Annotated in this window: 377 protein-coding genes and 1 riboswitch (1 of these 378 running past the window's edge); of the genes, 172 read left to right on the forward strand and 205 right to left on the reverse strand. The window is 71.0% G+C overall.

Annotated elements, in window-relative coordinates; genetic code table 11:
- Positions 1-200 precede the first annotated feature (200 nt).
- The 7 genes from KAK07_RS05450 to KAK07_RS05480 all read left to right on the forward strand — a co-directional run bounded on the left by KAK07_RS05450 (position 201) and on the right by KAK07_RS05480 (position 9,744).
- Positions 201-632: an ExbD/TolR family protein gene (locus KAK07_RS05450; protein WP_210859397.1), complete on the forward strand. Its 432-nt coding sequence runs from the start codon at positions 201-203 to the stop codon at positions 630-632.
- A gap of 12 nt (positions 633-644) precedes the next feature.
- A complete protein-coding gene (locus KAK07_RS05455; RefSeq protein ID WP_210859400.1) occupies positions 645-1,064 on the forward strand; it encodes an ExbD/TolR family protein in 420 nt (139 codons plus the stop codon).
- A gap of 20 nt (positions 1,065-1,084) precedes the next feature.
- On the forward strand, positions 1,085-2,281 hold the full coding sequence (locus KAK07_RS05460) for a tetratricopeptide repeat protein (RefSeq protein WP_210859401.1): 1,197 nt from the start codon (positions 1,085-1,087) through the stop codon (positions 2,279-2,281).
- A 20-nt stretch (positions 2,282-2,301) separates the two neighbouring features.
- Positions 2,302-3,762 carry a sucrose phosphorylase gene (gene gtfA / locus KAK07_RS05465; protein WP_210859402.1) on the forward strand — a complete coding sequence of 487 codons (1,461 nt, stop codon included), beginning with the start codon at positions 2,302-2,304 and terminating at the stop codon, positions 3,760-3,762.
- 212 nt (positions 3,763-3,974) lie between these two features.
- The gene (locus KAK07_RS05470; RefSeq protein WP_210859403.1) at positions 3,975-6,515 is read left to right on the forward strand and encodes a TonB-dependent receptor domain-containing protein; all 2,541 of its coding nucleotides are present in this window, start codon (positions 3,975-3,977) and stop codon (positions 6,513-6,515) included.
- Between the two features lie 155 nt (positions 6,516-6,670).
- Positions 6,671-8,197, forward strand: a complete 1,527-nt coding sequence (locus KAK07_RS05475; protein ID WP_210859404.1) for a tryptophan halogenase family protein — start codon at positions 6,671-6,673, stop codon at positions 8,195-8,197.
- A gap of 71 nt (positions 8,198-8,268) precedes the next feature.
- Complete coding sequence (locus KAK07_RS05480) at positions 8,269-9,744, forward strand: glycoside hydrolase family 32 protein (RefSeq protein ID WP_210859405.1); 1,476 nt, start codon at positions 8,269-8,271, stop codon at positions 9,742-9,744.
- 18 nt (positions 9,745-9,762) lie between these two features.
- Here KAK07_RS05480 and KAK07_RS05485 read toward each other — a convergent pair whose 3' ends face one another.
- The 3 genes from KAK07_RS05485 to KAK07_RS05495 are packed head-to-tail and all read right to left on the reverse strand — an operon-like array spanning position 9,763 to position 12,910.
- Positions 9,763-11,079, reverse strand: coding sequence for an ABC transporter substrate-binding protein (locus tag KAK07_RS05485; RefSeq protein ID WP_210859406.1), 1,317 nt, complete (start codon positions 11,077-11,079; stop codon positions 9,763-9,765).
- 7 nt (positions 11,080-11,086) lie between these two features.
- Positions 11,087-11,992 carry a carbohydrate ABC transporter permease gene (locus tag KAK07_RS05490; RefSeq protein WP_210859407.1) on the reverse strand — a complete coding sequence of 302 codons (906 nt, stop codon included), beginning with the start codon at positions 11,990-11,992 and terminating at the stop codon, positions 11,087-11,089.
- 3 nt (positions 11,993-11,995) lie between these two features.
- The gene (locus KAK07_RS05495; protein WP_247664248.1) at positions 11,996-12,910 is read right to left on the reverse strand and encodes a carbohydrate ABC transporter permease; all 915 of its coding nucleotides are present in this window, start codon (positions 12,908-12,910) and stop codon (positions 11,996-11,998) included.
- Between the two features lie 167 nt (positions 12,911-13,077).
- Between KAK07_RS05495 and KAK07_RS05500 the strand changes: the two genes are divergently transcribed.
- The 6 genes from KAK07_RS05500 to KAK07_RS05525 are packed head-to-tail and all read left to right on the forward strand — an operon-like array spanning position 13,078 to position 20,762.
- Complete coding sequence (locus KAK07_RS05500; RefSeq protein ID WP_210859410.1) at positions 13,078-14,229, forward strand: ABC transporter ATP-binding protein; 1,152 nt, start codon at positions 13,078-13,080, stop codon at positions 14,227-14,229.
- A 17-nt stretch (positions 14,230-14,246) separates the two neighbouring features.
- The gene (locus KAK07_RS05505; RefSeq protein WP_247664249.1) at positions 14,247-16,418 is read left to right on the forward strand and encodes an alpha-galactosidase; all 2,172 of its coding nucleotides are present in this window, start codon (positions 14,247-14,249) and stop codon (positions 16,416-16,418) included.
- 3 nt (positions 16,419-16,421) lie between these two features.
- Positions 16,422-17,468 carry a UDP-glucose--hexose-1-phosphate uridylyltransferase gene (locus tag KAK07_RS05510; RefSeq protein ID WP_210859412.1) on the forward strand — a complete coding sequence of 349 codons (1,047 nt, stop codon included), beginning with the start codon at positions 16,422-16,424 and terminating at the stop codon, positions 17,466-17,468.
- Complete coding sequence (gene galK / locus KAK07_RS05515; protein ID WP_210859413.1) at positions 17,465-18,631, forward strand: galactokinase; 1,167 nt, start codon at positions 17,465-17,467, stop codon at positions 18,629-18,631. The genes KAK07_RS05510 and galK overlap by 4 nt, the downstream gene beginning before the upstream one ends.
- An 11-nt stretch (positions 18,632-18,642) precedes the next feature.
- Positions 18,643-19,662, forward strand: coding sequence for a UDP-glucose 4-epimerase GalE (gene galE / locus KAK07_RS05520; RefSeq protein WP_210859414.1), 1,020 nt, complete (start codon positions 18,643-18,645; stop codon positions 19,660-19,662).
- Between the two features lie 32 nt (positions 19,663-19,694).
- Positions 19,695-20,762, forward strand: a complete 1,068-nt coding sequence (locus tag KAK07_RS05525; RefSeq protein ID WP_247664250.1) for a LacI family DNA-binding transcriptional regulator — start codon at positions 19,695-19,697, stop codon at positions 20,760-20,762.
- Between the two features lie 51 nt (positions 20,763-20,813).
- On the opposite strand, the gene KAK07_RS05530 is transcribed toward KAK07_RS05525, so the two are convergent.
- Positions 20,814-21,518 carry an anti-sigma factor gene (locus KAK07_RS05530; RefSeq protein ID WP_210859417.1) on the reverse strand — a complete coding sequence of 235 codons (705 nt, stop codon included), beginning with the start codon at positions 21,516-21,518 and terminating at the stop codon, positions 20,814-20,816.
- Between the two features lies 1 nt (position 21,519).
- Positions 21,520-22,143: a sigma-70 family RNA polymerase sigma factor gene (locus KAK07_RS05535; RefSeq protein ID WP_210859419.1), complete on the reverse strand. Its 624-nt coding sequence runs from the start codon at positions 22,141-22,143 to the stop codon at positions 21,520-21,522.
- Between the two features lie 277 nt (positions 22,144-22,420).
- On the opposite strand from KAK07_RS05535, the gene KAK07_RS05540 reads away from it, so the two are divergent.
- The 4 genes from KAK07_RS05540 (at position 22,421) to KAK07_RS05555 (ending at position 27,131) form a co-directional block, all read left to right on the forward strand.
- The gene (locus KAK07_RS05540; RefSeq protein WP_210859421.1) at positions 22,421-23,956 is read left to right on the forward strand and encodes a DUF4331 domain-containing protein; all 1,536 of its coding nucleotides are present in this window, start codon (positions 22,421-22,423) and stop codon (positions 23,954-23,956) included.
- 104 nt (positions 23,957-24,060) lie between these two features.
- Positions 24,061-25,293, forward strand: a complete 1,233-nt coding sequence (locus KAK07_RS05545; RefSeq protein ID WP_210859423.1) for a hypothetical protein — start codon at positions 24,061-24,063, stop codon at positions 25,291-25,293.
- Positions 25,290-26,456, forward strand: coding sequence for a HupE/UreJ family protein (locus tag KAK07_RS05550; RefSeq protein WP_210859426.1), 1,167 nt, complete (start codon positions 25,290-25,292; stop codon positions 26,454-26,456). Before KAK07_RS05545 ends, KAK07_RS05550 begins: the two co-directional genes overlap by 4 nt.
- A 39-nt stretch (positions 26,457-26,495) precedes the next feature.
- The gene (locus KAK07_RS05555) at positions 26,496-27,131 is read left to right on the forward strand and encodes a LysE family translocator (RefSeq protein WP_210850971.1); all 636 of its coding nucleotides are present in this window, start codon (positions 26,496-26,498) and stop codon (positions 27,129-27,131) included.
- 4 nt (positions 27,132-27,135) lie between these two features.
- Here the strand turns inward: KAK07_RS05555 and KAK07_RS05560 are convergent, their stop codons facing one another.
- From KAK07_RS05560 to KAK07_RS05570, 3 genes are all read right to left on the reverse strand, one after another.
- Complete coding sequence (locus KAK07_RS05560; RefSeq protein WP_247660849.1) at positions 27,136-28,476, reverse strand: MFS transporter; 1,341 nt, start codon at positions 28,474-28,476, stop codon at positions 27,136-27,138.
- Positions 28,477-28,625: 149 nt separating this feature from the next.
- The gene (locus KAK07_RS05565; protein ID WP_310740703.1) at positions 28,626-29,687 is read right to left on the reverse strand and encodes a LacI family DNA-binding transcriptional regulator; all 1,062 of its coding nucleotides are present in this window, start codon (positions 29,685-29,687) and stop codon (positions 28,626-28,628) included.
- Between the two features lie 103 nt (positions 29,688-29,790).
- On the reverse strand, positions 29,791-31,314 hold the full coding sequence (locus KAK07_RS05570) for a CoA-acylating methylmalonate-semialdehyde dehydrogenase (RefSeq protein ID WP_210859428.1): 1,524 nt from the start codon (positions 31,312-31,314) through the stop codon (positions 29,791-29,793).
- 127 nt (positions 31,315-31,441) lie between these two features.
- Between KAK07_RS05570 and KAK07_RS05575 the strand changes: the two genes are divergently transcribed.
- Together KAK07_RS05575 and KAK07_RS05580 are read left to right on the forward strand one after the other, a co-directional pair.
- A complete protein-coding gene (locus tag KAK07_RS05575; protein ID WP_210859430.1) occupies positions 31,442-32,419 on the forward strand; it encodes a LysR family transcriptional regulator in 978 nt (325 codons plus the stop codon).
- 212 nt (positions 32,420-32,631) lie between these two features.
- Positions 32,632-33,324, forward strand: coding sequence for a YecA/YgfB family protein (locus tag KAK07_RS05580; protein WP_210859433.1), 693 nt, complete (start codon positions 32,632-32,634; stop codon positions 33,322-33,324).
- Here the strand turns inward: KAK07_RS05580 and KAK07_RS05585 are convergent, their stop codons facing one another.
- Together KAK07_RS05585 and KAK07_RS05590 are read right to left on the reverse strand one after the other, a co-directional pair.
- The gene (locus KAK07_RS05585; RefSeq protein ID WP_210859435.1) at positions 33,325-34,608 is read right to left on the reverse strand and encodes an Hsp70 family protein; all 1,284 of its coding nucleotides are present in this window, start codon (positions 34,606-34,608) and stop codon (positions 33,325-33,327) included.
- A 61-nt stretch (positions 34,609-34,669) separates the two neighbouring features.
- Positions 34,670-36,010, reverse strand: coding sequence for a D-amino acid dehydrogenase (locus KAK07_RS05590; protein WP_375141215.1), 1,341 nt, complete (start codon positions 36,008-36,010; stop codon positions 34,670-34,672).
- Positions 36,011-36,216: 206 nt separating this feature from the next.
- Here KAK07_RS05590 and KAK07_RS05595 point away from each other — a divergent pair, with 206 nt between their 5' ends.
- A complete protein-coding gene (locus KAK07_RS05595) occupies positions 36,217-36,402 on the forward strand; it encodes a hypothetical protein (RefSeq protein ID WP_210859439.1) in 186 nt (61 codons plus the stop codon).
- Here the strand turns inward: KAK07_RS05595 and KAK07_RS05600 are convergent, their stop codons facing one another.
- Together KAK07_RS05600 and KAK07_RS05605 are read right to left on the reverse strand one after the other, a co-directional pair.
- Positions 36,403-36,825, reverse strand: coding sequence for a universal stress protein (locus KAK07_RS05600; protein ID WP_210859441.1), 423 nt, complete (start codon positions 36,823-36,825; stop codon positions 36,403-36,405). It abuts the gene before it with no gap.
- Between the two features lie 88 nt (positions 36,826-36,913).
- On the reverse strand, positions 36,914-37,690 hold the full coding sequence (locus tag KAK07_RS05605) for a metallophosphoesterase (RefSeq protein WP_210850982.1): 777 nt from the start codon (positions 37,688-37,690) through the stop codon (positions 36,914-36,916).
- 142 nt (positions 37,691-37,832) lie between these two features.
- Between KAK07_RS05605 and KAK07_RS05610 the strand changes: the two genes are divergently transcribed.
- The 7 genes from KAK07_RS05610 (at position 37,833) to KAK07_RS05640 (ending at position 43,632) form a co-directional block, all read left to right on the forward strand.
- Positions 37,833-38,108, forward strand: coding sequence for a hypothetical protein (locus KAK07_RS05610; protein WP_210859443.1), 276 nt, complete (start codon positions 37,833-37,835; stop codon positions 38,106-38,108).
- Between the two features lie 43 nt (positions 38,109-38,151).
- Complete coding sequence (locus KAK07_RS05615) at positions 38,152-38,370, forward strand: TOBE domain-containing protein (RefSeq protein ID WP_210802456.1); 219 nt, start codon at positions 38,152-38,154, stop codon at positions 38,368-38,370.
- A 133-nt stretch (positions 38,371-38,503) separates the two neighbouring features.
- A complete protein-coding gene (locus tag KAK07_RS05620) occupies positions 38,504-39,517 on the forward strand; it encodes a sulfate ABC transporter substrate-binding protein (protein ID WP_210850984.1) in 1,014 nt (337 codons plus the stop codon).
- A gap of 138 nt (positions 39,518-39,655) precedes the next feature.
- The gene (cysT, locus tag KAK07_RS05625) at positions 39,656-40,507 is read left to right on the forward strand and encodes a sulfate ABC transporter permease subunit CysT (RefSeq protein ID WP_210850985.1); all 852 of its coding nucleotides are present in this window, start codon (positions 39,656-39,658) and stop codon (positions 40,505-40,507) included.
- A 1-nt stretch (position 40,508) separates the two neighbouring features.
- Entirely contained in the window at positions 40,509-41,516 is a 1,008-nt protein-coding gene (gene cysW / locus KAK07_RS05630) for a sulfate ABC transporter permease subunit CysW (RefSeq protein ID WP_210859444.1), read from the forward strand.
- A 31-nt stretch (positions 41,517-41,547) separates the two neighbouring features.
- Positions 41,548-42,573, forward strand: coding sequence for a sulfate/molybdate ABC transporter ATP-binding protein (locus tag KAK07_RS05635; RefSeq protein ID WP_210859446.1), 1,026 nt, complete (start codon positions 41,548-41,550; stop codon positions 42,571-42,573).
- 110 nt (positions 42,574-42,683) lie between these two features.
- Positions 42,684-42,779, forward strand: a riboswitch (cyclic di-GMP riboswitch).
- A 103-nt stretch (positions 42,780-42,882) separates the two neighbouring features.
- Complete coding sequence (locus KAK07_RS05640) at positions 42,883-43,632, forward strand: hypothetical protein (RefSeq protein WP_210859454.1); 750 nt, start codon at positions 42,883-42,885, stop codon at positions 43,630-43,632.
- 12 nt (positions 43,633-43,644) lie between these two features.
- On the opposite strand, the gene KAK07_RS05645 is transcribed toward KAK07_RS05640, so the two are convergent.
- Positions 43,645-44,412 (reverse strand): hypothetical protein, encoded by a 768-nt coding sequence (locus tag KAK07_RS05645; RefSeq protein ID WP_210859456.1) that lies wholly within the window; start codon positions 44,410-44,412, stop codon positions 43,645-43,647.
- A gap of 159 nt (positions 44,413-44,571) precedes the next feature.
- Positions 44,572-44,706, reverse strand: a complete 135-nt coding sequence (locus KAK07_RS25575; RefSeq protein ID WP_256441043.1) for a hypothetical protein — start codon at positions 44,704-44,706, stop codon at positions 44,572-44,574.
- A 33-nt stretch (positions 44,707-44,739) separates the two neighbouring features.
- Here KAK07_RS25575 and KAK07_RS05650 point away from each other — a divergent pair, with 33 nt between their 5' ends.
- Positions 44,740-45,765, forward strand: a complete 1,026-nt coding sequence (locus tag KAK07_RS05650) for a M14 family zinc carboxypeptidase (RefSeq protein WP_210859458.1) — start codon at positions 44,740-44,742, stop codon at positions 45,763-45,765.
- Positions 45,762-46,523 carry an alpha/beta fold hydrolase gene (locus KAK07_RS05655; RefSeq protein ID WP_210859460.1) on the forward strand — a complete coding sequence of 254 codons (762 nt, stop codon included), beginning with the start codon at positions 45,762-45,764 and terminating at the stop codon, positions 46,521-46,523. The genes KAK07_RS05650 and KAK07_RS05655 overlap by 4 nt, the downstream gene beginning before the upstream one ends.
- Here the strand turns inward: KAK07_RS05655 and KAK07_RS05660 are convergent, their stop codons facing one another.
- Positions 46,524-47,372 carry an alpha/beta fold hydrolase gene (locus tag KAK07_RS05660; protein WP_210859462.1) on the reverse strand — a complete coding sequence of 283 codons (849 nt, stop codon included), beginning with the start codon at positions 47,370-47,372 and terminating at the stop codon, positions 46,524-46,526.
- A 20-nt stretch (positions 47,373-47,392) separates the two neighbouring features.
- Positions 47,393-47,977, reverse strand: coding sequence for a nitroreductase family protein (locus KAK07_RS05665; protein ID WP_210850994.1), 585 nt, complete (start codon positions 47,975-47,977; stop codon positions 47,393-47,395).
- A gap of 149 nt (positions 47,978-48,126) precedes the next feature.
- Between KAK07_RS05665 and KAK07_RS05670 the strand changes: the two genes are divergently transcribed.
- The 3 genes from KAK07_RS05670 (at position 48,127) to KAK07_RS05680 (ending at position 50,961) form a co-directional block, all read left to right on the forward strand.
- Positions 48,127-49,416: an O-acetylhomoserine aminocarboxypropyltransferase/cysteine synthase family protein gene (locus KAK07_RS05670; RefSeq protein WP_210859464.1), complete on the forward strand. Its 1,290-nt coding sequence runs from the start codon at positions 48,127-48,129 to the stop codon at positions 49,414-49,416.
- Positions 49,417-49,436: 20 nt separating this feature from the next.
- Positions 49,437-50,186: an MBL fold metallo-hydrolase gene (locus KAK07_RS05675; protein WP_210859466.1), complete on the forward strand. Its 750-nt coding sequence runs from the start codon at positions 49,437-49,439 to the stop codon at positions 50,184-50,186.
- Between the two features lie 79 nt (positions 50,187-50,265).
- On the forward strand, positions 50,266-50,961 hold the full coding sequence (locus tag KAK07_RS05680; RefSeq protein WP_210859467.1) for a hypothetical protein: 696 nt from the start codon (positions 50,266-50,268) through the stop codon (positions 50,959-50,961).
- A gap of 3 nt (positions 50,962-50,964) precedes the next feature.
- Here the strand turns inward: KAK07_RS05680 and KAK07_RS05685 are convergent, their stop codons facing one another.
- Positions 50,965-51,909 (reverse strand): CysB family HTH-type transcriptional regulator, encoded by a 945-nt coding sequence (locus KAK07_RS05685; RefSeq protein ID WP_210859468.1) that lies wholly within the window; start codon positions 51,907-51,909, stop codon positions 50,965-50,967.
- A gap of 246 nt (positions 51,910-52,155) precedes the next feature.
- Between KAK07_RS05685 and KAK07_RS05690 the strand changes: the two genes are divergently transcribed.
- Together KAK07_RS05690 and KAK07_RS05695 are read left to right on the forward strand one after the other, a co-directional pair.
- Positions 52,156-54,312, forward strand: a complete 2,157-nt coding sequence (locus KAK07_RS05690) for a prolyl oligopeptidase family serine peptidase (RefSeq protein ID WP_210859470.1) — start codon at positions 52,156-52,158, stop codon at positions 54,310-54,312.
- Positions 54,313-54,327: 15 nt separating this feature from the next.
- Positions 54,328-55,092 carry a fumarylacetoacetate hydrolase family protein gene (locus KAK07_RS05695; RefSeq protein WP_210859472.1) on the forward strand — a complete coding sequence of 255 codons (765 nt, stop codon included), beginning with the start codon at positions 54,328-54,330 and terminating at the stop codon, positions 55,090-55,092.
- Here the strand turns inward: KAK07_RS05695 and KAK07_RS05700 are convergent, their stop codons facing one another.
- The 6 genes from KAK07_RS05700 to KAK07_RS05725 form a co-directional block, all read right to left on the reverse strand.
- Positions 55,093-56,103, reverse strand: a complete 1,011-nt coding sequence (locus KAK07_RS05700; RefSeq protein WP_210859474.1) for a 2-dehydropantoate 2-reductase — start codon at positions 56,101-56,103, stop codon at positions 55,093-55,095.
- Positions 56,104-56,113: 10 nt separating this feature from the next.
- Positions 56,114-57,625, reverse strand: a complete 1,512-nt coding sequence (locus KAK07_RS05705) for a tripartite tricarboxylate transporter permease (RefSeq protein ID WP_210851002.1) — start codon at positions 57,623-57,625, stop codon at positions 56,114-56,116.
- A gap of 11 nt (positions 57,626-57,636) precedes the next feature.
- On the reverse strand, positions 57,637-58,146 hold the full coding sequence (locus KAK07_RS05710; RefSeq protein ID WP_210859476.1) for a tripartite tricarboxylate transporter TctB family protein: 510 nt from the start codon (positions 58,144-58,146) through the stop codon (positions 57,637-57,639).
- Between the two features lie 74 nt (positions 58,147-58,220).
- Entirely contained in the window at positions 58,221-59,228 is a 1,008-nt protein-coding gene (locus KAK07_RS05715; RefSeq protein ID WP_210859478.1) for a Bug family tripartite tricarboxylate transporter substrate binding protein, read from the reverse strand.
- 46 nt (positions 59,229-59,274) lie between these two features.
- Positions 59,275-60,798: an acyl--CoA ligase gene (locus tag KAK07_RS05720; protein ID WP_210859480.1), complete on the reverse strand. Its 1,524-nt coding sequence runs from the start codon at positions 60,796-60,798 to the stop codon at positions 59,275-59,277.
- 274 nt (positions 60,799-61,072) lie between these two features.
- Positions 61,073-62,674, reverse strand: a complete 1,602-nt coding sequence (locus KAK07_RS05725) for a tannase/feruloyl esterase family alpha/beta hydrolase (RefSeq protein ID WP_210851006.1) — start codon at positions 62,672-62,674, stop codon at positions 61,073-61,075.
- A gap of 154 nt (positions 62,675-62,828) precedes the next feature.
- Between KAK07_RS05725 and KAK07_RS05730 the strand changes: the two genes are divergently transcribed.
- On the forward strand, positions 62,829-63,545 hold the full coding sequence (locus KAK07_RS05730; protein ID WP_210851007.1) for a Crp/Fnr family transcriptional regulator: 717 nt from the start codon (positions 62,829-62,831) through the stop codon (positions 63,543-63,545).
- 72 nt (positions 63,546-63,617) lie between these two features.
- Here the strand turns inward: KAK07_RS05730 and KAK07_RS05735 are convergent, their stop codons facing one another.
- Complete coding sequence (locus KAK07_RS05735) at positions 63,618-65,483, reverse strand: phosphoenolpyruvate carboxykinase (GTP) (protein ID WP_210851008.1); 1,866 nt, start codon at positions 65,481-65,483, stop codon at positions 63,618-63,620.
- Positions 65,484-65,997: 514 nt separating this feature from the next.
- Between KAK07_RS05735 and yicI the strand changes: the two genes are divergently transcribed.
- The 5 genes from yicI to KAK07_RS05760 are packed head-to-tail and all read left to right on the forward strand — an operon-like array spanning position 65,998 to position 73,631.
- Positions 65,998-68,280, forward strand: coding sequence for an alpha-xylosidase (yicI, locus tag KAK07_RS05740; protein ID WP_210859482.1), 2,283 nt, complete (start codon positions 65,998-66,000; stop codon positions 68,278-68,280).
- Positions 68,265-69,038: a polysaccharide deacetylase family protein gene (locus KAK07_RS05745; protein ID WP_210859487.1), complete on the forward strand. Its 774-nt coding sequence runs from the start codon at positions 68,265-68,267 to the stop codon at positions 69,036-69,038. Before yicI ends, KAK07_RS05745 begins: the two co-directional genes overlap by 16 nt.
- Positions 69,035-70,768, forward strand: coding sequence for a glycoside hydrolase family 9 protein (locus tag KAK07_RS05750; protein WP_210859488.1), 1,734 nt, complete (start codon positions 69,035-69,037; stop codon positions 70,766-70,768). The genes KAK07_RS05745 and KAK07_RS05750 overlap by 4 nt, the downstream gene beginning before the upstream one ends.
- Positions 70,765-72,054: an MFS transporter gene (locus tag KAK07_RS05755; protein ID WP_210851012.1), complete on the forward strand. Its 1,290-nt coding sequence runs from the start codon at positions 70,765-70,767 to the stop codon at positions 72,052-72,054. Before KAK07_RS05750 ends, KAK07_RS05755 begins: the two co-directional genes overlap by 4 nt.
- Positions 72,051-73,631, forward strand: coding sequence for a GH39 family glycosyl hydrolase (locus KAK07_RS05760; protein WP_210851013.1), 1,581 nt, complete (start codon positions 72,051-72,053; stop codon positions 73,629-73,631). Before KAK07_RS05755 ends, KAK07_RS05760 begins: the two co-directional genes overlap by 4 nt.
- 7 nt (positions 73,632-73,638) lie before the next feature.
- Here the strand turns inward: KAK07_RS05760 and KAK07_RS05765 are convergent, their stop codons facing one another.
- A complete protein-coding gene (locus KAK07_RS05765) occupies positions 73,639-74,718 on the reverse strand; it encodes an aldose epimerase family protein (RefSeq protein ID WP_210859489.1) in 1,080 nt (359 codons plus the stop codon).
- A 113-nt stretch (positions 74,719-74,831) separates the two neighbouring features.
- Here KAK07_RS05765 and chvE point away from each other — a divergent pair, with 113 nt between their 5' ends.
- From chvE to KAK07_RS05785, 4 genes are read left to right on the forward strand one after another with little or no spacing between them, the layout of a single operon-like run.
- Entirely contained in the window at positions 74,832-75,905 is a 1,074-nt protein-coding gene (gene chvE / locus KAK07_RS05770) for a multiple monosaccharide ABC transporter substrate-binding protein (protein ID WP_210851015.1), read from the forward strand.
- Positions 75,905-77,428 carry an ATP-binding cassette domain-containing protein gene (locus tag KAK07_RS05775; RefSeq protein WP_210859490.1) on the forward strand — a complete coding sequence of 508 codons (1,524 nt, stop codon included), beginning with the start codon at positions 75,905-75,907 and terminating at the stop codon, positions 77,426-77,428. Before chvE ends, KAK07_RS05775 begins: the two co-directional genes overlap by 1 nt.
- 1 nt (position 77,429) lies before the next feature.
- Positions 77,430-78,617, forward strand: coding sequence for a multiple monosaccharide ABC transporter permease (gene mmsB / locus KAK07_RS05780; RefSeq protein ID WP_210851017.1), 1,188 nt, complete (start codon positions 77,430-77,432; stop codon positions 78,615-78,617).
- Positions 78,614-80,131 (forward strand): tryptophan halogenase family protein, encoded by a 1,518-nt coding sequence (locus tag KAK07_RS05785; RefSeq protein ID WP_210859491.1) that lies wholly within the window; start codon positions 78,614-78,616, stop codon positions 80,129-80,131. Before mmsB ends, KAK07_RS05785 begins: the two co-directional genes overlap by 4 nt.
- Before the next feature lie 128 nt (positions 80,132-80,259).
- On the opposite strand, the gene KAK07_RS05790 is transcribed toward KAK07_RS05785, so the two are convergent.
- The 13 genes from KAK07_RS05790 to KAK07_RS05850 all read right to left on the reverse strand — a co-directional run bounded on the left by KAK07_RS05790 (position 80,260) and on the right by KAK07_RS05850 (position 101,196).
- Positions 80,260-81,828: a family 43 glycosylhydrolase gene (locus KAK07_RS05790; RefSeq protein ID WP_210859497.1), complete on the reverse strand. Its 1,569-nt coding sequence runs from the start codon at positions 81,826-81,828 to the stop codon at positions 80,260-80,262.
- Between the two features lie 2 nt (positions 81,829-81,830).
- Complete coding sequence (locus KAK07_RS05795) at positions 81,831-83,240, reverse strand: MFS transporter (protein ID WP_210859499.1); 1,410 nt, start codon at positions 83,238-83,240, stop codon at positions 81,831-81,833.
- 42 nt (positions 83,241-83,282) lie between these two features.
- The gene (locus tag KAK07_RS05800; RefSeq protein ID WP_210851021.1) at positions 83,283-84,377 is read right to left on the reverse strand and encodes a LacI family DNA-binding transcriptional regulator; all 1,095 of its coding nucleotides are present in this window, start codon (positions 84,375-84,377) and stop codon (positions 83,283-83,285) included.
- Between the two features lie 10 nt (positions 84,378-84,387).
- A complete protein-coding gene (locus KAK07_RS05805; RefSeq protein ID WP_210851022.1) occupies positions 84,388-85,743 on the reverse strand; it encodes a GH1 family beta-glucosidase in 1,356 nt (451 codons plus the stop codon).
- Complete coding sequence (locus KAK07_RS05810) at positions 85,740-86,465, reverse strand: GDSL-type esterase/lipase family protein (protein ID WP_210851023.1); 726 nt, start codon at positions 86,463-86,465, stop codon at positions 85,740-85,742. The genes KAK07_RS05805 and KAK07_RS05810 overlap by 4 nt, the downstream gene beginning before the upstream one ends.
- A complete protein-coding gene (locus KAK07_RS05815) occupies positions 86,462-87,775 on the reverse strand; it encodes a GDSL-type esterase/lipase family protein (protein ID WP_210859502.1) in 1,314 nt (437 codons plus the stop codon). Before KAK07_RS05815 ends, KAK07_RS05810 begins: the two co-directional genes overlap by 4 nt.
- Positions 87,772-90,156 (reverse strand): glycoside hydrolase family 95 protein, encoded by a 2,385-nt coding sequence (locus tag KAK07_RS05820; protein ID WP_210859503.1) that lies wholly within the window; start codon positions 90,154-90,156, stop codon positions 87,772-87,774. The genes KAK07_RS05815 and KAK07_RS05820 overlap by 4 nt, the downstream gene beginning before the upstream one ends.
- Positions 90,153-92,330 carry a WD40/YVTN/BNR-like repeat-containing protein gene (locus KAK07_RS05825; protein ID WP_210859504.1) on the reverse strand — a complete coding sequence of 726 codons (2,178 nt, stop codon included), beginning with the start codon at positions 92,328-92,330 and terminating at the stop codon, positions 90,153-90,155. The genes KAK07_RS05820 and KAK07_RS05825 overlap by 4 nt, the downstream gene beginning before the upstream one ends.
- The gene (locus tag KAK07_RS05830; RefSeq protein ID WP_210851027.1) at positions 92,330-93,985 is read right to left on the reverse strand and encodes a DUF5597 domain-containing protein; all 1,656 of its coding nucleotides are present in this window, start codon (positions 93,983-93,985) and stop codon (positions 92,330-92,332) included. The genes KAK07_RS05825 and KAK07_RS05830 overlap by 1 nt, the downstream gene beginning before the upstream one ends.
- A 19-nt stretch (positions 93,986-94,004) precedes the next feature.
- Positions 94,005-97,010: a TonB-dependent receptor gene (locus KAK07_RS05835; RefSeq protein WP_210859505.1), complete on the reverse strand. Its 3,006-nt coding sequence runs from the start codon at positions 97,008-97,010 to the stop codon at positions 94,005-94,007.
- A gap of 70 nt (positions 97,011-97,080) precedes the next feature.
- Positions 97,081-98,400, reverse strand: coding sequence for a xylose isomerase (gene xylA, locus KAK07_RS05840; protein WP_210859506.1), 1,320 nt, complete (start codon positions 98,398-98,400; stop codon positions 97,081-97,083).
- A 49-nt stretch (positions 98,401-98,449) separates the two neighbouring features.
- Positions 98,450-99,979, reverse strand: coding sequence for a xylulokinase (gene xylB, locus KAK07_RS05845; protein ID WP_210859507.1), 1,530 nt, complete (start codon positions 99,977-99,979; stop codon positions 98,450-98,452).
- Positions 99,976-101,196: an ROK family transcriptional regulator gene (locus tag KAK07_RS05850; RefSeq protein WP_210851031.1), complete on the reverse strand. Its 1,221-nt coding sequence runs from the start codon at positions 101,194-101,196 to the stop codon at positions 99,976-99,978. Before KAK07_RS05850 ends, xylB begins: the two co-directional genes overlap by 4 nt.
- Before the next feature lie 143 nt (positions 101,197-101,339).
- Between KAK07_RS05850 and KAK07_RS05855 the strand changes: the two genes are divergently transcribed.
- Both KAK07_RS05855 and KAK07_RS05860 read left to right on the forward strand, forming a co-directional pair.
- The gene (locus tag KAK07_RS05855) at positions 101,340-102,848 is read left to right on the forward strand and encodes a tryptophan halogenase family protein (protein ID WP_210851032.1); all 1,509 of its coding nucleotides are present in this window, start codon (positions 101,340-101,342) and stop codon (positions 102,846-102,848) included.
- A 12-nt stretch (positions 102,849-102,860) separates the two neighbouring features.
- Positions 102,861-103,211: a hypothetical protein gene (locus tag KAK07_RS05860; protein ID WP_210851033.1), complete on the forward strand. Its 351-nt coding sequence runs from the start codon at positions 102,861-102,863 to the stop codon at positions 103,209-103,211.
- Here the strand turns inward: KAK07_RS05860 and KAK07_RS05865 are convergent.
- The 3 genes from KAK07_RS05865 to bla are packed head-to-tail and all read right to left on the reverse strand — an operon-like array spanning position 103,157 to position 106,253.
- Positions 103,157-104,713, reverse strand: coding sequence for a GGDEF domain-containing protein (locus KAK07_RS05865; RefSeq protein ID WP_210859509.1), 1,557 nt, complete (start codon positions 104,711-104,713; stop codon positions 103,157-103,159). The two genes, KAK07_RS05860 and KAK07_RS05865, sit on opposite strands and share 55 nt — an antisense overlap.
- Positions 104,714-104,770: 57 nt before the next feature.
- Positions 104,771-105,352 (reverse strand): ABC transporter ATP-binding protein, encoded by a 582-nt coding sequence (locus tag KAK07_RS05870; RefSeq protein ID WP_210859511.1) that lies wholly within the window; start codon positions 105,350-105,352, stop codon positions 104,771-104,773.
- A 19-nt stretch (positions 105,353-105,371) separates the two neighbouring features.
- Positions 105,372-106,253 (reverse strand): class A beta-lactamase, encoded by an 882-nt coding sequence (bla, locus tag KAK07_RS05875; protein ID WP_210859513.1) that lies wholly within the window; start codon positions 106,251-106,253, stop codon positions 105,372-105,374.
- Positions 106,254-106,351: 98 nt separating this feature from the next.
- Between bla and KAK07_RS05880 the strand changes: the two genes are divergently transcribed.
- Positions 106,352-107,248 (forward strand): LysR family transcriptional regulator, encoded by an 897-nt coding sequence (locus KAK07_RS05880; protein WP_210859515.1) that lies wholly within the window; start codon positions 106,352-106,354, stop codon positions 107,246-107,248.
- On the opposite strand, the gene KAK07_RS05885 is transcribed toward KAK07_RS05880, so the two are convergent.
- On the reverse strand, positions 107,227-109,257 hold the full coding sequence (locus KAK07_RS05885) for a CHAT domain-containing protein (protein WP_210859519.1): 2,031 nt from the start codon (positions 109,255-109,257) through the stop codon (positions 107,227-107,229). The genes KAK07_RS05880 and KAK07_RS05885 overlap by 22 nt on opposite strands.
- On the reverse strand, positions 109,254-110,738 hold the full coding sequence (locus KAK07_RS05890) for a metallophosphoesterase (RefSeq protein ID WP_210859521.1): 1,485 nt from the start codon (positions 110,736-110,738) through the stop codon (positions 109,254-109,256). The genes KAK07_RS05885 and KAK07_RS05890 overlap by 4 nt, the downstream gene beginning before the upstream one ends.
- A gap of 112 nt (positions 110,739-110,850) precedes the next feature.
- Between KAK07_RS05890 and KAK07_RS05895 the strand changes: the two genes are divergently transcribed.
- On the forward strand, positions 110,851-111,573 hold the full coding sequence (locus tag KAK07_RS05895) for a 2OG-Fe(II) oxygenase (RefSeq protein WP_210851040.1): 723 nt from the start codon (positions 110,851-110,853) through the stop codon (positions 111,571-111,573).
- Between the two features lie 5 nt (positions 111,574-111,578).
- Here the strand turns inward: KAK07_RS05895 and KAK07_RS05900 are convergent, their stop codons facing one another.
- The 7 genes from KAK07_RS05900 to KAK07_RS05930 all read right to left on the reverse strand — a co-directional run bounded on the left by KAK07_RS05900 (position 111,579) and on the right by KAK07_RS05930 (position 119,430).
- Positions 111,579-112,340, reverse strand: coding sequence for a sulfite exporter TauE/SafE family protein (locus tag KAK07_RS05900; protein WP_210851041.1), 762 nt, complete (start codon positions 112,338-112,340; stop codon positions 111,579-111,581).
- A gap of 326 nt (positions 112,341-112,666) precedes the next feature.
- Positions 112,667-114,334 carry a GMC family oxidoreductase gene (locus tag KAK07_RS05905; RefSeq protein ID WP_210851042.1) on the reverse strand — a complete coding sequence of 556 codons (1,668 nt, stop codon included), beginning with the start codon at positions 114,332-114,334 and terminating at the stop codon, positions 112,667-112,669.
- Between the two features lie 54 nt (positions 114,335-114,388).
- Positions 114,389-115,744, reverse strand: coding sequence for a cell envelope integrity protein CreD (creD, locus tag KAK07_RS05910; RefSeq protein WP_247660851.1), 1,356 nt, complete (start codon positions 115,742-115,744; stop codon positions 114,389-114,391).
- Positions 115,745-115,820: 76 nt separating this feature from the next.
- Positions 115,821-117,278, reverse strand: a complete 1,458-nt coding sequence (gene creC / locus KAK07_RS05915; RefSeq protein WP_210851043.1) for a two-component system sensor histidine kinase CreC — start codon at positions 117,276-117,278, stop codon at positions 115,821-115,823.
- A complete protein-coding gene (creB, locus tag KAK07_RS05920) occupies positions 117,275-117,985 on the reverse strand; it encodes a two-component system response regulator CreB (RefSeq protein WP_210851044.1) in 711 nt (236 codons plus the stop codon). Before creB ends, creC begins: the two co-directional genes overlap by 4 nt.
- Entirely contained in the window at positions 117,985-118,626 is a 642-nt protein-coding gene (locus KAK07_RS05925; protein ID WP_210802498.1) for a MarC family protein, read from the reverse strand. The genes creB and KAK07_RS05925 overlap by 1 nt, the downstream gene beginning before the upstream one ends.
- A 33-nt stretch (positions 118,627-118,659) precedes the next feature.
- Positions 118,660-119,430 (reverse strand): helical backbone metal receptor, encoded by a 771-nt coding sequence (locus KAK07_RS05930; protein ID WP_210851045.1) that lies wholly within the window; start codon positions 119,428-119,430, stop codon positions 118,660-118,662.
- A 206-nt stretch (positions 119,431-119,636) separates the two neighbouring features.
- On the opposite strand from KAK07_RS05930, the gene rbp reads away from it, so the two are divergent.
- Positions 119,637-120,137: an RNA-binding regulator gene (gene rbp / locus KAK07_RS05935; RefSeq protein WP_210851046.1), complete on the forward strand. Its 501-nt coding sequence runs from the start codon at positions 119,637-119,639 to the stop codon at positions 120,135-120,137.
- 146 nt (positions 120,138-120,283) lie between these two features.
- Here the strand turns inward: rbp and KAK07_RS05940 are convergent, their stop codons facing one another.
- The 4 genes from KAK07_RS05940 to KAK07_RS05955 are packed head-to-tail and all read right to left on the reverse strand — an operon-like array spanning position 120,284 to position 123,313.
- Positions 120,284-121,066: an SDR family oxidoreductase gene (locus tag KAK07_RS05940; RefSeq protein WP_210851047.1), complete on the reverse strand. Its 783-nt coding sequence runs from the start codon at positions 121,064-121,066 to the stop codon at positions 120,284-120,286.
- Complete coding sequence (lptC, locus tag KAK07_RS05945; RefSeq protein WP_210851048.1) at positions 121,063-121,758, reverse strand: LPS export ABC transporter periplasmic protein LptC; 696 nt, start codon at positions 121,756-121,758, stop codon at positions 121,063-121,065. Before lptC ends, KAK07_RS05940 begins: the two co-directional genes overlap by 4 nt.
- Complete coding sequence (locus tag KAK07_RS05950) at positions 121,755-122,327, reverse strand: KdsC family phosphatase (protein WP_210851049.1); 573 nt, start codon at positions 122,325-122,327, stop codon at positions 121,755-121,757. The genes lptC and KAK07_RS05950 overlap by 4 nt, the downstream gene beginning before the upstream one ends.
- Positions 122,327-123,313, reverse strand: coding sequence for a KpsF/GutQ family sugar-phosphate isomerase (locus KAK07_RS05955; RefSeq protein WP_247660852.1), 987 nt, complete (start codon positions 123,311-123,313; stop codon positions 122,327-122,329). The genes KAK07_RS05950 and KAK07_RS05955 overlap by 1 nt, the downstream gene beginning before the upstream one ends.
- A gap of 81 nt (positions 123,314-123,394) precedes the next feature.
- Here KAK07_RS05955 and KAK07_RS05960 point away from each other — a divergent pair, with 81 nt between their 5' ends.
- A complete protein-coding gene (locus KAK07_RS05960) occupies positions 123,395-125,389 on the forward strand; it encodes a cation:proton antiporter domain-containing protein (RefSeq protein WP_210851050.1) in 1,995 nt (664 codons plus the stop codon).
- A 21-nt stretch (positions 125,390-125,410) separates the two neighbouring features.
- On the opposite strand, the gene KAK07_RS05965 is transcribed toward KAK07_RS05960, so the two are convergent.
- On the reverse strand, positions 125,411-125,878 hold the full coding sequence (locus KAK07_RS05965; protein ID WP_210851051.1) for a cyclic nucleotide-binding domain-containing protein: 468 nt from the start codon (positions 125,876-125,878) through the stop codon (positions 125,411-125,413).
- Between the two features lie 206 nt (positions 125,879-126,084).
- Here KAK07_RS05965 and KAK07_RS05970 point away from each other — a divergent pair, with 206 nt between their 5' ends.
- Entirely contained in the window at positions 126,085-126,816 is a 732-nt protein-coding gene (locus KAK07_RS05970) for a GNAT family N-acetyltransferase (protein ID WP_210859523.1), read from the forward strand.
- 16 nt (positions 126,817-126,832) lie between these two features.
- Here the strand turns inward: KAK07_RS05970 and KAK07_RS05975 are convergent, their stop codons facing one another.
- Together KAK07_RS05975 and KAK07_RS05980 are read right to left on the reverse strand one after the other, a co-directional pair.
- The gene (locus tag KAK07_RS05975) at positions 126,833-128,581 is read right to left on the reverse strand and encodes an ATP-binding protein (RefSeq protein ID WP_210851053.1); all 1,749 of its coding nucleotides are present in this window, start codon (positions 128,579-128,581) and stop codon (positions 126,833-126,835) included.
- Between the two features lie 13 nt (positions 128,582-128,594).
- Positions 128,595-131,567, reverse strand: a complete 2,973-nt coding sequence (locus KAK07_RS05980) for a chemotaxis protein CheB (RefSeq protein ID WP_210859525.1) — start codon at positions 131,565-131,567, stop codon at positions 128,595-128,597.
- Positions 131,568-131,981: 414 nt separating this feature from the next.
- On the opposite strand from KAK07_RS05980, the gene KAK07_RS05985 reads away from it, so the two are divergent.
- The 11 genes from KAK07_RS05985 to KAK07_RS06035 all read left to right on the forward strand — a co-directional run bounded on the left by KAK07_RS05985 (position 131,982) and on the right by KAK07_RS06035 (position 153,341).
- Positions 131,982-132,806, forward strand: a complete 825-nt coding sequence (locus KAK07_RS05985; protein ID WP_210859526.1) for a LuxR C-terminal-related transcriptional regulator — start codon at positions 131,982-131,984, stop codon at positions 132,804-132,806.
- A 190-nt stretch (positions 132,807-132,996) separates the two neighbouring features.
- The gene (locus tag KAK07_RS05990; RefSeq protein ID WP_210859528.1) at positions 132,997-134,475 is read left to right on the forward strand and encodes a hypothetical protein; all 1,479 of its coding nucleotides are present in this window, start codon (positions 132,997-132,999) and stop codon (positions 134,473-134,475) included.
- Between the two features lie 192 nt (positions 134,476-134,667).
- The gene (locus tag KAK07_RS05995) at positions 134,668-136,239 is read left to right on the forward strand and encodes a ShlB/FhaC/HecB family hemolysin secretion/activation protein (RefSeq protein ID WP_210859530.1); all 1,572 of its coding nucleotides are present in this window, start codon (positions 134,668-134,670) and stop codon (positions 136,237-136,239) included.
- 9 nt (positions 136,240-136,248) lie between these two features.
- Positions 136,249-146,691, forward strand: coding sequence for a filamentous hemagglutinin family protein (locus tag KAK07_RS06000; protein WP_210859532.1), 10,443 nt, complete (start codon positions 136,249-136,251; stop codon positions 146,689-146,691).
- Between the two features lie 32 nt (positions 146,692-146,723).
- On the forward strand, positions 146,724-148,412 hold the full coding sequence (locus KAK07_RS06005) for a DUF2341 domain-containing protein (RefSeq protein WP_247664251.1): 1,689 nt from the start codon (positions 146,724-146,726) through the stop codon (positions 148,410-148,412).
- Between the two features lie 22 nt (positions 148,413-148,434).
- Positions 148,435-148,851, forward strand: coding sequence for an ExbD/TolR family protein (locus KAK07_RS06010; protein WP_210859536.1), 417 nt, complete (start codon positions 148,435-148,437; stop codon positions 148,849-148,851).
- A 24-nt stretch (positions 148,852-148,875) separates the two neighbouring features.
- Entirely contained in the window at positions 148,876-149,283 is a 408-nt protein-coding gene (locus KAK07_RS06015; protein ID WP_210851061.1) for an ExbD/TolR family protein, read from the forward strand.
- An 8-nt stretch (positions 149,284-149,291) separates the two neighbouring features.
- A complete protein-coding gene (locus KAK07_RS06020; RefSeq protein ID WP_210859538.1) occupies positions 149,292-150,008 on the forward strand; it encodes a hypothetical protein in 717 nt (238 codons plus the stop codon).
- A 37-nt stretch (positions 150,009-150,045) separates the two neighbouring features.
- A complete protein-coding gene (locus KAK07_RS06025) occupies positions 150,046-151,746 on the forward strand; it encodes a putative porin (RefSeq protein ID WP_210859540.1) in 1,701 nt (566 codons plus the stop codon).
- A gap of 2 nt (positions 151,747-151,748) precedes the next feature.
- The gene (locus tag KAK07_RS06030) at positions 151,749-152,414 is read left to right on the forward strand and encodes a hypothetical protein (protein ID WP_210859542.1); all 666 of its coding nucleotides are present in this window, start codon (positions 151,749-151,751) and stop codon (positions 152,412-152,414) included.
- Positions 152,415-152,483: 69 nt separating this feature from the next.
- A complete protein-coding gene (locus KAK07_RS06035; RefSeq protein ID WP_210859544.1) occupies positions 152,484-153,341 on the forward strand; it encodes a UDP-2,3-diacylglucosamine diphosphatase in 858 nt (285 codons plus the stop codon).
- Here the strand turns inward: KAK07_RS06035 and asd are convergent.
- A complete protein-coding gene (asd, locus tag KAK07_RS06040; protein ID WP_310740705.1) occupies positions 153,338-154,210 on the reverse strand; it encodes an archaetidylserine decarboxylase in 873 nt (290 codons plus the stop codon). The two genes, KAK07_RS06035 and asd, sit on opposite strands and share 4 nt — an antisense overlap.
- A gap of 56 nt (positions 154,211-154,266) precedes the next feature.
- Between asd and KAK07_RS06045 the strand changes: the two genes are divergently transcribed.
- Positions 154,267-155,919: an aminotransferase class III-fold pyridoxal phosphate-dependent enzyme gene (locus KAK07_RS06045; protein WP_210859546.1), complete on the forward strand. Its 1,653-nt coding sequence runs from the start codon at positions 154,267-154,269 to the stop codon at positions 155,917-155,919.
- 13 nt (positions 155,920-155,932) lie between these two features.
- Here the strand turns inward: KAK07_RS06045 and KAK07_RS06050 are convergent, their stop codons facing one another.
- Positions 155,933-156,550, reverse strand: coding sequence for a DUF962 domain-containing protein (locus KAK07_RS06050; protein WP_210859547.1), 618 nt, complete (start codon positions 156,548-156,550; stop codon positions 155,933-155,935).
- Between the two features lie 108 nt (positions 156,551-156,658).
- Here KAK07_RS06050 and KAK07_RS06055 point away from each other — a divergent pair, with 108 nt between their 5' ends.
- The gene (locus tag KAK07_RS06055; protein WP_210859548.1) at positions 156,659-157,900 is read left to right on the forward strand and encodes a glycosyltransferase family 4 protein; all 1,242 of its coding nucleotides are present in this window, start codon (positions 156,659-156,661) and stop codon (positions 157,898-157,900) included.
- 59 nt (positions 157,901-157,959) lie between these two features.
- Here the strand turns inward: KAK07_RS06055 and KAK07_RS06060 are convergent, their stop codons facing one another.
- Positions 157,960-158,658 (reverse strand): GntR family transcriptional regulator, encoded by a 699-nt coding sequence (locus tag KAK07_RS06060; protein ID WP_210851070.1) that lies wholly within the window; start codon positions 158,656-158,658, stop codon positions 157,960-157,962.
- 116 nt (positions 158,659-158,774) lie between these two features.
- On the opposite strand from KAK07_RS06060, the gene KAK07_RS06065 reads away from it, so the two are divergent.
- The 6 genes from KAK07_RS06065 to KAK07_RS06090 are packed head-to-tail and all read left to right on the forward strand — an operon-like array spanning position 158,775 to position 164,439.
- Positions 158,775-159,635 carry a fumarylacetoacetate hydrolase family protein gene (locus tag KAK07_RS06065; RefSeq protein ID WP_210851071.1) on the forward strand — a complete coding sequence of 287 codons (861 nt, stop codon included), beginning with the start codon at positions 158,775-158,777 and terminating at the stop codon, positions 159,633-159,635.
- A gap of 24 nt (positions 159,636-159,659) precedes the next feature.
- Complete coding sequence (locus KAK07_RS06070) at positions 159,660-160,238, forward strand: amino acid synthesis family protein (protein ID WP_210851072.1); 579 nt, start codon at positions 159,660-159,662, stop codon at positions 160,236-160,238.
- Between the two features lie 10 nt (positions 160,239-160,248).
- Positions 160,249-161,238, forward strand: coding sequence for a zinc-dependent alcohol dehydrogenase family protein (locus KAK07_RS06075; protein WP_210851073.1), 990 nt, complete (start codon positions 160,249-160,251; stop codon positions 161,236-161,238).
- 21 nt (positions 161,239-161,259) lie between these two features.
- Entirely contained in the window at positions 161,260-161,805 is a 546-nt protein-coding gene (locus KAK07_RS06080) for a VOC family protein (protein ID WP_210851074.1), read from the forward strand.
- Between the two features lies 1 nt (position 161,806).
- Positions 161,807-163,411, forward strand: a complete 1,605-nt coding sequence (locus tag KAK07_RS06085) for a bifunctional 3-(3-hydroxy-phenyl)propionate/3-hydroxycinnamic acid hydroxylase (protein WP_210851075.1) — start codon at positions 161,807-161,809, stop codon at positions 163,409-163,411.
- A 56-nt stretch (positions 163,412-163,467) separates the two neighbouring features.
- A complete protein-coding gene (locus tag KAK07_RS06090) occupies positions 163,468-164,439 on the forward strand; it encodes a tripartite tricarboxylate transporter substrate binding protein (RefSeq protein WP_210859549.1) in 972 nt (323 codons plus the stop codon).
- A 137-nt stretch (positions 164,440-164,576) separates the two neighbouring features.
- On the opposite strand, the gene KAK07_RS06095 is transcribed toward KAK07_RS06090, so the two are convergent.
- The 3 genes from KAK07_RS06095 to mnmE all read right to left on the reverse strand — a co-directional run bounded on the left by KAK07_RS06095 (position 164,577) and on the right by mnmE (position 167,308).
- Positions 164,577-165,050: a hypothetical protein gene (locus tag KAK07_RS06095; protein WP_210859551.1), complete on the reverse strand. Its 474-nt coding sequence runs from the start codon at positions 165,048-165,050 to the stop codon at positions 164,577-164,579.
- Positions 165,019-165,618: a nucleotidyltransferase domain-containing protein gene (locus KAK07_RS06100; RefSeq protein WP_210859553.1), complete on the reverse strand. Its 600-nt coding sequence runs from the start codon at positions 165,616-165,618 to the stop codon at positions 165,019-165,021. The genes KAK07_RS06095 and KAK07_RS06100 overlap by 32 nt, the downstream gene beginning before the upstream one ends.
- A 307-nt stretch (positions 165,619-165,925) precedes the next feature.
- On the reverse strand, positions 165,926-167,308 hold the full coding sequence (mnmE, locus tag KAK07_RS06105; RefSeq protein WP_210859555.1) for a tRNA uridine-5-carboxymethylaminomethyl(34) synthesis GTPase MnmE: 1,383 nt from the start codon (positions 167,306-167,308) through the stop codon (positions 165,926-165,928).
- Positions 167,309-167,471: 163 nt separating this feature from the next.
- Here mnmE and pulA point away from each other — a divergent pair, with 163 nt between their 5' ends.
- On the forward strand, positions 167,472-170,990 hold the full coding sequence (gene pulA, locus KAK07_RS06110) for a pullulanase-type alpha-1,6-glucosidase (protein ID WP_210859563.1): 3,519 nt from the start codon (positions 167,472-167,474) through the stop codon (positions 170,988-170,990).
- Here the strand turns inward: pulA and KAK07_RS06115 are convergent.
- The 4 genes from KAK07_RS06115 to KAK07_RS06130 form a co-directional block, all read right to left on the reverse strand.
- On the reverse strand, positions 170,980-172,101 hold the full coding sequence (locus KAK07_RS06115; RefSeq protein WP_210859565.1) for a PepSY-associated TM helix domain-containing protein: 1,122 nt from the start codon (positions 172,099-172,101) through the stop codon (positions 170,980-170,982). The two genes, pulA and KAK07_RS06115, sit on opposite strands and share 11 nt — an antisense overlap.
- A 4-nt stretch (positions 172,102-172,105) precedes the next feature.
- Positions 172,106-174,103 carry a TonB-dependent receptor gene (locus tag KAK07_RS06120; protein WP_210859567.1) on the reverse strand — a complete coding sequence of 666 codons (1,998 nt, stop codon included), beginning with the start codon at positions 174,101-174,103 and terminating at the stop codon, positions 172,106-172,108.
- Between the two features lie 109 nt (positions 174,104-174,212).
- Positions 174,213-174,554: a hypothetical protein gene (locus tag KAK07_RS06125; protein ID WP_210851081.1), complete on the reverse strand. Its 342-nt coding sequence runs from the start codon at positions 174,552-174,554 to the stop codon at positions 174,213-174,215.
- A 47-nt stretch (positions 174,555-174,601) separates the two neighbouring features.
- Entirely contained in the window at positions 174,602-175,489 is an 888-nt protein-coding gene (locus KAK07_RS06130; RefSeq protein WP_210859569.1) for a 23S rRNA (adenine(2030)-N(6))-methyltransferase RlmJ, read from the reverse strand.
- A gap of 62 nt (positions 175,490-175,551) precedes the next feature.
- Here KAK07_RS06130 and KAK07_RS06135 point away from each other — a divergent pair, with 62 nt between their 5' ends.
- The gene (locus KAK07_RS06135) at positions 175,552-176,649 is read left to right on the forward strand and encodes an alkene reductase (protein WP_210859571.1); all 1,098 of its coding nucleotides are present in this window, start codon (positions 175,552-175,554) and stop codon (positions 176,647-176,649) included.
- Between the two features lie 163 nt (positions 176,650-176,812).
- Here the strand turns inward: KAK07_RS06135 and KAK07_RS06140 are convergent, their stop codons facing one another.
- Both KAK07_RS06140 and KAK07_RS06145 read right to left on the reverse strand, forming a co-directional pair.
- Positions 176,813-178,012 (reverse strand): choice-of-anchor X domain-containing protein, encoded by a 1,200-nt coding sequence (locus KAK07_RS06140; RefSeq protein ID WP_210859573.1) that lies wholly within the window; start codon positions 178,010-178,012, stop codon positions 176,813-176,815.
- A complete protein-coding gene (locus tag KAK07_RS06145; RefSeq protein WP_210859575.1) occupies positions 178,009-178,896 on the reverse strand; it encodes a hypothetical protein in 888 nt (295 codons plus the stop codon). The genes KAK07_RS06140 and KAK07_RS06145 overlap by 4 nt, the downstream gene beginning before the upstream one ends.
- Before the next feature lie 108 nt (positions 178,897-179,004).
- Here KAK07_RS06145 and KAK07_RS06150 point away from each other — a divergent pair, with 108 nt between their 5' ends.
- The 15 genes from KAK07_RS06150 to KAK07_RS06220 all read left to right on the forward strand — a co-directional run bounded on the left by KAK07_RS06150 (position 179,005) and on the right by KAK07_RS06220 (position 192,540).
- Positions 179,005-179,709 (forward strand): phosphatase PAP2 family protein, encoded by a 705-nt coding sequence (locus tag KAK07_RS06150; protein WP_210859577.1) that lies wholly within the window; start codon positions 179,005-179,007, stop codon positions 179,707-179,709.
- Positions 179,706-180,668: a glutathione synthase gene (gshB, locus tag KAK07_RS06155; RefSeq protein WP_210859579.1), complete on the forward strand. Its 963-nt coding sequence runs from the start codon at positions 179,706-179,708 to the stop codon at positions 180,666-180,668. Before KAK07_RS06150 ends, gshB begins: the two co-directional genes overlap by 4 nt.
- Complete coding sequence (locus KAK07_RS06160) at positions 180,653-181,015, forward strand: methylglyoxal synthase (protein ID WP_210851090.1); 363 nt, start codon at positions 180,653-180,655, stop codon at positions 181,013-181,015. The genes gshB and KAK07_RS06160 overlap by 16 nt, the downstream gene beginning before the upstream one ends.
- Positions 181,016-181,115: 100 nt before the next feature.
- Positions 181,116-181,334 carry a hypothetical protein gene (locus KAK07_RS06165; RefSeq protein WP_210859581.1) on the forward strand — a complete coding sequence of 73 codons (219 nt, stop codon included), beginning with the start codon at positions 181,116-181,118 and terminating at the stop codon, positions 181,332-181,334.
- Positions 181,335-181,421: 87 nt separating this feature from the next.
- Complete coding sequence (locus tag KAK07_RS06170; RefSeq protein ID WP_210859582.1) at positions 181,422-181,895, forward strand: (2Fe-2S)-binding protein; 474 nt, start codon at positions 181,422-181,424, stop codon at positions 181,893-181,895.
- Positions 181,892-183,964, forward strand: a complete 2,073-nt coding sequence (locus KAK07_RS06175) for a xanthine dehydrogenase family protein molybdopterin-binding subunit (RefSeq protein ID WP_210859583.1) — start codon at positions 181,892-181,894, stop codon at positions 183,962-183,964. The genes KAK07_RS06170 and KAK07_RS06175 overlap by 4 nt, the downstream gene beginning before the upstream one ends.
- Positions 183,961-184,881, forward strand: coding sequence for a helix-turn-helix transcriptional regulator (locus KAK07_RS06180; RefSeq protein ID WP_210859584.1), 921 nt, complete (start codon positions 183,961-183,963; stop codon positions 184,879-184,881). The genes KAK07_RS06175 and KAK07_RS06180 overlap by 4 nt, the downstream gene beginning before the upstream one ends.
- Before the next feature lie 123 nt (positions 184,882-185,004).
- A complete protein-coding gene (locus KAK07_RS06185; RefSeq protein ID WP_210851098.1) occupies positions 185,005-185,244 on the forward strand; it encodes a hypothetical protein in 240 nt (79 codons plus the stop codon).
- A gap of 8 nt (positions 185,245-185,252) precedes the next feature.
- Complete coding sequence (locus KAK07_RS06190; RefSeq protein WP_210859585.1) at positions 185,253-186,044, forward strand: MbnB/TglH/ChrH family RiPP precursor modification enzyme; 792 nt, start codon at positions 185,253-185,255, stop codon at positions 186,042-186,044.
- Positions 186,020-186,289, forward strand: coding sequence for an HvfC/BufC N-terminal domain-containing protein (locus KAK07_RS06195; protein ID WP_210859586.1), 270 nt, complete (start codon positions 186,020-186,022; stop codon positions 186,287-186,289). Before KAK07_RS06190 ends, KAK07_RS06195 begins: the two co-directional genes overlap by 25 nt.
- 9 nt (positions 186,290-186,298) lie before the next feature.
- The gene (locus KAK07_RS06200) at positions 186,299-186,499 is read left to right on the forward strand and encodes a hypothetical protein (protein ID WP_210859587.1); all 201 of its coding nucleotides are present in this window, start codon (positions 186,299-186,301) and stop codon (positions 186,497-186,499) included.
- A 125-nt stretch (positions 186,500-186,624) separates the two neighbouring features.
- Positions 186,625-186,864, forward strand: a complete 240-nt coding sequence (locus KAK07_RS06205) for a hypothetical protein (RefSeq protein ID WP_210851098.1) — start codon at positions 186,625-186,627, stop codon at positions 186,862-186,864.
- A gap of 8 nt (positions 186,865-186,872) precedes the next feature.
- The gene (locus KAK07_RS06210) at positions 186,873-187,361 is read left to right on the forward strand and encodes a DoxX family protein (RefSeq protein ID WP_210859588.1); all 489 of its coding nucleotides are present in this window, start codon (positions 186,873-186,875) and stop codon (positions 187,359-187,361) included.
- A gap of 93 nt (positions 187,362-187,454) precedes the next feature.
- Entirely contained in the window at positions 187,455-190,625 is a 3,171-nt protein-coding gene (locus KAK07_RS06215; protein WP_210859590.1) for a Kelch repeat-containing protein, read from the forward strand.
- Positions 190,626-190,656: 31 nt separating this feature from the next.
- Positions 190,657-192,540 carry an ATP-binding cassette domain-containing protein gene (locus tag KAK07_RS06220; protein ID WP_210859594.1) on the forward strand — a complete coding sequence of 628 codons (1,884 nt, stop codon included), beginning with the start codon at positions 190,657-190,659 and terminating at the stop codon, positions 192,538-192,540.
- Here KAK07_RS06220 and KAK07_RS06225 read toward each other — a convergent pair whose 3' ends face one another.
- Positions 192,541-192,927: a TraR/DksA family transcriptional regulator gene (locus KAK07_RS06225; protein ID WP_210859595.1), complete on the reverse strand. Its 387-nt coding sequence runs from the start codon at positions 192,925-192,927 to the stop codon at positions 192,541-192,543.
- A 90-nt stretch (positions 192,928-193,017) separates the two neighbouring features.
- Here KAK07_RS06225 and KAK07_RS06230 point away from each other — a divergent pair, with 90 nt between their 5' ends.
- Both KAK07_RS06230 and KAK07_RS06235 read left to right on the forward strand, forming a co-directional pair.
- Positions 193,018-193,770, forward strand: coding sequence for a class II glutamine amidotransferase (locus KAK07_RS06230; RefSeq protein WP_210851114.1), 753 nt, complete (start codon positions 193,018-193,020; stop codon positions 193,768-193,770).
- A gap of 43 nt (positions 193,771-193,813) precedes the next feature.
- Positions 193,814-195,514: a M14 family metallopeptidase gene (locus KAK07_RS06235; protein ID WP_210859597.1), complete on the forward strand. Its 1,701-nt coding sequence runs from the start codon at positions 193,814-193,816 to the stop codon at positions 195,512-195,514.
- 61 nt (positions 195,515-195,575) lie between these two features.
- Here KAK07_RS06235 and KAK07_RS06240 read toward each other — a convergent pair whose 3' ends face one another.
- Positions 195,576-196,550, reverse strand: a complete 975-nt coding sequence (locus KAK07_RS06240) for a porin (protein WP_210859598.1) — start codon at positions 196,548-196,550, stop codon at positions 195,576-195,578.
- 192 nt (positions 196,551-196,742) lie between these two features.
- Here KAK07_RS06240 and KAK07_RS06245 point away from each other — a divergent pair, with 192 nt between their 5' ends.
- From KAK07_RS06245 to KAK07_RS06265, 5 genes are all read left to right on the forward strand, one after another.
- Positions 196,743-197,225: a (2Fe-2S)-binding protein gene (locus KAK07_RS06245; protein WP_210859600.1), complete on the forward strand. Its 483-nt coding sequence runs from the start codon at positions 196,743-196,745 to the stop codon at positions 197,223-197,225.
- A complete protein-coding gene (locus KAK07_RS06250; protein ID WP_210859602.1) occupies positions 197,216-199,501 on the forward strand; it encodes a xanthine dehydrogenase family protein molybdopterin-binding subunit in 2,286 nt (761 codons plus the stop codon). The genes KAK07_RS06245 and KAK07_RS06250 overlap by 10 nt, the downstream gene beginning before the upstream one ends.
- Before the next feature lie 101 nt (positions 199,502-199,602).
- Positions 199,603-201,066, forward strand: coding sequence for a PAS domain-containing sensor histidine kinase (locus tag KAK07_RS06255; RefSeq protein WP_210859604.1), 1,464 nt, complete (start codon positions 199,603-199,605; stop codon positions 201,064-201,066).
- Positions 201,063-201,878 carry a response regulator gene (locus tag KAK07_RS06260; RefSeq protein WP_210859611.1) on the forward strand — a complete coding sequence of 272 codons (816 nt, stop codon included), beginning with the start codon at positions 201,063-201,065 and terminating at the stop codon, positions 201,876-201,878. Before KAK07_RS06255 ends, KAK07_RS06260 begins: the two co-directional genes overlap by 4 nt.
- A gap of 63 nt (positions 201,879-201,941) precedes the next feature.
- Positions 201,942-203,243: a toll/interleukin-1 receptor domain-containing protein gene (locus tag KAK07_RS06265; protein ID WP_210859613.1), complete on the forward strand. Its 1,302-nt coding sequence runs from the start codon at positions 201,942-201,944 to the stop codon at positions 203,241-203,243.
- Here KAK07_RS06265 and KAK07_RS06270 read toward each other — a convergent pair.
- Together KAK07_RS06270 and pyrF are read right to left on the reverse strand one after the other, a co-directional pair.
- The gene (locus KAK07_RS06270) at positions 203,221-206,091 is read right to left on the reverse strand and encodes a PAS domain S-box protein (protein ID WP_210859615.1); all 2,871 of its coding nucleotides are present in this window, start codon (positions 206,089-206,091) and stop codon (positions 203,221-203,223) included. The two genes, KAK07_RS06265 and KAK07_RS06270, sit on opposite strands and share 23 nt — an antisense overlap.
- A 59-nt stretch (positions 206,092-206,150) precedes the next feature.
- On the reverse strand, positions 206,151-206,966 hold the full coding sequence (gene pyrF / locus KAK07_RS06275) for an orotidine-5'-phosphate decarboxylase (RefSeq protein ID WP_210859617.1): 816 nt from the start codon (positions 206,964-206,966) through the stop codon (positions 206,151-206,153).
- Between the two features lie 89 nt (positions 206,967-207,055).
- On the opposite strand from pyrF, the gene KAK07_RS06280 reads away from it, so the two are divergent.
- The 3 genes from KAK07_RS06280 (at position 207,056) to KAK07_RS06290 (ending at position 210,973) form a co-directional block, all read left to right on the forward strand.
- Complete coding sequence (locus KAK07_RS06280; RefSeq protein ID WP_210851127.1) at positions 207,056-207,622, forward strand: ECF-type sigma factor; 567 nt, start codon at positions 207,056-207,058, stop codon at positions 207,620-207,622.
- Positions 207,619-210,609 carry a serine/threonine-protein kinase gene (locus KAK07_RS06285; protein WP_210859620.1) on the forward strand — a complete coding sequence of 997 codons (2,991 nt, stop codon included), beginning with the start codon at positions 207,619-207,621 and terminating at the stop codon, positions 210,607-210,609. Before KAK07_RS06280 ends, KAK07_RS06285 begins: the two co-directional genes overlap by 4 nt.
- Positions 210,610-210,724: 115 nt before the next feature.
- Positions 210,725-210,973 (forward strand): hypothetical protein, encoded by a 249-nt coding sequence (locus tag KAK07_RS06290; protein WP_210859622.1) that lies wholly within the window; start codon positions 210,725-210,727, stop codon positions 210,971-210,973.
- 18 nt (positions 210,974-210,991) lie between these two features.
- Here KAK07_RS06290 and purB read toward each other — a convergent pair whose 3' ends face one another.
- Positions 210,992-212,365: an adenylosuccinate lyase gene (gene purB, locus KAK07_RS06295; RefSeq protein WP_210859623.1), complete on the reverse strand. Its 1,374-nt coding sequence runs from the start codon at positions 212,363-212,365 to the stop codon at positions 210,992-210,994.
- A gap of 184 nt (positions 212,366-212,549) precedes the next feature.
- On the opposite strand from purB, the gene KAK07_RS06300 reads away from it, so the two are divergent.
- Both KAK07_RS06300 and KAK07_RS25685 read left to right on the forward strand, forming a co-directional pair.
- The gene (locus KAK07_RS06300; RefSeq protein WP_210859625.1) at positions 212,550-213,164 is read left to right on the forward strand and encodes a glutathione S-transferase family protein; all 615 of its coding nucleotides are present in this window, start codon (positions 212,550-212,552) and stop codon (positions 213,162-213,164) included.
- Between the two features lie 270 nt (positions 213,165-213,434).
- The gene (locus KAK07_RS25685) at positions 213,435-215,993 is read left to right on the forward strand and encodes a S8 family serine peptidase (RefSeq protein ID WP_310740706.1); all 2,559 of its coding nucleotides are present in this window, start codon (positions 213,435-213,437) and stop codon (positions 215,991-215,993) included.
- 62 nt (positions 215,994-216,055) lie between these two features.
- On the opposite strand, the gene KAK07_RS06310 is transcribed toward KAK07_RS25685, so the two are convergent.
- Positions 216,056-217,696, reverse strand: a complete 1,641-nt coding sequence (locus KAK07_RS06310) for an FMN-binding glutamate synthase family protein (protein ID WP_210859627.1) — start codon at positions 217,694-217,696, stop codon at positions 216,056-216,058.
- Positions 217,697-217,827: 131 nt separating this feature from the next.
- Between KAK07_RS06310 and KAK07_RS06315 the strand changes: the two genes are divergently transcribed.
- From KAK07_RS06315 to KAK07_RS06325, 3 genes are all read left to right on the forward strand, one after another.
- Positions 217,828-220,221: a penicillin-binding protein 1A gene (locus KAK07_RS06315; RefSeq protein ID WP_210859629.1), complete on the forward strand. Its 2,394-nt coding sequence runs from the start codon at positions 217,828-217,830 to the stop codon at positions 220,219-220,221.
- 56 nt (positions 220,222-220,277) lie between these two features.
- Complete coding sequence (locus tag KAK07_RS06320; protein WP_210859631.1) at positions 220,278-220,655, forward strand: c-type cytochrome; 378 nt, start codon at positions 220,278-220,280, stop codon at positions 220,653-220,655.
- Positions 220,656-221,063: 408 nt separating this feature from the next.
- Positions 221,064-222,071 carry a HEAT repeat domain-containing protein gene (locus KAK07_RS06325; protein ID WP_210859633.1) on the forward strand — a complete coding sequence of 336 codons (1,008 nt, stop codon included), beginning with the start codon at positions 221,064-221,066 and terminating at the stop codon, positions 222,069-222,071.
- Between the two features lie 174 nt (positions 222,072-222,245).
- On the opposite strand, the gene KAK07_RS06330 is transcribed toward KAK07_RS06325, so the two are convergent.
- The 7 genes from KAK07_RS06330 to KAK07_RS06360 form a co-directional block, all read right to left on the reverse strand.
- On the reverse strand, positions 222,246-223,760 hold the full coding sequence (locus tag KAK07_RS06330) for a Do family serine endopeptidase (protein WP_210859635.1): 1,515 nt from the start codon (positions 223,758-223,760) through the stop codon (positions 222,246-222,248).
- Between the two features lie 101 nt (positions 223,761-223,861).
- Positions 223,862-225,160 carry a sensor histidine kinase gene (locus tag KAK07_RS06335; protein WP_210859637.1) on the reverse strand — a complete coding sequence of 433 codons (1,299 nt, stop codon included), beginning with the start codon at positions 225,158-225,160 and terminating at the stop codon, positions 223,862-223,864.
- A complete protein-coding gene (locus tag KAK07_RS06340; RefSeq protein ID WP_210859639.1) occupies positions 225,157-225,852 on the reverse strand; it encodes a response regulator in 696 nt (231 codons plus the stop codon). Before KAK07_RS06340 ends, KAK07_RS06335 begins: the two co-directional genes overlap by 4 nt.
- Positions 225,853-225,894: 42 nt before the next feature.
- Positions 225,895-226,716, reverse strand: coding sequence for a TlpA family protein disulfide reductase (locus tag KAK07_RS06345; RefSeq protein ID WP_210859641.1), 822 nt, complete (start codon positions 226,714-226,716; stop codon positions 225,895-225,897).
- 72 nt (positions 226,717-226,788) lie between these two features.
- Positions 226,789-226,935 carry a DUF3149 domain-containing protein gene (locus tag KAK07_RS06350; RefSeq protein ID WP_210859642.1) on the reverse strand — a complete coding sequence of 49 codons (147 nt, stop codon included), beginning with the start codon at positions 226,933-226,935 and terminating at the stop codon, positions 226,789-226,791.
- Positions 226,936-227,042: 107 nt separating this feature from the next.
- On the reverse strand, positions 227,043-227,792 hold the full coding sequence (locus KAK07_RS06355; RefSeq protein ID WP_210859644.1) for a Crp/Fnr family transcriptional regulator: 750 nt from the start codon (positions 227,790-227,792) through the stop codon (positions 227,043-227,045).
- Between the two features lie 103 nt (positions 227,793-227,895).
- Positions 227,896-228,651, reverse strand: coding sequence for a hypothetical protein (locus KAK07_RS06360; protein WP_210859646.1), 756 nt, complete (start codon positions 228,649-228,651; stop codon positions 227,896-227,898).
- 164 nt (positions 228,652-228,815) lie between these two features.
- Between KAK07_RS06360 and KAK07_RS06365 the strand changes: the two genes are divergently transcribed.
- Complete coding sequence (locus KAK07_RS06365) at positions 228,816-230,852, forward strand: S9 family peptidase (RefSeq protein WP_210859649.1); 2,037 nt, start codon at positions 228,816-228,818, stop codon at positions 230,850-230,852.
- A gap of 22 nt (positions 230,853-230,874) precedes the next feature.
- Here the strand turns inward: KAK07_RS06365 and KAK07_RS06370 are convergent, their stop codons facing one another.
- Complete coding sequence (locus tag KAK07_RS06370) at positions 230,875-231,897, reverse strand: hypothetical protein (RefSeq protein ID WP_210851163.1); 1,023 nt, start codon at positions 231,895-231,897, stop codon at positions 230,875-230,877.
- A complete protein-coding gene (locus KAK07_RS06375; RefSeq protein ID WP_210851164.1) occupies positions 231,894-232,235 on the reverse strand; it encodes a hypothetical protein in 342 nt (113 codons plus the stop codon). Before KAK07_RS06375 ends, KAK07_RS06370 begins: the two co-directional genes overlap by 4 nt.
- A 265-nt stretch (positions 232,236-232,500) precedes the next feature.
- On the opposite strand from KAK07_RS06375, the gene KAK07_RS06380 reads away from it, so the two are divergent.
- Positions 232,501-234,018, forward strand: coding sequence for a hypothetical protein (locus tag KAK07_RS06380; RefSeq protein ID WP_210851165.1), 1,518 nt, complete (start codon positions 232,501-232,503; stop codon positions 234,016-234,018).
- A gap of 21 nt (positions 234,019-234,039) precedes the next feature.
- On the opposite strand, the gene KAK07_RS06385 is transcribed toward KAK07_RS06380, so the two are convergent.
- From KAK07_RS06385 to KAK07_RS06425, 9 genes are read right to left on the reverse strand one after another with little or no spacing between them, the layout of a single operon-like run.
- Positions 234,040-234,786, reverse strand: coding sequence for a GntR family transcriptional regulator (locus KAK07_RS06385; RefSeq protein ID WP_210851166.1), 747 nt, complete (start codon positions 234,784-234,786; stop codon positions 234,040-234,042).
- 21 nt (positions 234,787-234,807) lie between these two features.
- Positions 234,808-235,206, reverse strand: coding sequence for an oxalurate catabolism protein HpxZ (gene hpxZ / locus KAK07_RS06390; protein WP_210851169.1), 399 nt, complete (start codon positions 235,204-235,206; stop codon positions 234,808-234,810).
- A gap of 4 nt (positions 235,207-235,210) precedes the next feature.
- Entirely contained in the window at positions 235,211-237,010 is a 1,800-nt protein-coding gene (gene atzF, locus KAK07_RS06395; RefSeq protein WP_210851171.1) for an allophanate hydrolase, read from the reverse strand.
- Complete coding sequence (locus KAK07_RS06400) at positions 237,007-237,675, reverse strand: cysteine hydrolase family protein (protein WP_210859650.1); 669 nt, start codon at positions 237,673-237,675, stop codon at positions 237,007-237,009. Before KAK07_RS06400 ends, atzF begins: the two co-directional genes overlap by 4 nt.
- Entirely contained in the window at positions 237,672-239,216 is a 1,545-nt protein-coding gene (locus tag KAK07_RS06405; protein ID WP_210859652.1) for an ABC transporter ATP-binding protein, read from the reverse strand. Before KAK07_RS06405 ends, KAK07_RS06400 begins: the two co-directional genes overlap by 4 nt.
- A 5-nt stretch (positions 239,217-239,221) precedes the next feature.
- Entirely contained in the window at positions 239,222-239,905 is a 684-nt protein-coding gene (biuH, locus tag KAK07_RS06410) for a biuret amidohydrolase (protein WP_210859654.1), read from the reverse strand.
- Between the two features lie 20 nt (positions 239,906-239,925).
- A complete protein-coding gene (locus KAK07_RS06415; protein ID WP_210851178.1) occupies positions 239,926-240,846 on the reverse strand; it encodes an ABC transporter permease in 921 nt (306 codons plus the stop codon).
- Positions 240,843-241,952, reverse strand: a complete 1,110-nt coding sequence (locus KAK07_RS06420; RefSeq protein WP_210859656.1) for an ABC transporter permease — start codon at positions 241,950-241,952, stop codon at positions 240,843-240,845. Before KAK07_RS06420 ends, KAK07_RS06415 begins: the two co-directional genes overlap by 4 nt.
- Before the next feature lie 21 nt (positions 241,953-241,973).
- Positions 241,974-243,092: a BMP family ABC transporter substrate-binding protein gene (locus KAK07_RS06425; RefSeq protein ID WP_210851181.1), complete on the reverse strand. Its 1,119-nt coding sequence runs from the start codon at positions 243,090-243,092 to the stop codon at positions 241,974-241,976.
- A gap of 317 nt (positions 243,093-243,409) precedes the next feature.
- Here KAK07_RS06425 and KAK07_RS06430 point away from each other — a divergent pair, with 317 nt between their 5' ends.
- Positions 243,410-246,094, forward strand: coding sequence for a hypothetical protein (locus KAK07_RS06430; RefSeq protein ID WP_210859664.1), 2,685 nt, complete (start codon positions 243,410-243,412; stop codon positions 246,092-246,094).
- Positions 246,095-246,204: 110 nt separating this feature from the next.
- The gene (locus tag KAK07_RS06435; RefSeq protein ID WP_210859673.1) at positions 246,205-246,891 is read left to right on the forward strand and encodes a response regulator transcription factor; all 687 of its coding nucleotides are present in this window, start codon (positions 246,205-246,207) and stop codon (positions 246,889-246,891) included.
- On the opposite strand, the gene KAK07_RS06440 is transcribed toward KAK07_RS06435, so the two are convergent.
- A complete protein-coding gene (locus tag KAK07_RS06440; RefSeq protein ID WP_210859675.1) occupies positions 246,884-248,722 on the reverse strand; it encodes a sensor histidine kinase in 1,839 nt (612 codons plus the stop codon). The two genes, KAK07_RS06435 and KAK07_RS06440, sit on opposite strands and share 8 nt — an antisense overlap.
- Before the next feature lie 203 nt (positions 248,723-248,925).
- On the opposite strand from KAK07_RS06440, the gene KAK07_RS06445 reads away from it, so the two are divergent.
- Entirely contained in the window at positions 248,926-249,558 is a 633-nt protein-coding gene (locus tag KAK07_RS06445) for a CHAP domain-containing protein (RefSeq protein ID WP_210859677.1), read from the forward strand.
- A gap of 16 nt (positions 249,559-249,574) precedes the next feature.
- Positions 249,575-250,225, forward strand: coding sequence for a hypothetical protein (locus tag KAK07_RS06450; RefSeq protein WP_210859679.1), 651 nt, complete (start codon positions 249,575-249,577; stop codon positions 250,223-250,225).
- 1 nt (position 250,226) lies between these two features.
- Here KAK07_RS06450 and KAK07_RS06455 read toward each other — a convergent pair whose 3' ends face one another.
- The 4 genes from KAK07_RS06455 to KAK07_RS06470 all read right to left on the reverse strand — a co-directional run bounded on the left by KAK07_RS06455 (position 250,227) and on the right by KAK07_RS06470 (position 251,748).
- Entirely contained in the window at positions 250,227-250,574 is a 348-nt protein-coding gene (locus tag KAK07_RS06455) for a GFA family protein (protein WP_445663768.1), read from the reverse strand.
- A 41-nt stretch (positions 250,575-250,615) separates the two neighbouring features.
- Positions 250,616-250,852 (reverse strand): translation initiation factor IF-1, encoded by a 237-nt coding sequence (gene infA / locus KAK07_RS06460; RefSeq protein ID WP_210851194.1) that lies wholly within the window; start codon positions 250,850-250,852, stop codon positions 250,616-250,618.
- Between the two features lie 31 nt (positions 250,853-250,883).
- Positions 250,884-251,111: a hypothetical protein gene (locus KAK07_RS06465; RefSeq protein WP_210859683.1), complete on the reverse strand. Its 228-nt coding sequence runs from the start codon at positions 251,109-251,111 to the stop codon at positions 250,884-250,886.
- A 403-nt stretch (positions 251,112-251,514) separates the two neighbouring features.
- The gene (locus KAK07_RS06470) at positions 251,515-251,748 is read right to left on the reverse strand and encodes a hypothetical protein (RefSeq protein ID WP_210859685.1); all 234 of its coding nucleotides are present in this window, start codon (positions 251,746-251,748) and stop codon (positions 251,515-251,517) included.
- A 121-nt stretch (positions 251,749-251,869) separates the two neighbouring features.
- On the opposite strand from KAK07_RS06470, the gene KAK07_RS06475 reads away from it, so the two are divergent.
- The 3 genes from KAK07_RS06475 (at position 251,870) to KAK07_RS06485 (ending at position 255,033) form a co-directional block, all read left to right on the forward strand.
- Positions 251,870-253,699, forward strand: a complete 1,830-nt coding sequence (locus KAK07_RS06475; protein WP_210859686.1) for a DEAD/DEAH box helicase — start codon at positions 251,870-251,872, stop codon at positions 253,697-253,699.
- A 72-nt stretch (positions 253,700-253,771) separates the two neighbouring features.
- A complete protein-coding gene (locus KAK07_RS06480; RefSeq protein ID WP_210859688.1) occupies positions 253,772-254,008 on the forward strand; it encodes a DUF2789 domain-containing protein in 237 nt (78 codons plus the stop codon).
- A 95-nt stretch (positions 254,009-254,103) separates the two neighbouring features.
- Entirely contained in the window at positions 254,104-255,033 is a 930-nt protein-coding gene (locus tag KAK07_RS06485; RefSeq protein ID WP_210859690.1) for a M14 family metallopeptidase, read from the forward strand.
- 33 nt (positions 255,034-255,066) lie between these two features.
- Here KAK07_RS06485 and fic read toward each other — a convergent pair whose 3' ends face one another.
- Positions 255,067-256,161, reverse strand: coding sequence for a protein adenylyltransferase Fic (gene fic, locus KAK07_RS06490; protein WP_210859692.1), 1,095 nt, complete (start codon positions 256,159-256,161; stop codon positions 255,067-255,069).
- 297 nt (positions 256,162-256,458) lie between these two features.
- Between fic and KAK07_RS06495 the strand changes: the two genes are divergently transcribed.
- The 4 genes from KAK07_RS06495 to KAK07_RS06510 all read left to right on the forward strand — a co-directional run bounded on the left by KAK07_RS06495 (position 256,459) and on the right by KAK07_RS06510 (position 267,179).
- The gene (locus KAK07_RS06495; protein ID WP_310740707.1) at positions 256,459-257,649 is read left to right on the forward strand and encodes a Fic family protein; all 1,191 of its coding nucleotides are present in this window, start codon (positions 256,459-256,461) and stop codon (positions 257,647-257,649) included.
- Between the two features lie 180 nt (positions 257,650-257,829).
- A complete protein-coding gene (locus tag KAK07_RS06500) occupies positions 257,830-260,817 on the forward strand; it encodes an SNF2-related protein (protein ID WP_247664252.1) in 2,988 nt (995 codons plus the stop codon).
- 69 nt (positions 260,818-260,886) lie between these two features.
- Positions 260,887-263,811, forward strand: a complete 2,925-nt coding sequence (locus KAK07_RS06505) for a site-specific DNA-methyltransferase (protein ID WP_210859694.1) — start codon at positions 260,887-260,889, stop codon at positions 263,809-263,811.
- Positions 263,811-267,179, forward strand: coding sequence for a DEAD/DEAH box helicase family protein (locus KAK07_RS06510; RefSeq protein WP_210859696.1), 3,369 nt, complete (start codon positions 263,811-263,813; stop codon positions 267,177-267,179). Before KAK07_RS06505 ends, KAK07_RS06510 begins: the two co-directional genes overlap by 1 nt.
- A gap of 44 nt (positions 267,180-267,223) precedes the next feature.
- On the opposite strand, the gene KAK07_RS06515 is transcribed toward KAK07_RS06510, so the two are convergent.
- The 6 genes from KAK07_RS06515 to dnaA form a co-directional block, all read right to left on the reverse strand.
- Complete coding sequence (locus KAK07_RS06515) at positions 267,224-267,703, reverse strand: hypothetical protein (protein WP_210859698.1); 480 nt, start codon at positions 267,701-267,703, stop codon at positions 267,224-267,226.
- A gap of 35 nt (positions 267,704-267,738) precedes the next feature.
- On the reverse strand, positions 267,739-270,270 hold the full coding sequence (gene gyrB, locus KAK07_RS06520; RefSeq protein WP_210859700.1) for a DNA topoisomerase (ATP-hydrolyzing) subunit B: 2,532 nt from the start codon (positions 270,268-270,270) through the stop codon (positions 267,739-267,741).
- Between the two features lie 109 nt (positions 270,271-270,379).
- A complete protein-coding gene (gene dnaN, locus KAK07_RS06525) occupies positions 270,380-271,507 on the reverse strand; it encodes a DNA polymerase III subunit beta (RefSeq protein ID WP_210851205.1) in 1,128 nt (375 codons plus the stop codon).
- Between the two features lie 101 nt (positions 271,508-271,608).
- A complete protein-coding gene (locus tag KAK07_RS06530) occupies positions 271,609-273,111 on the reverse strand; it encodes a hypothetical protein (protein ID WP_210859702.1) in 1,503 nt (500 codons plus the stop codon).
- A 176-nt stretch (positions 273,112-273,287) separates the two neighbouring features.
- Positions 273,288-274,880, reverse strand: a complete 1,593-nt coding sequence (locus KAK07_RS06535; RefSeq protein ID WP_210851209.1) for a hypothetical protein — start codon at positions 274,878-274,880, stop codon at positions 273,288-273,290.
- Positions 274,881-275,043: 163 nt separating this feature from the next.
- A complete protein-coding gene (gene dnaA / locus KAK07_RS06540) occupies positions 275,044-276,543 on the reverse strand; it encodes a chromosomal replication initiator protein DnaA (RefSeq protein WP_210851211.1) in 1,500 nt (499 codons plus the stop codon).
- A gap of 396 nt (positions 276,544-276,939) precedes the next feature.
- Between dnaA and rpmH the strand changes: the two genes are divergently transcribed.
- The 5 genes from rpmH (at position 276,940) to KAK07_RS06565 (ending at position 281,749) form a co-directional block, all read left to right on the forward strand.
- Entirely contained in the window at positions 276,940-277,077 is a 138-nt protein-coding gene (rpmH, locus tag KAK07_RS06545; RefSeq protein ID WP_210804599.1) for a 50S ribosomal protein L34, read from the forward strand.
- Between the two features lie 26 nt (positions 277,078-277,103).
- Positions 277,104-277,622, forward strand: coding sequence for a ribonuclease P protein component (locus KAK07_RS06550; protein WP_210851213.1), 519 nt, complete (start codon positions 277,104-277,106; stop codon positions 277,620-277,622).
- Complete coding sequence (yidD, locus tag KAK07_RS06555) at positions 277,622-277,939, forward strand: membrane protein insertion efficiency factor YidD (RefSeq protein WP_375140963.1); 318 nt, start codon at positions 277,622-277,624, stop codon at positions 277,937-277,939. The genes KAK07_RS06550 and yidD overlap by 1 nt, the downstream gene beginning before the upstream one ends.
- Positions 277,936-279,591, forward strand: coding sequence for a membrane protein insertase YidC (gene yidC, locus KAK07_RS06560; RefSeq protein WP_210851215.1), 1,656 nt, complete (start codon positions 277,936-277,938; stop codon positions 279,589-279,591). The genes yidD and yidC overlap by 4 nt, the downstream gene beginning before the upstream one ends.
- A gap of 172 nt (positions 279,592-279,763) precedes the next feature.
- The gene (locus KAK07_RS06565; protein ID WP_210851217.1) at positions 279,764-281,749 is read left to right on the forward strand and encodes a DUF945 family protein; all 1,986 of its coding nucleotides are present in this window, start codon (positions 279,764-279,766) and stop codon (positions 281,747-281,749) included.
- Between the two features lie 135 nt (positions 281,750-281,884).
- Here the strand turns inward: KAK07_RS06565 and KAK07_RS06570 are convergent, their stop codons facing one another.
- Positions 281,885-282,217: a S8 family serine peptidase gene (locus KAK07_RS06570; RefSeq protein ID WP_210859704.1), complete on the reverse strand. Its 333-nt coding sequence runs from the start codon at positions 282,215-282,217 to the stop codon at positions 281,885-281,887.
- Between the two features lie 117 nt (positions 282,218-282,334).
- Here KAK07_RS06570 and KAK07_RS06575 point away from each other — a divergent pair, with 117 nt between their 5' ends.
- A complete protein-coding gene (locus KAK07_RS06575) occupies positions 282,335-283,498 on the forward strand; it encodes a CaiB/BaiF CoA transferase family protein (protein WP_210859706.1) in 1,164 nt (387 codons plus the stop codon).
- A complete protein-coding gene (locus tag KAK07_RS06580; RefSeq protein ID WP_210851224.1) occupies positions 283,491-283,970 on the forward strand; it encodes a GNAT family N-acetyltransferase in 480 nt (159 codons plus the stop codon). The genes KAK07_RS06575 and KAK07_RS06580 overlap by 8 nt, the downstream gene beginning before the upstream one ends.
- Positions 283,971-283,977: 7 nt before the next feature.
- Here the strand turns inward: KAK07_RS06580 and KAK07_RS06585 are convergent, their stop codons facing one another.
- On the reverse strand, positions 283,978-284,901 hold the full coding sequence (locus tag KAK07_RS06585) for a GspE/PulE/PilB domain-containing protein (protein ID WP_210851226.1): 924 nt from the start codon (positions 284,899-284,901) through the stop codon (positions 283,978-283,980).
- Between the two features lie 184 nt (positions 284,902-285,085).
- Positions 285,086-286,381 (reverse strand): sensor domain-containing diguanylate cyclase, encoded by a 1,296-nt coding sequence (locus KAK07_RS06590; RefSeq protein ID WP_310738430.1) that lies wholly within the window; start codon positions 286,379-286,381, stop codon positions 285,086-285,088.
- Positions 286,382-286,448: 67 nt separating this feature from the next.
- On the opposite strand from KAK07_RS06590, the gene KAK07_RS06595 reads away from it, so the two are divergent.
- The 3 genes from KAK07_RS06595 to KAK07_RS06605 all read left to right on the forward strand — a co-directional run bounded on the left by KAK07_RS06595 (position 286,449) and on the right by KAK07_RS06605 (position 290,883).
- Positions 286,449-287,639: an ABC transporter permease gene (locus KAK07_RS06595; RefSeq protein ID WP_210859708.1), complete on the forward strand. Its 1,191-nt coding sequence runs from the start codon at positions 286,449-286,451 to the stop codon at positions 287,637-287,639.
- A gap of 27 nt (positions 287,640-287,666) precedes the next feature.
- The gene (gene tgt, locus KAK07_RS06600) at positions 287,667-288,812 is read left to right on the forward strand and encodes a tRNA guanosine(34) transglycosylase Tgt (RefSeq protein ID WP_210851230.1); all 1,146 of its coding nucleotides are present in this window, start codon (positions 287,667-287,669) and stop codon (positions 288,810-288,812) included.
- Positions 288,813-288,891: 79 nt separating this feature from the next.
- Positions 288,892-290,883: a hypothetical protein gene (locus KAK07_RS06605; RefSeq protein ID WP_210859710.1), complete on the forward strand. Its 1,992-nt coding sequence runs from the start codon at positions 288,892-288,894 to the stop codon at positions 290,881-290,883.
- A 37-nt stretch (positions 290,884-290,920) separates the two neighbouring features.
- Here the strand turns inward: KAK07_RS06605 and KAK07_RS06610 are convergent, their stop codons facing one another.
- Entirely contained in the window at positions 290,921-291,373 is a 453-nt protein-coding gene (locus KAK07_RS06610) for a hypothetical protein (protein ID WP_210859712.1), read from the reverse strand.
- 210 nt (positions 291,374-291,583) lie between these two features.
- Here KAK07_RS06610 and KAK07_RS06615 point away from each other — a divergent pair, with 210 nt between their 5' ends.
- Positions 291,584-292,078: a hypothetical protein gene (locus KAK07_RS06615; protein ID WP_210859714.1), complete on the forward strand. Its 495-nt coding sequence runs from the start codon at positions 291,584-291,586 to the stop codon at positions 292,076-292,078.
- Between the two features lie 3 nt (positions 292,079-292,081).
- Here the strand turns inward: KAK07_RS06615 and KAK07_RS06620 are convergent, their stop codons facing one another.
- The 8 genes from KAK07_RS06620 to KAK07_RS06650 are packed head-to-tail and all read right to left on the reverse strand — an operon-like array spanning position 292,082 to position 298,737.
- Positions 292,082-293,548 carry a radical SAM protein gene (locus KAK07_RS06620; RefSeq protein ID WP_210859716.1) on the reverse strand — a complete coding sequence of 489 codons (1,467 nt, stop codon included), beginning with the start codon at positions 293,546-293,548 and terminating at the stop codon, positions 292,082-292,084.
- Entirely contained in the window at positions 293,545-293,817 is a 273-nt protein-coding gene (locus KAK07_RS06625) for a hypothetical protein (RefSeq protein WP_210859718.1), read from the reverse strand. Before KAK07_RS06625 ends, KAK07_RS06620 begins: the two co-directional genes overlap by 4 nt.
- A 7-nt stretch (positions 293,818-293,824) precedes the next feature.
- Positions 293,825-294,253, reverse strand: coding sequence for a hypothetical protein (locus tag KAK07_RS06630; RefSeq protein ID WP_210859720.1), 429 nt, complete (start codon positions 294,251-294,253; stop codon positions 293,825-293,827).
- Positions 294,250-294,816 carry a hypothetical protein gene (locus KAK07_RS06635; RefSeq protein WP_210859722.1) on the reverse strand — a complete coding sequence of 189 codons (567 nt, stop codon included), beginning with the start codon at positions 294,814-294,816 and terminating at the stop codon, positions 294,250-294,252. Before KAK07_RS06635 ends, KAK07_RS06630 begins: the two co-directional genes overlap by 4 nt.
- 12 nt (positions 294,817-294,828) lie before the next feature.
- Positions 294,829-295,578, reverse strand: a complete 750-nt coding sequence (locus KAK07_RS06640; RefSeq protein WP_210859725.1) for a prolipoprotein diacylglyceryl transferase — start codon at positions 295,576-295,578, stop codon at positions 294,829-294,831.
- Positions 295,575-297,482: an MFS transporter gene (locus tag KAK07_RS06645; RefSeq protein ID WP_310740708.1), complete on the reverse strand. Its 1,908-nt coding sequence runs from the start codon at positions 297,480-297,482 to the stop codon at positions 295,575-295,577. The genes KAK07_RS06640 and KAK07_RS06645 overlap by 4 nt, the downstream gene beginning before the upstream one ends.
- A 44-nt stretch (positions 297,483-297,526) precedes the next feature.
- Positions 297,527-298,321, reverse strand: coding sequence for a DUF2145 domain-containing protein (locus KAK07_RS25135; RefSeq protein ID WP_247664253.1), 795 nt, complete (start codon positions 298,319-298,321; stop codon positions 297,527-297,529).
- Positions 298,318-298,737: a hypothetical protein gene (locus tag KAK07_RS06650; RefSeq protein ID WP_210851254.1), complete on the reverse strand. Its 420-nt coding sequence runs from the start codon at positions 298,735-298,737 to the stop codon at positions 298,318-298,320. Before KAK07_RS06650 ends, KAK07_RS25135 begins: the two co-directional genes overlap by 4 nt.
- 133 nt (positions 298,738-298,870) lie before the next feature.
- Between KAK07_RS06650 and KAK07_RS06655 the strand changes: the two genes are divergently transcribed.
- Positions 298,871-299,611, forward strand: coding sequence for a helix-turn-helix domain-containing protein (locus KAK07_RS06655; RefSeq protein WP_210859729.1), 741 nt, complete (start codon positions 298,871-298,873; stop codon positions 299,609-299,611).
- On the opposite strand, the gene KAK07_RS06660 is transcribed toward KAK07_RS06655, so the two are convergent.
- From KAK07_RS06660 to KAK07_RS06700, 9 genes are all read right to left on the reverse strand, one after another.
- On the reverse strand, positions 299,612-302,611 hold the full coding sequence (locus KAK07_RS06660; protein WP_210859731.1) for an EAL domain-containing protein: 3,000 nt from the start codon (positions 302,609-302,611) through the stop codon (positions 299,612-299,614). It abuts the gene before it with no gap.
- Positions 302,608-303,615, reverse strand: coding sequence for a cytochrome-c peroxidase (locus tag KAK07_RS06665; protein ID WP_210859732.1), 1,008 nt, complete (start codon positions 303,613-303,615; stop codon positions 302,608-302,610). Before KAK07_RS06665 ends, KAK07_RS06660 begins: the two co-directional genes overlap by 4 nt.
- A gap of 156 nt (positions 303,616-303,771) precedes the next feature.
- A complete protein-coding gene (locus KAK07_RS06670; RefSeq protein WP_210859734.1) occupies positions 303,772-304,353 on the reverse strand; it encodes a chromate transporter in 582 nt (193 codons plus the stop codon).
- Between the two features lie 7 nt (positions 304,354-304,360).
- Positions 304,361-304,927: a chromate transporter gene (locus KAK07_RS06675; protein ID WP_210859736.1), complete on the reverse strand. Its 567-nt coding sequence runs from the start codon at positions 304,925-304,927 to the stop codon at positions 304,361-304,363.
- 7 nt (positions 304,928-304,934) lie between these two features.
- Positions 304,935-305,711, reverse strand: a complete 777-nt coding sequence (locus KAK07_RS06680; RefSeq protein ID WP_210859738.1) for a substrate-binding domain-containing protein — start codon at positions 305,709-305,711, stop codon at positions 304,935-304,937.
- Positions 305,712-305,735: 24 nt separating this feature from the next.
- A complete protein-coding gene (locus KAK07_RS06685) occupies positions 305,736-306,701 on the reverse strand; it encodes a Bug family tripartite tricarboxylate transporter substrate binding protein (protein ID WP_210859740.1) in 966 nt (321 codons plus the stop codon).
- A gap of 19 nt (positions 306,702-306,720) precedes the next feature.
- Positions 306,721-307,881, reverse strand: a complete 1,161-nt coding sequence (tcuB, locus tag KAK07_RS06690; RefSeq protein ID WP_210859741.1) for a tricarballylate utilization 4Fe-4S protein TcuB — start codon at positions 307,879-307,881, stop codon at positions 306,721-306,723.
- Positions 307,868-309,280 carry an FAD-dependent tricarballylate dehydrogenase TcuA gene (gene tcuA, locus KAK07_RS06695; RefSeq protein ID WP_210859743.1) on the reverse strand — a complete coding sequence of 471 codons (1,413 nt, stop codon included), beginning with the start codon at positions 309,278-309,280 and terminating at the stop codon, positions 307,868-307,870. The genes tcuB and tcuA overlap by 14 nt, the downstream gene beginning before the upstream one ends.
- Before the next feature lie 116 nt (positions 309,281-309,396).
- Positions 309,397-310,290, reverse strand: a complete 894-nt coding sequence (locus KAK07_RS06700) for a LysR family transcriptional regulator (RefSeq protein WP_210859745.1) — start codon at positions 310,288-310,290, stop codon at positions 309,397-309,399.
- Between the two features lie 32 nt (positions 310,291-310,322).
- Between KAK07_RS06700 and KAK07_RS06705 the strand changes: the two genes are divergently transcribed.
- Positions 310,323-310,751, forward strand: coding sequence for an acyl-CoA thioesterase (locus KAK07_RS06705; protein WP_210802705.1), 429 nt, complete (start codon positions 310,323-310,325; stop codon positions 310,749-310,751).
- On the opposite strand, the gene KAK07_RS06710 is transcribed toward KAK07_RS06705, so the two are convergent.
- The 3 genes from KAK07_RS06710 to KAK07_RS06720 form a co-directional block, all read right to left on the reverse strand.
- On the reverse strand, positions 310,733-311,266 hold the full coding sequence (locus KAK07_RS06710) for a M48 metallopeptidase family protein (RefSeq protein WP_375141216.1): 534 nt from the start codon (positions 311,264-311,266) through the stop codon (positions 310,733-310,735). The two genes, KAK07_RS06705 and KAK07_RS06710, sit on opposite strands and share 19 nt — an antisense overlap.
- Positions 311,263-313,230 carry a M61 family metallopeptidase gene (locus KAK07_RS06715; RefSeq protein WP_210859747.1) on the reverse strand — a complete coding sequence of 656 codons (1,968 nt, stop codon included), beginning with the start codon at positions 313,228-313,230 and terminating at the stop codon, positions 311,263-311,265. Before KAK07_RS06715 ends, KAK07_RS06710 begins: the two co-directional genes overlap by 4 nt.
- Before the next feature lie 63 nt (positions 313,231-313,293).
- Positions 313,294-315,222 (reverse strand): M61 family metallopeptidase, encoded by a 1,929-nt coding sequence (locus KAK07_RS06720; protein ID WP_210859749.1) that lies wholly within the window; start codon positions 315,220-315,222, stop codon positions 313,294-313,296.
- Between the two features lie 58 nt (positions 315,223-315,280).
- On the opposite strand from KAK07_RS06720, the gene KAK07_RS06725 reads away from it, so the two are divergent.
- Positions 315,281-316,006 carry a hypothetical protein gene (locus tag KAK07_RS06725; RefSeq protein ID WP_210859751.1) on the forward strand — a complete coding sequence of 242 codons (726 nt, stop codon included), beginning with the start codon at positions 315,281-315,283 and terminating at the stop codon, positions 316,004-316,006.
- Positions 316,007-316,048: 42 nt separating this feature from the next.
- Here KAK07_RS06725 and KAK07_RS06730 read toward each other — a convergent pair whose 3' ends face one another.
- Both KAK07_RS06730 and queA read right to left on the reverse strand, forming a co-directional pair.
- A complete protein-coding gene (locus tag KAK07_RS06730) occupies positions 316,049-316,423 on the reverse strand; it encodes a c-type cytochrome (protein ID WP_210851280.1) in 375 nt (124 codons plus the stop codon).
- 184 nt (positions 316,424-316,607) lie between these two features.
- A complete protein-coding gene (gene queA / locus KAK07_RS06735; protein WP_210859753.1) occupies positions 316,608-317,699 on the reverse strand; it encodes a tRNA preQ1(34) S-adenosylmethionine ribosyltransferase-isomerase QueA in 1,092 nt (363 codons plus the stop codon).
- Between the two features lie 456 nt (positions 317,700-318,155).
- On the opposite strand from queA, the gene recG reads away from it, so the two are divergent.
- The 3 genes from recG to KAK07_RS06750 all read left to right on the forward strand — a co-directional run bounded on the left by recG (position 318,156) and on the right by KAK07_RS06750 (position 322,969).
- Complete coding sequence (gene recG / locus KAK07_RS06740) at positions 318,156-320,252, forward strand: ATP-dependent DNA helicase RecG (protein ID WP_210859755.1); 2,097 nt, start codon at positions 318,156-318,158, stop codon at positions 320,250-320,252.
- A gap of 120 nt (positions 320,253-320,372) precedes the next feature.
- Positions 320,373-321,953, forward strand: a complete 1,581-nt coding sequence (locus KAK07_RS06745) for a M4 family metallopeptidase (RefSeq protein ID WP_210859757.1) — start codon at positions 320,373-320,375, stop codon at positions 321,951-321,953.
- Between the two features lie 92 nt (positions 321,954-322,045).
- A complete protein-coding gene (locus tag KAK07_RS06750) occupies positions 322,046-322,969 on the forward strand; it encodes a LysR substrate-binding domain-containing protein (protein ID WP_210851286.1) in 924 nt (307 codons plus the stop codon).
- A gap of 12 nt (positions 322,970-322,981) precedes the next feature.
- Here KAK07_RS06750 and KAK07_RS06755 read toward each other — a convergent pair whose 3' ends face one another.
- The 3 genes from KAK07_RS06755 to KAK07_RS06765 are packed head-to-tail and all read right to left on the reverse strand — an operon-like array spanning position 322,982 to position 325,234.
- Positions 322,982-323,893 (reverse strand): SDR family NAD(P)-dependent oxidoreductase, encoded by a 912-nt coding sequence (locus tag KAK07_RS06755; RefSeq protein ID WP_210851287.1) that lies wholly within the window; start codon positions 323,891-323,893, stop codon positions 322,982-322,984.
- A 56-nt stretch (positions 323,894-323,949) separates the two neighbouring features.
- Positions 323,950-324,585: an FMN-binding negative transcriptional regulator gene (locus tag KAK07_RS06760; protein WP_210851288.1), complete on the reverse strand. Its 636-nt coding sequence runs from the start codon at positions 324,583-324,585 to the stop codon at positions 323,950-323,952.
- A gap of 13 nt (positions 324,586-324,598) precedes the next feature.
- Entirely contained in the window at positions 324,599-325,234 is a 636-nt protein-coding gene (locus KAK07_RS06765) for a LysE/ArgO family amino acid transporter (RefSeq protein ID WP_210851289.1), read from the reverse strand.
- Positions 325,235-325,307: 73 nt separating this feature from the next.
- On the opposite strand from KAK07_RS06765, the gene KAK07_RS06770 reads away from it, so the two are divergent.
- Positions 325,308-326,198, forward strand: coding sequence for a LysR family transcriptional regulator ArgP (locus KAK07_RS06770; protein WP_210859759.1), 891 nt, complete (start codon positions 325,308-325,310; stop codon positions 326,196-326,198).
- On the opposite strand, the gene KAK07_RS06775 is transcribed toward KAK07_RS06770, so the two are convergent.
- From KAK07_RS06775 to KAK07_RS06785, 3 genes are all read right to left on the reverse strand, one after another.
- Complete coding sequence (locus KAK07_RS06775) at positions 326,190-326,834, reverse strand: pyridoxamine 5'-phosphate oxidase family protein (RefSeq protein WP_210859761.1); 645 nt, start codon at positions 326,832-326,834, stop codon at positions 326,190-326,192. The genes KAK07_RS06770 and KAK07_RS06775 overlap by 9 nt on opposite strands.
- A complete protein-coding gene (locus KAK07_RS06780) occupies positions 326,831-327,295 on the reverse strand; it encodes a nuclear transport factor 2 family protein (protein ID WP_210859763.1) in 465 nt (154 codons plus the stop codon). The genes KAK07_RS06775 and KAK07_RS06780 overlap by 4 nt, the downstream gene beginning before the upstream one ends.
- A gap of 79 nt (positions 327,296-327,374) precedes the next feature.
- Positions 327,375-327,923 carry a carboxymuconolactone decarboxylase family protein gene (locus KAK07_RS06785; protein ID WP_210859765.1) on the reverse strand — a complete coding sequence of 183 codons (549 nt, stop codon included), beginning with the start codon at positions 327,921-327,923 and terminating at the stop codon, positions 327,375-327,377.
- 129 nt (positions 327,924-328,052) lie between these two features.
- Between KAK07_RS06785 and KAK07_RS06790 the strand changes: the two genes are divergently transcribed.
- Both KAK07_RS06790 and KAK07_RS06795 read left to right on the forward strand, forming a co-directional pair.
- Positions 328,053-329,024, forward strand: coding sequence for a LysR family transcriptional regulator (locus KAK07_RS06790; RefSeq protein ID WP_210859767.1), 972 nt, complete (start codon positions 328,053-328,055; stop codon positions 329,022-329,024).
- A gap of 262 nt (positions 329,025-329,286) precedes the next feature.
- Positions 329,287-330,522, forward strand: a complete 1,236-nt coding sequence (locus KAK07_RS06795) for an Lcl C-terminal domain-containing protein (RefSeq protein WP_210859769.1) — start codon at positions 329,287-329,289, stop codon at positions 330,520-330,522.
- 86 nt (positions 330,523-330,608) lie between these two features.
- Here KAK07_RS06795 and KAK07_RS06800 read toward each other — a convergent pair whose 3' ends face one another.
- The 9 genes from KAK07_RS06800 to KAK07_RS06840 all read right to left on the reverse strand — a co-directional run bounded on the left by KAK07_RS06800 (position 330,609) and on the right by KAK07_RS06840 (position 346,919).
- Positions 330,609-330,926 (reverse strand): MBL fold metallo-hydrolase, encoded by a 318-nt coding sequence (locus KAK07_RS06800; RefSeq protein WP_210859770.1) that lies wholly within the window; start codon positions 330,924-330,926, stop codon positions 330,609-330,611.
- Between the two features lie 98 nt (positions 330,927-331,024).
- Entirely contained in the window at positions 331,025-332,344 is a 1,320-nt protein-coding gene (locus KAK07_RS06805) for an HlyD family type I secretion periplasmic adaptor subunit (RefSeq protein WP_210859771.1), read from the reverse strand.
- Positions 332,341-334,086 carry a type I secretion system permease/ATPase gene (locus tag KAK07_RS06810; RefSeq protein WP_210859772.1) on the reverse strand — a complete coding sequence of 582 codons (1,746 nt, stop codon included), beginning with the start codon at positions 334,084-334,086 and terminating at the stop codon, positions 332,341-332,343. The genes KAK07_RS06805 and KAK07_RS06810 overlap by 4 nt, the downstream gene beginning before the upstream one ends.
- A gap of 148 nt (positions 334,087-334,234) precedes the next feature.
- A complete protein-coding gene (locus tag KAK07_RS06815; RefSeq protein WP_210859773.1) occupies positions 334,235-341,200 on the reverse strand; it encodes a SwmB domain-containing protein in 6,966 nt (2,321 codons plus the stop codon).
- Positions 341,201-341,354: 154 nt separating this feature from the next.
- Positions 341,355-342,671 (reverse strand): tryptophan--tRNA ligase, encoded by a 1,317-nt coding sequence (locus KAK07_RS06820; RefSeq protein ID WP_210859774.1) that lies wholly within the window; start codon positions 342,669-342,671, stop codon positions 341,355-341,357.
- A gap of 66 nt (positions 342,672-342,737) precedes the next feature.
- The gene (locus KAK07_RS06825; protein WP_210859776.1) at positions 342,738-343,373 is read right to left on the reverse strand and encodes a DUF2087 domain-containing protein; all 636 of its coding nucleotides are present in this window, start codon (positions 343,371-343,373) and stop codon (positions 342,738-342,740) included.
- Between the two features lie 205 nt (positions 343,374-343,578).
- Positions 343,579-345,063, reverse strand: a complete 1,485-nt coding sequence (locus KAK07_RS06830) for a M16 family metallopeptidase (RefSeq protein ID WP_210859778.1) — start codon at positions 345,061-345,063, stop codon at positions 343,579-343,581.
- On the reverse strand, positions 345,063-346,457 hold the full coding sequence (locus tag KAK07_RS06835; RefSeq protein ID WP_210859780.1) for a M16 family metallopeptidase: 1,395 nt from the start codon (positions 346,455-346,457) through the stop codon (positions 345,063-345,065). The genes KAK07_RS06830 and KAK07_RS06835 overlap by 1 nt, the downstream gene beginning before the upstream one ends.
- 99 nt (positions 346,458-346,556) lie before the next feature.
- Complete coding sequence (locus tag KAK07_RS06840) at positions 346,557-346,919, reverse strand: hypothetical protein (RefSeq protein ID WP_210851302.1); 363 nt, start codon at positions 346,917-346,919, stop codon at positions 346,557-346,559.
- A 132-nt stretch (positions 346,920-347,051) separates the two neighbouring features.
- Between KAK07_RS06840 and KAK07_RS06845 the strand changes: the two genes are divergently transcribed.
- Complete coding sequence (locus KAK07_RS06845) at positions 347,052-347,327, forward strand: hypothetical protein (RefSeq protein ID WP_210851304.1); 276 nt, start codon at positions 347,052-347,054, stop codon at positions 347,325-347,327.
- Positions 347,328-347,362: 35 nt separating this feature from the next.
- Here the strand turns inward: KAK07_RS06845 and KAK07_RS06850 are convergent, their stop codons facing one another.
- The 3 genes from KAK07_RS06850 to alr form a co-directional block, all read right to left on the reverse strand.
- Positions 347,363-347,626: a GlsB/YeaQ/YmgE family stress response membrane protein gene (locus tag KAK07_RS06850; protein ID WP_210851306.1), complete on the reverse strand. Its 264-nt coding sequence runs from the start codon at positions 347,624-347,626 to the stop codon at positions 347,363-347,365.
- A gap of 135 nt (positions 347,627-347,761) precedes the next feature.
- The gene (locus KAK07_RS06855; protein WP_210851308.1) at positions 347,762-348,517 is read right to left on the reverse strand and encodes a hypothetical protein; all 756 of its coding nucleotides are present in this window, start codon (positions 348,515-348,517) and stop codon (positions 347,762-347,764) included.
- Positions 348,518-348,530: 13 nt separating this feature from the next.
- Entirely contained in the window at positions 348,531-349,643 is a 1,113-nt protein-coding gene (gene alr, locus KAK07_RS06860; RefSeq protein ID WP_210851310.1) for an alanine racemase, read from the reverse strand.
- A gap of 203 nt (positions 349,644-349,846) precedes the next feature.
- Here alr and KAK07_RS06865 point away from each other — a divergent pair, with 203 nt between their 5' ends.
- From KAK07_RS06865 to egtD, 4 genes are read left to right on the forward strand one after another with little or no spacing between them, the layout of a single operon-like run.
- Positions 349,847-350,461: a DedA family protein gene (locus KAK07_RS06865; protein WP_210851312.1), complete on the forward strand. Its 615-nt coding sequence runs from the start codon at positions 349,847-349,849 to the stop codon at positions 350,459-350,461.
- A gap of 2 nt (positions 350,462-350,463) precedes the next feature.
- On the forward strand, positions 350,464-351,324 hold the full coding sequence (locus tag KAK07_RS06870) for a DMT family transporter (protein ID WP_310738434.1): 861 nt from the start codon (positions 350,464-350,466) through the stop codon (positions 351,322-351,324).
- A 52-nt stretch (positions 351,325-351,376) separates the two neighbouring features.
- Entirely contained in the window at positions 351,377-351,856 is a 480-nt protein-coding gene (locus tag KAK07_RS06875) for a glutathione peroxidase (protein WP_210851316.1), read from the forward strand.
- Positions 351,857-351,885: 29 nt separating this feature from the next.
- Positions 351,886-352,851 carry an L-histidine N(alpha)-methyltransferase gene (gene egtD / locus KAK07_RS06880; RefSeq protein WP_210859781.1) on the forward strand — a complete coding sequence of 322 codons (966 nt, stop codon included), beginning with the start codon at positions 351,886-351,888 and terminating at the stop codon, positions 352,849-352,851.
- Here egtD and KAK07_RS06885 read toward each other — a convergent pair whose 3' ends face one another.
- Both KAK07_RS06885 and KAK07_RS06890 read right to left on the reverse strand, forming a co-directional pair.
- Positions 352,852-353,577: a cytochrome c biogenesis CcdA family protein gene (locus KAK07_RS06885; protein ID WP_210859782.1), complete on the reverse strand. Its 726-nt coding sequence runs from the start codon at positions 353,575-353,577 to the stop codon at positions 352,852-352,854.
- A gap of 10 nt (positions 353,578-353,587) precedes the next feature.
- A complete protein-coding gene (locus KAK07_RS06890; protein WP_247664255.1) occupies positions 353,588-353,980 on the reverse strand; it encodes a thioredoxin family protein in 393 nt (130 codons plus the stop codon).
- 140 nt (positions 353,981-354,120) lie between these two features.
- On the opposite strand from KAK07_RS06890, the gene egtB reads away from it, so the two are divergent.
- Complete coding sequence (gene egtB / locus KAK07_RS06895) at positions 354,121-355,431, forward strand: ergothioneine biosynthesis protein EgtB (RefSeq protein WP_210859784.1); 1,311 nt, start codon at positions 354,121-354,123, stop codon at positions 355,429-355,431.
- 23 nt (positions 355,432-355,454) lie between these two features.
- Positions 355,455-356,519, forward strand: a complete 1,065-nt coding sequence (gene selD / locus KAK07_RS06900) for a selenide, water dikinase SelD (protein WP_210859786.1) — start codon at positions 355,455-355,457, stop codon at positions 356,517-356,519.
- On the opposite strand, the gene KAK07_RS06905 is transcribed toward selD, so the two are convergent.
- Together KAK07_RS06905 and KAK07_RS06910 are read right to left on the reverse strand one after the other, a co-directional pair.
- Positions 356,509-357,432, reverse strand: a complete 924-nt coding sequence (locus KAK07_RS06905; RefSeq protein WP_210859788.1) for an alpha/beta hydrolase — start codon at positions 357,430-357,432, stop codon at positions 356,509-356,511. The genes selD and KAK07_RS06905 overlap by 11 nt on opposite strands.
- Before the next feature lie 7 nt (positions 357,433-357,439).
- Entirely contained in the window at positions 357,440-358,090 is a 651-nt protein-coding gene (locus KAK07_RS06910; RefSeq protein ID WP_210859791.1) for a Crp/Fnr family transcriptional regulator, read from the reverse strand.
- 61 nt (positions 358,091-358,151) lie between these two features.
- On the opposite strand from KAK07_RS06910, the gene KAK07_RS06915 reads away from it, so the two are divergent.
- Complete coding sequence (locus KAK07_RS06915) at positions 358,152-359,318, forward strand: DUF2332 domain-containing protein (RefSeq protein WP_210859793.1); 1,167 nt, start codon at positions 358,152-358,154, stop codon at positions 359,316-359,318.
- Positions 359,315-359,800 (forward strand): TlpA family protein disulfide reductase, encoded by a 486-nt coding sequence (locus KAK07_RS06920; RefSeq protein ID WP_210859794.1) that lies wholly within the window; start codon positions 359,315-359,317, stop codon positions 359,798-359,800. The genes KAK07_RS06915 and KAK07_RS06920 overlap by 4 nt, the downstream gene beginning before the upstream one ends.
- Here the strand turns inward: KAK07_RS06920 and KAK07_RS06925 are convergent, their stop codons facing one another.
- Genes KAK07_RS06925 through KAK07_RS06940 form a run of 4 tightly spaced genes read right to left on the reverse strand, consistent with a single transcriptional unit; the run spans position 359,801 to position 361,510 of the window.
- On the reverse strand, positions 359,801-360,169 hold the full coding sequence (locus KAK07_RS06925) for a VOC family protein (RefSeq protein WP_210859795.1): 369 nt from the start codon (positions 360,167-360,169) through the stop codon (positions 359,801-359,803).
- Between the two features lie 43 nt (positions 360,170-360,212).
- Positions 360,213-360,908, reverse strand: coding sequence for a helix-turn-helix transcriptional regulator (locus KAK07_RS06930; RefSeq protein WP_210859796.1), 696 nt, complete (start codon positions 360,906-360,908; stop codon positions 360,213-360,215).
- 57 nt (positions 360,909-360,965) lie between these two features.
- Positions 360,966-361,154 carry a hypothetical protein gene (locus KAK07_RS06935; RefSeq protein WP_210859797.1) on the reverse strand — a complete coding sequence of 63 codons (189 nt, stop codon included), beginning with the start codon at positions 361,152-361,154 and terminating at the stop codon, positions 360,966-360,968.
- Positions 361,155-361,165: 11 nt separating this feature from the next.
- Positions 361,166-361,510, reverse strand: a complete 345-nt coding sequence (locus KAK07_RS06940; RefSeq protein ID WP_210851330.1) for a PspC domain-containing protein — start codon at positions 361,508-361,510, stop codon at positions 361,166-361,168.
- A gap of 153 nt (positions 361,511-361,663) precedes the next feature.
- Between KAK07_RS06940 and KAK07_RS06945 the strand changes: the two genes are divergently transcribed.
- The 6 genes from KAK07_RS06945 to KAK07_RS06970 all read left to right on the forward strand — a co-directional run bounded on the left by KAK07_RS06945 (position 361,664) and on the right by KAK07_RS06970 (position 366,563).
- Positions 361,664-362,860, forward strand: a complete 1,197-nt coding sequence (locus KAK07_RS06945) for an amino acid aminotransferase (RefSeq protein ID WP_210859798.1) — start codon at positions 361,664-361,666, stop codon at positions 362,858-362,860.
- 78 nt (positions 362,861-362,938) lie between these two features.
- Positions 362,939-363,322, forward strand: a complete 384-nt coding sequence (locus KAK07_RS06950) for a DUF1924 domain-containing protein (RefSeq protein WP_210851334.1) — start codon at positions 362,939-362,941, stop codon at positions 363,320-363,322.
- Between the two features lie 11 nt (positions 363,323-363,333).
- Positions 363,334-363,780: a diheme cytochrome c gene (locus tag KAK07_RS06955; protein ID WP_210859804.1), complete on the forward strand. Its 447-nt coding sequence runs from the start codon at positions 363,334-363,336 to the stop codon at positions 363,778-363,780.
- Positions 363,781-363,790: 10 nt separating this feature from the next.
- Positions 363,791-364,537 carry a cytochrome b/b6 domain-containing protein gene (locus KAK07_RS06960; RefSeq protein ID WP_247664256.1) on the forward strand — a complete coding sequence of 249 codons (747 nt, stop codon included), beginning with the start codon at positions 363,791-363,793 and terminating at the stop codon, positions 364,535-364,537.
- Positions 364,537-365,205: a response regulator gene (locus KAK07_RS06965; protein ID WP_210859805.1), complete on the forward strand. Its 669-nt coding sequence runs from the start codon at positions 364,537-364,539 to the stop codon at positions 365,203-365,205. Before KAK07_RS06960 ends, KAK07_RS06965 begins: the two co-directional genes overlap by 1 nt.
- A complete protein-coding gene (locus tag KAK07_RS06970; RefSeq protein WP_210859808.1) occupies positions 365,202-366,563 on the forward strand; it encodes an ATP-binding protein in 1,362 nt (453 codons plus the stop codon). Before KAK07_RS06965 ends, KAK07_RS06970 begins: the two co-directional genes overlap by 4 nt.
- Here KAK07_RS06970 and KAK07_RS06975 read toward each other — a convergent pair whose 3' ends face one another.
- Positions 366,564-367,508 (reverse strand): LysR family transcriptional regulator, encoded by a 945-nt coding sequence (locus KAK07_RS06975; protein WP_210859809.1) that lies wholly within the window; start codon positions 367,506-367,508, stop codon positions 366,564-366,566.
- Positions 367,509-367,763: 255 nt separating this feature from the next.
- Here KAK07_RS06975 and KAK07_RS06980 point away from each other — a divergent pair, with 255 nt between their 5' ends.
- From KAK07_RS06980 to KAK07_RS06990, 3 genes are all read left to right on the forward strand, one after another.
- Positions 367,764-368,030, forward strand: a complete 267-nt coding sequence (locus KAK07_RS06980; protein WP_210851346.1) for a hypothetical protein — start codon at positions 367,764-367,766, stop codon at positions 368,028-368,030.
- 89 nt (positions 368,031-368,119) lie between these two features.
- A complete protein-coding gene (locus tag KAK07_RS06985; RefSeq protein ID WP_210859811.1) occupies positions 368,120-369,514 on the forward strand; it encodes an amidase in 1,395 nt (464 codons plus the stop codon).
- A 9-nt stretch (positions 369,515-369,523) separates the two neighbouring features.
- Positions 369,524-370,870, forward strand: a complete 1,347-nt coding sequence (locus KAK07_RS06990; RefSeq protein WP_247664257.1) for a tetratricopeptide repeat protein — start codon at positions 369,524-369,526, stop codon at positions 370,868-370,870.
- Between the two features lie 21 nt (positions 370,871-370,891).
- Here the strand turns inward: KAK07_RS06990 and KAK07_RS06995 are convergent, their stop codons facing one another.
- The 16 genes from KAK07_RS06995 to KAK07_RS07070 all read right to left on the reverse strand — a co-directional run bounded on the left by KAK07_RS06995 (position 370,892) and on the right by KAK07_RS07070 (position 391,227).
- The gene (locus KAK07_RS06995) at positions 370,892-372,745 is read right to left on the reverse strand and encodes a PAS domain-containing sensor histidine kinase (protein ID WP_210859813.1); all 1,854 of its coding nucleotides are present in this window, start codon (positions 372,743-372,745) and stop codon (positions 370,892-370,894) included.
- A gap of 59 nt (positions 372,746-372,804) precedes the next feature.
- Positions 372,805-373,953, reverse strand: a complete 1,149-nt coding sequence (locus KAK07_RS07000; RefSeq protein ID WP_210859815.1) for a benzoate/H(+) symporter BenE family transporter — start codon at positions 373,951-373,953, stop codon at positions 372,805-372,807.
- A gap of 12 nt (positions 373,954-373,965) precedes the next feature.
- Positions 373,966-375,852: a potassium transporter Kup gene (locus tag KAK07_RS07005; protein WP_210851351.1), complete on the reverse strand. Its 1,887-nt coding sequence runs from the start codon at positions 375,850-375,852 to the stop codon at positions 373,966-373,968.
- Between the two features lie 106 nt (positions 375,853-375,958).
- Positions 375,959-377,254, reverse strand: a complete 1,296-nt coding sequence (gshA, locus tag KAK07_RS07010) for a glutamate--cysteine ligase (RefSeq protein WP_210851352.1) — start codon at positions 377,252-377,254, stop codon at positions 375,959-375,961.
- A gap of 154 nt (positions 377,255-377,408) precedes the next feature.
- Complete coding sequence (locus tag KAK07_RS07015) at positions 377,409-378,170, reverse strand: sulfotransferase family 2 domain-containing protein (protein WP_210851353.1); 762 nt, start codon at positions 378,168-378,170, stop codon at positions 377,409-377,411.
- Positions 378,167-380,698, reverse strand: coding sequence for a glycosyltransferase (locus tag KAK07_RS07020; protein WP_210859817.1), 2,532 nt, complete (start codon positions 380,696-380,698; stop codon positions 378,167-378,169). Before KAK07_RS07020 ends, KAK07_RS07015 begins: the two co-directional genes overlap by 4 nt.
- Before the next feature lie 142 nt (positions 380,699-380,840).
- Positions 380,841-381,965, reverse strand: a complete 1,125-nt coding sequence (locus tag KAK07_RS07025; RefSeq protein WP_210859818.1) for a hypothetical protein — start codon at positions 381,963-381,965, stop codon at positions 380,841-380,843.
- 14 nt (positions 381,966-381,979) lie between these two features.
- Entirely contained in the window at positions 381,980-383,365 is a 1,386-nt protein-coding gene (locus tag KAK07_RS07030; protein WP_210851359.1) for a hypothetical protein, read from the reverse strand.
- Between the two features lie 31 nt (positions 383,366-383,396).
- On the reverse strand, positions 383,397-384,761 hold the full coding sequence (locus KAK07_RS07035; protein ID WP_210859819.1) for a hypothetical protein: 1,365 nt from the start codon (positions 384,759-384,761) through the stop codon (positions 383,397-383,399).
- Positions 384,758-385,801 carry a hypothetical protein gene (locus tag KAK07_RS07040; protein ID WP_210851363.1) on the reverse strand — a complete coding sequence of 348 codons (1,044 nt, stop codon included), beginning with the start codon at positions 385,799-385,801 and terminating at the stop codon, positions 384,758-384,760. The genes KAK07_RS07035 and KAK07_RS07040 overlap by 4 nt, the downstream gene beginning before the upstream one ends.
- Entirely contained in the window at positions 385,798-386,874 is a 1,077-nt protein-coding gene (locus tag KAK07_RS07045; RefSeq protein WP_210851365.1) for a glycosyltransferase, read from the reverse strand. Before KAK07_RS07045 ends, KAK07_RS07040 begins: the two co-directional genes overlap by 4 nt.
- Positions 386,871-387,845 (reverse strand): hypothetical protein, encoded by a 975-nt coding sequence (locus tag KAK07_RS07050; RefSeq protein WP_210851367.1) that lies wholly within the window; start codon positions 387,843-387,845, stop codon positions 386,871-386,873. The genes KAK07_RS07045 and KAK07_RS07050 overlap by 4 nt, the downstream gene beginning before the upstream one ends.
- Entirely contained in the window at positions 387,842-388,150 is a 309-nt protein-coding gene (locus tag KAK07_RS07055) for a hypothetical protein (RefSeq protein WP_210851369.1), read from the reverse strand. The genes KAK07_RS07050 and KAK07_RS07055 overlap by 4 nt, the downstream gene beginning before the upstream one ends.
- A gap of 423 nt (positions 388,151-388,573) precedes the next feature.
- Entirely contained in the window at positions 388,574-390,109 is a 1,536-nt protein-coding gene (locus KAK07_RS07060; RefSeq protein WP_247660860.1) for an ammonium transporter, read from the reverse strand.
- Positions 390,110-390,140: 31 nt separating this feature from the next.
- Entirely contained in the window at positions 390,141-390,479 is a 339-nt protein-coding gene (locus tag KAK07_RS07065) for a P-II family nitrogen regulator (protein ID WP_210802639.1), read from the reverse strand.
- A 25-nt stretch (positions 390,480-390,504) separates the two neighbouring features.
- The gene (locus tag KAK07_RS07070; RefSeq protein ID WP_210851372.1) at positions 390,505-391,227 is read right to left on the reverse strand and encodes a TorF family putative porin; all 723 of its coding nucleotides are present in this window, start codon (positions 391,225-391,227) and stop codon (positions 390,505-390,507) included.
- 245 nt (positions 391,228-391,472) lie between these two features.
- On the opposite strand from KAK07_RS07070, the gene KAK07_RS07075 reads away from it, so the two are divergent.
- From KAK07_RS07075 to KAK07_RS07085, 3 genes are read left to right on the forward strand one after another with little or no spacing between them, the layout of a single operon-like run.
- A complete protein-coding gene (locus tag KAK07_RS07075; RefSeq protein WP_210851374.1) occupies positions 391,473-392,999 on the forward strand; it encodes a YifB family Mg chelatase-like AAA ATPase in 1,527 nt (508 codons plus the stop codon).
- Between the two features lie 3 nt (positions 393,000-393,002).
- A complete protein-coding gene (locus KAK07_RS07080) occupies positions 393,003-394,106 on the forward strand; it encodes a glycosyltransferase family protein (RefSeq protein ID WP_210851376.1) in 1,104 nt (367 codons plus the stop codon).
- On the forward strand, positions 394,103-395,041 hold the full coding sequence (locus KAK07_RS07085) for a glycosyltransferase family 29 protein (RefSeq protein ID WP_210851378.1): 939 nt from the start codon (positions 394,103-394,105) through the stop codon (positions 395,039-395,041). The genes KAK07_RS07080 and KAK07_RS07085 overlap by 4 nt, the downstream gene beginning before the upstream one ends.
- A gap of 1 nt (position 395,042) precedes the next feature.
- Here the strand turns inward: KAK07_RS07085 and KAK07_RS07090 are convergent, their stop codons facing one another.
- Complete coding sequence (locus KAK07_RS07090) at positions 395,043-396,269, reverse strand: glycosyltransferase (RefSeq protein ID WP_210851380.1); 1,227 nt, start codon at positions 396,267-396,269, stop codon at positions 395,043-395,045.
- A 279-nt stretch (positions 396,270-396,548) separates the two neighbouring features.
- On the opposite strand from KAK07_RS07090, the gene KAK07_RS07095 reads away from it, so the two are divergent.
- The 6 genes from KAK07_RS07095 to KAK07_RS07120 all read left to right on the forward strand — a co-directional run bounded on the left by KAK07_RS07095 (position 396,549) and on the right by KAK07_RS07120 (position 405,284).
- The gene (locus tag KAK07_RS07095) at positions 396,549-399,173 is read left to right on the forward strand and encodes a glycosyltransferase (protein ID WP_210851382.1); all 2,625 of its coding nucleotides are present in this window, start codon (positions 396,549-396,551) and stop codon (positions 399,171-399,173) included.
- A gap of 100 nt (positions 399,174-399,273) precedes the next feature.
- Positions 399,274-400,089: an ABC transporter permease gene (locus tag KAK07_RS07100; RefSeq protein ID WP_210851384.1), complete on the forward strand. Its 816-nt coding sequence runs from the start codon at positions 399,274-399,276 to the stop codon at positions 400,087-400,089.
- Between the two features lie 7 nt (positions 400,090-400,096).
- Positions 400,097-400,777, forward strand: a complete 681-nt coding sequence (locus tag KAK07_RS07105) for an ABC transporter ATP-binding protein (RefSeq protein ID WP_210851386.1) — start codon at positions 400,097-400,099, stop codon at positions 400,775-400,777.
- Entirely contained in the window at positions 400,777-401,904 is a 1,128-nt protein-coding gene (locus KAK07_RS07110; protein ID WP_210859820.1) for a KpsE/RkpR family capsule polysaccharide export protein, read from the forward strand. The genes KAK07_RS07105 and KAK07_RS07110 overlap by 1 nt, the downstream gene beginning before the upstream one ends.
- A 3-nt stretch (positions 401,905-401,907) precedes the next feature.
- Positions 401,908-403,623: a polysaccharide biosynthesis/export family protein gene (locus KAK07_RS07115; RefSeq protein WP_210859821.1), complete on the forward strand. Its 1,716-nt coding sequence runs from the start codon at positions 401,908-401,910 to the stop codon at positions 403,621-403,623.
- 338 nt (positions 403,624-403,961) lie between these two features.
- Positions 403,962-405,284, forward strand: coding sequence for a hypothetical protein (locus tag KAK07_RS07120; protein ID WP_210859822.1), 1,323 nt, complete (start codon positions 403,962-403,964; stop codon positions 405,282-405,284).
- Here the strand turns inward: KAK07_RS07120 and KAK07_RS07125 are convergent, their stop codons facing one another.
- The 12 genes from KAK07_RS07125 to KAK07_RS07180 all read right to left on the reverse strand — a co-directional run bounded on the left by KAK07_RS07125 (position 405,285) and on the right by KAK07_RS07180 (position 418,804).
- Positions 405,285-406,544: a hypothetical protein gene (locus KAK07_RS07125; RefSeq protein WP_210859823.1), complete on the reverse strand. Its 1,260-nt coding sequence runs from the start codon at positions 406,542-406,544 to the stop codon at positions 405,285-405,287.
- Positions 406,541-407,332, reverse strand: coding sequence for a sulfotransferase family 2 domain-containing protein (locus KAK07_RS07130; protein WP_210859825.1), 792 nt, complete (start codon positions 407,330-407,332; stop codon positions 406,541-406,543). The genes KAK07_RS07125 and KAK07_RS07130 overlap by 4 nt, the downstream gene beginning before the upstream one ends.
- Positions 407,333-407,379: 47 nt before the next feature.
- On the reverse strand, positions 407,380-408,111 hold the full coding sequence (locus KAK07_RS25690) for a CatB-related O-acetyltransferase (protein WP_210859828.1): 732 nt from the start codon (positions 408,109-408,111) through the stop codon (positions 407,380-407,382).
- Between the two features lie 248 nt (positions 408,112-408,359).
- Entirely contained in the window at positions 408,360-408,740 is a 381-nt protein-coding gene (locus KAK07_RS07140) for a hypothetical protein (RefSeq protein WP_210859830.1), read from the reverse strand.
- Positions 408,741-408,899: 159 nt separating this feature from the next.
- A complete protein-coding gene (locus KAK07_RS07145; RefSeq protein ID WP_210859831.1) occupies positions 408,900-410,021 on the reverse strand; it encodes a UDP-galactopyranose/dTDP-fucopyranose mutase family protein in 1,122 nt (373 codons plus the stop codon).
- 137 nt (positions 410,022-410,158) lie between these two features.
- The gene (locus tag KAK07_RS07150) at positions 410,159-411,607 is read right to left on the reverse strand and encodes a mannose-1-phosphate guanylyltransferase/mannose-6-phosphate isomerase (protein ID WP_210859832.1); all 1,449 of its coding nucleotides are present in this window, start codon (positions 411,605-411,607) and stop codon (positions 410,159-410,161) included.
- 61 nt (positions 411,608-411,668) lie between these two features.
- On the reverse strand, positions 411,669-412,208 hold the full coding sequence (rfbC, locus tag KAK07_RS07155; protein WP_210859833.1) for a dTDP-4-dehydrorhamnose 3,5-epimerase: 540 nt from the start codon (positions 412,206-412,208) through the stop codon (positions 411,669-411,671).
- A 35-nt stretch (positions 412,209-412,243) separates the two neighbouring features.
- Complete coding sequence (locus KAK07_RS25580; RefSeq protein ID WP_210859834.1) at positions 412,244-413,752, reverse strand: DUF1501 domain-containing protein; 1,509 nt, start codon at positions 413,750-413,752, stop codon at positions 412,244-412,246.
- Positions 413,753-413,757: 5 nt separating this feature from the next.
- On the reverse strand, positions 413,758-415,563 hold the full coding sequence (locus KAK07_RS07165) for a DUF1800 domain-containing protein (protein ID WP_310740709.1): 1,806 nt from the start codon (positions 415,561-415,563) through the stop codon (positions 413,758-413,760).
- A gap of 262 nt (positions 415,564-415,825) precedes the next feature.
- Positions 415,826-416,671, reverse strand: coding sequence for a hypothetical protein (locus tag KAK07_RS07170; RefSeq protein WP_210859836.1), 846 nt, complete (start codon positions 416,669-416,671; stop codon positions 415,826-415,828).
- A 436-nt stretch (positions 416,672-417,107) separates the two neighbouring features.
- Entirely contained in the window at positions 417,108-417,284 is a 177-nt protein-coding gene (locus KAK07_RS07175) for a hypothetical protein (RefSeq protein WP_210859838.1), read from the reverse strand.
- 101 nt (positions 417,285-417,385) lie between these two features.
- Positions 417,386-418,804 carry an MBL fold metallo-hydrolase RNA specificity domain-containing protein gene (locus tag KAK07_RS07180; protein WP_210859840.1) on the reverse strand — a complete coding sequence of 473 codons (1,419 nt, stop codon included), beginning with the start codon at positions 418,802-418,804 and terminating at the stop codon, positions 417,386-417,388.
- Between the two features lie 150 nt (positions 418,805-418,954).
- On the opposite strand from KAK07_RS07180, the gene KAK07_RS07185 reads away from it, so the two are divergent.
- Entirely contained in the window at positions 418,955-419,503 is a 549-nt protein-coding gene (locus tag KAK07_RS07185; protein WP_247664258.1) for a Uma2 family endonuclease, read from the forward strand.
- A 38-nt stretch (positions 419,504-419,541) separates the two neighbouring features.
- On the opposite strand, the gene KAK07_RS07190 is transcribed toward KAK07_RS07185, so the two are convergent.
- Positions 419,542-421,644 (reverse strand): hypothetical protein, encoded by a 2,103-nt coding sequence (locus KAK07_RS07190; protein WP_210859850.1) that lies wholly within the window; start codon positions 421,642-421,644, stop codon positions 419,542-419,544.
- A gap of 251 nt (positions 421,645-421,895) precedes the next feature.
- Between KAK07_RS07190 and KAK07_RS07195 the strand changes: the two genes are divergently transcribed.
- The 4 genes from KAK07_RS07195 to KAK07_RS07205 all read left to right on the forward strand — a co-directional run bounded on the left by KAK07_RS07195 (position 421,896) and on the right by KAK07_RS07205 (position 426,875).
- A complete protein-coding gene (locus KAK07_RS07195) occupies positions 421,896-423,065 on the forward strand; it encodes a nucleotide sugar dehydrogenase (RefSeq protein WP_210859854.1) in 1,170 nt (389 codons plus the stop codon).
- 171 nt (positions 423,066-423,236) lie between these two features.
- Complete coding sequence (locus KAK07_RS25585) at positions 423,237-423,362, forward strand: hypothetical protein (protein ID WP_256441052.1); 126 nt, start codon at positions 423,237-423,239, stop codon at positions 423,360-423,362.
- A 280-nt stretch (positions 423,363-423,642) separates the two neighbouring features.
- Positions 423,643-425,901, forward strand: coding sequence for a GumC family protein (locus tag KAK07_RS07200; protein ID WP_210859859.1), 2,259 nt, complete (start codon positions 423,643-423,645; stop codon positions 425,899-425,901).
- Positions 425,902-425,924: 23 nt separating this feature from the next.
- Positions 425,925-426,875 carry a GDP-L-fucose synthase family protein gene (locus KAK07_RS07205; protein WP_210859860.1) on the forward strand — a complete coding sequence of 317 codons (951 nt, stop codon included), beginning with the start codon at positions 425,925-425,927 and terminating at the stop codon, positions 426,873-426,875.
- Between the two features lie 655 nt (positions 426,876-427,530).
- On the opposite strand, the gene KAK07_RS07210 is transcribed toward KAK07_RS07205, so the two are convergent.
- Genes KAK07_RS07210 through KAK07_RS07250 form a run of 9 tightly spaced genes read right to left on the reverse strand, consistent with a single transcriptional unit; the run spans position 427,531 to position 436,409 of the window.
- The gene (locus KAK07_RS07210) at positions 427,531-428,106 is read right to left on the reverse strand and encodes a WcaF family extracellular polysaccharide biosynthesis acetyltransferase (RefSeq protein ID WP_210859861.1); all 576 of its coding nucleotides are present in this window, start codon (positions 428,104-428,106) and stop codon (positions 427,531-427,533) included.
- A 9-nt stretch (positions 428,107-428,115) separates the two neighbouring features.
- Complete coding sequence (locus KAK07_RS25895; RefSeq protein ID WP_210859862.1) at positions 428,116-428,886, reverse strand: glycosyltransferase; 771 nt, start codon at positions 428,884-428,886, stop codon at positions 428,116-428,118.
- Positions 428,861-430,054 carry an O-antigen ligase family protein gene (locus tag KAK07_RS07220; protein WP_210859863.1) on the reverse strand — a complete coding sequence of 398 codons (1,194 nt, stop codon included), beginning with the start codon at positions 430,052-430,054 and terminating at the stop codon, positions 428,861-428,863. The genes KAK07_RS25895 and KAK07_RS07220 overlap by 26 nt, the downstream gene beginning before the upstream one ends.
- Positions 430,054-430,560, reverse strand: a complete 507-nt coding sequence (locus tag KAK07_RS25900; RefSeq protein ID WP_375141217.1) for a hypothetical protein — start codon at positions 430,558-430,560, stop codon at positions 430,054-430,056. The genes KAK07_RS07220 and KAK07_RS25900 overlap by 1 nt, the downstream gene beginning before the upstream one ends.
- A gap of 2 nt (positions 430,561-430,562) precedes the next feature.
- Complete coding sequence (locus KAK07_RS07230) at positions 430,563-431,789, reverse strand: glycosyltransferase (RefSeq protein WP_210859867.1); 1,227 nt, start codon at positions 431,787-431,789, stop codon at positions 430,563-430,565.
- Positions 431,786-433,018 (reverse strand): MATE family efflux transporter, encoded by a 1,233-nt coding sequence (locus tag KAK07_RS07235; RefSeq protein WP_210859869.1) that lies wholly within the window; start codon positions 433,016-433,018, stop codon positions 431,786-431,788. Before KAK07_RS07235 ends, KAK07_RS07230 begins: the two co-directional genes overlap by 4 nt.
- Positions 433,015-433,899, reverse strand: a complete 885-nt coding sequence (locus KAK07_RS07240) for a glycosyltransferase family 2 protein (RefSeq protein ID WP_210859871.1) — start codon at positions 433,897-433,899, stop codon at positions 433,015-433,017. Before KAK07_RS07240 ends, KAK07_RS07235 begins: the two co-directional genes overlap by 4 nt.
- Before the next feature lie 54 nt (positions 433,900-433,953).
- On the reverse strand, positions 433,954-435,099 hold the full coding sequence (gmd, locus tag KAK07_RS07245) for a GDP-mannose 4,6-dehydratase (protein ID WP_210859872.1): 1,146 nt from the start codon (positions 435,097-435,099) through the stop codon (positions 433,954-433,956).
- Between the two features lie 47 nt (positions 435,100-435,146).
- Positions 435,147-436,409, reverse strand: coding sequence for a glycosyltransferase WbuB (locus tag KAK07_RS07250; protein ID WP_210859873.1), 1,263 nt, complete (start codon positions 436,407-436,409; stop codon positions 435,147-435,149).
- A gap of 679 nt (positions 436,410-437,088) precedes the next feature.
- Here KAK07_RS07250 and KAK07_RS07255 point away from each other — a divergent pair.
- Together KAK07_RS07255 and KAK07_RS07260 are read left to right on the forward strand one after the other, a co-directional pair.
- Positions 437,089-437,340 (forward strand): hypothetical protein, encoded by a 252-nt coding sequence (locus KAK07_RS07255; RefSeq protein ID WP_210859874.1) that lies wholly within the window; start codon positions 437,089-437,091, stop codon positions 437,338-437,340.
- A 128-nt stretch (positions 437,341-437,468) separates the two neighbouring features.
- Positions 437,469-439,541, forward strand: a complete 2,073-nt coding sequence (locus KAK07_RS07260) for an O-antigen ligase family protein (RefSeq protein ID WP_210859875.1) — start codon at positions 437,469-437,471, stop codon at positions 439,539-439,541.
- A gap of 34 nt (positions 439,542-439,575) precedes the next feature.
- On the opposite strand, the gene KAK07_RS07265 is transcribed toward KAK07_RS07260, so the two are convergent.
- Genes KAK07_RS07265 through KAK07_RS07280 form a run of 4 tightly spaced genes read right to left on the reverse strand, consistent with a single transcriptional unit; the run spans position 439,576 to position 443,868 of the window.
- Positions 439,576-440,325 (reverse strand): tyrosine-protein phosphatase, encoded by a 750-nt coding sequence (locus KAK07_RS07265; RefSeq protein ID WP_210859876.1) that lies wholly within the window; start codon positions 440,323-440,325, stop codon positions 439,576-439,578.
- Between the two features lie 38 nt (positions 440,326-440,363).
- On the reverse strand, positions 440,364-441,206 hold the full coding sequence (gene epsE / locus KAK07_RS07270; protein ID WP_210859878.1) for a polysaccharide export protein EpsE: 843 nt from the start codon (positions 441,204-441,206) through the stop codon (positions 440,364-440,366).
- Between the two features lie 48 nt (positions 441,207-441,254).
- Positions 441,255-442,487: a hypothetical protein gene (locus KAK07_RS07275; protein ID WP_210859880.1), complete on the reverse strand. Its 1,233-nt coding sequence runs from the start codon at positions 442,485-442,487 to the stop codon at positions 441,255-441,257.
- Positions 442,474-443,868 (reverse strand): undecaprenyl-phosphate glucose phosphotransferase, encoded by a 1,395-nt coding sequence (locus tag KAK07_RS07280; RefSeq protein WP_210859882.1) that lies wholly within the window; start codon positions 443,866-443,868, stop codon positions 442,474-442,476. Before KAK07_RS07280 ends, KAK07_RS07275 begins: the two co-directional genes overlap by 14 nt.
- Before the next feature lie 370 nt (positions 443,869-444,238).
- Between KAK07_RS07280 and KAK07_RS07285 the strand changes: the two genes are divergently transcribed.
- Positions 444,239-445,060, forward strand: coding sequence for a ParA family protein (locus tag KAK07_RS07285; RefSeq protein ID WP_210859884.1), 822 nt, complete (start codon positions 444,239-444,241; stop codon positions 445,058-445,060).
- A 22-nt stretch (positions 445,061-445,082) separates the two neighbouring features.
- Here KAK07_RS07285 and KAK07_RS07290 read toward each other — a convergent pair whose 3' ends face one another.
- The 4 genes from KAK07_RS07290 to cysD form a co-directional block, all read right to left on the reverse strand.
- Positions 445,083-447,167, reverse strand: coding sequence for a S9 family peptidase (locus tag KAK07_RS07290; RefSeq protein ID WP_210859886.1), 2,085 nt, complete (start codon positions 447,165-447,167; stop codon positions 445,083-445,085).
- A gap of 68 nt (positions 447,168-447,235) precedes the next feature.
- Positions 447,236-448,969 carry an SLC13 family permease gene (locus KAK07_RS07295; protein ID WP_210859889.1) on the reverse strand — a complete coding sequence of 578 codons (1,734 nt, stop codon included), beginning with the start codon at positions 448,967-448,969 and terminating at the stop codon, positions 447,236-447,238.
- Between the two features lie 68 nt (positions 448,970-449,037).
- Positions 449,038-450,942 (reverse strand): sulfate adenylyltransferase subunit CysN, encoded by a 1,905-nt coding sequence (gene cysN / locus KAK07_RS07300; RefSeq protein ID WP_210859891.1) that lies wholly within the window; start codon positions 450,940-450,942, stop codon positions 449,038-449,040.
- 116 nt (positions 450,943-451,058) lie between these two features.
- A complete protein-coding gene (gene cysD / locus KAK07_RS25905) occupies positions 451,059-451,982 on the reverse strand; it encodes a sulfate adenylyltransferase subunit CysD (RefSeq protein ID WP_375141218.1) in 924 nt (307 codons plus the stop codon).
- Between the two features lie 981 nt (positions 451,983-452,963).
- Between cysD and cysQ the strand changes: the two genes are divergently transcribed.
- Both cysQ and KAK07_RS07315 read left to right on the forward strand, forming a co-directional pair.
- On the forward strand, positions 452,964-453,743 hold the full coding sequence (cysQ, locus tag KAK07_RS07310) for a 3'(2'),5'-bisphosphate nucleotidase CysQ (RefSeq protein ID WP_210859895.1): 780 nt from the start codon (positions 452,964-452,966) through the stop codon (positions 453,741-453,743).
- A 26-nt stretch (positions 453,744-453,769) separates the two neighbouring features.
- Positions 453,770-454,760 carry the beginning of a capsule polysaccharide biogenesis protein gene (locus KAK07_RS07315; protein WP_210859897.1) on the forward strand. The gene runs 1,028 nt beyond the window's last position, so 991 of the gene's 2,019 nt are visible here — the first part of the coding sequence; it begins with the start codon at positions 453,770-453,772; its stop codon lies beyond the right edge, outside the window.

Raw genomic sequence — 454,760 nt, forward strand, 5'->3', positions numbered from 1 at the left:
ACTGGCTGATCCGCCGCAACAAGAGCGTGATGGAGAAGGTCCGCGCCTTCTCGGGCGACCTGCACAACGTGCTGCTGTCGGGCAACAAATAAGGGCCCCAAGACCTCGCCCTGAGGGCGAGGTCGCCCCCCGAGGGGAGCGAATTTCCTTGGGACGGCCCGGCGGAAATTCAAAGCCCTGAACCAACGAGGAGGCACCGCATGGCGATGTCCGTAGGCTCGTCCGACGAGGGCGAGGAGCAGATGAACTCCACCATCAACACCACGCCCCTGGTGGACGTGATGCTGGTGCTGCTGATCATCTTCCTGATCACCGTGCCGGCGATCACCCAGTCGATCCAGCTGTCGCTGCCCAAGGAGCGCAACGTGGTGACGGTGACCAAGCCGGAGAACATCCTGCTGGGGGTGTCCAAGGACGGCGACGTTTACTGGAACACCAAGCTGATGCCCGACAACCAGGCGCTGGTCGAGGCGCTGAAGAAGGAGTCGGTCAAGGAGCCGCAGCCCGAGGTGCACATCCGCGGCGACGAAGGGGTGCGCTACGAATCGATCGGCAAGCTGATCGTGGCCTGCCAGCGCGCCGGCATCGCCAAGGTGGCCTTCGTCACCGAGCCGCCGCCCAACGGGTCCTGAGGAGACAAACACATGGCCATGAGTGTGGGGTCGTCCGACGACGACATGATGGTGGACATGAACACCACGCCGCTGATCGACGTGATGCTGGTGCTGCTGATCATGTTCATCATCACCATCCCGGTGCAGACGCACGCGGTGAAGATGAACATGCCGGTCAACAGCCAGAGCGCGCCGCCGCCGACACCGCCGGAGATCATCCGCATCGACGTGGACTTCGACGGCACCGTCACCTGGAACGGCGAGACGGTGCCCAACCGCGCCGAACTGCAGGCCAAGCTCTACCGCATCGCCCAGCTGCCCGACCAGCCCGAGGTGCACCTGCGCCCGAACAAGCTGGTGACCTACAAGCATGTCGCGATGGTGATGGCCGAGGCGCAGCGCCTGGGCGTCACCAAGATCGGCATCGTCGGCAACGAACAGTTCATGTGAGGCCGCGCACGATGAGCCCGATGCTCCGCGCTGCCGCGCTGGCGGCCCTGCTGGCCTGCGGCACCGCCCTGGCCCAGGACAAGGACGTGCTGCGCCCCGAGGTGGCCAAGCCGCTGCAGGCCGCGCAGGACGCGATCAAGGCCGGCAAGTCGGCCGACGCGCTGGCCCGCGTCAAGGAGGCCGAGGCCGTGCCCGGCCGCACCCCGTACGAGGTCTTCATCACCGACCGCATGAAGGGCTCGGCCGCGCTGCAGGCCGGCGACTCGCCGCTGGCGCAGCAGGCCTTCGAGGCCGCGGTGACCAGTGGCCGCCTGGCCGGCGCCGATCTGCTGGCGGCGCTGAAGACGCTGTCGGCCCTGGCTGTGCGCAACCAGCAGCCGCAGGCCGCGGTGACCTGGGCGCGCCGCTACTTCGCCGAAGGCGGCACCGAGCCCGCGGTGCGCGTGGCCCTGGTCCAGGCGCTGTACGCCAGCAACGACCTGGCCGCCACCGCGCGCGAGGTGCTGCCGCTGATCACCGCCGACGAGTCCGCCGGCCGCACCCCCAGCGAGGAGCAGCTCAAGCTGCTGGCCTTCAGCCTGATGAAGACCGGCGACGAGGCCGGCTACACCCAGGCGCTGGAGCGCCTGGTCACCCACCACCCGCGCACCGAATACTGGGCCGACCTGGTCTCGCGCGTGTCGCGCCGCCCCGGCTTTGCCGACCGCCTGCAGGTCGATGCGCTGCGCCTGGCCCGCCGTGTGGGCGCGCTGGAAGACGCCAGCGAGTACCTGGACCTGGCCCAGCTGGCGCTGCAGGCCGGCGTGCCCGGCGAGGCGCAGGCGGTGGTCGAGGAAGGCTATGCCAAGGGCGTGCTCGGCAAAGGCGCGCAGGCCGAACGCCACCAGCGCCTGAAGACCGGCGCCGACAAGGCGGTGGCCGACGACAAGTCGGCGCTGGCCGCGTCCGAGGAATCGGCGCGCAAGGCCCGCGACGGCGCGCCGCTGGTGGCCATGGGCCAGGCCCTGTTGACCTACGGCCAGGCCGACAAGGGCCTGGCGCTGATGGCCGAAGGCCTGGCCAAGGGCGTGCAGAAGCACCCCGACGACGCGCGGCTGCGCTACGGCGTGGCGCTGCTGGCCGCCGGCCAGCGCCCGGCCGCCGAGACCCAGTTCAAGGCCATCACCACCACCGACGGCGCCGCCGACCTGGCCCGCCTGTGGCTGCTGGTGCGCTGATCGACAAGACCCCGAACACCATGAAAAACCAGGTCCAGCTCATCACCTATGTCGACCGCCTCGGCGGCGGCAACCTGCGCACGCTGCAAGGCCTGCTGCGGGGGCCCTTGCAAGGCCTGTTCGGCGGCGTGCACCTGCTGCCCTTCTACTTTCCGATCGACGGCTCGGACGCCGGCTTCGACCCGATCGACCACACCCGCGTCGACCCCCGCCTGGGCACCTGGTCCGACATCGCCGACCTGACGCAGGACGTGGAGGTGATGGCCGACGTCATCGTCAACCACATGTCCTCGGACTCGCCGCAGTTCAAGGACTTCTCGGCGCACGGCAGCGCGTCAGAGTACGACGGCCTGTTCCTGACGCTGGACCGCGTGTTCCCGCAGGGCGCCACCGAAGAGGCGCTGCTCAAGGTCTACCGCCCCCGCCCCGGCCTGCCGCTGACCTATGCGGTGCTGGCCAACGGCGAGAAGCGCATCCTGTGGACCACCTTCACGTCCAAGCAGGTCGACATCGACGTCACCCATCCGCTGGGCCAGGCCTACCTCAGCGGCATCCTGCGCTCGCTGTCCGAGGCCGGCATCCGCATGGTGCGCCTGGACGCCGTGGGCTACGCGATCAAGAAGGCCGGCGACAGCTGTTTCATGATGCCCGAGACCTTCGCCTTCATCGACCGCTTCGCGGCCGAGGCCAAGGCGCTGGGCATCGAGGTGCTGGTCGAGATCCACAGCTACTACCGCCGGCAGATCGAGATCGCCGCGCGCGTGGACTGGGTCTACGACTTCGCGCTGCCGCCGCTGGCGCTGCACGCGCTGATGACCGGCCGCAGCGACGCCTTGAAGCAGTGGATCGCGGTGCGCCCCACCAACGCACTGACGGTGCTGGACACGCACGACGGCATCGGCATCATCGACATTGGTGCCGACGCTGCCGACCGCGCCGGCAGCCCGGGCCTGGTGCCGCCGGCCGAGCTGGACGCGCTGGTCGAGTGGATGCACGACAACAGCGGCGGCCAGAGCCGCCAGGCCACCGGCGCAGCGGCGTCGAACCTGGACCTCTACCAGGTCAACTGCACCTTCTACGACGCGCTGGGCCGCGACGACGAGGCCTACCTGGCCGCGCGCGCACTGCAGTTCTTCCTGCCCGGCGTGCCGCAGGTCTACTACGTCGGCCTGCTGGCAGGCCACAACGACATGGACCTGCTCTCGCGCAGCGGCGTGGGCCGCGACATCAACCGCCACCACTACAGCGAGGCCGAGATCGACGCCCAGCTGCAGCGCCCGGTGGTCCAGCGCCTGTGCGACCTGATCCGCCTGCGCAACAGCCACCCGGCGTTCAACGGCCGCTTCGAGCTGCTGGCGGGCGAGGCCCATGAGCTGAACCTGCGCTGGAGCGACGGCGAGCACTGGGCCGAGCTGCGGCTGGATCTGCGGGCGCGCCAGCACCGCATCACGCACAGTGATCCGGTGCTGGCGGCTGCCTGACGGGTCCGCTTATCGATTGCATCCCAACCACAAGGGGATCACCGCGCGCGGCAGTCAAGCGTTGCGGTTTCCACCATGGTCCCGGGTAATCCCTGTGTTGCAATCGATTGCTAATCATTTTCAAACCCTATAGATTTCCAACCAAGCCGGCCGATCGAGCACTTGAGCCGGCTCCTTTCCACCGCCACCGACCCTTCCCGCGAGGAGACCTCATGAAGAAGCACCCCCAGGCCCCGCGCCTGAACCAGATCGCCGCGCTGTTGGCCACCTCGTCCTTCGCGGCGATGCTGGCCCTGCCGGCCCATGCTCAGGACGCCAAGCCGGCCGACGCCACCACCGCTGACGCCAAGGCCGACGCGGTCGGCCTGGACCGCGTGGTCGTGACCGGCACGTCCCAGGCCAAGTCCAAGATGCGCAGCTCGGTCTCGGTGACCGACGTTGACCAGGAACAGGTGACCAACCTGGGCGCCCGCTCCGAGGCCGAAGTCCTGAAGCTGATTCCCGGCATCCGCGCCGAAAGCTCGGCCGGTCCCGGCGGCAACTCCAACATCGCGGTGCGCGGTCTGCCGATCGCCTCCGGCGGCGCCAAGTTCGTGCAGTTCCAGGAAGACGGTCTGCCGGTCGTCGAGTTCGGCGACATGAACTTCGGCAACAACGACTACTTCATCCGCTTCGACAACAACGTCGACCGCATCCAGACCCTGCGCGGCGGCTCGGCCGCCACGCTGGCCTCGCAGGCCCCGGGCGCCGTCATCAACTACATCAGCAAGACCGGCAACGAGCCCGGCGGCTCGGTGGCCCTGACCCGCGGCCTGAACTACAACGAGACGCGCGTCGACGCCGACTACGGCGGCCGTCTGGCCAGCGACCTGACCTACCACATCGGCGGCTACTTCCGCGATGGCGAAGGTCCGCGCAAGTCCGACACCAGCTCGCTGCACGGCTACCAGCTCAAGGGCAACATCACCAAGACCTTCAACGGTGGCAAGGGCTATGTCCGCGGCTACTTCAAGGTGCTGGACGAGAACGCCCCGACCTACACCGGCATGCCTGCCGTCGCCAGCGTGAGCGGCACCTCGGTGTCCGGCATGAGCGCGCTGAAGAACTTCGACATCCGCACCGAGTCGCAGCTGTCGATCTACAACCAGACCATGCCCACCGCCGACCTGTTCACGGGTCGTGCCGGCGTGGCCAACATCTCGAACGGCATCACCGTCAGCTCCAAGGCCGTCGGCCTGGAGTTCAAGAACGAGGTGGGCGGTTGGACGGTGGAGGACCGCTTCAAGATCAGCAGCACCTCCAGCTCGTTCCAGACCCAGTTCTGGAGCGCCAACACCCTGGCCGGCGTGCTCGGCAACCTCGGCGGGGCCTCGGCCAAGTATTTCAACGGCGCGCTGGCCGGCCAGACCGTCACCACCGCCAACCTGAAGACCGGCCTGGTCTCTCAGGGCGCGGCCATCAACCAGCAGTCGCCCGACATGGGCCACTTCGCGAATGACCTGAGCGTCAGCCGCAACTTCGACCTCTCGGGCAGCAAGCTCAACGCCAAGGCGGGCCTGTACATGTCCAAGCAGGACATCGTGCAGCAGTGGCAGATCAGCGAGCGCGTGATGGAGATCGGCCACAACGGTGCGCTGATCGACATCTATGACGGTGCCGGCAATGCGCTGACCACCGCCGGCCTGACCGGCTACAACAACCAGTGGGGCGGCTGCTGCGCGCGCGATATCGACGCGCACTACTCCAACACCGCGCCATACCTGGCGCTGAACCTGGAGTCGGGTGACTTCGACTTCGAAGGCGCGCTGCGCCGCGACAACTTCAAGGCCCGCGGCAGCTACGCCGGCGGCAAGCAGGTCGCTGGCGGCTTCGACGTCGACGGCAACGGCACGATCAGCGGCGCCGAGAAGAACGTCTACCTGGTCGACAACGTCAACCGCAGCCCGATCAACTACGACACCGCCTACACCTCGTACTCGCTGGGTGCCAACTACCGCGCCACCAAGGACCTGAGCGTGTTCGCCCGCGTCAGCAAGGGTGGCCGCGCGATCGCCGACCGTCTGCTGTTCTCGCCCTTCGTCGACGCCAAGACCGGCGCCCTGACCGCCGGCCTCGAGAACTACGCGGTGGCGACGGTCAAGCAGAAGGAGCTGGGCGTCAAGTACCGTGGCAAGTTTGACGGCGGCAACTACGGCCTGTTCGCCACGCTGTTCCAGACCACCACCGAAGAGTACGACTACGACCAGACCCGCACGGTCGGTCCCAAGCTGAACGTCAAGGGCTTCAAGGCCAATGGCCTGGAGCTGGAGTCGGCGCTGAGCTGGGGGGCCTTCGCCCTGAACGCCAACGCGGTGTACACCGACCAGAAGGTGACCAAGGACCTGGTGGGCACCGCCACGGGCAACAGCACCGTGGGCAAGACCCCGGGCGGTCAGCCGAAGTGGATCTACAGCCTGTCGCCGCGCTACACCTTTGGCCAGCTCACCGTGGGCGGCACGATGTGGGGCCAGACCGCGGTGTGGAACAACGACTTCGACACCGCCCAGGTCGCCGGCCGCGCGATCTTCAACGCCTTCGCCAGCTACCAGCTGAGCGACAACACGTCGGTCAACCTGAACGTCAGCAACCTGTTCAACAAGGTGGCCTCGTCCGGCGGCGTCGGCGGCCCGAGCAACCTCAACGGTCAGCAGATCGTCGAGCTGCGTCCCGAGGCCGGTCGCACCGCCAGCGTGACGTTGCGTTACGCCTTCTGACGGCGCTGCGCCGGCAGCGCTGCAGCGCAGGACAGTGGGCTTCGGCCCCTGTCCCGCCCGCAGCGCCGCCGGCCTGTCGCGAGCGCCCCCGGTGGGCTTTCGCGACAGGCCGGCCACGATCCAGAATCGGACCTCCGCACATTCCCTGACCAGCCATGAACGACCTCCAGGACCCCCAGGCGCTGCGAGACATCGTGATCGTCGGCGGCGGCTCGGCCGGCTGGATGGCCGCCGCCGCGCTGTCCAAGGCGGTCGACACCCGGCGCTGCCGCATCACGCTGGTCGAGTCCGACGAGATCGGCACGGTCGGCGTGGGCGAGGCCACGATCCCGCCGATCCGCACCTTCAACCAGGTGCTGGGCATCGACGAGGCCGAGTTCATGCGGCGCACCCAGGGCAGCTACAAGCTGGGCATCCAGTTCGTTGACTGGGGTCGCACGGGCCACAGCTACTTCCACCCCTTCGGCCCGCACGGCCTGGCGTTCGATCTGGCGCCGCTGCACCAGTACTGGCTGCGCTCGCGCCAGCGCCTGCAGCTGCCGCCGATCGACGAGTACTCGATGGCCTGGGCCATCGCCCGTCGCAACCGCTTCGCCCGCCCGGTGGGTGACCCGCGCTCGGTGATGTCGAGCTTCGACTACGCCTACCACTTCGACGCCGGCCTGTATGCGCGCTACCTGCGTGAGCTGTCCGAGGCGCGCGGCGTGCGGCGGGTCGAGGGCAAGATCGAGCGCGTCACGCTGCAGCCCGACAACGGCCACGTGGCCTCGGTGCAGCTGCTCGATGGCCAGGTGCTGGCTGGTGACCTGTTCATCGACTGCTCGGGCTTTCGCGGCCTGCTGATCGAGGAGGCGCTGCACACCGGCTACGAGGACTGGACCCATTGGCTGCCCTGCGACCGCGCGCTGGCCGTGCCCTGCGCCTCGGTACCCGGCGGCTTCACGCCCTATACCCGCTCGACTGCCCACGCCGCCGGCTGGCAGTGGCGCATCCCGCTGCAGCACCGCACCGGCAACGGCCATGTCTACTGCAGCCGGTTCATCTCCGACGATGAGGCGGCCGCCGCGCTGATGTCCCGGCTCGATGGCCAGGCCCTGGCCGAGCCGCGGCTGTTGCGCTTCACCACCGGTCGGCGGCGTCTGTTCTGGAACCGCAATGTCGTGGCCCTGGGCCTGGCCAGCGGTTTCATGGAGCCGCTGGAGTCGACCAGCCTGCACCTGATCCAGTCGGGCATCTCGCGCCTGCTGGCGCTGTTCCCCGACCGGCGGATGGACGCCCTCACGCGCGACGAGTTCAACCGCATCGGCATCGAGGAGTTCGAGCGCATCCGCGACTTCATCATCCTGCACTACAAGCTCAACGATCGCCCCGAGCCGATGTGGCGCGCCTGCCGCGAGATGGCCGTGCCTGAGTCGCTGCAGTGGAAGATCGACCACTTCCGCCACAGCGGCCGCCTGGTCAGCCGCGGCAATGACCTGTTCGGCCCACAGAGCTGGCTGGCTGTGCACATGGGCCAGTTCAACGAACCCGAGGGCCACGACCCGCTGGTCGATCTGCGAACGGTCGATGCCGACACGATGCTGGAGCGCCAGCGCCAGGCCATGGCCCAGACCGCCGAGTCTCTGCCAGGTCACGATCACTTCGTCGCCGAGCACTGCGCTGCGCGGCCCGTCAACACTTGATGCCTCTCTTGCGACGAGAGTTCTGGGGAGCGATACGCTCCCCGCTTTTTTTCGGGCTCGCCCTGACCGCCATGTCCAGCTTTGCCCAAGCGCCCGCGGCCACGCCGCAATGGCGCCCCGCCTTCCACTACACGCCGCAGGCGATGTGGATGAATGATCCCAACGGCCTGGTCTTCCACCGGGGCGTCTACCACCTGTTCTACCAGTACCACCCGCACAGCGCCGTGTGGGGGCCGATGCACTGGGGCCACGCCACCAGCACCGACCTGCTGCGCTGGCAGGAGCAGCCGGTGGCGCTGGCGCCCGATGCACTGGGCATGGTCTTCTCGGGCAGCGCGGTGGTCGACGCCGACAACCGCAGCGGCCTGGGCCCCGCTGGCAGTCAGCCGCTGGTAGCCGCCTTCACCCACCACGCGATGGACGCCGACCGCGCCGGTGGCATCACCCACGAACGGCAGAGCCTGGCCTTCAGCCTCGACGGCGGCCTGACCTGGACCCCCTACGCCGGCAATCCGGTGCTGCCCAACCCGGGCCGCAAGGACTTCCGCGACCCCAAGCTGCGCTGGCTGCCTGAACGCCAGCGCTGGCTGATGGCGCTGGCCTGTGGCGATCGCATCTGCTTCTACAGCGCGGCCGATCTCAGGCACTGGACACTGGAGAGCGAGTTCGGCGCCGGACTCGGCGCCCATGGCGGCGTCTGGGAATGCCCGGACCTGTTTCCGCTCCCCGGACCCGACGGTCGCACGCGCTGGGTGCTGCTGGTCAGTCTGACACCGGGCGGTCCCAACGGCGGCTCGGCCACCCAGTATTTCATCGGCCAGTTCGATGGCCACCGCTTCACACCGGACGACACCCAGGTGCGCTGGCTGGACTTTGGCCCTGACAACTACGCTGGCGTGACCTGGTCGGGCGTCGAGGACCGAGCCCTCTTCATCGGCTGGATGAGCAACTGGCAGTACGCCACCCAGGTGCCCACCGCGCCCTGGCGCAGCGCGATGACCATGCCGCGCGAGCTGGTGCTGCGCACCGGCGCGGGTGGACAGCTGCTGCTGGCCTCGCAGCCGGCGCGCGAGCTGCAGGCTCTGGTGCAGACGCCCCTGCTGGACCTGGGCGCGCAGCGGCTGAACGCGCCACTGGACCTGTCGGCGGCACTGGCTGGCGCTGACGGCCGCTTTCTGCTGACGCTGTCGACCCCGGCGCTGCAGGGCTTCACGCTGAGCATGGGCAACGACGCTGGCGAGCAGCTGCGTCTGGGCTACGACGCGCAGGCCCAGCGCTGGTGGATCGACCGTCGCGCCAGCGGCGAAGTGGATTTCCACCGCAGCTTCGCCGCCCAGCACAGCGCGCCGCGCCTGGTCGACGGCGGCGCCAGCCACCTGGCACTGTGGTTCGACCACGGCGTGGTGGAGCTCTTCGCCGACGACGGCCTGAGCGTCATGACCAGCCTGCACTTCAACCGCCAGCCCTGGCGCCAGGGCGTGCTGCAGGCCGAGCTGCCGATGGCCGTAGACAGCCTGCGCATCCAGCCGCTGCGCGACCCGCGCTGAGGGCTGGCTACGGGGCGATCACTGGCTGGCCAGCGCCCGCGCCTGGCGGTTGGCCTCGCGCAGCAGCGGGCCGGCGGGCTCGCCGCTGAAGAGGATGCGCTGCATCGCCGAGTCCAGCACCTCGTTGATCTCGGCCGCGTTGGCGACGATGGGCGGGGCGAAGGTCCTGCCTTGCGCGGTGCTGAGGAAGACCCGCGCATCGGCGCCCAGTCGGCCTTGCGCCTGCAGCGCCACTTCGGCCAGCCCGCGGATGGCTGGGTACACCACGCCGGCCTGGGCCACCACCTGCTGGCAGGCAGGCGAGCCCAGGTAGTGCACCCACTGCCAGGCTTGCTCGGGATGGCGCGTGCCCTTCCAGATGGCGTGGCCGATGCCGCCCATCATGCTGGCGCGCTGACCGCTGGGGCCCACCGGCAGTGGCACCCAGGCGTGCGGGAACTTCAGCTGCCGGGCCATCTGCCCGGTCATCCAGGCGCCGATCGGCACCACGGCCACGCGGCCCATCGAGAACAGCGTCTCGGCCCCCAGGCGACCGAGCTGCTGCGGTGTGGCCGAGATGCCGCGGCGCGGCAGGCCCGCCAGCCAGTCCAGGGTCTCGGCCAGGCCCGGGTCGTCGTAGTGCAGGGCGGGCGACCAGGGCGCGTCCTGGTAGCGCCAGCCGTTGGAGACGGCGAAGTGGCTCCACTCGGTCTGACCCATCATGCCGCCGGAGGCCGGTGTCTGGTAGCCAAAGACCTTGACGCGGCGCTTGTCGAAGGCCGGGTCCAGCGCGTCGCGGTCAGCCTCGTCACGGCTCAGGCGGGCGATCAGGCGGCCAAAGCTGCCGCCATCGCGGGGATTCCAGTCCAGCCGTTGCAGCGCTTCATCGGTGATGCCGGCGCGGCGTGTCATGTCCAGGTTGACCAGCAGCGCCACGGTGTCCCAGTCGGCCGGCAGCGCGTATTGGCGGCCCTGGCGCGACCAGTTGTCGTACAGGCCGGGCAGGTAGGACGCCGGGTCCACACGGTCGCGCCGCACCTGAGGCGCGATGTCAAGCAGCACCCCGTTGTCGACCTGTTCGGGAAACTTGCTCAGGTGATTGGCAAAGACATCCGGCGCGGTGTTGGCGATGAAGCCGGTGGACAGGCTGCTCCAGTAGTCGTCCCAGCCCTGCTGCTGCACCCGCACCTGCACGCCGGGGTGCAGGCGCTCGAAGTCTCGCGCGCACTGCTGGTACATCGGGCGCTGACTGGCGTCCCACAGCAGGTGGCGCAGCGTCACCGGCGGTGCCGCGCTGGCGGTGCTGGCCAGGGCGGCAAGAAAGAGCGTGGTCAGGGCCTGTCGTGCGCGCATCATGGGGCTCTCATCGACCACCGCTGAACTGCACCGACTCCACCACCCGCCGCCCGAAGGCCAGCAGCAGCACCAGCGTCGGCAGCACCGTGATCGCGCTGGCGGCCATCAGGCCGGACCAGTCGATCTGGCCTTGCGGCGTCTGCGACTTGAAAGCCTGCAGTGCCACCGGCAGCACCTGCATGTCCTCGCCCGGCGAGACCACGAAGGGCCAGAAGAACTCGTTCCAGGCACCGATGCCGGTGAGCATGGCGATGGTGGCCAGCGGGGTGGTGGACAGCGGCAGCACGATGCGGCGGAAGATGTAGAAGTGCGAGGCGCCATCCAGCAGCGCTGCCTCCTCCAGGTCACGCGGCACCGACAGGAAGAACTGCCGCAGGAAAAAGATCGAGAAGCCCGACATCAGCGCGAACGGCGCCACCATGCCGGCCATCGTGCCCAGCCAGCCCAGGTCGCGGACCAGGATGAAGTTGGGGATGAACAGCACCACGCCCGGCAGCATCATCGAGCCGATGAAGGCGCCGAAGATCAGCCGGCGCCCGGGGAACTCCAGGCGCGCGAAGGCATAGGCCGCCATCGCGCTGTGGGTGGTCTGCAGGACCACGACCAGCACGGTGAAGAGCAGCGAGTTCAGCAGGGCGCGGACAAAGTTGACCTCGGCGCCCGAGCCGCCCAGCGCCAGGCTCTGCTCGGCGTCCAGGCCGCCGGCCACGCGCACGAAGTTGACCAGCGTGGGCTCGCTGGGCCACCAGTCCGCGGCATGCTCGTACAGCGCCTGCGGGTGCTCGACGGCGGTCTTGAGCATCACCAGCAGCGGCGCCACCGTCAGCGCCAGCATCGCGGCCAGTGCGGCCCAGGCCAGCACCCGGCCTGGGCTGAGGGCGGTGCGGCGCATCGGGGTGGCGGAGGCGTCCATGGGTCAGGCCAGGTCGTTCTGGTCGGCGCGCATCAGGCGCATCTGCAGCACGGTGTAGAGCAGCATCACCGCGCACAGCACCATCGACATCGCCGACGCGTAGCCCATCTTCAGGTAACCGAAGGCGTTCTGCACGATGTACAGCACGATGACGCGTGTCGAGTCCTGCGGCCCGCCCTTGGTGGTCACGGCCACGGTGTCGAAGATTTGCAGCGAGCCGGTGACGCTGGTCACCAGCACGAAGACCATCACCGGGCGCAGCAGCGGCAGCGTGATGCGCCGGAACATCTGCCACTCGCTGGCGCCCTCCATGGCGGCCGCCTCGTACAGTGAACGCGGGATGTTCTGCAGCCCGGCCAGAAACAGCATGGCCACCAGGCCCATGTGGCGCCAGACATTGACCGCCGCCACCGTGGCCAGCGCCTGATCGGCCCCCGAGAAGAAGGGCTGGCGATCGCCCCCCAGGCGCTCGATCAGCGCATTGACCGCGCCCAGGGCCGGGTCCAGCATCCACAGCCAGACCAGGGCGACCAGCACGTTGCTGAGCAGGTAGGGCAGCAGCACCACCGACTTGACGAACAGCGACCGGGTGAGCCGGTCCATGGCCACCGCCAGACCCAGTCCCAGCACCGTCTGCAGCGGGATGTTCATCAGCGCGTAGCCCAGCGACAGCCGCATGCCCTGCCAGAAGCGCTCGTCATGCCACAGGCGCTGGTAGTTGGCCCAGCCCACGTCGCGCGGCGGACGCAGCAGGTTCCAGTCGGTGAAGCTGATCTCCACCGCGCGCAGCGCCGGCAGCGCGTAGAACAGCACAAAGCCCAGCAGGGCCGGCGCGATCATGGCCCAGGCGGTCCAGGCCTCGCGGCCGGGCAGCAGGGTGCGCCAGGCGGGTCGGGCAGGGACATCGGGCCTTGTCATGCCGCTAATGTTATTAGCATCGGATTCAGCAGCCATGCGGGACAACCCGCAAACGATCTCAATCAGAGAGAAGAACCTGCAGATTCCAGGTGGGCCCTGCGGGTTATCACTGGTGATTGATAATATTATCAGCGTGACAATGCCAAGCGTCACCCTCCGCCCTCACCATGGCCAGCGTCGAACTCCAATCCGCCCACAAGTCCTACGGCAACGCCGTGGCCGTGCTGCGCGACATCAACCTGGCCGTGGCCGACGGCGAGTTCTGCGTCTTCGTCGGGCCGTCGGGCTGCGGCAAGTCCACGCTGCTGCGCAGCATCGCCGGCCTGGAGCGCCTGAGCAGCGGCCGCCTGCTGATTGGCGGCCGCGAGATGAACGACGTGCCCCCCGCGCGCCGCGGCGTGGCCATGGTGTTCCAGAGCTACGCGCTGTTCCCGCACCTGAGCGTCTACGAGAACCTGGCCTTCGGCCTGACGCTGGCCAAGGTCGACAAGGCCGTGATCGACGCCAAGGTGCAGGAGGCCGCGCGCGTGCTGCAGCTGCAGCCCTTGCTGGACCGCAAGCCCAAGGCCTTGTCGGGCGGTCAGCGCCAGCGCGTGGCCATCGGCCGCGCCATCGTGCGCGAGCCCGGCGTGTTCCTGTTTGACGAGCCGCTGTCCAACCTGGACGCCGCGCTGCGCGCCCAGACTCGCTTCGAGATCGCCCGCCTGCACCGCAGCTTCGGCCAGGCCAGCACGATCTACGTCACCCACGACCAGGTCGAGGCCATGACCCTGGCCGACCGCATCCTGCTGCTGCATGCCGGCGAGGCGGTCACGCGGCACGGCAGCGTGGCCCAGTTCGGCACGCCGATGCAGCTGTACCACCACCCGCGCAGTGCCTTCGTGGCCGGCTTCATCGGTTCGCCCACGATGAACTTCCTGCCCGGCACGCTGCTGTCGGCCGAGCCGGCCGAGGCCCGGGTCCGGCTGCACGATGGCACCGAGCTGGCGGTGGCCGTCGATGCGCAGCGACTGGCGCCGGGCGCCGCAGTGCAGGTCGGCATCCGCCCCGAGCACGCCGAGGCTGGCGCCGCCACGCAGCACCTGGTGCGCGAGGTGCTGTGGCAGGAGCGTCTGGGCGACAGCACCTGCCTCTACCTCGACAGCGGCACACCCGGTCAGCCCTGGGTGCTGCGCGTCGACGGCCGGGCCTGCGCCGCGCCCGGCCAGCGCGTGGCAATGTCGCTGCCAGCGCAGCACCTGCACCTGTTCGATGCCGAGGGCTGGGCGCTGGAGCGCCGCGTCACGATCGCCGACCAGTCCCTGGCACTGCCCACCTGAACCCACCCCTGTCCACCATGACCTACACCGCCCTGCCTGCCAGTCCGGCCGAGTTCCTCGTGCTGCATGGCCGCGACAGCTCCCTGGTGATCGAGCACCACGCCGACGAAGGCCCGCTGTGGCGCTACTGGGGTCCGCGCCTGGCCGACGGCGCCACGCCCGGCCTGGCGCTGCGCGACAGCCGGCCGCTGCCGTCCTTCATGCTGGACCACGACCAGCCGCTGACCGTGATGCCGGGCTTTGGCGTGGGCTGGTTCGGCCAGAGTGCGCTGCTGGCGCACCGCGGCGGGCGGGACTTCTCGCTGGCCTTCCAGCGCGCCGAGGTGCAATGGCAGACCCCCGGCCGCGCGCTGGCATTGCTGCTGCACGACGACACCGCCCGCCTGCAGGCCCGGCTGACGCTGTCGCTTGATGCGCACGACGTGCTGCGTGTGCAGACCACGCTGACCAACCTGGGCGACACGGCGCTGGAGCTGCAGTGGCTGGCCGCCGCCACGCTGCCGCTGCCGGCCGAGGTGAGCGCGGTGCGCAGCTTCGCCGGCCAGCACAACCACGAGTTCCTGCTGCAGGTTGACGCGCTGTCGCGCAGCACCTGGCGCCGCGAGAGCCGACGCGGGCGCACCAGCCACGACAACTGGCCCGGCGCGGTCGTCACCACGCCTGGCGCCACTGAGCACCAGGGCCTGGTCTTCGGCGCCCACCTCGCCTGGTCGGGCAACCACCAGCAAAGCATCGAGTGGCTGCACGATGGCAGCTACCAGTGGCAGCTGGGCGAGTGGCTGGCGCCGGGCGAGGTCCTGCTGGCGCCGGGTGCGGCGATCAGCACACCGGAGGTGGTGGCCAGCCTGTCCACCGCCGGCCTGAACGGCCTGGCCGCGAACTTCCACGCCGAGCTGCGTCGCCGCCTGCCCTGGGCCGGCGGCCGCATGACACCGCGGCCGGTGCACCTGAACACCTGGGAGGGCCTTTACTTCGACCACCAGCTGCCGGACCTGATGGCCCTGGCCGATGCCGCGGCCGAGGTGGGCGTGGAGCGCTTCGTGCTGGACGACGGCTGGTTCCTGGGCCGCCACCATGACCGCGCCGGCCTGGGCGACTGGTGGGCCGATCCCGGCAAGTACCCCGACGGACTGGCCCCGCTGGCACGGCATGTGGTGGCGCGCGGCATGCAGTTCGGCCTGTGGTTCGAGCCCGAGATGGTCAACCCCGACAGCGAGCTGCACCGCGCCCACCCCGACTGGGCGCTGCAGCTGGATGGCCGGCCGATGCTGACCGCGCGCCACCAGCTGGTGCTCGACATCTCGCGGCCCGAGGTGTCGCAGTACCTGTTCGACAAGATGGACGCGCTGCTCAGCGCGCTGCCGATCAGCTACATCAAGTGGGACCACAACCGCGACCTGGCCGCGGCCGGCCTGGCCGACGGCCGCCCCGGCTGGCATGTGCAGGTGGGCGCGGCCTATGCGCTGATGCAGCGCCTGCTGGACCGGCACCCGGCGCTGGAGATCGAGAGTTGTTCCGGCGGCGGCGGCCGCATCGACTTCGGCGTGCTGCGCCACACCCACCGCGTCTGGACCAGCGACTGCATCGACGCCGGCTCGCGCGTGTCGATCCAGCGCCACTTCCTGCAGTTCTTTCCGCCCGAGGTGATGGGCGCCCACATCGGCACCGCGCCGGCGCACTCCACCGGCCGCAGCCAGGCCATGGCCTACCGTGGCGCGGTGGCGCTCAGCGGCCACCTGGGCGTGGAGCTGGACGTGCGGCACCTGGACGCCGACACCCGCCGCCAGCTGTGCGGCTGGATCGCGCTGTACAAGCAGTGGCGCGACCACATCCACGCCAGCCGCACCTGGCTGGGCGAGGCCGGCGACCATGTCGTCTGGCAGCTGCATGGCCAGCCCGGCGGTGATGACTTCCTCTTCATCAGCCTGCGCACCGCGCCCAGCGGCCACCGCTACCAGCGCACCGCCAGGTTGCCGATGCTGGAGGCTGGCGCCCGCTACCGGCTGCGCGTGGTCACGCCCGACGGCCTGCCTGAAAGCCAGCTCTACTGCGGCAGCGCCCCCTTCTTCGACGCCCTGCGCACGCCTGAGGGCGTGGAAATGGACGGCGACTGGCTGCGCCAGGGCGGCCTGCCCTTGCCGCGCAGCCTGGCCGAGACCGGCTTCATCGTCCACCTGCACAAGTGCTGAACCATGTCTGAGGCCTTTGATCCCGCCGAGCACTCGCACCGGCGCCGCAATCCGCTGACCGGCCAGTGGGTGCTGGTGTCGCCGCACCGCGCCAAGCGCCCCTGGCAGGGCGCCCAGGAGGCGCTGGCCGAGCAGCGCCCGCCCGCCCACGACCCCGGTTGCTACCTGTGCGCCGGCAACACCCGCGTCACCGGTGAGCGCAACCCCGACTACCGCGGTCCCTTCGTCTTCACCAACGATTTCGCTGCGCTGATGGCCGATGCGCCGCCGGCCCCTGAGGCGGCCGATCCGCTGTTCAGCACCCAGGTGGCGCGCGGCACCAGCCGGGTCATCTGCTTCTCACCAGACCACGGCCGCACGCTGCCCGAGCTGTCAGCCGCCGAGGTGCGCGCGGTGGTCGACACCTGGTGCGACCAGAGCGCCGAGCTGGGCCAGCGCTGGCGCTGGGTGCAGGTGTTCGAGAACAAGGGCGCGGCCATGGGCTGCTCCAACCCGCACCCGCATGGCCAGATCTGGGCCTGCGACTTCCTGCCCAACGAAGCCGCCACCGAGGACCGCGAACAGCGCGCCTACCGCGCCACCCACGGCCGCCCTTTGCTGCTGGACGTGGCCGAGCGCGAGGCCGGCGGCGCGCGCGTCGTGGTGCAGAACGCGCACTGGCTGGCCATCGTGCCCTTCTGGGCCACCTGGCCCTTCGAGACCCTGCTGCTGCCGCGCTTTGCCGTGCAGCGCCTGCCCGCGCTGACCGACGCGCAGCGCGACGACCTGGCCGCTGCCGTGCGCGCGCTGACCGCCCGCTACGACAACCTGTTCCAGTGCAGCTTCCCCTACTCGATGGGCTGGCATGGCGCGCCGTTCCAGGATGAGGGCGAACACTGGCAGCTGCACGCGCACTTCTACCCACCGCTGCTGCGCTCGGCCACGGTGCGCAAGTTCATGGTCGGCTTCGAGATGCTGGCCGAGGCGCAGCGCGACCTGACGCCCGAGCAGGCGGCCGAACGCCTGCGCGCTGTACCGGCCACGCATTTCCGCGAGGAGGCGCTGCGATGAGCACACCGCTGCAGCAGCGTGCGCTGGCCAGCTACTTCGGCGCCTTCGACAGCGCCCCGCAGGTGCTGGTGCAGGCCCCCGGCCGCGTCAACCTGATCGGCGAGCACACCGACTACAACGACGGCTTCGTGCTGCCCTGCGCGATCGACTTCCACACCGTCATCGCCATCGGACCGCGCACCGACGGCCGAGTGCGCGTGGTCGCCGCCGATTTCGGCCATGCGCTGGATGACTTCGCGCTGGGCGACACCATCGCCCACGCCGGGCCGCGCTCGGCCTGGGCCGACTATGTGCGTGGCGCGGTGCAGATGGGCCTGCGCGAGGGCCTGCCGCTGCGCGGCGCCAACCTGGCGATCGCGGGCGATGTGCCGCAGGGCGCGGGCCTGTCGTCCTCGGCAGCGCTGGAGGTGGCAGTGCTGCAGGCGCTGAAGTCGCTGCTGGGCACGACCGCGCCCGCGCCGGCGCGCATGGCCCAGCTGGCGCAGGCCGCCGAGAACGACTTCGTCGGCTGCCGCTGCGGCATCATGGACCAGATGATCTCGGCATGCGGCCAGGCCGGACACGCCTTGCTGATCGACTGCCGCAGCCTGCAGACCCAGGCCGCGCCACTGCCGGACGACTTGGCGGTGATGATCGTGCACTCGCGTGTGCGCCGCGGTCTGGTCGACAGCGCCTACAACGAACGCCGCCGGCAGTGTGAGCAGGCCGCCCGCGTGCTGGGCGTCAGCCACCTGCGCGACGCCACGCTGGCGCAGCTGCTGGCCGCCCATGGCCAGCTGGACGACACGGTGTTCCGGCGCGCCCGCCACATCATCACCGAGAACGCGCGCACCCTGGCGGCACACCAGGCGCTCACCCGCGGCGACCTGCCCGAGATGGGTCGGCTGATGGCCGCCTCGCACGCGTCCATGCGCGACGACTTCGAGATCACCGTGCCGGCCATCGACGCGCTGGTGGCGCTGATGCAGCAGGCGATTGGCGCCGACGGCGGCGCGCGCATGACCGGTGGCGGCTTCGGCGGCTGCTGTGTCGGCCTGCTGCGCGAGGACCAGGCCGAGCGGGTGGCCGCCGCGATCGAGTCCGGCTACCGCAGCCCGGACGGGGAGCCGCCGCATGTCTGGATCACCCGCGCCGTCGACGGTGCCGGACCACTGTCCCTCTGACCGGGCGCCCCATGCCACGTGTCCTGCTCACCGGTGCCACCGGCTACATCGCCTCCCACACCTGGCTCGCCCTGTGGTCCGCGGGCTTCGAGGTGGTGGGCCTGGATGACTTCTCGAACAGCTCGCCCGAGGTGCTGCGCCGCCTGGCCGAGCTGGGGGGCCGCGAGCCGGTCTTCGTGCAGGCCAGTGTCACCGACGCCGCCGCGCTGGACCGGGTGTTCGCCGAGCACGCGATCGATGCGGTGGTGCACTTCGCCGCCTTCAAGGCGGTGGGCGAGTCCGCCGCCGAGCCGCTGAAGTACTACGCCAACAACCTCGGCGGCCTGGTCACCACCTGCCAGGCCATGGGCCGCGCAGGCGTCAAGACCATCGTCTTCAGCTCCAGCGCCACCGTCTACGGCACGCCACAGTTCCTGCCCTACACCGAGGCGCATCCGCTGGACGCAATGAACGTCTACGGCCGCACCAAGCTGATGGGCGAGCAGATCCTGCGCGACCTGGAAACCGCCGATCCCGCCTGGCACATCGCCTGGCTGCGCTACTTCAACCCGGTGGGTGCGCACGAGAGCGGGCGCATCGGTGAAGACCCGCGCGGCGTGCCCAACAACCTGATGCCCTATGTGCAGCAGGTGGCGGTGGGGCGGCGGGCCTTCCTGTCGGTGTTCGGTGGCGACTACGACACGCCGGACGGCACCGGCGTGCGCGACTACCTGCATGTGATGGACCTGGCCGAGGGCCATGTGGCGGCGCTGCGCTACCTGCTGGGGCAGCGCCAGTCGGTCACCGTCAACCTGGGCACCGGCGTGGGCTACAGCGTGCTTGATCTGGTGCGGGCCTTCGAGCGGGCGGCGGGCCGGCCCATCCCCTACCAGATCGTGGACCGCCGACCCGGCGATCTGCCCAGCTACTACGCCGACGCCACCCGGGCGCGCGAGCTGCTGGGCTGGCAGGCCACGCGCAGCCTCGAGCAGATGTGCGCCGACGCCTGGCGCTGGCAGAGCGGCAACCCCGACGGCTACGCCGGCGCCTGAGAGAATCTCCGGGTCCGTCGCCGCAGCCCGTCATGAGCCCCAACCGCCCTCCGTCACCCAGGTCGCGCCGCCCCACGATGACCGACGTGGCCAAGGCCGCAGGGGTCTCGCAGTCGACCGTCTCGATGGTGCTGAACAACGCCAGCGGCGCGCGGCTGTCGGCCGAGACCCGCGCCCGCGTGCTGCAGGAGGCGATGGCGCTGGGCTACCGGCTGCCGCACCGCGACCCGTCCCTGCCCACGGGGCCGACCAAGCAGCAGCCGGTGATCGGCTACCTGGTCGACGAGATCTCGACCAGTCCGCACCCGGTGGTGAGCCTGGATGGCGCCCGGGACGCCGCCTGGGAGCAGGGCTGCGTGCTGCAGGTGGCCGTCACCCGCAGCAATCCCGAGCAGGAGAACGCCACCATTGCCGCGATGCTGAACCAGCCCGGTCTGGTCGGGGTGGTCTATTCGACGATCTTCACGCGTCCCGTCGAGGTGCCCGAGGCCCTGCTGGCCCGGCCCCTGGTGCTGCTGAACTGCCACGATGACCGGCGGCGTCTGCCGGCCGTGGTGCCCAGCGAAGTCGCCGGCGGCCACGCGGCCACCGAGTACCTGATCGCGCAGGGCCATACCCGGATTGCCTTCATCAATGGCGAGCCCTGGATGGAGGCCGCCCAGGACCGGTTGAAGGGCTACCGCCGCGCGCTGGCCACGGCCGACCTGCCCTTTGATCCGCAGCTGCTGCGCGAGGGCGACTGGATGTCGGGCAGCGGCTACGAGCAGGCCCTGGCGCTGATGGCGCTGCCGCGCCCGCCCAGCGCCATCTTCTGCGCCAACGACCTGATGGCGCTGGGCGCGCTGGAGGCGCTCAAGCACCTGGGCCTGCGCGTGCCGGCCGATGTCTCGGTGATCGGCTACGACGATCAGGAGATCTCGCGCCACACCCACCCGCCGCTCACGACCCTGGTGCTGCCCAACGAGGAGATGGGCCGCACCGCGGTGGAGCTGCTGTTGTCGCTGGCGGCGGGCGAGCGCCTGCCGCGCGCGCTGACCAAGATCGCCGGGCCGGTGGTGGTGCGCGAGTCGGTGGCCGGGCCCGCCCGAACGGCGGGCTGAGTTCGGCGGGCTGACCGGCGGCGCGCCCAGTTGCGGCGCGGGCCCGGCCGCTCAGCTCAGCGAGCCCACCGAGATGATCGGCCCGGTGGGCGCGCCGGAGGGCGAGCCGCCTTCCGGCTCGACACTGACCGCGAAGGCGGCGGTGTTCTGCAGCAGGCTGTCGCGCAGCAGCCGCGTCGAGCGGTCGCTGGCCACCAGGCCCAGCGAGCGCGGCGCACCCTGGGCGGGCACCGCCCACAGCTCCAGCGCGCGGCCAGCGTCCACACTCAGCGTGTCCAGCGGACGCAGCACCAGGCCGCGGCCATCGGCGCTGACGCTGGCGACGAACCGGGCCTGGGACAGCTGGGCCGACGTGACACTGGCGTTGGCATTGGGCATCAGCACCACCAGCACCGGCGCCGTGGGCGGCGGCGGCACCGCCAGCGCCACCGCCAAGGCCAGTGCGGCCGTGCTGGCCAGGCCGGCGGCCACCCGCCAGGGCAGCAGCCGCTGCCACCAGGGCGCAGGCGCGGCGGCGGAGGGCGATGGCCCGAACAGCCGCGCCTCGATCGCCTGCCACACGCGTGCCGACGGTGTCACCGGCGCGATGCTGCCGGCCAGCGGCAGCAGCGTCTCCTGCCAGGCGGCCACCGCGCGGCGCAGCGTCGGGTGGGCCGGCAGCAGCGCATCGAAGCGGCGTCGTGCGGCGCCGCGCAGCGTGCCCAGCACGTACTCGCAGGCCAGGCGATCGGCCAGATGGGGGCGGGAGTAGTCCATCTCAGGCCCCCGTCGGCTCGATCGCGCCGCTGCGTTCCAGGCAGCTGCGCAGGGCCTGCAGGCCGCGCCGCAGCCAGCTCTTGACGGTGCCCAGCGGCTGGCCCAGGTGCTGGGCCAGCTCGGGGTGGGTCAGGCCGTCGTAGAAGGCCAGCGCCAGGCTCTGCTGCTGTTCGGCACGCAGGCCGCCCAGGCAGCCGCGCACCGCGCCGTCCTCCAGCGCGCGCGCCAGCAGGTCCTGCGGGCCGGGGTGGTCGCTGGGCAGGGTGTCGACCAGATCGTCGGGGTCGTCGTCCAGGCCCCGTGTGGTGACCCACACCGGCTCGGCCTGCCGGCGGCGCAGGCTGTCGATCGCGCGGTGGCGGGCGATGGCGGTCATCCAGGTCAGGGGCTGGGCGCGCTGGGCGTCGAAGCTGGCCGCCGCGCCCCAGATCTTGACGAAGACCTCCTGCAGCAGGTCTTCGGCCTGCGCACGGTCGCGGTTGATGCGCAGGATCACGCCCAGCAGCCGGCCGCCGACCGCGTCGTACAGCTGGCGAAAGGCCGCGCGGTCGCCCAGCGCCACGCGCGACAGCCACAGGGCCAGCTGCGCTTGCGCGGGCGAGGCGGGATCGGACAGCTCAGCCATGGTGGGTCACCCGTGCAGCAACAGAGTGGGCGGATTCTAGGAACGGCATGGGGGCTCCAGGCGGTGGGTGGGTCGGGTCCAGGGTCTCTACGCAGCGACAGCCGCCGCAGATGCACCTGTCACGCGCCCGCGTACGCAGCAGCCCTGCGCCTGGATGCATGCCCGATGGCGTGGCAGGGGGATCTTCGTGCCCGCATCTGCGCCGATGACCGGCTCGTACAGAGCGCAGACCCGGCCAGACCGCCGGGTCCCACCCACCACCGATCGAGGAGCCACCATGTCCACTTCCACCCTGCGCCTGGCGCCCCTGGTTGCTGCCGCCCTGTGCGCCCTGAGCGTGCCGGCCGGCGCATCCAGCCACCGCGAAGCACCCTTCATCACCACCGCGCCCAAGGTCGACGGCACCGACTTCTACCTGTTCACCAGCTACGAGCCGGGCCGCTCGGACTTCGTCACGCTGATCGCCAACTACCAGCCACTGCAGGACGCCTACGGCGGCCCGAACTACTTCTCGATGGATCCGAACGCGCTGTACGAGATCCACATCGACAACAACGGCGATGCCCAGGAAGACCTGAGCTTCCAGTTCCGCTTCAGCAACCAGCTGGCCGGCGGCAAGGGCATCGCCTTGCCGGTGGGCTCCAAGAGCGTGCCCATCCCGCTGGTGCAGGCCGGCCCGGTGGCCAATGTGGCCGATACCAACCTCAACGTGGCGCAGACCTTCACCGTCACGCTGATGCAGGGGGACCGCCGCAAGGGCACGGCCTGGACGGTCACCAACGCCGACACCGGCGCCAGCGTCTTCGACAAGCCGGTCGACAACATCGGCACCAAGACGATTGCCGACTACCCGGCCTACGCGGCCAAGCACCTCTACAACATCAACCTGCCGGGCTGCGCCACCCCGGGACGGATGTTCGTCGGCCAACGCGCCGAAGGCTTCGCGGTCAACCTGGGCGTGGTCTTCGACCTGGTGCATGCGCCGGCCGCCGTCATCACCGACCCGTCCTACCTGGGCGCCGTACCCAACCCGATCGCCAGCAGCAACGTCACCACGCTGGCGCTGGAGATTCCCAAGGCCTGCCTGACCCGCCCGGGTGAGCCGGTGATCGGTGGCTGGACCACCGCCAGCCTGCGCCAGAGCCGCCTGCTCGAGGCCGATCCCAAGAGCGGCCTGCAGCGCACCGAGCGCGTGCAGGGCGACTGGGTGCAGGTGTCGCGCCTGGGCATGCCCCTGGTCAACGAGGTGGTCATCGGCCTGCCCGACAAGAACCGCTTCAACGCCTCGGCGCCCGCGGCCGACGGCCAGTTCGCCACCTATGTGACCCATCCGACGCTGCCCAAGCTGCTGGAGATCGCGCTGGGCCTGCCCGGCATCGCGCCCAAGAACTACCCGCGCACCGACCTGAGCACCACCTTCCTGACCGGCATCGCGGGCGTCAACCGGCCGGCGAATGTGGTGCCGTCTGAAATGCTGCGCCTGAACACCGCGATCCCGCCGGTGCCCTTCGCGCAGCAGAACCGCCTGGGCATCGTCGGCAACCTGCTGGCCGGCGGCAACGATCTGGCCGGCTACCCCAACGGCCGCCGGCCCAAGGACGATGTGGTCGACATCTCGCTGGTGGCGATGATGGGCGGTCTGTGCATGGCCAATGGCACGACCGACGCACTGGGCTTCGGCGCCAAGTGCAAGCCGTCGGCGGTGCCGCTGGGCGCCACCTCGTTCAAGCTGCATGACGCGGTGGACCAGGCGGTCACGCCCTTCCTGCCGGGCTTCCCGTACCTGAACACGCCCACGCCCGGCGCGATGTGATCGACCGCTGACGCCGCTGGCCGCCCGACGCGGCGGCCAGCGCGTCCCCGTGCGGCCGGGGCGCGATGCCACGGCCGCTCTCCCTGTCCTGACCCCCACCCACCATGTCCGGACCTCTGTCACACCGCCTGATGGGCGCCGCGCTGGGCGTGCTGGCGGCGCTGTTCACCCCTGCCGCGCCGGCCGCGCCCAGGACCCCAGGCGACGACGCCGAGCTGCTGCAACAACTGCCCACCCGGCTGGGCGAGGCGCCGCCGCAGCGCGCACGCCTTCAGGCCCTGCGCGCCGACCCCACCCGGCTGCCGCTGGCGCTGGCACTGGCCCGCGAGGCGCTGGAGCGCGCCCGCACCCGCGGCGACCCCAGCGAGCTGGGCCCGGCCCAGGCCGCGCTGGCGCCCTGGTGGGGGCTGGCCGCGCCGCCCCCGCCGGTGCGGCTGCTGCGGGCCACACTGCGCCAGAACCAGCACGACTTCAGCGCCGCGCTGGCGGATCTGGATGCGCTGGCCGACGCGCCCGCGGGCGCCACGCCACCGGTGCCGCTGGCCGTGCGTGCCCAGGCCGAGTGGACCCGCGCCACGCTGCACCAGGTGCTGGGGAACTGGGCGCAGGCGCGCACCGGCTGCGAGCGCCTGGCCGCCGGGGTTGACCAGGCCCTGGGCCCCGCCACGGCCTGGACCGGCCAGGTCTGCCTGGCCGAACTCGACAGCCTGCAGGGGCGCGATCCGCAGGCTGCCCAGCGCACCCTGGCGTCGATCGCGCGGCGCGCGGCGGGCAGCGGGCTGGACACCGCCTGGCTGGCACTGGTCCGCGCCGAGCTGGCCGCCCGCCTGGGTTCGGCCGAGGCCGGCCCATTGTTCCGCGAGGCCACCGCCGGCTCGCCCGGCGTCTACGCCCTGGCGGCCCATGCCGACTGGCTGCTGGACCAGCGCCGCGAGCGCGAGGTGCTGCGCCTGCTGGCCGACCGCGCTGAGGCCGATGCGCTGCTGCTGCGCCTGGCGCTGGCGCAGCAGCGGCTGGGCGACCCCGCCGCGGCGGCCAGCATCGCGCAGCTCCAGGCCCGCTTCGATGCGGCCCGGCTGCGCCAGGACAACAGCCACGCCCGCGAGCTGTCGCGCTTCGAGCTGGAACTGCGCGGCCGCGCTTCAGTGGCGCTGGAACTGGCGCTGGGCCAGTGGCAGCTGCAGAAGGAGCCCGCCGACGCGCTGGCCGTGCTGCGCGCCGCGCAGGCGGCCGGCCGCCCCGAGGCCGCGGCCCCGGTGCGCGCCTGGGCGCGCGCCCAGGGGTTTGTCGATCGGCGCTGGCCGAGCGACCGGCCGCGTCCGGGGGTGGGTTCATGAGCGCGCTGGGCCGACCGTTGCGCCGGCTGGCGCTGGCCCTGTGGCTGGTGGCCTGTTCGGGGGTGGCGATGGCGCATGCGCCCAGCACCGCCTACCTGACACTCACGGTGGTGGGCGAGCAGGTGCAGCAACGCCTGGACGTGTCACTGCGCGACCTGGACCGCGAACTGGCGCTGGACGCAGACGACGATGGCCGCATCACCTGGAGTGAGCTGCGCCAGCGCCAGGCCGACCTCGACGCCTGGCTGCGGCCGGCGCTCGGCCTGGGCACGCCCGCCGGCGGCGACTGTGCGGCCGGCCCGCTCGCCCCGGTGCAGGTGGACGACCATGCCGACGGCACCCATGCCGTGCTGCGGCGCGACTGGCAGTGCCCCGCGGCGGCCGCTGCGCTGGTGCTGCAGTACCGCCTGTTCGCCCACAGCGACCCGGCGCACCGCGCCATCCTGCGCTGGGTGGGCGACCCGCCGGCCTCGGGCGCCGAGCCCATGCCGCTGGCCCCCGGCGATCAGCGGACCTGGACCCGGGCCGGTCAGCCCGCGGCGGGCGCGCCCGCCACGGCCGGCTGGGCGGCCTACATCGGCGAGGGCATCCACCACATCCTGATCGGCGCCGACCATCTGCTGTTCCTGTGGGTGCTGCTGCTGCCTTCGGTGCTGCGGGGTGGCGCGGCCGGCACCCCCGCACCGAATTGGCGACCGGTGCTGCTGGATGTGGCGCGCACCATCAGCGCCTTCACCGTGGCGCATTCGGTGACGCTGGCGGTGGCGATGCTGGGCGTGTTCAGCCCACCGACGCGCTGGGTCGAGTCGCTGATCGCGGCCAGCGTGGCGCTGACGGCGATCGACAACCTGCGGCCCTTCCTGCCGTCGCCGCGCTGGAAGATCAGCGCGCTGTTCGGCCTGGTGCACGGCTTCGGTTTTGCCGGCGCGCTGAGTGACCTCGGGCTGGACCGGGCCGACCTGGCGCGCACCCTGGCGGGCTTCAACCTGGGTGTGGAGCTGGGCCAGCTGGGCGTGGTGGCGCTGTGGCTGCCGCTGGCCTGGTGGGGACACCGGCAGCCGGGCTACCGGCGCTGGGTGCTGGGCGGCGGCTCGGCGCTGGCCGGCGTGGTGGCCATGCTCTGGTGCACCGAGCGGCTGTTCGACCTGCAGCTGCTGGCCTGAGGGTCTGGGCAGGCCAGCGGCGTGGCCGATACTGCGGCCATGCCCGACACCCACACCCTGCTGCTCTTCATCGGGGCCGGCTGGCTGCTGAACCTGACGCCCGGCCCCGACGTGCTGTGCATCGTCAGCCATGCGCTGCGCGGCGGCCGTCGGGTCGGCGTGGCGGCAGCCCTGGGCGTGGTGGCCGGCTGCTTCGTCCATGTGCTGGGCGCGGCGCTGGGCCTGGGTGTGCTGCTGGCCGGCTCGGCACTGGCCTTCGGGGTGTTGAAGTGGGTGGGCGCGGCCTACCTGTTCTGGATGGGCGCCCGGGCGCTGCTGCAGCGCGGCGGCCAGCCGACGCCACTGGCCGCCTCCACCGCATCGACCGACCTGAGTGGCGCCTTCCGCCGCGGCTTCGCCACCAACGTGCTCAACCCCAAGGTGGTGATCTTCTTCCTGGCCTTCCTGCCGCAGTTCATCGCACCCGATGCCGCCCACAAGACGGCGGTGTTCCTGGCGCTGGGCGTGGTCTTCAACCTGGGCAGCCTGCCGGTGAACCTGGGCTGGGCCTGGGCCGCGGCCTGGATGGCGGGTCACCCCGCGGTGCAGCGCCGCCTGCACTGGCTGGACCGCGTGGCCGGCCTGCTCTTCATCGGCTTCGGTGTGAAGCTGCTGATGAGCGAGCGCACCGGCTGATCGGTCAGCGCGCCGGCACCTCGCGCGGCACGCGCACGAACAGCGTGGCCACCGCCGCGCACAGCAGCAGCGCGCCGCCCAGCATCACCACCTGGCGCGGATCGCCGCCCAGCCAGCTGCGGTAGATGAAGGGCAGGGTGGCGCTCTGGATCAGCATGGGGATCACGATCATCATGTTGAAGATGCCCATGTAGACCCCGGTGCGCTGCGGCGGGATGCTGCTGGCCAGCATCACGTACGGATTGCCCATGATGCTGCCCCAGGCCAGGCCCACGCCGATCATCGGCAGGAAGATCATCCAGCGGTCGTGCAGGCCCGGCAGCATCAGCATGCCCACGCCGCCGGCGGCCAGGCAGAAGGCGTGCACCTTGCCGGCGCCCAGGCGGCGCGTGAAGGGCACCATCGCAAAGGCCGCCACGCAGGCGATCAGGTTGTAGAACGCACCGGCCTGGCCGTAGGCCAGCGAGGCCTCGCGGAAGGCCGCGCTGTTGGGGTCGGTGGTGTCGAAGACCGAGCGCGCCACCGCGTGGATCACGTACTGCCAGTAGCAGACCATCGCGTACCACTGGAACAGCTTCATCACCGCCAGCTGGCGCATCGCGGTGGGCATCTCGCGGATCGCGTCCCAGATCTCGCGCAACGTGGCGCCCAGGCCGGTCTTGAGCGCGGCGATCTCGGCGCGCTGCGCCTCGCTCAGCGGCAGCTCGGGCACGCGGCGGATGCTGTACCAGATGGTGGCAAACGACAGCACCGCGCCGATCAGGAAGGACACCCGGGTGATCACCGGGATGCCGTTGGCGTCCAGGGCGTCGCGGTTCATGCCCAGCCAGACCAGGATCGAGGGTGACAGGTAGCTCAGCGTCTGCGCCAGCCCGGTGAAGGCGCTCTGGGTGAGGAAGCCCTGGGCGTGCTGCGAGGGATCGAGCCGGTCGCTGACATAGGCGCGGTAGGGCTCCATCGTGATGTTGTTGGCCGCGTCCAGGATCCACAGCAGCGCGGCCGCCATCCACAGCGCCGAGCTGTAGGGCATGGCGAACAGGCTCAGCGAGCACAGGATGGCGCCGATCAGGAAGTAGGGCGTGCGCCGGCCGCGCGGCGACAGCGTGCGGTCGCTCATCGCACCGACGATGGGCTGCACCAGCAGGCCGGTGACCGGCCCGGCCAGGTAGAGCAGCGGCAGTGCCGATTCGTCGGCCCCGAGGATGCCGTAGATCGGGCTCATGTTGCCCTGCTGCAGGCCGAAGCTGAACTGCAGGCCCAGGAAGCCCACGTTCATCTGGACGATCTGGCGGGGCGAGAGGATGGGCTTGGCGGCGCTCATGGTGACGGTGGCGTCGGGCGGCATGCGGCCCCCGAGTGTCGATGCGATACCGCGATCGTCGCGGGCATCGCAATCGATTGCAATGCCGGTTTTCCCGGACAAGCCGTCAAGAGGCCCGCAGCGGCTCGGGCCACGCCCGGCGCCTGCCTGGCGCGGGGCGGTGGTCGGCGTGGTCAGCGGCTGCTGTCGCGCAACACCAGCTCGGTCAGCAACTGGCGCGAGGCCGGGCGCGCGCCGTCCAGCTGCTCCAGTAGTGCCGCCACCAGCTGCTCGCCGGCCGCCTCGATCGGCTGGCGCACCGTGGTCAGGCTGGGGTGGTAGTGGGCGGCCAGCGCGATGTCGTCGTAGCCGCCCACGCGCAGCTGCTGGGGCACCCGCCGACCCAGCCGCTGCAGCGCGCCGATCGCGGTCATCGCCATCAGGTCGGAGGCACAGAACAGGGCGTCGAAGCTGGTGCCGTCGGCCAGCAGGGTCTCGACCGCGTGCTCGATCGCCTCGGTCTCGAAAGGCACCTGGCGGGTCAGTGCCGGGTCGGCCTGCAGGCGCGCTTCGGCCAGCGCCTGCAGGTAGCCGCGGTGGCGCTGGCCGATTTCTTCCAGCGCGGTGTCGCCCATGAAGACGATGCGCCGGGCGCCGCGCTCGATCAGGTGCCGCGTCATCTGCTGGCCGCCGGCCACGTTGTCGCTGCCCACCGTGGCATAGGCCTGTCCGGGCAGCTGCGCGCCCCACACCACCAGCGGCACGCCGCGCACCGCCAGTTCATTGAGCTGCTCGTGGTGGTGCCACTGGCCGACCAGCACGATGCCGGCGGCCCGCCCGGCCTCGTAACTCTGGGCCGCCAGGTCCAGGCGGTTGACGTCGACGCGCGAGACCAGCATCTCGTAGCCGCGGTCGGTCAGCGCATCGGCCAGGCTGCCGATCAGGCTCAGGAAGAAGGGGTCCGACAGGTGCTGGCGGGTCGCCGGGTCATAGGGCACGACCACCGCGATCGTGCGGTTCTGCTTCAGGCGCAGGTTCTGCGCGCCGACGTTGATCGTGTAGTTCAGCGAACGCGCCAGCTCGGCCACACGCAGGCGGGTGGCCTCGTTGACCAGGCTGCTGCCGGCCAGCGCGCGCGAGACGGTGGACACTGACACCCCGGCCAGGCGGGCGATGTCGGCCATTTGCAGGCGGGAGGCCTTGCCGCCGGTGGGCGGCGTGGCAGGCGAGGGCGGTGCGGACTTGGTGCGCGGCATGGATGACGGCGGGGACAAGGCTCCCCGCGTCATGGGCGGAGAGCGCTGTCCCGGATGGTAATCGCTGCGGCGACCTGGCTGTAACCCGGTTTCCTGCGTCGCCTTACTTGGCGGTGGGCATCACGAACTCGGCGCCCTTGGCAATGCTGGCCGGCCAGCGCTGCATGATCGACTTCTGCTTGGTGTAGAAGCGCACGCCCTCTTCGCCATAGGCGTGCATGTCGCCGAACAGGCTCTTCTTCCAGCCGCCGAAGCCGTGCCAGGCCATCGGCACCGGGATCGGCACGTTGATGCCCACCATGCCGGCCTGCACGCGGCGGCCGAACTCGCGCGCCACGTTGCCGTCGCTGGTGAAGCAGGCCACGCCGTTGCCATAGACGTGCTCGTTGACCAGCTGCAGCGCCTCGGCAAAGTCCTTCACCCGCACGCAGGCCAGCACCGGGCCGAAGATCTCCTCCTGGTAGATGCGCATCTGCGGCGTGACGTGGTCGAACAGCGTGCCGCCGGTCCAGAAGCCGGTCTCATGGCCGGGCACGGTCAGTCCGCGGCCATCGACCACCAGCTGTGCGCCTTCCTCCACGCCCAGCGCGACATAGCCCTCGATGCGGTCGCGCGCCTCGCGGGTGACGATCGGGCCCATTTCGGCGGCCAGCTCCAGGCCGTTCATCACCTTCAGCGCGCGAGCGCGCTCAGCCAGCTTGGGGATGATCTTGTCGGCCACGTCGCCCACCAGCACCGCCACGCTGATCGCCATGCAGCGCTCGCCGGCCGAGCCGTAGGCAGCGCCGATCAGCGCGTCCACCGCCTGCTCGACATCGGCATCGGGCATCACCACCATGTGGTTCTTCGCGCCGCCCAGCGCCTGCACGCGCTTGCCGTTCTTCGCGCCGGTTTCGTAGATGTACTGGGCGATCGGGGTGGAGCCGACGAAGCTCACCGCCTTCACCTCGGGGTGGTTGAGCAGCGCATCGACCGCCAGCTTGTCACCCTGCACCACGTTGAACACGCCGTCGGGCAGGCCGGCCTGCTTCAGCAGCTCGGCGATGAACAGGCTGGGCGAGGGATCGCGCTCGCTGGGCTTGAGCACGAAGGTGTTGCCGCAGGCCAGGGCCACCGGGAACATCCACATCGGGACCATGCAGGGGAAGTTGAACGGCGTGATGCCGGCCACCACACCCAGCGGCTGGCGCAGCGTCCAGTTGTCGATGCCGGTGCCCACCTGGTCGGTGAAGTCGCTCTTGAGCAGCTGCGGCGCGCCGCAGGCGAACTCGACGATCTCGATGCCGCGCGTGACTTCGCCCTGCGCATCGGTGAAGACCTTGCCGTGCTCGGCGGTGATCATCGCCGCCAGCGTGTCCTTGTGCTGGTTCAGCAGGCCCAGGAAGGCGTTCAGGATGCGCGCGCGACGCAGCGGCGGCGTGTCGGCCCAGGCGGGGAAGGCGGCGGCAGCGGCGGCCACCGCGGCATGCACATCGGCCTCGGCCGCCAGGCGCACGTGGCGTGCCACCTCGCCGGTGGCCGGGTTGTAGACGGCCTGGCGGCGTTCACCCTGGCCGTTCACGGCCTGGCCGGCGATGAAGTGGCCGATGTCGGCGCGGGCGGTGTAGGACACGGGGGCGAGGGCCATGGGAGTCTCCGTCGGACAGGCTGTGCGATGCGCGCCAGTCTAGGCAGCTGCCGCCGTCCGCAGAAGACCGGCACGCTGGATTCATTGTTCGCCTTGGTGAACAATCACGGTCACCAAAGACGAACCAATGACCAGCACCGAGAGCGCCCCTCGCCACCCGCCCTGGGCCCACCTGCACGCGCTGACCGTGCTGGGCGAGGCCGGCAGCTTCACCGCCGCGGCGCAGCGCCTGGGCTGGTCCAAGGCCTTGATGAGCCAGCGCGTGGCCGAGCTGGAAGCCCAGGCCGGCGTGCCCCTGGTGCGCCGCACCACCCGCAGCGTGCGCCTGACCGAGGCCGGCCAGCAGCTGGTGGACCGCAGCCGCAGCGCCTTTGCCGAGATCGACGCCGCGTTGGCCAGCGTGCGCGACCTGGCCGGCGCGCCGCGCGGTCTGCTGCGCGTCACCGCGCCGGTGGCCTTGGCCCGCCAGCAGCTGCTGCCGCGCCTGCCCGATTTCCTGCGCCGCTACCCCGAGCTGCGGCTGGAGCTGGACCTGGCCGACCGCCTGGCCTCGCTGGCGCAGGAGGGCTTTGATCTGGCGATCCGCCACACCCACGCGCCGCCCGACACCCATGTGGCCTGGCCGCTGTGCGAGACCCGCTCGGTGCTGGTGGCCAGCCCCGCCTACCTGCGTGCGCGCGGTGAGCCTGCGCACCCGCTGGACCTGAGCGCCCATGACTGCCTGTACTACCCACGCCCGGGTGCCACGCCCGTGTGGCAGCTTGAAGCGCGCCAGGGCGGCGCGCGCCACCGGGTGGCCGTGCGCGGGCCGCTGGCCGCCAACAACTCCGAGGCGCTGCGCGAGGCGGCGCTGGGCGACCTGGGCATCGCGCTGCTGCCGGACTTCAGCGCCCAGGCGGCGCTCGCCGCTGGCCGGTTGCGGCCCGTGCTGCCCGGCTGGCGGCCGGTGGGCGCCTTTGCCGAGCGGCTGTGGGCGATCCGGCCGCACACCGCCCAGGTGCCGCGCGGCGTGCAGGTCCTGGTGGCCTGGCTGCGCGAGGTGCTGGCCGAGGGCTTTGCCACGCCGCCCCAGACCGGTGCGTCGCGGGCAAAAAAAACGACCTGACCCTTGCGGGCCAGGTCGGCAAGTCCTCCAGGAGGACGTCGTTGGGACCGGTGCGCATGCACTGAAGCAGCGCTTGCGAACCAATGTAGCGCACCTGCCGTGGTGCCAATTCCCCAAGTTAAGGGACATGTGTCGCCGTTACCACGGCGTTGCGCGCTTGTGCCGGATCTGAAAGTCCGCCCACCGACGGTCGCCGCAGCGACAATCCCGCCATGTCCTCCCCCTCTGCCGACCCGCGCCTGCCCCTGACCGACGCCGACATGGCCGAACTGGAGCGCCGCCTGGACGAGCTGCCCGCCACGCTGGAGCCGCTGGACCTGGGCATGTCCGATGGCTACCTGGTCGGCGTGCTGCTGCAGCCGCAGCCGGTGCCCGAGGCCGACTGGCTGCGCTACGTCTTCGACACCGACGGCCGGCCGGTGCCGCCCGGTGTGGCCACCGAGCCGATCGCCGCGCTGCTGCGCCGCCGCCATGCCGAACTGAACCGCGCCATCCACCACCGCCAGTGGTTTGACCCCTGGGTGTTCGAGCTCGACGACGAGGCCGATCCGCTGGAGACCGTGCTGCCCTGGGTGGCCGGCTTCGCCACCGCGCTGACGCACTTCCCGGCGCTGACCCGCATCGACTCGCCCGAGCTGCTCGAGCCGCTGGCCGTGCTCTACCGCAGCTTCGACCCCGAGGACCTGGAGGACGCCGACGACCTGCTGGCGCTGGTCGACGAGCTGGAGCCGCCAGCCGACCTGGCCGATGCGGTGGAAGCGCTGGTCAGCTCCAGCCTGCTGATCGCTGACGTCAGTCGGCCGCAGCAGGGGCAGAGCGCCTCGCGCGCCGGTGCGCGCACGCCGCGGCGGCCGGGCGGGCCCGGCAGCAAGCCCCGCTCGGGCCCGCCGCGCGGCCGGCGCTGATCAGCCGAACACCCGCGCCGCGTGCAGGCCCAGCCCCTGGGCCACCGAGGCCAGCCGGTCGCCGCGCACCGTGCGCGCCTGGGCGTAGGGCGCGGCGATGCGCGTGGCCAGCGGCGCCAGGCCGGTGGAGCCGCCGGTCAGGTAGACCGCCTCGATCGCCGACGGCGCCACGCCGGCCCGGCGCACCGTCTCCAGCCCGGCCTGCACGATGCGCTCCAGGTCGGTCTCCAGCGCGTCCAGCGCCTGCGCCTCGTCCAGGTGGCTGGCCAGACCGGGTTCCACCGCGTCCAGGTCGATCGGCGCGGCCTGGCCTTCAGCCACCGCGATCTTGGCGGCCTCGGCCGCCGCCATCAGGCCGTGGCCCAGGCGCTGGTCGATGATGGCCATCAGCCGCGCATGCAGGCCCCAGTCGGCGTAGAAGGTCTTCATGCGGCGCAGCTCCATCACCCGCTGCGGCAGGTAGACGGTGTTGATCAGGTGCCAGGTGGCCAGGTCGAAGTAGACCTTGCTGGGCACCTCGCGCTCCACCGGCTTCGGGCCGCGCGCCTTGTAGCCCGCCAGCGGCAGGATGGCGGCCAGCTCCACGTGGCGGTCGAAGTCGGTGCCGGCCACGTGCACGCCGTGGCTGGCCAGGATGTCGTCGGCGCGCTCGGTGCGGCCGCGCCGCGCCGGCCCCACCCGCACCACCGAGAAGTCCGAGGTGCCGCCGCCGATGTCGGCCACCAGCACCAGCTGCTCATGGTCCACCGTGGCCTCGTAGTCCAGCGCGGCGGCAATCGGCTCGTACTGGAAGGCCACCTCGTCGAAGCCCACGCTGCGCGCGGCGGCCTCCAGCGCGGCCTGGGCCTGGGCGTCGCGCTCGGCATCGTCGTCGACGAAGTAGACCGGCCGGCCCAGCACCGCGCGGTGCAGCGGTGCGCCCACCTGCGCCTCGGCCAGCGCCTTCAGGTGGCGCAGGTAGCCGCCGATCACGTCGGCATAGCGCACCGCGCGGCCGGCGCCCACATCGGTGGCCTGGTCCATCAGCGCCGAGCCCAGCACGCTCTTCATCGAGCGCATCAGCCGGCCTTCCTGGCCCTCCACATAGGCGGCCAGGGCCGCACGGCCGAACAGGCGGCGCGGCTCCTCGTGGGCGGCCAGGCCTTCCAGCGCGTAGAACACCGCGGTGGGCATGGTCGGCTGGCCATCTTCCACCGGCACCAGGCCCATGCGGCCGTCGGCGGCAGGCACCGCGATGGCCGAGTTGGAGGTGCCGAAGTCGATCGCGCAGAAGGAATGCGTCATGCCGCGCCCGTCAGGAAGGGGGCGCGGATGATACGCGAGCCGCGCCGCGGCGACAGCGGGCTCAGGCGGCGGCGGTGACCGGCGCGCGGCGGCCGGTCTCGACCGGGCCGCAGAAGCCGAAGTCCAGCTGCGGCTGGCGGCCGGCGATCAGCTCGGCCAGCGCGCGGCCCGAGCCGGCGCCGTGCGTCCAGCCCAGCGTGCCGTGGCCGGTGTTGAGCCACAGGTTGCCCCACTTGGGCGCGCGGCCGATGTAGGGGATGTTGGTCGGCGTGCTGGGGCGCAGGCCGGCCCAGAAGTTGGTCTCGGTGGTGTCGGCCACGCCGGGGAACAGCTCCTCGTAGCGGGTGACCAGGGCCTGGCAGCGCACGCGGGCGGTGTGGCCGTCCAGGCTGGTGTCGTAGCCCGAGAGCTCGGCCGTGCCGGCGATGCGGATGGTGTCGCCCAGGCGCGAGATCGCCAGCTTGCGGGTGTCGTCCATCAGGCTGACCACGCTGGCGTCCTGCGGGCGCTTGAGCTTGAGCGTGGCCGAGTAGCCCTTGGCCGGGTAGATGTCCAGGCTGACGCCCAGGCGGCGCAGCAGCGGGGCGCTGTACGAGCCCATGGCCACCACCACCTGCTCGCCGTCGATCGTGCGGGCCAGGCCGCTGGCGCGCTCGGCGATGCGCACGCCGCTGACGGCGCCGGCGGCGGTCTCGAAGCCCAGCACGTCGTGGCCCCACAGGAACTGCACGCCGCGCTCGGCGCAGAGGCGCGCCAGCTCCTGGGTGAAGACGCGGGCGTCGCCCGATTCGTCGCTGGCGGTGAAGGTGCCGCCGTGGATGTTCGGGCCGAAGGTGGCCAGCGCCGGCTCGACCTTCAGCACCTCCTCGCGGGTGAGGATCTTGCGGTCCACGCCGTGGCGGCGCATCAGCTCGGCGGCGGCAAAGCCGGCCTCGGCGTCGGCGGCCGACGAGAAGAAGTGCAGGATGCCGCGCTCCAGCCGCTGGTAGGCGATGCCGGTCTCGGCCACCAGGCCCTTGAGCGACTCGTGGCTGTAGGCGCCCAGCGCCACCAGCTGCTGCACGTTGCGGGCGAAGGCCGCGTCGGTGCACTGGGTCAGGAACTTCAGGCCCCAGCGCCACTGGTGCGGGTCCAGGCGGGGGCGGAACAGCAGCGGCGAGTCCTCGCGCAGCAGCCACTTGGCCACCTTCAGCGGCGCGCCGGCATTGGCCCAGGGCTCGCAGAAGCTGACCGAGATCTGGGCGCCGTTGGCAAAGCTGGTTTCCAGCGCGGCGTCGTCCTGGCGGTCGACCACCGTGACGCGGTGGCCCTGGCGGGCCAGGTACCAGGCGGTGCTGATGCCGATGATGCCGGCACCGAGGACGATCACATGCTGGTTCGACTGCGACTTCATGGCGCTCACCTCGTGGGGGGTTGTGGACCTCCGCGACGGGGAGCGCGGGGCAGTGAGCGCATTCTCGGCAGCCGGACCTAGTTCATGAAGGGAAATTCGCCAAAATCAATATTCATTAGGCTTACTAATACTTTCCCAGCGGCCGTGCCACGGGCTTGATTTCGACCGCCGTCGGCCGAAGTCCAGGCAAAGAACCCACCCCGCCGGAGACACCCATGTCCGCCACCGCCCGCCCCAGCCTGTGGAACCGCCTGTTCGCGCGCAGCAGCGCGCCGCGCACCGAGGACGACGAGGACGCCGCCGGCCTGGGCACCGCGTTTGGCCTGGACTACGTGCTGGACGAGGTGCCGGTGCCGATGCCCTGGCAGGTGGCCGACGAGGCGCCGGCCTCGCCGCGCTGATCAGCGCACCAGCAGGACCGGCGTCTTGCAGTGGGCCATCACCTTGGTGGCCACCGAGCCCATGACCAGGTTGCCCAGCGAGCCGTGGCCGTGGGAGCCCATCACCAGCAGGTCGAAGTCGCCCTTGTCGGCGGTGGCGGCGATGACCTCGGCCGCCGAGCCCACCTTGGACACGTAGCTGGCCTCGATGCCCTGGCGCTTGAAGAAGGCGCGGATCGGCTTGAAGACCTTCTCGGCCTCGTCCTCGTAGTAGCCCTTCAGCAGGGCCTTGTCCAGCACGGCCGAGGCGCGCGGCGGCACCGCGTTGACGGCATTGACGACGCTGAAGCTGTTGCCGCGCACCAGCCACTCGTCGTGGGCGGCCAGGTAGGCCAGCATGCGCTTGGTGAAGGAACTGCCATCGACGGCGACGAGGATCTTCATGGGGGGTACTCCGCGGTGGAATCGATGAGTTCAGTGTCGCACGCAGCCGCGGTGGCGGGCATGCGCAATCACCACAGGCTGAGCCGCGTCAGACCTCGATCAGGCGCAGCGCATCCCAGCCCTCGTCCTCGCCCTTGGACACCAGGCCGCGCGCCTGGCAGACCACCCGTGCCGGCGCCCGGCCGGGCCGCGGCAGCGCGTAGGCGTGGCGGCAGTGCACATGGCCGTGCAGCCACAGGTCGGCGCGGGTGACCAGGTCCTCGTCGTCGTTGCAGAAGCTGGCTGTACCCGGCTGGCGGCCGTAGCGCGGGTCGGCGCTGCGCAGGCTGGGCGCGAAGTGGGTGATGACCAGGGTTGCGTCCCAGCGGTCCTGGGCCGGCTCGGCCAGCGCGGCCTCCAGCCAGTGGCGGCAGACCCGGGCCTCGGCGCGCACCGCGGCGGCATCGAAGACCTGGCCGGCACGGGTGCTGCGCTGCACGCGCGCGAAGTACTCGCCGGCGCGCATCGCCCGCTCGCGCTGCGCGGCGCCGAAGACGTCGAAGTCGCTCCAGCGCGTGGTGCCCAGCACGCGGATGCGCCGCCCGTCGGCGCCGGTCAGCAGCACCGATTCCCGCTCCAGCAGCCGGATGCCCAGGCCGGCCAGGTGCGCGCGCAGCGCCGGCAGCGCCTCGTCCATGTCGCGCCCGTCGTACTCATGGTTGCCGGCCACCATCAGCACCGGCACCGGCCAGCTGGCAAAGCGTGCCAGACCCTGCCAGGAGCTGTCGATGTCGCCCGCCAGCACCAGCAGTTCGGCGCCGGGCGCGGGCTGCGGCTCACAGGGCTCGGTTTCCAGGTGCAGATCGGACAGCAGTTGCAGGCGCATCGCCAGATCATCGCAGAGCCCACAGCGCGGCTCGCTTATGCGCGGCGCGAGCAAGCAATCGCGAAGGCCTTCGTTGTCCGGGGGCGGTGCGGCGCCGATCATTCCCTCACTCCACCCCTAAAACGAGGCCCCCGTCATGAGCATGACTGCACATCACCTTGAATTGCCGTTCACCGGGCAGGCGCTGCGCCAGGCCGTCGAGGCCCGTGACATTCCCCGGCTGCACGCCATGGCCGCCCAGCTGCGGGTGGCCGGCTACCGCGGCGACACCCAGACCCTCGTCAGCGAGCTGCTCAGCAACGGCTGCGCCTGGATCACCGACGCCTTCGACCAGCGCGTGCCGCTGCAGGTGCGCGTGCCGCCGGCCCTGCCGCGTCAGCAGGTCGACGAGCGGGTCGCGTTCCGCATCGCCGACTGACCGCCGTCTGCCCCCCTTTTCACCACTGCCTGAAGCACACACCATGAGCATCCTCGCTGTCAACGCACGCAACCAGTTCCGCGGCAAGGTCCGCGAAATCATCGAAGGCCCGGTCGTCTCCGAAGTCGACGTGGAAACCCCGTCCGGCCTGGTCGTCACCTCGGTCATCACCACCCGCTCGGTGCATGAGCTGGGCCTGCAGGTCGGGCGCGACGTCGTGGCGCTGGTCAAGTCCACCGAGGTCTCGATCGCCACCTTGTGACGCGCCCGCACCGGCGCGCCTCCGGACAACGCCTGTCAGAAAACGCATAAGCGACTGCGTTTTCATTCGTTCCCTGGATGCGCGCCGTTCCCGACACTGCGTTGGCCGTACCCCACCTTGTGTCAGGAACACCATGAATCGCTTCTCCCTTCGCCTGGGCGCCATCGGCGCCACACTGCTGCTGAGCCTGGCCGGCGCCGCGCACGCCAAGGACATCACGCTGCTCAATGTCTCCTACGACCCGACGCGGGAGCTCTACCAGGACTTCAACAAGGCCTTCGCCGCCCAGTGGAAGGCCAAGACCGGCGACACCGTCACCATCAAGCAGTCGCATGGCGGCTCGGGCAAGCAGGCCCGCTCGGTGATCGACGGCCTGGAGGCCGACGTCGTCACGCTGGCGCTGGCCTACGACATCGACGAGCTGGCCGACAAGGCCAAGCTGATCCCCGCCGACTGGCAGAAGCGCCTGGCGCACAACAGCAGCCCCTACACCTCGACCATCGTCTTCCTGGTGCGCAAGGGCAACCCCAAGGGCATCAAGGACTGGGGCGACCTGGTCAAGCCCGGCGTGTCGGTGATCACGCCCAATCCCAAGACCTCGGGCGGCGCCCGCTGGAACTACCTGGCCGCCTGGGGCTATGCGCTGAAGCAACCGGGCGGCAATGAAGCCAAGGCCCGGGACTTCGTCACCGCCCTGTTCAAGAACGTGCCGGTGCTCGACAGCGGCGCCCGCGGCTCGACCACCACCTTCGTCGAGCGCGGCATCGGCGACGTCTTCATCTCGTGGGAGAACGAGGCCTTCCTGGCGGTCAAGGAACTGGGCCCGGACAAGTTCGAGATCGTCGTGCCCTCGCTGAGCATCCTGGCCGAGCCGCCGGTGACGGTGGTCGACAAGGTGGTCGACAAGCGCGGCACCCGCGAGGTGGCCAAGGCCTACCTGGACTACCTCTACACGCCTGACGGCCAGCGCATCGCCGGCGAGAACTACTACCGACCGACCGACCCCAAGGTCGCCGAGAAGTTCGCCAAGCAGTTCCCGAAGATCAACCTCTTCACGATCGACGAGGTCTTCGGCGGCTGGGCCAAGGCGCAGAAGACCCACTTCGCCGACGGTGGCGTGTTCGACACGATCTACCTGAAGAAGTGAGTCCCGCGGACACCCCGTGCGCCCGACGCGCACCGGGGTGTCCTGCATCGAACGCATAAGCAAGCGCGTTTTGCTTCGTTCTCCGGCGCAGGCGTCCTGCCTAGCATCGGTTCCCGCATAACCCACTGCGGTCCTCGCATGAGGACCGACCCTGCCGTGCTGCTGTCCCGCACCCTGCTCAAGCGCCACACCGTGCTGCCCGGTTTCGACCTGGCGCTGGGCTTCGCGCTGCTCTACCTCGGTCTGATCGTGCTGCTGCCCTTGTCAGCGGTGTTCCTGAAGACCTTCACCCTCAGCTGGGCCAGCTTCTGGGACACGGTCAGCTCGCCGCGCGTGGTGGCCTCGTACCAGCTGACCTTCGGCGCCTCGCTGGCGGCGGCGCTGATCAATGCGGTCTTCGGACTGCTGGTGGCCTGGGTGCTGGTGCGCTACCACTTTCCGTTCAAGCGCGTGGTCGACGCGCTGGTGGATCTGCCCTTCGCGCTGCCCACCGCGGTGGCCGGCATCGCGCTGACCGCGCTGTATGCCGAGAACGGCTGGATCGGCAGCTGGCTGCCCTTCAAGGTGGCGTTCACGCCCACGGGTGTCTTCGTGGCGCTGACCTTCATCGGCCTGCCCTTCGTGGTGCGCACGGTGCAGCCGGTGCTGGAGGACCTGCAGAAGGAGCTGGAAGAAGCCGCCGCCACCTTGGGCGCCAGCCGCGGCCAGACCTTCCGCCTGGTGATCCTGCCCACGCTGACGCCGGCGCTGCTGACCGGCTTCGCGCTGGCCTTTGCCCGGGCGCTGGGCGAGTACGGCTCGGTGATCTTCATCGCCGGCAACATGCCGATGGTCAGCGAGATCACACCGCTGCTGATCATCACCAAGCTCGAGCAGTACGACTACGCCGGCGCCACCGCGATCGCGGTGGTGATGCTGACGATTGCCTTCGTGCTGCTGCTGGGCATCAACATGATCCAGGCCTGGGCCCGCCAGCGCCAGGGACGCTGACATGACACCCCCACGCTCCCTTCCGGTCGCTGCCCCCCAAGGGGGCTCTGGCAGCGGCCCGGCCAAGCCGGATCCGCGCCAGGTCCTTGACGGCGTGAGAGGACGCTCGATCGTACTGCCGCCCACCACCGAACCCGCCTGGGTTCGTGTCACGCTGATCGGCGTGGCGCTGGCCTTCCTGTCCTTCTTCCTGTTCGTGCCGCTGTTCGCGGTGTTCCACGAAGCATTGAAGAAGGGCTGGGAGGTCTATCTGGCGGCGATCGCCGAGCCTGATGCGCTGTCGGCGGTCAAGCTCACGTTGATCGCCGCCGGCATCTCGGTGCCGCTGAACCTGGTCTTCGGCATCGCCGCGGCCTGGGCCATCGCCAAGTTCGAGTTCCGCGGCAAGAACCTGCTGCTTACCCTGATCGACCTGCCCTTCTCGGTCAGCCCGGTGATCGCCGGCCTGATCTATGTGCTGGTCTTCGGCCTGCAGGGCTGGCTGGGCGAGTGGCTGCGCGACCACGACCTGAAGGTGATCTTCGCGGTGCCCGGCATCGTGCTGGCCACGGTCTTCGTGACCTTTCCGTTCATCGCCCGTGAGCTGATTCCGCTGATGCAGGCCCAGGGCCAGGAGCAGGAAGAGGCCGCGCGCGTGCTGGGCGCCAGCGGCTGGCAGATCTTCTGGCGCGTCACGCTGCCGAATGTGAAGTGGGCGCTGCTGTATGGCGTGATCCTGTGCAACGCGCGGGCGATGGGCGAGTTCGGCGCGGTCAGCGTGGTCTCGGGCCACATCCGTGGCCAGACCAACACCATGCCGCTGCACATCGAGATCCTCTACAACGAGTACCAGTTCGCTGCAGCCTTCGCCGTGGCCTCGCTGCTGGCCGGCCTCGCCCTGGTCACCCTGGTCCTGAAATACATCGTCGAACAACGCATGAAACAGGACCCCCAGGCTTCCTCCGGTCGCCACCCCCCGGGGGGGCTCCGCCAGCAGACCGGCGAAGCCGGATCTGCGGCGGCGGCTTGACCCCCATTCACCACCCTTGGCAGCACATTCCATGTCCATCGAAGTCAAGAACCTGGTCAAGCACTACGGCCCGCTGGCGGTATGCAACCACCTGAACCTGACCATTCCCTCGGGTGAGCTGGTCGCCCTGCTGGGTCCGTCGGGCTCGGGCAAGACCACGCTGCTGCGCATGATCGCTGGCCTGGAGCAGCCCGACAGCGGCCAGGTGCTGTTCCACGGCGAGGACGCGACGTTCTCGGATGTGCGCGAGCGCCATGTGGGTTTCGTCTTCCAGCACTACGCGCTGTTCGGTCACATGACGATCTTCGAGAACATCGCCTTCGGCCTGCGCGTGCGCCCCAAGGCCACGCGGCCCAGCGACGGCACGATCCGCGCCAAGGTCGGCGAGCTGCTCAAGCTGGTGCAGCTCGACTGGCTGGCCGACCGCTACCCGCACCAGCTCTCCGGCGGCCAGCGCCAACGCGTGGCCCTGGCGCGCGCGCTGGCGGTGGAGCCCAAGGTGCTGCTGCTTGACGAGCCCTTTGGCGCGCTGGATGCCAAGGTGCGCAAGGAGCTGCGCCGCTGGCTGCGCCGCCTGCACGACGAGGTGCATGTGACCAGCGTCTTCGTCACCCACGACCAGGAAGAGGCGATGGAAGTGGCCGACCGCATCGTGGTGATGAACGAGGGCCGCATCGAGCAGGTCGGCAGCCCCGACGAGGTCTACGACCACCCCGCCACCCCCTTCGTGCTGAAGTTCCTGGGCGACGTCAACCTGTTCCACGGCCGCGCCCAGGACGACGTCAGCTACGTGCGCCCGCACGAGCTGGACATCGTGCCGGCGGCCGACGACGGCACCTGGTCGGTGACCTTCTCGCAGGCACTGACCGTGGGCCCGAACACGCGGGTCGAGTTCCTGCGCGACGACGGCGCCTACGTGGACGTGGAGCTGCCGCGCGAGCGCTGGCACGCGCTGCGCCAGCAGCATGGGCTGCAGGACGGCAGCCGCGTGCACCTGAAGCCGCGGCGTGTCACGCGCTTCGGAGACCCGGCCGTGGATCCGGCGTCGGTGATCTGAGCCGCCGCTCGTCGGCGGCGCAGCGCCACTCGTCGGCGTGGCGATCGGTGCCGGTATCGACGTGTGAACGATGTCATACCGCGTGTCGGCCAGGCGTCCCTACAGTGCACTCGCTCCCTTGGCAAACCCGCTGAAAGGCGGGGACGCAAAGCCTCCGGTCTTCGCGCGGCCCCCACCGGGCCGCGACAGATAGCGGGGTTGCCCTTCGCGCCCGTTCCCCGGGCCGATGGTCACGCGTTCCTTCCGTGTTTGGCGGCGCCTGTTGTGCAACCCGGGCCGCAGACGGCCCACCCACGAAGGACGCCCACCATGAAGTTCGCTCTCTCGCTGATCCCGCTGCTGCTCACTGTCGGCATCGCCCAGGCTGCTGAGCCCGCCCCCGGCACCGAGATCAATGCGCTGATGCGCGTGATGAAGAAGGACGGCAGCACGCTGATCGCGCAGGCGCCGGTCAGCCGCAACCTGTCGTTCATCCCGGTGATCCGGCTGAACGCTGCCGACGCGCTGGTGGCTGCCAACGGCCGCTGCGCCTTCAACGTCAAGCTCGACCAGGTCAGCGGCCATGCCCTGTCGGGCAGCGTGGACCGGCTCTATGCCAACGACACGCTGATCGCCCAGCCCGGCGGCATCCAAGCCGAGGCCGGCCAGCTCACCACCGTCTGGACGCAGCCCTACTTCTTCGCCGGCCGCAACAACCTGAGGGTGGTGCTGGATGCCGATGGCGCCACCCCGGTCACCGGCTGGGTGCGGGTGGAGGTGGCGGGGACCTGCGCGGCCGTGCCGGTGGCGGTCTGGGTCAAGCCGGGCAGCGGCGACTGGAACGCGCTGTACAACGCCTTTGGCTACAGCAACTACGGCACCAAGCAGCTCAAGGGCAAGGGCCTGGGCTTCTATGACGAGCTGGCCTCGATCAACGCCGCGCTGACGGCCGCGGTGAAGGCCGGCCGCATCGAGCGACCGGCCTGGGAAGCGCTGATGAACCGCTGGAACGCGCTGCTGGCCAACCCCGACTTCGTCGCCGCGATGAAGGCCATCGTGCCGGCCAAGGGCGGGATCTGAGCGGCGGAGCGCTCAGCGTGGCGCGCCGTAGCGCACGCCCTTGAGGCTGGTCGTGTTGGCGCCCGGCACGTCGGTGGTCAACGAGACGCGTGCGCTGTCCAGCATGCGCAGTGTGTTCTCGGCGCAGAAGGTGTTGGATCCCAGGAAGCGGCTCGCCTCGACGAAGCCTCTGATTTCAACGCCCAGGGACAGCGTATCGCCCACGGCCATCGTCTTCGTCAGCGACATGCGGTAGGTCCCGTTGAACGGCGCGACCGGGTTCCAGAGGGTGAACGGACCTGACAGGTTGAGGTACGCGCGGAAGAAGGGCACGGAGTTGCAGCCGTTGCCCTCGCGCGGCATGTCGATCGCGAAGTCGACGTTGGCGGTGTAGGTCACGGGCGTGCCTGCTGGCAGATCGCCGGCCTTGACCTCGATCTCGTCCTTGAAGTAGACGATGCTTTCGGCGCTCGCCGCAGAGACACGGCAGTTGGGCGGGATCTCGGCGGCCAACGCCTTGAGGCTCATTCGCGGCAGGTGTCCCAGCGCGATGCCTCCCGACACCAGGGCCTGGCTGCCGCTGGGCGCCAGCGCGGCAAGCTTGAGTTTCTTCCGCTCGCCCTTGATGGGATTGAAGTCGAAGTCCTCGGGCTGGGTGTCGGCGACGCCGTCGCAGCCAAAGGTCTGGGCGGTGCCGTATCGGTAAGTCGTGGGGGTGGCCTGCGCGGGTGCTGACAGGCCCATGAGGCAGCCCGCGGCCGAGGCGGCGGCCAGCAGGCGCAGGTAGGAACGGTGGGACATGCGTGGACTCCTGGTCAGGTGCTGCCTCCCGCCGTGATCCAGCGTGATCCGGTCGGCAAGGAGCGCTGACAGGCTATCCAGTGGTCCCGCGGAGCGCATCCTCAGATCGGTGGAGCTGCGGCCGGGCGGTCACAGCCTTGTCATCGTGGCCGGCCACGATCAGCGGCTGCGCCGCGATGCCTGCAGGCGGCTGCGTGCGAGCGCCAGGCACTCCAGCGCGCCGACGGCCATGGCCAGCAACCACCAGGCCAGGCTGGTACGGGGGGCGGCGCGGAGATGGGTGAGGTCGTGCATGCGCCGAGTCTGGCGACAGGAGATGACGGATTGATGGCAGGCCGCAGCGGCGCCTCGGTGCTCGACGAGATCGACGGCCTGGCCGCCCAGTGCCCGCCCGGGATGCAGGTGCAGCCGCTGTGCCAGATCGATGCGCGAGGCCGGCGCTGCGCCGTGCTGAGCTTCAGCGCCGGTCCCAGCGACCCGGCGCTGCCAGCCTTCGGCGTGTTCGGGGGCGTGCATGGCCTGGAGCGCATTGGCGTCGAGGTGGTGCTGGCCTTCTTGCGAGCTGTGCTGGCGCGCTGGGCCTGGGATGTGTCGCTGCACGATCTGCTGGGACGCGTGCGCCTGGTGGTGGTGCCGCTGGTCAACCCGGGCGGGCTGTTGCACGGCACGCGCGCCAACCCGGCCGGTGTGGACCTGATGCGCAATGCCCCGGTGGACTGCCGCCACGGCGCGCCCTGGGGCGTGGGCGGCCAGCGCATGAGCGCCCGCCTGCCCTGGTACCGCGGTCCGGCCGGCGCGGCGATGCAGCCCGAGGCGCAGGCGCTGTGCGGTGTCGTCGAGCGCGAGCTGATCGGCCGGCCGCTGGCGATCAGCATCGACTGCCACTCGGGTTTCGGGCTGGACGACCGGCTGTGGTTTCCGCACGCCCACACGCCCGCGCCGATCGAGCACCTGCCGGAGCTGCACGCGCTGTCGCAGGTGCTGGACGGCGCGCTGCCGCACCACCGCTACCGCTTCGAGCCGCAGAGCCTGCAGTACCTGGCGCACGGCGACCTGTGGGACCACCTGTACCTGCGCGCGCAGCAGCAGCCCGGCACCACGCTGCTGCCGCTGACGCTGGAGATGGGCTCCTGGCTGTGGGTCAAGAAGAACCCGCGCCAGGCCTTCAGCCGCCACGGCATCTTCAACCCGCTGATCGCCCACCGCCAGCAGCGCGTGCTGCGCCGGCACCTGGCGCTGCTGGACCACCTGATGCGCGCCGCCGCCAGCCAGCACCGCTGGCGGCCCCAGCCGCTGCTGCGCGAGACCGCCCGCGAGGCGGCGCTGCGCCACTGGTACGGGGCGCGTCGATGAATGCCACGCCGAGCACCTGGGTGCTGCTGCGCGGCCTGACGCGCGAGGCCGCGCACTGGGGCGATTTCGTGCCGGCCCTGCAGGCCGCGCTGCCGCAGGCGCGCCTGCTGTGTGTGGACCTGCCGGGCGCCGGCACCGCGCACCGGCAGGCCTGCCCGCCTACGATCCCGGCGATCGCCGCGCACTGCCGCGCCGCCGCCCAGGCCGCCGGCGCGACCGGGCCGCTGGGCCTGCTCGGCCTGTCGATGGGCGGCATGGTGGCCGCCGACTGGCTGCTGCGCCACCCGAGCGAGGTGCAGACGGCGGTGCTGGTCAACAGCAGCGTGGCGGGCCTGAGCCCGCTGCACCACCGCCTGCGCCCCGGCCACTGGCCGCGGCTGCCGGCGCTGGCCCTGGGCTGGGGCAGCGCGGCCGCTGAAGCGCAGGTGCTGGGCTTGAGCAGCCGCCGCCGCCCGCTGCCGCCCGACTGGCTGGCCCACTGGACCGCGATCCAGCGCCAGCGGCCGGTCGGCCGCGGCAATGCGCTGCGCCAGCTGTGGGCGGCGGCGCGCTACCGCCTGCCGCCCGGCCGACCGGCGATGCCGGTGCTGGTGCTGCGCAGCCTGGGCGATGCGATGGTCGCGCCCGCCTGCTCGGCCGCGCTGGCGCGGCATTGGGACTGCCCACTGTGGGAGCACCCCCGCGCCGGCCACGACCTGGCGCTGGACGATCCGCAGTGGCTGGCGCAGGCGGTGGCGCGCTGGACGGCCTGTGCCTGATCAGGCCAGGATGAAGCGCCGCAGGGTGGCGAAGGCGGCATCGGGTTCGTCGCGCCAGGCGCCATGGCCCGAGCCGTCGAACACCGCCAGCTCGCCCAGCCCGGGTGGCAGCGCAGCGGCGATGTCCTGGCTGTCGGCCAGCGGGCACACCGGGTCCTGCGCGCCGGCCATCACCAGCACCGGGCACTGCGCGCGCGCCAGGCCGGGCAGCAGGTCCATGGTCTGCTGCTCGCCGCCGGCCGAGGCGAACAGGATGGCCTCGTTGAAGACGATGCGGCGCGTCGCCTCGTCGCTGCGCGCGGGCGTGGTGTTGTACAGCGGCAGGCAGACCTGGCGGTAGGGCGCCCAGGTGGCCTCGGTCGGCTGGCGCCAGAAGGCCTCGGCCACCGCGCGCGCTGCCGCACCGCCCAGGCGCTCGAACATCGCCAGCTTGCGCGCCAGCCCCAGGTGCGGCGAGGTGCTGGACAGCACCACCTTGGCCGCGTGGCCCGGGTGGCGGGCGATGTAGCGCTGCGCCACGAAGCCGCCAAAGCTCTGGCCCAGCACGATCGGCCGCGTGATGCCCAGCGCGTCGCTCAGCCGCACCAAATCGTCGGCGAAGCTGTCCAGCGTCCACTCGTCGGCCGGCCGGCGGTCGCTGCGGCCGTGGCCGCGGTGGTCGTAGTAGACGATCTGCGCCACGTCGGCCAGGCGCGAGAAGGCCGGCTTGAAGCCGCTGTGGTCGTAGCCGGGGCCGCCGTGCAGCAGGATCAGCGTGGGCCGCTCGCGCATCGCCGGGCCGTCGGGCACGAGGCCCGGGCCTTCGATGTCGACGAAGAGGCGGACGCCGGGTTCGATCTCGATGCGCATCGTCAGGGCCGTTCAGCGGCTCAGAAGCGCCAGGCGCCTTCGGCGGCGATGGCCGACAGCGGCAGCCGGTCGTTGGGCTCCTCGCGGGCCTGCAGGCCCTCGGGCAGGGCTTCCTTCGGACCTTGCTTGCCAATGGCCACCACCGCGTGCACCTGGACATCGTCGGGCAGGTCCAGCGCGGTCTTCAGCGCGGCGGCGTCGAAGCCGCCCATGCCGTGCGTGACGTAGCCCATCAGATGGGCCTGCAGCGCCAGGCTCATCCAGGCGGCGCCGGCATCAAAGGCGTGCCAGGGGTTGGGCTTGGCCTCGGTGGCGCCGGGCGCCACCGAGCTTTTCTTCGAGGCCACCACCAGCAACACCGACGCCTTGTGCGCCCAGCCCTGGTTGAAGGGCACCAGCCCCGCCAGGATGCCGGCGAAGCTGCCGCTGCCGGCGTGTCCGTAGAGGAAGCGCCAGGGCTGGATGTTGGACGCCGACGGCGACCAGCGGGCGGCTTCCAGCAGGGTGTCGAGGTCGGCCTGCGGCATGGCCTCGCCGGTGAAGGAGCGCGGCGACCAGCGGGTGGTGAAGAGTTCGGCGACGGGGTGAGCGGCTTGGCGGGGCATCGGGGTGGGGGGTGGGTGGAAGGATGGTGGGATTGTGGCGGCGTTGCCGCGAGGCTGCTCATGCGGGGATGTTGCTTGGCAGGCGGCCGCTGGCGGCCCTATCCTGTGCGCCCCTGACCGCTCCAACAACACCCCGAGGAGAACTGAGCATGACCTGGCGCTTCGAGACCGTGTCCGTCCACGGCGGCTACTCGCCCGACCCCACCACCAAGGCGGTGGCCGTGCCGATTTACCAGACCGTGGCCTACGCCTTCGACAGCGCGCAGCACGGCGCCGACCTGTTCGACCTGAAGGTGCCGGGGAACATCTACACCCGGATCATGAACCCGACCACCGATGTGCTGGAGCAGCGCATCGCGGCGCTGGAAGGCGGCATCGCGGCGCTGGCGCTGGCCTCGGGCCAGGCGGCCGTGACCTATGCCATCCAGACCATCACCGAGGCTGGCGACAACATCGTCGCTTCCAGCGCCCTGTACGGCGGCACCTACAACCTGCTGGCCCACACGCTGCCGCAGTTCGGCGTGCAGACCCGCTTTGCCGACTACCGTGACCCGGCCAGCTTCGAGGCGCTGATCGACGACAGGACCAAGGCGGTCTTCGTCGAGTCGCTGGGCAACCCGCAGGGCAACATCACCGACATCGGCCGCATCGCCGAGATCGCCCACCGCCATGGCGTGCCGCTGATCGTCGACAACACCGTGCCCAGCCCCTACCTGTGCCGGCCCTTCGAGCACGGCGCCGACATCGTCGTGCACTCGCTGACCAAGTACTGCGGCGGCCATGGCAACAGCCTGGGTGGCGCGATCGTCGACTCGGGCAAGTTCCCCTGGGCGCAGCACAAGGAGCGCTTCCCGCGCCTGAACACGCCGGACGTCAGCTACCACGGCGTGGTCTACACCGAGGCCCTGGGCCCGGCCGCCTACATCGGTCGCGCCCGCGTGGTGCCGCTGCGCAACACCGGCGCCGCGCTGTCGCCGTTCAATGCCTTCCTGATCCTGCAGGGCCTGGAGACGCTGGCGCTGCGCATGGACCGCATCAGCGCCAACGCGCTGGCGGTGGCGAAGTTCCTGCAAGGCCACGCCAAGGTCGACTGGGTCAACTACGCCGGCCTGCCGGACCATGCCGACCACGCCCTGGTGCAGAAGTACCTGAGCGGCCAGGCCTCGGGCCTGCTGACCTTCGGGCTGAAGGGCCCGGCCGGCGGCGGTCGCGAGCGCGGTGCCCGCTTCCTGGACGCGCTGCAGCTGTTCACCCGCCTGGTCAACATCGGCGATGCCAAGTCGCTGGCCACCCACCCGGCCAGCACCACGCACCGCCAGCTCGGTCCGGAGGAGCTGGCCAAGGCCGGCGTCAGCGAGGACACGGTGCGGCTGTCGATCGGCATTGAGCACATCGACGACCTGCTCGCCGACCTGAACGACGCGCTGGCCGCGGTCTGACGCGGCGGGAGTGGACGGCCATGATCTTCCGCCAGCTCTTCGAGCCCCTGTCCAGCACCTACACCTACCTGCTGGGCTGCGAGCAGACCGGGCAGGCGCTGCTGATCGATCCGGTGGTCAACGCCATGGACCGCGACCTGGCGCTGCTGCAGCAGCTGGGCCTGCGGCTGGCGTGGACCGTCGAGACCCACATCCACGCCGACCACATCTCCGCCGGGCGCCACCTGCGTGAGCAGGTGGGCTCGCGCATCGCGGTGTCGGCGATGGACGCACTGCCCTGCGCCGACCTGGGGCTGCAGGATGGGCTGCCGCTGACCCTGGGCGAGGTGACGCTGCTGCCGATCCACACCCCCGGCCACACCGCCCACCACCTGGCTTTCGAATCCGCCGGGCGGCTGTTCACCGGCGATGCGCTGCTGATCGAGGGCTGTGGCCGCACCGATTTCCAGGGCGGCAGCGCAGCCGCGCTGTACCGCAGCATCCACGAGCGCCTGTTCAGCCGGCCCGACGAGACCCTGGTCTACCCCGGCCACGACTACCAGGGCCGCCAGGTCTCGTCGATCGGCCAGGAGAAGGCGCGCAACCCGCGCCTGGGCCAGGGCCGCAGCCAGGCCGACTTCGAGGCGCTGATGGCGGCGCTGAACCTGCCCTACCCGAAGTTCATCGACCACGCGGTGCCCGGCAACCGCGACTGCGGCCGCTGTCCGGACGACCTGCCCACCCAGCTGCAGGCCTACTGCGGACGCATGACCGAGAGCCCGCAGGGCTGAGTGCCACCGCCGGAAGGCATGGACAAATCAGGGGGATTCGCCAATAATGTGCATGTTGCACATTTATTGGAGACCTGCGATGTCCGTTCTTTCCAGCCCCTGGCTGCGGCGGCTGCCCCTGGCGGCCCTGCTGGCCGCCCCGCTGCTGGCCTCGGCCGGCATCCAGATCGGTGCCAGCGGCAAGACCTTTGCCTCCGACGCCTGGGCCTGCGCGCTGCACCCCACGCGCGGCTATGCACCGCGGGTCGAGGCGGGCCTGTACCAGCCGGCGCCCACCGCCAGCGCCAAGGTGCTGCTCAACGGCCAGCGCGTGGCGCTGGTGGATGCCGCCAACCCGTCGGCCCCGGTGTGGCTGGCCAACGGCCTGAACAGCGTGGGCGTGAAGCTCAGCAAGAAGGCCAACGACAGCTTCGGCTTTGACGCCGCGCTGACCTGGCCCAACCAACCCAACGCCTGCATCCCGGACACCGGCGCCAACACGGTGGCGGGGGACCTGGAGACCGCGGTGTCGGGCAAGTCCTCGGCGGTCGTGCCGCTGGGCTGCGCCTTCAACCCGGCCACCGGCCGCAACCAGGCCTTCGTCAACCTGTTCGACAACGGCACCTGGCTGCTCAACGTGTCGGTCAACGGCGTGCCGCTGACCCAGCTCAACGGCACCACCCGGCGCAGCGTGCCGGTCTTTCTGGCCACCGGGCTGAACGTGATCACCGCGGCCAACGGCCAACTGTCGGTGGACGCCTACGTGCGCGACGTGCCCGCGGGCCAGTGCCCCTGAGGCTCACAGCGGCGCGGGCGTCGCGCCAGCGGGCGCGGCCTGCGCCTGCTCCACCACCTCGCGCGTCAGGTGCGGCGCGAAGACGGTGATGAAGTCGTAGGCGTAGCGGCGCAGCAGGCTGCCGCGGCGCACCCCCACCATGGTGGTGTTGATCGCGAACAGCTGGCGCGCATCGATCGCGCGCAGGTGGGCGTCGCGCTGCTCGTCGAAGGCGATGGCGGCGATGATGCCCACGCCCAGGCCCAGCTCGACATAGGTCTTGATCACGTCGGCGTCCATCGCGCTGAGCACCACCTGCGGCTTCAGGCCGGCGCGGGTGAAGGCGTCGTCGATGCTGCCGCGGCCGGTGTAGCCGGCCTCGTAGGTGATCACCGGGTAGGCGGCCAGGCGCTCCAGCGTCAGCGGCGCGTCCAGCAGCGGGTGGCCGGGCGGCACCACCACCGAGTGGCTCCAGCGGTAGCAGGGCAGGGCGGCCAGCTCGGGCGCCTCGGCCAGGTAGTGCGAGGCGATGCCGATGTCGGCCACGCCCGACAGCAGCATCTGCGCCACCTGGGCCGGCGAGCCCTGGTGCATCTGCAGCTGCACCTGCGGGTGGGTGGCGCGGAAATCGTGCACCGCCGAGGGCAGCGCGAAGCGCGCCTGCGAGTGGGTGGCGGCAATGCTCAGCACGCCGGCGTCGCCCAGGCGGAAGTCGTCGCCGGCGCGCTGCAGGTTCTCGGCTTCCAGCAGCAGCTTCTCCACCCAGGGCAGCACGCGTTCGCCGGCGGCGGTCAGGCCGGTCAGGCGCTTGCCGGCGCGCACGAAGATCTCCACGCCCAGCTCGTCCTCAAGCTCGCGGATCTGCCGGCTGACGCCGGGCTGCGAGGTGTGCAGCGCCGCCGCCACGTCGGTCAGGTTGAAGGCCCGGCGCACGGCCTCGCGCACGGAGCGCAGTTGTTGGAAGTTCATGCGAAGGCGCGCAACAGTCGGCCCGGGTTCATCGAAAACCGCATTATCAAAAGCCCTGGCGCCGACCCCAACAACGAAATCGGCCTATCGCTATGCCGTGCGCGAATATCGACCCGTCGGGCCGGGCCTGCGTGTTCTAGGTGATGCCAGGCCGCGGGCCCTGCACTAGCATGCCCGCCCAGCCGGGCTGCTGACCCGAGGCAAGGGAGTGCCATGACATGCCAACCGAATCGACGCCGCCCCGGCTTGCGGGCCCTGCTGCTGCTGGCCGCCGCCTGCAGCGCGCTGGCTCAGGCCCGCCCGCCGGCGGCGCCGGTGCGCGATGTCGTCGACACCTACCACGGTGTGGCGGTGCACGACCCCTACCGCGACCTGGAAGACCTGAAGAACCCCGCCACCCAGGCCTGGATGGCGGCCCAGGGCGCCTGGGCCAGCCAGACCCTGGCCGCGATCGACGGCCGCGACGCGCTGGCCGCGCGCATCGCCGAGCTGACCCAGAGCGGCGGCGACGCCATCGGCGAGCTGGTGCGCGTGCGCGGCGGCCGCGTCTTCTACCTGAAGCGCCCCGAGGGCAGCAGCCAGTTCAAGCTGATGGTGCGCGACGGCCTGGGCGGCGCCGAGCGCGTGCTGGTCGACCCCGAGGCCATCGCCCGCCGCCACGGCGGCGTGCCGCACGCGATCAACTACATGATGCCGTCCTGGGACGGGCAGCGCGTGGCCTACGGCCTGTCGGCCGCCGGCTCCGAGGACGCCTGGCTGCACGTGATCGAGACCGCCACCGCCCGCGAGCGCATCCGCCCGGTGCCGCGGGTGCAGGAGGCACTGGTCCACTGGACCCCCGACAGCCGCGCGCTGACCTACAACCAGCTGCGGCGCCTGCCGCCCTCGGCCGACCCCACCGAGTTCTACCTCGACTCCATGGTCTACCTGCAGCGCCTGGGCCAGGCCCGGCCGCAGCCGATCTTCGGCCGCCTGCTGCGCCACGACCTGGGCATCGACCGGCTGGATGTGGCCGGCGTGCAGTTCCAGGCCGGCAGCCGCTTCATGGTGGCCCGCACCACCGACACCACGGTGCCCGAGGGCCGCATCTTCGTCGCCCCGCTGTCCGACCTGGGCCGCCCGCGCGCCCGGTGGCGCGCCCTGGTCACCGCCGCCGACCAGGTGACCGACCTGGCGCTGGACGGCGACCAGCTTTACCTGCGCAGCCGCCAGGGCGCCCCCAACGGCCGCTGGCTGGTGCTGGACCTGGCCCGCGGCGACACCCTGGCCGAAGCCCGCACGGCGGTGGCCGAACCCGCCCAGGGCGTGCTGCAGCGCCTGCTGCCGCGCCCCGACGGCCTGATCGTGACGGTCAGCCAGGGCTTCACGCAACAGCTGATGCGCGTGGGCCCCGACGGCCGCGTGGGCGCACCGCTGACCCCCGGCCTGAGCGGCTACCACGAGGCCGTGGCCGACCTGGGCCGCGCGCCCGACATCTGGCTGCGCACCAGTGAATGGACCGCGCCGCCGCGCATCCTGCGCACCCAGGCCGACGGCCCGCCGCTGGACACCGGCCTGCAGCCGGTGCGCCTGCCCAAGGGTGCGCCGGCGCTGGTGGCCCGCGAGGTGCTGGTGCCTAGCCATGACGGCGTGCCCGTGCCGCTGGCCATCGTCCACCGCGCCGGCCTGGCGATGGACGGCCAGCGCCCCACGCTGCTGGAAGGCTACGCCTCCTACGGCAGCTCCATCGAAGCGCACTACGGCCGGCGCGCCCTGGCCTGGCTGGAGAAGGGCGGCGTGCTGGCCTTCGTCAACGCGCGCGGCAGCGGCGCCTTCGGCGATGCCTGGCACCGCGCCGGCTTCAAGACCACCAAGGCCAACACCTGGAAGGACGGCATCGCCGCGGCGAAGTACCTGATCGCTCAGGGCATCACCCGGCCCGCCAAGCTGGCGGTGAACGGCGGCAGCGCCGGCGGCATCTTCGTCGGCCGCGCCAGCACCGAGGCGCCCGAGCTTTTCGCCGCCGCCGTCTACGAGGTGGGCAGCCTGGACACGGTGCGCGCCGAGTTCACCGCCAACGGCATCACCAACATCTCCGAGTTCGGCACCGTCAAGGACCCGGCCGAGTTCAAGGCCCTGCTGGAGATGAGCACCTACCACCAGATCCGGGACGGCGTGGCCTACCCCGCGGTGCTGCTGATCCACGGCATGAACGACCCGCGCGTGGAGGTGTGGAACAGCAGCAAGACCGCCGCCCGCCTGCAGGCTGCCAACCCGAACGGCAAGCCGGTGCTGCTGCGCCTGGACGCCCAGGCCGGCCACGGCATCGGCAGCACCGCCAACCAGTTCGACCAGCAGGTGGCCGACATGTTCAGCTTCCTGTGGTGGCAGATGGGCGAGGTCACCGGCCCGAAGCTGCGCTGAGCCCAAGGAGAGTTCATGAAGTGGATGCGCGCCCGCCTGAACGGCCAGGAGCTGTTCGGCACGCTGGACGGCGATGCCCTGCTGGTGTTTGAGGGCGAGCTGTTCGGCGAGCCCCGCCCCACCGGCCAGCACCTGCCACTGGCCGATCTGCAGTGGCTCACGCCCTGCCGACCCGGCAAGATGCTGGCGCTGTGGAACAACTTCCGCGCCGCGGCCGAGAAGAACGGCTGGGCGGTGCCCGCCGAGCCGCTGTACTTCGTCAAGACGCCCAACAGCTATGCGGCGCATGGCCAGGCCATTGCCGCGCCGCCGTCCGAGGTGGGGCGCGTGGCCTATGAGGGCGAGCTGGCGGTGGTGATCGGCCGCCAGGCGCGCGGCATCACGGCTGAGCAGGCGCGCGCGCACATCTTCGGCTACGCCTGCGCCAACGACCTGACGGCGATCGAGCTGCTGAACCGCGACCCGGCCTTCCCGCAGTGGACGCGGGCCAAGGGCTTTGACGGCTTCGGGGTGTTCGGGCCGGTGATCGAGACCGACTTCGACGCTGCCAGCGCGTCGGTGCGCACCATCGTGGGCGGCCGCGAGCGGCAGCACTACCCGCTGGCCGACATGATCTTTCCGCCGCACGAACTGGTGGCGCGGCTGTCGCAGGACATGACGCTGGAGCCCGGCGACGTGATCCTGTGCGGCACCTCACTGGGCGTGCTGCCGATGAAGCCGGGCACCGAGGTGGCGGTCGAGATCGACGGCATCGGCCGCCTGGTCAACACCTTTGGCTGATCAGCCCAGCGGCTGCATCTGCAGCCGGCCGCGCTGCGCCGCCAGGCTCTGCGCCAGCAGCCGGGTGGCGGCGTAGATCGCGTCGATCGTGGGCGTGGGCGTGCCGGTGATGCGGCCCAGCTCCACCACCGAGCCCACCAGCGCCTCCAGCTCCAGCGCGCGGCCCTGCTCCACGTCTTGCAGCATCGAGGTCTTGTGGGCGCCCACCGCCTCGGCGCCCGCAATGCGCTGCTCCAGCGAGATCTTGAAGCGCACGCCCAGCGCCTCGGCCACGGTCTGCGCCTCGCGCATCATCGCCGCGGCCAGCGCGCGCGTGGGCTCGAAGCGGCAGATCTGCTCCAGCGTGGCGTGGGTCAGCGCCGAGATCGGGTTGAAGCTCAGGTTGCCCCACAGCTTGATCCACAGCTCCGAGCGGATGTCGCGGCTGACCGGCGCCTTGAAGCCGGCGCGCATCAGCGCCTGCGACAGCGCCTCGATGCGCGGCGTGCGCTCGCCATCGAGCTCGCCCAGCGTGAAGCGGTTGCCCTCGATCACCCGCACCACGCCGGGCTCGACCAGTTCGCTCGCGGGGTAGACCACGCTGCCGATGATGCGCTCGCGCTCGATGTGCGCATCGATCAGGCCGCCGGGGTCCACGCTCTCCAGCTGCCGGCCCTCGAAGGCGCCACCCAGCTTGTGGAAGTACCACCAGGGGATGCCGTTGATCATCGTGACCACCACGGTCTGCGGGCCGAACAGCGCGCGCAGATCGGGCAGCACATCGCGCACCTGGTGCGCCTTGAGCGTCAGCAGCACCGCGTCCTGCGGCCCGGCCTCGGCCATGGTCTGCACCGCCTTCGCGGTCGGCGCGTGTTCCTCGCGGCCGTCCTCCAGGATCAGCCGGAAGCCGCGCGCGCGGATCGCTTCGAGGTTGCGGTTGCGCGCGATGAAGGTGACGTCCTCGCCGGCGATCGCCAGCTTCGCACCCAGGTAGCCGCCGATCGCACCGGCGCCAACAACAGCGATCTTCATCTCGGGAACCTCATGCCGCGGGCCGGTATTCTCGCCGCCGCAGCGTCTGCCGCGCGAAGCTCAGCAGCGGCCACACCAGCATCGCCAGCGCCAGCGCGACGATCGAGCCCACCAGGCCGTTCGACCAGAAGATGCTCAGGCTGCCCTGCGACAGCAGCATCGCCTGACGGAAGCTCGCCTCGGCCATGTCGCCCAGCACCAGGGCCAGCACCAGCGGCGCCAGCGGGTACTTGAGCTTCTTGAAGAAGTAGCCCAGCACACCGAAGACCAGCATCAGCACCACGTCGAACATCGAGCTGTGCACGGTGTAGGCGCCGATCGCGCAGATCACGATGATCACCGGTGCGATCACCGAGAACGGGATGCGCAGCAGCGCGGCCCACCAGGGCACCGTGGTCAGCACCACCAGCAGGCCGACCAGGTTGCCCAGGTACATGCTGGCGATCAGGCCCCAGACGAAGTCCTTCTGCTCAACGAACAGCATGGGCCCGGGCTGCAGGCCCCAGATCAGCAGGCCGCCCAGCAGCACCGCGGCGGTGGGCGAGCCGGGGATGCCCAGCGTCAGCATCGGCAGCAGCGCCGAGGTGCCGGCGGCGTGCGCGGCGGTCTCGGGCGCGACCACGCCCTCGATCGCGCCCTTGCCGAACTGCTGCGGGTTCTTCGAGAAGCGCTGCGCCACCCCGTAGCCCATGAACGAGGCCGGCGTGGCGCCACCGGGCGTGATGCCCATCCAGCAGCCGATCGCGGTGGAGCGCAGGAAGACCTTCCAGTGCTTGGCGATCTCGGCCCAGGTCTGCAGCACCACCTTGGGGCTGATGCGCGCGCTCTTGCCCTTGAAGGCCAGGCCTTCTTCCATGGTCAGCAGGATCTCGCCAATGCCGAACAGGCCGATCACCGCGATCAGGAAGTCAAAGCCCTTGAGCAGCTCGGGCACGCCGAAGGTCATGCGCAGCTGGCCGGTCACCGTGTCCATGCCCACCGCCGCCAGCGCGAAGCCCAGCATCATCGCGGCGATGGTCTTCATCGGGGGCTCCTTGCTCATTCCCACGAAGCTGCAGAAGGTGAGCAGCTGCACCGCGAAGAACTCGGCCGGCCCGAACTTCAGCGCGAACTTGGCCAGCCAGGGCGCCAGGAAGGTGATCAGCAGCACCGCAAAGAAGGCACCCACGAAGGACGAGGTGAAGGCGGCGGTGAGCGCCTGCGCGGCGCGGCCCTGCTGGGCCATCGGGAAGCCATCGAAGGTGGTGGCCACCGACCAGGGCTCGCCCGGGATGTTGAACAGGATCGAGGTGATCGCCCCGCCGAACAGCGCGCCCCAGTAGATGCAGCTGAGCATGATGATCGCCGAGGTCGGGTTCATGCTGAAGGTCAGCGGCAGCAGGATCGCCACGCCGTTGGCGCCGCCCAGCCCGGGCAGCACACCGATCAGCACGCCCAGCAGGATGCCCACCAGCATGTACAGCAGGTTGGGCCCGGTCATGGCGACCGCGAAGCCGCCCATCAGGTTGCCGAAGTCTTCCATCGCGGCGTGCCTCAGAGACCGAGCGCGGCCTCGAGCGGGCCCTTGGGCAGCAGCACGAGGAACCAGCGCTCGAAGAGCAGGAAGAAGGCGATCGGCACGCCGGCCGCCACCGCCACCGTCAGCAGCCAGCCGTAGCTGCCGTGCCGCTTCATGAAGTAGGCGATCAGCGCGAACGAGGCCACGTAGATGCCCAGCACCGCCACCAGCGCCACGTACAGCACCATCGGCACCAGCACCGCCAGCACCTGGCCCAGCTCGGTGCGGCTGGCGAAGACGGGCTTCAGCGGGCTCTTGCCCATCAGCCCGCGCGCCATGGTCCAGGCGCTGGCGCCCATCAGCAGCAGGCCCACGTAGAACGGGAAGTAACCCGATCGCGGGCCGTCATCGGCCCAGCCGATGCCCACGCGCAGGCTGTCAGCCACCACCAGTGCGCCCACCGCCAGCAGGAGCGCGGCAATGCCGACCTCCGGCCCGCGGACGCCGACGACGCGTTCGTCGTCGGACTCCGTTGCGTCCGTCATCATGTCTCCTCGGCCCGGCCTGCGGCCAGGCGCCTCGGGGTCGATCGGGGGCGATCGGGGGGATCAGCTGCGGGTCACTGGGCCAGGAAGCCCGCTTCCTTCATCAGCACGCGGTGCATCTGTTCGTTCTGGCCCAGCCAGTCGAAGAAGGCCTGGCCGCTGAGCGCGGTCTGGCGGAAGGCGCCCTTGTTCATGAACTCCTTCCACTCCGGCAGCGCGCGCACCTTGGCGAACAGGTCCAGGTAGTACTTGGTCTGGTCGGGCGTGACGCCCGGCGGCATGAAGATGCCGCGCAGCATCAGGTACTCCACCGGGATGCCGGCCGACGCGCAGGGCGGCAGATCGGCCCAGGACTGGGTGGCGGTGACCTTGTCGGTGTAGGGCAGCTTGTCCTTGTCGAACACGCACAGCGCGCGCAGCTTGCCGGCGCGCCAGTGCGACTCGGCCTCGATCGGGTTGTTCACCGTGGAATCGATGTGCTTGCCCACCAGCTGCACCGCCACGTCGCCGCCGCCCTTGAAGGGCACGTAGGTCATTTTCTTGCCGGCGGCCTTCTCCATCATCACGGTGATGATCTGGTCTTCCTGCTTCGAGCCGGTGCCGCCCATCTTGAACTGGTTGGGCGTGCCGGCCTTGATGGCGTCGAAGTAGGCCTTGGCGGTCTTGTAGGGCGCCTCCTCGTTGACCCACAGCACGAACTGGTCCAGGGCCAGCATCTGCACCGGCGTCAGGTCGCGCCAGTTGAAGGGCACGCCGGTGGCCAGCGGGGTGGTGAAGAGGTTGGACAGCGTGATGACGATCTTGTGCGGGTTGCCCTTGTCGTTCTTGACGTCCAGGAAGCCCTCGGCGCCCGCGCCGCCCGACTTGTTGACCACCACGATCGGCTGCTTGGCCAGGTTGTTCTTGGCCACCACGCCCTGGATGAAGCGCGCCATCTGGTCGGCGCCGCCCCCGGTGCCGGCGGGCACCACGAATTCGATCGGCTTGCTCGGCTCCCAGGCGGAGGCCGCCAGGCTGGCACAGGCACCGGCCAGCGCCACAGCGCTGCACAGCCATCGCTTCACGGTCGGTCGCGTCGTCATGATGGAACCTTTCTCAAGTGGGAGAACGAATCCGGGGAAGGCGGTGTCAGCCCAGGCCGAGCTTGGCGGCCAGGCCGATGCGCTGCAGCTTGCCGGTGGCGCCCTTGGGGATCTCCGGCATGAACAGCACCTTCTTGGGCACTTTGAAGTCGGCGGCGCGCGCGGCCACGAAGGCCTGCAGATCGCGCTCGGTGGCCTCGTGGCCCTCGCGCAGCACCACCACCGCGGCGACTTCCTCGCCCAGCTTGGCGTGCGGCATGCCAAAGCACACCACCTGCGCCACCGCGGGGTGGTCCATCAGGATCTCGTCCACCTCGCGCGGGCTGATCTTCTCGCCGCCGCGGTTGATGATCTCCTTGAGGCGGCCGGTGATCGACACATAGCCGTCGGCGTCCATCACGCCCTGGTCGCCGGTGCGGAACCAGCCGTTCACGAAGGCCTCGGCATTGGCCGTGGGGTTGCTCTCGTAGCCGGCGGTCACGTTGGGGCCGCGGATCACGATCTCGCCGGTCTGGCCGGCAGCCAGCAGCGTGCCGTCCTCGGCCATGATCGCCACCTCGGGGCCGCCCGACGGGCCCACGGTGCCCGGCTTGCGCACGGCAGGCGGCAGCGGGTTGGAGCACATCTGGTGCGTGGCCTCGGTCATGCCATAGGCCTCGATCAGTGGCGCCTTGAACACGTCTTCCAGTTCCCGGATCACCTGCGGCGGGATTGACGACGACGACGAGCGCAGGAAGCGCAGCGGATGCCGCGCGATCACGTCGGCGTTCTTGGACGCCCGGCCCAGGATCGCTTGGTGCATGGTGGGCACCGCGGTGTACCAGGTCGGCTTGGCTTCATCCATCCAGCCGAAGAACTTCAGCGCATTGAAGCCTGGCGTGCAGAACACCTGCGAGCCCGCCGACAGCGGCGCCAGCACGCCGGCGATCAGGCCGTGGATGTGGAACAGCGGCATGATGTTCAGGCCGCAGTCCTGCGCCGTGAACTGCAGCGTGCGCGCGATGTGCACCGCCGACGCCGCCAGGTTGCCCTGCGACAGCGGCACGATCTTCGGCCGCGAGGTGGTGCCCGAGGTGTGCAGCACCATCGAGATGTCCTCGGGCTGGGCATAGCCGCCGTTCGCAGTGGCGGTAGCGGCGCGGTCCTCGCGCGGCGCCAGCGTGAACAGGCCGGCGGGCTCGGCCGCATCGCTGACCAGGTCCAGCACCGGCACGCCCAGCTTCACCGCCACGTCCACCGCCGGTGAGGTGCTGCCGCGCGCGACGATCAGTGCCTTGGCGTTCAGGTCGGACAGGTAGAACTCGAACTCGTCGGCGCGGTAGGCCGGGTTCAGCGGCGCGCTGGCCACGCCGCTGGCGCAGGCGATGAAGCAGGTGGCCATCTCGGGGCCGTTGTCCAGCACGATGGCCACGCGGTCATTGCGGCCCAGGCCGAGTGCGTTCAGACGCGCCAGCGTGGCATCGATCAGACGGCGCAGGCCGCCATGGCTCAGCGCCGGGCGCCCCGGCGCCGACACCGCGGTGGCAGTTTCGGCGCCTTGCGCCAGCAGGTCCTTCAGCGTGCGGGACATGAGACTCCTCGAATCGCGACAAGCCACCCCTCGCCGGCAAGGGGCGCCGGCCACAAAAACAAATCAGGGGTGCGGGGGGGATGCCGGCAGCCCTGCCCGGCTGATGGCCGGACCGATAGGCGGGTCCTGATGCAGACCCAGACCGCAGGCGAATTCTTTATAAGGGGAACAGGGGGGTGTGACAAATCAGGGTCTCTACCCGGAGTGTGGCGAGCCCCCCAAAGAACCGAGGGCCACCGTGTGGTGGCCCTGGATCCGGTGGGGTGACCAGAACTCAGCGTCTGGCGCAGCTGTAGCTGCTGGCCTGCTGGACATCGCCGCCCCGGTAGCGCGGGAAGGTCGGGTAGCTGCACATCGGTCGCTCCTGGCCGAGGAGGTCCAGCAGGTTGCGCATCGTCGGGCGCTTCGGTGCCACGCCGCGTTCCACCCAGTCCTCCAGCAGGTCCAGCGAGCGCCAGGCCAGCGTGTAGCGGCCCTCGCCATGGCCGAATCCGGCCACCGGGTAGAAGCGCAGGAACTGGTCCACCGCGTCCGAACCCAGCGCCTCGCGCAGCCGTTGGACATAGCGCACGCTGACGCTGAAGGGCACGATGGTGTCGGACGTGCCGTGGGCCAGCAGGATCTTGCCGCCGCGCTGGATGAACTCGCCCAGCTCGACCGAGGTGGCGTCGTGCAGCGCCGACACGGTCTGCACGCGGGCCTGCCAGGGCCCGGCGGTGACGGGGTCGAAGTCGAATGGCGAGTAGGCAGGGTCGCGCGTGATGAAGTGCTTCAGGTAGCCGCTGTGCATCGAGGCCACGTAGCCGTTGAGGCCCAGCACCGGCGGGTCCAGCAGCTCGGGCCAGGTGCCGATGTCCACCGGCCCGGCAAAGTTGGCGCCGTACAGGATGCCGTAGGGCGGCGCGGAGTCCAGGCCGTTGGCCAGCCGGAAGGCCAGTGGGTGTGTGTCCGACAGGGTGCGCACCGTGGCCAGCTGGGCGTCGGTGAGGCAGCTGTCGCCCCAGTCGATGTTCGACCAGCAGCGCAGCACCTGCGGGTCGAAGCGGCAGGCGCGGACGTTGTTGATCAGACCGTCAGCCAGGCCGTCCAGCGCGTCACAGGCGGCGATGACATGCTGGTTCAGGGTCTCCAGCTTGCCCCAGCTGGTGAAGCCGCCCGGCCCGTACAGCGACTGGGCGAAGGCGTTGGCGCGCATCATCATGCCGACGAATTCCAGCGCCGGGTAATGGGCGATGATGCCCTGGTAGTCGCGTGGGTAGCGCTGCGCCACCGACAGCGCCTCGCGCCCGCCGGTCGAGCCACCGGCAAAGTAGGTGAGCGAGGGCAGCCGGCCATAGCGCCGCAGCAGCAGCGCCTGCGCCGTGTCGTGCACCTTCTTCAGCGCCTCGCCGGTGAAGTTGCGCAGCGCCTCGTCGTTGCGGGCGAACGAGGCGTCGGGGTCGCTGCCGCTGTGGCCGCCGTCGCTGCCATAGGTGGCGTAGCCGCGCTGCAGCGGCGTGCTGCTGCCGGGCCAGGCGTGCGGCACGTTGCCGGTGGCGCTGACCACGCTGCCATCGAAGCCGCCACCGCCGAAGTGCAGCGCCTTGCCATTCCAGTGGGCGGGCAGGTTGAGCTGGAATCGGATCGGTGGCGCGGCCGGATCGACCGGAGCGATCTCGCCGGCCAGCTCGCAATGGTCGGGCGACTGGCCCAGCGGGCCCACCGCGCGTGCGCTGCGCACCACGGCCCCCGAGGTGGGCAGGCCGATCTGGTCGGCCGGCACGCGGGCATTGGCCAGGCCGGCGCAGACGTCGGCTGCGTGGGCGGGCAGCGTCGCCAGCCACAGGCTGCCCAGCAGGGTGCGCAGCAGCCGGGAACAGGACAGGAGCAGTTTCATCGCAGGGTCTCCTCAACAGCGGGGCGGCCGGATCCGCCGTGGCGGTCCGGGTCTTGTTCGCAGCGCTTGGATTTCACGGATGCGCTGCGCTGGCTTCCAGCTTAGATTCGGGGGCCTGGACGCCGAGTCGTCGCGATGACACTGGAGGCGCCGCATGGACCGTACTTTCCCTGAAGCTGCCACCCCTCACGACCCGCTGGAGGCCTTCCTGCGCTCGGCGGGCTGGTCGCGCGCGCTGACCAGCGAGCAGCTGTCGGTGGTACTGGCGCACACCGAGCAACGCCGCTGCGACAGCGGGCAGTGGGTGCTGCGCGCCGGCGAGGTGGTCGAGCACTGGTGCGGCGTGGTCGAGGGCTTCGCGAAGATGTCGGTGGCCTCGGCCGACGGCAAGGTGTCGACGCTGACCGGCGTCTGCGCCGGGGCCTGGTTCGGCGAGGGCTCGCTGATGAAGCACGAGGCCCGGCGCTACGACGTCTATGCGCTGCGTCCGCTGCGGCTGGCACTGGTGCCGCGCGCCATCTTCGAGTGGTTGCGCCACACCAGCATTCCCTTCAACCACTGCCTGCAGGATCTGCTGAACGCGCGCCTGGCCCACTTCATCGGCACGCTCTCGGACGACCGCCTGCTCGACACCGATGCGCGCGTTGCGCGGGCGCTGGCCGGGCTGTACGACGAAGACCTGTATCCGGGCACCGGCAGCCACCTGGACATCGACCAGCGCGAGGTGGGCCTGCTGGCCAATGTGTCGCGCCAGCGGGCCCATGTGGCGCTGCACCGGTTGCAGGCGCAGGGCGTGCTCAGTCTGGCGCGCCGCGGGCTGACGGTGCTGGATCTGTGTGCGCTGCGCCGGGCGGCCACCGCGCCTGGCTGAGCCGCGGGCCCCGCCCGAACGCGATGAAAAAAGGCCACCCTCGGGTGGCCTTGGTCGCGGGTGCGGCGGGGCTTACTTGGCCAGCGCCGCTTCCATCTTCTGCTTGGTGGCGGTCAGCTCGGCCGGCAGGTGATAGGCCAGGGTCTTGAACAGCTCGTCGTGCAGCTTCAGCTCGGCCTGCCAGGCCGTGGGGTCGGCGTCGATGATGCTGTCGAACTGGGCCTTGCTGAAGTCCAGACCGGTCCAGTCCAGGTCCTCGTAGCGCGGGCTGATGCCGAAGAAGTGGCCTTCGCCCTGGGCCTGGCCTTCGATGCGGCCGATCATCCACTTCAGCACGCGGGCGTTGTCGCCGTAGCCGGGCCAGACGAACTTGCCGTCGGCGCCCTTGCGGAACCAGTTGACGCAGAAGATCTTGGGCAGGTTCGAGCCCTGGCCCTGCAGCTTGTGCTCCATGTCCAGCCAGTGCTGGAAGTAGTCGCTCATGTTGTAGCCGCAGAAGGGCAGCATGGCGAACGGGTCGCGGCGCACCACGCCCTGCGCACCGAAGGCGGCGGCGGTGGTCTCGGAGCCCATGGTGGCGGCCATGTAGACGCCTTCCATCCAGTTGCGGGCCTCGGTCACCAGCGGAACGGTGGTGCTGCGGCGGCCGCCGAAGATGAAGGCGTCGATGGCCACGCCCTTGGCGTCGTCCCAGGCCGGGTCGAGCGCGGGGTTGTTGGTGGCGGCCACGGTGAAGCGGGCGTTCGGATGGGCGGCCTTGGCGCCGGTTTCCTTGGCGATCTGCGGCGTCCAGTCCTTGCCCTGCCAGTCGATGGCGTGGGCCGGCGGCTCGCCGTCCATGCCTTCCCACCAGACATCGCCGTCGTCGGTGAGGGCGACGTTGGTGAAGATGACGTCCTGCTTCAGCGAATCCATGCAGTTCGGGTTCGTCTTGAAGTTGGTGCCCGGGGCGACGCCGAAGTAGCCGGCTTCCGGGTTGATGGCGTAGAGCTTGCCGTCGGCGCCCGGCTTGATCCAGGCGATGTCGTCACCGATGGTGGTGACCTTCCAGCCGCCCAGCGCGGCCGGCGGGATCAGCATCGCGAAGTTGGTCTTGCCGCAGGCGCTGGGGAAGGCGGCGGCGACGTGGTACTTCTTGCCGGCCGGGTTGGTCACGCCCAGGATCAGCATGTGCTCGGCCAGCCAGCCCTGCTGGCGGCCCATGGTGCTGGCGATGCGCAGCGCGAAGCACTTCTTGCCCAGCAGCGCGTTGCCGCCATAGCCCGAGCCGTAGGACCAGATCTCCTGGGTCTCGGGGTAATGGACGATGTACTTGACGGTGGGGTTGCAGGGCCAGGCGGTGGTGTCCTTGGCGCCCTCGGCCAGCGGGGCGCCGACGGTGTGCACGCAGGGGACGAAGTCGCCGTCGGTGCCCAGCAGGTCGACCACGGCGCGACCCATGCGGGTCATCAGCTTCATGTTCACGGCCACGTAGGCCGAGTCGGACAGCTCGACGCCGATGTGGGCGATCGGCGAGCCCAGCGGGCCCATGCTGAAGGGGATCACGTACAGCGTGCGGCCGGCCATGCAGCCCTTGAACAGCGCCTTGTCACCGGTCTGCAGCAGCGCGCGCATCTCGGCCGGGTCCATCCAGTTGTTGGTGGGGCCGGCGTCTTCCTTCTTCTGCGAGCAGATGTAGGTGCGGTCTTCGACGCGCGCCACGTCGGACGGGTCGGTCACGGCCAGGTAGGAGCCGGGGCGCTTGGGCAGCTTCTTGAAGGTGCCGGCGTCCACCAGCTGCTGGCACAGGCGGTCGTATTCTTCCTGGGTGCCGTCGCACCAGTAGACATCGGCGGCTTCGGTCAGCGCGGCGATCTGGCCCACCCATTCGATCAGGCGGGCGTTCTTCACATAGGCCGGCGCTTTGGCGCGCAGCTCGGGCGTCAGGGGGCGGTTCATCGGGGGCTCCAAGGTTGCAAAGACAAAAAAGGCATTGGGCGAACCCCCTGGCAGCGCAACCCCTGGCACAGCCGTCTGGACGCTCGCCCAATGCCCGGTCCGCGTGTCGGGACCGACCTCGTCGCGGGTACCGATGGGTTACATCGGGGCCGCGGCCACGCACCCCGCGCCACCGGGGATGACCGGGGCCGAGCGCCTCCGATCGAGTGTAACGATCCGGTAATTCCGACGGAATGGGAAACTATGCACATCCTGCATAAGTAGATGCGAAGCTGGCAAGACACTGGCTGTGGCGCCGCCGGGTGTGCACTCTGCACTCCCTCGATCGTGGGCGGCCCAGGCCGGCGCGCTGGCCCTGGATCTCAGGGTTCTGCCGGAGGTGCTGCCGGCAGCTGACGCGCCTACACTGCGGCCCAGAGCGCTTGGCGCTCCTTTTTTGACGCGATTGATTTATCGGTAAATTTCCGCCGACCCGGGCCAGCGAACCGGTGCGGCCCCTGCCCGAGACCCCGCCATGAAATTCACCGACGGCCAGTGGCTGCTGCAGCCCGGCCTGAGCGCCCACTACGCCTGCGAGGCCTACCGCATCGACGTGCAGGCCGCCCGCATCGTGGTGCTGGCCACCACCCGAGCGATCAAGCACCGCGGCGACACGCTGCAGGGCCCGGTGCTGAGCCTGACGCTCAGCTCGCCGCTGGAGGGCGTGATCCGCGTGGCGGTGGCGCACTTCGCCGAGGGCGAGCCGCCTCGGCTGCATGTGCCGATGCCCGGCGCCACCGCACCGGCCGTGCGCATCGAGGAGGACGAGCGCTGCGTGCGTCTGCACTCGGGCACGGCCTCGGTCGAGCTGCGCAAGGGCGAGGGCTGGCAGCTCACCTTCCGCGATGGCGACAGGCTGCTCACCCGCAGCGACTGGCGCAGCCTGGGCTACCTGCAGTGGGGCGAGCGCGGCAGCTTCATGCACGAGCAGCTGACGCTGTCGGTGGGTGAGACGGTCTACGGCCTGGGCGAGCGCTTCACGCCCTTCGTGAAGAACGGCCAGGTGGTGGAGAACACCAACAAGGACGGCGGCACCGCCTGCGAGCAGGCCTACAAGAGCGTGCCCTTCTACCTCAGCAGCCGCGGCTACGGGGTGCTGGTGGATGAGGCCGGGCCGGTCTCGTTCGAGGTCGCCTCGGAGAAGACCACCCGCGTGCAGTTCAGCCGTGCGGGCGAGAGCCTGGCCTACTGCGTGATCGCCGGCCCCACGCCCAAGGCCGCGGTGCAGCGCCTGACCGCGCTGACCGGCCGCGCCCCGCTGCCGCCGGCCTGGAGCTTCGGGCTGTGGATGACCACCTCGTTCACCACCCAGTACGACGAGGCCACCGCCACCCACTTCATCGACGAGATGGCCCGCCGGGAGCTGCCGCTGGCGGTGTTCCACTTCGACTGCTTCTGGATGCGCGAGTTCGAGTGGGTGAACTTCCAGTGGGACCCGCGCGGCTTTCCCGACCCCGAAGGCATGCTGGCCCGGCTGCATGCCAAGGGGCTGAAGATCAGCCTCTGGATCAACCCCTACGTGGCGCAGAAGTCGCCGCTGTTCGACGAGGGCGTGCGCGGCGGCTTCTTCCTGAAGCGGCCGGACGGCCGCACCTGGCAGACCGACCTGTGGCAGCCCGGCATGGCCATCGTCGACTTCACCCACCCGGGCGCGGTGCGCTGGTACCAGAACCACCTGCGCCGGCTGCTGGCCCAGGGCGTGGACTGCTTCAAGACCGACTTCGGCGAGCGCATCCCCAGCGAGGGCGTGGTCTACCACGACGGCTCGGACCCGGTGGAGATGCACAACCTCTACGCGCTGAAGTACAACGAGGTGGTGTTCAATCTGCTGCGCGAGGAGAAGGGCGAGGACGCCGTGGTCTTCGCCCGCAGCACCTACGCCAGCGGCCAGCGCTTCCCGGTGCACTGGGGCGGCGACTGCTGGAGCACCTTCGAGTCGATGGCCGAGAGCCTGCGCGGCGGCCTGTCGCTGACCAGTTGCGGCTTTGCCTACTGGAGCCACGACATCGGCGGCTTCGAGGGCCACCCGCCGCCGGCCGTCTACAAGCGCTGGATCCAGTTCGGCCTGCTGTCCTCGCACAGCCGCCTGCATGGCAGCAGCAGCTACCGGGTGCCCTGGCTGGTCGACGAGGAAAGCTGCGACGTGCTGCGCCGCTTCACCCGCCTGAAGCACCGGCTGATGCCCTACCTCTATGCCCAGGCGATCGCCGCCAGCGCCACCGGCGTGCCGATGATGCGCTCGATGCTGCTGGAGCACCCCGACGACCCGGCCTGCGCCGCGCTGGACCGCCAGTACCACCTGGGCGACGCGCTGCTGGTGGCGCCGGTGTTCACCGAGAGCGGCGAGGTCGAGGTCTACCTGCCCGACACCGGCCGCGGCGACTGGACCGATCTGCTCAGCGGCCAGCGCCGCCCCGGCGGCCGCTGGGTGCGCGAGGTGCACGACTTCATGAGCCTGCCGCTGTACGTGGCCCCGGGCAGCGTGCTGCCCTTCAGCGACGAGGACAGCCGCCCCGACCACGACTACGCCCGCGGTCTGGTGCTGCGCGTGTTCGCGCTGGCCGACGGCGCCAGCGCGCCCTTCGAGGTGCCGTCGGTCGACGGCCGCATCGCCGTGCGCGGGCGGGTGCACCGCCAGGGCATGCGCTACACCGCCACCGTGGAGCAGGGCGCGCTGTACGACTGGGGCCTGGAGGTCGACGGCCTGTCCAGCCCGCGCCACGCCGGTGCGGGCCAGATCACATGGTCCGCCGCCTGAGTGTCTCGCGTGCCATGAGCGCCATGGGCGCGATGGGCGCTCTGGCCGGCCTGCTGCTCGCTGCCTCGGCCTGCGCGGCCGAGCCGGCGTGCCCGCCCGGCGCGCTGGGCACCGCCCGCGTGCTCACGCTGCCACGCGCCGCGGTCGCCTATGGCACGCTGCAGCACGAACCGCTGCCGCTGGCCGAGGGCGAGCTGGTGCTGAGCTTCGACGACGGTCCCGAGCCCGGCGCCACCGAGGCGGTGCTGTCCGCGCTGGCCGCGCAGTGCGTGCGCGCCAGCTTCCTGGTCACCGGCCAGCAGCTCGAGCGCGCCCCGGCACTGGCCCGTCGCCTGCGCGACGAGGGCCACTCGGTGGGCCTGCACAGCCACGCCCACCAGCCGCCGGACACGCTCTCGCCCGCCGAGCAGCTGGCCGACCTGCGGCGCGCCCAGGCGCTGTTCGAGCAGGTCTATGGCCAGCCCGCGCGCTTCTGGCGCTACCCCTTCCTGGCCGAGACCGACACGCTGCGCGCCGCGCTGGCCGCCGAGCGCATCACCGTGCTGTCGGCCGACCTGGGCATCGAGGACTGGGTGCCGGCCGGATCGACCGAGGCCCTGGCCGCGCGCCTGACACAGGCGCTGGCCACGCAGCGCCGCGGCATCGTGCTGCTGCACGACGCCCAGCGGCAGACGGCCCAGGCGCTGCCGGCCCTGCTGGCGCTGCTGCAGCGCCAGGGCTTTCGCATCGTCCACCTGCGCTGGCAGGACGCGCCGTGACGCCGCGGATTCATGCCACAACCGGCCTGCTGGCCGCCTGCCTGATGGCAGGCCAGGCAGTGGCGGCCCCCGTGCTGCCCGAGGCCATCGCCATCAATCAGGTGGGCTTCACCCCGCTGGCCACCAAACAGGCGCTGCTGCCGGCCACCGTGCGCGGGCCGGTCGAGGTGATCGACCTGGACAGCGGACGGCGCGTGCTGAGCCGCTGGCCCGGGCCGGCGCGCCACTGGGCGCCGGCGGGCCAGGCGGTGCGGCTGGTCGACCTCTCGGCGTTGCGGCAACCGGGCCGCTACCGGCTGCGCGCGGCGGGCGTGGCCGACTCGCCCAGCTGGCGCGTCGACCCCCAGGCCTACGTCGCGCTCAACGCCGCGGCGATCCGGGCCTTCACCTTCAACCGCGCCTCGATCGCCCTGACCCCCGAGGTCGCCGGCCGCTGGGCGCGCGCCGCCGGCCACCCCGACACCGAGGTGCTGGTGCACGCATCGGCCGCCGGCCCGAGCCGGCCCGAGGGCAGCCGGGTCAGCAGCCCGGGCGGCTGGTACGACGCCGGCGACTACAACAAGTACGTCGTCAACTCGGCCATCAGCGTGGCCACGCTGCTGCTGGCGCAGGCGCATTTCCCGGCCTTCTTCGCCACCCAGCGGGTGGGGCTGCCCGACAGCACACCCGGCCAGCCCGACCTGGTGCAGGAGCTGCGCTGGAACCTGGACTGGATGCTCAGCATGCAGGACCCGACCGACGGCGGCGTGTATCACAAGCTCAGCAACGCCGGCTTCGACGGCGTGGTGATGCCGGCCGAGGCCACCGCGCCGCGCTACCTGGTGGCCAAGAGCAGCGCCGCGGCGCTGGACCTGGCCGCCACCGCGGCGCTGGCTGCGCGGGTGCTGGGCGCGCAGCGCCTGCTGCGCGAGGGCGAGGGCGCCCGGCTGCGCCTGGCCGCCGAGCGCGCCTGGACCTGGGCACAGTCCCACCCGCGCCAGGGCTTTCGCCAGCCCGAGGGCATCCACACCGGCGGCTACGGTGACGAGCAACTGGACGATGAGCAGGCCTGGGCCGCCGCCGAGCTGTTCGCGCTGACCGGCGAGGCGCGCTACCGCGCCGCGCTGGACCTGCCGCGCCTGGGCATCGAGGTGCCCGGCTGGAACCAGGTCAGCGCGCTGGCCTGGCTGGCGCTGGCCGACGCGCGCACACGCCTGCCCGCGCCGCAGCGCGCGCTGCCGGCGCAGCGCCTGCGCGGCCTGGCCGACACGCTGGCCGCCCGCTGGCGCGACTCGGCCGCCGGCGTGAGCCTTCAGGTCACGGACTTCGGATGGGGCAGCAATGGCGGCGCGCTGAACCAGGCGCTGGTGCTGCTGCAGTCGGCGCGCCAGGGCGGGCCACGCGCCCACCTCGATGCCGCCCAGGCCCTGCTCGACCATGTGCTGGGCCGCAACCTGCTGGGCCACAGCCAGGTCACCGGCTTTGGCAGCCGCTCGCCGCAGCACCCGCACCACCGGCCGTCGATGGCTGACGGCATCGACGCGCCGGTGCCGGGCTTCGTCGTCGGCGGCCCCAATGCCGGCCGCGACGACGCGGCCCACTGTCCCGTGCCCTACGCCCGCACCGAGCCGGCGCTGGCCTGGCTGGACCATGACTGCAGCTACGCCAGCAACGAGGTGGCGATCAACTGGAATGCACCGCTGGTGTATGTCACGGCGGCCCTGCAGGTGCTGGGCGGGAGGTCGCGATGAGTGCGCCGCGCCGCCCGCTGCTGGCCTGGGTGCCCACGCTGTACCTGGCGATGGGCCTGCCCAATGTGATGGTGGGCGTGGTGGCGGCCATCGTCTACAAGAACCTGGGCGTCGACAACGAAACCATCGCGCTGGCCACCTCGCAGCTCTACCTGCCCTGGGTGCTCAAGCCGCTGTGGGCACCGCTGCTGGAGGCCTGGCGCAGCAAGCGCTGGTGGGTGATCTCGATGGAGTTCACGATGGCCGGCCTGCTGGGCCTGGTGGCGCTGAGCCTGCCGCTGGAGGGCTTCTTCCGGCTGTCCTTGTGGCTGTTCTGGATGATCGGCTTTGCCTCGGCCACGCAGGACACGGTGGCCGATGGCGTCTTCATGGGCACCGCCACGCCGCGCGAGCAGGCGCGCTACGCCGGCCTGCAGGGCATGTGCTGGAACCTGGGCGCGGTGCTGGGCTCGGGCCTGCTGGTGTCGCTGACCGGCTGGCTGCACGAGGCCCACGGCCTGCCCTGGGTGCAGTGCTGGATGCTGGTGATGGGCCTGGCCGGCACGCTGATGGCGCTGGCCGGGGTCTGGCACTGGCGCGTGTTGCCTGCGGGTGCGCTGGCGCCGCTGCAGGCGCGTGGCGCGGCCGATGCCTGGCGCGCGGTGCGCGAGGCCTGGGCCAGCTTCTTCGCCAAGCCGGCGATCTGGCCGATGCTGACGGTGGTCTTCTTCTACCGCTTCGGCGAGGGCTTCATCGAGAAGTTCGGCCCGCTGTTCCTGCTGGACGCGCGCAGCGCCGGCGGCCTGGGCCTGGACAACGCCGCGCTGGGGACCCTGGCGGGCACGATCGGCACGCTGGCCTTCATCGCCGGAGCCTTTGCCGGCGGCGCGGTGGTGGCCCGCTTCACGCTGCGGCGCAGCTTCCTGTGGCTGGCGCTGGCGCTGAACCTGCCGCACCTGACCTACTTCTGGCTCAGCCAGGCGATGCCCACCGAGATGGTGAGCATCGGCGCGCTGGTGGCGCTGGAGAAGTTCGGCTTCGGCATGGGCTCGGTGGGCCACATGCTCTACATGATGCAGCAGGTCTCGCCCGGGCCGTTTCGCATGGCCCACTACGCCATGGCCACCGGCGTGATGGCGATGACCAAGTGGGCCACCGGCACCGCCAGCGCGGCGCTGTGGGCCGCCTGCGGCCACGCCTATCCGCTGTTCTTCGGTGCCGTGCTGCTGCTGTCGGTGCCGCCGATCTGGCTGGCCTGGCGCGCCCCGTTCCCCCATGCCACCGAACCCGACGAGGCCGACCGATGACCCCACTGCTGGGCCGCGCGCTCCATGCCCTGCTGGCCCTGTTCGCGCTGGGCTCCACCAGTACGCTGGCTGCTGGCGCCGCCCCCGCCCAGCGCGTGCTCACCCTGGATGTGGCGCGCGCCGGTGCGCCGCTGGACCGCTTCTTCGACCTGGCCGTGGGCGCCGACTTCCCCGGCACCACCGGCCGGCCCGAGGCGCTGGCGCAGCTGAAGACCGCGGTGGACGAGCTGGGCTTTCGCTCGCTGCGCCTGCACGCCATCTTCCACGACGTGCTGGGCACGGTGAAGAAGGACGGCGAGCGACTGGTGTTCGACTTCAGCGGCATCGACCGCTTCTACGACGCGCTGCTGGCACGCGGCATCCAGCCCTATGTGGAGCTGGGCTTCACGCCGCAGGCGCTGGCCACCTCGGGGCTGAAGATCTTCCACTGGCAGGGCCTGACCTCGCACCCCGAGCCCGAGGGCTGGAAGCAGCTGGTCGAGGCCTTCGCGCGCCACCTGATCCAGCGCTATGGCGCCGAGCAGGTGCGCCAGTGGCACTTCGAGGTCTGGAACGAGCCCAACCTGGACGGCTTCTGGGAGCGTGCCGACCAGGCCGCCTACTTCCGCCTGTATGCCGACACCGCGCGCGTGCTCAAGCGCGTCGACCCGGGCCTGCGCGTGGGCGGGCCGGGCACCGCCGGCGCCGACTGGGTCGTGCCCTTCCTGGCCTTCGTCTGGGCCGAGGGCGTGGCGGTGGACTTCGTCAGCACCCACACCTACGGCGTCGACGGCGGCTTCCTCGACGAATACGGCCAGGACGACAACCGCCTCTCGCGCTCGCCCGACAGCATCGTCGGCGATGTGCGGCGGGTGCGTGCGCAGATCGACGCCTCGGCCTTCCCCGGCCTGCCGCTGCACATCACCGAGTGGAGCACCAGCTACAACCCGCGCGACCCGGTGCACGACCACTACATCGGCGCCGCCTATGTGCTGGAGAAGCTGCGCGCGGTGCGCGGCCTGGCGCAGGCGATGAGCTACTGGACCTACAGCGACCTCTTCGAGGAAGCCGGCCCGCCCCCCGCCACCTTCCATGGCGGCTTCGGCCTGATGACCCGCGAAGGCCTGCGCAAACCCGCCTGGTTCGCCTACCGCTACCTGCATGCGCTGCGCGGCCGCGAACTGCCGGCCGACGATGGCGCCACCTGGGCCGCGGTGGACGGCCGGCGACTCGCCGCCGTGGTCTGGGACTGGCGCCTGCCCGAACAGACCGACAGCAACCGCCCGCACTTCACCCGCCTGCACCCGGCGGTGCGCGCCGCCCCGGTGGCGCTGCGCGTCGAGGGCCTGGCGCCCGGCCGCTACCGCCTGCGGCTGCAGCGCACCGGCTTCGATGCCAACGACGCGCACAGCGCCTGGATCCGCCTGGGCAAGCCGGCCCAGCCCAGTGCGGCGCAGTTGCAGCGGCTGCGCGCGCTGACCACCGACCGGCCCGAGCGCGACCTCACCGTGCGCGTGGGCGCCGATGGCCGGCTGCGCTGGCGCTGGCCGATGCGCAGCCACGACGTGGTGCTGCTGACGCTGGAGCCGCTGCGTTGACGAGCCCTCAGCGCAGGCAACGCAGTCGATGCAGGGTGCGGCTGTGCCAGGTCTGGCCCGGACGCAGCACGGTGGACGGAAAGTCCGGCCGGTTCGGCGCATCGGCCGGATGCTGGGTTTCCAGGCACAGCGCGTCGCCCGCACGCAGCAGGTCGCCATGGGTGCCGGCCAGGCGGCCGTCCAGCCAGTTCGCGCTGTAGACCTGCAGGCCAGGCTCGGTGGTCTCGACCTCCAGCACGCGGCCGCTGACAGGGTCCTCCAGCCGCGCAGCCAGCGCCAGACCCGGCGCGCTGCGGTCCACCCACAGGTAGTGGTCCAGGCCGCGGCCGTGCTGCAGTTGCGGGTGCACCGTGCGCAGCCGTGGGCCCAGTACCGCGCCGCCCCGGAAGTCCAGCGGCGTGCCATCGACCGGCGCGCTGTGCTGCGGGATGCCCTCGGCGTCGATCGGCAGGTAGCGGCTGGCCATCAGCGTGAGCCGGTGGCCGTCCACCGCACCGCAGCCGGCGAGGTTCCAGTAGGCGTGCTGGGTCAGGTTGAGCACCGTCGGCCGGTCGGTGTGCGCGCTGTAGTCGACGATCCAGCAGTCGTCGGGCGTCAGCGTGTAGCGCACCTCGACCGACAGCCGGCCTGGAAAGCCCTGGTCGCCGTCCGGGCTGTCCAGGCGCAGCACCACCGCCACCGCGCCGTCGGGCGACCGGGGCCCGGGCGCCACCTGCCAGAAGCGTGCGCCAAAGCCCTGCGCGCCGCCATGCAGGCAGTGGCGGCTGCCGCCGCTGTCCAGGTCGACGCGGCGGCCGTCCAGCATGAAGCGGCTGTCGGCAATCCGGTTGGCATAGCGGCCCACCAGGCTGCCGAAAGTGGGGTTGTGGCGCAGCTGATCGTCGGGCGAGGCCAGCGCCAGCACGATGTTGTCGAAGTGACCGTGGCGGTCGGGCATGCGCAGCGCCACCACCGTGCCGCCCAGGTCCAGCAGCGTCAGCTGCAGCTGGCCCCCGGCGTCCAGCGTCCAGGCGGTGACCGGGCGTCCATCGGCCAGCCGCGCCCAGGGTGCGCTGCGCACGCCAGGCACCTTGGCGGCCGGGTTCATCCGGGGAAATCCCGCTTCACTGACACCGTCCTTGTTCATAAAGTTCGTTCGTCGAACAAATTAGATCGCAGCATCGCAGGTCCGCGTCCTGCCGTCGATCCAGGAGACTCCCGATGATCACCCCCCGACGCCACCTTCTCCGCGGCCTGGGTGCCGCCAGCCTGCTGGCGGGCCTGGGCCTGCGGGCACGGGCCCAGGACAAGGGCCTGGTGGGCATCTCCATGCCCACCAAGAGCGCCGCACGCTGGATCGCCGACGGCGAGCACATGCTCAAGGTCTTCAAGACCAAGGGCTACCGCGCCGACCTGCAGTTCGCCGACGACGACATCCCCAACCAGCTGGCGCAGATCGAGAACCTGGTCACCAAGGGCGCGCGCGTGCTGGTGATCGCACCGATCGACGGCAGCACGCTGGGCAACGTGCTGCGCAAGGCCGCCGAGCGCCAGATCAAGGTCATCGCCTACGACCGGCTGATCCGCGGCACGCCGCATGTCGACGCCTATGCCACCTTCGACAACTTCCAGGTCGGCGTGATGCAGGGCCAGTCGATCATCGACCGCCTGGGCGTGGCGCAGGGCAAGGGGCCGTTCAACATCGAGCTCTTCGGTGGCTCGCCCGACGACAACAACGCCCAGGTCTTCTACGACGGCGCGATGAGTGTGCTCAAGCCACTCATCGACAGCGGTCGCCTGGTGGTGCGCAGCCGCCAGATGGGCATGGACAAGGTGGGCACGCTGCGCTGGGACGCCAGCGTGGCGCAGGCGCGCATGGACAACCTGCTGTCGGCGCACTACGGCAAGGAGCGCCTGCATGCGGTGCTCAGCCCCTACGACGGCCTGTCGATCGGCGTGCTCTCGTCGCTCAAGGGGGTGGGCTACTGCACGCCGCGCCAGCCCTGCCCGGTAGTCACCGGCCAGGATGCCGAGCTGCCCTCGGTGAAGTCCATCATCCGCGGCGAGCAGGCCTCCACGGTGTTCAAGGACACGCGCGAGCTGGCGCGGGTGGCGGCCGAACTGGCCGATGCGCTGCTGGCCGGCAAGGCGCCCGAGTTCAACGACCGCAAGACCTACCACAACGGGGTCAAGGTGGTGCCGGCGCAGCTGCTCAAGCCGGTGGCGGTGGACGCCGGTAACTGGCAGCAGGTGCTGGTCGCCAGCGGCTACTACCAGGCGGGCCAGCTGCGCTGATGGACGCACCCCTGCTGGAGATGCGCGGCATCGCCAAGCGCTTCAACGGCGTGCCGGCGCTGCGCGGCGTGGACCTTCGCGTGGCGCGCGGCGAGATCCATGCGCTGGTGGGCGAGAACGGCGCCGGCAAGTCGACGCTGATGAAGGTGCTCTGCGGCGTCTACCCGCATCCATCCTATGAGGGCGAGATCCGCGTCGAGGGCCGGGCCTGCCGCTTTGCCGGCATTGCCGACAGCGAGCGCCTGGGCATCGTCATCATCCACCAGGAGCTGGCGCTGGTGCCGACGCTGTCGATCACCGAGAACCTGTTCCTGGGCCACGAGCCGGCGCGCCACGGCTGGGTCGACGCGGTGGCGGCGCACGCGCGGGCCCGTGCGCTGCTGGCCCGCGTGGGCCTGGATGCCGACCCGGACACCCAGGTGGGCCGGCTGGGCGTGGGGCAGCAGCAGCTGGTCGAGATCGCCAAGGCGCTGGGCAAGCAGGTGCGCCTGCTGGTGCTGGACGAGCCCACCGCCAGCCTCAACGAGCGCGACAGCCAGGCCCTGCTGGCGCTGCTGCTGCAGCTGCAGACCGAGGGCGTGGCCAGCATCCTGATCTCGCACAAGCTGGGCGAGGTGCGGCGCGTGGCGCAGCGCATGACGGTGCTGCGTGACGGTGCCAGCGTGGCCGGCTTCGAGACCCTGCCCGACGAGGACGCCATCATCCAGGCCATGGTCGGCCGCCCGCTGGACGGCCGCTACCCGCAGCGCCGCACGATGCCCGGCGACCCGCTGTTCGAGCTGCGCGACTGGTGCGTCGAGCACCCCCAGCGCCGCGGCCACCTGGCCATCCGGCAGGCCAGCCTGACGGTGCGCCGCGGCGAGATCGTCGGTCTGGCCGGGCTGATGGGCGCCGGCCGCACCGAGCTGGCGATGAGCGTGTTCGGCCGCTCCTGGGGTCGCTGGCGCGGTGGCCAGGCGCTGGTGGGCGGCCAGCCGGTGGACCTCTCCAGCGTGCCGCGCGCGATCGCGGCGGGCATCGCCTACGTCACCGAGGACCGCAAGGGCCTGGGCCTGGTGCTGGGCGACAGCGTGGCGCGCAGCACCAGCCTGGCCCATCTGCGCGGCGTGGCCCGCCGCGGCCTGGTCGACGAGCCGCGCGAGCACGCGGTGGCGCAGGATTTCCGCCGCCGCCTGGCGATCCGCTGCCGCGACCTGGCGCAGCCGGTGGGCCAGCTCTCGGGCGGCAACCAGCAGAAGGTGGTGCTGGCCAATTGGCTGTTCACCGGCCCGCGGCTGCTGATCCTGGACGAGCCCACGCGCGGCATCGACGTGGGCGCCAAGCAGGAGATCTACACGCTGATCGCCAGCCTGGCCGAACAGGGCTGCGGCGTGCTGCTGATCTCCTCCGAGATGCCCGAGCTGCTGGGCCTGTGCGAGCGGCTGTACGTGATGAACGAAGGCGCGATCGTCGCCGAGATGCCGGCCGCCCAGGCCAGCCAGGAAGCCATCCTGCGCGCCATCGTCGGCGCGCCACTGCACTGACATGAACACCACCTCCATGGCGCCCGCCGCGCCCCCCGCCCCGGCCCTGCTGGCGCGCCTGCGCGAACACGGCCTGGTGCTGGCCCTGGTGGCCATCACCGGCCTGTTCCAGTGGCTCACCGACGGCACGCTGCTGCAGCCGCTGAACCTGACCAACCTGGTGCTGCAGAACAGCTTCATCGTGGTGATGGCGCTGGGCATGCTGCTGGTCATCGTGGCCGGCCACATCGACCTGTCGGTGGGTTCGGTGTGCGGCTTCACCGGCGCGCTGGCGGCGGTGCTGATGGTGCAGCACGACTGGCCGGTGCTGCCGGCGGTGGCGGCCTGCCTGGCCGCCGGCGCGCTGATCGGCGCGCTGCAGGGCTGGTTCGTGGCCTACCTGGCGATCCCGTCCTTCATCGTCACGCTGGGGGGCATGCTGGTCTTCAAGGGCCTGGCGCTGGCGCTGCTGCAGGGCCAGTCGCTGGGGCCGTTCCCGGACGGCTTCCAGGCGCTGTCCACCGGCTTCCTGCCCGACCTGGGGGCGGACGACGAGGCCCCGCATGCGAGCACACTGGGGCTGGCCGTGCTGCTGGCCGTGGCGGCGGTGCTGCTGCCCTGGCGCCGTCGCGCGCAGCGCCTGCGCCATGGCATGGCGGTCGAGCCGCTGGCCACGCTGCTGCCGCGCCAGGCCGGGCTGCTGGCGGCGGTGCTGGGCGGGGGCTGGCTGATGGCCTCGTACAAGGGCGCCCCGCTGGTGCTGCTGCTCTTGCTGGTGCTGGTGGCGGTGTACGAGCTGCTGGCCTCGCGCAGCGTGCTCGGGCGCCAGCTCTATGCGCTGGGCGGCAACGCCAAGGCGGCGCGGCTGTCGGGCATCCGCACCGAGCGCCTGGCCTTTGCCGCCTTCGTCAACATGGGCGTGCTGGCGGCGCTGGCCGGCCTGGTGTTCGCAGCGCGGCTCAACAGCGCCACGCCCAAGGCGGGCCTGGGCTTCGAGCTGGATGTGATCGCCGCCTGCTTCATTGGCGGGGCCTCGGCCTCGGGGGGCGTGGGGCGCATCGGCGGTGCGGTGATCGGCGCTTTCGTGATGGGCGTGATGAACAACGGCATGTCGATCCTGGGCATCGGCATCGACTACCAGCAGGTCATCAAGGGCGTGGTGCTGCTGGCCGCGGTCTGTGTGGATGCCCGCAACCGGCACGGCGCATGAATCCCACCGACAGCATCGTCATCGCCGGGGGCGGCGCCGCCGGCTGGATGGCCGCCGCCGCGCTGGCCACGGCGCGGCCGGGCCGGCCGCTGACGCTGGTGGAGTCGCCGGAGATCGGCATCATCGGTGTGGGCGAGGCCAGCTTCCCGTCGATCCGCGCCTTCAACCGCCTGCTGGGCATCGACGAGGTCGACTTCCTGCGCGCCACCGGCGGCACCTTCAAGCTGGGCATCCGCTTCGACGACTGGCTGCAGCCCGGCCACCACTACTTCCACACCTTTGGCGATCTGGGCACGCTCGATGGCCCGATGGCGCTGTGGGCGCAGTACCTGCGCTTGCGCCATCGCCTGCCCGTCGGCCTGGCGCTGACCGACCTCAGCCTGCCCGGCGCGATGGCGCGCGGCGGCCAGTTCCTGCCGCCGCAGCCCGGCGCCGGCCTGGCCGGCCGCTACGATCACGCCTACCACTTTGATGCGCAGCGCTATGCCAGCTTCCTGCAGGCGCTGGCGATCTCGCGCGGCGTGCAGCATGTGCAGGGCCGCATCGCCGGGGTGCAGCAAGCCGCCGACGGCCAGGTGCAGGCCCTGCGCCTGGACGATGGCCGTGCGCTGCACGCCAGCCTGTTCATCGACTGCACCGGCTTTGCCTCGCGCCTGCTGGGCCAGGCGATGGCCGTGCCCTTCCTGGACCAGAGCCACCTGCTGCCGGTGGACCGCGCCTGGGCGGTGCCCGCAGCGCGCAATGATGGTCCGCTGACGCCCTACACCACCGCCACGGCCATGGAGGCCGGCTGGACCTGGCGCATCCCGCTGCAGGAGCGCACCGGCCACGGCCATGTGTTCAGCAGCCGCCACATCGACGAGCAGCGTGCGCTGGCGCAGCTGCTGGCGCGGCTGGACGGCCCGCCGCTGGCCGAGCCGCGCCTGCTGCGCTTCACCACCGGCTACCGCGAGCGGCTGTGGGAGCGCAACGTGGTGGCGATCGGCCTGGCCGGCGGCTTCCTCGAGCCGCTGGAGTCCACCGCGATCTTCCTGGTGCAGTCGGGCATCGGCCACCTGGTGTCGCTGCTCGACCACCCGCAGCGCGAGCCGGCGCGTGCCGGCTACAACACCCTGATGCGGCGCCAGTACGAGCGCATCCGCGACTTCATCGTGCTGCACTACCGCCTGAGCCGCCGCCGCGACAGCCGGCTGTGGCAGGAGATGGCCGCGATGGACCTGCCCGACACCCTGGCCCACAAGATCGACGCCTGGCGCGCCGCCGGCGTGCTGGCGGTCTACGACCAGGAGGGCTTCGACGCCAACAGCTGGCTGGCCATCCACGCCGGCATGGAGCACTGGCCGCAGCGCGCGCTGCCCTGGCCGGCCGAGGTGCCCGAGGACATCGCCGCCGAGCTGCTGCTGCAGCGCCGGCACGAGGTCGAGGCGCTGCTGGCGCGCATGCCGATGCACGAGGCGCTGCTGGCACAGGCCATGGCTCACAAGTCGTCGCAGGGCCGCCCCAAGACGACTTGACCCCCTCGGGGGGCGGGCTGGGCGCAGCCCGGGCCTGGGGGCGCTGGCAAGCTGTCGCAGGGCCGCCCCAGGACGACTTGATCCCCTCGGGGGGGGGCGGGCTGGGCGCAGCCCGGCCCTGGGGGCGCTCAGAGTGCGCGGTAGCGCAGCCTCCGGAACCGCAGCTCGCCCTCGCCCGCACTGAACAGCGCCAGACGCAGGCTGGTGAAGCCGCCGAAGACGTTGTGGTGCAGGCCCGAGACCTCCATCTGCCAGGGCAGCTGCTGCCACTGCCGACCGTCCGCGGACCTGAACCAGGTCAGCACGTTGTCGCGGTTGAGCAGGCGCAGGTGCAGGCGCGGCGTGGTCAGCGGCTGGCGCATCCAGCGCTGTTCCTGGCCGTAGCCGTAGGTCAACAGCTCGCCGCCGCCCAGGCCGATGCCGGCATGGCCGCGCTCGTCGTAGAACAGCGCCAGCCCGCCGTGGGCGGCGCCGTGGGCCTCGACCTCGACCGTGACCTCGTAGCGGTGGTCACCCACCACGCAGCACAGGGGCGAGCAGTCGGCCAGCGCCTGGCCCTTGCCGCGCAGGCGCAGCTCGCCACCGCCCACCTGCACGCGCTGCGCCAACTCGCCGGGCGCGGCACCGTGCAGGCTCCACGGCAGGCCCAGCGTCGGGCGCTCGAAGTCGTCCGACAGCGCCAGGCCGGTGGGTCCGGCCTGGCCGCCGCGCGGCGCCGGCAGCGGACGCGACAGCGTGCCACCGCGGGCACGCAGCCAGCCGTCGCGCGTCCAGGCCACCGGCTCCAGCAGGGCCTGACGGCCCAGGGTGCGAAAGCCGTTTTCGTAGCCGTGGTAGACCATCCACCAGTCGCCCGCCGGGCCTTCGACCAGGCTGGCGTGGCCGCGCGACCACCAGGGCTCATCGGCGCTGCGGGTGCGCACGATCGGGTTGTGCGGGCAGTGCTCCCAGGGCCCGTGCACCGAGCGTGAACGCGACAGCGTGACCATGTGGCTGGTCGGCGGACCGGCCGTGCCGCCCACCGCCGAGACCAGGTAGAACCAGCCGCCGTGGCGCAGCAGCTTGGGGCCCTCGGGGGCGAACATCTCGACCACCCAGTCCTCGGGGTAGCGCCAGGCTTCCCAGGCGCCCTCCTGCAGCGGGCCGTCGGTGCGCAGGCCGTCATCGCTCAGCCGCACGCGCCGCCCGCCATTGAGGAACAGGTAGCGCCGGCCGTCCTCGCCCACCACATGGCCGGGGTCGATGCAGCCGGGCAGGCCCAGGTCGATGGGTGCGCTCCAGGGGCCGCGGATGTCGTCGGCCCAGACCACGTAGACCGCGGTGCCCTGCGCCTGCAGCACCGGGATGTAGAGGAAGTAGCGGCCCTGGTGGCGCACCAGGTCCATCGCCCACACGGTGCCCGGCGGCTCGGGCAGGGCGGCGGTGATCGGCACCCAGTTGAACAGATCGCGCGAATGCCAGATCACCGCCCCCGGCGTGGCCGCGAAGGACGAGAAGCTCAGGTAGTAGTCGGCGCCGTCCTTCAGCACCGTCGGGTCGGCGTGGTCGCCGGGCACGATCGGGTTGAGGTAGCGGCCATCGCCCAGGTCGGCGCAGCGCTGGCCTTCGGGCCCGCGCCCGCGTGCCGCGGCGGCGCCGGCCGGCAGCGCGGCCCCGCCCAGGGCGGCGGTGAGCGCCTCACGTCGGGTCAGGGCCATGCTCAGACCGCGCCGCGGCGCGCCTCCAGCAGGCCGCGGGTGCGCCCGGCGCCGGCCTCGTCGATCGGGAAGCGGGCGATCAGCACCAACGCGATCAGCAGGCCCAGCGCCGGGATGCCGCTGAGCAGCAGGCGGATCAGCGTGATCGCTTCCTCGCTCTGCACCGGCAGCTTGGCGTCAAAGCCGGTGAACTGCAGGATCCAGCCCGAGGCGCCATTGCCCAGGCCGATGCCCACCTTGCTGATCCAGGACTGGCAGGCGGCGAACGAGCCCTCGCGGCGCTGGCCGGTTTCCAGCTCGTCATGGTCGATCACGTCGGCCAGCGTGGAGCCGTACAGCGTCCAGAAGCCGGCGCCGGTGAAGGCCACGAAGCCGCAGGCCAGCAGCTGCAGCCACGGGTAGCGCGGGTCGTAGAGCCACCAGTCGCCGATGAAGGCGCACACCGCCAGCGCCAGCACCGCCATCAGCCCGAGGCGCTTGCCGTAGCGCCGCGCCAGCATGCCGAAGAAGGGGATGCCGGCGAAGCCGAAGGCCATGCCGGCCAGGCCCATGGCCGAGTTCCAGCGCGTGCCCAGCGCCACGTCGCCGCCGCAGACGTAGTAGAGCGTGGTGTAGTAGCCCAGCAGGCCGACCATCGCGGTGGCAATGCCATACGCCAGCATCATGCCCAGCAGCGAGCGGAAGGGCTTGTTCTGCAGCGTGCGGTACAGCGTGTCGCGCAGCGGCACCTTGGCCTGGCGCACCACCACGCTCTCGTAGTAGCGCTCGCGCACCAGCAGGAAGATCGCCACCGACATGCCCACCATCACCGCACCCAGGATGCTGCAGTAGACCTGCGCGCCCAGCAGGATGTCGGGCTTGCCGTTGGCGTCGTTGAAGATCGACAGCGTGGTGAACTGGGCCGCCACGAACATCGTCAGCTCGGGCACCTTCTGGATCGCGTTCTTCACCTGCATGACGCTGGTGCGCTCGTGGTAGTCGGGCGTCATCTCGGTGCCCAGGCTGGTCCAGGGCATGTTGAAGCAGCTCATCACCGGCACGTAGACCAGCGTGGAGGCCAGCATGAAGATGAAGTACTGGGTGTCGCTCCAGCCGCGGCCCACCGCGAACATCAGCGGCAGGCCGATGCCCGCCAGCACGCCACCCACCAGGATGAAGGGGCGGCGCCGGCCATGGCGGGTGCGGGTGTTGTCCGACAGCCAGCCGAACACCGCGTCCGAGGCGGCGTCGATGAAGATCTTGATCATCAGCGCCGTCGAGATCAGCCCCGGCGCCATGCCCAGGAAGACGTTGAAGACGTGGAAGGCCAGCGACTGGTAGAGCCAGTGGCCCCACAGGTCGACGAAGGCGCCCAGGCCGTAGCCCACCTTCTGGGGCATCGGAACGCGGTCGGCGGGGGCGGTGGTGCTCATCAGCGGTCTCTCGGGCAGGCCGGCGGCACCGCCGGCGCGGGGTCAGGGAATGGCCAGCGGCCCCGGTCGCACCGGGGCCAGGCTGGGTTGCAGGACGGTCTCGGTGGGCAGCACCTGCGAGGCGATCGGCTGCGGCGGCGCCAGGCCCAGCTTGGCGTCCACGGCGGCGAGCAGCAGGCGCACCGCCAGGTGGCCCATCTCGCGCAGCGGCTGGTGCACCGTGGCCAGGCGGGCCGAGCGGGCCAGCAAGGTGTCATCGAATCCCACCACCGACAGGTCGCGCGGCACCTGCAGGCCGCGCGCGCCCAGCACCTCGAAGCAGCCCAGCGCGACGGCGTCGCTGACGGCGAAGATGGCGTGCGGCACCTCGTCGCCGCGGTGGGCATCGAACCAGTCGGCGAGCTGGCGCCGGCTGGCCTCGGCACTGAAGCCGCCGCGCACCAGCAGGTCCTCGTCCAGCGGCACGCCGGCCTCGGCGTGGGCGCGGCGCCAGCCGGCGACACGCCGGTTGGCGCCGATCGAGTCGGCCGGGCCGGCCAGGTGCAGGATGCGGCGGTGACCCAGGGCCAGCATCTGCCGCACCATCTCGAAGGCGCCGCGCTCTTCGTCGGACTCGATGTTGGGCACCCCCGGCAGCGCATGGTTGGCGTGTACCGAGACCACCGGCGTGTGCTCGGGCAGGGCCTGGGCGTCATCCGGGCCCAGCAGCGGCGCCAGCAGGATCAGGCCGTCGATGCGGCCATCGCAGATCGAGGCCATGCGCCGCGCCACCTCGGGCCAGGTGTCGAAGGCGAAGACGGTGGTGTTCTGGCCCGCCGCCGCCGCGGCCTCGATGACGCCGTTGAACACTTCCAGGAAGTACTGGTTCAGCTCGTTGCCCGACAGCGTGGTGGCCAGACCCAGCGTGTTCATGCGCCGCTCGGCCAGGCCGCGCGCGGTGGCGTTGGGTCGGTAGCGCAGTTGCTCGGCGGCCTCCAGGATGCGCTGGCGCGTCTCGTCGGAGATGCGCGAGGAGGTCTTGGCGCCATTGAGCACCGCCGACGCCGCCATCGCCGACACGCCGGCGGCGCGTCCCACGTCAGCCAGGGTGGCGGCGTGGCGGGCGCGGGTGCTGCGTTTGGCGGTGGGCTGCGTCATGGCGATGGTCTCAGAGGATGCGTCGGTGTCGGATCACCTCGGCGTACCAGCGCGCCGAGAGCTTGGGCGTGCGCACCTGGGTCTCAAAGTCGCAATGGACGATGCCGAAGCGCCGCGCGTAGCCGTCCTCCCACTCGAAGTTGTCGATGAAGGACCACAGGAAGTAGCCGTCGATCGGCACCCCATCGGCCAGCGCGCGGTGCACCTCGCGGAGGTGGTTGCGCACGTAGTCACGCCGGTGCAGGTCGATCACCTCGCCACCCTCCACCGGCTCCGCATCGTAGCCGCAGCCGTTCTCGGTGATCAGGATCGAGCGGTGGCCATACAGCTCGCGGCACATGCGCGGCGCCCAGTAGATGGCCTGTGGCACCAGGTTCAGCCAGGGGCTGTCGGCGCGCGGGTAGTTCGCCGGCAGCGACAGGGCCTCGGGCCGGCCATCGGCGCCGGCACGCACATAGGTGGCGGTGTAGATGTTCAGGCCCAGGTGGTCGGTGGGCAGGCTGATCAGGTCGAAGTCGCCCGGCTCGACATGCGGTGCCGCGTCGCCGACGCGGGCCAGGTACTCGGCCGAGTAGCCGCCGCCATGGATGGCCCCCAGGATGTGGGCGTTCTTCTGGACGAACCAGGCGGTGGCGGCGGCGATGTCGGCGGGGGTCTCGGTCACCGGCACCGCCACGTCGCAGTTGTCGGTCAGGCCGACCTGGGCGTCGTCGCTGCCGTGCAGGCGCACCGCGCGCACCGCCAGGCCATGGGCCAGCAGCGCGTGGTGGATGGTCTGGTTGACCACCTGCTCGGGCTCGCGCCGGCCCGGCGCCTTGCTGCCCACGCCGTAGGCCAGCCAGGTGAAGCAGCGGATCTCGTTGAGCGTGATCCAGTGCCGCACCCAGGGCGACAGCGCCTTGACCACGGTGTCGGCGTAGTGGGCGAAGGCCTCGACGGTGCTGCGCACGGTCCAGCCGCCCTCGTCCTCCAGCGCCTGCGGCAGGTCCCAGTGGAACAGCGTGACCCAGGGGGTGATGCCGTGGCGGTGCAGGCTGGCCAGCAGGCGGCGGTAGAAGTCCAGGCCGGCTGGGTTGGGCTCACCGCGGCCCTGCGGGAAGATGCGCGGCCAGGCGATCGACAGCCGGTAGTGGCGGATGCCCATCGAGGCCATCAGCGCGAAGTCCTCGTCGAAGCGGTGGTAGTGGTCGCAGGCGGTGTCCAGCGTGTCGCCGTTGTGCACCGAGCCCGGCACGCGGGCGAAGCGGTCCCAGATCGACTCGCCCTTGCCGTCGGTGAAGGCGGCGCCCTCGATCTGCGCCGAGGCGGCGGCGACACCGAAGACGAAATGGTCGGGGAAGGGGCTGGCGTAGGTCAGGGGGCTCATGGGCAGGATGCGTCCAGGGGGGCGGCCGCCAGCAGGCGGTCCAGGGTGGGATCGATCGCGTCGGCGAGCCGGTGGTAGCCGGCCTCGCTGAGATGCAGCTGGTCCGGCAGCAGCGCGGGGTCCAGCCAGTCGGCGGCGTCGGTCAGCGCTGCGCCGACGTCGAGGAAGTGCACCCGCTGGCCGTCGGCCAGTGCGCGCAGCCGGGTGTTGACCGCCTCGTTGAGCTGGCGCAGCGGCGCCTCCGGCGCGTGCTCGCGCGGCAGCAGGGCCAGCAGCAGCACGCGGCTGGCGGGCAGGCGACGCTGCAGCTCATCGAGCAGGCGCCAGACGCCGGCTGCGGTGCGCGCCGGCGGCGCCTGCAGGTCGCCGCTGTCGTTGGTGCCGATCAGCAGCACCAGCAGCCGCGGCGCCAGGTTGTCTAGTGCGCCATGCTGCAGCCGCCACAGCAGGTGCTCGGTGCGGTCGCCCCAGCAGCCCATGGCCAGCGCCGGCCGCGCGGCGTAGCGGGCCTGCCAGACCGGCTGGCCCACATCGTCCCAGCCGTGGGTGATCGAGTCGCCCAGGAAGACCAGCTGCGGTGCCTGGCCGGCCGCCCGCATGGCCTGGGCCTGCGCGCGCAGCGCGGCATGGCGCGCGGTCCACCAGGGCAGCGCCTCGGGCTTGTCCAGCGGCACCGGGGCCGGCAGCTCGGCCAGCTCGGGCGGGGGTGGCGGCAGGCTCATCGCAGGGGGCCGGCGGACAGCAGCCGCTGCAGCGTGGGGGCCATGCCGTCGGCCCAGCGGCGGTAGCCGTCCTCGCTGAGGTGCAGCAGGTCGGGGAAGATGGCGGTGGACAGGCGGCCATCGGGCTCGGCCAGCACCGGCTGCAGGTCCAGGAAGCTGATCCGCTCGCCATCGGCGAAGCCGGCCAGGTGCTGGTTGAGGCGGTCGTTGAGGCGGCGCAGCCGGGTGCCGGGCTCGGCGTCGCGCGGGAACACCGCCAGCAGCAGCACCCGCGCGGCGGGCTGGCGGGCGCGGATCTCGTCCAGCAGGCGGCGCACACCGGCCGCCGTGGTGGCCGGATCCTCCTGGCGGTCGCCGGTGTTGTTGGTGCCGATCATCAGCACCACCACGCGGGCCTGGAAACCGTCGATCTCGCCGTGCTGCAGCCGCCACAGCACGTTCTCGGTCTTGTCGCCGCCATAGCCCAGGTCCAGCGCGTCAAGCGGTGCATAGCGCTCGTCCCAGATGCGGCGGCCGGCATCCTCCCAGCCGTGGGTGATCGAGTCGCCGATGAAGACCAGCTGCGGCGGGCGGCCGGCAGCCACCGCCTCGCGCACCGCCTGCAGCTTCTTCTCGTGGCGCGGCATCCACCAGTCCATCGCCCAGACCTGGTCCAGCGTGACCGGCGTGACCGATTCGCTGCGGTAGTCGGGGCAGCCGGTGCTGGGGCGGCCCTGGCGCACCAGGCGCACGCGCGCCACCTGCACCGTGCCGCTGCCGCTGCTGTCGAGGAAGAAGGGCTGGGCGATCGCGCGGAAGTCGGCACCGTCGCGCACGAAACAGCGCAGCGGCAGCGCCAGCTGCTGCCAGTCCTGGCCCTGGGCCGCGCGCGAGGCGCGCAGCAGGTTGACCTTGCGCACGCAGTCGGGGCCGCAGGCCATGCCCACATGCAGGCCGGCGCGGGCCATGTCGTCGCTGCGCCAGTCCAGTTCCAGCGTCGCGTCGTCCAGCGCGCCACGCAGGTCCAGCGGCTGCGTCAGGTGCAGGCGCAGCGCGGCATACCAGGCCTCGCGCCACTGCAGCGTGAGGCTGCCGTCGGTTTCGCGGCGGGCGCGCACGTCACTGGCGGGCACGCGCGGCTGGGCCGGCTTGGGGACCACCACGGTGTCGCCGACCAGCGGCGTGGCGGCCTCCATGTCGGCCACCTCCCAGCGGGCACCGGGCATCAGCTCGGTCACGTCGCCGGTCGGCGCGCGGCCGGCGGGCAGGCTGCTGCAGGCGCTCAGGCCGACCAGCGCGGCCAGGCAGATCAGGGGGTGCAGTGGGCTCATGGTGCGGTGCTGAACTGTTCAGGCGAGAGGGTACGGCGCTCGCCGGCGGCCAGCCGCAGTTGCAGCCGGCGCTCGCCCCAGCGCAGCTGCACCGGGCCGGCACGTTCGGCCTGCAGCGTCACCGACTGCAGCTGGCCGCCCCGCCAGGCCAGGTCCACGCCCAGCGCGCCGCGGGCGCGCAGGCCGCGCACCCGGCCGTCGGGCCAGGCCGGCGGCAGGGCGGGCAGCAGCGTGATCTCGTCCTCGTGCGACTGCAGCAGCATCTCGCAGAAGGCCGCCACCGCGCCGAAGTTGCCGTCGATCTGGAACGGCGGGTGGGCGTCGAGCAGGTTGTCGTAGGTGCCGCCGGCGTTGTTGGCTTCGCTGAAGCGACCGGCCTGCTCGGCGGCGCGGGCGCCGGGCGTGGCCAGCAGGCCGCGCAGCATGCGGTGGGCGCGCGCGCCGTCGTGCAGGCGGGCCCAGAAGGCCATCTTCCAGGCCATCGACCAGCCGGTGCCGGCGTCGCCGCGCGCCTGCAGCGAGGTGCGCGCCGCTGCGGCCAGCGCGGGCGTGCGGATGGGCGAAATCTGCCAGCCCGGGTACACGGCGAACAGGTGCGAGACATGGCGGTGGGTGTCCTGCGGCGTGTCCAGCACCGGGTCGTTCTTCTCGTCCAGCCACTCCAGCAGCTGCCCCCAGCGCCCGATGCGCGGGCCGGCCAGGCGATCGCGCGTCTCGCGCAGGCGGCGTGCGAAGGCGGTGTCCTGGCGCAGCAGCCCGGCGGCGCGGGCGGTGGCGTCGAACAGCGCCCAGAGGATCTGCTGGTCGTAGCTGACGCCGTCTTCCTGCGGCCCGTGCTCGGGCGACCAGCCCATGGGGGCCACCAGGCGGCCGTCGGGCAGGGTCTTCAGGTGGTCCAGCCAGAACAGGCAGACCTCCTTCATCAGCGGGTAGGCGCGCTGTCGCAGGAAGGCCCGGTCCTGACCGAAGGCAAAGTGCTCCCAGAAGTGCAGCGCGTACCAGGCATTGCCGGTCTTGTTCCAGAGGTAGCCCATGGCGCCGAACGGGCTGGTCTCGGTGCGCACCGTCCAGCCGCGCACCGGCTGGCCGTCGGCGCGCAGGAAACTTTCCTCGACGGTGCGAAAACGCTCGCCCCAGGGCGTGATGCCGGGGCGTTGCAGGCCCGGATGGGCCCGCGCGTCGGCGGCGCGCTCGCGCACCGCGCGGCGGTACATCGGGCGCTGGGCCTCGATGAAGCGCAGCAGCGGCTCCTGCAGCGCCAGCAGGTGGGCCGGCCCGGCCAGCCAGTAGTTCATCTGCAGGTTGATGTTGCTGTGGTAATCGCTGTTCCACGGCGGCGTGAGGCTGTGGTTCCACAGGCCCTGCAGATTGGCCGGCAGCGCATCGCGCGAGCTGGCGGTGAGCAGGTAGCGGCCGTACTGCAGGTACAGCGCCTCCAGCTCGGGATCGGCGCCGTCGGCGGTGTGGGCGTGCAGGCGCTGGTCGGTGGGCAGGGCGCGGCGCGCGGCGTCGGTGGCCCCCAGGTCGATCTCGACGCGGCCCATCAGCGCGGCGATGTCGCGCCGGTGCGCCGAGCGCAGTGCCGACAGGCCCTGGCGCAGCGCCGCGGCCACGCGCGCGGCCACCGCCGGCGCCGGGTCGCGGCCGCTGTCGAAGCGGCGCGCCGCATCGGCCAGGTAGCTGGTGCCGGCCGCCAGCACCAGCGTCAGGGCGTCGCAGCCCTCGAAGACCAGGCTGTCGCCGTCGACGCGCAGGTGCCCGCCCTGGGCCTGCACCGCCACCCGGCTGGCGTAGCGCAGGCGGTTGCGGCTGGGGGTGTCGCCGCTCTGGCCGCCGGCCTCGGGCGGCAGCACCCAGCCGGCCAGGCTGCCGTCGGCGCGCAGCACGCCGGCCTCGGCGCGCAGGCGCGCACCATGGCGGTCGCCCAGGCGGATGCGGCCGCTGTGGCGGCCCGGGGTGTCGGCCTGCAGGTGCAGCACGATGACGCCGGCCGGGTGGCTGGCGAAGGCCTCGCGCGTGAAGTGCACGCCGTGTTGCGTGTACTGCACCCGGTGGGTGGCGTCGCTCAGGTCCAGCGAGCGCTCGTAGTCCTGCACTGGCGCGTCGCCGCCGTCCAGCTCGACCCACAGGTCGCCAAAGGGCTGGTAGGCGCCCATCTGGCGGTCGTCGCCGCTCCACAGCGTGATCTCGTTGAACTGCAGGCGCTCGCGCGCGGGCTGGCCGAACAGCATCGCGCCGACGCGGCCGTTGCCAATGGGGAGGGCCTGGCGCTCCCAGCCGTCGGCGGTCTCGGGCGCGGGCGCGGTGTAGCGCAGGCGCAGCTCGGCCGCGCCGACACCCAGCGCCCACAGCAGCCCCAGCAGCGCCAGCAGGGCCTTCATCCGGCCCCTCCGGTGCGCGGCCGGCCCATGACCACGCCGCGGCCGTGCGGCGCCAGGTAGACCGTGCCGTGCTGCAGCGGGTCGCCCTCGATCGACAGCAGGCGGCCGTAGCGGTGCTGCGGGTCGTCGATGCGCAGCCAGCTGCGGCCCTCGTCGTCGGAGCGGAACAGGCCCTCGGCGCCGTCGCCGCGCAGCTGGCCCCACAGGAACAGCGCTGGCTCGCGACGGCCCGGTGCGGGCGCGCCGGTGGTGATGCACCACGCCGCCTGCACCGTGGGCAGCGGGCGCGGCCGGCCCTCGCCGCCCAGGAACCACAGGCCGTCGGGCAGCGCCAGCCACAGGGCGCGCGGCGCGGCCGGCGAACAATGCAGCTGGGCGGATTGCCAGTCGGCCAGCACCGGCAGGCCGGTGATGATGGGCGTGAAGCGGGCGCCACCATCGGTGCTGCCCAGCACCTGGCCCCGATCCGGGTCGAAAGCGTAGAAGACGCCCTCGACGCTGCGCTCGGCCACCGGCGCGCCGCGCGCCGGCCAGCCCTCGCAGGGCGCCCAGCGGCGGCCGCGGTCGGCGCTGGTCACCGCGCCGCGGCCCGCCAGCGCGCAGAGCCAGAAGCCGCCGCGCGCCGACACCGCCAGCTCGCCGGCCAGCGGGCGCTGGCCACCCTGCGGTGCGAAGGGCGCGGTGGGAAACGGGCGCCAGCTGGCGCCGCCGTCGGCGCTCCAGTAGCCCCCGGTGGCGGCCTGGTCGGCGGTGCGCACGACGATGGCCGGGGTCTGCCAGGCGGCATCGACAGCGCGGTTGGTCTCGCGGCAGGGTTGGAACAGGCCGGCCGACGGCGCGCGCGCGGTGTCCTCCCAGGCGCCGCCGCCAACATCACCCATCGCGGCCAGCAGCGTGGCGCCGCCGGACGGACTGCGCAGGCCCAGCACCGCGGTCTCCTCCAGGCCATCGACCTCGAAGCGCCAGTCGATGCGCGGCGCGCGCAACTGGTCGGTCATCCACAGACCATAGCCGGTGCCATAGACGGCGCGGTCGCCCTGGAAGGGGTCGATCTTCAGGTCGGCGATCCAGTGACCCAAGCGGTCGCCATGGCGCCGGTAGTCGGCCGGCCAGGGGTGGCGGCTGTCGTCGTGGCGCGAGCGCGGGCCCAGCGGTTGCCAGTGGACACCGTCGTCGTCGCTGACGAAGAGCTCGTCGCCCTCGGCCCAGCGCTCGATCGTGGCCACCACCAGGCGGCCAGGACGCTGGCGGTCGACGTCCAGGCCGGACCAGCCGAAGCGGCCGGCAGGCCGCGGGCTGATCTCGCTCCAGCGGCCGGCGCTGTCGCGCTTCCAGACGCTGCCGCCGTCGAGCTCGCCCGGGTTGGCCAGCGTGGCGCCGCGCGGCCGCGCGAAGCTGACGTAGAGCGTGCCCTGCGGCCCCAGCACGGCGCGCTGCGGCACCTGGCCGGGCGCCACGGGCTCGCGCTCGAAATGATCGCCGCCGTCGCTCGACACCCACAGCCCCGGTTGGTCGTGGCAGCCCACCCACAGGCGGCGGCAGGGCTGGCCGGCGCCGCCGCTGGTCGGGTCCAGCAGCACCAGCGTGGGCTGCTGGCCGGGACAGCCCGCCACGCGGCTGAAGCGTCGGCCGTGGTCGTCGCTGCGGTGCAGACCATCGCGGGCGCTGCCCAGCCACAGGCGCTCACCGCGCCAGGGATCGACCTGCAGCCGCTCGCCGCTGCCGCGGCCGGGCTCGTTGCCGCCCAGGCCGATGCCCAGTTCATGCACCTGCCAGCGCGCACCGCGGTCGTGGGAGGCGAGCAGCGCGCCGGTGCGCGACCAGCGGCCGGTGTAGAGCCCGCAGGCGGCGTACAGCCGGTCCGGGTCGGCGGGGTCGACGGCGATGGACAGTACGCCCATCAGGTCGGCGTCGGCGCGGCCCAGGTGGTCCAGCAGGGGCAGCCAGCGGCCGGCCGACGGGTCGTGGCGGTACAGGCCGCCGATGTCGGTGCGGGCGTACAGCAGACCGCGCTCGCGCGGGTGGAAGACAAAGCCGTCGACGAAGCCGCCCCCGCCAAAGGGCAGGCTGCGCCAGTCGTAGGCCGCAGCGGCTGGCGCCTGGGTGCGGCCGATCAGGGGCGTGGCCAGGCAGGCCGCGACGCCTTGTCGCAGCAGGTCTCGGCGGCGGGTCATCAGTGCGGTCCCTTGTCTGGCAGGCGTGCCATGCGCACGCGCAGCACCACCGGCGTGGCCGGCAGGTTCAGGCCGTAGTCGACCTGGTCGCCATTCCAGCGGCGCTCGCTCACCCAGCGGCCCTGCGCGTCGAATCGGCCCTGCTCGGCCGACAGCAGCACGGCGCGCTCGGCCGGTTGGGTCGGCTCGATGCGCACGCGGGTGCGCTGACCCACCAGGATGAACTCGTCATCACCGATCTGCGCCACGGCCGCGCCGCCGGTGCGCGCGCCCGCCCAGGGCGGCGGCGGGGCGCCCGGAAACCAGGCCTTCTCGCCGAACATCCACTCGCCGAAGGCCAGGCGCAGCTGCCAGCCCTGGAGCGTCAGACGGCGCTCCTGGCCGTCGTCGGGCTCACTGGCGCCGGCGGTGCGGCCCTCCAGCGCCCAGCGCGCCCAGGACCGCTGCATCGGCGCGAAGGCCGCATACACCTGGGCAAAGGGCTGGACCATGCTGCGGTCGGTGGCCATGGCGCCCAGCGGCGCATTGCTGTAGTTGAAATAGTCGATGCCGAAGGGCACCACACCCAGGCTGCCGCGGCCCAGGATGGCCCACAGGTAGCGCGCATAGGCCGGGGCGTTGCTGATCTCGGGAATGAACAGCGGGTTGTCGCGGCGCTGGAACTGGCCCAGCGTGGCCTCCACCTTGGGCGTTTCGGCGTGGTAGAGGTCGGCGCCCACCACGTCGATGTGCGGGGCGGCGGCCTTGTAGATGGCGATCACCTCGGGCGTCGGGCCGCCGGCGGCGAAGTTGTTCTTCCAGGGCTGGGGCGGCTGCTCCAGCGGGTCGCGCAGCGCGGCGTTCACGTACATCGGCAGATCGTGCTCGCGGCGCCCCGAGGCCGCGACGGTGTCGATGTAGCGGGCGATGGCCCAGGCGTGGAAGTACTCGTCGGCGTAGTCGCCGTAGACCTCGCGCCAGGTGCCGCTGGCGGGCCGGCCGGGCAGGGCCGGCTGGCGCGCCAGCACGGCGCTGGGCACCGGCTGGGCGAAGGCGGCCTCGGCCTGGGGACCGTGGTCGCGCGCCAGCCCGTGGGTGCCGACCTCGTTCTCGACCTGCACCATGATCACGGTGTGCCGTTGGCCGTCCACCTTCTTCAGGTGGGCCATCAGCGCCGTGAAGGCGCGGCGGTCGCGGTCAAGCGTGGCCTCGCCGAAGGGCGACAGGCAGTAGCTGGCCTGGCCCTGGGCATCGACCATCGGCGGGAAGCGCTTCGGGTCCAGCTTCACCCAGGCCGGCGTGTACTGCGCGCTGGTGTTCTTCCAGGTGCCGAACCACAGCAGCACCACCCGCAGCCCGCGCTGGCGCGCCTGCGCCAGCAGGGTGTCGACGAAGCGGAAGTCGAAGCGGCCCTCGACCGGCTCCACCTGCTCCCAGGCCACCGGCACCGACACGGTGTTGGCGCCCAGATCCTTCACGGCCGGCCACACCTGCGACAGGGCCGCGGGGTAGTTGCTGCTGTTGTGGACCTGGGCGCCCAGCATCAGGTAGGGCTGGTCATCCACCACCAGGGCCGCGCGACCGTCCCGGTGCACCAGGTGCGGCGGCGAACCCGCCGCCGCGCTGGTGACCAGGGCGGCCAGCGCCGTGGCCCGGAGCATGCGCAGTGCAGACATGGCGCAATGGTGCCCTGGATCAGAACGTGTAGCGCGCCGTGACCGTGTAACGCGGGCCGGTGTAGAACAGGCCGCGCGTCATGTAGCCGATGTGCTGCTGCATCAGCTGGCGCTGGCGCGCCGAGGTCAGGTTCTGCGCCTCCAGGCCCAGGGTCAGCTGGTCGTTGAGCAGCTTGTAGAACACGCCGCCGTCGACCTGGCCATAGGCGTCCGCCCACACCGGCAGGCCCCAGGCCACGTTGCGCTGGCCGACCGTCGGGCTGTTCGGGTTGGTGTCGGTGCCGTCGCCACCCTGCGTGCCATTGACGTTGACCGCCTGCAGGTACTTGCCGCGCCAGCTGTAGGCCAGGCGCGCCGACAGCGGCCCCTGGTCATACATCAGCGCCAGCGAGAAGGCGTTGCGCGAGAGGTTCTGCAGCGGCAGGTCGCCGAAGCTGCGGCCGTCGGTGTCGCAGCCGTTGAGGTTCAGGTTGAAGTTGGTGGCCGAGTTGCCGCCGCTGCAGTAGGCGGCGTTGACCGGGTTGTAGAGCTTGGTCTTGCTGTCGACGTAGGTGTAGTTGGCCTGCACGCCGAAGCCCGACATCCAGCCCGGCAGGCTGTCGAAGTAGGTCTGGAAGGCCAGCTCGAAGCCGCGCGCATAGCCCTTGGCGCCGTTGACCGGGCTGGTGACGACGAAGGTCTGCGGGTTGCCGCTGGTGTCCGGGATCTGGAAGGCGGTGGACTGCCGGATGATGACGTCCTTGAGCTCCTTGTCGAACAGCGCCACGGTGAACGAGCCGGCCTTGCTGAAGTACCACTCGGCGGTCAGGTCGGCCTGGGTGGACCTGATCGGCTTGAGCATCGGGTTGCCCAGCGCCTCGCCGGTCTGCGTGACCGAGGTCACGACGGTGCCGTTGCGCTGCACGTCCTGGCTCAGCTTGGTGTAGGCCTGCATGTCGGTGAAGTCGGGGCGCGACATCGCCTTGGCCAGCGCGAAGCGGAACTGCAGATCACTGCCCGCCTTCATGCGCAGGTTCAGGCTGGGCAGGACGTTGGTGTAGGTGTTCTCGAAGTCCACCGGCTTGTTGTAGGCGGCGATCACCGGCACCGTCACGCCGCTGTCGGTGGGCGAGTTCTTGCTGCCGTCGAAGGCGACGTAGCCGTGCGCGGTGACCTTGGTGTTGACCAGACGCACACCGATGTTGCCGTCGACCGGGTACTTCCAGTCGTCGAAGCCGAAGCGCAGCTGCGCGTAGGCCGCCTGCGAGCGCTCCTGCAGCACGTTGGTGCCCGGGCTGTTGGCGTCCTCGGAGATCGACTCCGGCGAGAAGACGAAGGGCCAGCCGTCGCAGGTGGGGTTGTTGGCGCCCAGCTGCTTCTTGCAGTGGTCGCGGGTGTAGCCGTAGAGCGTCTGGTAGCTGGCCGGGAAGCCCTGGGCCAGCGAGGAGTTCGGGAAGATCACGGCCGGCGGCGCGGAAACGCTGCCGCCGAAGAAGTTGCCGAACTGCTGCAGGTGGGTGTTGCCCGGGTAGTCGCTCAGGTAGGCCGGGCCGCCAGCGGTCCAGGGCTGGGTCAGGGCCTGCCAGTGGTAGTTGCTGGGGTTGCGGTAGGACAGGGCCTCGCGGTCGTTCAGGCGGATGCCGAAGCGCAGGTCCTGCAGCACCGGGTCGTCGAAGGTGTACTTGGCGTCCGCGCGGCCGGCCTTCTCGGTGGCCTTGCTGCGGTCCAGGTGCTCCATCGTGAAGGCCCAGTAGTAGTTCTTCGGGTCGGCCAGGTGGGCGCGGTCGGCGGCGTCGAAGATCAGCGTCGGCGTGGCGCCGCGCAGGTCCAGCGTCTCCTTGGGCATGCCCACGCCGGTGGCGACGGTGGAGTCGAAGCCGTCGGTGCGGGCGCGGATGTACTGCAGGTCGGTGCTGAAGCTCCAGCGGTCGCTGGCCTTCCACTTGGCCTTCCAGGCGAACTCCTCGGTCTTGGAGTCGCGGGTGGCAAAGCGGGTGTCGTTGTTGAAGTTGAACAGGCCGCCGTTGTCGGTGGTGGTCAGCGTGCCATAGACCAGCGCGCCCTTGTCGTTGAACTGGCCGTTGGTGACGGTGACCGAGTAGGGGTTCTGCTGGGCGAAGATCGCCTGCTCGTCCCACTGCATGTGGTACTTCGACTGGAAGTAGGTCAGCGCGGTCTCGAAGTCGTTCTTCTTCCACTGCAGCGCACCGTACAGGCCGTCACGCTGACGCTCGAACTCCAGCGTGCGCCACTGTGCGCCCTTGGGGATCCAGACCGTCGTCGCCGGGTCCTGGCCGGCATAGGCGTCGGTGCGCGGGTAGTAGGGCTCGACCTGGAAGAAGTCGGAGCGGGTGCGGCTCTCGGAATGCGCCAGGTTCAGCAGCGCGCCGAACTGGCCGAGGTCGGTGTCCCAGCGGTTGCTCAGCAGCAGCGAACCCGAGGGCGACTGCTTGCTGTTGAGCTTGTTGTAGGTGTTCTCCAGCGACACCGCACCCTTGAAGCCCTTGAAGTCCAGCGGCAGTGCGGTGCGCAGGTTGACCAGACCGCCGACGGCGCCCTCGATCTGTTCGGCCGAGGGGTTCTTGTAGACGTCCACGCCGGCCATCAGCTCGGGCGGCACGTCCTCGAAGTTCAGCGCGCGGCCGCCGTTGGCCGAGAAGGAGTCGCGGCCGTTGAGCTCGGAGCGCACCCAGGACAGGCCGCGGATCGAGACGCCCGAGCCCTCGACCGAGTAGTGCTCGGGATCGCCCTTGGCCATGGTGCGGTCCATGGTGACGCCCACCACGCGCTGCAGCACCTCGGTGATCGAGCGGTCGGGCAGCTTGCCGATGTCGTCGGCGACGATCGAGTCGACGATCTCGTCGGACTCCTGCTTGATCTTCTGCGCGCTTTGCAGGGCGGCGCGCTGGCCCGTGACGACGATCGCGGTGGCGGCACTGGCGGCGGGGGCCGGGGCAGGCGCCTGCTGGGCGCTGGCCAGGCCGGTCCACATCAGGGCCACCTGGGCGGCCGCGAGCGAGAGCGCCGTGCGCTGGGGTTTCTTCATGGCTTGTCTCCGGTTGCTGTGTCGAGAGGGTGGGGCGGTGCGGCTGTCTCGCCGCTCGGTGAAAGTCGGCTCAGGGTTCGCAGAAGCGATTGACGAGGTTCTCCAGGTATTCCTGGCGGCCCGACACCGGCGCGGTGTCGGTGTTGTGTTGCAGCACCGCGTCGGCCAGGTCGGCCAGCGTCAGCTGTCCGCCCAGAATGGCCTGGCCACGTGCGCTGTCCCAGCCGGCGTAGCGCTGCGCCAGCGCGGCCTGCAGGCGGCCGTCGGTGATCATCTTCTCGGCCACCAGCAGCGCGCGCGCGCAGGCGTCCATGCCGCCGATGTGGCCGTGGAACAGATCGGCCGCGTCGATCGACTGGCGGCGCACCTTGGCGTCGAAGTTCAGGCCGCCAGTGCCCAGGCCGCCGGCCTGCAGGATGTGGTAGAGCGCCAGCGCCAGCTCGGGCACGTTGTTGGGGAACTGGTCGGTGTCCCAGCCCAGCTGGGGGTCACCGCGGTTCATGTCGATGCTACCCAGGATGCCCAGCGCGGCGGCGGTGGCGATCTCGTGCTCGAAGCTGTGACCCGAGAGCGTGGCGTGGTTGGCCTCGATGTTGACCTTGATCTCCTTGTCCAGGCCGTGGCGGGCCAGGAAGCCGTAGACCGTGGCGGTGTCGAAGTCGTACTGGTGCTTGGACGGCTCGCGCGGCTTGGGCTCGATCAGCAGCGTGCCGGTGAAGCCGATGCGGTGCTTGTGCTCGACCACCAGGTGCAGGAAGCGGGCGAACTGGTCGAGCTCCTGGCCGACGCGGGTGTTGAGCAGGGTCTCGTAGCCTTCGCGGCCGCCCCACAGCACATAGTTCTCGCCGCCCAGGCGCAGCGTGGCGTCCAGGGCGTCGCGCACCTGCAGCGCGGCCAGCTCGAAGATGCGCGGATCGGGGTTGGTGGCGGCCCCCGACATGAAGCGGCGGTGGCTGAACAGGTTGGCCGTGCCCCACAGCAGCTTCATGCCGGTGCGCTGCTGGTGCTCGCCCAGCACATCGACCATGCGCAGGAAGTTCTCGTGGCTCTCGCGCGGGGTGGCGCCTTCCGGGGCGACATCGCGGTCATGGAAGCAGTAATAGGGCGCGCCCAGGCGCTCGAAGAAGTCGAAGGCGGCCTGCGCCTTGCGCTCGGCCAGCACCATCGGCGCCGCGCCCTCGAACCAGGGGCGCTCGAAGGTGCCGCCGCCGAAGGGGTCCAGGCCGGTCCAGCAGAAGCTGTGCCAGTAGCAGACGGCAAAGCGCAGGTGATCGGCCATGCGCCGACCCAGCACCAGGCGGTCGGCGTCGTAGTGGCGGAAGGACAGGGGGTCCTCGCTGGCCGCTCCGGCAAAGCGGATGGGCGGGATGTCCTGGAAGTAGCTGCTCATGGGTGGCTTCAGTGGGCTTTAGCGTTAAATCAGCGGCTTGAAAAGAGGCTCAGGCGGTCATCGCGAGCGCCTGCCGCGGTGTCGTGGACGGTGCGCGCAGGCGCTGGTACAGGCTCTGGAAGCGGGCGCGCCGCTCGGCCAGGCGCGCGGCGGCGCCGGGCGTGGGGTGGAAACGGGCCGTCACGGCCAGGGGGGTGCAGACGCGGGCCGGGTCGGCGCCGGCGGCCAGCCAGCCCAGGCGGGCGGCGCCCAGCGCGGCGCCGGTCTCGGCGCCGTCGAGCTGACGCAGCTCCAGCCCCAGCACATCGGCCAGCAGCTGGGCCCACAGCGCGCTGCGGGCGCCGCCGCCCACCAGCGCCAGCGGGCCGACCTCGGTGCCGGCGGCGCGCAGCGCGTCGAGGGCATCGGCCAGACCGAAGGCCACGCCTTCGAGCACTGCGTAGCCGCCGTGCGCGCGGGTGCTGGCGTGGGTCAGCCCGTGCAGCACGCCGGGCGCGAAGGGATCGTTGTGGGGCGTGCGCTCACCGGCCAGGTAGGGCAGGAACAGCGGCGCCTCGGTGCGCTGGGCGGGACTGAGCCGGGCCACCTCGTCGAGCAGCGTGGTTTCGTGACCGGCGCCGCTGAACGACGTGAACCAGCGCAGGCAGCTGGCCGCCGACAGCATCACGCCCATCTGGTGCCAGCGCTGCGGCAGCGCGTGGCAGAAGGCGTGCACGGCGCTGGCCGGGTTGGGGCGGTAGCGGTCGTTGACGACGAACAACACGCCCGACGTGCCCAGCGACAGGAAGCCCTGCCCCGGCTCGGTGGCGCCGATGCCGATGGCGCTGGCGGCGTTGTCGCCGGCCCCGCCGGCGATCACCACGCCCGCCGGCAGGCCCCAGGCGGCTGCCAGCGCCGGCCGCAGCGTGGCCGACGGCGCGCCGCTGTCGACCAGGCGCGGCATCTGGGCGCGGCTCAGGCCACACGCGGCCAGCAGTTCGTCGGACCAGTCGCGCCGGGCCACGTCCAGCCACAGCGTGCCGGCGGCATCAGAGGCCTCGCTGACCTTGTCGCCCGACAGGCACCAGCGCAGATAGTCCTTGGGCAGCAGTACGCTGCGGATGCGCGCGAACAAGGCCGGCTCATGGCGCTTCACCCACAGCAGCTTGGGCGCGGTGAAGCCCGGCATCGCCAGGTTGCCGGCGATGGCATGCAGGTTGGGCGCGCGGGACGACAGCTCGGCACACTCGGCGTGGCTGCGGCCGTCGTTCCAGAGGATGGCCGGACGCAGCACCATGTCGTCACCGTCCAGCAGCACGGCGCCGTGCATCTGGCCGGACAGGCCGATCGCGCGCACCGCGGCAAAGGCCTGCGGATGGGCCGCGCGCAACTCGGCCACCGCCAGCTGGGTGGCGTTCCACCAGTCCTGCGGCAGCTGTTCGGACCACAGCGGCTGCGGCTGCGACAGCGACAGCGGCGCCCCCGCCTGGCCGATCACGCTGCCCTGCGCATCCAGCAGCAGCAGCTTGACCTCGGAGGTGCCCAGGTCGATGCCCAGCGAGCAGCCCTCGGCCGGATGCAGCGGTGCGCCCGCGCTCATGCGGCGTCCTTCAGCGCGGGCATGGTCAGCGGCCGGGTCAGGCGGTAGCGCGCCAGCGCCGCCGCACCGATGGCCACCGCGTCGGCGCCATGGCGGCTGATGCGCAGCGCCGGCGGGGCCAGACCGGCAGCGGCGGCGTGCTCGGTCAGCGTGCGCAGCGCGGGCTGCAGGAAGGGATCGCCCAGGCTGACCAGCGCGCCGCCCAGCACGATGCAGCCGGGGTCGTAGGCCGCAGCCAGGTTCTGCAGCAGCACGCCCAGGTAGGCGCCTGACCTGGCGACCGCGCGCAGCGTGCCGCGCTCGCCCGCCTGCACCCGCGCCGCCAGCACCGACAGGTGGCGCTGCTCGTCGTCGTCGGACTGCGGGCCCAGCATCGCGCGCAGGCCGATCAGCGCTTCGGCACAGCCACGGCGACCACAGCTGCAGGGGGGGCCGTTGAGCTGTAGCACGATGTGGCCGACCTCGCCGGCAAAGCCGCGGTGCCCGGTGAGCAGGCGCTCGCCCACCACGACCCCGGCGCCAACGCCCTCGTTGAGGCTGACGTAGAGCAGCGGATCGGCCACCTCGTGGCGATTGAACTCGAGCTCGCCCAGCGCCGCGACATCGGCCTCGTTCTGCACGAACAGCGGCACGCCATCCAGCGCGGTGCCGGCCAGGCGTTCGCCGAGCAGGGCGCCGACGGGCACATCGCGCCAGCCCAGGTTGGGGGCGAAATGCAGGTGGCCGCTGGCCTCGTCGACACCGCCGGGCAGCCCGATGCCGATGCCGATGATGTGCTGGCGCGGCGTGTCGATGCGCTGCGCCAGCTTCAGCATCGTCTGGGACAGCTGGCCCAGGCAGGCTTTGGCACCACGGCCGGGCGTCATGGGCACCGAGGCCGACTGCTGCACCTCGCCGGTCAGCGACGTCAGCACCAGGCGCAGCGACTCGATGCCGACCTCCACGCCCAGCAGCAGCTTGCGCTCGGGGTCGACGAACAGCGGCGTCGGGCGCCGGCCCAGCTCGCCGGTGGCCACCACCTCGCGCTCGACCAGCCAGCCCTCGTCCAGCAGCTCGCGCGCCAGGGTGCTGACCGTGGACTTGGTCAGGCCGACGGCCGCCGCCAGCTCCACCCGGGACAAACCCGGATGGGTGCAGAGGTGGCGCACCAGGGACATGCGGTTGATGCCCTTGAGCAGTTGCTGGTGGCCGGCGGCGTGGGTGAGATCGGCGAGCAAGACAGGAGGCCGGTAGGACGATGGCAGAATCGTGGGGCGACTATAGTTCGATCGTCGAACGAATCAATCCAGGGGAAATACCAAGCCACCACCAGGCGCCTTCGGGCCCATGATGGCGCCCCGTCACACCCCCTGCGCGCCCCATGCACGACCCCCAGGCCCTGCGCAAGATCGTCATCCTCGGCGGCGGCACCGCCGGCTGGATGGCGGCGCTGCCGCTGGCGCAGCGCCTGCGGCGCGGCGGTGCGGCGCCGGTGATCGAGCTGGTGGAGTCGGCCGAGATCGGCACCATCGGCGTCGGCGAGGCCACGCTGCCGCCGATCCGCTTCTTCAATGCCAGCCTGGGCCTGGACAACGCCGAGTTCATTCGCCGCACGCAGGCCAGCTTCAAGCTGGGCATCGAGTTCGCGGACTGGGGCAAGGTGGGTGAGTCCTTCTTCCACGGCTTTGGCGACCATGGCCCGCCGATCGACACCCGCTCGTCCTACGCCTACTGGCTGCGCCTGCGCCACGAAGGCGCGATCGGTGCGCTGGCCGACTGGTCGGTGCCCACCGAGATGGCGCGCCAGGGCCGCTTCACGCCGCCGCTGGAGGGGCCGCCCAGCGCCGCCAATGCCTACGCCTACGCCTTTCATTTCGATGCCGGCCTGTACGCCGCCTACCTGCGCGAGCACGCGCTGGCCGCCGGCGTGGTGCGCACGGAGGGCCAGGTGGTCGAGGTCGAGCGCCGGCCTGGCGACGGCTTCGTCAGCGCCCTGCGCCTGGCCGATGGCCGGCGTGTCGAGGGAGACCTGTTCATCGACTGCTCGGGCTTTCGCGCGCTGCTGATCGAGGGCGTGATGCAGGCCGGCTTCGAGGACTGGAGCCACTGGCTGCCCTGCGACCGCGCGCTGGCCGTGCCCAGCGGCCGCATGGCGCAACTGCCGCCCTTCACCCGCAGCGCCGCCACCCCGGCCGGCTGGACCTGGCGCATCCCCCTGCAGCACCGCACCGGCAACGGCCATGTCTACTGCAGCCGCTTCATGGACGACGACGAGGCCGCGCGCCTGCTGCTGGCCGGCCTGCCGACGCCGGCCACCGATGTGCCGCGGCCGATCCGCTTCACCGCTGGCCGGCGGCGCCGGTGCTGGGTGGGCAATGTGGTGGCGGTGGGCCTGTCCTCGGGCTTCCTCGAACCCTTGGAGTCGACCAGCATCCAGCTGATCCTGGACGCGGTGGGCCGGCTGCTGATGCTGCTGCCCGACCGCAGCTTCGAGCCACACCTGGCGGCCGAGTTCAACCGGCTGATGGCGCGCCAGTACGAATCCATCCGCGACTTCATCATCCTGCACTACACGCTGAGCCGGCGCGATGACCAACCGTTCTGGCGCGAACTGCGCACGATGCCGCTGCCCGACACGCTGGCGCACCAGATCGCGCTGTTCCGCGACAGCGGCCGCGTGGCGGTGCTCGACCCGGACGGTTTTGCCGAGCCCTCGTGGGTGGCGATCATGAACGGCATGGGCGTGCTGCCGCGGCGCCACGACCCGCTCACGCACGGCATCGACGCGGCAGCGCTGCGCGGCCACTTCGCGCGGCTGCGCGAGGCCATTGTCGGCACGGTGCGGACAATGCCCAGCCATGACGCCTTTCTGGCCGCGCTGGCCGCCTGACAGCCTGAGACCATGATTCCTGCGCTCAACGGCTTTCGCTCCACCACCGGCATCGCAGTGGCGCGAGCCCGTCCGGCGCCGCGGCCGCGGCCGCCGCAGCCGGCCCGCTTCCGCCCGGCCGAGCGCGCACTGCTGCTGGCGCAGCCAGGCATCGGTCGGCGCACGCTGGCCGTGCTGGAGGCGGCTGGCGTCGGCTCGCTGTTGGAGCTGCTGCTGCTGGAGCCGGCGGAGATTGCCGGGCTGGCGCTGACCCGGCCGGCACCGCTGCTGCAGTTCCTGGATGGCTGCCGCTCGGCCGAACTGGTGGTTCAGTCGCTGGTAGCCACCCGCACGCAGTCGCGTCCTGCCGCCTTGGCGGCATAGAGGGCCGCGTCAGCGGCGGCCAGGCCGTCGGCGGCGCTGGCATGGTCGGCCAGATCGGCCAGGCCGACACTCACCGTCACCCGCAGGCCCGAGGCCAGGACGCCCCAGTCCTCGGCGGCCACCTGGGCGCGCAGGCGCTCGGCCACCTGGCGCGCGGCCGGCAGGTCCAGCGCGGGCCAGGCCAGCACGAACTCCTCGCCGCCGAAGCGGGCGCACAGGTCGGCGTCGCGCGCGCCGGCCTGCAGCAGTTGCGCCAGGCGGCGCAGCACCGCATCGCCCACCAGGTGCGAGTGCCGGTCGTTGATCTGCTTGAAGTGGTCGATGTCCAGCAGTGCCAGCGGCAGCGGCCGGCCCCGCTCGCGCGCCTGGGCATGCCAGGGTGCCAGGCGCTGGTCCAGGTAGCGGCGGTTGCCCAGGCCGGTGAGGGCGTCCGCCAGGGCCTCGCGGCGGGCGCGCTCCAGTTCCACCCGCAGCGCCAGCGCGGCGGCCTTGCGCTGCGCCAGGTCGACCGCGCATTCCTCGCGCAGCGCATGGAAGCGCTTGTGGTGCTGCAAGGCTTCACGCCAGTGAGCGCCGGCTTCCTCGATCGCGCAGGCCTGTTCGTGCAGGGCCGCGGCGCGCGCCTTGGCCCCCAGGGCGGCGCAGGCCGCCAGGCCGTCGTTGATGGCGCGCCGCGCGGCCGCCAGATCCCCTGCGGCGGCGTGCAGCCGCGCCAGCCAGCCGGCGGCATGCGGCAGGCTGCTGCGGTCGGGCCAGGCCGCGACGATGCGCGCCTGGCGCGCGAACACCGCCAGGGCCTCGTCGCGCCGGTCGCGCAGGACCAGCGACGCGCCCAGCGCCACCAGCAGGTGTGGCAGCGTCAGCTCCTGGTCATGGGCGCAGGCCAGCGCATCGGCCTCGGCGGCCAGCTGGTCCAGCTCGGCCCAGGCCGCGGCGGCGGTGTCGGGGTGCTGGGTCTGCGCCGCCTCGCCGCGGGCCAGCACACGGCCGGCCAGGTTGGTCAGCGCGATCAGGCGCAGGTCCACGCAGCCGCTGCGGCGGGCGCTGTCCAGGGCCTGGCGCTGGTAGGTTTCGGCGGCCTCGGCCTGGCCCAGGTCGGCATGCACCAGGCCCAGCAGGTTGAACAGGTGCAGCTGCAGGCGCGGCTCGGCGGGCGACAGGCGGTGCACCGCCTTCAGCTCGGCAAGGGCCTCGTCCAGATCGCCCAGCGCCCAGCAGATGCGAGCCCAGGCCAGGCCGGCGTGGGCGGTGGCGGGGGCGTCGCTGGCCAGGTCGGCCGCGGCGCGCGCCTCGCTGGCCAGGCGCGAGGCCTGGGCCAGGTCATTGCGCCGGTAGTGGCCATGCGAGGCGATGGCCAGCGCCTGCGCCTGCAGGTGGGCAGGCAGGCCGGGGTGTTGCAGCAGGGCCTGCAGACAGGCGTCGGTGGCCGCGTGCTCGGTGCGGTCCACGCTGTCCTGCAGCGCGCGCAGCAGGTCGGCGGGGGCGGCGGGGAGCGCGATCATGCCAGCGATTGTCGCGGGTCGACCCCCGCCGGGCGAGCGCTGCCGCGGCCCCGGCGCTCAGTCGCCAAGGTACCAGTGGTGGGCCAGCGGCACCCCGTCCAGGCCGGGTGGCAGCAGGTAGTCGGCCACGACCCAGGCGCTGCGCGCGCTCTGGGCCGCGTCGCCCAGCAGTTCATCGACCACGCGGCAGGAGCGCGCATCCAGCGCCGCCCAGGGCTGGTCGAGCAGCACCAGATCGGCGCCACTGGCCGCAGCGCCCAGCAGACCCAGCTTGCGGCGGCTGCCCCGCGAGAGCATGTACAGCGGCTTGGGCAGGTGCTCGTCCAGGCCCAGCGCCTGGGCCAGCTCGGCGGCCACGGTCGCGTCCCAGCCGGGGTGGGCGGCGCAGCGCGCGGCCAGCCAGTCGGTGGCCACCACGGCGTCGTCGGCAGGGTCGTCGGTCGGGGCGTACCAGACCGGGCCGTGCTGCCGCTCGATCCGGCCCTGCGCCGGCGCCACCTCACCGGCCAGCAGGCGCAGCAGCAGCGTCTTGCCGCGGCCTTCGCCGCCGGTGATGGTCGACAGCCCCGGGCGCAGCTCGGCCGTCAGGCCCTGCAGCGGGCCCAGGCAACAGTCCACCAGGCGCAGCCGTGTCGTCATCGCCGTGATTGTGGCCTGCTCAACGGCTGGCCAGCCGGCCCACCGCCGCCAGCACCGCCTCGTCCTGCGGGCGGGGGTCGCGGCTGCCGCGCTGCGGGCCCTCGTAGTAGACCGCCACCACGCGCGGCGCACGGCCGCCGGGGGGCCAGACGATGCCGACGTCGTTGAGGCGGTCGGGCAGGCCGTCGTCCAGGCCGGTGCCGGTCTTGTGGCCCAGGGTCCAGCCGCTGGGCAGTCCGGCGCGCAGGCGGCGTGGGCCGGTGCGCGTGGTGCGCATCCAGCCCAGCAGGCGATCGCGGCTGCTGGCGCTGTGCAGGTCGCCCCTGAGCAGTCGGGTCAGGTTGGCGGCGATGGCGGCCGGCGAGGTGCTGTCCTGCGCCTCGCCGGCGCGGACCTGATTCATCGCCGGTTCGGTGCGGTCCAGGCGCGTGACGCTGTCGCCCTGCCGGCGCAACCAGTCGGTCAGTGCGGCGGGCCCGCCCAGATGGCGCAGCAGCAGGTTGGCGGCCAGGTTGTCGCTGTGGCACTGGGCGGCTTCGGCCAATGCCGACAGCGTCATGCCGGCGCGTGCATCGTGGGTGGCGGTGACGGGGCTGTTCGGCACGGCGTCGGCCGCCTGCCAGTGCAGGCGGTCGTCGAGCCGCCAGCGCCCGGCGTCGGCTTCGGCCAGCACGGCGGCCGCCAGCCACAGCTTGAAGGTGGAGCACAGCGCGAAGCGCTCATCGGCGCGGTGCGTCAGGCCCGGGCCACCGCCCAGGTCCTGCATCACCACGCCCAGGCGGCCGCCGTGGCGGCGCTCCAGGGCGGCCAGGGTGTCGGGGGCGGCCTGTGCGCTGCCCAGGCCCAGGCTGCCCAGGCCGGCCAGGGCCTGTTGCAGCACGCGGCGACGGGATCTGTCCATAGCTTTCCTCATCAATGGGGGGTGGTGCGGCGGTATTCTTGGGCTCCTGTCATCCCTTGCCCAACGACATGTGCTGGGCACTGGCATGAGGAAATCTCATGGCATTGACCCATCTGTCACTGAACCACCTGCATGCGTTCGCGGCCGCCTCGCGGCACCTGAACTTCACCCGCGCGGCCGACGAGCTGTGCGTGACCCAGGCCGCGGTGAGCCACCAGATCAAGGCGCTGGAGGCGCAGATCGGCCAGCGCCTGTTCCTGCGCACCGCGCGCGGCCTGCAGCTCAGCGACGAGGGCGCGCGCCTGGCGCCGCTGGTGCAGCAAGCCTTTGCGCTGCTGGACAAGGCGGTGCAACTGCTGGACGAGCGCTCCCCGCCCGAGCGCCTGACGGTGGCCGTGGTGGGCACCTACGCCCAGGGCTGGCTGCTGGAGCGGCTGCCGCAGTTCCAGGCCGAACACCCGCACATCGAGCTGCGCCTGCAGACCCACAACAACAAGCTGGACCTGGCCACCGAAACCATCGACGCGGCGATCCGCTTTGGCGACGGCGCCTGGCGCAGCACCCACGCCGTGCCACTGCAGGCCGCGCCGCTCACCCCCTTGTGCGCGCCCGCGCTGGCCGCCACGCTGGCGCGCCCCGCCGACCTGCGCCGCTGCACGCTGCTGCGCAGCTACCGCACCGAGGACTGGCCCGCCTGGTCACGCGCCGCCGGCCTGGAGCCGCTGAACGCCCGCGGTCCGCAGTTCGATTCGTCGGTGCTGATGGTGCAGGCGGCGCTGCTGGGCAGCGGCGTGGCGCTGGCCCCGGCGGCCATGTTCCCCCGCGAGCTGGCCGAGGGGCGGCTGGTGCAGCCCTTCGGGGTGGCGGTGGACGTGGGGCGCTACTGGCTGACGCGGCCGCTGGGGCGGGAGCCTTCTGCGGCGCTGCGGGCGTTTGAAGCCTGGCTGCAGGCCGAGGCGGTCCGCGACGGCGCTCAGCCGCCCGCGCTGAGCTGATCCACCGCCAGCTGTGCCAGCGCGCTCCAGCGATCGTCGGCCCACTGCTCGCAGTAGCGCTGGAACTGGCGCCGGGTGGATTGCACCGGGAACGGATCGGAGCCGGCCGAGGCGATGATCGCCTGGCAGGCCTCGGTGATCGTGTTCTGGGCCTGGCCCAGGCGGAACTGTCGACCGGCATACACGCTGCCCAGCATGGTCAGCTCGGCCACCGTGCCCCAGGCCCAGGCCAGGTCCTTGCCCTTGGCGCTCAGCTGCTCAAGGCGAGCCAGTTGCGTTGTGAGCTCCCAGCGCAGCTTGCCGGCCGAGACCAGGGCCGCCAGCGCGGCCTTGTCACCGCGGGCGGCGATCACGCCCATCGACAGGTACTGGGTGCTGACCCAGTGGTTGTGCGGCTCCTCGCGCGAGGCCTCCAGGTAAAGGTCTCGGGCGCGCCGGTAGGCCTCCTGAGCACGCGGGTCAGGGGCGCCGGTGTCTGCATCCTTCTGCGCAGTCTCGGCATCGGCCACGCGCTGGTAGGCAATCCCCAGGCGCTTTTCGCTGGCGGCCGTCATGCCCAGCCATTCGGCCCGCAGGGCACGGCGCGCGCGCTCGCTGCTGAAGCTGGCATCGACCCGGTCGGCGGCCGCTGTCTGGCGGCGCAGCATCTCGCGGATGTCCTCGGCCTGCGGCGCGATGCGCGCGCGCAGCTCGGCGCCGGTGGTGCCCTGGGCCAGCATCTCGTCGATCATCGAGAAGCGGGCCTCCAGCAGCGCGCGCGTCTGGCGCTCGCGGAAGTCGGCCACCTGGCGGTCCAGGTCGAAGGGAATGGTGGCATAGGCCACCAGGCTGGCCCAGTCGAAGGTGTCGGGCACCTCGGCGGCCAGGCGGCGGCGCACCTCCAGCAGCACACGACGCGGGTCGTGTCCGACCAGCACGCCGGCATACAGCGACTCGGCCAGCAGCACCGACGCGTCCATCCACAGCGGGAACTGCGAGGCCACCACCCAGGGCACGCCGGCTTCGTGCAGCTCGTGAGCCAGGCTGCCACCGGGCATCAGCACCGAATCGACCGCGCCCGAGTCGCAGGTGGCCAGGCTGACCAGGGTGGGCATGCAGTTGTCGTCGGCATCGATGCCACCGCGCAGTGCGCCCACCAGCTGGGCTGCGTCCACCGTGGCCAGTGTCAGCGGTTCGCCGTCGCGGCACAGGGCCATGCCGTAGCGGTCGCCACCGGCCATCTGGATCGGTAGGCCATGGGCCAGGATGTGGACATGGGTGAAGGACTGGCTGCGGCAGGCCTCGGTGAGCGAGCGCAGGCTGGCATTGGGCAGCACGTGCAGCAGCTCGCCCACCTTGAGCAGGCGTTCCTTCTTGTTCTTCTCGGGGTCGGTCTCGGTGCTGCGCCGCACCAGCGGCTCGATCGCCCGGCGCAGCGCATTGAGGTGTTCCTGGGCCGGCACCGGTGCCAGACCGCCGGGCGACGCAAAGGCGAACAGCACCTTGGGCGGGCGGTTCCAGCGCACGGCAGCGCGCTGCGCGCGGCGCACCTCGCGCGTGACCACCATGGGCGAGTGCAGCAGCATCGGCTTGTTGCCGCCGGGGAAATGGTCGGGGGCCACCACCGCCTCGAAGGGCAGCATCGACAGCTCCAGCGCCGACAGCGCCAGCTGCACATGCAGCAGCGGCTCCTCGTCGCGCGTCATCGCCGCGTACAGCGAGGGCACCGTGCCCAGCACCTGTCCCAGCGGCTCGCCCAGGTCGCGCAGCACCGCCTCGCGCTCCATTGCCGGCATCGTCCTGTCGGCCTGGCGCAGGCGTCCCAGGCGCGACAGCAGCTGCCGGTGCTCGAACGGGAAGTACAGCGTCTGCGGCGGCGCGTTGCCGCTGAGCGCCAGGTAGGGCGTGATCGGCGACATCAGCTGGTTGTGCGCCGGGCCCTGGCGCAGCAGCTCGAGCTTGAAGGGGTGCACGCGGGTGGCCGCATGGCGTGAAGCGGCGCAGCGGCTGTCGGCCTTGTCCTGGCTCATGCGAGGGCCCTCGTGTAGCGCTTCAGCGCCTTGCCTTGCTGGCGGCCATCGCCGTTGATCTGCACCAACTGGCCGACCACCTGTTTCCCGTCTTCATCGACCGAGACCTCGATCGCGGTGGTCATGTCCATGACCAGCTTCTCGGCGCCGAAGCTCGCTTGATCCAGATCGCTCATCGCCCCCTTCTCCAGCACCTCCCAGACCGCGCGGAACGAGGCCTCGCTGCGCAGCATGGCCTCGGTGAAACGCATCAACCGGATCCAGGTGCCGCTGTTGAAGTACATGCGCCCGGCGCCCAGGTCGATCGCCCGCGCCAGGTGGGTGTGGCCGGTGATGATGATGTCCACATCGGCGCCCACGGCCTTCAGCACGTCGGAACAGGTGGGGTCGCGGTCGGTGGTGTCCCAGGTCTTGTCGCCCTTGAGCCAGTCGAGCAGCGCGCGGCGCAGCGCCTCGGGCCGGTCGATGCCGCGGATCCAGCCGGTCAGGCGGTCCCAGACCAGGCCGGCGGTGCCCAGCTGGCCTGTCGGGACGCCCGTGGGCGCGGCGGTGGCGTACTGGTCCTCAGCGGCGGACAGCATGTCCTGGGCGGTGTCGCGCGCCGGCGCCTGGCGCAGGTTCGGGCCCAGCAACTGCTCCAGCGTCTGGCTGGCGGGTGCGGCGGCTGGCGCATCGCCGGCCGACAGACGCCTGGGCGCCTGGTACTCGCCCGCGGTCTTCACGCCGACGATGCCCAGCAGATCGCCCAGCTGGTTCATCTTCTCGGGCGCCATCACCAGCAGCGTGCCCACCGCGGCCTGGGTCTCGGGCTTGAGCAGGTCGATCCACGGGTACTGCTTCTTCACGCTGTTCATCACCTCCTTGACCATGCGCGTGCCGGCGTTGGGCGTCCACTCGGCGGGCTCCATGCGCTGGCCGGCGTTGAGCCGGCGGCCGGCGCGGGCCAGGTCTTCGTAGCGGTTGAAGTTCCAGGCATCGACCTCGTTGCCGTGGGTGCAGTAGACGCGCGCGCCGCCCACCAGGCAGGTCCAGCCGCCGCCGGTGGTGGAGAACTCCACCCGCGAGCGCGCCGCCAGGTCGTCGCCCGCCAGCACCTGCAGCAGGTAGCGCTGCACCGGTGGCAGCGCCACCTCGATGTCGTGGTTGCCGATCACCACCACCAGGTGGCGCCCTTCGGTCTTGACGAAGGCCGCCAGCGCCTGCCAGATGCCGCCGAACGAGGGCCCTTCGACGATGCGCTGCAGCGTGGGCAGCGCGTCGTTGATCGCCACATAGCCCTCGATGTCCTCGGCCAGCGTGTCGACCACGTCGCCGTTGAGCACCAGGGCCAGGCGCTGACCGGTGCGCTCGGTGCGCAGGCGGTCGACAAAGCCGGCCAGGCGCGCGGTCTCCTTCAGGATCTGGAAGCCGGGCTTGCCGCCCATGTGGATGTCGGAGATGACGTGGATGGCGTCGAAGCGGGCGATCGGGTCGTTGGTCATGCGGTGTCTCCCTGGGCGCAGTCGCGGCAGCGGCCGATCTTCGCCCAGTGCGCAGGCCTGTCAAGAGCCGGACTGGGGAGAAGGCGTCCCGCAGTTGAGGCACCATCGCGCCATGTCCGCCGAACCCCTGCCCCCCACGCCGACGACCGACTTCATCGCGGTGATCGATGACGCGCTGGACCCGGCCTTCTGCCGCGCCCTGATCGAGCGCTTCGAGGCCAGCCCGCACCGCCACCCGGGGCGCACCGGCGCCGGGGTGGACACGGCCAAGAAGATCTCCACCGACCTGCACCTGGGCGAGCACGCCGACTGGCAGGCACCGCTGCAGGCGCTGCTGCAGACCGTGCGGCGCCATCTGCGCGATTACCTGCGCCAGCACCACTTCGCGCTGATCGCCCCGGTCACGCTGACCGTGCGCCACCCCGCCACCGGCCAGCCGGTGGCGCTGGGCCACGACAACTTCGACGAGGTGGGCGCGCCGATCGCCGGCGAGCTGATGGGCGCGGTGTTCCGCATCGGCGGCGTGCAGCTGCAGAAGTACGACGCCGGCCTGGGCAACTACAACTACTGGCACTGCGAGGTCTACCCCGAGCCCGGCCACGAGGCGGTGCACCGCACGCTGCTGTGGATGGTCTACCTGAACGATGTGGCCGAGGGCGGCGAGACCGACTTCTACTACCAGCGCCGCTCGGTGCAGCCGCGGGCCGGGCGCATGGTGATCGCACCGGCCTACTTCACCCACACCCACCGCGGGCGCACACCGGTCTCGGGCGACAAGTACATCGTCACCAGCTGGCTGCTGATGGCGCGGCCGGAGCAGCTGTACGGCGCCTGAAACGGTCAGCGCAGGAACGCGTCCCAGGCGGTCTTGGCGATCAGCGCGCCCACCACCACGATGAACACGCCGCGCACGAAGCCGGCGCCATGCTTCAGCGCCAGCCGCGTGCCCAGCAGGCTGCCGGCGATGTTGGCCACCGCCAGCACCGCGGCCACGTGCCACCAGACATGGCCGGTCCAGCCGAACAGCGCCAGCGCGGCCAGGTTGGTGGCCACGTTCAGCAGCTTGGCGGCGGCTGAGGCGTGCAGGAAGTCGTAGCCCAGCAGCCGCACGAAGGCAAAGACCAGGAAGCTGCCGGTGCCGGGGCCGAAGAAGCCGTCGTACAGGCCGATCGTGGCGCCGATCGTGCCGCCCAGCAGCGCCTCGCGCTGCGGCGTGTGCAGCGGTGCGTGGGCGCGGCCCAGTTCCTTCTTCGCCAGTGTGTACAGCAGGATCGCGCCCAGCACGAAGGGCAGGGCCTTGCGCAGGCCCGAGCCGTCGATCTGCGTCAGCAGCCAGGCGCCCGCCAAGCTGCCGGCGAAGGCCAGCGCGGTGGCGGGCAGCAGCGTGCGCCAGTTCATCGTCACGCGGCGGGCGTACTGCTGCGCTGCCCAGGCCGTGCCCCAGACCGCTGCGCCCTTGTTGGTGCCGGACAGCGTGGCTGGCGCCGCCGCGGGGTAGGCGGCGAACAGCGCGGGCAGCAGCACCAGGCCGCCACCGCCGACGATGGCATCGACGAAACCGGCCAGCAGCGAGGCGGCGGCGGAGAACAACAACTCAAGCATGGCGGGCGGACAGGGCAGACAGGCGACCGGGAGGGCACTGGCGCAGCAAAGCAAACCGACGCCAGCGGTCACTGGCGCGGCAAAGCAAAAGGGCGCCAGTGGTAACTGGCGCCCTTTGGCATTTTTGCTCAACAACGTGGCAAGTTCAGCGGTCAGGTTCCGGATAGGGCCCCCGCTGGGCTCGATGCATTCTGGTTATCGGCCCGGTTTGTCTCCTCGGACCCCCTCACGCAGCCTGTCTCCTGGGAGACAGGGCAGAGAGTGCACGCACTGTAATGGGGCCCCGGGATGGTGCGAATCCGGGCAAACCCCCCGTTAGGAGACACTCACTGTGGCCCGGCCCGCAGCCACTCGGCGGCCCGTTCGGCGATCATCAGCGTGGGCGAATTGGTGTTGCCGCTGGTGATGCGCGGCATCACGCTGGCGTCGGCCACCCGCAGCCCGGCCACGCCGCGCACCCGCAGCCGGCTGTCCACCACCGCGGCGGGGTCGTCGTCGCGGCCCATCGCGCAGGTGCCCACCGGGTGGAAGATGGTGGTGCCGATGTCGCCGGCCAGGCGGGCCAGGTCGGCGTCGCTCTGGTACTGCACGCCGGGCTTCCATTCCTCGGGGCGGTACTTCTGCAGCGCCGGCTGGGCGGCAATGCGGCGGGTCAGCCGCAGCGAATCGGCGGCCACCTGGCGGTCCTCGGGCGTGCTCAGGTAGTTGGCCAGGATGGAGGGCGCAGCCTCGGCCTCGGGGCTGGTGATGTCGATGCGCCCGCGCGACGTGGGATTCAGGTTGCAGACGCTGGCGGTGAAGGCATTGAAGCGGTGCAGTGGCTCGCCAAACGCGTCCAGCGACAGCGGCTGCACGTGGTACTCCACGTTCGGCCAGGCGTGTTCGGGCGAGGAGCGGGTGAAGGCGCCCAGCTGCGAGGGCGCCATGCTCATCGGGCCGCTGCGGCGCAGCAGGTATTCCAGGCCGATCTTGGCCTTGCCCCAGGGCGTGGCGGCCAGGGTGTTGAGGGTGGTCACGCCCTGCACCTTGAAGACCGCGCGGATCTGCAGGTGGTCCTGCAGGTTGCCGCCCACGCCGGGCAGGTCTTGCTGGACCGGGATGCCCAGGCGCTGCAACAGCGGCGCCGGGCCGATGCCGCTGCGCTGCAGGATGGCCGGCGTGCCCACCGCGCCAGCGGCCATCACCACCTCGCCGCGGCAGTGGGCGATCACTGGCTCGCCGCCGTTGACCGGCCGGCACTCCACCCCGGCCGCGCGCAGCGCGCCGTCGGCGCCGCGTTCCAGCAGCAGGCGCTGCACGGTGGCGCCGGTCCACAGCTGCAGATTGGGCCGGCCGATCACCGGGCGCAGAAAGGCCTTGCTGGCGTTCCAGCGCAGGCCCGAACGCTGGTTGACCTCGAAGTAGCCCACGCCTTCGTTGCTGCCGCGGTTGAAGTCGTCGGTGGCGGGGATGCCGGCCTGCTGCGCGGCGGCGGCAAAGGCATCCAGGATCTCCCAGGACAGGCGCTGCTTCTCCACCCGCCACTCGCCGCCGGCGCGCGCGCCGGTGGGGTCGAAGCCGGGCGCGGCGTGCAGCGCGTTGGCGCCCTTCCAGTGGTCCTCGTGCTTCAGGAAGTAGGGCAGGCAGTGTTCCCAGCGCCAGTTGGCGTCGCCGCAGTCCAGCGCCCAGGCGTCGTAGTCGCGGCTCTGGCCGCGCATGTAGATCATGCCGTTGATGCTGGAGCAGCCGCCCAGCACCTTGCCGCGCGGGTAGCGCAGGCGCCGGCCGTTGAGGCCCGGGTCGGCGTCGGTCTGGTAGAGCCAGTCGGTGCGCGGGTTGCCGATGCAGTACAGGTAACCCACCGGGATGTGGATCCAGGCGTAGTCGTCGTGACCGCCGGCCTCGATCAGCAGCACGCGGCGCTTCGGGTCGGCCGACAGCCGGTTGGCCAGCAGGCAGCCGGCGGTGCCGGCGCCAATCACGATGTGGTCGTAGGTGGGGATGTCGGTGCTCATCTCGCCTGCGACTGTAGACGCAGCGGCGGGCGCCGGGCCCGCCGGCAAACCCGATCAGGCGCTCGGGGCCTCCGGACGCGCCAGGGCGAACCAGTCGATGCGCCGCGTCAGCCACATCACCGCAGCCAGCACGGCCAGCGCCGCCACCGAGCCGATGGCCAGCGCGGTCTGCTCGCGCATCAGCAGCCAGTACAGCAGGCCCAGCGTGAAGGCCCCCGCGCCGCCAAACACCAGGCCACCGCGCCAGCCGCCCAGCACCGTGCTGACATAGCCCGACATCACGCCCAGGCAGGCCAGGCCCGAGGCGGCGTAGGCCCAGCCGAAGGGCAGGTGCTCGGACAGGCTCAGCAGCAGCAGGAAGAAGGTGGCCAGCGCCAGACCCACCAGCGCGTACTGAACCGGGTGCACCGGCCGCCGCTGGCGCGACAGCAGCTCGCACAGGCCCAGACCGGTGAAGGCCAGTGCCACGAAGAGCAGGCCGTAGCGCACCGCGCGGTCGCTCATCACATACGGGTTGACCGGGTCGATCAGCGACACCGCGAGCGTCTCCAGGCAGCCGCGGCTGGCGTCGCCATCAGCACCGCAGACCGGCGCGTCCTTGAGCAGCGCCGCGGTGGCCCCCGAGGCCAGCTGGCTGACGCGCCAGGTGGCCTCGAAGCCGCTGTCGCGCACCGTGCGCTGCACCGGCAGGAACTGGCCGCCGAAGGAGGGATGCGGCCAGTCGGCGTTCAGCGTCCACTGCACATCGGCTGCGGCCGGCACCAGGGCCAGATCGCTGCTGCCCACCAGCTCCAGCTCGGCGTCCAGCTGCAGCGCCTCGCCGGGCTTCGGGGCGGCCAGCGTGGCCTGCAGGCCCTGGGTGTAAGCCGGGTGGCCGGTGCCGCCGCTGACCGTCAGCGCCTGCCCGCCCGCCTGCAGCGTGGCGCGCCGCACGCCGCGCACATCGTGCAGCGCGATCCACACCCGCGGGGCTTCGCACTGCACCTGGCCGTCGGCATGCAGCGCGGCGGGCGCGGCCGGCAAGCCCTGCGGCCAGCGGGCCTGCAGCGTCCAGCGCGACAGGTAGGCGTTGACCTTGTAGAGGCCGCGGTAGCGTGGCTCCATCGCCAGCTGGGTGCTGGCCACCAGCTGCTCGGCGGGCCAGCGCTGCACGATCAGGCGTGATTCGGCCACGCTCGTGCGCTCGCGCCCTTCGCCGCGCAGCGCCTCCCAGCGCTCGGTGCACTGGCGCTCGAGCATCGGGCCGATCAGGTGCTGGTTGGCGGCTGAGGCCTGCTGCACGCTGCGCACCGCCTCGGCCTGTCGGGCCGAGCGCTCGCTGACCAGGCCTTCGATGCTCGACAGCAGCAGCGCCAGCGCGCAGAACACCGCCAGCACCCAGGCCAGGGTGGACGACAGGATCTTCTTCATGGGGAACGCCTCTCGCTTGTGGGGACAGGCGTCCAGCATCGGCGCCCTGCGTGAGGCGACGATGGGCTGTGTGAAGTCAGTGTGAAGCCGCCGGCAGGCGCAGGCGCACGCGCAGCCCGGGCGAGGCCGCCTCGGCCTGCCACTGGCCGCCGTGCAGCGCCACCACCTGGGCCACGATCGCCAGGCCCAGGCCGCTGCCCTTGCGGCCATCCACCGGGTTGGGCGTCGAGAAGAAGCGCTGGCCCAGCTGCGGCAGCGCGAAGTCGGGCACGCCCGGTCCCTCGTCGCGCAGCGACCAGGCCAGGGTGTCGCCGTCGCGGTGGGCGTCCAGCGTCAGCACGCTGCCCTCGGGCGCGTGTTGCAGCGCATTGAGCAGCAGGTTGGACAGCGCCAGCTCCAGCGCGGGGGCGTCGCCGCGCAGTGGCAGCGGCTCACGGCGCTGCCACACCAGGTGCAGGCGGCGCTGCGCCAGCGCCGGCGCCAGGCGCTGGGTCACCTGCTCGCTCAGGGCGGTCAGGTCCACCGGCTCGGTGCGAGCGGGCGCCTCCAGGCCCTGCAGCGTGGACAGCATCAGCAGGCGGTCGACCAGGTCCTGCTGGCGGCGCACCTGGTCCTCGATCTGGCCGGCGAAGTGCTGGCGGTCGGCCGCCGGCAGATCGTCGCGCAGCAGCTCGGCGGCGCCGCGGATGGCGGCCATCGGCGCCTTGAGCTCGTGGGTCAGCGCGCGCACGTCGTTCTCCAGCCGGGCGCGGCCGGCCAGGCGCTGGCGCATCGCGTCCATCGCACCGGCCAGTTCGCCCAGCTCGCCCGGCAGCGCGGGTGGGCGCAGGCGGGCGCCAGCGTCGTCGGCGGGGTCGCCCACGTGGCGGGCGTAGTCGCGCAGCTGGCGCACCGAGCGCACGGTCCAGAAGGTGACCGCCAGGCCCACCAGCGCCGACACGCCGATCAGCAGCGTACCGGCCTGCAGAATCTTGCGCTCGGCGCGATCGATGAAGGGCTGCACCGTGGCATTGGGCTTGGCCACGGTGAGCACGCCCAGCAGACGGCCGTCGCGCTGCACCGGTGCGGCCACATGCATCACGGTGCTGAGCTCATCGTCGGGGCTGTCGCGGGTGGTGCGCGCGCCGTATTCGCCTTTCAGCGTGCGGGCCACGTCGCGCCAGCGCGAGTAGTCGGCCCCCACCATCGACGGCGTGCCCGAGTCGAACACCACCCGGCCCTGCGCATCGGTCACATAGATGCGGAAATCCAGGCTGCGCTTGTGCAGGCCCCAGATCTGCGCCTGCACCGGGCGCCGGGCGTAGTCGTGCACCGAGCGGGCGAAGGCGCTGTCGCGCAGGTCGCCGCCGGGCGGCATGGCGGCCAGGTCGTCGGCCGCGGCCTCGGCCAGCAGGTTGGCGCTGTCGACCAGCACGTCCTCCATGACCTCGCGCACGCTGGGCTTGACCTCGACCAGGAAGACCCGCATGACCAGCAGGCTCGCCAGCCCGGTGATCAGCAGGAAGGCGAACAGCAGGCGCAGGCCCAGCCTCATCGGCCGCCTTCGTCCGCGGCCGGGCCGCGCGGCCACTCCAGCGCGTAGCCCATGCCGCGGTGGGTGACGATCGGGTCCAGATCGGCGCGGCAGGCGCGCAGCTTGGCACGCAGGGTCTTGATGTGGGTGTCGACGGTGCGGTCGTTGGCCTCGCTGGCCTGTCCCCAGACCTCGGCCAGCAACGCCTCGCGTGAACGGATGCGGCCCGGCGCCTGCAGCAGCGCGGCCATCAGGCCGTACTCCAGGCGGGTCAGCGGCAGCGGCTCGCCGCCGAACAGCACGCGCTGGGCGGGGCGGTCGAGCACCAGACCGGCGGGCGCCGCTGCCACCCCTCGGCTGCGGCGAAGCAGCGCGCGCAGGCGGGCCACCAGCTCGCGCGGGCTGAAGGGCTTGGTCAGGTAGTCGTCGGCGCCGGTCTCCAGCGCCACCACGCGGTCGATCTCCTCGGCGCGGGCGGTCAGCATCATCACCGGCAGCGCGCCCAGCCGGGCATCGCTGCGCCAGCGCTGGCACAGCGCCAGGCCGCTGCCGTCGGGCAGGCCGACATCCAGCACCGCGGCGTCGGGCGGGTGGCGGCGCGCGGCCTCGTCGGCGGCGCGGCACAGCAGGTGGTGTTCCACCGCGAAGCCCTCGCGCCGCAGCGCGAAGACTACGGTGTCGGCGATCGCCGGGTCGTCCTCGAGCAGCAGGATGCGCGGCAGATCCATCAGTTCGGCACGTGCGCCGCCAGGATCGGGAACAGCTTGACCAGGCCGTCGGCCAGCAGCTCCACCGCCATCGCGGCCAGGATCAGGCCCATCAGCCGGGTCATCACGTTGATGCCGGTGGAACCCAGCACCTTGGCGATGCGGCCCGAGGCCGAGAAGACGATGAAGGTGGCCAGGCCGATCACCACGCCGTAGCCCACCAGCACCGCGTGCTCCCAGAAGGTGCGGGTCTTCTCGGCGTAGATGACCATGGTGGAGATGGTGGCCGGGCCGGTGAGCAGCGGCACGGTCAGCGGCACCACGGCGATCGAGGCGCCGGCGTCGGCCTTGGCCTGGCCCTCATCCACGTCGTCCTTGCGCCCTTCCGCCGGCTGGGCGTTGAGCATGTGGATCGACGAGACCAGCAGCAGCAGCCCGCCGCCCACCTGGAACGAGGCGATCGAGATGCCGAAGAACTCGATGATCTTCAGCCCGGCCAGGCCGCTGATGGCGATCACCGCGAAGGCGGTGGTGGCGCTGACCTGGATGGTGCGGCGGCGCTGGGTGCGGTCCATCGCCTGGGTGAAGTGGATGAAGAAGGGCACCACGCCGATCGGGTTGACGATCGCCAGCAGCGCGATCAGCGGCTTGAGCAGGTCCATGGCGCGATTGTGGCCGCGCCGGGCGGCGTGCCCTCAGGGGCTTTCACGCAAGGCGCGCAGCGCCCGCAGGGCCGCCGCGGCGCGCGGGCCGTACCAGCTGAGCCATTCGCCATCGACCAGGCGCACACGCGCCTGCGGGCACAGCGCCTGGACCTCGGCCACGTGGTGCGCGTCGAAGCGGTAGGGCTCGCTGGGCAGCAGCACGTGGCGCACCGAGGCGAGCCAGGGCTCGGTGCCGGTCATCACCGGGTAGCGCGCGGCGCCGCTGGGGCCGCCGAGCTGGTCGGGCAGCGTCTGCCAGCCGACGCGGGCGAGCAGGCGCGAGATGTAGGTGTCGCGCGACACCGTCATCCAGGGCTCGCGCCAGATCGGCACCCAGACCGGCTCGGGCGGGTGGCGGCCGGGGGGCGTGGCGTCCAGCTCGGCCTGCAGCGCCAGGCTCAGCTGCGCGGCGGCGGCGTGCACGCCGGGCTGGTCGCCAAAGACCTGGGCGAACTGGGCGTACAGGGCCAGGTTGTCCTCGGGCGCGCAGGGGTGGGTGACCACGACCTCGGGGACGAAGGCGCGCAGCGCCTGCACGGTCTCCAGGCGGTTCTCGTCCACATTCACCAGCACGTGGGTGGGCCGCAGGGCCCGCAGGCGCTCCAGACGCACATCCTTGGTGCCTCCGACCTTGGGCACTTCGGCCAGGTCGGTGGGGTGGATGCAGAAGCCGGTGCGGGCCACCAGCGCCTGGCGCAGGCCCAGCGCGCAGACCAGCTCGGTCAGGCTGGGCACGAGGCTGGCGATGCGGGGGCGCGACATCCCCCTATTCTCGTGGGCCAAAACGCAACACTCCGAGACAAACGTGCTTTACGTCACGCGCCGATCTGTGCTCATAATGCCCGCGCAGGCCGCGGACTCCCGCGGACACTGCTGTCTGCTGTGTCTGGACGCGGCACCTTCGCTTGATGGTTCACGCTGGGTTGAAGCTCCACATGGTCTTGTGCGTTAGTTGAGGAGCTTCCCCCATGGGAAACAAGCTTTACGTTGGCAACCTGGCCTACAGCGTGCGTGATGACGCGCTGCAACAAGCCTTTGCCGCCTTTGGTTCGGTGACCTCTGCGAAGGTCATGATGGACCGCGAAACCGGCCGCTCCAAGGGCTTTGGTTTCGTTGAAATGGGCTCGGATGCCGAAGCCCAGGCCGCGATCAACGGCATGAACGGTCAGCCGCTGGAAGGCCGCTCGATCGTCGTCAACGAAGCCCGTCCCCGTGAAGAGCGTCCGGGCGGCTTCCGCAGCGGCGGCGGCGGTGGCGGCTACGGTGGTGGCGGCGGCGGCGGTGGCTACGGCGGTGGTGGCGGCGGCGGTGGCCGCAGCCCCTACGGTGGTGGCGGCGGCGGCGGTCGCAGCCCCTACGGCGGTGGCGGCGGCGGCGGTGGCCGTGGCGGCTACGGCGGTGGTGGCGGCGGCGGTGGCCGTGGCGGCTACGGCGGTGGCCGTGGCGGCGACGGCGGCTACGGCTACTGATCGACGGCGGGGCACGCGCCCCGCACCCCCTGATGAAGGCACGGCAACCGCCGTGCCTTTGTCGTTTCAGGGCCCGATCGCGCCACGGGCGCCGTGTCGGCTGCCTGTGCACTGCGCCGCCCGGGGCACCGCCCGAGCGGAGGCGTTCAAGGCACGCGCCGCTTCTTGCGCCCGCGCCCGGCCAGCAGGCGGTCGAACAGCGGGTTGGGCAGCAGCCGCAGCAGCTTGGCGACCACGCCCATCTGCCACGGAATGACACGGTAGCTGTCACCGGCGGCGATCGCCTGGAAGGCGCGCTCGGCAAACACCTCGGGCGCCATCAGGAAGGGCATCGGGTAGGTGTTGCCGGCGGTCAGCGGCGTGGCGATGTAGCCCGGCACCAGCGTCACCACCCGCACACCGCTGCCGCGGCACTCGCCGCGCAGGCTCTCGCAGTAGGCGACCACGCCGGCCTTGCTGGCGCAGTAGGCGCCGTGGCCCGGCAGACCGCGGATCGCGGCCACGCTGGCGACGCCCACCAGCGTGCCCTGGCCGGCCGCGCGCATCGGGGCCAGGAAGGGGTGGAAGGTGGCGGCCAGGCCCAGGTTGTTGGTGGCCAGGGTCTCGCGCATCACGTCCAGGTCGGCGCGCTCGGCGGTGTCCATGCCCACGCTGATGCCGGCATTGGCGATCACCACCGCGGGCAGGCCCTGGCTGGCCAGACAGCGCTGGCCGGCGCCGACGATGCTGTCCACGTCCTGCACATCGGCCGCATAGGCCTGCCAGCGCTCGGCGGGCAGGCCCGCGGCCGACGCCCAGGCGGCGATCGCCTCGGTGCGCCGGGCCACCAGGGCCAGGCGCCAGCCGGCGGCGGCGTAGCGCGCCGCCAGGGCCTGGCCGATGCCGCTGGAGGCACCGGTGATGAAGACCAGCGGGGCCGTCGTGCTCATCGACGGGCACCCTTGTCCGGCGTCAGCGTCGCCCGCAGCCGGCCCTGCAGTTCCAGCGTGCGGCGGGTCTCGTCAAAGACCAGTGCGGCGGCGGTGAACTCGCTGTGGCCCTGGCGCACCTTCACCGGCTGATCGGTGCGCAACTGGCGCTCGGGCACCAGCACCAGCAGCTGCTGGCCCTCGAACCACAGCGGCACCTCGTCGCCGGCCTGCGAGCGCACCTGCACATCGCCGGCCAGGCGCACCCGGTTGCCGTCGCCGTCGACCACGGCCTGGCGCGCCGTGGCCTCGGTCTGGCGGCCGTCGGTGCCGGTCAGCCACAGGCGCACCGCGTCGATCTCGTGCTGGTCGGTGTCGGGGTAGTGGCGCAGCTTGTCGCCCTCCAGCCGCACGGTGGGCCGGCCCTCGGCGTCGTAGCGCTGCAGATGGAAGCGCTCGAGCTGGTAATCGGCCAGGTGCCGCACGGCGCCCGGCGCGGTGGTGCTGTCGGGGCGCGGCGTGCTGCGCACCAGCCACCAGCTGAGCAGGGCCGCCAGCACCATCAGCGCCAGCGGCAGGTAGTTGAGCAGGGCCTGGCGCAGGCGTTCGGTCCAGGGCAGCTGCACCGGCCGGGCCGCCACCGGCTCGGGGCCGATCACCACCGGCACCTCGGGCAGGTCGGGCAGGTGGAGTTCGGCGCTGACCGGCTTCAACGCCCGTCCAGTGTGGCCAGGTGGCCGTCGAGCAGCCGTGCGTAGTGGCCGGCCGCCATCAGCAGCAGGTCGCAGAACTCGCGCGCGGCGCCGTCACCGCCCCTGCGCGCCGTGATGTGGTGGGCCACCGCCTGCACCTCGACGTGGGCGTTGGCCGGCGCGCAGGCGAAGCCGGCGCGGGTCAGCAGCGGCAGGTCGGGCCAGTCGTCGCCGATCGCGGCCACCTCGGGCCAGTCGACGCCCAGCGCCGCCAGCAGCGGCGCGGCGGCGGCCAGCTTGTCCTCGGCGCCGAAGACGGCGTGCGTCAGCCCCAGGTCGGCCACGCGGCGGCGCACCGCCGGCGAGTCGCGGCCGGTGATCACCAGCGGCGTGATGCCGGCGCGCGCCAGCAGCTTCAGGCCATGGCCGTCCAGCGTGCTGAAGGCCTTGAAGGGCTCGCCGCTCTCGCCGATGTAGAGCCGGCCGTCGGTGAGCACGCCATCGACATCGAAGATCGCCGCCTTCATGCCCAGGTTCGGGCCTTGGGCCTGGAGCAGCAGCTCGGCGGGAAAATTGAGCGCCGGGGACATCAGATGACTTTCGCGCGCAGCAGGTCGTTGGTGTTGATCGCACCCACCAGTGCGTCGTCGTCGTCCACCACCAGCAGGCAGTTCACGCGGTGCTGCTCCATCAGCGCGGCGGCGTCCACCGCCAGCGCATCGGCGCGCACGCGCCGCGGGTTGGCGTGCATCACCTCGGTGGCCTTGAGGGCGCGCAGGTCGGCGCCGGTCTCGATCAGGCGGCGCAGGTCGCCGTCGGTGAAGATGCCCAGCAGCTGCGGGCCGTCGACCACCGCGGTGGCGCCCAGGCCCTTGCGGGTCATCTCGTGCACCAGCTCCGAGAAGCTGGCGCCGGGCGCGACGCGCGGCACGGCCTCGCCGCTGCGCATCAGGTCGCGCACATGCATCAGCAGCTTGCGGCCCAGCGAGCCGCCGGGGTGCGACTGCGCGAAATCGCGTTCGCGAAAGCCCCGGGCATCCAGCAGCGCCACGGCCAGCGCATCGCCCAGCGCCATCTGCGCGGTGGTGCTGGCGGTGGGCGCCAGGTTCAGCGGGCAGGCCTCCTGGCCCACGGCGCACAGCAGCGCGATGTCGGCGTGGCGCGCCAGCGTGGACTGCGGCTTGCCGGTCATGCCCACCAGGGTCACGTCCAGCCGGCGCAGCGCGGGCAGCACGGCGTTGATCTCGTCGCTCTCGCCCGAGTTGGAGATGGCCAGCACCACGTCGCCGGGCTGCACCATGCCCAGGTCGCCGTGGCTGGCCTCGCCGGGGTGGACGAAAAAGGCCGGGGTGCCTGTGGAGGCCAGCGTGGCGGCGATCTTGCGGCCCACGTGCCCGCTCTTGCCCATGCCCATCACGACCACGCGGCCGCGGGTGGACAGCATCGCGCCGACGGCGGCAGTGAAGGCCTCGCCCAGGCTGTCGCGCACCTCGCGCAGCGCCTGCGCCTCGATGTCGAAGGTCTGGCGCGCCAGCTCAAGCGCGCGGGTGTGACTGAATGCAGTGGCTGAGTCCAAGACGGCACGGGCTCCGGGCGACAATGGGGCGGATTCTAGGCGTGACCCCTGTCGCCACCGAACGCCCGCCCCACTCCGCCGATGGCCACCACCCTCGAAGTCGTCCTGCTCTACCTGATCGCCGCGGTGGCCGGCGTGGTGGCCTGCCGCAGCCTGCGGCTGCCGCCGATGCTGGGCTACCTGGCGGTGGGCGTGCTGATCGGGCCCAATGCGCTGGCGCTGGCCCGCGATTCGGCCGGCGTGAAGTACCTGGCCGAATTCGGCGTGGTCTTCCTGATGTTCGTCATCGGGCTGGAATTCAACCTGCCCAAGCTGCGCAGCATGCGCAAGCTGGTCTTCGGCCTGGGCCTGTCGCAGGTGGCGCTGACCATGCTGGGCGCGCTGGTCGGCAACCTGTTGCTGGCGGGGGGCTTCGCGATGGTCGGCGTGGCCTGGGAGCTGGACTGGCCGGGCGCGCTGGTGCTGGGCAGCGCGGTGGCGATGTCGTCCACCGCCATCGTCGTGAAGATGATGGCCGAGCGGCTGGAGCTGGAGAGCGAGCACGGCAAGCGCGTGATGGGCGTGCTGCTGTTCCAGGATCTGGCGGTGGTGCCGCTGCTGGTGCTGATCCCGGCGCTGGGCGACAGCGGCCAGGACATGGCGCGTGCGATGGGCCTGGCGGTGCTCAAGGCCGCCGTGCTGCTGACGCTGCTGCTGGTGGGCGGCCAGCGCGTGATGCGCTGGTGGCTGACCCTGGTGGCGCGGCGCAAGAGCGAGGAGCTCTTCGTGCTGAACCTGCTGCTGGTCACGCTGGGCCTGTCCTGGCTGACCGAGCACGCCGGCCTGAGCCTGGCACTGGGCGCGTTCGTCGCCGGCATGCTGGTGGCCGAGACCGAATACAAGCACCAGGTGGAGACCGACATCCGGCCCTTCCACGACGTGCTGCTGGGCCTGTTCTTCATCACCATCGGCATGAAGCTCGACTGGCGCCCGGTGGCCGACCAGTGGCTGCTGGTGCTGCTGCTGACGCTGGGCCCGGTGCTGGCCAAGGCGGTGCTGGTGGCGCTGCTGGCGCGCGGCTTCGGCTCGGCGCCGGGCGTGGCCATCCGCACCGGCCTGTACCTGGCGCAGGCCGGCGAGTTCGGCTTCGTGCTGCTGACGCTGGGCGCCGAGCAGCAGCTGATCGCCGCGCAATGGCAAAGCCCGGTGCTGGCGGCCATGGTGCTGTCGATGCTGGCCACGCCGCTGGTCATCCTGCAGAGCGACCGCATCGTGATGCGCCTGTCGGCCAACGACTGGCTGATGCAGTCGGTGGCGCTGACCACCATCGCCAAGAAGTCCATCCGCACCGAGAGCCACGTGATCATCTGCGGCTACGGCCGCAGCGGCCAGAACCTGGCGCGCATGCTGGCGCTGGAGCAGATCCCCTACATGGCGCTGGACCTCGACCCCGACCGCGTGCGCCAGGCCGCCGCCGCCGGCCAGAGCGTGGTCTTCGGCGACGCCGCGCGCCTGCAGAGCCTGATGGCCGCCGGCCTGGCGCGCGCCGCCGCGGTGGTGGTGACCTACCCCGACACCCCGTCGGCGCTGAAGATCCTGCACCTGGTGGGCACCCACGCGCCCAAGGTGCCGGTGGTGGTGCGCACGATCGACGACAGCGACCTCGAGAAACTGCGCGAGGCCGGCGCCACCGGGGTGGTGCCCGAGGCCATCGAAGGCTCGCTGATGCTGGCCAGCCACGCGCTGGCCCTGGTGGGCGTGCCGATGCGCCGCGTGATCCGCCTGACGCGCGACGCCCGCGATGCGCGCTACGGCCTGCTGCGCGGCTACTTCCACGGCGCCGACGACGACACCGTGGAAGAGCTGCAGCAGGCCCGCCTGCACAGCGTGACGCTGCCGCCCGGCGCGAAGTGCCTGGGCAGCACGCTGGGCGATCAGGCGCTGGCGGTGCTGGAAGTCAATGTGGCCTCGGTGCGCCAGGCCGGCGGCCGGGTGATCGAGCCCGACGACGCGCTGGTGCTGCGCGCCGGCGACACGCTGGTGCTCTCGGGCCTGCCCGAGGCGCTGGCGGTGGCCGAGAAGAAGCTGCTGGGCTGAGAGGCCGAGCGTTCCAGGCGGTCAGGCCACCGGCAGCCCGCGCTCCAGGTTCAGGCGCATGCGCTCGGCCATCACCGCGCCGCAGGCGCGCAGCAATTCCAGCGCCAGCTCGGGCTGGCGGGCCGCCATTTCCTCGAAGCGGTTGCGGGTGAGCGCCCACACCGTGACAGCGCTCATCGCCTCGACCTGGGCCATGCGCGGCGTGTCGCCGAACAGGCTGGGCTCGCCGACCACTGCGCCCGGGCGCAGGATGGCCACCGGCCGGCGCACCGGCCCGCCATCGGGCACATAGACCTGCAGCGTGCCCGATTCCAGCAGGTACAGCGCGCGGTCCATGTCCTGGTAGCGGATCACCACGTCGCCCGCGCGCAGCGTGTGCTGCTGCAGGAAGCTGCCCAGCATCCGCCATTCGTCCTTGTTGAACCGCAGCCGAAGCGCGTCATCCGCGTTCAGCGACAACACCAGTTCACTCAGCTTGTCGATGTTCACCCGAGTCTCTCCCATCCATGGGTCGACCCCACCCTCGCCGCGGGCCGACCGACCTGTCGATTATCCAGAGCGACGGGCCCGCGTCCATCGGCCGCGGTGCCTTCCATCCCCCCAGGTTCGCCGTTGGTCGGTCCGGCGGCCGCCGTCCGCAGCCGGCGGCGCAGCGGGGCTTGACCCCGGTCAGGACATCCAACGCATACTGGGCCATGCCCAGCGATCCCGCCGCCACCACCGCCTGCCTCACGCTGCGCCGCCCGCTCGATGGTCTGGTCTACCGCTTTCGCCGCCTTGACCCCGACACCTTCGCCCGGGAGGATCGGCCCGAGCTCACCTTGCGCCGCCACCCCACGCTGGGCTGGTCGATGCATGACCCGCTGAGCGGCGAACTCACCGGCCGCCCCTGGGACGACGCGCAGCGCCATGCCCCCGAGGCGCCGGCGCCGGGCGTGTGGGTCAGCCGCCTGGGCGCGAAGAGCCATGTCTACGAACTGACCCATGGCGAGCCGCCGCCTGGCGGGGGGGAGCGCATCCGTCGGGCGCAGCCGGGCGACCTGGCCGCGATCGCCGCCTTCGACGAGTTCAACGGCGACCGCGCCGCCGAGGTGGCCGCCGCCACCTGCCTGGTCGCGCTGGACGGCACCGACCAGGTGGCCGGCTATGCCTCGTGGGCGCCGCGCGGCCTGCTTGGTCAGCCCTTCCTGCAGTCCCTGTGCGTGCGCCCCGAGGCCCGCCGCCAGGGTCTGGCCACTGCCTTGCTGCAGGCGGTGCGGCAGCAGGCGCGCGGCCGCTGGCTGCTGTCGTCGACGGAGGACTGGTGTGCGCCGATGCAGACGCTGTTTGAGCGCCAGGGCTGGGAGCGCTGCGGGGCGCTGCTGGGCATCAACCGGGATGGCTCGGCGGAGTGGTTCTACCGCGTGGCCCTGGCCGACCCGGCCTGAGCGCGGCCCGCGCCGGTCAGGGCGGCGGCACCTTGGTCAGCAGCCGATCGACCAGCGACAGCAGCGCCACCGAATCGACCGGCTTGGCCAGGTGCCCGTCCGCGCCGGCCGCGTGGGAGCGCTCGACATCCTCGGGCGCCCACTCGACCGAGATGACCAGGCAGCGCAGCGGCAGGTGCGGGTTCAGTTGGCGCAGCACCTTCAGCACGTTCAGACCGGGCATGTCGGGCAGGCGCAGGTCCAGCAGCAGCAGGCGTGGCCAGTCGCGCCGAGCCGCGGCGATGGCGGCGGCGCCGGTGCCCACGATCTCCAGGGCGATGTCGGGGCGGCGCTCCAGGATGTGCTGGATCAGTTCGCGGCTGGCCGGGTCGTCTTCCACACAGAGCACCCGCCCGATGGCCTCAGGGCTCGAGGCCGGTGTGGCGGCGGCACGCGCGCGCTGCATCAGGTCGGGGTCGCCTTTCGAGGCCACCAGCGCCACCGTGAACTCGCTGCCCCGACCGGGTTCGCTGTGCATGGTCAGCTGACCGCCCATCTCCTGGACCAGGTCGCGTGCGATGACCAGGCCCAGGCCCGTGCCTTCGATGGACGTGGATTCGCGCCCCAGCCGGTTGAAGGGCTGGAACAGCGCCGCCTGCTGGCTGGGCGTCATGCCCATGCCGGTATCGATGATGTGCACCTGCCACTGGGGACCGGGCCGCTCCAGTCGTACCGCCACCTGCCCGCCGGGGCGGTTGAACTTGACCGCGTTGCTCAGCAGGTTCTGGAAGACCTGCCGCAGGCGCGTCGGATCGGCCCGCACCCCCGCCTTGGACACGCCGAGCGTATCGAGCGTGATCGTCACGCCGGCCGCCAGCGCCTGCGCGCTGACATCGCGGATGGCGTCGCCCAGCACCGCCAGCGCATCGACGTCGTCAATGCGCAGCGCCAGCCGACCGGCCGCGGCGCGGGAGATGTCCAGCAGATCGGTCACCATCTGCACCAGATGCTGGCCGGCGTCGTGGACGTGCTGCAGCTGCTGGCGCGCCTTGTCCGGCAGCGCGAGCTCGTCGTTGTGCAGCAGCAGGTGCGAGAAGCCGATGATCGCGTTCAGCGGTGTGCGGAACTCATGGCTGACGCGCGACAGGAATTCGCTGCGGCTGCGGTGGGCCTGCTCCGCCGCGGCCAGGGCCGCCTGGGCAGCCTGGGCCTGCCGACGGTCGGTGATGTCCTGCAGGACCACGCGCCACTGGCGCTCGGACAGCGCGTCCGGCGTGGTCGCCGTGGCGGTGAGCTGCATCCACCGCTGGGTCGTCGCGCCGTCCTGCAGGCGCAGCTCGCAGGACAGCGGCTGGGCGTGGTCGAGCCGCGTCAAGTGCAGCGCGAAGTAGCGCGGACGGTCCTCCGGCTCGATGAATTCCGACAGACGCCGCCTGGCCAGCGCGGCGCGGGGTTGTCCGAGCAGTTCGGCGGCCGCCAGGTTGGCCTGCAGGATCAGGCCGCCTTCACTGACGGTGAGGTAGCCCACCGGGGCGAGGTCGTAGAGCTCGAACCAGCGCTGGCGCGAGGCCTCCAGATCCAGCTGGGCGCGGCGCAACTCGTCGTTCTGCAGCTCCAGCTCGATCTGGTGCACGCGCAGCTCGTGCAGCGTGCGCTCGCGCTCGGCGTCGGAAGGCGGGGCGGCGTCCGGCGGGCCGCGTGTGGCGTCCTCCCGGGCCAGGCGGGCCAGGGCCTGTGCACGCAACTCGGCCGTGAAGCCGGCCGGAGGGGGGGCGGCGTCGCTCATGGACGATCCTCCATCAGGTGGGCGCGGCGGGGCGGATCCGCTCGGTCGTGGCCGTGGCGTAGACCCGGCCGTCGTCGCCCTGCAGCGCCGTAGCCTTGACCAGCACCTCCAGCGTGCGGCCGTCCTTGGTCAGGCGCTGCGTGGGCCGGGCCAGCGTGAGGTCGGATTCGGCGGCGCGGCGCAGTTCCTCCAGCGCCTCGGCACGGCGCTCGGGCGGGATGCGGTCGCGCACGTTCAGCGCCAGGGCCTCGGCCTCGCTCCAGCCATACAGGGTCGCGGCCGCCGGGTTCCAGGCCAGCGTGCGACCGTCCAGGTCGTGCACGGTGACGGCATCGAAGGCGTCGCGCACGACGACCGCCAGGCGCAGCACCTCGTTGACCTTGCGCAGGGCCTGGCGGGTCCGCACCGACTCCGAGATGTCGACGAAGGTGATGACCGCCCCCTCGATCACGTTGGCGATCGTGCGGTAGGGCTGGATGCGCATCGCGTACCAGCGGCCATCGCGCGTGCGCACCTCCAGCGTCTTGGGAATCAGGCTGTCCAGCACCGATTGCGTGTCCGCCACCAGTTGGTCGTAGCCGTCGAGGTTGGAGGCCAGGTGGCCCACCGGGCGCCCGATGTCGCCGGCGATCAGGTTGATGATCTCGCTGGCACCGGGCGTGAAGCGCAGGATGCGCAGGCCGTGGTCGACGAACACCGTGGCGATGCCGGTGCCGGCCAGCAGGTTGTTCATGTCGTCGTTGGCGCGCGAGAGGTCGGCCACCTTGTTCTCGAGCTCGGCGTTGACCGTGCTCAGCTCCTCGTTGACCGACTGGAGTTCCTCCTTCGAGGTCTCCAGTTCCTCGTTGGTGGACTGCAGCTCCTCGTTGACCGACTGCATCTCCTCGTTCGAGCTCTTGAGCTCCTCGATCGACGACTCGAGCTCCTCGTGCAGCGCCTGCACCTTCTCCTCGCTGATGCGCAGCGACTCGGCCAGCGCGGCCAGGCGGGTGTCGATGCCGGCCTCGGCATCGGGGGCGGTGCCGGCCGCGGCCGGGGTCTCGGCGTCCTGCGGTTGCGCCGCCTCCAGCAGCACCAGGTAGAGCTGGGGGCCGGCGGGATCGGTGTCGGCGTCCAGGGCGCTGACGGCCAGGTTCACGCTGGTGTGGTGGCCGTTGGTCTTGACCCGCACGCCACGCACCACGGCCGTCCTGCGGGCGGCAGCGGCCTGCGTCAGGGCCAGCGACAGATCGCGCCGCAGGCCGTCGCGCGCCATCGCGAGGATGTTGCTGATGCCGGCCTCGCCGGGTGCGGGCTCCAGGTACTGCCCGGTGCGTCCGTGCAGGTAGAAGATGTCGCCCTGGACGTTGACCAGGGCGGCGGCGATCGGCAGTTCGCGAAGAATCGCGCGCTCGGCCCGTTCACGCAGCGTTGTCTTGGGCAGGGGCATGGGCGGATGCTCGGGGGTCTCGGTGGGGGCGGCAGGCAGGAGCATCTGGCTCAGGGCCGCACGCGGTTTGTCCAGGTAGTCCTCCAGGCGCCGGTACACCTTGGCGCGCCGGTCCACCGCCTCGAAGAGGTGGTTGAACTCGCCGATCGATTCCGAGGTGCCCAGCAGCAGGATGCCGCCGGGCCGCAGCGCGTAGTGGAACAGCGGGATGAGGCGCTTCTGCAGCGTGCCGTCGAGGTAGATCAGCAGGTTGCGGCAGCTGATCAGGTCCAGCTTCGAGAAGGGCGGGTCGCGCGTCAGGTCATGCTCGGAGAAGACCAGCAGGTCGCGCAGCTGCTTGCGCACGCGCCAGCCGCCGTCGCCGGCCTCGGCCGTGAAATGGCGGGCCAGCCGCTCGGGCGTGATGTCGGCACTGATGCTGGCCGGGTAGGTGCCGGCGCGGGCCAGCGCGATGGCGCGGCTGTCGATGTCGGTGGCGAACACCTGCAGCACCTGCGGCGTGGCGGGCTCGTCCAGCCGCTCGAGCATCAGCATCGCGATCGAGTAGGCCTCCTCGCCACTGGAGCATCCGGCCACCCAGGCGCGCAGCGGGCGGTGCGGCAGGCGCCGCGCCAGCAGTGTCGGCACGACCGTGTCCTCCAGCACCCGGAAGGCCTCGGGGTCGCGGAAGAACTGGGTCACGCCGATCAGCAGGTCGCGGAACAGGGCCTGGACCTCGTCGGCCGACTGCTGGAGGTAGGCGGCGTAGGCCTCGAGGGTCTCGATCTGGTGCACGGCCATGCGTCGCTGCACACGCCGCTGCACCGTGGTGGGCTTGTAGTGGCTGAAGTCATGGCCGGTCTTCAGCCGCAGCTGGGCGAAGACCCGGTGCATGGCGCCGCTGGCGGCCTCCGGCGAGCGCTCACCCGTCGGTGGCGCGGGCCGGTAGGCCTTGGCGGCAAAGGCCTGCAGGAAGGCGGGCATCGCGCCCGGGGCCAGCGTCTGATCGACAGCGCCGGTGCCCAGGGCCGCACGCGGCATGCCGTCGAACTCGGTGGACTGTGGTGACTGCGCCAGCACCAGACCGCCCGCGCCCTTGATGGCCAGCACGCCCTGGGCCCCGTCACTGCCGGTGCCCGACAGCACGATGCCGACACTGGCGTCCTCGCGGTCCAGCGCCAGCGAGCGGAAGAAGCCATCGATCGACAGCCGATGGCCCCGCGCCGCGATGGGCTCCAGCAAGTGCAGCGTGCCATGGCGGATCTCCAGCCCCCGTCCCGGCGGGATCACATACACGGTGTTGACGGCCACCACCAGACCGTCGGTCGCCTCGGCCACCGGCAGGTGGGTGCAGCGGCGAAGAATGTCGGGCAGCACGCTCGGGTGGTCGGGCGACAGGTGCTGCACCAGCACGAAGGCCATGCCCGGCAGGCTGTCCGAGGGGATGGCGGCGAAGAAGGCCTCAAACGCGGCCAGTCCGCCGGCCGACGCGCCGATGCCGACGATGGGAAAGCCCGCCGCAGCGCCCGAGGGCTCCGGACCGGCGCGGGAACTGGCCGTTGCCTTGGTGCGCTTCACCACTGGAACACTCCCGCTGCCGAAAGCCGAACCATACCCCAGGAGGGCTGCGGGCCTGCGCGCGGCCGGCGGCTGTCCCTGTCACGGCCCGGACCGGCCCCTGCCCGTCCCGCGCGGGACAGCCCCCCGCCGCGATCGCCCAGACGGGGCGCGAGAGATCGTTGGACTGCTGTCGCGGGAGCCATGGCCCATGGTGTGCCTGTTCCCACCCCGATCATTGCGCTGGGTCAAGGCTGGCGACCCGGGCGGCTGGTGCCCGAGAGCGGCTGAGCGCGCCGAGGGCTGGTTCTACCCTTGCAGACCCTGCGGACGACCTCGCCCGCTGATCATGCGCGCCAGCGGCGTGAGGCACAGCCCAAGGGCGCCCCGCGCTGTCATCGGTCCGTCATCGGCGCTTCATCGCCGGTACCTAGCATGGGCCGTCCTGAACACTGCTCAGGGCGGGTGCCCTGCAGCCGCCCGGCCTTGGCGCCTGTGCTGCTGCAGCAACTGCCTTACGCCGCCTTTGAACGCGACGCGCTGATCCGCACGGCCGAGGTGGCCCTGGGCGTGGGCAACCGCGGCCATCTGTTCACCTGGCTGCAGCTGCACCTGCACCGATTCGTGCCGCACGAGCTGGTGATCTGCCACCTGCCACAGCTGCCCGCCAGCGAGGCGACCACGGTCTTCCACAGCGTGCCGCTGCCACCCCGGCTGCTGGCGCAGCTGGAGCAGTCCAGCCCCCGCTGGCTGGTGCCGCTGCGGCGCGCCTGGGTGGGCGGGCGGCGCCAACCCTGCCTGATCGACCTGGCGGCCCACGCCGAGCTGCGCGAGGCCCCGGCGCTGGCCCAGCTGCGTCAGCAGGGCATTGACCGGCTGCTGGTGCATGGCGTGGACGCCCAGGCCTGCCTGCGATCGGAAAGCCTGTTCGTGTTCTGCACGCGCTCGCGGCAGGACCCGGCCATGACGGCCGGCCTGGCGCTGTGGATGCCCTACCTGCATGCGGCCGCGATGCGGGCGCTGGCCGGCGGCGCGCGAGTGCCGGAGACCAGCGCCACGCCGAGCTCGCCACTGACCGCCCGCGAGACCCAGATCCTGCAGGCCGTCCGCGAGGCCCGCCGCACCGACGAGATCGCCGCCCAGCTCGACATCAGCCCGCTGACGGTGAAGAACCACCTGCGCCGGATCATGGTCAAGCTGGGCGCGCGCAGCCGTCTGCACGCCGTGGCCGAGGCCTTGTCGCGCCAGCTCATTTCGTGACAGTTCGGTGGCGGGCCATGGTCCGCAAGGGTGCCCACCCGGGCCCGACGGCCACGCACCAGTGTCATCACCCCCCTCGATAGTCACGGCAGCGCTGCACCGCACCGCCGCAGCGGCGGCTGCTCGGCCCGGGCACCAGACCCGTGCAGTGCGCGACCCGTCCCTCTCGACACAACCCTGGAGTATGAGCATGAACATCCGTCTGATCGCCCTGGCCGCGCTGGCCGCTGTGGGCACTGCCCACGCCACCTCGCTGTCGCCGGCGCAGATCGATGCCGCCCGTGGCGTCGATCTGAAGGAAGTGCGCATCTACGGCGCCTCGGCCCAGACCCCGGCGCTGGCCGCCTACATGGCCGACATCTGCGGCGCCATGGACACCTACCGCATCGGCACCGACCACGTCGCCTATGCCTGCGTCACCACCAAGGACGCCAAGACCGGCTCGCAAGGCTATGCCGCCGGCACCAAGCTGCTGGTCGTCAAGCGCGACGCCGGCGGCTCCGCCTGGGGCGTGACGCCGGTGGCCGCCGAACTGCCGGAGAAGTCGCTGCTGGTCAACGTCGCCAACTGCGGCACCGGCTACGTGCCGGGCGGCAGCACCGCCTGCCTGAGCACCGCCACCCAGATGGCCGTGCCGCACGCCGGCATCTCCGACGTGGAGCCCGCGCTGCACGTCGCGCCCTTCACCGTCAACAAGGTCAAGGGCGTGTACCTGAACCTGCCCGCCGGTGTCGATGACGGTGGCCTGCCCTGGGCGCCGCCGGTCAAGGTGACGGCGATGGACACGGCCGCGCTGGGTCAGACCGCCTTCGGCGTCGCCGTCAGCCCGGCGCTGTACGCCAAGCTGCAGGCCGCCCAGGGCACGACCGGCGTGCCGACCGTGGGCCGCGCCCAGGTCGCCGCGGTGCTGGCCGGCTATGTGCGCGCTGCCGCGGGCTACGCCGGCTGGTCGGCGCTGACCGGTGATGTGGCCGACGACGCCAAGACCGTGGTGATCTGCCGCCGCACCGCCGGCTCGGGCACCCAGGCCGCGTCCAACGCCTTCTTCCTGGAAGTCGGCGCGCTGACCGACACCGCCACCGGCATGCTGGAGCCGCTGACCACCGCCACCGCGCCGGTCAACGCCTTCGACACCAGCATCCCCGGCGTCTCGGTCTACCACGGCTCGGGCACCGGCAACGTGCTGACCTGCCTGACCACCAACCCGGGCTCGGCCTATGCGCTGGGCGTGGTCACCGGCGAGCGTGACGACAGCGCCACCACCTGGAAGTTTGTGAAGATCGACAACGCCGAAATGACGACGGCCAACATGCGCAAGGGCCTGTACCCCTTCGTCTACACCTCGTCGATGCAGTGGAACAAGGCCGAGAACCTGACCATCGGCCGCGACAAGGCGATGATGGGCTTCCTGGGCCATGTGCGCGCCAACGCCGCCAACGTCAACTTCCTGGCCACCGCCCCGGTGCCGCGCGTGCTGGCCCTGCCCAGCCACTGGTCCAACACCACCGAGTCCTGCGCCAGCGCCACCGGCAACAACGCGCTCTACGGCTCCTGCGTCGAGCGTCTGGACTACGGCTCGGTCTACAACCCGGCCTCCTTCCTGTACGGCCTGGCCGCCAGCAAGAACTACAAGACCAACAGCGCCGCGCCGCTGCGTCAGGTCCGCTGAGGGCACGGGCGGTCGCCCGGCGACCGCCCGCCTGCCGATCGGGCGAGGCCTCGGCCTCGCCCCTTTTTTCGCCCCTGTGTGACGCCCGCATGTCAGCGCGCAGGCACCGGCGTGCCATTCGCGCCCGCGGCCTGTCAACGCACCCCGGCAGCATGCGCCGCCAGACACGCTTTCTCCCAGCCCTTCCCGTCCATGCGGCCTCTCGCCTTCCTCCTGCTGACCGCCCTGCTGCTCGGGCCCGCCGTGGCGGGTGCCGACGAGCCGGCCTTCGACCTCTGGGAGGTCGCGGTCGAGGGCAACACCGTGCTGAGCGTCGAGGCCATCGAGCGCGCGGTGCAGCCCCACCTGGGCCCCGGCCGCTCGATGAAGGACGTCGAGGCGGCCCGCGCGGCGCTGGAGGCGGCCTACCAGCAGGCGGGCTACCTCACGGTGCTGGTTGACATTCCCGAGCAGCGCGTGGACGAAGGCGTGGTGCGGCTGTCGGTGCTGCAGGGCCGGCTGGGCCAGGTCTGGGTGACCGGCTCGCGCTACCACGCGCAAGGCCACATCCGCGCCGCGCTGCCCTCGGCCACCCCGGGCGAGGTGCCCAACTTCACCACGCTGCAGCAGGAGCTGGCCGAGGTCAACCGCAGCGACGCGCGCCGCGTGCAGCCGGTGATCAAGCCCGGCCGCCTGCCCGGCACGGTGGACCTGGACCTGCAGGTCAGCGACCAGCTGCCGCTGTCGGGCTCGATCGAGGTCAACAACCAGCACGCGGCCGGTACCACGCCTTTGCGCCTGAGCGGCACGCTGCGCTACGACAACCTGCTGCAGCGCGACCACAGCCTGTCGCTGACGCTGCAAACCGCGCCCGAGAAGCCCGAGGAATCGCGCGTCGCGGTCCTCAACTACAGCCTCCCCGGTGGCCAGGGCGACCTCTGGGCACTGTCCTTCACCGACTCGAACAGCAACGTCGAGACGCTCGGCGGCACCCAGGCCCTGGGCAAGGGCCGCACGCTGGGCCTGCGCTACCACCACCCGATCGGCCAGGGCGGCTGGAGCGGCACGCTCTCGGCTGGCGCCGACCTCAAGCACCTGCGCGACACCATCTCGGCCAGCAGCAGCGCACTCGAAACCCCGCTGCGCTACCTGCCTTTCCAGCTGGCCTACGCCGGACAGTGGAGCGAGGGCCGCCAGAGCCTGCAGCTGAGCACCCAGCTCACCGTGGCCTGGGGACGGCTGCTGCAGCGCCGGCTGCTGTGCGCCGGCATCGCCTGGCAGGACCAGTTCGACTGCAAGACCCAGGGCGCCAGCGGCAGCTTCGGCGTCTGGCGCATCGACGGCCGCTGGCTGCAGCCAGCCTGGTTCGATGGGCTGTGGTCAGCACGCCTGCTGGCCCAGGTGGCCTCGGGTCCGCTGGTCAGCGCCGAGCAGCTGACGCTGGGCGGCCAGGACAACCTGCGCGGCTACCCGGACAGCGAGGTCGCGGCCGACCATGCGCTGGCCGCCAGCCTGGAGTGGCGCAGCAGCAACCTGGCCGAGGCCATCGGCACCGGCTGGACCGAGGTGCGTCCGCTGGTCTTCGCCGACGCCGCCCGCGGCCTGCTGGCGCAGCCGGGCAGCGGCCAGGCGCCGCGCACCTCGCTGCTCTCGGTCGGACTGGGGTTGCGAATGGCCGGCGCCGGGCTGGAGGCGGCGCTGGACCTGGGCTGGCCGCTGCGCGCCAGCGCCCACGCCGAGCTGCACGACCCCCGTCTCCACCTGCGTGTGCTCACGCGCTACTGACCCGCCGCCATGCCGACGACCCCCGCCCGTCCCCGCCTCGCGGCCCACCGCACGCTGCGCCTGACCCCGCTGGCCGCCGCGCTGGCCCTGGCCGGCCAGGCCGTGCATGCCGCGCCCGCCGCTGCCCAGGTGCCGGTCCCGGCGGCGACCTGGCGCGTCTCGGGCAGCGGTGCCAGCGCGCCGGTGAACCGACCCAACAGCCAGGGCGGCACCACCCAGACGATCCGCCAGGACAGCGCGCGCGCGATCTACCAGTGGGACAGCTTCGACATCGGCGCCACCAGCCAGGTCAGCTTCGACATGGCGGTGCGCGGCGGCAGTGCGCTGAACCGCGTCGTCGGCAGCGCCGCACCGTCGCAGATCTTCGGCCGCCTGAGCGCCACCAACAACGGCCAGATCTTCCTGATCAATCCCAACGGCATCCTCTTCGGCCGCGGTGCGCAGGTCAACACCGGCTCGCTGATCGCCTCGACGTTGAACCTCAGCGACGCCGAGTTCAACAGCGGCTTCGGTCAGAGCATTGCCAACCTGTCCAGCGCGCATTTCCGCTACGACGGGGACCCGGCGGCCTTTGTCGACAGCCGCAACTTCGTGCGCGTCGAGCCCGGCGCCAGCATCACCACCGCCAGCGGCGGTCAGGTCATGCTGTTCGCCAAGCGGGTCGAGAACGCTGGCAAGCTCAGCGCGCCGGACGGTCAGGTGATCCTGGGCGGCGGCGGCAGCGTCAAGCTCAAGCTGCCCAGCCAGGAGGCCGACCTCTACGCGGCCGAGGAGAACGCCAAGCTGCAGGTGCTGCGCGGCTTCCTGGTGGAGATGGGCCGTGGCCCGGGCGGCGAGCACGGCAGCGTGGCCAACCTGGCGGGCGGCCAGATCAGCACGCCGCGCGGCAACACCACGCTGGTCGGTCTGGCGGTCAACCAGTCTGGCCGCATCAGCGCCACCACCAGCGTCGACGCCAACGGCTCGATCATCCTCAAGGCCCAGAGCGGCGCCGACTACAACCCGGTCACGCCCGCCTACCGTGCCACCGAGTCCGGCGCGCTGACGCTGGGGGCCGGCAGCCTGCTGTCGATCACGCCGGATACCGACACCGCCAGCAAGACCGCCTCGGCCAACGCCACGGTGCTGGGCTCGTTTGTCGAACTGGCCGGCCGCTCGGTGGTCTTCGAGCCAGGCAGCCAGTTGATCGCCCCCGGTGCCCAGGTGGTGGCACGCGCCCAGGCCACGCCCACCTACACCCGGCTGGCCGACCGCGCCGACGTGGCCGGCGACCCCGATGCCCGCATCGTGCTGGGCGAGGGCGTGCTGATCGACCTCTCCGGCACCACCACGACCACGCGCAGCGTCGCCGACCTGTTCGTCACCACCGAGCTGCTGGGCAGCAACGACCTGAAGGACGCGCCGGTCCAGAAGGACGGCCTGCTCTACCGCGCCAAGGTGACCATCGACACCCGGCTGGACTCGCCCATCCTGGGCAGCCTGCAGGGCTACCGCGACGCGCTGGGCAAGACCGCCACCGAATGGCTCAGCCGCGGCGGCCACCTGGATCTGCGCGCCGAGGGGGCGGTCATCACCGCCGACAGCTCGCGCATCCGCCTCAGCGGCGGGCAGGTCACCTACACCGCCGCCGCCGTCGCCGCGACCCGGCTGGTGGCCGCCGACGGCCGCCTCTACGACCTGGCCACGGCCCCGAGCGACCTGGTCTACACCGACGCCTTCAACCTGCAGAAGAGCAGCGCGATCCAGTACGACCGCTGGGGCCAGCGCCTGCAGTTCGGCCGCCGCGTCACGGCCGTGGAGGCCGGCTACGTGGCCGGCGCCGATGCCGGCAGCCTCAGCGTCATCGCACCGATCGTGCAGCTGGGCGGCCACCTGGAGGCCCGGGCCAGCCAGGGCGAGCGCCAGCAGGCCGGTCTGGACGCGCTGGCGCAGGCCGGGCGCCTGAGCGTGGGCGCCGCCACCCAGAACGGCGACAGCGTGCTGGCCACGGCCACCGTCGATCAGCTGGCGCAGACCGCGGTGCTGAAGGACTTCCGCATCGGCCCACAGGCCCCGCAGCTGCCCGACGGCCTGGCCACCCAGCCATTGGAAGCGCCGCTGGCCGAGGGCTCGGGCATCAGCACCGAGCGTCTGCTCAACGCCGGCTTCGCGCAGATCGGGGTGCATGCCGATGGCGACGTGCTGCTGGCCCGCAGCAGCGACGAGGCGCTGCGCCTGGCCGACGGCGGCAGCCTGACGCTGGCCTCGATCACCGGCGACGTGCGCGTCGACCAGAGCCTGCGCGGCGCTGCGGCCAGCGTGACGCTGGTCAGCAAGTCGGCGTCCACCCTGGGCGGCCTGAAAACCCAGGGCGGTGTGCAGGTGGCCGACGGCGTGCAGATCGACCTCAGCGGCGCCTGGGTCAATGCCTGGCTGGGTGGCCAGGCGCGCCACACCGCCCACACCAGCGGCGGGCGCTTCAGCGCCAGCGGCATGGGGGTGCAGCTGGGGCAGGGCAGCGGGGTCGACGTGTCGGGCGGCGGTGCGGTATCGCTGGCCGGCGCCGTCACCGGCGCCGCGGCCGGCAGCATCAGCCTCAGCGATGTCACCCGGCCGGAACAGGCCCAGCAGGCCGATGCACCGGGGCTGCAGCTGCAGGGACGTCTGAGCGGCTTCTCGGCCGCCAGCAGCCAGGGCGCCACCACTGGCGGCGGCCAGCTGACGCTGCGCACCAGCCATGTCCGCATCGGCGCCAGCAGCCTGCCCGCCAGTGCCGACACGCTGCTGCTGGGCACCGGCTTCTTCGACGAGGGCGGCTTCGGCAGCTTCAGCATCGACGGCCGGCTCGGCCTGACCCTCAGCGAGGGCAGCGTGCTCGCACCGCAGCGCCGCACCTGGATGGCCACCACCGCGTCGCGCAACCTGCCCGACGGCGCGCCCGCTGCCCAGGCCTTTGTCGAAGGCCGCGCGCCGGGCCTGTGGCGTGGCGGGATGGCGGTGAGCCTGTCCTCGTCCGGCGATGCACAGGCCGAGGCCAGCCAGATCGACAACGGCCGCCTCAGCGTCGGCCAGGGCGCCCGCATCGATGCGGGCGACACCGGCAGCATCCGCCTCAGCGCCTCGCACCTGGTTGATCTGCAGGGCGAGTTGCGGGCCCATGGCGGCAGCGTGACGCTGGCCACCAGCGCCGGCGCCACGCCGGGCAGCACGCCGGGGGTGTGGGTGGGCTCGGACGCGGTGATCGATGTCTCTGGCCGTGCCCGGCTGACCCCGGACCGCAGCGACGGCCTGGTCACCGGCCAGGTCCTGGCCGGCGGCACGATCACCCTCAGCGCCGCCGACCCGGGCGCCTCGTCGGCCGCCGTGGTGGTGCAGCAGGGGGCCCGGCTGGACGCGCGCGGCAGCGCCGCGCCGCTGGACGTGACCGAGCGCAGCAGCGCCGGCACGCGCATCGAGCGGCGCCTCGTGGGCAGCGGCGGCGGCGCCCTCCAGATCATCAGCTCGGGCACCGCGGTGCTCGAAGGCACGGTCGCGCTGCAGGCCGGCGCCGACGGCCTGGCGGGCGGCAGCGTCAGCCTGACCCACGCCCCGGGCGCGGCGGTGGGCCTGAGCGATTCGGCGACGCCGCTGGACGACCGGCACCTGCGCATCGAAGCGGGCGGCACCACGCTGACCACCGGACTGGACGCCGCGCGCCTGAGCGAGCTGGCCGCCACGCTGGGCGCCGACACCCGGCTGTCCGCCGCGCTGCTGCAGGCCAGTGGTGCGGCCGACATCAGCCTGCGCACGCCGGGCGACATCCACCTCGTGGGCGACGTGACGCTGCAGGCCCCGCGCCGGCTCAGCCTGAACAGCCAGGCGCTGGTGGTCGACGAGGGCGCGCAGGCGCGCCTGGCGGCCGCCCAGGTGGCCCTCAGCGGCCCCGAGACCCTGGGCCAGTACGACAGCGCCAACCCGGTCAGCCAGCGCGTGCCCATGAGCGGCGGCACTGGCACGCTGGACGTTCAGGCCGGGGTCGGGCTGGTGATGGCGGGTCAGCTGGTCACGGCCGGCGTGGGCACGCTGGGCCTGCAGGCCGGTGGCGCGATCCAGCTGCGCGACGGCCGGCTCGACACCCAGGCCGATGTCCGGCTGCAGGCCCCCGAAGTGGCCAGCGGCACGGGCACCGCGTTCACGCTGGAGGCCAGTGGCCATCGCCTCGCGATCAGCGGTGGCGACGCACAGGCGTCGGCCACACCGTCCGCGGGCGGCGCGATCACGCTGCGTGCTGCGCAGATCGAGCAGGCCGGCGTGCTGCGCGCCCCGAACGGCCGCCTGACGCTGGAAGCCAGCGAGTCGCTGCACCTGGCCGAGGGCAGCCTGACCTCGGTGTCGTCGACGCCCGGCCAGGTGCTGTATGGCACCTACACCGGTGGGCGCGACCAGTGGCTGGGCCTGGATGGCAGCAGCACGCGGCCCACCGGCAGCACGGTGACCGCGGCGCCCGACAAGCAGATCACGCTGGCGGCGCCCACGCTGCAGACCGCGGCAGGCTCCCGCATCGAGGCCGAGGGCGCCGGCACACTGGTGGCGTCGGAATTCGTGGCCGGCCGCGGCGGCAGCAGCAACGTCCTGGCCGGCGGTGACGGCGCGTTTGCGCTGCTGCCCTCGCTCGGCGCCGGCCAGGCGCCCTATGCCTGGCGCCTGAAGGACAGCGCGGCGGTCAGCGGCCGCCAGATCGTCATCCGCCACAGCGTCACGCTGGGCGACGGCACGGTGCTGCAGGCCGGCACCTACACCTTGCTGCCCGCGGCCTACGCAGTGCTGGACGGCGCCTTCCTGCTGCGACCGGCGAGCGGCACCACCACCTTGGCCGAGGGCAGCACGCTGGCCCGCACCGACGGCTCGGTCACCGTGGCCGCCCGCCTGGTCGACGCCGGCACCGGCTTCGGTGACGCCCAGCCCAGTGCCTGGCAGTTGATGAGCCGCGACACCGCGCTGCGCTACAGCGAGCTGCGCCGCACCGACCTGAGCGACGTGCTGCGCAGCCGCGCCAGCCAGCAGCAGCAGGCGGTGGGCCTGCTCGCCCACGACGGCGGCGCGGTGAGCCTGGAGGCTCGCCAGCTGAGCCTGCAGGGCCGCATGGCGCTGGGGGGCAGCGAGGCGCTGAAGGGGCGTGACGGCACGCTGGGCATCGCCGGCCGATCGATCCAGATCGACGCCCAGGCGCCGGCCGGGGACACGGACGACGGCGTGCTGCACATCGCCGCCGCGTCGCTGAACCAGGTCGACGGCGGTGCCGTCGTGCTGGGCGGCGTGCGGGTGACCGCGGCGGATGGCACAGCGCAAATCCGCACCGTGGCCGACCAGGTGGTGTTCGCCCAGGGCGCGTCGGCGCCGATCACCGCAGCCGACGTGCTGGCCACGGCCCGCCGGGAACTCCGTGTGGCCGCGGATGCCCGCTTCGCACCCCAGCCCGGCGACGGCACCCCCGCTCAGCCGCTTACGCTGGAGGGCAGCGGCGCGGCGATGCGCGTGGCGGCATCGAGCGGCGCGACGCTGGACCGCAGCGACGCCACGCCGGATGACGCGGCGCTGCGCATTGGCGCCGGCGTGTCGCTGGGCCGCAGCGGCGGCAGTGTCGCGCTGGACAGCACCGGGGTGGCGCAGGTCGATCCCACGGCCGTGCTGCGCGCTGGCGATCTGCTGCTGGCGGCGCGCGAGGTGGAGCTGGCCAGCCCGACCGGCAACCGCTCGCGCCTGGCCCTGACCGAGGCCCAGACCCAGGCGCTGACGGCCGCCGAGCACCTCACGCTGCGCGCCTACGAACGCCTGTACCTGCACACCGGCAGCACGCTGGGCGGCGAGGACGCCGGCACGATCGCGATCGACACCCCCAGCCTGCGCGTGCTGGGCACCGATGGCACCGCCACGGTCCAGGCGCGCGCGCTGCAACTGAGCAACCACAGCGGGCCGCGCAGCGCCGCCTTCGGCCTGCAGGACACGGCCCTGCAGCTGCAGGCGCGCGAGACGATCTCGCTGGGCGAGGGCAGCCTCAGCATCGCCGGCGCCACCCAGGTGGGGTTGCAGGCCGGCCAGGCCATCAGCCTGGATGGCACCGGCCGCCTGCAGGTGGCCGACGCGCTGCAGCTGAGCGCCCCGGTGATCACCAGCCACGCGGCCGGCTCGCAGTACGCGATCGTGGCCGGCGGCGCGCTGCAGGTGGACGCTGCACCGCCGGCGGCAGGCACCGACGCCGCTGCGCTGGGCAGCGCGCTCAGCCTGCAGGCCGCGAGCGCGCTGATCGACGGCGTGATCCGCCTGCCCTCGGGACGCATCGAGGTGCAGACCGAGCGGCCGCTGGTGGTGGGCGCACAGGCCCGGCTGGACGCTGCCGGGCGCCTGGTCGAGCTGGGCACGCAGCCGGTCAGCACCGCTGGCGGCCAGATCGCGCTGTCCAGTGGCAATGGCAACCTGCGGCTGCTGGCGGGTTCGGTGCTGGACGTCTCGGCCGGCGGCGGCCAGGGGGCCGGGGGCCAGATCAGCCTGCAGGCGGTGAAGGGGCGCATCACCACCGCGGGACAGCTGCGCGGCCAGGCTGGCTCGGCCGAGACCGGTGCCGCACTGACCCTGGACGCCGCCAGCCTGGACACCGCGGGCCTGGACGCCGCAGTCGCTGCCGGGCACTTCACCGCCGAGATGGACCTGCGCCAGCGCGAGGGCGACCTGACGCTGGCCGCCGGCACCACGCTGAGCGCCCGCGCGATCACCCTCAGCGCCGACCAGGGCGCGCTGCAGGTGGCCGGTACGCTGGACGCGCGCGGCGCCGACGGCGGCCGCATCCGGCTGTCGGCCGCGCAGGATGTGAACGTGGCCGACGGCGCCCGCCTGCTGGCCCAGGCCACGGCCAGCGACGGCCAGGGTGGCCGCGTGGCGCTGTCGACACTGGACGGCCGCATCGGCCTGGACGCCGGCAGCCTGGTGGCCGTGGCCGCTGGCAGCGCCGGCCAGCCGGGCCAGTCCGGCGGCCGGCTGGAGCTGCGCGCGCGCCAGCAGGGCCATGACCTGGCGATCGATCCGCTGCTCGGCCAGATCGACGGCGCCTCACGCATCGACGTGCAGGCGGTGAAGGTCTATGACGCGGTGGACCGCATCGTCGCCGGCGCGATCCAGAGCGGCGGCGCGCTGGGCACCGCGACCATCGCGGCCGACGCGGCCGGGTTCCTGGGCAGCCAGGGCGAACATGCGCAGGCCATCGCCCAGCGCCTGGCCGGCGCCCGCCCGGCCGCGGACCTGGCGGCGCTGCGTGTGCATGCCGAGGCCGAGGTCCGCGCGCCGGGCCGCCTGGAGGTGGACCCCGGCGCCGACTGGGTGCTGCCGGCTGACGCCGCGCGCATCGCCGCGGGCGGCGGCGACGCCCGCCATGTCGGCGACACCTCGCTGACGCTGCGCGCCACCGGCAGCATCAACCTGCGCTGGGGCATCACCAGCGGGCTGGACCCGACCAGCGGCGCCGCCACCAGCGACCGCGCCGGCAACCTGACCCTGACCGCCGGCGCCGACCTGCAGGCCGCGTCGGCGCGGCAGCTGCGCCGCACCGCCAGCCCGGACGCCGCCAACCTGAACTTCAAGAGCCAGCAGGCCGGCCGGTTGAACTACACCGGCAGCAGCACCGGCGATGTCACGCTGTCGGCCGCCGGCAACCTGGCGATGGATGTGAAGAACACCATCGTGCTCAGCACCGGGGCGCCGCGCAGTGAGGCGGCGCAGGCGGTGAAGTACCAGGCGCAGCGCTTCTTCGGCGACCAGGCACTGCAGACCGATGGCGGCGATGTGCGCCTGCAGGCGGGCAGCTCGATCCAGGGCGATGACACCGACAACGAGCGCGGTGGTGATGACGCCGGCGTGGTCGACCTGCTGTTCGGCGGCCAGCTCCTGGGCGGTGGCAACGGCAGCCTGGTCTGGGGCGGCTCGGCGGCCCAGGCGCTGGGCTTCTCCTACGTGGGCAGCTTCGGCGGCGGTCAGGTGGACCTGCGCGCCGGGCGCCACATCATCGACATGGTGGCGGTCGCACCGTCCAGCGGCTACCACCTGTCGGCGGCCGATGGCGGCAGCGGGCAGACGGTGCACTACGGCGGCGGTTCGCTGTCGGTGCGTGCCGGCGGCGACGTCGTCAGCGGTGCGTTCGAGGCCGGCGGGCGCCAGCTGCAGGTGGCAGCTGGCGGCAGCGTGATCGGCCAGCGCCGTGACCCTGGCGGCGTGGGCGCCACGCGGCTGTACTACGAGGATAACCGGGTGCAGGTGGACGCCCGCGGGCAGCTGGCGATCGGCGAGATCTCCGACGCCTACAGCGAGGCCTCCAACCCGATCCAGCTGCTCAACCGCCATGCCAGCGCGCGCCTGACGGCGACCGCCGGCGATGCGTCGCTGGGCGGCGGCATCGCCGCGGGCGACCCATCCACCGGCTCGCTGCTGCCCGACGACACCCGCCTGGCCGCGGCCAGCGGCGACCTGCGCGTGGGCGACGCCGAGCAGCGCCCGATCGACGACGGCCGCCTGGCCCTGCTGGCCGCAGGTGACCTGCAGCTCAGCTCGCGCCTGGATGTCTACGCCACGCGGCGCGGCCAGGACGCGCCGCTGTGGCTGGACTCGCGCGAGGTCCTGGGCTTCAACCCCAAGAACGATGCCGGCCTTCGCCTGGACCAGAGCCAGCGCACGCCGGTGGAGATGGTGGCGCGCGATGGCGATGTGCGCATCAGCGCCCCGATCGATTCGGCCCGCGCACTGCACATCGAGGCCGGCCGCGACATCCTCGTGCAGGAGGCCGTGCAGACGCAGTTGCAGCCCGACGCCGCCAGCGGCGCGCAGAGCGATCTGGTGCTGCTGAAGGCCGGCCGCGACATCGTCTTCAGTGGCGGCTATGGCTGGATGCGCGTGGGCGGCAGCGGCCAGGTGCTGCTGCTGGCCGGCCGCGACATCGACCTGGGCAGCGCCAGTGCGCTCAACAGCTCGGGCCTGATGGCCATCGGCAACCAGGACAACCCGCTGCTGGCCAGCGGCTCGGCCCAGCTGACGCTGGTGGCCGGTCTGTCCTCGGATGGGCTGGACTACCGACAGGCGGTGCAGCAGGGCTTTGCCGCCGTGGGCAGCACGGCCCTGGCGGCGCGCGCCGGGGACCTCTACGCCTTCCTCAGCGACGCCACGGTCAGCGCCTTGGGCAGTGCCCGCGCCCGGACCTGGTCGCAGTCCAGCAGCGAGCAGCAACTGGCGCTGGCACGCGCGCTGCTGGGCGAGGCCCCCTACCAGCAGGCGCTGGCGCGCTATGTGCGCCACATCGGTGTGGACACCGCCACGCTCACCGACGCGCAGGCCCTGGCGGCCTTCGAGCGGCTCACGCCAGCCCAGCGCGACGCCGCGCCAGCCCAGCTGCTGGCCGCCCGCATGGCGCAGCTCGACACGCAGCGCCGCAGCCAGCTGATCACGCTGATCGCCGCCGCCGACACGCCGCGCTATGCCCAGGGCCTGCAGGCCTGGATGCAGCTGCGCACCGGCGCCACGCTGGACCTGGCGCAGGCGCTGACCGCCTTCGAGGCGCTGCCGCTGGCGCAGCAGGTCGGCTGGATCAACCAGGTGCTGGTCGAGGAGGTGCGCAGCGCCGGCCGCAGCGCAGCCCAGGCCAGCGGCTACGCCCAGCAGGCGGCCTACCTGCGCGGCAGCCTGGCGATCGATGCGGTCTTCGCCGGCGAGCATGTCGGTGGCGACCTGGCGCTGCCCGCCACGCAGATCAAGACCCTCCAGGACAGCGGCCAGCGGCTGGTGGCCGCCACTGGCCAGCGCGCCGCGATCGACCTGCCGGGCATCACCCTGATGACCCCGGCCGGCGGCGTCAACGCCGGCGAGACCGGCAGCGTCGCGCAGTCGGCCAACAACCTGGGCGTGGTCACCGTGGCCGGCGGCGGCATCGCCGCGATCAGCCGCGACGACTTCCTGGTCAACCAGTCGCGCGTCTTCACGCTCGACTCCGGCGACCTGCTGATCTGGTCGACGCGCGGCGACATTGACGCCGGTCGGGGCGCCAAGACGGTGTCGGCGGTGCCGCCGCCGGTGGTGCGCCTGGACGCCGCCACCGGCCGGCTCTACCTGGACACCTCGGGCTCCTACGCCGGCAGCGGCATCGCCGTGGGCGGCACCGGCAGCACGCTGGACCTCTACGCGCCCAGCGGCGCGATCGACGCCGGCGAGGCCGGCATCAAGGCCAGCGGCAACGTCTTCCTGGGTGCCACCACGGTGCGCGGCGCCGACAACATCCAGGTCGGCGGCCAGGCCGCTGGCGTGTCGCTCTCGACGGCGCCGGTCAGCCTGCCGGCCAGCACCGCCGCCAACGCCACCGATGCCGCACGCGCCACCAGCGGCGAGGACGACGACGAGCGGCGCAAGCGCCGCGCCCGGCGTCGCCAGATGCTGCTCGACTTCCTCGGCTTCGGCCGCGGCTGAACCTCCTTCACGAACCTGCCATGTCCGCCACCATGAACCGACGCCTGCTGCTTGCCCTGGGCCTGTGCGCTGCGCTGCTGTCCCCCACCGCCCATGCCTGGTGGAACGAGGCCTGGAGCCAGCGCGCCCGGGTCGTCATCGACACCACCGAGAAGGGCCAGCCACTGCCGACCGCGGTCAGCGACGCCGTGCTGCCGCTGCGCCTGCACAGCGGCAACTTCGACTTCGCCAGCGCGGCCCCCGACGGTGCCGACCTGCGCGTGATCGGCGCCGACGACAAGACGCCGCTGCCCTTCGCGATCGAGCGTTTCGACGCGGTCAATGAACTGGCCCTGCTGTGGGTGCGCGTGCCCATGGTGGCCCAGGGCAGCGACAAGAATGTCCTGCACGTCTATGCCGGCAACGCCAAGGCCACGGCCGAGCCGTCCGCCGCGGTGTTCACCGACGCCTACGCCGCGGTGCTGCACTTCAGCGAGACCGAGGGCCCGGCGCGCGATGCCGCGCATCAGCAGGCCAGCACCGACCCCGTCGGGCGCGAGCCCAACGGCCTGCTCTCCGGTGCGCTGCGCACCGATGCCCGGGGCCTGACGCTGCCGCTGGCCGGCCGGCTCAGGCTGAGCGCGGGCGGCGGCGTGACCGTCTCGATGTGGGTGCGCCCCGACCCCGGTGCCGGCCCGGCCACGCTGCTGGCGCTGGGCCCGCTGAGCCTGGTGCGTGCGGTCGACGAGGTCGAGGCGCGCCTGGACGGCAAGGTCCTCAGCACCGCAGCGCTGCCGGCCAGCGCCTGGACCCACGTCGCCCTGAGCGTGGGCGGCGGCCAGGCCACGCTGTTCGTCAACGGCAAGCCGGGCGCCCGGGCCGATGTGCTGCTGCCCGAGTCCACGCCCGACCTGGTGCTGGGCCGCGGCCTGCAGGGCCAGATCGACGAGCTGCAACTGCTGGGCGCTGCACGCGACGAGGGCTGGGTGCGGTTGGTGGCCGCCTCGCAGGGCCCGGACAGCGGCCTGGTCAAGGTCTTCAAGGAAACGCCCGACGGCGCCGCGGGCGAGGGCGAGAGCCACAGCTACTTCGGCATCCTGTTCAAGAACCTGACCACCGACGCCTGGGTGGTGATCATCATCCTGGCGGTGATGTTCGCCGTCGCAGCCTGGGTGATGGTGACCAAGACCCTGCAGGTGCGCCGAACGGCCAGCGCCAACGACCGATTCATCGAGCGCTTCCGCCAGGCCGGCGCGCAGGAGACCGTGGCGGCCGACACCGCCTGGGGCGCGTCCTCGCTGTGGCGCCTCTACGAGGTGGGCACGCGCGAAGTCGACAAGCGCCGCGCCGCCGGCGTGGGCCAGCTCAGCGGCGCCAACCTGGACGCCATCAAGGCCACGCTGGATGCCACGCTGGTGCGCGAGAACCATGCGCTCAACGCCCGCATGGTGCTGCTGACGATCGCCATCTCCGGCGGGCCTTTCCTCGGGCTGCTGGGCACGGTGGTGGGCGTGATGATCACCTTCGCCGCGATCGCCGCGGCCGGCGACGTCAATGTCAACGCCATCGCCCCCGGCATCGCCGCCGCGCTGCTGGCCACGGTGGCCGGCCTGGGCGTCGCGATCCCCGCGCTGTTCGGCTACAACTGGCTGGCGGCCCAGGTGAAGAACCTGTCGGCCGACATGCAGATCTTCGTCGACGAGTTCGTCACCCGCGCCGCCGAGGCGCACGGCGCGCCCTGAGGCCCGGGCGGAGCAGCGCGCCATGGCCGCCGACGTCCGCGCCGACAACGCGCCCTACGACGACATCAACATCACGCCGATGCTGGACCTGGCGTATGTGCTGCTGGTCACCTTCATCATCCTGACCACCGCGTCGGTGCAGGGCGTCAAGGTCAACGCGCCGCGCACCCAGGCCGCCAGCTCGCTGGCCAAGCCGCAGACCCGCGCGATCACCATCACCCAGGACGGCGCGCTGTTCCTGGATGCCTACCCGGTCAGCCTGGACGAGCTGTCGCAGCGGCTGGCGGCGCTGAAGTCCGGCAACCCGGCGTTGCCGGTGGTGCTCAAGGCCGACGCCCGCACCCAGTACCGCAAGGTGACCGAGGTGCTGGAGGTGGCCAAAAGGCTCGACATCACCGAGGTCGGACTGGTCACCCAGCGGCAGCCCGCCGAACCCTGACAACGAAAGCCCACGGAGCCCGCCATGGCCGCCCAGGTCAGTACCGAGACCAAGCCTTACGACACCATCAACGTCACGCCGATGCTGGACCTGGCCTATGTGCTGCTGGTGGTCTTCATCCTGATGACCACCGCCTCGGTGCAGGGCCTGACGATCACCCTGCCCAAGCCGTCGAACAAGCCGGCCACCGAGAAGCATGAGCTGGTGATCGTGCAGGTCGCTGCCAACGGCCAGTTGCTGGTCAATGGCGCCGCGCTGTCGCTGCCCGAGGTCGAGCGCCAGCTGGTGCAGGCCCGGTCGCGCGACCCGAAGATGAGCGTGGCGATCAAGGGTGACGCGACGGCCGCCTACGAACAGGTGGTGCAGGTGATCGACCTGTGCAACCGCCTGGCGATCGACATGGGCCTGGTCACCGCCCGCATTGGCACCTGAGCCGCGCGATGACCGCCATGATCCCCACCCCGACCCCGGCGCGCTCCGGCCTGTGGCGTGTCGGTGCCGCGCTGCTGGCACTGCTGCTGCTGGTGCTGGCCGTGCTGGGCGTGCGCCGGCTGATCAGCGAACCGCAGCGGCCCGCGCGGCAGGTGGCCCGCATCGCCATCCTGCCCGATACGCCACCGCCACCGCCACCGCCCCCCAAGGAGCGCAAGGAAGAGCCGCCCAAGCCCGACCGACCCCAGGCACCGGTGCCCGACAACCTGGTCAAGCCACCGCCGCCCTCGGCCACCGAGCCGCTGAAGATGGAAGGCGCCGCCGGCAACGGCCCCAGCGCGTTCGCCGCGGGCAGCGTCAGCCAGGACTACAAGGGCGGCGCGCCGACGATCGGCAGCGCCGCCTCGGGCTCCGGTGGCCGTGGTCTGGACCGTGCCCAGGAACGGCTCTACGCCGGCAGCGTGCGCCAGGCGCTGCGCGACGAGCTGGAGCGCCAGCTGCAGGCCGACGCGGGCGAGCTGAGCGCGGCCTTTGCCTTGTGGATCGGCGACGACGGCCGCATCAGCCGCTGGAGCGTCGACGGCGCCGAAGGCCGGCTCGATGCCGCCGGTGAGGCGGCCCTGCGCCTGGCGCTGGAGCGCAGCGCCGAGCGCCTGCAGCTGCCCGCGCCCGCCGGCATTACCCAGCCGCTGCGCTTTCGCCTGACCGTGCGCGCCGGCGCCTGAATTCCCCCATCGACACCGCTTTCCGGAGATGCCCGAGATGACCCCGCCCACGTTCCGCCGCCTGCCCCTGGTCAGCGCCCTGGCCTTGGCCCTGGCCGCTGCCGCGGCGCCGGCCCAGACCCCCGCCGACCCGGCCACCGAGCGCGCCGCGCTGCAGGAGCTGCGCTCGACCACCCTGGCCCTGATCGACCTGCTGGTCGAGCAAGGCCTGCTCAGCCGCGCCAAGGCGGACGAGCTGCTCAGCAAGGCACGCCCGGCCGCCGCCGTGCCGGCCTGGGGCGCGCCGCCCGCCAAGACGCCCAAGGTGGTGCGCGTGCCCTACCTGCCCGAGACCGCGCGGGCGCAGATGAAGGAGGAGATCAAGAACGAGATCCTCGGCACCGCGCGCGATGAAGGCTGGACCGACGGCCGGCGTCTGCCCGGCTGGCTGAAGAACGTGGCCATCGACGGCGATCTGCGGGTGCGCGGCCAGGCCGAGCTGTTCGACAGCGCCAACATCGGTGCCGAGTCCTTCACCGTGCAAAGTCTGCTGCAGGACTCGCCGGCCTGGGCGCCGGACCTGACCAACACCCAGTACAACCGCGGCCGCCTGACCGCGCGCGCGCGCCTGGGCGCCACCGTCAAGGCCAGCGACTCGGTCACAGCCCAGGTGCGCGTGGCCACCGGCTCGACCACCGGCAGCCCCAGTTCCGAAAGCGTCACCCTGGGCAATTACGGCAACCGCTGGAGCATCGGCATCGACCGCGGCTGGATCAAGTGGGAGCCGCGCCAGGGCTGGTCGCTGCAGGCCGGGCGCATGGGCGTGCCCTTTGACCACAGCGACCTGATCTGGCCGGCGGACCTGGGGCTGGACGGTGTGGCCGGCAAGGGCGAGATCGACCTCGCCAGCGGCCTGTACGGCTTCGCGGTGGCCGGCGCCTTCCCGCTGGAGGAGTTCGCCAACAACCGCAACGACAAATGGCTCTACGGCGGCCAGATCGGCCTGGACTGGGCACCCAATGGCCAGTGGCAGCTGCGCGGCTCGATCGGGCTGTACGACTTCCAGAACGTCGAGGGCACGGTCGCCTCGTCGCTGCCCCCCGTCAACCAGCGCGCCGGCACCACGCCCTATCTGCAGAGCCAATACCCGGCGGCGGTGCGGCAGAAGGGCAACACGCTGATCAACCTGAACCACCCGACCTGCATCACCACGCCCAGCACGCCCGGCTGCGCCAGCAGCGCCACCTGGGGCCTGGCTTCGCGCTTCCGGCCGGTGGACCTGCGCCTGGGCGTGGTGGCCAGGCACTTCCGCCCCTACGAGCTGAGCCTGGACCTGGACGTCGTGAAGAACACCGGCTTCGACACCGCCGACATCTCGCGCCGTGCCGGCGAGGACCTCTCCGCGCTGAAGGCCAAGACCCTGGGCTACCAGGTGCGCCTGGGCCTGGGCATGCCGCGCCTGCGCGAGCCGGGTGACTGGCAGGCCCACCTGGCCTGGCGACACTTCGAGCGCGACGCCTGGATCGACGCCTTCACCGACACCGCCTGGCACGGCGGCGGCACCAACTACAGGGGCTTCAGCCTCGGCGGCGAATACGCCTTCGACCACCAGACCACGCTGGGCCTGCGCTTCATCAGCACGCGCAACCTGGACGACAAGGTCCGCTACACCGACAGCAGCGGCCAGGTCAGCGGCAACATGAGCAGCGCCACGCTGCGCATCGACACCCTCCAGATCGAGACCAACGTCCGCTTCTGACCATGACACCGAACCGCTCCCTGGCCGCCGTGCGGCGCCTGCTCATCGTGGCGCTGGCCACCACCTGCCTGGGCGCGCTGGCCCAGGACGACAAGCGCAGCGCCGCGCTGCGCGAGGCCGCGCGCCGGGCCCAGGCCGCCGCCCAAGCCGCGCAGCAGGAAGCCGCGCAACTGCGCAGCGAGCGCGATGCGCTGGCGCGTGCCGACCAGACCCGGCAGACCGAGCTGGACCAGCGCCGCACCGCACAGCGCACCGCGGCCGGCCAGCTTGCCGCCGCCCGCCAGGCCCTGGCGCAGGCCCAGGCCGAGCGCGACCGCCTGAACGCCGACCACGACCGCACGCGTGGTGAGCGCGACGAGATCGCCCAACGCCTGCAGCGCCAGCAGGCCGAGACCGAGCGCCTGCAGTCCGAGCTGGCCGAGCAGCGCCGCCTGACGCAGACGTTAAGCGCCCTGCTGCAGCGAAGCACCCAGTCGCTCGCCGCGGCCGAGAGCGCGAACCGCCAGCTGCAGACCCTGGGCCTGCAGGCGGTGGACGCCTACCAGCACGCCACGCCCGAGGCGATGCGCGCCCGCGACGAGCCCTTCCTGGGCCTGGCCGCCGTTCGGCTGGGCAACGAGGCGGAGCTGCTGCGGCGCGAGATGGGCGCGCTGAAGCTGGTGCCCTGACGGCGCTGACGCGGCGCCGACGCGCGGCCTTCACGGCGGCGTCATCACGCGGGTCCAGCATGCAGGGTCATGTCTGCCCACGCTGTTGCTGATGCTGCGCCCGCGTGCCTGCGGGTGCGCACCGTCTGGATCTCCGATGTCCACCTGGGCACACCGGGCTGCCAGGCCCAGGCGCTGCTGGACTTCCTGCGCGATGTCGACTGCGAGACGCTGTACCTGGTCGGCGACATCATCGACGGCTGGCAGTTGCGCCGCAGCTGGTACTGGCCGCAGGCCCACAACGACGTGGTGCAGAAGATCCTGCGCAAGGCGCGCAAGGGCACGCGGGTGGTGTTCGTGCCCGGCAACCACGACGAGTTCGCGCGCCGCTACGTGGAGCACAACTTCGGCGGGGTCGAGGTGGTCGACGACTGCCTGCACCAGACCGCCGACGGCCGCACGCTGTGGATCACCCACGGCGACCTGTTTGATGGCGTGATCCAGTGCGCCAAGTGGCTGGCCTATGTGGGCGACGTGGCCTACGAGATGACGCTGAAGGTGAACCGCTGGTTCAACCGCGCCCGCGCCCGTGTCGGCCTGCCGTACTGGAGCCTGAGTCGCTACCTGAAGCTCAAGGTGAAGCGGGCGGTGAGCTATGTCAACGACTTCGAGGTCGCGGTGGCGCATGAAGCGAAGCGGCGGGGCGCCGACGGCGTGGTCTGCGGCCACATCCACCATGCCGAGATGCGCCAGGTCGACGGCGTGCTGTACTGCAACGACGGCGACTGGGTCGAGAGCCTGACCGCGCTGGTCGAGCACACCGACGGTCGGCTCGAGATCATCGACCGCAGCACCGCCGCGCTGCCGCCGATCAGCACGCTGGCACGCCCGTCCGCCCCGTCGGTGGTGGCTGGCGAGCCGGCGACGGCGCCGGTGCTGCGCCGCTAAGCGCCTGTCGGCAGGCGCATCAGCGGCTCGCCGGCCCGCAGCCGCCGCCCCGGCGCGATGCCCCTGGCCAGCGCGAAGCCGGGGGGCACGAAGACCAGGATCGTCGAGCCATGCTCGAACCAGCCCATCTCCTGGCCCTTGGTGAGCGGCGCCTGGCAGGGCATCTCGTTCGGGCCGGGCCAGCGCAGGTGCAGCAGCACGTCCAGGAAGTGCAGCCGGATGCTGGCCACCAGCACCGCGGCCACGGGCACCAGGGCGATCGGGTGGCCGCCCTGGGTCAGGCGGCCGCGGATGACCGCGCGCTCGTTGCGGCAGAACAGGCGCTCCACCCGCGCCAGCGCGATCGGATTGACGTTCCAGGTGTCTCCGCTCAGGTAGGTCACCTGCTCGACCGTCAGGTCGTGCGGTGCATGGAAGCGGTGGTACATCGCCGAGGTCAGCCGCAGCGTGACCCAGGTGCCGCCCTCGAACACCGCGCTGTCCTGGGTGGGGCCGAAGAGTTCGCGCATCGAATAGGGGAAGCCCTTGGCCTGGTACACCTGATCGGCCCGGGCCACGCCGCAGGCGCCGACGATCGCGTCGCAGGGACTGGCCAGCACGCGCGGGTCGGGGTCCACCGGACGGGCGCCGGGGCGCAGCTCGCGGGTGAAACAGGCCTGCAGGCTGTCGAAGCGCTGCTGCCGCGCATCGGACAGGTCCAGATCGGTGAACAGCCGCCACAGCGCGATGCTGACCCGGGTCAGCCAGGGGCTGCGGATCCGGCTGAAGCGGCCCATCGCCCGCGTCAACGCGATGCGCGGAATGCGGTTGGTCAGCAGGAAGTTCAGGTCTTCCTGCTGCCACAGGCGGCGGAAGGCGCTGTGCTTCACAGCGGTGTCAAGCGCGGCGGGTATATCCGGGGGTGTCGTTGGCATCACTGCTCACCATGGAAGAAACAACCATCACGTGGTCCCTGCTGGGCCTGGGTCTGCTGGCCTGGGGTCTGCCCAAGGCGCGGCGCCGGCTGCAGCTCTCGCGCGCCAAGCACCGCTCGCTGGCCGGCCATGCGCGCATCGCCCAGTGCCTGGCCCGCTGGCTGCCGGGGTATGCCTATGACGAGGCCCACTTCTTCAAGGTCGACGGTGCGCCGCCTGAGGTGGAAGCCCGCCGCCGCGCCGCGTTGCTGCGCCTGTCGCACGACTTTGACCAAGCCTGGCCGCGGGGGGCAGCGCTCACCGCCCAGGCGCGCGAGGGCCTGCCCGACCTGCGCTTCACCGGCAGCTACCGTGTGCCCTTCCAGTTCTCGCCAGTGATCCGGCAGCACCTGCGCACCAGCAGCTTCATCGCACGCGCCCAGGGCGTGACCGTCGAGGACATCGATGGCCAGGTCTTCCACGACCTGACCGGCAGCTACGGCGTCAACGTCTTCGGGGTCGACTTCTACAAGCAGACCCTGGCCGAGGGCCTGGCCGAGGCCCAGGCGGTCGGCCCTGTCCTGGGCCACTACCTGCCCTGCGTGGCCGACAACATCGAGCGCCTGAAGGCGATCTCGGGCCTGGACGCGGTGTCTTTTCACATGAGCGGCACCGAGGCGGTGATGCAGGCCGTGCGCCTGGCGCGCTACCACACCGGGCGAAGCCACCTGGTGCGCTTCGCCGGCGCGTACCACGGCTGGTGGGAGGATGTGCAACCCGGCCCCGGCAACCCGACGCCGGTGCGCGAGACCTACACGCTGGCCGACATGGACGAGCGCGCCCTGCAGGTGCTGCGCACCCGCCACGACATTGCCTGCGTGCTGGTCAATCCGCTGCAGGCCTTGCACCCCAACCGGCCGGCGCCGGGCGACTCGTCGCTGGTGGACAGCAGCCGCAGCGCCGGGGTCGACCGCGCTGCCTATGCCGCCTGGCTGCAGCGCCTGCGCGCGGTCTGCAGCGAGCGTGGCATCGTGCTGATCCTCGACGAGATCTTCGTCGGCTTTCGCCTGGCGCCCGGTGGCGCCCAGCAGTACTTCGGGGTGCAGGCCGATCTGGTCACCTACGGCAAGACCCTGGGCGGCGGCCTGCCGGTGGGCGTGGTCTGCGGGCGGCAGACGCTGATGCAGCGCTTCCGCGAACGCCACCCGGCCGACATCTGCTTCGCGCGCGGCACCTTCAACGCCCACCCGATGGTGATGGCGGCGATGAACGCCTTCCTGCGGCGGCTGGACAGCCCCGAGGTGCAGCGCCTCTACGCCGATCTGGACCACTGCTGGTCGCAGCGCCTGCAGCGCTTCAACACAGCGCTGGCCGAGGCCGGTCTGCCGGTGCGGGTGGCGGGGCTGTCGAGCATCTGGACGGTGCTCTACACCCAGCCCTCGCGCTACAACTGGATGCTGCAGTTCTATCTGCGCGCGCATGGTCTGCTGCTGAGCTGGGTGGGCACGGGCCGCCTCGTCTGGAGCCTGAACTACAGCGACGATGCGTTCGAGGCCGTGCTCGGCAAGTTCATCAGCGCCGCGCGGGCCATGCAGGCCGATGGCTGGTGGTGGCACGACGCGTCGATCAGCAACCGGTCGATCCGGCGCAGCCTCCTTGGCGAGATGCTGCGCGCCTGGCGTTGAGCGGCTGAGCGATTCAATGGCGCGAACCCGGCTGCACATGGTGCATCGGGTCCAGCCGCTCGCCACGCCACAGCGCCAGCGGCGCGCGGTGGTAGAGGATCAGGTCGTGCACCGGGTCGGTCAGGATCTTGGTCATCCAGGCCAGCGCAGGGATCGCGCCGTCACGCAGCCACAGCTGGACCACGCGGAACAGCAGCCCGGCCACGCCCAGCGCCAGCCAGGCCATGCCAAGGTCATGCACCCAGCCGCCCAGGTCGGTGGCTGGCTGGATCAGTCCGAACAGCGCGGGTTGCAGCCACAGCAGCACCGGCAGGCCCACCCACACCGACAGCAGCACGATCTTGCGCTGCAGGTTGTAGCCCACCTTGACCGCCTCCTTGTAGGCGTCGGTGCAGTCGTTGACCTGGTCATAGCCGCGCGGCTCGAAGAAGAAGTGGCCGGCCTGGCGGGTCGTCATCGAGAAGCACCAGCCGACGATCGCGGCCAGCGCCGGGTCGATGAACAGCAGCGCATAGGCCACCAGGAAGCTCAGCGCGCTGATGAAGTGCAGCGTCTGGTTGATGCGGCTCTGGTGGTAGTAGCGATGGTCGTCCCAGCGCTGGGTTCTCAGGGTCTGAAGAAAGGTGGACACGCGATCTCCTCAACGGGTAGTGACGCACAGCGGCCGATGGTGCGGATGCTTCGTGAAATCGTGGTGACTTGTCATCGTGCTGTTGCACGGCGCACTCAGCATCGCGCCATGGACATGAGCGAGGACGCCCCCCTGCAGGTCGACGAGATCCCCTCGGCATGGCGTCAGCTGCGCATCGCCTTCGTCACCGAGACCTATCCCCCCGAGGTCAACGGCGTGGCCACGACGACGGCGCAGTTCGTCGAAGGACTGCACCGCCGCGGCCACGACCTGCAGCTGGTGCGTCCGCGCCAGGACCGCATCGACGCCGCCGGCACCGAGCCCCGCTTCCACGAGGTGCTGATGCACGGCCTGCCGATCCCGCGCTACCCGAACCTGCGCATGGGCGTGCCCAGCAAACGCGCGCTGGTCAAGCTCTGGAAGCTGCGCCGGCCCGACGTGGTGCATGTGGCCACCGAAGGGCCGCTGGGCTGGTCGGCGCTGCAGGCGGCGCAGTACCTGAAGCTGCCGGTGACCTCGGACTTCCGGACCGACTTCCGCGCCTACAGCCGCCACTACGGCATCGGCTGGCTGAGCAGGCCGATCATGGGCTACCTGCGCAAGTTCCACAACCAGTGCGCCTGCACGCTGGTGCCCACCGAGTTGCTGCAACGCGAGCTGACCGGCGCCGGCTTCGAGCGCCTGCGCGTCGTGCCTCGCGGCGTCGACACGCGGCAGTTCTCGCCGACGCGTCGCAGCGCCGCGCTGCGCCAGGAGTGGGGCGTCAGCGACGAGGACCTCGTCATCGGTTGCGTGGGTCGCCTGGCCGCCGAGAAGAACCTGGGCGTGCTGGTCGACGCCTGGCGCGCGGTGCAGCGTGTGCAGCCCCGCGCCCGCCTGGTCTTCGTGGGCGACGGCCCGCTGCGGCCGGCCTTGCGGGCCGCCTGCCCGGACGCGCTGTTCGCCGGCGTGCGCCGGGGCCTGGACCTGGCCGCGCATTACGCATCGATGGATGTGTTCGCGTTCCCCAGCGTCACCGAGACCTTCGGCAACGTGACGATCGAGGCGCTGGCCAGCGGCTTGCCGCTGGTCGCCTTCGACCACGCCGCGGCCGCGCAGCTGGTGCGCCATGGCGACAACGGCTGCCTGGCGGCCGTGGGCGATGCCGCCGGGTTCACCGCGGCGCTGACCGCCCTGGCCAGCGACCCCGGGCTGCGCCAACGCATTGCGCATGCGGCGCGGCAGACCGCCGCCGCCCTGGGATGGGACGACGTCGTTTCTCGCTTTGAAACCCAGCTTGCGCAGGCCTGCGGCATGGGCCCTGCGGCCGAGCGCGCCGCGCCGCTGGGCGCGATGGGCAGCCTGGCCTGAAGGGCAGGCTCAGGACCTGCTGTGCGGCAGGCCGCTGAGGCGCGGGCGCCCCCGGCGCCTCACTGCCGATCGGTCGTGCCGATGCCGTGCAGGGCCGCGGCGACCAGTCGTTCGGTGTGCGAGATGTGGGTCTGCAGCAGGGCCACGGCCTTGGCGGCATCGCGTGCGACCACGGCGCCCAGCAGCAGCTGGTGCTCGTCGTGCTTGCGCCGCGGCTGGGTGCGGTGGCGGGCGGCCCAGCGCCGGTAGCGCTCGGCGTTGTCGAACAGCACGTCGGCCAGGTCCAGCAGCATGGGCGAGGTGCAGGCGGCGTACAGGCTCATGTGGAAGGCGCGGTGGCGGGCCGACCAGTCGTCATCCAGGGGCCGCGCCTCGTGGCCCATGCGCCGCTCGGTCAGCGCCAGCGCATGCGCCGCGGCGACCACCTGCGCCTCCCACTCGTCGGTGCCATGGGCGATCGAGTCGCGCAGTGCCTCGCACTCCACCAGCTGGCGCACCCGGGCCAGGTCGCTGACGCCCTCGGCCGTGAGCGGCGCGACGCGAAAGCCCCGGTTCTCCAGAACGCGCACCAGCCCCTGCCCGGACAGACGGTTCAGCGCCTCGCGGATCGGGCTGCTGCTGACCGCGAAGCGGCGCGTCAGGTCCTCGACGCGCAGGCGCGCACCGGCCTCGAACTCGCCGCGCACGATCGCGCGGCGCAGGTCGCGGTAGGCACGCTCCGCCAGGGAGGCAGAGCCGTCGCTGGGATCCTCGCTCATGCGCGGATTGTCGTCCAAGCCGATGCGCCCAAACCGCGGGTTTGTGCTCATGGATGAGTTTATGCATAAAAAATAGAGTTGTGGACAACACGGTCGCTTGACCGGCAGGAGCCAAGATGAAGCTGTTGTCCTACCTGGACGGAGACAAGGAAGACTGGGGCGTGGTGCTGGGCGACGGCGTGGCCTCGCTGCGCCAGCGCAGTGGCTGCGCGACGCTGGCCGAGTTCGTCGGCAGCCCGGCCTGGGCCACCCGCGACACGCTGGTGGCCGGCCTGCAGGCCGAGCGGCCGCTGGCCGGGCTGCACTACCTGCCGGTGATCCCGCGGCCGGAGAAGATCGTCTGCGCGGTGCGCAACTACATGGACCACCACCAGGAGGTGCTGGCCGCCGGCATGCAGCGCGAGCTGTCCGACTTCCCGCCGATCTTCCTGCGCGTCTGGCGCTCGCAAACCGCGCACGAGGCGCCCATCGTGCGGCCCCGGGTGTCCGAGAGCCTGGACTGGGAGGGCGAGCTGGCGGTCATCATCGGCCGCGGCGGGCGCGACATCCCCGAGGCCCAGGCCTGGGACCATGTGGCCGGCTACAGCGTCTACAACGACGGCAGCGTGCGCGAGTGGCAGTTCCACGCCAAGCAGATCGCCTCCGGCAAGAACTTCGAGTCCACCGGCGGCTTCGGGCCCTGGATGGTCACCGCCGACGAGATCGCGCCGGGCCGGCAGCTCAAGCTGGAGACGCGGCTCAATGGCGAGACGATCCAGTCCAGCCACACCGGCCACATGATCTTCCCGATCCCGCGGCTGATCGCCTACGCCTCCACCATCTTCACGCTGGTGCCGGGCGACGTGCTGATCACCGGCACGCCGGCGGGCGTGGGCTGGTCGCGCAAGCCGCAGCGCTTCATGAAGCACGGCGATGTGTGCGAGGTCGAGATCGAGGCCATCGGCACCCTGCGCAACCCGATCGTCGACCAGGCCTGAACGGCCCGCACACAGGACCCCACCATGTCGCTGATCCAGATCCGCAAGCGCAGCCTGACCATCGAGACCATCCACCACGAGGGCGGGCCACCGGCGGCGGTGCCGCTGAAGCTGGCCGCCGCCTGCGCGGTGATCCGCAACCCCTATGCAGGCCGCTTTGAGGAGAACCTGCTGCCCTTCATGGCCGAGCTGCGCTCGCTGGGCACGCAGCTCGCCACCGAGCTGGTCGAGACCCTGGGGCGCGACCAGGTCGAGGTCTACAGCAAGGCCGCCATCGTCGGCGTCAACGGCGAACTTGAGCATGCGGCCGTCTGGCACGAGGCCGGCGGCTGGGCCATGCGCGAGGTGCTGGGCCAGCCCAAGGCGATCGTGCCGGCGGCCAAGGCCGTGGCGGCCACCGGCTACCGGCTGATGGTGCCGCTGCACTACATCCACGCCTGCTACGTGCGCAGCCACTTCAACACCATGGAGATCGGCATCCAGGACGCACCGCGGCCCGACGAGATCCTCTTTGCCCTGGTCATGGGCACCGGCGGGCGCGTGCATGCGCGCCTGGGCGGCCTGACCAAGGAGCAGGTCTCGGTGCACGATGGCCAGCGCTGACGCAGGCACGATGCGCGCCATCCGTGTGCACACCCCCGGCGGCCCCGAGGCGCTGGTGGTCGAGGAGCTGCCCACGCCCGTGCCGGCGCCCGGCGAGGTGCGCGTGCGCGCCGAGGTCATCGGCGTCGGGCGGCCCGACGTGCTGATCCGCCAGGGCACCTACAAGTGGATGCCGCCGCTGCCAGCGGTGCCCGGTGCGGAACTGGTGGGCGTGGTGGACGCGCTGGGCGACGGTGCGCCGCCCGATCTGCTGGGCCGGCGCGTGCTGGTCAGCGCGCGCGAACTGCCGCAGCGCGGCGGCTGCTATGCCGAGGCGGTCTGCGTGCCGGCCAGCGCACCCTTCCTGCTGCCCGACAGCATCGCGCCCGCCGACGCGGCCAGCCTGCCCAATGTGCAACTTGCGCTCGCCTTGCTGCAGTGCGCCGGCGGCGCGCCGGTGCGCAGCGTGCTGATCCCCGGCGCCGCCGGCGGCGTGGGCTCGGCGCTGACCCAGGTGGCGCGCGCCAAGGGCGCCCGCGTCTTCGGCACCGCGCGCGGCGAGGCCAAGCGCCGCTTCGCGCTGGACAACGGGGCCGAGGCCATCGTCGCCGCCGACCCGTCGGTGCTGGCCGACGATGTGCGCGCGCTGACCGACGGCCGCGGCGTCGACATGGCCTTCGACCACCTGGGCGGCGAGTGGCTCACCGCCGGCCTGCACGCGCTGGCGCCGATGGGCATGCTGGTGTCCTACAACCTGGTGCTGGGCTTTCCTGAGCGCGAGACGCTGAAGGAGATGCGCGCGCTGCTGGGCCGCAGCCTGGCACTGCGCACCTTCTCGATGCACACCTACGACGAGCTGCCCGTACAGCGCCGCGCCCTGCTGGAAGAGGCGATCGCGCTGATGGCCGCCGGGCGGGTGAAGGCTCCGCCGACCCTGGCGCTGCCGATGGCCGAGGTGCGCCAGGCCCATGCACTGCTCGACCGTGGCGACGTGCTCGGCAAGCTCGTCCTCGTTCCCTGACCCCGTTCCCCGGAGGCCCCGATGCCCTCGTCCTACGCACCCCGCCTCGCCCACATGGGCATCGCCTGCTTCGACATCGAGCGGATGATCGACTTCTACACCTCGGTGTTCGACCTGCAGCTCACCGACCGCGGCGTGGGCTTCACCTTTCCCTATCCGCTGGCCTTCATGAGCGCGCGCTCGGACCAGCACCACCAGGTGGCGCTGTCCCAGAACCGGCCCGCCGGCTCACCCAGCACGATCATGCAGGTCTCGTTCAAGGTCGACACCATCGACGCCCTGCGCGAGGCCCGCCGGCGCGCGCTGGACAAGGGCGCGACCGCGATGCGCGGCCTGAACCATGCCAACGCGCTGTCGATCTACTGCCTGGACCCCGAGGGCAACACGCTCGAGGTCTACCTCGACACGCCCTGGTACGTGACGCAGCCGCACGGCGACCCGCTGGACCTGGACCGTCCGGACGAAGAGATCTGGGCCGAGACCGAGCGCATCGCCAAGGCCGATCCCACTTTCATGCCGCAGGCCGAGTGGGCCGCGCGCTTCGAGGCCCGTCAGCGGCAGCTGTGAGGTGAAGTCCTTCGCTGCATCGCGGCACGCCGATGTGCTGGTCATCGGCCTGGGGCCCACTGGCGCCACGCTGGCCGGGCTGCTGGCCCGGCGCGGCCTGCGCGTGGCGGTGTTCGACCGCCTGCCCGACCTGTACCCGCTGCCGCGCGCGATCGGGCTGGACCACGAGGCGCTGCGCCTGTGGCAGTCGCTGGGCCTGGCCGAGACGCTGGCGCCGCACATCGCCCCCTACCGGCCCAGCGAGTACCGCGGCGTCAGCGGGCGACTGATCAAGCGGCTGGACATGGCGCCGCCCCCGCACAAGCTGGGCTGGGCGCCGAACTGGGTCTTCGACCAGCCGGCGGTGGAGCGGGTGCTACGCGAGCATCTGGCCGCCCAGGCGAACGTGCACATCGGCCTGGCGCACGAGGTGCTCACGCTGGACGACGAGGGCGGCGGTGTCACGGCCACGATGCGCGATGCCACCGGCCACACCAGCACCTGGACCGCGGCCTATGCAGTGGCCTGTGACGGTGGCGCCAGCCCGGTGCGCAAGCGGCTGGGCATCACGCTGGAAGACCTGCAGTTCGACGAGCCCTGGCTGGTGGTCGATGCCCATGTGCGGCCGGACAAGCTGGCCGAGCTGCCGCAAACCCAGGTGCAGTACTGCGAGCCCGAGCGACCCAGCACCTTTGTCGTCGGCCCGGGCACCCACCGCCGCTGGGAACTGATGCTGCTGCCCGGCGAGCCGCTGCACGAGCAGTGGCCCGAGGAGACGCTGTGGCCGCTGCTGGCCCGCTGGATCCGCCCGGGCGAGGCCACGCTGTGGCGCGCCGCGGCCTACCGCTTCCACGGCCTGGTCGCGCAGCGTTGGCGCGCCGGTCGCATCCTGCTGGCGGGCGACGCGGCGCACATGACGCCACCCTTCATGGCCCAGGGCATGGTGCAGGGCCTGCGCGACGCCGCCAACCTGGCCTGGAAGCTGGCGCGCGTGCTGCACCACGGTGCGCCGGACACGCTGCTCGACAGCTACGAGACCGAGCGCCGCCCGCATGTGGTCGCCACCACCCGCGCGGCGATGGCGCTGGGCCGCGTGATCTGCGAGCGTGACCCGGTGAAGGCGGCCGAGCGCGATGCCCGGCTGCTGGCCGAACACGGCGGCGCGGTGCCCACCACCGTGCGCCAGTCGATGCTGCCCGATCTGGTGGGCGGCCTGATCGCCACCGACAGCCCGGGCGCGGGCAGCCTGTTCCCGCAGCCGCGCGTGCGCACCTCGCCCGATGGCGGCTGGGGCTGGCTCGACGAGGTGGGCGGCGATGGCCTGCGCGTGCTGGCCGACGACCGTTCACTCACCGCTGCCGAGGCGGGCGCGCTGGAGGCGGCGCTGGCGCCGCTGCAGGGCCGGCTGCTGCGGCTGGTGGACGCCGACGTCGGCCCCACGCCCACCGGGCCCGGCCTGCGGGTGGCCGAGGAACACACGCTGCTGGCCGACTGGCTGCGCAGCCTGGGCGCGCGCTGCGCGCTGGTGCGGCCGGACCAGCAGGTCTACGCCACCGCTGCGGACGCCTCTGGCGCGCTGCGACACCTGGATCAGATCGCGGCCGCCATCGGGCCCCCTGAGCATTGAAGCCGGCCCACACCGGGCCCGGTACCTTGGACAACGAGCAACACGCAGGAGACACCATGCAACGCCGACAGTTCATCCTCCAGTCCCTGGCCGGCAGCGCGGCGCTCGCGGCGCCCTGGGCACGCGCGGCCGGCTGGCCCGAGCGGCCGATCCGTGTCGTGCAGGGCTTCGCGCCCGGCGGCAACGCCGACACGATCGCGCGCATCGTTGGTGCCGAGATGGCCAAGGGGCTGGGCCAGCCGCTGGTGGTCGAGGCGGTGGCGGGGGCGGGCGGCACGCTGGCCTCGGCCGCCGTGGCGCGGGCCGCGCCGGACGGCTACTCGCTGCTGCTGGCCACCGGTGGTCACGCGGTGGCCGGCGCGTTGTACGAGAAGCTGCCCTACCAGACGGTGGCCAGCTTCCAGATGGTGTCCACCATCACCTTCTTCCCGTTCCTGATCGTCACCCAGGCCGAGTCCAGGCTGCGCAACCTGACCGAGCTGCTGGACGTCGCGCGCGCCAAGCCCGAGAGCGTGGCCTACGGCAGCGCGGGCGTGGGCTCGACACACCACCTGGCTGGCGAGTTGCTGTCGCGTCTGTCGGGGGCCCGGCTGCTGCACATCCCCTACAAGGGCGACGCGGCCGCGGTCACCGGTCTGCTGGCGGGCGACCTGCCCATGGTCATCGCCCCGCCCACCGCGGTACTGGGCCACCTCAAGTCCGGCAAGCTGCGGGCGTTGGCGGTCACCGGCGCACAGCGCTGGCCCGGCATGCCCGAGGTGCCCACCGTGGCCGAGCAGGGCGTGGCCGGCTACGACGTCCGCTCCTGGGCCGGCTGGATGCTGCCCACCGGCACGCCCGCCGCGGTGGTCGAGCGCCTGCAGGCCGAAACCCACCGGGTGCTGCAACTGCCCACGGTCAGTCAGCGCCTGGCGGAGATGGGCGGCGAAGCCCGCGGCAGCACGCCGCAGGAGATGACCGCGATGGTCGCGGCCGAGCTGCAGAAGTGGACCCAGGTGGTCAGCGAGGCGAAGATCGCGCGCTTGTGAGCGGGCAGCGCACTTGCTGATGCAGCATCGTGAGAAGCAGACCCATCCATCGACTGGTATCGGGAAGGTCAAGCCTCCTTGGCTGCGTGTACGTGTCGGTGTTCGGACGCCGTCACGTCCCCTTCAGACGGCGTCGTTCATGAGCCGGCGCTCAGGCCCTGCCTCATCAGCACCGGGTGCTGCTGCGCAAACCAGGTGGCCACCTCGGCCAGGAAGGGCCGCACCCAGCCGATGGCCTCCTCCACCTCAGCGTCGGTGGAGAACTGGCCCGCCCGGTACTTGCGGTTGCGCCAGTCGCGCAAGGTGTCCAGTTCGTCAAACCGACCCTGGCCGAGTCCGATGGCCTGCCCCGCGCCCTCGAACACCGCTGCGTGGTGGCCCTTGTCGCTGGTCGCCCGCCAGCCTTCGGCACAGGCCACCGCCAGGCTGGCCAGCAACACGGCGTCCCAGGCCGCGTCCATGCGCGTTCCGGCCGACACCACCGTCTGGGTCGCATCCCGGAGCTTCACCTCGGCGGCCTGCAGCCAGGTGACGGTGTCGCGGGCGTTGGCGGCCTCGCGCTTCAGCGGCGAGCCGGGCTCACGGGCGATCTGCTGGAAGGAGCGCAGCATCCAGGTCTCCGATCAGGGGGATCCGCGGCCCTTGCACGATGCCCAGTGCAAAGCTCTCACCGCCGCGGAGCTGGTTCTTGAATGACTCGATGGTACTGGCGGTGGCGTGCACCGCGCGCCCCAGCGCGCGCCCGGCGGGCTTCAAGGCGGCGTTGAGCTTCAGCTCGGACGCCGGGCCCAGCACCAGCACATCCACATCGCTGCCGGCGCCCGCCGCGCCACGCGCCACCGAGCCGAAGACCAGCGCCAGGTCCACGCCCGGCTGGGTCGACAGCGCCTCGCGCAGCGTGCGAACCAGGGCGCTGTCCTGCTGCATCAGGGTCACCAGCGGCGCCAGCGCGGGGTCGGTGCTGGCGTAGTAGCGTGGCAGGCCGTCCTGCTGGCGCCGGGTGACCAGGCCGGCCGCGGTCCAGCGCTTCAGCAGGCGCGCCACGCCGCCCGGGTCCAGCCCTGCCTCGGCCGCCAGTTCACGCTGGCCAAAGCCGCGCCCGGGCTCGGCAAACAAGGCCCGCAGCGCCCGCAGGCGGCCCAGGCTGCCAAAGACTTCGACCAGGGTGGCTTCGTTCATGCGCGACTGTTGTGGATATGTCTACGATGTAGACGAATTGACTACAGTGTAGACCGATTGACAACGGCTGGCCAGGGTGGCGCGTGGTGCGCTCGATGCCGCAGCACAGGCTGGATCAAGGAACGGCGGCGGTTCGCCTGGCGGACAAGCGCTGGACGGGACGGCGGATGCGCCGCGCACGCCTGCCGCCACGGGAATCAAAACCCGATCAAGAAGCGCCGGGCGCAGACACACATCGCGGTGGACGCGGCCCCGTCGATGTCATGGACGGCGGGTACGAACACGGTGTCGTCCCTGGCTGCCTGGGCTACTTGCCGATGCAAAACCGGCTGAAGATCTCACCCAGCAGATCGTCCGCACTGAAGCGCCCGGTGATCTGCTGCAGCGCCTGGTGCGCCAGCCGCAGCTCTTCAGCGAACAGGTCCAGCTGCGCATCGGCCTGCGCCGCGTGCTCGGTGGCCAGCGCCAGGTGTTCGGCACACTGGCGCAGCGCCTGCACGTGGCGGGTGCGGGCGATGAACACGCCTTCGGGTGCGGCCTGCCAGCCGGCGCGTTCCAGCAGCGCGCGGCGCAGCGTCTCCAGGCCGGCGCCGGTCTTGGCGCTGATGAACAGGCCCTCGCGGTCGCCGGCCTCGGCGCGGTCGGCCTTGTTGTAGACCTGCAGCAGGCGCGCCGGGTCCACGTGCTGCAGGCGCTGGCTGATCTGCGCGTCGGCGGCCTGGTAGTCGGGCTCGTCCAGGCGCGTCAGGTCGTGCAGGAAGACCACCGCGTCGGCGCCCTCGATCGATTCCCAGCTGCGCGCCATGCCGATGCGCTCCACCTCGTCGCTGGCGGCGCTGTCGTCGCGCAGGCCGGCGGTGTCGGTGATGTGCAGCGGCACGCCCTCGATCTGGATGGTCTCGCTGACGCGGTCGCGGGTGGTGCCGGCGATGGGGGTGACGATGGCCAGCTCGGCGCCGGCCAGGGCGTTCAGCAGCGAGCTCTTGCCCACATTCGGTTGGCCGGCCAGCACCACGCGCAGGCCCTCGCGCAGCAGCGCGCCCTGGCGCGCCTGGCCCAGCACGCGCTGCACCGCGCTGGCGATGGCCGCCAGCTGGCCGCGGGCGTCGGCCTTCTCGAGGAAGTCGATCTCCTCCTCGGGGAAGTCCAGCGTGGCCTCCACCAGCATGCGCAGCCGCACGATGCGCTCGGCCAGGCCGTCCACCTCGTGTGAGAAGGCGCCGCCCAGCGAGCGGCTGGCGCTGCGCGCGGCGGCCTCGGTGCTGGCGTCGATCAGGTCGGCCACGGCCTCGGCCTGGGCCAGGTCGAGCTTGTCGTTGAGGAAGGCGCGCTGCGTGAACTCGCCCGGCTCGGCCACGCGCAGGCCGAGGCTGGCACCGGCCTCCAGGCAGCGCGCCAGCAGCAGCTGCAGCACCACCGGGCCGCCGTGGGCCTGCAGCTCCAGCACGTCCTCGCCGGTGTAGCTGTGCGGCGCCGGGAAGTGCAGCGCCAGGCCGTGGTCGATCGCACTGCCGTCGGCCGCGCGCAGCGGGCCGTAGTGCGCGTGGCGGGGCTTCAGCGGCGTGCCGACCAGAGCGTCGATCAGCGGCCGCAGGTCGCGCCCCGAGGCGCGCACGATGCCCACCGCGCCGCGGCCGGGGGCGGTGGCAATGGCCACGATCGGGTCGTGCAGGCGGGCGAGATCGCTCATGGCGCGATTGTCCAGCCAGCTCGCATCTGTAGTTTGAGTACATACAAACCACGATGACCCCTCGAATACCCCTGCAGTGACATCGATTTCACCGGGAAACTACGCACTTAACGAAGTAGTTTTACTTCAATACGATCGCGCCGGAGAACACGAGGAGACGCAGATGGCAACCTGGACGGGTGCGTTGGGACGGTGGCTGCGGCAGGTGCTGCTGCTGGTGCTGATGGGCATGGGGCTGAGCGGCTGCGGGGGCTCGGACGACCGGCTCTCGCTGTCGGATGCCAATGCCGCCGACGAACAGGCGGTGCTGTCCGCCGTGCCGGTCACGCGCCGCAGTGCCACATCGGCCACGGCGGCCACCACGTTGCGCATCCACTACCGCCGCAACAACGCCGACTACGACGGCTGGCAGGTGCACAGCTGGGGCGCCGCGCAGGACCCGGGCTGGAACAACGGCTGGAACGCCAGCGGCAGCGATGACTTCGGCGCCGTCTACGACATCCCGCTGAACGCCGACACCGGCAATGTCGGCTACCTGTTCCACAAGGGCGACTGGAAGGACCATGGCGGTGCCGACCAGGGCTACACGCTGGTGCAGGGCCGCGCCAACGAGATCTGGCGCCTGGAGGGCGACGGCACCACCTACCTGAGCAACCCGCTCAACTCGGGCCCGCCCGACATCAGCACGGTGCGCGTGCACTACCAGCGCTACGCCGGCGACTACGCCGCCTGGGGCCTGCACCTGTGGAACGGCAGCGGCCTGGACACCGCGCGCCTGGCGGGCCTGCCGATCGAGGACTGGAACGCGCCGCTCGCCTTCGACCGCATGCCCGGCTACAGCGCCGGCAGCGGCGAGGTGGTGTTCGATCTGCCCGTGCTCAACCCCAAGGACGATGCCAACCGGCGCGGCGTGGAGTTCATCATCCACGGCATGCCGCCCAACCAGAACGACAAGGATGGGCGCTCGAACAACATCCGCGTCGACTACGCGGCGCTGACCATCGCCGGCCAGGTGGGCCATGTCTGGCTGGTGGAGCAGGACGCCACCGTCTACGTCACCCGGCCCGACACCCGCTCGGTCTCCAGCACCGATGCGCGTGCGGTGTGGCTGAACCGCCAGCTGATCCAGTGGCCGCGCGTGCAGGCCACCGGCCAGGTCCGGCTGTACCACTCGATGAACGGCCAGATCAGCGTGGCGCTGGACCAGCCGGTCAGCGGGGCCGACGGCTACCTGGCGCTGGACGCCTTCACCGGCCAGGTGCCCACTGACGCCGCCACCCGCTTCAAGTGGGTGGGCAAGGGCGCGGTCTTCAGCGTGCGCGACGCCGACCTGCGCCGCCTGCCGCGCCTGCACACCGCCCAACTGGTGCTGGTGCAGGAGAACGACGCCGGCCAGGTGCAGAACGCCACCACGCTGCAGGTGGCCGGTGCGCTGGACGACCTGTACGCGGCCGCCGAGGGCGTGACCGACCTGGGTGCCCAGGTCAGTGGCGGCCGCACCACCTTCAAGCTGTGGGCGCCCACCGCGCAGAAGGTGGCGCTGTTCCGCTACCCCGACGGCAACGGCCCGGCCAGCAGCGCCGAGGACATGCAGTTCGACCCGGCCACCGGCATCTGGCAGCTCAGCCGCGACGGCGACCTCTCCGGCACCTACTACCGCTTCGGCGTGAAGGTCTTCGTGCGCGGCGTGGGCGTGGTGCGCAACCTGGTGACCGATCCCTACTCGCTGGGCCTGTCGGCCAACAGCCGGCGTAGCCTGGTGGCGAGCCTGGACGCCCATGCGCTCAAGCCCACCGGCTGGGACGCCAGCGCGCCGCCCGACCGCGTGGCGGCGGCGCCGGACATGTCGATCTATGAACTCCATGTGCGCGACTTCTCGGCCAACGACGCCAGCGTGCCCGCGGCGCACCGCGGCACCTACCTGGCCTTCACCCACCCGCGTGCCGACGGCGTGAAGCACCTGCAGGCGCTGGCCCAGGCCGGCCTGACCGACGTGCACCTGCTGCCCAGCTTCGACATCGCCAGCGTGCCCGAGCGCGGCTGCGTCACGCCCAGCCCGTCGGGCGCGCCGGACTCGGCCGACCAGCAGGCCGCGGTGGCGGCCACCGCCGGCCAGGACTGCTTCAACTGGGGCTACGACCCCTGGCACTTCACCACGCCCGACGGCGCCTATGCAACGCGGGTGTCCGACGGCGCGGCGCGCATCGTCGAGTTCCGCCGCATGGTGCAGGCGCTCAACGGCCTGGGCCTGCGGGTGGGCATGGACGTGGTCTACAACCACACCTCGGCCTCGGGCCAGAACGATCGCTCGGTGCTGGACCGCGTGGTGCCCGGCTACTACCACCGGCTGGGCGCCAGCGGCGACATCGAGCGCTCCAGCTGCTGCGAGAACACCGCCACCGAGAACCGCATGATGGGCAAGCTGATGATCGACTCGGTCGTCACCTGGGCCCGCGACTACCACGTCAGCAGCTTCCGCTTCGACCTGATGGGCCACCAGCCACGCAGCGTGATGGTGGCGCTGAAGGAGCGCCTGCGCACCACCGTCGGCCGCGAGGTGCAGCTGATCGGCGAGGGCTGGAACTTCGGCGAGGTGGCCAATGGCGCGCGCTTCGTGCAGGCCGAGATGCTGTCAATGAACGGCACCGGCATCGGCACCTTCAACCCGATGCTGCGCGACGCGCTGCGTGGCGGCGGCTGCTGCGACAGCGGCAGCGCGCTGATCGCCAACCAGGGCTATGTCAACGGCCTGTGGTTCGACCCGAACGACCAGGGCGGCGGCCGCTCGCGCAACGACCTGATGTGGCTGGGCGACGTGATCAAGGCCGGCCTGGCCGGCTCGATCCGCAGCTACACGCTGACCACCCACTGGGACGCCACGCTGCCGCTGGAGCAGATCAACGTGGGCGGCCTGCCGGCCGGCTACGTGACCGACCCGTCGGAGGTGGTGAACTACTTCGAGAACCACGACAACCAGACCTTCTTCGACATCAACGCCTACCGCCTGCCGCTGGCCACCTCGCGCGAGGACCGCGCCCGCGTGCAGATGCTGGGCGCCGCGCTGAACACCTTCGCCCAGGGCGTGGCCTACTTCCACGCCGGTGTGGACACGCTGCGCAGCAAGTCGATGGACCGCAACAGCTACGACTCGGGCGACTGGTTCAACCGCCTGGACTGGACCTACGCCGACAACAACTTCGGCGTCGGCCTGCCGCCGCAGCGCGACAACGGCAATGAGTGGGGCATGATCCAGCCGCGCCTGGCCAACCCGCTGATCAAGCCCACCGGCACCGAGATCGGCTGGACGCGCGACGTCTTCCGCGACCTGCTGCGCATCCGCGCCAGCTCCACGCTGCTGCGCCTGCGCAGCGCCGACGACATCAAGGCCCGGCTGCGCTTCGTCAACACCGGCTCGGCCCAGGTGCCCACGGTGCTGGCCGCGGTGCTCGACGGCGACGGCTACCCGGGGGCGAACTTCCGCCGCCTGGCCTACGCCGTCAACGTGGGCAAGGACACGCAGTCCTTCAGCGCCGACGCGCTCAAGGCCAGCGGCTGGCAGCTGCACCCGGTGCACCGCTCGCCGCAGGCGGCCGATGCGCGCGCCAGGCTGGCCACGCTGGACGGCGCCACCGGCACGCTCAGCGTGCCGGCGCGCACCGCGGTGGTCTTCGTCATCGAGTGAGGGGCCGGCGGGCGGTGTGGCGGTCGCGCCAGCGCCGCCAGCCGCTCCAGGCCAGCCAGGGCCAGGCCCCGCCGCACAGCAGCACCACCCAGCGGCCCACCAGGCCGAAGGCCTCGCCGTTGTGCAGCGGGTGCATCCAGGCCAGCAGCGCGTCGCCGGCGGGCTGGTCACGCGCGTCGCGTGCGGCCAGCACGGCGCCGCTCCAGGCGTCGATGCGCACAAAGCTCTTGGGGAAGCGCTCGCTGGGCTCGCCGGGCTGCTGCAGCCGCACGCGGAAGCTGCCCTCGGGCCCGTCCGGCGTGTCCACCCAGCGGGGCTGGGCCTGCGGGAAGTGCGCTTGTGCCGCGGCCAAGGCCTGGTCCAGCGTGATCATCGTCCCCGGTCGGGGCACCGAGTGGGCCATGGCCAGGGGCATCGGCGGACTGACGCGACCGATCAGCGGTTCGATCCAGCTCGGCCAGGCCAGCACCGTGCCGGTCAGCGCCAGCACCAGCATCACCGGCGCGCTGTACAGGCCCACCAGGCGGTGCCGGTCCCAGGTGCGGCGCTGGCGCACCGCGCCGGGTTTGCAGCGCCAGGCCTGCCGCCACTGGTGCGGCGTGGCTGGCCACCACAGGCGCAGGCCGGCGCCGGTCATGAACAGGCCCACCAGGCCCATGCCGCCCACCAGCCACAGGCCGGTGCCGCCCAGCAGCAGCGTGTAGTGCAGGTCGTAGAGCCAGGTCATCACGCTGTCGCCCCAGAAGCGGCGTGCCAGCACCGTGTGCTCGCGCGGGTGCAGGTGCAGTACCAGCGGGCGGAAGTGAGCCCCCTGGCTCTCGGCGGGCTGCAGGTAGCGCGCGTGGACGATGCCGCAACCCTGCTCTGGCAGCTCGATGCGCCAGGGGCCGGCGCGCTGGGGCTCGGCCGCACGCAGCGCATCGAGTACCGGCTGCCAGCGCTGCACGCAGCCGTCGCCCGGCGTCCAGCGCAGCGCCGGGTTCAGCGCGGCGTCCAGGGCCGGGTAGAAGACCAGCAGGCTGCCGGTCAGGCCCAGCAGGGCCAGCCAGGCGCCCAGCGCCAGGCCGACCGCACCATGCCAGAGTCGCCAGCGTGCGCGTGGGGTGCGCATGGCCTCAGAAGTGGCTCTGCAGCGACAGCGCCAGCGAGCGGCCTGCGCCGGGCGCGTGCAGGCTTTGCGTGCCGTCGAACCAGACGTATTCGCTGTAGCGGTCGGCCAGGTTCTTCAGCTCGGCCGACAGCGTCCACTGCGGCGCCACCTGCCAGCGCGCCGCCAGGTTCAGCAGCGCGTAGGCGCCGAAGCGGCCGGCGCTGTTGGCGCGGTTGAGCTCGTAGCTGGACTGGCCTTGCAGCCAGGCCGAGAGCTGCAGCGTGTCGGCGGCCTGCCAGTCGGCGCCGGCGCTGTAGAGCCAGCGCGGCACGTGGTCCAGCTCGTTGCCGGCCACCGCGCCCGAGCTGCTGTCGGGCGTGACGATGATGGCCTGCTGGCGCGACAGGCCCAGCCAGCCCTCCACGCGCGCCGCCAGCGCGCCGCGCAGTTGCAGGTCCACACCGCGGCGGCGCGTGGCGCCGATGTTCTCGCTGTCGTTGCTGGGGTCGTTGAGCTTGCGCATCACCTCGTTGGTGGCGGTCTGCTGCCACAGCGCCAGGCGGCCATTGACGGCCGGCAGCGCGAACTTCCAGCCGGCCTCCCAGCCGGTGTTGATCGACGGCGCGAGATCATCGACGCGGCCGATCTTGAACATCGCCGCGCCCACGCCCACCTGAAAGCTGCGGCCCCAGTTGGCGTACAGACTGTGACCGGCCAATGGCGCCCACACCGCGCTCAGCTTGGGCTGACTGATCGTGCCGTAGTCGTTGATCAGGTAGTCCTTGCCGGTCAGCTGGTTGCTGAAGCCACCGGCCAGCCGGTCCACGCGCAGCGCCGGCACCAGGCGCAGCGTCGGCGTGGGCTCGACCAGCGCCTGCAGGTACAGACCGCGGGTGCGTTGGGTCCAGGCCTGGTCGCGCGTGGTGGACTGGCGCGCGCGCTCACGGGTGAGGTAGCGCAGGCTGGCGTCGTCCTGCAGCTCGATGTCGCCACCGGCCTCCAGCTGCAGCCGGTGCAGGCCGCTGATCGCCGGCGACCAGCGCAGGCTGGCGCGCAGGCCGTGATGGGTTTCCTGCGTGTCGCGCTCCTGTTGCGATACGGCGGCCGAGAAGGTCACGAAGCGCGCGTCGTCGAACTCGTTGCGCCAGGCCAGCAACTGCCAGTCGAGGCCGGCCGCGGGCTGGCCGTCGGCGCGCAGCGAGAACTGCCGCAGCGTGCGCGTGCCGCCATCGGTGGCCACGTGGGCGGGTGACTGCTCAGGGTCCTGCCGCGACTGCGCCAGCGTCAGGTAGCCGGGCTCCTGGGCATCGGCCTCGTGCTGGCGCGCGGTGACGCCGATGCGCCAGTCGCGGCCTTCGGGCTGGTAGAACAGCTGGCCGGCCACCACCTGGCGCTGGCTGTCCGAGTGATCACGCTGACCCTGGCCGGTGCGCCAGCCGACGAACAGCTGGCTGCGCCAGTCGCCGCTGTCGCGGCCCCAGGCGATCTGCACATCGCGCTGGCCCAGCGTGTCCGCGCCGATGCGGTGGCTCAGGTAGTTGCCGCCGGGGCGGGTGTCGATCTCCACATGGCCGGCAATCTGGTGCTGGCCAAAGCGCGGGTCGTTGGTGCCGCGCACGGTGGTCAGGCGGCCGATCTCCAGCGGCCAGATGGCGTCGATCCACGGCATGTTGCCGTCGTTGCTGTTGCTGGGGATGCCATCGATCAGCAGCTTGACCGCGTTGACTTCACCTTCGCCGTTGAAGCCGCGCATCGATAGCTTGCCGGAGGTGGTGCCCTGGTTGAACTCGGTGAGCTGGATACCGGGCACGCGGCGCATCAGCCCCCAGGTCTCCAGCACGCTGGCGTCCTGCAGGCGGTCGCCGCCGACCACGTCGACCGAGGTCAGCACGGTGCGGGCGTCGCTGCGCGCGCCGCTGATGTCAATGCGGCCCAGTTCGAAGACGGTGTCGGCGGCGTGGGCGGTGGGGCTGAGGCTGGCCAGCGCCAGGGCCAGCGGGGTGAACAGGTGTCGGGGTGTCATGGGCGGGTGTGTTTGGGTTGGGGCGCGCACGCGCGCCGCCGCGGCGCCTCGGGGCGCTGCGCGGGTGGGGATCAGGCGGGGAGGGCCGGCGCTGCGCGCCGGCAACGGCTCAGGCGCGTGGCGGCGCGCGCGCACGGGCCGGCGAGTGCCGGGCCGGCAGGTGCGCCACCCTGGCGGGTGGCTGGGGCTGGGCTGCGCCCGGCGCGCTGGCTGCTTGCCAGCGCGGATCGACAAAAGGCGTCAGGGCCCAGGCGTGGCCCAGGCAGGCGGGGCAGTGGCCCGCGCTCGGGCGATGCTCGGTCCCGGGCTGGCCCTGTCCGGCATGGCAGACCGCGCCGAAGAAGGGATCGGCCTGCGCCGCCAGCACCGGCCCCCAGCCCACGCGCAGCAGACCCACCAGCAGCGCCAGCAGCAGCAGGCGCAGAGTGGTCAGGCGGTGGGTGGTGCTCATGGCGGCGCGGATTCTAGGCAGTGCGCCGCCGCCGAAACTGATACTTGTCAGCCCGGCAGTTCCTCGATCAGGTAGCTGGCGCCGTCGTACTGCGCCAGCTGCTCGGTCAGCCAGGGCATCAGCCCGGCCAGCTGCTGGTGCAGGGTGTAGGGCGGGTTGAGGATGAACACGCCGCTGCCGGCCAGGCCGAAGCCCTGCTGGTCGGGCTGGGCCACGGTCAGGCGCACATGCAGCCAGCCCTTGGGCGCCACGCCGGTCAGGCGCTTGGGCAGCTGCACCGCCTCGACGCGGCTGACCTGCGGGTACCAGACCATGTACACGCCCTCGGCAAAGCGCTGCACGGCCTCGCGCAGGCTGGCCACCACGCGGCTGTAGTCGCCCACGGTCTCGTAGCTGGGGTCCATCAGCACCACGGCGCGGCGCGGCGTGGGCGGCAGCTCCTTCTTCAGCGCGGCAAAGCCGTCCTCCTGCATCACCCGGCTGCGCCGCTCGCCGCCGAAGTGGGCGGCCAGCGTGCGGGCGTCGGCCGGGTGCAGCTCGTACAGGTGCATCTTGTCGAAGGGGGTGAGCAGCAGGCTGGCCAGGCTGGGCGAGCCGGGGTAGAGCGCCAGCGGCGGCGTCATGCCCTTTTCCAGCTCGGGCAGGCGGCCGTCCTCGGCGGGGGGCAGGTTGAAGCGCTGCACCAGCTGCACGTAGTCGGCCACCAGCGGCGGCAGGTCGGCACGGCTCCACAGGCGGCCGATGCCCTCGCGGTACTCGGTCTTCTTCTGCGCCACCGCGCCCTTGAGCTGGTAGCCGCCGGCGCCGGCGTGGGTGTCGATGTAGCGGAACGGCTTGTCCTTGCCCACCATGTAGCGCAGCACCTGGACCAGCACCAGGTGCTTGAGCACATCGGCGTGGTTGCCGGCGTGGAAGGCGTGGCGGTAGGCGAGCATGGCGTGGGACTTTCTGCGGGGGTCAACCCGACACTGTAGCCGCCCGGCTAAGCTGCCGGCCCATGGAACCTCTCTTCACCCCCCTGCAGGTCGGCGACATCGCGCTGGCCAACCGCGTCGTGATGGCGCCGCTCACCCGCAACCGCGCCCCCGGCCAGGTGCCCACCGCGCTGATGGCCGAGTACTACCGCCAGCGCGCCCACCCGGCCACCGGCGCCGGCCTGATCGTCACCGAGGCCACGCCGATCAGCCCGATGGCGCACGGCTACCTTGACACGCCGGGGCTGCACACGGCCGAGCAGGTGGCGGCCTGGAAGGCCGTGACCGCCGCGGTGCATGCCGAGGGCGGGCGCATCGTCACCCAGCTGTGGCATGTGGGCCGGATCTCGCACACCTCGCTGCTGCCCGGCGGCGCGGCGCCGCAATCGTCCACCACCCGTGCGGCCCGCACCAAGACCTACATCGCCGGCGGCTTCGCGCCGGTGTCCGAGCCGCGCGCGCTGGCCACCGAGGAGCTGCCCGGCATCGTCGAGCAGTACCGCCAGGCGGCGCTCAACGCGATGGAAGCCGGCTTCGACGGCGTCGAGATCCACGCTGCCAACGGCTACCTGCTCGAGCAGTTCCTGAAGGACTCGGCCAACGACCGCAGTGATGCCTACGGCGGCTCGATCAGCAACCGCTGCCGGCTGACGCTGGAGGTGACGCGGGCCATCACCGGTGCGATCGGCGGCGGCCGCACCGGCATCCGCCTCTCGCCGATCACGCCGGCCAACGACATCGGCCAGGACAGCGACCCGCAGGCGCTCTACACCCACCTGGTGGCGCAGCTGGCGCCGCTGGGCCTGGCCTACATCCACGTGGTGGAGGGCGCCACCGGCGGCCCGCGCGACCTGAGCGACCAGGGCGTGCCGCCCTTCGACTACGCGGCGCTCAAGGCCCTGTTCCCGGGCCGCTGGATGGTCAACAACGGCTACACGCGCGAGATGGCGCTGGCCGCCACCGCCAGTGGCGCGGCCGACCTGGTGGCTTTCGGCAAGGCCTTCATCGCCAACCCCGACCTGGGCCGGCGCCTGCGCGAGGACGCGCCCTGGAATGCGCTGGACATGAAGACGCTGTACGGCGGCGGCGCGGCTGGCTACACCGACTACCCGGCACTCTGAGAGGCTGAGGGTCTTTCACTCATGCCCGCCCTGCACCTGAAAACGCCCCCGCTCGTCGTTGCACATGCTCGCCATAGCCCGAGCTATGGCTGTGCTGTGCGCCTCGATCGGAGGCGTTTGCAGGCGCCTGTCGGTCACGATCGAAAAACTCTCAGCCTCTGAGTCACGGCCCGGGCAGCGCGCGCCGGGCGCGGTCCACGTCGCGCTGCAGCTCGTCCAGGTAGCGCTGGCGCTCTTCGCTCTGCCACTCGGCCTCGGAGAAGCGCGTCAGCGGGTAGACGCGGCTGGTGTGCACCGTGCCGGCCAGGCGCGGCAGCATCGCCCGGTCGGGGTGGCGGTCGGGGTACAGCAGAAAGCCTTCCACGTCGCGCAGGCGCAGCGGAAAGGCCGGCCGGCCGTCGCGCAGCAGCTTGCCGAAGGCCACCAGTCGGGCCTGCTGCGCGCCGCTGCCCAGCTCGTCATTGAACTGCAGCAGCGCAAAGGGCTGGCCCTGGGCGTCGTCCAGCCGCGCGCTGATCACGTAGCGGCCCGGCTGCGCCACCTGCAGCCCCAGCAGGAAGACCAGCGAGCCGTCCTGCACCGCCTCGCGCACGCCGGCCCACTGCGCCGGCACCTGCGGCGCGTAGACCAGCTCGAAGGCGAACTCGCCGCGCCGGCCGTCCTGGTTCAGCTCCAGCAGCAGGCGCAGCGTGCCGGCGTAGTCGGCAAAGCCCTGCGCCGCCGGCGCCACGCGGGCGCTCCAGACACCGTCGCCGGCCTGCAGGTCCGCGCCCTGGCCGTCGTCGCTGAAGGGCAGGGCGACCGGCGGCCGGCCGCTGGCGGCGCGTGGATCCGGTGCATCGATCAGCACCGAGCGGGTGATCAGCAGCGGCAGGCGCCGGCCCTGGTCGTCGACCGCGGCGATGCTGACCGCCACCGTCTCCTGGCCGCTGACGAAGACCCGCTCCTGCGTGGTCTGCAGCCGCACGCCGGCCACCGGCGCGCTGCCGCGCTGGCGCAGCGGGTAGTCGGCCGTGATCGGCGCGAAGGGACGGACCTGGTCGGGGTGCTCGGCGATCGGCCGGGCCTCGTGGGGGTAGTGGGTGGCGCTGCGGTAGCTGGCCAGCGCGCGCTCGGCGCGCTGCAGTCGCTCCCGGGCCAGCGACTGGGCCTCGTCGCGGCGGGCGCGGGCGGTGGCGCCGAAGTCAAAGGCCCCTGCGGACCCTGGCGCGGCGCGCGGCAGCGCGGCGTCTGCGCCGGTCCCGGATGCCGTGCTGGCGGCTGCCGCCAGCACCACGCCCTGCGCCGCGTCCGGCGCGGCACGCCACCACCACGCGCCGGCCAGCGCCAGCGCGGCCAGCGCTGCCCAGTACAGCCGTCTCACTGGGCGTTGGTCACCATGTCGGCGCGCATCGTGGTGATCGCGCCGCCCCAGTTGCCGTTGGGCCCGTGGTCGTACTTCTCCTTGTCGTCACGGAAACGCACCGAGTGGTAGCTCCACTTGGTGCTGCCGCCCTGGTTGGCGGCGGTGCCCAGCGTCAGGTCGTCGCAGAACCAGTCGGCCGGGTTGCACAGCGACCGGCCCGACGACCCCGCCGCGCCGCCGGCCGAGTGGTAGGCCACGGCGCCATCGTCCTGGCCCGGCAGCAGGCCCGAGTAGAACGCGCCGCCCGCGCCGGTGAACAGGTAGAACCACAGGCCGCGGGTGCTGTTGTGGTTGTACAGCGCGCGGGCGGTGGTGGTGCGCAGGTCGGACACCAGCGGCTCGCTCACCGCCCACTCGCCCAGGTCGGCCAGCTCGCTGCCGCCGGCCGCGCCCGCGGCCACGTCGACGAACTTGATGTTCCAGCCGGTCTGGGTGCTGCCGTCGGTGTTGCCGCAGACGCCGCCGCCATCAGGCGCCGCGTTCTTCCTGAAGCGCGTGCTGCCGCCGTACAGCGCCAGCGTGTAGCCGATCTGCAGGTTGCCGGCGCTGTGGGCGGCGATGTAGCACCAGTTGGGGCCGGTGCAGTAGCAGTCCAGCGCATTGCGCACGTGCACGTTCTGGTCGGCGATGTGGCTGGTGCCGTCCCAGTTGACCGAGCGCTTGTTGACGCCGCCGGCAGTGCTGGCCGGCCCCCAGTACGTGAAGTCCAGGTGGTTGCCGACCTGGCCGCCGCCGCCGCGGCCGTTGACCCACAGCGAGTAGTTGGTGGCCAGTGCCGCGGCACCGGCCAGCAGGATCAGCGCCGCCACCGCGCCGCGCCAGGTGTTCTTGATCAGGCCCATCGTGCGCTCCCCCGGCGCCCGCCCGGCGCCGCGGTGGCGACTGTGCGCCGCCGCGCCGCGGTGGTCCAAGCGGGGATACCCCAGGACAGCGCTGCGACAATCGTCGCCATGCCCCGTGACACCCTCCGCCCCCTGTGGCAGCAGGACCTGCTGGTCGCTGTGCTGGCCCTGCTCGCCCTGATCGCCTGGGACGCCAGCGGCGCTGACCTGTGGGCCGTGCGCCAGGTCGGCAGCGCCGAGGGCTTTGCCTGGCGCGAGCACTGGCTGACCAGCCAGGTGCTGCACCAGGGCGGCCGCGCGGCCGGCTGGGCGGTGTTTGGCGTGCTGCTGATCGGCATCTGGAAGCCGCTGCCCTTCGCCCGGCCGCTGCCGCGCGCGGCGCGGGTGTGGTGGGTGGGGGCCACGCTGGCGGCGGTGGCGCTGATCCCGCTGCTCAAGGCGCGCAGCCTGAGCAGCTGCCCCTGGGACCTGGCCGAGTTCGGCGGCAGCGCGCAGTACGTGTCGCACTGGCTGCGTGGCGTGGCCGACGGCGGGCCGGGCCGCTGCTTCCCCTCGGGCCATGCGTCAGCGGCTTTCGCGTTCCTCAGCGGCTGGTTCGCGCTGCGCGTGCATGCGCCGCGCGCGGCGCGCTGGTGGCTGCTGGGCGTGTTGCTGGCCGGGCTGCTGTTCGGCGGTGCGCAGATGCTGCGCGGCGCCCACTACCCCAGCCACACCGCCTGGACCGGCTGGATCTGCTTTGTGCTGTGCGCCGGACTCAGCCAATTCGTGCCGGCGCTGCGCGCGCGGCCAAACGGCGGCACACTGGCGGCATGAAGCTGCTCTTCGTTGCCGACCCGCTTGCCACCTTCAAGACCCACAAGGACTCGACCTTCGCGATGATGCGCGAGGCCGCCCGCCGCGGCCACGAGCTCCTCGCCTGCGAGCCCGCCCAGTTGCATTGGCGCCAGGGTGGCCGCGTGTCGGCGCGGCTGCTGCGCCTGACGCTGACCGGCCGCAGCGGCTACGGCGTGGACGACTGGTACACCGCCGAGGCCCTGGGCGAGACCGCGCTGGCCGATGTGGATGCGGTGGTGATGCGCAAGGACCCGCCCTTCGACAGCGAGTATTTCTACGCCACCCACCTGCTGGGCCGCGCCGAGGCCGAGGGCGCGCGCGTTTTCAACAGCCCGCGCGCGCTGCGCGACCACCCCGAGAAGCTGGCCATCCTCGAGTTCCCCGAGTTCATCGCGCCCACCCTGGTCACCCGCAGCGCCGACGACGTGCGCGCCTTCCACGCCGAGCAGCGCGACATCATCCTCAAGCCGCTGGACGGCATGGGCGGCATGGGCATCTTCCGCGTGCGCGACGACGGCCTGAACCTGGGCGCCATCCTCGAGAGCCTGAACCGCGACGGCGCCGAGACCATCATGGTCCAGCGCTACCTGCCCGAGATCGCCGACGGCGACAAGCGCATCCTGGTGATCGACGGCCAGCCCGTGCCCTTCTGCCTGGCCCGCATCCCGCAGGGCGGCGAGGTGCGCGGCAACCTGGCCGCCGGTGGCAAGGGCGTGGCGCGGCCGATCAGCGCGCGCGACCGCGAGATCGCCGAGGCCATCGGGCCGGTGCTGGCCGCGCGCGGCCTGCTGCTGGTGGGCCTGGATGTGATTGGCACCTGCCTCACCGAGATCAACGTCACCAGCCCCACCTGCTTCCAGGAGATCACCGACCAGACCGGGCATGACGTGGCCGCCCAGTTCATCACCGCGCTGGAGGCCGCATGCGCATCGCGCTGATCGCCCATGACCGCATGAAGGACCGCATGGTGGCGCTGGCGCGCGAGTTCGCGCCGATGCTGCGCCAGCACCAGCTGATGGGCACCGGCACCACCGGCGGCCGGCTGATCGACGAGGTCGGCCTGGACGTGGAGCGCCTGCTCAGCGGCCCGCTGGGCGGTGACCTGCAGATCGGCGCGCGGCTGTCGGTGGGCGAGGTCGACGCGGTGGTCTTCCTGCGCGACCCGATGACGCCGCAGCCCCACGAGCCCGACATCAACGCGCTGGTGCGGGCCTGTGATGTGCACGATGTGCCTTGCGCCACCAATGTCAGCAGCGCCCGGCTGCTGCTGCGCGCGCTGGGCTGACATTTTTTTCGCGCCGGCCTGAAAGGTTGGGCGGTCCTGGGCCGACTGAAGTCGTGTGCACGATCCATTGCACCTCTTCAACCCAACCCAAGGACCCACCATGAACCTCCGTCACGCCGCCCTGATCGCCGCCGCCCTGATCGCCCAGTCCGCCGCCCACGCCGCGCCGGGCAAGGACAGCTCGTGCGGTGCCGGCTCCTGCGGCAAGAAGACCGCCACCGCGCCGAAGAACGCTGCCTCGGACGCTGCCTGCAGCAAGAAGGACGGTGGCAAGGAGTCGTCGTGCGCCAAGAAGGATGGCGGTTGCTCGAAGAAGTGAGCGCAGCGCCGCCCTGGCGCGTTGGTTCAAGACAGGCCCGCGCGGGCGCCACAGACTCCGGTCCTCCCTGGATGACCGGAGTCGCTCATGTTCCTCAGCATCAATGGCCAGCGGCACACGGTGCCGGACGGCTGGCAGGATGACACGCTGCTGATGGTGTTGCGCGAGGCCCTCGGCCTCGTCGGCCCGAAGCTGGGTTGCGGCCAGGGCCAGTGCGGCGCCTGCACCGTGCTGGTCGATGGCCAGCCGCAGCGCAGCTGCCTGCTGCCGGTGTCGGCGGTATTGCAGCGCCCGATCACCACCCTCGAAGGCCTGGCCGGGCCCGACGGCCGTCTGCACCCGGTGCAGCAGGCCTGGCTGGACGAAGCCGTGCCGCAGTGCGGCTACTGCCAGGCCGGCCAGATCATGGCCACGGTGGCCCTGCTCGATGCCACGCCGCAGCCCACGCGACAGCAGGTCGAGGCCGCGCTGGCGCCGCAGCTGTGCCGCTGCGGCACCCAGCCCCGCATCCGCCGCGCGGTGCAGCGCGCGGTGCAACTGCGCCAGCAGGCTGCGCGGTGAGGCGCCGCACCTTTGTGGCGGCCGGTGCGGCCGGCCTGACCGTCTGGCTGGGCGCCTGCGCGCTGCCGGTGATTCCGCGGCGCCCCACGCCCGATGCCGAAGCGGCGCTGGGCTGGGTGCGCTTCGACGGCACGCGTTACCGGCTGTGGCTGCCGCGCGCCGAGATGGGCCAGCAGATCGACACCGCACTGGCCCAGATCGCCTGCGAGGAGCTGGGCATCGAGCCGGCGCAGCTGGACGTGCTGCTGCCCTCCACCGCCGACATCCCGCGCGTGCGCGCCACCGTGGGCAGCGAGTCGGTGCAGGCCTTTGCGCTGCCGCTGGCCCAGGCCTGCGCCACGCTGCGCGATGCGCTGGCGCGAGGCCAGCACCAGGGCACGCTGGTGGCCGAGCCGCGGCCGGCCTCGCAGCCGCGGGCATGGCGGCCGGGCGGGCGCTGGGTGGGCGCCTCGCTGCCGTCGGCCGCGCATGCGGCGCTGGTGCGCGGCGCGCCGCTGTTCACGGCCGACGTGCGCCGACCCGGCCTGCTGTACGGCCGGGTGCTGCGGGCACCGGCCTCGCCCGACCTGGCCTCACGCGTGCTGGCGCTGGACGAGGCCGCCGCCCGCGCTGTGCCGGGCTTCGTGGCACTGGTGCGCGAGGCGCGCCTGGTGCAGGGCCGCAGCCTGGGCCTGGGCGTGCTGGCGCGCACGCCGGGCGCGCTGGACCGCATCGAGGCCGCGCTGGCGCTGCGCTGGCAGGTCGACGGCGACCTGGGGCCGGCGCCGCTGGCGCAGCAGCTGGACATCGACATCCACCTGGCCGGTGGCGCGCTGCCGCACCGGCTGCGCGACGATGGCCCCGGCGAGCCCGGGGGACGCTGGGACGTGGACCTGCGGCTGGACCTGCCCGCCGCGCCGCACAACGCGATCGAGCCGCGCTGCGCCGTGGCCCAGGTGCGCGCCGATGGCGGCTTGGACCTGTGGGCCGGCACCCAGGACGCGTTCTATGTGCGTGACGTGGTGGCCCACCACACCGGCCTGTCCGCGGACCAGGTGGTGCTGCACACCCAGCGCATCGGCGGCGGCTTTGGCGGGCGCACGATCTGCACCGTCGAACTGGAGGCGGCGCTGCTGGCGCGGTCGGCCGAGGCCGCCGGCGCGCCGGTCAAGCTGCAATGGACCCGCGCGCAGGAGCTGCGCCAGGGCTTTCACCGGCCGCCGTCGAGCCACCGCATCCGTGCCCGGCTGGACGGCGGCCGCCTGGTGGCCTGGTGGCATGCCTTCGCGACCACGCCGATCCTGCTGACCAATGCGGCCTTGCCGGCCTGGCTGAACCCGCTCACCCGGCTGGTGGGCGACGCCGGCGCGGCCCGCGGCGCGCTGCCGCCCTACCGTGTGCCCTGGCAGCGTGTCGAACACACGCTGGTGCGCTTGCCGCTGTACACCGGGCCGTGGCGCGGGCTGGGGGCCGGGCCCAACGCGCTGGCGATCGAGTCGGCCATCGACGCCTGCGCGCGCGCTGCCGGCCGCGACCCGCTGGCCTTCCGGCTCGACCATGTCGACGACCCGCGCCTGCGCCGCGTGCTGCTGCGCGTGGCCGAGGCCGCCGGCTGGTCGCGGCCGCGGACCGCCGGCACCGGTCGTGGCCTGGCCTGCGGCGTCTACAAGGGCGCGGCCTATGTCGCCACCGTGGCCGAGGTGGCTGCGGTGGATGGCCGCTGGCGCGTCACGCGCCTGGTCTGCGCGGTCGATGTGGGCCGCATCATCCACCCCGGTGCCGTGCGGGCCCAGTGCGAAGGCAACCTGGTCTGGGGCCTGGGCATGGTCTTGACCGACCAGTTGCCGCTGGATGCGCACGGCGTGGCGGCCACCGGCTTCGACGGCGCACCGATCCCGCGCCTGCCCGAGGTCCCACCGATCGAGGTGCTGCTGGTCGACGAGGGCGACCCGCCCGGCGGTGCCGGCGAGACCGCGATCGTCGGCGCCGCGGCGGCCGTGGGCAACGCCCTGCATGACGCCAGCGGTCGCCGGCCCACGCAGCTGCCGCTGGCGGTCGACCTGCGCATCGCGGCATCATCGACCCCATGAAGGACTTCGCCGCCGCCGCGATGCTGCGCCTGGTGGCGCTGGGACTGCGCCGGGAAGGGCTGGTCGGCGGGCCGCTGCCCGGCGCGTCGGCGGCGCTGGTGCCGCTGCAGGACAAGCGCCAGCAGCTGGCGCAGCTGATGCAGGCCCATGGCCCCGACCTGCTGCTGCGCCTGGGCCTGGCGGTGCAGGACGCGGCCGACGAGCCCACGCTGCGCGCGCTGACCCAGGCGCGCAGCGCGCCCGACCTGATTGAGCGCTGGCAGCGGCTGGAGCGCTATGTGCACTCGCGCCACCGCGTGCTCCTGCTGGCGGGCCAGGCCGGCGGCTGCACGCTGCGCCATGTCTCCTTGCACGCCGGCGAGGCCCCCCACGCCGCCGAGGACCTGCTGGTGCTGGGCCTGCTGGTCGGGCTGCTGCGGCGCCTGGGCACCCCGGCGCTGCGCGCGCGCCTGGCGGGCGAGGCCGACTGGCGTTACCAGCAGGATGGCTGGCGCGCGGCACCGATGCCCGCGGCCACGCACACCTGGGAGCTGGCCTGGCGGGCGAGCGCCGACGTTGCGGCGCCGGGCAGCGAGCCGGACCTCGCGGCCACCGTGGCGGCGGCACGGCAGCAACTGGCGGCCGATGTCGCGGCGCCGTGGACCCTGCCGCGCCTGGCCGAGGCCCTGCAGCTCAGGCCCCGCACCCTGCAGCGCCGGCTCACCGACGCGGGCAGCTCCTTCTCGCAGCTCTGGACCGAGGTGCGCCTGGCGCAGTCGGCGCGCCTGCTGCTCGACACCCGGGAGCCGGCCGCGCAGATCGGCTACCTGTGCGGCTTCGCCGACCAGGCCCACTTCACGCGCAGCTTCAAGCGCAGCACCGCCATGACCCCGGCGGTCTACCGCGCGCAGTTCGCCGGCGCTGCGCTGGCGCAGTAACGGCAGCACGCAGCGCGCATCGAAAAAAAGTTCAAGAAGGCTGTCAGGTTTCGGCGGCTGGCTCGACAGACAGGATGTGCACACCGTGTGCATCACTTCTGAAACCCACCAAGGAAACCGACCATGAACCTCCGTCACGCCGCCCTGATCGCCGCCGCCCTGATCGCCCAGTCCGCCGCCCACGCCGCGCCGGGCAAGGACAGCTCGTGCGGTGCCGGCTCCTGCGGCAAGAAGACCGCCACCGCGCCGAAGAACGCTGCCTCGGACGCCGCCTGCAGCAAGAAGGACGGCGGCTGCAGCAAGAAGGACGGTGGCAAGGAGTCGTCGTGCTCCAAGAAGGACGGCGGCTGCTCGAAGAAGTGAGACCCGCGATGAACACGCCAGCTGTGGGTGTGGGCTATCGGCGCGAGATGGCCGGGTGGGATCTGGCGGCGCTGCCCGCCGACTTCCACGAGGTCGTCCCCGAGAACTGGCTGCGCCGCGACCGCGCCCCGCTGCACGCGATGCGTGCACTGGGTCGGCCGGTGTGGCTGCACGGGGTCACGCTGAACCTGGGCGGCACCGCGCCGCTGAATGCGGCGATGCTGCGCGAGGTGGCTTCGCTGATGGATGAGCTGGGCGCCACCTGGTACTCCGACCACCTGGCCGCCAGCGGCGACGCCCACCAGCTGCACGACCTGTTCCCGCTGCCGCACACCCACAGCGAGCTGATCCGGGTGTCCGACCGCATCCGCCAGGCGCAGGACATCCTGGGCCGGCGCATGGCGATCGAGAACCCCACCTGGTATGCCAACATCGGCGACATCCCCGAGCCCGATTTCCTGGCCGGCGTGGCCGACCGGGCCGACTGCGCGGTGCTGCTGGACCTGAACAACATCGAGGTCAACCGCAAGAACCACGGCAGCCCGCCGCTGGACGCCTTCCTCGCCCGCCTGTCACCCGACCGCATCGCCTACCTGCATGTGGCCGGCCACGAATGGGACGAGCGCTTCGGCCTGCATGTGGACACGCATGCGCGCTCGGCGTCTGAGGAGGTGCGCGCCCAGGCGCGTGCGCTGTCGGCCGCGCACGGCTGGCCGGTGCTGCTGGAATGGGACCATGACCTGCCGGAGCCCGCCGGCCTGGCCGAGGAGCTCGCATGTCTGCGTTCTTCGACTATGTGAGGGGCCGCAGCGACACGCTGCCCGAAGGCTACGACGAGCGCGGCATGCGCCTGTACCGCCACCTGGTGTGGCTGGGCGCCAGCCAGACCATCGAGGCCCACCACCCCACGCTGCGCGAACAGCTGGGCGAAGAGGCCTGGCGCGGGCTGATCGAGGCCTGGGTGCGTGAGTCCACCTGGGACTCGCCCTTCGTCAACGACCTGGCCGAAGACTTCGTCGCCTTCCTGGCCCGCACCACCGCCTGAGCGCCTGCGATGAACTGTCGCGATGCTGCTGCGGTGCTGCACGGCGGGCCGCGCGCCGGCACAGACCGGCGCCGTCGGCTGCAGGCCCGCGCGCACCGCTGGCTGTGCGCCGACTGCCGCCGCCTGGCCCGCGACGACGCCCGCCTGGACCGGCTGCTGGCGCAGTGGCGCGCGCAGGCCTGGACGGCCGACGACAGCGCGCCGCGTTGAGCGGCGAGAAAAACGTGCGATCCAGCTGTCAGGTTTCGACGGCTGGCCCGACCAAAGAACATGCACACCACGTGCATGACCACCCCAAACCACCCGACCCCATCCCACCTCATAAGGACACGACCATGAACCTCCGTCACGCCGCCCTGATCGCCGCCGCCCTGATCGCCCAGTCCGCCGCCCACGCCGCGCCGGGCAAGGACAGTTCCTGCGGTGCCGGCTCCTGCGGCAAGAAGACCGCCACCGCGCCGAAGAACGCGGCCTCGGACGCCGCCTGCAGCAAGAAGGACGGCGGCTGCAGCAAGAAGGACGGTGGCAAGGAGTCGTCGTGCTCGAAGAAGGACGGCGGCTGCTCGAAGAAGTGAGGCCCGGCATGAGCGCGCTCTCACTCCCCACCTGGGTCGTGCGCACGCACGGCGCGATCACCCAGGCGATCGACGGCCTGGGCCTGCTGGCCCTGCGGCTGTGGCTGGCGCAGGAATTCGGCCAGGCCGGCTGGACCAAGCTGAGCCATGGCCTGACCGCGCCCGAGTGGTTCGCCGGCCTGGCCTTTCCCGGTCCGCTGGGCTGGCTCTCGCCCGACATGAACTGGCTGATGGCCGGTGTGACCGAAGTGCTCGGCGCGGCCCTGCTGGTGCTGGGCTGGCCGGTGCGGCTGGCGGCGCTGGCGCTGCTCTTCGTCGATGTGATCGCCGTCTGGACGGTGCACTTCGACCTGGGCTGGGCGGGCTGGAACCAGATCGAGACCGACGCCGGCCAGGGCTTCAAACTGCCGCTGATGATGGGCGTGATGCTGCTGGCCGTGCTGAGCCAGGGCGCCGGCCGCTGGGCCTGGCGCGGCCTGCCACTGCGGCAGGCTTGACCCACCTCAAGGCTTCAATCGTGGGGGGTGGGTGAGGTCCCCCAGCGTCTGCCGTTAGCGTGAAGTCGACACACGCTCAGGAGGGACATCACGATGAAGCGCAGCCCCTGGAACATCGGCCTGGTGGCCCTCGCGGGCCTGTTGGCTGGCCTGGCGGGCCCGGCCCAGGCCTTCAGCCTGTCGGACCGCGTGGCCTGCCAGCGCGAGGTCGAGCGGGTGCTGTGGCAGCACCGCGGCCAGGCCGGTCAACGGCTGGCCTTCGAGCAGGCGCTGCCCGAGCGGCTGATCCGCCGCCGTGCCGAGGACGTCGAGCGCCAGAGCCAGGCGCTGGCGCAGTGGTGGCGCACGCCGATCACCGCGGCGCAGCTGCAGGCCGAGCTGGACCGCATGGCCGCATCGTCCAAGGACCCGGCGATGCTGCGCGAGCTGTTCGCCGCCCTGGGCAATGACCCGCTGCGCGCCGCCGAATGCCTGGCCCGCCCGGCGCTGGCCGACCGCCTGTGGCGCGCCCAGTACGCCCGCGACGAACGCCTGCACGGCGAGCGCCGCCGCCAGGTGCTGGCCGAGCATGCGGCCGGCCGCGCCGACACCGCGGAGCGCCAGACCCACGTCGTCGTGCGTGAGCGCGCCGCGCTGGCCGCCGCCGGCCCCGGCGCCCGCCTGCTGGCCCCTGACGTGTTCGAGCAGCAGGCCAAGGCGCTGCGCCGCGCCGCCACCACGCCGGCCGGCACCCTGGCGCTGGGCCAGCCGGTGCGCCTGCGCGAGGACCTGGACCGCTGGACCACGGTGCGCGTCGACGCCGTCGACGGACCGGTGCTGCGCAGCCGCACCACGGTCTGGCGCAAGACGCCGATCGAGACCTGGTGGGCGCAGGCCCGCGGCCAGTACGCCGCCGGGCTGGCGCTGCCCGAGGCACGCTACAGCCTGCCCGCGGTGGCCACGGTGTGCCGCGACGACAGCTGGCAGCCCACGGCGTCGCTGCCCGATGGCCGCTATGAGCACACGGCGGTCTGGACCGGCAGCGAGATGATCGTCTGGGGCGGCATGGAAGCGGTGGGCAACTACCGCATCGATGGCGCCCGCTACCGCCCGGCCACCGACACCTGGCAGCCGATGGCCGATTCACCGGTCACGCGCACCGCGATGAGCAGCGCCTGGACCGGTCGCGAGATGCTGGTCTGGGGTGGCCGGGCCGATGGCGTGGGCTCGCTCTACGACCCTGGCACCGACACCTGGCGCCAGACCAGCGCGGTCAATGCGCCGGCCGAGGGCGCCTCGTGGGCCGCGTCGGTGTGGACCGGCCGGGAGCTGATCGTCTGGGGCGGCATGGGCGGCACGACCGACAGCGCACTGGCCACCGGCGCGCGCTACAACCCGAAGACCGACACCTGGGTGCGCCTGCCCGCTTCCCCGCTGGCCGGCCGGGCTTACGTGCCGGCGGTGTGGACCGGCTCCGAGATGGTGATCTGGTCGGGCTACAACGTGCACCTCGGCCAGCTCTATGGCGACGGTGCGCGCTACAACCCCAGCACCAACCAGTGGTCGCCGATGGCCACCGCCAACGCGCCCGACGCCACCTACTGGAACACCTCGGTCTGGACCGGCCAGGAGATGCTGGTCTGGGGCGGCGTGATGGGCGGCGCCGACGTGCGCGCCTACAACCCGGCGACCAACAGCTGGCGCATCGGCAGCGGCACCGGCATGCCCTCGTGGCGCTACATGCACGGCGCGGTCTGGACCGGCACCGAGATGATGGTGCACGGCGGCTGGCCGTCCAGCGGCGCGTCCGGCCTCTACAACCCGGTCACCGACACCTGGCGCACCGCCAGCACCGTGGGCATGCAGCCGGGCACGCAGGCCGGCACGCTGGTCTGGACCGGCACCGAGGCGCTGGCCTGGGGCGGCCTGGACGACAACTTCGGCTTCCGCGCCGACGGTGGCCGCTACGACCCGGCCACCGACAGCTGGCGCCCGATGACCGCGAACAACGTGCCCTCGATGCGCGGCCTGCATTCGGCCGAGTGGACCGGCGCCGAAATGGTGGTCTGGGGCGGCTATGACGGCATGGGTGTGACCGACACCGGCGGCCGCTACACCCCGGCCACCGACAGCTGGCTGCCCACCAGCACCGTCGGCGCGGCCACCGCGCGCAACAACGCCACCGCGGTCTGGACCGGCCAGGAGATCATCTTCTGGGGCGCCGGCTCCAGCGCGCCCTTCACGCCCGACACCGGTGGCATCTACAACCCCGCCACCGATCAGTGGCGTCCGATGTCGAACAGGAAGGGGCCCTGGGTGACCTATGGCCACACGGCGGTGTGGACCGGCAGCGAGATGATCACCTACGGCGGCGTCAGCTCCAGCGAGGGTCCCTACGTCTACAACCTGGCCAGCGACACCTGGCGCCGCGGCGCGCTGAAGAAGGACCCCGGCCACCGCGACCACCACGGCGCGGTCTGGAGCGGCAGCGAGATGATCGTCTGGGGCGGCTCGATCGACGCCGGCAGCACGCCCACCGGCGGCCGCTACAACCCGGTGAGCAACAGCTGGACGCCGCTGCCCGTCAGCGGTTCGCCCGACGCCCGCATGTGGCCGGTGGCGGTGTGGACCGGCACGGAGGCCATCTTCTGGGGCGGCTACGACCAGCTCTTCGGGGTCGACTACAACGACGGCGCGCGCTTCTCGCCCGCCACCGGCCAGTGGACGCGCACCAGCCTGAACGGCGCGCCGACGCCGCGCGTCGGCCAGGGCGTGTACAGCGGCAGCGAGATGGTGGTCTGGGGCGGCACGCTCAACGGCAGCGGCGGCCGCTACGACCCGACCACCAACAGCTGGCGCGCCACCACGCTGCTGCACGCACCGGATGGCCGACCGGCCGGCGGGCGCTGGAGCACCGTCTTCACCGGGGACCGGATGATCGTCTGGGGCGGCTACCCGCCGACCCGCAAGGGCGCCGGCTACTGCCTGTCGGGCGCGGCCAACCAGGCGCCGGTGGGTGTGGACGACCGCTACCGCGCCAAGGCGGGCCAGCCGCTGCTGGTGACGCTGGACAAGGGCGTGCTGCGCAATGACCTGGACGCCAATGGCGACCGGCTGACGGCCCGCCTGGTGGCGGCGCCGGCCGGCCAGCTGGGCTTCAACGCCAATGGCAGCTTCCGCTACACGCCGCCGCCGGGCTTCATCGGCACCGACCAGTTCGAGTACGTGGCCAACGACGACCTGGCCGACAGCGCCGCGGTGAAGGTGAAGATCCAGGTGAAATGAGCCCCGGGCCCCTGGCGGCGACAATGCCGCCATGGCCCTGCTCACCCTCACCAACGCCCACCTCGCCTTCGGCCATGTCGCCCTGCTCGATGGCGCCGACTTCTCGCTGGAGGCCGGCGAGCGCGTCGCGCTGATCGGCCGCAATGGTGCCGGCAAGTCCTCGCTGCTGAAGATCCTGGCCGGCCTGGAGCGCCCGGACGACGGCGAGCTGCAGGTGCAGGGCGAGCTGCGCCGCTTCTACGTGCCGCAGGAGCCGGCCTTCGCTCCTGGCGCCACGGTGTTCGAGGCGGTCAGCGAGGGCCTGGCCGAGGTGAAGGCGCTGCGCGAGCGCTTCGAGGCCCATGCGCCCGGCGACGACCTGGATGCGCTGCAGACCCGGCTGGAAGCGCTGGACGGCTGGACCTGGGAGCGCCGGGTGGATGAGACGCTGCAGCGCCTGCGGCTGGACGCCTCAGCCGTGGTCGACACCCTGTCGGGCGGCAACCGCAAGCGCGTCGCGCTGGCCCAGGCACTGGTGGCGGCGCCGGAGGTGCTGCTGCTCGACGAGCCCACCAACCACCTCGACCTGGACGCGATCCGCTGGTTGGGCGAGCTGCTGGTGGCCTTCCGCGGCGCGCTGCTGCTGATCACCCACGACCGCGCCTTCCTGGACGTGGTGGCCACCCGCATCCTCGAGCTCGACCGCGGCGCGCTGCGCAGCTACCCCGGCAACTACACCGCCTTCCAGGGCCACAAGGCGCGCGAGCTGGCCAACGAGGCGCTGGCCAACGCCCGCTTCGACAAGCTGCTGGCGCAGGAAGAGGTGTGGATCAGGAAGGGCGTGGAGGCGCGCCGCACCCGCAGCGTGGCGCGCATCGCGCGGCTCGAACAGATGCGCAACGAGCACGCCGCGCGGCGCAACGTGCAGGGCAACGTGCGGCTGGACATCGACCGCGGCGGCGCCAGCGGCAAGCTGGTGGCCGAGCTGGAGAGCGTCAGCAAGGGCTTCGGCGGCGCACCGCTGGTGAAGGATTTCTCCACCATCGTGATGCGCGGCGACAAGATCGGCCTGGTCGGCCCCAACGGCGTGGGCAAGACCACGCTGCTGAAGATGATCCTGGGCCAGCTTGCCCCCGACAGCGGCAGCGTGCGCACCGGCACCAAGCTGGAGATCGCCTACTTCGACCAGATGCGCGAGGTGCTCAACCCCAACGCCACGCTGGCCGACACGATCAGCCCGGGCAGCGAGTGGATCGAGATCGGCAGCCAGCGCAAGCATGTGATGAGCTACCTGGGCGACTTCCTGTTCGCCCCGGCGCGCGCCAACTCGCCGGTCAGCAGCCTCTCGGGCGGCGAGCGCAACCGCCTGCTGCTGGCGCGGCTGTTCGCCCGGCCGGCCAATGTGCTGGTGATGGACGAGCCGACCAACGACCTCGACATCGAGACGCTGGAGCTGCTGGAGGAACTGCTGGCCGACTACGACGGCACCGTCTTCCTGGTCAGCCACGACCGCGCCTTCGTCGACAACGTGGTGACCAGCATCATCGCCTGGGAGGGCGACGAGCAGCCGGGTCTGTGGCGCGAGTACGAAGGCGGCATCGGCGACTGGCTGGCGCAGCGCGAGCGTGGCCGCGCGGCGCGCCAGAAGGCCGCCGCCGCGCAGGCCGAGGCGCCGCCAGCCGCGGCGGCACCGGCTGCGCCCGCCAAGGCGCGCAGCAAGCTCAGCTACAAGGAACAGCGCGAGCTGGACGAGCTGCCCGCGCGCATCACCGCGCTGGAGCAGGAGCAGGCCACGCTGGGCGCGCTGATCGGCGGCAGCGAGCTCTACACGCAGGGCGCGGCGCGCATCACCGAAGTCACCGCGCGCCACGCGCAGATCGAGGACGAGCTGATGCAGCTGCTGGAGCGCTGGGAGGCGCTGGCCAACCGGGGCTGATCAGAGGCGATGATGCGCCTGGTGCCCCTCGGCGGCGCTGGCGCAGCCCACGCAGCGCGTGGCCCAGGGCTCGGCCAGCAGGCGCTCGAAGCGGATGGCCTCGCCGCAATCGGCGCAGAACCCGAAGTCGGGTTCGTGCACGCGGCGCAGCGCGGCGCTGACCTGGCCCAGCTCGGCCAGCTCGCGGTCGGCGCGGGCCAGTTCCACCTCGCGGTCGGCGTCGCGCTCGCGGCTGTCGTGGGTGTCCTCGGCACGCAACTCGGCGGCCATCTCGACGCGGCTGGCGCCGCCCTGGTGCTCGGCCAGCTGCGCATCCAGCGCGGCCTGGCGCTGCTTCAGCGCGGCTTCAAGGCGGGTGCGTTGGTCGGGGGTGAGCAGGGCGGTCATGAGGGTCTCCTTGGGCCTTGATCGTCGCGCTGAAACACGGGCCCTGCCTTGATGGCCATCAAGCGCCTGTGGTCTGCCTAGAATCGACGCATGTGCCAGCTCCTCGGAATGAACGCCAACACGCCCACCGACGTGATGTTCAGCTTCACCGGCCTGGCCACGCGCGCCGACGAGCACAAGGATGGCTTTGGCATCGGCTTCTTCGAGGGCAAGGGCGTGCGCCTGTTCGTCGACGAGCACAGCGCCCGCCAGAGCCCGGTGGCCGAGCTGGTCAAGACCTACCCGATCCACAGCAACCAGGTCATCGCCCACATCCGCAAGGCCACGCAGGGCCGGGTGGCGCTGGAGAACACCCACCCCTTCGTGCGCGAGCTGTGGGGCCGCTACTGGGTCTTCGCCCACAACGGCGACCTGAAGGATTTCCGCCCGCGCCTGCACGGCCAGTTCCGTCCGGTGGGCGACACCGACAGCGAGCACGCCTTCTGCTGGATCATGCAGGAGCTGGCCAAGGCCCACGCCGGCGTGCCGGCGATCGACGAGCTGGGCTGCACGCTGCGCGAACTGCTGCCGCAGCTGCACCGCCACGGCACCTTCAACATGCTGCTGTCCAACGGCGAGGCGCTGTGGGCCCACGGCTCGACCAAGCTGCACTGGCTGGTGCGCCAGCATCCGTTTGGCGCCGCCTCGCTGCGCGACGAGGACGTGACCGTGAACTTCGCCAGCGTCACCACGCCGCGCGACCGGGTGGCGGTGATCGCCACCGAGCCGCTCACCGCCCACGAGCCCTGGCAGGCCTTCGCGCCGGGCGAGCTGCGCGTCTTCGTCGACGGCGCGCCCCGGTGATGCCCGCATCGCACCGCCCGGCGGCCGGTGCGACACTGCGGCGATGACGCCGCCGCTGCCCACGCCCCGCTTCGACACCTTCCTGCGCCACGACGCGCTGACGCAGCTGTTGCAGGCCTATGCGGCCGCGCGCCCTGGCCTGGTGGAACTGCGCAGCCTGGGCCGCAGCCATGAAGGCCGCGACATCTGGCTGGTGGTGCTGAGCCGCCACGCCACCGGCGCCGACACCGACAAGCCCGCCTTCTGGGTGGACGGCAACATCCATGCGGCCGAGCTGATGGGATCGACCTCGGTGCTGTACTGGCTGCACCAGCTGCTCAGCCGCGACGGCCAGGACCCGGCGGTCACCCACCTGCTCGACACCCGCACGCTCTACCTGTGCCCGCGCATCAACCCCGATGGCGCCGAGCTGGCGCTGGCCGACCGGCCGCGCCACATCCGATCCTCGACCCGCCCCTATCCGTACGACGAGCCGGCGGTGGACGGCCTGACGGTGCAGGACATCGACGGCGACGGCCGCATCCTCAGCATGCGCCTGCGCGACCCCAACGGCGGCTGGAAGCCGCACCCGGACGAGCCGCGCCTGCTGATCCCGCGCGAGCCCGGCGAGTTCGGCGGCACCTACTACCGCGTGATGCCCGAAGGCCTGCTGGAAGCCGGCTGCGACGGCAGCCGCATCGTCGCCAACCGCGACCGCGAAGGCCTGGACCTGAACCGCAACTTCCCGGCCTTCTGGCGGCAGGAGTTCGAGCAGATCGGCGCCGGCCCCTACCCGGCCAGCGAGCCCGAGGTGCGCGCGGTGGTCGACTTCGTCGTCCAGCACCCCAACATCGGCGCGGCGGTGAGCTTCCACACCCACTCGGGCGTGATCCTGCGGCCGATGGGCATGCAGAGCGACAATGACATGACGCCCGAGGACCTGTGGCTGTACCAGCGGCTGTCGAAGATCGGCGAGCAGCTCACCGGCTACCCCTGCGTCAGCATCTACGAGGACTTCCGCTACCACCCCAAGGAGGTCATCAGCGGCACCCAGGACTGGTTCTACGAGCACCTGGGCGCGCTGTTCTGGACGGTGGAGATCTGGGCGCCCAACAAGGAAGCCGGCATCACCGGCTACGACTGGATCCACTGGTACCGCGAACACCCGGTGGAAGACGACCTGAAGCTGCTGAAGTGGAGCGACGAGCAGTGCGGCGGCCAGGCCCACGTGGACTGGCAGCCCTTCGAGCATCCGCAGCTGGGCGCGGTGGAGATCGGCGGCTGGGACCGCATGAACTTCTGGCGCAACCCGCCGCCGGCGCTGCGCGAGCGCGAGGCGGCGCGCTTCCCGGCCTGGCTGCAGCAGATCGCGCTGTCGCTGCCGCAGCTGACGCTGCAGTCGGCCAGCGCCGAGCCGCTGGGCCCCGACCTGTGGCGGGTGCGCCTGCAGGTGGCCAATGCCGGCTACCTGCCCAGCCATGTCACGCGCCGGGCGCTGGAGCGCCAGGTGGCGCGGCCCTGCGTCTTCGAGATCGAGCTGCCCGAGGGCGCCACGCTGGCCGGCGGGGCCCGGCGCATCGAAGGGCCGCAGCTGGACGGCCATGCGCCCAAGCAGTCGATGCAGGCCTTCCTGCCGCAGCGCGAACTCACCGCCGACCGCGCCCGCGCCGAATGGCTGGTGCGCGCGCCAGCCGGCACCGAGCTGGGATTGCGCGCCCGGGCTGCCCGCGCCGGGGCCGTCAGCACCCGGCTGCGGCTGGGCTGAGCCCGGCAAAACGGCCCCCGCAGGGGCCGCGCAGCTCAGGGCGACGGATGGCCCCGGGGGCTCAGAACTTGTGGCGGATGCCCAGCGCGAAGCTGTTGCCCGCGTCCACCACCGGCAGCTTGTCGTTCATGTAGACGACGTAGCCATCGGTGCGCTTCGAGAAGGCATAGTCATAGCCCAGGCTCAGCGTCTTGCGGTTCTTCACCGACAGCTTGCCGTACTCGGCCAGCAGCTTGCCCGAGGCGCCCACCGGCACCGAGGCGCCCACCTCGCCCAGCTTGTAGTCGACGTTGGTGGTGTCGTTGGCCACCTTGCCGTACTGGCCGAAGAACTTGGCGAAGCCCGCGTCGTACGAGCCGCCGAACTGCCAGGTGGTGGTGCCGGCGGTGGTGCCTTCCTTGACCTTCTGGAAGGCGAAGCTGCCGGCGAAGGCGCCGCCGAAGTACAGCACGTTGCCGCCGTAGCGGCGGCCCAGCACGTTGCCGTCATTGCCGGCCACCTGCAGCTGCGCCGACAGGCCGCCCAGCTTGGGCGAGCTGTAGGAGATGGAGTTGTTCCAGCCGGTGTCGCCGGTCACGGTGCCGCTGGTGAAGTAGTGGCGGATCGACGGCGAGAAGCCGAAGGAGTCGCCAAAGGCGTTGAAGATCAGCGTCGAGACGAACAGCGAGGTGGTGTTGCGGCCGGCGGTGACCGAGCCCAGATCGCCCGACAGGCCGGCGTAGGCGTTGCGGGCCCAGAAGGCGTCGCCATTGAAGCGGCCGGCGTTGCCGCCGTCGGCGCGCAGGAAGCTCTCGATCGCGAAGTTGGCCTTGAGGCCGCCGCCCAGGTCCTCGGTGCCCTTGAAGCCGAAGTAGCTGGTGCTCATCTTGCCGCTGGCCACGGTGCGGTCCTTGGCCGCGCCAGGGTCCTGGAACTGGCCGGCCGACACATCGATCAGGCCATAGGCCTGGACGCTGGACTGGGCATGGGCGCCGGCGCAGGCCAGCAGGGCGGCCGCGGCCAGCAGGGTGGGGACGCGGTGGAAGCGGATGGTCATCAAAGGCTCCGTCGGGAGGTGGTGGGATCGGTGGGTGCCGGCCGGCGGGCCTGGTGGGGACTCGTCGGGCATTCGGCCTGGTTTTCTGACACACTGGGCCCGCGCTGGATGTTCCAGCGTGGGCGCCTGGGTCACCTGTTGCATGCAGGAAACATGCCCAACGCCTGCCCGCGGCCCAGCCTGGACCGACCGATGACCCGACTGATCCTGAACCAACGCGCGGTGGAGCTGGACGACGCCCGCGTCCCGCCCGACATGCCCCTGTTGTGGGCGCTGCGCGATGAATTGGGGCTCACCGGCACCAAGTTCGGCTGTGGCGTGGCCGCCTGTGGCGCCTGCACGGTGCAGATCGACGGCCAGCCGCAGCGCGCCTGCGTGCTGCCGGTGGCCGCGGCGGCCGGGCGCCAGGTGCGCACGATCGAAGGCCTGGGCACGCCCGACAAGCCGCACCTGCTGCAGCGCGCCTGGATACAGCACCAGGTACCGCAGTGCGGCTACTGCCAGAGCGGCATGCTGATGGCCGCCGAGGCGCTGCTGCGCAGCAACCGCAAGCCCAGCGACGCCGACATCGACGCCGCGATCACCAACCTGTGCCGCTGCGGCACCTACCCCCGGGTGCGCGCCGCCATCCACACCGCGGCCCGCTGGCTGCGCGAGGGTCAGCCATGGGCCTGAGCCGCCGCACCTGGCTGTGGTCGGCGCTGGGTGGCACCGGCGCGCTGGTGGTGGGCTGGAGCGGCCTGCCGCCGCGCAGCCGCCTGGGCGGCCCCGACACGCTGCCGTCGGCAGCCGGCTCGGTCGGCCTGAACGGCTGGATCGCGGTGCGCCCCGACGGTCAGGTCCACCTGGCCATGCCCTGGGCCGAGATCGGCCAGGGCGTGCACACCGCGCTGGCGATGCTGGTGGCCGAGGAGATGAACCTGCGCCTGGACCAGGTGCAGCCGATCGAAGCCCCCCACGAGAAGATCTACGGCAACCTGGCGGTGCTCGAGGCCAGCCTGCCGGTGCACCCGCGCGACACCGAGCCCGGCCACGAGACCCTGGGGGTGCGCCTGGGCCAGTGGATGGTGCGCAAGCTCGCGCGCGAGCTGGGCCTGGTGATCACCGGCGGCTCATCGACGCTGGCCGACAGCTGGGACACGCTGCGTCTGGCCGCGGCCACCGCGCGCGCGCAATTGCTGGGCGCCGCCTCGCTGCAATGGAAGCTGCCGGTGGCCGAGCTCACGGTCGAGGCCGGCGTGGTGCGCCACGCGGGTGTCCAGCAAGCCCACTACGGTGAGCTGGCTGCAGCGGCGCAGACCACGCGGCCCGGTGAGGTGCGCTTCAAGCCGCGCGAGCAATGGACGCTGATCGGCCAGCCGCAGCCGCGCCTGGATGCGCCGGCCAAGAGCCGTGGCCAGGCCCGCTTTGGCATCGATGTGCGCCAGCCCGGGCAGCGCTTCGCGGCGCTGCGCCACGCGCCGGCGCTGGGCGGGCGCATCGGCGCACTGCGCAACGAGGCCGCGGTGCGGGCCATGCCGGGCGTGCTGGGCATCCACCGCCTGCCGGCTCCGGCCGACGGCACCGAGTCGGTGGCGGTGGTGGCCACCAACAGCGGCCTGGCCCTGATGGCGCTGCGGGCGCTGGACTTCGAAGCCCTGCCGCCCGAGGGCGGCGGCGCCGATTCGGCGCGCATCCTGCAGGCGCTGCAGGACGAGGCCCGGCGCGCCGCGGCCGAGGAGGCCGGCTTCTCCTTCCACGCCGACGGCGACGCCACCGGCCTGCTGGCGCGCTCGGCCGAGGTGGTGGAGGCGCTCTACCACGCGCCCTACCTGGCCCACGCGACGATGGAGCCGATGAACGCCACCGCGCGGGTCGATGCGCAGGGTGTCGAGGTCTGGGCGCCGACCCAGGTGCCCGGCCTGGCGCGCGCCGCTGCGGCCCGGCAGGCGGGCGTGCCCGAGTCGCAGGTGCAGCTGCACATGACGCTGTCGGGCGGCGGTTTCGGCCGCCGGCTGGAAGTCGACAGCGTGGTGCAGGCGGTCGCGCTGGCGCAGCAATTGCCCGGCCAGACGGTGCAGCTGCTGTGGCCGCGCGAGGAGGATTTCGGCCACGACCTGTACCGGCCCGCCGGTGCGGCGCTGCTGCGCGCCGCGCTGGACAGCCAGGGCCGCATCCGGGCGCTGAGCATCCACAGCAGCGGCGACGCGATCACGCCGCGCTGGATGGCGCGCAACGTGCCCTGGCTGTCGGGCCCGATCGACACGCCGGACAAGACCGCCGCCGAGGGCCTGTTCGACCTGCCCTACGCCATCCCGAACCAGCGCATGCGCCATGTGGCCACGCGCAGCGGCGTGCCGATCGGCAACTGGCGCTCGGTGGGCCACAGCCACAACGCGTTCTTCTCCGAGGGCTTCATCGACGAGCTGGCGCATGCCGCCAGGCGCGATCCGCTGGCCTTCCGGCTGGCGATGCTGGACGAGGCACCGCGCCACGCTGCGGTGCTGCGCCTGGCCGCCGGGAAGGCCGGCTGGGGCCAGCCCCTGGCCGCCGGCCGGGCGCGCGGGCTGGCGCTTCACGAGAGCTTCGGCAGCATCGTCGCGCTGGTGCTGGAGGTGTCGCTGGAAGGCGGCCGCCCGCGCGTGCACCGCGCCGTCTGCGCGGTCGACTGCGGCACCGCGATCAACCCCGACGGCGTGGCCCAGCAGGTCGAGGGCAGCATCATCTTCGGCCTGTCGGCGGCGCTGTCGGGGCGCATCGACATCGTCGGCGGCGTGGTGCAGCAGACCAACTTCCCGGCACAGATGCCGCTGACGCTGCGCGAGACCCCGGCGATCGAGACCCACCTGGTGCCCAGCACCCGCGCGCCCACCGGCATGGGCGAGCCGGCCGTGCCGCCGGTGGCGCCCGCCTTGGCCAACGCGCTGTTCGTGCTGAACGGCCGACGCCTGCGCGCCCTGCCGCTGGCCTGAGGCCACGGCGCCGCTGTCCACGACAGCGGCGGGGTGAAAGCGCGACGGCCGCGGTTCAACTCACCACAATCGGGTCCTTGATGTTGTAGCGAGGTCCGCCGATGGACCCGTCCTTCTCCGCCGACACGATCGTCGACCGCACGCCGCATGCGCTGGTGGCCGTCGATGCGTCCGGCTCGGTGCGTTTCTGGAATGCCGGCGCCGAGGCCCTGTACGGCCACCCGCGGCACGAGGCGCTGGGCCGCCACTGGGCCGACTTGTTCGGTGAGCCGCCTCCCGGGGGGCTCGCCGCCACCGTCGAAGTCGTGCGTCGCTGCCGCGATGGCGCGCTGATCTATGTCGAGTCCTGTCAGCGGCCGCTGCCCGATCCCTGCGGGGAGCCGGCCGGCTGTCTGTGCAGCGATGTCGACGTCACGCCCTGGCGGGTGCGGCGCGAGGCGGACCTCGTCGAGGCCTTGTATGGCCGCCTGCTGGAGTCCATGCCCGATGCCATCATCGTGACCGACCGGATCGGCCGCATCATCCTGGCCAACGGCCAGGCGCAGCGCATGTTCGGCCGCCAGCGCACGTCCCTGCTGGGCGACGTCATCGAGTCGCTGATGCCGGCACGCTCGCGGGGCACGCATGTCGGGCAGCGCGATGCCTACCTCGCCTCGCCCCGCACCCGCGCGATGGGCCAGGGCCTGTCGCTGCAGGGCCTGCGGGCGAGCGGCGAGGAGTTTCCGGTCGAGATCAGCCTGAGTCCGCTGGACTCCGATCTGGGGCCGCTGGCCATGGCCGCGATCCGCGATGTGTCCGACCGCCACCGCGTGGAGCGCGCCCTGCAGGAAAAGAACGTCGAGCTCGAGCGCGCCAGCCGGGCCAAGGACCGCTTCCTGGCCACGATGAGCCACGAGCTGCGCACACCGCTCAATGCCATCCTGGGCTTCACCGGCCTGCTGCTGATGCGCCTCAGCGGTCCGATCAACGCCGAGCAGGAGCGCCAGCTGGGACTGGTCAACACCAGCGGCAAGCACCTGCTGTCGCTGATCAACGACCTGCTTGACCTGGCCAAGATCGACTCGGGCCGGGTCGAGATCCAGCGCGAGCCGGTGGACTGCCGCGCGCTGGTCGAGGACGTGATCGAGACGCTGCGCCAGGCCGCCGATGCCAAGGGCCTGCGCCTGCTGCTGCGGCCGACGCCCGACCTGGACGCCACGCTGCACACCGACCGGCGCGCACTGCAGCAGGTGCTGATCAATCTGGTCAACAACGCGATCAAGTTCACCGACACTGGCTCGGTGGAGCTGTGCGTGACGCGTGAGTCGGGCTGGCTGGCGCTGTGCGTGACCGACACCGGCCGCGGCATTTCCGAGGAAGACCAGGCGCGGCTGTTCCAGCCCTTCGTCCAGGTGGGCGGTCGCAGCGGCCTGGTCGAGGGCACGGGGCTGGGCCTGCACCTGAGCCTGCGCCTGGCCGAGCTGCTGGGCGGCCGGCTGGCGATGAGCAGCGCCCCGCAGGCCGGCAGCCGCTTCACGCTGTCGCTGCCACTGCCGCTGCACAACGGCGACGCGCCAGGATCATGAGTGCCACGGGCCAATTGGCACTGCTGATCGAGGACAACCCGGTCAATCTGGAGCTGCTGACCTGCCTGATGGCGGCGCTGGGCTACCGCACCGTCAGCGCCACCGACGGCGAGCGCGGGCTCGCCGCCGCGCGGCAGCATCACCCCTCGCTGATCCTGTGCGACATCCAGATGCCCGGCATGGACGGCCTTCAGTTCGCCCGGCATGCCAAGGCCGACCCTGCGCTGTGCCGCATCCCGCTGGTGGCGTTGACGGCGCTGGCCATGGTCGGTGACCGCGAGCGCATCCTGTCGGCCGGCTTCGACGGCTACCTGGCCAAGCCGATCGATCCGATGCGCTTTGCCGACAGCGTCAGGCCCTGGCTGGCCGCGCCACCGCCAGCGCCGCGGCCGGCCTCGCCGGACGATGCGGCGCAGGCCCCGCCGCTGCGGCCGGCGCCGCACCGCGGATTGATCCTGGTGGTCGATGACACCGACTTCAACCTGGTGCTCAAGCGCGACCTGCTGGAGCCGCATGGCTATGCGGTGGTCACGGCCTCCGATGCGGTGGCGGCCCTGCAACTGGTGCGTCGGCAGCCGCCCGATCTGGTGGTGTCGGATGTCGGCATGCGTCCGGGCAACGGCCTGGATCTGCTGCGGGCGCTGCGCGCCGATGCCGGCACCCGCCAGGTCCCGGTGGTGTTCACCAGCGCCACCCACTGGGACCAGGCGGTGGAGCGGCAGGCGCTGGCCCTGGGCGCGGCGGCCTACCTGCGGCGGCCGATGGACCCGGCGCGCTTTCTTGCCGTGCTGGCGCAGTGCCTGCAGCGCTGACGCTTCCCTCAGCCAGGGGCTTGCGGCGCTGGCGCTTCCGGGCCAGAGTCGATGCCGACCACCATGCCCGAGCCGCACATCTTCATCTCGTACCGCCGTGCCGATTCCGAGCACGCCGCGCTGCGCGTGCACGAGCGGCTGCAGGCGCGCTTCGGCGGCGATGCGGTGTTCATCGACCGCGAGCTGCCCTCGGGCATCGACTGGGACGCGCGGCTGCACGAGCGGGTGCACGAGGCCACCGCGGTGGTGGTGCTGGTGGGGCCGCGCTTCATCGAGCTGTTCGCCGAGCACGGCCCGGACGAGCCCGACGTGATGCTGGCCGAGATCCGCGAGGCGCTGGACAGCGGCAAGCGCGTGTTCCCGCTGGTGGTGGGTGCCCCCGACATGCCACCGGCCAGCCAGCTGCCGGCATCGATCCGCCGGCTGGCGCAGCAGAACGCGCGCTTCGCGCCGGCGCAGTACTTCGACACCGCGATGGAGATGCTCGAGCGCGACATCGCCGCCGCGCACGGCTGGGTGGCCCCCGACAGCGGCGAGGCCGCCGAGCGCGGCGGCCTGCCCACCTGGGCGCGCGTGTCGCTGCTGCTGGCGGGCGTCAGCGCCAGCGTCGCCCTGGCCAGCGCCGCACTGGCCTGGCTGGCTCCGGCGATGGAGGGCGCCAGCGCCGCGCGGCAGGTCTGGCACGGCCTGCACTACCTGCTGGCCACCCTGCTGTTCGGTCTGGGCCCCTACCTGTCGTACTGGGTGGTGGCCGAATTGCGCGCGCGCGCCGGCCTGCCGGTCTTCAGCCTGCAGGGCTGGCTGTCGGTGCTGATCGTCGGCGGCAATCTGGTGCTGGGCGGGGCCTTCCTGCTGCTGACCTCGGTACCGGGCTGGCAGATGCGGCCCTGGTGGCCGGGCACGCGGCTTGCCCCGGCCGAGGGCGATGCGCTGTACTACGCCACGCTGGCCGGCACCCTGCTGGCGATTGCGCTGGGCACGGTGGCGCTGGCGCTGTGGGAGCCGGTGCTGCGCCGCGCCGAGCGCCACCATGGCACCCAGGCCCAGTGGCGCCTGAGCGCATCCAGCGCCCTGCTGCTGCTGGCGCTGCTGTGGTTCGGCGGCTCGCTGGTCAACTCGGTGCCCGACCTGGACGCCGCCACCAGCCTGTCGGTGGTGGGCTACATCGCGCTGTGCCCGACGCTGTCGCTGCTGATGGTGGCCTGGCAGGCCACCAAGGCGCAGCTGGGTCTGGGCCGCGACGCCTGGCAGGTGCGCGGCCTGTTCTGGCTGCTGGGGGCGCTCTACGTGCTGTGCACGCTGAGCCTGTTCGCCACCGGACCGCTGCAGCAGGTCTGGGCCATCATTCCGGGCTATCTGAACTAGCCTGCCGCAGCCAGCGGTTGAGGGTGTGGCGCAGCCGCGAGGCATCGATCGGCTTGGTCAGGAAGTCGTTCATGCCGGCGGCCAGCGCCTCGTCGCGTTCAGAGACCAGCGCCGCGGCGGTCAGCGCCACGATCGGCAGCGTGCGGGCGTCGTAGCGCTCGCGCAGGCGCCGCGCCGCCTCGTGGCCGCCGATGCCCGGCATCTGCACGTCCATCAGCACCAGGTCGAACGGATGGCCGCGGGCCACCGCCTCGTCGACGGCGGCCATCGCCTCCTCGCCGTCGCCGGCCTGCGAGACCTCGGCGCCCCACTGTTCCAGCAGCGCCACCGCGATCATCATGTTGACCGGGTTGTCCTCCACCATCAGCAGGCGCGCGCCCTGGATCGGGTCGGCGTCGCCGTTGGTCGAGCCGGAGTCGACATCGGCCGGATCGGCCGAGGCCAGCGGCAGCTCGGCCCAGAAGCAGCTGCCCTGGCCGGGCACGCTGACCACGCCCACGCGCCCGCCCATCATCTCGGCCAGCTCGCGCGAGATCGACAGGCCCAGCCCGGTGCCGCCGAAGGCCCGCGACATCGCCTCGTCGCCCTGCACGAAGGGGCGGAACAGCCGGGCCTGCAACTCGGCGGCGATGCCCGGCCCGGTGTCGGTGACCTCGAAGCGCAGCAGGCCCGTGCGCACCACCCGCGCCGCCAGCCGGATCTCGCCGCGCTCGGTGAACTTCAGCGCGTTGTTCAGGAAGTTGCTGAGGATCTGGCGCACCCGCACCGAGTCGCCCAGCACCGCCTCGGGCAGGTCCTCGTCGCGCTGCACCTGGAAGCCCAGGCCCTTGGTGTCGGCCAGCGCGCCATAGGCCTGGTGCAGCGAGGTCAGCAGCAGGCCCAGGTCGAAGGTGACCAGGTCCAGGTGCATCTTGCCGGCCTCGATCTTCGACAGGTCCAGGATGTCCGACAGGATGCCCGAGAGCGTCTCGGCGCTGTCGCTGATCTGGTCGATGTACTGGCGCCGGCGGGTCTCGTCGATCGACGGATTGCGCGCCAGCCGCGCCAGGCCCAGCAGCGCGTTGAGCGGCGTGCGGATCTCGTGGCTGGTGCTGGCCAGGAAGGCGCTCTTGGCGCGGCTGGCGGCTTCGGCATCGTCGCGGGCGCGGGCCAGCGCGCGCTCGGTCTGGCGGCGCTGGGTGATGTCCTCGGCAAACCAGATCGTGCCGCGCTGCGGCTGGCCCGGGTCCACCGCCTTGGCCAGCACGCGGGCGATGAAGCTGCTGCCGTCGCGCCGCAGCATCGGGCGCTCGAGCTCGACCTGCTCGCCGGCATTCAGGCGCGGCACCAGGGTGTTGGCCAATTGCTCGAACTCGGCCTGGTCGGCCCACACCAGGCCGACATGGCGGCCGGCCAGCGAGCCCACCGGCCAGCCCAGCATCTGCTCCAAGCGGGGGTTGGCCATCAGGAAGTGGTAGTCGCGGGTCAGCGCGATGCCCATCTGGGCGTTCTCCAGGATGGCCTCGCGCTCCAGCCGCGCCTGCTCGCTGGCGGTGACGTCGCGGCAGCTGAGGATCAGGTAGTCGGCCTCGTCCAGCGTGAAGCGCGCCGCCGACACCAGCATCGCCACCGTGCGGCCGTCGCGCACCCGGAAGGGCAGCGACAGGTTGCGCACCGTGCCGTCGCGGGCCAGCTGCTGCAGGAAGCGGGCGCGGTCGGCCTCGTTGACCCAGATGCCCAGCTCGGTGCTGGTGTGCCCCACCGCCTCCTCGGCGGTCCAGCCGGCCACCCGGGTGAAGCTGGGGTTGACCATCAGGTAGCGGCCGGTGGCCAGCTCGGTCAGCGTGATCAGGTCGGGGCTGTTGGCCACCAGGTGGCTCAGCAGCGCCTCGGAGCGCTGCAGGGCCTGCTCGGCCTGGCGGTGCTCGGTGACGTCGGTGAAGATGGTCAGCACCGCAGCCTGTCCGTCCTCGGCCTTGACCTGGGCGCTGCTGGCCATCACCGTCAGCAGGCGGTCGGGCTGGGGTTGCAGGCGGTACTCGTCGGGCGGCAGGTGGCGGCCCGGCGCCAGCTGAACCAGCTGCTGCAGCTTGGCCAGCGCCTGGACGCGCGAGTCTTCGTCCATGCAGCGCTGGATGAAGTTGCTGCCCAGCAGCGTGGCCAGCTCGCCGTGGCCCAGCAGCGCCACCGCGGCCGGGTTGGCGTCGATCACCACGCCCTCGCGGTGCAGCACCAGCGGCAGCGGCAGGCGGCGCACCAGCTCCTGGTAGCGCGCCTGGCTCAGGTGCAGCGCGCGCAGGGTCTCGACTTCGCTGCTGACCTCGCGCAGCACGCCGCCGAAGCGGCCGTCAGGCATCGCGCCCAGCGACAGGCGCAGGTGGCGCTCACGCGCCGCGCCGTCGATGCGCGACAGCGGCAGGTCGCGCAGCGGCAGCGACTGGGCCAGCGCGGCCTGCAGGCGCACCAGGTCGGTCGAGGCGATCGTCATGCCGGGCCAGTCCCAGGGCAGGCGGCCGCGGTCGCCCGGCTCCAGCAGGCCCTGCACGCCCGCGGCGTGCTGGTAGCGGCGCAGACGGCCGTCGGCGTCCAGCTCGAAGTGCAGGTCGGCCGACAGGGCCAGTTCCATCGACAGCGAGCGCGCCTGGCGCAGCAGCCCGGTCTCGCGCTGTTCGCGCTGGCGGTGCACCTGCCACGCCGCCAGCGCCAGCGCCAGCAGGCCCAGCCCGCGCAGCGCCCACCCGGGCACGCCGTCCAGCGGCTGCAGCACCCCGATCACGCCCGTCGCCAGCAGCCCCCACGCCAGGCCATGCCGGCCACCCACCGACGCCATGCGGCTGGTGGACGGGGTCTCGGGCGGGTTCACGGACATGTCCCCAAGTGTCGCGGCAAACCAGGCGGTCCGGGCATGCCGACGTGCAAGCGGTCGCGTCAGCCGCGCGCTGCGGCCAGCTCCGCCCGGGTGGCCAGCGCCACGGTGCGGGCCTGCGCCGCGAAATCCTCGCCGGCGCCCGCGTAGAGCACGGCCCGCGACGAGTTGACGATGATCGGCCCGTCCGGCCGCCAGGCGGCGCGCACCGTGGCGGCGGCGTCGCCGCCCTGGGCGCCGACGCCCGGGATCAGCAGCGGCAGCGTGGGCGCCAGCTCGCGCACCCGCGCCAGCTCCTGCGGGAAGGTGGCGCCCACCACCAGGCCCAGCCGGCCGTCGCGGTTCCAGGCACCGGCGGCCAGGCGGGCGACATGCTCGAACAGCCGGTCGCCGCTGTCCAGCGTCTGGAACTGCAGGTCCGAGCCGCCGGGGTTGGAGGTGCGGCACAGCAGGATCAGGCCCTTGCCGTCGTAGGGCAGGTAGGGCTCGATCGAGTCGAAGCCCATGAACGGCGACAGCGTCACCGCGTCGGCCTGGTAGCGCACGAAGGCCTCGCGGGCGTACTGCTCGGCGGTCGAGCCGATGTCGCCGCGCTTGGCGTCCAGGATCACCGGCACCTCGGGGGCGTTGCGCCGGAGGTAGGCCATCAGCTGTTCGAGCTGGTCCTCGGCGCGGTGGGCGGCGAAGTAGGCGATCTGCGGCTTGAAGGCGCAGACCAGGTCCTTGGTGGCATCGACGATGCGGGCGCAGAAGTCGAAGATGCGGCTGGCGTCGCCCTTCATGCCGGCCGGGAAGCGGGCGGGGTCCGGGTCCAGACCGACGCACAGCAGCGAGTCGTGTCGGGCCGTCGCGGCGGCCAGCATGCGGGCGAAGCTCATCCCCTCATTCTAGGAGGACGACCGGTTCACTGCGGGGCGGGCCTGGGCGCTATGCTGCGCGCCGTCAATGTCCTTCGGGCGGAGGGGTCATGGCCGAAGCGCCGTCACTGACCGTGTGGATCCAGCGGGCCGTGCAAGGCCAGCCGGGCGCGGTCGAGCACCTGTTTTCCGAGCTCTACCCGGAGCTGCGGCGCATCGCCCATGCGCGCCTGTACGTGCGCGGCCAGGCGCCGCTGATGAGCACCACCGAGCTGGTGCATGAGAGCTTTCTGCGCTTCACCCGCGCGCGCTCGCTGGCGCTGGACGACCGCAAGCACTTCTTCACCTACGCGGCCACGGTGATGCGCCACGTGATCATCGACCTGGCGCGCGAGCAGCAGGCGATGCGCCGCGGCGGCGACAGCGACCATGTCGCGCTGGATGATCTCTCGCCCACCGAGCACCCGGCCGCCGCGGCCGACGAGACCCTGATCGAGATCCACGCCGCACTGGAAGAGCTCGACAAGCTCGACCCCACGCTGGCCCGCGTGGTCGAGATGCAGTACTTCGCCGGCTACAGCCAGGCCGAGATCGCCGAGCTGCTGTCGCTGACCGAGCGCAGCGTGCGCCGGCACTGGGAGAAGGCGCGCGCCTTCCTGATGGCGCAGATGTCGTGAGCGACGACGCCGACCCGGCCGCTCAGGCTGCGCGGGCGCGCTGGCAGCGCGTCTCGGCCTGGCTGGACGAGGCGCTGGACCGCGAGGACCCGGCCGAGCGCGCCGCCTGGCGCGCCGCGCTGCAGGGCCCGGCCGACGCGCTGGACGAGCTGGACGCGTTGCTGGCGGCGCACGAGCGCGCCCAGACCCATCCCGCGCTGCAGGCCCCGCCGCCGCTGGGTGAGCGGCCACCCGCGCGCGCCAGCCGCCAGCCCGGCGAGCGCATCGGCCCCTGGGCGCTGCAGGCGCTGCTGGGCACCGGCGGCATGGCCGAGGTTTGGAGCGCCTGCCGTGCCGACGGCGCCTACGAGCGCCAGGTGGCGCTGAAGCTGCCGCTGCACCTGCCCTGGCGCGACGACCTGGCCGAGCGCCTGGCGCGTGAGCGCGACCTGCTGGCGCGGCTGGACCACCCGCACATCGCGCGGCTCTACGACGCCGGCCTCGACGGCCAGAAGCCCTGGCTGGCGATGGAGCATGTGCAGGGCGCGCCGCTGACCACCTGGTGCGACGAGCGCACCCGCTCGCCGCGCGGCCGGGTGCGCATCTTCCTGCAGGTGCTGGACGCGGTGGCCCATGCGCACGCGCAGCTGGTGCTGCACCGCGACCTCAAGCCCGGCAACATCCTGGTCGACCAGCAGGGGCAGGTCAAGCTGCTGGACTTCGGCATCGCCAAGCTGCTGGGCGACGATGACCGCACCCATGACACCCAGCTCACTGCGCTGGGCGGCCGCGCGCTGACGCCCGACTACGCCAGCCCCGAGCAGCTGCGTGGCGAGCCGCTGTCCACCGCCAGCGATGTCTATGCGCTGGGCGTGATCCTGCATGAGCTGCTGTGCGGCGAGCTGCCCTACCGGCTCAGGCACCGCTCGGCGGCGCAGCTTGAGACCGCGGTGCTGCAGGGCGACACCACGCGGCCCAGCGCCCGCGTGGCCGCGGGCGCGGCCGGCCGGCGCGGCCTGACCGCGCGCCGCCTGGCCCAGGCCCTGCGGGGCGACCTGGACGCGATCGTGCTGCAGGCGCTGCGCACCGATCCGGCGCAGCGCTACGCCGGTGCCACCGAGCTGCGCGCCGACCTGCAGCGCTGGCTGGACGGCCAGCCGGTGCTGGCGCAGCCGGACAGCTGGCTCTACCGCAGCCGCGTCTTCGTGCGCCGCCACCGGCTGGCGGTGGCGGCCGGCGGTGTGGTCGCGCTGGCCCTGGTGGCCAGCTCGGTGTTCTCCTGGCAGCAGGCGCGCCTGGCCCAGCGCGAGGCGCTGCGCGCCCAGGCCACGCGCGACTTCGTGCTGGACCTGTACAAGCCGGTGTCCTGGCTGAACGCCAACCCCAGGCGCGGCGGCCAGGTCACTGCGCGCGAGCTGCTGGACCTGTCGGCACAGCAGCTGCTGCGCCAGCCGGTGGCCGACCCCGGGGTGCAGTTCGACCTGCTGCTGGCGCTGCTGCACCTGTACGAGGACGTCGGCTCGGCCCCTGGCCGGCTGCAGATGGCCACCGCGCTGGAGGAGCTGGCGCGCCAGCGCCTGGGCGCGGCCTCGCCGCAGCGCTTTCGCTCGCTGACGCTGCTGGCCGAGGTGCTGTTCGAGTCCGACTCCGCCGCCGCCCAGACCCGGCTGCAACAGGCCCAGGCGCTGCTGGACCAGGTGCCGCTGGACGATGCGCTGCGCATGCACTACTGGCTGGTGCGCGGCCAGGTCGACGAGGAAAGCCATGCCGACCAGGCCGAGCAGGCGCTGGAGCAGGCGGTGGCCTTGTCCAACGCGCCCGGCACCCTGCCGATGCAGCGCGCACAGGCGCTGATGCTGCTGGCCCGGGTGCGCTGGGACGCCAAGGGCCGCCTGGACGATGCCGTGTCCCTGTATGAACAGGCGCTGGCCATCATGCGCGCCACGCCGTCGATCCAGCCCTTCGCCTACACCCAGCCCGAGGTCGAGCTGGCCGAAGTGCAGATGATGCGCGGCCACATCGACGAGGCCGGCCGCCTGCTGCAGACCGCCTTTCGCCGCGGCGAGGACGGCCTGGGCCTGCGCCACCCCGACACCACCCAGACCGGCCTGCGCCTGGCCGGCTGGCACCGCCGCGTGGGTCAGCCCCAGGCAGCGCTGGTGCTGCTGCGTTCGCTGCTGCAGGCCTGGGACGGCGACAGCGCCGCCAGCGACGACCTGCTGACCGTGCCCAATCTCCACCGCCAGTTGGTCGAGACCTACACCGCCATGGGCCGCTGGCGCGACGCGCTGACCCACTCCGAGCGCGCGCTGGCCGGGCTGGAGCGCCGCTATGGCCAGGCGCCGCTGGTCACCCATGCGGTGTGGCTGCTCGAGCGCGCGATCGCCCAGGCCGGCGCCGGCGACGCCCGCGGCGCGCAGGCCACGCTGGCGCGCGCGCGGCAGGAGGGCGCCCGGGTCGCCACCACGCCCGCCTACCGGCGCAAGCTGGCCGCCGCCGAGGCCCTGGTGGCCACGCTGGCCCTGGCCACCGAGCCGGCGCGTCGGCCGGCCGCCCTGGCCGCGCTCGACCACTGGGAGACGGTGGCCGTGGCGATGGAAGAGCGCGGCGGCGAGATCCCCCGCCAGCGCGCCCGTGCCGGCGTGGCGGTCTGGCGCGCCCAGGCCCAGGCCTTTGCCGGCGACTGGGTGGCCGCCGAGACCGCCGCTGACGCCGCCCTGGCGCTGCTGACGCCCCCGGTGCGGGCGCAGATCGGCGCGCTGGAGTGGCACGACGCCCGGTGGCTGCGCGCCGAGGCGCTGTGGCGCAGCGGGCGCGCCGCCGAGGCGTGCCAGGCGGTGTCGACGCCCGAGGACCGGGCCGCTGGGGCCGCGCCCATGGGCAGCACCGCCGACCTGGCGGCCCGGCTGGCGCTGGCCTGCGGCGCCGGGCCGGCCGTCGCCGCGCCGGCGGGCGAGTCGCCCTGGGCGGCCCGCGTCCGGGCGATCGGCGGGCTCAGCACCCGCTGAGCCGCTGTCGCCTGTTTGGGTGACGGCTTGTCCGGTGGGCGCCGGATTCTGCGTATGTCATGGAGAGATCACGATCGGGCCGCACGATCCGGCCAGGCACGACGAGGGACCGCAGATGACGCCACCGACGACCACCCCACCGCACCCCGAGCGGCACACCGAGGCGCCCACGCGCTGGGCCTCCTGGTCGCCGCTGCTGGTGCTGGGCGGCTCGGCCGTGACGGCGACCCTGCTGATCCAGCTGGGCCTGAGCGCGCTGGGGCCGGCCAGCGCCTTCATGGAGGGTGCGCAGGCCGCGGCGCCCCACCCACCGGCGCCGCTCGACACCCAGGTGGCGGTGGCGGACGCGTCGCGCGGGCGCTGAACCGGCGCCCGCCGCGAATCAGCCGCCGATGCGCCCGGCCAGTGCGGCGGCGCGGCCGGTGTAGTCGGCCGGCGTCATCGCCAGCAGGCGGTCCTTCTCGGCCTGGGGCAGCGGCAGGTCGGCCACGAAACCCTGGATCAGCTCGCGCGTCATCGGCTTGCCGCGGGTGAAGGCCTTGAGCTGCTCGTAGGGCTGCGGCAGCGCGTGGCGGCGCATCACGGTCTGGATGGCCTCGGCCAGCACTTCCCAGCTGTCGTCCAGGTCGGCGGCCAGCGCGGCGGCGTTGAGCTCCAGCTTGTCCAGGCCGCGGGCCAGTGAGTCATAGCCCAGCAGCGCATAGCCCAGCGCCACGCCCATGTTGCGCAGCACCGTGGAGTCGGTCAGGTCGCGCTGCCAGCGGCTGATCGGCAGCTTCTGCGCCAGGTGCGCCAGCAGCGCATTGGCCAGGCCGAAGTTGCCCTCGGCGTTCTCGAAGTCGATCGGGTTGACCTTGTGCGGCATCGCCGACGAGCCCACCTCGCCGTCCTTGAGCTTCTGCTTGAAGTAGCCCAGCGAGATGTAGCCCCACACGTCGCGCGAGAAGTCGATCAGGATGGTGTCCAGGCGCGTGAAGGCGTCGAACAGCTCGGCCATGTAGTCGTGCGGCTCGATCTGGATGGTGTACGGGTTGAAGACCAGGCCCAGGCGCTGCTCGATCACCTCGCGCGAGAAGCTCTCCCAGTCCTTGTCCGGGTAGGCCACCGAGTGGGCGTTGTAGTTGCCCACCGCGCCGTTCATCTTGGCCAGCAGCTTCACCTCGGCGATCACCTGGCGTGCGCGCTGCAGGCGCGCCACCACGTTGGCGATCTCCTTGCCCACGGTGGTGGGGCTGGCGGTCTGGCCGTGGGTGCGGCTGAGCATCGGCACCGCAGCGAAGGCCTGCGCCATCGCGGTGAGCTTGGCGATGATGCGGTCGATCGCCGGCAGCATCACCTGCTCGCGCGCGGCCTTGAGCATCAGCGCGTGGCTGGTGTTGTTGATGTCCTCGCTGGTGCAGGCGAAGTGCACGAACTCAGCCGCCGCCTTCAGCTCGGGCTGGCCCTCGAAGCGCGCCTTCAGCCAGTACTCGACCGCCTTGACGTCGTGGTTGGTGGTGCGCTCGATGTCCTTGATGGCGCGCGCATCGGCTTCGGAAAAGCGCAGCACCAGCCCGCGCAGCAGGCCGCGCGAGGCTTCGGACAGCGGTGCGAAGCCGTCCAGGCCGGCATCGGACAGCGCGATGAACCACTCCACCTCGACCTGCACGCGGCGGTGCATCAGGCCGTACTCGGACAGCAGCGGCCGCAGCGCGGCGAGCTTGGAAGCGTAGCGGCCGTCCAGCGGGGACAGGGCCGTGATGGTCGGGATCGTCATCGGCGTCTCGGGGCAGAAAAGGGGGCGTGGGGCGCGGCAGACCGCGGCGCCGGCGGCGCACCGTGGGCGGCGCGCGACATGCCCGCATTTTACGGTTGGTGACTTCCGGACTGTGACCGTCCGTGAGAAAGTGCATCGATAGAATCTCCGTGCACCCTGCGCCTTGCCGCCGCCTTCCCCACGCATGAAACTCATCGGATCCCTCACCAGCCCCTACGTCCGCAAGGTTCGCGTCGTGCTGGCCGAGAAGAAGCTGGACTACCACTTCGTGCTCGAGGATGTGTGGGGCAATGACCAGATCCTCACCTCCAACCCGCTGGGCAAGGTGCCCTGCCTGGTGATGGACGCGGGCGAGGCCATCTTCGACTCGCGCGTGATCGTCGAGTACGTCGACACGCTGTCGCCGGTGGGCAAGCTGATCCCGCCCAGCGGCCGCGAGCGCGTCGAGGTGCGCACCTGGGAGGCGCTGGCCGACGGCCTGCTCGACGCCAGCATCGCCGCGCGCATGGAAGCCGTCTGGCCGGGCCGCAGCCCGGAGCAGCGCTGCGGCGCCTGGATCGACCGCCAGCTCTCGCGCGTGCACAGCGCGCTGCGGGCGATGAGCCAGGGTCTGGGCGACAAGCCCTTCTGCGTGGGCATCCACATGAGCCTGGCCGACATCGCGGTGGGCGTGGCGCTGGGCTACCTGGACTTCCGCTTCCCCGACATCGACTGGCGCGCCGAGCACCCCAATCTGCAGCGCCTGTTCGACAAGCTGGCCGCCCGGCCCAGCTTCATCGACACCCTGCCCCAGGGCTGAGCGACGCGGCCCGGGCCCTGTCGCGTCGGCGACGGAGCGGGGTGGAGGACTCCCTATGCTTAGGGGGGCGGTTACGTCGCCGAGCAATTTTCTCGGGTAACTCCGCAGCGCGGCGGCCGGCCGCTTGACGAAACATCGCGCCTCGTCCGGTCGCGGTCGCGTGTTCGTCCACGGGCACTCTTCTTGCGACAGGCAGCGGCGTTCCGCCAGAAGCGGGCGCATTCACCGGGCCCATCCGGCCCGGGTTTCCAACCCTGGAGTCCTCTCGAAGTGAAAGTCAACCGCCAGACGCTGATCGCCAGCGCCGCCGCTGCCCTGATGATGGGCGTGACCGCCGGCCAGGCCGCCCCCGCCGCCACCCAGAGCGTGTCCGCACAGAGCGTGCAGCGCTCCCCCGACCTGTGGTTCGTCGAATTCAAGTCGGCCCCCACCGTCGAGGGTGGTCGCAGCGACCGCATCCGCTCCGAGAAGGCCGCCTTCCGCCAGGCGGTGGCCGCGGCCCGCATCCAGATGAAGGAGCGCTACAGCTTCGAGCGCCTGTTCAACGGCGTGTCGGTGCGCGCCACGCCGGCCGAGAAGGCCCGCATCGAGCGCCTGCCGGGCGTCAAGGCGGTGCACCCGGTGTCCATCATCCCCGCGCCCAAGGTGGAGCGTGCCCCGGGTGACGTGGGCCCGGCGATGATGACCGCGCTGGCCATGACCGGCGCCGACTACGCGCAGAACGTGATGGGCCTGACCGGCCAGGGCGTCAAGGTGGGCATCATCGACACCGGTGTCGACGTCGACCACCCGGCGCTCAACGGCGGCACGCCCGGCTTCCCCAACCCGCGCGTGGTCACCGGCTGGGACTTCGTCGGTGACGACTACAACGCCGACCTCGGCACCACCCCGGTGCCCGATGCCAACCCCGATGACTGCGGCGGCCACGGCACCCATGTGGCCGGCATCGTCGGCGCCAACGGCGACACGCTCAAGGGCGTGGCGCCCAACGTGACCTTCGGCGCCTACCGCGTCTTCGGCTGCAACGGCACCACCGATTCCGACATCATGGCCGCGGCCATGGAGCGCGCCCTGGCCGACGGCATGCAGGTCGTCAACCAGAGCATCGGCTCGTCCTTCCAGTGGCCCGACTACCCCACCGCCAAGGCGGCTGACAACCTGGTCAAGGCCGGCGTGGTGATGGTCGCCTCGATCGGCAACTCCGGCACCAGCGGCCTGTATGCGGCCGGTGCACCGGGCGTGGGCAAGAAGGTCATCGGTGTCGCCTCGTTCGACAACACCGCGATGGCGCTGAGCCACTTCACGGCAGGCGCCGCGGACGTGGGCTACCTGGCCGCCACCGGCGCGCCGACGCCGCCCACCAGCGGCAACTTCCCGCTGGCCCGCACCGGCACCACCAGCACCGCCAACGACGCCTGCAACCCGCTGCCCGCGGGCAGCCTGACCGGCCAGGTGGCACTGATCCGCCGCGGCACCTGCGCCTTCTACGTCAAGGCCTTCAACGCCCAGACCGCGGGCGCGGCCGGCGTGATCCTCTACAACAACACCACCGGCCTGATCAACCCGACCGTGGCCGGCACGCCGCCGATCACGATCCCGGTGGTCGCGATCAGCGCCGCCGATGGCGCCACGATCGACGCCCAGATCCAGGCGGGCGGCGCGTCGATGGACTGGCAGTCCGGCGTGATCAGCATTCCCAACCCGACCGGTGGCCTGATCTCGAGCTTCTCGTCCTGGGGCCTGGCCGCCGACCTGAGCCTGAAGCCCAACCTGGGCGCGCCGGGCGGCTCGATCTACTCGACCTACCCGCTGGAGAAGGGCGGCTACACCTCGCTGTCCGGCACCTCGATGGCCTCGCCGCACGTCGCCGGCGCCGCCGCGCTGATGCTGCAGGCCGACCCGACGCTGTCGCCGGCCAACGTCAAGCGCCGCCTGCAGAACACGGCCGTGCCCAAGCTCTTCAATGCCCAGCCCAGCTCGGGCTTCCTGGACATGGTGCACCGCCAGGGCGCCGGCCTGATCAACATCCCGGCCGCCGTGCAGGCGCCGGTGGTGGCGCAGACCAGCGAGATCTCGGTGGGCGAGACCTCCGGCGTGGCGCAGACGCGCACCATCACGCTGAAGAACAACTCGACCAGCGCCGTCACCTACGACCTGTCGCACAACGCCGCCCTGGCCACCGGCCCGAACACCTTCACGGTGTCCGCGCTGAACGCCCCGTCGACGGTGAGCTTCAGCGCCGGCTCGGTGACCGTGCCGGCCAAGGGCACGGCCACGGTGGACGTGACGATCGAGGCGAACACCAGCCTGGCCGACAAGAGCATCTTCGGCGGCTACATCGTGGCCACGCCGCAGGGCGGCGGCCAGGTGCTGAGCGTGCCCTATGCCGGCCTCAAGGGCGACTACCAGTCGATCCAGGTGCTGACCTCGGGCGGCAGCGGCTACCCCTGGCTGGCCCAGCTGGTCGGTGGCAGCTTCGTGAACCGCAACAGCACCGGCGGCACCTACACGATGGTGGCTGACGACATCCCGTACTTCCTGCTGCACCTGGACCACCAGTCGCGCAAGATCATCGTCAAGGCCACCGACAAGGCCACGGGCAAGTCGGCCGGCACCATCAGCATCGACCAGTACCTGGGCCGCAACAGCACCGCCACCGGCACCTTCGCCTTCGCCTGGGACGGCACCACCACCAAGGGCGTGCAGCCCGACGGTGACTACACGGTGACCATCGAGGTGCTCAAGGCCCTGGGCGACCCGGCCAACCCGGCGCACTGGGAGACCTTCAGCACCAACACGGTGACGCTGGCCCGCGCGACCGTGCGCTGAGCCGGTGCGGCGCCACGCTGCGCCGCCCGCCGAAGCCCCGCCACCCGGCGGGGCTTTTTCATTCAGGGGCGCGGTGCGAAGCTGTCCGGCCGGGCCAGTGGCCAGTAGGTCTCGTAGACCTTGTGCGGCCAGGGCACCCGGCCGGCGACCGCGTCGAGCAGTTCACCGGGCGCCAGGAAGCGCAGCTGGTTGGCCAGCAGCCGCACCTGGTCGCCATCGACCCGGCGCACGATGTGGCTGGCGCGGATCTCGCCCGGGTGCCGCAGGCCGGCGGCCTGCACCAGCTCCTTGAGCGCATGCAGCGTGTTGGCGTGGAACTGCGCCACGCGCTCGGTCTTGTCGGGCACCACCAGCGCGCGCTGGCGCCACGGGTCCTGGGTGGTCACGCCGGTGGGGCACTCGCCGCTGTGGCAGGTCTGGGCCTGGATGCAGCCCAGCGCGAACATGAAGCCGCGCGCCGAGTTGCAGAAGTCGGCGCCCAGCGCCATCGCGCGGGCGATGTCGAAGGCGCTGACGATCTTGCCCGAGGCCCCCAGGCGGATGCGCTCGCGCAGCTTCAGGCCCACCAGCGTGTTGTGCACCAGCAGCAGGCCCTCCTGCAGCGGTGTGCCCACATGGTCGGTGAACTCCAGCGGTGCGGCGCCGGTGCCGCCCTCGGCACCATCGACGACGATGAAGTCGGGCACCAGGCCGCTGGCCTGCATCGCCTGGCAGATCGCGAACCACTCCCAGGGGTGGCCGATGCACAGCTTGAAGCCGGTGGGCTTGCCGCCGCTGAGGGTGCGCAGGCGCTCGACGAACTGCAGCAGCTCCAGCGGTGTCGAGAAGGCGCTGTGCGCGGCCGGCGACACACAGTCCACGCCCACCGGCACACCGCGCGCCGCGGCGATCTCGGGCGTCACCTTGGGGCCGGGCAGCACGCCGCCATGGCCGGGCTTGGCGCCCTGGCTGAGCTTGATCTCGATGAGCCGCACCTGCGCGCTGGCGGCGTTGGCGACGAAGCGCTCCTCGCTGAAGCGGCCGTCGTCGCCGCGGCAGCCGAAGTAGCCCGAGCCGATCTCCCACACCAGGTCGCCGCCGTGCACGCGGTGGTGCTCGCTGATCGAGCCCTCGCCGGTGTCGTGCATGAAGCCACCCCTGCGGGCGCCACCGTTGAGCGCCAGGATGGCGTTGGCGCTGAGCGCGCCGAAGCTCATCGCCGAGATGTTGAAGACGCTGGCGCTGTAGGGCTGGGCGCGCTCCGCGCCGATCGTCACGCGGAAGTCGTGGCTGTCGATCTGCGTGGGCACCAGCGAGTGGTTGATCCACTCGTAGCCCTGGTGGTGCACATCCAGCTGGGTGCCAAAGGGGCGCTTGTCGGGCTGGCCCTTGGCGCGCTGGTAGACCAGCGAGCGCTGCTGGCGCGAGAAGGGCGCGGCCTCGTTGTCGCTTTCGATGAAGTACTGGCGGATCTCGGGCCGGATGAACTCCAGCAGGAAGCGCAGGTGGCCGATCACCGGGTAGTTGCGCAGCACCGCGTGGCGGCGCTGCTGCAGGTCGCGCCAACCCAGCGCGGCGCCAGCGGCGCCCAGCAGGGCCAGCCAGGCACCCTCGCCGGTGGCGATCCACACGAAGGCCCCCAGCAGGGCCGTGCAGGCCAGGGCGATCAGCGTGAGGTAGCGCAGCGGCAGATGACGGTTCAGCGCGTCGAGCCAGGCGGGCATGGGCGTCTCCTCGGCGCGGCGGCGCCTGGGCGGATGCTAGCGAGTGCCAACGGCACCAAAGGCCGGAACTGGCCGGGGAGCGCCCACCAATCCGTGCCGATAATGCCCCGGTTCCGGCCGCCCGATCGCCCATGCCTCTTGTTCCACCCGCCTCACCGGCCCGCCGCCGCGGCTTCGTGTTCTCGTCGCTGCTGCTGATCCTGGCGCTGCTGGCCGTGCTGGCGGGCCTGGCATCGGCCGCGGCGGTGGCCATCATCTACCCGCAGCTGCCGCCGCTGGATGAGCTGACCCACTACCAGCCGCGCCAGCCGCTGCAGGTGCTCACCCGCGAGGGCATCGAGATCGCCCAGTTCGGCAGCGAGCGGCGCGAGTTCCTGCCGCTGGCGCAGATCCCCACGCGCATGCAGGACATCCTGGTGGCGGTCGAGGACGTGCGCTTTCGCGAGCATGGCGGCATCGATTACCGCGGCATCGCCCGTGCGCTGCTGGCCAACCTGGCCGGCCGGCGCGAGGGGGCGTCCACCATCACCCAGCAGGTGGCGCGCAACTTCTACCTGTCGTCGCGCCGCACCGTGGAGCGCAAGCTCAAGGAGGCGGCGCTGGCGCTGAAGATCGAGCAGCAGCTCAGCAAGGACCAGATCCTCGAGCTGTACATGAACCAGATCTACCTGGGCCAGCGCGCCTATGGCTTTGGCGCGGCGGCGCGGGTGTATTTCGGCAAGCCGCTGGCCGAGTGCAGCGTGGCCGAGATGGCGATGCTCGCCGGCCTGCCCAAGAACCCCAGCTTCGCCAACCCGATCACCCACTTCGAGCGCGCCACCGCCCGCCAGCGCGTGGTGCTGGGCCGGCTGCTGGCCACCGGCACGATCACCCAGGACGAACACGACGCGGCCGTGGCGCAGAAGCTGGTGGTGCGCACCCAGGGCCAGACCGATGTGCATGCCGAGTACGTGGCCGAGATGGCCCGGCGCGAGGTGTTCGCGCGGCTGGGCGACAAGGCCTACACCACCGGCGTCAAGGTCACCACCTCGCTGGTCGCGGCCGAGCAGCAGGCGGCCTGGCTGTCACTGCGCAAGAGCCTGCTCGACCATGAGCGCCGCCAGCCCTGGCGAGGCCCCGAGGATGAGGTGACCCTGCCCGACGATGCCGATGACGCGGCCATTGCGGCGGCGCTGAAGGACAGCCGCGACGACGAGGACCTGCGCCTGGCCATCGTGCTGCAGGCCAGCCCGCGCGAGCTGACCGCCCGCCTGGCCAACGGCGACACGGTCACGCTCAGCGGCGACGGTCTGCGCCTGGCGCAAAGCGGCCTGGGCCCCAAGGCCAGCGACGCGCTGCGCGTGCAGCGCGGCTCGATCATCCGCGTGGCCGCCACCGCCAAGGGCGGCTGGACCATCGCCCAGTGGCCCGAGGCCGAAGGCGCGCTGGTCGCGCTGGACAGCGCCACCGGTCGCGTGCGCGCGCTGGTGGGCGGCTACGACTTCGCGCGCCAGCCCTTCAACCACGCCACCCAGGCCTGGCGCCAGCCCGGCTCCAGCTTCAAGCCGCTGCTCTATTCGGCGGCGCTGGAGCAGGGCGTGATGCCGGCCACCCGCATCAACGATGCGCCGCTGACCATCGGCGACTGGAGCCCGCAGAACAGCGACGGCCAGTTCGACGGTCCGCTGACGCTGCGCCAGGCGCTGGCCAAGTCGAAGAACCTGGTCAGCGTGCGCCTGCTGCAGCAGATCGGCGTGCCCACGGTGCGCGACTGGGCCGAGCGCTTCGGCCTGGATCGCGACAAGCAGCCCGACAACCTCACCTTGGCGCTGGGCGCCGGCAGCGTCACGCCGATGCAGATGGCCGCGGCCTATGCGGTGTTCGCCAATGGCGGCTTCAAGGTGACGCCGCGGGTGATCGAGAAGATCGTCGACGCCCAGGGCACGGTGCTCTACGAGGCGCCGGCCGCGCCCGCGCTGGTGGAGGCGGCGGCACCTGCCGCGTCCGGGGTGTCGGCGGCCGAGACCGCCTCGGCTCCGGCCAGCGCCGCGCCCGCCGCGGTGGCCGCTGCCGCCAGCGCGGCCGATGGCGCGCGGGTGCTGCCGGCGCGCAACGCCTTCCTCACCCGCGCGCTGCTGCAGGAGGTCACCCGCAGCGGCACCGCGGCGCGCGCCCAGGCCACGCTCAAGCGACCGGATGTCTACGGCAAGACCGGCACCACCAACGACGCGGTCGACGCCTGGTTCGCCGGCTTCCAGCCCAGCATCGTGGCGGTGGTCTGGATCGGCTACGACGAGCCGCGCAGCCTGGGCGCGCGCGAGAGCGGCGGCGGCCTGGCGCTGCCGGCCTGGCTGGGCTACATGCAGCAGGCGCTCAAGGGCGTGCCGGTGGCCCCTGACGCGCCGCCCGAGGGCGTGGTGAGCGTGGACGGCGACTGGCGCTACGCCGAGTTCGCTGGTGGCGGCTTCGTGGAGCGCATCGGCCTGGAGGCTGAGCCGCCGCCGCCCGCCGCGTCGGCCGCATCCACCGCCGCCTCCGGTCCCTGAGCGCCGCGCGCGAGAATGCACAGCCAGGGCCTGCGGGCCCCGATCCGGAGAACACGATGCGCACCCTGATGACGGCCCTCGCCGCCGCGCTGCTGGCCAGTGCGGCTGGCGCCACGCCGGCCGAGAACGACGCCGCGATGATGAAGCTGGCCACCGACCGTGGCTGCATGGCCTGCCACACGCTGCAGCCCGCGGCACCCCGCGCCGACGGCCTGCCGCCGATCGCGCCGGCCTGGCGCGATGTCTCGATCAAGTACCGCAACGACCCGCGCGCCCACGACACACTCACCCGCACCGTGCTGGACGGCAGCAACCCCGCAGGCCGCCACTGGGTGGGCAAGGTCTCGCCGGCCAACATGCCGCCGCAGGCCGGCACGGTCAGTGCCGACGAGGCGCGCATGCTGGTCAACTGGCTGCTGGTGCTGGTGCCCTGATCGACAGGCCGCGGCTCAGCGCGTCGGCGTCAGGGCTTGCAGCCGCAACGCCAGAGCTGACGCATTGAGTCAGCCCACGTGGGCGTTGATCAGGCGGCCCAGGGCATCATAGAACCGCAGCGCGGTCGGTGCGCGTGAAAACGTCCGTGTTCGGTATAGGGGGCGCACTTCGAACTTGAGAGCGCCTTCTGTTAACTTGCGCGTCGAGCCATCGCGTCCCGGCACCTGCGATTGGAAAATCAAGAGTGGGGCCGATAAAGTCAAGATCTCGCACTTCACCGGCTACTGGTCAATTGGGTCGACAGAAGTAGGGAAGGGTGTCAGGGTCCAGGCAAATGTGTGGCAGAAATTTCAGGACCATGCGATCCACCAAAATATAAATTCGCCGGTTCAATAAGGAGGCTCATCATGAGAAGCAACTGGATATTCACGATCTTACTGCTTTTGTGCGCAAGTGCGAGCGCCACCTTGGTACCGTCGGTCGATACTCAAGACTTGATCAGACAAGCTGATGTCATCGTGATGGGGACTCTATCTGAACAGGACAGATCCGATACCCCGCCTGCGCGAGGCAAAGTTCACGTCACCGCCGTGATGAGGGGAAGCAACGCCCTACTTGGCAACCAGCTGGAAGTTGCATGGAGTGTTCCTTCGGAACTGGTTCGATCGCGTGCGAACGGCCTCTGGTTCTTGACTGCAGACAGGGAGCGCGGCAACTACCGCTCAGCAGGTCAAACCTCTCTGCCTGCCATTGTTGTGGTCGCGAGTTCCCGATTAGAGCCATCAACAGCGGTTGAGAGTCAGGTTGCCAAAATCTTGGCAGACACGATTGCGTCCGATGACCGGTCAATCTGTGACGCAGCCAATGCGCCAAGCACTTCAAAAAACTGTGCCCCTGCGAGACGAAAGGAGGCGCTGGATGCGCTACTCAGGCTTCCACGGTCCGAGGTATCCGAGCAGTTGCTGATATTGGCAAACCATCCCGTTCCAGAAGTTTCCCTGCTGGCCACTGCAGGCCTGGTGGACCTTGGTATGTCGGGACATGTGCATCGTGTTTTCGACCTGCTGTTGCACCCCTCAGAGAGTGAGATGATTGCCGCTCGCCAGCTCGCCTTGGCGATGGCCAGAAGCGCAAATGGCATCATTCCGGCCGAACAGTTTGTAATAATGTATACGTCAGCGGATAAATATATCCGACGCAGCGCGCTTGATGGACTTCGTTCGGCTGCCACTGAGAAGGAGCTGCCATTCTTGATGAAATTGCTGGAGGACAGGGAATTCAGCGTTCGATTCATGGCTGCCAACACGATGCTAAGAATTTCCGGGCAGGATCGATTGGACGAGGCGAACTTCCGACAGCAAGAGAACTCACTGAAAGTCAAGTTAAAGACGTGGGCCAACACCCGGGCTCGCTAGTGTGGTGTCCCACGAGTCAGTCCACATGAAATTGCGTCTTCGGTCCCATGGCGGCGTTGCACATCCTCGCGATACCACCTTGTATCGCTGCGGTTTGCGCCTTGCTCTGAACCCTCATCCATCGATTTCATGTCGTGCACCTCCTTGCGGGACACCGCACCAGGCGGCTGAGCCTTACCCCAGCGGCACCGGCACAAAGATCGTTTCGCCGTCGCGCCGCACCAGCAGGGCCACCTGCTTGGGGTGGTTCTTGAGCAGCGCGCGCAGCTGATCGACCGAGGTCAGCGGCTGGCCGTTGACCGCCAGCACCACGTCACCGGCCTGGATGCCGGCGCGCGCCGCGGCGCCGCCGCTGTCCTGCACCAGCAGGCCGCCCCGCTCGGCGCCGGCCTCGCGGCGCTCGTCCTTGTCCAGCGGGCGCAGCGCCAGGCCCAGGCGGGGCGTGTCGGCGTCGCCGGCCGGCGCCGCATCGGCGGTATCGTCACCGGCGCGGCCCAGCCGGGCCTCCAGCGTGCGCTCGGCGCGGTCGCGCCAGACGCCCAGCTTCAGCGTCTCGCCCGGCGCGGCCTGGCTGACCAGCGAGGACAGGCTGCCGGCCTGCACCACCTTTTCGCCATTGACCGAGATGATCACGTCGCCCGGCTTCAGCCCGGCCTGCGCCGCGGCGCTGCCCTTGTCGACCTTGGCGATCAGCGCGCCGTCCGGGCGCGGCATGCCGAAGGACTCGGCCAGCGCCTGGTTGACGTCCTGCACCGACACGCCCAGGCGGCCATGCTCGGCGCGGCCGTGGGCCACGATCTGGTCCTTGACCTTCAGCGCCACATTGATCGGGATCGCGAAGCTCAGGCCCTGGAAGCCGCCGCTCTCGGTGTAGATCTGCGCATTGATACCCACCACGCTGCCGCTGCCATCGAACAGCGGCCCGCCCGAGTTGCCGGGGTTGACCGCGGCATCGGTCTGGATGAAGGGCACGGCCGAGTCGCCGGGCAGCGAGCGGCCCTTGGCGCTGACGATGCCTTGCGTGGCGGTCTGCTCCAGGCCGTAGGGCGCGCCGATTGCCAGCACGCGGTCGCCCACCTCGATCTGCCGGGCGTCGCCCAGGCGCACCGTGGGCAGGCCGCGGGCGTCGATCTTCAGCACCGCCACGTCGGTGGCCGGATCGGAGCCCAGCACCTTGGCGCTGAACTCGCGCCGATCGCTCAGGCGCACGCTGACCTCCTTGGCCTCGCGCACCACGTGGGCGTTGGTCAGGATCAGGCCGTCGGCGCTGACGATGAAGCCCGAGCCCTGGCCGCGGAACGGCACCTGCGGCGCCGGGCCGCGGCTGCGGCCGCGCCCTTGCAGGCCGGGCATGCCGCGGAAGAACTGGAAGAAGGGGTCGTCGGCCAGGCCGGGCGGCAGGCCGCCGTCCTCGTCGCTGGCGGCGTGGGTGCCCGAGACCATCACGCCCACCACCGCCGGGCCGTTCAGGCGCACGATGCTGCGGTAGTCGGGCAGGGCGCCGGGGGGCAGCGGCGCCACCGCCGGCGGCGTGGTGGCGGCCGCGGCGGCCTGCGCGGTGGCGGTCTTGTCATGGCCGCCCAGCCAGGCGGGCAGGTCGATCGCGGCGGCGCTGCCGGCGGCCACCAGGCCGGCGGTCAGGCTGGCGGTGGCGAGGACGGTGGCCAGGGTGCGGGAGGGGGTGGACATCGCGGAGCTCCTTGAGGTTGAAGCGATGCCTGCACGGTAGGCCCGGGCGCGGGCGCGGGCATGAGGCCCCGATGAAGCGAGGATGAAGCGAACGTGAAGGCTCAGACCGGCAGCCGCAGGCTGACCCGCAGCCCGCCTTCGGGCGATGTGCCCAGTTCGGGCTCGGCGCCATGGCGGCGCGCCACCGACTGCACGATCGCCAGGCCCAGGCCGCTGCCGTCGGCGGCGCCGCTGTCGCGGCGCCAGAAGCGGTCGAAGGCGCGCGCGCGCTCGGCCGGCGGGATGCCGGGGCCGCTGTCGTCCACGCTCAGGCGCACGCCGCCGGGCTCGGGCGCCAGCCGCACGCACAGGCGACCGCCAGGCGGCGTGTAGCGGCTGGCGTTGTCCACCAGGTTGCGCAGCAGCGCGTACAGCGCGGTGCGCTCGCCGGGCACCACGCACGGCGCCTCGTCGCCCTCCAGCGCCAGCTGCTGCCCCTTGGCCTGCACCAGCGGCCACTGCGCGGCGATCACCTCGCGCGCCAGCGCGGCCAGGTCCACCGGCTGGTGTGCGCTGCCCGGGTCGGCCTCGCTGCGGGCCAGTTGCAGCAGTTGCTCGACCAGGCGCTGGGCGCGCGCGATGCCCTCGCCCAGCGCCGCCTGGGCCTGCGCCCGTGCCACCTCATCGGTCGACCGCTGCAGGGCCTGCAGCTGCAGCTTCAGCGCGGTCAGCGGCGAGCGCAGCTCGTGCGCCGCGTCGGCCAGGAAGGCGCGCTGGCCGGCCAGCGTGGCGTCCAGCCGGGCCAGCAGCGCGTTGAGCGCGGCCACCAGCGGCGCGGTCTCGTCGGGCAGGCCGTGGGTCGGCAGTGGCGCCAGCGACGCGGCGTCGCGCTGGCGCAGCTCGGCGGCCAGGCGCGCCAGCGGCTGCAGGAAATGGCTGACCAGCCACCACACCAGGGCCGCCAGTGGCACCGACAGCACGCCCAGCGGCGCCACGCTGCGCAGCGCCGCGCCGGCCGCCAGCTGGCGCCGGATCGCTTGCGGCTGCGCCACCTGGATCACCCGGCCCTGGGCCAGCACCGCGTAGCTGCGCCAGGTCTGGGCGCCGGTGTCCACATCGGCCAGGCCCAGCGCGGCGCGGCCGGGCAGGTCGGTGTGGCGGCGCGAGGCATAGATGGCGCGGCCATCGACCGACCAGATCTGCACCACGAAGTCGAGCTGGGTGTCGGCCAGCGCCTCGGCCTGCTCGGGCGCCACCTGGCCCTGGTCGCGCAGCGACAGCGCCATCTGCTGCAGCTGGTAGTCGAACAGCGATTCGGTCTCGGCCAGCACCGCGCGGTAGGTCAGCGCGGCCATGGCCAGCGCGGCAGCGGCCAGCGCGGCCAGCAGCGCCGCCAGCAGGCGCAAGCGGATCGATTTCACGCGCCGGGCTCCGCCAGGAAGTAGCCCACGCCGCGCACCGTGCCGATGCGGCCCTCGCCCAGCTTGCGCCGCAGCTGGTGGATGTAGACCGGCACTGCGTTGCTCTCCACCGCGTCGCCCCAGCCATAGAGGCGATCTTCCAGCTGCGCGCGTGAGAGCAGCGCGCCCGGGCGCTGCATCAGGGCCTCGAGCACCGCGAACTCGCGCGCCGACAGCAACACCGGCGCGCCGGCCAGCGTGACCTGGCGCGTAGCGGGGTCCAGCACCAGATCGCCATGGCGCAGCTGGGTCTGCGCGCGGCCGCTGCGGCGCCGTCCCACCGCGCGCATGCGCGCCAGCAGCTCGTCGAACTCGAAGGGCTTGGCCAGGTAGTCGTCGGCGCCCTCGTCCAGGCCGAGGATGCGGTCGGCGGTGGCGTCGCGCGCACTCAGCACGATCACCGGCGTGTCGTCGCCGCGGGCGCGCTGCGCGTGCAGCAGCGCCAGGCCATCGCGCCACGCCGGCGGCGCATCGGCCGGGCCGCCGGGCGGCAGGTTCAGGTCCAGCAGCACCAGGTCGAAGCTCTCGCTGCCCCAGGCCGCGGCGGCGGCGGCGAGGTCACGCACCCAGTCGACGGCATGGCCCTCGGCGCGCAGCGCGGCGCGCAGGCTGTCGCCGATCATCCGGTCGTCTTCGACAAGCAGCAGGCGCATGGTGGGGCAGGCGGGGCAGGGCCGCCAGCATAGCCGGGAAGCTCAGCGCGGCGCGGTGAGCGCCTGCAGGCGCAGCGCCAGCGCGGGCCCGTTCAGCAGGCCCACATGGGTGTCGACCAGCTGGCCGTCGGCCGTGTAGAACAGCAGCGTGGGCAGCGCCCGCGAGCCGGCCAGCGCGCCCAGCTGGGCCTGCGGGTCCAGCCAGACCGGTGCGGCGGGCGCCGCTTGGGCCGCCAGATGGCGGCGCACCTGCTCGGGCGACTCGGCCTGGTTGACATAGACCACCTGCACCTGCGGCCAGCGTTGCTGGGCCTGCAGCAGCAGCGGCAGCTCGCGCTGGCACACGCCGCACCAGGTGGCCCACAGCGCCAGCACTGCCGGCCGGCCCTGCAGCGTGCTGCGCAACGCCACCGGCGCGCCCTGCAGGTCACTCAGCATCAGGTCGGGTGGCTGGTGCACCGCGTGGCGCTGCGCCAGCAGGGCGGCCGCGCCGACGATGGCCAGCGCCAGCGTGGCGCCGCCGCCGGCTGCCCGCCACCAGGCGCGCTGGCGGCGCAGACGCCAGGCCAGGCAGGCCAGGCCCGCCACGGCGGCGGTGGGCAGGTGCAGGCCGCCGTCGCGCACATCCAGCATCGCCCAGGGCTGGCCGGCGTAGGCGCTGGCGTGCAGCAGCAGATGGCCCAGCCGGCCCGCCAGCAGGGCGGCCAGCGCGGCCAGCCACAGCGCGTCGCCCACCCGCGGGCCGGCCTGTGGATCGGCGCGGCGCACCAGGCGCCCGGCCAGCCAGGCGCCGGCCACCAGCGCCAGCAGCCAGGCCAGGGGCAGCAGCGGCAGGGCCAGCGGACCGATCGTGACGGACAGCATCAGCGGGGCAGGGCGGGGCGCATGGTTCCCGAAGTGTCGTCTGATCAGGCCGCACCGGCGCGGCGGCGGCGATCAACCCTGCTTGTGGCGCGCCTCGTCCTCGTGCATGTGGCGCAGGAAGTAGCGCAGGTAGAACACGCCCATGCCCAGCATGAAGACGATGCTGGCCAGGCTGAGCAGTCCGACGTCGCTGGTGAAAAGGTCGATCAAGGCATGCATGCTGCGGCTCCGTGAGTGGTCAAGGCCGCCATGACACGCCCGAGCGCGCTGGGCCCGGATGACAATTGGCAAGCGGTGCTGGCGGCGTCGTCCGCGCTTGACCTGGATCAGTGGGCCAGCGCCGTGATCGCCGCGGCCAGCGCCGCGCGGTCGATGCGCATGCGCTGCTGCGACAGCACCTGCACCACGCCCGCCTTGTGCACCGCGCTGAACTGCCGGCTGGCGGTCTCCAGCGTCAGGTCCAGCATGTCGCCGATCTCGTCGCGCCGCGGCAGCCAGGCGGTGCCGTCGGCCTCGGCATGGCGGTCCAGCAGCGCCAGCAGCTGCAGCAGGCGCGAGCGCGCGCTGCCGCGGGTCAGGTGCACCGACCACTGCACCATCGCGTCCATGTCGCGCTGCAGCTGGCGCAGCACCGGCACGGCCATGGCCTGCCCGCGCTCGGTGGCGGGCGGGAACAGGCCCAGCGAGATGCGGCACAGCGACACCTCGGTGCAGGCGATCAGGTCATCGACCTGCGGCTGGCCCGACAGCGCCTCGCTGCCCAGCAGGGCGCCCGGCCCGGCCAGTCGCACGATGCGGCGCTGGCCGTCCTCGGTGTAGCGCTCGGCGCGCAGCACGCCGCGGCGCACCGTGTAGACCGCCTGCCCCAGGTGGCCGCGCCCCAGCAGGCGCTGGCCCGGCGGCAGCGTCATCGCGCTGACGAAGTCATGGGTCTGGCGCAGCCAGTCGCCGGGCAGCGGTCCGAACAGCGCCATGTCGCGCACCGCGCACTCGCTGCACAGCGGCTGCTGGTCGGCGGGCGGTGTCAGCCAATGGATGCGCGAACGCGGCGGCGGGGTCAGGTCGGAGAGGTTCATGCGGCGGGCGGACAGCCCGCCAGGCGCGGGCCCTGCGCCGCATTGAACCGCGTCGGGGCCGCCATCGTTTGATGTCGATCACGCCCGCCGCCGCGGACCGGCTTCAGCGACTCAGGCTCACCGTCATCGTGCCCAGGTCGAAGGCGCCGCGGAAGCTGAGCGGGAACTCGGGGCTCGCATGGCCGGGCAGCAGCGGGCCCATGACGCCGCCCAGCGAGCTGACGAAGCGCACCTGCGACGTGAAGTCGAAGGCGATCACCGGGATGTCGGTGGCCATCTTGGCGCGCCCCAGGCGGCCGCTGTACCACCAGTTGGCCAGGAAGGGCTGGCTCAGCGAAGGCGTGCTGACCTGGCCCAGCAGGCCCCAACGCGCGTTGTCGGCCGCCACCGCGGCAAAGAGCTCCTGGCGGGCGCCCTGAGGCAGCGTCTCGATCGTCAGCCCCTCGTCCAGGCTGACCGGGATGCCCGCCGAGCGCAGCACCACGGCCAGGGCGGCGCCATTGGTGGCGTAGCTCAGCAGGTAGTTGTTGATCGAGGTGAGGGGGTCGGTGCCGGTGCCATCGGGCGAGACCACCATCAGGCCGATCTGCGCCACCCGACCCGGCCGTGCCGGTCCGGCGCCCACCCGCACCTGCTGGCAGTCGGCCACCCGCACCACCAGGCGCGCACCGGCGCCGTCGGCCACCAGCGTGTAGGCGGCCGGCACGGCGGCGCGCGCCGCGCTGGCATCGACCGGCGCGACACCGACGAATTCGGTGCAGTGCTGGAACTGCACCGCGGGGCGGCCATCATGGGCGTGGGACGCCACCGCGGTGAACAGGCCCAGCGCAGCCAGCCAGGGGGTCAGGGAAGCAGCCATCGTCACGCACTCCACAGGACACAGGGGCTGGCAGTCTGCGCCTGACCGGCGGAGGGCTCCAACACCTAACTCGGCAGGGGTGCGGCCGCTTGCCCACCCGCATCAGCCCGGATGCCGCGGGCCGGCGCCCGTGCGAACATCGACCCCGATAAGGGAGCTTGACAATGAATGATGCACGCATGCGCGGCGGCCGCAGGCTGTCGGTCTGGTTGATCACGATCCTGATGGCGCTGCTGCCGGGCCTGGCGGCAGCCGCCGCGGTGCCGGTGGAGCGCTTCTTCCAGCGCCCGGCGATCGAGCAACTCAAGCTGTCGCCCTCGGGGCGCCAGCTGGCCTTCACCACCAGCGTCAAGCGCGAACGCGTCGGCCTGGTGGTGATGAACCTGGACGGTGACCGCAGCCTGCGCTGGGTCGCCGCCTTCGAGGACGGCGACATCGGCCGCTTCCAGTGGGTCAATGACGAGCGCCTGGTCTTCAGCGCGATCGACTACCAGGAGGGCAGCGGCGAGGACTACGAGTACGCGCCCGGTCTGTACTCGGTGAAGTCCGACGGCACCGAATTCCGCCAACTGGTCTACCGGCGCTACACGGCCGCCGCGATCGACACCCACATCCGTGACAACACGCTGCCCTGGAACCACCAGCTGCTGCAGGTGCTGCCGGGCCAGGGCGACGAGGTCATCGTCGGCAAGTGGCTGATCGGCCGCGGCGAGGTGACCGGCGTCGAGCCGCTGTGGCTCAACACCGCCACCGGTCGCACCCGTCGGATCGACCTCGCCGACACGCCCCGCCATGCCCGGCAGTGGTGGTTCGACCCGCAGGGCGTGCCCCGCGCCCTGGTGGCGTTGCGCGACAACCGCGCCAGCATCCTCTGGAATGGCCGCGACGGCGGTGGCTGGCGCACCCTGGCCGAAGCGGCCCCCGATGAGTTGCCCTTCACCCCCGAGGCGGTGGACGGCAAGGGTGAGCTGTACCTGCTGCGCCGCCACGGCGCCGGGCAGTGGACGGCCCTGGGCCGTTACGACCTCGCGGCCGGCCGCCCCGCGGCCACCAACCTGGTCGAGGCGCCCGGCTTCGATGTCTCGCCCGACCTGGTCTTCGACAGCACCGGCCAGCGCCTGCTGGGCGTGCACCTGGAAACCGACGCCCACACCACCGTCTGGTACGACCCGGCGCTGCGCGCGCTGCAGGCCAAGATCGACGCGCTGCTGCCTGACTGGTCCAACCACCTGAGCTGCGCCCGCTGTGAGCGCGACGACCGGGTGGTGCTGGTGCATTCGCGCTCGGCCAGCGACCCGGGCCGGGTCTGGCTGTGGCGGCCCGACCAGGAGGGCCGCAACGCGCTGCAGCTGATGCAGGTGGCGCAGCCCGACGTGCCGTTGGCGCAAATGGCCGACAAGGGCTTCGAGCGCATCCGCACGCGCGACGGCCGCGAGATGCCGCTGTGGGTCACGCGCCCGGTCGGCCTGCCGGCCAAGGCGCGTCCGCCGGCGGTGGTGCTGGTGCACGGCGGCCCCTGGGTGCGGGGCGGCCACTGGGCCTGGGACCCGATGGTGCAGTTCCTGGCCTCGCGCGGCTATGTGGTGATCGAGCCCGAGTTCCGCGGCAGCGCCGGCTACGGCCTGGTGCACGAGCGCGCCGGCGACCGCCAATGGGGCCGCGCGATGCAGGACGACCTGGCCGACGCGCTGCGCTACGTGCAGTCCAAGGGCATCGCCGGCGAGCGCGCCTGCATCATGGGCGCCAGCTATGGCGGCTATGCCACGCTGATGGGCCTGGTCAGCCAGCCCGAGCTGTGGTCCTGCGGCATCCAGTGGGTGGGCGTGGCCGACATGGAGCTGTTCCTCAAGGGCTCCTGGCTGGTGCGTGACGACATCTCCAGCCAGGGCCGCAGCGTCAGCCTGCCCAAGCGCGTGGCCCGCCTGCCCGAGGATGCGGCCATGGTCGAGGCCATCGATCCGGTGCGCCAGGCGGCCCGCATCAAGGCGCCGCTGCTGATGGCCTACGGCACCGAGGACCAGCGCGTGCCGATCGCCCATGGCGAGCGCATGCGCGACGCCCTGCGCCGCGCCGGCCGCGAGCCCGAATGGGTGGTCTACCCCGGCGAGGCCCATGGCTGGCGCACCGAGAAGAACCAGATCGACTTCGCGCGGCGGGTGGAGGCGTTCCTGGCGAAGCACCTGCCAGCGTCCGGGCCATGACGCCCGGACGCCGGTGTGGCCGTCAGCCGCCCCGAGCCGTCATCTGACACGCACTGGCCACGGCGCTGGCCACCTCGGGCGGGACGGTCACGGCGACGCTGCTGGCCGCCGATGCGGCACTGGCGACCCGAACCGAGGCCGCCAGGGCGTCCGCGATGCAGGCACCGACAGCCGCCACGCGGACGGCCTCGGTCAGGTTCTGCGATGCCAGGCCGGTCGAGAACACCTTGCCCACGATGACGTTGGCCGTCGCCGATGGGGCCGAGGCCGCCGATCCCTGCACCGAGCTTGACGAGTCGAACCGGCCGAAGACCGACAGGGCGTCGGTCTTGCGGCTCTGCAGTGAGGCCGCGGCCTGAGCCGCTGCGGGATACAGCGCAGCCGCCTCCTTGGTTCTCGCTGTCGTGGCCTCACGCAGTGCAGGCAGCTGGGTGTCCTGTTCGGAGGCCTTGGTTTGGTAGGCGGCGATCAGCTTGTCGACCAGAGGGCTCAGCTCGTCCTTCGCCGCCCCCTTGGCCATCGCCGCGTTCAGTGACGCATCGCCAATGCGCTTGAGCGTGGCCATCAACTCGCCCGGCAGGGCGGCCGACGCGGGGACAGCGGCGAGCTGCCCCTTGGCCTGCGCCAGGCCGGCCAGATCGGCCTTGTACGACCCCAGGCGCTGTTCGGCCAGGCGAACCGCGGCGCTGGCAGCATCGGCGGCCTTCAGCGCCTGGACGTAGTTGTCGACACGGGCGCGGTGCTCCTGCGCCAGCGGTGACATGTCGGTGGCATCACCGACACGACCGTTTTCCGCGTAGATCCGCAGCAACTGATCCGCGGACTGCGACGCTGGTGAGGCCACCGCCACCGGCACATAGGCTGCATCGACCACCTTGACACCCACATTGAGGGAGACACCGGGTGTCTCCGCCGGGTTGCTGGTCACGTCCACGCCCACACTGATCTTCGATGAGTACACCAGGGGGGCCTGCTGCAAGGCACAGCCCGCCAGCACAGCGCAGCTGGCCGCCGCCAGGGCCGTGAGTCCGTTCGTCTTCATCATGGTTCTCCTTGCTCCGAAAAGACGCACCAGCCTTGCGCGAGGGCGCCGGTGGTGCGCAACCAGTCCATGAATCGCTGGACCGATGCCGGGTCCGGCAGACTGATGAACATGCGACAGGCGGTCGTCGAGTTGGCCATCACGCTGCGTTCGATCACCGCGCCCAGGGTCGCCGACCGCGGGCCCAGCAGCAGCCCGACCCCGGCGCTGTCGACCACGGCCAGACCTCGTGCGTCCGGCTCCACGGTGATCTGGGCGATGCCGGGGTACCAGCGAACACGCGGCTCACCCTGTCGAACCTGAACCACCGTGCATGCGGACAAAGAGGTGAGCGCGAGCATGGCCGCCACCACCCGCCAGCCGCGGCCGCCTGCCCGCGCACAAGCCACATCCACCATGACCAACCTCCCCGAGCCCGGGTGACGCCCGCCCTCACCCGGCCCTGGTGGCGTTTGTCGCGCAGCACAGCGTCTCGCGCATCGTCAACTTCGTGGATGAGTCGGTGGAGGCATCACGGAAGACCTGCCAGCGGCGGTGGCGGCCGCGATGGTTCAGGACGTTGGACAATCACCGCCACGCCACCTGTCTTCTCGCCTGGGCTCGACCATGACCAATCGCTCGCGTCGTCTCTCCTCCGCACTGACCCTGGGCCTGCTGGCCAGCCTGACGGCACACGCCCAGGACAGCACGCCCCCCGACGGCAGCCTGCGCCGCCACGACGCGCTCATCACGCTGGACTACCAGAAGATCAAGGTGCCCGGCGACGCGCCGATCGACTTCATGGGCTTTCACCTCTACCACCCGGTGGGCGAGCGCCTGCACCTGGGCGCGGGGGTGTATGCGCCGCTGGTGCATGGCGGCTACGGCGGCTTCATGGCCTTCGACCTGGGTGCCTACCTGCGCCAGCCGATCAGCGGTCCGCTGTTCGCCACTGCGGGCCTGTCGGCCGGCGGTGGCGGCGGTGGGCGCAGCATCGCGCAGAGCAAGGTGCTGTCGGGCACCGGCGGCTTCGTCAAGGGCCATGTCGGGCTGGGCTGGGACTTCGGCCGCTTCGCGGTGGGGGTCAATGCAGCCAAGGTGAAGTTCCGCAGCTCGGCGATCGACAGCACCCAGGCCAATCTCTTCGTCGAGATTCCGTACAGCTACCTCACCGGCCCCTTCGCCAGCCAGGGCACGCCCTTGTCCGCGGCCGACGAGCGCCGTGCCGCCGCCGAGGTGGGCGAGAACATGCTGACGGTGACGCTGGACAACTACCGCCAGAGCAGCCCGCAGGGCAACTTCAAGGGCACGCTGCGCCTGGCCGACCTGCAGTACGCGCACTTCTTCGCCCCCGACACCTACTGGTTCGGCGCGATCGGCGTGGGCTACCGCGGTCTGCCGATCTACAACCAGGTGCTGGGCGGCGTGGGCCAGCGCTGGCGCGTGGCCCCGAACTGGGCGCTGTACGGCCAGTTGGGCCTGGGCTCGGGTGGCTACTCGCCCGAGCAGATCGACACCGGCCCGGGCCTGCTGGTCTATCCCAAGCTGAGCGCCGAATACGCGCTGAGCCCGACGCTGGGCCTTTCGCTGTCGGTGGGCCACATGAGCGCGCCCAAGGCCAGCTCACGCAACACCACCTACGGCCTGGCGCTGACCCACCACCTGCGCCCCAGCCGCGCGGGCGACGAGGGCCCGTCGCACTGGCAGGGCTTCCGCGTCAGCCTGTTCCACCAGACCGATTTCAAGCTGGTCTACCGCGACATCGCGCGGCCGCCGCTGCAGATGATCGGTATCCAGGTCGACACGCCGCTCAATGAGCGCTGGTACGTGCCGGTGCAGGCCGCGGTGGCCTACAACGCCTACCTGGGCTACCCCGGCTACGGCGAGCTGCTGACCGGCCTGGGCCTGCAAAGCCGCGCCGCGGCCAGCGATCGCTGGCAGTGGTTCGGCCAGGCGATGGTGGGCGCGAACGTGCACGGCACCGCAGCCAAGGCCAGCGGCGGCGTGCGCTACATCCTGGACGACCAGATGTCGCTGAGCCTGAACCTGGGCCGGCTGGAGGCCCGCAGCTCGGCCGGCCGGCGCTTCAGCGCCGACACCGTGGGCCTGGGCGTGGACTACCGCTTCTCGACGCCCACGCGCTGATCGTTCGCGCGCGCCGGCGCCTCACGCGCTGCGCCGCGCCCGGTAGAGCATGTCCAGCGTGATGTGCCGCACCTCGAGCTTGCTCTGCGCGATGTGGGCGCGCAGCAGGCGCTGGGCCTCGTCGGCGCGGCGGCGGGTGATGGCGCGCAGGATGCGCGCGTGCTCGTCGTAGGTGGCGTCGATGCGCGCCGCCTTGGTGAAGTCCAGCCGGCGGATGATGCGGATGCGCTCGGTGATCTCCTGGTGCACGCGCGCCATCTCGCGGTTGCCGCTGCCCTGCACCAGCAGCGCATGGAACTGCTCGTCGAGTGCGCCGACCTGGGCGCCGTCGCGCAGGCGCTCGGCCGCCGGCACCAGCCAGACATCGGCCAGCTGCCGCAGTTCGGGGCGCTCTTCGTGTTCGGCCAGGTGCCGGGCGGCGTCGCACTCGATCAGCACGCGCAGGTCGTAGAGCTCGTCCATCACGTCGAAGTCCAGCGGCGCCACCTGCCAGCCCAGCCTGGGCACCAGCTGCAGCAGACCCTCGCGTGCCAGGCGTTGCAGCGCGGCGCGCAGCGGCGTGCGGCTGACCTGCACGCGCTGCGCCAGCTCGGACTCGGAGATGCGCTCGCCGGGCATCAGCGCGAAGTCCACCACCATCTGCTTGATGCGCGCATGCGCCTGGTCGGCCAGCGTGGGCTCGCTGGCGGGGCCGGGGGCCACGCGCACCACGGTGGCGGCGCGTGTCGGGCGGGGGGCGGATTGGCGGGGACGTGTCGAGCTGGGCATCTGGCCGGAATGATAAGCAGCTCAGTCGGCCTGGAACGGGATCATGCTGACGTGGGCGGCCACGATGCGCCAGCCCTCGGCCAGGCGCACCCAGGTCTGGGTCTGGAAGCCGCGCAGCGCGGTGTCGCTGCGCACGAACTCCACCTGGGCCACCGCCACGTCGTGGCCGAAGCTGTGCAGGCGCAGGTGGTGCAGCGTGCGCGTGAACTGGGGCGCGGGTGTGGCGGCTCGGTAGGCGCGCAGCTCGTCAATGCCCCACTGGCGGTCGGCGATGCCGTAGCGGGTGGTGCGCGCGTCGTCCCAGAAGAAGGCGTTGAGCGCGTCCACGTCGTTGGCCATCAGCGCGGCCTCGTAGGCCACGAACACGGCGTGCAGCTCCTCCAGCACCAGCTCGTCGTCGATCAGGCGGGTGTCGATCATGGCCTCAGCGCCCCTGCGCCAGGTAGGCGCGCCAGCCGCCGAAGGCGCTGATGTCGGGCGCGCCCTGCAGCGCGGCGCCCTCGCAGATGAAGCCCTTGACCCAGCGGCCGTCGGCCAGCTCGACATTGCCCAGGCCCAGCGGCGGCGGGATCAGCGCCAGGAAGGAGCCGAGCGCCGCCTGCGGCAGCTCGTAGACCTCCAGCGCGATCGCATGGCCGGGCTGCTCCTCGGCCACGCGCGCCAGCCCGGGCTTGGGCGGCGTGCTGCCCGGCAGCGCATGCAGGCGGTAGCGTGCGGCCGTGGTGGTGCGCGCCAGCAGGCGTGCGCCGCGCTCGACCAGCTGGCCGTGCAGCGGCAGGCCCTGCAGGTGCGCCCCCACCACCGCCAGCGCCAGCGTGGGCGCGGCCTGCGGGCGGCGGCCCGGCGCGCGGTCCTCGGCGCGGGCCGGGCGCAGCCGGGCACCCAGCGGCGCCGGGCCGGCGGCCTCCCAGCGCAGGCCCCAGTCGACCAGCGCGGCATCGGCGCCGCCCGGACCGATCAGCGTGACGCCAAACGGCAGGCCGCCGTCCTCGGGCAGCACCGCGGGCAGCGCCAGCGCCGACCAGCCCAGCAGGTTGACGAAGTTGGTGTAGCGGCCCAGCTCGCTGTTGCGCCGCACCGGCTCGGCCGCCACCGCGGCCAGCGTGGGGCAGGTGGGCGCGGTGGGCACCAGCAGCGCATCCACCTGCTGCCACAGCGGTGCCAGGCGGGCTCGCAGCTCCTCCAGCCGGTAGCGGCCCAGGAAGGCGTCGTCGGCGCTGTAGCGGGTGGCGGCGCCGATCACCGCGGCCACCGTGGGGTCCAGGGCCTCGGGCTGGCGCGCCATCAGGTCGGCCACCACGCTGTGGCGCTCGGCCACCCAGGGGCCGTCGTAGAGCAGCTCGGCCACCTCGAACAGCGGGCCGAAGTCCAGCGGCACGGTCTCGGCGCCCAGGCTGCGCGCGCGCGCCAGCGCGTCGTCGAACGCGCGGTCCCAGCCCAGCGCGCTGTCGCAGCCGGGGCGGTCGGGCACGCCCAGGCGCAGCGCGGGGCGCGCGCCGCCCAGCCAGGGGGGCTGCAGCGCGGGCCAGGCGAAGCGCGGTTCGTCGTCGGCGCCCTCGATCCAGGCCATCACCTCGGCGGCGTCGGCCACGGTCAGCGCAAAGACGCTGACCACGTCCAGCGTGCGGCAGGCCGGCAGCACGCCGGCCATGGGCACGCGCCCGGGCGAGGGCTTCAGGCCCACCAGGTGGTTGAAGCCGGCCGGCACGCGGCCCGAACCGGCGGTGTCGGTGCCCAGCGCGAAGGGCACCAGGCCGCGCGCCACCACCGACGCCGAGCCCGAGCTGGAGCCGCCGCTGACAAACGCCGGATCGAAGCTGTTGGGCACCGCGCCATAGGGCGAGCGGGTGCCCACCAGGCCGGTGGCGAACTGGTCCAGGTTGGTCTTGCCGATGCACACCGCGCCGGCCTGCTGCAGCCGCTGCACGCAGGTGGCGCTGGCGGCGGGCTCGTGCGCGAAGGCCGGGCAGGCGGCGGTGGTGGGCAGGCCCGCCACGTCGATGTTGTCCTTCACCGCGAAGGGCACGCCCCACAGCGGCAACGCGGCGCTGCGCGGCGGCAGCGCGGCCAGCTGGGCCTCGATCACGGCGCAGCTGGCGCGGGTGATCCAGGCCGGGTCCTGGGCCGACAGCCGGGCCAGCAGCGCGCCGTACAGCGGCAGCGGCTCGGCGCCCTCGTCGTAGGCGCGGCGCCAGTCGGCGATGGTGTGCAGGGGGCGGTTCATGGGGGGCTCAGCGCGTCGATCAGGGTGGCCGATGGCGCGCTCCAGCCGACGATCGCGCCCTGCGCGGTCAGCATCGCCAGCGTGGCCGCCTTGAAGGCGGGGAAGTAGCTCTCGGTGCCGTCTTCCACCACCAGGCAGTCATAGCCGCGGTCGTTGGCCTCGCGCATCGAGGTCTGCACGCAGACCTCGGTGGTCACACCCATGAAGACCAGGTGGCTGATGCCGTGGCCGCGCAGCAGCGCATCGACCTGGGTGCCGCAGAACATGCCCTTGCCGGGCTTGTCGATCACCCACTCGCCGGGCCGCGGCGCCAGCTCGGGAATGATCTGGTTGCCGGGCTCGCCAGCCACCAGGATGCGACCCATCGGGCCGGTGTCGCCGATGCGCAGCGTGGGCGCGCCGCGCAGGCGCTTGGCGGGCGGGCAGTCGGACAGATCCGGCGCATGCGCCTCGCGCGTGTGCAGCACGCGGCCGCCGGCGGCGCGCCAGGCGTCCAGCACGCGGCGCACCGTGGGCACGATGGCCTGCAGCCGGGTGACGTCGTTGCCCAGCGACTCGCCAAAGCCGCCGGGCTCGACGAAGTCGCGCTGCATGTCGATGATCACCAGCGCGGTGTGCGCCAGCTCGAACGGGTACTCGAAGGGGGTGGCGGCCAGGCGGATCATGCGTGCGTCTCCTGCGGGCCATGGGCACGTCCGCCCATGTAGGCGCCCAGCGACTGGCGGCTGGCGCTGCGCGCCGGCGTGTCGTGGACGACACGGCCCTCGCTCATCACCACGATGCGGTCGGCCAGCGACAGCAGCTCGTCCAGGTCCTCGCTGACCAGCAGCACCGCGGCGCCGCGGTTGCGCGCCGCCATCAGCCGGCCGTGGATCTCGGCCACCGCGGCGAAGTCCAGGCCGAAGACCGGGTTGCTGACCAGCAGCAGCTCGGCCTGGCCATCCAGTTCACGCGCCAGCACCGCGCGCTGCACATTGCCGCCCGAGAGCGTGCGGATGGCCGCGCGCTCGCCCTGGGTCTTGACGCCATACTCGGCGATCCACTGACGCGCCCGCGCGCGCAGCGCGCCCCAGCGCACCCAGCCGGCGCGCGACCAGGGCCGCTCGTCGAAGTGGCGCAGCGCCATGTTCTGCGCCACGCTCAGTGCGCCGACGCAGGCATTGGCCAGTGGCTCCTCAGGCAGGCTGCGCACGCGGTGGTGGCGGTTCTCGGCGCGGCGCGCGCCAAAGGCGCGGCCGTCCACCTGCACCCGGCCCGACAGGCGCGCGCGCTGGCCGGTCAGCGCCTGCATCAGCTCGCGCTGGCCGTTGCCGCTGACGCCGGCCACGCCGACGATCTCGCCGCGGCGCACCTGCAGGTCCAGGCCGCGCACCGCGGGCTCGCCGCGGTCGCCCATCACCACCAGTGCATTGATCGCCAGCTTGGTTTCGCCCGGCGGCTGCTCCAGCCGGTCGCTGCGCTCGCCCACGGCCAGCGCGCCCTGGGCCTCGCCCACCATCGCCTCGGCCAGCGCGGCGGGCGTGGTGTCGGCCACCGCGCCGCTGTGCACCAGGCGGCCGCGGCGCAGCACGCTGACGTCGTCGGCGTGGGCCATCACCTCGCGGAACTTGTGGGTGATCATCAGCACCGAGCAGGCGCCCGAGCGGGCCTGCTCGCGCAGCGCGCCCAGCACCTCGTCGGCCTCCTGCGGCGTCAGCACCGAGGTGGGCTCGTCCAGGATCAGCAGGCGGGGCTTGAGGAACAGCTGCTTGAGGATCTCGAGCTTCTGCTTCTCGCCCGCCGACAGGTCCAGCGGTGTGGCGTCCAGCGGCAGGCGGAACGGCGTGGTCTGCAGAAAGGCCTCCAGCTCGGCGCGGGCGCTGCGCCAGTCGATGCGCATGGGCAGTCGGCCGCGCGCCAGCAGCAGGTTCTCGGCCACCGTCATGCCTGGCACCACGGTGAAGTGCTGGTAGACCATGCCCAGGCCCAGGTCACGCGCCACCGTGGGCGAGTGGATGTCCTGCTCGCGGCCATCCACCAGCACCGCGCCCTCGTCGGGCCGCTGGTAGCCGACGATGCACTTGACCAGCGTGCTCTTGCCCGCGCCGTTCTCGCCCAGCAGCGCGTGCACGGTGCCCGGTCGCACCGCCAGGCTCACGCCCTGCAGCGCGGTGAAGCTGCCGAAGCGCTTGCCCAGCTCGAAGGTCTGCAGCGACAGCGCGGTCATCGCGCTCACCAGCCGGCCAGCAGCTCGAGCACCGCGGCCGAGTCGGACACCGCGCCGAACACCCCGCCCTGCATCTGGATCATCTTCAGCGCGGCCTCGTGGTTGCCGCGGTCGGTGGCGCCGGTGCAGTCGGACAGCATCACGCACTCGAAGCCGCGGTCGTTGGCCTCGCGCATCGTGGTGTGCACGCACACGTCGGTGGTGATGCCGGTGAGGATCAGGTTGCGGATGCCGCGGGTGTGCAGGATCAGTTCCAGGTCGGTGGCGCAGAAGCTGCCCTTGCCGGGCTTGTCGATGATGGGCTCGCCGTCGATCGGGTAGAGCTCGGGGATGATGTCCCAGCCGGGTTCACCGCGCACCAGGATGCGGCCGCAGGGGCCGACATCGCCGATGCCGGCGCCGATGGCCTGGCTGCGCCAGCGCTTGTTGGCCGGCAGGTCGGACAGGTCGGGGCGGTGGCCTTCGCGGGTGTGGATCACGTGCAGGCCGGTGCGGCGGGCCTCGGCCAGCAGGCGCGTCAGCGGCTCGATCGGCGCGCGCGTCATCGACAGGTCGTAGCCCATCTTGTCCACGTAGCCGCCGACGCCGCAGAAATCGGTCTGCATGTCGATGATCACCAGCGCGGTGTTCTGCGGCGTGACCTGGCCGTCATAGGGCCAGGCGTAGGGCACGGAGCGGAGGGTGGGCATGGTCGGATCGTCCTTTCAGGTCAGCGCGAGACACCCAGCTCGGCCGGCGCGCCCTTGAGCGTGCGGCTGGGCGAGCAGGTGGCCACCAGGATGGCCAGCGTCAGCACATAGGGCATGGCGTTGAACAGGTAGTAGCCGCCGCTGATGCCCACGCTCTGCAGCGCGGGCCCGACGGCGCCGGCACCACCGAACAGCAGCGCCGCGCCCAGGCAGCGCCAGGGGTGCCAGCGGGCGAAGATCACCAGCGCCACCGCGATCAGACCCTGGCCGCTGGACAGGCCTTCGTTCCAACTGCCCGGGTAGTACAGCGACAGCGAGGCGCCGCCCAGCCCGGCGATGAAGCCGCCGGCGGTGGTGGCGGCGATGCGCACGCCATTGACCGAGTAGCCCAGCGCGCGTGCCGCGTCGCTGGAATCGCCCGCCATGCGCACCACCAGGCCCCAGCGGGTGTGGCCCAGGCCCCAGGCCAGCAGCGCCGCCAGCGCCACGCCCAGCGGGAACAGCGCATTGATCGCCAGCGCCGATTGCACCGCGGGCGAGTCGCTCCAGGCGCCCAGCGGCAGCGACGGGATCTGCGGCGCCTGCGGCTGGATCAGCGGCTTGCCCAGGTAGAAGGCCAGGCCCGAGCCCAGCAGCATCAGCGCGATGCCGGTGGCGATGTCCGACACCCGCGGCAGCGAGCACAGCAGGCCGTGCAGCAGCGCCAGCAGCGCGCCGCAACAGCCGGCCAGCAGCACGCCCAGCCAGGGCGAGCCACTCAGGTAGGCGCCACCGAAACCCGCCATGGCGCTGAACACCAGCACGCCTTCCAGGCCCAGGTTGATGCGCCCGCTCTTCTCGGTCAGGCACTCGCCCAGGCTGACAAACAGGAAGGGCGTGCCCACCCGTACCGCGCCGCCGACCACGGCCAGCAGCAGATCGCCGATCGCACCGTCGGTCATGCCGCCTCCGGGACAGCCGGCGCCGCCGGACGCGGCCGGGCGCGGATCACGCTGAACAGCCGGCCGCGCAGCGCCTCGGCGGCCAGGATGAAGACGAAGGCAAAGCCCTGCAGCACCAGCACCGACGCATCGGGCAGGTCCAGCCGGCGCTGCAGCAGGCTGCCCGCCGCGCCGAAGCCGCCGAACAGCACCGCCACCGGCGGGATCGCCCAGGGGTTGTGGCGCGCCACGAAGCTGACCAGGATGCCGGTGTAGCCCAGGCCGGCGATCACCGAGGCATTCGCCGCGGTGTGCACCGCGGCCACCTCGATCGCGCCGGCCAGGCCCGCGCAGGCGCCGCCCAGCGCACAGCCCAGCAGCACCAGCGCATTCGTCGGCAGGCCCACCAGGCGCGCGGTGCGGGCATTGCCGCCCACCACCCGCAGCGCAAAGCCCGAGGCGCTGAAGCTCAGCCACACGCCCGCCGCCACGCACAGCAGCGCGCCGGCGGCCAGGCCCCAGTGCACATCACCCAGCCAGGACGAGAAGGCCTGCTCGCCCATGATCGGGCCGATGCGCAGGGCTTCGGGCAGCGGCAGCGTGGAGGGTTTGTTCAGGCTGGCCGGGTCGCGCATCGGGCCCTCGACCAGGTGCTTGAAGAGGGCGATCGCGATGTAGGACAGCAGCAGGCTGGAGATGGTCTCGTTGACGCCGCGCCACTGCCGCAGCGCCCCCGACAGCGCCACCCAGGCCGCACCGGCCAGGGCGCCGGCGCCCATCACCAGCGCCTGGCCGAGCAGGCCACCGGGCGGTGCGAACAGGTAGGGCAGGCCGGCACAGGCCAGCGCGCCCAGCACCAGCGCGCCCTCGCCGCCAATGACGATCAGCCCGGCCTGCGCCGGCAGCGCCACCGCCAGTGCGGTGAGCATCAGCGGCGCGGCGCGCTGCAGCGTGTTCTGCCAGCTGAAGGCGTCGCCGAACGCGCCCTTGAACAGCAGCGTCCAGGCTTCGACCGGGTCGCTGCCGCCCAGGCGGACGAAGGCGCCGAACATCAGCAGCGCGCCGCCCAGCGCCAGCAGCGGCAGCAGCAGGCTCTCGGCGGGGGCGTGCCAGCGGGGCGTGGACATGGTGCGGCCTGCGCGTGGCGATCAGACCTTGCCGATCACGCCTTCGACCAGGTAGTTCATGCCTTCCAGTTCGAGGTCGGTCTGCTTGAAGGTCTTGCCCGCCGGGATCACCAGCTTGCCGGTGTTGTCCTTCAGGCCGCCCTTGAAGATGTCGAAGCTGCCCTTGAGCATCGCGGCGCGCACGCTCTCGGCCTGCTTGCGCGCGCCCTCGGGCACCGCGGGGCCGTAGGCGCTGCTCTTGACGAAGCCGTCCTTCAGACCGCCGCGCACGAAGTTCGGGTGCGGCTTGCCGGCCTGCGCGGCCTCGATGATGGTCTTGTAGGCGGTGATCCAGTTCCACTCGGCGCCGGTCAGGTAGGCCTGGGGCGCCAGCTTGGCCTGGCTGGCGTGGTAGCCGCAGACGAACTTGCCGCGCTTGGCGGCGGTCTCGACGATCACCTTGGGGCCGTCCACGTGCATGGTGAACACATCGATGCCCTGGTCGGCCAGGCTGTTGGTGGCCTCGGCTTCCTTGACCGGCATGCTCCAGTCGCCGGTGAAGATCACCGTGGTGGTGATCTCGGGATTCACGCTGCGCGCGCCCATCGTGAAGGCATTGATGTTGCGCAGCACCTGCGGGATCGGCTTGGCGGCGATGAAGCCCAGCTTCTTGCTCTTGGTGACATGGCCGGCCACCACGCCGTTGAGGTACTGGCACTCGTCGATGTAGCCGAAGAAGCTGCCGGCGTTCTTCGGGTGCTTGGCCTCGTTCCACAGGCCGCCGCAGTGGGCGAAGCGCACGTCGGGGAACTTGGGCGCCAGCGCCAGGATGTGCGGGTCGAAGTAGCCGAAGGAGGTGGGGAACAGCAGCGACGCGCCGTCCTGCGCAATCATGCCCTGCATGGTCTTCTGCACCGCGTTGGTCTCGGGGACGTTCTCCTCCTCGACCACCTTGATGCCGGGCATCTTCTTGACCATTGCCGCGGCCTCGGCGTGGGCCTGGTTGTAGCCGTAGTCGTCGCGCGGGCCGACGTAGATGAAGCCCACGCTCAGCGGCTTCTGCGCCGCGGCCAGGCCGCTCCATCCGGCGGTGGCCAGGCCGGCGCCGGCGGCACCGAGGTTCTGCAGCCACTCGCGGCGATTCCATTGCGAACGCGTCATCTGTGCACTCCTGAGGTGTGTTGCGCTCCGGCGCCGCCGGATGGCGGTGCTCAGCTTGGTGTCCCGGTCGGTATACAAGCAAGCCGCGGACCAACCTGCGGCGGCCCGAAAGCCGCGCTGATGCACTGGCGCAGTGCGGTTTGGGCCCCTGAGCGCGCCCATCGGCTGGCGCGATGCACCGAAAACGGGTCCGCCCCGGCGCGGACCATCCCCTGATGTAGGGCCCATCCGGGCGCGCCTGGCGCCATAGACTGCTGGCGCAGTCGGATCGGATCGCGCCGCCGGCACGGGTCCTCCGGGTGCGGGAGACCCATGCCATGCCGTCACCGCTTCAACTGTCCGCGCAGGTGCTGCAGAGCCTGCCGCACTGGCTGGCCCATCCGGACCAGGTGCTGCCCGAGGCGCTGGCCCGGCTGGACCCGGATGCGCCCTGGCACGCGCTGGTGCAGCCGGTGCAGGCGCTGCCGCCCGGCGCGCCCGCGCTGGCGCTGCCGTTGCTGTCCACCGAGCGCCAGACCGCACCCGCAGCGCTGGCGGGCGGCGCCTGGTCGGCCGCCGCGGCCGCCAGCGCGCAGCTCTCCCTGAGCCGACTGGACCGCCCACTGCGCGACGATGGCCGCGTGCCGATCGAGCTGGCCGTGCGGCTGGATCTGCAGGCGCAGGCCGGCGGTCACGCCGCGGCCTCGGTGCTGGCCGTGGCGGCCGATGCCGCCTGGACCCAGCGGCTGGTGCTGCGCTGGCAGCAGGCGCTGGACCCGGCCGTGCCGCTGGGGGCGGCCCTGGTTGATCTGCTGGCGCACGGCGCCTGGCCGCAGGACCTGGCCGGGCTGGTGGCCTGCGCCCAGGACCCGCACTGGCTGGGCCTGCAGCTGGCGTGGGACGGGCAAGCCCAGCTGGGCCTGCAGCTGCGCAGCACCTGGGACGCCGTGGGCTGGCAGCTGGCGCTGGACGGCGCGTCGGCGCGCCTGGGCCTGTCGCTGGGCCTGGCCGGCACGCTGCGCGCCGAGCGCGACACCCAATGGCAGTTGTCGGTGACGCCGCAGACCGCGGACGACGGCACGCCCCTGCTGGCGGTGGACCTGCACGACCTGCGCACCCGCCAGCGCGATGCGGCGCTGACACTGTCGGCCAGCGCCGACCTGTCCGATCTGGCCGCCCAGGCCGAGCAGGCGCTGCAGCGCGCCAGCGGCGCAGTCGAAGCGGCACTGCTGGACCGCCTGGTGCGCCCCGGCCAGGCGGTGGTGGCGCGGCTGGAGGCGCTGGTGGCGCAGGCCGTGGATGGCCCCCCCGCCGCGCTGGCCCAGGTGCGCGACGACCTGGCCCAGGCGCTGGACCAGGCACTGCCCGAGCTGCTGGCCGATCAGGCGCTGGATGCCGCCCGTCTGCCGCCGCTGTTGCAGGCGCTGCTGCAGCGCCTGCCGGTCCCGGCCGCGCGCCTGCCGGCGCTGGTGGAGGGCGCCGCCGCCTTGGCGCAGGCGCAGCTGCAGGACGCGCTGCAAGCCCTGAGCACCGCCTGGCAGGCGCACAGCGCGCCGCTGCGCGACACCTTCCTGGCCCGCCTGGGCGCGCTGGGCGCGCAGTTCGACCCGCTGCCCGAGGCTGCCGATGCGGCACAGGCCCTGGCGCTGGCGCGCGAGGCCCTGCAGCGCTACGCCGCGCAGCGCCAGCGCCTGCAAACCGCCTTGCAGCAGGCGCAGCGCCAACGGCTGGCACTGACACTGGCCGGCCGCTGGCAGCAGCAGCGCGCCGACGAGGCCATGGTCTCGCTGCGCTTGGCCCTGCACACGCCGCCCAGCGCCGCGGAGCAGCAGCTGCAGGCGGCGCTGTGCAGCGGCCGCCTGGCGCGCCTGGGCCCGCTGCTGGAGGCCGCCCGTGCCGACGGCAGCCTGCAAGACGCCCAGGGCTGGCTGCAGGCCAGCGCGCAGTCGCTGAGCGAGCAGCGCGTGAGCCTGGACCTGCCCGATGGCCAGATCGGCAGCCAGAGCCGCTGGTCGCGCAGCCTGCAGATCCGCACCGCGCTGGGCAGTGGCGAGCTGATCGGCGGGCGCGCCGAGGCCGAGGTCGAGACCGCCATCGCCCACCGCTGGAAGCAGCGCAGCGCGCGGCTGGGCGTGCAGCTGGCGCTGCTGACCGACGCCCCGGGCGGCGCGCTGCGCCTGGCAGTGGCCCTGGACGGCGGCTTCGTGGCCGAGCGCGAGGGCCGCGCCACGCGCCAGCGCGTGCAGGCCCTGCTGGACGACCTGGCGCAGGCGGGGGTGGTGCCGCGGCGCGACCTGGGCCACTGGCTGGGCCTGAGCCCGGCCGAGCTGGACAGCGCCGACTGGCGCGACCTGCGCCTGGCCTGGCCGCTGCACCTGACGCCCGCGCAGTGGCAGCGCTTTGCCGATCAGCCGCCACAGGCGGTGGACCGCGTGAGCCTGGCCGCGCTGCTGCCGATCTTCGCCCGCCGCTACGCCCGCGACGCGCTGTTCTCGGACGACCCGGTGGCCGACCTGTGCGACCTGGCCGGCGGCCCGGACGACGAGGCGCTGCTGGCCTGGCTGCGCCGCTTTCCCGAACGCTATGTGGACCGCGCCCGCGTGGCCACCGAGGCCCCGCGGGTGAACATCGTGGCCACCCACAGCGGCGGCCTGGCCGACCGCGGCACGCGCCAGTACCTGATCGCCCAGCGCCTGGCGGCCACGGTGCTGGCGCCGTCGCGGCTGCAGGCCCTGGCGCGCCAGGCCCAGCAGGCGCTGGACGGCCTGCCGGCGCCGCTGGACCCGGCCGCCGCGCGCGCCGCGCTGGACCCGCTGCTGCAGCGCATGCAGCAGGTGCTGGCGCCGGTGGCGCTGGCCAGCGAGACCTGGCTGGCCATCGGCCTGGGCGGCGCGGCCGATGAGCCCGTGGCCTGGCCGCTGGTGGGCTTTGCCGCGGCCATGGCGCCGCTGGCCGGGCTGCCGGTGCCGCCGGGCTTCCTGCCGGTGCTGCAGTGGGGCGAGCAGACCCAGGTGCTGGCCTGAGTGCGGTGAGAGGGCGGTCCGTCGTCAGTTTTGACGAAGCGTGCGGCGCTGGTTGCGCCAACATGGCCATGACACGCTGGCCCCGCCATTGCCTGACCCGAGAACCCCAGATGCCCACCGATGACCCCGTCCGCCCGATCCGGGTTGCGCTGGTCGAAGACGACCCCGCGATCCGCCAGCGCCTGAGCCAGGCCATCCAGGCCACGGCCGCTTTCGCGCTGGTGGGGCAGTTCGGCACCGGCGCCGAGGCTGTGGCCTGGATGCGCCAGCACCCCGCCGACGTGATGCTGGTGGACCTGGGCCTGCCCGACTGCGACGGCGTGGATGTGGTCACCGCCTGCCACCGCCTGCAGCCCGACTGCCAGCTGATGGTGGTGACGATGTTCGCCGACGAGCGCCACATGCTGCAGGCCTTCGAGGCCGGCGCGTCGGGCTACCTGCTGAAGGACGGCTCTGACCGCGAGCTGGTCGAGCATGTGCAGCACCTGCACGCCGGCGGCTCGCCGATCTCGCCGCTGATCGCGCGGCAGATGCTGCGGCGCTGGCAAGGCGATGCCGAGCGCCACCGGCCTGCCGCCGCCGCGGCGCACGCGACCGAGATCGAGCCGCTCACCGCCAAGGAAACCGAGGTGCTGGACCTGGTGGCCAAGGGCCTGACCTATGTGGAGGTGGCGGCGCAGCTGGGCGTGGCGGTGTCCACCGTGCGCACCCACGTGCGCGGCGTGTACGGCAAGCTGGGCGCGCACAACAAGACCGAGGCGGTCTTCGAGGCGCGCCAGCTGGGCCTGATCAGGTGACCGGCAGCTGCAGCGCCACGCGCGTGCCGCCCGGACCGCCGCCGATCTGCAGCTCGGCCCCCAGCCGCTGCGCCCGGGCGCGCATGTTGCGCAGCCCATGGCCGCTGCGGCCGGGTTCGTCCAGGCCGCGGCCGTCGTCCTGCACCGTCAGCTGCAGGTGGCGCCCGCGCAGTGCCAGCCGCACCTCCACCGTGCGGGCGCGGGCATGCTTGATCACGTTGGTCAGCGACTCCTGCGCGATGCGCAGCAGCTGCAGCGCGGCGTGCGGCTCGATCGGCGGCAGCGCCTCGGGCAGGTCGAACACCCACTGGCCCTGCACGCCGAAATCGCGCAGCCGCGGCTCCCAGCGGTAGCGGAAGTTGCCGAACACCGCGCGGAAATCGTCCTGGCCCGAGGTCAGCGCATCGATGGCCAGGCGCATCTCGGCGATCGAGTCGCGCAGCAGGCTGGCCATCTGCTCGCCGCTCAGGTCGCCCCGCTCGGCCTGCGCCAGACCGGCAAACAGCTGCGAGCCCAGGCCGTCGTGCAGCTCCTGCATGATGCGCTGGCGCTCGTCGGCGGCGGCGCGCGCGGCCTCGAGCGCGGCGATGCGCTGGTAGCTCTGGGCGATCTCGCGCTCGCGCGCCTGAACCCGCGCCTCCAGCGTGGCGTTCACCCGCTCCAGCGCATGCAGCGAGCGCACGAAGCGCTCGGCCAGCGTGGCGCCCATCACCACCAGCATCAGGGTGGCGGCATGGTGCAGCAGGAAGAAGCGGTGGGCGGTCCAGTCGGGCAGGGTCTGGATCAGCCAGGGGGCGTCGCGCGCCAGCAGCAGGTCGTGGGCGCCGGCCAGGAAGGTCATCAGCAGCGTCAGCGCCATCGCGGTGGCCGACAGCGTGCGCCGCCTGAACGCGCCGGTGATGGCCGCCACCAGCGCCACCGCGCCCAGCGGCAGCAGGCCGGTCACCCAGACCCCGTCGGCCAGACGGTCGGTGCCCACCAGGTAGGCCAGCGGCCCCAGCCCCCAGTAGGCCAGCAGCGCGCGGCGCAGCAACGGCCGCAGCCAGCCCGCCTGGTGCAGCGCCAGCAGGCACAGGCCCACCACCAGGCCGCCAGTGCCCACGTAGTACAGCAGGCGCCACAGGTCCCACAGGTCGTCGCGCCAGGTGTCGATCGTGAAGGTGGTGGAGCGAAACGCCCAGGACAGCGCCGCCATGCCGAAGTAGCCGTACACCAGCTCCGAGCGGCGCCGCCACCAGACGAACAGCGCCACCGAGCCGCCGGCCAGGCACAGCGCGATGGCGATCACCGGCATCGCCCGCGCCACGAAGGAACGCCATTCGTAGGCCGTCTGCAGCGCCTGCACCGGCCCGATGCCCAGGCGCGGCAGGATGGTCTTGGGCGGGTAGTGCGCGGCCGAGGCGTGGATCATCAGCTCGTTGCGGCCGCTGCGCAGCAGCTGCGGCGGCAGCAGCAACAGGTGCGGCCGCTCCCAGCGCACGCGCAGGCCGGGGGCGGTGCGGTTGACCTCGGCGATGTGGTGGCCGTTCAGCCAGATCGAGCCGCCGCCGTACAGGTAGGGCAGGTACAGCGCGTGCGACGGTGCGCGGTCGGCCACCGTGAACTCCACCCGGAACCACGCCGCCGGCGTTGCCCAATAGGCCGGCAGCGTATCGGTCTGCCAGCGGGCATCGTCGGCCGTGGGCCGGGTGTCGTCGGTGCTGAGCAGCACCTGCGCGGCGCGCAGCGTCTGCACGCCATCGTCGTCGGGCCCGGCCAGCGCCGGCGGCGCCCAGCCCAGCCACCATCCCCCGAGCAGGCACAGGCCCACCCACCGCATCAGGTACTGCATCTTCTTGTACTCCCTTGGCGACGGGCCATCCCCAGCCCGCCGGCGCGCCGACCGCGCACGCGGATGATGGCGCGGAACGCCTGCCTGCGGAATGGGCCGAACGGCTGAGGGGCCCCGCCGCCTCCTCAATTCGGATGACGTGGTGAGCACCGCCGCCACCAACAATCGCTCGTCACTGGTTCACCCTCTGCCGCCCCGCCGACATGCCCGCTGCCATTGCCGACCGACTGATCACCCGCGCCCGCTCTGCCCTGCTGCAGCCCACGCTGTACTTCCTGGGCCAGGGCGGCCACGACCCCGCCAGCCCCACGCCATCGGGCGAGGACCGCATTGACCTGGCGAAGGGCAAAGGCGAGCAGTACGACAAGGCCCGTGAGCTGGCCCACCAGCTGGGCATCGACCCCTGGACGCTGGGCCCGATGCCCGCCTGCGACTGCTCGGGCCTGGTGTGGTGGATCCTGGGCGAGCCGCGCGCCGACCGCAACACCGACTGGATCCATCAGGATGCACGCGGTACACATGAGCGCATGCGCACCGTGAGCACCGGGCGCGATCTGGTGGGTCGCCCGGGGGACCTGCTGGTCTACGCGTCGAACCCCGGCGCCAGATACGGCCACGTGGCCTTGATCACCGAAGTCCTGGCCGGCCCCGGCCAGGACGGCCCGGCCACCCGGATGATCCATTGCTCGGTGGACAACCACCGCCTGCCCGCGCCGCCTGGCGCGCGCGTGCACAGCGGCATCGCCGAGACCGACGTCGAGGTCTACCGCCGATTCCATTCGGCGGCCCACCCCGAGTGGTCCAGCCTGGTGTGCCGGCCGTGGTTGCTGGACTGAACGAGGAGACCTGTTGATGAGCGACACCACCCTGCACGGCGCCGAGTACGCCGTCCGTTGGGACCCCGCACAGGGCGGTCCCACCGAACTGGCCGCCGTGGCCGAGGCGTTGGGTCTGAATCCGCGCAAGACACAGCAGGCGCGTGTGGGCTTTCTGCACCTGGTGCAGCCGACCGGCTTGCCGTCTGGCTACCGCCTGATCGGTCGTGAGCGCATCTTGGTGAAGGGAGGTCAGGAGACGCCCGAGGTGATGCTCAAGCTGCGCGGCCCCGACCCCTGGCCCGCCGCGGTGGCCCACTGGCCGCCCCGCCTGGCGCACCGCGCCGAGCTGAAGTTCGAGGTGGACGTCTCGTGGCTGGGCCATGCACCCAAGCGCGCCCTGTCGATGAGCCTGACGGTGGACGGTGCCCTGGCGGTGCAGGTGTTGCCGGCATCCTGGGTGGTGCAGACGCCGCCGGCGTACAGCCAGATGGTGCGGCACCGCCTCGACAATGACGTCACCGCCGAGCACTGGCAACTGCCCGATGGACGCTCAGTGTTCGAGGTGTCGATGGGCGGCACGGACGATGACCCGAGCCTCGCGCGTTTCGTCAGCCAAGTGGTGCAGCGCCTGAACGGCATCCAGCCGCTGCCCGGCGGCATGACCGACCTGGCCGGCGACGGCTGACTCAGGGCATCGCCGCGCCCACCGCCTGGCGCACGGGCACGCCCGTGAGGTCGATGTCGTCCAGACAGTGCACGTTGATGCCCAGGAAGTCCGGCGTCACCCGCTTGCGGTGAAACGGATAGATGCCGCACACCCGGCAGAAGAAGTGCCGGGCGGTGCGGGTGTGGAACTGGTATTCGGCCAGCGACTCGGCGCCGGCCAGCAGCCGCCATCGCGACTCATGCACCTTGACCATCAGCGCGTTGCGGCGCTTGCACATCGAGCAGTCGCACATCGTCAGCTCCGGCAGGTCGGTGTCGACCTCGAAGCGGATGGCACCGCAATGGCAGCTGCCGCGGTAGGTGCGCAGCGGATGGGTCTTGGGCCGGTCAGCGGGCGGCCGTCACGGACTCAGCCGTTGTTGCGCGGCGCCAGGTGCCGGAAGGTGATGCGGCCCTTGTTCAGGTCGTAGGGCGACAGCTCCAGCGACACGGTGTCGCCGGCCAGAACGCGGATGCTGTGCTTGCGCATCTTGCCGCCGGCGTAGGCGATCAGCTGATGGCCGTTGTCCAGCGTCACGCGAAAGCGCGAGTCGGGCAGGACTTCGTCGACCTTGCCACGCATTTCAATCAGTTCTTCCTTGGCCATGTGGGGCTTCCTTGGTTGCGGTGTGAGGGGGTCAGGCGGGCAGGGCGGGCAGGGCGAGGTACTCGCGGCCCTGGGCCAGCGCATAGCGCTGGGCGGCGCGCCGGGACGGGAACAGGGGGATGAAGCGGAACACCCGGTCGTGGGTGCCCGAGCCGCTGCCGCTGCGGATGGACAGCGAGGCGGCGAACTGGCCGCAATCGGTGCGGCGGGTGACGGTGGACAGCAGGAAGCGACCCACCGAAAGAGACTGGAGAGACATGTCTTGTGATTATCGTGACTGGACAGGCGGTGCGTACTGCGCGCGGCGGCCTGCCGTGGTTCGCCGGGGCTCCAGGCCACCCGTTTTCTAGGGGGCTGGCGGCGGGTGTTCAGTTCAGGACCCTGCTGTCACGAAGGACGCTGCAGTGAGCGCCCGACAGGGTCGATGAGCCAGACGTGCTTGCCTGGTGGTGCAGGGGGCCGGGATGGCGCCAGGGCCTGCGGGGCGGCGCGCTGTTGCAGTGATGCACTGCAGTGCGCGGGCCTCAGGGTGCTGCTCAGGAAAGCGAAAGCGCAGCGACCACCCGGTATTGTAGCAAAGGCGCCTCAGGCGAGTGCGAACGGACGAGGACCTGGGCTGCAGGGGGTCGTTGGGGGACGTTCGGGCGGGTGCGGTGCGGGACTCAGTCGCCGCCGCCGCCACCATCGCCGCCCGAATCGCCACCGGCATCGCCGCCGGTGTCACCACCCGCGTCGCCTTCCGGCGCGTCGCGGTCATCGCCCAGCACCTCGGCGCCAGCGGCACCGGCCGTGCCCTCGGTCCCGCGGGACGCCTTGCGCTGGGCCTTGTCTTCCTTCTTCTGCTTCTTGGCCAGCTCGCGTTGGCGCTTCTCGAACGAGTAGTTGGGCTTGGCCATCGGGCGGCTCCAGGGTTTTGTGCGGTTGCGCCCACCATAACCGATTGCCGACCCCATCGCCCCCATCCAGCGGTGGCTGTGTGAGAGGAAAATCGCTTTCGGCTTACCGACCGCTTGACCCATGGCCACCGTCATCCCCGCCCTCAGCACCTGCGTCTCACGCATGACGGCCGGCGAGCGTCGCACCGCCGAGCGGCTGGAGGCCAAGCTGGACGGGGACTACCTGGCCTGGTACGACGTGCCCGTGGGCCCGCGCCACGCCCACCCCGATTTCGTGGTGCTGCACCCGCGCCGCGGCCTGCTCATCCTGGAGGTCAAGGACTGGCGGCTGGAGACCATCGTCAGTGCCAGCAAGCAGACCTGGGAGATCCTGGTCCACGGTGCGCCCAAGAGCGTGCCCAACCCCATCGAGCAGGCGCGCCACTACGCGCATCAGGTGGCCGACGCGCTGGCCCGCGATGCGCGCCTGACCCGCCCCGATGGCTCGTTGGCCTTTCCGTGGAGCTACGGCGCCATCTTCACCCACATCACCCGCAAGCAGTTCATGGCCGCCGAGCTGAACCGCGCCATCGAGCCCCACCGGGTGATCTGCAGCGACGAGATGACCGCCGCGGTGGAGCCCGAAGAGTTCCAAAGCGCGCTGTGGGGCATGTTTCCCATCCTGATGCGTGGCGCCCTGTCCCTGCCGCAGATCGACCGCGTGCGCTGGATCCTGTTCCCAGAGGTGCGCGTCAACCCGCAGCTGGCGTTGTTCGACACGCCGGTCGACGCGCCCGAAGAACTGCCCGACATCATGCGCGTGATGGACCTGCAGCAGGAGCAACTGGCGCGCAGCCTGGGCGACGGCCACCGCGTGATCCATGGCGTGGCCGGCTCGGGCAAGACCATGATTCTGAGCTACCGCGCCGAGCACCTGGCCCGCGCGGCCGCTGGCGCCAAGCCCATCCTGGTGCTCTGCTACAACCAGCCGCTGGCCGTGAAGCTGGAGGCGCTGATGCAGGCCAAGGGCCTGGCTGAGCAGGTGCACGTGCGCAACTTCCACCGCTGGTGTCGACAGCAGTTGGTGGCCTTTGGTCAGTCGTTGCCACCGCAAGGTCCCGAGCTGTTCGAGCAGATGGTGCAGGGCGTGATCCGCGGCGTGGACCGCGGCCAGATCCCCTCGGGCCAGTACCTGGCGGTGATGATCGACGAGGGGCACGACTTCCAACCCGAGTGGCTCAAGCTGGCCGCGCAGATGGTGGACCCCGCCACCAACAGCCTGCTGGTGCTGTACGACGACGCGCAGAGCATCTACCAGCGCCGCCGCGCGCGCCAGTTCAGCTTCAAGAGCCTGGGCATCCAGGCCCAGGGCCGCACCACCATCCTGAAGATCAACTACCGCAACACGCGGCAGATCCTGCAGACCGCCAGCCTGGTGGCTCAGGACCTGCTGCAGGCCGAAGACTGCGGCGACGACGGCGTGCCGCTGCTGCACCCCGTCAGCTGCGGCCGCGAAGGCCCCGAGCCAATGATCATCCGCCTGCCCAGCCTGCGCGACGAGGCCCTGAAACTGGCCGAACTGCTCAGCGCCGCCCACCAGGAAGGCCACGCCTGGGGCGACATGGCCATCCTGTGCCGCCACCACGCCCAGATGGAGCGCTGCGCCGCCGTGCTGCGCCACCGCCGCCTGCCGCACGAGGTGCGCCAGGGCAGCGGCAGCTTCCACCCGCTGGCCGACACCATCAAGTTGCTGACCATGCACGCCAGCAAGGGCCTGGAGTTCCCGGTGGTGGCCCTGTGCGGCGCCGGCCAGATGCCCGAGCCCGGCCAGGACGAGGCCGAGGAAGCGCGCCTGTTCTACGTGGCCGCCACGCGGGCGACGCAGCGCCTGATCGTGCCGCTGAGCGGCGCGGGGGCCTTCGGGGGGCGGCTGGAGGCGGCGCGGGCGCATGCACCTGCCGGCGGCAGGTAGATCCCCATGCCCGTACGATGGCATCGGTCCTGTTGACAGGGTTGCCACGTTCAGCCTCAGGGAGGTGGTCTGATGGATGCGCCGTTTCATCGCTTCGGCGAGCTGTTTGCCCAGCTGGGGCTGTCCAGCGACAACGCCGCGATCGCGCGGTTCATCCGCCAGCATTCGCCGCTGGACGGCGGCCTGAGGCTGGAGGAGGCGCCCTTCTGGACGCCGGAGCAGGCGCGCTTCCTGCGCGACGCGGTGTGCGAGGACTCGGACTGGGCCGAGATCACCGACCAGCTCAATGCCGCGCTGAGGCAGACCTGAGCGCAGACGGCCGGGCCACGGCCCGGGCGGAGACCGGGCTGGCCAGCCCCCCGCGCCACAATGCTCCGCACCATGCGCGCCTTCCGGAGTGAGCTGTGAACCCGACCTTGCCCTACCCCATCGGCACCCCCGGCACCCCCTGGGGCCCTGCCGAGCGCGCCGCCTGGCTGGCGCGCCAGCCGCTGCGCCGCAGCTACGCCGACGAGGTGCTAGCCCCGCTGCAGGCCCACCTGCCGCCCGAGGGTGAACTGCTGGACTGCGGCACGCTGGACCACAGCGCGCTGGGCCTGCCGCGCTACGCGCTGCGCGCCGTGCGCAGCAAAGCCTGGCGCGACGACCGCCCCACCGTGCTGGTCACCGGCGGCGTGCACGGCTACGAGACCAGCGGCGTGCAAGGCGCACTGCGCTGGCTGGCGCAGGACTTTGCGCGCCACGCCGCGCGGGTCAACATCCTGCTGCTGCCCTGCATCAGCCCCTGGGGCTACGAGACCATCAACCGCTGGAACCCCGCCGCGCTGGACCCCAACCGCCACTTCCGCCGCGACAGCCCCGTCCCCGAAGCCGCCTGGGCCCTGGCCTGCGTGGCCCGCCACGCCCCGCGCGTGGACCTGCACATCGACCTGCACGAAACCACCGACACCGACAACAGCGAATTCGAACCCGCCAAGGCCGCCCGCGACGGCAAGCAACCCGACCTCCACCCCATCCCCGACGGCTTCTACCTGGTGGCCGACACCGACCGGCCCGAGCTGGACTTCCAGGAAGCCGTGATCAGCGCCGTGCGCCACGTCACCCACATCGCCGAGCCCGACGACAGCGGCCGGCTCATAGGCTCACCCATGCTGCGGCCCGGCGTGATCGCCTATGCCAAGCGGGCACTGGGGCTGTGCGGGGGGATGACGGGGGCGCGGTTCGTGACCACCACCGAGGTGTATCCGGACAGTGCGCGCACGAGCGTGGCGGAGTGCAATGAGGCGCAGAGGGTGGCGGTGAATGCGGCGGTGGGGGTGTTGGTGGGGGTGTGACGGCCGGGCGCCGATTGGCGCGCCCAGCGCCGTTCAGTCGCGCTTGAGCAGCTCGATGAACGCCGGGTTGAGGAAGATCTTCTCCCGGCCCACCTTGTGCTCGCGCAGGATGCCGATCGCCGCCAGCTCCTTGAGATAGGTGCTGGCGGTCTGGCGCTTGGCCAGCCCCGCCTCCACGACGTGTGCGATCCGGCAGTACGGCCGCACGAACACCAGTTCGGCCAGCTCGCGGGAGTAGATCTTGCCGGCATCACGTCGCATCCGTTCCGTGGTCTCCTCCAGGAGACCGCGCACGGCGATGATCTTGTGCATCGTCCAGCGGGCCGTCTCGGTTACACCGGTGAGCATGTAGAGCAACCAGGGCTCCCACACGCCCGTCTCGGTGATCGACTGCAGGCCGCTGTAGTAGTCGGCCTTGTGGCGCAGGATGTGGCGGCTGAGATAGAGGACCGGGATATCGAGCAGGCCCTGCTCGACCAGGTAGAGCAGGTTCAGGACACGCCCGGTGCGGCCGTTGCCGTCGGTGAATGGGTGGATGGCCTCGAACTGGTAGTGGCCCGCCGCCATGCGCACCAGGGGGTCGATATCCGCGGTGCCCGGCAAAGTGCCGTGCATCCATTGCTCCCAGTTGGCCAGCTTCTCGCGCAGCAGCCCCTCGCCCTCGGGGGGCGTGTAGATGACCTGCCGGGTGCGGTCGTTGCTGAGGGTGGTGCCGGGCGTCTTGCGGATGTCCATGTCGACGCCCTTGATCGCGCGACAGATCTGCACGGCGGTGTTCGTCGACAGTGGACGCGTCTTGAGCGCCTGGTAGCCCTCCCACAGCGCGGTGCGGTAGCGCAGTGCCTCCTTGGTGGCCGGATCTGCCTCACCTTCGCTGACGCCATCGAAGAGGAACATCTGATCCGTGGTGGTCACGATGTTCTCGATCTCGCTGCTGGCCTGGGCTTCGAGCAGCGGGATGGAGTTGATGAGCACGCCTTGGTTCGGGATCAGCTGCCCGGCGGCCTTCAACTCGCCGACGGCAGCGCGCGCCGAGATGCATGCCTTGAGGACGGCCCGAGACTCCACATCGACCATCGGCGGCAGCGCGGGTAGGTCGTTGTAGGGCTTGGAGGGATCGAATGCCATATGTCGATGGAAGGCCCTGAAATCGACCTGTGTCTCCGGACGTGTTCGTCCGATCGACATGATGCCAGAACATGTCGAAATTCATCCAATTTTTCGACATGATTCAGCCGTGTGCCGAGGCATGGGTGCGGGGCCACGCTGTGGGTTCGAAGCACCCCCCATGGCTTGCGTGAGTTGTCGCAAGGCTGTCGGCAAAAAGATCGGCAATCTGATCGGAATGAATATTTAAATATCCTTTAAAGACAGCAGGTTACGTCCGGTGTAGGATCGGCAATAGAGACTGAAATCAAAGCCGCCGTGGCCCTCTATAGCCAGCCCCACCAGTTCACCCCGCTGCTGCCCTCGGCCGCAATGCTGGAGCCTTTGCTGGACAAGGCGTCTGACCTGGTCAAGGCCGCAGCCACCGCGGGCCGCCCCCCCATCCCGTTGGCTCTGCAGCAACTGCTGCGGGCCATGAACTCGTACTACACCAACCGCATCGAGGGTCAGCACACCCGCCCCGCCGAGATCGACCAGGCCCTGCGCCAGGACTTCTCGGCCGACCGTGACCTGGCGCGCCGGCAGCACTTGGCCATCGCCCACATGCAGGCCGAAGCGCAATTGCAGGCCACCTATGCCACCCCGCAGGACTACCCGGCGCTGTGGACACCGGACGCGCCGCAACACATCCATCGCGCCCTCTTTCAGCCTCTGCCGCAGGCTGACCGCGTGAGCGACGACGGGCTGCCGTTCAGTCCTGGCGAATGGCGCACCCGCGACGTGGAGGTGGGCCAGCACGTTGCGCCCGCCCACGCTGCCGTGCCCGCCTTCCTGGCTCATTGGGCACAGGTGTACGCCAGCGCCCGGCGCGGTGAATTGACCCTCGTCGCCATCGCCGCCTCACACCATCGGCTGGCCTGGGTCCACCCCTTCCTGGACGGCAACGGCCGCATGGCCCGGCTCCACACCCACTTGGCGCTGCACGCGCTGGGCTACACCGGCGGCCTGTGGTCACCACTGCGCGGCTTTGCACGCCAGCACCGGCGCTACTACCAACTGCTGCAAGCGGCCGACGAGCCCCGCCGTGGCGACCTGGACGGCCGCGGCAACCTCAGCGAATCCGCGCTGGTCGCCTGGATCGACTTCGTGCTGGACACCTGCATCGACCAGGCCCGCTTCATGGCCGAGCGCCTGCAAATGGCCACCATGCTCGACCGAATCAAGGCCTGCCTGGCCTTCGAGGAGCACATGAAGACCGGCGTGCGCATGGAAGCCGCCATCCCGCTGCACTACCTGCTGCAGACCGGCGGTGACATGGAGCGTGGCGCGTTCAAGGACTTGATGGGCGGCCTGGGTGAGCGCACCGCCCAAACGGTGCTGGGCGCGTTGCTCAGCCGCGAGCTGCTGACCTCGGACTCGGCGCGTGGCAGGGTGCGCTTTGGGGTGCCGCTGCATGCGCTGAGGTTCTACTTTCCGGCGTTGTGGCCGGAGGCGGAGGCTGATGGATAGTCCACGACCGACAGCAGCTTCGCTGCATCATTGAGACTGGAAAGCCTCGAAGACCCTGCCAACTGTCTGCGGCCGCCCTCGGCTACGCAAATGCACGAAGTTGACCCGTAGCGATCCAATGCCGCAGAGGCCAAACTCACGTATCGAAAGCCAATACTTGCCCAACTGCACATCCAGCCTTTGGTCGGCAAGATCCGATCACACGCAATGATTGTTTCGGCCTTCCACGCCAAGTACTACGCGCACGAGCTGACTCGTCGCCACGCTGCGGACGGCGTAGACCGACTGTCCCAGTCGCTCTTCGACGCCAGCGTTGACCTCAACCCGCATCAGATAGAGGCGGCGCTCTTTGCCCTGCGCAACCCTCTGCAGCAAGGCGTGCTGCTGGCCGACGAAGTCGGTCTTGGCAAGACCATCGAAGCCGCACTGGTGCTGTGCCAGTTCTGGGCTGAACGTCGACGGCGCCTTCTGGTGGTCTGCCCGGCCAGCCTGCGCAAGCAGTGGGCGCAGGAGCTGCACGACAAGTTCGCCGTGCCCAGCGTGGTGCTGGATGTCGTGGCCATGCGCAAACACCGCGCGGGCGACCTGCTGGCCACGCTGCAGGCCTTCGCGGGCAAGCAGGTGGTCATCATGTCTTACCAGTTCGCCGCCAAGCTGGAGGCCGAACTGCGCGCAGTGCCGTGGGACGTGGTGGTCATCGACGAGGCGCACAAGCTGCGCAATGCCCACCGCACCAGCAACCGCACCGGCCAGGCCCTGCGCCGGGCGCTGGACGGCCGCAAGAAGCTGCTGCTGACCGCTACGCCCCTGCAGAACACGCTGCTGGAGCTGTATGGCCTGTCCACCCTCATCGATGAACACCTGTTCGGCGACGAGGCGGCTTTCCGCAAGCAGTACATGGCCAACGGCGGGAACCTGGACGAGCTGCGAAGCCGCCTGGCCACGTTCACCAAGCGCACCCTGCGGCGCGATGTGCTGGAGTACGTCAAGTACACCGAGCGCAAGGCCCTCACCCAGCCCTTCAACCCGACGGATGACGAGCAGTCGCTGTACGAGCGCATCTCGGCCTTCCTGCAGAGCGAAGACTCCTTCGCGCTCCCGAAGAAGCAGCGGCACCTCACGTCACTGATCCTGCGCAAGCTGTTGGCGTCCAGTTCACACGCCGTGTCGGCCACGCTGACCACCATCCGCGCACGCCTTCAGCGCATGCTGGACGGTGAGGACGTAGGCGACGGGCGCGACCTGGTGGAGCAGCTTGTCGAAGACGACGACCTGGAAGAAGACATACTGGAAGAGCGAGCGGAGGATGCGGAGGCCGACGCTGTAGACCGAGCCAACACCAGCGCCGGTGGGCGTGGATCAGCCGACATCGACCCTTCGGCCGAGGCTGAAGCCTCGAAACGGAAAGCGATTCAGGCAGAGATCGCCGAGATCACCGCCTTCATCGACGCCGCCACCGCGCTGACCACGGACACCAAGGCCCAATCGCTGCTGCGCGCCTTGGAACTGGGCTTCGCCAACATGGCGCAGATGGGCGGCCCACGCAAGGCCATCGTCTTCACCGAGAGCAAGCGCACCCAGGAGTACCTGCACCGCTTCCTCAGCGCCAACGGCTACGCCGGCAAGCTGGCCATGTTCAGCGGCACCAACAGCCACGAAGAACAGACCGCCATCTACCAGGCCTGGCTGGAGCAGTACAAAGGCACCGACCGGGTCACGGGGTCGCCGCAGGTGGACCGCCGCACCGCACTCATCGACCACTTCCGCAAGGACGATGGCAGCGGCGCCGACATCATGATTGCGACCGAGGCTGCCGCCGAGGGCGTGAACCTGCAGTTCTGCGCGCTCATCGTCAACTACGACCTGCCCTGGAACCCCCAGCGCGTCGAGCAACGCATCGGCCGTTGCCACCGCTACGGCCAGCGGTATGACGTGGTGGTCATCAACTTCCTGAACACCCGCAACCAGGCCGACCAGCGCGTGCTGGAGCTGCTGACGCAGAAGTTCAACCTGTTCTCGGGCGTGTTCGGCGCGTCGGACGAAGTGCTGGGCCGCATCGAGGGCGGCATCGACTTCGAGAAGCGGATCCTGCAGATCTACGACACCTGCCGCCGGCCAGAGGACATCGAAGCCGCCTTCAACGCGCTGCAGGCGGAACTTGAAGAGTCCATCAACAGCCGCATCCGCGACACCCAGGCTCAACTGCTGGAGACTTTCGACGAAGACGTGCACGACCGGCTGAAGCTGCGACTGGACGAGGCCGAAGCCCGGCTGGACAAGATCGGCCGCTGGTTCTGGGGCGTCACCCGGTATGCCTTGGCTGGCCATGCCAAGTTCGACGAGCAGCACTACGCCTTCTCGCTCACCAGCCCGCCGCCGGCGTGCGCCGCTGGCGCACCTGCGGGCCGCTACCAACTCATGCGAGGTGGAGCTCAGGCCGACATGCTGGCCCATGCCTACCGGCTTAGCCACCCGCTGGGCGAGTGGAGCATCGACACAGCCCGCAGCGCAGCCACCCCACCAGCCGCCATCAGCCTGGACTACTCCAAGCACGGCACGCGGGTGTCCGTCATTGAGCGCCTAAAGGGCAAGTCTGGCTGGCTGCGTCTGGTGCGACTGGTGGTGACCGCCTACGAGACCACTGAGACGCTGCTCTTCTCGGGCACCTGTGACGACGGATCCACACTCGACCAGGAAGCCTGCGAGCGCCTGATGTCGATTCAGGCCGCCGGCCGCCCAGCGTCGCTGACCGGCGCAGCCGCGACCCCGCCAGATGTGCTGGCGACCAACAGCGCACTGCAGGTGGAAGCCACCATCGCTGCGATCCTGGAGACCAACCAGCGGCTGTTCACCGAGGAGCGCGACAAGCTGGAGAAGTGGGCCGACGACAAGCTGATGGCGGCCGAGGAGCAACTGCGCAACACCAAGGCGCGGATCGCTCAGCTGAAGCGCGATGCCCGGAAGGCTGCCACCTTGCAGGAACAGTCCGACATCCAGCAGGAACTCAGCGCGCTGGAGCGCCAGCAGCGCAAGCAGCGGCAAGACATCTTCGCCGTCGAGGACGAGATCATCGAGCGACGCGACGCCCTCATCCAGGCTCTGCAAGAGCGCCTCAAGCAGACCACCGAGGAAGAGCACCTATTCACCCTGCGTTGGACCGTCGTCTGACCGCTCCGCCACGTCAGTCACGATCCATCACGACACCCATACCGACAAGAACTTCTGCACAAACCTGTCATGAGCAAACACATCGAACTGGTCGCCAAGCTGCGCGAGATCTTCCAGATTGACCGCCCCGACCTCGACTTCGGCATCTACCGCATCCTCAACACGCGTGCCGCCGAGATCAACGCTTACCTGGAGCAACGCCTGCCCGAGAAGGTGAAGGCCGCGCTGGCCCAAGGCAGCGCGGCCCAACAAGAGCAAGTCGCCCGTGAGCTGCAGGAGAAGGAGGCGCAGTACCAGGCCGATGGCATCGACCCCGGAACCGTGCCCAAGGTGCGCGAGCTGCGCGAGAAGCTGGCGCAGTACCAGGCCGGCGCGTCAGAGCATGAGAACGCTGTGTTCTCGCACCTGCTGGCCTTCTTCTCCCGCTACTACAAGGACGGCGACTTCATCAGCCAGCGCCGCTACAAGGGCGACACCTACGCCATCCCCTACGCGGGCGAAGAGGTGATGCTGCACTGGGCCAACAAGGACCAGTACTACACCAAGAGCGGCGAAAACTTCGCCAACTACAGCTTCAAGCTCGACGACGGTCGCACCGTTCACTTCCGTCTGGTTGCCGCTGACACTGCCAAGGACAACCGAAAGGACAACGACAAGGAACGCCGCTTCGCGTTGATCGCGCGAAAGACGGTCACCCGGGTCGATGGCCAGGGCGGCGAAGTCGAAGAGGAACTGCTCCCGGTCGAGGAGGTGGACGGCGCAAGCGGCAAGGAACTGCTGGTGCGTTTCGAGTACGCGCCGCAGCCCAAGGGAACAAGGCAAGACGCGCTGGTTCAGAAGGCCGTCGCAGCTGTTCTGGCGGACGAGGCAGTCAAAGCTCGCTGGCTGGCGCTGGCCGGGCGAGCCCCTACAGAGAAGGATCCACAGCGCACGCTTATTGAGAAGCACCTATCGGACTACACGACCAAGAACACCGCCGACTACTTCATCCATAAGGATCTTGGCGGCTTTTTGCGTCGCGAGCTGGACTTCTACATCAAGAACGAAGTCATGAATCTGGACGATGTCCAGAATGCCAGCGCATTCGGCGACATCGAGAAATCACTCCGAATGATTCAGTGCTTGCGTGGCATCGCGCTTGAGCTGATCACATTCCTATCGCAATTGGAAGATTTCCAGAAGGTTCTTTGGCTAAAGCAGAAGTTCGATATTTCAACCGAGATTTTTGGAAAATCTCAAGATGCAGAAATCAGGGGCTTATTGGTTCGGTCGGAAAACTCAAACGCGCTTCGACTATTGTCGCCTCTTTATTCTGGCAGAATAAAGTGCATCTATATTGACCCCCCGTACAACACCGAAGGAGACACTTTCCTGTACAAGGATCGGTACAAACGTTCTTCTTGGCTCTGCCTTCTTCAGGACCGACTCCGCATTGCCGGCGATCTTCTTTCAGAAGATGGGATCCTGTATATAAGCATTGACGACAAAGAGCTTGAGCGACTGAAGGAATTATGTGTCAGTTTGTTTGGCAGAGAAAACGTTATTAATACCTTTTCGATAAAAACTTCTGATCCTTCTGGGCACAAGACTGTCAATCCATCCCCGTACTCATGCGTTGAGTACGTCCTGATGATCGCAAAGAATAGGTCGCGATACCAGTACAAGACGTACAGCATTCCGGCTGAGTACGATCCCAATTACAAATGGTACATCACCAATATAGAGCAACCCTACCGCGAGTGGAAAATCGAGAGTGCGTTTGAATTTGTCGCACAGAAACTCGGGCATGATTCAGCTCGTGGGGCAAGATCCGCCCTTACGACAGAGGGATTCAACGCCAAAGTTGCGGAGTTTTGTCTGGAAAACTCCCGCAGTGTCTTTCAATTGACTGCGATTAGTAAAGATGCGGGCGCTGCGATCGTTGCTGCCAAATCAGAGTCGGAACAAGATCCAGACAAGATAATGGTCGTCGAGCGCGAATCGGCAGATCCAGTTTTTATCACGCGCGGTCGACAAATTTATTTCTACTCCAACAAGATCAAGAAGAGTCCAGAGTCTTTGGATGAGGGGCCATGCAAACCACTGACCAATCTTTGGAGTGATATTCCATGGAATGGCATATCCAAGGAGGGTGGCGTAGAACTGAAAAATGGCAAGAAGCCTGAGAAACTTCTCTATCGCCTACTGAAAGTCGCGAACGTGGGTCCTGAGGATATCGTCATGGACTTTTTTCTAGGAAGCGGAACAACTGCAGCAGCAGCCTCTAAAATCGGCTGCAGGTGGATTGGAATCGAATCAAGCAAAGACATTTTTCAGATTGCAAAGACGCGAATTGATAGAGTCATCAATGGGGATTCATCAGGTATATCCGCACTATCCAATGTTGAGTTTAGTGGGTATAAGTGCATTGATTTAGAAAGCTACGAAGACACCCTGAACAACCTTCAGCTGCGCCGAACGTCCGCGCAGGGGGATATTCTGAACGCGCTATCCCAGCAGGCCAATGACGACTACCTGCTCAACTATCTGCTGGAAGTGGAAAGCCGTGGCTCTTTACTGTCAGTGGATGACTTCAGAAAGCCCTTCGACTACACCCTCAATGTTGCCGTTGATTCGGCGGGCGCCTTCGAGCCGCGCAAGATCGATCTGGTCGAAACCTTCAACTTCCTGATCGGCCTGCGGGTCAAGCATATCGACGCGCAGCCGCAGCGCGGTTTTGTCACCGTTACGGGTAACCTGCCCAGCGGCGAGACCTGCCTTGTGCTCTGGCGCGACTGCGAGAAGCTGGACTACGAGGGCATCACCAAGCTGTGCGACAAGCTGGCGATCAACCCGGCCGACAATGAATACGACGTGGTCTACATCAACGGCGACCACAACATCCCGACCGTGCTGACGCAGACCGCCGAAGAAGGTGGCGCCACGCGCGTGCTCAAGCTGCGGCAGATCGAACCAGAGTTCCTGGAACGCATGTTCTCGACGGAGGATGTCTGATGGCGCGGCCACGCAAAGCGGCTGGCGCGCCGGCCGCCAGCACCAAAAAGCGCAGCTTTCACCAGGAGCTGGTGCTCAACCGCTGGATGCTGGGCTTCTTCAAGGGTGGAACCTTGGGGGCCCTCAAGGTTCGGTTGGGCGAGGACCGGTTCGAAGGCGTCGACGAGGACGGGCAGACGCACTTCTTCCATGAGCTGAACCGCAACCTGTTCCAGGTGGATCGCGTCAGCGAGCCCGAGCTGCGCCGGTACGACCTGAACATCGTGGCGCACTGGCAGAGCATCACCGCCCAGCGAAACAAGCTGGAAGGGCATGAGCTGCACATGAAGTACTTCCAGTACCTCTCGCTGCTGTTCACCGAGATCTACCTGGACTGGTACTTCAACCACCGGCAAGACCTGCTGGACGGGCTGAATGGCGAAATGGTGCGCTACCGCGCCGAGACCGGCGCCGAGCCCTTCAAGGACTTTGACGCCGACGACCTGAACAAGGTCGCCTTCTGGAACGCCACCGGCAGCGGCAAGACGCTGCTGCTGCACGTCAACATCAAGCAGTACCTGCACTACTTCCAGGCGGGCAAGGCCGACCAGTACCCGGACAAGATCGTCCTCTTGACGCCGAATGAGGGCCTGTCCCGCCAGCACCTGGAGGAACTGCACCTGTCCGGCTTCGGCCTGGCCCAGCACTTCAACAAGGCGCAGTCGCCGGCACGCGGCACCATCGAAATCATCGACATCAACAAGCTCGGCGACGAGATGGGCGACAAGACCGTTGCCGTCGAAGCCTTCGAGGGCAACAACCTGGTGTTGGTGGACGAAGGCCACCGTGGCACAGGCACGGCGGCCGGCGCCTGGATGAGCCGCCGGGATGCGCTGGTGCGCGGTGGCTTTGCGTTCGAGTACTCGGCCACTTTCGGCCAAGCCGTTGCCAAAGGTCTGACGGTCGAGGCCGCCGAGGAGGAGATCCAAAAGCGCCGGGCCAAGATGCTGTTCGACACGACCAGCCTGAAGAAGCTCGACGACGCACAACGTTCCCAGCTGACGCTGACGCCCGACGAAAAGCGCCGGGCCAAGGTCATCGCCACCCGCGAGATCTACGCCAAGTGCATCCTGTTCGACTACTCGTACAAGTTCTTCTACGAGGACGGCTATGGCAAGGAATCGCTGATCCTCAACATGAACGGCGAGGCCTACGAACAGGCCGACAACCGGGAGAAGTACTTCACCGCCTGCCTGCTGTCCTTCTACCAGCAGCTTTGGCTGTGGGGCACGCACCGCGACAAGCTGACCGACTTCAACATCGAGAAGCCGTTGTGGGTGTTCGTCGGCAACACGGTGGCCGGTGAGGACTCGGACATCTTGGAAGTGGTGAGCTTCCTGTCGTACTTCCTGAACCATGACCAGGAGGTGAAGACATGGCTGTCCGACCTGATTGCCGACCGCGCGCAGTTGCTGAACGCCAAGGGCAGCAACATCTTCCAGGGCCGGTTTACGCCGCTGATGGCCTTCGCCTCGGACGTGGACAGCCTGTACGCCGACATCCTCCGCCGCGTGTTCAATGCACCGGCAAGGCAGCGGCTGAAGCTGGTCAACATCAAGAGCAGCAAGGGCGAGCTGGCCCTGCGTGTCGGCGATGCCGACCCGTTCGGCCTGATTAACATTGGCGACGACGCAGGCTTCTTCAAGGCCGCAGAAGACCGGGAAGACTTCGACAACGAGGCCGACGACTTCGGCGGTGCCCTGTTCGGCACCCTCAACGCCAAGGACTCGAAGCTCAACGTGCTGATCGGCTCGCGCAAGTTCACCGAGGGCTGGAGCAGCTGGCGAGTGTCCACGATGGGCCTGCTGAACATGGGCCAAGGCGAAGGCTCTCAGATCATCCAGCTGTTCGGGCGGGGCGTGCGGCTGAAGGGCAAAGGCTACTCGCTCAAGCGCACCCTCCCGCAGGAGCGCCCCAAAGGCACGCACCTGGACAAGCTGGAGGCGCTGAACATCTTCGGCGTGCGCGCCAGCTACATGGCCGCCTTCAAGGACTACCTGCGCGAAGAGGGCATCACCCCCAGCGACGAAGTTCTGGAGTTGGACTTCCCAACCCGGGCCAACCTGCCTGCGAGCAAGCTGAAGACCCTCGCGTTGAAGGACGGCTACAAGGACAACCAGAAGCTCGGGTTCAAGCGCAAGCACTTCCCCTGGCTCTACGAAGTGCCCACCGAGTTCCAGGGCAAGATCAAGCTGCCCCACGTTGTGCTGGACCTTTACCCACGCGTCGAAGCGCTTTCCACGCAGAAGGGAGGCGCGGCGGCGGCCACCGAGGCCAGAAACAAGGGCAAGCTGAACACCGACCTGTTCAGCCTGTTCGATTGGGACCGCATCTACCTGGCTCTGCAGAGCCACAAGATCCAGCGCAGCTGGAGCAACCTGCGGCTGGATCGCCAGCGCGTCATCGACTTCTGCAACGGCGATTCGAGCTGGTACACCCTGTTCGTGCCGGCAGCCGAGTTGGCTGTCCATAGCTTCGCTGACGTGCGCAAGCAAGAGGACATCCTGCTACGCCTGCTGACGGACTACACCGACCGCTTCTACAAGGCCTTGAGGTCGGGCTACGAGGGCCAGTTCTACGACGTGGTCCACATGCACGCCGACCACGGCTCGATGCTCAAGCTGTACCAGTTCGAGATCGAGAACAACGACAACGGCCTGGAGTACATGAAGCGGCTGGAGACGCTGAAGAAGCTGGTGGCGGACGGCAAGCTGGGCGAGGCCAGCAAATGGAACGCACCGCACATGGTCGCCATCAGCTTCGACCGGCACCTGTACTACCCGCTGCTGTCGCTGGAGGACAAGGACGCGGTGCCATTGAAGCTGCGCCCGTTGGCACTGGAGGCGCCCAGCGAATGGCAATTCGTGCAGGACCTGCAAGAGTTCTACGGTTCGCCGGCAGGCAAGGCTGCTGTCGGCCAGCGCAGCCTCTACCTGCTGCGCAACGCTGATCGCGAAGAGAAGGGGCTGGGCTTCGCCCTGGCTGGCAACTTCTACCCCGACTTCCTGCTGTGGCTGGTGGACGATGCCACGGGCGAGCAGTGGCTGACATTTGTCGATCCGAAGGGCTTGCGCAACCTGGATCTGACCCACCCCAAGCTGGGCCTCTACAAGGAGGTCAAGACGCTGGAAGCCACGCTGAACAAGCAAGCAAAGGCAGGCGAGCCGCGCCTAGTGCTGAACGCCTTCGTGCTGTCGCCGACCAAGTTCTCCGACCTGTTGAACGTTGGCGACCCGGCCAAGAAGCAGGAGCTGGAGGACCGGCACGTCTTGTTCATGGAGGACGGGCGGGACAAGTACCTGGGCGGCATGTTCGCGCGGATAGTCTGAAGTCCAACCTATATGCAGCGATGACAGACTGTGCTGGCCTAGTGTCAACGACGTCGGCCGCCTTCGAAACTTCCAGGTTGCCGGCGCCCTTTGTCCATGATGCAGGAGGAGTCACTGTTAGGCGCTACTCCCTTGCGCATCAGCGCCTCTATCCGCTTTGCCGCTGCCTGATCGGCGACTGCCTTGGCGGCCTCAGGAAAATACTCACGCTCGATCAGTTCGCGGGGAATGGCCCCTTTGCGCCGAGCAATCTCCAGCCCTTTGTCGGTGCGGGTAATGAGCATTCCGCACCGATCCTCGAACCACCGGATGAGTCGGCTCTGGTAGGCCGTGCCATGAAAGACGTCGAGCAACCGACGCATGTCCGTCGTGTCGCCGTGCGCCATGGCACTGACCGATGCCCATCGCACGGCCGCAATCAATTGCGCTGACCGCGACAGCTTTTCTGCGCTGATGAGCGCAACAAGATCTGGGTCGCCCAGGTGGCGCAGCAATGCGGGCCTGTTGGTACCCTTCTTCGACATGGTCCTTCAAGCGTAGACGAGGGCCTGTGCCGGGGTCACGCGTCGATATTCGCCGCCCGCAACGCGTTGGTTTCGATGAAATCGCGCCGCGGCTCCACCTCATCCCCCATCAGCATCGTGAACACCTTGTCCGCCTCGATCGCGTCCTCGATCTGCACGCGCAGCAGGCGGCGCACGGTGGGGTCCATGGTGGTTTCCCAGAGCTGGCCGGGGTTCATTTCGCCCAGGCCCTTGTAGCGCTGGCGGCCCACGCTGCTTTCGGCCTGGCCCATCAGCCAGGCCATGGCGGCGCGGAAGTCGGCGCCGCACTTGCTTTCCTTGGCCTTTTCGCCTTCGCCGCGCTTGACGGTGGCGTTGGGGCCCAGCAGGCCCTTGAAGGTGCGGCCGGCGGTGGCCAGGGCGTCGTAGTCGGCGCCGTGGATGAAGTCGGGGCTGATGATGCTGCTCTTGATGTTGCCGTGGTGGCGGCGGCTGATGCGCAGCAGGTGCTTGTCGGTGCGCTCGTCGAACACGGCTTCCACCTCGGCGTCGTGCAGCGCGGCCTTCAGGGCGATGGCGCTTTGTTCGGCGGCGGTGGTGCTGTCCAGGTCCAGCGTCAGGCCGTCGCTGATGGCGCGCAGGGCTTCCACGTCCATCCAGGCGCTCAGGCGGTCGATCACGTTGGTGGCCTTGACGTAGGCCTGGGCCTTCTCGGCCAGGGCCTCGCCGTTCAGGATGGGGCTGCCGTTGCCGGGGTCGATGGCGGCGCTGTCGATGGCCACCTTCAGCAGGTAGTCGTCCAGCGCGGCGGCGTCCTTCAGGTACTGCTCCTGCTTGCCGTGCTTCACCTTGTACAGCGGCGGCTGGGCGATGTAGATGTGGCCGCGCTCCACCAGCTCGGGCATCTGGCGGTAGAAGAAGGTCAGCAGCAGGGTGCGGATGTGGGCGCCGTCCACGTCCGCGTCGGTCATGATGATGATGCGGTGGTAGCGCAGCTTGTCGGGGTTGAAGTCATCGCCGCCCATGCCCTTGCCGATGCCGGTGCCCAGCGCGGTGATCAGGGTCAGGATTTCATTGCTGCTGAGCAGCTTCTCGTAGCGCGCCTTCTCCACGTTCAGGATCTTGCCGCGCAGCGGCAGGATGGCCTGGAACTTCCGGTCGCGGCCCTGCTTGGCGCTGCCGCCGGCCGAGTCGCCCTCCACGATGTAGATCTCGCACAGCGCGGGGTCCTTCTCCTGGCAGTCGGCCAGCTTGCCGGGCAGGCCCATGCCGTCGAGCACGCCCTTGCGGCGGGTCATCTCGCGCGCCTTGCGGGCGGCGTCGCGGGCGCGGGCGGCGTCGACGATCTTGCCGCAGATGGTCTTGGCGTCGGTGGGGTTCTCCAGCAGCCAGTCGGTCAGCAGGCGGCTGACGATGTCCTCCACCGGCGCGCGCACTTCCGAGCTGACCAGCTTGTCCTTGGTCTGGCTGCTGAACTTGGGTTCGGGCACCTTGACGCTGACCACGCAGGCCAGGCCTTCGCGCATGTCGTCGCCGGTGATCTCGACCTTGGCCTTCTTGGCGATCTCGTTGTCGTCGATGTACTTGTTGATGACGCGGGTCATCGCGGCGCGCAGGCCGGTCAGGTGGGTGCCGCCGTCACGCTGCGGGATGTTGTTGGTGAAGCACAGCACGCTCTCGCTGAAGGAGTCGTTCCACTGCATCGCCACTTCCACACCCACGTTGGTGCCCTGGTCGCTGAGCTTGTCGCCCTGGGCGTGGAAGATGTTGGGGTGCAGGATCTTCTTGCCCTTGTTGACGAACTCGACGAAGCCCTTCACGCCGCCGGCATAGGCGAAGTTGTCTTCCTTGCCGCCGTTGCGCTCATCCACCAGGCGGATCTTCACGCCGTTGTTCAGGAAGCTCAGCTCGCGCAGGCGCTTGGCCAGGATGTCGTAGTGGTACTCGTTGTTCTCTTTGAAGATCTCGGTGTCGGGCAGGAAGTGCACCTCGGTGCCGCGCTTGTCGGTGGGGCCGACGATGCGCATCGGGCTGGTCTCCACGCCGTCCACCACTTCGATCACGCGGTCCTGCGGCACGCCCTGCTTGAAGTCGATCTGGTGCACCTGGCCGTCGCGGCGCACCGTCAGGCGCAGCCACTTCGACAGGCCGTTCACGCAGCTCACGCCCACACCGTGCAGGCCGCCAGACACCTTGTAGCTGTTCTGGTTGAACTTGCCGCCGGCGTGCAGCTCGGTCAGCGCGATCTCGGCGGCACTGCGCTTGGGCTCGTGCTTGTCGTCCATCTTCACGCCGGTGGGGATGCCGCGGCCGTTGTCCACCACGCTGATCGAGTTGTCGGTGTGGATGGTCACGACGATGTCGTCGCAGTGGCCGGCCAGCGCCTCGTCGATGGAGTTGTCCACCACCTCGAAGACCAGGTGGTGCAGGCCGGTGCCGTCACTGGTGTCGCCGATGTACATGCCCGGGCGCTTGCGCACCGCCTCCAGGCCTTCCAGGATCTGGATGGACTCGGCGCCGTAGCTGCCGGAACCCGGGGTGGGTTGGGGCGCGGGCTGCTCGTCGGGGGTGGGGGTGATGTCGCTCATGGGGACTTTCGGGAACGTGCCCGCGTGAAAAACGGGGCCTGTCTAAAACGCTTCAAGCGGGTGCCCGGTGAAGGACAGACCCGCTTGTGGGAGGTGGCGCCGGGGGGCGTCAGATTCGCATTGGCATCACCACGTACTTGAAGCCGTTGTCGTCGGGGATGGTGATCAGCGCGGCGGAACTGCCGTCGTGCATCTCCAGCCGCACCATCTCCTGGCCCATGTTGCCCAGGGCATCCATCAGGTAGGTGACGTTGAAGCCGATCTCGATGGCGGGGCCGTCGTAGTCGATTTCCAGCTCTTCCTTGGCCTCTTCCTGCTCGGCGTTGCTGGAGGCGATGCGCAGCGTGCCGGGGTCGATGTTGACGCGCACGCCCTTGAACTTCTCGCTGGTCAGGATGGCGGCGCGCTGCAGGCTGGCCAGCAGCGGGGCGCGGCCCAGCGTGATGATGTTCTTGTGGTTCTTCGGGATGACGCGGTTGTAGTCGGGGTACTTGCCCTCGACCAGCTTGGTCACGAACTCCATGCCGCTGAAGCTGAACTTGGCCTGGTTGCCGGCGAAGCGCATCTCGATCTGGGCTTCGTCTTCGCCCTCGGCCGTCTTGCCGTCCTTCAGCAGGCGCATCAGCTCCAGCACGGTCTTGCGCGGCAGGATGACCTCCTGCTTGGGGATGTCGGCCTCCAGCTGTGCCTGGGCCAGCGCCAGACGGCTGCCGTCGGTGGCCACCAGCGTGAGGGTGCGGCCCTCGGCGACGAACAGGATGCCGTTGAGGTAGTAGCGGATGTCGTGCACCGCCATCGCGAAGTGCACCTGGTCGATCAGGTGCTTGAGCGTCTTCTGCGGCACGCTGAAGGCGGGGCCGAAGTCCACCGCCTCATTCACCAGCGGGAAGTCATCGGAGGGCAGCGTCTGCAGCGTGAAGCGGCTCTTGCCGCCCTGCAGCGTCAGCTTGTTGCCATTGGCGGTGAGCGACACCTGCTGGTCGGCCGGCAGGGTGCGCAGGATGTCGATCAGCTTGCGCGCGCCCACGGTGGTGCTGAAGCTGCCGGCGTCGCCGCCCAGCGCGGCGCTGGTGCGCACCTGGATTTCCAGGTCGGAGGTGGTGAACTCGATCGTCTCGCCCGACTTGCGCACCAGCACGTTGGCCAGGATGGGCAGGGTGTGCCGCCGCTCCACGATGCCGGCCACCGATTGCAGGGCGGCGAGCAGCTGCTGTTGTGCGGCCTTCAGAACAATCATGTCTTCCTCTTTCGAATGAGCCGGATCGGGCGATGGCGTCAACTGCGCATTTTCGCCTGTTTTCGGGCCATTCGGGCGCCCCGGCGGGCGCCACCCGCACGCTACTTGACCAGCCCCAGGGATCCGGCCACGCCGGGCGTCACGGTGTAGCGCTGCATCGGCTGCAGGCCCTGGGCGAAGTAACGCTGCAGATCTCCGGGAAGACCCTCAATCAGCGGGTGCTCGGCGTACAGGTAGCCGGCGCCGGTGCCGGTCCAGTCACCCAGGACCTGCTCGCTGCCGCCGAGCGGGCGGTAGCGCAGCTGGCCGCTGGTGCACAGCGCGGAGCTGCAGTCCAGCGTCCCGGCCAGCGCCGCGGGCTGACCGATCGGGTGGCGGGCGGCCCACACCGGCACCGCGGTGGCCTGTGACACCAGCTCGCCCGGCGAACCATCGGCCGCCAGCAGGCGCAGCGCCGTGTAGGTGTAGGCGCCAAAACCGTGGAAGTCGTAGTAGTAGCCGGTGTCGTGGCGCACCAGCGGCCGCTCGCCCACCGCGCCCATCAGCGACACCGAATCCACCCCCGGCTGGTCGGCGATCAGCGTGGTCCAGGCGCCGCCGGCCAGCGGCATGGCGCGCACGGTGCACTGCGGCATCAGGTAGGTCATGTCGGTCACGCAGAAGCTGGCCAGCACCCGGGTGGCGGTGGGCACCACGGCCGGCACGCTGCCTTCGGTCAGGGCCAGGTCGGACACCAGCGTGGCGCTGCCGGCCTGCGCGCGCACAAAGCCGCCGTGGGCGGTGGCCAGCCACAGCGCCTGGGCGTTGGCGCGCCAGGCCTGCGGGGCCTCGGCCAGCGCCAGCAGCGGGTCGCTGATGCGGGCGCCGTCGGTGGTCCAGTGCACGGCGCGCAGCGCGGCGCCGTCATGCAGGTAGGCCAGGCCGGCCACCGCCGGGTCCGGGCCCAGCCACAGCGGGGCCGTGGCATCGCGGGGGCCCGACAGACCGCTGGACACCGCCAGGCTGGGGCTCAGCAGCGACAGCTGCCCCGCGGCCCCCGGGTTGCCGCTGGAGGCCAGCACCCCGCTGGCCTGGCCGTCGTCGCCGGCCAGCACCGCCACCAGCGACGCGCTGACCGGCGCGCTGCTGGCGTTCATGCCGGTGTGCAGCAGCCGGGGCTGCTCGCTGCTGAAGCAGGTGTCGACACTGGCGGCGGCGCGCACGCCCACCACCGCCAGGGCGCCGGACGCATCCAGCGCCTCCACCCGGTCGATCGCACAGGCCACCGCCAGCGTTGACAGCTGCACCGGCTCGTGCGCCTGGCCACCGCGCAGGTCGATGCGGTAGACCTTGTGGTCGTGCATGAAGACCACCTGGGCCACCTCGGCGTCGGTCCAGGTGCGGGCGGCGGTGTCGGCGATGCGCCGGCGCACCACCTGGACCGGGCCGCCATCGCTGGCCACATCCACCAGCAGCTGGTCGGGCGCGATCGGGTCCCAGGCCTGCACACGGTAGGTGCCACCGCTGGACACCACGGCAAAGCGCAGGTAGGCGGATTCGTCACTCGCGCCACTGTCACCGCCACCGCCGCCGCCTCCGCAAGCGGCCAGGACAGCCACCGCCATGGCCCACACGGGGGTGGCGACGGCGCGCCGCCGGGGGGAATGAAAGGGATGCTTCTTCATGGAGTCGGGTTGCGGGTGTTCAGCGGTGGGTTGAGTGTGGGCGCCCGGCCCTGCGGCCGACAACGCCTGTTCAAGGGGGGGCCGCTTGCCGCGGACCGGCCGTGGCGTGAGCCCGATCAAGGCAGGTGCTGGGTCAAGCGCCGCAGCGAGCCGGCCACGCCGGGGCGCAGCAGCCAGGCGTCGCTGCGGCCGCTGGCGTCGGTCGTCAGACTGCCGGCCGAGAAGCCCAGCGGCAGGCCCTCGATGCCCGCCAGCCAGCCAATGACCTGCTGCTCGCCCAGCGGCCCCAGGCTGACCGCGGCCCCGCCGTCACTGGCGCGTTGCTCCTGCAGATCGATGCGGCAATCCACCGGGCACACCAGCCGGCGGGTCACCGGGGCGGTGGTGCCGATGGGCGCGCTGGCGGCCTGCAGTACACCCGCCACCAGCGGGCCCAGGGTCGCGGTGCCGGCCTGCGGATCGACGTCGTAGAGCTGGCGGGCGCAGCCCAGCGAGCCACAGCTGCTCTGCGCCACCAGCAGGCGCTGCCCGGTGCTGCCCAGCGTGGTGAGGGCGTTCACGCGCGGAATGAAGTCGGTCGTGATGGCGCTCAGCAGCGCTTGCGGCGTGCCCCCGCTGCGCGGCAGCGCGTGCACCTCGTCGAGGTTGGCGACGTAGCTGCCCGTGGTCGCCAGGCCCGAGGCACGGCTGTCCACCAGCACATGGGTATCGGTCAGGTGCACGCTGCGGAACGTGCGTGCCAGGTCGTAGGGCGGGCCGGTGCGGGCGTCGATGCGGCCCAGCAGCGTGCTGACGCCGCCAGCCAGGCGGTGGACGGCGCCGTCATCGACCAGGTAGACACCGTCGGCCGCGCCCTGCGCGACGGGCGCGTCACCTGCCAGCGCCTGCACCGCGGTGGCATCGACCGTGACGCTGGGGCCTGACCAGCGCAGCGCTCGGACCTGGCGGCCCACCGCGGCGTAGCCCAGGCCGGGCGCGGACGGATCCAGGCCCAGGAAGCGGGCCGTGGCACCCGCCGGCGCGGTGCCCAGTGCCAGATCCGGCAGTGCGGCCAGCGTGGCGTCGCGCAGTTGCAGCGACTCGCCCGCACCGCCGGTGCCCGGCCGCGACAGCAGCAGCGCGCCCACGCTCAGATCGGCCGCTGGCAAGCCAGCCAGCAGCCGCGCGCCGCCCAGGTTCAGGCCAGGTTCGCTGGCGGCACTGTCGGTGCGTAGCAGCAGCGTGTCCAGCGGGCCGCTGCAATCGCCCGCACCTGCAGGCCGCTGGGTCACCGCCAGGGCCGCCACGCCGCCGTCGGCGCGCAGCGGCACCAGGGCGCTCAGCGTGCACAGGCGATCAGCCGCGCCAATGCGCTGCGGCGTGGGCTGGGCGCTGCCCAGCAGGTCGATCAGGTACAGCTGCTCCTGCGCCACATAGACCAGCAGACGGTCACCCAGCCGGGTGGCGCTGCGGGTGGCGGTGTCCACCCGCACGGCCACGCTGCGGGCCGACGAGGGCGGGTCGGCCGCCCCTGGCAGATCCAGTGCTGCGGCGTCCGACAGCGGATCGACCACCGCCCAGTGCGACACGCTGCCGTCGTGGGCCGCAATGGCCAGCCGGTAATCGGCCAGCGCGGGTGGGGTGTCCGGCCCGGTTGGGGCAGTGTCCTGACCATTGCCGCAGGCCACCAGTGCCGTGCCGAGCAGGGCGCTGAGGACGGCGGCCGTCATGCGCCCAGCGGCCGGGTGCGCGCGAAGGCGCGGTGTGTTGTTCATCGATGCTCCCTGACTGGCCCGAGGCGACAGGCCGGAAGGGATGATCGACGCAGAAGGGCCGGGCCGACAGACCTAGATTTCAGGAGGCGCGACGATGGTGCGCGCCGGCGCGGCAGGCTCAGCCCTTGAGCGTCTGCTCCAGCACGTGCAGTTGCTGGTTCAGCTCGGTGTCCTTCTGGCGCTCGCCGCCCACCTTGCGCACCGCGTGCAGCACGGTGGTGTGGTCGCGGCCGCCGAAGAGCTCGCCGATCTCGGGCAGGCTCTTCTGCGTCAGCTCCTTGGCCAGGTACATCGCAATCTGGCGCGGCCGGGCGATGCTGGCCGGGCGCTTCTTGCTGTACATGTCGGCGATCTTGATCTTGTAGAAGTCGGCCACCGTCTTCTGGATGTTCTCGACCGAGATCTGGCGGTTCTGGATGGACAGCAGGTCCTTCAGCGCCTCGCGCGCCAGCGCGATGGTGATCTCCTTGTGGCTGAACTTGGCGTAGGCCAGCACCTTGCGCAGCGCGCCTTCGAGCTCGCGCACATTGGCGCGCACGTTCTTGGCCACGAAGAAGGCCACGTCCTCGGGCATGGGCGCGCCCTCGGCGCGCGACTTGGCCATCAGGATGGCCACGCGCATCTCCAGCTCGGGCGGCTCGATGGCCACGGTCAGGCCCGAATCGAAGCGGCTGGTCAGCCGCTGGTCGATGTCCACCAGCCCCTTGGGGTAGGTGTCGCTGGTCATGATGATGTGGGCCTTCTTGGCCAGCAGCGCTTCGAAGGCGTTGAAGAACTCCTCCTGGGTGCGCTCCTTGCCGGCGAAGAACTGCACGTCGTCGATCAGCAGCAGGTCGAGGTTGTGGTACTTGGCCTTGAGCTCGTCGAAGGTCTTGCGCTGGTAGTTCTTGACGACGTCGGAGATGAACTGCTCGGCGTGCAGGTACAGCACGCGCGCACCGGGCTTGTCCTTCAGCAGCGCGTTGCCCACCGCATGCACCAGGTGGGTCTTGCCCAGGCCCACGCCGCCGTAGATGAACAGCGGGTTGTACATGACCCCCGGTGCGCCGGCCACGTGCAGCGCGGCGGTGCGGGCCATCTGGTTGGCGCGGCCGGCCACCAGTGAATCGAAGGTGAGCGCCGGGTTCAGGCGGTTGCGGTTGGCGGCGGGTGCCAGGGCTGGCAAAACGGGGGCGGCCTGCGGCAGCGGCTGGGCGCCGGGGGCGTTGGCCAGCACCTGCTCGCCGTCGGGTACCCAGGCGGTCTGCTGGGGCGGCGGGCGCAGATGGGTGCTGGCCTGCGCGCCCATCATGGCCTGGGCCATCACGCGGCTGGCGGACTGCGGGCGCGACTCCAGCGGCCGCGGCGCCGCCAGCGTGGTGTCGCGCGGGGCCAGGGTCAGCGACAGGCGCACCGGCTGCTCGGCCAGCTCGGCCAGCACGGTCTCGATGCGGGCGCTGTACTGGCTGCGGATCCAGTCCAGCTTGAAGCGGTTGGGCACGCGCAGCGTGGCCACGGCGACGCCGCCGTCCTCGCCCACCTCGGCGGGGGGCAAGGGACGGATCCAGGTGTTGAATTGCTGTTCGGGCAGTTCGATCGCGAGGCGCTCGCAAACGCGCTGCCAGAGGTCTGGGCTCATGTGGACAAGTTCTTTTCGAGCGGGCGGATTCTACGCATGGTCAGGGCCGATGCAGACCCGGTTATCCACAGTTTTTTGGCGGGGGTCAATCCCCGTGGGCGGGCGCATGCTGTGGTGCAAGTGTTTGACCGGCAATGCTCTTTTTGCTCTAATTGAGGGTTTCCCGAACTCGGGGTGGCAGTTGTAAGCGCTGGCAACAAGCACCGACACACCTTCGCGGCACTGGCTGCGGGGGGTGGTGCCTGGCCAGGCAGCGAGCAGGTCTGCAACGCCGGAGCCCTCATCCGGCGGTTCGGTGGGGGGCTGTTGCAACTGCAACTGCGGCCGGTACGGCCGCCGTGGTGGTGGTGGCGGCCGCTCAGGGCCCCGACTCCTTTCCTACCAGCAGGTTTCATCATGAAGCGCACCTATCAGCCTTCCAAGGTCCGCCGCGCCCGCACGCACGGCTTTCTCGTCCGCATGAAGACCCGTGGCGGCCGCGCGGTGGTCAACGCCCGCCGCGCCAAGGGCCGCAAGAAGCTGACCCAGGTCTGATCGGCGCCGCCGCCGATCCGGCAGCGATGGACGTCGGTCGCATCGTGCGTCCGGCCGATTTCGAGCGGGTGCTCGGCACCTCGCCCCGTTCGCGAAGCGCTCACTTCGCCGTGCACCATGTGCCCGGTGGGCCCTCTCGCGCACGGGGCGCTCGCACGTCGGACACTGATGCACCGCTTGTCCCGGGTTTGTCCCCCGAGTTATCCACAGGTGATGCCCCAGCCGGGTGCGCGCCTGTGGATGACCACCGCTGCTGGCTCGGTCTGGTGGTGCCCAAGCGGCACGCCCGACGGGCCGTGACGCGCAACCTGATCAAGCGCCAGCTGCGCGCGGCCATGGGCCGCCATGCCGCCACCCTGCCCGCCGGGCTGTGGGTGGTGCGGCTGCGCTCGCCCTTCGACAAGGCAGTCTTTCCCAGCCCCGGCTCCGACGCCCTGCGCGCCGCCGCCCACGCCGAGATCGAGCAGCTGTTCCACCAGGCCGCGCACGCGCCGCTGGCGGCACAGCCGCGGCGCGACCGCGGCCCGCGCCGGAGGGCTGCCTGATGCCGCCGCTGTCGATGTGGCCGCGCCAGGCCCTGCTGGGCCTGGTCCGGGCCTACCGCCTGCTGCTGAGCCCCTGGATCGGCGGCGGCTGCCGCTTCGAGCCCACCTGCTCGCGCTACGCGATCGATGCGCTCGAGCGCCACGGCGCCGCCGCCGGCAGCTACCTGGCGGCGCGGCGCATCCTGCGCTGCGCGCCCTGGTGCGACGGCGGCCATGACCCGGTGCCGGCCCAGCGGCCGCGCCTGTTCGCCCATTGCTGTGTCGGTGCCACCCGCGCCGACACCTCACCGACGACTTCCACACCCCCCATGCCATGAACGATATCCGCCGCAATTTCCTGTGGGTGGTGTTTGCGATGTCCCTGGTCCTGCTCTGGGACGCCTGGAACAAGCACAACGGCGAGCCCACGCTGTTCGGCGCGCCGATCGCCGCCACCCCGGCCTCGGCCGCTTCGGCCGCGCCGGGCGGTGTGCCCGCGTCGGCCACCCAGCCGGCCGCGGCCGCGGCCGCCACCACCGCCGCTGCGCCCGCCAACGACCCCGGCGAGCTGGTGGTGCTGCAGACCGACGTGCTGCGCCTGACGCTGGCCTCGCGCGGCGGTGACGTGGTGCGTGCCGAGCTGCTGGCCTACCCCGACGACCAGGACAAGTCGCAGCCGGTGGTGCTGATGGACCGCAGCGCCAACCGCACCTACCTGGCGCAGACCGGCTTCATCGGCACCGGCCTGCCCAGCCACTTCACGCTGCTGAGCGCCCAGCCGGGCGAGCGCACGCTGAAGGACGGCGCCAGCGAGCTGAGCGTGGTCTTCGCGTCGCCCGAGGCGAACGGCGTGCAGTGGACCAAGACGCTGACGCTGCGCCGCGGCCAGTACGCGATCGACGTCAAGAACGAGCTGCGCAACACCGGCGCCGCCGCGGTGGACGCCCAGATCTACCTGCAACTGCAGCGTGACGGCACGCCGCCGCCGGGGGGCTCGAGCTTCTACTCCACCTTCACTGGCCCGGCCATCTACTCCGACGAGAAGAAGTTCCAGAAGGTCGAGTTCAAGGACATCGACAAGCGCAAGCCCGGCGAGGCGCCCAGCCACATCACCAAGGCGCAGGACGGCTGGGTGGCGATGGTGCAGCACTACTTCACCAGCGCCTGGCTGGTGAACACGCCGGGCGCGCGCGAGTTCGTCACCAAGAAGGACAAGGACAACCTGTACTCGGTGGCCCTGGTGCAGCCGCTGGGCAGCGTGGCGCCGGGCGCCACCGCCACCCACCAGGCGCAGCTCTACGTGGGCCCGCAGGAAGAGAACCGGCTGGCCGCGCTGGCCCCGGGCCTGGAGCTGGTCAAGGACTACGGCGTGCTGCACATCCTGGCCAAGCCGCTGTTCTGGGTGCTGGACCAGCTGCACAAGCTGATCGGCAACTGGGGCTGGGCGATCGTCGGCCTGGTGGTGCTGCTGAAGATCGCCTTCTACTGGCTCAATGCCAGCGCCTACAAGTCGATGGCCAAGATGAAGGCGGTCAACCCGCGCATCATGGAGCTGCGCGAGCGACTGAAGGACAAGCCGCAGGAGATGCAGCAGGAGATGATGCGCATCTACCGCGAGGAGAAGGTCAACCCGCTGGGTGGCTGCCTGCCGATCTTCATCCAGATGCCTTTCTTCATGGCGCTGTACTGGGTGCTGATGGCCACGGTGGAGATGCGCGGCGCGCCCTGGATCTGGTGGATCCACGACCTGGCCGCGATCGACCCGTACTACATCCTGCCCGCGGTGATGACCGCCACCAGCCTGCTGCAGGTCTGGCTGGGCCCCAAGGCCGGCGACGAGATGCAGCAGAAGATGATGTGGATGATGCCGCTGATCTTCGGCGTGATGTTCTTCTTCTTCCCGGCCGGCCTGGTGCTGTACTGGCTGACCAACAACATCCTGTCGATCGCCCAGCAGTGGTGGATCAACAAGCGCCTGGGCGTGAACTGATCGCTGAACCCCGCAACGCCCCCGCGTGCCACCGGCCGCGGGGGCGTTGTCCTTGAGGGCGGCGCTCGCGGCGAGCTGCCAAGAAAGTCACACACCGCCGTGTCGCGACACTCATCGGTCCCCTGCCGCTGACGATGCCCTGGATGCCCAAGTGGGTATCTAGGAGCGAGCAATGCAAGGCAAGACGATGGCCGTGGCCGGTGGCGTGGTGTGCGCGCTGGCGGCGGCAGGATGGGTGGGCGCAGGCGCCTGGTCCGGACAGCAACTCGAGGCCGAACTGCAGGCGCTGCAGGCCAGGCCCGCCGGTGCGGGCACCGCGGTGCGGGTCAGCGGCCTGAAGCACCAGCGCGGCCTGCTGTCGTCCAGCGGTGAGCTGGAGGTGCGGCTGGAGCCCGGCTGCGACGCTGCCGAAGGCCAGGACGAACCCGTCACGCTGCATGTGCGCTACCAGGCCAGCCACCTGCCGCTGCCCACGGCGCTGATGCGCTTCGACTGGCAGGCCCTGCCCACCGGCGACACCGGGCGCGCCTTCGCCGAGCTGTTCGGCCAGGCGACGACGCTCAGCGGCCGCGGCAGCGTCACCCCCGGCGGCGCACTGCGCTCGGAGATGTCGCTGCCCGAGCTGTCGGTGCGCCGCGCCGGCTCGGCGCTGCAGGTGGCGGCCTCGCAAGGCTTCATCAGCGTGCACGGCAAGGCGGTGGGCTTTGGCTGGACCTGGCCGCGGGTGGTGGCGCGCGGCGACGGCCAGGCGGTGGAGATGAAGGACGTGGCGCTGGACCTGGACCTCAGCAACCGCTTCCTGGGCACCGGCAGCGCGCAGTTCGCGGTGGGTGCGATGAGCACCGGGCTGGGCCAGCTCGAAGGCCTGACGCTGCGCTCCGAGGCGCGCGAGAACGGCGACCGGCTGGACATGAGCATCCGCCCCGCCGTGGCCAAACTGGTGGCCGCCGGTCAGGCGCTCGAGGGCCTGGCGCTGGAGCTGCACGTCAAGGGCCTGGACACCCGCAGTGTCGAGACGCTGACCACCACCTTCTCGGCCAGCTGCGGCCTGCAGGCGCTGACCGCCAGCGAAGGCCAGGCGGTGCGTGATGCCGTGCAGCGTCTGCTCACGCGCGGCTTCTCGGCTGGCATCGGGCAGCTCAGCGGCCGCTCCGGCGAGGGCGCGATCGACGGCCAGTGGAGCGTCGAGCTGCAACCCGCGCGCGGCGCGCAAATCCGCCTGGCCGAGCAGCTGCGCTCCAGCGGCCGCCTGGATGTGGGCGCCGGACTGCTGACGCCCGACCAGCGCCAGACGCTGCTGGCCATGGGCATGGCGGTGGAGCAGGCCAGCGGCCTGCGCGCCAGCTACGACTACGCCGACGGACTGCTCAAGGTCAACGGCCGCACGCTGGATGCCGGTGGCTTCCAGCAGACACTGGCCGAGGCCGACACCCGCATCGCCGCCCAGCTGGCGGAATGGTCGGCACCGCGCGTGGCCCAGGCCCCCGCGCCTGTGCCGGTCGCTGCGACCGAGGTCCCCGCCGCTGCGCCCGCTGCGGCGCCCGAGCCGGCGGCCGAGGCCGCCGTGACACCGCCGCCGGCCATGGCCCCCACGCCGGTGGCCACCGAATGCGGCGACCTGGAGACCTGTGTCCGCCAGAGCCTGGCTGCCGGCCGAGCGCAGGACGTCGACACACTGCGCGCCCAGGCCTCGCGCATCGACGCGCTGCCCAAGCCCGACGTCGGCAACAAGGCGGTGGCCCGCCAGCACAACACCACCGGGCTGGACGCCCTGAAGCGCAACGATCTGCCCGCCGCCGTGGCCGCGCTGCGCCTGGCGCTGCGCGAGAACCCGCGCGACGTGGAGGTGGCCGGCAACCTGGGCTATGCGCTGGTCAAGGCAGACCGCGCGGCCGAGGCCTCGGACGTGCTGCTGGCGGCGCTGGTGCTGGACCCCCGGCGCAGTTCCACCTGGACGCCGCTGGCCGAGGCCCTGGCCCTGTCGGGCCGCGCGGCCGACGCCGATGCCGCGCTGTGGATCGCCTACCAGTGGTCGGCCAACCGCGAGAAGTCGCTGGCCTGGTACCAGGACCGCGCCGACAAGGAGACCCGCCCCGCGCTGCAGGCGCTCTACGCACGCCAGCTGCGGCTGGTGGTGGCGGACAGCGGCCGACGCTGACGCCGCCTCAACTTCCGGCCGCGCGCGGCCGATAGGCCTCTGGCGGGACCGTCGTTGAAGCCCTCCCGGGCTGACCCCGCGGGCCGTCGGTGCCGACCATGCGGTGGGCGCCGGCGGCCCGTCCCGCGCCAGGCACTAGCGTCGATCGTCCAGCGCCGCCAGCGGGCGCTCGGCGGCATGGGGTTCGGCGTAGGTCACGCCGGGTTGCCGGCGCAGCTGGCGCGCGGCGGCATCGGTGGACAGCCCCGGCGCCAGGACCACCCGCTGCAGATGGGGGCCCAGCGTCTGCGTCACCCGGGCCTGCACACCCAGCAGGGCGCGCTCGCGGGCCGATTCGGTGCTGTCCGGCATGAATTGCACCAGCAACTCGCCCGGCGGCTCCGCCGCCACGGCGCAGACCACCCAGCTGCCCAACAGGGCGCCCGTCACCCAGGCGCGCCAGCCCCACCCCACAGCCTTGCTTCGCATGCTTCCCTCCCAGGACGGTGACTCGTGCGGACCCATCATGGACTCCGCCGGCGGCGTTTGTCGCCCCCTAAGCTGCACGCCGGTGCCGCCGCCGCGGCGGACGTCACAATCCGGTGCATGTCTGCCTCCACGCTGCCCCCTGCCGGCCCGCTGGCCGGCCTCAAGGTCCTGGAACTGGGCCAACTGATCGCCGGGCCGTTCGCCGGCAAGACCCTGGGCGACTTCGGCGCCGAGGTGATCAAGGTCGAACCGCCCGGCACCGGCGACCCGCTGCGCCAGTGGCGCCTGCTGCACAACGGCACCAGCGTCTGGTGGCAGGTGCAGAGCCGCAACAAGAAGAGCGTGGTGCTGGACCTGCGCAGTGACGAGGGCCGCTCCGACGTGCGCCGCCTGATCGACGAGGCCGACGTGCTGATCGAGAACTTCAAGCCCGGCACGCTGGAGAAGTGGGGCCTGGGCTACGAGTCCCTGGCCGCCAGCAACCCCGGCCTGATCATGCTGCGCATCAGCGGCTACGGCCAGGATGGCCCCTACCGCGACCTGCCGGGCTTTGCGGTGGTGGCCGAGGCCATGGGCGGCCTGCGCCACCTGATGGGCGAGCCCGGCCGGGTGCCGGTGCGCGCGGGGGTGAGCCTGGGCGACACGCTGGCGGCGCTGCATGGCGTGATCGGCGTGCTGCTGGCGCTGCAGGCGCGCGCACGCACCGGGCGCGGCCAGGTGGTGGATGTGGCGCTCTACGAGGCGGTGTTCAACTGCATGGAAAGCCTGCTGCCCGAGTACAGCGCGTTTGGCGCGGTGCGCCAGCCGGCCGGCAGCGCGCTGCCCGGCATCGCGCCCAGCAACGCCTACCGCTGCGCCGATGGCCAGGTGGTGATCGGCGGCAATGGCGACAGCATCTACAAGCGCCTGATGAGCGCGATCGGCCGCGACGACCTGGGCACCGACCCGGCGCTGGCGCACAACGCCGGCCGCGCCGCCCAGGTCGACCGCATCGATGCCGCCATCACCGCCTGGACCGTGCAGCGCCCGGTGGCCGAGGTGGTGACCGTGCTGCAGGCGGCCAGCGTGCCGGTGGGCCGCATCTACACCGTGCAGGACATCGCCGAGGACCCGCACTACCGCGCCCGCGGGATGATTCAGCGCATCCTCACCGCCGACGGCCTGGCGCTGGACGTGCCGGGCGTGGTGCCGCGCCTGAGTGACACGCCGGGCAGCCTGCGCTCGCTGGCCCCGGCCCTGGGCGAGCATCCGGCACGCTGGTCGGAGGGCCAGGGTGGCTGAGCCGATCCGCTACCAGACCGCCCCGGCCGGCTTCACCGAATGGGGCGCCTTGCTGACGCTGCTGCAGGACGCCTTCGCCTACATGGACGGCCGGATCGACCCGCCCTCCTCGCTGAAGGCGCTGGACGCCGCCGCGCTGCAGGCCAAGGCCGGGCGCGAGACGCTGATCGTGGCGCATGAGGGCGACACGCTGGTGGGCTGCGGTTTTGTCGACCTGCGGCCCGACTGCGCCTACCTGGGCAAGCTGGCCGTGGCCGACGCCTGGCGCCGCCGTGGGGTGGCGCGCGGCATCGTGGAGGCCGCCGCGGCGCTGGCGCGGGCGGCGGGTCGGCCGGTGCTGGAGTTGCAGACGCGGGTGGAACTGGTCGAGAACCACCGCAGCTTCGAGGCCCTGGGTTTCGTCACCGTGGCGCGCACCGCCCATCCGGGCTTCGACCGCCCCACCAGCCTGACGATGCGTCGCCCGCTGTGAGCCGGGGCTAATCGAACCAGCGCGTGGGCGCCAGGCCGTGGCGCTCGTAGATCTCCTGCACCAGGTAGGCCGTGCTGTGGCGCGCCGGCAGTACCGCGGTGACGCGGCTGCCGAACAGGAAGCCCAGTTCACGCAGCGTGTCGCGCCGGCCGGGGTCGTCGACCACCACCACCTGCGAGCCGTCCAGCGCGCCCAGCGGCAGCGCGTCCAGCCGGCGCGCGCGCTCATAGCCCAGGTGGCGCAGCGCGGCCACTTCCACCGGGTAGCTCAGCACGTCCACCCGCGGCACGTCGGCCCAGGCGTCCTGGGCGCGGCTGTGCAGCCACTGGCGCTGCTGGCGGCGCTGCTGCAGGCCGGCCAGCGCGCCGCCCAGCCGCGGCCCCGCGGCCTGCACGGCCTGCAGGCTGACGCGCAGCGCGTCGGGGTTGTCGCAGGGACGGGTGGTGGGCGGCGTGCCGTGGCCCAGGATCAGCGACGACCAGCCGCCGCGCGGGTAGAACACGCGCTGGCAGCCCTCGCCGGCGTCCAGCGCCTGCACCACGAACAGACCCAGCGGGTGCTCGGCCAGCGCCAGCGCCTCGCCGTGCAGCGACACGCCGTGGCGCATGCTGAGCGTGAAGCTGCAGGGCTCGACCCGCTGCGGCATCGACCGGCTGACCATGCGGATGCAGGTGACGCGCGACAGCGGCATCGACATCCACTGCCACTTGGGCGGGATGCGGATCAGCGCGGCCTGTTCGTCATGCTGCAGGCTCAGCAGACGGGTGGCCACGCGGCGGCCCTGGCGGCCCTCGATCTCGGCCGGCAGGCCGGGCTCGTCGAGCAGGTCCACCACCGGCGCGCCCACGGTCAGGCTGCGCTCGATCGGCCAGCCCGCCAAGGCCTCGGCCGCGGCAGCATCGGGGGCGGCAGGGGTGGACGGGGAGGGCATGGGCGCGGTGGAGCGTGAGAACTACAAGTTGCGTCAATGGTAACCATCTGAAACATGTTTCGCCCACACCGGCCGGAACTAGTTCACGCCGCGCGTCGCGGTCCCCCCAATGCGAAGGGTCGGGCGACGGGCCGGTGGGCGCCTGGGGGCGTCTTGGGGCAGCCCTTGCGGCGTCCTGGGGCGTTCAGCCCTGCGGCTCGGCGCTGCCCTGTGACGCGCTGGCGCCCAGCAGCACGCGGTTGCGCCCCGAGCGCTTGGCCTGGTAGAGCGCCCGGTCGGCCTGCTCGATCAGCAGCGCCGGCTCGGGCCCATGCGCCGGCAGCGCGGCCACGCCGATGCTGACCGTCACCGCCGGCAGGCCGTCGGCGGGCAGGGCCTGCACCGCGGCGCAGACCTTCTCGGCCAGCTGCAGGCCCTGCTGGGCGTCGATGCCCGGTGCGATCAGCACGAACTCCTCGCCACCCCAGCGGCACACCAGGTCCTCGCGGCGCACCAGCGCGCGCAGGGTGTGGGCCACGCAGCGCAGCACCTCGTCGCCCACCGCATGGCCGTGGCTGTCGTTGATCGACTTGAAGTGGTCGATGTCGATGAAGCACAGCGCCAGCGGCAGCCCCAGCCGGCGGCACAGGGCGACCTGCGCCTCGAGGTAGGCCATGCCCTCGCGCCGGTTGGCCAGGCCGGTGAGGAAGTCGTGCACCGCGATCCGCTCGAGCTGCAGCTGCAGCTCCTTGCGCTCGGTCACGTCCTGCACCATGCCCACGGCGCGGGTGGGCTGGCCGCGCTCGTCGCGGTCACAGACGCGGCCGACGTCATGCACCCACAGGTACACGCCATTGCGGTTGCGCAGGCGGTACTCGGCCTCGTAGCGGGCGCGCTGGCCGTTCAGGTGGGCCTGCAGCTCGGCCATCACGCGCGGCGCGTCATCGGGGTGGATGTTGTCCGACCAGGTGGACAGCACGGGATGCATCTCGTCGGGGCCGTAACCCAGCATGCGCTTGAGTTGCGGGCTGAAGAACAGCGTGCCGGCCGCGATGTCCCAGTCCCACAGGCCGTCGGTGGCCTCGTTCAGGGCGAACCACAGCTGGTGCTCGCGCTGGCGCAGCTCGCGCTCCAGCGCCAGACGGCGCCCGACATCGCGCGCCACCGACAGGAACCAGTGCTTGCCGTTGAGCTCGACCTGGGTGGTGTTGACCTCCACCGGCACCTCGTGCCCGGCCGCATGGCGGTGGCGGCCGACAAAGGTGAAGCACTCGCTGGCGCGGATCGCCTGGGCGATGTCCTGCCACTGCGGCAGGCCGGTGACGTCCATCTGCAGGCTCAGCACGCTGTGGTCGATCACCTCGCGCGGGCTCAGGCCCAGCATCGCCCAGGCCGCGCGGTTGCCCCAGACGATGCGGGAGTCCTCGGGGTCGATCAGGTAGACCGCGTCGGCCAGGTGCTCGAACAGCGGCGCCAGGGGGAACTCGGGCAGATCGGGCACGGCGGTGTGACTCGGCGGGTGGCAGACGGCAGATCACCGATGGTGCCAGATCGCGCAGAATGCGGCCATGTCCCTGGTGAAACGACCGCGCGCCATCCCGCTGGGCTACATCGCCCGCAACCTGTGGGTGCGGCGCGTCACGACCGCGCTCACCGCGGCCGGCATGGCGCTGGTGATCTACACCTTCGCCACGGTGCAGATGATGAGCGAGGGCATTCGCGCCACCCTGGTGGCCACCGGCCAGCCCGACAACCTGCTGGTGCTGCGCAAGGGCTCGGGCGCCGAGATCAACAGCGGCATCGACCGCGTCCAGGCCGCGCTGCTCGAGACCCTGCCCGGCGTGGCCCGCGGCGACGGCGGCCGCCCGATCCTGAGCAAGGAGACGGTGGTGCTCAACAGCCTGGCCAAGCGCAGCAACGGCAAGCCCAGCAATGTGTCGATGCGCGGCACCTCGGTCGCCGGACTGGCGCTGCGGCCCCAGGTGCAGCTGATCCAGGGCCGGATGTTCCGCCCCGGCACCGCCGAGGTGGTGGTGGGCCGTGCGGTGGCCGAGGGCTTCATGGGCGCCGACCTGGGCCAGACGCTGCGCTTTGGCGGCCGCGAGTGGCGCATCGTGGGCATCTTCGATGCCAGCCGCACCGGCTTCGACTCCGAGATCTGGGGCGATGTCGAGCTGATGATGCAGAGCTTCCGCCGCAACGCCTTCTCCACCGTGGTGATGCGCCTGGCCGACGGCCCGGCCGGCGCGGCGGCGGTGCAGGCGGCGATCGCGGCCGACCCGCGCCTGACGGTGGATGCCAAGGTCGAGACCCGCTTCTACGAGGAGCAGAGCGAGGCGCTGGCCAAGTTCATCAACGTGCTGGGCACGGCGCTGTCGGTGATCTTCAGCATCGGCGCGGTGGTCGGCGCGATGATCACCATGTTCGCCGCGGTCGCGCAGCGCACCGGCGAGATCGGCACGCTGCGCGCGCTGGGCTTCCGGCGCCGCGCGGTGCTGATCGCCTTCCTGCTGGAGAGCCTGCTGCTGTCGCTGGTGGGCGGCGTGCTGGGCCTGCTGGCGGCCAGCGGCATGCAGGCGGTGCGCATCAGCACCACCAACTTCCAGACCTTTGCCGAGCTGGCCTTCGAGTTCCGGATGACACCGGGCATCATCGTCGCCACGCTGCTGTTCGCGCTAGCCATGGGCGTGGCCGGCGGCTTCATCCCCGCGTGGCGCGCGGCGCGGCTGCGCATCGTCGACTGCCTGCGCGCGGCCTGACACCCCCGCTGGGCGACAATCGCGCCCATGCTCCGTTTTGATCTGCTGAAGACCGACGGCCACGCGCGCCGTGGCCGGCTCACGCTCAACCACGGCGTCGTCGAGACGCCGATCTTCATGCCCGTGGGCACCTACGGGACCGTCAAGGGCGTGCTGCCGCGCTCGCTGCACGACATGGGCGCGCAGATCATCCTGGGCAACACCTTCCACCTGTGGATGCGCCCGGGGCTGGACATCATGGCCAGCTTCGGCGGCCTGCATGGTTTCGAGCGCTGGGACAAGCCCATCCTGACCGACTCGGGCGGCTTCCAGGTGTGGTCGCTGGGCGAGATGCGCAAGATCAGCGAGGAGGGCGTGAAGTTCGCCTCGCCGGTCAACGGCGACCGGCTGTTCCTGACCCCCGAGGTCAGCATGCAGATCCAGACGGTGCTGAACTCCGACATCGTCATGCAGTTCGACGAGTGCACGCCGTATGAGACCAAGGGCCACCTGACCACCGAGAAGGAAGCCCGCTTCTCGATGGAGCTGAGCCGGCGCTGGGCCCGGCGCTGCATCACCGAGTTCGAGCGCCTGAACAACCCCAATGCACTGTTCGGCATCGTCCAGGGCGGCATGTTCGAACACCTGCGCGAGGAATCGCTGCAGGCGCTGGTCGAGATGGACCTGCCCGGCTACGCGATCGGCGGCGTCAGCGTCGGCGAGCCCAAGGAGGACATGCTGCGCATCATGGCGCACACGCCGCACCGGCTGCCGGCGCACAAGCCGCGCTACCTGATGGGCGTGGGCACGCCCGAGGACCTGGTGGAAGGCGTGGCCTGCGGTGTCGACATGTTCGACTGCGTGATGCCCACCCGCAATGCGCGCAACGGCCACCTGTTCACCCGCTTCGGCGACCTGAAGATCCGCAACGCCCGCCACAAGACCGACCACCGGCCGATCGACGAGACCTGCGGCTGCTATGCCTGCACCGGCGACGGTAGCAACGGCGGCTTCAGCCGCGCCTACCTGCACCACCTGGACCGCTGCGGCGAGATGCTCGGGCCGATGCTGGCCACGATCCACAACCTGCACTACTACCTGAACCTGATGCGCGAGGTGCGCGAGGCGCTGGACGCCGGCACCTTCGCCAGCTTCCGCCGCCAGTTCGCCGCCGACCGCGCGCGCGGCGTCTGACGCGCTCTCTTCCTCCCTCCTTTTCACTCCACTGACGGCGCAGGCCCGCACTGCGCCGTGATTGCCTGCTGCACGCCCGATGGCGACCCCTGACACTTCCGACCCCTCCGCCACCCTGGACACCGCCGCCCCCGAGGCGCCCGCCAAGACCCCACGACGGCGCACCAGCACCTGCACCAGCACCACGCCCCGCAAGAAGGCGGCGGCGGCCGACGCCCCCGTGGCCAGCGCCGTCCTGGCGGACGCGCCTGCGGCGGCGTCCATCGAGGCCACCCCGGCCCCGAAGGCGCCCACGCGCCGCCGCCGCTCCGTGGCCACCGTGCCTGCCGCCGAGCCGGTCTTGCCGACCGTGGCCACCGAGCCCGACGCTGCGGAGCCCCCACCGGTCGCGGCCGATGCGCCTGCCGCCGATCCCGCGCCGGCGCGCCCGCCGCGCACGCGCAAGCGCCCTGCCGCACCCGCCAAGTCGGCGCCCGTGCCGGCCATTGCCAGCGAAGACCCGGCAGCGTTGCCGCCCGCCCCGGCGCCGGCCGCAATGCCGGACGCCACCGTGAGCCCAGCGCCGGACAGCCTGCCCGAGACGCCCGCAGAGCCCACCACGGAGCCCACGCCCGAGCCCACCCCCGCGCTGCCGATCCGCGCCACGATCACGCTGCGCGACGGCCGCGCTCCGGTGTTCACCGCCGGCCGCGACACCTCGGACGACACCCTGCAGCGCCTGGCCCGCTGGCAGGACGAGGACGGCGTGCTGCGCCTGCCCGATGCCGACGCCCTGACCCGCCTGCTGGGCGAGCTGGGCGGCCGTGTCGAGGTGGACGAGCCGGTCTGGGCCCTGCTGGCGCGCCGCGGTGACCTGCAGCAGCGCATCGACCACCTCTCGGCGCTCTACCCGCACGGCCTGGACGCGGTGGACCTGCCGGCCGCCGCCGGCCTGCGCGCCTGCCAGCGCGAGGGCGCGTTCTACGCCGCCTGCGTGGGCCACTGCGCGCTGGCCGACGAGCCCGCGCTGGCGCCCGAGCAGCAGCTGGCGCTGGCCTGGCAACTGGTGCAGCGCCACTTCGGCGCGGAGCGTCTGGCGCTGCAGGCCCCGGCCGAGGCCGTGGCCGGCTGGGCCGCGCTGCTGGGCACCGAGCCGGCGCTCGAGGCCACCGCCGCCGATCTGCTGCTGATCGACGCCCGCGCCGGCCTGCCGCCGCTGGCGGCGCTGCCCACCACGACCTGGCTGTGGCTGCTGGCCTCGCCCACGCTGCTGGACGATCCCGCCGCCGCCGACTGGCTGGACACGCTGGACCGCACCGCCACCGGCGCCGTCGCCGCCTGGCAGGCGCAGCGCGACGAGCGCGCGCTGGCGCCGCTGCTGCTGCGCCGGCGCTTCGCCGACGTGGCCGATCAATGGCCGGCCTGGTCGGTGCACGAGGAAGCGGTGTCGCCCAGCGAGGACGAGGCCGCTCAACTCGGCGATCTGCTCGCCGCCATGCGCGAGGGCCTGGCGCGCTGGCAGCGCAGCGGGTTCCTGTCCGACAGCGATCAGCTGACCCTGCTGCGCCAACGCCGTGCCTGCGAGCAACTGGCCCGCGCGGCCGCCATCGGCGCGCTGGTGCCCGCGGTGCAGCGCGCGCTGGTCGACGGCGCGCAGCGGGTGCTGGTCTTCACCGCCGATGCCGACCTGGTGGCGCCGCTCACCGAGGTGCTGCAAGGGGAGTACCTGCCCGCGCAGGCGCTGCCGGCCGGTGACGAGGCCGATGCGGCGCTGCGCTTGTGGCGCGATGCCGACGGCCCGCGCGTGCTGGTGCTGGCCGATGACGTGGACGCGCCACGCCTGGCCACCCACCCGCACCGGCCGGTGGTGATCCTGCTCGACGGCGCCACGGATGAGACCTTGCGGCACACGCGCCTGGCGCGCGTGCGCGTGCCCCGCGGCGAGCGCGAGGTGCCGGTGCGTGTCTTGCGCGTGCCGGGCTGGCCCGGCCTGCCGGCTGTGCCGGCGCATGCGCTGCTGCGCGGTGCCGCGCTGGCGGCCTGGCTGGACGCGCTGCAGGCGGCCCTGCGGACCGACGCCATCGCGCCCTGACACGGGCCACGGGGCGGCTGGCGCCGCCCCGCAGGCGTCACTCCAGAACGAAGTTGAACGCCACGACGTTGCTCAGCACCGGCGTGCCGCCGGCGTTGAAGTCATAGGTCGTGACTTCCAGGTCGCCGGCCGGGCAGTCGGTGAAGGCCGACGTGTCCTTGGTGTAGGCCAGCAGCGCAAAGCCCGACGACAGGTTCCAGTCGACGGTGACCTGCGGGGTCACCTTCGTCAGGTCCACGGCGATCGACGGCGTGATGCAGTGGATGCCGGTGGAGGGGGTGCTGACGGCGGCGATGCCCTTGGAGTGGATCACGCCACCAAAGCTCGGCGAGTAGTACAAGGCCACCTTGGCCTTGGTGGTGTAGGTGACCGTGGTGGCAGCGTCCTTGATGCGGGCGGCGCCCGCCTTGCCGGCGTTCGGCGTGGCGGCGAAGGTCGCGGCAGCGGCGGCGGCAAGGCTCAGTACGGCGAGCGAGCGAATGATGCGCATGGTGCACTCCTGGGTCGGTGGTGGTTGGGGAGGACGGCCCAGGCAGTCTCTGTGGGGTGGCCCTGGCGCCTGAGGCATTGGGCTCGCGGACGCTGAGTGGCCCCATCCCTAGTTGCGCCATTCGTCGCCCCCTAGGACGGATGGCGCGTTGCCGGCAGCGGTTCGTCGCACGCTGGGCTGGCCGCTGCGCGGTGAGGCCAGAATCGGGTCATGCATTCTTGGACGGCGCGTCTGCGCCAGGCCTTGCTGGCCCCGCTCAAATGGCTGCTGGCGCTGCTGATCCTGTTCGAGGAATGGGGTTGGGAGCCGCTGCAACGGGTGGTGGCGGCGATCGGCCGCTGGCCGGGCTTTCGCTGGATCGAGGCCTGGGTGCGCCGGCTGCCGCCCTACGCCGCGCTGGCGCTGTTCGCGCTGCCGGCGCTGGCCCTGCTGCCGATCAAGCTGGCCGCGCTGTGGGCGATCCGCCAGGGCCATGCGCTGCTGGGGCTGACGGTGATCGTCATCGCCAAGCTGGTGGGCACGGCGATCGTCGCGCGGTTGTTCACGCTGACCCATGACGCACTGATGCGCCTGGACTGGTTCGCGCGCCTGTACGGTCGCTGGACCACGTGGAAGGCCGGCCTGCTGGACTGGGTCCATGCCAGCGCCGCCTGGCGCGCGGCCCAGGCGCTGAAGGCGCGTCTGCGTACGCTGTGGCGCCGCTGAGGTTCAGCGCTCCACCCGGCGGATCGGCTGCGGCACCACGCGCTCGCGCAGCGCCTGCTGCGCCGCCAGCTCGACGCGGATCTGCGCCAGCAGCGCCTGCTGACCGTCGCGGTAGAACAGGTTGTGGCTCTCGAAGGGCACCATGCGGCCGTCGGGCAGGGCCATGTGGATGCAGCTCTTCTTCAGCGCGCGGATGTCCAGCGAGCGCGCGTCCATGAACTGCACGATCAGCACGCGAAAGACGCTGCGGTAGTCCAGCCCCTCGGGCGCGACGATCTGCGGCAGGCAACACATCAGCTCGCTCAGGCAACTCGCCTGCGATTCAGGTGAGTGGTTCGTGCTGAAGAGCTTGAAGACCTGGGACTTGAGCGACTCGTCGCGCTCGAAGACGATGGTGTTGCGGCTGGCCTCGACCAGCGTGGTGGGGTCCAGGAAGCGCGTCAGCGGCTGCAGGCCGCCACCGGGCGTGCGGATCGCGTAGGCCATGGCCAGCGTGTCGGGGTTGCAGGGCACGGGCACCACGTCCTTGGCGGTGAACACGCCGCTTTGGTCGACGATGCGCCGGCGCAGCTCGCTGACCGTCAGGCGGTGCTTGGCCGGGTCATAGCCGTCACAGCGGCCGGCGTCCTGCACCGGCTGCAGCGTCACGCCGCGCACGCAGGGCCAGCCCTGGGCGTGGCGGATGATCTCGCCGATCTCGTCGTCGTTGATACCGCGCTTGACGGTGACGACCAGCGTGGTCGACACGCCGGCCGCGTCCAGCGCGCGTAGCGCGTCGTCGCGCACGCGGCGCAGGTCGGCGCCGCGCAGGTCCATCAAGGCCTCGCGGCGCAGGGAGTCGAACTGCAGGTAGACCTCGAAGCCCGGCGCGTAGCCGGCCAGACGCTCGGCAAAGCCCGGCTCCTGCGCGATGCGGATGCCGTTGGTGTTGAGCATCAGGTGGCGGATCGGCCGCGCCTTGGCCGCGTCCAGGATGTCCCAGAAGCGCGGGTGCAGCGTGGGCTCGCCGCCGCTGAGCTGCACCACGTCGGGCTCGCCCTCGCTGGCCACGGCGGCGTCCAGCATCGCCAGCACCTCGTCGAAGCTGCGGTGGGTGAGCCGCTCAGGCCCGCTGCCGGCGTAGCAGGTGGGGCAGCGCAGGTTGCAGTGGTCGGTCAGCTCGACGATGGTCAGACAGCTGTGCTGCATGTGGTCGGGACACAGGCCGCAATCGAACGGGCAGCCGTATTGCATCGGGGTGGCGAAGCGCTCGGGCATCTCCGGCGCCTTCACATACACCTCGCGGCACAGCCGGTAGTAGGCGGCGTCATCGCTCACCAGCACGCGCTCGGTGCCATGCGCCGGGCACCACTTGTCCATGAAGACCTGGTCGTCCTTCAGCACGATCTTCGCCTCCACCGGCCGCAGGCAGGTGGTGCAGACCGAGCTGGTGGTGTCGTAGAACAGCCAGGGGCGGGTCTTGCGGCTCATGCGCCTGTCCCGTGCTGGCTGGTGCTGGCGACCCGTTGGCAGGCGCGCACGGCCCATTGGCAGGCCGCTGCCAGGACCAGGCCGAGCAGGCCGGTCAGCGCCAGCCCTTCGCCGAACGCGTCACGCTGGCCCGGCGGACCACTCAGCGCGGCGCCCAGACCGAAGACCACGGCCGGGACGCCACACAGCAGGAGAAACGCCATGGCCAGCCGAAGCAGCAGGATCACGGGCCACAGGCCGTTCGTGGTGGCAGCAGGGGGAGTGTTCATCGGGGGCTCAGGGTGGGCTGTCCTGCCCTTCGTTGCGGGGGGACGGCGGCGTGGCGGGGGGTGGCGCGGCTGGCGTGAACGGTGACAGGTCGACATCGTCAGTCTCGGCCGCAGCGGACTGCTGTCGATCGGCGCGCAGCGCCTGCCGCAGCAGCCAGCCGGTGACCATCGCGATCGCCACACCAATGCCGCCGACGATCGCGAACATCGCGCCATAGGCCCGCCCTTCGGCGCCATCACCCAGCGAAAACAGGCCGGCCAGCACACCGAAGCCGCCGCACAGGCCGAACCCGGCGGTGCTGAGCACCAGCAGCGTCAGCCACAGCCCGCGCACAAAGCGCTGGCCGGTGCTGCCACCTCGCCGGGCGCGCTGCATGTAGATCACCGCGCCCACCAGCAGCAGCACGATCACCAGCGGGTTGAACAGCAGGCTCATCGGTCCTCCTTGTCGTCAGATCGGAAGGCCCGCACGCCCAGCCACCAGGCGATCAGCAGGCCGATGGCGCCCAGGCCGATCAGCGGCAGGCCGTCGCCCACGCCCTGCACCAGATCGGAGACGCCCGCCAGCACGCCCATGCCGCCACACAGGCCAAAGCCGGCCATCAGCAGCACCAGCCCGCCCATCACCAGGCCACGCCCCAGGCCGCGGATCGCGCGCTCGGGTGTCAGCGGCGCCAGCGTCGCTTCGGGGTTGGCGCCCAGGCTGCGCTGCCATTGCCAGTCCTGCCACAGGCCCCAGGCACACACGGCCGCGACCAGCAGCTGAGGAGCCTGGCTGGCCAGCAGCATGGGCCAGGGCACGTTCTGCTGGGCAGCCGACAACGCCCACTGCCACCAGGCCCACAGGCCGTACAGCGGCTGCAGCACCCCCAGCACCAGCACGGCCCGCGCGGCCAGGCGCCAGCGCGCTCCGGCACCGGCCAGCAGCGCCGGCTGCCGGCGCATCTGGCGCAGCACGGACAGCGCGCCGACCATCAGGATCAGGACCAGAAAAGACATGGGGACGCAGACTCAGGGGGCCGGGGCAGGGCGCTGCCGACCCCACGCGCGCAGCAGCAGCGGTGCGTAGGCCAGCCAGGCCAGTGCACACACCCACTGGATGCCCGAGAGGCCGCCAGCGTACTCGACGCGCAGCGGCTTGAGGGTGTCGCCGATCAAGCGCCACAGCAGGTAGGCCGACAGGAACAGCTTGAAGCGCAGGCCCGGCACGGCCGCCCAGCGCGCCTGTCCGCGGTGCAGTAGCGTGCCCAGCAGTGCGAGGAAGACGATCTCGTACAGCGCGCTGGGATGGCGCGGCACGCCATCACCCAGGTCCACGCCCCAGGGCAGCGCGGTGGGCAGGCCGTAGGTGTCGTCGTGCAGGCCAGCCAGGAAGCAGCCCACACGGCCCAGCACCAGGCCGGCGACGATGGGCGTGACCATCAGGTCGCCGGTGGACGCCCGTTGGCCGGTCAGCGCCTTGGCCACCTCAATGCCGATCAGGCCGCCCAGCAGGCCGCCGACGATCGACTGCCCCAGCACCAGCGGCCCGCCGGCCCACCAGGCGGCGATCAGGTCGGGCCGCTCGATCGCGAACACCAGCTTGTTCCCGATGGCGGCGCCCAGCAGCAGGCCGGTGATCAGCGCGAAGCTGCCCGATGCGGTGAGCGCCGACAGCCCGCTGCGCTGCCGGGCGCGCCGGTACAGCGCCACGCCCAGCGCGATGCCGCCGTACTCGAACAGCGCATGGGTCAGCGCGGCGATGGCCGGGTCAGCGATCATGCGGCGCCGTCGAGCAGTGCCTGCACCTGGTTGCGCAGGGTGTCGGGCGTCACCGCCTCGGGCGCCATGGCGGGTGCCGCCACCAGGCCCACCCGGTTGAACAGGCCGCGACGCAGCGGCTTGACCATCGCGGTGCCGCCCTCCACGCGCGAGAAAAACGAGCCCCACAGGTTGGTCAGCGCCATCGGCACCACCGGCACCGCGCGGCGCTCCAGGATCTTCATCAGGCCGCCCTTGAAGGGCTGCAGCTGGCCGTCGCGGGTGATGCCGCCCTCGGGGAAGATGCCCAGCAGGTCGCCCTCGGCCAGCACCTGGTCGGCCGCGGCCAGCGCGGCCTCGTAGGCGGCCGGGTCCTCGCTGCGCGGCGCCACCGGAATGGCCTTGGCCAGGCGGAACAGCCAGCCCAGCACCGGCACCTGGAAGATGCGGTGGTCCATCAGGAAGCGGATCGGTCGCGGGCTGGCGGCCATCAGCAGCACCGCGTCAATGAAGCTCACGTGGTTGCAGGCCAGGATCGCCGGGCCCTGGGCCGGGATGTGCTCGTCGCCCTGCACGCGGAAGCGGTAGATGAAGTGGCTGAGCACCCAGGCCACGAAGCGCAGCAGGTACTCGGGCACCAGCAGGAACACATAGGCCGCCACCAGCGCATTGGCCAGCGCCAGCAGGCCGAAGACCTGCGGGATGCTGAAGCCCGCCTTCAGCAGCATGCCGGCGCCCAGCGCGCTGACGATCATGAAGATCGCGTTGAGGATGTTGTTGGCGGCGATGATGCGCGCGCGGTGGCTGGCCGGCGAGCGCAGCTGGATCAGCGCGTACATCGGCACGCTGTACAGGCCGGCGCTGAACGACAGCGCGAACAGATCGGCCAGCACGCGCCAGTTCGCGCCCACCCCCAGGAAGGCGCCCAGCCCCAGGCGATCGCTGGCGGGCACCTGCGACGCCGCCCACCACAGGTCGGCGGCGAACACGCTCATGCCGATCGCGCCCAGCGGCACCAGGCCGATCTCCACATGGCGGCGGCTGAAGGTCTCGCACATCAGCGAGCCCAGGCCCACGCCCACCGAGAACACCACCAGCAGCAGCGAGGCCACATGCTCGTCGCCATGCAGCACGTCCTTGGCGAAGCTGGGGAACTGGCCCAGGAAGACCGCGCCGAAGAACCACATCCACGAGATGCCCAGCAGCGAGCGGAAGACCACCAGGTTCTGGTGCGCCAGCCGCAGGTTGCGCCAGGTCTCGGTGACCGGGTTCCAGTTGATGACCAGGTTCGGCGAGGTGGACGGCGTGGGCGGGATGCGCTGCGCCACCGCGCGGCCGATGACCGCCAGCGTCAGCGCCGTCCAGGCCACCGCCTCGGCGCCGGTGAGCCACCAGCCCTCGGGGAGCGCGATCAGCACGCCGCCCACCACATTGCCCAGCAGGATGGCCACGAAGGTGCCCATCTCGACCATGCCGTTGCCGCCGGTGATCTCGCGCTCGTCCAGGTGCTGCGGCAGGTAGGCGTACTTGACCGGGCCGAACAGCGTGCTGTGCAGGCCCAGGCCGAAGATGCAGCCCAGCAGCAGCGATGGCCATTGCAGGTGCAGCCCCACCATCGCCGCCACCATGATGGCGATCTCCAGGCTCTTGACCAGCTGCGCCAGGCGCGCCTTGTCGTACTTGTCGGCCAGCTGCCCAGAGGTGGCCGAGAACAGCAGGAAGGGCAGGATGAAGACCGCGCCGATCACCAGGCCTGCCAGCTCGGGGGGCAGCCAGGCCACCTCGATGCGGTAGGTCACCAGCATCGTGAAGGCGAACTTGAAGACGTTGTCATTCGCGGCGCCCAGGAATTGCGTCCAGAAGAAGGGCGCAAAGCGGCGCTGGCGCAGCAGGGCGAACTGGTTGGGGTGCGGCTGGGCGCTCACGCGGGGCTCCTCCTGAGGGTGTCTGGACTGTAGCGGCTTGGTGGTCAGCGAACGGTCTGCACCGGGCCCCCCAGTTGGGCGATCTGCAGCCAGTCGACAACGGCGTCGACGGTGGTGGTCTCGATGCGGTCGGCGAAGCGCTTGTCGTTGGGGTGGTCGTCGAAGGCGATGTTGGCGCGGGTGGCGCGCGCGCCCAGGCGGGTCAGCGGGCCCAGGTGCAGCACCGTCGGCGTGAAGCCGCGCAACTGCAGCCAGGCCTGGGCGCGCGGGCGGTCGCTGGCGCCCTCGTCGGCGGCGCCGGCCAGGGTCTCGATCGCCCACTGGTTGCTCTGCTGGTAGCGCGTGGACCAGGGGTAGGCCAGCATGTTGTAGCGCGGCTCGTGCCAGCGCAGCACGCGCGCATCGTCCTGCAGCAGCGGCAGCAGGCGGGTCTGCAGCTCGGGCGTGGGCACCAGGTACGCGGCCTCGTAGCGCCACGGCCGGTCCAGGAAGAACTCGGCCAGACCCTGGCGATAGACCTGGGCCTGGTCGCTGCCGCAGTGGTTGAGCTTGTGCACCACGCGCCAGCTGGCCTGGCCGCTGGCATCGGTCTGGCGGTAGGCCCAGCCCATGTGCGACCAGCGCAGGCGGTAGGCGCTGAGGTCCTGGCCGGCGCGGGCCAGCAGGACCACGCTGGCGCCGCTGGCCTGCAGCGCGGCCTCGGTGCGCACGGCCAGGGCCAGACCCTGCTGGACCTCGGCCACCGTGGGCGGCTCGGGCTCGCAGGGGCGGCCCGCCCGGGCGGTGGGTCCTGTCAGCAGCGCCACGACCAGCGCAGCGGTGCGCCAGAGGGCGCTCATCGCGACAGCGGCTGGTGGTGGAACAGGCGGGCGTGCGCCGCATCGGGCAGCACCGCCACGGCGCGGCTGCCGTCCACCAGCAGCCAGCCGGCCTCGACCGCCACCAGCGTCAGCGCCTGGCCCACCGCCAGCGCGCTGGCGCCGGCGGCGGTCAGCACGATGCGCGCGCCGTCGGCGCTGCGCTCGAGCACCCACACGCTGCCCTCGGCGGTCACCTCCACGGCCTTCACCAGCAGCACGCCGGTGCCCACCGACAGCAGCAGCGGCGCGCCCACCAGGGTCAGCACCGGCAGCGCCGACAGTGCCGCCGAGGCCTCGGACGGGCCGCCGCGGTGGGCGCGCACCGGGGTGGCCGACAGCACGGTCAGCAGGGCCAGGGTCAGCGGCAGCAGGGGCCGCAGAGGGCGACGGGCCATGGTGGGGTCCCGAGGGGGCGGGTCCGTTGTTGAACAGGGCTTCATCTTGGCGCGAGGGCGGCCAGGAGTGGCTTGAATCAATGCCGTGTGCCGTCGCTTGACCCTTGCGGTATCGTTTGGCGATACTGTGGCCATGTCGACCACCCAGGCCCTGATCCAGGTGCTGAAGACCGAGCTGAAGGCCGCCGGCTGGACCTACGCCGCGCTGGCGCGTGAGCTGGGCCTGGCCGAATCCAGCGTCAAGCGCATGTTCGCCCGCGGCGACATGCCACTGGCCCGCATCGATGCGATCTGCGAGGTGCTGAAGACCGACTTCACTGAGCTCAGCCGCCGCGTGGCCGCCGCCCAGCCCGAGCGCCACGAGCTGACGCTGGAGCAGGAGCGCGCCGTGGTGGCCGACCGCAAGCTGCTGCTGATGGCGGTGTGCTGCCAGAGCCAGTGGACGCTGGAGCAGGTGGTGGCGCACTACCGCCTGAGCGAGACCGAGGGCATCGCGCTGCTGGCCCAGCTGGACCGCCTGGGCATCATCGAGCTGCGGCCGCACAACCGCTACCGGCTGAAGCTGGCCAAGGCCTTTCGCTGGCGGCCGCACGGTCCGGTGATGGCCTTCTTCCGCGAGCAGGTGGTGGGCGACTTCTTCGGCGGCGGTTTTGACGGCGAGGGCGAACTGCTGACGCTGGTGCACGGCCAGATCCGCCCGGCGCTGGTGGCTTCGTACAACGACCGCCTGCAGCGCCTGGCCCAGGACTTTGCCCAGCAGCACCTGGCCGACCAGAAGCTGCCACCCGACCAGAAGCAGGCCTGCACGCTGCTGATCGGCCTGCGCAGCTGGCTGTTCGGCGCCTTTCGCGAGCTGCGGCGCAGCGGCGTCTGATCAGGGGCGCGCGTCCTCGCGTGGGCGCCCCACCGCCAGCTGCAGCGACAGCAGTGCGGCGGCCAGCTCGTCCTGCACGGCCAGCAGCGCCGACAGGCCGGCGCGCATCGCCGCATGCCGGCCTTCGCGCCACAGGCCGTCGAGCTGGTCCACCTCGCGGTGCAGCTGGCGATGCAGGGCGTCGATCCGGGCGGTGGCCCCGTGTGCCGCGTAGCGCAGCCGGCCATCGGCCTCGAACCAGGTGCCGAAGGCGCAGCGGGTGGGGTCGCCGAAATGCTGGTGCGGGATCGGCCGCTGTTCCAGCACCGCGCGCTGCACCTGCTCCACCCAGGCACGCAGCTGGATCTCGGCAGTGAGCAGCTGCCGGTCGGTGTCGCTCCAGTGCAGCGGCGCCACCGCCTGCCAGGACGGGTCGGGCCGCCAGGCGGCCAGCCAGGGCAGCCAGTCGCCGGCCGGCATCGCGCGGGCGATGCCGTGGCCCTGCGCCAGGTCGCCGTCGAGCTGCAGCAGCATGCGGCCGTGCAGCGCCGATTCAATGCCCTCGGCCAGCACCTGACGGCCGAAGGCGCGCGCCAGCTCGATCACGCCGCGCACGATGATCAGGTTGTCCAGGTCGGTGGGCAGCTCGCGCACGAAGCCCAGGTCGATCTTGATCAGCTCGATCGGCAGGCGCTTGAGGTAGCTCAGCGAGGAGTAGCCGGCGCCGAAGTCGTCCAGCGCCACGCTGACGCCCAGCGCGCGGCAGTCGTCAATCACCCGCGCGGTGCGCACGATGTCCTCCAGCGCGGTGGTCTCCAGCACCTCCAGCGCCAGCAGACCGGCCACCGCCGGGTGCCGGGCCTGGGCCGCCTGCAGGCGGTCGATGAAGTCGCGCTGCTGCAGGTGGCGGCCGGCGATGTTGACGCTCACCGGCAGCCGCTGGCCGGCGGCGTGCCAGGCATCGAGCTGGCTCAGCGCCTGCTCGATGACCCAGTCGCCGATCGACTCGATCAGCTCGGCGTCGTCGATCTGCGGCAGGAAGTCACCCGGCGCCAGCAGCCCGCGCTGCGGGTGCTGCCAGCGGATCAGCGCCTCGGCGCCGACCACGCGGCCGGCGCGCAGGTCCACCTGCGGCTGGTAATGCAGCACCAGCTCGCCCTGGCGTAGCGCATCGGCCAGGCGCGCCACATGGCCGTGGCGGTGGCGCTGGTGGCGCTCTTCCTCGGCGTTGAAGAAGCGGTAGCCGTTCTTGCCGGCCTGCTTGGCCTGGTACATCGCCTGGTCGGCGTGGCGCAGCAGCGTGTCGGGGCCTTCGTCGTCGGCGGGGAACAGGGTCACGCCGACGCTGGCCGACACCGTGGTCGGCTGCGGCAGGCCGGCCAGCGGCTGGGCCACCACGGCGATCAGGCGGCGCAGCACCTCCTCGACCTCGTCCACCGAGCCCAGGCCGTTGAGCAGCAGCGCGAACTCGTCGCCGCCCAGGCGCGCCACGGTGTCACCGCCGCGCACCGCGCGCAGCAGGCGCTGGCCGATCTCCACCAGCACGCGGTCGCCGGCCTCGTGGCCCCACTGGTCATTGATCGGCTTGAAGCCGTCCAGGTCGAGCAGACACACCGCCAGCAGGCGCCCGCCGTGGCGCGCCTGGGCGATGCCATGGCCCAGGCGCTCGGCCAGCAGCTTGCGGTTGGGCAGCTCGGTCAGCGCATCGAAATAGGCCAGCTGCTTGAGCTGGCGCTCCTGGTGCTTGAGGTGGCCGATGTCGGCGAACACCGCGACGAAGTTGCGCGTCTGGCCTTCGGCGTCGCGCACCGCGGCGATCGACAGCAGCTCGGGATAGATCGCGCCTTCGCGGTTGCGGTTCCAGATCTCGCCCGACCAGCGTCCGGTGTCGGCGATCGAGCGCCACATCGCGCGGTAGAACGCGTCGTCGTGGTAGCCCGACTTCAGCACGCGCGGGTTGCGGCCGATCACCTCTTCCCGCGTCCAGCCGGTGATGCGGGTGAAGGCCGGGTTGACGTCGAGGATGTTGCCCTGCGCGTCGGTCAGCGTGATGCCGTCGTGGGCGTTGCGAAACGCGGTGGCGTGCAGCGTCAGCAGCTGCTGGGCGGCCAGCTGGGCGTCGTACAGCTGGGCCAGCTCGGCGTGGGTGCGCTGCAGGCTGCGGCGCGCCCGCGCCAGGTGCCACAGCAGCCAGCCCACCGCGCCGGCCAGCAGCACGCTGACCACCGACAGCGCCTGGCGGTAGCGCGTGGCCTGCGCCGCCGCGCGTGCGTGGCCCGCGGTGTAGTGGTGGGCCAGTGCATCGACGCGGGCGTCGGTGCCCAGGGCCAGCAGCTGCCGGTCCAGCGCGTCCAGGCGCGCTTCGCGCTCGACCAGCACCGCGCCGTGGCGGCGCAGCTGGGCCACCGGCTCGGCCAGGACGCCGGGCCCGTCCAGCGTCAGCGGAGGCGGCGGATGGTGCTCGGCGCCCAGCCTGCCCGCACTCAGCTGGCGGGCGTAGCGCCCGATCGCCTCGCGCTGGGCCTCGCTCAGGCGCTCGGCCAGAGGGCCGTCGAGGAGCTCGCGCGTCAGCGCGTCCAGGTAGTTCAGCGAGTTGCTCAGCACCGCGTTCTCGCGGCGGAACTGGTCGACCAGATCGGCTTTCTCGATCAGCGCCGCAGCCAGCGCGTCGGCCTCGGCCGCCACCGTCGGTGCGTCGCGGTCCAGCAGGAAGCTCGGCGGCGGCGCGAGCTGCCCGGCCAGTTGCGAGAGCTGGCCGGTGTGGCTCGTCAGGTCATCGTAGTGGCGGTTGCGTTGCCAGCGCGCCGCCAGCAGGTCGCGGTCGACCGCAGCGTTCAGGCTGCGCACATCGTGCAGCCGCTCCGAGTACGCGGCATGGACCGCTGCCGGCACCGCGCTGGCCCCGCGCTCCAGCACCGCGAACAGCCCCACCGCCAGCGCCATCAGCAGCACGATCCCGGCGCGTGCGCGCCAGCCGCGGCCTGCCGGCCCGCCGAAGCGTGGCGCCGTCGTGCCGCTCACTGCAGGGCCTGTCCCCGCCAACGGCCGGTCAGCGCGTGCAGGAAGGCGACGATCAGGTCCACGTCCTGCGCCGCCATGTCCTGCCCCAGCTGCACCCGCGCCATGGTGCGGACCGCGTCCTCCAGCGTGGCCGCCGAGGCGTCGTGGAAGTAGGGCGCGGTCAGCGCCACGTTGCGCAGGCCGGGCACCTTGAAGACGCCGCGGTCGGCCTCGCGGCCGGTGACGGCCTGGCGCCCGCTGTCGCGCGCGACGCCAGGCGGCGGGGCCTCCATCACCCCGAAGCGCTGGAACATGTTGCCGCCGAGGCCCACGCCCTGGTGGCAGCTGGCACAGCCCAGCTCGATGAAGCGCTGCAGCCCGGCGCGCTGGCGCGCGTCGAGCGCCCCGGGTTCGCCGCGCAGGAAGCGGTCGAGCGGGCTGTCCGGCGTCAGCAGGGTCTCCTCGAAGCTGGCCAGTGCGTCAACGATGTGCTCGGCCGTGGGCGGCCCGCCATAGGCGCTGGCAAAGGCCTCGCGGTAGCTGGCGTCGGCGCGCAGCTTGTCCAGGACCTCGGGCCAGCTGGAGGCCATCTCCACCGGGTTGTGCACCGGCCCGGCGGCCTGCTCGCGCAACGAGCCCGCGCGGCCATCCCAGAACTGCACGAAGTTCAGGCTGGCATTGAACACCGTGGGCGCGTTGCGCTGTCCCGGCTGACCCCGCACCCCCAGCGACACCGGGCGGGCGTCGGCGCCACCATGGGCCAGGTCATGGCAGCTGGCACAGGACAGGCTGTTGTCGTGCGACAGGCGGGGCTCGTGGAACAGGCGTTCGCCCAGCGCCACGCGCGCGGCCGGTAGCGCCGGCACCGGCGGCAGGGGCTGCAGGGCCTGGAAGGGCAGGGCCGGCGTCGGACCGGGTGGCGGCATGGGCGGCGCCTCGCCGTCCTCGCCGCCGCGGATCCAGCCGATGCACAGGCCGATGCACAGCAGCACCAGCGCAGCAATCAGGGTAGGGCGAAACGGCATGGCGACACTCGGCGCCCGCCAGTGACGGCGGGGCCGCCATGGTTGGCCGAAGTGCCGCGGGAGGGCTTGACTGTCGTCAAAGGTGGCGGCGCGTGGCAGCCGGCGCGCGGGTCCGCCGTGCGATGCGCACGGTCTGCGCGCGCGGCGCGGGCTGGCTCAGACCGCGCCCAGCGCGCCGACCAGCGCCCCCGCCGCCAGCAGCGCCCACACCGGCCAGCGCGTGCGCAGCACGGCCAGCGCGGTGCCCGCCGCCAGGGCCAGGGCGACCGGGGTATCGCTGCCCAGCCCGGCGCCACGGCCGATGAACACCGCCGTGCCCAGCATCGCGGCCACCACCACCGGCTCCATGCCGCGCCGAAAGGCCTGCAGCAGGGCATGCGCGTGCCAGCGCTGTGCCAGATGGGCCGCCAGACAGGCCAGCACAGAACTGGGCAGCAGCAGCCCGAACAGCGCGGTGCCCGCGGCGGCCGCTGCCAGCCCGGCCTGCACCGCCAGGCCCGCCCCGGCGTGCTGCCAGCCGATCAGCCAGCCGGCCAGCGCCACGTAGAGCACATTCGGCCCGGGGGCGGCCTGGGCCAGCGTCAGGCTGCGGGTGAAGTCGGCTTCGCTGAGCCAGCCCTGCTCGCTGACCAGCAGGCGGTGCAGGTCGGGGGCGACGGTCATCGCGCCGCCGATCGTGAACGGCGACAAGCCCAGGTGGATCAGCCACAGCTGGCCCAGGTCCAGGGGTGCAGCCATCGGCAGCTCAGCGCGGTGGGCGCAGGCAACGCCAGGTCAGCCCGCAGGCCGGCAGGCCGACCAGCAGCACCACGCCCACCATCGGCAGGCCCAGCAACAGGGTCGCCAGCGCCAGGGCGGCCAGCGCCAGTGCCGGCGCGCGGCCCAGCGGGTGAGCCGACAGGCCCGCGGCCAGGCGCAGGCCGGCCCCGGCCACCAGGCCCGCCGCCACCGCCGAGAGCCCGGCGATCGCGCCCTTCACCACCGGCCAGGACTCCACCTGGGCCAGGGCGGTGGCCAGCAACACCAGCAGCAGCGTCGGGGCCAGCAGCAGGCCGCCCAGGGCGCTCAGCGCACCGCGCCAGCCAAACTGGCGCCAGCCGTACATCAGGGCCAGGTTGCAGACGTTGGGGCCGGGCAGCACCTGGGCGGTGGCCCAGTCACCCGCAAAGCCGGCTTCATCCATCCAGGCGCGGCGCTCCACCAGTTCGCGGTGCACCACGCCCAGCACGCCGCCAAAGCCCTGCAGCGCCATCCCGGAGAAGACCAGAAACAACTCGCCCAGGTGGGCCGGGCGCCGCAGCGAAGCGCTCATGCCGGGCTCAGCGCTTGACCGCGGCCGGCTCCAGCCCCGTGGCGCGCACGATCTCGGCCACCGCGGCCGAGGCCAGGAAGCGCGCCAGGTGCGTGGCCAGCTCGGCCTGCTTGCTGTCCTTGACGAGGCCGGCCGAGAAGAAGATCGTCTGCTGCACTTCTTCGGGCAGGGTGCCGATGAAGTCCAGCTCCTTGAAGTAGATCAGCTCGCTGACCTGCTGGAAGCCCAGCTCGGCGTCGCCGCGCGCCACCACCGCGCCGACGCGCTCGCTGAGGATGCGCTTTCCCGTCTCCTTCAGCCGCTCGGCCACCCCCAGCTTGGGGAACAGCTCGGTCGACAGGTAGGTGCCGCTGGCGCTGGCCGAGTAGGCCACCGACTTGGCGTCCAGCAGCGTCTTCTTCAGCGCCTCGACGGTGCTGATGTCGGGCTTGGGCGTGCCCTTGCGCACCGCGGCGCCGATCTTCGAGCGCGCCAGGTCGATGCGCGAGCCGGGCTGCACCTGGCCGGCCTTGACCAGCGCCTCCAGCCCGCCCTCGGAGAGGATCACCAGGTCGAACACCTCGCCGCGGGCGAAGCGGCTGGGGATGGAATCCGGCGCATTGCCGATCGAGGCGCCGAAGCTGCTGATCACGGTGTGGCCGGTGGCCTGCTCGTAGATCGGGATCAGCTGCTTGTAGGCCTCGGTGAAGGCGCCCGAGGTGACGACGCGGATCTCGGCGGCCCAGGCGCCGATCTGTGCCAGGGACAGGCTGGCCAGCAGGGCCAGACGGATGAGGATGTGCATGGGGTGTCTCCTGCCGAGCCTGGCTCAGTCGATCTTGATCTTGCGGTCGCGGATCACGCGGCCCCACATCGCCGACTCGCGGGCGATCTCCTGCGCCAGCTCCTCGCGCGTGCCGGGGGCGGGCGGCATGCCATGCTGGTTCAGCTCGGCCACCACGTCGGGCGACTTCAGCACCTTGACCAGCTCGGTGTTCCAGCGGTCCAGGATGGGCTTGGGCACCTTGGACGAGGCCACGAAGGCGTACCAGTTGGTGGCCAGGTAGCCGGGGAAGCCCGACTCGGCGATGGTGGGCACATTGGGCAGCTGCGGAATGCGCTTGGCGCCGGTCACCGCCAGCGGGATCAGCTTGCCGGCATCGATGTGCTGCTGTGCGGTGGACAGCGTCGAGTAGTAGGCCGCCACGCGCCCGCCCAGCAGGTCCTGCAGCGCCGGTGCGCCGCCCTTGTAGGGGATGTGGACGGTGTCGATCTTCGCCATGTCGTCCATCAGCTCGCCCGCCAGGTGCGAGGCCGAGCCGGCACCGGTGGAGGCGTAGTCGAGCTTGCCGGGGTTCTTGCGCGCGAAGTCGATGAACTCGGCAAAGGTCTTGATCTTCAGCCCGCTGTGCACCACCAGCACGTTGGGGAAGTTCACGCCCATGGTCACCGGTGCCAGGTCCTTGACCGGGTCGTAGGGGAGCTTCATCAGGTGCGGCGCGATCGCCAGCGGCCCCACCGAGCCGAACAGCAGCACCGAGCCATCGGCCGGGCCGGTGGCGGCGAACTGGTGCGCGATGTTGCCGCCGGCGCCGGCCTTGTTGTCGATCACCACGGTGAAGCCGGTGTTGTCGGCCAGCTTCTTGCCGATGATGCGCGCCGCGGTGTCGGCCGCGCCGCCGGCGGCGAAGCCGACGACGATGGTGAGGTTCTTCTTGGCGGGCAGGTCCTGCGCCTGGCCGCACAGCGGCATCAGCGCGATGGCCAGGGCGGCCAGCAGAGGTCGGCGGTTCATGGGTGTCTCCTTGGAGTCGTCAGTCGGCGCCCAGGCCGACGGGGTTGGGTTGGCGGCGCTCCACCGCAGCGCGCAGCAGCGCGGCGGTGCGGTAGAGACCATGGGCGAACTTGCCGCAGGGCAGGGTGGCAAACAGGGCCAGCACCGCACCCAGGTGCACGCAGAGCCACCACGGCATGGCCGCGCTGGCGCCGGCCAGCCACAGGCCCAGGCCGCTGCTGGCCACCAGGCACAGCAGGGCGATGAAGCCCAGGTCCATCGGCCGCTGCGCCGGATCGCCGTGCAGCGGGTGGCGCCGCAGATGCAGCCAGCCCAGGCCGGCCGTGCCCACGGCCAGTGCCACGCCGCCCGGCACGCCCAGCAGCTTGGGCAGCGCTGGCCAGGCATAGGGTGCGTGCCAGCCGAAGGCATAGTGGTAGAGCGTGGCCACCGCGGTGGCCGCGAAGCACAGCATGAAGCCGTAGAAGGTCAGGTGGTGGAAGCGCCGGCGCGCGTGGGTCCAGGCGTCGTCGGCGTTGTGGCAGCCCTCGCCATGTCCGCCGTCCAGGTAGCGCAGCACCAGCGCCTGGCCGGTGGCTTCGCGCGCCGCTTCGGCGCCCAGCGGCTGGCCGCTGCTGACCGGCGTGGCCTGGCGCCAGAAGCGGCGCACGCCGATCGCCAGCGACAGCGCCGCGAAGCCCAGCACCGGCGCGAACAGCGCCACCAGCAGGCCGTGCGGCAGCACCGCGTAGAAGCCGGCGCCCGCGGGCACCTGCCATCCGCCGCCCAGCACCACCGCGACCGCCAGCACCAGCGCCAGCGCGGCGGCCAGCGCCAGCGACAGCACCAGGCCGTTGCGCTCGTAGGCGCGGCCCAGTGCGGCCGGCCAGGCGTTGACCGCGTAGGTGCGCTGGCGCACCTGGGCCATGGCCCGCGGCACATTGACGGCAAATTCGTGCGGCGGCGCGTATTGGCAGGCGTGCAGGCAGGCGCCGCAGGCGTGACACAGGTTGGCCAGGTAGTGGGCGTCGGCCGGCTCGAAGCGCAGCCGATAGGTCATCGCCGGGAAGACGGCGCAGAAGCCCTCGCAGTAGCGGCAGGCATTGCAGATCTGCATCACCCGCGCCACCTCGGCTTCGGGCGTGGGCGCGCCCTCGGCCAGCGCCACGGCCTGCGCGGCCAGCGACTCAAGCGGCTGCATGGCGCACCTCCTGCACCCGGGCCGCGGCGGCGGCGCGCTCGCCGGCAATGCGGCCAAACGCCGTGCCGATCGACATGCCGACACCGGCGGTGTAGCCCTGGCCCAGCACATTGCCGGCCATCATCTCGCCGGCCACGAACAGGTTGGGGCTGGGCCGGTCGGCAAAGCGCACCGCGGCGGTCTCGTCGGTGCGCAGGCCCAGGTAGGTGAAGGTCACGCCGGGGCGCAGTGCGTAGCCGTAGAAGGGCGGCGTGTCGATCGGCCGCGCCCAGTGGCTCTTGGCGGGCGTCAGGCCCTCGGTGGCGCAGTCGTCAAGCACGGTGTGGTCGAAGCGCCCGGGGCGGCAGGCGCGGTTGTAGTCGTCCAGGGTCAGCATGAAGCGGTCCTCGGGCAGGCCCAGGCGGCGCGCCAGCTCGGGCAGGCTGTCGGCCACCACGCCGGGAAAGACCGGCGGCATGAAACGGCCCACGGCCTTGGCGTCGATCACCGACCAGGCGGTCTGCCCCGGCTGGTGGGCCACCAGCCGGCCCCAGATCGCGTAGCGCTTGGGCCAGAAGTCCTCGCCCTCGTCGTAGAAGCGCTCGCCGTCGCGGTTGAGGACCACGCCCAGGCTGACGCAGTCGATGCGGGTGCAGATGCCACCGTCGTACAGCGGCGCGCGGGCATCGATCGCCACCATGTGGGCCTGGGTGGCGTCGCCGATCGCATCGGCGTGCTGCTCGTCGATCAGGTGGCGCAGCAGCGTGCCCTGGTTGAAGCGGGTGCCGCGGATCAGGAACTGGTCGGCCGGCCATTCGCCGCGCGCGTTGCGGCCCCAGGCCTCGCGCAGCCAGTCGCGGTTGGATTCGAAGCCGCCGGCCGCCAGCACGCAGCTGGCCGCCTCGATGCGTTCATTGCCGGCCCAGGCGGCGACGAAGCGGCCGTCCTGCAGCTCGATGCGCTGCACCGGCGTGTCGTAGCGCACCTGCACGCCCAGGCGCTCGGCGCTGCGGTAGTAGGCGTTGACCAGGGCCTTGCCGCCACCCATGAAGAAGGCGTTGGTGCGCGCCACATGCAGGGCGCCCGACAGCGGCGGCTGGAAGCGCACGCCGTGGCGCTGCATCCAGCCGCGGCAGGTGGCCGAGGCGCGGATCACCATCCGGGCCAGCGCCTCGTTGGTGCGCCCGCCGGTGACCTTCAGCAGGTCCTGCCAGTACTCCTCCTCGGGGTAGGCGTCGACCAGCACGTCCTGCGGCGCGTCGTGCATGCAACGCAGGTTGCGGGTGTGGGCCGAGTTGCCGCCGCGCAGGTCGCGCGGCGCGGCTTCGAGCAGCAGCACGCGCGCACCCGCCTCGCGCGCCGTCAGCGCCGCGCACAGGGCCGCATTGCCCCCTCCGATGACCAGCACGTCCGTGCCCATGAACCGCCCCACAGCCGATGAAACATGGGGCGATTGTGGAAACCGGCGATTGATTCGTGAAATGAAAAGGACGGATCGATTATTGCGATCCAGGCATCAGTGGCCGCACCGCCGGTTCAGGGCTTGAAGCGCGCCTGCTCAATCAGCTTCCTGAACGCCAGCGCCGCCGGCGACAGGGCCTGCTCGCGGCGCTGCAGCAGCACCACCTGGCGCCGCACCACCGGGTGGGTCAGCGGGATCTTGCGCACGCCGGGCCGGTCGCCCGGCTGGAAGGTGGACGAGGGCAGGATGGCCGCTCCCACGCCGGCCGCCACCAGGTTGATCGCGGTGGCGTGGTGCTGCACCTCGTAGCGGCCCTGCAGCCGGATGCCGCGCTTGGCCAGCTGGTAGTCCATGAAGATGCGCGTGGCCATGAAGCTGCTGACGCCGATCAGCTCGGTGTCATGCAGGTCGCTCCAGCGCACCTCGGCGGCCTGCTCCAGCGGGTGCGGCGTGCGGCACAGGAACACCAGCGGGTCGCTGAACAGCCGCCGCTCTTCCAGGTCGGGGTGCGGCTCGCCGTGCAGCGCGATGCCCAGGTCGGCCTGGCCATCCAGCACCGCCTGGCGCACCTCGGTAGAGGACCCGTCGTGCAGCCGGATGCGGTTGTCCGGGTGCGCCTGCGCGTACTGGCGGATCAGGCCGGGCAGCACGTGCGAGCTCATCGAGGGGATGCAGGCCAGCGCCAGCTGTCCGCTGCCCAGCCGCGACATGTCCTTCAGTCGCTCGACGGCGCTGGTCATGTCCTGCACCAGCGCGCGCGCCTGCGGCAGGAACTCGCGGCCCACGGTGCTCAGCGCGACGCGCCGCGTGGTGCGGTCCAGCAGCTTCAGGCCCAGGTAGGCCTCGAGCTTCTGCACGCGCCGGGTCAGCGCGGTCTGGGTGAGGTGCAGCTCGCGCGCCGCGCGGCTGAAGCCGCCCAGCTCGGCCACCGCCACGAAGGCCTGAACGCCATCGAAATCGACCTTCATGCACCGATCTTACGGCGCGCGAAAATCGGCCCATGCCCCGACTTCAGCTTCAGCCCCCCGAGCGCTTCGGTTTCGAGACCGCCGTGCAGATCTACATCAGCCACGTCAACCAGGGCGGGCACCTGGACAACGCGCAGCTGATCACGCTGGTGTCCGAGGCGCGGCTGCGATTTTTCCGCGCACTGGGCTGGCGCGAGGGCGATGTGGGCGGCTGCCCGATCGTCGTGGCCGAGCTGCAGGCGCAGTACCAGAGCGAGGGCTTCCACGGCGAGACCATGCGCATCCGCATGCAGCCGGTGGAGTTCGCGCGCTGCGGCTTTGCGCTGGCCTTCCAGATGAGCGACGAGGCCAGCGGCCGGCCGGTGGCGCGCGGCCAGAGCGGCATCGTCTTCATCGACCGCGCCACGCGCAAGCCGGTGGACATCCCGCCCGCCGTGCGGGCTCAGCTGCTGGCGGTCTGAGCGGCCACGGCATCGGCCGCCAGCCACAGGCGCAGGTCGAACTCGCGCTGGTGGTAGTCGCCCAGCATGTGCGTGCACAGGCCATAGAAGGCCTTGTCGTGCTCGGGCTCCTTCAGGTGGGCCAGTTCGTGCACGACGATCATCTCCAGGAAGGCCGCGGGCAGATCGCGGAACAGCGTGGCGATGCGGATCTCGCGGCGCGATTTCAGCTGACCGCCCTGCACCTGGGTGCGCCGGGTGTGGGTGCCCAGCGCCTGCTGCAGCAGGCGGATCTTGGCGTCATAGGCGATGCGGGCGATCGGTGGCGCGTTGCGCAGGAAGCGCTGCTTGCGCTCGTTGACATAGTCGAACAGCGCGCGGTCGTCGCGCACCGGGTTGGGCTCAGGGTGGCGCTGGCGCAGCAGCGCGTGCATCTGCCCGGCCAGCAGCGTGGGCGTGACCTGGGCGATCAGCTCGGGCGGGTAGCCGCCCAGCGGCGCCAGCGCCTTGGCGGGCAGGGCGGCGGACGCGCTCACCGGGCGCTGTAGATGGCCGCCAGGCGGTCGGGCTGGCCGTCCGCACGCTGCAGCACCGGGAAGCGCTGGCCGCCGCGCCAGTCGATCGTCACCAGGCGGAAGAGATCGTCCTCCTTGAGCAGCAGCTGGATCGGCGCGCGGCCGTCCCGGTTGGCGTCGATCGCCTGCGCCAGGCGCTCGCTCGTATAGGCCTGCAGGTTCACCGCCAGCAGCGTCAGGCCCGGCGCCAGGCCCGCCTTGAACGCGGGGCTGTCCCAGGCCACCTGCTCGAGCTTGCCCTCGTGCGTGACCATCAGGCCCAGCGACCAGCGGAAGTCGGCCGGGCGCGGCTTGCCGTCGCGCGACGGGGCGTTCTTCGCGAAGGGGCTTTCGGTGCCGCTCCAGCCCAGCGTCCAGCCGCCGCGGGCCAGGCCGTCGAGCGGCGCGCTGGGGCCGTGGCTGTCCAGGCGCTGGCGCAGGAAGCCGGCCCAGTCGTGCGGCTGCACCGCGTTCAGCGCGGCCACCACCTCGTCGAAGGTGTAGGGCAGGGGCGCGATGCTGCCGTCAGCACGGAAGGCCGTGGGCACGCCGAAGAAGGCCCGGGCGAAGTCGTCGAGCGACTTGGTGCCTCCACTCTTCTCGCGGATCAGCGTGTCGGCGTCCAGCCAGATCAGCGTGGCCTCGTCGTAGTAGTCGACGCCGCGCTGCCAGTCGCGCCAGGCCTTGTCGCGGCTGCTGCGGATCGTGCCTTCGTTGGTGGTGTCCTGCAGGTTGCGCCAGGTGCGGCCGGCGCGCGCATCCAGATACGCGGCCACGTAGGCCAGCGCATCGCGCGACTGCTCGGGCGTGGCCAGACCTGAGCGGGCGGTCAGCACATGGCCCCAGTACTGGGTCATGCCTTCGTAGACCCACAGCAGCGTGTTCTGCATCGGCACGTTGTAGTGCGGGGTCAGCAGGTCGGCGGGGCGGCGGAACTTGCCGTTCCACGAGTGCACGTACTCGTGCGGCAGCAGCTCGCGCGAGGCGATTGCCTTGTCCCAGTCCTTGAAGTAGCCGGGACGCACGCCGTTCTCGCTGGACTCGTGGTGCTCCAGGCCGATGCCGCCGAAGTGCCTGGACTGCGCCAGCAGGAAGTCGTACTGGCGCCAGTGGCGCGCGCCGAACAGGCGGTCGGACTGCTGCACCAGGCGGCGGTGGGCCTCCAGCTGCGCATCGCTGGCGTCCAGCAGGCCAGGCTCGTCGGCCAGCAGGTTCAGCGCCACCGGGCGCGGCGTGCCGGGCGGGTCCAGTTCCACCCGCTTCGCATGGCGGCCGGCGAACAGCGGCGAATCCACCAGCGTCTCCACCGACACCGGCGCAAAGCGCACCCAGCCCTGGCCATCGGCCTGGGCCACCCGGCCTTGCGCGTCGCGCAGCGCGGTGGCGGCCTGCCAGCCGTCGGGCAGCTTCACCTGCGCCTGCACGCGCACCGCGGCGGCGGGCACGCGGGTGGGGTAGAGCAGGGTCTGGTTCCACTGCACACCCAGGATCTGGCGCGTCATCGTGGGCCGGCCCTGGCTGCTGTTCTGCGGTGCCAGGTGCTCGTAGCGCAGTGTCAGCTCGCGCACGCCGGCAGGCACGTCGATCAGGAAGGCGTAGGGGTCCAGCGTGTCGCGGCGCCACTCGATCCGGCGCTCGCCGGCGCTGATCTGCAGCCCGGCCAGCTGGGCCACATCGCCATAGGGGCCGTGGGTGCCGGGCAGGAAGCGCGGGTAGTGCAGCGTCAGCGGCCCGGGGCCGGGCACCGGCAGCGTCTGGGTGACGCGCTGGATCTGGCGGTCCAGGTCGGTGGCGTCCACCGCCAGCGTGATCGTGCCGGGCCAGGGGCCGGGCGAGGTGGGGGCGGCGGCGATGGCCGCCGGTGGGGCGGCGGTGGTGGCCAGCGCGGTCAGCGCGGCCGCCAGGACAGCGCGCAGGCTGGCCTTGTGGGCGAGGATGCGGGGCATGGGTCGGGCGTCCGTGGAAGGAAGCGCGACCATACCTCAGGGCCGGGCGCGCCCGCGTCGGGGTCAGCGCGGACGGTAGATGGCCGACAGCCCGTCGGTCTGCGCCGGCAGGCGCTGCAGCACCGGGTGGCGCGCCCCCTGGCGCCAGTCGATCGTCACGCTGCGGTAGCGCTCGCCGTCCTTGACCAGCAGGCGCAGCGGCGCTTCGCCACCGGTGTTGGCGCGCAGCGCGGCATCCAGGCGCTCGGGCTTGTAGGCCAGGTCGTTGACCGCCAGCAGCGTCATGCCCTTGGTCAGGCCGGCCGCATAGGCGGGGCTGCCCCAGAAGACCTGGGTCAGCGTGCCGTTGCCGATGACGCGCAGGCCCAGCGAATGGGCCAGGTTCTGCGGGCGCTCGGTGCCCGAGTCGCCCTCCCAGCCGCGTTCGTGCTGCTGGAAGCGGCTCTCCTCGGCCTGCCAGCCCAGGGCCCAGCCGCTGTGCGTCAGGGCCAGCGCGGCGTCGCGGCCGGGCTGGTCCAGGCGCTCGCGCAGGAAACGCCGCCAGTCCAGCGGCTGCACGGCGGTCAGCGCGGCGATCAGCGCGTCCTCGGTGTAGGGCTGCGGGCGGACCGAGCCATCGGCGTGGCGGCCCGGCGCGCGGCCATGGAACGCGCGTGCGAAGTCGTCCAGCGAGCGCTGGCCGCCGCTGGCCTGGCGGATGGCCAGGTCGGCCTCCAGCCACAGCAGCAGGCCCTCGTCGTAGTAGTCCTGCAGGCGCTGCTGGTCTTCCCATTCGCGGGTGTGGCCGGGGCCGATCGCCGGGTCGATCTGGGTGTCGGCCAGCGCACGCCAGCGGCGGCCGGCGCGTGCCTGCACCTCGGCCACGGTGGTGGCCAGGCGGTCCATCGCCTGCTCGGGCGTGGACAGGCCGGCGCGCGCCGCCAGCACATGGCCCCAGTACTCGGTCAGGCCCTCGTAGACCCACAGCAGCGAGGTGCCCATCGGCTGGTGGTAATCGGGCGTCAGCAGGTCGGCCGGGCGGTGGGCCTTGCCGTTCCAGCTGTGCACGTACTCGTGCGGCAGCAGCTCGCGGCCGCGGATCGCGTCGGGCCAGTCCTTGAAGTAGTCGGGGCGCAGCGCGTTCTCGCTGGACTCGTGGTGCTCCAGCCCCATGCCGCCGAACTCGTCGGACAGCGCCAGCATCAGCTCGTAGTGGCGAAAGGGCCGCATGCCGCCGAACAGGCGGTCGGCCTGCGTGACCAGCGCGCGGTGGGCGGCCAGCTGTGCGGGCGTGGCGCTCAGCGCCCCGGGCTGATCGGCCAGCAGGGCCAGGCTGACCGGGGGCGCGCCGGGCGTGTCGTCCAGCGCATGGCGCTGCAGGTGGCGGCCGGCGAACAAGGGCGAATCCACCAGGGTCTCGACCGACATCTCGCGGTACTGTCGCCAGCCGCGGGCATCAGGCTCGGCGCGCTGGCCGGCGGCGTCGCGCAGCGCGCTGGCCTCCTGCCAGCCCGCGGGCAGGCGCAGCCGCGGCGTGATGCGCTGGGCATCGACCGCCCGTCCGTCGACATAGAGCAGCACCGTCTCCCACTCGATGCCCAGCAGCGCCGGCGTGATGCTGATGCGCTCGCCACTGCCGCGCACCGGCGCCAGGTACTGGAAGTCCAGCTCCAGCGTCGACACGCCCGGCGGCACGTCGATCAGGAAGGCGAAGGGGTCGCCGGCCACGCGGCGCCAGGCCAGCGCCTGTTGGCCGGCCTGCACGCGCAGGCCGGCCAGGCGGGTGACGTCACCGTAGGGCCCGTGGCCGCCGGGCAGGTAGCGGGCGTAGCGCAGGGTCAGCGGGCCGGGCCGATCGACGTCGATCTGCTGCTGCACGCGCAGCACGCGGCGATCCAGGTCGGTGGCGTCCACGGCCAGGCGCATTGGTGCCCCCAGGGCGGCCTGGGCCGCCAGCGCCATCCACAAGGTGGCGGCCAGCAGCCGCCGCACAGCGTTCCAGGGCGAGGTCATCACGCGACGATACCCGAGCCGGCGCCGGATCCCGGCCGGTTTGAGGCATCATGACCGGATGTTCGCTGCTCCCCGGTTCCTGCCTCTGGCGCTGCTGGCCGCGTCCGTGTCGGCGGCAGCAGCGGACGAAGCGCCGCGCGGCGCCACCATCTACCGCTGCGACGGCGGCGGCACGCCCACCTACTCCGACAGCGCGGTGCGCTGCGACAACGGTGCGGTGCTGACCAACCCCAAGCCCTCGGCGGTGCCGCTGGTCGGACCGGCCACGGCCAAGCTCACCCTCAACGGCCCGCCCTGCCCCTTGCCGCAGACCGATCCGGAAGGCCCGGCCTGGGCGCCGATCCGCGCCTGCTTCCGCCAGGCCCTGCAGCAGCAGCCCGAGCACAAGCTGGCCGAGACCCAGCTGGCCGGCATGCTGATGGGCGTGTGCGACGCCGAGACCCGCAGCCTGATGCAAAGCAACAGCTTCCCGGCCGAACTGGGCCGCACGCCCGACGAGCGCGGCGCCGCGATCCGGCGCTGGTCGCAGTGGCTGGTGCAGCAAAGCGGCCGCGCCAGCGACAGCGTGCCGGTGCAGGCCCTGGTCACCGGCAAGGCGGTGCCGCTGCAGCGCATCAGCGGGCCGGCCGAGCTGCAACTGCCCAGCGGCCAGATCACCGAGGCGCTGCCCGGCACGCTGCTGCGCCAGGGCGACCAGATCTACGTGCGCCGGGGCGTCAGCCTGCAGGTGGGCGGACAGAACCTGCCCGCCCAGCAGCGCGAGCGCTGCGTGCGCGTCGACTGAACTGCAGCGCGGCCGTCGGCCAGGGCCGACAGCCGCCCAGGCTCACTTGAGCTGCAGGATCCAGCTGACCAGCTTGGACGCGTCGGCTTCGGTGATCGCCACCTTGTTGGGCGGCATGGCCAGGCCGCTGACCTTGCCCTTCCAGTGGCTCTCGTAGGGGTTGGAGCCGGCCATCACCGTGGCGGTGAGGGTCTTCTGGGCGTCCTTCTGGCCCTTGTACTTCGCGGCCACATCCTTCCAGGCCGGGCCGATCGGGGCCAGGCCGTCCGGGCCCTTGCCGCCCGGATCGATGTGGTGGCAGGTCAGGCAGCCACTGGTGTTGGCCAGTTTGAGCATGGCGTCGTCATTGCCGGCGGCCAGGGCCGGGCCGGCGACGAGCGCGGCAGCGAGGGCGATCAGGTGCGGGGTGCGCAGCATGGTGGACTCCTTTTGATAGCGGTGAACCCTTGGACCGCATCTTGGGAGCCGGCGCGCCAGCAGAGTTGAGCCTCGTCAAGACTGCTGGCGCTTTTGCCAGGATGGAACACCCTGGCACACCTGGCGCGCAGCGTCGGCGCGACGGCTGCGCCAGCCCGCGACAGCGGATCGGGCGCCCTGACCGTCAGGCGCGCTGCAGCAACATCGCGTCGCCGTAGCTGAAGAAGCGGTAGCCGGTCTCGATCGCGTGGCGGTACAGCGCCATCACCTGCGGGTAGCCGGCGAAGGCGCTGACCAGCATCATCAGCGTGCTCTTGGGCAGGTGGAAATTGGTCAGCAGCACGTCCACCACCTGGAAGTGGAAGCCTGGCGTGATGAAGATGTCGGTCTCGCCGCTGACCGCCTGGGCCAGGCCGCCGCGGCCCGCATGGCGCGCCGCGGACTCCAGCGCCCGCAGCGTGGTGGTGCCCACCGACACCACGCGGCCGCCGCGCGCGCGGCAGGCGGCGATGGCCTCCACCGTGGTCTGCGGCACGTCGTACCACTCGCTGTGCATGCGGTGTTCGGACAGGTTCTCGGTGCGCACCGGCTGGAAGGTGCCGGCCCCCACATGCAGCGTCACATGCGCGCGCTCGACGCCGGCCGCGGCCAGCGCCGCCAGCACGCCTTCATCGAAGTGCAGCGCCGCGGTGGGCGCGGCCACCGCGCCGGGCTGGCGGGCGAAGACGGTCTGGTAGCGCTCGGCGTCCTCGGGCGCGTCGTCGTGGGTGATGTAGGGCGGCAGCGGCACATGGCCGTGGCGCTCCAGCAGCACCAGCGGGTCGCCTTCGACGCGCAGGTGGAACAGGCTGCCGTCGGGGCCGGCGCGGCCCAGGACCAGGGCGTCGAAGCCGTCGGCGCCGCCGAAGCGCACCGTGCTGCCCTCGCGTGGCGACTTGCTGGCGCGCAGGTGGGCCAGCATCTCGCCGTGGCGCGCGTCGGTGCTGGGCAGCAGGCGCTCGACCAGCGCCTCGACCGCGCCACCGGTGGGCTTCTCGCCGAACAGGCGGGCCTTGAGCACCCGGGTGTCGTTGAAGACCAGCAGGTCGCCTGGCCGCAGCAGCGTGGGCAGCGCGCGGAACACGCGGTCCACCGGCAGCAGCCCGGTGCCGTCGAGCAGGCGCGAGGCGCTGCGCTCCGGGGCCGGGTGCTGGGCGATCAGCTCGGCGGGCAGGTGGAAGTCGAAATCGGCCAGCTGGAAGGGCCGACCGTGGGGGTGCAGGGCAGAAGAGGGCATGGCTTGCAGGCTGTACCGGCCTTCAAGGATCTCGGAAGGCACCGATTGTTCCATGCACCACGCCAGCCCTGGGCCGCGCAGGGCCGTTGTCAGCCCATCAGTCAGCCCATCAGACCGCGCTTGGCGGGCCCACCCGTGGCCCTGCCGGGCCGGTTCAGCGGATCGCGGCGGCCGGGGCGTCGGGGTCGTTGCGGTCCCAGGCCCAGGCAAAGGCCAGGCTCAGACCCAGCACCAGCGACAGCAGCAGCAGAAAACGGGCAATGAGGCGCATGGTGGTGGGCAGGATTCAGGGCAGCAGACGGCGCGGGAGTGCGCGTCAGATCTGATTGTCCGCTGCGGCGGGGTGGCCGGCCTAGGGGAAGGTCCTCAGGGCGTGGCGAATTGGGCAGCGGCCCGGGCCACTGTGGCCGCCGACCGACAGACGCGCAGAGCAGCGCACACCGCCACAATCACCCCATGGTCACGCCGGCCCCCGCTCCCGCCCCTGCCGCCCTCAGCGGGCCGGCGCGCGCGCTGCAGCGCCTGGGCCTGGACACGCCGCTGGCGCTGGCGCTGCATCTGCCGCTGCGCTACGAGGACGAGACCCGCCTGACCCCGCTGGCCCAGGCCCGCGCGGGCGAGACGGTGCAGGTGCAGGTCACGGTGCAGCTCAGCCAGGTCGAGCAGCGCAGTCGCCGCCAGCTGGTGCTGCGCTGCCGAGACGAGGCCGGCGACGAGCTGGTGCTGCGCTTCCTGCACTTCTATCCCTCGCAGCAGAAGGCCTGGGCGCCGGGCACCGGCCTGCGGGTGCGCGGCGAGCTGCGCCACGGTTTCTTCGGCCGCGAGATGGTGCACCCGCAGGTGCGCGTGGCCGAGCCGGGCGACGCGCTGCCGCAGGCGCTGACCCCGGTCTACCCCGCCAGCGCCCAGCTGCCGCAGGCCTACCTGCGCAAGGCGGTGGCCGGCGGCCTGCAGCGCGCCGATCTGCGCGAGCTGCTGCCGCCCGACGCCGTGCCGCCGAAGCTGCCCACCTTGCGTGCGGCGCTGGAGTTCCTGCACCACCCGCCGCCCGGCACGCCGCTGGCCACGCTGGAGGACCACAGCCACCCCGCCTGGCAGCGCCTGAAGTACGAGGAGCTGCTGGCCCAGCAGCTCAGCCAGCAGCAGGCCCGGCGCGAGCGCGCCCGGCTGCGCGCGCCCGAGCTGGCGGTGCGCCCCGGCGGCGTGCGCGACGGCCTGCTGGCCGCGCTGCCCTGGGGCCTGACCGACGCCCAGCGCCGCGTGGCCGAGGAGATCGCCGCCGACATCGCCCGCCCCCAGCCGATGCACCGCCTGCTGCAGGGCGACGTGGGCGCCGGCAAGACGGTGGTGGCCGCGCTGGCCGCGGCGGTGGCCATCGACGCCGGGTGGCAGTGCGCGCTGATGGCGCCCACCGAGATCCTGGCCGAGCAGCACTTCAAGAAGCTGGTGCAGTGGCTGGAGCCGCTGGGCCTGCAGGTGGCCTGGCTCAGCGGCAGCCGCAAGGGCAAGGTCCGGCGCGAGCAGCTGGCGGCGATCGCCGAGGGCCGGGCGCGCCTGGTGGTGGGCACGCACGCGGTGATCCAGGACGACGTGCACTTCGAGCGCCTGGGGCTGGCCATCGTCGACGAGCAGCACCGCTTCGGCGTCGCCCAGCGGCTGGCGCTGCGCCACAAGCTGCGCCAGGACCTGCCGGACGGCGGCGCGCTGGAGCCGCACCTGCTGATGATGAGCGCCACACCGATCCCGCGCACGCTGGCGATGACCTACTACGCCGATCTGGAGGTCTCCACCATCGACCAGCTGCCGCCTGGCCGCAGCCCGATCATCACCCGCGTCTTTGCCGAGTCGCGCCGCGAGGAGGTGATCGGCCGCATCCGCGACGAGGTGGCCAGGGGGCGGCAGGTCTACTGGGTCTGCCCGCTGGTCGAGGCCAGCGAGGCCGAGGACCTGAGCGGCAAGTCGATGGCCGAGTTGGCCAACGTGACCGAGACCCACGCCCAGCTGTCCGAGGCGCTGGCCGGCATTGGCGTGGGCCTGCTGCATGGCCGCCTGGCGCCGGCCGAGAAGGCGGCGGTGATGGCGCGCTTTGCCGCAGGCGAGCTGGCCGTGCTGGTGGCCACCACGGTGATCGAGGTGGGTGTGGACGTGCCCAATGCCAGCCTGATGGTGATCGAGCACGCCGAACGCTTCGGCCTGGCCCAGTTGCACCAGTTGCGCGGCCGGGTGGGCCGGGGTTCGGTGGAGAGTGTGTGCGTACTGCTGTTCAGCCAGCCGCTGTCCGAGACCGGCAAGTCGCGCCTGAAGGCCATGGCCGAGACCACCGACGGCTTCGAGATCGCCCGCCGCGACCTGGAGCTGCGCGGCCCGGGCGAGTTCATGGGCCAGCGCCAGTCGGGCGACGCGCTGCTGCGCTTCGCCGACCTGGCCGAGGACGCCCCGCTGCTGGCCGCTGCCCGCCGCCACGCCCCGCGCCTGCTGGAACAGCACCCGGCCGTGGCGGCCGCCCAGGTGCGGCGCTGGCTGGGCGCGGCGGCGGAGTTCATGAAGGCCTGATGGGCACATTGCACATGCCTAGAACAGGGGGGTGGTGAACGCACCAGCGCGGGGCGAGACTAGCGCTCTGTTCTCAACCCACGGCCGATGCCACGAACATCGACCCCACCTGGAAGTCCCATGACCCCTCGCTTTGCCCTTCGCCGCCTGACCCTGGCGCTGGCCGCCCTGGTCGGCCTGTCCGGTACCGCTTTCGCCGCGCCGGATGCCTCGCACCCCGCCGTGCAGCGCGCGCTGCAGCACCTCAGCGGTGGCGCCTTCACCGGGGCCCGTGCCTCGCTGGACGACAGCTATGTCGCCAAGGACGTGGTGGTCGATGCCGACGGCACCGAGCATGTGCGCCTGGACCGTCAGTACAAGGGCCTGCCGGTCATCGCCGGTGACCTGATCGTGCGCAGCCATCCCGATGGCTCGCTGCATGGCGTGATCCAGACGCTGCAGCGTCCGCTGGCGCTGAGCGCCACGCCGGCGCTGTCGGCCGGCGCCGCCTCGTCGCGCGCGCTGAAGGCCTTCAAGCACCTGCAGGGCCAGGTCAGCGGCCAGCGCCTGGTGGTCTATGCGCGCGGCGACGTGCCGCACCTGGCCTGGGAAGTGGCGGTGGACGGCGTGCAGCGCGACGGCACGCCCAGCCAGGCCCGCCTGATCGTCCACGCCGACAGCGGCAAGGTCGTCGACCAGTGGGACACCGTGCACACCGGCTCCGCCGTCGGCACCGGCAAGACCCTGTACTCGGGTGACGTGGCGGTGAACACCAAGAGCAACAAGCGCGTCACCAAGTACGCGCTGACCGATCTGCAGCGCGGTGGCCAGTACACGGTGACGATGAGCAACGGCACCACCACCGAGACCAAGATGACGGATGCCGACAACATCTGGGGCACCAACCTCAAGACCAACACCCAGTCCGCCGCCGCCGACGCCCACTACGGCATGGCCGTGACCTGGGACTACTACCTGAACGTGCACGGCCGCCTGGGCATCGACGGCGCCGGCACCCCGGCCCGCTCGCGCGTGCATTACTCCAGCGCCTACAACAATGCCTTCTGGAGCGATGGCTGCTACTGCATGACCTACGGCGACGGCAGCGGCAGCTACCCGGGATTCAACCCGCTGGTCTCGCTGGACGTGGCGGGCCACGAGATGACCCACGGCGTGACCAGCCGCACCGCCGGCCTGATCTACTCGGGCGAGTCGGGCGGCCTGAACGAGGCCACCTCGGACATCTTCGGCACCATGGTCGAGTACTACGCGGCCAACGCCAATGACCCGGGCGACTACCTGATCGGCGAGGAGATCTCGATCGCCCCGCGCGCCTACCTGCGCACGATGATCCAGCCCAGCGCCGACGGCGCCTCGTCCGACTGCTGGTACAACGGCGTGGGCAACATCGACGTGCACTACTCGTCGGGCGTGGCCAACCACTTCTTCTTCCTGCTGGCCGAAGGCACCACCAACGGCGTGCCGTCCAAGACCTGCACCAGCGGCACCCGCGTGGCCACCGGCACCGGCACGGTCGCCGGCATCGGTCGCGCCAAGGCCGAGAAGATCTGGTACCGCGCGCTGACCACCAAGTTCACCGCCAGCGAAACCTTCGCCGCCGCGCGCACCCACACGATCGCGGCCGCGCAGGAGCTGTACGGCATCGGCTCGGCCGAGGAAGCCGCGGTGGCCGCGGCCTGGTCGGCCGTGAACCGCAACTGATCGGCCTCGCCGGCCACGTCAACGCCGCCTTCGGGCGGCGTTTCTTTTTCCCGCACTGTGCGTGCCCGGTGGCTTGTGCGCACAATCCCGGCATGACCCTGACCGAACTGCGCTACATCGTCGCCGTGGCCCGCGAGCGCCACTTCGGCCGCGCCGCCGAGGCCTGCTTCGTCTCGCAGCCCACGCTGTCGGTGGCGATCAAGAAGCTCGAGGAGGAGCTCGACGTCAAGATCTTCGAGCGCGGCAGCACCGAGGTCACGATGACCGCGCTGGGCGAGGCCATCGTGCGCCAGGCCCAGCAGGTGATCGAGCAGGCGGCGGCCATCAAGGAGATCGCCCAGCGCGGCAAGGACCCGCTGGCCGGCCCGCTGCGCCTGGGCATCATCTACACCATCGGCCCCTACCTGCTGCCCGAGCTGGTGCGCCACGCGATCGAGCGCTCGCCGCAGATGCCGCTGGTGCTGCAGGAGAACTTCACCGTCAAGCTGCTGGACATGCTGCGCACCGGCGAACTCGACTGCGCCATCATGGCCGAGCCTTTTCCGGACGCCGGCCTGGCCGTGGCGCCGCTCTACGACGAGCCCTTCATGGTGGCCGTGCCCAAGACCCACGCGCTGGCCAAGCGCAAGTCGATCAGCAGCCAGGAGCTCAAGCAGGAGACCATGCTGCTGCTGGGCACCGGCCACTGCTTCCGCGACCAGGTGCTGGAGGTCTGCCCCGAGTTCGCCCGCTTCTCCAGCGACGCCGAGGGCATCCGCAAGAGCTTCGAGGGCTCCTCGCTCGAAACCATCAAGCACATGGTGGCCTCGGGCATGGGCGTGACCGTGGTGCCGCGCCTGAGCGTGCCGCGCGAGGCGCAGCCGCACCTGAAGTTCATCCCCTTCGAGGCCCCGGTGCCCAGCCGCCGCGTGGTGCTGGCCTGGCGGCGCAGCTTCACCCGCTACGAGGCGATTGCCGCGCTGCGCAACGCGGTGCACGCCTGCGAACTGCGCGGCGTGACGCGCCTGCGCGAGTAGCGCAGCCGCCGCTCAGCGCGCGGCGCGCATCGCCTGGCCGACCTCGTTGGTGCCCTGGGCCGAGCCCGATTCGGGCACCACCTCGCCCTCGTCGCGCTGCGAGATCTCCTCCCACTGCGCGGCCACCTGCTCGGGCGTGTCCGGCGCCAGGCCCAGGTGCACGCCCTGGGTGAGCGTGATGTAGGCGCGCTCGAAGGTGCCGGCGCCGGCGCAGGCGATCGCGCGGGTGGGTGCGTCGTCGTGGCACAGGTGCAGCAGCGCGGGCGTCACCGCCTCGGGCTTGAGCAGGTCCAGCACGGCCTGCGGCATCAGGCCTTCGGTCATGCGGGTGGCGGCGGTGGGTGCCAGGCAGTTGACTCGGATGTTGTTCTTCGCGCCCTCCAGCGACAGCGTCTGCATCAGCCCCACCAGCGCCATCTTGGCGGCGCCGTAGTTGCTCTGGCCGAAGTTGCCGTACAGGCCCGAGGACGAGGTGGTCATCACGATGCGGCCGTGGTTCTGCGCGCGCATGATCTCCCACACCGCCTTGCAGCAGTGGACCGCGCCCATCAGGTGCACGTCCATCACGAGGCGGAAATCGTCCAGGTCCATCTTGGCGAAGCTCTTGTCGCGCAGGATGCCGGCGTTGTTGACCAGGATGTCCACCCGGCCCCAGGCATCCATCGCCTGCTGCACCATGGCCTGCACGGCGGTGAAGTCGGTGACCGAGGCGCCGTTGGCCAGCGCCTCGCCACCGGCGGCGCGGATCGCGGCCACCACGGCGTCGGCCGGGCTGTCGCTGCCATGCGCGGGCGCGAAATCATTGACGATGACCTTGGCGCCGCGGGCCGCCAGGGCCAGCGCATGCTGGCGGCCCAGGCCGCCGCCGGCACCGGTGACGATGGCCACGCGGCCATCAAAGCGAAGGGGGTTGGCAGTGCTCATGGCCCTGATTCGACCATGAAGCGCCGACCCGGCGCTGCCGCTCGGGTGACAGCCCGTCAATCCAGCGTGCGCTGCACGATGTCCGCCATCGCCCGCGCGTCGTCGCCCGGCTGGGTGCGCAGGCCGGCCACCGTGCCGTGGCGGTCGGCCAGGTCCTCGTCCTGGCTGGCCTTGCGGCGGGCCTCGATGCGATCGATCACCAACTCGATGCCGACGATCCCGCGCAGCAGCCCGTCCAGGTAGTCGGCGGGCGCGTCGGCGGGCTGCCAGGGGCGGGCCTGGGCGGCCTCATGGCGCGCGCTCAGGCGGTCCAGCAGCGCGCGCAGCGCGGCCGGCTCATCGACTGCGCGGGCGCTGCCGTGCAGGTGCACGGCCACGTCGTTCCAGGTGGGCACCACCCGGCCGTGCGCGGCCTTGCCCGGGTACCAGCCGGGCGTGATGTAGGCCTGCGGGCCGCGGAACGCCACCAGCGCCGGCGCCCCGTCGCCCAGCGCGCGCCACAGCGGGTTGGCGCGCGACACGTGGGCCCACAGGCGACCGTGCGCTCCGTGGTCGGGCTCCAGCAGGCTGGGCAGGTGGTGCGCCTGCAGTTCACCGCCAGCGGCCGTGACCCAGGTGCCCAGCGGGTGGGCGTCGACCAGCGCCAGCGCGTCGGCGCGCTCGGGCATCGCATGCAGGCGGGGGATGTACATCGGCGGCGGTCCTTCAGGCCAGGGCTTCGCGCAGCAGCAGCGCGGCCAGCAGCGCCATCGTGGCACCGATCAGACCGTCCAGCCACTGCCAGGCGCGCGGCCGCGCAAACACCGGTGCCAGCCAGCGCGCGCCGTAGCCCAGCGCGCCGAACCACAGTGCGCTGGCGCTGCCGGCGCCGCCAATGAAGGCGCCGCGCAGTGCCGGCGGCTGCTGCGCCCCGATGCTGCCCACCAGCAGCACCGTGTCCAGGTAGACATGCGGATTGAGCAGCGTGAAGGCGGCGGCCTGGGCCAGCGCCGCGCCCAGCGCCATCGGCGCGCCGCCGGGTGCGGCCTGCAGTGATTCGGTGTGCAGCGCCCGGCGCAGCGCACGCCAGGCGTACCCCGCCAGGAACAGCGCGCCGCCCAGCGCCAGCGCGCGCGCCAGCCCCGGCCGATCGCCCAGTGCCTGGCCCAGGCCCAGCACGCCGGCGGCGATCAGCGCCACATCGGCCAGCGCGCAGAACGCAACGATCGGCCCCACATGCTCGCGCCGCAGGCCCTGGCGCAGCACGAAGGCGTTCTGCGCGCCGATCGCCACGATCAGGCTGCCGCCCAGCGCCAGACCCTGCAGGAAGACCGGCGCTGCGGCCGGGAAGTCGTCATTCATGGGCTCAGCTTGCCAGCGACCGTCGATGAAGACAAACTCAATCCGCTAACCGAACATAAGGAAAACTGAATCCATGTTGGACTACGCCGCACTCGCCGCGCTGGCCGCCGTGGTGCGCGAAGGCAGCTTCGAGCGCGCCGCGCGCGCACTGCATGTCACGCCCTCGGCGGTGTCGCAGCGCATCCGCTGGCTGGAGGAGCGCAGCGGCTGCGCGCTGGTGCTGCGCGGCCAGCCCTGCACCGCCACCGAGGCCGGCCGCCGCCTGTGCCAGCACGTCGACCGCGTGCGCCTGCTGGAGCAGGAGCTGCAGGGCGCGCTGCCCACGCTGGCGCCGCAGGACGGCGTGCGCGTGCCGCTGCCGGTGGCCGTCAATGCCGACAGCCTGGCCACCTGGTTCGCCCCTGCGCTGGCGGCCTTCGCGGCCGACGCCCCGGTGCTGATGCAGGTGGCGGTGGACGACGAGGAGCACACCGCCGGCTGGCTGCGCAGCGGCGCCGTGCTGGCGGCGGTGTCGTCGGCGCCGCGCGCGCCCGCCGGCTGCAACAGCCAGCCGCTGGGTGCGATGCGCTACCTGGCCGCCGCCAGCCCCGCCTTCATGGCGCGCCACTTCGCCGACGGCGTGGGCGCCGGCAGCCTGGCCCGCGCGCCCAGCCTGGTCTTCAGCACCAAGGACGAGTTGCAGCAGCGCTGGGCCCGCCGCGTCTGCCACCGCCACGTGGAGCTGCCGCGCCACACCCTGCCCTCGTCCCAGGCCTTTGTCACTGCCGCGCTGGCCGGCATGGGCTGGGGCATGCACCCGCTGCCGCTGGTGGCCGACGCGTTGCGGCGCGGCGCGCTGGTGGAGCTGGTGCCGGGGGCGGTGCTGGAGGTGCCGCTGTACTGGCACCAGGCCCGGGCGGCGTCGGGCTTGCTGGATGGCTTGACCCGGGCGGTGGTGCGGGCGGCCGCGGCCGCGCTAGGGTAGTGGGGGGCGTTCCTCCGGGCTTCGCCGGCAGCGCGCCAGCTCGGCTTCCAGCGCGGCGATGCGGTCATCGCGCGATTGGATCGCGGCCTGCACCTGCGCGGCCTCGAAGCGCTGCGGAATGTGCTGCGGGCAATTCACGTCCCAGGCGCTGACGGTGAACAGCACCACCTGCTCCGGCCGCGCGCGGTAGCCCGGCGGCATCAGCTGGCGCAGCAGCGCCTCGTCACCTTCCACCACACGCGCCGTGCCCCAGAGCTTGATGCGGCGTTGCTGCGCATAGTCGATCAGGAAGAGATGGGCCTTGGCGTTGTCCTGCAGATTGCCCTGGGTGATGTACTGGCGGTTGCCGACATAGTCCGCGAAGCCGATCGTGTGCGCGTCCAGCACCCGCAGGAAGCCGGCCGGCCCGCCGCGGTGCTGGATGTAGGGCTGACCGTCGGCATTGGCGGTGGCCAGGAAGACGCTGGTCTGGGCCTCGATCTCGGCCTGCAGCTCGGCGGTGATGACCGACGCCCAGGAGCCGCCGGCCTCCATGCGCGCATAGGCCGGGCGCGAGCCCTTGCGCGCCTGGATCGCCTTGACGGTGTCGGTGAAGGCCACGTCGCTGGCCACGGTGTGCGTGTCGGCCATGGTCACAGCCCCAGCGCGGACAGGCCGGCGTGGTCGTCCGGCCGCCGGCCTGCCGGCCAGTGGTACAGGCGCTGCGCTGCGTTGATCGGCAGGTCGTTGATGCTGGCGATGCGCGTGTGCATCAGTCCCTCGGCGTCGAAGGCCCAGTTCTCGTTGCCATAGCTGCGGAACCACTGGCCCGAGGCGTCGTGCCACTCGTAGGCGAAGCGCACCGCGATGCGGTCCTCGCGAAACGCCCAGAGCTCCTTGATCAGGCGGTAGTCGAGTTCGCGCTGCCATTTGTCGCTGAGGAAGTGCTCGATCTCGGCGCGGCCCTGCACGAAGGTCGATCGGTTGCGCCAGCGGCTGTCCGGCGTGTAGGCCAGGGCCACGCGCGCAGGATCGCGGCTGTTCCAGGCGTCCTCGGCCAGGCGGACCTTCTGCGTGGCGGTCTCCAGGGTGAAGGGCGGCAGCGGGGGACGGGGCATCACAGGTTCTCCAGCAAGTTGTTGTGCACGGCCCGCAGCGGCGCGCCTGACGCGCTGCCTGGGGCCGCGGGTCCAACACTCAGGCGGCCAGGGCCTGAGCGACGGGGAAGTCGATCTCGGTCTGCGCCACCGAGTTCAGGTAGTTGGTCCAGGTGTTCAGGGCCACGTGCTGGACGATCTCCACGATCTGCGCGTCGTCGTAGCCGGCCAGGCGCACCGCCTGCACCTCGGCGTCGGACACATGCCCGCGGGCGTGCATCACCTGGGTCGCGAAGCGCACCGCCGCTTCGGCCTTCGGGTCCAGCGAGCGGCCGTGGCGGTTGGCGGCGATTTCGGCCTCGCCCAGCTGGGCCAGGTGCTTGCCCAGGTAGCTGTGGGCCGACAGGCAGTAGCCGCAGTCGTTGATCTGCGCGACGGCCAGCGCGATGCGCTCGCGGGTCGGGGCTGGCAGGCTGCCCTTGGCCAGCGCGCCCGACAGGCCCAGGTAGCCCTCCAGCGCCGCGGGGCTGTTGGCGACCACGCGAAACAGGTTGGGCACGCTGCCGAGCTGCTGGTTCACGGCGTTGAGCAGCGGGCGGGCCGGGGCCGGGGCGGCGTCGATGCTGGCGGGGGTGGTGAGGCGGGACATGCTGTGTTCTCCAGAGGTGGTGAGGGCCGGTGAATGCCGGTGAGGAGACTGTAGATATTCCCGTTTCGTTGAACTAGACTGCGTTGATGCGAATGTTTATCTCGAAATTTGAAACAGTGATCAAGCGCGATGGATCGTCTTGATGCCATGGCGGTGTTCGCCGCCATCGCCGATGCCGGCAGCCTGTCTGCGGCCGGTCGCGCGCTGGGGGTGCCGCTGGCCACCGTCAGCCGCAAGCTGGCGGATCTGGAGGCGCACCTCGGCACCCGCCTGATCACACGTTCGACCCGCAAGCTGGTGCTGACCGACGCCGGTCGCGACTACCTGCTCGCCTGCCGGCAGATCCTGGAGCAGGTGGACGAGGCCGAACGCGTCGCCTCGGGCGCCTATGCCCAGGTGGCCGGCCAGTTGGTGCTGGCCGCGCCCATCGTCTTCGGGCGGCTGCATGTGCTGCCGGTGGCGGCGGCCTTCCTGGAAGCGCATCCCGAGGTCGACATCCAGCTGCGCCTGGGCGACCGCAACGTCAACCTCATCGAGGAGCATGTCGACCTGGCCCTTCGGATCGGCGCGCTGCCGGACAGCAACCTCGTGGCCATCCCGGTGGGCGCGGTCCGCCGCGTGGTCTGTGCCAGCCCGGCCTACCTGGCGCGTCACGGCACGCCGCACTCGCTGGACGATCTCGCCTCGCACCGATGCATCAGCTTCGACGGCCTGGAGGCCGCCGACGCCTGGACTTTCGCCGATACCGCCGGTCAGAAACGGCGGGTGCCCGTCTGCTCGCGCCTGGTGGTGTCCACCGCCGACGCCGCCATCGACGCCGCCCTCCTCGGCCTCGGCCTGACGCGGGTGCTGTCCTACCAGGTGGCCGCCGCCTTGCATGCCGGCACGCTGCAGCGCGTGCTGGTCGACCAGGAGCCGCCCGCGGTGCCGGCCAGCCTGATCTATCCCGGCCAGGGGCGGCTGCCGATGAAGACGCGGGCCTTCATCGACGCCGCCGTCGGGCCGCTGCGCGAACGGCTGGCGGTGCTCGACACTGCCGGCGCCCCGGGACCTGCACAGCCCGCCGCCGCGGCTCGGCGACGGCGGCCGGTCCGTCACTGACGCGCACGGCTGGGCTCAGCCTGCCGACGCATACCCGAAGGGCTGCCGAGTACCGCACCGTCTGCCCGTCACCGGCATCGGGGAAAAGTTCACAGCCAATCGACCCCGATCGGCACAGATCGGCCCGAATGCCACCGGCGCCCCGGGAAAACCGCGTGGTGAGAGGCGGGTTGCGCAGCTAGCGTCGGTCGCGGAGCCATCGGGCCACGGCGAAGAGCGCCATGGCGCCGCCGGTGACCCGTGCTAAGCCCAGGAGGGGTGAATGAAGTTGCAACGACGGCGCGCAGAGGGCGCGCAGGCCGGCGCCTGGCGCCCGTGGGGGAACGTGTGGGGGAGCGTATGGGCCGCAGGGCTGGGCGGTCTGGCGTGGCTCCTGGGGCCGGCCGCGCTGGCCCAGTCGGTGGCGCCGGCACGCGCTGCCCAGCCTGCCACCGTGTCATTCCAGAAGCTCAACCTCAACGACACCGGGCGCACCACCTGCCTCGATCCCTCCAACGGCAGCCGGCTGCCGTGCGCGGGCTCTGGCCAGGATGGCGAGTTCGGCCGCGATGTGAGCAACCCCAGGAAGCGCGATGGCCGCGCCGGCTTCAGCTTCGTCAAGATCGCCGCGGACGGCACCGAGCTGCCGCCCAAGGCCACCGCGTGGTCCTGCGTCAAGGACAAGGTCACCGGCCTGGTGTGGGAGGTCAAGACCGACGAAGGCGGTCTGCGCGACCAGCACCACACCTACACCGACTACCGCGACGGCCGCCCGGGCGATGCCAGCGAGTTCGTGCCCGCCGTCAACGCGGCTGGCCTGTGCGGTGCCACCGACTGGCGGCTGCCCACGGCCTGGGAACTGCAGAGCCTGGTCGACTACGGTCAGACCTCACCGAACTTGCCCATCGACACCGCATGGTTCCCCCACACCGTGGGCCAGCCCTACCGGACCTCTACTGGTGTCGTGGGCTTCCCCCCGGGGCGGTGGTCCGTGCAGTTCGCGAGCGCTCCCCTACCGTGGGTCGGCGGCGAGATCGACAACCTCTGGGGCCAATCCGACGCCCTGCCCGTCCGCCTTGTCCGTGGCGCCCGCTGGGCCCAGGGCGACCGCTTCGTGCCCATTGGCGCCGAGGTGACCGACCGCATGACGGGGCTGGTCTGGCGCCGCTGCGCCGAGGGGCAGACCTGGGACGGTTCGGGCTGTGGTGACCCCAGCACCGCCACCCGCTACACCTGGCAAGGGGCCCTGGATCAGGCGCGCGCAGCGGCCGCGGGCGGAACCGGCTGGAGGCTGCCCAACGTGAAGGAACTGTTCAGCCTGGTCAGCCTGGACGAAGTGGGACCAGCCATCGACAGGGCGGTGTTTCCGAACACCCCGCGCGCGCTCACCTGGACATCCACGTTCTCGAACTACAACCCGCTGTACCCCTGGGTCGTCAACTTCGACATCGGCCATGTCCTTCCCGGCTACACCACGCCCACCGAGTTCCCGATCCGCCTGGTGCGTGACGGCTCCTGAACGTGCTGGACCCGGCCTCGCGGCGACCGGCCAGGCGCTGAGTTCGCCGCGCGGTCCGCCCGAGTTGGACCCCCAGCGCGCAGGTCTCAGGGCCGGTCTGCCCGGATCGGCCCGAACTCCACCGGCACCCACGTACAGCCCTTCGGGTCCTTGCGGATGCGGCCCAGGCCGGGGAAGGGCAGGTGCGCGCCGGCGATCTGCCAGCCGGCTTGGGCGGCACGCTGGAACAGCGCCTTGCGGGTGGCAATCACCTGCTTCTGGTCGACGTCGAACTCGAGTGACACCTCGGGGTGGGCGAACTGCACCGCGTGCGAGTGCACCACGTGGCCCCAGACCAACAACTGCCGGCCCTTGGCGCTGAACAGGAAGGCGCTGTGGCCGGGCGTGTGGTCATGGGTAGGCACCACACCGTCGCGGGCCCTATCGGCCAGGGCTTGGCTGAGCCAGAAACCGGCGTCCCGCCGCGCAGCCCGGACGGTGGCCTTGGGGAAGGCTGGCTTGCTCAGCGTTCGCGGAAGCCCTGGCGGAAGAAGCCGGCCACCGGTTCCAGCAGGAAGTCCAGCGCGCTGCGCTCGGTCACCCGGATGTAGACCTCGGCGGCCATGCCGGGGCGCAGCGGCAGCGCGGCGCGGCGGGCCTCGTCGGCGTCCACCTGCAGCAGCACGGTGAAGTAGGCGCTGCCGTTGCGCTCGTCGGTCAGCGCATCGGCCGAGACGCGCTGCACGCGCGCCGCCAGCAGCCGCTCGAAGCGCTGCGCGCCGGTCAGCAGCTTCAGCTCGGCGGCCATGCCTTCGCGCACGTCGGCGCCGGCGTCCAGCGGCAGGCGGGCTTCGACGAACAGCGGCGCATCGGCCGGCACGATGTCGACCACCGGCTCGCGCGGACCCAGCGCCGAACCGGGGGTGTTGACGCGCAGGTTCAGCAGCCGGCCGTCCACCGGCGCCAGCACGCGCTGGCGGCTCTGGTCGTCGCTGCTGGCGCGCAGGCGCTGCTCGGTCTCGGCCAGGCGCGGGCCCAGCTCGCGCAGCTCGTCGCTGGCGGTCTGCACATAGCTGTCGCGCAGGCTGCGGCTGCGCGCGTCCAGCGCGCCCAGGCGCTGGCGGGCCTGGGCCAGCTCGGCCTCGTTGGCCAGGTGGCGCGACTGGTATTCGCTGGCGTTGCGCTCCAGCCCCAGCACGCGGGCGCGGCCGACGAAGTTCTGCGCCTCCAGCGCCTGGTTGGCGCGCAACTCCTCGGTCATCAGGGCCAGCGCGCGCTGCGAGTTCACCCGCTCGCGCTCGCGCACCTCGATCTCGGTGCGGGTGTCGCGGATCTGCTGCGACTGGCCGTCGATCTGGGCCACCAGGTTGGCGCGGCGCGCCGCGAAGGCGGCGCGTTCCTGGGCGGCCAGTTCGGGCAGGCGCTTCACATCGGCCAACTCGCGCAGCAGGGCCGCTGGCGGCTGCCACTGCGCGGCCTGGGCCACCTCGGCCTGCAGCCGCGACTGGCGCAGCCGGTCGGCGGCGAAGGCGGCGCGCAGCTGGTCCTGCGACGCGTCCACGCGCACGTCCTCCAGCTCCACCAGCAGCTCGCCGCGGCGCACCAGCTGGCCTTCACTCACCGCGATGCGGGCGACGGTGCCGCCGTCGCGGTGGGTGACGGTGCGGCGGTTGGCGTCCACCTTCACCACGCCCTGGGCCACCACGCCACCGGCGATCGGGGCCAGGGTCAACCAAGCCGTCATCAGCGCCAGCCAGGCGCCGATGATCCACAGCGCCTGGCGCTGCAGCGGGCGCAGGCCGGGCACCGGGTCGGCGGGCCGGGGAGCGACGGCAGCGGTCATGCGGGCACCGCCGGGGTGGCGGCGTTGTTCGGGGTGTCTTGGGGTGTGTCGCGCGGCGCGTTGTGCGGCGCGCTCTGCGCCGGGTCGCGTGGCACGTCGCCGGGCGGGTTCTGGGGGGCCTCGTTGCGGGCGACGGTGCGCTCGACGCTGCCCTCCTTCAGCACCACCACCTGGTCGGCCACCGACAGCAGGCGCCGGCGCTGGGTCACCGCCACCACGGTGGCGCCGCGCGCCTTCAGGCCGGCGATGGCGGCCACCAGCGCGTCCTCGCCCTCGCCGTCCAGGCTGGCGTCGGGCTCGTCCAGCACCACCAGCGCGGGCTCGCCGTACAGCGCGCGGGCCAGCGCGATGCGCTGGCGCTGGCCACCCGACAAGGCCATGCCACGCTCGCCCACCGGCGTGTCGTAGCCCTGCGGCAGGCGAACGATGAAGTCATGCACCTGGGCCGCCTGCGCGGCGGCGATCACCGCCTCGGCCTGGGCGTTGCCGAAGCGGGCGATGTTCTCGGCCACGGTGCCGGCGAACAGCTCCACGTCCTGCGGCAGGTAGCCCAGCGCCGGGCCCAGGCGGGCCGGGTCCCAGTGGCGGATGTCGGCGCCATCCAGACGCACCGCCCCGGCGGCCGGGCGCAGCACGCCCACCAGCAGGCGGGCCAGCGTGGTCTTGCCGGCGCCGCTGCCGCCGATCACCGCCAGCACCTCGCCCGGACGCGCCGACAGGCTGACCTGGCGCAGCAGCAGGCGCTGGCCGCCGGGCACGCTGGCGCTGAGCTGTTCCACGGTGAGCGCGCCGCTGGGGCGCGGCAGCGCGGTGGCAGCGGTGGCCTCCAGCGGCAGTTGCAGCAACTGGTCCAGGCGACGGTAGGCGGCGCGCGCATCGGCCAGCAGGCGCCACTGCGCCATCAGCTGCTCCACCGGCGCCAGCGCGCGGGCCAGCAGCACGGTGCAGGCGATCATCAGACCCGGCGTGGCGCCGCCGCGGATCACCAGCCAGGCGCCCAGGCCCAGCATCAGGATCTGCACCGCCTGGCGCAGCGTGCGGGTGAGGCTGCCCAGGCGCGAGGCCAGCTGGCCGCCGTCTTCGGCGGTCTGCTGTTGCTGGTCGAGCTGGCGCAGCCACTGCGCTGCCAGGGCGTCGCCCATGCCCAGCGCGGTGACCACCTCGGCGTTGTGCAGGCTGCGCTCGGCCACCCGCTGCGTGGCCCGGGCCTGGGCCTGCACGCGCGCCTGATGGTCACGCAGGCTGCGGTCCTGGGCCCAGCTCAGGCCCAGCAGTGCGGCGGCGCACAGCAGCGCCAGGCCGCCCAGCCGCAGGTCGAAGGCGGCGATCAGCGCCAGGTAGACGGGGGCCCAGGGGGCGTCGCACAGCGCCACCACCGCGGGTCCGCCGATGAAGGCACGCAGCGTGCCCAGATCGCGCAGGCCGTCGGTGGGGGCACCGGGTTCCTGGCGGGCGCTGGCGGTGATCAGGCGGCTGAGCACGCCGGGGCCCACCTGGCGTTCCAGCGCATGGCCGGTCAGCGCCAGCATGCGTGAGCGCAACTGCTCCAGCGCGCCCATCGCCACCAGCGTCAGCAGCGCGGCAACAGCCAGCATGGCCAGGGTCTCGACACTGCGGGTGACCAGCACACGGTCGTAGACCTGCAGCATGTAGATCGACGGCGCCAGCAGCGCGATGTTGACGGCCAGGCTCAGGCCCAGCACGGCGCCGATCGGCCGCGCCAGGAAGGCACGCAGGGGCATCGGGGGGCGGTCGTGGGCGGGCATGGCGGGGCAGGGGACAGCGGCGCGCGGGCAGGCCGCAGCACCAGGCTGGGCCATGCTAGGCCGCCTGCCACCCCGCCAATGCCCGGAAAAGCGGCCCGCCAGCCGCCCGATCCCGGGCCCTGGGTCAGGTGATGATGAAGTCCAGCGCGCTCAGCGCCAGTCCGGGCCCCAGCTTGGCCACCAGCACCGCGGCGCCGGCGCCGTTGCCGTCGGCGTCGTAGTAGAGCTGGCCGCCGTCGCTGTCGTAGACCAGGTAGTCATTGGCGTCCATCGCCACGCCGGCGGTGTTGGCGGTGAAGTAGGTCGCCGACAGCGTGCCGGTGGTGACCAGCTTGGTGAACACGCCGTTCTCCAGCGAGAAGCTGTCATCGGCCACGCTGTAGTCGGTGATCGTGTCGGCGTTCAGCGTGGCCGAGGGGGCGGTGTCGAAGCGGAAGGTGTCGGAGCCCAGGCCGCCGCTGAGGCTGTCGTTGCCCAGCCCGCCGGCCAGCGTGTCGTGGCCGGCGCCGCCGCTCAGCAGGTTGTCGCCCGAGGTGCCGCTCAGGCGGTCGGAGAAGCCGCTGCCCAGCACCGCCTCGATGTTGCGCAGCGTGTCGGTGCCGCTGCCGCCGGTCAGCTGCGCACTGGTGCTGGCCAGGTTGACCGTGACCGCGCCGGTGGCGCTGCCGTAGTCCACCGTGTCGAAGCCGGTCAGGCCGTCGATGGTGTTGTTGCCCGCGCCGGCGCCCAGCAGGTTGGCGCTGGCGTTGCCGGTCAGGTTGGCGCTGCCGGTGCTGGCGATGCGGCCGTTCTCGATGGTGGTGCCCAGCGTGAAGGCACTGAGCAGCGAGGCCACGGTGTCGGTGCCTTCGCCGGCCAGTTCGGTCACGACATCGCCCAGGTGGTCGACCAGGTAGGTGTCGTCGCCCGCGCCGCCGGCCATCGTGTCGGCGCCGATGCCGCCGTCCAGCGTGTTGGCGGCGGCGTTGCCGGTGAGCTGGTTGGCCAGCGCATTGCCGGTGCCGTTGATCGCCGCGCTGCCGGTGAGCGCCAGGTTCTCGACATTGGCGCCCAGCGTCACGCTGACCGAGGCGCGCACGGTGTCGAGGCCGCCGCTGCTGCTGCTCTCGACCACCACATCGCCGCTGCTGTCAACGATGTACGTGTCGTTGCCGGCGCCGCCATTGAGGGTGTCGTTGCCGAGTCCGCCGTCCAGCGTGTTGGCCGCAGCATTGCCGGTGATCTGGTTGCCCAGCGCGTTGCCGGTGCCGTTGATCGCGCCGCTGCCGCCCAGCACCAGGTGCTCGAGGTTGGCGCCCAGCGTGTAGCTGACGCCGGACTGCACCGTGTCGATGCCGCCGCTGGCGCTGCCCTCGACCACGACGTCGCCGACGTGGTCGACGATGTAGCGGTCGTCGCCCGCGCCGCCGTTCAGCGTGTCGGCGCCCAGGCCGCCGTCCAGGATGTTGGCCGCCGCATTGCCGGTGATCTGGTTGGCCAGCGCATTGCCGGTGCCGTCGATCACCGCGCTGCCCAGCAGCACCAGGTTCTCCAGGTGGTTGCCCAGGGTCCAGCTGACGCCGGACTGCACGGTGTCGGTGCCGTAGGTGGCGCTGCCTTCGGTGACCACGTCGCCGACCTGATCGACGACGTAGGTGTCGTCGCCAGCGCCGCCGTCCATGGTGTCGGCGCCGGCCTTGCCGTCCAGCAGGTTGGCGCCGGCATTGCCGCTCAACAGGTTGGCCGCGCCATTGCCGGTGGCGTTGATCGCGGCGCTGCCCAGCAGCGCCAGGTTCTCCAGGTTGCTGCCCAGCGTGTAGCTGATCGCGCTGCGCACGGTGTCGGTGCCCTGGCTGGCGCTTTCGGTGACCACGTCGCCGGCCTGGTCGACCACGTAGATGTCGTCGCCGGCGTAGCCGCTCAGGGTGTCGGCGCCGGTGCTGCCGTCGAGCAGGTTCGCGCCGCTGTTGCCCAGCAGCGTGTTGGCCAGGCTGTTGCCGGTGCCGCTGAGTGCCAGCGTGCCCGAGGCCAGCTGCAGCCGCTCCAGGTTGGCGCCCAGCGTGTAGTTGACCGCGCTGCGCACGGTGTCGGTGCCCTGTCCGGCGTTCTCGGTGACGATGTCGCCGGCCTGGTCGACCACATAGGTGTCGTCGCCGGCGCCGCCGTTCAGGCGGTCGCTGCCGGCGCCACCGTCCAGCGTGTCGTTGCCGGCACCGCCTTCCAGGTACTCGCCCGAGCGCAGGCTGCCGGTCAGCAGGTCGGCGTAGTTGGAGCCGCGCAGGCCCTCGATGCGCAGCAGCTGGTCCTGGTGGCCGTAGCCGTCCTGGCTGACGCGGCCGGTGGCCAGGCTGGCCACCACGCCCTGGCGGGCGGTGCCGTAGTCGGCGATGTCGAAGCCGGCGCCGCCGTCGATCGTGTCGTTGCCGGCACGGCCTTCGAGCAGCTCGAAGTGGCCATCCACCGCCTTGGTGTCGCGGTCGGAGCCGACGATCAGGTCGTTGAAGTCGGAGCCGCGCACCTGCTCGATGTTGCGCAGATCGTCGGTGCCGCCCAGGCCGTCCTGGGCCCAGCCACCCAGCGTGGCTGTCTGCGCGTCCCAGCTGAGGTGGACCTCGACGCCGCTGGTGCTGCTGGCGTAGTCGGCGCGGTCGAAGCCGGCGCCACCGTTGATCGTGTCGTTGCCGGCGCCGCCGCGCAGCACTTCCTTCTTGCCGCTGTTGCTGTAGTCGGTGCCGTTGGCCGTGGCGCCGCCGAGCAGCACGTCGTCGAAGGCCGAGCCGAAGGCGCCCTCGATGTTGAGCAGCGTGTCGGTGCCCATGAAGCTGCCCTGGGCCGTGCCCGCCGCCAGATCCACCGTGACCGCGCTGGTGGTTGACGGGGCGTCGTACTTGACGATATCGAAGCCGCCGCGGCCGTCGATCATGTCGTCACCCTGCATGCCCTCGAAGGACTCGGTGTAGGCCGTGGCGTCGCTGCCCAGCAGCACGTCGGCGTAGGCCGAGGCGCGCACCTGGTTGATGTTGGTGAACTGATCATGACCGGCGTTGCCGGCGATGGTGTCGTCACGGGTATCGGCACGGCCGGTGGCCAGGTCCACGGTGACACCGGCACGGGCGCCGAAGTAGTTCAGCCGGTTGGCCGCGTAGTCGGTGATCGCACCGCCATCGATGGTGTCGTTGCCGACACCGCCGTAGAACATCTCGAACTGCTCGGCGGTGCTGCCGATCATCACGTCGTTGCCGTTGCCGGCGGTGATGAAGTTGACGTTCACCACGGTGTCGGTGCCCGCGCTGCCGTCGGCGCTGGTCACCGTGCCGGTGCCGCTGCTGCCGTTGCCGGTCAGGCCGCTGAGGTCGATCGTCAGCGCGGCGTTGACGCCCGAGTAGCTCAGCGCGTTGCCGTCGGTGTAGTTGATGCGGTCGCTGACCGCGCCGCCGTCGATGTAGTCGTCGCCCGCGCCGCCCAGCAGGGTGTCGCCGCCGGCGCCGCCCTGCAGCACGTCGTCGCCGGCGTTGCCGATCAGCAGGTCGTTGTCGGCGCCGCCATCGATCTGGTCGTGGCCCAGGCCGCCGTCGATCGAGTCGCGGCCAGCCCCGCCGTCGATCGTGTCCTGGCCCTGGTAGCCCATCAGGCTGTCGTTGCCGGTGCTGCCGGCCATCACGTCATTGCCCCAGAAGGTGGCTTCGTTCATCGAGGCCCACAGCGAGAAGCTGCCGCCCTCGGGGCTGCTGATGCGCAGGAAGTCGAGGGTGTCGGTGGCGTTGTCGGCGCTGTCGCCGACCAGCCAGGACACGGTGTTCGACAGCGCCTGGATGCCCAGGGCCGGCGAGAACAGGTCGGACATCATCACCGAGTCGCCCAGGTGCCAACCCATGCCTTCCCACTGCACGATCTGCACCGTCAGTTGGGCATTCATGAAGGCGTGGCTGTCCAGCCCTTCGGTGGCGTTGGCATCGAAGTTCGGATTGGCCACCAGCGTCGAGGGGCGGAACTGGATGGTCAGCGTACCGTCGGCCTCGGCCACCACCTGGCCGGCCTGGTCGAAATTGGCGAAGGCCGGATCGGCGCTGGCGTAGCCGCGCAGCGCATCGAGCATGCCGCCGGACAGGCCGCGCGCGGCGCCGTCCAGCGCCTCGAACTGCAGACCAGTGTAGTGCTGCGAGGCCACCTCACCCGCGGGCGCGTCGTTGCCCACCCAGTCCTGCACCACCTGACCACCCTGGTCGGTGGCCGGCGGGTGGTAGCTGACGCTGACCTGGGCGTTGTCGGGGATGCTGCGGTCCAGTGTCAGCAGCACGCCGCGGTTCATCTCGGCCTTGAGCACGCCGTAGGTCTCGGTCTGGCCGTTCACCGTGACGCTGACGGTGAACAGCGAGGGGTCGGGCTGGCCCATGTCGGCGCGCCAGCCGTTGGACGCGGTGTTGGGCAGGCTGTCCAGGCCCTGCCAGTTGGGCGTGTCGAAGTGCAGGTTGACCTGGTCGCCCTGGTGGAAGGCGGCGATCAGTGTGGGTGCCTGGTCGGTCATGCCGATCTGCACCGTGCCGGCCTGGTCGCCCGCGGCGCCCACCCAGGTCTGGCCGTCGGCCGAGATCGACACCGTCCAGCGGATCACGCTGGCGTGCGAGGGCTGGTCCACCCCCGGCACATAGGACACGCCGATCTGCTGCAGCACCGCCTGCATCGTGGCGCTGTCCAGCGCGCTGCCGTCGGCGCTGTCGATGCGCAGGTCCCAGGTCGGCTGGCCGTCCTCGGCCACGCCCTCGACGCTGCTGGCGCGCAGGGCCACGCTCTGGCCGTCGATCCACAGCGTGAAGTCCACCGGGTCCTGGGCGCTGGCGTAGGCCAGCGTGGGGGCGTCGTGCTGCAGCTCACCGGTGGCGGGGTCCACCGAGTCCCAGCCCAGGCGCCATTGCAGCGACACGTCCAGGTTGGTGGCGGCGCGGTCGGTGTGGATCAGGATCGACGAGATGCCGGCGTCCAGGCCGATGTGCGCGTTCCAGAAGGGGTTGGGCTGGCCCGGCACGAAGCCGCCGTCCACCGCCCAGGCCAGGTGCGGCCCGAAGTCGTAGTAGGACAGCGTGCCCGGGTTCTGGCCGTTGAGGTCCACGCCCAGGCCGGCGGTCAGCGAGGGCTGGACGTCCACCATCGTCACATGGGTCACCGGCACCGCGTCCGGCTCGGCGCCGCTGAAACTCCACTGCAGGCCGATCTGGCCGGCGGCCGTGCCCTCGGCCGGCTGGAAGGTCAGCGCGGCCAGCAGCGCATCGAGCTGGGCCTGCGTGAAACCGGGCGCCAGCGTGATCTGCACCGTGCCGCCGCCCTGGGTCCAGGTGCAGCCGCTCAGGTCCACCACCGGCAGGCCGGCGTCGTTGGCGGCCACGGCGAACTGGTCGCCGGGGTCGGCGCCGCCCAGGCGGCTCAGGGTCAGGGTGCAGCCGCCGTAGTTGCCCTGCTCGCCATTGAGGGCCGCCAGGTCGGCGTCGTGCAGCGCGACGAAGCGGCCGATGGCCACCGGCGCGTCGCCGACATGCCAGTGGGCGGTGGTGTCGGCAAAGCTGGCGTCGAGCTGGCCGTCGGCCAGCAGGCGCACGACGAAGCTGTCGCGGTTGTCGCCATTGACCGCGTCGCCGACGATCAGCACCCGGCCCTGCGCATCCACCAGCACCTGGCGGGCGATGTCCTGGCCGCTGCTGACCGGCAGCAGCGCCACGCCGCCGTTGCCGAACTGGGTGTCCAGGCTGCCGTCCGCGCCCAGCCGGATGGCGAAGCTGTCGGCGTCGGCGCCGTCCAGCAGCGTGCCGCCATGGCCCACCACCACGACGCCGCCGTCGGCCAGCACGGCCAGGTGCATGGCGGTGGATTCGGTCAGGCCGGTGTCGAGCACGACCATGCCGTCCTGGCCGAAGCTGGTGTCGAGGCTGCCGTCGGCATGAAGGCGCAGCACGGTGCCGTGGGGATGGCCATCGACCATCGTGAAGCCGCACATCAGCAGCGAGCCGTCGGCCATCTGCACCAGGCTGTGGTCGCCGGGCTGCGGCATCCGCAGCGGCAGGACCACCTTGCCGTCGGTGCCCCAGGCCAGGTCGAGCGCGCCGCTGGCGTCCAGCTTGGTCAGCACGCGGTGGGTGCCCTGCATGCCTTCGGTCCAGCCGCTGCAGTCGAGGATCAGGCCGCCGTCGGCGCTGGCCACCAGGCCGCGCAGGCCCTCGGCGGTGTCGATGCGCGGCACGTCCAGCGTGCCGTTGCCGTTGCCGCCGAACCCGGTGGCGATGCTGCCATCGGCGTTCAGGCACAGCAGGCTGGCGCCGTTGTGGTCGACCGACCAGCCGCCCAGCACGATGCGGCCGTCGGCCAGTTGCACCAGGTTGCTGCCGTAGGCGTCGCCCGCGCCCAGGGGCACGCGCACCAGCCCGTTGTCGCCGAAGCTGCTGTCGCGGCTGCCGTCGGCGTTCAGGCACAGCACGGCGAACTCGTAGCGCCAGCCATCGCCCACGAAGCCGCCCAGCAGGGTGCGGCCGTCGTCCAGCACCAGCACGGCTTTGGCCTGGTCGACCGAGGAGGGCAGCGCGTCCACGGTGGTGGTGCCGCGGTCGGCCCAGTCGGCGACGGGTCGGCCGTCGGCGTCCACCCGCCAGGCGCGGAAATCGAAGCCCGCCAGGTTGCGCTGGTGGCCGCCCAGCACCAGCGAGCCGTCGCTCAGCAGCTGGGCACCGGTGGCCCATTCATCGTGGCCATGCTGGGCCAGCATCAGCACGCCCTGGCCGCCGAACTCGCCAAACGCGGGCGCGTCGTCCACCGGGGTGACGGTGCCTTGCACCGTGCCGTCGGCCACCGCGGTGCCGCTGGCGTCCTGCCACTGCAGGGTCAGCGACAGGCGGTCGCCGTTGTCGTTCGCCTCGGGCACGAAGCGCACGCGCCCGGCCAGCACGTCGGCCAGTGGGATGTCCGAGCCCGGTTGCAGGAACTCGTCGCCGTTGTAGAGCTCGCCGCGCAGGTTCAGCGCGGCGATGTGCAGGGTGATCGCGTCCTCGGTCTGCGGCCAGCCCAGCAGGCTGGCATCAAGCACGAACGGGGTGTCTTCCGGGGTGGTGAAGGCGGTGCTGGTCGTCACGGCAGGTCTTTCGGGCTGGACAGGCGCTCGCGCGAACGCGCGCAGGCGCACCCCCGCCTGGGGGCCTATGGGCTATCGGCGCCGCAGCGCAGCGAATAAGCCGGCGGTCCCTCGACCGTGAACTGCTTCACGCCGCCTGCCGGCGGCCGGGCCCTCAGGCCTGCTCGGCGGCGACCAGCGCGGCCAGCGCCTGGGCCACCTCGTCGGGCGACACGTCCTCGCCCAGCGCCACCGGCGCGCTGTCCAGCGCGGCGGCGCCCTCGGTCTTCAGGCGCTTGACCCAGGCGCCGGCGTCGCGGCCGCCGTCAAAGCCCTGACTCTGCAGCAGCACCCGGCCGTCGTGGGCGCTGAGCTTGAAGTAGAAGCGGTTGTCGGCCTCGCGGTACTGCTTGAACACCGGCAGCTGGACCTTGGGCTTGGCCGCGGTGTCCACCGGCGCGGCCAGCGCCTGGAAGCGGCGCAGGCCCACCGCGTGGCGCAGTTCATCGAGCAGCGGGCGGGCGATGGCGCGCGCCTTGGCGGCGCCGGCCTGCAGGATGGCCTCGATCTTCTCGGGCTCGGCCATCAGCGCGTCGTAGCGGGCGCGCATCGGCGCAATCTGGCGGTTGATCTGCTCGAACAGGCGCTGCTTGGCCTCGCCCCAGGCCAGGCCGGCGCGCAGCTCGGCGCGGAAGGCGGCGCGCTCCTCGGGCGTGGCGAAGGCGTCGAAGATCTGGATCAGCGCGGTGCCCTCGGGCTCCTTGGGCTCGCCGGGCAGGCGGCTGTCGGTGACGATGCGGGCAATGGCGTCGCGCAGCGCCTTCTCGCCGCCCTCGAACAGCGGGATGACGTTGTCGTAGCTCTTGCTCATCTTGCGGCCGTCCAGGCCGGGCAGCAGCTCCATCTCGGCGTCGATCTGCGCCTCGGGCAGCACGAAGAACTCGCGCCCGATGGCGGCGCCGTAGAGGTGGTTGAAGCGCTGCGCCACGTCGCGCGCCATCTCGATGTGCTGGACCTGGTCCTTGCCCACCGGCACCACATGGGCGTTGAACATCAGGATGTCGGCAGCCATCAGGATGGGGTAGCAGTACAGGCCCATCGTGATGCCGGCGTCGGCGTCCTCGCCGGCGGCGGTGTTGGCGTCGGTGGCGGCCTTGTAGGCGTGGGCGCGGTTCATCTGGCCCTTGCCGGTGACGCAGGTCAGCAGCCAGGTCAGCTCGGGGATCTCGGGGATGTCGCTCTGGCGGTAAAAGGTGGCGCGGTCGGTGTCCAGGCCGGCGGCGATCCAGGTGGCGGCGATCTGCAGGCGGCTGGCCTCGATGCGGGCCGGCTCGTCGCACTTGATCAGTGCGTGGTAGTCGGCCATGAAGAAGAAGCTGTCGACGTCGGCGCGCCGGCTGGCCTCGATGCAGGGGCGCACGGCGCCCACATAGTTGCCCAGGTGCAGGGTGCCGGTGGTGGTGATGCCGGTGAGGACGCGGGTGACGGGCATGGTGGCGCAGTGCAGCGGTGGAACGACGGGAGCGGCGATTGTCGCCGCTCCCGCCAGGCCAGTCGCTCAGCGCGGCAGGCGCAGGCCGCGCCGGCTGCGCTCGCGCAGCGCCTGCAGCAGCGCCTGCACCTCGTCGCCGGGGCGCTGCGGCTGCTTCCAGTAGGCCGAGCAGTCGTCCTCACGCGCCAGCAGGCCCATGTTGATCAGCTCGCGCCGCGGGGTGACGTGGTCGCCGTAGATGGTCCAGGCCTTGAGCAGCTCGTTGACCTCGCGCTCGGTGTAGCGCCGGCCGGTGTCGAAGCGGGTCCACAGCACCCACATCGCCAGCCGCTGCACGCTGTGCTTGTGGGGCCAGCGGGTCAGCCGGCCCCAGTCGTCGAACTGGGTCAGGGCCTTGGCCGCGGCGGCGCTGAGCGGCGCGGCCGGGGTGTCGGGCGCGTCGTCCACCACCGGCGGCGCCTCGGCGGGCGGTTCGGGGGCCAGCATCGGCGCCAGTGCGCGCATCGCCTGCCAGTTGCGGTGGCCGGCGGCGTGGGCCAGCATCTGCAGCAGCTGGGTGTGGCTGGGCGGCTCGGCGTGCTCGGCGTGGTGGCCGATCAGCTGGCGCCGCAGCGCCTTGGCAAAGCCCGACAGGTCGGGGCTGTGCAGGGGCACGCGGTGGCGCTCAGTTCGCCGCGCGGGAAGAGAGGTGTCCGTGTTCATGCATGTCTCCTGCATGCACCGGGGAGTGGCGCGAGTCAGGCCCGCGCCGGCTGGGGTTGCCGACTTGCAGCCGCGGTGCACACCAGACAAGGGGTGAACAACAGGCGGTGGAATCAGGGCAGGTTCAGCTCGCAGACGGGCTGCGCGGCAACGCCTCGGTGAACTGCCGACCGGGGCCGCGATGATAGCGGCCCCGACGGCGGCGTCAACGCTTGAGCGTGGGCGACTCCAGGTCCAGCGCGCTGGCCTCGATGCTCAGCGCCTGCGGATCCAGCGCCTTCAGCGTGGGGCCGCTGGCGGCCACGTCGCCGACGATCACGGTGCGCAGCTGATCGGTGCGCCAGTGGCGGGCGGCGTAGTCGCGCACCTGCTCGGCGCTGACGGCCTCGATCTCGGGCACCACCTGGCGCAGCTGGGCCAGCGGGCGGCCGCGCTCGATCTCGCCCAGGACGATGCCGGCGATGCCGCCGGTGGTGTCGAACTGGCGCGAGAAGCCGCCGATCAGCGAGGCCTTGCGCGCCGCCAGCTCGTCGGCAGCGGGGGCTTCGCGGCCCAGGCGCTGCATCTCGTCCATCGTCACCTGGGCCAGCTCGGCGGCGGTGGTGGGCTTGGTCTGCGCGGCGGCCTTGAGGATGCCGCCGCTGGCCTGGCTGTCGTGCATGGCGGTGGCGCCGTAGGTCAGGCCACGCTTGATGCGCAGCTCGGCGCCGAGCCGGGCCGAATACCCGCCGCCCAGCACCGCGGTGGCCAGCTGGGCCGCGCGGCGCTCGGGCGAATCGACGGCCACGCCGGGCGCGGTGACCACCACGCCGCTCTGCCCGGCGCCAGGCAGGTTGACCAGCACGGTGCGCGGCGTCTGCGGTGCGGGCGGCTCGCGCCGGGCCTGCGGCGGCGCCGTGTCGGTGCCGCGCCAGTCGCCCAGCGTCTGCTGGGCCAGGCGGCGCGCCTGTTCGGGCGTGATGTCGCCCACCATCACCAGCGTGGCCTGCTGCGGCTGGGCCAGTCGGCGCTGCAGCTCGCGGATGTCGTCCAGCGTGATGCGGCCGACACTGGCCGGCGTGGCCTGGCTGCCGAACACCGAGGCGCCCCAGGCGCCCTGGGTGGCGGCCAGGTTGGCCAGCTGCATCGGATCGGCCAGCGGGATCTTCAGACCGTCCAGGGTCTGGGCCTTCAGGCGTTCGAGCTCGTCGGCGGCCAGCAGTGGCTCGCGCACCACCGCGGCCACCAGGGTCAGCGCCTCGGGCAGGTGGGGCGTGACCACGGTCATGCTGGTGCTCAGGCCGCCGCGGCCGGCACCGGCCTCCAGCGCGCCACCGAGCGCCTCGGCGCGCTTGGCCAGCGCGCTGGCGCCCAGGGCCTGGCCGCCGACACGCGCGCCCTTCAGGCGCAGCTGCGCGGTCAGGCTGCTCAGGCCGGCGCGGCCAGCGGGCTCGGCGCTGCTGCCGGGCGCCAGGTGCAGCACCACGCTGACCAGCGGCACCGAGTGGCGCGGCACCACCACCAGGCGCAGGCCGTTGGGCAGGCGGTCTTCATGGATGTCGGGCAGGGCCAGCACCGGGGGCGTGCCGGGCACCGGGGGCTCGTCGACCCCCGGGGTGGCGGCGGCGGGCAGGGTGGCCAGCACCAGGCTGGCCAGCAGCGTGGCGCGGCGCAGACGCTGGGGCAGGCGCTGTGGCAAGGCGGGGGACATCAGCGGCTCTCCTGGCGGGTCGGGGTGCGGGGCCGCGCGCTGCGGCCCTGGGTGTAGTGCAGCACCGTGCTGGGGCGTCCCAGCACGTACTGGCGCAGCACGCGCTGCACATCGGCCGCGGTGACGGCCTGCAGTTCGGCCAGCTCGCGGTTGATGGCCTCGGGGTCGTTGCGGTGGATCACCGCCCAGCCGATGGCTTCGGCCAGGCCCTGGGCGCTCTGGCGCGCGCCGAGCGAGGCGGTGAGCATCTGCGTCTTGACCTTGTCGAGCTCCTCGGCCGGGATGGGGCCCTGGGCCAGGCGGCGCAGCTCGGCCAGCAGCGGCGGCAACAGCTGCTGCGGCGTGCTGCGACCGGCGGCAATGGCGTAGGCGAAGATCGCGCCGGCGTCGGTGTGCGGATCGGCCTGGAAGGCGGCGGCCTGGGCGATGCGCTGGCGGTAGACCAGCGACTGGTTCAGCCGCGACGATTCACCCGATGACAGCAGCGCCTGGGTCACCGACAGTGCCGCCACGTCCGGGTGGCCGGCCTTCGGGCCCTGCCAGATCGCCACCACGGCCGGCAGCGGCACGCTGGGGCCGGTGACGGCCTGGCGGCGGCTGCTGCGCCAGGCCGGCTCGGCCACGTCGACGCGCGGCACCGGGGTGGCGGGGCGGGCGATCGGGGCGAAGTAGCGGTCGACCCAGGCATCGAGCTGCGCCGGATCGAAGTCGCCGGTGACGATCAGCACCGCGTTGTCCGGCCGGTAGTAGGTGGCGTGGAAGCGGCGCACGTCGTCCAGCGTGGCGGCGTCCAGGTCCTCGATGCTGCCGATCACCGGGCGGCGGTAGGGGTGGCGCTGGTAGGCCGCAGCCGGGATCGCGTTGAACAGCCGGCCATAGGGCTCGGCCAGCACGCGCTGGCGGAACTCCTCCTGCACCACCGCGCGCTCGCTGCGGAAGTTGGCCTCGTCCAGGCGCAGGCTGGCCAGGCGGTCGGCCTCGGCCCACAGGATGCGCTCCAGGTGGTGCGAGGGCACGACCGCGTGGTAGGCGGTGACGTCCTCGGCGGTGAAGGCGTTGTTCTCGCCGCCGACGTCCTCGGTCAGGCGGTCGAACTGCTCGGGCAGCATGTGCGCCGAGCCCTTGAACATCAGGTGCTCGAACAGGTGGGCGAAGCCCGAGCGGCCCTCGGGGTCGTCCTTGCCGCCCACGCGGTACCAGACATTGATCGCCACCGTGCCCACGCCACCGGCGCGCAGGCTGATGACCTGCAGGCCGTTGGCCAGGCGGCGCTGTCGCAGAGGCAGGGGGGGCACGGCCAGCGGGGTGGCCGCCAGGGCGGAGCCGCCGGCCAGGCTGGCCAACGGGGCGCCGGCCAGGCCCGCGAGGAGCTGGCGGCGATCGAAACAAGGCATGGGTGGGGTCTCCTGATCGGTGCCGGCGAGCATACGCCCGCGCGGCCGACCCGGATGGATCCCGTCCTGCGCCGCCGGTTCCGTGACCGGCGTGGGGAGTCAGGCGCTGAGGTCGATGTGGCGGCCCAGCGTGCCCTCCTGGGCCAGCGGGCGGCTGGTGGCCTTCTCGGTGCCCGGGTCCTTGCGCTGCTTGGTGACCATCTGCTCGAAGGCCGTGCTGGCGGCCTGCAGGTCGCCACCAGCCAGCGCGGCCTGCAGGCGGGCGAAGGGGCCATCGGTGCGCCGAACGCGGTCGTCGGCGGCGGCCTCGCTGAGCTGCCCGAAGGCGCTGCGCGCGGCGTCGAGGTTGCCGCTGGCCAGCGCCTCGGCCAGGGCCTCGCGGGCCTGCTGGCGGCCGGGCTTGACGCGGTCGCCTTCGGTGATCATGGCGGTGCGGCCGCCCTGGATGCTGCTGATGCTCATCGGATGCTCCGGGTAGGGTGGGTGCCCGGTCCCCCGGCGGGGGCTGCACCCGGCGCTATTTCAGCGCGCCCGGGCGCGGCACAATGGCCGGAAGTGCGCTGCCCTGGGGCGCCTGTTTCGCGCGCCACACCGATGAACGACCTTGACGCCACCATCCACCACCTGCGCCTGACGCTGAGTCAGCTGGACGCCGGCGAGATCAGCCCCGAGGCCGTGTGCGCACGCTTTCGCCTGGCGGCGCTGCAGTGGAACGGCCTGCCGCAGCGCTATGCGCAGGTGCTGGAGCGGCTGCTGCAGCCGCTGGACACCGCGGTGATGCTGGGCGAGGAGAGCTGCTCCTTCAGCCGCTCCGACCTGGTGCAGGCACTGGGGCAGTGGCTGGACCACGCGGCGCAACTGCCGCGCTGAGCGTCTGACCTGGCCGCGCCGGCCAGCGGTAAGTGTCAGGCCTGGTCGTTGCCGGCGCCCTGCAGCCGCGAGACCACGAACAGCAGCACCATCGCGCCCAGCACCGAAGCGATCCAGCCGGCCTTGTCCCCGGCCACGTAAAAGCCCGCCACCTGACCGGCAAAGCTGGCCAGGAAGGAGCCCGCCACGCCCAGCAGGCTGGTCATGATCCAGCCCATGCGCTGGTCGCCGGGCAGCAGCAGGCGCGCCACCGCGCCCACCACCAGCCCCACCAGCAGCGTCATCAGGATGTTCGTCATCGTGTTGTCCTCGCCTTGCGATGTTCAACCCGACACCCTAGCGGGCCGGGCGAGCGGCGTGAAAACGATCGACATCGCCTTGCGGCAGACCCGGCGCGGCAGTGGCGCCAGGGCGACTGGGGCGCCAAATCCTGCTCAGCCCAGCAGCAGGCGCAGCGCCTCGGGCAGCGTGCGCGCCTGGGGCAGCCAGTGATGCAGCAGGGCGCCGGCCACGGCCACACCCCCGGCCAGGCCCAGCATCGGGGCGGTGGTGCGGCGCAGCGCGTGCATCAGCCAGCCCTCGCGCCGGGCGCGCCAGGCCAGCGCACCCCCCATCGAGGCGAAGGCCAGCTCCACCGCCACGCCCAGCAGCACGTCCACGCCGAACAGGCCGAAGACCGCGAAGCCCAGCGCTGCGGCCAGTGACAGCGCCACGCCGACGACCACCAGCAGCGGCACGGCCTCGTCGGCCTCGCCCAGCGTGCCCAGCGCATCGAGGGCGCCGGAGGCCGCGTCGTCGGCCGCTTCGGACACCGCGCTGCCCGGTACCCGCGGCAGGCCGCGGCCGGCCGCACGGGCGCCCGCAGCCACCAGGTCGGCGGCACCATCGACCAGGTCGGCGCCGTCCACCAGATCGCCCAGGTCGGCGCTGTCGCGCGACAGCAGCCAGCGCCCCCAGGCCCACAGCAGCCCCAGGTACAGCGGCCAGGTCAGCAGCACCGCGGCCAGCGGCCGCCAGGCCAGCGACTCGACCCCGGCGCGCCGCAGCAGCGCCGACACGCCCCAGCACAGCGCGGTGGTCAGCGCCGCCAGCAGCAGCACATGCAGGCGCAGCCAGCGGCGCTGCTGCAGGTCGGCGCGGGTGGCCTGCTCGAAGCCGTCGGGGTCGCGGTGCCAGGGCCGGCGCGCCATCGCTGCGCGCGCCTCAGAGCGGCTCGGCGTGGATCGGCACGCGCGGCGCGACTGCGCACATCAGCTCGTAGCCGATGGTGCCGGCGGCGCGCGCCACCTCGTCGATGTCCAGCCGCGTGCCGCGCGGGCCCTGGCCCCACAGCGTCACTTCGCTGCCGAGCTGCGCCGCCGGCACCGGCTCCAGGTCCACCGCCAGCATGTCCATCGACACCCGGCCGATGCTGCGGGTGCGCAGCCCGTCGACCAGCACCGGCGTGCCGGTGCCGGCATGGCGCGGGTAGCCGTCGGCGTAGCCGCAGGCGACGATGCCGATGCGCATCGGCACCTCGGCGGTGAAGGCGCTGCCGTAGCCCACCGTGTCGCCCGGCTGCAGGTGCTGGATGCCGATCAGGCGCGAGCGCAGCGTCATCGCCGGCTGCAGGCGCCAGTGGGCGGCGTCGTGCTCGGGGTAATCGGGCACGCCGCCGTAGCTCATGATGCCGGCGCGCACCCAGTCGGCGCGCACGCCGGCACGTTCCAGGTGGCGCAGCGTGGCGGCGCTGTTGGCCAGGCTGCGCTCGCCGGGCAGGTCATGGGTGGCCTCGTCCCAGGCGGCCAGCTGGTGGGCGATGCCGTCGCCGCCGTGGCGGCTGGCATCGGCGTCCGAGAAGTGGGTCATCAGCGAGACCTCGTCCACCTGCGGCAGCGCATTCAGGCGCGCCCAGGCGGCGCGGAAGGCGCGCGGCGTGAAGCCCAGGCGGTTCATGCCGCTGTTGAGCTTCAGGAACACCCGGTGCGGCTGGTGGGTCTTGTGCGCGGCCAGCCAGTCGATCTGCTGCTCGCAGTGCACCGCATGCCACAGGTTCAGGCGCGAGCACAGCTCCAGGTCGCGCGGCTCGAACACGCCTTCAAGCAGCAGGATCGGACCGCGCCAGTCCAGCGCGCGCAGGCGCTCGGCCTCGGCCAGATCCAGCAGCGCGAAACCGTCGGCTGCGCGCAGGCCCTCGAAGGCGCGCTCGATGCCGTGGCCGTAGGCATTGGCCTTGACCACCGCCCAGACGCGGGCATCGCCGGCCTGTTCGCGGGCACGGGCCAGGTTGTGGGCCAGGGCGGCGGTGTGGACGAGGGCTTCGATCGGGCGGGGCATGGCCGGGCGGGGAAAAAGGGTGTCGGGACAGGGGGGCGCCGGGCAGTGTGCCAGAGGGTGGGGCGTGAATTCCTCGGTTCGGTGCGGGTCTGGCGCACCCGGCTGGTGCCCCGGCTGGGGTAAATTCGCGGTTTCCGGCCCGCCTGCCGGGCCGCTGGCCGTCTTGCAGCGGCCGCCCGTGCGGGGTCGACGCCACCGCCGCCATGGACGTCTTCAACGCGCTGCTTCCCCTCTTCACCGAATACGGCTACCTGGCGGTTTTCACCATGCTGCTGATCTGCGGCTTCGGTGTTCCCGTGCCTGAGGACGTGACCCTGGTGACCGGCGGCGTGATCGCCGGCCTGGGCTATGCCGACCCCCACACGATGTTCGCGGTGGGCATGGCCGGCGTGCTGATCGGCGACGGCCTGGTCTTCACCGTCGGCCGCTTCCAGGGCGCCAAGGTGATGCGCTGGCCCTTCTTCCGCCGCGTGCTGACGCCCGAGCGCTTCGAGCTGGCGCAGCGCGCCTTCGCCAAGTACGGCCGCTGGGTGATGTTCGTCGCCCGCTTCCTGCCCGGGCTGCGCACGCCGGTGTTCTTCACCGCCGGCATGAGCCACCGCGTGGGCTTCGGCACCTGGTTCCTGATGGACGGCCTGGCCGCGCTGATCAGCGTGCCGATCTGGGTCTACCTGGGCTATTTCGGGGCGCGCAACTGGGACTGGATGTGGCGCATGGTGCACAACTTCCAGTACGGCATCTTCGGTCTGCTGGGCGTGGTGCTCGTGGTCGTGGGCGTGGTCTGGTGGCGCCGCCGCCAGCGCGAGCGGCAGCTCTGACAGTGCCGCACGGTGCGCTCCAGCCCGCCGCCGTCGGCGGGCTGCTGTTCAATGCCATGACCTGGGGCCTGTCGTGGTGGCCGATGCGCCAGCTGCACGACGCCGGTCTGCACCCGCTGTGGGCCACGGCCATCATCTTTGCCGTCGCGTCGGCGGCGATCAGCTGGCGCAGCCCCGGGGCCTGGCGCGAGCTGGCCGGCTCGCCGCCGCTGTGGGGCATCCTGCTGGCGGCCGGCACCACCAACGCCAGCTTCAACTGGGGCGTCACCGCGGGCGACGTGGTGCGGGTGATCCTGCTGTTCTACGTGATGCCGCTGTGGGCGGTGGTGCTGGCGCGCCTGGTGCTGCATGAGCCGATCACGCGCAGCGCGGTGCTGCGCGTGGCCCTGGGGCTGGCCGGCGCGGCCACCGTGCTGTGGCCCACCGAGCCCGGCCGCGCGCTGGCGGTGGCGCCGGTCGACCTGCTGGGTCTGCTGGGCGGCTTCAGTTTCGCGGTCAACAACATCCTGCTGCGGCGCGAGGCGCACCGCAGCGGCGGCGGCCGCGGCCTGGCGATGTTCGTCGGCGGCTGCCTGGTCTCCACCGTGCTGGCGCTGACGCTGCAGGCCCCGCCGCCGCCGCCGCCGGGCCCCTGGCTGGCCGGTGCGGTGGCGATGGGCGGGGTCTTCCTGGCCAGCAACCTCGCGCTGCAGTACGGCGTGTCGCGCCTGAAGGCCAACGTGACCGCGGTGATCATGCTGACCGAGGTGCTGTGGGCCAGCGGCTCGGCGCTGCTGCTGGGCGCCGGCGTGCTGACGCCGCAACTGCTGATCGGCGGTGGCCTGATCCTGGGCGCTGCGGCGCTGGCGGCGCTGCGGCCCTGACGGGGATTTGGCTTCGGCGCTAGCATCGGGGCCCTGCCCTGCGGAGCGCGACATGCCCAGCCTCTACGACTTCGACGCCACCGACATCAACGGCAAGCCGGTGAAGCTGGCCGACTACCGCGGCCGCGTGCTGCTGATCGTCAACACCGCCAGCGCCTGCGGCTTCACGCCGCAGTTCAAGGGCCTGCAGGCGCTGTGGGAACGCTACGGCGAGCGGGGCCTGACGGTGCTGGGCTTTCCCAGCAACGAGTTCGGCGGTCAGGACCCGGGCAGCAATGACGAGATCTCGTCCTTCTGCGAGCTGAACTACGGTGTCAGCTTCCCGATGATGGCCAAGGTCGAGGTCAACGGCAGCGGCGCGCACCCGCTGTGGCAGTACCTGAAGAAGGCCAAGCCCGGTCTGCTGGGCAGCGAGGCCATCAAGTGGAACTTCACCAAGTTCCTGATCGGCCGGGACGGCGCGGTGCTGGCGCGCTACGCGCCGCAGGACACGCCCGAGAAGATCGCCACCGACATCGAAGCGGCGCTCTGAGCGGACCGCCCGGACAGCGACTCGGCCCGATGAGCCCGCTGTTCCTGGAGCTGCACCGGATCGATCCCGGCGCACTGGCCCGCGAGGCCGCGCTGGGCCTGCTGGCGCAGCCGGCGGCGGTGTCGCCCAAGTTCTTCTACGACGCGCTGGGCTCGCGCCTCTTCGAGGCGATCACCGCGCTCGACGAGTACTACCCCACCCGCACCGAGGCGGCGATCTTCGAGCGCCACGGCGCCGCGATCGCGGCGGCGGTGCACGCGCGCCTGGGCCCGCGGCCGGTGATCATCGAGCCCGGCGCCGGCAGCTGCCGCAAGGCCGCGTCGCTGTTCGGGGTGCTGCGGCCGCGGCGCTTTGTGGCGCTGGACATCTCGGTCGACTACCTGCGCGAGGCGCTGCGGGCGCTGCAGCCGGCCCACCCGGCGCTGGCACTGGTGGGCGTGGGCCTGGACTTCTCGGCCCGCCTGGCGCTGCCGCCCGAGGCGCTGGGGCCCGATGCCGGGCCGTCGCTGGTCTTCTACCCAGGATCGAGCATCGGCAACTTCGCGCCCGAGCAGGCGCTGCGCCTGCTGCGCGAGGCGCGTGCGCTCAGCCAGGGCGGGGCGCTGCTGATCGGTGTCGACCGCGTCAAGGCCATCCCGGTGCTGGAAGCGGCCTACGACGACGCGCTGGGCGTGACCGCGGCCTTCAACCTGAACCTGCTGCGCCACCTGAACCGGGTGCTGGACAGCAACTTCCGGCTGGACGACTGGCGCCACGTGGCCTTCTACGACGCGGCCGCCTCGCGCATCGAGATGCACCTCGAGGCCCGCCTCGCCACCACCGTGCACTGGCCCGGCGGCGAGCGCCGCTTCGCCGCCGGCGAGCGCCTGCTGACCGAGCATTCCTACAAGTGGACGCCCGAGGCGTTCGACGCGCTGCTGCACGACGCGGGCTACCGCAGCTGCCAGCACTGGAGCGACGACGCAGGCTGGTTCTCGGTGGTGCTGGCGGCTTGATCAGAACAGCGTCGTCAGCGCCAGCCAGCCCTCGGGCAACCAGGCGTTGACGCGGGCTTCCAGCCACTTGTCGCCGCCGGTCAGGATCAGCACGCCCATGCCGCCCAGCAGCAGTGCAAAGGCGTTCTTGACCAGGCCGATGCGCCCCAGCACCCAGCCGCGCACGCGCTGGAAGCCGGCCCGCGAGGCATAAGCCACCGCCACCAGCGGGATCGCCGCCCCCAGGCCGAAGGCACCCAGGATCAGGCCGCCGCGCGCCACACCGCCCTCGCTGGCCACCAGCGTCAGCGCCGAGGCCAGCAGCGGGCCGGAGCAGGGGCTCCAGACCAGGCCCAGCACGGCGCCCAGGCCGAAGGCGCTGGCCAGCGAGCCGCCCGACAGGCGCGATGAAGCCGCATTGGCGCCACTGGCCAGCGGCGCCATCAGCTGCGTGAAGCGCTCGTTCCAGGCGGGGATCAGCATCACCAGCGCGAAGCCGATCAGCAGCCAGGCGCCGGCCACCCGCACCACATCGCCATCCAGGCCCAGGGCCGGGCCCGCGGCGCCCAGCAGCATGCCGATGCCGGCAAAGGCGCTGGCCATGCCCAGGCCCAGCGCCACCGGCGCCAGCCGACTGGCCTGCAGCGCGCCGCCCAGCACCAAGGGCAGCAGCGGAAACACGCAGGGACTGAGCGTGGTCAGGCTGCCGGCGGCCAGGCTCAGGCCGAGTTCGGGAAACGACACCATTGCTGGCCGATCAGAGGGCTGCCTGCAGCGCGGCGCGGATCTTGTCGGGCGCGGTCTCGCCGGCGATGCGGGCCTTCTCTGTGGTGCCGCGGTAGACGATGACGGTGGACTGGGTGCGCACCTGCAAGGCTTTGCGCAGGTCCTTCTCGTTGTCGTAGTCGACGACCAGCACGGTCAGCTTCAGCGCCGGGTCGGCCTTCAACTGGTTCAGCACCGTGGTCTGCTGGCGGCAGGTCGGGCACCAGTCGGCATGGAAGTGCAGGGCGACCGGCTGGCCGGCCTGCTGGGCGGCGGCCAGGGCCTGGGCGGTGTAGGGCAGGGTCTCCAGCGCCTGGGCCAGCGGGGCCAGGGTGGACAGGGCGGCAGCGAACAGGCTGCCCAGCAGCCAGCGGCGGTTCATCATGGGGGCTCCTTCGATCGGTGGACACAGCACCGGCCGACGGCCGGTGATCCCCCTCTGTCGCACGAGCGGGGCGATTCCTTACAGCTGGGCGAGGCGCTTCGGTGATACTGGCCGCCGATCGAGCTTCCACCGGGCCGAGCGTGCCGCCGCTGTCCACCGAACCGCCATCCCCCGCCGACGCGGCCGCGCTGCTGCAGCGCCTGCGCGCCGTGCGCGCGCAGACCGAGGCGCTGGCCGCGCCGCTCAGCGAGGCCGATGCGCAGGCGCAGAGCATGCCCGACGCCAGCCCGGCCAAGTGGCACCTGGCCCACACCACCTGGTTCTTCGAGACCCTGGTGCTGGAAGCCGCCGAGCCCGGCTTCCGGCCCCACCACCCGGCCTTCCGCGTGCTGTTCAACAGCTACTACCAGGCCATCGGCCCGCAGCATGCGCGCGCCGAGCGCGGCCTGATCACCCGCCCCGGGCTGGCCGAGGTGCGGGCCTACCGCGCGGCGGTGGACGAGCGCCTGGCGCGGCTGCTGCAGCAGCAGCCCGAGCGCGTCAGCGCCGGCCTGGTCGAGCTGGGCCTGCACCACGAACAGCAGCACCAGGAGCTGCTGCTGACCGACCTGAAGCACCTGCTGTCGGCCAACCCGCTGCGCCCGGCCTACCGCGAAGCGCCGCCGCGGCCCGCGGCGGCGACCGAGCAGACGATGGGCTGGCTGGCCTGCGACGGCGGCCGGGTCGACATCGGCCACGACGGTGCCGGCTTCGGCTTCGACAACGAGGACCCGCGCCACCCGCACTGGCTGGCGCCGCATGCGCTGGCCGACCGCCTGGTCAGCGTGGCCGAGTTCGCCGACTTCATCGCCGTCGGCGGCTACCGCAGCCCGCGCTGGTGGCTGTCCGACGGCTGGGCCTGGGTGCAGCGCAGCGGTGCGGTGGCGCCGCTGTACTGGGAGGGCCCGACGCCCGGTGACGGCCTGTTCACGCTGCATGGCGTGCAGACGCCCGACCCGGCCGAACCGGTGCTGCACCTGAACCTCTACGAGGCCGATGCCTACACCCGCTGGGCCGCCGCGCAGAGCGGCCTGCCGCTGCGCCTGCCCACCGAGCAGGAGTGGGAGCACGCCGCGCGCCGCCTGCACGCCGACCCCCAACGCCGCGCGCTGCGCGACCCCGCCACGCAATGGCTGCATGCCAGCGCGCCTGAGGCCGGCAGCGGCCTGCGCCAGGCCTTCGGCGAGGCCTGGCAATGGACCGCCAGCGCCTACGCCGCCTACCCCGGCTACCGGCCCTGGGGCGGCGCGGTGGGTGAGTACAACGGCAAGTTCATGGCCAACCAGTCGGTGCTGCGCGGCGCCTCGTTCGCCACGCCAGGGGGCCATGGCCGCGCCAGCTACCGCAACTTCTTCCCGGCCGAGGCGCGCTGGCAGTTCACCGGCCTGCGGCTGGCGCGCGACCTGTGCTGACGCCCATCCGGGACAATCGCGCGATGACCGACCTGTTGCCGACCTCCCTGGACGAACCCCGCCTGACCTCGCTCTCCCACGGCGGCGGTTGCGGCTGCAAGATCGCCCCGGGCGTGCTGTCCGAGATCCTGCGCGGCACCGCCGCGATGCCGCTGCCGCCGGAGTTGCTGGTGGGCATCGAGACCTCGGACGACGCGGCGGTCTACCGCCTCAACGACGAGCAGGCGCTGATTGCCACCACCGATTTCTTCATGCCCATCGTCGACGACCCGTTCGACTTCGGCCGCATCGCCGCCACCAACGCGATCAGCGATGTCTACGCCATGGGCGGCCGGCCGATCCTGGCGCTGGCGCTGGTGGGCATGCCGATCGGCCGGCTCAGCACCGCCACCATCGGCCGCATCCTGGAGGGCGGCGCCAGCGTCTGCCGTGCCGCGGGCATTCCGGTGGCCGGCGGCCACACGATCGACTCGGTCGAGGCCATCTACGGCCTGGTGGCGCTGGGCCTGGTGCACCCGGCGCGCGTCAAGCGCAACGCCGACGCGCGCGAGGGTGACCTGCTGGTGCTGGGCAAGCCGCTGGGCGTGGGCGTGATGAGCGCGGCGCTGAAGAAGGGCGCGCTCGACGCCGAGGGCTACGCCCGCATGATCGCCAGCACCACCGCGCTGAACACCCCGGGCCCCGACCTGGCGCAGATCGACGGCGTGCACGCGATCACCGACGTCACCGGCTTCGGCCTGGCCGGCCATGGACTGGAGATGGCGCGCGGCGCCGGCCTGCAGGCGCAGATCGACTGGCGTGCGGTGCCGCTGCTCCCGGGCGTGCGCGCACTGGCCGAGCAGGGCTTCGTCACCGGGGCCTCCGGTCGCAACTGGGCCGGCTACGGCGCCGAGGTGAGCCTGCCCGCCGGTTTCGCCGACGTGGACCGTGCGCTGCTGACCGACCCGCAGACCAGCGGCGGCCTGCTGGTGGCCTGCGCCCCGCAGGCGCTGGACGCGGTGCAGGCGGTGTTCGCCCGCCACGGCTTTGCGCAGGCCGCGGTGGTGGGCCGGATGGCGGCCGGGCAGGGCCTGGCGCTCAGCGCCTGAACAGGAAGCTCAGCGGGATGTGCACCCGCTCGGCCCAGGCGGTTTCGTTGTGGCCGGTGCCGGGGAAGACGCGGCTCAGGTAGTGGGCATCGGTGTAGCCGCGCGCGCGCACCAGCGCATCCACCGGCGGCTGGTAGGGCGGGTACAGCGCGTCCAGCTCGGTCGTGCCGTGGTCCTGGTACAGCCGGTGCGTGGCCGGGTCGGGCAGGTGCTCGCGCAGGTAGGCGCGGCCCGCAGCGGGAAGGTCCTCGTTGGGCTGGAAGATGCCGATCCAGTGGGTGGACAGGCCTGCCGCTGCGCCGAAGACCTGCGGGTACTCGCACAGCGCGTAGACCGAGATCAGCCCGCCCATGCTGGAGCCCATCACCGCGGTGTGGGCGGGGCCGGTATGGGTGGCGTAGCGCGTGTCGATCAGCGGCTTGAGCTCCTCAACCAGGAAGCGCAGGTAGGCGTCGGACTGCGGCTGGCCGTGCAGTGCCTCGGCGACCAGGCGGGTGCGGACGTCCTCAGGCAGGTGCGGCAGGAACTTCTGCGGCAGGTACTCGCTGTGGCGCCAGCGGCCGTTGTTCCACACCGCCACCAGGATCACCGGCGGCATCTGGCCCTCGGCCACCAGACGGGTGACGGCGCGGTCGATCGCCCAGGCCTGGTGGTTCCAGGTGGTGGCGGCGTCGAACTGCATCTGGCCGTCGTGCAGGTAGAGCACCGCGAAGCGCTCACCGCGGGCGACACGGGCGTCGTAGTCGTCGGGCAGCCAGACGTCGACCGGGCGCGCATCCACGTGGCGCGAGGCAATGGTGGGCAGGCGCTCCAGCCGGCCGTGGCTGGGGCGGGGCAGGGCGGGTGCAGGGACAGGCTGGGCCAGGGCGGGCAGGCTCATCGCGAGCAGGCTGGTGAGGAAGTGGCGGCGCATGGGGCGGTCAGTCGGGCAGCAGCCAGAGCGTGCCATAGCGGCGCTGAACGCGGCCCTGGGATTCCAACTGAGACAGCAGGGTGTTGACGCGCTGGCGCGAAAGCCCGGCCAGCTCGGCCAGCGCCTGCTGGGTGGTGCGCAGCGGCACCGCGCCGTGCCCGTCGGGGGCGGGCGCCTGCTCGCGGCGCAGCTGGGCCAGGGCCAGCGTCAGCCGCTCCATGCCGCCCTGCAGCCGGGCGGCGGCGAGCTGCTGCACCGTGCCGTCATGGCGCCGCGCGAATTCGCGCAGGAGTGCGCGGCCGAAGCCGGGCACGCCGTCCATCAGCAGCGTGTAGGCGGCGGCGTCGATGCACAGCAGCCGCGTGGCTGCGGCGGCCACCGCCTCGTAGCTGGACGGCGCGCCGGTGGCCAGGCTGGTCAGGCCGAAGAGCTGGCCGGCCCCGACATGCTCGATCACCGACACCCCGCCATCCGCCGCCAGCAGGCGGATCTCCAGCGCCCCCGACAGCACGCCGTACAGCGGGTGGCCGCTGGCGCCCTGCGGCACGATCACCGCGCCGCGCGCCACCCGGCGGCTGCGCAGCAGCGGCGCCAGCGCGGCCGGCCAGCGCAGGCCGGGGAAGTGGCTGTCCAGGAAGCGGCGGGCGTCGTCGTCCATCGTGCTCAATTGTCCAACGTTGGACAATCTGGTGGGACGCTGGCCGCTAGCCTTGTGAACCATGCACGACGACGACCTCCACCGCCCCCTGGCTGACCACCCCGACGCCGCGCTGTACGAGCGCTGCGGCTTCGACGAATTCCAGGAAGAGCCGCTGTACCAGCAGCTGTGCCGACGTGTGGCGCGCCGGCCCGCGCTGCTCGCGCTGCATGACGCTGCGCCACCCACCCAGCGCCGCGCCACGCTGCTGCTGGCGGCGCTGCACGAGCGCGTGCTGGCCGACGGTCGGCCGCAGGGCCTGGGCGCCTGGTACGCCAGTGTGGGCGGCACCCGTGCGCCCGATGACCCGGCGCTGGGCGCGGCGCTCGATGTCTTTGTGCGGCAGCACCACCACGCGCTGACCGACACCCTGGCGCGCCGCCACACGCAGACCAACGAGGTCGGCCGCTGCAGCGTGCTGTGGCCGGCCCTGGCGCAGGTGGCGGCGCTCAGCGGCCGCACGCGGCTGGCGCTGTTCGACTTCGGCTGCAGCGCCGGCCTGAACCTGCAGGTCGATGCCTGCCACATCCGCTACCAGGGCGTCGACGGCGTGCACGAGTGCGGCAGCACCGCCGACGGCGTGCTGCGCCTGGATGCCCGCCACCACGGCCCCGTGCCGCCCACTGCGCCGGCCTGGCAGCTCGACGCCCGCCTGGGCGTGGACCTGCAGCCGGTGGACCTGGCCGACCCCCACGCGCTGCGCTGGCTGCGCGCCTGCCTGTGGCCGCGCGACCGCGACCGCGACACCCGCCTGCAGGCCGCCGCCGCACTGGCGCGGCGGCGGCCGTTCCCGGTTGAGCGCTGCGACGACGGCCTGGCCCGGCTGACCCGCTGGCTGGACACGCTGCCGCCCGGCGTGCAGCCGGTGCTGCTGCACAGCTGGGTGCTGGCCTACTTCGACGCCCCGGCACTGGCCCGCTTTGCGGCGCAGGCCGAGGCGCTGGTTCGCCAGCGCGGCCTGGCCTGGCTGTCGGCCGAGGATGCGCGCTGCACGCAGGCGCTGGGCGGCATCACGCTGCCCACCGACCCGGTGCCCGGCGAGGCCCGCGCCGACCCGGCGGCGCAGACTTTCTGGCGCCTGCGCTGGGGCCTGCAGACGGCGTTGCTGGCGCGCAGCCATCCGCATGGCGCGTGGCTGCAGTGGTGGGCGGTCAACCCGCCCGCCAGCCAGGCCGTTGGCCCTGGATGACAATCACACGCAGGGCGTCGCTGGCCACCCTGGCCAGCCTGGGTGCCGTGTCCGCGCAGGCGGGCCTGGTGGACTGGTTCAACGGCGTGCGTGTCGATGCGCGCATCGACCTGCCGCCGCTGGACTGGTTGGCGGCGCCGCCTCCGCCCGGCGGCACGATGACGCTGTGGTACTTCTGGGCCACATGGTGCGAGCCCTGCCGTCAGACGCTGCCGCTGCTCAACACCTGGCTGACGCGCTACCCGGCGCTGCGCATCGTTGCGGTGACCGACGAGCCGGTGGCCACCGTACGCAGCTTCGCCGAACGCGTGCCGCTGCAGATGGCGGTGGCGCTGGACCCGCAGCGCGCCCTGCTGGGCCCGCTGGGCATCCGCGCGCTGCCTTACGCGATGCTGCTGGATCGCGGCCAGGTGGTGCGCTGGAAGGGCCAGCCCAAGGAGCTGGAGCCGGCGCAGTTGCACGCCTGGCTCGCCCAGGGCTGATCAGGCCTCGTGCGGCGCAAACGCGCGCAGCCGGTGCCCATCCGGGTCGGCCACGGTGCAGGTGTGGCCGAAGTCCATGTCGGTGGGCGGCTGCAGCACCTGCAGGCCCTGCGCGGCCCACTGGGCGTGCAGCGCGTCCACCTCGGCGCGGCTGCCCAGCGTGATCGTCAGCTCGCTGCCACCGGGGGCGCCGGCGGCGGGCTGCACGTCGGGCGCCTTCCACAGGCCGATCTGCAGGCCGCCGGGCAGCACGAACATCGCGAAGCCGGGCGAGGCCTCGACCGGTAGCAGCGCGAGCCGCTCGCCCCACCAGTGGGCGCTGGCCAGCGGATCGGCGACATAGAGGATGGTGGTGCTCGGGTGGGTCATGGGGATCTCCGTTGAAGAGCCACCATGCTCGCGCCGGGCCGTGTCAGATTCCGTCAGCAGTGATGCCCTGCTCGGCGCGCCACTCGGCCAGCAGCGTGGCGCGGCGGCGCGGGTAGCGTTCGGTCAAGTCGTCCACGGTGCTGATGCGGTCGGTGCGGAAATGGCGCAGCGCGCCACGCAGCTCGCACCAGGCGACCAGCACCTGCACGCGGTCGAAGAAGCCCAGCGCCAGCGGCCAGACCACGCGCTGGCTGGTGTCGCCGTGGACATCGCGGTAGCCGATGCGCAGCCGGTGCTCGGCGCGGATCGCGCGGCGCAGCGTGGCCAGGGCCTCGGGGTCCTGCTCGGCGGGCGCGGCCGGGCCCACCAGCAGGCCGCTGTGCTCCACCGCCATGCGCCGCTCGGGCGGCAGCACGGCGCTGATCTTGGCCAGCGCGTCACGCGCGGCGGCGGCCAGTGCCGGATCGGCCCGGTCGGCCACCCAGCGGCAGCCCAGCACCAGGGCGTCCAGCTCATCGGCACCAAACATCAGCGGCGGCAGCAGGAAGCCGTCGCGCAGCTGGTAGCCCAGGCCGGGCGCGCCGTCGATGGCCGCACCCTGCGCCTGCAGCGTGGCGATGTCGCGGTACAGCGTGCGCAGGCTGATGCCCAGCTCGGCGGCGATGGCCAAGCCGGTCAGCGGGCGGCGGTGGCGGCGCAGCAGCTGCAGCAGATCCAGCAGGCGTGCGGCGCGGCTCATGGGCCGGAAACGGCGATGGGCGGAGTCATCCGCCCATCGTACGCATTCGCTTGTGCCTCAGTGGCGCATCAGGCGCCACGGCAGCCAGATCAGCGCCGCCAGCCTGACGAAGGGCCAGGAGATCAGCATCCCCAGCAGCCGAAACGGCAGCGTGATCAGCCACACCAGCGGCCACAGCACCAGCGCCAGCAGGGCCAGCGGCCAGCACAGCACGAACAGCAGACACCACAGCAGAAAGCTCAGCATGGCCGCGTTCCTCAGGCGATCTGGGCCGACGGCGGCAGCGGGCGCTCCGCCAGCGGCACCAGGAACCAGGCCAGCAGGTAGAGCACGAAGCCGGTACCACCGCACAGCGCCAGGCCCAGGAAGACCAGACGCCAGATCCACGAGGCCAGGCCGGTGGCCACCGCCAGCCCGCCGCAGACGCCGCCCAGCCAGCGGTCATCGCGGTGGCGGCGCAGGCCATTGAGGCCGCGGCTGACCTGGCCGGCCACCGAGGGGCCGGCGATCAGCTGCGCCTTGGCGCGGGCGTACTCGTCGTCACTCAGCTGGCCCTCGGCATGCAGGCGGGCCAGGCGTTCCAGGTCGTCGGGCAGGGACATTGCGTTCTCCTTGGGGTGGTCCATCACTCGATGACTGCACTGTGCGCCTGTCGCGGCGGCGGCGCCAGCCCCGGGCGACGAAGGGCGGTCCCGGCGGGACGAAACGCCGCTGGCGGCGATAATCCGGGCCCCCTTCCTCTCTTCGAGCCCACCATGTTCGCGCACATCGAGCCCTACGGCGGCGACCCGATCCTCACCCTCAACGAGAACTTCCAGAAGGACCCGCGCGAGGGCAAGATCAACCTGTCGATCGGCATCTACTTCGACGATGCCGGTCGCATCCCGGTCATGGCCTGCGTGAAGGAGGCCGAGGCGCGCATTGCCGCCCAGGTCGGCCCCAAGCCCTACCTGCCGATGGAAGGCCTGGCGGCGTTCCGCTCGGGCGTGCAGACGCTGCTGTTCGGCGCCGGCCACCCGGCGCTGGCCGAGCGGCGCGTCACCACCATCCAGACCGTGGGCTCGTCCGGTGGTCTGAAGGTGGGCGCCGACTTCATCGCCCGCTGGTTCCCCGGCAGCGGCATCTGGGTCAGCGACCCCACCTGGGACAACCACAAGGCGGTCTTCGAGGGGGCCGGCCTGACGGTGGGCACCTACCCCTACTACGACGCCGCCACCGGCGGTCTGCGCTTCGAGGCGATGTGCGAAGCGCTGCGTGCACTGCCCGCGAAGAGCGTGGTGCTGCTGCACGCCTGCTGCCACAACCCCACCGGCGTCGACCTCACCGCCGCGCAGTGGGACGCGCTGATCCCGCTGCTCAAGGAGCGCGGCCTGATCGCCTTCCTGGACCTGGCCTACCAGGGCTTTGGCGACAGCGTCGATGACGACGCCTACGCGGTGCGCGCGCTGGCCGCCTCGGGCCTGTCCTTCTTCGTGGCCAACTCGTTCAGCAAGAGCCTGTCGGTCTATGGCGAGCGCTGCGGCGCGCTGAGCGTGGTCTGCCCCGATGCGGCCCAGGCCGAGCTGGTGCTGGGCCAGCTCAAGGCCACGGTCCGCCGCAACTACTCCAACCCGCCGCTGCACGCCGGCCTGCTGGTGGCCAGCATCCTGAACACGCCGGAGCTGCACGCGATGTGGGTGGCCGAACTGGATGGCATGCGCGCACGCATCAAGACCATGCGTGAGCGCCTGCACGCGGTGGTCAGCGCCAAGGTGCCGGGCCGCGACTTCAGCTACTTCCTGACCCAGCGCGGCATGTTCAGCTACACCGGCCTGAGCGCGGCCCAGGTCGACCGCCTGCGCGAGGAGTTCGGCGTCTACCTGGTGCGCTCGGGCCGCATGTGCGTGGCGGGGCTGAACACCGGCAACGTCGAGCGCACGGCCCAGGCGATGGCGGCGGTGCTGGCGGTTTGATCCCCGTCAGACCGGCGTTAAGAGGGGCCTAAGCCCCCTTGGCCACCATGGGCACCATCGCTTCCCGATGGAGTGCCCATGTTCAAGCCCCTGATCCTTGCCGCCCTGCTGGGCGGCGCCCTGGCGGCCCAGGCCGCCACCCCCGCCGAGCTGCTGGCCGGCTACACCGCCCAGGCCGGCACGCCGGCCCAGGCCGCGCGCGGCCAGGCCTTCTTCACCAGCAAGCACGGCAAGGAATGGTCGTGCAGCAGCTGCCATGGCGCCACGCCCACCGGCACCGGCCAGCACGCCAGCACCTCCAAGGCGATCAAGCCGCTGGCGCCGTCGGCCAATGCCGAGCGCTTCACCGAGCTGGCCAAGTCCGAGAAGTGGTTCCGCCGCAACTGCAACGACGTGGTCGGCCGCGAGTGCACCGCCGGTGAGAAGGCCGACGTGCTGGCCTGGCTGCTGACGCTGAAGTGAGGAGCCCGGCCATGATCAAGACCTGGATCACCACCGCCGCGCTGGCCCTGAGCGCCCTGTCGGCGCTGGCCGACGAGCACGGCTCCCGCACCCCGCCGCTGCCGGCCTACCAGTCCGAGTGCGGCAGCTGCCACGTGGCCTTCCCGGCGCGCGGCCTGCCGGCCTCGTCCTGGCAGCACCTGATGGGTGGCCTGGGCAAGCACTACGGCACCGATGCGTCGCTGGACGCGCCCACCGCCAAGGCGATCGGCGACTGGCTGCAGGCCAACGCCGGCCGCGGCGAGGCGCCGACCGAGGACCGCATGACCCGCAGCCGCTGGTTCGTGCGCGAGCACGACGAGGCCGGCCCCGGCGTGTTCCAGCGCGCCTCGATCAAGTCGGCCAGCAACTGCGCCGCCTGCCACACCCGCGCCGCCGAAGGCAGCTTCCGCGAGCGCGAGATCCGCATCCCGAAATAAGGAGCCTGCGATGGACACCTCCATGAGCCGCGTGCGCGTCTGGGACGTGCCGGTGCGCGTCTTCCACTGGCTGCTGGTGCTGAGCTTCGCCGGTGCCTGGCTGAGCGCCGAGAGCGAGCGCTGGCGCCTGCTGCATGTGACGCTGGGCTACACCGTGGCCGGCCTGGTGGCCTTCCGCGTGGTGTGGGGCCTGGTGGGCACCAAGCCGGCGCGCTTTGCCAGCTTCGTGCGTGGGCCGGCGGCGGTGCTGGCCTACCTGAAGGGCCTGCTGGCCGGCCGCGCGCCGCACACCACGGGCCACAACCCGGCGGGCGCGCTGGCCATCGTCGGGCTGCTGGGCCTGGCCGCGCTGACCACGGGCCTGGGCTGGGCCACCTACAACGAGCTGGGCGGCGATCTTGCCGAGGAGGGCCACGAGCTGGCCGCCAACCTGATGCTGCTGCTGGTGGGCGTGCACCTGCTGGGCGTGCTGGTGGGCAGCCTGGCGCACCGCGAGAACCTGGTGCGCGCCATGTTCACCGGCCACAAGCGCGGCCAGCCCGATGAAGGCGCGCAGCGCGCCTGGGCGCCGCTGGGGGCGCTGCTGCTGGCGCTGGTGCTGGGCTTCTGGGCCTGGCAGTGGCGCAGCGCGCCGCAGCCGGCGGCGGCATGGCAGACTGCGGCGGTCGAGCCCGCTCAGGCGCAGGGTCCGCTGGCCGCGCTGAAGGCGATGCTCGACGACGACGATGATGACGATGACGACAAGGAAGGTCACTGATGCGCATCCTGCTGGTCGAGGATGACCCCCTGCTGGGCGACGGCCTGCGCGCCGGCCTGCGCCAGCAGGGCTTCCAGGTGGACTGGGTGCGCGACGGCCTGGCCGGCGAGCGCGAGCTGCGCAGCGGCGCCTACACCGCCGCCGTGCTGGACCTGGGCCTGCCCGGCCTGGACGGCATGGAGGTGCTGCGCCAGACCCGCGCCGCCGGCGGCCACCTGCCGGTGCTGGTGCTGACCGCGCGCGACGCGATCGACGACCGCGTCCGCGGCCTGGACGGCGGCGCCGACGACTACGTGGTCAAGCCGGTCGACCTGCATGAGCTGGGCGCGCGCCTGCGCGCGCTGGTGCGCCGCGCCCACGGCCAGGTGCAGGAACAGCTGCAGGCCCAGGGCGTGGCGCTGGACCCGGCGGCGCGCACCGTGACGCTGGACGGCGAGCCGGTGGCGCTGTCGATGCGCGAGTTCGACCTGCTGCAGGCGCTGATGCTGGGCGCCGGGCGCGTGCTCTCGCGCGAGCAGCTCGAGCAGAGCCTGTACAGCTGGGGCCAGGAGGTGGAGAGCAACGCGGTGGAGGTGCACATCCACCACCTGCGCAAGAAGCTGCGCCCGGAGCTGATCACCACCGTGCGCGGCGTGGGCTACACCATCACCCGCACGCCGCCGGCATGACGGCACGTTCGCTGCAGCTGCGCCTGGCGCTGCGCACGCTGGCCATGGTCGGCGGGCTGTGGCTGCTGGCGGCGCTGTGGACCGCCTGGGACGCACGCCACGAATTGGACGAGCTGTTCGACGCCCACCTGTCGCAATCGGCCGCGCTGCTGGTGGCGCAGCAGTCGGGCGGGCACGGCGACGATGACGCCGAGGCCATCGAACACGCGCTGGGTGGGGGCCGCAAGGGCCATCCGTATGAGCGCAAGGTGGCCTTCCAGGTCTGGCACGAGGGCCGCCTGGGCGCGCATTCGCCGAATGCCGACGGCGCGCCGCTGTCCACGCTGAGCGAGGGCTTCGAGACCATCCAGTACCGCGGCGCCACCTGGCGCCTCTTTGCCGCCAACGGCGCCGAAGACGACGTGCAGGTCTACGTGGCCGAGCAGGAGGAGGTGCGGCTGGACGTGCTGTGGCCGGTGCTGCAGGGCACCTTCGGGCCGCTGCTGCTGGTGCTGCCGCTGGTGGCGCTGTCGGTGTGGTGGTCGGTGCGCCAGGGCCTGGCGCCGCTGCGCGAGCTGGGCGAGGTGCTGCGCCAGCGCGCGCCGCAGCAGCTCTCGCCGGTGGCCCTGTCCGATCCGGCACCGACCGAGCTGCAGGCGCCGCTAGACGCGCTCAACGCGCTGCTGGAGCGCACCGGCCGGCTGATCGATGGCGAGCGCCGCTTCACCGCCGACGCGGCCCATGAGCTGCGCACGCCGATTGCCATCGTCCGCACCCAGGCCCAGGTGGCGCTGGGCGCCACCGACGACGCCGAGCGCCGCCACGCGCTGCAGTCCACGATCGCCGGTTGCGACCGCGCGGTCCACCTGGTGCAGCAGTTGCTGACGCTGGCGCGCCTGGACGGCAGCGCCGGCCAGCGCGCCGCCAGCGTGCACGACGGCGCGGTGATGGCGCGGCGGCTGCTGGGCGAGCTGGCGCCGCAGGCGCTGGCGCGCGGCCAGACGCTGGAGCTGGACGCCCCCGATCACTGCGCGCTGGCGATGGACGAGGCCCTGGCGGCGATGCTGCTGCGCAACCTGGTCGACAACGCACTGCGCTACAGCCCCGATGGCGCCACCGTGCAGGTGACGATCCACGCGGGGCCGGACGGCGCGCGCTGGACCGTGGAGGACAGCGGTCCGGGCCTGTCCGAGGCCGACCAGGCGCGGCTGGGCGAGCGCTTCTTCCGCGCTGGCGCCACCCAGGACCAGGCGGGCAGCGGCCTGGGCTGGTCGATCGTGCGGCGCATCGCCCAGGCGGGCGGGCTGGGCATCACGCTGGGCCGCTCGGCGCGGCTGGGCGGCTTGTCGGTGCAGGTGGCCTGGCCGCCCGCGGCCTGATCACTGCGGGCCCGGCGCCTGCGCCACCTGCTGGCGCAGCCAGGCCTGGGCGGGCACCGCGTCCAGCCGCATGTGCCACAGCATCGCCACCTGGATCGGTTGCAGCGAGAACGGCAGCTCGCAGGTCAGTAATTCGTCCGGCACGCCGGTGGCACCCAGGAAGGACACCGGCAGCACCGTCAGCAGGTCGGAGCCGGCCACCACCTGACCGGCGGTGTAGAACTGGTTGACCGTCAGCACGATGCGCCGGCGCCGGCCCAACGCCAGCAGCGCCTGGTCGACGAAGCCGTGCGGCCGGCCCGAGAAACTCACCAGCAGGTGCTGCGCGGCGCAGTAGGCGTCCAGGTCCAGCGGCCGCCCGGCCAGCGGGTGGCCGCGGCGCATCACGCACACATAGCGGCTCTCGTAGAGCTGCTGGTGGCGCAGCGTGGCGGTGTCGCCCTCGGCCACCAGGCCGGTGATCGCATCGGGGAAATGGCCCACCGCCAGGTCGGCGTCGCCGCGCGCCAGCAGCGCCCGCGGGTCGCGCGTGGTCAGCGGCAGCACGCGGAAGTTGACCGCCGCGCCGCTGCGCTCGACGGTGGCGATCAGGTGCGGCATCAGCAGCACCGCGGTGGCGTCGACCATCGCCAGACGGAAGTTGACCGGGTCGGCCACCGGGTCGAAGTCCTGCGGCGCCAGCGCCTGCTGCAGCCCCGCCAGCGCCGCGCGCACCTGCGGCCACAGGGCCTGGGCGCGCGCCGTGGGCTGCATGCCGCGCGCGCCGCGCTCGAACAGGGTCTCGCCCAGGGCGTCGTGCAGGCGGCGCAGCGCGTGGCTGGCGGCGGGCTGGGTCATCGCCAGGCGGCTGGCGGCGCGGGTCAGGCTGCCCTCGGCCATCAGGGTGTCGAACACACGCAAGAGGTTCAGGTCCAGCGTGCGGAAATTGGCCTGGCTGCGAGACATGCCTGAAATTTATATCTGACTTGAAGAATATTCAGTCGACAAACACTGGTGGTAACCCTAGGATTGCACCCCATGAGCCTGCACCCGTCCCCTCTGGCCCGCCCCCGCGCCGCGTCGCTGCGACAAGTCATCGCCGCGTGGCTGCGCGGCTGGCCGTGGCGACTGCGCAGTGCGCCGGTCGGTTACCGCTGACCCATTCCCCTGGCTCGCGGGACGCGGCGAGCCGCTTGATCGGACACCCCGAAGGAGCATTCCATGGCTGCCATCACCTCCCAGACCTTCCATCCCGCCCCCACCCTGGGCATGCCGCGCGGCGCGCGCATCGCCGCCACCGCCTTCCTGGCGCTGCTGTCGGGCATCTCGCGTCACCTGGCCCACCAGGTCACCGCGCCGCGCCGCCGCAGCCGCTCGGACGAAGCCGCCGAGGTGCGTGAAATGGCCCGTCACTGGGAACACTCCGACCCCGGCTTCGCCGCCGACCTGTACGCCGCCGCCGCCCGCCACGAGGGCCTGGACGACTGATCGTCCGGTCGCCGCGCCGCACTGACGGCCGGCCGCGTTTTTGAGGCACCATCGGGCCTGTCGCCCTGACGGGCGCTCCGATGGGGCCGATGACCGCACTGCACGCGATTCCCGCGGCCGAACTGGCGCCGCTGTACCGCCGGCGCACCTTGTCGCCGGTGGAGGTCACCCAGGCGGTGCTGGACCGCATCGCCGCCTGTGATCGGCGCATCGCCGCCACCTGGGCGCTGGACCCCGAGGCCGCGCTGACGCAGGCCCGCGCCAGCGAGTTGCGCTGGGCGCGCCGCTCGCCGCTGGGGCCGCTGGACGGCGTGCCGGTCACGCTGAAGGAAAACATCGCCTCGCGCGGTGTGCCCCAGCCGCTGGGCTGCGCCGCCTCGCTGCTCAACCCCGCCCGCGAAGACGCCCCGCCCACCGCGCGCCTGCGTGAGGCCGGCGCGGTCTTCGTGGCCCGCACGACGATGCCCGACTGGGGCATGCTCAGCTCGGGCCTGTCCAGCTTTCACCGCCTGACCCGCAACCCCTGGGACCTGCGCCGCAACCCGGGCGGCTCCAGCGCCGGCGCGGGCGCTGCCGCCGCGATGGGCTACGGACCGATCCACCTGGGCACCGACATCGGCGGCTCGATCCGCCTGCCCGCCGGCTGGTGCGGCGTGGTGGGCCTCAAGCCCAGCCTGGGCCGCATCCCGATCAAGCCGCCGTACATCGGCCGCGTGGCCGGCCCGCTGACGCGCACCGTCACCGACTGCGCGCTGGCGATGAGCGTGCTCAGCCGCCCCGACTGGCGCGATGCCAGCAGCCTGCCGCCCGCCGACATCGACTGGCTGGACCTGCAGCGCCCGCTCAAGGGCCTGCGCCTGGGCGTGCTGCTCGATGCCGGCTGGGGCGACCCGCTGCAGCCCGAGGTGCGCGACGCGGTGATGCTGGCCGCGCTGCTGTTCGCCGCCGAGGGCGCCGAGCTGGTGGAGCTCAAGCCGATCTCCACCCGCGCGATGGTCGACGGCCTGGACCGCTTCTGGCGCATGCGCTCGTGGCTGGACTACGCCGCGTTGCCGCCCGAGCGCCAGGCCAAGGTGCTGCCCTACATCCGCCGCTGGATCGAGCGCGGCGCGCAGATGAGCGGCGAGGAGGTCTTCCGCGGCTTCAGCCAGATCGCTGCGCTGCGCGACGCGGCGATCGCCGCCACGCACGGTGTGGACTATGTGCTCTCACCGGTCAGCCCCGACGTCGCCTTCGGCGCCACCAAGGCCAGCCCGCTGAACGACCCCGAGCGGCCCTTCGAGCACATCGCCTACACGCTGCCCTACAACATGAGCGAGCAGCCGGCGATCTCGGTGCCCGCGGGCCATGACCGCCGCGGCCTGCCGATCGGACTGCAGATCGCCGGACGGCGCCATGACGACATCGGCGTGCTGCGCCTGGCCCGCGCCTGGGAGCAGATCCGCCCGCCGCTGCGCGACTGGCCCGAGCTGCCCGCGGCTTAAGATCACGCCATGAGCGCGCCCGCGGACCCGGCCCAGTTGCGCGACCAGCGCGACCAGCGGCTGGGCACGGCCTCGCGCGCTGCCGCCGACGCGGCCGAGACCGCGCTGTGGCGCCTGGTCAGCCAGATCGGCTCGCCCGAGGAGGCGCTGGACCAGGCCTGTGCGGCCGACCCGGCCTGGGCCTGGCCGCCGCTGATGCGCGCCGGCCACCGCCTGCTGCAGGCCGACGGCCGCCTGGACGACAGCACGCGCGTCGCGCTGGCCGTGGCCAGCCGCCACATCGAGGGCGCGCCGCCGCGCGAGCAGCGTCACCTGGCCGCGCTGCAGGCCTTGGCCGAGGGCCGCTGCGCAGCGGCCTGCCAGGTCTGGGACGACCTGCTGCTGGACCACCCGCACGATGCGCTGGCCCTGCTGTGGGCGCAGGCCTGGGACCTGCGCCGCGGCGAGCTGCCGCCCCTGCAGACGCGCCCGGCCGAGGTACTGCCCGAGTGGTCGCCCGAGGACCCGCTGCACCCCCACCTGCTGGGCCTGTATGCCTTCGGCCTGCAGGAGAACCAGCGCGACGCCCAGGCCGAGGAAGTGGCCCGGCGGGCGCTGGCCCGCGAGCCCCAGGTGCCGCGCGCGGTGCTGGCGGTGGCCCATGTGATGGAGAGCCAGGGCCGCTTCGACGACGGCACCGCCTGGCTGCGCCAGCACCAGGCCGGCTGGGCCGACGACTCCGCGCTGGCCGCCCACCTGTGGTGGCACATGGGCCTGTTCCGGCTGGAGGCGCTGGACCTGTCCGGCGTGCACCGCCTGATCGACGCCCACCTCAGCGGCACCGCCCTGGTCGGCGATGCCGACCACCGCGATGCCGTCGCCCTGCTGTGGCGCCTGCATCTGCTGGGCGAGGACGTCGGCGCGCGCCTGGTGCAGCTGCTGGCGGCCTGGCCGGCCGACGAGGGCGAGGCCGGGCTGTGCGCCTTCCACGACCTGCACGTGCTGCTGTGCCTGCTGGGCGCCGACGAGCTGGTGCGGGCCGAGCGCTGGGTGGCGCGCGTCGCCGCCCGTGCGATGCAGGCCGAGGACGCCCGGCGCAGCAACCACGCGGTGACCCGCGAGGTGGCCCTGCCGGTGATGCGCGCGCTGCTGTCGATGGCCCGCGGTGACGCCGGCGCCGCCTGCAGCGCGCTGCGCGCCAGCCGCCCGCACTGGCCGCGCCTGGGCGGCAGCCGGTTGCAGCGCGACCTGCTCGAGCTGACCCTGATCGCCGCCGCTGCCCGCGCGCCGCAGCCGGCGCTGCACCGCGCGCTGCTCAACGCCCGCCGCCTGGCGCGTGCGGCGTCGCCGCTGCTGCGCCACCTGGAAGCGCACTGAGGGGCCCGCTGGGCGGCGTGCTCAGGCCCAGGGCAGCCGCAAGGAGAAGGTGGCGCCCTCGCCCGGCGCGCTGTGCGCACTCAGCGTGCCGCCCATCGCCTGCGCCAGCTGCTGTGACAGCGACAGGCCCAGGCCCGTGCCCTCGATGCCGCGGCGCGCGGCGTCCAGGCGCTCGAAGGGGCTGAAGAGGCGGGCGATCTGTTCGGGGGTCAGGCCCTGGCCCTCGTCGCGCACCTCGAAGACGATGGCCGGGCCGTCGGCGCGCAGCGTCACGTGCACCGCACCGCCCGGGCGGTTGTACTTGACCGCATTGCTCAGCAGGTTGACCAGCACCTGCAGCAGGCGGCGGCGGTCGGCGCGCACCGGCGGCAGCGCCGGCGGGATGTCGCGCACCAGGGAGCAGGGCGGCCGGCCAGTCAGCGGGGCGGCCTGCACCATGGACCAGGCCTCCTCCAGCAGGGGCTCGGCCGACAGGTCGCTCAGGCTCAGCTGCAGCTGGCCGCTCTGGGCGGCCGACAGATCCAGCACCTCGTCCACCAGGTCCAGCAGGTGGCGGCCGGCCTGCAGGATGTGGCCGGTCCATTCGGTGGCGGTGCTGCCGGGCGGCAGGTCGCGCTGCAGCAGCTGGGCGAAACCCAGCACCGCGTTGAGCGGCGTGCGCAGCTCGTGGCTGACGCGCGAGAGCAGCTGGGTCTTGGCCTGATTGGCGGCCTCGGCGCGGTCGCGTTCCATGCGCAGCGCGTCGGCCTGGCGGCGTGCGGTGATGTCGGTGTGGGTGCCGATCATGCGGGCCGGGCGGCCCTCGGCGTCGCGCTCGATCACCAGGCCGCGCGACAGCACCCATTTCCACTGGCCGTCGCGGCAGCGCACCCGGTGCTCGTTGACGTAGGTGGGCGCGCGGCCGCTGAAATGGGCCTCGCGGTCGCGCAGCATCGCCGGCACGTCGTCGGGGTGGGTCAGGCTGTCGAGCACCCGCGGGTTGTGCGCCAGGTCGGCTTCGGTGTAGCCGTACATCGCCAGGAACTGCTCGGAGTAGGTCTCCTCGCCGGTCTGAAGGTTCCAGTCCCAGACGCCGTCGCCGGTGCTGTTGAGCGCCAGCTTCCAGCGCTCGTTGCTCTCCAGCAGCCGCGCCTCGGCACGCTTGCGGGCGGTGACGTCGATCACCACGCCGGCGTACTCGCTGCGCTGCGGCGTCAGATGGACCGGCGTGGAGCGCACGTGCAGCCACTTCTCTGAGCCGTCGGCCAGCAGCACGCGATGTTCGATCGACAGCGTGCGGCCGCTGGCCCGCGCGGCCTCGCTGGCGGCGGCCACGCGGGCGGCATCGGCCGGGTGCCACAGGCGGCGGATCGCGTTGCCGTCGGCCATCACCTGCTCGGGCGTCAGGCCCAGCAGCTCGCGCACACCGCGGCTGACGTAGGAAAAGATCCGCGTGCCGTCGGGCTGCATCACGGTGCGGAAGACCATGCCCGAGACCTGGTCGGCGATGCGGTCCACCTGGTCGCGGCTGTGTTCGAGGTCGCTGATGTCCTCGACCGTACCTTCGTAGCAGCGCACGCGGCCCTCGGCGTCGCGCAGTGCATGGGCGTGTTCGCGCACCCAGATGCGTTCGCGCGTGCGGTGGCGGTGGATTTCGGAAACGAAGCCCTGCACCTGGCCGTCGCGCGCCAGCAGCCGCATGAACTCACGTCGCCGTCCGGGCTGCACGTACCACTCGCTGCCGATGTCGCGCACTGCGTGCAGCAGTTCGGCCTCGGTGCTGTAGCCATTGATGCGTACCAGCGCCGGATTGGCGCGCAGCATCGTGCCATCGGGGTGCGAGCGGTAGGCTCCGATGGGCAGGAAATCGAAGAAGCTGGAGAAGTCGTCGTGCACGACGGGCCTGACGCGCGGTGGCGTGACCCCTGCCACGCTCAGCCAGCGAGCTTAGCGCATCAGCGCGGCCGCAGCAGCAGTGCGGCTGCTCCTGCCACCACGCCCCAGAAGGCCGAGCCGATGCCCAGCAGGCTCACGCCCGAGAGCGTGACCAGGAAGGTCAGCAACGCGGCATCGCGGCGCGACTCGTCCTTAAGCGCGCCGTGCAGGCCACCGGCGATCGTGCCCAGCAGCGCCAGGCCGGCCAGCGTCACCACCAGGCTGCGCGGCAGCGCGCTGAACAAGGCCACCACCGCACCGCCGGCCAGGCCGGTGGCCAGGTAGAACACGCCGGCCGAGGCGGAGGCCCAGTAGCGGCGGCGCGGGTCGTCGTGCGCCTCGGGGCTCATGCACAGCGCCGCGGTGATCGCGGCCAGGTTGATCGCGTAGCCGCCCAGGGGCGCCAGCAGCAGGCTGACCAGGCCGGTGGTGCCCACCACCGGCGAGACCGGGGTGTCGTAGCCGGCAGCGCGCTGCGCGGCCACGCCCGGCAGGTTCTGCGAGGCCATGGTGACGATGAACAGCGGCAGGCCCAGGCTGATGATCGCTGCCGGCGCGAACACGGGCGTGGTCCAGACCGGTTGGGTCCAGGCCAGTGTCACGCCGCCCAGGGCCAGCCGACCGCCCACGGCAGCCACCGCCAGCCCGCACAGCAGCACGCCCGGCACCGCGTAGCGCGGCCACCAGCGCCGCCCGGCCAGGAAGGCCGCCAGCATCGCCAGCACCAGCGGCGGGTCCACCGCAGTGGCCAGCGCCGCATCCAGTGCAAAGCGCACCAGGATGCCGGCCAGCAGCGCCTGGGCGATCGCCGCGGGGATGCGCTCCATCAGCCGCTCGAACAGGCCGCTGTAGCCCGCCAGCGCGATCAGCAACGCGCAGACGATGAAGGCGCCGGTGGCCTCGGGCAGGGCCAGGCCGTGGCTGGCGGCGATCAGCGCGGCGCCGGGCGTGGACCAGGCCGTCAGCACCGGGCGCCGGTACCACAGCGACAGGCCGGTGCTGGTGACCGCCATGCCCAGACCCAGGGCCCACAGCCACGAGGCCGTCTGGTTGGGCGTGGCGCCCAGCGCCTGCGCGGCGGCGAAGACGATGGCCACCGAACTGGTGTAGCCCACCAGCACGGCGATGAAGCCGGCGACGATGGCCGGCAGGGACAGGTCCTTCAGCACCGAGGAAGGCCCTCAAATCTCCACTTTCGCACCGAGCTCCACGATGCGGTTGGACGGCAGGTTCAGGAAGTCGGCCATGTCGGCGGCGTTGCGGTGCATGCTGGCGAAGAGCTTTTCGCGCCACATGGCCATGCCGGCGCCGAAGGTGGGGATCACCGTGTCGCGGCTGAGGAAGTAGCTGGTGTCCATGTCGTCCAGCGGCACGCCGCGGTCCTTGAGCTGCTGCAGCGCCTCGGGCACGTCGGGGTCGTTCTTGAAGCCGAAGTTCAGCGTCACCTGCCAGCAGTCATGGCCCAGCGATTCCAGCTGCAGGCGCTTGTCGAAGCCGATCCAGGGCACCTCGTGGTGGCGCACGGTGACGAACAGGTTGTACTCGTGCAGCACCTTGTTGTGCTTGAGGTTGTGCATCAGCGCGTTGGGCGTGAGGCCCTGCTCGGCCACCAGGAAGACCGCGGTGCCGGGCACCCGCACCGGCGGGCTGACGAAGATGGCCTCGAGGAAGCCGGCCAGGTCGATCGCCTCGTCGCGCACACGGTCGCGCATCAGGCGCCGGCCCTGCTTCCAGGTCAGCATCAGCAGGAACATGCCGGCGCCGATCAGCAGCGGGAACCAGCCGCCCGCCACCAGCTTGAGCATGTTCGACAGGAAGAAGGTGATGTCGATCGTGAAGAAGAACACCGTGACCAGGATCGACAGGCCCAGCGGGTACTTCCAGCCGTAGCGGATCACGAAGAAGGTCATCACCGTGGTGATCGACATGTCCAGCGTCACCGCGATGCCGTAGGCCGAGGCCAGGTTGGACGAGTTCTTGAACAGCGCCACCGCCAGCACGATGAAGACGTACAGGCTCCAGTTGATGAAGGGCACGTAGATCTGGCCGGTGTCCTTGACCGAGGTGTGCTTGACCGCCATGCGCGGCAGGATGCCCAGCTGGATGGCCTGCTTGGTCACCGAGAAGGCCGCCGAGATCAGCGCCTGCGAGGCGATCACCGTGGCCGCGGTGGCCAGGAAAACCAGCGGCAGCTGGGCCCAGTCGGGCGCCATGTGGAAGAAGGGGTTGGCCACCGCCTCGGGTTCCTTGAGCAGCATCGCCCCCTGGCCGAAGTAGTTGACCACCAGCGCCGGCATCACGAAGCCATACCAGGCGATGCGGATCGGCCGCTTGCCGAAGTGACCCATGTCGGCGTAGAGCGCTTCGCCGCCGGTGACGCACAGCACCACCGCGCCCAGCGCGATGAAGGCCACCAGCGGCTGGGCGATGAAGAAGCCCGCCGCATGCACCGGGTTCAGCGCCACCAGCACCGCCGGGTTGTCCAGGATGTGCGGGATGCCCAGCAGCACCAGCACGATGAACCAGACCAGCGTGATCGGGCCGAAGAACTTGCCGATGCCGCCGGTGCCGAAGCGCTGCACCGCGAACAGGCCGGTCAGCACCAGCAGCGTGATCGGGATGATCCAGCTGTGCAGTGCCGGCGCGGCCACCTCCAGGCCCTCGACGGCCGACAGCACCGAGATGGCGGGCGTGATCACGCCGTCGCCGTAGAAGATCGCGGTGCCGAACAGGCCCACCACCATCAGCACCCGGCGCAGCGCCGGCTTGTCCTTCACGGCGGTGGTGGCCAGGGCCAGCATGGCGATCAGGCCGCCTTCGCCGTTGTTGTCGGCGCGCAGGATCAGCAGCACGTACTTCAGCGAGACGATGATGGTCATCGTCCAGAAGATCAGGCTGAGCACGCCCAGGATGTTGCCGGGCGAGGCCTCGACATGCCCGGCGTGGAAGACTTCCTTCAGCGCGTAGAGCGGGCTGGTGCCGATGTCGCCATAGACCACGCCCAGCGCGGCCAGCGTCAGGGCGGCCAGGGCGGGCAGGGAGCGGTTGTCTTGCGAGGAGGCGCTCAAAGGATCGGGTGCGGTACGGCGAAGCGCCTATTGTGCGCTGCAGCCCCCCCTGCCGTGGACGCCCGGGCGTGGCGCCACCGCCACAACCGGGCCTTGCATCCGGCGATCAGTCGTAGGTTTCGGCGTTCGGGTCGGTGGCTTCCAGCTCGTAGGCCGCGGCCAGCATCGCCAGGCGACCGATGACGCCGTACATGTAGAAGCGGTTGGGCGCGCTGACGCCCGGCTTCTCGCCCGGGCGGGGCAGCTGGTTGCTCTTCTCGAAGGCCAGCGGCACGAAGCTGGCGCCAGGGGCATTGAGGTTCTCGTCGATGCCGCGCTCGGCATGCACGCGGTAGAAGCCGCCCACCACGTAGCGGTCGATCATGTAGACCACCGGCTCGGCCACCGCCTCGTTGACCCGCTCGTAGGTGGGCACGCCTTCCTGGATGATCACCTGGGTCACGCGCTGGCCGTCCTTGACGACGTCCATCTTGTTGCGCGTGCGGCGGTTGACCTCGTCCAGGTCCTTGGCGTCGCGCACCGTCATGATGCCCATGCCGTAGGTGCCGTTGTCGGCCTTGACGACGACAAAGGGCTTCTCGCCGATGCCGTATTCCTTGTGCTTGCGGCGGATCTTGGTGAGCAGCGCATCGACCTGGGTCTGCACGCACTCCAGGCCGGTGCCGGCCTGCCAGTCGACCTCGCCGCAGTGGGCGTACATCGGGTTGATCAGCCAGGGGTCCATGCCCAGCAGCTTGGCGAACTTCTTGGCCACTTCCTCATAGGCCTCGAAGTGGCGGGTCTTGCGCCGCACCGCCCAGCCGGCGTGCAGTGGCGGCAGCAGGTACTGCTCGTGCAGGCCCTCCAGCACCGCGGGAATGCCGGCCGAGAGGTCGTTGTTGAGCAGGATGGTGCAGGGGTCGAAGTTCTTCAGCCCCAGGCGGCGCTGGGTGCGCAGCAGCGGCTCCAGCGTCAGGCTGGTGCCGTCGGGCAGCTCGATCGGGGTGGGCTCGGTGATCGCCTCGTCCAGCGTGCCCAGGCGCACGTTCAGGCCGGCGTTGGTGAAGATGCGCACCAGCCGCTGCACGTTCATCAGGTAGAACATGTTGCGGGTGTGGCGCTCGGGCACCAGCAGCAGGTTGCGCGCCTCGGGGCAGATCTTCTCGATCGCCGCCATCGCCGCCTGCACCGCCAGCGGCATCATCTCGTCGGTCAGGTTGTTGAAGCCGCCCGGGAACAGGTTGGTGTCCACCGGGGCCAGCTTGTAGCCGGCGTTGCGCACGTCCACCGAGGTGTAGAAGGGCGGGGTGTGCTCCATCCATTCCAGGCGGAACCAGCGCTCGATCGCCGGCATCGACTCGAGGATGCGCTGCTCCAGCTCGTTGATCGGGCCGGTGAGTGCGGTGACAAGGTGGGGGACCATGGCGGCGGGCAGCGGGGGTGCGGTGGGCGATTGATTCTAGGCAGATGGGGCCCGCCGGGGGGATTTCCAGCCACCCGGTCCCAAAAAGTGGCCGCACCCCGGCGGTGCGCCCGGGGAAGACGCCGCCCGCCGAACCAGCAGGCGCCGTGCCGCCTCAGGTGCGGGCGCGCAGCCGGGCCAGGGCCTGTTCGTGCAGGCGCAGGTCGTCGGCGTTGTGGGTCAGCAAGGCGGTGTAGCAGGCCTCGCCCACCTCGGCGCGCAGGCGCTCGAGGCGTTCCTCCAGCGGCGCGCTGGTGTCGCGGCTGACGTTGGCATGCACGCTGCGGGCGACGAACTCGGGCAGATCCTGCTGCACCAGCGACTGCAGCAGCGCCATCGAGCGGTCGAACTCCTCGACCACCCCCACGAAAGGCAGGGTCTCCACCGCCCGGCTGGCGCGCTCGAATTCGGTGCCCTCGGCCGGCGGGAACATCGGCGCGAAGCGGCTGACGTGGAAGTTGCGGCACTGCCGGTCGCGCCCCATCGACAGGCGCACCTCGATGTAGCCGGCCAGCGTGGTGTGGCGGGCCAGCACGCTGCCAAAGCCGTCACCGCCCTGCTTGCGCTCGAAGGCGTAGGCCGAGGCGATGCGGTCGATCGGGTGGCGGATGAAGATCACCGGCAGGATGTCGACCTGACCCATGTCGGGCGGCGGCAGCTCGACGGTGTGCGACGAGAAGGCCACCGCCTCGGGGTGCTCGCGGATCCATTCGGCCACTTCGCGCCGGTGCGGCGCAGGGTTGGCGCGGGCCGCGAATTCGCGCGTCACCCAGCGGCTGCCGAAGCAGGCCCGCAGCAGTTCATCCACCGAGGTGCCGGCGTTCTTGAACAGGTGGTGGTGCAGGATGACCTTGCGGCGCGGGCGGGGTGGCGTCATGCGGTGCTGGCCGGGCTGGCGTCGATGGCCGCGGCGATCGCGGCATCCACCACCTCGGCGGAACAGTGGTCGGCGATCATCGCCAGGCCGGCCTGGGCCAGGCGCTCGGCCAGCGCGCGGTCGGCGTGCAGGGCCAGGATCTTCGCGGCGAAGGCGGCCGGGTCCTCGGCGACCAGTTCACCCAGCGGCCCGTTCACGGGAATGCCCTCGGCGGCGCAGGGCGTCATCACGCAGGGCAGGCCGGCGGCCAGCGCCTCCAGCACCTTGCCCTTGACCCCGGCGCCGTAGCGCAGCGGCGCCACGCTGAGCAGGCTGCGCTCATAGACCTCATGCACGTCGGGCACGTAGCCCAGCGCACGCACGCGGGCGCTGCCCAGGCGGCGCACCTCGTCGGTCATGTAGCTGCCCACCAGCGTGACGGTGATGTCCGGGGCGGTCTGCCAGACCAGCGGCATGATCTGCTCGACCAGCCAGCGCGCGGCGTCGACATTGGGCGTGTGGCGGAAGCCGCCGACGAAGACCACGCCCTGGCGCTGGCGGGCCTCGGTCTTGACCGGGCGCAGCGCATAGGTCCAGGGCACGACGTGCACGCGCGAGCGCGGCGTGGCCTCGGCCAGCAGGGCCTGCTCGACGCTGGAGTGCACGATGGTGGCGTCCACCGACTGGATCACCGACAACTCGACCTGGCGCACCTCGGCGGCACGCTGGGCCAGCGCGGCGTTGTCGGTGTGACGGGCCTCGCGCTCCATGCGCAGGTGGTGCAGGTCGGCCACGTTGTAGAGGATGCGCGCCTGCGGCTGGTGGCGGCGCAGCATGCCGGCGTACTTGGTGCCGTTGGTGAAGCGGTGCAGGTAGACCACGTCGATCGACCACGGGCACTTGCGCAGGTACTCCTCCACGCTCCAGTAGAACGGGTGGTAGATGCATTCCACGCCCAGGGCCTGCAGCGCCTCGGTGTAGGGGCTGATCCGGGCCATGTTGTCGGCCGGGATGAAGGTGACCTTGTAGCCCAGCCGGATCAGCGAGCGGATGTGCTGCATCGCGGCGTTGCTGCCGGCGTCCTGGTCGGGCGTGGGCACCACGTCGTCGATGAACAGGGCCCGCTTGGTCACGCCGCGCTCGGCCTCCAGATCGGGCTGACCGGTGTTGAAGCTGTGGCGACCCAGCACGTCCTTCCAGCGCTCGTAGAACTTGCGGTGGTTGACGGCCTGGTACTGCTTCATGCCGCTGCCGGTGACGCTGGTGCCGCTGGTCACGCCCTCCAGGTGCACCACCACCGACTGCGGCTGCACCACCACCCGCCAGCCCGCCTGGCGCACGCGGAAGCACAGGTCGGTGTCCTCGTAATAGGCGGGGGCGAAGTGCAGGTCGAAGCCACCCAGTTCATCGAACAGGGCCTTGCGGATCATCAGCGCGGCGCCGGAGACATAGTCGACATCGCGCAGGTGGCTGTAGCGCGGCTCGGCCGGGTTGCCGTGGCGGCCCCAGTTCCAGGCGTCACCCATGCGCCAGACGATGCCGCCCACCTCCTGCAGCGAGCCGTCGCCGAACAGCAGCTTGGAGCCGGCCACGCCCACGCGCGGCACCTGCTCGAAGGTCTTGACCAGCTCGTCCACCCAGCCCGGACGCACCAGGGTGTCGTTGTTCAGGAAGAACAGGTACTCGCCGCGCGCCAGCGAGGCGCCGCGGTTGCAGCTCTTGACGAAGCCCAGGTTGACGTCATTACGCACCACCCGCACCGTGCCGCCGAAGACCAGCGGCGCCAGCAGGGTCTCGTCGGCCGAGCAGTCATCGACCAGGATCAGCTCGATCGGTGCCTCGGGCAGCGCCTTGGCGATCGCGTCGATGCAGTCGTAGGTCAGCTGGAACTTGCCATACACCGGGATCACCACCGACACCAGCGGCGCCTCGGCCAGCGGCAGGCGCAGCGGGCGGTAGCGGGTGGACAGCGCCACACTGGCGCCCTGCACCCATTGCGCCGGCGTGGCGGCGTCGATCAGCTCGCTCAGTGGGCCCAGGTCGGGCAGGGCCGGCGCGGCGGTGAGCTCGGCGCGGCGGCGCATCAGCAGGCCCAGCTGGTCCACCAGGAAGGCCAGCGGCGGGTCCAGGTCGGCGGCGCGGCGCGCGGTGTCGGCCTGGTTGCGGCACAGCATGGCCAGGTGGCGCTGCGCGGCCAGGTCCAGGCCGCCGTCCTCGCGCACCAGCTCGCGCGGCGAGCCCATCAGATCGACGCCATCGCGCAGCCGGCGCACGGTGATGCGGTGGCGCGAGCGCGGCAGCAGCGAGGGGCTGAAGCTCAGCACGAAGCCGCAGTAGCCGTTGCCCAGGCCAGCGTCGCGCACATCGGGGCGGAACAGGTTGGCCTCGATCGTGGCCAGGCGCTCGCCGCCGTCCAGGATCTCCACGATCGCCGGCTGGTCGGGCGTCTCGGGGTCCCAGGCCCAGCCCGAGATCTGGGTGGCCGAGACCTCGTCGACGTGGCCGCTGCCGAAGCGGGCCACCAGCTCGTGCGCGGAGGGTGTGCTCATGGAGGAGATTGTCTGCGCAGCGCCAGGGGCCGAAGGCGCCACAGGTGCCGGGCCGCTGCGGCGCTGCCGGAACCAGGCGCCCCAGCCGTCGGGTGCGGGGGGAGGGGAAGGCGCGGTCATCGCGGCGGCGATCGGGGCCGGTTCAGTCGCCCCGTTGGGCCGCGCGCTTCTCGCGGCGCTCGGCCTTCTCGGGGTCTTCCACCGCGAAGTGGCGTCGGGTCTGGCGCAGGATGGCCGCGTCCTCGGCCTGGGCGGCCACCTGCAGCTTCTCGGTCATGGCGGCGCCGATGTCGGCCGACTGCGCCGGCACGCCCAGCACATCCACCGCCCAGCGCCGGGTTTCCTCGTCCAGGTCCAGCACCTGCCGCAGCTCGGTCAGACCATCCGGCGCCGGCTTGCGGTTCAGATGGCCCAGCGGGCAGCCCAGGCGCGATTCCATCCAGGCGATGTCCCCGGCGGTGCCGCTGGCGGCCTCGAGCAGCAGCTCGTTGCTCAGGCGCAGCTTGGGGCCGGGCAGCTGCGAGGCCAGGCGGGTGATCCAGCGCGTGGCCTTCAGGTCGCGGCTGTGGGTGCGGCTGGCCAGCTGGTGGTTGAAGTTGGCGATCACGGTCACGCCGCGGCGCGACAGGCCCTCGTTCTTGCGCACGATCGAGGATTCGGGCAGGTCCAGCCCGGTGGTGGCGATGAAGTCGCTGACCACGTCGCCGTTGCGCAGCTTGGCGCTGTTGAAGTGGCGGTAGATGACCTTGTCGGCGCCGAAGACCTCTTCCACCTCGCTGAACCAGGCCTGGTAGGGCGGGCTCATGCGCGCCAGCTTGACGAAGTCGACCGAGCGCTTCTTCAGCTGTTCCTGGAACAGGCTCTCGATGTAGCCGTAGGGCTCGCGGACGTAGAGCACCACCTGCATCTCGTCGACCTTGCGCGCGAACCAGTCGCGCATCATGGTCAGGCTGGCGGTGCCGAAGGCCGAGCCGATCATCTCGGAGGAGATCACGAAGATCGATTTCGGGCGTTCGAGGAATTTCTCGATCCGGTCGCCGAAGTTGTGCAGGCCCGCGACGCGACCCTTGCCCTTCTCGTGGACGTTGCCGGTGAAGCTGGCGTCGAACATCGAGCGCAGGTAGTAGCCCGAGTTGCCGTTCTCTCGGTAGAGGAACTGGTAGTTCGGCGTGGTCGGCGTCTCGCTGAGCGTCACCTGGATCGAGGTGCTGCCCGTCTTCTGCATGCCGCCGTGGATGAACAGGGTCTTGCGCGGGGAAGAGGTCATGGCGTGTTCGCAGTCTAGGTCACGTGCACCGGACACTCGAGCGGGGTGAAGCCCTTCTGCTCGAACCAGCACCAGCCCTCCTGCAGGCCGGTGACCTGCAGGATGTAGCGTCCGGGCTCGGCGGGCGCCAGCACCTCAATCTCGGCCGGGACCCGCTGCCCGGGGGCCAGGACCTGCACCGGCAGCGGCGTGCGTCGGCCCTCGAAATGGGCCATCTGGCGGTCTTCGTGGAGCCAGTGGTAGCACAGGCGCAGCGGCAGCTCGGGCGTGCCGCGCCACCAGTGGCAGCTCTGCTGCTGCAGCGTCAGCGGCAGGCGCACCGTCTCGGAGGCCCGCATCGTCGTCGGCGCCGTGTCCCAGACCAGGTGGCCCTGGGCGCATTCCAGGCGCTGCGGGCCCAGCGAGGCTTCCATGTAGAGCAGCGCAGCCTCGTTGGCGAAGCGGGTGGCGTCGGCGTCCTGGTCGTCGTCGGCGCGCAGGAAGCGCTCGGGCGCCTCGTCGAACTCGATGCCGAACTCCCGGCGCAGCACCTCGGCATGGGGCTGGAACTCGGTCTGGATGAGCTCGATCTGCTCGGCGCTGAGCTTGATCGGCGCGCCGGTGATGCGGTTGAGCTGGCTGCCGTGGCGGTTGTTGAAGTCGGCCTGCGACAGGCGGATGTCCAGCGCCGCCAGGTGCTCGCGCAACGCCATGCCGAAGGCCAGGCCGCGCGCACTGAGGCTCTCGTTGGCGCTGCGCTGCAGCTTGGACAGCGCGCGCGCCTGTTCCAGGTCCAGGCCCAGGGCGCTGAAGAAGTCGATCACCACATCGCCTTCGGTCAGGGCCTGGCGGGTGAACACCCGCACCTCCAGGGCGTTGCGGCCGAAGGCCGAAGCCAGGCGCTTGAAGCGCTCCTTGAAGCGGTAGACCGGGCGTTCCTCGTCGGGCGCCCAGGCCGGGCGGCCCATCTTGACGCGCTGACTCATCGCGCTGACCGCATAGGACAGCGGTGGCCGCACGTAGAGCAGCACCTTGACCCGCTCGGCGAAGTTCTCGCAATGGGTGCGCAGCGCGATCAGGTCGGGCAGGTTCAGGCTGATGAAGCCCTCGTACGAGAACAGCAGCTGACGGGCCCGCGGCTGGGCCCGGATCCAGGCGCTCTGCTCCTGCAGGTAGCGCCTGTCCGCGGCGCGGATCGCGGTCTCGTCGGTGCGGCCGTTCTCGACGTTGAGGACATAGCGCGCCGGGTGGCTGGAGAAGCACGAGCCCAGCTGGGCGTGCCAGCTGCCCGGCGGGTAGACGATCGAGCAACGCGATGCCAACTCGGCCCGAGCCTGGTCGCACACATCCTGGATGGCGGTGGAGCCGGTCTTGTCGAGGCCGAAGTGCAGGATCGCGGTGTCGAAAGGCTTGTCGGTCATCAGTCGAAGTCTGCCTCAAAGGCAGCGTGCGTCACGCCACGCTGAGTTTGGCCGAGAATTTCGTGAAACCCTTCTGGTCCAGCCAGGCGTGCTGCTCCTGCACCACGCTGATCTCCATGGTGTAGTCGCCCGGGGCCTTGGGCGCCTTCACCTTGAGTTCCAGCTTGCACTTGTCGCGCGCGCGCAGCCGGGCGTGGGGCAGCGCGGTGCGGCCACCGCCGCCGATCAGCTTGCCGTCGGCACCGCGGTAGCGGTAGCCGATGTTGATCGGGTTGGGATTGGTCGACTGCCACAGCACGCTGGACTCGTTGAACAGCGTGACGCCCAGCTTCAGCTCGGCCCCGGCCTTCATCTGCGCGGGCAGGTTGTCGACCTCGATGTGGCCGAAGGCGTTCTCGAGCAGGCACTGCTTGAGCACCATGCCGGTGACGACGCCGGCGATGTCGCGCAGGATCTCCTCGGAGGCGGTGTCGGCCGGCGCGATGTACTTCTCGGGCGGGTCCTTGAAGACGATGCCGAACTCGCTGCGCAGGTAGTCCAGGCCGGTGCGGCTGGTCTGGGCGACCACCTCGGCCTGTTCCGGCGTCAGCTTGATCGAGGGGCCGGGCAGGTCGGCGATCAGGCCGCCGTACTTGCGCTGGTACTCGGCCGACGGCAGCTTGATGCCGGCGTCCAGCAGCGCCTTGGCGAAGGCGCCACCGAACATCATGGCCCGCGAGGTCATGCGCTGGTTGGCGCGCTCAGGCGTGACGTAGTCCGGCGAATCGATGATGTCCGCGGCGCCGACGATGTGCAGGAAGTCGATCACCGCGTCCTTGCCGGTCAGCTGGTCGGACTCGAAGGAGCGCACCATCACCGAATCACGTCCGAAGAGCTTGACCAGGCGGCCGATCTTCTCGGGGAAGTTGTGGATCGGGATGCGGCCGTTGGGGCAGGGCTCCTTGCCCATGCGCACGTTCTGGCCCATGGCGCTGACCGCGTAGGAATGCGGCTCGCGCACGTACATCACCGCGATCACCGAGTCGGCGTAGCGGCGCGCCCACTTGTACATGCCCTCCAGCGCCTCGTCCGGCAGGTGCATGAAGCCTTCGTAGGAGGCCACCAGGGTCTCGCAGTTCTGCGCCGACTTGATGAAGTCCTCGACCTCGACCAGGTACTGCTTGTCGCGGGCCTGGATCTTGGCGCGGTCGGCGATGCCGACATTGCGGTTGAAGACGTAGCTTTCAGGTTCGGCGCAGAAGGCCGAGCCGAGCATCGGGTGCACATCGCCAGGCAGGTAGGCCGCCAGACCGCGGCTGCGCAGCGGCTCGCGCATGGTGCCGAAGGCCTTCTGGATCGAGGTGCTGCCGGTCTTGTCTGTCCCAACGTGAATGATGACTTGTTTGAACTGCTTCATGGAGAACTCCTGGGGGGTTCAGGGGTGCCGAGCGTGCCTTGTGGGCTGCTCTGCAACTGCGACTCAACGAGAACGAAACCAAGGCTGCGCGCATCCCCGTTGCGGGTCGGGAAGGCGGGCAGTTCCAGCTCCACGTGGTAGCGGGCCGGTGCGTTCATGGTGAACACGACTTCGAACATATCGCCGTCGTATTGCACCTGGGTGTCGCTGGTGTCGGTGCGGATGCGCAAGGCATGCAGCGCGCCGCTGATGCCCTCGCGCCAGCCTTTCAGGCGCAGACAGGCACCAGGCCGCTGGGTGGTGCAGCGCAGACGCAGCGTGCTGCTGATCCAGTCGTCGTCGTAGCGATGGCCGTCGTGGATGTGCACCGCGGCACCGAGCGCTTCATCGCTCAGCATCAGGCGGCTCGGGTCGGGGTCGCCCAGGTCGAGCTGCTGCGGCGGCGCCTGCACGCGCAGGATGTGGATCACGTCCTCGAGCAGGCGCGGCAGGTTGGCGTCGGACAGCAGCGAGTAGCGCGGCCGCATGGCCTTGAGCTTGTCGCTGAACTCCTGGGCACCCAGGATGCCGCTGCGCACGCCGTTGAGGCGGTCGATGTGGGGCGCGTGGTGGCGCGCGAACTCCTCCAGGTCACCGCCTGAGGGCATGCGCGAGAGCAGCGTCAGGTAGGCATACACCGCCATCCGGTCGGCGTCCTTGAGCAGCAGCGGCACATGCGCGTCCAGGCGCTCCAGCGCGGGCAGCAGCAGGTCTTCACGGATCTGCGTGCGAAAGCGCTGGTCGGCCGCATCCCAGGTGGCGCGCAGCGCCGCCAGCGGCAGGTCCAGCAGCGTGAAGGCCACGAAGGCCAGCGGCATGTCCTGGCTCAGCGGCCAGCGCAGCTGGTACAGGCCACCGGCATCAGGCGCGGCCGGTCGCAGCACCTGCACCGGGTCACCGCGGAACCAGACGATGACCAGTGGGTGCAGGCCATGCGACCCCAGGCTGCCGCACTCGATGTGGCAGTGGTCAGCCTCGACACGGACCAGCAGGGAGCTCATCGCAGCAGCGCCGACTTGACGGTCTCATAGGAGCTGTCCCAGTGGCTTTCGGCGATCGCCTGGCCACGCGTGTCCGCCGCGTTGGCGGTGAAGCGGGCCGCCAGGGCCTCGAACTGGCGGCCGAAATCGCCGCGCTTGAAGGGAGAGAAGTAATGCACGTGACTGGGCGCCACCTCGGGGATGGAGCTGGATCGGGTGGTCAGCACCGGCGCGCCGCAGACGAAGGCCTCGCGCACCGGCATGCCGTAGCCCTCGAAGACCGACGGGTAGATCAGCAGGTGCGAGCGGCGGATCAGGTCGAGCTTGGCTTCTTCCGAGATGTAGCCCGGGAACTGGATCGTGCCGGCCTCGACCTGCGGCTCCAGGCCCAGGCGCTCGATCAGGCGGTGCATGGACTCGCCCCAGCCGAACTTGCCCGGCAGGATGAAGGCGAAGCGCGAGGCGAAGGTGGGGCTCTCGGCGATGTACTCCAGCACCTGGCGGATGTTCTTGCGCGGCTCCAGCGTGCCCAGCACGGTGACGATCGGCCGCTCGTCATGGAACGAGGGCATCGAGAAATCGGCCACCACCGCCCCGGGGTTGCAGATCACCCGGCGCTTCTTCATGGACTGCGGGAAGTACAGCTCCAGGTCGCGCAGCGTGGCCTGCGAGACGGCGAAGATCACGTCCGAGGTCTCGATGTCGCGCGCCACCGTCGTGCGGTGGTGGCGGATGGTCTCCTTGGAGTGGAACTGCGGCGTGGTGACCGTGCTCAGGTCGTGGACGATGAAGCCCTCGGTGCTGAAGACGCCGCGGATCGACTTGTAGTTCGGGAAGAAGCCGATGCTGCCCGGTGCCGGGGCGATCTGGCGCAGTGGCATGCGGGCCATGTCGGCCAGGCGGGCGCCGCTGGCGTCGTCGATGGCCAGGCGGACGAAGGACTGCGGGATCTCGTGCCAGTTGATGAAGAACCGGGTCTCCAGCGTGTCGGCGTCGGCCAGGAAACGGCGCGCCAGTTCCTTGGCGACGTTGGGGATGCCGCTGAAGTTTCGCTCGAAGAGCGGCGACACCTCGAAATACACGACGGGTTTCATGCGAGCAACTGGTCCAGGCGAAGGCGGCGCCACAGCGGCTGGCGATCGGGCTCGTAGGTGCCGTCGAAGTCCTGCGTGGCGACCCGCAGGCCGATCAGCTGGGACAAGGCGTTCTCGAACAGGTGGCGGCTGCGGTAGCCGGTGCTGAACAGCTCGAAGTCCAGGTCGCGCAGCGCGGCCATCAGGCCAAGCTCGATGTCGATGGTCTGCAGCAGCACCACGCCGCTGTGCCGTTGCGCCAGGCGCTCCAGCGCCTCGGCCACTGGGTCGTCGTGGCCGTCCTCGGTGCTGAAGACGATCATCAGGTTCAGCACCACGTCCAGGCGACGGGCGGCCAGGTCCAGCGCAAAACCCAGGCGGGTGATCTCGTCCAGGTCAGGCTGGACCACCAGCAGGTTGCGCGCGCGGATCTCGTCGGAGCGCTGCTGCAGCAGCCGGATGTGCAGCTTGGACATCGCCAGCTTGTGCTTGATCGGCAGCCGCACATGGCTGGGATCCAGCGGAAACACGGGCGGCGTGGGGCAATGCTGCACGAAGCGCTGCAGCAGGTCGTCGCCGGCCAGGTTGGCGGTGGGCAGGCTGGCGCCCAGCGCGTGGTCGCCCACGTAGTCGCCCTGGATGTCGACGTAGTAGCCGATATCGGCGCCCTTGAGGTAGCGGTGGTCCTCGGGGGCGCGCAGGCTGAAGAAGACGATGGGCGTGTCGTCGTCGACCTCGAACTCGGACAGCAGCTCGGCGCGGCTGGCGAAGTACTCGGGCAGCGCCAGATGCGCCGCCTTGGGCAGGCCGTGGCGCTGGGCCGTTTCCACCAGGATGCGGGCCAGCGCGAAGGACAGGTCGGCCACCTCGTCGGCGGCCGGTCGCCGGCCGTAGACGTGCGAGGTGGCGAACAGCAGCAGCGGCGGGCGACCCGACGCCAGCCGGGCTTCGGCCGCCGGAGCCGGGGTCACCTGTACTGCCGAGGGGTTCATTCGACCGACGAATCCTGCAGATCGGCGGCGCCGTCGTCGGCCTTGTCACCGGCCGGCTTGAGCTGCACGAAGACCGTGCGCATCACCGGCTTGCCGGCCGACGGGCCTTCCTTGGCGGTGACCGACTTCGAGCGGAACACGCCCAGGCGGGGAATGCGGGTGTCGCCCTCGCCAGCGTCGCGGATCTCGGCAGTGATCACGCCGAAGGCGGTCTCCAGCGCCGCAGCCAGCGTGGCGTTGGGCAGCGCCCGGACGTCGGGACCGCCCTCGTCCTTGACGCGCTTCATGAAGTCAGAGAAGGTCATGTTCATGGCTCAGGCCTCCCCCAGACCGGCGGCGCGGTGGCTGGCCGCGAGGGAGGCAGCCGGGCGAGTGCCCGACCGGAAAGCGAATTGCATCTGCATGGTGGCTACCTGAAGTTTGTAAGACCTGTGAGCATGCGCGAACGGCGCCAAATCTGCCAGGGACGACTGCACGGATTGTCTTTGCTCTTTCGGTAGCCAGGCGCCGAACTATAGGCGTAGCGTTGATGTCACCCACCCCACTGATCGCGCGCTTGCGCAGCGCCGGAAATGTTGCTAGGCGCGGCTGAGCGGGCGTTTGGCCTGGGTGGCTCCTGAGGGTGAACGCAGGAAAAAAAACGGGGCCACGTCACCGTGGCCCCGAACTCGCTCCGAACTTTTAGGGGGGTGGGGCGCACCCGCAGGTGCCGCCCCGACCCGCTCAACTCACTTGTTGTAGGCGGTTTCGCCGTGGGTCGTGATGTCCAGACCCTCGCGTTCCTCTTCCTCGGTCACGCGCAGGCCGATCACCATGTCGACCACCTTGTAGGCGATCAGCGACACCACGCCCGACCAGACCACCGTGATCGCCACGGCCTTGGCCTGCACCCAGACCTGGCTGGCGATGCTGTAGGCGTCCGGGGCGATCATGCCCGCGGTGACCCAGTCGCCGACGGCGCTCGGGCCGCCCAGGTTGGGCGAGTTGAACACGCCGGTCAGCAGCGCACCCAGGATGCCGCAGACACCGTGCACGCCGAACACGTCCAGCGAGTCGTCGGCGCCCAGCATCTTCTTCAGGCCCGACACGCCCCACAGGCCGGCGAAGCCCGAGACCGCACCGATCACCAGCGCACCGCCGATGCCGACGTTGCCGGCGGCCGGGGTGATGGCCACCAGGCCAGCCACCGCACCGGAGGCGGCACCCAGCATCGAGGCCTTGCCCTTGTGCAGCGCTTCACCCACGCTCCAGCCCAGCACCGCAGCCGCCGTGGCGACGAAGGTGTTGATGAAGGCCAGGGCGGCGAAACCGTTGGCTTCCAGGGCGGAGCCGGCGTTGAAGCCGAACCAGCCCACCCACAGCAGCGAGGCACCGACCATGGTCAGCGTCAGGCTGTGAGGCGCCATCGATTCCTTGCCGTAGCCCACGCGCTTGCCGATCATGTAGGCGCCCACCAGGCCTGCCACGGCGGCGTTGATGTGCACCACGGTGCCGCCGGCGAAGTCCAGCGCGCCCATCTGCCACACGAAGCCCGCCTTGGCGTTCATCGCGTCGACCACTTCAGCGCCGGTGTAGGCGTCCGGGCCCATCCAGTACCAGACCATGTGGGCGATCGGGGCGTAGCTGAAGGTGAACCAGATCACCATGAACAGCAGCACGGCCGAGAACTTGGCGCGTTCGGCGAAGGCACCGACGATCAGCGCGCAGGTGATGCCCGCGAAGGTGGCCTGGAAGGCGGCAAAGACGATCTCGGGGATGTAGACGCCCTTGCTGAACGTGGCCGCCGGCGCGAAGGTGCCGCCCACGTTGTCCCAGATGCCCTTCATGAACAGCCGGTCGAAGCCGCCGAAGAAGGCGTTGCCCTCGGTGAAGGCCAGGCTGTAGCCGTAGATGGCCCACAGCACGACGATCAGCGAGAAGGTCACCAGCACCTGCATCAGCACCGACAGCATGTTCTTGCTGCGCACCAGGCCGCCGTAGAACAGCGCCAGGCCGGGCACGGTCATCAGGATGACCAGCAGGGTGGAGACCATCATCCAGGCGGTGTCGCCCTTGTTGATGACGGGGGCCGCGGCGGCCGAGGCGGCTTCCGCAGGGGCCGAGGCGGCGTCAGCGGCCGGAGCCGCCGCGGAAGCGGCGTCGGCCACCGCCGCTGCCACGGAGGCGGCGGCGGCGGGCGCGGAGGCAGCGTCCTGGGCCAGGACGGCGCCCGCGAAGCCCCAGGCCGCGAGGCCCAGGGCGAGGGAGGCAATCAACTTCTTCATGATGTGCGTGTCTCTGGTGGGTCTTGCGGTGTCAGAGCGCGTCCTTGCCGGTCTCGCCGGTGCGGATGCGAACGACCTGTTCCAGCGGCGAAACGAAGATCTTGCCGTCGCCGATCTTGCCGGTGCGGGCGGAGCCTTCGATCGCTTCGATGACGCGGTCGACCAGGGCGTCGTCGATGGCCGCCTCGATCTTGACCTTGGGCAGGAAGTCGACGACGTACTCGGCGCCGCGGTAGAGCTCGGTGTGGCCCTTCTGGCGGCCGAAGCCCTTGACTTCAGTGACGGTGATGCCTTGCACGCCGATCGCGCTCAGGGCTTCGCGGACTTCGTCGAGCTTGAAGGGCTTGACAATCGCGGTGACCATCTTCATGGCGGGGTCCTTTCAGACTGCGGGATCAGAAGGCGGCCTTGATGGCCAGGACCAGACCAGCCTTGCCCAGGTCCTTGTTGTTGACCGGCGAGACGTAGACGTCGGTGTCGGTGCCCACCACGGCGATCGACGGCGTCCAGATGCCGAAGGTCTTGCTCAGGGTCAGCGAGTAGTCGGTGTAGCTGGCGGCGCTCAGGTGCGAGACCTTCTGGTAGCCCACGTGCGGGGCCAGCATCAGGCCGTCGCCCAGGTCGAACGAGGCGCTCAGGTCCAGGTAGCCGCTGTTCTTGCTGTCGGGGAAGCCGAACAGGTTGGTCACGCTGTGCGAGTACTTCAGCGTGGCCGGGCCGTAGCTCAGCGCGCCGTAGATTTCAGTGGTGTTGGCGCTGGGGCTGAGCTTGTTGCTCGGGTAGACATAGGTCAGCACGCCGACATCCAGGGTCAGGTCCTTGGAGACCTCGCCCTTCCAGCCGCCGTAGACGTCGATCTCGACGTTGGCGTCGCCACCACCGTCCTTGACCCACTTGATGGTCGAGGCCCAGGTGCCCAGGTACAGGCCGTTGGGGCCGGCGAAGTCCATGCCGCCTTGCAGCGCGGGCTTCACGCGGGTCTGCGAGATGCCGCGGTAGCGGTAATCGCTGGTCAGGCTGACGTTGAACGACAGCGGGCTGGCTTCCTCGGCCTGGCTGACGGTGGGCAGGGCGGTCAGCAGCAGGCTGGCGGCGAGGGCGATGAGCGACTTGTTCATGTGGGAGTGACTCCAGGTGTGGGATGGAAAGATCCGTGCGATCGGCGGTCTTTCTGCAGCTTCCGTGCCATGAGCCTCCCAGGGGTGTGGCGCGGTCATGCCCTGGATTGGTGCACCGTCTTGGTGCGCGGGGCTTCAGTCCAGCGCGGCGACGCGGCACAATGGGGCGCATCCGCCGGCGATGTACCGGCTTTGCCCATCGATGGGGCGCACGGGGCCGTCAGGTCCCCAGGGGAGGTCCTGGAATGTCATTGGCAGTGGTGGTCAGCCGCGCGCTGGACGGCTTGCGCGCGCCCGAAGTGCGGGTCGAGGTGCACCTGGCCAACGGCCTGCCCAGCTTCACGCTGGTCGGCCTGGCCGATACCGAGGTCAAAGAGGCGCGCGAGCGCGTGCGCGCCGCGCTGCAGCAGTGCGGCTATGACTTCCCGCACAACCGCCGCGTCACCGTCAACCTGGCGCCAGCCGACCTGCCCAAGGAGTCGGGCCGCTTCGACCTGCCGATCGCCATCGGCCTGCTGGCCGCCCAGGGGCTGCTGGACGAGGCCCGGCTGGCGCGGCTGGAGCTGGCGGGTGAGCTGTCGCTGGCGGGCGAGCTGCGCCCGGTGCGCGGCGCACTGGCGCTGGCCCTGGCGGCGCAGCGCGACGGCGAGGGCCGCACCCTGGTGCTGCCGGCCGACAGCGCGGCCGAGGCGGCGCTGGTCGACGGCCTGGACGTGCGCGCCGCGCGCCACCTGTCGGAAGTGGTGGCGGCGCTGCTGCCCCAGGCGGCCGAGGCCTTGCCGGCGGCCCAGCCGCGCGCGCCCGCGCCGCCGGCCGCCGCCCCCGACCTGGCCGAGGTGCGCGGCCAGGCGGCGGCACGGCGGGCGCTGGAGATCGCGGCCGCTGGCGGCCACAGCCTGCTGCTGGTGGGGCCGCCCGGCACCGGCAAGTCGATGCTCGCGCAGCGCCTGCCCGGGCTGCTGCCGCCGATGACCCGCGCCGAGGCGCTGGACAGCGCCGCGCTGCAAGGCCTGGCGGCCAGTGGCTTCGACGCCGCCGGCTGGCGCCAGCGGCCCTGGCGCGCGCCGCACCACTCGGCCAGCGCGGTGGCGCTGGTGGGCGGCGGCAGCCCGCCGCGGCCGGGTGAGATCTCGCTGGCCCATGGCGGCGTGCTGTTCCTGGACGAGCTGCCTGAATTCCCGCGCAGCGCGCTCGAAGCGCTGCGCGAGCCGCTGGAGAACGGCCACATCACCATCTCGCGGGCGGCGCGCCAGGCGCGCTTTCCGGCGCGCTTCCAGCTGGTCGCGGCGATGAACCCCTGCCCCTGCGGCTGGCTGGGCACGCCCGATGGCGGCCCGATGGCCTGCCGCTGCACGCCCGAGGCCGTGGCGCGCTACCAGCGCCGGCTGTCGGGCCCGCTGCTGGACCGCATCGACATGCAGGTCGAGGTGCCCGCACTGACCCCGGCCGAGCTGCTGGCCGCCACGCCTGGCGAGCCCAGCGCCACCGTGGCCCAGCGCGTGGCCGCCGCCGCGGCCCGCGCCCAGGCGCGCCAGGGCGAGCTGCCCAACGCCTGGCTGGCCGGTCCGCGCCTGCAGGCCCACGCGCCGCTGGTGCCGGCGGCGCGCACGCTGCTGGAATCGGCCGCCAGCCGCCTGGGCTGGTCGGGCCGCGGCCTGCACCGGGTGCTGCGCGTGGCGCGCACCATCGCCGACCTGGCCGACCAGGCCCAGATCGACGTGCCCGCGGTGGCCGAGGCCATCCAGTACCGCCGGGCCCTGCCCGATACTTGAGGGGTGACGCCTACCCCCGCCGCCCGCCCTGCGCCTGCCCGACCCTGGTCGCTGGCCTTCCTGGCGGTGGGGGGCGAGCGCGCCCGCACCGTGGACGACGGCTCCTGGCGCTACCGCATGGCCCACCTGGCGCAGGCGCTGCAGGCGCGCGGCCACCGGGTGCACCTGGGACACGGCCTGGCGCCGCTGCCCTGGCGACCCGACCTGGTGCTGCTGCACCGCCCGGCCGACGGCTTCTGGCTGCGTCGGCGCCTGGCCGCGTGGCGCCGCGCCGGCGTGCCGGTGCTGGCCGACTTTGACGACCTGGTGTTCGAGCCCGCGCTGGCACCCGAGAGCCCCGCGGTGCTCAACCGCCGCCTGCCCGAGGCCGAGATGGCGCGCCGCTACCAGGCCCACCGCGCGGTGCTGGCCCAGGTGGACGGTTTCACCGTGGCCACCCAGGCGCTGGCCGAGGAGCTGCACACCGTGCTCGCCCGCGACGGCCTGGCGCGCCCGGTGGCCTGCGTCCCCAACGCCGTGCCGCCGGCCTGGCGCGGCCTGCCGGCCACGCCCTGGCCGGCCGACCCGGCGGGGCCGGCGATCGGCTACTTCAGCGGTACCCACAGCCACGACCGCGACCTGGCTGAAGCCGCCCCCGGCCTGGCCCAGGCGCTGCGCGGCCAGCCCGGCTGGCGGCTGCAACTGGTGGGCCGCGGCGACTTCGCGGTGGACGTGGACCCCGCGCGCCTGCGCCGACTGCCGCGCCTGCCCTTCGACAACGGCTACACCGACGCGCTGCGCCAGGTGGCGCTGGCCCTGCTGCCGCTGCAGCCCACGCGCTTCAACCGCTGCAAGTCGGCGCTCAAGCTGATCGAGGCAGGCTGGTGGAACGTGCCGGTGCTGGCCTCGCCGCTGCCCGATGCACGGCGCTTTGCCGGTCCCGGCCTGGTCACGGTCGAGCGGCCGCAGGACTGGGCCGACGCGCTGCAGGCGCTGATGGCCGATCCCGCGCGCCTGGCCGCCGCGTCGAGCGGCCTGCGCGAGCGTGTACTGGCGCAGGCCGACGGCCAGCGCATCGCCGCCGACTGGCGCCGCTTCGTGGTCAGCGCGCTGGGGGTGGGGCGGTGACGGCCTGGCTGCAACGCTGGCTGGCCGCCTGGCGCCGGCGCCAGGGCCATTACGACCGGCGCCTGCTGGCTGCTGCCCACGCCCAGCCGCTGGGCTCGGCCGCCGGGCTGTTGGTGGCGGCCCAGTGGCGGCGCGACCTGGGCCGTCCGTTGCCCCGCCGCTGGGTGGTGCCGCTGCGCCAGGGCCTGGCGCAGCTGTCCGCCGCGCAGCGCAGCCGGGCGCTGGGCCTGCTGGCCGAGGTGGCGCCCCGCTCGCTCGATGGCTTGCCCGAAGACTGGCTTGTGCAAGCTGCGCAGCTGCCCGGCGTGGCCGAATGGCTGGGCCGGCCGTCCGCGCTGGCCAGCCTGGCGCAACGGGCCCAATTCGAACAGTGGGTGCTGGCTCACTGCGCCCAGGGCCACTGTCTGGTGGGCAACGCCGCGGCGCTGGCCGGGTGCGGCCTGGGCGTGCAGATCGACCGTGCCGGCGCCGTCTGGCGCTTCAACCAGTGGCAGGGCGGCCAGGCCGCGCCGGCCGATGTCGGCACGCGCTGCGATGTCTGGGTGTTGTCACCGGCGCTGCAGGACGCGCCGCTGCCGCCGGGCCTGCGCTGGGCCGTGGTCAGCGGGCCGGACATGCGCTTCCAGGGGCGGCACTGGCCACTGGCGCAGCGGCTGCAGGCGGCTGGCGTGGCGGTGCTGACGGTGCCGCTGCCGGCCTGGCGCGCGGCGGTCGAGGCGCTGCAGGCGCCGCCCAGCGCCGGCGTGCTGGCGCTGGCCTGGCTGTCGCAGCTGGGCGGGGGCTGGCAGGGCCTGCGCGCGCTGGGCATCGGCCAGGGACTGGCCACGCCCGGCAGCTACCACCTGGCGCGTCCCGGCGCGCGGCCGGGCAGCCGCCACGATTGGGCGGCCGAAGCGGCGCTGGTGGCGCGCTGGCGCGCCCAGGGCCTGGGCTGAGTCAGCCGCAGACCTGTGCGATCACCTGCTGCCACCGCGGCAGGCAGACGCTGCGCAGGTCACAGCGCTCGACCACCGTGCGGCGCGCGGCGGCGCGCAGCGCGGCGTCGGCCTGCGGCGGGGCCAGCAGCACGCGCGCCGCGGCGTCGGCCAGACCCTCGGTGTCGAAGAAGTCGACCAGGCTGCCGTTCACGCCGTCCTCGATGAAGTCCTGCACCGGCGCGGTCCGGCTGCCGATCACATGGCCGCCCACGCTCATCGCCTCCAGGCAGCTCCAGCTCAGCACGAAGGGATAGGTCAGGTAGACATGGGCGCGCGCCACCTGCAGCAGCCGGCTCAGCGCGGCGCGCGGCAGCAGGCCGGTGAAATGCACCCGCGACAGGTCCAGCTGGTCCTGCACCTCGGCCAGGAAGTGCTGCTTCCAGGTGCTGCCGGCGGGCGCCGCGGCGCCGTAGCTGACGCCGTCGCCACCCACGATCACCACCTGCGCGTCGGGCACCAGGCGCTGCAGCCGGGGCAGGGCGCGCATGAAGCGGTGGTAGCCGCGGTAGGGCTCCAGGTTGCGGTTGACGAAGCTCAGCACCCGGTCGCCCGGGCCCAGGTCCAGCCCCAGGGCGGGCCATTGGAAGCGGGCCTGCGGGTCGGGCGCGATGGCCTGGGTGTCAATGCCGTCAAAGACCACGCTCAGCTTGGACGCGAACGCCGCCGGCATCCGGCTGGCCTGCCAGGCGGTGGGCACCACACCGTGGTCCATCTGCAACAGTGCTTCGCTCAAGGCGGTGTTGCGCATCCGCAGCTTGACCCGCTCGTCTATGCCCACGCGGTCGAATTCGGGGTCGAAGCCCACGTCGGCGCCGTCGCTGCCGTAGAAGAACTCCATCAGGCAGATCAGCCGGGCGCGCGGGAAGATGTCCTTGACGAACAGCGCCTCGCCCCAGCCGGGGTGGGCGATGACCATGTCGGGCACCCGGCCGGCGCGCGAGAGCGCCAGCATCGCCCGGGCGCAGGCCTCGCCGCGCAGCACCTTGGTCTCGGCGTCGCGCAGCAGGATGTGGGGCAGCGGCAGGCCCTCAGGCCGACTCACCTGGTAACGGTGGATCTGCACGCCGGGCAGCGGCTCGCAGGGGTGCACGCACAGCGCATGCACCTCGTGTCCGGCCGCCGCCAGCGTGGGCGCCAGGTGGCGAAATTGGCCCGGAAAGTTCTGGTGGATGAACAGAATCCGCATCGAAAGCAGGAATAGTGGCGCCTGTCCACCCACTTTAGGGGGAGTCTAAACAGGCCGCTTTGCTACATTCCCCGGACTCAGGGAGACCCATAGGGTACCGGGGCCGCTGTTCGCGGCAGATGATGAGCACCCCCCAAGGGCCGGGCCAGGCCCCGCCCACTCCCGACAAGGGGCTGGACGACATGGGGCGGCCCGGCGATTTCTTCAGAGGTATCAGTTGAGCGGCTGGCGGGGTGAGCGTTGATCGAGGTGCCCAAGCGCGCCTTGGACGCGCGGGTGATGTTGCAAAGCATCCGCCTGCTGCGTTCGCTCGGCCGTGCGGTGGGCCGCTCGAATGCGCTGGTGCGCTTCGAGGCCGAGCTGACCCGGGGCATGGGCCTGTTCGACACGCCGTTCTACCTGTCCCAGGTCGACGCCGCCGAACTCGACGGCATGAAGCCGCTGCGCCACTACGTGCTGCGCGGCGACGCCGCCGGCCTGTCGCCCAGCCCGCTGCTCGATGTGCGCCACTACGATGCCCAGTGCAGTGACCGCCAGGGCATCAACCGCCTGCTGCACTACGGCCTGATCGGCCGCTTCCAGGGCCTGTCGCCCTCGCCCTTGTTCGACGCCGAGTACTACCTGCGTTGCAACCCGGACGTCGCGCAGTCGGGCGTCGAGCCGCTGCGCCATTTCGTGCGCTGGGGCTGGCGCGAGGGCCGCAACCCGCTGCCCGGCGTCGACATCCGCCGCCTGCTGGCCAGTCAGCCCGAGCTGAGGGTGGTCAAGGGCAATGCACTGGCGCTGTTCGCCACCGACGCGATCGCCCGCCATGTGCAGGCCAATGCGCAGGAGCGCGCCGGCCGGGTGCCGGCGCCGGTGCCGGTGCGCCGCACCGACAGCCCGCTGGAGCGCGACATGCTCGACCCCGAGCTGTGGCAGGGCGTGCAGCCGCGCCAGTGGCCGGCGGAACCGCAGGTGGACGTGCTGATCCCGGTCTACGGCGGTCTGCAGGAGACCCTGCGCTGCCTCTACACCGTGCTGACCACGCCGGTGCGCACGCCGCACGAGGTGGTGGTGGTCAACGACGCCAGCCCGCTGCCCGAGCTGTCAGCGATGCTGCGCACGCTGGCGGGCCGCGGCCTGATCACGCTCGAGGTCAACCGCGCCAACCTGGGCTTTGTCGGCACCGTCAACAAGGGCCTGCGCATGCATAGGCAGCGCGACGTGGTCATCCTCAACAGCGACACCGAGGTCTACAACGACTGGCTCGACCGCCTGCTGGCCCACGCCCGCGCCTACCCGCGCCTGGGCAGCATCACACCGCTGTCGAACAACGCCACGATCTGCAGCTACCCCGAGACCCTGGGCGACAACCGCCTGCCGCTGGAGCTGCCGCACGACGAGATCGACCGCCTCGCCGCCGAGGTCAACCGCCTGCGCCATGTCACCGCGCCCACCGGCGTGGGCTTTTGCATGTACCTGCGCCGCGCGGCGCTGCGCGACGTCGGCCTGCTGGATGAGCGCCGCTTCGGCCGCGGCTATGGCGAAGAGAACGACCTGTGCCAGCGCATGCTGCAGCGCGGCTGGACCAACGCCATCGCCTGCGACATCTATGTGCGCCATGTGGGCTCGGTCAGCTTCAAGGGCGAAGCCGCGCAGCGCACTGCCCGCGCGATCCGCACGCTGGAGCGGCTCTACCCCGACTACAACCAGCAGGTCGCCCGCCACATCGCCGCCGACCCTGCGCTGCCCTACCGCGCGCGCCTGGACCTGGCGCGGCTCAAGCGCCTGCGGCGCGAGCGCAACGTGCTGCTGGTCTGCCACAGCCGCGGCGGCGGCACCGAACGCCACCTGCTGGAAGAGTCCCAGCGCTTGCTGGCCGAGGGATCGGGCGTGTTCGAGCTGCGCCCCTCGCCGCAGGCCGATGCGGTGGCCCTGGTCCACCCCGGCCTGTACGGCCTGCACAACCTGGCGGCGCTGTCGCTGGCGCCCGGCGGCCTGTTCGACGAGGCGGTCGAGGAACTCGGGCTCAACGAGATCCACGTCCACCATCTGATCGACTTCGCGCCGCGAACCGCCGAGCGCCTGACCGAGATCGCTGCCGCCCGCTCGCTGGCACTGCGCGTGGCGGTGCACGACTACTACAGCGTCTGCCCGCGGGTGAACCTGATCAATGCCGAAGGCCGCTACTGCGGCGACGCCGACGGCGAGACCTGCAACCGCTGTCTGAGCGCCGACCAGATGATCAGCCAGACCGGCCCGATCGAGGCCTGGCGCAGCCGCCATGCCAAGCTGCTGTCGGTGGCCGACCAACTGGTGGTGCCCTCCGAGGACGTCGCGCGCCGCATGGTGCGCCTGATGCCGGGCCTGAAGCCCGAGGTCGAGCCGCACGAGGACGAGCCGCCGCCGCGCATCTCGGCCTCGCCGCTGGTGCCGGCCGGTCAGGCGGTGCGGGTGATGGTGATCGGCGCGATCAGCCGCATCAAGGGCTTCGACGTGGTGCTGGGCCTGGCCCGGGCCGCGCGCGAGGCCCAGCTGCCGCTGGAGCTGTCGCTGCTGGGCTACTCGATGAACGACGGCGAGCTCGGCAGCCACGGTGTGCGCCTGCTGGGCCGCTACTTCGACAACGAGCTGGGCGAGCGCATCCACCAGGCCGACCCGCACCTGATCCTGGTGCCCTCGGTCTGGCCCGAGACCTACTGCTACGTGCTCTCCGGCGCGCTGCACAGCGGCCGCCGGGTGGCGGTGTTCGATCTGGGCGCCCAGGCCGACCGCGCCCGCCAGCACGACCCGCACCACCTGGTGCTGCCCCTGGCGCTGGCCGACCGCCACGAGGAACTGGCGCGGCTGCTGGTGGGCTCGGCGCGCGCGCCCGAGCTGGCCAGCGGCGCCGAGCCGGTGCGTGCGCAGGGGGGGGCATGATGCAGTGCAACAGCCGCCCCCACTACACTAGGCGGGTGATCGTCGTTCCGTACCTGGCCGCCCGCCGCGCCCGCCTCGTCCTGCACCGGGGGGCCATCGCATGAGCCTGTCGGCGGTCAACCAGGTCCTGAAGCGGCGCACGCCCTGGCAGATCCAGAAGGCCGTGGTCTTCGCGCTGGTGATGCGCGAGCTCAAGACCCGCTTCGGCGGTCACTGGACCGGCGTGTTCTGGATGTTCGCCGAGCCGATCGCCGAGCTGATGATGTTCCTGTGGATGAACACCGCCATCCGCGGCCGCATCTCGCGCGACGGCTACGACTTCATCATCTTCCTGCTCGCCGGCGCCACCGGCTTCCGGATGTTCCGCGCACTGTGGGGCCGGCTCAGCCACGCGGCCGCGGCCAACCGGGGCCTGTTCGGCTTCAAGCAGGTCAAGCCGATGGATGCCTTCGTCGCCCGCACCCTGCTGTACGTGGCCATGGAGGTTGCGATCTTCCTGATGACCGCCCTGCTGCTGGCGCGCATGGGCTACGGCCCCTTGATTCCCCGGGACATCCTGGCCTTCATGGGCGTGCTGATCCTGTTCGTGCTGCAGGGGTTGTCACTGGGCATCATGTTTGCGGTGCTGCTGGACCTGGCGCCGCGCCTGGACCTGGTCACCTCGGTGCTGACGATGCCGCTGATGGTCATCTCCGGCGTGATCTTCCAGCTGCATGACCTGCCGCCCGCAGTCATCCAGTGGCTGCTCTACAACCCGCTGCTGCACCTGGTCGAGATGTCGCGGCTGGCCTACCTGCCCACCTACCGGCCGCTGCAGGGCGCGAACATCTACTACCCGATGATGTGGGTGATCGTGACCACCACGCTGGCCCTGATGCTGTACCGCTGGCGCCATCGTCAGCTGATCGCCTCGTGAGCGTCGGATGATCGAGCTCGTCAACCTCACCAAGTACTACCCCACCCCGCAGGGGCGCTACTACGTCTTCCGCGACCTGAATTTCACCTTCCCGGACGGCGTCAGCATCGGCCTGATGGGGCGCAACGGCGCCGGCAAGTCGACCCTGATGCGCATGATGGGCGGGCTGGATTCGCCCGACAGCGGCGAGGTCCGCACCAACAACAGCATCTCCTGGCCGGTGGGCTTCGGCTCGGGCTTCCAGGGCTCGCTCAGCGCCCGTGACAACGTGCGCTTCGTCTGCCGCGTCTACGGCGCCCATGGCGAGGCGATGCGCGAGCGCGTGCGCTTCGTCGAGGAGTTCGCCGAGATCGGCCGCTTCTTCGACATGCCACTCAAGACCCTGTCCTCCGGCATGCGAGGACGGGTCAGCTTCGGGCTGAGCATGGCCTTCGCCTTCGACTACTACCTGGTCGACGAGGGCATGGCCGCGGGCGACCCGATCTTCCGCAAGAAGGCCCATGCCGCCTTCAAGGAGCGCGTCAGCCGGGCCAACCTGATCCTGGTGTCGCACAACATCAAGGACATCCAGGACCTGTGTGACGTCGTCGTCATCCTCGAGGGCGGTGCCGTCACGCTCTATGAAGACGTCGCCGAAGGCCTGAAGGTCTACCAGAACATGAAATCGCCTGCGGCGACACCTCGCTGATGAACATCCTCAAGATCCTCAACCCGCGCGTCGTCGCCCTGCTGACGCTGGTGCTGCCGACGGCGCTGGGCACCGTCTACTACGCCGGCCTGGCCGCCGACCGCTACGTCAGCCACGCCGTGGTCGGCGTCAAGGACACCAGCGACGGCGGCTCCTCCGGCGGCAGCGGGGGCCTGGCCGGCGCTGCGTCCATGCTGCTGGGCGGCGGCGGCTCACCCACCTCGCTGGGCGACACCTTCTATCTGCAGAACTACATCCTGTCGATGGATCTGCTGAACAAGCTGGACGCCCGCCTGAAGCTGCGCGAGCACTACAGCCACTCCGGCCTGGACCCGATCTACCGCGTCTGGAGCTGGACCACCCAGGAGTCCTTCCTGGACTTCTACCGCAATCGGGTGGAGATCACGCGCGACGACTACTCCGGCCTGCTGACCATTGACGTGCAGGGTTTCGAGCCACGCTTCGCCCAGGCCCTGGCCCAGGGCATCCTGCAGGAGAGCGAAGCCTTCATCAACGAGTACTCGCACCGCATCGCGCGCGAGAAGATGCGCTTCGCCGAGGGCGAGCTGCAGGACACGCGCAAGCGCCTGGAGAAGGCCAAGCAGGAGGTGGCCACCTTCCAGACCACCTACAAGCTGCTCGACCCCGGCTCGCAGGCCGCCGCCGCCAGCTCCCTGACGGCCGGCCTGCAGGCCCGGCTGGCGCAGCAGGAAGCCGACCTGCGCGCCGCGCTGGCCATCATGCAGGACGACTCCTTCCAGGTGCGCACGCTGCGCGCCCAGCTGGCCGCCACCCGCGCCCAGCTCGAGTCCGAGCGCCTGCGCACCACCGGGGCCAGCGTCGACAGCGCCCAGCTGCCGGCCCTGAACATCAAGTTCCAGGAGCTGCTGGCCACGGCCGTCTTCGCCGAGGAGACCCACAAGGCCTCGCTGATGGCCTACGAGCACGCGCGCCTCGAGGCCTCGCGCAAGCTCAAGACGGTGGTCGTCATCGAACCCCCCACGCTGCCCCAGGAAGCGCTCTACCCGCGCCGCATCTACAACCTGCTGACCGTGATCGCCCTGGCCGTCATGGCCTACCTGATCATGCGCCTGACCCTGGCCACGATCCGCGAGCACCAGGACTGACCCATGAAGAACCGTCTCCACATCGCCCTGTCGCTGCCGCTGGTCCTGCTGGCCCTGCTGGGTCAGCCCCTGGCGCAGGCCCAGGCGCCCGCGGCGGCGTCTGCGTCTGCGCCGGCGCCGACCGCCCCCGCACCGTCCCTGGTCATCGTGCCGCCGACGACCGCACCGGCGCCGGCCACGCCGGCCACCACCGCCACCGTGCCGCTGGCGCCGCTGCCCATCGATCCGGCCACCAGCCTCAAGCCGGTGGTCTTCGGCTCGCAGATGTTCACCGGCCGCTTCGCCCAGCAGACCTTCAGCGGTTTCAACCCCGACTACCAGATCGCCGTGGGCGACCGGCTGATGGTGCGCATGTGGGGCGCGCAGGTCTACGAGGCCTACCAGACCGTTGACCCGCAGGGCAACATCTTCGTGCCCAATGTCGGCCCGGTGGCCGTGCTGGGCGTGCGCAACACTGACCTCAACCGCCAGGTCGAGGAAGCGGTCAAGCGCGTCTTCCGCTCCAATGTCGGCACCTACGCGACGCTGGATTCGGCCCAGCCGGTCAAGCTCTTCGTTACCGGCTTCGTGCGCGCGCCGGGCCTGTATGCCGGCCTGTCGTCCGACTCGGTGCTGGCCTACCTCGATCGCGCCGGCGGCATCGACCCCGAGCGCGGCAGCTACCTCAACGTGCAGGTGCTGCGCGCCGGGCGCACCCGGGCGACGATCGACCTCTACCGCTTCCTGCTCGACGGCGTGATCGAGCGCCCGCAGCTGCAGGACGGCGACACCATCGTCGTGCAGCCGCGCCGCCACACCGTCACCGTCACCGGCGAGGCGCAGAACCCCTACCTGTTCGAGATCCGCCAAAGCACCATCCCCGCCACCGACCTGCTGCGCTACGCCGTGCCCAAGCCCTCGGCCACCCACCTCAGCGTGGTGCGCAACACCGGCGTCGAGCTGAAGAGCGAATACCACGCGATCGGCAAGGCCGAACAGGTGATGGTGCAGTCGGGTGACCTGGTCACGCTGACCGCCGACAAGTACCCCACCACGCTGCTGGTGCGTGTGGAAGGCGCGCAGCGCGGCGAGCGCTCGATCGTGCTGCCCAACGGGGCCTCGCTGAAGGACCTGATCGCCCGGCTGAACCCCTCGCCGCAGGCCAACATGGCCGGGCTGCAGCTCTACCGCAAGTCGGTGCAGGCGCGCCAGAAGCAGACGCTGGAGGTGGCGCTGCGCAACCTCGAGACCTCGGCCCTGACGGCACGCTCCACCACCGCCGAGGAAGCCGCGCTGCGCAAGACCGAGGCCGACCTGATGCTGGCCTTCGTCGAGCGCGCCCGCAACGTGCAGCCGCTGGGTCAGGTGGTGCTGGCCGACCGTGAATCGGCCGACACGCTGCTGCTGGAAGACGGCGACGTGGTCAACGTGCCCGAGTCCAAGAACCTGGTGCTGGTCAGCGGCGAGGTGCTGTTCCCCAACGCCCTGGTCTACAGCCAGAAGGCCTCGGTCACCGACTATGTCGACCTGGCCGGCGGCTTCACTCAGAAGGCCGACACCTCCAAGGTGCTGGTGCTGCGCGCCAACGGCAGCGTGGCGCCGTCCGGCAGCACCCCGGGCCCGGGCGACGAGATCATGGTCCTGCCCAAGATCGACTCGAAGAACGTCGAGGTGGCCCGCGGCCTCACGCAGATCATTTACCAGATCGCCATCGCGGCGAAGGTGGCGCTGGGCCTGTAAGCCGCGCCCTCCCAGACCCCCGCCTGACCAGGGCGCCGGACGCGAGTCCGGCGCCCTTTGTCTTTGGATCAGCCCCTTGGCAGGGGCGCATTCCCCCGATTCAGTCGCTGCTGCTGTTGTCGTGATCGGCGGCAGCGCTGCGAACTTGAGCGGCAACAGCGCCAGAAAGGTCCCCCACACACGCCTCAACGGCGAAGCCCAGCCCTCCGAAACCCAGGCCATGCGCCGCGCAGCACGCGCCGCGCGCCACCAGCCGAGGTTTCGCGATGTCTGTCTCCGTCACTCCTGTCCGCGGTGCCCTGCCGGCCCGTCCCCTTCATGCCCTCAGTCTGCTGGCCATGGCCGCAGCCCTCAGCGCCTGCGGCGGCGGCGGTGGTGGCAGCAGCACCGACACCGGCGGCAACGTCGACCAGCCTCAGGGCGGCGGCGGCGGCACCACCACGATCGACGCGCTGTCCAGCGGCACCGGCGTGTTCCACTTCAAGGTGGGCGCCACGCTGGCCACCGACACCGGCCTGAAGGGCGCCACCGGTGGCAGCACCTACGCGGCCTGGAACCCGGCGAGCAGCAACAAGCTGCTGTCGGCCGGCCTGAAGGTCACCTTCTTCGGCAAGGCCAGCGGCTGCCCCACGACGCGTGACGGCCCGGTCGGCGCCGGCGAGGCGCGCGACCTGGGCGTGGCGGCGGCGGCGGCGGCGATCAGCAGCAGCGCCTCGACGCTGTGGCGCTGGGCCCCCTCCGGCCAGTCCAGCGGCTGCAACAGCGCCTCCAAGGTGCTCAGCGGGCCGTCGATCACCTACCTGAACCCCACCGACACCACCGGCGGCCTGGCCATGTACACGCATGCCGGCCCGCGCAGCGACGGCAGCAACGGCCTGGTCGACGCCTATGGCTCCGACGGCCAGGACGGCAAGGGCAGCAACGCCCACATCATCGGCACCTTCTCGTCCTTCCGGCAGAACTGGAGCAGCAGCTCGGCCATCAAGCCCTGGGTGGGCCTGAAGTCCACCGCGCAGCAGGCCGCCGCGCGGGTGGTGGCCACGCTGGGCGTGGGCGCCGCCGACCTGGGCGCCGACGTGACCGGCCAGACCATCCAGGCCAAGCAGCAGATCGACGTCAGCTTCATCAACACCCAGTGCATGGCCGAGGGCTACAGCGCCAAGCGCCCGTGCCAGCTGCAGTACCTGTTCAACACCGCGATCTACCGCTACGGCGTGACCGACTGGTCCAGCGTCGGCTGGTTCCAGGAAGGCAGCGTCTGGTTCGACCCGGCGCAGGGCGGCGTGCCGGTGATCGACGGTCCGGTCAAGGCCTCGGGCCAGACCGTGGTGGACGGCACCAGCGGCCTGGCGCTGTTCAGCTCCAAGGGCGACGCCACGCAGCACGGCAGCTTCAGCGGCAAGACCTTCGACCTGCGCATCAGCTTCACCCAGCTGCAGAACGTGCTGCGGGTGATCTCGGGTCGCAAGGCCGGCGTGGCGCCGGCCGATGTCAGCGACGACCTGCTCGCCGCCGACTGGGGCACGCGCTGGAACGATCCGAGCGCCTGGGCGCTGCTCAGCACGGCCGTGGGTCAGGAGATCTACAACCCCGAGTCGCAGCAGCGCACCGTCAGCATCGGCGGCAACCTCAAGCAGCTCTACGTGGCGCCGCAGTCCTGATCAGCGCGGCAGGCTGCTGATCTCCAGCAGCCGCAGCTGGCCACCGATCGCGGCGGTCTCGCGGCCGCCGCGGTTGTAGGCCTCCTGGCCGACGTTCACATCCAGCAGCACCCAGGCCTCGGGGCGGTTCCAGTCGGGGCCGAACTCGGCCTCCAGCTCCTCGGCGCGCAGGTTCTCGGGCGCGCGCCGCAGCTGACGCCCGACAATCACCCGCTGCGCCGCCAGCAGGTCGCGAAAGCGCACCCGCAGGTCGAACAGCCGATCGGCGAAGGGCTGGTGCTGTGACGCCGCGCCCTCCGAGCGGTACAGCGGCAGCTGGCTGCCGGCGTCCAGTGCCACGCGCCCCGCCTCGCCCACCGGACCGTGCACCACCGGCATCGCGCCCTGGGCCGGGTCACCCATCACCGAGGCCTGCTGGAACCAGGCCACGCGCGACCAGTCACTCACGCCGCTGCGGTAGACCGCGGTGTTGAACAGGTACTGGATCTGGCACAGGCGCCGCTGGCCGGGGCGGTTCTCGCGCAGGCAGCGCGGGTTGATGACGGTCATCCCCAGCTGCTGCTTGACCTGCACCTCGCCTTCGGGCGTGCGCGCCGAGCCGGCCTGCACCTGGGCCACGCCCTGGCGCGAGCGCAGCTGCAGCGTCGATTCGGAGCCGCCGGCCCAGGGGCGGAACGGGTCCGGCCCGTTCCAGGCCTGGCGGAAGTGCACGAAGCTGCCCTGGATGTAGGCGTTCGCGCCGGTGCGACCCTGGCCGCCGGGGCCGTAGGCCTTGAAGCGGGTCTGCGGGCCGCTGGTGCTGTACAGCCCCAGGCCGCCCTCGTCGGGGTCGGTGTTGAGCTGCGCGAAGGCCAGCTCGCCCGGCGCGTCATCCGCCGCGCTGCCGCGGCACAGCCGCGGCTCAGGCGCCGGCGCCCAGCGGTGGCGCTGGCCCTGGCGGCCCGGCGGCAGGCCGGTCAGCTCTGCCAGCTGGCGCCAGCGGGCGCCGTCAAAGGATTCCTGCAGCGGCCCGCCCTGCGGCGCCTCGGTGCCACCGGGGCAGCCGTCCAGCTCACCGAAGAACATCAGCTTCAGGCCCGGGCGCAGGATCGCGTCGGTCGGACCGCCGTTCCACGAGCGCCAGACGTCCGAGGTGGCCAGCCGCTGGTAATTGCCCGGCCCGAACAGCTGCAGCGTGGCGCCGGGGCGCTCCTGCGCCGCAGCGGCGCCGCACAGCGCCAGGCTGACGGTCAGGGCCAGCGGGCGCCGGGTGGGGGTCATGCGGCGGGGCCGCCCAGGCGCTGGCGGTAGAGCGCGTAGAGCTCGTTGTCCATCTCGCACCAGGAGGCGATGCAGGCCATGGTCTCGTCCGAGGCGCCCAGCTCGCGCAGGCGCTGCACGCGCGAGGCCACCGGCAGGCCGTCGTTGACGTTGTTGCGGAACTCGCGCTCGGGCACGCTGCGCCCGGGCATGGCCAGGTCGCGGATGGTCTGGAACACGGCGGGCATCTCGTCCACCGTGAACACCCGGTCCAATTCGGCCAGGTTGGCGCGGGCCATGTCCATCAGCTGGGTGCGGCTGATCAGGCCACGGTTCTGCAGCCCGATCAGGCCGGTGCGTCCGCGGTAGGTGCGGCCGGCGAAGTAGTAGGTGTAGAAGTTGTCGTAGTGGTCGTTCAGGAAGTTGCGCAGGTGCGGCGGCCCGGCGAGGAAGTACTCGTTGGGCGACATCTCGGCCGCGGCGCGCATGCCGGTGTGCTGCGGCTTGGCGCGTTCCTGCGGCGACAGCGCCTCGCCCTGCTTGCGCAGGAAGAAGTAGAACGACAGGATGCGCTCCATCGGATCGCGCAGGATCGTGAAGCGGTAGCTGGGCCCCTTCAGGCAGTCCAGCAGGCACCAGTCGAAGTGGCCCGAGAACACCTGGTAGCGGTTCAGCTCGGCGATGCTCATCGGCCGCAGCTGGTCGTTGACGCGGGCCGGGCAGATCACCGAGGGCTCGAACGCCGCCTCCAGGGCGGCATGCACCGACTGGCCGGCGGTCTTGGGAATGTGGAGAAAGACGACGCGCATGGATCACCAAGCCGGCGGCCGACAGGGCCGCTCGGCGCAGAGGCCGATCAGGTCAGCGAGGACAGCTGGATCTTCTCGGGCTGGTAGGTCTGCTTGCCATCGGCACGCAGCTGTTCGACGAAGTCGAGGAAGGCCGGGAACTGGTCGACCGGCGCGCCCTTGAGGTCCCAGGGCGCGAACTCCCACCAGCGGCTGCGCAGCATGCGCTCGACCCGCTTGTCGCGGAAGCGGTACTTCTTGACCACCGCCGGGCTGCCGGCCACCACCGCGTAGGGCGGCACGTCCTTGGTGACCACCGACATCGCCGCGATCACCGCGCCGTCGCCGATCGTCACGCCCGGCAGGATGAAGGCACCGTGGCCGATCCAGACATCGTTGCCGATGGTGGTGAGCTTGGCGGTCACCGGCGGCGCGGTGCGCGGGAAGTCCTTGCCCGGCTGCATCGTGTGGCCGTCGGGCGGCGGCATGTCCAGCACGCTCTTGAAGTCCTGGTAGAAGAACGGCGAGGTGCTGAACCAGTGCATCGGGTGCGGATGGCGGCCGATCTGCACGTTCTCGCCGAAGGAGCAGTAGCGGCCGATGCGGCAACCGAAGTAAAAGCCGCTGACCGCGTAGCTGAAGGCGCCCAGGTGCAGCGAGTGCGCCACCTGCATCCACTTCAGGCTGCAGGGCGGCTCGAAGACCACGTTGTCCGGCAGCGTCGCGCCGGGGGACAGCAGGGTCGACACGCCGCGAGCGGCCATCTTGTCGATGAGTCCCGAGGTGAGTTTGATCGGCATGCGCGGACGGCAATGAGACGACGGCAGGGCCGTCGAGAAAGCACAAGGCCCGAGCGCGGGGCACTCGGGCCGTCAAGGCCCGATCATGTTGAGTCGGGCCATCAGGGCCCGATCAAACTGACTCAGGCCATCAGGGCCCGATCAAACCGACTCGGGCCATCAGGGCCCGATCGTGTTGATTCGGGCCGTCAGGGCCAACCAGCCCGGGCAGGGCAGGTCGATCAGGCCGGCTTGGCGGCCTGGCTCGATCAGGCCGGCTTGGCGGCCTTGGCGGCCTGCTTGGCGCCCTTGCCGGCCTGGCGGGCGGCCTTCTTCTCGGCGCGTGCAGCGACGCGCTCGGGGCCCACGGTCTTCTTGCCGGCGGCGCGCTCGGCCTTGGCTTCGGCGTCCTTGGCCTTGGCCAGCTTCAGCACGACGCGGCGCTTGGCTTCGCCACCTTCCTCGCCCTTGGCGGGCTTGGTCACCACCTGGAAGTTGCCCAGCGGTGCCATCTTGATCGCGCCATCGGGGGCGCTGCCGAGTTCTTCGGACAGGGCGGTCAGCGCGGTGCGCAGCACCTTGTTGATCTGCGGCGCGGCGATCTCGGGGTGAGCGGCGGCGACTTTGGCGGCCAGTTCCTTGATACCCATGTCGATACTTTCCTTGTGTCAGCTTTCGGAGGGTGCAGGCGGGACGACGAGCCTGCCACTGCACGCGGTGAATTATGCGACCAATCATTGGACGCACAGGTGCACAAACTGGGGGCTTTGCTCAGCGCGCGCGGCCCGGGCCGGGACATTTGCACGCTCTCAGGCGGCGCGCGCGCCGATGAAGGCGCGCACCGCGTCCAGTGCGGCGCGGATGGTCACGTCCATGTCCATGTAGCGGTAGGTGCCCAGGCGCCCCACGAACGTGACGCCCTGCTCGCGCGCCGCGCGGGCCTGGTAGGCCTGCAGCAACTGGTCGCCTTCGGTCAGGTGCACCGGGTAGTAGGGGATGTCGTTCTCGCCGCAGCGGCGGCTGAACTCGCGGTAGCAGACCGAGCGCGCATGCTCCTCCCAGGGGGCGAAGTGCTTGTGCTCGGTGATGCGGGTGTAGGGCACCTCGACATCGTTGTAGTTCATCACCGCGCAGCCCTGCACGTCGCCCTCGCCCTCGAAGCGCTCGAAGTCGAGCGTGCGGTAGGGCAGGCGGCCCTCGGCATGGCCGTAGAAGGCGTCCAGCGGACCCGACCAGAAGACATGGTCGTACTGGCCCACATCGGCCGGCCGCAGCGCGCTGCCCAGGTGCACGACGATGTTCGGGTGGTCCAGCATGCGCTGGACCATCACGGTGTAGCCCTCGGCCGGCATGCCCTGAAAGCGGTGGGCGAAGTAGTTGTCGTTGTAGTTGAAGCGCACCGGCAGGCGCTTCAGGATGGACGCCGGCAGGCGCTTCGGGTCGACCTCCCACTGCTTGAGCGTGTAGCCCTTGAAGAAGGCCTCGTACAGCTCGCGGCCGATGAAGCGCAGCGCCTGCTCCTCAAAGCTCTGCGGGTCGGTGATCGTGGTGTCGGCCTGGCTCTCGATGAAGGCGCGCGCCTCGGCCGGCGAGAAGGTCTTGCCGAAGAACTGGTTGATCGTGTGCAGGTTGATCGGCAGCGAGAACACCTGCCCGCGCGCCGTGGCCTTGACCCGGTTCACGTAGGGTTTGAAGTCCATGTAGCGGTTCACCAGCGTCCACACCTCCTCGTCGTCGGTGTGGAAGATGTGCGGCCCGTAGACATGCACCATCACGCCCGAGCCCGCGTCGCGCTCGGTGTGGCAGTTGCCGGCCACATGGGGCCGGGTCTCGTGGATCGTGATGCGGTGGCCGCGCTCGGCCAGTTCGCGGGCAATGACCGCGCAGGACAGGCCCGCGCCGGCCATGCCGATGTGCATCGATTCGCTCATGGGTGCTCTCCGTCCGGAGCAGCCATGATCACGGCGGCGGCGGCGGCCGGTTCAGCCCAAAAGCGCCCGTCCGCGCCTGCTTTTCCGCACCCCGCGGGCGGGGCGGGCCGGGCAGGGCCCGGCCGGGGCCGTTCCTGTCAGCTGGTGCGGCCGTAGGTGTCCTCGAAGCGGACGATGTCGTCCTCGCCCAGGTAGCTGCCCGACTGCACCTCGACGATTTCCAGGTCCACCTTGCCCGGGTTGGCCAGGCGGTGCACCTGGCCCAGCGGGATGTAGGTGCTCTGGTTCTCGGTCAGCAGCAGGGTCTTGTCGCCGTTGGTGATCTCGGCGGTGCCGCTGACCACGATCCAGTGCTCGGCGCGGTGGTGGTGCATCTGCAGGCTCAAGCTGGCACCCGGCTTGACCATGATGCGCTTGACCTGGAAGCGCGGGCCCATGTCGATGCTGTCGTACCAGCCCCAGGGGCGGTGCACCTTGCGGTGCAGCAGCTGCTCGCTGCGGCCACCGGCGGCCAGTCGGTTGACGATGTGCTTGACGTCCTGGCTGCGGCTGCGGTCGGCCACCATCACCGAGTCGGAGGTCTCCACCACCACCAGATCGCGTACGCCCACCGTGGTCACCAGGCGGCTGCTGGCGTGCACCAGGGTGCGCTCGGTGTCGTGCAGCATCACGTCGCCGGCGGCCACGTTGCCGGCCTCGTCCTGCGCGCCCACCTGCCACACGGCGTCCCAGGCGCCCAGGTCGTTCCAGCCGGCGGCCAGCGGCACCACGCGGATGTCGAAGGCGCTGCCGGGGCAGCGCTCCATCACCGCGTAGTCCACCGATTCGGAGGGCACGGCCTCGAAGGCGGCCTTGTCCGGGCGCACGAAGCGGCCGTCGGCCTGGCGGCCGGCCCAGGCGGCTTCGCAGGCGCGCAGGATGTCGGGGCGGAACTGCGCCAGCGCGGCCAGCCACACCGAGGCGCGCAGCACGAACATGCCCGAGTTCCAGGTGTAGCCGCCCTCGGCCAGGTAGGCCGCGGCGGTGGCGGCGTCGGGCTTCTCGACGAAGCGCGCCACCTTGGCGGGGCTGCCGCTGCCGGCCTCGGCGCGGATGTAGCCGTAGCCGGTCTCGGGCTTGTCGGGCGTGACGCCCAGGATCACGATGCTGCCCTGCGCCGCCTGGGCCACGGCCTGGCGCAGCGCGGCGTTGAACGCGGCGCCATCGGCCACGGTCTGGTCGGCCGGGGTGACCACCATCACCGGGTCGGCGCCGTCGGCGCGGGCCTGCAGCGCGGCCAGCGTGAGCGCCGGCGCGGTGTTGCGGCCGGCCGGCTCCAGCAGCACGGCGGCGGGTTCCTGGCGGATCTCGCGCAGCTGCTCCAGCGTCAGGAAGCGGTGCTCGGCATTGCCCACCACCACCAGCGGCTGCACCGCCAGGTCAGGGCCGGCCAGGTCGGCCAGGCGCTGCGCGGCCTGCTGGAACAGGCTGCTGTCGCCCGACAGCACCAGGAACTGCTTGGGGAAGCCGGCGCGCGACAGCGGCCACAGCCGGGTGCCGCTGCCACCGGCCATGATCACGGGAACGACGGAGGTCTTGTCAGTCATTGCAGGGTCTCGGTCAATGAAGGAGATGGAAGACAGACGCAGGATCCGCGCCCGCCAGGGGTCAGGTCGGGTTCAGGCGCGGGGCTGCGGCGTCCTTGGGCGACAGCAGCGGCGCCATGCCCACATCGGGCCAGGCGATCGCCAGGTCGGGGTCGTCCCAGCGGATCGCGCCCTCGGCCTGCGGGGCATAGTAGTCGGTGGTCTTGTAGAGGAAATCGGCGCTGTCGCTGAGCACCAGAAAGCCATGCGCCAGGCCGGGCGGGATCCACAGCTGGCGCTGGTTGTCGGCGCTCAGCTCCAGCCCCACCCAGCGGCCGAAGGTGGTGCTGCCGGGGCGGATGTCCACCGCCACGTCGAACACCGCGCCGGCCGCCACCCGCACCAGCTTGCCCTGGGCATGCGGCGCGTTCTGGAAGTGCAGGCCGCGCAGCACGCCCTTGGCCGAGCGCGAGTGGTTGTCCTGCACGAAGGCCGTGGGCTGCCCCACCGCCTCGTCGAAGACGCGCTGGTTGAAGCTCTCCATGAAGAAGCCCCGGTCGTCGCCGAATCGCTTGGGCGTGAAGATCAGGACCCCCTCCAGGGCAGTGGGCTCGACGTGCATGGCCCGCGCAGTATCGCCTGATTGCCCGGCGCGGCTCACCCCAAGAAAGCGAGTCGGCGCGCGGTGGTGGGCCAGTTGCCCAGCGCCGGCAGCAGGGCCAGCAGCTCGCTGTCGCTCAGGCCGAACCAGCGGCCCAGCGTGGCGGCGTAGCTGGCCAGACCGGTGCTGGGCAGCAGCGCGCCGCGCTGGATCTGGTCGGTGCTGTCGAACTCGCCGTTGCCGATCGCCGGGCCATAGGTGGGCAGGCTGCCGTAAAGCTCGCCGCCGCGCACCGCGCCGCCCATCACGAAGTGGTGGCCGCCCCAGCCGTGGTCGGTGCCGTCGCCGTTGCTGACGAAGCTGCGCCCGAAGTCGCTGGCCGTGAAGGTGGTGACCGACTGGTCCACGCCCATCTGCGACAGCGTGCGGTCGAAATAGCCCAGCCCGTGCGACAGCTGCGCCAGCAGCCGCGCATGGCGCGAGGGCTGGTCATCGTGGGTGTCCCAGCCGCTGAGGCTGACGAAGAACACCTGCCGCCCCATGCCCAGCGCGCTGCGCGCCGCGATCACCCGGGCCACCGCCTGCAACTGGCCGGCCAGCGGGTTGAAGGCGGCGGCGCCGCTCAGCGGATCGGTGCATTGCAGCAGCGGGTCGGCGGCCTGGGTCTTGGCGCCCGCGCTGCTCCAGGGGCCGGCTGCCAGGCCCGGCAGCGCGGCCGAGAGCAGCGCCTCGCTGCCCACCGAGCGCTGGGTCAGCGCCGCCAGGTCGCCTTCGAGCACGCCGTTGCCGCGCTGGCGGCCGGCCACGGCCAGCAGCGCCTGGCGCGTGGCGGCGCTGCCCAGCAGCGTCTCGCCCGCACCGCCCAGGCGCACCGGGCCGGTGCCGGCGATCTGGCCGCCGGGCAGACCGGCCACGCTGGTCCACACCGCGCTGCCGTTGACACCAATCGCCGCCAGCCCCGGGTGGGCGTTCGAGGCCCCGGCGCGCGCCGCGAAGGCGCCGCCCCAGCCTTGGGTGCTGCCTTCGTTGCCGAAGGACTGCCAGTAGGCCTGCTGGTCGTTGTGCGAGAACAGCCGCCCGGGCCGGCTGCCGCGGCCGGCGGTCCAGTCGGCCTTGGTCAGCGGCTGCGACAGCGCCCCCACGTTGGACACCACGGCCAGCCGGCGCGCCGCGAACAGGTCGCGCACCGTGCCCAGCACCGGGTGCAGCGCCATCTGGCGGCCGCCCGGCAGCGCGGTCACCGGCTCCAGCGGCAGCACGCCGCCCAGGCGCGCGTTCACCGAGGACGCACCGGGCCGGGCCGGCGTGCCCGGCGCGGCCAGCGCCACCGGGTCGCTGCCGCCGCCACGGGCGGCCTCATAGGCGGCCCAGGACGCGGCGTCCAGCGGCAGCACGGTGTTGCAGGCGTCGTTGCCGCCGAACAGGAACACGCAGACCAGGGCCTTGTAGCCGCTGGTGCTGGCTGCGGCGGCCTGCTGCATGGCCAGCAGGTTCAGCGCCATCGGGCTGGCGGTGTACAGGGCGGCCTGGCGCAACCAGGCGCGGCGGGACAGGGAAGGGCTCACGGGGCTCACCTCTGGACGATGAATTCGGGGCTGGCAGCGGTGATCAGCACCGCGGCCTGGACACGACGCAGCCGGGCGTCATCGACCTTGGCGCGGTTGCTGCCATCGGCCTTCAGCGCGGGCACGGCGATGCCGGTGACGCCCTGCACCACCAGGGTCTTCAGCGCCGCAGGCGCCGTCGGGCCCAGCAGGCGCGCGGTGGTGGCCTCCACCAGTTGGGTGGGCGAGTCGGCCAGTGGCAGCAGGCTGCTCAGGTCGGGGTGCAGGTCGGGGCGGGTGCCCAGGCTGGTGCGATTGTGGGTGCCCACGCCCAGGGTGACCAGTTTGGCCATGTGGTTCACATAGCCGGCCACGCTGACCTCGGTGGTGGTCTGCCACTCGGGCACGGTCATGCCCAGCGCGCCGGCCTGGCCCTCCAGCGGCACATGGCCGGGGCGGAAGAAGTTGAACACCGTGGGCGAGCGCAGCGGCGTCTGGCCCAGGCCGCTGGCGGGGTCGTCATCCACCTCCATCAGCACCTGGCCCGAGTCGGACTTCGGCCCCAGCGCGCGCAGCAGCGCGGTCTGGCGCAGCACCGGCTCGCGCAGCTTGCCGAAGCCGGGGCTGGCGGCGGCGGTGGCGCTGCGCGCTTCCGGGTCCAGCAGGATGGCGCGCACCACGGCGCGCAGGTCGCCGCGCACCCCGGCGCCGTTGTTCGCCCACACCGCCGAGATGCGTGCCACATAGGCCGGGCTGGGGTGGCTGGTCACCAGGCGCTGGATCAGCTGGCGGCCGATGAACGGCCCCACCGACGCGTGGTTGGCCAGCGTGTCCAGCGCCACCCGCAGGCTCAGCGAGGGCTGCGCCGTGGATTGCGCCGCCACCGTGGTGCCCAGGAAGCTCTTGGCCTGGGTCTCGTGGAAGGCCGGGTAGCCCTGCATCGGCCGCCACACAGCGTCGCCCGCGGCCAGGAAGGGCGTGGCGAAGCGCGCGGTGCTGGTGTCGGGGCCGGCCCAGGAGAAGCCGGTCATCACCTGCGACAGGCCCTCCACATCGGCCGGGCCATAGTTCTCCACCGGCAGCCCGCCCACCAGGCGCGGGGTGCCGTCGGGGTTCAGCGCCACCAGGCCGATGCTGAACAGCTGCATCAGCTCGCGGGCGAAGTTCTGGTCGGGCTCGCGGCCGCCCACCGGGTCGGCCTTGCGGTTGCGCAGGTGCGACAGGTACATGCCCATCGCCGGGTGCAGCGCCACCTGCTCGATCAGCTGGCGGTAGTTGCCCAGCGCGTTGGCGCGCAGCATGTCCAGGTACGAGGCCGCCGACACCGCCTTGCGGCCCGACAGGTCGTTGGTGGAGACCACCATGATCTCTGACAGCGCAAAGGCCACTCGCTGGCGCAGTTGGTCCGCGCCGAACAGCGCCTGCTGGTGGAACGACGAACTCACCGACGCCGCCCCCGCCGACAGGCTGGGGTTGCGCGCGCGCACCGCGGCGTCATCGGCCAGCCAGCGCGACAGGTGCGAGCCCTGCGGCGCCAGCGCCATCTGGGCATCGATCCAGGCCGCCGGGCCGATGGCCATGACGCGCTGGATCTCGGCCTCGGTGGGCCCGAAGCTGGCCTGGGTCAGCAGCCGGAAGGCGTCGGCCCGGGTGGTGGGCGTGGCCGGGGTGGTGGCCTGCGCCACCTCAAATGTGCTGACGGTGCCCGTGGTGGTGCTGGCCGTGCCGGTCTGACTGGTGCTGACCTGGCCTGTGGTGTCGGCCGCCTGGGCTGCTTCGGCGGTGGTATCTGTAGCGGCCGGGTCACCTCCGCCGCAGCCTGCCAGCAGCACCAGCGCGCTGGCCCCTACCCACCCTTGCCACCGCCGGGACCACGGTCCCGGCCTGGCGCCACCGCGCCGATTCGTCTGCCGCATTGCTGCCACCCACCATCCGGGCGCGCCTCCGGAGCGAGACGCGCATCAGACCCGGTACTTCGGCAGGTGGGCGGGGGCCTTGAGCGGCAGGGGGTGGTGGAATGCACAGAACCGGTCAACCCGGCGCTGGCACAAGCGGAATCAGCGGATGTTCAACCACTGCCAACGGGTGGCCAACTCAAGCCACTCGGGCACCTAGGGCCTGTTCACACTGCCGGAACGGTTGCGAAGGCCCGCCAAATCGGGCCAATCTAGGCGCAGCGCGCCGCCCGCACTGATGTGCGGGCAAGCGGTGCAACGACGAGTGGCCCGATTTGGCGGGCCTTCCCGAGGGGTTGAAGCCCAGAAAGGCCGCAGGCGGCGTTGCACATCCTCGCCGGGTATCCAACCCGGCTACGGTGTGCGCCTTGCCTGCGGCCTTTCTGGGCATCAACGCAATCCCTTCCGGTAGTGTGAACAGGCCCTGGTCCAGCGATCTCATCTCGTCGATCGTGATGCTGACCCGCGCCGCCATGGCAGGGAGGTCGGCTTCAAATCGCCGAAGACGCTGGCTGATGTCCGCATCACCACGCGGACGGTGCGCTTCGGGCCACAACTCCTTGGTTTTGGCCGCCAGGAACTTTCTCACGGCCTTGACCAGCAGATCCGGCTGGTGGTCGTGGTACGAAGCATCCTGGCCGGCCAGATCACTCAGCGTCTGCTTGTCCTGAAACCGCTCGGCCGCCAGCAGCAGGAAGTCTCGTTGTCCGCGGCGGGTCGAGCCAAACCGGCTGGCCCCCACGGCCAGGCCGCATTCAAAGGGCATGTTGAAGCGCGGCAGGTTCTGCTCGGCCGACCACTCGACGCGGCAAATGTCATGGATCGAGAAGCGTGACTCGCCAATGATGCGGACGATCTTGGCCAGCCGGGTCTCGCCGGAGCCGTTGGCTTCCAGGGCTGACCTGGCCACGAAGCCGCAGTCATGGATAGTGAACAGGCAGGCGTGGAGCAGCGGCAGGTACGCCGCGTCAAACGGGCAGTTCACGAACACAGAACGGTCGAAGACTTCCGACCGATGCCGTCCCACCGCTAAACCACGCTCAGTACCGCAGCGTCCAGGTCATCGGGATCGATACGGCAGGAGCGCATGGCAGGTGCGAGCACCACATGCCTGCGATGCGGGGAAGGGGCCGCGCGCTTGACCTTGCCGTGGGTCACCACACCAACCAAGCGGGCAGTGCTGGCCGGCACCGCGCCTGGACGGGCCTTCCCCGCCTGCGCCACGCCCAGTGGCTCTGACCACTTGGCGCGCAACGACACTGTGTCGCCGGTCATGGGCTGTGACCGCGCCGACGCTCTCGCACGTGCGGTCGCGCTCGCGGTCTTGTGAGGTCCCTTGCTGGCCATGTCGCGAGTCTAAGCCCAGCACGCTTGAGCCGTCACGCCGCGCTGGGTACAGCCGGCGTCGCGCCTTGAGCCGCTCAGCGCTTGAGCCGCCGCACCATCAGCCCCACCGCCAGCACGCCCGCGGCCAGGCCGGCCAGCAGGGTGTCCAGGTCCGAGGTGTCGGGGAGGGCTCCATCGGCTGCCATGCTGCTGTGCATCATGACCAGACCCGTCAGCAGCACCGGCAGCTGACCCCATGGGAAGCGCTTCATTGCAGGTCCTTTCAATGCGAGGGTTGTTGCAATGCAGCATAAAGATGGAGGCGGGCGTCCGTCGCCCCCTAAGCCTAGGGGTTTCTACCAACTTTCTCACGCTAGCGGGGGATCAGGACCTCGGTGCCGGGGTAGCGCTGGCGCAGCAGGCCGGCGAGCATGGCCTTGGCCGTGGCGTCGCCGTGCACCAGTCGCAGCTGGCGCGGCGGCCGGGGCAGGCCGGCCACCCAGGCCAGCAGACCCGCCTGGTCGGCGTGGGCCGAGTAGCCGCCCAGCAGGTGCACATGGGCACGGATGGGCACGGTCTGGCCGTCCAGGTCGACGCTGGCGCTGGGGTCGGGCGCGCGGCCGGCCTGTTCCTGCAGGCGCCGCCCCGGCGTGCCCACCGCCTGGTAGCCGCACAGCAGCACGTCGTGCCGGGCGTCGGGCAGCAGCGCCTTCAGGTAGTTCACGATGCGCCCGCCCGCGCACATGCCGCTGGCCGCGATGACGATGGCCGGCTCGCCGCTGCGCGCCAGGTGGTTCACCACCCGCAGGTGCTGCTCGTGCGGCCCCACCGTCTGCAGCTGCGAGAAATCCAGCGGGTGCCGCCCCGCCGCCAGCTGGGCCCGCGCTTCGTCGTCCCAGTAGGCCTTCAGGCGGGCGTAGCCGCGGGTGAAATCGGCCGCCAGCGGGGAGTCGACCACCACGGTCAGATCGCCCCAGGCCAGGCCGGGCGCCGCCGGCTGCTGGCGCTGGGTGTGGACGATGTCTTCCAGCTCGTAGAGCAGCTCCTGCGTGCGGCCGATGCTGAAGGCCGGGATCAGCACCGTGCCGTGGTTGGCCAGCGCGCGTTCGATGACGGCCTGCAGGCGCAGCCGGCGCTGGCGCCGGTCGTCGTGCAGGCGGTTGCCGTAGGTGCTCTCCAGCACCAGCACGTCGGCCCCGCCGCGCGGCAGCGCGGGGTCGGGCAGCAGCGGGGTGTCGGTGGCGCCCAGGTCGCCCGAGAAGACGATGCGCTGCGGCGTGCTGCCCGCCTCGCGCAGGTCCAGCTCGACGAAGGCCGAGCCCAGGATGTGACCGGCCGGCTGCAGCCGCAGCATCAGCTGGCCGCGCTCGTCGTCCCACAGCGTGTGCCACTGGCCGTAGTGCAGCGGCACCAGGCGCTGGCGCAGCCGCGCCAGCAGCGGCGCCACCAGGTGGCGCTCGGCCGCGAAGCCGATCTCCATGGCGTCTTCCAGCACCAGCGGCAGCAGCTCGGCCGAGGCCTGGCTGCACAGGATGGGTCCGTCAAAGCCCGCCGCCACCAACTGCGGCACGCGCCCGACGTGGTCGATGTGGACATGCGTGATCACCAGCGCCTGCACGCCCTGCAGCGCCAAGCCCACGTCCAGCCGGCCCGCGCCGGCACCGCCATCGGACGAGGTTTCCGCGCCCTGAAACAGCCCGCAGTCCACCAGCACCGAGCGGCCGCACGCCGCCTGCAGCTGATGACACGAGCCGGTGACGCCGCGCGTGGCGCCGTGGTGAAAGATCTGCATGCCGCCCTGCTGCCAGTGATGAGTGCAAGCCAGTCTGGCGCAGGCCGCGGGGCGGGGCGATCCCCCTGAAGAGGGAGTGAAGAGAGGCACCGCTTCGCTGAGCATGGCGGCCTATCATTCACGGCCAGCGACCTGCCCATGGGACACGCCTTGCAACGCGACCGCCTCGAGATCGACGCCTACCTCGCCTGGGACCACACCCAGACCGAGCGCAGCCAGCTGGTGGACGGCGAGATCTTCGCCATGACCGGCGCCGAAGACCGACATGTCACGGTGGCCGGCAATGTCTACATCGCCCTGCGCGAACACCTGCGCGACAGCCCCTGCCGCGTCTACATGAGTGACATGAAGCTGCGCGTCGATGCCGCGCGGAGCGTCTTCTACCCCGACGTGATGGTCACCTGCGACCCGCGCGACCACGACAGCCGCCTGCTCAAGCAGCACCCCTGTCTGGTGGTGGAAGTGCTGTCGCCCAGCACCGCCGCCTTCGACCGCGGCGACAAGTTCGCCCATTACCGCCAGCTGCCCAGCCTGGCCGAGTACCTGCTGATCGACCTGGACACCCGCCGCTGCGACCTCTACCGCAAAGGCGCTGACGGCCTGTGGGTGCTGCACCCCACCGAGCCCGGCCAGGCGCTGTCGCTGGCCAGCGTGGACCTGAGCCTCAGCGCCCAGCGGCTGTTCGAGCAGGTGGACTGACCCGTCAGGGCCCGCCCACCCCCGTCATTCCGCCCCGGTCAATCCGCACCCACCAGATCCTCTGTCTGCGGCACCCCCACCAGCCTCATCAGGGCCCGCCGATGGCGTGCGCGCAAGCCGCGGTGCGTGCTGCTTGACGCGGCGGGGCCGGTGCTGACCACCTGCAGGCCCATCGGGCCGTGCCAGACCTCGCGGCCCAGGCTGCCCAGCTGGCGCTCGATGCGTTCGCGTATCACGGCCCAGCCGTCGGGGTATCCAAGCGTGACCGGGGGCAGGCCGCGGGCCAGGTCGGTGCGCAGCATGTAGCCGTCCTGGCCGGCGGCCAGGCCGGAGCGGCGCTCCAGCACGGTGATGTGGCCGCCCTCGGTGATCGCCAGTTGCAGCGCCATGCTGACTGCCGCCTGCGGGTGCTGCGCCAGGTGCAGCTGGCGCGCCCGCAGGGCCTGCGGGTGCCACACGAAGCCTGGGGTGGCCCAGATCATCCACGGGGTGGTGACCGAGTCGATGGCCTCGTCGGTGCGGCCGGACACCTCCAGGTCGGGGTCCACGCGCACTTCCTGGACAGCCCGGCTGCCCGGCGGCAGGTCGGCGTCGGTCAGCGGTCGGTCGGTCACCACCAGGATCTGCAGGTCGGGCGCGTCCTGCATCAGCAGGCTGCGCAGCGTCAGGCGTGCGTCGTCCTCGGCGCCGGGCTGGGTATCGCCCATGCCGGGCCACAGCATCACGGCGGTCACCGGCATCGGCAGCGGCCAGGGCTGGGCGGCGGGCCAGGACGTGGCGGCGGCCGCGTCCAGCAGGGCCTGCGGCGAGAACGCGGTGCCCGTGGCCAGTGGGGTCAGGCCCAGGGTCTGCCACCAGTCGTTCAGCGTCTGCCAGGCGCGGGTGGTTTGCTGCTGGTGGATGGCCAGCGTGATCTGGCTGACCGCCAGCCAGGCCCGGTCGCTGGCCGACCCCGACGCGGCCAGGCTGTCGCGCCAGTCGGCCAGCAGCGCCTCGGCCTGCGACTCGCGGCCCGACAGGCACAGGGCGGCCACGGCGTCGTGGCCTTCCACGCCCGGCGCCAGTTCCGGGGCGCCATAGCGTTCGCACCAGTCAAACCAGCGCTGCAGGCCGCCCGGCTGGCGCAGGCACTCGCGCAGCGCGCGCGCCGACCACCACGAGCGCAGCTCCTCCAGCGGCGCCCGGGCTTCCAGCCAATCCAGCAGGTGCGCGCCGTCCACATCGTTGTCCAGCAGCCAGCTCAGCTCGATCTGCGCCGTGGTGCGCAGCGCCGCCTGGCGGGGCCAGTGCCGCGCCAGCGCCTGCTCCATGGTCTCCAGCCAGGGCTGGCGCAGCACCTGGGTCTGCTCGGCCTGCAGCGCCAGTCGCGCCAGCGCCTGGCGCTGGACGGCCTTGGGCCAGGCGTTCAGCACCGAGTCCGGCCAGTTCAGCCACGCCGACCACAGGCCATTGCCCGCGCGCCAGTGCGCCACCCGCTCGGCCTGTTCCAGCCAGTCGGCCCAGGCCCCGGCGGGCACCCGCGCGCGCCAGGCCGCGATGACACCCGCATGGCCGCCCTGCACCCAGTGCTCCAGGCGGCTGAAGGCGCCCGGGTCAGGAGTGAAGTTGCTGTGCGCATCGCCGGCCGTCAGCCAGCGGCTGTCCAGGTGACGCATCCAGGTGGCCACAAAGGCCTCGTCGCCTTCGCCGGCCCACAGGGCCAGCACCTGAGGCCACCAGTTGCCGGTGTTGTCGGCCTGGTCCACCCGCGCCATCAGCGCACGGGCGCCGGTGGGGCGGCGCAGCGCCACGCCGCGCTGCACCTGTTCCTTGCGCCAGGCTGGCTTGCCGGGGGTGTCTTCGGACACGCGCTGCCACAGCGGGGCGAGTTCACGGTCCCATGGCGTGGTCCAGAGCCATTCCACCAGCGCCTGGCGCAGGGCCGGCTGCTGCGCCGCCTGGTCCCAGCCGCTTTGCCAGCGCTGCAGCACGGCCGGCAGATCGGCTCGCGCCGCGGCCAGCTCGCAACCCAGCATCCACCAGCGGGTGGGCGGCGTCACTTGCATGGGACGGGTCAGGTACAGCGCCTCGGCGGCGTCCACGCCCTGGTCGCGCCATGTTTGCCGCACCCTGTCGATGCCCACCACCTGTTGATCTGCCATTGCGTCCCAGCCTTGCTTGCGAAAACCGGCGCGGATTTTCGCTGTGCGATGGCGAACACAGGCATCAGGTCCGGCCCGCGGGCGTGACGGATGTCCGGCGACTGCCCACCAACTGTGGCGCGGGCCGCGCACACCCTGCCCCGGAAGTGCTGGCCCTCATCACTTTGTGTGATCGACAATCCGCAGCCATTGCAGTAACGCGCTGCCCCATTGGCCGAACCGGATCGACCGGCCCAACCCCCACACTGCGCATGACCCACATCGCCATCGCCGGCACCGGCTACGTCGGCCTGTCCAACGCCATCCTGCTGGCCCAGCACAACACCGTGGTGGCGCTGGACATCGACCCCGCCAAGGTGGCCCTGCTCAACCAGCGCCGCAGCCCAATTGCCGATGCCGAGATCGAGCACTACCTGGCCCACCAGCCGCTGGACCTGCAGTTCACGCTGGACAAGCAGCAGGCCTACGCCAACGCCGATTACGTGGTGATTGCCACCCCCACCGACTACGACCCCGACACCAACTACTTCAACACCCGCAGCGTGGAGGCCGTGGTCAAGGACGTGATGGCCATCAACCCGAACGCGGTGATGGTGATCAAAAGCACCGTGCCCGTGGGCTACACCGCCAAGCTGGCGCAGGAGCTGGGCACGCCCAACCTGATCTTCTCGCCCGAGTTCCTGCGCGAGGGCAAGGCCCTGTACGACAACCTGCACCCCTCACGCATCGTGGTGGGCGAGCGCAGCGACCGCGCCCAGCGCTTTGCCGGCCTGCTGCAGCAAGGCGCCATCAAGGCGGACATCCCCGTGCTGCTGACCCACAGCACCGAGGCCGAGGCCATCAAGCTCTTCGCCAACACCTACCTGGCCATGCGCGTGGCCTACTTCAACGAGCTGGACACCTACGCCGCCAGCCACGGCCTGGACACCCGCCAGATCATCGACGGCGTGTGCCTGGACCCGCGCATTGGCAGCCACTACAACAACCCCAGCTTCGGCTACGGCGGCTACTGCCTGCCAAAGGACACCAAGCAGCTGCTGGCCAACTACCGCGATGTGCCGCAGAACCTGATCCACGCCATCGTCGAGTCCAACACCACCCGCAAGGACTTCGTGGCCTTTGACATCCTGGCGCGCCAGCCCAAGGTGGTGGGCATCTACCGCCTGATCATGAAGGCTGGTTCTGACAACTTCCGCGCCAGCAGCATCCAGGGCATCATGAAGCGGCTGAAGGCCAAGGGCGTGGAAGTCATCGTCTACGAGCCCGCACTGGCCGACAACAGCTTCTTCAATTCCCACGTGGAACGCGACCTGGCCGCCTTCAAGGCCCAGGCCGACCTGATCGTGGCCAACCGCAGCGTGCCTGAGCTGGACGACGTGCAGGCCAAGGTCTACACCCGTGACCTGTTCGGCGGCGACTGACGCCGCCAGCCGCCTGGGTGCACGCTGATGTGCACTACATCACACGCGTGCGCCGACCCGTGCGGCGGCCTCATCCTTTCGTGCGATGCGGGCGTGGCCTGACAATTGCTGACGTCTGTCAGCGGTGCACAGGTTCGTCCCTGCACCGCGCAGCACAGAGGGAAGCACAACATGAGAAACGTCAAACTGGCCCTGGTGGCCGTTCTGGCACTGGGCCTGTTGAGCCTGGTGCGTGTTCAGGCCGAACCGGCCGCACCCCTTCAGGGCGCTGCCCCCGCCGTGAGGTCGGCCACCTGAGCTCCCGCAATCCCTGACTGTCATGCCACGGCGGGTGGCGCGCATGCGATGATTCAGGGTTTACGAGCGTGATGTGCACTTCCGTGGTGCGTAGTCGTTGCGCCGTCCGTGGCCCGGCATCGTGCTGCGGCCTGCTCCTCAGCACCCATTGGGCTGATGGGCGCAGGCGCGGCGTGGTGCTGGCCTGGTTGACCCGTTCAGCCCTGGCCCTGCGCGCCGTGCCGCAGGTTCTGGGCGCCGCTGCCTGAAGTACCAGGGTGGCGGAGCCGAAGTTGCCCCCATGACCCTGCCCAGCCTTCCGCCCACCCCTGCCCGCACCGCCGTGGCCGACCCGGCCGCCTTCCAGCCCATCAGTTTCCAGCTCAGCGACGAGCACAAGCTGGAACTGCTGGAGCACTGGCGCAGCATCAAGAAGCGCAAGTGGCCCATCTTGGGTCTGGCCGCAGCGGCTGCCGTTGTGGCCGCAGCGGTGTCGCTGGCCATGACGCCCATCTACCAGGCGACGGCCATGGTGCAGATCGAGGCCAGCCCCGGCAAGCTGGTGTCCATCCAGGACATCTACAGCGCCAGTGCCCAGGTCAAAGAGCACTACCAGACCCAGGTGGAAATTCTCAAGTCGCGCGAGGTGGCCGAGCGCACCGTGCGCGCCCTGAAACTGTGGGACCACCCCGAATACGACCCGCGCCACCATGGCAACGGCGTGCTGGACAGCATCAAGGACGCCCTGGGCATGGGTACGGACGCTGGCAAGGACGAAGCCGCCCTGGCCGCCACGGCCACCAAGCGGCTGATGGACAACGTCAGTATCGAGCCGGTCCGCCTGAGTCAACTGGTCAAGGTGAACGTGGAGAGCGCTGACCCGGCGCTGGCCGCGCGCCTGGCCAACGCCCTGGCAGAGAACTACATCCTCAATGACCGCGAGGCTCGTTTCAAGGTCAGCCAGCAGGCCAGCGGCTTTCTGCAAGACCGGTTGGGTGATCTGCGCGCCGCGCTGAGCAAGAGCGAACAGGCCCTGCAGGACTACCGCCAAAGCAAGGGCATCGTCAGCCTGGACGGCTCGGCCCAGACCCTGGCGGGCCAGCAGGTGGGCGGCACCAACGCCCAGTTGGTGGAGGCCCGCGCCCGCCGGCTGCAGCTGGAATCGGCCTACCAACAGGTGCAGGCCTCCCCCAAGGGTGATTTCTCCGGCGTGCCCTGGGTGGCACGTGAAGCCGGCGTGGCCCTGGCCCAAGGCAGGGTGAATGAAGTGCTGCAACGCCAGGCCCAGCTGTCTGAAACCCAGGGCGCCAAGAGCCCCCTGCTGCTGCAGGTGCAGGCCGAGCTGGAATCAGCCAAGGCCACGCTGCGCAGCCAGCAGGCCGCGGCTGTAGACGCCCTTACCCGCGAATACCAGGCCGCCCGCGCCACAGAGCAAAGCCTGGAGCGCGCCCTGGGCGCCGCCCGCAGTGGCGTGGCCGAGGTCAACAAAGAGGAATTCCAGCTGGCCGTGCTGGAGCGCGAGGTGCAATCCAACCGCGAGCTCTACAACATGTTTGTCAGCCGAGCCAAGGAAACCGACATCGCCGGTGAAGTGCAAGCCGCCATCGCCCGGGTGGTGGACACGGCGGTAGCCCCCACCAAGCCCGTGCGGCCCAAGAAGCTGCAACTGGTGGCCGTGGCCCTGGTGTTGTCGCTGCTGCTGGCATCGCTGGTGTCGGTATTGCTGGACAAGCTGGACAACACGCTGAAGGGTGGCGATGACGCCGAACTGCGCCTGCGCCTGCCCATGCTCACCGTGCTGCCCAGCCTGCAGGCGCACGACCACACAGCCATGGCGCAGCTGTTCATCCATGAGCCCAACTCGGCGCATGCCGAGGCCATCCGCACCGCCCGCACCGGCGTGCTGCTCAGCAACATCGACCAGCCCCACAAGAGCCTGCTGGTGACCAGCACCATCCCGGGTGAGGGCAAGACCACTGTCTCCATCAACCTGGCGCTGGCCCACGCCCAAACGCGCCGCACCCTGCTGATTGACGCCGACATGCGCCGCCCCCAGGTGGCACGCCGCCTGGACCTGGCGCCGGGCCTGAAGGGCCTGTCCAACCTGGTGGCTGGCGACGCCACCTTGCAGGAATGCCTGCACACCGTGGCCGACACCACCCTGCTGGTCATGCCCGTGGGCGACCTGCCGCCCAACCCGCTGGAGCTGCTGCTGTCTGAGCGCTTCAAGGCCGTGCTGGCCCAACTGACCGAGCAGTTCGAGATTGTGGTGATCGACTCACCACCGGTGGAGCTGGTGTCTGAAGCGCTGGTGCTGGCCCCGCTGGCGACCAGCACCATCCTGGTGGCCAAGGCCATGAGCACGCCCACACCCATGGTGCGCAAGAGCATCACCCGCCTGCAACGCGCCGGCGCCAAGATGCTGGGCGTGGTGCTCAACCAGCTGGACATGAGCAAGGCCGGCAGCTACCACAGCCAGTACCACGCCGACTATGGCTACAACTACGCCGGTGCCGGCTATGCCGCCAAGGATGGTGCGGTGGATTCGGACCGGTCCTGAGTTCTCATTTTTCTTGCCACGCAATGACTGCTACGTTCACAACTGAAAAGGCCGCCCCCATTCTGGTGGCCGGCGCCCGCGGTATGGTGGGCAGCGCCCTGGTGCGCCGCCTGCAAGCGGGCGGTTACACCCACATCCTGGCGCCGGCACGTGCGGAGCTGGACCTGATGGACACGGCCGCCGTGCATGCCTACCTGGCTCAGCACCAGCCCGCGTACATCTTCATCGCCGCGGCCAAGGTGGGCGGCATCCATGCCAACAACACCTACCGCGCCGAGTTCCTTTACAACAACCTGCTCATCCAGAACAACCTGATCCACGGCGCGCACCTGGCCGGCGTGCAGCGGCTGATGTTCCTGGGCAGCAGCTGCATCTACCCCAAGCTGGCACCCCAGCCGCTGAAGGAAGACTACCTGTTGACCGGGCCGCTGGAGCCCACCAACGAGCCCTACGCGATCGCCAAGATCGCCGGCATCAAGATGTGCGAGGCCTACAACGCCCAGTACGGCCGCCAGTACATCAGCGTGATGCCCACCAACCTTTACGGCCCCAACGACAACTACGACCTAGCCAACAGCCATGTATTGCCCGCGCTCATCCGCAAGGCGCACGAGGCGAAGCTGCGAGGCGACAAGCAGTTAATGGTATGGGGTAGTGGCAAGCCAATGCGAGAGTTTCTGTATGTTGACGATTTGGCCGATGCGTGCGTCCATCTGATGGAGATTGGTTACGATGGCCCCCTTGTTAACATTGGTACTGGCACCGACATCACTATTCGTGAACTCGCGCAGATCGTGATGGAAGTCGTGGGTTTCAATGGCGCAATTGTATTCGACGCCAGCAAACCCGATGGCACACCGCGCAAGCTTATGGACGTTAGCCGGCTCGCAGCGCTCAATTGGAAGGCGCACACTACCCTAAAGGAGGGTATCGGTCGAGCCTATGCATCCGCCGCCTTTGGTGATCAGAAATAGATCGCTCCAATGATATGTAGAGGGCCAAAATCCTTATACATGTATAGGCGCCATAAGAGCCAAAGAAAGAATTTCGGGCTATTGGGCTTCTATGCAATTGGATGGGCCAATCTAACGTCGGCACTGTCGTGCTGAACAGGCAGCGCACTAGTCGTCCAAACGTGCCGTATGTACGTCGCGAACGAGGGATCAACTCGGGGGGCGTTACGTACTCCCTATTGATGAAAGCGAGTCGGATCGATTGCTGAAGGCACTTTTCCCAAGGATCTCCGCTGCCCACAGTAATCTCGACAATTCCACCGCCTTACGGTCGGGGCAACTTAAGTGTAATCGGAAACAATCGCCTAGCAATTGTTGATTTTGCGCATCAGCGCAGTCGCACAAAGAATCGGCTAGACCATGGCTCTACGAGAATCAACAGGCCGAGTACGCCTTCATGCGCGAACATGCCTTGCGACCACGCACTTCCTAGAGTAACAACTTCATCAAATGGGACAGTGCCCACAGATGAACGCAACCCGAACGCATCGCTGGAGCGAAGAAAACAGATAACTATAGAGACTGAACGGGTAGGGCCATAGACTCCTGCGCACCTAGCTAAACCAGTAAATCTGGATTGACCGAGTATTAGCTAAGTTAGAGCCATTTAGAGGGCTCAGTCGCTATCTGCAACTGCTGCAGTACGTTCCTTAACGAAACGGCAGGGGTTGCCAGCGTAAACCCCAGCCCGGAGAACGGATTTGGTGACTACGCTCCCGGCCCCAATCACGGCGCCTGAACAAATATTCACGCCAGGACAAACGAAAACTCTAGCCCCAATCCATACTCCCGATTCAATAGCTATCGGCCTGATCCTTATGGGGAAGTTGGTCTTAGTGTAATCGTGATCCGCCGCGCAAATATAACTGCCCTGAGAAACAATGGTATTCGAGCGAATCGTAATCTCACCTAGTGTATAGAGCGTAACGTTATCGCCGATCCATACATCATCCTCGATAATCAACTTCCAAGGGTAGGTTACCGTCACATTTGGGCGGATCACGACGCGTTTTCCGACCCTCGCTCCAAAAAGCCTAAGCAAGACGACCCGAAATCCGTACATGAACTGCGGAGAAGTCTTGAATAGCAGTGCTTCACAGAGCCACCACAGCTGTACGCCGAACGCGCTCCTTCCCCTAAATCCTTCAGGCATTCGAAAGGCCTCAAGCGAGAACCAACTGCGCTCATTCATCCAATATGCTCACTTTCGACTACTCAAAATGAAACTGAGATATGTTGCAGATGCAGTGCAAATCCGTAAGAAGAAGGAAGCGGCCCGAAGAGGCGCAGACTGTCGGAGAATTTTTGCTTGCACGGTCCAAGCCTCTCGACACAAATCCAAGATTTTGGTGGTTGAGGCGCCTCCAAGCTCGAAAACCGAAATTACTCTGTTGACTGTGCGTTCCTTGGCACCAGCCTTGTGCAATAGGCAGGCAACTGCGTAATCGCCGCAAATTCTGAAGTCTCTAGGGATTCCAATGTTCAGCAAGGCAGAACGCCTATATACAGTGGCCTGTTGGTTGCCTGGCACGCTGTGCCAAATGGACAGACGCGGACTCCGAGGTGCTCGTACTCGTCTGTATGATTGCCCGCTGCGAAACTCGGCAGCGAAATAGCAAACATCAGAATCCCCCAACTCTCTCACGGCATCAGATAATGAACCGTCATCGAGAAATGTGTCGCCAGAGTTCATGAAAATTACGAACTCCGTTCGACTTCTGAGCAATCCTTTGGCCATAGCATCGTATATCCCCTCGTCCTTCTCGGCGATTGCTGAATAAACGCGCTGCTCTTCCCTTAGCAACGGCACATCGATGCTGTCAGGGTCGCCATCGACCACGATCCAATCTAAGCGTTCATCCTGCGAAAGAACAGAGGCATGCGTTCTGCGTAATCCCTCTCGATCTTTGTAGGTAATGGTGATAACAGAGATCCTCGGGATATCGCTATTGAGAAGCGGTTCGAGCGACATAAATTATATAGGTGGTTAATAGAGCAAACTCAGGCAGCATAATGCCGCCATTGAAAAAACTCCCTAGAAGCACGACCAATAAGCATAACGCAAGCTTTGCTTGACCCCGATACCACAGTCCAAAGAACTTATAAATCAGGAGAAAGACTGCAATTAGGCCAATCCAGCCGAAGTAAAAGATAAGCAAGTACAGGCCGTTATCAATCGATTCGCCGTAGCCGTTACCGTGAGGAATCAAATACTTGGGAACAATTTCTCTCACTCGGCCAAGTGCATATCCGAAAGGGTACTCGATAAGCGTGTCGCTAAGAACAGGGAGCAGGCCAACAACTCTGTAGTAAGTTGAGGAACCGACCTCATCCACCTGAGCAGTTCTACTGGCAACATAATCAGCATAAAAGAACCAAACCAAGAAAATGAAAGGTCCTGCCGCCAGAAGTGCCGCCGTGACCGCGCGAGCATTAATGGTTCTTTGTGAACGCTGTTGGGTGGCAGTGTAAAACAGAAGGATCACGCCAAATGCGATCAGGCCTGTTAGCGACTGAATAAAGAGTATCGAGATGACTCCAAGTGCTATGGAGACGCCGCGGTGACGGTCCTGAAGCAAACATATCGCTGTTAGATTGGTGATCACATATGCACAAAATGACGGTTCAAGATAGAACCCTGGCGGACGAAGGCGATCGTCGGTGGCCAGAGTTTCGAGTTCGATCTCGCCGAAGTACTGATGCGAACCAAAAAAATTGAAAAAAGTACGATCCCCATTTTGAGACGTTATGGCTTGCAGCGCGACGCAAATTGTTATCGCTAGCAACGCTGCAAGCGCCGGCGTTGCTATGTCTGCCTTTACAGAAGCAGGGGCCAAACTAGCCGCCAAAATGCTCATCGCGGCAGTGCACCAAAGTGCATAAGTTCGGAGGAACTGAATCCCATCTGCGCCATCATAACCAATTTGAAGAGCGCCCAACATTGGAAGCGCCAGCACTAATGTTATGAGACTGATCGCCCGAAGGTCTGAAAGTAAGCCGGAAAGACGGTAAGTGCCGGAGAGAAAAAAAACAAGAGCGAATGGAGCTAAAGTAAGCGGAAAATTTAATGGCCGAACCAGGACGAAATGCAAAAAGACAATAGACGCGAAAATTGCGAGATGCTGAACGAATAATGGCATTATGGGCTTTCTTCGCGAGCAATGAAGGTGGCTGCCCTGCCCCGCACGACAGAATTCGAAGGAACGCTCTTGGTGACGATGGCCCCGGCGCCAATCAGTACGTTGTCGCCAATCTCAATATCACCGATTATAAGAGCTCCTGCACCAATATCGACATTGCTCCCTATGCGCGGTGATGGGCCCTGAGTTCCATCGGCCAGCGTCTTACACCCTATGGTTACGCTGTGCTTTATTCGGCAGTTATTCCCAATTCTGCAATGCTTATTGATGACGATCCCGAAGCCGTGGTCAATCTGAAGATTATTCCCAATCTGAGTTGCGGCCGGAATCTCGTACGACCAAACTAGTTCGCAAAATATCCGATAAATTATTAGAACAGGAACCGCCCATACTGCGTGAAGCGGTGCCTTCTTCCTGCACCTCGAGGCGACGTTAGCAACTCGATACAGCGAGACCATTATCGCCCCGCGGGGGCGATCGGCGAAATCTTGAAGAAGCGGCCACATATTTAACCCAACAAGCGACTATAGAGGTCTTGGTAGGCGCTCACCATTGCTTTCGATGAAAAAGCGTTGCGTGCTGTCGAAGCAAGACTCTGTCTGTCACTGTAGGCTGTAATTTCTCGCGTCCAGGTGCTATTCTGAATGCATCGAACAAAGGCTTCTTCGGAGAGACTTGCCGCTCCAACGTAGTTCAACACTTCGCCAGCTGCAGGGCTGTCTGTCGCAAGTACGGGCAGCCCACAGCAAAGAGCCTCACAGATCGTTAAGGGGAAATTGTCGACCTTTGAGGTAAAGAGTAATGCATCGGCCTTGGTGTACTCATCGACGAGGCGCGAACGATCGTGAAGTTCACCTAGATTCAGTACGTTTGGCCCCGTGAATGGTGAGTTCTTTCCAATGGTGGTTAACTTGACGCCCGAAAATCTAATAACTCTCTCTATCAGCGCGTGGTTTGTCTTCCCTGCATAAGCTAGGTCATGAGCAACAACAAGCAAATGTATCGGAGTAGTGGTGTCGTCGCGAATACACCCGCTAGCGGCTAAGTCGGAAATCGGCTTGAGCCTCTCCTCTATCGACGAAGAGATGGAATTGGGAATGCGCGCGCACTTACAATTTGGAAAGACACTGCGGAAATCATTTAGTAAGTGCTCCGAAGGCGAAACGTATGTGCACTGCGATGAAATATTAGTGAGCTCGGATTGGCGAGTTGCACGCTCTCTTCGTGAGAAGTCAAGAATTGAGGGTGGATAGTTCTCGCCCGATTTGCATCTACCACAGCCATCCTTCCAAGAATCGCAGCCATCCAAAAACGCACACCTACCTGTAACCGCCCAATGATCATGTAAGGTCCAGACAATGGGTTTCCCCAATCGTTCCAATGCGGTTAGAAACTGACGGTATTGAAGAAAATAGCTGTGGATGACGTGTAGATGAACGAGATCAGAATGCTCGGCCAATGATTTCAGGCGCGAAAGGCTGGGAGTATTAGGAAATGAAGGGTCGCTGCCTATCAGTCTATTCTGGGCGAAGAGGAACGCCGTAGAAAACCGGTCACCGACCATAACCACGTTCCGAAAAGCACCCTCAGATACATGGCGCTTGACACCTTTCGAATAGCCGTATGCGAAAGTGCTATTGAATCGGTCTCGGTCAAGACCTTGATGTAGCGCTAGCGCTACCTGCGCCGCGCCTCCTTCAGTCAGTCGAACATTGACCTGGAGAATCTTCTTCATTTGGCAGTTAAGGTTGCTGCAGGCAAGTGTAGGAATAGCATGGCGACAACAAGGGTTTCCCAGATTGCCATTGCTAGGACAGCGTAATGAAGACCGAGGACATCCATAAGGGGCACTGAGAGAAGACCAACTGCTGCCGTGCAGCACCAAATTGCCAACGTAAGCCGTCGCCCGCGAACTACATCGGGGGACAATATACTCATGGCATAAGCCAGAATTATTGCAGGGACCGCTCCGATAGATCCAAGTCGCCAACACCAAATAGCAGTGTCTGACAGTGGGTAGTTTGCGAGCTCAAGTATCTGCTGTGTAGCGAGAAACGATGGTAGAAGGACGGTGCTAGCCACTATGCTCAAGATGATGAAGACGAATCTTCTCTTTACCCTATAAACTGATGCCAGCCTTGCTGACTCCTCCACAGAAAAATGATAGGCGGCAAAGGCGGCGAGGACGGGGTTTATTATTTGCCAAACGACTGTTCTGATCTTGTCTATCAGCGAGTATAGTGCGATTAGTGCTTTATCATCATGGCCGGCTAAAAGCGACGGTATGACCACGGTTATTGGCACTGAAGCTGCTCGCCTAGACAGCTGCGCAAGCCCCATGCGCCAAAGATCGATAAGACCGTTGCGGGTTGATCCTGAACTGCGGCAGATGGCGTCGTTGCTGAAACAGTACCGTCGATACAAGAAAAGAGAGGAGCAGAGTGAGATTGCGGCGTTAGATAGGAAATATATCCAAGCATCAGATTCAACCCTAACAAACAGCAAAACTGTGAAAAGGTGTATGCCTCTACTTGCGATGCCTAGCAGGCCGTATGTTAGCTGCCCGCCCCTGTGAATGATCAAATATGCAGGTGGTAGGAATGCGGCTAGAACCGCGAGCTGCGATAGGCCGTAGAGATGGAATCTTTCACTCGATACTGCTGTAAGCCATACAAAGCCAAGGAGGCTTGCAACCACCCACATTAGAAAATGCAGAAGCAACAATCTGCGGGGTAGTGCGCAATCGCCGTCTGACTTCCGCGCCTCAGCAAGAATTTTTGGGCCAACAGTTGAAAGTCCGCAATCTACTACGATTAAGGTCGTGAAAGAAATTATCTGAATTAGCGCGAGATCGCCGTATTCATTAGGGCCAAGTGTCTTTAGTAGATGTGGAATCATCAGGATCGGCACTAGCGCGGATGCCGCGTTATATGCCCAATGTACGAATACACCGCTCTTGTTCATTGGAGTGCGGTTCTTCGTCTCTTGAGGGACCGGTAGAAATCTGAGGCGGCGAAAAATAGTTTTGCGGAGAACGCTCTCGTAAGCAAGCGGATATCCATAAGCCCCACGAGCGAATGGAGCGAACTCAATGATGCATGTCGAAGTCGAATCCGATAAGCTTCGCGAGCTTGAAGTGTGGCTCTGCGTATACCAATTGATTCCGCCTCTCGAACATACTCAACCAAGATATCAGGTATATTCCTTACTGACTCTGGATTGGCTAAATGGAGGCGATATAGCATATCATAGTCAACTGACGCTCTTATATTTGGATTGTACGAAATATTGAAACTGGTGAAGAGCGCTAGTCGAAATGTCGCGGTCGGGTGGGCGAATGGGTAGCCCCTGCGAAAAGCAATGTGAATATCCCTGGCGGTTATTGGTGCGGCAAACTCGGTTTGAACCTTGCCATCAAGGCCAATTATTCGCATGCTTCCGCCAAGTACAGCCACTTGCGGATTGATCCTTAGAAATTCCAGTTGACGGTCAAGTCGATCGGGGGTTGGTAAGTCCCCCGCGTCGACAAGCGCGGCAAAGTCGAACTTTAGTGCCGAAGCTTCGCTTATCAACCGATTCAGGCCGACCGAGATTCCCTTATTGACGTCGTGTCTAAATACATGGCAGATCTCACTGAATTCCGTTCCTGCCAAGTCTATAGGTTCTTTACTGCCGTCGTCGACGATCAGTATCTTATTGGGCTTGGTCCTGGAGTTCGCAATAGCGCCTAGCGTCCTCAGCAAGCCAGCCTTGTTGTTGTATACGGGAATGATGTAGCAAACTTTGGATTCGTGTTGCGTATTACCTGAGGCTGCCATTTTTCTAACTTCGGGAATACTTTCCATGGTTGCTATCTTTGGTCAGGCCGGAAAGGTCAATTCTCGATCATGGTTGATTGCTCATTCATGATGGTCATATGCTTGAAATCCGGCTAGTTTGACGAGGCTATCTTTGCGAGCTGTAAGATAATCGGCTTCAACCATCTCCTTGACTAGTTCAGCCAAACTTGTGCGGGGAGACCAGCCAAGCTTTTCTTTGGCTTTTTTCGGGTCGCCAAGCAGTGTCTCAACTTCGGTGGGGCGGTAATACCGCGGGTCGACCTTAACGATCACGTCGCCGGGTTTGCATTTGGCTTTGATCTCACCGCCCACCGGCTGTACAGCTTGCACAATGCCTACTTCCATTTCCGCCTCGCCTTCGAAAGCGAGCGTGATGCCAAGTTCTTTCGCCGCAAAGTCGACAAACTGCCTCACGCTGTACTGCACACCAGTGGCAATCACGAAGTCCTCTGCTTGCTGCTGTTGAAGCATCAGCCACTGCATCTCGATGTAGTCGCGCGCGTGGCCCCAGTCCCGTAGAGCGCTCAGGTTGCCCAGATACAGGCAATCTTGAAGACCTAGTGCAATTCGGCTGATAGCGCGAGTGATCTTGCGGGTGACGAATGTTTCGCCTCGCAGCGGGCTTTCGTGGTTGAAGAGAATGCCGTTGCAGGCGTAGATGCCGTAGGCCTCTCGGTAGTTGACGGTGATCCAGTAGGCGTACATCTTCGCCACCGCGTAGGGGCTGCGCGGGTAGAAGGGTGTGGTTTCCTTTTGGGGGATCTCCTGCACCAGACCGTAGAGCTCACTGGTGCTGGCCTGGTAGAAGCGGGTCTTCTTGGTCAGGCCCAGGATGCGAATGGCCTCCAGGATGCGCAGCGCGCCAATGCCGTCGGCGTTCGCGGTGTACTCGGGCTCTTCGAACGAGACCGCCACATGGCTCTGCGCTGCCAGGTTGTAGATCTCGTCGGGTTGCACCTTCTGGATGATCCGCACCAGGCTGGTGGAGTCGGTCAGATCGCCGTAGTGCAGGATGAACTTGCGGCCGTCCACATGCGGGTCCTGGTACAGGTGGTCGATGCGGTCGGTGTTGAACAGGCTGCTGCGGCGCTTGATGCCGTGCACTTCATAGCCCTTCTTCAGCAGGAACTCTGCAAGGTAGGCGCCGTCTTGGCCAGTCACGCCGGTGATCAGGGCAATCTTCTTGGAGGGGGTTTCAGTGGTCATGGGTTCTCGTTCAGAAAACTATTGGGATGAGTGATGGCTATGGAGGGCTATGCGCTTTCGGCGGTCAGCTGATCCGGAAGCGGGGCGCCGGCAATGCTGGCCCTGCACTGGGCGACAAACTGGTTCAGGACTTCCTGTGTGCCAAGGCGAGCCACGGCGTAGGCCCGTGCGGCCTGGCCCAGAAGTGCGCGCTCGGTTGGCTGGTGGGCTAGACGGACAATGCCCGTGGCCAGGTCTTCTGCGCTTCCCGGTTCACACAGAACGCCACAGCGAGCCACCACGTAGGCCACTTCGGAATCCGGGCGCGCAGTCGTCACCACGGGCCGTCCGCTGGACAGCATGGCGGTCAACTTGGAAGGCATCACGAGGTCGGCCACTTCGGGGTCTTGTGGCAGCAGGTGAATGTCCGCCATGCCCAGCAGTTCGGGCACGCGTTCCTTGGGTTGCAGCGGCAACATGCGAACGTTGGGCAACCCTGCGCAGGCGGACTCAAGCGCGGGCTTGGTGACCCCGTCACCACAGATCACGACCACCACGTTCGGTGCGTCGGTTTGCAGCAGGCGGGCGGCCTCGGGCAGCAGGTGCAGGCCCTGCTTGGCGCCCAAGGTGCCGCTGAACAAGGCCACCACCTGATCGTCGCTGATGCCCAGTTTCTTCCGGTAGGGGCTGGTACCTTGCCAAGGCGTCACGGCATCCACATCCACCCAGTTGGGGAAGAAGGCAATGCGCTCCTTGGCCACGCCTTTCTCGGCGGCGCGTTGCAGCATGCGTTGCGAGATGGTGGACACCACGTCAAAGCGCCGCATCAACCAGCGCTCGATGCCGGTGACCAGGCGGCGCACCCAGCGGCCCTTCAGCAGGCCCATGTCGAACGCCACATCCACCTCGTAGTCCTGGATATGCAGCCACGCCCGCGCGCCGCTCAGCCGCGCTGCCAGCCAGGCGACGGGGGTGCAGGCAAATGCGGGGGCGCACACCCACACCACATCAGGCCGCCAGGTGGCCTGCCACAGCACCACGGGCGCAGAAGAGATGGCAAAGCTCAGCAGGTGCAGCACGCGCTTCAGCCCGCCGGGCTGCGGTGGCACCCACAGCGGGCAGCGCCACACCCGGGCGCCGGCCACCTGTTCGGCGCGGTAGGCCGTGGCGCTGTAGCCCGCACCCACGTGCCAGGCCGGGTAGTAGGGCGGCGCCGTCACCACCCGCACCTCATGGCCCTGGGCAGCCAGCCACGCGGCCATCTCGCCGGTGTACTTGCCAATGCCTGTGGGTTCCGGCGCGAAATTGATGCCGTAAAGAAGAATCTTCAAAAGCTCACACTCCCTGGGTGGGGCTCAAGCAGAACCCGTGCCGATGCGCCGGGTGCCCGCCTCCTGAGGAGGCATGACCTCTAGTCCGTCTCGGCCGGGGCATCGAAAATCCCCACGCCAAAACCCGTCAATCTTACCGACCTTTGCTGTGACAAAGCCGTGTCGGCAGCGGGGCTCCTCCTTTGTGCTGAGGGGCGCATCACGCGGCTGCCCCTGGGCGCTCACCGGCGCCAAGCCTGGCCCACTGCCGCGCACAGTCGGGCGCCTGGCTGCGTCGTTCGGGGGCGAGGGTGGCCGCGCAATGGCAGTGACTCGTCAATTCTGTGGATCACCGGCAGGGCGCCAGGGGGCGATGATTCGGCGGCTGGCGTGGGGCTGCCCTGCCCCTACAGGTGACCCATGCCTCGGGTGCCGCCCCGCACCAATGCCGCTCGGCAGCGGGTCACCAGGCCAGGGCGGCGTGCGCGGATGGCGCGGCAATCCGTGAACCATGTCGCACTGCAGCAACCTGTGGGGCGCAAACTAGGGGTGGTGGGTGATGGCTGGTTCACTAACATGCGCTCACATGTTGAGCCGGCGTCGGACTGTGTCTGGCGCGAATATCGCATAAGCCTGTCAGGTGTAGGTCTGCTACACTCCGGCTAAAGTGTGTTTTCAAAGCTGAGGGAGTCTTCTCATCATGAACGTCAAGCAACTGTTGGTGGGTCTGTCCGCCGTGGCCATGCTGGCCTTTGGTTCGGGCGCGCATGCGGCCGTGGTCGTGAAGCAGACCGGTGCCACTCAGGCGTCGCAGTCGGCCGATGCCGGCACCACCGCCAAGATCCCGCGCACGCCTGAAGAGCGTTGCGCCAAGCGCCCGGCCGACAAGCAGACCAAGTGCCTGTGCAAGCGCGGCGTGACCCTGCCGGATTGCCCGCCCAGCAACAGCTGAACCGTCTGGTCTGAAGGGTGAGCGGGGCTGCTGTAGCCGCGCGCCACGCCAGAAGCCAGCGCAAGAACCATTCGCCGCAGCGTGCTGTGGCGAGTGGTTTTTTGTTTTGGGGCCTGGTGGCGCTGCTGATGACCTTGCCGGTGCTGCTGGGCGGCAACCGGGCATGGGCCGTGGGCCTGGCCGTGCTGGCGGCCTGGGGGCTGCTGTGTCTGGGTGCGTGGCAGCTGTGGCGCACACCAGGAACGGGCGCTGCCCTGCGCGATTCAGGTGCGCCGCGGGCCGTGTTGCCCCTGGCTGCGCTGGCCGGCCTGGCGCTGTTGGTGGCCGCCCAGGTGTTGACCGCCGGGCTGGGTCTGGACAGTGCGGTGGCCACGGCCGACCCATTCAAGACCCACGATTACCTGCTGCGAACACTGCTGTACGGTGCCGCCTTTGCCTTGGTGCTGCTGGCGGTACGCTCAGACCAGGCTGTCATCCGTCTGCTGGTGGCCTTTGTGACGGCTGGCTTGCTGCAGGCCTTTCTGGGTGCGGCCCTGCTGTCGACGGGCAAAGAGTTCTGGCTGTTGCACACGCCCTTCGACCATTACGGCCGGGCCAGCGGCACTTTTCCCAATGCGGATCACCTGGCCGGCTTTATGGAGCTATGCCTGTCCGCCGGACTTGGCCTGATGGTGTCGCAGTTTGGTGGGGATTCCGGCCCCCAGCAAGACGGCTGGCGCGGCCGAGCGCTGGATGCCCTGCGCTTTGCGCTGTCACCCAAGATGCTGTTGCGCATGTTGCTGGTGGTGCTGGTGATTGCGCTGGTGCTCACCCGCTCGCGCATGGGCAACGCGGCCTTCTTCATCAGTCTGCTGGCGGTGGGCGCGCTGGTGGCGTGGCGCTCGGCCAAGCTGCGCCGCCCGGCCTTGTGGCTGGTGGCCAGCATGGTGGTGATCGACATCTTCGTCATCGGCCAGCTGGTGGGGCTGGAAAAGGTAGTCACCCGCCTGCAGGGCACCGACATCATCACGCCCGGCAGCGCTGCCGCCTCGGGCGTGGTCGCTGCCCCCGAGCTGTCTGACAAGCAGCGCTACCGTGAAGAGTCGCTGCAGCAGCGGCTGACGCCGGCCATCGCCTCCCTGGAACTGGTGTGGCAGCGGCCTTGGCTGGGGTGGGGCGGCGGCAGCTTCGAGTCGGTGTTTCCGTCGGTGCGTTCGGCGCAGGTCATCCCCTACCAGTTCGACTACGCCCACAGCGACTATGCGCAGCAGGCCGTCGAGGTGGGCCTGCTGGGCCTGGCCCTGTGGCTGCTGGTGGGCGTGCTCGCACTGTGGCGCGCGCTGCGCCTGCTGGCCGATGACCAGCCGCGGCTGCACCGGGGCGTGGCGGTCAGCACCCTGATGGCGCTGGGCTGCCTGGGTCTGCACAGCGTGGTGGACTTCAACCTGCAGATTCCTGCCAATGCGCTGGCCATGACGGTGCTGCTGGCGCTGCCGTTCACGCTGCCCCTGAAGGCCTCGCGCCGCAGGTCCGGCCGTGGCCAGACGGCTGATGCTGACGCCAGCAGTGGCGCGCCCGCTCAGCAGGGCCGCACCCTGGGCCAGCATCTGGGACTGGCGCTGCCCTTGCTGGTGGCGCTGTGGCTGGTGCCGCAGGCAGCGCGCACGCTGTGGGCCGACTGGCTGGCAGCGCCCTCGTGGGGCCTGCTGTCGCGCCCCACTGAAATGCAGGGCAAGTACCGCGTGGTGCCCACCGCCGACATTGACGCGGCCATTGCGCGCCTGCAGCGGGCCCAGGAACTGACGCCGGATTCGCCCGAGATCCAGCACCGCCTGGGCCACTTCCTGCTGCTGCGCGCGGGCCGCCTGCCGCAGGACGATCCGCAGCAGCAGGCCCTGCTCCAGCAGGCCCAGGCGCACTTCGCCTTGGCCACACAGGCCCGGCCGCACGACCCCCGGCCCTGGCTGGGCGAGGCCAACGTGCGCTATTTCCAGGGCGATGTGGCCGGCGCCTGGGCGCTGTGGAACAAGGCGCGTGAACGCGGCCCGCAGGAGCGCGCCGTGCTGCACCTGGCCATGGACATGGCACTGCCCACATGGGAAGACGCGCCTGCCGACGTGAAGCAGTGGCTGGCCAATGCCTTCGACACCGGCAACGCTGAACTGCGCCGTGAGATGAACGAAGAGGCCGCCGACTACGGCCTGGAGTTCACCGAGGAATAGTCCCTGGCCCCCGCCGGACAGCGGCTCAGGCCGTTCAGGCGGCCTGAGCCATGGCGGGCGGCGGCAGGCCGCACAGGCGCGCCGGGCCGGCCACCAGCAGTTGCCAGGCGCGCTGCGCGCCCAGCTCCTGGGTCAGCAACTCACGGGCGGCGCCCATGCGGGGCGATCGGCCGCGCAGGTTGTGCGCGTCGCTGGCCACGGCGCTCACGCCGCCCAGCTCCAGCAGCGCCCAGGCGGTGTCGCAGGCGCGCTCACCAAAGTCACCTACCAGGGAGCCTGCGGTCAGCTGCAGCTGGCAGCCGGCGTCCAGCAGCGGGTGGATGCGGTCCAGACGCTCCATCACGCCGCGGTTGCGCTCGGGGTGGGCAATCAGCGGGGTGATGCCCTGGCGGGTCAGGGCCAGGCACAGGCGGTCGGTGCCCAGGGGCACCTGGCCGTCGGGCATCTCCAGCAGCATGGCCCGCGGGCGGGCGGCGTCGGTCTGGTTCAGGCAGGGCAGCTCGCCACTGCCTAGGCGGTCCAGCAGTTCGGCGCTCAGGCGCAGCTCGCCGGCCACATGCAGGCGCAGCGCAATGCCTTCCTGGGCCAGGCGCTCGCAGAAGGCGGCGTGCACCGGCGCAATCGTGGCGCGGGTGTTGTCAAAGCGGCCCGGAAACACATGCGGCGTGGCCACGGCTTGTTCAATGCCGTCGGCCACCATGGCGCGGGCCAGGGCCAGCGCGTCTTCTACGGTGGCGGGGCCGTCGTCAATGCCGGGCAGCACGTGGCAGTGCAGGTCGATCATGGGTACTGCTCAGTCGAAAGGGCCCGGCCGCGCGGGCGTCAGAACAGGCTCTCGCGCACGTAGATGACGTCGCCATCGCGCAGCGCGGCGGCCATGTCGGGCTGCACGATCTGCACGCTGCCATCCGCGGCGCGGCGGTGCACGCGGATGCCCTTTTCGGTGCCGCGCTGGGTCAGGCCACCGCCGGCGGCCAGCCCCTGCAGCAGGGTCATGCCGCGCTCCAGGCGCAGCTGGCCGGGGCGTTGCACTTCGCCGTAGATGTAGAACATCGGCGCGCGCTCCACCCACAGCACGTCGTTGCCCTGCAGCACCAGGTCGCCGGGGCGGTCAGAGGCTTCAAACACCGTGGGCAGGTCCACCTCGGTGCGGAACGGCTTGCCGGCGCGGGTGCCCACCACCACAACGCGGTCGGCCCCCTGCTGCGGCAGCACGCCGCCGGCCTGGGCCAGCACGTCGCTCATGCGGGTGCCGCCTTGTTCCAGCGGGTAGCGGCCGGGCCGGGCCACCTGGCCCAGCACGCTCACCTGGCTGCCGCGCGCCTGCATCAGCACCACGGTGACCTGGGGGTTCTTGATGTACTCGCCGCGCTTCAGGCCTTCGGCGATGAACTGCTCGGCTTCGCTGACGGTCAGGCTGCCCAGGCGGATGGCGCCCAGCAGCGGATAGCTGACCATGCCGGTGTCGCTCAGGCGCAGCTCCAGGCTCAGGTCGGGGCTTTGGTACACCTGCACGCGGATGGTGTCGCCCGGACCCAGGCGGTACTCGGGCGCGGTGGTCGAGGCCAGTGCCGCCGGGGCCGCGGGCGCGGGCGTCTGGGCAGGCGCCAGCGTGGGCAGGCTCAGCACCAGCGGCAGCAACAGGGAAAGCAGGCGAAAGGACATGACAGGATCAGCCAAGGATGGACGCAAGCGTACGACGAACCGGGGGCCTCAGCGCAGCCAGGCCTGCACCGAACAGCCGTACGACGTGCTGGAATACGGAAAAGACTGCCCGGCCACCACGCCACTGGTGCTGCGCGACTCGCGCGCAGCGCGGCAGCTCAGCTGCAGGTTGCGCAGGGCCTGGTAGGTGGCGGTGAGCTGCAGGGCCTGGGTGCGGTCAGAGCCGGTGCTGTTGCCGGTGCCGCCTTGCAGGCTGGCACTCAGGCTGCGTTGCGAGCGGCTGCCGGCCAGGTCCACCGCGATCTTGCCGGTGGCCTGCCAGCGGGCACCCAGGTCCAGCGTGGTGCGCACCAGCGCGTCGTTGTAGCTGGTGATGGTGTCGGTGCTGCCGCTGGTGCTCAGGTCGCGGGCGCCGGTGTCGCTGTCGCGCGCCAGGCGGCTGAACAGGCGGGTCTTGCCGCTGAGCTGCCACGCCCACTGCACCGAGCCCGACCACTGCGAACCATCACGCACCGTGGTCAGCGAATGGCTTTCCACGCCGCGCACCAGGCGCAGCTCCAGCTGGCTGGCGCCGCTGGGCGCCCAGTTCACGCGCAGCTCCAGGTCATTGCGCGAGAAATCGTCGCCAGCGCCCAGGTTGGGGTACTCGCCCTGCGTGTGGCGCAGCAAGGCGGTGATGCCCAGGTCAGGGGTGGATTGGTAGCGCACGCCCACGTCGGCGCTGTCCCGTGACAGGTCCTGCGAGCGGTAGGCACTGAGGGATTCACGGCGCTGGAACGCATCCAGGCCGCCCACCACCGACCAGGTGGTGACCAGGCCCTTGCTGAGACGCAGGTTGGCCTGGGTCTGGCGCTCGAGATTGCCGTCCGCCAGCACGGTCCCATTGCCAAGCGTGCGGTTGACCAGGCTGCGGGCGGTGCGCAGGCCCAGGTCGCCGAAGACCAGGTTTCCCGGCTCAAAGCTCAGGCCCACCGTCACCTCATGGCTGAGGTTGTCCAGGGCCTTCTGGTTCTGGAAGCGGTTGTGCTCCAGCAGCGCGTTCACCCGCAAGCGCTCTCGGCCAATGCCCTGGTCCAGCTGGCCACGGATGCCGGCCGAATAGACGGTGTCTGCCACCGCATTGCCAGCCGATGCGCGCAGCACATTGCTGTCATGCGTGATGTCCAGCTCGCCCGCAATGCCCCAGGGGTTGCCCTCGGCCAGCGCCGCGGTGGCCGACAGCAGCGGCAGCGCCAGCACGGCGCGGCGCACCGCGGTGACGAAGAACTCAGTAGGCGCCACGGTCAAAGAACATCAGTTTGGCGGTGCGGGCAATGATCAGCAGGTCCAGGCCCAGCGACCAGTTGCGCAGGTATTCCAGGTCGTACTCTACGCGGGCGGCCATCTTGTCCACGGTGTCGGTCTCGCCGCGCAGGCCGTTCACCTGGGCCCAACCGGTGATGCCGGGCTTCACCTTGTGCCGCGCCATGTAGGCCTTCACCAGCTGGCGGTACTGCTCGTTGTGGGCCACCGCATGCGGGCGCGGGCCCACGATGCTCATGCGGCCCTGCAGCACGTTGATGAACTGCGGCAGCTCGTCCAGGGATGTCTTGCGGATGAAGGCCCCGAAGCGGGTGATGCGCGGGTCGTCGCGCGTGGCCTGCTGCACCACCGGGCCGTTGTCCTGCGTGACCATGGACCGGAACTTGTAGACGTTGATGTCCTCGCCGTCCAGCCCGGTGCGGCGCTGCTTGAAGATGATGGGCCCGGGCGAGCTGAGCTTCACCCCAATGGCCACCGCCAGCAGGATGGGCGAGATCAGCACCAGGATGATGCTGGCCAGCACGATGTCGCTGAGGCGCTTGATCAGGCCGTTCACGCCGGTGAAGGGCGTGACGATCAGGCCCACCACCGGCACGCCGCCCATGTCGTTCAGCCGGCCCTGGATGATGTTCACCGCGAACACGTCAGGCACGTAGTGCAACGAAGCCGTGGTGTTCTGCAGCGACTCCATCAGGTCCAGGATGCGCGGCTGCGAGCTCAGCGGCAGCGTGATGAACACGTCCTTGATGCCGTGCTGGTCGATGTAGGCGGGCAGGTCAGCCAGGCGGCCCAGCAGCGTGGCGCCGGGGGGCAGCTCGGTGCGGTCGGGCGTGCGGTCGTCGAAATAGCCCATCAGGTCGTGGCCAAAGGCCCGCCGTGACTGCAGCATGGCCGACACCCGCTGCCCGCTGTGGTTGGCACCCACCACCACCGCCGGCCGGCGCGAACTGGGCAGCGACGCGTGGTGCCGCAACCAGCTGGTGCCCACCATGGTCAGCAGCAGTTGCACGATGGGGGTGACCGCCATCCAGGTGGCCAGCATGCGCACCGGGAACTGCTGCAGCGTGTTGGTGGCATAGCCCAGCAGCAGCAGCACCAGCAGCACGCCCAGCCAGGACAGCAGGGTGTCGTTCAGCACGCCCACGCCGGTCTGCCCGAATCGGTTGGCGCCCGGGAACATCAGCACCAGCAGCAGCACCATCAGGGCGGTGGACACGCCACCGAAGGGGTGCCGGAACAGCGAATGACAGAAGGCCAGCGTCCCGCAGGCCACCACGGGTTCCATGATGGCGGCGACCGCCGTGGGCACGGACGGGGGCGAGCTGAGAAAACGCTTGCGCGCGCTGTGGTCTTCAAACATTCGGACAGGCCGCGGGTCGTCAGGCCTTTACGGCCGTCGATCCATCGGCGAACTCCCTGGGTAGCAGGAGGTGGATTGTAAAGAACGCGGTCTGGCGGGGTGCCAAGCAATGCCGCAACCCAAGGCCATTTGTGCACGCACATCCACGGAAATGATGACCTTGCACGCCTGGCAGCGCCCAGAGGGCGCCGGCCACTGGGCACGCAAGCCCTGTGCCTGGGTAACGCAGCGTGTGGCGCGCAATGGGCTCAGCGGCCGTTGCAGGTGTGGCGGCGTGGCGGGTGCTGCGCGCCGTATTCGAGGAACTTGCCACGGGCGGCGTCGTTTCACCGATTGACCCATCTTGTAAGGCCATGTAACTTGTCCCGCCATGGGTACCTTGGCCGTGGTGAGTCGAAAAGGGGGCAGTGGCAAGAGCACGCTGGCCACCAACCTGGCTGTCTACCTGGCGCGCAGCACCGGCTCGGTCACGCTGGGCGACCTGGACCACCAGCAGTCAATGCGGGTGTGGCTGGCGCGCCGGCCATCGGCGGCGCCGCCAATCGCCGGTTGGGTGGGCGATTCCGTGCGCCTGTCCCGCCCCGCCCTGGGCACCCAGCACCTGGTGCTGGACACCCCCGGCGGCCTGCACGGTCTGGGCCTGGCCCGGGTGGTGATGGTGGCCGACGCCATCCTGCTGCCCGTGGGCGGCTCGGTGTTCGACCGCGAATCGGCCTCGGACTGCTGGAACGAACTGCGCAGCCAGCCCCGCATCATGAAGGGCCAGTGCCGCGTGGCCGCCATCGGCATGCGGGTGGATGCGCGCACCCATGTGGATCGCATCACCGCCGAATGGGCGGCCAGCGTGAACATTCCCTACATCACCTCGCTGCGCATGGCGCAGATCTACGTGCGCGCAGTGGAAAACGGCATCAGCCTCTTCGACATGCCCGACAACGTGGGCGCCACCGACCGCGAACAGTGGCAACCCCTGCTCGCCTGGGCCCACCCGGTGTTCTTCCCGCAGCCCAAGGAAGATCCGCTGACCCCCAGCCTGCGCCTGGCGGCCAAGGTGGTGCCGCTGCGGCCGCGGCAGGCCCTGCCTGAAGACACCCGCCCCGCCAGCCTGCCCCCGGAGGCCGCACCACCCGTGCTGGCGCGGCCGGGCCGATGGTCAAGCTGGCTGTCGGGCCTGCTGGCGGCGCGGCGCTGACGCGGCCGGGGCCCGGCGCCCCTTACTGCCCCTGCCCCAACGCCTGCGCCACCCCTGGCGTGTACGCCGCGCCATGCTTGACCTGCGCGGTCGAGGCCTTGAGCGTGTCGCCGATGGGCTCGGCGCGGCCGCCCAGGCAGCGGGCCAGGAACTGTTCGGTCACGGCGTTGAAGGCGATGCTGTTGACCGGGCGGGCGAAGCCGTGGCCTTCGTCGGGGAAGAGCACGTAGGTGACCGGGATGTTGCGCTCGGCCATGGCCTGTACGATCTGGTCGGATTCGCGCACGTTCACCCGCGGGTCGTTGGCGCCCTGGCCGATCAGCAGCGGGCGCACGATGCGATCAGCGTAGGTGAGCGGGCTGCGCTCCTTGAGCAGCACCTTGCCGGCCTCGGTGGTGGGGTCGCCCATGCGGCGGTAGAGCTGCTGGCGGAAGCTTTCCCAGTAGGGCGGGATCGATTCCAGCAGCGTGAACAGGTTGGACGGCCCGACGATGTCCACGCCGCAGGCAAACGCGGTGGGCGTGAAGGTCAGGCCGGCCAGCGTGGCGTAGCCGCCGTAGCTGCCGCCCATGATGGCCACCTGTTCGCGGGTGGTGATGCCGTTCTTCACCGCCCAGTCCACCGCGTCCAGCAGGTCGTCGTGCATGCGCCGTCCCCATTGCAGGTCGCCTGCGCTGGTGAAGGCCTTGCCGAAGCCGGTGGAGCCGCGGAAGTTGACCGACAGCACCGCATAGCCGCGGTTGGCCAGCCACTGGTGGTAGCTGTTGTAGCCGTGGTCGTCGCGTGCCCAGGGGCCGCCGTGCACCAGCAGCACCATCGGCACCGGCCGGGCGGGGCGGCCGCTGCCCTGCGGATCCACCGCCTTGGGCAGCGACAGGTAGCTCACCAGCGTCAGGCCGTCGCGGGCCTTCAGCTCCAGCGCCTGCATCGGCACCAGCGGCGCGCCTTCCAGCTCGGGCCGGGTGACGAACAGCGGGGTCAGGCGGCGCGCGCTGCGGTCGAACAGCACGGTGTAGGACGGCGCGGTCACCGGATCGACGGCCAGCACCCAGCGGTCGTCGGCATTGGTGCGGGCCGTCAGCATGAAGCTGCCCTTGAGCGCGCCGCGCAGGTAGGCCAGGTCGGCGGCCACCGCGGGGTCGTTGGCCACGTACTCCTGCTGCAGGTAGTTGACCTGCCAGGCCAGCACGCGGCCGTCGCGCAGGTCGGTGAGCACGCTGCCGATGTCGGCGCGGCGGTCCTCGGCCACCACGCGGGTGGTGCCGCTGGCCAGGTCCTGGGCCACCAGGGCGGCGGTGTCGCGGCCGCGCGAGTCGGTCCAGTACAGGGTGCGGCCATCCGGGGTGAAGCCGCGCGGGCCGGTGGCCAGCGAGTCGTCCATCGACACGCTGGTGAAGGCGGTGGGCTCCACCAGGCCGTTGCTCATGCGGTGGTAGTCGATGCCGCCGTCGGGACGCGACTTTTCAGCCAGGCGCAGCACCAGCTGGTCATCGGCATGAATGCCGGCCCAGCCCTGCTCGTTGCGCAGCACCAGGCTGAGCGCACCGCTGGCCAGGTCCAGGCTGTAGACATCGTGCCAGCGCGGATCCCGGTTGTTGATGCCCACCAGGATGCGGTCCTTCTTCTGGCGGCTGATCTTGATGATCTCGACCCGCGTCTTCTCGAACGGGGTCAGGCTGCGCGGCTCGCCGCCGTCCACAGCCACGCCGTAGAGCAGGTAGTTCTCGTCGCCCCCCTGGTCGTTGATGAACAGGATGCGCTGCGAGTCCGGCGCCCAGAAGTAGGAGCGGATCGGGCGGGTCTTCTCGGCGGTCAGCGCGCGCGCCTGGTCGGGCCGGTCCACCGGTGCCACCCAGATGTTGAGCACGCCGTCGCGCGGGGCGATCCAGCTGAGCCAGCGGCCATCGGGGCTGATGCGGCCAGCGGCCTTGGTGGGGTTGCCGAAGAAGCGGGCGCGCTCGATCAGCGGCACCTCGGCCGGGGCCGGGCTGGCGGTGGGCGCGGGGCTTTGCGCATGGGCACCCAGCGGCAGCAGGGCGGGCAGCAGGACGGGGAGCAGGGCGGCCGACGCGGCAAGCGTGGCCGCACGCAGGGCGCGGTGCAGCATGGGGGTCCTCCACTGAGAGACGCTCAGCTTCTGAGGCCCGTCTTGTAGCACGCGCCCGGCGGGCTGCGTCAGCGGAAGGGGAAGAAGACCGGGATGGCGACCAGGGCCACGGCGTTGAAGGTCAGCGCCACCGGCAGGCCGGCGCGGACGAAGTCGCCCATGGTGTAGCGGCCGGGGGCCATGACCATCAGGTTGGTCTGGTAGCCATAGGGCGTGATGAAGCTGCAGCTGGCGCCGTACAGCACCGCCATGACGAAGGGCATGGGCGACAGGCCCAGCTGCTCGGCCACGCCCAGCGCCACCGGAAAGGCCAGTGCGGCGGCGGCGTTGTTGCTCATCAGCTCGGTCAGGATCCAGGTGGCCAGCAGCAGCACCGCCAGCGCGAAGTAGGGCCCCAGGCTGTCGGCGCCGGTGAGCAAGCCGCCGGCCATCATCTTGGCGGCGCCGGTGCTGATCATCACCTCCGAGATCACCAGCGACGAGGCGATGATCATGATCAGCTCCCAGGGCACGTTGCGGCGCAGGTCGCTCACCCGCGCCAGGCCGCTCATCAGGAACAGCGCCAGCAGCAGCATCATGCCCTTGAGGAAGTCGATCACCTCGAAGGCCGACAGCGCGATGACCGCGACAAAGCCGATCAGCGACAGCCAGCTCTTCTTCGGGTCGACGAATTTCTGCACCTCGCGGCGCGACACCACCACGAAGTTGCGGCCCAGGTTGTTGCGCTTGTCGAAGTCCTGACCCACCACCAGCACCAGCGCGTCGCCCACCTCCAGCCGGGTGTTGCCGATGCTGCCGCCCAGGCGTTCGGCGCCGCGGCGCACGGCCACCACGGCGGCGTCGAAGTTCGAGCGGAAGTCCACCTCGCGGATGGTGCGCCGCGCCAGCATCGAGCCGGCGGCCACCACCACCTCCACCAGGTTGGCCAGCGGCAGGTCGTCGTGGTGGCCGTGCGGGCGCAGGCCGGGGAACTGGGCCAGCAGGTCGATGCGGGTGACGTCGCCGGTGAAGACCAGGATGTCGCCGGCATTGACGAAGCGGTCGGGCTCGACCGGCGCGATGATGTACTCGCCGCGCACGATCTCGGTCAGGAACAGGTGGCCCAGGTTGCGCAGGCCGGCCTCCTCGATCGTCTTGCCGATCAGCGGGCAGTCGGGCAGCACCTCGGCTTCCAGGAAGTAGTCGCTGGCCTCGTCCTCGGCCGGCAGCTGGGCCTTGAGCAGGCGCGGGTAGACCAGCACCATCACGATGCCGCAGGCCACCACGATCAGGATGCCCACCGGAAACAGGTCGAACAGGTGCAGCGGCGGCATGTTGCGGCCGGTGAGCAGGCTGTTGACCAGCAGGTTGGTGCTGGTGCCCACCAGCGTCAGGGTGCCGCCCAGCGTGGCGGCGTAGCACATGGGGATCAGCAGGCGCGCGGCGCTGTGCTCGCGGTTGCCCTTGAGCGGCCCGATCAACGAGGCCACCACGGCGGTGTTGTTCAGGAAGGCGCTGTACACGGCGGTGGCGCCGTAGAGCTTGACCAGCGCCCAGCGGTAGGGGCCGCGCACCAGCTTCTCGGCCATCAGCTCCAGCATGCGCGACTTGTCCAGCACGATGGACAGCAGCAGCAGCACCACCACGGTGATCAGGCCGTTGTTGGTGAACTGCTTGAGCGCGTTGCCCATGCTGATGAAGTTCAGCATGACGAACAGAAAGGCCGCGCCCGCGAACAGCGTGCCGGGCGCGCGGCGGCCGCGCACCAGCTCGACGATCAGCAGCGCCAGCGTGGCGAACACCACGGCTTGTTGCCAGGTCATGGCATGACTCCGTCTAACCGGGCGCACATGGGTGCGCCCGGTGGGTCTGGGACAGCAGGCTCAGCGCCTCAGTCGATGATGCCGCGCTGGCGCAGCGCTGCGATCACCGCGTCAGCGGCCTGGTCGGCCGACTGGTTGGTGGTGTTCACGCGCATCTCGGGGTTCTCGGGCGCTTCGTACGGGCTGGAGATGCCGGTGAAGTTGGTGATCTCGCCGCGGCGCGCCTTCTTGTACAGGCCCTTGACGTCGCGGTCCTCGGCCACGTCCAGCGGGGTGTCCACGTACACCTCGACGAACTCGCCCTCGCCCATCAGGCTGCGCGCCATGGCGCGCTCGGAGCGGAACGGCGAGATGAACGCGGTCAGCACGATCAGGCCGGCGTCCACCATCAGGTGCGCCACCTCGGAGATGCGGCGGATGTTCTCCACCCGGTCGGCCTCGGTGAAGCCCAGGTCCTTGTTCAGGCCGTGGCGCACGTTGTCGCCGTCGAGCAGGTAGGTGTGCCGGCCCATGGCGTGCAGCTTCTTCTCGACCAGGTTGGCGATAGTCGACTTGCCCGCGCCCGACAGGCCGGTGAACCACAGCACCGCGGGCTTCTGGCCCTTGGCGGTGGCGCGTGCGGCCTTGTCCACGTCCACATGCTGCATGTGGATGTTGTGCGAGCGGCGCAGCGCGAAGTGCAGCATGCCCGCGCCGACCGTGTTGTTGGTCAGGCGGTTGATCAGGATGAAGCCGCCGGTGTCGCGGTTGGCGGTGTAGGGGTCGAAGGCGATGGGGCGGTCCAGCGCCAGGTTGACCACGCCGATCTCGTTGACCTCGAGCTGCTTGGCCGCGAGGTGCTCCATCGTGTTGACGTTGACCTTGTACTTGGGCTCGGTGACGGTGGCGGTCACCGTCTGCGTGCCCACCTTCAGCAGGTAGGGGCGGCCCGGCAGCATGGGCTCGTCGGTCATCCAGACGATGGTGGCCTCGAACTGGTCGGCCACCTCGGCGGGGCTGTCGGCGGTGGAGATGACGTCGCCGCGCGAGATGTCGATCTCGTCTTCCAGCGTCAGGGTCACGCTCTGGCCGGCCACGGCCATCGGCAGGTCACCGTTCATGGTGACGATGCGCGCCACCTTGCTCTCGCGGCCCGAGGGCTGGGCACGGATGCGGTCACCCGGCTTGATGACGCCGCCGGTGACCACGCCGCAGAAGCCGCGGAAGTCCAGGTTCGGGCGGTTGACCCACTGCACCGGCAGGCGGAAGGCCTCGCGCTGCTGGCGCGCCTCGTCGATCTCGCAGGTTTCCAGGAAGCCCATCAGCGTGGGGCCGTGGTACCAGGGCGTGTGGGCGCTGGCCTCCAGCATGTTGTCGCCCTTCAGGCCCGACAGCGGGATGCTGGTGATGTCGTTCAGGCCGATCTGCTTGGCGAAGACGCGGTATTCCTCGTTGATGCGGTCGAACACTTCCTGCGAGTAGTCGACCAGGTCCATCTTGTTGATCGCCAGCACCACCTTGCGGATGCCGATCAGGCTGACCAGGTAGCTGTGGCGGCGGGTCTGCGTGAGCACGCCCTTGCGCGCGTCGATCAGGATCACGGCCACGTCGGCGGTGGACGCGCCGGTGATCATGTTGCGCGTGTACTGCTCGTGGCCCGGGGTGTCGGCGACGATGAACTTGCGGCGGTCGGTGCTGAAGAAGCGGTAGGCCACGTCGATCGTGATGCCCTGCTCGCGCTCGGCGGCCAGGCCGTCCACCAGCAGCGCGAAGTCGATCTCGCCGCCCTGGGTGCCCCACTTCTTGGAGTCGTTCTCGATGGCGGCGAGCTGGTCCTCGAAGAGCATCTTCGATTCATAGAGCAGCCGGCCGATGACGGTGGACTTGCCGTCGTCCACCGAGCCGCAGGTGATGAAACGCAGCAGCGATTTCTTCTCGTGCTGCTTGAGGTACTTCTCGATGTCGACCGAGATCATGTCGGAAACGTGTGCCATGGTCTTTCCTTGGATGTCTTCAGGTATTCGTCAAGCCGCATGCGCGGATCCGGCTTTGCCGGGCCGCTGCATGAGCCCCCTTGGGGGGCAGCGACCGGCAGGGAGCGTGGGGGCCGTCAGAAATAGCCTTCTTGCTTTTTCTTCTCCATGGAAGCAGCGGAATCGTGGTCGATCATCCGGCCCTGGCGCTCGCTGGTCTTGGTCAGCAGCATTTCCTGGATGATCTCGGTCAGCGTGCTGGCGGTGGACTCCACCGCGCCGGACAGCGGGTAGCAGCCCAGGGTGCGGAAGCGCACGCTCTTCATCATCGGCACCTCGCCCTCGCGCAGCGGGAAGCGCTCGTCGTCGACCATGATCAGCGTGCCGTCACGGTCGACCACCGGGCGCTCGGCGGCGTAGTACAGCGGCACGATGGGGATGTTTTCCAGGTAGATGTACTGCCAGATGTCCAGCTCGGTCCAGTTCGAGATCGGGAAGCAGCGGATCGACTCGCCCTTGTGCTTGCGGCCGTTGTAGAGGCGCCAGAGCTCGGGGCGCTGGTTCTTCGGGTCCCAGCGGTGCTGCGCGCTGCGGAACGAGAAGATGCGCTCCTTGGCGCGGCTCTTCTCTTCGTCGCGGCGGGCGCCGCCGAAGGCGACGTCGAAGTTGAACTTGTCCAGTGCCTGCTTCAGGCCCTGGGTCTTCCACATGTCGGTGTGGATCTGCGAGCCGTGGGTGAAGGGGTTGATGCCCAGCTCCATCGCCTCGGGGTTGTGGTGGACCAGCAGGTCCATGCCCGATTCCTTGGCCATGCGGTCACGCATCTCGTACATGGCGCGGAACTTCCAGGTGGTGTCCACGTGCAGCAGCGGGAAGGGCGGCGGCGCCGGGTAGAAGGCCTTGCGCGCCAGATGCAGCATCACGGCCGAGTCCTTGCCGATCGAGTACAGCATCACCGGGTTGTCGGCTTCGGCGACAACCTCGCGCATGATGTGGATGCTCTCGGCTTCCAGGCGTTGGAGGTGGGTCAGGCTCATCGGTTTTTCCTGCGCAGATGGGATGTTGGCGACGGCGGGGCGGGCCCGGCTGTCGAAGGACGGGATGTTCGCCGCTGGCGCGGCACGCGGGGGATCGTTTGTTGTGGCGTTGGTCACGGGCGCCGCTTCGGGCGCTGTTCGGCGTATCGGCGCGATCGGGCAATCCTGAAGCGCCAGCGCGGGCTGGGTGGCCAGCCAATCGGTCAGAGTGGGCGCGCGGCGCAGGTCGGGGCCGTGCAGGGCCAGCAGCCAGGGGCCCTCGGGGTCGGCGGCCAGGCGTTCGAACAGGCGGCGCCAGCCGTCCAGCGCCGACAGGCGCTCCACCGGCAGCCAGCGCAGGCTGCCGCGCGGCGTCAGGGCCACCAGGATGCCGGCACCGGCCGGCGCGCCGCTGCGCTGGGCCAGCGCACCCACCCACAGCAGCTTGCGCTGCTGGGCACGGGCCTCGCGCTGCAGCGCGGGCCAGCGCTCGCGCAGCCAGTCGGCGCCCGGGCCGTGGGCGGGGGCGGCGTCGGCCAGGCTGTGCAGAGCCAGGCCCCAGCGCTCCAGCAGCCGCGACAGCGCGCGCGGCTCCAGCGCCAGGCCCCAGCGCTGGCGGGCCAGGGCCTGCAGCGCGGTGGTGTCCCACAGGCCGGCGGGCAGGCCCGCCGCTTCGGGGGCCTGGGTCAGCGCGGCCTGGCGCAGTGCGGCTTCCTGGGTGGCGTCCAGCACGCGGCCGCTGCCGCGCGGGCGGCCGCGCGCGGCCACGTCGATCGCCTGCCAGCCGCCCTGCTCGAAGGCCTGGTAGGCCTTGATGATGGTGGGCACGCTCAGGCCGGTGGCGGCCTGGATCTGGCTGAGGCTCAGACCGTCCACGCGCAGCTGCACCGCACGCCGGCGGCGTGAATTCAGCGCAGAAATGTCAGGTGCGTGCGTGGACACAGTCTGGTCAATAAATGTTTTAGGGGTGGGAGTGTGCCATGGGGGCTGCACAATCCGGCATCCCTTGTTTGGCAAGACCCCACCATGAACGCTGCTGCCACCCCTGACCTGTCCGCCCTGCTGGAAAGCCTGGTGCCGCTGATCCGCGATGCGGGTCAGGTCATCATGGACATCTACGCCACCGACTTCGACGTCACGAAGAAGGGCGACGATTCGCCGGTCACCCAGGCCGACGGCCGCGCCGAGGCGGTGATCCTGGCCGGCCTGGCGCGCCTCGCCCCGGGCATCCCGGTGGTGGCCGAAGAGGCTGTGTCGGCAGGCAATATCCCCGATGTGAGTGACCGCTTCTTCCTGGTCGATCCGCTGGACGGCACCAAGGAGTTCATCAGCCGCAATGGCGAGTTCACCGTGAACATCGCGTTGATCGAGCAGGGCCGCCCGGTGCTGGGCCTGGTCTATGCGCCGGCCATCGGCCGCCTGTTCGGCGGCGTGGCCGGGCAGGGCGCCTGGCTGGAAGACGCCCAGGGCCGCCGCGCGATCCGCTGCCGTGCCGTGCCGGCCGAGGGCCTGACCGTGGTGGCCAGCCGCTCGCACGGCGACGAGACCGCGCTCGACGCCTTCCTGGGCGGGCGCAAGGTGGCCTCGCGCACCAACGCCGGCTCGTCGCTGAAGCTGTGCCTGGTGGCCGCTGGCGAGGCCGACCTGTACCCGCGCCTGGGCCGCACCATGGAGTGGGACATCGCCGCCGGTGACGCCGTGCTGCGCGCCGCCGGTGGCCGCGTCACCGTGGTGGCCGACGGCGCCGACCTGCGCTACGGCAAGCCGGGCTTCGACAACCCGCATTTCGCCGCCGCCGGTCTCTGACCGGTCCCGCCTCGCCCGCCCTGGCCATGTCCGTGACGGACGCCTGCGCGGCGCTGCTGGAAGGCCGTCGCCTGTGGGCGCCCACGCCGGGCGTGGCGCGCATCGCCACGCTGCCCGAGCTGCTGCACGGGGCCCGGCTGGTGCGCTCCCCGGTCGAGGCCGACGCGGTGCTGGCCTGGGGCCGCAAGCCCAGCGCCGAGCGCGCCGAAGCGCTGGCGCGCCGCCACGGCCTGCCGCTGCTGCGGCTGGAGGACGGCTTCCTGCGCTCGCTGGCGCTGGGGCCGGATGCACCGCCGTGGTCGGTGGTGCTGGACGACGAGGGCATCTACTACGACGCCAGCCGGCCCTCGCGCCTGGAGCGCCTGATCGCCGCCGGCGTGGACGCCGCCCAGGCCGCGCGTGCCGAGGCGCTGCGCCAGGCCTGGTGCGAGGCGCGCGTGTCCAAGTACAACCTGGCGCGTGACCGCGACCCCGCCAGCCTGGTTCGCCCGGGCGATGTGCTGGTGGTGGACCAGACCGCCGGTGACGCGGCCATCACCCATGGCGGCGCCGACGCCAGCAGCTTTGCCCGCATGCTCGAGGCGGCGCTGGACGAACACCCCGGCGCGCGCGTGCTGCTGAAGGTCCACCCCGACGTGCTGAGCGGCCGCAAGCGCGGGCACTTCTCGCCCGAGCGCCTGACGCCGGGGGCCGCCGCGCGGGTGGTGTGGCTGGCCGATCCGGTGCACCCGCCCGATCTGCTGCAGCAGGTGGCGGCGGTGTATGTGGTGACCTCGCAGATGGGTTTCGAGGCGCTGCTGTGGCGCCGCCCGCTGCGCTGTTTCGGCCTGCCCTTCTACGCCGGCTGGGGCCTGAGCACCGACGAGCTGCCGCTGCCGCGGCGCGCCCCCGCTGGTCTGGAGGCCCTGGTCCACGCGGCGCTGGTGGACTATCCACGCCAGGTGCATCCCCACGGTGGTGCACGCTGCACCCCCGAGGCGCTGGTGCAGGCCGTGGGCTGGCTGCGCCAGCAGCGCC

The sequence above is a fragment of the Ideonella alba genome, from assembly GCF_018069875.1.
In the GTDB taxonomy this organism is placed as follows: domain Bacteria; phylum Pseudomonadota; class Gammaproteobacteria; order Burkholderiales; family Burkholderiaceae_C; genus Ideonella; species Ideonella alba.

What these genes read in the sequence shown, in the direction of transcription:
- KAK07_RS05450 (WP_210859397.1), top strand. Translation starts at nt 201, where the DNA reads ATGGCGATGTCCGTAGGCTCGTCCGACGAGGGCGAGGAGCAGATGAAC.
- KAK07_RS05455 (WP_210859400.1), top strand. Translation starts at nt 645, where the DNA reads ATGGCCATGAGTGTGGGGTCGTCCGACGACGACATGATGGTGGACATG.
- KAK07_RS05460 (WP_210859401.1), top strand. Translation starts at nt 1,085, where the DNA reads ATGCTCCGCGCTGCCGCGCTGGCGGCCCTGCTGGCCTGCGGCACCGCC.
- gtfA (WP_210859402.1), top strand. Translation starts at nt 2,302, where the DNA reads ATGAAAAACCAGGTCCAGCTCATCACCTATGTCGACCGCCTCGGCGGC.
- KAK07_RS05470 (WP_210859403.1), top strand. Translation starts at nt 3,975, where the DNA reads ATGAAGAAGCACCCCCAGGCCCCGCGCCTGAACCAGATCGCCGCGCTG.
- KAK07_RS05475 (WP_210859404.1), top strand. Translation starts at nt 6,671, where the DNA reads ATGAACGACCTCCAGGACCCCCAGGCGCTGCGAGACATCGTGATCGTC.
- KAK07_RS05480 (WP_210859405.1), top strand. Translation starts at nt 8,269, where the DNA reads ATGTCCAGCTTTGCCCAAGCGCCCGCGGCCACGCCGCAATGGCGCCCC.
- KAK07_RS05485 (WP_210859406.1), bottom strand. Translation starts at nt 11,079, where the DNA reads ATGATGCGCGCACGACAGGCCCTGACCACGCTCTTTCTTGCCGCCCTG.
- KAK07_RS05490 (WP_210859407.1), bottom strand. Translation starts at nt 11,992, where the DNA reads ATGGACGCCTCCGCCACCCCGATGCGCCGCACCGCCCTCAGCCCAGGC.
- KAK07_RS05495 (WP_247664248.1), bottom strand. Translation starts at nt 12,910, where the DNA reads ATGACAAGGCCCGATGTCCCTGCCCGACCCGCCTGGCGCACCCTGCTG.
- KAK07_RS05500 (WP_210859410.1), top strand. Translation starts at nt 13,078, where the DNA reads ATGGCCAGCGTCGAACTCCAATCCGCCCACAAGTCCTACGGCAACGCC.
- KAK07_RS05505 (WP_247664249.1), top strand. Translation starts at nt 14,247, where the DNA reads ATGACCTACACCGCCCTGCCTGCCAGTCCGGCCGAGTTCCTCGTGCTG.
- KAK07_RS05510 (WP_210859412.1), top strand. Translation starts at nt 16,422, where the DNA reads ATGTCTGAGGCCTTTGATCCCGCCGAGCACTCGCACCGGCGCCGCAAT.
- galK (WP_210859413.1), top strand. Translation starts at nt 17,465, where the DNA reads ATGAGCACACCGCTGCAGCAGCGTGCGCTGGCCAGCTACTTCGGCGCC.
- galE (WP_210859414.1), top strand. Translation starts at nt 18,643, where the DNA reads ATGCCACGTGTCCTGCTCACCGGTGCCACCGGCTACATCGCCTCCCAC.
- KAK07_RS05525 (WP_247664250.1), top strand. Translation starts at nt 19,695, where the DNA reads ATGAGCCCCAACCGCCCTCCGTCACCCAGGTCGCGCCGCCCCACGATG.
- KAK07_RS05530 (WP_210859417.1), bottom strand. Translation starts at nt 21,518, where the DNA reads ATGGACTACTCCCGCCCCCATCTGGCCGATCGCCTGGCCTGCGAGTAC.
- KAK07_RS05535 (WP_210859419.1), bottom strand. Translation starts at nt 22,143, where the DNA reads ATGGCTGAGCTGTCCGATCCCGCCTCGCCCGCGCAAGCGCAGCTGGCC.
- KAK07_RS05540 (WP_210859421.1), top strand. Translation starts at nt 22,421, where the DNA reads ATGTCCACTTCCACCCTGCGCCTGGCGCCCCTGGTTGCTGCCGCCCTG.
- KAK07_RS05545 (WP_210859423.1), top strand. Translation starts at nt 24,061, where the DNA reads ATGTCCGGACCTCTGTCACACCGCCTGATGGGCGCCGCGCTGGGCGTG.
- KAK07_RS05550 (WP_210859426.1), top strand. Translation starts at nt 25,290, where the DNA reads ATGAGCGCGCTGGGCCGACCGTTGCGCCGGCTGGCGCTGGCCCTGTGG.
- KAK07_RS05555 (WP_210850971.1), top strand. Translation starts at nt 26,496, where the DNA reads ATGCCCGACACCCACACCCTGCTGCTCTTCATCGGGGCCGGCTGGCTG.
- KAK07_RS05560 (WP_247660849.1), bottom strand. Translation starts at nt 28,476, where the DNA reads ATGCCGCCCGACGCCACCGTCACCATGAGCGCCGCCAAGCCCATCCTC.
- KAK07_RS05565 (WP_310740703.1), bottom strand. Translation starts at nt 29,687, where the DNA reads ATGCCGCGCACCAAGTCCGCACCGCCCTCGCCTGCCACGCCGCCCACC.
- KAK07_RS05570 (WP_210859428.1), bottom strand. Translation starts at nt 31,314, where the DNA reads ATGGCCCTCGCCCCCGTGTCCTACACCGCCCGCGCCGACATCGGCCAC.
- KAK07_RS05575 (WP_210859430.1), top strand. Translation starts at nt 31,442, where the DNA reads ATGACCAGCACCGAGAGCGCCCCTCGCCACCCGCCCTGGGCCCACCTG.
- KAK07_RS05580 (WP_210859433.1), top strand. Translation starts at nt 32,632, where the DNA reads ATGTCCTCCCCCTCTGCCGACCCGCGCCTGCCCCTGACCGACGCCGAC.
- KAK07_RS05585 (WP_210859435.1), bottom strand. Translation starts at nt 34,608, where the DNA reads ATGACGCATTCCTTCTGCGCGATCGACTTCGGCACCTCCAACTCGGCC.
- KAK07_RS05595 (WP_210859439.1), top strand. Translation starts at nt 36,217, where the DNA reads ATGTCCGCCACCGCCCGCCCCAGCCTGTGGAACCGCCTGTTCGCGCGC.
- KAK07_RS05600 (WP_210859441.1), bottom strand. Translation starts at nt 36,825, where the DNA reads ATGAAGATCCTCGTCGCCGTCGATGGCAGTTCCTTCACCAAGCGCATG.
- KAK07_RS05605 (WP_210850982.1), bottom strand. Translation starts at nt 37,690, where the DNA reads ATGCGCCTGCAACTGCTGTCCGATCTGCACCTGGAAACCGAGCCCTGT.
- KAK07_RS05610 (WP_210859443.1), top strand. Translation starts at nt 37,833, where the DNA reads ATGACTGCACATCACCTTGAATTGCCGTTCACCGGGCAGGCGCTGCGC.
- KAK07_RS05615 (WP_210802456.1), top strand. Translation starts at nt 38,152, where the DNA reads ATGAGCATCCTCGCTGTCAACGCACGCAACCAGTTCCGCGGCAAGGTC.
- KAK07_RS05620 (WP_210850984.1), top strand. Translation starts at nt 38,504, where the DNA reads ATGAATCGCTTCTCCCTTCGCCTGGGCGCCATCGGCGCCACACTGCTG.
- cysT (WP_210850985.1), top strand. Translation starts at nt 39,656, where the DNA reads ATGAGGACCGACCCTGCCGTGCTGCTGTCCCGCACCCTGCTCAAGCGC.
- cysW (WP_210859444.1), top strand. Translation starts at nt 40,509, where the DNA reads ATGACACCCCCACGCTCCCTTCCGGTCGCTGCCCCCCAAGGGGGCTCT.
- KAK07_RS05635 (WP_210859446.1), top strand. Translation starts at nt 41,548, where the DNA reads ATGTCCATCGAAGTCAAGAACCTGGTCAAGCACTACGGCCCGCTGGCG.
- KAK07_RS05640 (WP_210859454.1), top strand. Translation starts at nt 42,883, where the DNA reads ATGAAGTTCGCTCTCTCGCTGATCCCGCTGCTGCTCACTGTCGGCATC.
- KAK07_RS05645 (WP_210859456.1), bottom strand. Translation starts at nt 44,412, where the DNA reads ATGTCCCACCGTTCCTACCTGCGCCTGCTGGCCGCCGCCTCGGCCGCG.
- KAK07_RS25575 (WP_256441043.1), bottom strand. Translation starts at nt 44,706, where the DNA reads ATGCACGACCTCACCCATCTCCGCGCCGCCCCCCGTACCAGCCTGGCC.
- KAK07_RS05650 (WP_210859458.1), top strand. Translation starts at nt 44,740, where the DNA reads ATGGCAGGCCGCAGCGGCGCCTCGGTGCTCGACGAGATCGACGGCCTG.
- KAK07_RS05655 (WP_210859460.1), top strand. Translation starts at nt 45,762, where the DNA reads ATGAATGCCACGCCGAGCACCTGGGTGCTGCTGCGCGGCCTGACGCGC.
- KAK07_RS05660 (WP_210859462.1), bottom strand. Translation starts at nt 47,372, where the DNA reads ATGCGCATCGAGATCGAACCCGGCGTCCGCCTCTTCGTCGACATCGAA.
- KAK07_RS05665 (WP_210850994.1), bottom strand. Translation starts at nt 47,977, where the DNA reads ATGCCCCGCCAAGCCGCTCACCCCGTCGCCGAACTCTTCACCACCCGC.
- KAK07_RS05670 (WP_210859464.1), top strand. Translation starts at nt 48,127, where the DNA reads ATGACCTGGCGCTTCGAGACCGTGTCCGTCCACGGCGGCTACTCGCCC.
- KAK07_RS05675 (WP_210859466.1), top strand. Translation starts at nt 49,437, where the DNA reads ATGATCTTCCGCCAGCTCTTCGAGCCCCTGTCCAGCACCTACACCTAC.
- KAK07_RS05680 (WP_210859467.1), top strand. Translation starts at nt 50,266, where the DNA reads ATGTCCGTTCTTTCCAGCCCCTGGCTGCGGCGGCTGCCCCTGGCGGCC.
- KAK07_RS05685 (WP_210859468.1), bottom strand. Translation starts at nt 51,909, where the DNA reads ATGAACTTCCAACAACTGCGCTCCGTGCGCGAGGCCGTGCGCCGGGCC.
- KAK07_RS05695 (WP_210859472.1), top strand. Translation starts at nt 54,328, where the DNA reads ATGAAGTGGATGCGCGCCCGCCTGAACGGCCAGGAGCTGTTCGGCACG.
- KAK07_RS05700 (WP_210859474.1), bottom strand. Translation starts at nt 56,103, where the DNA reads ATGAAGATCGCTGTTGTTGGCGCCGGTGCGATCGGCGGCTACCTGGGT.
- KAK07_RS05705 (WP_210851002.1), bottom strand. Translation starts at nt 57,625, where the DNA reads ATGGAAGACTTCGGCAACCTGATGGGCGGCTTCGCGGTCGCCATGACC.
- KAK07_RS05710 (WP_210859476.1), bottom strand. Translation starts at nt 58,146, where the DNA reads ATGACGGACGCAACGGAGTCCGACGACGAACGCGTCGTCGGCGTCCGC.
- KAK07_RS05715 (WP_210859478.1), bottom strand. Translation starts at nt 59,228, where the DNA reads ATGACGACGCGACCGACCGTGAAGCGATGGCTGTGCAGCGCTGTGGCG.
- KAK07_RS05720 (WP_210859480.1), bottom strand. Translation starts at nt 60,798, where the DNA reads ATGTCCCGCACGCTGAAGGACCTGCTGGCGCAAGGCGCCGAAACTGCC.
- KAK07_RS05725 (WP_210851006.1), bottom strand. Translation starts at nt 62,674, where the DNA reads ATGAAACTGCTCCTGTCCTGTTCCCGGCTGCTGCGCACCCTGCTGGGC.
- KAK07_RS05730 (WP_210851007.1), top strand. Translation starts at nt 62,829, where the DNA reads ATGGACCGTACTTTCCCTGAAGCTGCCACCCCTCACGACCCGCTGGAG.
- KAK07_RS05735 (WP_210851008.1), bottom strand. Translation starts at nt 65,483, where the DNA reads ATGAACCGCCCCCTGACGCCCGAGCTGCGCGCCAAAGCGCCGGCCTAT.
- yicI (WP_210859482.1), top strand. Translation starts at nt 65,998, where the DNA reads ATGAAATTCACCGACGGCCAGTGGCTGCTGCAGCCCGGCCTGAGCGCC.
- KAK07_RS05745 (WP_210859487.1), top strand. Translation starts at nt 68,265, where the DNA reads ATGGTCCGCCGCCTGAGTGTCTCGCGTGCCATGAGCGCCATGGGCGCG.
- KAK07_RS05755 (WP_210851012.1), top strand. Translation starts at nt 70,765, where the DNA reads ATGAGTGCGCCGCGCCGCCCGCTGCTGGCCTGGGTGCCCACGCTGTAC.
- KAK07_RS05760 (WP_210851013.1), top strand. Translation starts at nt 72,051, where the DNA reads ATGACCCCACTGCTGGGCCGCGCGCTCCATGCCCTGCTGGCCCTGTTC.
- KAK07_RS05765 (WP_210859489.1), bottom strand. Translation starts at nt 74,718, where the DNA reads ATGAACCCGGCCGCCAAGGTGCCTGGCGTGCGCAGCGCACCCTGGGCG.
- chvE (WP_210851015.1), top strand. Translation starts at nt 74,832, where the DNA reads ATGATCACCCCCCGACGCCACCTTCTCCGCGGCCTGGGTGCCGCCAGC.
- KAK07_RS05775 (WP_210859490.1), top strand. Translation starts at nt 75,905, where the DNA reads ATGGACGCACCCCTGCTGGAGATGCGCGGCATCGCCAAGCGCTTCAAC.
- mmsB (WP_210851017.1), top strand. Translation starts at nt 77,430, where the DNA reads ATGAACACCACCTCCATGGCGCCCGCCGCGCCCCCCGCCCCGGCCCTG.
- KAK07_RS05785 (WP_210859491.1), top strand. Translation starts at nt 78,614, where the DNA reads ATGAATCCCACCGACAGCATCGTCATCGCCGGGGGCGGCGCCGCCGGC.
- KAK07_RS05790 (WP_210859497.1), bottom strand. Translation starts at nt 81,828, where the DNA reads ATGGCCCTGACCCGACGTGAGGCGCTCACCGCCGCCCTGGGCGGGGCC.
- KAK07_RS05795 (WP_210859499.1), bottom strand. Translation starts at nt 83,240, where the DNA reads ATGAGCACCACCGCCCCCGCCGACCGCGTTCCGATGCCCCAGAAGGTG.
- KAK07_RS05800 (WP_210851021.1), bottom strand. Translation starts at nt 84,377, where the DNA reads ATGACGCAGCCCACCGCCAAACGCAGCACCCGCGCCCGCCACGCCGCC.
- KAK07_RS05805 (WP_210851022.1), bottom strand. Translation starts at nt 85,743, where the DNA reads ATGAGCCCCCTGACCTACGCCAGCCCCTTCCCCGACCATTTCGTCTTC.
- KAK07_RS05810 (WP_210851023.1), bottom strand. Translation starts at nt 86,465, where the DNA reads ATGAGCCTGCCGCCACCCCCGCCCGAGCTGGCCGAGCTGCCGGCCCCG.
- KAK07_RS05815 (WP_210859502.1), bottom strand. Translation starts at nt 87,775, where the DNA reads ATGAGCCCACTGCACCCCCTGATCTGCCTGGCCGCGCTGGTCGGCCTG.
- KAK07_RS05820 (WP_210859503.1), bottom strand. Translation starts at nt 90,156, where the DNA reads ATGAAGGCCCTGCTGGCGCTGCTGGGGCTGCTGTGGGCGCTGGGTGTC.
- KAK07_RS05825 (WP_210859504.1), bottom strand. Translation starts at nt 92,330, where the DNA reads ATGACCCGCCGCCGAGACCTGCTGCGACAAGGCGTCGCGGCCTGCCTG.
- KAK07_RS05830 (WP_210851027.1), bottom strand. Translation starts at nt 93,985, where the DNA reads ATGTCTGCACTGCGCATGCTCCGGGCCACGGCGCTGGCCGCCCTGGTC.
- KAK07_RS05835 (WP_210859505.1), bottom strand. Translation starts at nt 97,010, where the DNA reads ATGAAGAAACCCCAGCGCACGGCGCTCTCGCTCGCGGCCGCCCAGGTG.
- xylA (WP_210859506.1), bottom strand. Translation starts at nt 98,400, where the DNA reads ATGAGCAGCTACTTCCAGGACATCCCGCCCATCCGCTTTGCCGGAGCG.
- xylB (WP_210859507.1), bottom strand. Translation starts at nt 99,979, where the DNA reads ATGAGCGCGGGCGCACCGCTGCATCCGGCCGAGGGCTGCTCGCTGGGC.
- KAK07_RS05855 (WP_210851032.1), top strand. Translation starts at nt 101,340, where the DNA reads ATGCACGACCCCCAGGCCCTGCGCAAGATCGTCATCCTCGGCGGCGGC.
- KAK07_RS05860 (WP_210851033.1), top strand. Translation starts at nt 102,861, where the DNA reads ATGATTCCTGCGCTCAACGGCTTTCGCTCCACCACCGGCATCGCAGTG.
- KAK07_RS05865 (WP_210859509.1), bottom strand. Translation starts at nt 104,713, where the DNA reads ATGATCGCGCTCCCCGCCGCCCCCGCCGACCTGCTGCGCGCGCTGCAG.
- KAK07_RS05870 (WP_210859511.1), bottom strand. Translation starts at nt 105,352, where the DNA reads ATGACGACACGGCTGCGCCTGGTGGACTGTTGCCTGGGCCCGCTGCAG.
- bla (WP_210859513.1), bottom strand. Translation starts at nt 106,253, where the DNA reads ATGGACAGATCCCGTCGCCGCGTGCTGCAACAGGCCCTGGCCGGCCTG.
- KAK07_RS05880 (WP_210859515.1), top strand. Translation starts at nt 106,352, where the DNA reads ATGGCATTGACCCATCTGTCACTGAACCACCTGCATGCGTTCGCGGCC.
- KAK07_RS05885 (WP_210859519.1), bottom strand. Translation starts at nt 109,257, where the DNA reads ATGAGCCAGGACAAGGCCGACAGCCGCTGCGCCGCTTCACGCCATGCG.
- KAK07_RS05890 (WP_210859521.1), bottom strand. Translation starts at nt 110,738, where the DNA reads ATGACCAACGACCCGATCGCCCGCTTCGACGCCATCCACGTCATCTCC.
- KAK07_RS05895 (WP_210851040.1), top strand. Translation starts at nt 110,851, where the DNA reads ATGTCCGCCGAACCCCTGCCCCCCACGCCGACGACCGACTTCATCGCG.
- KAK07_RS05900 (WP_210851041.1), bottom strand. Translation starts at nt 112,340, where the DNA reads ATGCTTGAGTTGTTGTTCTCCGCCGCCGCCTCGCTGCTGGCCGGTTTC.
- KAK07_RS05905 (WP_210851042.1), bottom strand. Translation starts at nt 114,334, where the DNA reads ATGAGCACCGACATCCCCACCTACGACCACATCGTGATTGGCGCCGGC.
- creD (WP_247660851.1), bottom strand. Translation starts at nt 115,744, where the DNA reads ATGAAGAAGATCCTGTCGTCCACCCTGGCCTGGGTGCTGGCGGTGTTC.
- creC (WP_210851043.1), bottom strand. Translation starts at nt 117,278, where the DNA reads ATGAGGCTGGGCCTGCGCCTGCTGTTCGCCTTCCTGCTGATCACCGGG.
- creB (WP_210851044.1), bottom strand. Translation starts at nt 117,985, where the DNA reads ATGGATCTGCCGCGCATCCTGCTGCTCGAGGACGACCCGGCGATCGCC.
- KAK07_RS05925 (WP_210802498.1), bottom strand. Translation starts at nt 118,626, where the DNA reads ATGGACCTGCTCAAGCCGCTGATCGCGCTGCTGGCGATCGTCAACCCG.
- KAK07_RS05930 (WP_210851045.1), bottom strand. Translation starts at nt 119,430, where the DNA reads ATGTCGCGCCCCCGCATCGCCAGCCTCGTGCCCAGCCTGACCGAGCTG.
- rbp (WP_210851046.1), top strand. Translation starts at nt 119,637, where the DNA reads ATGGGAAACAAGCTTTACGTTGGCAACCTGGCCTACAGCGTGCGTGAT.
- KAK07_RS05940 (WP_210851047.1), bottom strand. Translation starts at nt 121,066, where the DNA reads ATGAGCACGACGGCCCCGCTGGTCTTCATCACCGGTGCCTCCAGCGGC.
- KAK07_RS05950 (WP_210851049.1), bottom strand. Translation starts at nt 122,327, where the DNA reads ATGTCCCCGGCGCTCAATTTTCCCGCCGAGCTGCTGCTCCAGGCCCAA.
- KAK07_RS05960 (WP_210851050.1), top strand. Translation starts at nt 123,395, where the DNA reads ATGGCCACCACCCTCGAAGTCGTCCTGCTCTACCTGATCGCCGCGGTG.
- KAK07_RS05970 (WP_210859523.1), top strand. Translation starts at nt 126,085, where the DNA reads ATGCCCAGCGATCCCGCCGCCACCACCGCCTGCCTCACGCTGCGCCGC.
- KAK07_RS05975 (WP_210851053.1), bottom strand. Translation starts at nt 128,581, where the DNA reads ATGAGCGACGCCGCCCCCCCTCCGGCCGGCTTCACGGCCGAGTTGCGT.
- KAK07_RS05985 (WP_210859526.1), top strand. Translation starts at nt 131,982, where the DNA reads ATGGGCCGTCCTGAACACTGCTCAGGGCGGGTGCCCTGCAGCCGCCCG.
- KAK07_RS05990 (WP_210859528.1), top strand. Translation starts at nt 132,997, where the DNA reads ATGAACATCCGTCTGATCGCCCTGGCCGCGCTGGCCGCTGTGGGCACT.
- KAK07_RS05995 (WP_210859530.1), top strand. Translation starts at nt 134,668, where the DNA reads ATGCGGCCTCTCGCCTTCCTCCTGCTGACCGCCCTGCTGCTCGGGCCC.
- KAK07_RS06000 (WP_210859532.1), top strand. Translation starts at nt 136,249, where the DNA reads ATGCCGACGACCCCCGCCCGTCCCCGCCTCGCGGCCCACCGCACGCTG.
- KAK07_RS06005 (WP_247664251.1), top strand. Translation starts at nt 146,724, where the DNA reads ATGAACCGACGCCTGCTGCTTGCCCTGGGCCTGTGCGCTGCGCTGCTG.
- KAK07_RS06010 (WP_210859536.1), top strand. Translation starts at nt 148,435, where the DNA reads ATGGCCGCCGACGTCCGCGCCGACAACGCGCCCTACGACGACATCAAC.
- KAK07_RS06015 (WP_210851061.1), top strand. Translation starts at nt 148,876, where the DNA reads ATGGCCGCCCAGGTCAGTACCGAGACCAAGCCTTACGACACCATCAAC.
- KAK07_RS06020 (WP_210859538.1), top strand. Translation starts at nt 149,292, where the DNA reads ATGACCGCCATGATCCCCACCCCGACCCCGGCGCGCTCCGGCCTGTGG.
- KAK07_RS06025 (WP_210859540.1), top strand. Translation starts at nt 150,046, where the DNA reads ATGACCCCGCCCACGTTCCGCCGCCTGCCCCTGGTCAGCGCCCTGGCC.
- KAK07_RS06030 (WP_210859542.1), top strand. Translation starts at nt 151,749, where the DNA reads ATGACACCGAACCGCTCCCTGGCCGCCGTGCGGCGCCTGCTCATCGTG.
- KAK07_RS06035 (WP_210859544.1), top strand. Translation starts at nt 152,484, where the DNA reads ATGTCTGCCCACGCTGTTGCTGATGCTGCGCCCGCGTGCCTGCGGGTG.
- KAK07_RS06045 (WP_210859546.1), top strand. Translation starts at nt 154,267, where the DNA reads ATGGAAGAAACAACCATCACGTGGTCCCTGCTGGGCCTGGGTCTGCTG.
- KAK07_RS06055 (WP_210859548.1), top strand. Translation starts at nt 156,659, where the DNA reads ATGGACATGAGCGAGGACGCCCCCCTGCAGGTCGACGAGATCCCCTCG.
- KAK07_RS06060 (WP_210851070.1), bottom strand. Translation starts at nt 158,658, where the DNA reads ATGAGCGAGGATCCCAGCGACGGCTCTGCCTCCCTGGCGGAGCGTGCC.
- KAK07_RS06065 (WP_210851071.1), top strand. Translation starts at nt 158,775, where the DNA reads ATGAAGCTGTTGTCCTACCTGGACGGAGACAAGGAAGACTGGGGCGTG.
- KAK07_RS06070 (WP_210851072.1), top strand. Translation starts at nt 159,660, where the DNA reads ATGTCGCTGATCCAGATCCGCAAGCGCAGCCTGACCATCGAGACCATC.
- KAK07_RS06075 (WP_210851073.1), top strand. Translation starts at nt 160,249, where the DNA reads ATGCGCGCCATCCGTGTGCACACCCCCGGCGGCCCCGAGGCGCTGGTG.
- KAK07_RS06080 (WP_210851074.1), top strand. Translation starts at nt 161,260, where the DNA reads ATGCCCTCGTCCTACGCACCCCGCCTCGCCCACATGGGCATCGCCTGC.
- KAK07_RS06090 (WP_210859549.1), top strand. Translation starts at nt 163,468, where the DNA reads ATGCAACGCCGACAGTTCATCCTCCAGTCCCTGGCCGGCAGCGCGGCG.
- KAK07_RS06095 (WP_210859551.1), bottom strand. Translation starts at nt 165,050, where the DNA reads ATGCTGCGCTCCTTCCAGCAGATCGCCCGTGAGCCCGGCTCGCCGCTG.
- KAK07_RS06100 (WP_210859553.1), bottom strand. Translation starts at nt 165,618, where the DNA reads ATGAACGAAGCCACCCTGGTCGAAGTCTTTGGCAGCCTGGGCCGCCTG.
- mnmE (WP_210859555.1), bottom strand. Translation starts at nt 167,308, where the DNA reads ATGAGCGATCTCGCCCGCCTGCACGACCCGATCGTGGCCATTGCCACC.
- pulA (WP_210859563.1), top strand. Translation starts at nt 167,472, where the DNA reads ATGGCAACCTGGACGGGTGCGTTGGGACGGTGGCTGCGGCAGGTGCTG.
- KAK07_RS06115 (WP_210859565.1), bottom strand. Translation starts at nt 172,101, where the DNA reads ATGCGCACCCCACGCGCACGCTGGCGACTCTGGCATGGTGCGGTCGGC.
- KAK07_RS06120 (WP_210859567.1), bottom strand. Translation starts at nt 174,103, where the DNA reads ATGACACCCCGACACCTGTTCACCCCGCTGGCCCTGGCGCTGGCCAGC.
- KAK07_RS06125 (WP_210851081.1), bottom strand. Translation starts at nt 174,554, where the DNA reads ATGAGCACCACCCACCGCCTGACCACTCTGCGCCTGCTGCTGCTGGCG.
- KAK07_RS06130 (WP_210859569.1), bottom strand. Translation starts at nt 175,489, where the DNA reads ATGCTCGCCTACCGCCACGCCTTCCACGCCGGCAACCACGCCGATGTG.
- KAK07_RS06135 (WP_210859571.1), top strand. Translation starts at nt 175,552, where the DNA reads ATGGAACCTCTCTTCACCCCCCTGCAGGTCGGCGACATCGCGCTGGCC.
- KAK07_RS06145 (WP_210859575.1), bottom strand. Translation starts at nt 178,896, where the DNA reads ATGGGCCTGATCAAGAACACCTGGCGCGGCGCGGTGGCGGCGCTGATC.
- KAK07_RS06150 (WP_210859577.1), top strand. Translation starts at nt 179,005, where the DNA reads ATGCCCCGTGACACCCTCCGCCCCCTGTGGCAGCAGGACCTGCTGGTC.
- gshB (WP_210859579.1), top strand. Translation starts at nt 179,706, where the DNA reads ATGAAGCTGCTCTTCGTTGCCGACCCGCTTGCCACCTTCAAGACCCAC.
- KAK07_RS06160 (WP_210851090.1), top strand. Translation starts at nt 180,653, where the DNA reads ATGCGCATCGCGCTGATCGCCCATGACCGCATGAAGGACCGCATGGTG.
- KAK07_RS06165 (WP_210859581.1), top strand. Translation starts at nt 181,116, where the DNA reads ATGAACCTCCGTCACGCCGCCCTGATCGCCGCCGCCCTGATCGCCCAG.
- KAK07_RS06170 (WP_210859582.1), top strand. Translation starts at nt 181,422, where the DNA reads ATGTTCCTCAGCATCAATGGCCAGCGGCACACGGTGCCGGACGGCTGG.
- KAK07_RS06180 (WP_210859584.1), top strand. Translation starts at nt 183,961, where the DNA reads ATGAAGGACTTCGCCGCCGCCGCGATGCTGCGCCTGGTGGCGCTGGGA.
- KAK07_RS06185 (WP_210851098.1), top strand. Translation starts at nt 185,005, where the DNA reads ATGAACCTCCGTCACGCCGCCCTGATCGCCGCCGCCCTGATCGCCCAG.
- KAK07_RS06190 (WP_210859585.1), top strand. Translation starts at nt 185,253, where the DNA reads ATGAACACGCCAGCTGTGGGTGTGGGCTATCGGCGCGAGATGGCCGGG.
- KAK07_RS06195 (WP_210859586.1), top strand. Translation starts at nt 186,020, where the DNA reads ATGTCTGCGTTCTTCGACTATGTGAGGGGCCGCAGCGACACGCTGCCC.
- KAK07_RS06200 (WP_210859587.1), top strand. Translation starts at nt 186,299, where the DNA reads ATGAACTGTCGCGATGCTGCTGCGGTGCTGCACGGCGGGCCGCGCGCC.
- KAK07_RS06205 (WP_210851098.1), top strand. Translation starts at nt 186,625, where the DNA reads ATGAACCTCCGTCACGCCGCCCTGATCGCCGCCGCCCTGATCGCCCAG.
- KAK07_RS06210 (WP_210859588.1), top strand. Translation starts at nt 186,873, where the DNA reads ATGAGCGCGCTCTCACTCCCCACCTGGGTCGTGCGCACGCACGGCGCG.
- KAK07_RS06215 (WP_210859590.1), top strand. Translation starts at nt 187,455, where the DNA reads ATGAAGCGCAGCCCCTGGAACATCGGCCTGGTGGCCCTCGCGGGCCTG.
- KAK07_RS06220 (WP_210859594.1), top strand. Translation starts at nt 190,657, where the DNA reads ATGGCCCTGCTCACCCTCACCAACGCCCACCTCGCCTTCGGCCATGTC.
- KAK07_RS06225 (WP_210859595.1), bottom strand. Translation starts at nt 192,927, where the DNA reads ATGACCGCCCTGCTCACCCCCGACCAACGCACCCGCCTTGAAGCCGCG.
- KAK07_RS06230 (WP_210851114.1), top strand. Translation starts at nt 193,018, where the DNA reads ATGTGCCAGCTCCTCGGAATGAACGCCAACACGCCCACCGACGTGATG.
- KAK07_RS06235 (WP_210859597.1), top strand. Translation starts at nt 193,814, where the DNA reads ATGACGCCGCCGCTGCCCACGCCCCGCTTCGACACCTTCCTGCGCCAC.
- KAK07_RS06240 (WP_210859598.1), bottom strand. Translation starts at nt 196,550, where the DNA reads ATGACCATCCGCTTCCACCGCGTCCCCACCCTGCTGGCCGCGGCCGCC.
- KAK07_RS06245 (WP_210859600.1), top strand. Translation starts at nt 196,743, where the DNA reads ATGACCCGACTGATCCTGAACCAACGCGCGGTGGAGCTGGACGACGCC.
- KAK07_RS06250 (WP_210859602.1), top strand. Translation starts at nt 197,216, where the DNA reads ATGGGCCTGAGCCGCCGCACCTGGCTGTGGTCGGCGCTGGGTGGCACC.
- KAK07_RS06255 (WP_210859604.1), top strand. Translation starts at nt 199,603, where the DNA reads ATGGACCCGTCCTTCTCCGCCGACACGATCGTCGACCGCACGCCGCAT.
- KAK07_RS06260 (WP_210859611.1), top strand. Translation starts at nt 201,063, where the DNA reads ATGAGTGCCACGGGCCAATTGGCACTGCTGATCGAGGACAACCCGGTC.
- KAK07_RS06265 (WP_210859613.1), top strand. Translation starts at nt 201,942, where the DNA reads ATGCCCGAGCCGCACATCTTCATCTCGTACCGCCGTGCCGATTCCGAG.
- KAK07_RS06270 (WP_210859615.1), bottom strand. Translation starts at nt 206,091, where the DNA reads ATGTCCGTGAACCCGCCCGAGACCCCGTCCACCAGCCGCATGGCGTCG.
- pyrF (WP_210859617.1), bottom strand. Translation starts at nt 206,966, where the DNA reads ATGAGCTTCGCCCGCATGCTGGCCGCCGCGACGGCCCGACACGACTCG.
- KAK07_RS06280 (WP_210851127.1), top strand. Translation starts at nt 207,056, where the DNA reads ATGGCCGAAGCGCCGTCACTGACCGTGTGGATCCAGCGGGCCGTGCAA.
- KAK07_RS06290 (WP_210859622.1), top strand. Translation starts at nt 210,725, where the DNA reads ATGACGCCACCGACGACCACCCCACCGCACCCCGAGCGGCACACCGAG.
- purB (WP_210859623.1), bottom strand. Translation starts at nt 212,365, where the DNA reads ATGACGATCCCGACCATCACGGCCCTGTCCCCGCTGGACGGCCGCTAC.
- KAK07_RS06300 (WP_210859625.1), top strand. Translation starts at nt 212,550, where the DNA reads ATGAAACTCATCGGATCCCTCACCAGCCCCTACGTCCGCAAGGTTCGC.
- KAK07_RS06310 (WP_210859627.1), bottom strand. Translation starts at nt 217,696, where the DNA reads ATGCCCGCCTGGCTCGACGCGCTGAACCGTCATCTGCCGCTGCGCTAC.
- KAK07_RS06315 (WP_210859629.1), top strand. Translation starts at nt 217,828, where the DNA reads ATGCCTCTTGTTCCACCCGCCTCACCGGCCCGCCGCCGCGGCTTCGTG.
- KAK07_RS06320 (WP_210859631.1), top strand. Translation starts at nt 220,278, where the DNA reads ATGCGCACCCTGATGACGGCCCTCGCCGCCGCGCTGCTGGCCAGTGCG.
- KAK07_RS06325 (WP_210859633.1), top strand. Translation starts at nt 221,064, where the DNA reads ATGAGAAGCAACTGGATATTCACGATCTTACTGCTTTTGTGCGCAAGT.
- KAK07_RS06330 (WP_210859635.1), bottom strand. Translation starts at nt 223,760, where the DNA reads ATGTCCACCCCCTCCCGCACCCTGGCCACCGTCCTCGCCACCGCCAGC.
- KAK07_RS06340 (WP_210859639.1), bottom strand. Translation starts at nt 225,852, where the DNA reads ATGCGCCTGCTGCTTGTCGAAGACGACCGGATGATCGGCGACAGCCTG.
- KAK07_RS06345 (WP_210859641.1), bottom strand. Translation starts at nt 226,716, where the DNA reads ATGCTGTCCGTCACGATCGGTCCGCTGGCCCTGCCGCTGCTGCCCCTG.
- KAK07_RS06350 (WP_210859642.1), bottom strand. Translation starts at nt 226,935, where the DNA reads ATGCATGCCTTGATCGACCTTTTCACCAGCGACGTCGGACTGCTCAGC.
- KAK07_RS06355 (WP_210859644.1), bottom strand. Translation starts at nt 227,792, where the DNA reads ATGAACCTCTCCGACCTGACCCCGCCGCCGCGTTCGCGCATCCATTGG.
- KAK07_RS06360 (WP_210859646.1), bottom strand. Translation starts at nt 228,651, where the DNA reads ATGGCTGCTTCCCTGACCCCCTGGCTGGCTGCGCTGGGCCTGTTCACC.
- KAK07_RS06365 (WP_210859649.1), top strand. Translation starts at nt 228,816, where the DNA reads ATGAATGATGCACGCATGCGCGGCGGCCGCAGGCTGTCGGTCTGGTTG.
- KAK07_RS06370 (WP_210851163.1), bottom strand. Translation starts at nt 231,897, where the DNA reads ATGATGAAGACGAACGGACTCACGGCCCTGGCGGCGGCCAGCTGCGCT.
- KAK07_RS06375 (WP_210851164.1), bottom strand. Translation starts at nt 232,235, where the DNA reads ATGCTCGCGCTCACCTCTTTGTCCGCATGCACGGTGGTTCAGGTTCGA.
- KAK07_RS06380 (WP_210851165.1), top strand. Translation starts at nt 232,501, where the DNA reads ATGACCAATCGCTCGCGTCGTCTCTCCTCCGCACTGACCCTGGGCCTG.
- KAK07_RS06385 (WP_210851166.1), bottom strand. Translation starts at nt 234,786, where the DNA reads ATGCCCAGCTCGACACGTCCCCGCCAATCCGCCCCCCGCCCGACACGC.
- hpxZ (WP_210851169.1), bottom strand. Translation starts at nt 235,206, where the DNA reads ATGATCGACACCCGCCTGATCGACGACGAGCTGGTGCTGGAGGAGCTG.
- atzF (WP_210851171.1), bottom strand. Translation starts at nt 237,010, where the DNA reads ATGAACCGCCCCCTGCACACCATCGCCGACTGGCGCCGCGCCTACGAC.
- KAK07_RS06400 (WP_210859650.1), bottom strand. Translation starts at nt 237,675, where the DNA reads ATGATCCGCCTGGCCGCCACCCCCTTCGAGTACCCGTTCGAGCTGGCG.
- KAK07_RS06405 (WP_210859652.1), bottom strand. Translation starts at nt 239,216, where the DNA reads ATGACCGCGCTGTCGCTGCAGACCTTCGAGCTGGGCAAGCGCTTCGGC.
- biuH (WP_210859654.1), bottom strand. Translation starts at nt 239,905, where the DNA reads ATGCCCACCCTCCGCTCCGTGCCCTACGCCTGGCCCTATGACGGCCAG.
- KAK07_RS06415 (WP_210851178.1), bottom strand. Translation starts at nt 240,846, where the DNA reads ATGACCGACGGTGCGATCGGCGATCTGCTGCTGGCCGTGGTCGGCGGC.
- KAK07_RS06420 (WP_210859656.1), bottom strand. Translation starts at nt 241,952, where the DNA reads ATGTCCACGCCCCGCTGGCACGCCCCCGCCGAGAGCCTGCTGCTGCCG.
- KAK07_RS06425 (WP_210851181.1), bottom strand. Translation starts at nt 243,092, where the DNA reads ATGACGCGTTCGCAATGGAATCGCCGCGAGTGGCTGCAGAACCTCGGT.
- KAK07_RS06430 (WP_210859664.1), top strand. Translation starts at nt 243,410, where the DNA reads ATGCCGTCACCGCTTCAACTGTCCGCGCAGGTGCTGCAGAGCCTGCCG.
- KAK07_RS06435 (WP_210859673.1), top strand. Translation starts at nt 246,205, where the DNA reads ATGCCCACCGATGACCCCGTCCGCCCGATCCGGGTTGCGCTGGTCGAA.
- KAK07_RS06440 (WP_210859675.1), bottom strand. Translation starts at nt 248,722, where the DNA reads ATGCAGTACCTGATGCGGTGGGTGGGCCTGTGCCTGCTCGGGGGATGG.
- KAK07_RS06445 (WP_210859677.1), top strand. Translation starts at nt 248,926, where the DNA reads ATGCCCGCTGCCATTGCCGACCGACTGATCACCCGCGCCCGCTCTGCC.
- KAK07_RS06450 (WP_210859679.1), top strand. Translation starts at nt 249,575, where the DNA reads ATGAGCGACACCACCCTGCACGGCGCCGAGTACGCCGTCCGTTGGGAC.
- infA (WP_210851194.1), bottom strand. Translation starts at nt 250,852, where the DNA reads ATGGCCAAGGAAGAACTGATTGAAATGCGTGGCAAGGTCGACGAAGTC.
- KAK07_RS06465 (WP_210859683.1), bottom strand. Translation starts at nt 251,111, where the DNA reads ATGTCTCTCCAGTCTCTTTCGGTGGGTCGCTTCCTGCTGTCCACCGTC.
- KAK07_RS06470 (WP_210859685.1), bottom strand. Translation starts at nt 251,748, where the DNA reads ATGGCCAAGCCCAACTACTCGTTCGAGAAGCGCCAACGCGAGCTGGCC.
- KAK07_RS06475 (WP_210859686.1), top strand. Translation starts at nt 251,870, where the DNA reads ATGGCCACCGTCATCCCCGCCCTCAGCACCTGCGTCTCACGCATGACG.
- KAK07_RS06480 (WP_210859688.1), top strand. Translation starts at nt 253,772, where the DNA reads ATGGATGCGCCGTTTCATCGCTTCGGCGAGCTGTTTGCCCAGCTGGGG.
- fic (WP_210859692.1), bottom strand. Translation starts at nt 256,161, where the DNA reads ATGGCATTCGATCCCTCCAAGCCCTACAACGACCTACCCGCGCTGCCG.
- KAK07_RS06505 (WP_210859694.1), top strand. Translation starts at nt 260,887, where the DNA reads ATGAGCAAACACATCGAACTGGTCGCCAAGCTGCGCGAGATCTTCCAG.
- KAK07_RS06510 (WP_210859696.1), top strand. Translation starts at nt 263,811, where the DNA reads ATGGCGCGGCCACGCAAAGCGGCTGGCGCGCCGGCCGCCAGCACCAAA.
- KAK07_RS06515 (WP_210859698.1), bottom strand. Translation starts at nt 267,703, where the DNA reads ATGTCGAAGAAGGGTACCAACAGGCCCGCATTGCTGCGCCACCTGGGC.
- gyrB (WP_210859700.1), bottom strand. Translation starts at nt 270,270, where the DNA reads ATGAGCGACATCACCCCCACCCCCGACGAGCAGCCCGCGCCCCAACCC.
- dnaN (WP_210851205.1), bottom strand. Translation starts at nt 271,507, where the DNA reads ATGATTGTTCTGAAGGCCGCACAACAGCAGCTGCTCGCCGCCCTGCAA.
- KAK07_RS06530 (WP_210859702.1), bottom strand. Translation starts at nt 273,111, where the DNA reads ATGGCGGTGGCTGTCCTGGCCGCTTGCGGAGGCGGCGGCGGTGGCGGT.
- KAK07_RS06535 (WP_210851209.1), bottom strand. Translation starts at nt 274,880, where the DNA reads ATGACGGCCGCCGTCCTCAGCGCCCTGCTCGGCACGGCACTGGTGGCC.
- dnaA (WP_210851211.1), bottom strand. Translation starts at nt 276,543, where the DNA reads ATGAGCCCAGACCTCTGGCAGCGCGTTTGCGAGCGCCTCGCGATCGAA.
- rpmH (WP_210804599.1), top strand. Translation starts at nt 276,940, where the DNA reads ATGAAGCGCACCTATCAGCCTTCCAAGGTCCGCCGCGCCCGCACGCAC.
- KAK07_RS06550 (WP_210851213.1), top strand. Translation starts at nt 277,104, where the DNA reads ATGGACGTCGGTCGCATCGTGCGTCCGGCCGATTTCGAGCGGGTGCTC.
- yidD (WP_375140963.1), top strand. Translation starts at nt 277,622, where the DNA reads ATGCCGCCGCTGTCGATGTGGCCGCGCCAGGCCCTGCTGGGCCTGGTC.
- yidC (WP_210851215.1), top strand. Translation starts at nt 277,936, where the DNA reads ATGAACGATATCCGCCGCAATTTCCTGTGGGTGGTGTTTGCGATGTCC.
- KAK07_RS06565 (WP_210851217.1), top strand. Translation starts at nt 279,764, where the DNA reads ATGCAAGGCAAGACGATGGCCGTGGCCGGTGGCGTGGTGTGCGCGCTG.
- KAK07_RS06570 (WP_210859704.1), bottom strand. Translation starts at nt 282,217, where the DNA reads ATGCGAAGCAAGGCTGTGGGGTGGGGCTGGCGCGCCTGGGTGACGGGC.
- KAK07_RS06575 (WP_210859706.1), top strand. Translation starts at nt 282,335, where the DNA reads ATGTCTGCCTCCACGCTGCCCCCTGCCGGCCCGCTGGCCGGCCTCAAG.
- KAK07_RS06585 (WP_210851226.1), bottom strand. Translation starts at nt 284,901, where the DNA reads ATGCCCTCCCCGTCCACCCCTGCCGCCCCCGATGCTGCCGCGGCCGAG.
- KAK07_RS06595 (WP_210859708.1), top strand. Translation starts at nt 286,449, where the DNA reads ATGTCCCTGGTGAAACGACCGCGCGCCATCCCGCTGGGCTACATCGCC.
- tgt (WP_210851230.1), top strand. Translation starts at nt 287,667, where the DNA reads ATGCTCCGTTTTGATCTGCTGAAGACCGACGGCCACGCGCGCCGTGGC.
- KAK07_RS06605 (WP_210859710.1), top strand. Translation starts at nt 288,892, where the DNA reads ATGGCGACCCCTGACACTTCCGACCCCTCCGCCACCCTGGACACCGCC.
- KAK07_RS06610 (WP_210859712.1), bottom strand. Translation starts at nt 291,373, where the DNA reads ATGCGCATCATTCGCTCGCTCGCCGTACTGAGCCTTGCCGCCGCCGCT.
- KAK07_RS06615 (WP_210859714.1), top strand. Translation starts at nt 291,584, where the DNA reads ATGCATTCTTGGACGGCGCGTCTGCGCCAGGCCTTGCTGGCCCCGCTC.
- KAK07_RS06620 (WP_210859716.1), bottom strand. Translation starts at nt 293,548, where the DNA reads ATGAGCCGCAAGACCCGCCCCTGGCTGTTCTACGACACCACCAGCTCG.
- KAK07_RS06625 (WP_210859718.1), bottom strand. Translation starts at nt 293,817, where the DNA reads ATGAACACTCCCCCTGCTGCCACCACGAACGGCCTGTGGCCCGTGATC.
- KAK07_RS06630 (WP_210859720.1), bottom strand. Translation starts at nt 294,253, where the DNA reads ATGAGCCTGCTGTTCAACCCGCTGGTGATCGTGCTGCTGCTGGTGGGC.
- KAK07_RS06635 (WP_210859722.1), bottom strand. Translation starts at nt 294,816, where the DNA reads ATGTCTTTTCTGGTCCTGATCCTGATGGTCGGCGCGCTGTCCGTGCTG.
- KAK07_RS06640 (WP_210859725.1), bottom strand. Translation starts at nt 295,578, where the DNA reads ATGATCGCTGACCCGGCCATCGCCGCGCTGACCCATGCGCTGTTCGAG.
- KAK07_RS25135 (WP_247664253.1), bottom strand. Translation starts at nt 298,321, where the DNA reads ATGAGCGCCCTCTGGCGCACCGCTGCGCTGGTCGTGGCGCTGCTGACA.
- KAK07_RS06650 (WP_210851254.1), bottom strand. Translation starts at nt 298,737, where the DNA reads ATGGCCCGTCGCCCTCTGCGGCCCCTGCTGCCGCTGACCCTGGCCCTG.
- KAK07_RS06655 (WP_210859729.1), top strand. Translation starts at nt 298,871, where the DNA reads ATGTCGACCACCCAGGCCCTGATCCAGGTGCTGAAGACCGAGCTGAAG.
- KAK07_RS06665 (WP_210859732.1), bottom strand. Translation starts at nt 303,615, where the DNA reads ATGCCGTTTCGCCCTACCCTGATTGCTGCGCTGGTGCTGCTGTGCATC.
- KAK07_RS06670 (WP_210859734.1), bottom strand. Translation starts at nt 304,353, where the DNA reads ATGGCTGCACCCCTGGACCTGGGCCAGCTGTGGCTGATCCACCTGGGC.
- KAK07_RS06675 (WP_210859736.1), bottom strand. Translation starts at nt 304,927, where the DNA reads ATGAGCGCTTCGCTGCGGCGCCCGGCCCACCTGGGCGAGTTGTTTCTG.
- KAK07_RS06680 (WP_210859738.1), bottom strand. Translation starts at nt 305,711, where the DNA reads ATGCACATCCTCATCCGTCTGGCCCTGCTGGCCAGCCTGTCCCTGGCA.
- KAK07_RS06685 (WP_210859740.1), bottom strand. Translation starts at nt 306,701, where the DNA reads ATGAACCGCCGACCTCTGCTGGCCGCCCTGGCCATCGCGCTGATGCCG.
- tcuB (WP_210859741.1), bottom strand. Translation starts at nt 307,881, where the DNA reads ATGCAGCCGCTTGAGTCGCTGGCCGCGCAGGCCGTGGCGCTGGCCGAG.
- tcuA (WP_210859743.1), bottom strand. Translation starts at nt 309,280, where the DNA reads ATGGGCACGGACGTGCTGGTCATCGGAGGGGGCAATGCGGCCCTGTGC.
- KAK07_RS06700 (WP_210859745.1), bottom strand. Translation starts at nt 310,290, where the DNA reads ATGAAGGTCGATTTCGATGGCGTTCAGGCCTTCGTGGCGGTGGCCGAG.
- KAK07_RS06705 (WP_210802705.1), top strand. Translation starts at nt 310,323, where the DNA reads ATGCCCCGACTTCAGCTTCAGCCCCCCGAGCGCTTCGGTTTCGAGACC.
- KAK07_RS06715 (WP_210859747.1), bottom strand. Translation starts at nt 313,230, where the DNA reads ATGCCCCGCATCCTCGCCCACAAGGCCAGCCTGCGCGCTGTCCTGGCG.
- KAK07_RS06720 (WP_210859749.1), bottom strand. Translation starts at nt 315,222, where the DNA reads ATGACCTCGCCCTGGAACGCTGTGCGGCGGCTGCTGGCCGCCACCTTG.
- KAK07_RS06725 (WP_210859751.1), top strand. Translation starts at nt 315,281, where the DNA reads ATGTTCGCTGCTCCCCGGTTCCTGCCTCTGGCGCTGCTGGCCGCGTCC.
- KAK07_RS06730 (WP_210851280.1), bottom strand. Translation starts at nt 316,423, where the DNA reads ATGCTGCGCACCCCGCACCTGATCGCCCTCGCTGCCGCGCTCGTCGCC.
- queA (WP_210859753.1), bottom strand. Translation starts at nt 317,699, where the DNA reads ATGCCCTCTTCTGCCCTGCACCCCCACGGTCGGCCCTTCCAGCTGGCC.
- recG (WP_210859755.1), top strand. Translation starts at nt 318,156, where the DNA reads ATGGTCACGCCGGCCCCCGCTCCCGCCCCTGCCGCCCTCAGCGGGCCG.
- KAK07_RS06745 (WP_210859757.1), top strand. Translation starts at nt 320,373, where the DNA reads ATGACCCCTCGCTTTGCCCTTCGCCGCCTGACCCTGGCGCTGGCCGCC.
- KAK07_RS06750 (WP_210851286.1), top strand. Translation starts at nt 322,046, where the DNA reads ATGACCCTGACCGAACTGCGCTACATCGTCGCCGTGGCCCGCGAGCGC.
- KAK07_RS06755 (WP_210851287.1), bottom strand. Translation starts at nt 323,893, where the DNA reads ATGAGCACTGCCAACCCCCTTCGCTTTGATGGCCGCGTGGCCATCGTC.
- KAK07_RS06760 (WP_210851288.1), bottom strand. Translation starts at nt 324,585, where the DNA reads ATGTACATCCCCCGCCTGCATGCGATGCCCGAGCGCGCCGACGCGCTG.
- KAK07_RS06765 (WP_210851289.1), bottom strand. Translation starts at nt 325,234, where the DNA reads ATGAATGACGACTTCCCGGCCGCAGCGCCGGTCTTCCTGCAGGGTCTG.
- KAK07_RS06770 (WP_210859759.1), top strand. Translation starts at nt 325,308, where the DNA reads ATGTTGGACTACGCCGCACTCGCCGCGCTGGCCGCCGTGGTGCGCGAA.
- KAK07_RS06780 (WP_210859763.1), bottom strand. Translation starts at nt 327,295, where the DNA reads ATGCCCCGTCCCCCGCTGCCGCCCTTCACCCTGGAGACCGCCACGCAG.
- KAK07_RS06785 (WP_210859765.1), bottom strand. Translation starts at nt 327,923, where the DNA reads ATGTCCCGCCTCACCACCCCCGCCAGCATCGACGCCGCCCCGGCCCCG.
- KAK07_RS06790 (WP_210859767.1), top strand. Translation starts at nt 328,053, where the DNA reads ATGGATCGTCTTGATGCCATGGCGGTGTTCGCCGCCATCGCCGATGCC.
- KAK07_RS06795 (WP_210859769.1), top strand. Translation starts at nt 329,287, where the DNA reads ATGAAGTTGCAACGACGGCGCGCAGAGGGCGCGCAGGCCGGCGCCTGG.
- KAK07_RS06805 (WP_210859771.1), bottom strand. Translation starts at nt 332,344, where the DNA reads ATGACCGCTGCCGTCGCTCCCCGGCCCGCCGACCCGGTGCCCGGCCTG.
- KAK07_RS06810 (WP_210859772.1), bottom strand. Translation starts at nt 334,086, where the DNA reads ATGCCCCTGCGTGCCTTCCTGGCGCGGCCGATCGGCGCCGTGCTGGGC.
- KAK07_RS06820 (WP_210859774.1), bottom strand. Translation starts at nt 342,671, where the DNA reads ATGCCCGTCACCCGCGTCCTCACCGGCATCACCACCACCGGCACCCTG.
- KAK07_RS06825 (WP_210859776.1), bottom strand. Translation starts at nt 343,373, where the DNA reads ATGAACACGGACACCTCTCTTCCCGCGCGGCGAACTGAGCGCCACCGC.
- KAK07_RS06830 (WP_210859778.1), bottom strand. Translation starts at nt 345,063, where the DNA reads ATGTCCCCCGCCTTGCCACAGCGCCTGCCCCAGCGTCTGCGCCGCGCC.
- KAK07_RS06835 (WP_210859780.1), bottom strand. Translation starts at nt 346,457, where the DNA reads ATGCCTTGTTTCGATCGCCGCCAGCTCCTCGCGGGCCTGGCCGGCGCC.
- KAK07_RS06840 (WP_210851302.1), bottom strand. Translation starts at nt 346,919, where the DNA reads ATGAGCATCAGCAGCATCCAGGGCGGCCGCACCGCCATGATCACCGAA.
- KAK07_RS06845 (WP_210851304.1), top strand. Translation starts at nt 347,052, where the DNA reads ATGAACGACCTTGACGCCACCATCCACCACCTGCGCCTGACGCTGAGT.
- KAK07_RS06850 (WP_210851306.1), bottom strand. Translation starts at nt 347,626, where the DNA reads ATGACGAACATCCTGATGACGCTGCTGGTGGGGCTGGTGGTGGGCGCG.
- KAK07_RS06855 (WP_210851308.1), bottom strand. Translation starts at nt 348,517, where the DNA reads ATGGCGCGCCGGCCCTGGCACCGCGACCCCGACGGCTTCGAGCAGGCC.
- alr (WP_210851310.1), bottom strand. Translation starts at nt 349,643, where the DNA reads ATGCCCCGCCCGATCGAAGCCCTCGTCCACACCGCCGCCCTGGCCCAC.
- KAK07_RS06865 (WP_210851312.1), top strand. Translation starts at nt 349,847, where the DNA reads ATGGACGTCTTCAACGCGCTGCTTCCCCTCTTCACCGAATACGGCTAC.
- KAK07_RS06875 (WP_210851316.1), top strand. Translation starts at nt 351,377, where the DNA reads ATGCCCAGCCTCTACGACTTCGACGCCACCGACATCAACGGCAAGCCG.
- egtD (WP_210859781.1), top strand. Translation starts at nt 351,886, where the DNA reads ATGAGCCCGCTGTTCCTGGAGCTGCACCGGATCGATCCCGGCGCACTG.
- KAK07_RS06885 (WP_210859782.1), bottom strand. Translation starts at nt 353,577, where the DNA reads ATGGTGTCGTTTCCCGAACTCGGCCTGAGCCTGGCCGCCGGCAGCCTG.
- KAK07_RS06890 (WP_247664255.1), bottom strand. Translation starts at nt 353,980, where the DNA reads ATGATGAACCGCCGCTGGCTGCTGGGCAGCCTGTTCGCTGCCGCCCTG.
- selD (WP_210859786.1), top strand. Translation starts at nt 355,455, where the DNA reads ATGACCGACCTGTTGCCGACCTCCCTGGACGAACCCCGCCTGACCTCG.
- KAK07_RS06905 (WP_210859788.1), bottom strand. Translation starts at nt 357,432, where the DNA reads ATGCGCCGCCACTTCCTCACCAGCCTGCTCGCGATGAGCCTGCCCGCC.
- KAK07_RS06910 (WP_210859791.1), bottom strand. Translation starts at nt 358,090, where the DNA reads ATGGACGACGACGCCCGCCGCTTCCTGGACAGCCACTTCCCCGGCCTG.
- KAK07_RS06915 (WP_210859793.1), top strand. Translation starts at nt 358,152, where the DNA reads ATGCACGACGACGACCTCCACCGCCCCCTGGCTGACCACCCCGACGCC.
- KAK07_RS06920 (WP_210859794.1), top strand. Translation starts at nt 359,315, where the DNA reads ATGACAATCACACGCAGGGCGTCGCTGGCCACCCTGGCCAGCCTGGGT.
- KAK07_RS06925 (WP_210859795.1), bottom strand. Translation starts at nt 360,169, where the DNA reads ATGACCCACCCGAGCACCACCATCCTCTATGTCGCCGATCCGCTGGCC.
- KAK07_RS06930 (WP_210859796.1), bottom strand. Translation starts at nt 360,908, where the DNA reads ATGAGCCGCGCCGCACGCCTGCTGGATCTGCTGCAGCTGCTGCGCCGC.
- KAK07_RS06935 (WP_210859797.1), bottom strand. Translation starts at nt 361,154, where the DNA reads ATGCTGAGCTTTCTGCTGTGGTGTCTGCTGTTCGTGCTGTGCTGGCCG.
- KAK07_RS06940 (WP_210851330.1), bottom strand. Translation starts at nt 361,510, where the DNA reads ATGTCCCTGCCCGACGACCTGGAACGCCTGGCCCGCCTGCATGCCGAG.
- KAK07_RS06945 (WP_210859798.1), top strand. Translation starts at nt 361,664, where the DNA reads ATGTTCGCGCACATCGAGCCCTACGGCGGCGACCCGATCCTCACCCTC.
- KAK07_RS06950 (WP_210851334.1), top strand. Translation starts at nt 362,939, where the DNA reads ATGTTCAAGCCCCTGATCCTTGCCGCCCTGCTGGGCGGCGCCCTGGCG.
- KAK07_RS06955 (WP_210859804.1), top strand. Translation starts at nt 363,334, where the DNA reads ATGATCAAGACCTGGATCACCACCGCCGCGCTGGCCCTGAGCGCCCTG.
- KAK07_RS06960 (WP_247664256.1), top strand. Translation starts at nt 363,791, where the DNA reads ATGGACACCTCCATGAGCCGCGTGCGCGTCTGGGACGTGCCGGTGCGC.
- KAK07_RS06965 (WP_210859805.1), top strand. Translation starts at nt 364,537, where the DNA reads ATGCGCATCCTGCTGGTCGAGGATGACCCCCTGCTGGGCGACGGCCTG.
- KAK07_RS06970 (WP_210859808.1), top strand. Translation starts at nt 365,202, where the DNA reads ATGACGGCACGTTCGCTGCAGCTGCGCCTGGCGCTGCGCACGCTGGCC.
- KAK07_RS06975 (WP_210859809.1), bottom strand. Translation starts at nt 367,508, where the DNA reads ATGTCTCGCAGCCAGGCCAATTTCCGCACGCTGGACCTGAACCTCTTG.
- KAK07_RS06980 (WP_210851346.1), top strand. Translation starts at nt 367,764, where the DNA reads ATGGCTGCCATCACCTCCCAGACCTTCCATCCCGCCCCCACCCTGGGC.
- KAK07_RS06985 (WP_210859811.1), top strand. Translation starts at nt 368,120, where the DNA reads ATGACCGCACTGCACGCGATTCCCGCGGCCGAACTGGCGCCGCTGTAC.
- KAK07_RS06990 (WP_247664257.1), top strand. Translation starts at nt 369,524, where the DNA reads ATGAGCGCGCCCGCGGACCCGGCCCAGTTGCGCGACCAGCGCGACCAG.
- gshA (WP_210851352.1), bottom strand. Translation starts at nt 377,254, where the DNA reads ATGGTCCCCCACCTTGTCACCGCACTCACCGGCCCGATCAACGAGCTG.
- KAK07_RS07015 (WP_210851353.1), bottom strand. Translation starts at nt 378,170, where the DNA reads ATGACGCCACCCCGCCCGCGCCGCAAGGTCATCCTGCACCACCACCTG.
- KAK07_RS07020 (WP_210859817.1), bottom strand. Translation starts at nt 380,698, where the DNA reads ATGAGCACACCCTCCGCGCACGAGCTGGTGGCCCGCTTCGGCAGCGGC.
- KAK07_RS07025 (WP_210859818.1), bottom strand. Translation starts at nt 381,965, where the DNA reads ATGACCTCTTCCCCGCGCAAGACCCTGTTCATCCACGGCGGCATGCAG.
- KAK07_RS07030 (WP_210851359.1), bottom strand. Translation starts at nt 383,365, where the DNA reads ATGACCGACAAGCCTTTCGACACCGCGATCCTGCACTTCGGCCTCGAC.
- KAK07_RS07035 (WP_210859819.1), bottom strand. Translation starts at nt 384,761, where the DNA reads ATGAAGCAGTTCAAACAAGTCATCATTCACGTTGGGACAGACAAGACC.
- KAK07_RS07040 (WP_210851363.1), bottom strand. Translation starts at nt 385,801, where the DNA reads ATGAGCTCCCTGCTGGTCCGTGTCGAGGCTGACCACTGCCACATCGAG.
- KAK07_RS07045 (WP_210851365.1), bottom strand. Translation starts at nt 386,874, where the DNA reads ATGAAACCCGTCGTGTATTTCGAGGTGTCGCCGCTCTTCGAGCGAAAC.
- KAK07_RS07050 (WP_210851367.1), bottom strand. Translation starts at nt 387,845, where the DNA reads ATGAACCCCTCGGCAGTACAGGTGACCCCGGCTCCGGCGGCCGAAGCC.
- KAK07_RS07055 (WP_210851369.1), bottom strand. Translation starts at nt 388,150, where the DNA reads ATGACCTTCTCTGACTTCATGAAGCGCGTCAAGGACGAGGGCGGTCCC.
- KAK07_RS07060 (WP_247660860.1), bottom strand. Translation starts at nt 390,109, where the DNA reads ATGAAGAAGTTGATTGCCTCCCTCGCCCTGGGCCTCGCGGCCTGGGGC.
- KAK07_RS07065 (WP_210802639.1), bottom strand. Translation starts at nt 390,479, where the DNA reads ATGAAGATGGTCACCGCGATTGTCAAGCCCTTCAAGCTCGACGAAGTC.
- KAK07_RS07070 (WP_210851372.1), bottom strand. Translation starts at nt 391,227, where the DNA reads ATGAACAAGTCGCTCATCGCCCTCGCCGCCAGCCTGCTGCTGACCGCC.
- KAK07_RS07075 (WP_210851374.1), top strand. Translation starts at nt 391,473, where the DNA reads ATGTCATTGGCAGTGGTGGTCAGCCGCGCGCTGGACGGCTTGCGCGCG.
- KAK07_RS07090 (WP_210851380.1), bottom strand. Translation starts at nt 396,269, where the DNA reads ATGCGGATTCTGTTCATCCACCAGAACTTTCCGGGCCAATTTCGCCAC.
- KAK07_RS07095 (WP_210851382.1), top strand. Translation starts at nt 396,549, where the DNA reads ATGTTGCAAAGCATCCGCCTGCTGCGTTCGCTCGGCCGTGCGGTGGGC.
- KAK07_RS07100 (WP_210851384.1), top strand. Translation starts at nt 399,274, where the DNA reads ATGAGCCTGTCGGCGGTCAACCAGGTCCTGAAGCGGCGCACGCCCTGG.
- KAK07_RS07105 (WP_210851386.1), top strand. Translation starts at nt 400,097, where the DNA reads ATGATCGAGCTCGTCAACCTCACCAAGTACTACCCCACCCCGCAGGGG.
- KAK07_RS07110 (WP_210859820.1), top strand. Translation starts at nt 400,777, where the DNA reads ATGAACATCCTCAAGATCCTCAACCCGCGCGTCGTCGCCCTGCTGACG.
- KAK07_RS07115 (WP_210859821.1), top strand. Translation starts at nt 401,908, where the DNA reads ATGAAGAACCGTCTCCACATCGCCCTGTCGCTGCCGCTGGTCCTGCTG.
- KAK07_RS07120 (WP_210859822.1), top strand. Translation starts at nt 403,962, where the DNA reads ATGGCCGCAGCCCTCAGCGCCTGCGGCGGCGGCGGTGGTGGCAGCAGC.
- KAK07_RS07125 (WP_210859823.1), bottom strand. Translation starts at nt 406,544, where the DNA reads ATGACCCCCACCCGGCGCCCGCTGGCCCTGACCGTCAGCCTGGCGCTG.
- KAK07_RS07130 (WP_210859825.1), bottom strand. Translation starts at nt 407,332, where the DNA reads ATGCGCGTCGTCTTTCTCCACATTCCCAAGACCGCCGGCCAGTCGGTG.
- KAK07_RS25690 (WP_210859828.1), bottom strand. Translation starts at nt 408,111, where the DNA reads ATGCCGATCAAACTCACCTCGGGACTCATCGACAAGATGGCCGCTCGC.
- KAK07_RS07140 (WP_210859830.1), bottom strand. Translation starts at nt 408,740, where the DNA reads ATGGGTATCAAGGAACTGGCCGCCAAAGTCGCCGCCGCTCACCCCGAG.
- KAK07_RS07145 (WP_210859831.1), bottom strand. Translation starts at nt 410,021, where the DNA reads ATGAGCGAATCGATGCACATCGGCATGGCCGGCGCGGGCCTGTCCTGC.
- KAK07_RS07150 (WP_210859832.1), bottom strand. Translation starts at nt 411,607, where the DNA reads ATGACTGACAAGACCTCCGTCGTTCCCGTGATCATGGCCGGTGGCAGC.
- rfbC (WP_210859833.1), bottom strand. Translation starts at nt 412,208, where the DNA reads ATGCACGTCGAGCCCACTGCCCTGGAGGGGGTCCTGATCTTCACGCCC.
- KAK07_RS07175 (WP_210859838.1), bottom strand. Translation starts at nt 417,284, where the DNA reads ATGAAGCGCTTCCCATGGGGTCAGCTGCCGGTGCTGCTGACGGGTCTG.
- KAK07_RS07180 (WP_210859840.1), bottom strand. Translation starts at nt 418,804, where the DNA reads ATGCAGATCTTTCACCACGGCGCCACGCGCGGCGTCACCGGCTCGTGT.
- KAK07_RS07190 (WP_210859850.1), bottom strand. Translation starts at nt 421,644, where the DNA reads ATGGCAGATCAACAGGTGGTGGGCATCGACAGGGTGCGGCAAACATGG.
- KAK07_RS07195 (WP_210859854.1), top strand. Translation starts at nt 421,896, where the DNA reads ATGACCCACATCGCCATCGCCGGCACCGGCTACGTCGGCCTGTCCAAC.
- KAK07_RS25585 (WP_256441052.1), top strand. Translation starts at nt 423,237, where the DNA reads ATGAGAAACGTCAAACTGGCCCTGGTGGCCGTTCTGGCACTGGGCCTG.
- KAK07_RS07200 (WP_210859859.1), top strand. Translation starts at nt 423,643, where the DNA reads ATGACCCTGCCCAGCCTTCCGCCCACCCCTGCCCGCACCGCCGTGGCC.
- KAK07_RS07205 (WP_210859860.1), top strand. Translation starts at nt 425,925, where the DNA reads ATGACTGCTACGTTCACAACTGAAAAGGCCGCCCCCATTCTGGTGGCC.
- KAK07_RS07210 (WP_210859861.1), bottom strand. Translation starts at nt 428,106, where the DNA reads ATGAATGAGCGCAGTTGGTTCTCGCTTGAGGCCTTTCGAATGCCTGAA.
- KAK07_RS25895 (WP_210859862.1), bottom strand. Translation starts at nt 428,886, where the DNA reads ATGTCGCTCGAACCGCTTCTCAATAGCGATATCCCGAGGATCTCTGTT.
- KAK07_RS07220 (WP_210859863.1), bottom strand. Translation starts at nt 430,054, where the DNA reads ATGCCATTATTCGTTCAGCATCTCGCAATTTTCGCGTCTATTGTCTTT.
- KAK07_RS25900 (WP_375141217.1), bottom strand. Translation starts at nt 430,560, where the DNA reads ATGTGGCCGCTTCTTCAAGATTTCGCCGATCGCCCCCGCGGGGCGATA.
- KAK07_RS07230 (WP_210859867.1), bottom strand. Translation starts at nt 431,789, where the DNA reads ATGAAGAAGATTCTCCAGGTCAATGTTCGACTGACTGAAGGAGGCGCG.
- KAK07_RS07235 (WP_210859869.1), bottom strand. Translation starts at nt 433,018, where the DNA reads ATGAACAAGAGCGGTGTATTCGTACATTGGGCATATAACGCGGCATCC.
- KAK07_RS07240 (WP_210859871.1), bottom strand. Translation starts at nt 433,899, where the DNA reads ATGGAAAGTATTCCCGAAGTTAGAAAAATGGCAGCCTCAGGTAATACG.
- gmd (WP_210859872.1), bottom strand. Translation starts at nt 435,099, where the DNA reads ATGACCACTGAAACCCCCTCCAAGAAGATTGCCCTGATCACCGGCGTG.
- KAK07_RS07255 (WP_210859874.1), top strand. Translation starts at nt 437,089, where the DNA reads ATGAACGTCAAGCAACTGTTGGTGGGTCTGTCCGCCGTGGCCATGCTG.
- KAK07_RS07260 (WP_210859875.1), top strand. Translation starts at nt 437,469, where the DNA reads ATGACCTTGCCGGTGCTGCTGGGCGGCAACCGGGCATGGGCCGTGGGC.
- KAK07_RS07265 (WP_210859876.1), bottom strand. Translation starts at nt 440,325, where the DNA reads ATGATCGACCTGCACTGCCACGTGCTGCCCGGCATTGACGACGGCCCC.
- epsE (WP_210859878.1), bottom strand. Translation starts at nt 441,206, where the DNA reads ATGTCCTTTCGCCTGCTTTCCCTGTTGCTGCCGCTGGTGCTGAGCCTG.
- KAK07_RS07280 (WP_210859882.1), bottom strand. Translation starts at nt 443,868, where the DNA reads ATGTTTGAAGACCACAGCGCGCGCAAGCGTTTTCTCAGCTCGCCCCCG.
- KAK07_RS07285 (WP_210859884.1), top strand. Translation starts at nt 444,239, where the DNA reads ATGGGTACCTTGGCCGTGGTGAGTCGAAAAGGGGGCAGTGGCAAGAGC.
- KAK07_RS07290 (WP_210859886.1), bottom strand. Translation starts at nt 447,167, where the DNA reads ATGCTGCACCGCGCCCTGCGTGCGGCCACGCTTGCCGCGTCGGCCGCC.
- KAK07_RS07295 (WP_210859889.1), bottom strand. Translation starts at nt 448,969, where the DNA reads ATGACCTGGCAACAAGCCGTGGTGTTCGCCACGCTGGCGCTGCTGATC.
- cysN (WP_210859891.1), bottom strand. Translation starts at nt 450,942, where the DNA reads ATGGCACACGTTTCCGACATGATCTCGGTCGACATCGAGAAGTACCTC.
- cysQ (WP_210859895.1), top strand. Translation starts at nt 452,964, where the DNA reads ATGAACGCTGCTGCCACCCCTGACCTGTCCGCCCTGCTGGAAAGCCTG.